Consider the following 451,658-nt stretch of genomic DNA (forward strand, 5'->3'; position numbering starts at 1 on the left):
AGGGGGGCCGCCGGCCCAAAAAGCGAGAGGCCACCCTGGGGTGGCCTCTTGTCAGACAAGGGAAAGAGTCCGTGCCCGGACTCAGTCCTTGGCGCTCTCCATGGTACCCTCTTCGGAGTGCTGGGGCAGGATGAGGTTCAGCAGAAAGAAAGAAGCCACCCGAAGGTGGCCTCTTGTCGGATCAGGGGGTGACGACGCTTAATCCTTGGCGCTCTCCATCGCGCCCTCCTCGGAGTGCTGGGGCAGGATGAGGTTCAGCAGGATGGCGGCCACCGAGGCCAGCCCCACGCCCGCCAGGGCGAAGTCGCCGATCTTCATCTCCAGGGCACCGACGCCGACGGTCAGGGTCACGGCCACGATGGCGATGTTGCGGGACAGGCCCAGATCCACCTTGGACTCCACCAGGGTCTTGAGGCCGATGGCGGCGATGGATCCGAACAGCAACAGCATGATGCCGCCCATCACCGGCATGGGGATGGAGGTGAGCAGGGCGTTGAACTTGCCGAAGAAGGCCAGAATGATGGCGAACACCGCGGCCCAGGTCATGGTGACCGGGTTGAAGTTGCGGGTGATCATCACGGCGCCGGTCACTTCGGCGTAGGTGGTGACGGGGGGACCACCGATGAGGCCGGCGAAGCAGACGCCGATGCCGTCACCGGCCAGGGTGCGGTGCAGCCCCGGGTTCTTGGTGTAGTCCTGCCCGGTCACGCCGCCGATGGCGAGCACGCCGCCGATGTGCTCGATGCAGGGGGCGATGGCCACCGGCAGCATGAAGAGCGCCGCGGCCCAGTTGATCTCCGGGGTCTCGAAGTGGGGCAGCGCCAGCCAGGGGGCGTTGACCATGCCGTCGAAACTCACCTGGCCCATCAGCACGGCAGAGACATAACCGGCGATCACGCCGCACAGGATGGGAATGAGCTTGATCCAGCCCTTGCAGAACACGGCCGCGATCAGGGTTACCGCCAGCGAAATGCCCGCCAGGGTCAGGGCGGTCGCCGGTGGCACCACCTGCTCACCGCCGGCGCGTCCCATGGCCATGTTGCAGGCCACCTGGGCCACCGACAGGCCGATCACCATGATCACCGGGCCAATCACCACGGGGGGCAGCAGCTTGTGCACGAAGCCCATGCCCCGGGCGCGGATGACGGCCGCCAGGATGAAGTACATGAAGCCCGCGGCGAACAGACCGAACATGGTGGAGGGCAGGCCCCAGGTCTGGGTGGCATAGATGATGGGGGCGATGAAGGCGAAGCTGGAGCCGAGGAAGATCGGCACCTGGCGACGGGTGCAGAGCTGGAACAGCAGGGTGCCTACACCGGCGCCAAGCAGGGCCATGGAGGGGTTCAGTCCGGTGAGCAGGGGCACCAGCACCATGGCACCGAAGGCGACAAACAGAATTTGCAGCCCGGCGACGCTTTGCTTGACCAAGGAAAACATGGGTATCCTTAATTTTTTGATAACTGACAGGGATATTTGACACTTTTCAGTCATCACAAGACGTTTTCAAGGCAGAAAATGAGCCATTGGGCGTCATTTGTTGCCTTTTACTGCTTGGGGAGGGCATGAAACTGGCTTTTTAGGCGGGATTCGTTGCTACAAGCATCGAGTATGCGATTTTACGCACTTTTGTGGCCGACGCCAATCGTTTTTCCGGGCAGATAGCATGGCAAGGGTTTCAACTGGTCGCCCGACCCGCCGCCCCCGGTTGGGCCGAGATGGCTACCGCCCCGGTGGCAGACGCAAAAAAACGGGGTGGCTGGCGCCACCCCGTCGCGTTTTTCGAAACCCCGTCAGACCCGGCGATAGGGCAGATAGACCGGCTCCCACATGTGGCTCAGGATGTGCTGATGCAGATCCTGGCCGATCAGGGGGTGGGAGGGATCCCGGCGCACTATGTCCTTGAGCACCGCGGTCGCCACGTGCACCGAGATGTTGCGCAGCTCGCTGATCCTCGGATAGACGGTGCCCCGGGCGAGATCCGCCTCATCCACGCATTCCGCCAGCGCGAAGGCGGCGGTGGTGAAGATGTCAGGGCTGATCTCGCGGATCTGGCTGACGATGGCGGCCAGTCCCACGCCGGGGAAGATGAAGACGTTGTTGCCCTGGCCGATGCGATAGTCCTGCCCCTCGAAGTGCACGTCCTTGAACGGGCTGCCGGTGGCGACGATGGCGCGGCCCCGGCTCCAGCGGAAGATGTCCTCCGGCAGCGCCTCGCAGTTGGCGGTGGGGTTGGAGAGCGGGAACACCATGGGGCGCTCGCAGTGGGCCAGCATCAGCTGGATGTGCTCCTCCTGGAAGGCGCCACCGGCGCCGCTGGTGCCGAGCAGCACTGTGATGGGCACGTGGCGCAGCACCTCGGTCAGCCCCGCCTTGCCCTGCAGCTCCCACTGGGCCAGCAGCAGGCCCGGCTTGGCGTAGCGGCGCTTGTATTCGTCCAGCCCCTCCCGGTTGTCGCACACCAGCCCCTGGGTATCCAGGATGTAGATGCGATCCCGGGCCGCCTGCGGGTCCAGCCCCTCGCGGATCATCCCCGCGCAGATCTGATCCGCCACCCCGACCCCGCCGGCCCCGGCCCCGTAGACCAGGTAGTTCTGCTGGCCCAGGGTCTCGCCCTTGGACTTGACCGCTCCTATGATGCCCGCCAGCACCACGGCGCCTGTGCCCTGGATGTCGTCGTTGAACGACGGCAGCACCTGCTGGTAGCGGGCCAGGTTGTTGAAGGCATTGGACTTGCTGAAGTCCTCCCACTGCAGCACGGCGTTCGGGAAGTGACGCTTGACCCCGGCCACGAACTTGTCGATGAAGTCGTCGTACTCCTTGCCGCGGATGCGCCTGTGGGGCTGACCCAGGTACATGGGGTCATCCAGCAGCGCCTGGTTGTCGGTGCCCACGTCCAGCGCGATGGGCAGGCAGCAGGCGGGATGGATGCCGGCCCCCAGGGTATAGAGGGCGAGCTTGCCGATGGGAATGCCCATGCCGCCCACCCCCTGATCGCCGATGCCGAGGATCCCCTGGCTGTCGGTGACGACTATGATGCGCACCGCCTTGGCGTCCATGTGTCGGGCCAGGGAGCCCATGTCATCGACGTTCTTCTGGGTGATGTAGAGGCCGCGCGGCTTCTGGAAGCGGTGGCTGAACTCCTGGCACGCCTTGCCCACGGTCGGGGTATAGATGTAGGGGGTCATCTCCTCCACGTGGCGCGACAGGAGGGCGTAGAACAGGGTTTCGTTGCGATCCTGCAGGGCCCTCAGGTTCTGGTACTTCTCGATGTCGCTGCAGGCGCTCAGGAAGGCCTCATAGACCCGCTCCAGCTGGGCCTCGAAGGTCTGCACCTGGGGCGGCAGCAGGCCGTCGAGCTCGAAGTCGGCCCGCTCCTGTTCGGTGAAGGCGGTGCCCTTGTTGAGGTTGCGATCGTTGAGCAGATCGGTGCCCGTCAGCGCGACCGGGCGAAAGTCCTCGCCCTGTGCATCTTTCCACAGCAGATATTGTCCGGTAGCCATAGTCATTCTCTTTGATTTACATGAAGTTGCCATTCGGCAGGAGAGCAAGACTCAGATTGGTGCGGATCATATGACGTTTAGGGATTCGGTTTTGTGAGCTCAGCCATACCCTGCGGCCAAAGCCCCGCCGGCCAGGGTCGGGAGAGGCTTGCTCCGGCGGCGCGCTTGGCGCAAGATCCCCCCGGCCCCTTGCCTGCCCTCTTCACCCCCAGGAGCACCATGAGCATGCCCCAGCCCCCCGCATTTCCCGTTTCCGCCGTCATCCTGGCCGGTGGCCGTGCCACCCGCATGGGGGGCGACGACAAGGGCTGGGTGCCCCTCGCGGGCACTCCCCTGATCGAACACGTGCTCGATCGCCTGCGCCCCCAGGTGGACGAGGTGCTGATCAATGCCAACCGCAGCGAGGATCGCTATCGGCAGCTTGCCCCCGTCATCCGCGACCAGCATGCCGACTTCCAGGGGCCGCTGGCCGGGATGCAGGCGGGTCTTGCCGCCGCCCGCCACGACTGGGTGCTGTTCGTCCCCTGTGACGGCCCCGCCCTACCCCGGGATCTGATGGCCCGCTTTCGCGCCGCCGTGACCCCTGATACAGAACTGGTGGTGGCCCACGACGGCGAGCACCTCCAGCCCGTGGTCGCCCTGCTGCGCCGTGCCCTGCTCCCCTCCCTGCAACGGGCGCTGGCTTCGGGGGAGCGCAAGACCGGGGCCTGGTTTGCCCGCCACCGGATGGCGGTGGTGCCCTTTGCCGACCAGCCCGATGCCTTCGTCAACCTCAACAGCCCGGCCGAGCTCGCCGCCTGGGAGGCGAGGCTGCTGGAAGGGGGCGCGCCATGAGCCCCCTGCCCCTGCTTGGCTTCGTCGCCTGGAGCGGCACCGGCAAGACCACGCTGCTGGAGCGCCTCATCCCCCTGCTCGGCCAGCGCGGCCTGCGCCTCGGGGTGCTCAAGCACACCCACCACGACTTCGACATCGACCGGCCCGGCAAGGACAGCCACCGCCTGCGCCAGGCGGGCGCCGTCCAGGTGATGGCGGCCTCCGACCGGCGCCACGCCCTCATCCGGGAGACGCCAGAGGGGGAGCCTTCCCTGGCGGCGCTGCTGGCCCGCTTCGATGCCAGCGCCCTGGATCTGCTGCTGGTCGAGGGGTTCAAGCATCACCATTTTCCCAAGGTGGAGCTGTATCGCGCCGCCATCGGCAGGCCCCTGCTCTTCCCCGATGACCCTGACATCATCGCCCTCGTGAGCGACACGCCCCAGGCGAGCCCCTTGCCCCGCTTCGGCTTCGACGAGCTGGAGGCCATCGCCGACTTTGTCTGCGCCTGGCTGCCCCGACCAGGAGCCCGCCAGCCGGCCCCGCCCCTGCGCCTCTGCGCCCGGCTGCAGGCGCCCCTGCCCCACCCGGCGGGGCTGGCCTCTGTGCCCGGCGTTCTGAGCCAGGATGAGGCGGGCGCCCTGCTGGTACGTCCGGCGGACGGGTCGCACGACGAGGCCAACTGCCTGATCGAACTCGCCCCCGCGCCCCTCTCCCCCGGCGAGCGGGTGATGATACGTCCGCTGGCGGGCCGGTGACGTCGTATCGCCCCCCTGGCCTTCCCCCTCACCGTCCTGCCGACCCGGGCGTTCAGGCTGCCGGAGAGCACCTGGCCCCTCATCACAAGCCCTCGGCCCGCCCCTGATCCCGCCCCCCCTCGCACCGCCCTCTGACAGAGCAGCGCGCCCACGAAAAAGCCCCGCCGAAGCGGGGCTTTGTGACACCAGGCATACTCCCCCTTCGGGAGGCCCCTCAGGCGAGCGTGCGCCCCTCCCGGCTCATCTCATCGAGCTGCTGGCGGCTCAGGGTCGAGATCAGCTTGTCGTCCAGATAGAGGTGCAGCAGATCGCCGTGCATCTCGCCGCGCATGGTGCCGCGTCTGCCGTCGAGGTAGTGGATCTCCATCTGCGCCGTGTGGGCGTCCGGGTAGCGCATCTCCACCTCGCGCACCCCCTGGGGCAGCATGGCCAGCGGCACCTTGTTGAGGGCCGGATCCAGGTGCTGGTTGACCTTGATGACGGCGTCGGCCTTCTGATCCACCAGGGCCGGCGACTTGCCGGTGATGGGGTTCTTGCCGGACCAGAATTCGATGGTGTTGAACACGAAGAGATCCGCCGTCGCCGCCAGGCCATAGACGGGGGAGAGCAGCATGAAGACGCCGGCGCGGCCGTAGCGGTTGTCCACCACGCTGAGGTTGCCCTTGGTCACCATGGCGGAGAGCCCCATCTGTCCCATGCAACCGCCGAGCCCCAGGCTCGCCCCCATTCCCAGCAGCAGGGCCAGGGCCCTGCCTCTCTGTCGTACTGCCATCGTTGTCTACCCGTTCAATGAAAAAGGAGGCGGCAGCCTAAACAAGTGCTCCGGGCAGGACAATTGACAAGGGGGAGCCCGTACAGCCCGGGTTCAGCCTGGCGGCGCGATCGCTCACTCTTTTGGCGATACCGTCAGCCCCTGTCGCCAGACCGGCTCCTCAGATGGAGAGGGCGGAGACCGTCTGGGAGACCCTGTCCGCCTCCTGGTGGATCTCGCTCATCAGTCGGGAGGCGCCGGCGATCTGCTGCTTGCCGAGTTCGGCGCTGCCGGCCACCCCGGCCATGTCCTCGGTCACCCTGGCGGTCAGCTCCCGGTTCTTCTGCACCACCCTGGCGATCTCGTCGGTAGAGAGCGACGTGCGGGCGGCCAGCTGGCGCACCTCGTCCGCCACCACCGCAAAGCCGCGTCCCTGCTCCCCGGCCCGCGCCGCCTCGATGGCCGCGTTGAGGGCCAGCAGGTTGGTCTGATCGGCGATGGCGCTGATGGTCGAGACGATGGCCTCTATGCTCCTCGACTGCTCGTTGAGCTGGCCGATGAGGGCGATGGCCTGATCTACCCGGGTGGCGATGAGGGAGGAGGTCTCCACCACGGCGCGCAGCAGCTCGGCTCCGGCCTCTGCGCTGTGCAGGGTCTCCTGGGCCGTGCTGTGGGCGAGGCGGGCCGCCTCCCGGGTGGCGTGGTTCTGCTCGATGCGCGCTGTGATGTCGCTGGCGAACTTCACCACCCTGACCACCTTGCCGCTGCCATCCCGAATGGGGTTGTAGGTCGCCTCCAACCAGACCGCCTGTCCCCGGCTGTTGTGGCGCATGAAGAGGCCGGACTTGAACTGGCCCCGGGCCAGCTCCTCCCAGAAGCGGGGCTGCTCGCGCAGGAAGGCCTCGTCACAGAAGATCCTGTGGTGCCTGCCCGCCAGCTCCCCCAGGGAGTAGCCCATGACGTTGAGGAAGTTGGCGTTGGCGCTGATGATGTCGCCGTTCGGGGTGAACTCTATCATGGCCCGGGAACGGTCCAGCGCCTCGGTGAGCGCCTCCAGGCGCTGCAGCTTCTGGTGTCTCTGGGTCACGTCGCTGGCAATCTTCACCACCCGGGTCACCCTGCCCTGCTGCCTCACCGGGAAATAGCTCGCCTCGAGCCAGCGCGTCTCCCCCTGCCGGTTCACCCGCTCGAAGGTGCCAGACTGCGCCTCCCCCTGGGCGAGGCGGCGCCAGAACTGGCGATAGTCGTCGGACTCGGCCCAGGCCCTGGGGCAGAGCCGGCTGTGGGGCTGTCCCGTCAGCTCGCCCGCGTCATACCCCATCAGAGCCAGGAAGGGGGCGCTCGCCTCCAGGATGATCCCCTCCGGACTGAAGAGAAGGGTGGCGGCCCCCGCCTTGATCGCCTCGACCACCCCCTGCTCCTCTTCGAGCCGGGTCTGGCAAGCCTGCAACTGCGCCTTGAGTTTGTGATTGAACATGACACTCCTACCTCATTGACGATCCGGATCGGCACCACAGCCTCACCCACGGAGGGTATCGGCACCGCCAGCGCCGACATAAGTGGTCGGACGACTGAAACGAATGGGGCGCGCAGTGTAGAGAAAAGCGGCGATGCCGCCAAGGGCTGCCAGTACGCAACCCGGCGAGGGGAGGATCAACCCCGCGGTGAAAAAGGCGGCTAACGGGCGGGAACGCACTCAAGACAGGCGGGATTGTCCGCAAACCCGAACCGCTCGTAGAGCGAGCGTCCCTCGTCGCTGGCATGGAGCCACAGCCTGCCCAACTGCTGCTCGCGGGCATAGGCCTTTATGGCGACAAGGAGGGCGTTCGCCATCCCCTGCCTGCGCCAGGCCGGCAGGGTGTACATATTGAGCACATAGCCCTCCCGCCCCGCCAGATTGCCCGGATAGGGCGGGCGCACGAAGAGCGCCAGGGTGCCGCACGCCACCGCCTCGCCCCCCTCTTCCACCAGCCAGCTGCGGGCGTGGCCCTCTTCCAGCGCCCGGGTGAAATAGGTCTGCGTCGCCTGCCAGAGCGCGGGATCCTCATCGGGTCGGGCAAGCTCCCCCACCTCGCAAAAGAGTGCCATGCGCAGCCGCACCAGGGCGGGAATATCGGCGGCTTGGGCCACTCGTACCATCATCATGCTCTCCTTGATAAATGACCGGGGCTCCCCCCGACGCAGGCAGGTTAACGCGCAGGGTATGCCTGCGTCTTCCCCCCATACTTGCCAAGGTGCCACGCACCACCACCATGATCCGAACGAGCAGGTCAATCCACATCCCCCTTCCCCATTCGGGGCCACCAAAAGAGAGAGGGGCCTATGGCCCCTATTGTTTCACTGCCTCAACCGGCTCAGGCGGTTTTCACGCACTTCTGGATAAAGCTGTTCTTGGCCGCCCCGGCGAGCTTTTTATCCGCCGCCGCCTTCTCGCACTGGGTTGCCTTGTCGGCAGCACCGTCCGTCTTCAGGCACTTTTGCACGAAGCTGTTCTTGGCCGCACCGGCCAGCTTCTTGTCGGCGGCCGCTTTCTCGCACTGGCTCGCCTTGGCACTGGCGGAGGCATCCTTGACGCACTTGCCCACAAAGCTGGTCTTGGCGGCGCCCGCCAGCTTCTTGGCCGCGGCCTGGGCCTCGCACCCCTGCTGCGCCCCCGAGCCATCGCCCGCCACCGCTGCGGTGGCGCTCTGGGCCACCCCCATGCCCATGCCAAACACCGCCACACACAGACTCAACACCATCAGGATCCGCTTCATATGACCAACTCCCTTCGTTCTATCCATTGTGGTTAGCCCCACTCACGCGGGCCAAACGAGGCACCCTCGCCTCGCTGCACTATAGTCCCCCCGCTTGATGACAACCAAAGTACCGCCGTGTACGCAAGACCCCAACCCCCCTGTCCGCCCCGCCCAGCACAGCCAAGAGGCGAGATTGGTGAGCTGGCGCAAAAATTCAGCGCTTGTCGACAGTTGCGTCAACTTTTGACTGGTTTGCGTATGAGGCTTGAGGCTATGCTGGCCATTCGGCGCCTATAGCACCATCCGGGCCCCGCCCGCTGGTCTATGGAGCACATTGGAAGCTGTAATCCAGGGGCGGTAGCGTGTTTGTTATCACTTCATGTTAGAACGAAAATATTTAGTGCAGTAAATGTAATTAAAAACCTAAGTCAATCGCTATTATTTAATTTTAGCCTAAGGGAAATAAAATGGATGAGCATGACATCATAATAGATTCATCTATTGATGAACAGGAAGACTTTTACAGTGATGATGACTTATTTAAAATATCATCTTGGGGTGCAGATTTAAGTTTTCGAGAGCTAATATCACGATATGATGAAAATGAATTAGTAAAGCCAGAACTTCAGAGACATTATGTTTGGGATAAAACAGAGGCATCCAGATTTATCGACTCAGTTTTATTAGGATTACCCGTTCCAAGTATTTTCTTAGCAAAAACCAAGGAGGAAAAACTTCTCATCATTGATGGTTATCAACGAATAATGACTATCCGCGACTATGTTAAAGGCATTTTTTCAAAAGACAGCACTGTATTTAAACTTTCAAAGAGTCCAAAAATACATGAAAGATGGAGAGGAAAAGCCTTCTTAGAGTTAACTGATGATGAGCGCAGAAAAATAAGAAACACCACTATACATGCAATAATATTTATGCAACAGCACCCTACGGTAGGTGATACTAGCCTGTATCAGGTTTTCGAGAGAATAAACTCTAGTGGTAGAACACTCCTCCCCCAAGAAATTAGAAATTGTATTTACCAAGGGCCTATAAATAGCCTGCTTTTCGAGCTTAATCAAAATAAATCATGGCGTACTTTATGGGGAGAGATAACTCACGACGAACGAATGCGAGATCTGGAGTTCATTCTACGGTTCTTTGCTCTTTCGGATGAAAAAATTCAAACGGCAGCTGATTCACCAACAAGGATTTCATTGAAAAAATATCTTAATCAATATATGGAATCTGTGAATAACGAACAAGCGATTGACCAGTTAAGATTAAAGTTCATACGAGCTATTGAGTTTGCTCATGAGCATTTTGGTAACGGGGTATTTCACAATTTATCTCCAAAGGATCCGACGAAGTTAGTTCCAAACTTCAATCCAACACTATTCGATGCCATAATGATCTCCATTGATATGGCCTTTGAATCCGGAACTATTAATGGAGTTTCAGGGAATATGGAACACCTCCGCCTTGATGTTCTAAAAAACAATGATTTTCAGAAATTGTTATCCCAAGAAACCATGCGAACACAGAATATTAGAGCTAGAGTTAATAACATGTATGACGTGATTTTTGGGTGACCTTAATCATGACAAATACTGATGTCAAACAAATACTAGATGACTGTACTCTAGAGCTGCATAGCATTAAATCTTTATTAACTGGTTTGGGTCCTGGAGCAAACCCGACACCATACATAAAAAAATATGCTGTAATTAGAGCCTCTGGCAGCATTGAAACAGCATTCAAACAAATAATTGCAGACAAGATTGATAAAGATAATAATGTACAAGTAAAGAACTTCATAAAAAGAAAAATAAGAGACTCATCATGTAATCCAAAACTTAACCAAATAGAAAACATGCTCACTGAGTTTGATCCAAGATGGAGGTCCCGATTTGATGAGCAAGTATCACTAGATGATAAACCGAGATTAAGAGGTTCTCTAACAGCTCTTGTTGATGCCAGAAATGAATTTGCTCATGGAGGGCATCCAAATCTAGAAATAGAAAAAACAATAGAACATTTTCTCGATGGAGTACGAGTAATACAAATATTAGATTCTGTAGTGCAACATAATTATGATGAAGAATGATTTGATATCACAAATAAGGCAAAACCTAGGACACCCATCTTTCTGAGCCAGCCATGACTCGGCTGGCTATTTTCCCTCACACATGCAAAAAAGATGGGTATCCCAATTTAGATTGGGATATCGAGCCGCCGTTCTGGATGCTCGGAAACAAAAAAACCATCCCGCACGGGATGGTTTTTTATTGGATGGCTCGCAAAGCGAGGGCCCCCTTACCACCGCCCCTGGGGTGGCTGCTGGTTTCGCGACTCCACCATGGCAATCAGGATGGCCATCAGGCTTGATATCAGCATCAGTCCCATGGCGATGGGAAACGTCACCAGGATGTAAGAGAAACGCCCGATCTCTGCCGCCGGAGAGTCCGATAACATCATCATTGGCAGTGGGAATACCAATAACAGGGCCAGGTAAAACATGATCCTGGCGATCATCAGGGGGGTCTTGAGGGACTGGGTCACTATTTTTCGGTACGGCCACATGATGGTTTGCTCCCTGCACTGTGGTGTTGTTGTTGTCGATAAGCCGCGCCGTCGAGGCATCTGCGACCTTGCTCGTCCATGAAAGCTTCAAGCAGCACCCTGATTAACAGCCGCGAGGCGCCGGGTCAATGGCCCGCATCGAGTCTTTCTCAACCGGATTTTTCCCATCCATTTTATTGTCCCGCCCCTGTCTGCCTTGCTGGGTAAAAAGCGCTATCCACACGCGCCAGGCCGCAGCAACCGCTGAGACAGAGGATCCTGGCAGCAGGTTGTGATACGGCGCCATGCGGGGAGTTGTGCCCGGGCTCCCACTGTGGTGCGGCGCCAGCGGGGATGCCTCGATGATGGCAGGGAGGGGCCCCGAGACGTCAGATGCGGGCCGGGGCGCGGCCCTTGGGGAAGGCATTCAGGGGGGATGGCTCAGAGAGAGGGCCATCGAGTGGCTGGCATCAAGCTTCCGCCTCCAGCAGCGTGGTGCCGTAGGAGTTGTCTATGGTGCAGCGCCACTCTCCATCGGCCTCCTTGCGAAACACATAGGTGGCGCGGCGGGTCTCGTCGATCCAGCCCTCCCCGCCCGGGTAGCGCAGCCGGGTCTGCATGATCACCAGGGCGTTGTCGGCCCCCTCGATCACCTCCATGGCCCCCTGAGTCACCTCAAGCTGGCCGTCAAAGTAATCCGAGATGGCAGTGAAGGCGCGGCTGATGGCGGGGATGCCGCGCACCACCATGCCGGGTTTGACCACCAGGGCGGCATCTTCGGCGTAGAAGGCCATCAGGGCGTCGAAGTCGCGCCGGAAGATGGCGGCGTCACAGGTCTCGATCAAGGTACGAAGGGGATGCTGGCTCATGCCGTGCTCCTTGTTTCAGGGGGATCAGGGTAGGCTACCCGCTCTATACCGGACATAAAAAATCCCCCGCTCTCGTGAAAAAGCGGGGGATCGTCAGCGTCTCATGACTGCTTAACCGAGCAGGAAGGCCTTGAGGCGGCCAAAGTCGGCGGGCAGGTCGTGGGACAGCAGGGGCAGCGCGGCGTGCTTGGCGAGCGGCCCCGGCAGCGGTACATCCAGATTCAGGATCTCGTCCACCGATTCCTTGAACTTGGCCGGGTGGGCGGTGCAGAGGAAGACCCCTACCCCGTCCTCGGCGAGCTGCTCGTTCAGCAGATCCCAGGCGATGGCGCCGTGGGGCTCGCACAGGTAATCCAGCTGGTGCAGGCGTTTAAGCGCATCGCGAGTCTGGGCGTCGTCACGCATGCCTGACCCTAAGGTCTCCAGCGCCCAGCCCTTGCGGCGGCACAGCTCTTCCACGCGCGGCCAGTTGTTGGGGCGGCTCACGTCCATGGCGTTCGACAGGGTCGCGACCGTCTGGTGCGGCTCCCACTGGCCGGTCTTCAGGTAGCGCGGCACTGTGTCGTTGGCGTTGGTGGCGGCGATAAAGCGCTTCACCGGCAGCCCCAGCGCCTTGGCGATGAGACCCGCGGTGAGGTTGCCGAAGTTGCCGGACGGCACGCTGATGACCGCCTTGGCGCGATCCGCTTTCGGCAGCTGGGCCACGGCTTCGAAGTAGTAGCAGACCTGGGCCAGCAGGCGGCTGATGTTGATGGAGTTGGCGGAGTTCAGGCCGATGGCGGTCTTGAGCCCTTCATCGTCGAAGGCATCTTTGACCAGCGCCTGGCAGGCATCGAAGTCGCCGTCGATGGCGAGGGTGCGGATGTTGCCACCCAGGGTGCAGAAGAGCGCCTCCTGCAAGGGGCTGATCTTGCCCTTCGGATAGAGGATCACCACCTCGATCCCCTCCAGGCCGTAGAAGGCGTGGGCCACGGCGGCGCCGGTGTCACCGGAGGTGGCGGTGAGGATAGTGATCTTGTCGTTGGTGCGGAAGGCGGCCAGACACTGGGCCATAAAGCGGCCACCGAAGTCCTTGAACGCCAGGGTCGGGCCGTGGAACAGCTCCAGGGCATAGTTGCCGTCCTTGAGCTTCACCAGGGGCGCCGGGAAGGTGAAGGCGGCATCGATCAACTCGCTCACCTTGGCAGCCGGTACTTCGTCACCCAAAATCTAGGACACCCACCTTTCTGAGCCAGCCGTTACCTGGCTGGCTATATCTCTCATCACACACTGATCTTCCTGGAACCCGATAAATATCTTGTACACCAGCGACATTTACCCGGTGGGGTCGCGTGTTCAGACATGGCAATGCCTGACACCAAACAAATGCCAAGGGAGTAAAACGGGATCTATCGGATTAACAAGGTGGCTGATGGCATCGTCGCTGACCACAGTGCCGGGCAAACTGCTGGCAATGGTCTCTGTCACCCACCACTCTGATGCCCTGGCGCCGAAACAGCGTCACCTGCTTCAGCCAGCGAATCTCATCCAGCCCCAACCGCGCCAGGATGGGTGCAAGGTGGGACGGAATATGGCCACGCTTGTCCACTCTGATGGCACGACCTGTCCAGTCCACCAGCATCAGATAATCGGTAAAGGCATAAGGCAGACCATCCGATGTACGCTGGTTGGCAAACGGCAGCAACAAGGGTGGCAATGGGGCTGCGGGCTGCTCGCCATCGAGACGCTGCTTGAGGCTGGTGTAGTCGCTCTGCTCGGGCCGATCGGCCAATCCAGCTCGTATCGGGTTGAGGTCAACGTACGTCATGCAGGCCAGCAGGGCTGACTCGGTGAGCAGGGCCTGGCTCTTGAAGCGCCCTTCCCAGAAATGGCCCTTGCAGCCGTCTTCCCGATTGGCCTGCCGAGCCAGGTTTTCATTGAGCAACCGCACAAACCAGCTGATGGAATGCAGGCGCTCCCGCCACTGCCCTATCAGTTGTTGCACCACAGCCAGTTCGGGCTCAATCAGGGATTCCCCCTGATACCAGCGTCGCACCAGCAGCGGCCACTGGAACAGCGCCGCCCAACGCTCGGCCACCTCTTGCTCGCTCCAGCTGGCGGCGATATTCGGCTCGACCTTGAGCACCAGGTGATAGTGGTTGCTCATCACCGCATAGGCGCAGACTCCGATGGCAAACAGCCGCGACAGTTGTCCCAGCTTGTCGACCACCCACTGACGCCGATGCTCGTAACTCTGGCCTGAGTGGGCATCCTCCCCGCACAGAAACGCCCGCCGCACGCAGCGGCTGACCACGTGGTAATAAGGCGTATCCTGCAGACTGATTTGACGTGAACGGGCAATGGTCATGGCTCACCCCCTGGGCAGTGACCTCTCAAGCCAAGTACAGGGCTACGCCGCTGTCAAAAAGGTGGGTGTCCCGATTAAAAACCAAAAATCCCGATTAAAAAACCATCCCAAGCGGGATGGTTTTTATTGGATGGCTTGAAAGGCAGGGACCTTCTTACCACCGCCCCAGGGGTGGCTGCTGGTTGCGCGACTCCACCATGGCAATGAGGATGGCCATCAGGCTCGATATCAGCATCAGCCCAATGGCGATGGGAAACGTCACCAGGATGTAAGAGAAACGCCCGATCTCTACCGCCGGAGAGTCCGATAGCATCATCATTGGCAGGGGGAAGACCAATAACAGGGCCAGGTAAAACATGATCCTGGCGATCATCAGGGGAGTTTTGAGGGACTGGGTCACTATTTTTCGGTACGGCCACATGATGGTTTGCTCCCTGCACTGTGGTGTTGTTGTCGATATGCCGCGCCTTCGAGGCATCTGCGGCTCTGCTCGTCCATGAAGGGTGTCAAGCAGTCCCCTGATTAGCAGCCACGGCAGGCCGGGTCAACGGGCTCCGGGGGGCCGGAAATGCCCCACCGACAGGGTTGTGCTGCCAGGGGCGAGCATAACAACGAGAGTGCAAATCAAATGTGCAAAAACGTCGCAGCAATCACTGTCGGTATGCCTTTCACCAGCAGGTTGTGAGGCACAACCAAAACGGGGAGTTGCGCCGGGGGCTGCGCTGTGATGCTCCCCTCCCAGGCAGAGCGGTGCCCTGCGTGCGGCTCGGGTTCCCCGACCTGCATGGCTTGGCTCTTGCTACTCAATCTGGCTACTCAATCTGACTAACCGGTCTGGCTGCACGGCCTTGATGGTGCGCCTTGATTACGCACGCTATACACACACTCTGGCTACGCCGAGCCAGTGTTACTGCGCTAGTCGGTTGCAGGCCGATAGCCGGGCTGCTGCACGCCCAGCAACGCAGTGCCGTAGGAGTTGTCTATGGTGCAACGCCACTGGCCATCGGCCTCCTTGCGAAACACATAGGTGGCGCGCCGGGTTTCGTCGATCCAGCCCTCCCCGCCCGGGTAACGCAGCCGGGTCTCCATGATCACCAGGGCGTTGTCGGCCCCCTCTATGACCTCCATGGCCCCCTGGGTCACCTCAAGCTTACCGTCAAAGTAATCGGAGATGGCGGTGAAGGCGCGGCGGATGGCGGGAATGCCGCGCACTACCATGCTGGGTTTGACCACCAGGGCGGCGTCCTCGGCGTAGAAGGCCATCAGGGCGTCGAAGTCGCGCCGGGAGATGGCGGCGTCACAGGTCTCGATCAAGGTGCGAAGGGGATGCGGGCTCATGCCGTGCTCCTTGTTTCAGGGGGATCAGGGGGGTTCCCCGCCCTATACCGGACATAAAAAATCCCCCGCTCTCGTGAAAAAGCGGGGGATCATCAGCGTCTCATGACTGCTTAACAGAGCAGGAAGGCCTTGAGGCGGCCAAAGTCAGCGGGCAGGTCGTGGGACAGAAGCGGCAGCGCGGCGTGCTTGGCGAGCGGGCCGGGCAGCGGCACATCCAGCCCCAGGATCTCGTCCACCGACTCCTTGAACTTGGCCGGGTGGGCGGTGCAGAGGAACACACCGACCTCGTCTTGCCCAAGCTGCTCGTTCAGCAGATCCCAGGCGATGGCGCCGTGGGGCTCGCACAGGTAATCCAGCTGATGCAGGCGTTTGAGCGCATCTCGGGTCTGGGCGTCGTCACGCATCCCTGAGCCCAAGGTTTCCAGCGCCCAGCCCTTGCGACGGCACAGCTCTTCCACGCGCGGCCAGTTGTTGGGGCGGCTCACGTCCATGGCGTTCGACAGGGTCGCGACCGTCTGGTGCGGCTCCCACTGGCCGGTTTTCAGGTAGCGCGGCACGGTGTCGTTGGCGTTGGTGGCGGCGATAAAGCGCTTCACCGGCAGCCCCAGCGCCTTGGCGATGAGACCCGCGGTGAGGTTGCCAAAGTTGCCGGACGGCACGCTGATGACCGCCTTGGCCCGTTGGGCTTTCGGCAGCTGGGCCACGGCTTCGAAGTAGTAGCAGACCTGGGCCAGCAGGCGGCTGATGTTGATGGAGTTGGCGGAGTTGAGGCCGATGGCGGTCTTGAGCCCTTCATCGTCGAAGGCATCTTTGACCAGCGCCTGGCAGGCATCGAAGTCACCGTCTATGGCGAGGGTGCGGATGTTGCCGCCGAGGGTGCAGAAGAGCGCCTCCTGCAAGGGGCTTATCTTGCCCTTGGGGTAGAGGATCACCACTTCAATCCCCTCCAGGCCGTAGAAGGCGTGGGCCACGGCGGCACCGGTGTCGCCGGAGGTGGCGGTGAGGATGGTGATCTTGTCGTTGGTCCTGAAGGCGGCCAGACACTGGGCCATGAAGCGGCCGCCGAAATCCTTGAACGCCAGGGTCGGGCCGTGGAACAGCTCCAGCGCATAGGTGCCATCTTTCAGCTTCACCAGGGGCGCCGGGAAGGTGAAAGCAGCGTCGATAAGCTCGCTCACCTTGGCTGCCGGTACTTCGTCACCCAGCAGGTGGCTCAGGATGCGGGCCGAGCGCTCGGCCAGCGGCAGATCCAGCAGGGCATCCACATCGGCCAGCGGCTCCAGGGTCTCTGGGAAGAACAGCCCCTGCTCGCGGCCCAGACCCTGACGCACCGCCTGCGCGAAGCTCACCTGTTCACTCTTGTCCTTGATGTTGTAAAGATTCATAGCTCGCTTCCTGTTACCCGTGCCCCGGCCATGTCCAGTTTGCAGACCCGGGCAAATCCATCTTCATTGCGCACGAAGTGCGCTTCCATCCACTCTTTCATGCGTTCGGCCTGGGCCAGATCCTTCATCACCACGAACACGGTGGGACCGGACCCCGAGATGCCGGTGGCGAGCGCCCCGTTCTGGGCCCCCTGGGCCCGCACCTCGTTGAAGCCTTCAATCAGGGCCGCGCGATAAGGCTCGGCGATCACGTCTTTCAGGACACTGGCGGCCAGCCCTTCCTGGCGGCTGTAGCTGGCATGCACGAAGGCGGCCAGCCGGCGGCCATAGGTGAGGCAGTCCTGGCGGCGATACTGGGCCGGCAGGATGGCGCGGGCGGCGGCGGTGGAGACCACTGTGCCCGGGTAGCAGACCACCCAGTACCATTCGTCAAACACCGGGATGCCCTGGCTGATGACGCCCCCCTCCTCCAGCACCAGCTGCATGCCGCCCAGATAACAGGGCGCCACGTTGTCGTAATGGACGGAGCCGGAGATCCTGCCCTCCATCTCCCCCATCAGCAGCAGCAGGTCGTGTTCATTCAGGGGCGCGCCGTGGAAGGCGTTGAGCCCTTCCAGCGCCGCCACCACGCTGCAGGCGCTCGATCCCAGGCCCGAGCCCACCGGCAGGTTCTTCTCCAGCACCATTTCCAGCGGCTTGAGACCAAGGCCGCGCTTCTCCAGCGCCTCGCCATAGGCGACCCAGCAGTCGTGGAGGATGTTCTTTTTCGGGTCGTCCGGCAACTTGTGGGCATAGCGACCCACGGAAGAGAGAGCGAAAGGCACCTCTGCCGATTTGACCTGGACGCGGTCCCCCAGCAGGGAGCCATCCACGGGGGCGAGCGCTGCCCCCAGGACGTCAAAGCCCACGCTCAGGTTGGCGCTGGAGGCAGGGGCATAGGCCACCACGCTGCCGCCGATTTCTACATTCGGGTTCATCTCTGAACTCATGTTACAGCTCCTGCTTCCAGTTCTGGGTGCGCAGCACGTCGGCGAAGACGCCGGCGGCGGTCACTTCGGTCCCTGCGCCATAGCCGCGCAGTACCAGGGGGATGGGCTGGTAATAGGTGGAGAAGAAGGCGAGCGCGTTCTCCCCGTCTTTCACCTTGAACAGGGGCTCGTCGCCACCCACCGCCTTGATGGCCACCTTGCACTTGCCACCCTCGATGGAGCCCACGTAACGCAGCACCTTGCCTTCACGCTGGGCCGCCGCGAACTGATCGCGGAACCAGCCATCGGCCTCCGGCAAACGGGCCATGAAGGCTTCCACGTCACCGCTCACGTCAAAGCCCGGCGGCAATGCCTGCTCCACCTCTACATCGGAGAGCTCCAGCGCCATGCCGGCCTCGCGAGCCAGGATCAAGAGCTTGCGGGCCACGTCCATGCCGTTGAGATCGTCGCGGGGATCCGGCTCGGTGAAGCCGTTGCCTCGGGCAATTTTGGTGGCTTCGGAGAAGGCCATGCCCTCGTCCAGCTTGCCGAAGATAAAGGAGAGCGACCCGGACAGGATGCCGTCGAAGGCGCGCAGCTTGTCGCCGGCCTTGATGAGGTTCTGCAGGTTCTCGATGACCGGCAGGCCCGCGCCCACGTTGGTCTCATACAGGAACTTGCGACGGGTCTGGCGGGCGGTGCGGCGCAGCGCCTTGTAGTAATCGAGCGACCCTGTGTTGGCTTTCTTGTTCGGAGTGACCACGTGGAAGCCGGCCGCCAGGAAGTCGGCGTACTGGACGGCCACGGCTTCGCTCGAGGTGCAGTCGACGATCACCGGGTTGATGAGGTGGCTCTCTTCCACCAGCTTCTTCACCGCCTCCAGGCTGAAGCTGTCACGGGCCTCCACCAGCTGCTCGCGCCAGTTGGCGAGGTTGAGGCCATCCTTGTTGACCGCCATCTGGCGGCTGTTGGCGATGCCGACTACCCGAAGGCCGGTGCCCTGCTCGGCCAAGACCGGCTGCTGGCGGGCAATCTGATCCACCAGGGCCGCACCGACGCCGCCCACACCGACCACGAAGAGATCGATGAACTGCTGGCTGCCGAAGAAGTTCTGGTGGCAGGCCTTGATGGCTTCGGCCACCTTGCGATCCCGCACCACGGCGGAGATGGAGCGCTCGCTCGACCCCTGCGCGATGGCGACGATGTTGATGGACGCCTGGGCCAGGGAGGTGAAGAAGCGCGCCGCCATCCCCTTGCTGGTGCGCATGCCGTCACCGATCAGGGAGATGATGGCGAGATCGGTCATGATCTCGAGCGGATCCAGCAACTGGTTCTTGAATTCCAGCTCGAACTCGCGCTCCAGCACCTTGCGGGTCTTCTCGCTGTCGTAGCTGTGGATACAGAAGCTGACGCTGTACTCGGAGGATGACTGGGTGATCAGCACGATACTGACCCCGGCGCGGGAGACGGCGGAGAAGATGCGACCGGCCATGCCCACCATCCCCTTCATGCCGGGGCCGGAGACGTTGAACATGCACATGCCGGACAAATCGGAGATAGCCTTCACTTTCAGGTCATCGTCGCCGCTCTCGGGGCCGATCAGGGTGCCCGGCCCCTGGGGGTTGAAGCTGTTCTTGATGAGGCAGGGTATGTGGAACTGGGCCACGGGGGCTATGGTCTTGGGGTGCAGCACCTTGGCACCGAAGTAGGAGAGCTCCATCGCCTCTTTATAGGAGAGGGTTTTGAGCAGGTAGGCATCCGGCACCAGGCGCGGGTCGCAGTTGTAGCAGCCCTCCACGTCGGTCCAGATCTCGCAACACTCGGCATCGACGCAGGCGGCCAAGACGGCTGCGCTGTAGTCCGAACCGTTGCGGCCCAGCAGCACGGTTTCGCCCTTGTCGCTGCCACCGGTGAAGCCCGGCATCAGGTAGAGACAATCGCTACGCAGCCCTTTGGCGGCGAAGCGCAGGCGGGAGGCTTCGATATCCACGTGGGCTTCGAGGTAGCCGCCGTCGGTCACCAGCAGTTGCTCCGGCACGATGAGATCCAGCTCGAGGCCACGCACCCGCAGCAGCTCGTGCATGAAGGCGATGGAGAGGTTCTCGCCCCGGCTCAGGATGCGGGCCTGGACGTTGTCCGGGCACTGCCCCAGCAGACGGATGCCCTGCATCAGCCGCTCCACCTGATCCAGCTCGGCGGTGAGGCGGCTTTGCAGCGCCTTGTCATCCAGCGCCGGGTAGGCTGCCTTGAGGCCCGCCAGCAGGCGGGAGAAGATGCCGTTGATCTCGAACAGGGTAGCGCTTGCGTCCATGCCGCGGCTGGTCTGCTCCACCAGGGCGACCAGGTGGTTGGTCACCTTGGCCGGTGCCGACAGCACCAGGGCAACCTGGGATTGGCCGTGGGTATTGACCGCGATATCGGCTACCCGTAGGAAACGCTCTGCATCGGCCAGTGACGACCCGCCAAACTTCAACACTCTCATCGCTTACTCTCCCTGTCTTTTCTGCAGACAAATTGGTCTGAAAACGGCCTGAAATGAACCCAACAAAAAGGCCCGTACTGGGTGGGTACGGGCCTTTTCAGATTTCTGTGCTTGTTCGTCAGCGCATCAACCGGCCCCAGTGCCACCTGTGGTGGTACCGGTAATAATGGTGGTGGTGATGACGTTGGTGAATAGCTGCATGACGAACACTCTTGAACGAAGCTGGCTTTTAGCAATACCGCGCCTGGCGAGGGGCTGTCAACCTAAACCTCCCGGCCAAACTTGCGGGCCAGGTCTTTGCAGAGCAGATGCAGCATGTTCAGATCCCGCTGCGGCAGCATGGGCACTCGGTCCATCACCCATTGATGCAGTTTTTCATCCTGCAAAACTCCGAGTTCACCAAGCAATTCTGCTGTTTTTGATTTCAGCACGCGTACCTGCCCGGCATTATCAAAATTTTCTGCTACGGCCTCGGGTTCATCCAGCAACTGGCTCAACTCATAGGCGTACAACATGATCGCCTGACCCAGGTTCAGGGACGGATAGCTCACCTTGAGGGGCAAATAGCTGATGAGATCCACCTGGGCAAGCTGCTCGTTGGAGAGCCCGGACTCCTCGCAGCCAAACACGATGGCGACCTTGCCGAGCGACGGCTTGGCGCGGATCTGGTCGCGGATCTCGGCCGGGGTGAGGTAGTGCTGGTAGCGGCCGCGCTGGCGGGCCGTGGTGGCCACCACCAGATCCATGTCGGCCAGGGCCTCTTCCAGGGTGTCGAAGGCCTGTGCCTGGGTCAGGATCTCCTGGGCCCCATGGGCCACCCAGCTCGCCTCCTCCTCTTCGTGCACCCGGCTCCCCACCAGCCGCATGGCATCGAAGCCCATGGTTTTCATGGCGCGGGCGGCAGCCCCCACATTGGCGGCGCGGGCGGGGGACACCAGCACAAAATAGAGTTTCATCGGGTTCTCTCCTGGATGGGACCGACGCCGCGAACGGCTGCGAAACGCCGGTAAAACAGGGGCGCAATCTACCGTTTATCCCCGCAGATTGCCACTTGAACAGACGTTTGGATGTTGCCATAGTGGCCCGGGGGCGACCCCCTTTTCGCCTGGCACAGACGCCATGGGCCCGTCAGATCACAAGGAAGAGAGAGATGCAGCAGCCATTGGAGCAGGCCGTCGCCGAGACGATCCTGCAACGCTTCGAGTCGTTTTACAGCCGCTTTCTCGAGATAACCCAGGGCAGCAAGAGCCGCTTCGAGAACAGCGACTGGCTGGGGGTGCAGCTCGCCGGGCGCGAGCGCATCCGCCTCTATGATCACCACGTCGGCGCCACCACGGCCCAGATCAAGCAGATGATGGGGGAGCAGCTGCCGACCCAGGCCCTGCTCAAGCAGGTGAAGGGGGCCTTCAGCGATCTGCTGCCCCGCTGCGAGAACTTCGAGGTGGCGGAGTCCTTCTTCAACTCCGTCTATCGTCGCATCTTCCGCCATCGCAACATCCGCGACGAGAACCTCTATATCCACCCCTTCGTGAGCCGGGGTGACAAGCCGGACCTGAGCGCCCTGCTGCGCATCTATCGCACCGATCTTGCCCACCTGCCCCAGACCCTGAGCCAGCTGCTCGGGGATTACAGCTTCACCCTCCCCTATGAAGACAAGCAGCGGGACATCATGGACATCCACCGCCATCTGGCGGAGAGCGGCCCGGCCATATTGCACGAGGAGCCGTTCGCCATCGAGTTGCTCAAAGAGGTGTTCTACCGCAACAAGGGGGCCTATCTGGTGGGGCTCATCCGGGTGAAGGGGGAGGTGTATCCCTTCATCCTGCCCCTGCTCAGCACGGGCCAGAGCATCTATGTGGACACCGTCATCTTCGAGCCCGAGCTCGCCTCCATCGTGTTCGGCTTCGCCCGCGCCTACTTCATGGTCTATGCCCCGGTGCCGGCGCTCTTCGTCGCCTTTCTGCGCCAGATCATGCCCCGCAAGCCGGACTACGAGATCTACAACGCCATCGGCTGCCAGAAGCACGGCAAGACCGAGCTCTATCGCCACTACCAGCAGCACCTGGCCCAGAGCCGGGAGCAGTTCGTCATCGCGCCGGGCATCAAGGGCATGGTGATGAGCGTGTTCACCCTCCCCTCCTACGACGTGGTGTTCAAGGTGATCAAGGACGAGTTCACCCCTCCCAAGGAGGTGAGTCACGAGCAGGTGAAGGAGAAGTACCGGCTGGTGAAGCAGCACGATAGAGTGGGCCGCATGGCCGATACCCAGGAGTTCACCAACTTCGAGTTTCCGCTGGACCGCATCTCCCCCGAGCTCTTGGCCGAGCTCAAGGCGGTGGCCCCCTCGGCGCTCACCATCACGGCCGACAAGCTGGTGATAAAACACCTCTATACCGAGCGCAAGATGATCCCGCTGAACCTCTATCTGGATCAGGCGGACGAGCAGCAGACCCGGCTCGCCCTGGAGGAGTACGGCAACGCCATCCGCCAGCTCGCGGCGGCCAACATCTTCCCCGGCGACATGCTGTTCAAGAACTTCGGGGTCACCCGCCACGGCCGGGTGGTCTTCTACGACTACGACGAGATCTGCTACATGACGGAGTGCAACTTCCGCCAGATCCCGCCACCGCGCTACCCCGAGGACGAGTGGAGCGCCGAGCCCTGGTATTCGGTGGCACCGAACGACATCTTCCCCGAGGAGTTCGCCACCTTCCTGCTGCAAAAGCCCCAGGTGCGGGCAATCATGATGCAGTTGCACAAGGAGTTGTTCGATGCCAACTACTGGAAACGGCTGCAGAGCAACATCAGGGAGGGGGTATTCGAGGACGTCTATCCCTACCGGCGCAAGAAGCGCTTTCGTTTCCAGCGGGGGGGATGACCCCGGCTGAAGCAGCAAAAAGGGGCGCCGTGGCGTCCCTTTTGTACATTCTTTCTGACACCGTCGCGCCGGTGTCAGGCTGCGACAGAGTCTGACGACACCGGGCCTATTTCACGGCGTCGAAGGTCAGCAGGGTCGCCTTGCCGGCATCCTTGAGCACCAGCTGGTTGCCGCTGATCTGGAAGCTGGCTACCTTCTCCAGGGACTTCAGGTACTCCATCTCCTTGCCGGCCAGATCCCCCATGCACATCATGCGCGTCGCACCCATAGGACCCAGCGTCAAGACGCCGTCACCCTGCTCTGTGATGCCGCCAAAGTAGCGGTTGCAGCCGCCCTTGCCCGCCACCTTGTCGCCGGCGACCTGCAGGGTAAAGGTATCGCCGCTCGCCCCCTGCAACTGCCAGGTCGATGCCTGCAACTGTGCCAGTGTGGACCCCGTGGTCATGGCGCAGCCTCCCAGGGCCAGTGCGGCCAGCAGGATCAGTTTCTTGTTCATGGTTCACCTCGTGATGGAGATTGTCGTGAAGACACTGAGTGAGGGGCCTGTGTACCACGACTGTGGCGCCCATCAAAACTCTTTTATTGTGATCGGGGTTCCCTTTACTCCCTGCTGGCATGTGCCATGCTTGTAGTCCTGTTCCGGACCCAGGGAGGGGAAACGAATGGTCAAATCTCTCGTCATCGCACTCGCAGCCGGCCTCGCCTTTTCGGCCCAGGCCGCCGATTGGGATTTCCTCAAGAACGACGCCGACAGCCAGCTCTACGTCAAAAGCTATTCCGGCGTCCTGCTCGGCAACCAGGCCCATCCGGGCGACCACTTCGACCTCTGGCTCATCAACACCGGCTACCAGTATCCGGTCGAGGATGACCTCAGCCTCTACATGGAGGCCGGGCCCGCCATCGGCCCCCGCAGCGATCAGACCGGGTTCAATATCAGCTCGGGGGTGCGCTACCGCCTCTCCCCCTCCCTGAACATCGGCAGCCAGCTCAAGCAGCTGGAGGTGAGCAAGGCCAGCACCCTCGTGGAGCTCAACAGCAGCCTGCTGGTGACGCCGCAACTGGCCATCACCGCCAACTACGGCCTCAGCGCCTTCAGCACAGAACACTTCCTCACCCTGGGGGTGGGCTTCAACTTCTGAGCTCTCAGAGGAGCCGAGCACCACTCACCAGCACGCCGTTGAGATCGGCGTACACATAATCGCCGGGAGCTATGGTCACGCCGGCAAAGGAGACCACGGCATCCAGCTCGCCCAGGCCCCGTTTCTCGGTCTTGACCGGGCAGGGAGCCAGCGCCTTGACCCCCAGCGCCAGGCTGGCCAGGGTGCCCACATCCCGTACGGCCCCGTTGATCAGGATCCCTTCCCACCCCTGCTCCACCGCCTTGATGGCCAATTGATCCCCAAGCAGGGCGCGGCGCAGGGAACCGCCCCCGTCGATGACCATCACCTTGCCCTGACCGGGCCGATTCACCAGCTCCCGCACCAGGCTGTTGTCCTCGAAGCAGGAGAGGGTCACGGCCTCGCCGTAAAACAGCGACTTGCCGCCATAGTCGTGGAACAGGGGGTCGGCCACCTGCAGGGTATCGCCATGTTCATCGCAAAGGTCGGGCAGCAGGTCCAGCATGATCATCATCCTTCCATGGAGTGAAATGTGTCCGCTCATTCTTTCATCATGTCGGGGGGCTGACAATCCACCGACGGGGAGCCCTGCCCGGATGGCGGGGTGGCGCTATGTCTGCCCGGAGGCAGGCGACCTGAGCCGCCAGCGGGAAGCCAGACTCCCCAGATGGCAAGGCTCGCCACCCAGCAGAACGGGAACCAGCCAGAGCTCCCCTTCAGCCACCCAGTAGAGGGCATTCTGTCCGAAGCGGGCGGCCAGCCGGATGGCCTCTTCCTGCGCGATCGGCAACAACAGGGAGTCCTCCTGCCAGCACTCGTCCGCATCGCCCCCCCATACCGGCCCCATGACGCTCTGCTCGCCGAGGAGACGCATCAGGGCGCGCTGGCGGCGGGTATTGCGACGCTCCCCCACCCACTGGCTGGCCGGGTTCCAGGCCGTGACGATGGCATAGGTAGGCCAGGCGGGCGGAGCGAAGGGGGCGATAAAGCACACATTTCTGTAGTTTTCCCACAAAGTCATGTCAACCACATGTTACATCCCATTACATTTATTAAGGGCGAAAAAGCGGGCCAGCCCAAGTATGATGCAGCGAACTCGGGGATTGACTTATATCAAACCTGAGTTAAAAAGTTGCTATCTGACGGCAAAGAGTGTTGTTATGCGCCTGTTAACTGATAAAATGCAGCAACTTTTGTAATGGACTACCTCTCCGGGCTCCTCTCGATCAGACTTGTTGAGAGCCTATGTGCGGCACAGGGATGCTGGCCAGCGTAGATACCAAATTCGCGATGATTCGACCTGATTTTCATACCCAGGATGACGTAATAAATTTTCAGGACCGGTCGGATAACGCCAAAGAGTGTTAAAATTTCGATAATTAACTGATAAGAATCTGGGAATACTCATGCAAACACCACATATTCTGATCGTCGAAGACGAGCTGGTCACCCGCAACACCCTCAAGAGCATCTTCGAGGCCGAAGGCTACATAGTGCTGGAAGCCAACAATGGCGACGAGATGCACCAGGCCCTGACCAGCCACACCATCAATCTGGTGATCATGGACATCAACCTGCCGGGCAAGAACGGCCTGCTGCTGGCACGCGAGCTGCGTGAGGATGACAACATCGCCCTGATGTTCCTGACCGGTCGCGACAACGAGGTGGACAAGATCCTGGGGCTGGAGATCGGCGCCGATGACTACATCACCAAGCCGTTCAACCCCCGTGAGCTGACCATACGTGCCCGCAACCTGCTGAGCCGCACCATGAACGTGGCCGCCGGTGGCGAAGAGAAGAAACTGGTGGAGCGTTACCTGTTCAACGGCTGGGCCCTGGACATCAACAGCCGCGCCCTGGTCAGCCCGGCGGGCGACATGTTCAAGCTGCCCCGTTCCGAATTCCGTGCCATGCTGCACTTCTGCGAAAACCCGGGCCAGATCCAGACCCGTGCCGAGCTGCTCAAGAAGATGACGGGCCGCGAGCTCAAGCCTCACGACCGCACCGTGGATGTGACCATCCGCCGCATTCGCAAGCACTTCGAGAGCGTGGGCGACACCCCGGAGATCATCGCCACCATCCATGGCGAAGGCTACCGCTTCTGTGGCGAGCTGGAGCAGGAATAACCCTGCCAGTGATGAGAGAGGCGCCTGTTGGCGCCTTTTTTGTTTTCCGGTCGCCAGCACAGTGCGGGCGCAAAGAAGGCCAAAACAAAAAGCCCACTCGATTGAGTGGGCTTGTTGCATGAACGCTGGAGCGGGCAGCGGGAATCGAACCCGCATCATCAGCTTGGAAGGCTGAGGTAATAGCCATTATACGATGCCCGCTAGGCATCAAAACCTGCTGGTCTGACGGGAAATCCCATGACAGAGAGCTATTTGGCCGAGGTGACAACGGCATCTGCCGTTATCTGGAATGTGGAGCGGGTGATGGGAATCGAACCCACGTATGCAGCTTGGGAAGCTGCCGTTCTACCATTGAACTACACCCGCGTCAGTGGCCTCTACTATATGCATTTTGCCGCGGAGCGCAATCACCGGATTCGCATTTTTTGCCATAAATCAAGCTGTTCGACCAACTATTGAGCATGAAGCTGCTTTTTCAAACAATGGGCTCCACACTCCCGGATCGGCAAGGTTGCCAAGCCGTGGGGGCGACGATAGTCTTGCGCCACTCGTTTGAGGAGGCGGTGAATGGACAAGAACAGGCAGAAACATCTCTATGGCTGGTTACGCAGGCAATCGGGCCATGGCCGGCGCTGGATCGGGTTTTCCATCGCCCTCGGACTGGGCCAGGGTGTGCTGATGGTGATGCAGGCCTGGCTGCTGGCGACCCTGCTCCACGGTTTCATCATCGAGGGCGCCACCCCGGAGCACTCCATTCCCCTCTTCGTCAGCCTGCTGCTGGTGACCCTGACCAAGGCCGCCCTGGCCTATGGCCGCGAGGTGGCGAGCTTCAAGGCGGGCAGTGCGGTGCGCCAGGCCATCCGCCAGCTGGTGCTCACCCGCCTCGGCCGCCTCGGGCCTGCCTATATCCAGCGCCGCCCCGCCGGCAGCTGGGCCAGCCTGCTGCTGGAACAGATCGAAGAGATGCAGGACTTCTTCTCCCGCTATCTACCCCAGATGGCCATAGCCGTCTTCATTCCCCTGGTGATCCTGGTGTCCGTGTTCCCGGTCAACTGGGCGGCGGGCCTGATCCTGCTCGGCACAGCGCCCCTCATCCCGCTCTTCATGATCCTGGTGGGGGTAGGCGCCGCCGATGCCAACCGCCGAAACTTCCAGTCGCTGGCACGGCTCTCCGGTCACTTCCTCGATCGCCTCAAGGGGCTGCGCACCCTGCAGCTCTTCATGCGCACCCGGGCGGAGGGGGAGGCCATTCGCGATGCGTCGGAAGATTTTCGTGAACGCACCATGGAGGTGCTGCGCCTCGCCTTCCTCAGCACCGCCGTGCTGGAGTTTTTCGCCGCCATCGCGGTGGCCCTGGTGGCCGTCTACTTCGGCTTCTCCTACATAGATCACCTCAACTTCGGCAGCTATGGCGTCAAGGTCACGCTCTTTACCGGCCTGTTCGTGCTCTTCCTCGCCCCCGAGTTCTATGCCCCGCTGCGGGAGCTGGGTGCCCACTACCACGCCAAGGCGCAGGCCATCGGCGCCGCCGAACAGCTGCTGGAATTTCTGGAGGCCGAGGTCAGCGAGCCCGCCTCGGGGGCGGTACCCTTCCAGGCGGAGGGCCCCATCAGGGTCGAAGCCTGCTCCCTGGAGGTGCTGAGCGCCGAGGGCAAGGTGCTGGTCGGTCCCCTCGACTTCACCCTTGAAGCCGGCACCCGCACAGCCCTGGTCGGCATCAGTGGCGCGGGCAAGAGCTCCCTGGTCAATGCCCTGCTCGGCTTTGCCCCCTATCGCGGTTCGCTCAAGGTCAACGGCCAGGAGCTCGCCGAGCTGGACATGAGCCAGTGGCGCCAACGGCTCGGCTGGCTCTCCCAGAACCCGCAGCTGTTCCACGCCTCCTTGCGGGACAACCTGCTGCTGGCCAGACCTGCGGCCAGCGACGCCGAGCTGGAGGCGGTGCTGAGGCGCGCCCAGGCCTGGGAGTTTGTCAGCGAAAAAGGGCTGGACTATCGGGTCGGGGATCAGGCGGGCGGTCTCTCCGTCGGCCAGGCCCAGCGCATCGCCCTGGCCCGCACCCTGCTCAGGCACACCGAGCTGATGGTGCTGGACGAACCCACCGCCAGCCTGGATCGCCACTCCGAGCGCGCCATCATGGGCACGCTGGAGCAGGCGAGCTCGGGCCAGACCCTGCTGATGATCACCCACCGCCTGGATCAGCTCAGCCAGATGGACAACATCCTGGTGCTGGAGCGCGGCTTGCTGGTGGAGCAGGGCTCCTTTGCGCGGCTTTGCGAGGCCAGCGGCCCCTTCGCCCGCCTCCTGTCGCAACACAGGTCCCAAGATAACGGAGACTCTCTCGATGCGTGATCTGTTGCCGTTCCTGCGTCTCTACCGCCAGCACTGGCTCAGCCTGTCGCTGGGTCTGCTGCTGGCCCTGGTCACCCTGGTGGCCGGCATGGGGCTGCTCTCCCTCTCGGGCTGGTTCCTCTCCGCCGCCGCGGTGGCCGGGCTGGCCGTCGCCACCCGCGACACCTTCAACTACATGACCCCGGCCGGCGGGGTGCGCTTCTTCTCCATAGTGCGCACCGCCAGCCGCTGGGGCGAGCGGGTGGTGAGCCACGACGCCACCTTCCGGGTGCTGACCCGGCTGCGGGTCTGGTTCTGGGACAGGCTCTCCCCCCTCTCCCCCGGCTCCCTGGCCGGTTTTCGCCAGGCGGATCTGCTCAACCGCCTGGTGGCCGACATCGATGCCATGGATCACGTCTACCTGCGCCTCATCACCCCCATAGGGGCGGCGCTGCTGAGCTGTGCCGGGCTGGTGTTCTTCCTCTCCTTCTTCGACAGCCGCCTGGCTCTGACCCTGGGGGCCATCCTGCTCTTCGGCATGCTGGCCCTGCCCCTGGCCTTCTATTTCGCCGGGCGCGCGCCGGGCCGCCGGCTCATCGCCGAGAAATCCGCCATGCGCACCCGGTTGGTGGACTACCTGGACGGCCACGCCGAGCTGCAGATGTTCGCCGCCGCTCCCACGGCGCTCGCCGAGCTGCAGCAGGCGGAGCAGGCCCTGATCCAGGCCCAGGCCCGCATGGCCAGGGTCAGCGGTCTGGCCGGCTTCTCGGTGCAGTTGCTGAGCGGCTGGACCCTGACCCTGATGCTGTGGCTGGCCGGCCACGGGGTCGGCGGCAGCACGCCGGACCCCGTCACGGCGCTCATGGTGTTCGCCACTCTGGCGAGCTTCGAGGCGCTGCTGCCGCTGGCGGGGGCCTTCCAGCACCTCTCCACCAGCCTCACCTCGGCCCGCCGCCTCAACGAGATCCTGCAGGAGGCCCAGGCGCCAGCGTGGGGAGAGGGGCAGACGCCTGCCGGCACGGGCGCCTTGCAGATACGGGATATCCACTTCACCTATCCGGAGCAGGACGCCCCCGTGCTGCAGGGCTGCACCCTGCAACTGCATGCCGGCGAGAGGCTGGCGCTGCTGGGGCAGACTGGCTGCGGCAAGTCCACCCTGATGGGGCTGCTGACCCGGGAGTGGACGGCGCAGTCCGGCGAGATCCTGCTCGATGGCAAGCCGCTCACCGGCTACAGCGAAGAGGCGCTGCGCGCCTCCTGCTCCGTGGTGAGCCAGCGGGTGCACCTGTTTGCCGATACCCTGCGCGGCAACCTCAGGCTGGCCGCGCCCTCTGCCAGCGACGAGCGGCTGGCAGAGGTGCTCACCCAGGTGGGACTCGCCAGCCTGCTGGCCGATGACGAAGAGCACACCGAAACCGGGCTGGACGCCTGGCTCGGAGACGGCGGCCGCCCGCTCTCCGGCGGGGAGCGGCGCCGCATCGGCATCGCCCGCGCCCTGCTCCACGACGCCCCGCTCTGGCTGCTGGACGAGCCGACCGAAGGCCTCGACAGCCAGACCGAGCGGGAGATCATGGATCTGCTGCTGACCCTGGGGGCCGACCGAACCCTGCTGCTCATCTCCCACCGCCTGCTGGGGCTGGAGCGGATGGACAGGGTCGCCCTGATGGAAGAGGGGCGGATCCGCCTGTGCGCCCCGCACCAGACGCTGCTCGCAGACGACTATTACCGCAGCCTGCACCAACGGCTGGCTCCGGCCTGATCGCAGTCACACGAGGGGCGCCGGGGCGCCCCTCTCTCATCCAGAGACCCTGCTCACCGACGACAACTACCGGCGCCTGCACCAGCGTGCTCGCTTCTGCCTGATCCCCGTCACACCCTTCCCACCTGGCCAAAAATGGGGCTGGTCGCAGGCAGCGACTGGCCCCTATAATGCCCCTCTCACCGTTCAACAAGACATCGACATGAAACGCCTGATTCTATTGCTGCCCCTCATCGCCTCCGGTTGCGCCGACTTCTCCTTCAACAGCAATCTGGACAAGGAAAACTTCGACGAATACTTCAAGCCGGGCAGCGTCCGCATCTACGAGCAGAGCGAGCTCGCGGACCTCAACTACCTCTACCTCGGCACCGTCGAGGGGGAATCCTGCCAGAGCGATGCCAACCAGGCGGTGCCCAATGCAGGCGAAGCCCGCACCCTGGCCCGCCGCCGCGTGGCGGACATGGGAGGCAACGGCGTCAGCTTCGACAAGTGCGCCGAGTTCAGCGACGTGCCGGGCTGCCTGAAACAGGTGATCTGCTACGGCCAGGCGCTGAAAGTGGCCGAAGAGAAGTAAGGGAGATGGCCCTCGCCATCGTCCGCCTCGGCAGCCCGCGCCTCGAGGACGAGGGGCTGCGTATCGGCACCGTGCGCCGCCCCCCTCGCGGCGTTCCCAAGGCGGAGTTCGCCAGCCAGGATTGGTACGACGTCTGGTTCCCCAACCTGGCCCCCAGCCCCGAGACCATGAAGCTCGGCCAGGGTGCCGAAACGCCCGCCCAGTGGGCCGCCTTCTGCAAGCAGTACAAAGCCGAGATGGCGAGCCCGGCGGCAAAACACGATCTCGCCCTGCTGGCCGCCCTCTCCCACACCACCAACCTGTCGGTGGGCTGCTACTGCGAGCAGGAGGCACGCTGCCATCGCAGCGTGCTCAGGACGTTGCTGACCGACTGCGGCGCGCTCCTGCGCTGAACGCCAGAGCCGACAACGACAGAGGGCACCCCGGGGTGCCCTCTTCTTATTCCTGCCGACACGCGCCGGATGAGCGCGTGGAGTCACACCGCTGCCACAGGGCCTGCTCCTCGGCGGTCGTCATGCCCGCCTGTGGCCCCCGGGGGTTGCCGGCCAGCCACTCCACCAGATCGGCCACCGTCTCCTCCAGGGGGCGGAAGTTCAGCCCGTGGACGATGGCGGCCTCGGCGCTGATGCGGCCATAGCCCGCATACTCTGGCTGCTCGTTCGGCAGCAGGGTGGGATAGCTCTGCCAGGGCTCCACTCCCGCCTTTATCAGGGCGGCCCAGGGCCGCCACTGGGGTTGCAGTGCCGTCGCCGGCACCAGCCGGGCGGCGAGGCGCTCCACCCAGTCCGCCAGGGGGATGCCTGGCTTGATCAGGTTGTAGCAGCCTTCCAGCCGCTGCTCGGCGGCCCGCAGCACGAACTCGGCGCAGTCGCGCACATCCAGGTATTGCAGCCTGTCCTGCCCCTCCCCCGGCAGCAGCCAGGGCCCCCCTTGCTGCACCCGCCTCACCCACCAGGCCAGGCGACCTGTGGGATCGAAGGGGCCGCACAGCACGCCGGGGCGCAGTATACAGAGCCGCTCCCCCCAGCGGGCCCGATACTCGGCCTCACACAATACCTTGAGCGGACCGTAGCCGGTGGCTGACCCGTCGGGGTCCACTTCGTGCAGCGGCGCCGACTCGTCCATCCCGGGACGGGCGAAGTCGCGATAGACGCTGATGGTGGAGATGAAGATGAGGCGCTCGCAGCGCCCCACCAGGGCGGTGGAGAGGCTCGCCGCCTGCTCGGGTCGGTAGCAGCAGGTGTCGATGGCGAGATCCCAGTGCAGCCCCTCGCCGCGCAGCGCGCCGAGATCGTTATCCCTGTCCCCTTGCAGTGACGCCAGCTCGCGCCAGTCCGGGTGCTGGCGGTGGCCGCGATTGAACAGTGTCACCTCGTGACCCCAGTCCAGGGCCAGCGAGGTGAGGTGGTGGCCCAAAAACCCGGTGCCGCCGATAATCAGCAGTTTCATCCCTGTCTCTCCTTCACGGCGCGGCCCGCTGCCGATGCCACGCCCGTTTTGCTTGCCCGCCCAGCGTGCGCGCTTCCAGCGCCCACCCTACGCAAGTTGGCGGCGTGATACAGCCCTCGGGCGGCCGGGATGGGAGCGGGATCACGGCAGATGGAACCGGCAGCCCGCAGGGCACGCCTGCGTTTTGGGGCCTGCTGTGCTACATTGCCGGGGTTTTCAGTCAGGATCCGCCATGAAGTTCGAAATCGACACCCTGGGTATCATCCGCTCTCCCTACAAGGAGAAGTTCGCCATCCCGCGCCAGCCCGGCCTGGTCAAATCGGCCCGCGCCCGCCTCGAGCTGCAGCCCCCCTACGATCAGCCGGACGCGCTGCGCGGCATCGAGCAGTTTTCCCACCTCTGGCTCAGCTTCGTGTTTCACCAGACCATGGCGCAGGGCTGGCACCCGACGGTGCGTCCGCCGCGCCTCGGCGGCAACGAACGGGTCGGGGTCTTCGCCACCCGCTCCACCTTCCGCCCCAACCCCCTCGGCCTCTCCGTGGTCGAGCTGCACGGGGTCGGCCGCGAGCGCGGCAAGCTGTGGCTCGAACTCGGCGCCGTGGACTTGCTTGATGGCACCCCCGTCGTCGACATCAAGCCCTATGTCCCCTATGCCGACAGCCTGCCGGATGCCCGCGGCGGCTTCGCCCCACAGGCCCCCACCCCGCCGCTGTCGGTGAGCTTCAGTGCACAAGCCGAGCAACAGCTCGCCCCCTGGCTCAGGCGCCACCCCGAGCTGCGCCAGCTGGTGAGCGAAGTGCTGGCCCAGGATCCCCGCCCCGCCTACAAGCAGGGCAAGCCGGACGACAAGGAGTACGGCGTCAGGCTGTTCGATGTGAACGTGCGTTTTCAGATAAAAGAACCGGAATGCCTGGTCTTGGCCATCGAACCCGTTTGAATAAGTCGTTGAGGCAACATGAAAAAGCCACCCAAGGGGTGGCTTTTTTGTGCATCAGCGCCGTTGCAGCAGCAGGCTGCCGATGGAGTAGCCGGCGCCGAAGGAGCAGAGCACCCCGCGGGCCCCGCTCGGCAAGTCCTGGTTGAACAGGTGGAAGGCGATGATGGAGCCCGCCGAGCTGGTGTTGCCGTAGCGGTCGAGGATGACCGGCGCCTCCTGCTGGCTGGCATCGTGGCCCAGCAGCTTGCGCCCGATGAACTGGTTCATGGTGAGGTTGGCCTGATGGAGCCAGAGCCGGCTCAAGTCATCCGCCGCCCAGCCCTGCTCTTCGAGCTGGGCGGCAATCTGATCGCACACTAGGGGCAGCACCTCCTTGAACACCTTGCGCCCCTGCTGGCGGAACAGCTTGTCGTCCCCGTAGCGGGTGCGGGGGCTGAAGCGGTTCAGGAAGCCGAAGTTGTTGCGGATGTTGTTGGAGTACTGGGTCACCAGCTTGCTCGCCACCAGCTGCCAGGGGGCCGCGACCTTGCAATCTTCTGCCCGCTCCAGCAGTACGGCGGTGCAGGCGTCACCGAAGATAAAGTGGCTATCTCTATCTCTAAAGTTGAGGTGCCCCGAGCAGATCTCCGGGTTCACCACCAGCGCCAGCTTCGCCGTGCCCGCCGCCAGCATGTCCGCCGCCGTCTTGATGCCGAAGGTGGCGGAGGAGCAGGCCACGTTCATGTCGAACGCCATGCCGCCCGCCCCCAGGTAGTGTTGCAGCTCGATGGAGAGCGCCGGATAGGGGCGCGGCATGTTGGAAGCCGCCACTATCACCAGATCGATCTCCCCCGGCTCGCGGCCGGCGGCGATCAGCGCCTGCTCGGCGGCGGCGACCGCCATCTCCACCATGATGGAGGGCTGATCGTCGGGCCTCTCCGCCATGAGCGGCTGCATGATGTCGGGATCCAGCACCCCCTCCTTGCTCACCAGATAGCGACTCTTGATGCCGGAGGCCTTCTCGATGAACTCGCAGCTCGAATGCTGTTTGGCATCGAGCTGGCCCGCATCGATGGCGGAGGCGTTCTCTTCGTTGTAGAGATCCACATACTGGTTGAAGGCGGCCACCAGCTCTTCGTTGCTGACGGCATGGGACGGGGTATAGAGGCCCGAGCCACTGATTACGATAGGGGTCATCTTTGCTCCTGGCCGGGTGCAATCCCGGCTTGTCTGTTTTTAGGGTCAGAGGGTCACAGCCGATCGATCGCACCGGCGAGACCCGCCAGGGTCAGCGGGTGCATGCGCCCGCCGATCACGTCATTCATCAGCTTGATGGAGGGGTGCCAGAGCCACTCCTGCCTGGGCAGCGGATTGATCCACACCAGCCTGGGGAAGTGCTGTTGCAGGCGCGCCAGCCACACCTGACCGGGCTCCTCGTTCCAGTGCTCCACGCTGCCGCCGGGCCAGGTAATTTCATAGGGTCCCATCTTCGCATCCCCCACAAAAATCACCCTGTAGTCGCTGCCGTAGGTGCGCAGCAGCCGCAGGGTGTCGAAACGCTCCTCGAAACGGCGGGCGTTGTCCTGCCAGACGAAGTCGTAGAGGCAGTTGTGGAAGTAGAAGAACACCAGGTGTTTGAACTCGTGGCGCAGGGCCGAGAAGAGCCGCTGCACCTCGGCCACGTGGGCATCCATGGAGCCTCCCACGTCGAAGAACACCAACAGCTTGACGCCGTTGTGGCGCTCTGGCCTCAGCTTCACATCGAGCCAGCCCTGGCGGGCCGAGCTTTGGATGGTGTCGTCAAGATCCAGCTCCGAGGGGCTGCCCTTGCGAACCCAGCGCCTGAGCTTGCGCAGGGCGAGCTGGATGGCGCGCTGGCCGAGGACGCTCTCGTCACTGAAGTTGCGATAGTGGCGCGCCTCCCACACCTTGGTCGCCCTGCCATGCCGGCCCTCTCCCCCCATCCGGATCCCCTCGGGGTGATAACCGCCATGGCCGAAGGGACTGCTGCCCCCGGTGCCCACCCACTTGTTGCCGCCGGCGTGACGTTCCTTTTGCTCGCACAGGCGCTGGTTGAGGGTCTCCAGCAGCTTGTCGAGACCGCCCAGAGATCTGAGCAAGGCTCTCTCCTCCGGACTCAGCAGCCGCTCGAACTCCTGGCGTAGCCAGTCGTCCGGCAGAGTTTCGGGCAGCAGGGGAATGACCTCCAGCCCCTCGTAATACTCGGCGAAGGCGCGATCGAAGCGATCGAGGTGAGCCTCGTCCTTCACCAGCAGGCAGCGGGACAAGCGGTAGAAGTCGTCCATGTCCACGCTGGCGAGTCCGGCCGCCAGGGCCCCATGGAGATCCAGCAACTCGCGCAGGCTGCAGGGCAGCTGGTGGCGGCGCAGGTGGAGGAAGAAGTCGATCAGCATTCAGCCGCCGCGTCGCGCCAGGAAGGCGAGCTTCTCAAAGAGATGCAAGTCTTGCTCCGTCTTGAGCAGGGCGCCGTAGAGGGCGGGCACCAGCTTGCCCGGCTCCCGGTTGCGCAGCGCCTCGGGAGCGATGTCGTCGGCCAGGAGCAGGCGGATCCAGTCCAGCAGCTCTGAGGTGGAGGGTTTCTTGCGCAGCCCCTCGACGGCCCGCAGCTCGAAGAAGAGCTCCATCGCCTCGCCGAGCAGCCGCTCCTTGAGATCGGGGTAGTGGAGCTTGACGATGGCCTGCATCTCGGCCTTGTCGGGGAAGCGGATGTAGTGGAAGAAGCAGCGGCGCAGGAAGGCGTCCGGCAGCTCCTTCTCGTTGTTGGAGGTGATGATGACCACGGGGCGCTGGCGCGCCCTGACCCGCTCGCCGGTCTCGTAGACGTCGAACTCCATGCGATCCAGCTCCAGCAGCAGATCGTTGGGAAACTCGATGTCGGCCTTGTCGATCTCGTCGATGAGGAGCACGGGTCGCCGCTCGGCGGCGAAGGCCTGCCACAGCTTGCCCCGGCGGATGTAGTGGTTGATCTCCCCCACCCGCGGATCGCCGAGCTGGGAGTCCCGCAGACGGGCCACCGCATCGTATTCGTAGAGCCCCTGCTGGGCCTTGGTGGTGGACTTGATGTGCCAGCTGATGAGCTCGGCACCGAGAGAGTCGGCCACCGCCTCCGCCAGCACCGTCTTGCCGGTACCGGGCTCACCCTTGATGAGCAGCGGCTTCTCCAGCACGATGGCGGCGTTGACGGCCATACTCAGTGACTTTGATGCGAGATAGCGGTCGCTTCCTGCAAATCCCATGAGATCCATTCCTTTGGTTGCCAAAGAAGCGGGTGGCCCCTCGGCAAGAGAGAATAAGTTCTATATGTTGTAATAACATATTGTTATAACGATTCGTCACTTCTCATTCAGAAACCACAGGGTAATCTTGTTTCATCGCCTTAACAAACACAGGGATAGCACCATGAGCAAAATTTTTGAGGACAACAGCCAGACCATAGGCAACACCCCGCTGGTTCGTCTCAACCGTGTTACCAAGGGCCGCGTGCTGGCCAAGATCGAGAGCCGCAACCCGAGCTTCAGCGTCAAGTGCCGGATCGGTGCCAATCTCATCTGGGATGCCGAGAAACGCGGCCTGCTGACCAAGGGCAAGGAGATCATCGAGCCTACCAGCGGCAACACGGGCATTGCCCTGGCTTTCGTGGCTGCGGCCCGTGGCTATCCCATCACATTGACCATGCCGGCCACCATGAGCCTGGAGCGTCGCAAGCTGCTCAAGGCCCTGGGTGCCAACCTGGTGCTGACCGAGGGACCGCTCGGCATGAAAGGCGCCATCGCCAAGGCCAACGAGATCCTGGAATCCGAACCGGGCAAGTACGTGCTGCTGCAGCAGTTCGAGAACCCGGCGAACCCGGAAATCCACGAGCAGACCACGGGCCCCGAGATCTGGGACGCCACCGACGGTGAAGTGGACGTGTTCGTGGCGGGCGTCGGCACCGGCGGCACCATCACGGGTGTCTCCCGCTACATCAAGCAGACCAAGGGCAAGGCCATCGTCTCTGTGGCGGTCGAGCCCAGCGAATCCCCCGTCATCAGCCAGAAGCTGGCCGGTGAAGAGATCAAACCGGGTCCGCACAAGATTCAGGGCATCGGGGCCGGCTTCATTCCGGGCAACCTGGACCTGAGCCTGCTGGACAGAGTTGAACAGGTGAGCAGCGACGAAGCCATCGAGATGGCTCGCCGCCTGATGGAAGAGGAAGGGATCCTGGCCGGGATCAGCTCCGGCGCCGCCGTGGTCGCCGCCAACCGTCTGGCCGAGCTGCCGGAGTTCGAGGGCAAGACCATAGTCGTCATCCTGCCGAGCGCCGCCGAGCGTTACCTCTCCAGCGCCCTCTTCGCCGGCGTGTTCAGCGAGCAAGAGCTGCAACAGTAGTTGATCGGCTTACATCAAAACGACGGCGCTCCTCGGAGCGCCGTTTTCATTATGCGCTAAACTCAGTAGCCATCAGTGTCAGTCGGCCCCTTATTTTTTGGGGTAAAATAACAAACTCGGACATGACAAAAAAAGCAGACATTCTGTGATAAATCTCATATCCTGTGCGGCGTCACGAGGTGTTTACCGGCCAGGTATCACAAGGTAACAAAGTGTTATTTTTCGTTATAAAATAATTTCAGGCCAGTCCTGACGCGGCTTGTAGCGCGATAACGAAAAAAGACCTGGCCACAACGCCGAATACTGCACAGAAAATTGACCTGGATTAAACCATTGCAGGTCTGATTTCGTTACTTTACAACATATCCATACTGACACGGTGAGACAGGAAGCCTCATTAGCGACCATCTCTCCACACAATATCAATAATATGGGGTGAAACCATGTACGAGAAGTCTGTTGTTATTACTGCTGAAAACGGCCTGCACACCCGTCCTGCAGCTCAGTTCGTGAAAGAAGCCAAAGAATTCCAAAGCGAGATCACTGTGGTCTCCGGTGGCAAGTCCGCCAGCGCCAAGAGCCTGTTCAAGCTGCAGACCCTGGGTCTGACCAAGGGCACCAACGTGACCATCCAGGCCGACGGCCCGGACGCTCAGAAAGCCGTTGAGAAGCTGGTTGCCCTGATGGACGAGCTGGAGTAATCCAGCTTTACTCCTCCCCCACAGTCGTTTTAATAGGAAGGATTATGATATCTGGCATTCTTGCGTCCCCCGGTATCGCATTCGGCAAGGCGCTTCTTCTGAAAGAAGATGAAATCGTTATCAATCAGGGCAAGATCCCTGCCGAACAGATTGATGCCGAGATCAACCGCTTCCTCGAAGCCCGCACCAAGTCAGCCGCCCAGCTGGAAGCCATCAAAGAGATGGCCGGTCGCACCTTCGGTGAAGAAAAAGAGGCCATCTTCGAAGGCCACATCATGCTGCTCGAAGATGAAGAGCTGGAAGGGGATATCAGATCCTTCATCAAGGACAACAAGGCATCCGCCGACAGAGCCATCTTCGAGGTGATCGAACAGTACGCCAAGATGATGGCCGAGCTGGACGACCCTTATCTGCGCGAGCGTGCCACCGACTTCCGTGACATCGGTACCCGTCTGGTCAAGAACGTACTGGGCATCGCCGTCGTCAACCTGAGCACCATAGACGAAGAGGTCATCCTGGTCGCCAAAGACCTGACCCCATCCGAAACCGCTCAAATCAACCTGAAATACGTGCTGGGCTTCGTCACCGACATCGGTGGCCGTACCTCCCACACCTCCATCATGGCCCGCTCCCTGGAGCTGCCAGCCGTCGTGGGTACCAACGACATCACCGAGCGCGTCAAGAACGGCGACCTGCTGGTGCTGGATGCGATCAACAACCAGGTCATCATCAATCCGACCGCAGAACAGCTGGCCGAGGCCAAGAAGTTCCAGGCCCAGTTCCAGGCCGAGAAGGATGAGCTGGCCAAGCTCAAAGACCTGCCTGCCATCACCCTGGACGGCCATCAGGTCGAAGTATGCGCCAATATCGGGACCGTCAAGGATACCGAGGGAGCCATCCGCAACGGCGCCGAGGGCGTGGGTCTGTACCGTACCGAGTTCCTCTTCATGGACCGTGACGCGCTGCCGACCGAAGACGAGCAGTTCAAGGCCTACAAAGAAGTGGCAGAGGCCATGCCGGACCAGCCGATCATCGTCCGCACCATGGACATCGGCGGCGACAAAGAACTGCCCTACATGAATTTCCCGAAGGAGATGAACCCCTTCCTGGGCTGGCGTGCCGTGCGGATCTTCTTCGATCGTGCCGACATCATGAACGCCCAGCTGCGGGCCATCCTGCGCGCCTCCGCCTTTGGCAAGCTGCGCATCATGTTCCCGATGATCATCTCCGTCGAAGAGTTCCGCAGCCTCAAGGCCACCGTGGAGACGCTGAAAGCCGAACTGCGCGCCGAAGGCAAAGCCTTTGATGAATCCATCGAAGTGGGTATCATGATCGAGACCCCGGCCGCGGCCGTGATGGCTCATCATCTGGCCAAGGAAGTGGATTTCTTCAGTATCGGTACCAACGACCTGACCCAGTACACCCTGGCCGTCGACCGTGGTAACGAGATGATTTCCGCCATGTACAACCCGCTGTCACCCTCCGTCCTGACCCTGATCAAGATGGTGATCGACGCTTCCCATGACAATGGCAAGTGGACCGGTATGTGCGGTGAACTGGCTGGTGACGAACGCGCCACCCTGCTGCTGCTGGGTATGGGTCTGGATGAGTTCTCCATGAGCGCCATCTCCGTACCGCGTATCAAGAAGCTTATCCGCAACACCAACTTCGAAGATGTGAAGGCAATGGCAGACCAGGCCCTGAGCTATGCGACCGCCGCCGAAATCGAAGCCTGTGTAGATAACTTTATTAAGCAGAAGGCAGTCTGCTAAGATCGGCTGCAAACAGCGACAATCATCTCTAGGAGCTTTTACTATGGGTCTGTTTGATAAACTGAAGAAACTGGTTTCCGACGACAGTTCTGACACCGGCGGCATCGAAATCTTTGCTCCCCTGTCTGGCGAAATCGTGCCCATCGAAGATGTACCCGACGTCGTCTTCGCCGAGAAGATCGTCGGCGACGGCATCGCCATCAAGCCGGCTGGCAACAAGATGGTGGCTCCGTGCGACGGCACCATCGGCAAGATCTTCGAGACCAACCACGCGTTCTCTCTGGAATCCGACTCTGGTATCGAGCTGTTCGTTCACTTCGGTATCGACACCGTCGAGCTGAAGGGCGAAGGCTTCACCCGTATCGCTCAGGAAGGTCAACAGGTCAAGCGCGGTGACACCATCATCGAGTTCGATCTGGCCGTGCTGGAAGCCAAAGCCAAATCCACCCTGACGCCTGTGGTCATCTCCAACATGGACGAGATCAAAGAGCTGGTGAAGATGACTGGCGCCGTGACCGTGGGCGAGACCCCGGTGATCCGCATCAAGAAGTAAGTCAGGCTTACGCCGACCAACAGCCCAGCAGGCCTCGCCTGCTGGGCTTTTTTTTGTTGTCGAACATAGTCCATCACAGGCTTGTGACGGGTCATCGGTGAGCCTCCACCACTGCGATATCACCTCCTTCATAGGCCCACTCACGCGCGCCAGCCCCACTGTGCCTCATTCGTCCCATGTCCCCCTTGGCACCCTATGCAGACTGTCGCAGACAAGCTATCCGGCAAGCTGCACGCCCAGGTGCGGGGTCGGGCCCCCTTTCACCATACCGCCCGACGATGGGCGCCCCGATAGTTCTTGACGCTTGTCAGGCCAGAACGTAGATTTACAGGAACGATCATTCCAAATAGGTGAATGCCATGCGTACCAAGACGTTCGAGCCCGACGAGATTGCCGATGCCGCCATGGAGGTCTTCTGGCGACGTGGCTATGCGGCGACCTCGGTTCAGGATCTTGTCGAAGGCACGGGTCTGTCCCGCAGCAGTCTCTACAGCACCTTTGAGAGCAAGCAAGGGTTGTATCAGCAAGCGCTGATCCGCTATCAGGCCGTCACCGCATCCAATGTCGCGCTGCTGGACAGTTCTGGTGATGCCAAGGATCTGATCCGACAGTTGCTGATGCGCATCCTGGAGGACGAACTGGGTGACCGACAACGACGAGGTTGCCTGGTGGCCAATGCCTCCTTGGAACTCGCAGGCCAGGATGAAGCCATCGCCAGGCTGGTGGCACACAACTTTCAGCGCTTGCAAAAGGCATTGGAAAGACTGATCCGGCGAGGGCAACAATCGGGCGACATCCCCCCCGGAAAGAGCCCGCGGGCGCTGGCCTGGTTCTTCGTCAATACCATTCAGGGTCTGCGTGTGCTGGGCAAGGGCAGCCCCTCAGAGCAGCGACGCCAGTGCCTGCTTGACGTGATCGACACGGCTCTGGATACGCTGTAGGTCCTTTATCCACCGGCATCCTGGCAGACGTGGGCCTGGGGGCCGGATATTGATTTAACTAAAACAGGAATGATCGTTCCAGTTAAATTCATCATCAGAGGAGTCCCCATGAACGCACATCGACATGTCACCTTGGCCATACTCGGTACCGGTCTGATCGGCGCACCGATCGCACGACATTTTCACAGGCGGGGGTTTAAGGTTCATGCCTGGAATCGCACCGCCCCCAAGGCCAAGGCACTGGCCTCTGACGGTATTATGGTGTTCGACACCCCTGCAGATGCCGTGCGTGACGCCGACCTCATAGTGACAGTCCTCAAGGATGGTCCCAGCGTTGAGCAGGTCATGCTGAGCGCCGCTCCGGCCTTGAAAAAGGGGGCCATCTGGTTGCAGTTGAGCACTGTCGGCATAGAGGGCATTGACACCCTGGTGGCACTGGCCGCACAGCAAGGGCTGGTGTTCTACGATGCCCCGGTGCAGGGCACTCGGCAACCGGCTGAACTGGCCCAGCTCATCGTTCTGGCATCAGGTCCAGTCGCACAGCGAGCAGCCGCCCAGGCAGCCTTCGACGCCATTGGCAAACGGACCCTGTGGGTGTCGGAGCAAGCAGGCGCCAGCAGCCGTCTCAAGCTGGCCCTGAACCACTGGGCCTTTTCCCTCACTCACGGTCTGGCCGAGAGTCTGGCCCTGGCCAAGGGGATGGGCGTCAATCCCGCTCTGCTCATGGATGTGGTCACGGGTGGACCGATGGACAGCGGCTATTTTCAGGCCAAGGCCGCCGCCATCCTGGCTGACAACTACTCGGCAAGCTTCACGATCGCCAATGCAGTAAAAGATGCCCGTCTGATCATCGAGGCCGCTGAGCATGCAGGTGTGCAACTCGATACGGCAAAGGCCGGCCTCTGGCGTTTTGAGCGGGCGCTGGAGGCCGGGCACGGCGACAAAGACATGGCCGCGTCCTATCTCGCCTGAGGTGATGAGTACCATATGAAGAGCGAATATCTTGAGAGTCCGACACCCAAGACGATTGCGGACGCAGAGGGTCTGCCAATCGGGAAACTGCTGGCATTCACCACGGCGGGCTTCCTCGCCATCATGACAGAGACCATGCCTGCCGGGCTGTTGCCGCAGATCGGCCAGGGGTTGGGCGTATCCGGCTCCCTCGCGGGTCAGCTGGTGACGCTCTACGCACTGGGTTCCGTCCTGGCGGCCATTCCGATTGTAGCCGCCACTCGCAACTGGAACCGCAAACCGCTATTCCTGCTGGCGCTCGGCGGACTGCTGGTGTTCAACACCCTCACCGCCTTGTCCAGTCACTACGGCCTGACCCTGGGGGCACGCTTTGTCGCAGGCATGGCGGCAGGGGTGGTGTGGGGCTTGCTGGCCGGGTATGCGAGACGCATGGTGCCGACGCACCTGCAGGGTCGTGCCCTGGCTGTCGTCGGTGTCGGCCAGCCCATCGCCCTGGCCATTGGTGTGCCATTGGGAACCTGGTTGGGCACCTGGTCTGACTGGCGCGGCGTCTTCTGGATCATGTCGGCGCTGTCGTTACTGTTGTTTCTCTGGGTATGGCTGTCGGTACCGGGCTTTGCGGGCCAGTCGGCCAGGCAGCGAGTCCCCATCCGACACATCTTCCGGATGCCAGGCATTCGCCCGGTCCTGCTGGCTCTGTTCGTCTGGATACTGGCGCACAACATTCTCTATACCTACATAGCGCCCTTCCTCGCATCGGTTGGCCTGGGGGAATGGGTCGATGCCATGCTGCTGCTGTTTGGCGTCGCGTCCATCGTGGGGATCTGGCTCACCGGCCTGCTGGTGGATCGCTTGCTGCGCACGCTGACGCTGCTGAGCCTGGCCGTATTCACCACAGCCGCGTTGATGCTTGGCTTCTCCTGTTCATCGCCATGGGCCGTGCAGCTAGGCATCACGCTGTGGGGGCTGACCTTTGGCGGTGCGCCGACCCTGTTGCAGACCGCGCTCTCGGATAGGGCGGGCGACGAGGCCGACGTAGCCCAATCCATGCTGGTGACCATGTTCAATCTCGCCGTGGCGGGAGGGGGGGTACTGGGTGGCATGCTGCTGGAACACCTGGGCGCGGCATCCTTCTCTTGGACGATGGCGGCATTGGCGCTGCTGGGCCTGTCCATCGTCTGGTCATCCCGCCAGCATGGCTTCAGGCCGGGCCACCGTGCCGCCCAGCCCTGACTGGCTCGGCCCATGCTAGCGGCAACGACGGGCTGTGGGCATTGGCCGCACTCAGGGGAGTGGTTGTGCTCATCGCCAGCCCCGCTCATGGACGCTCAGGCGTTGCGAGCCATCACACACTTCTTCCATACATTTTCTTACTGGACCATGACATGACGACAGCCATTCAGAACATCATTGACGCTCGTACTTCCATCAATCACTTTCAGCCAGACCGCCCTCTGGAGGATGGGGTGATTGCATCCCTGATCAGCCTCGCAACCAAGGCGCCCTCGGCTTACAACATGCAGAACTGGCGATTCATTGCCGTGCAGTCCGAGGCGGCCAAGCGCCGCCTGAGAGCCGCCGCCTTTGAACAGCAGAAGATCATGGATGCCTCGGTCGCCTTCATCGTCTGCGGCACCCTGGCGGCCCACTCTCAGTTGGCCGCCACCCTGCAGCCCAGCGTGAAACACGGCATCATGGCGCAGCAAGTGGTCGATGGATGGGTCAGCCTGGCCAGCACGGCCCATGAGGGGAATGTCCTCCTGCAGCGGGATGAGGCCATCCGTTCTGCCTCCCTGGCCGCCATGACACTGATGCTGGCGGCACAGGGGATGGGGCTGGGGTCGTGCGCCATGAGCGGATTCGATGCTGTGCAGGTCGCTCGGGCGTTTGAACTCTCGACGAGCGAGCTACCCGTGATGATCGTCGCAGTGGGTTATCCCGCCACCAAGAACTGGCCGCAAAAGCCCCGCAAGGCCCTGTCGGAAGTGCTGTCCATCGTTTGATGCCGTGACGATCCACACTGGGGGGCCCACATCAGAGCGCAGGGGACGGCCACAAACATCTGGGCCCTGTCGATCCGCTCGGGTGCCATTGACCACTCCTCTGATGAACGACAATCCAGGCTCCATTGCTCGGTCTCGGACCAATTCAATGGTCTGCCTGATCCACAGCCCGCAGGCCAGACTTGCCGGACTGCGTCTTTTCGGCCCCCTCACAGGGGCCTTCTTGTTCATGCATGGTCATGGATGACGCGCCGTCATCCGGGCAACACCACCCGGCTTTCACCGCCGCCGAGGGCCTCCACCCGCACCTGCACGCCGATCCGCTCCACCAGGGTCTGCACGTGGGAGATGACCCCGATCTGGCGACCAGCCGCCTGCAGGGAATCAAGGCTTGAGAGCGCCAGATCCAGGCTGTCGGGATCGAGCGTGCCGAAGCCCTCGTCGATGAACAGCGATTCGACCTGGGTCTGGCGCGACGACAGGCTCGAGAGGGCCAGCGCCAGCGCCAGCGATACCAGGAAGCTCTCGCCACCGGAGAGGGAATCCACCGAGCGCACCTCGTCCCCCATGTCGAGATCCACCACCTGCAGCGCCAGATCGGTGCCGGGCACCCGCTCCAGTCGATAGCGGGTGGAGAGCTCGGCGAGCTGGGCGTTGGCCTCCAGCAGCAGCCGCTCCAGGGTGAGGCTCTGGGCGAAGGTGCGCAGCTTGGCGCCGCTGGCCGAGCCGATGAGATCACAGAGCCGCTGCCAGTGATCCGCCACCGCCTGCTGGGCGGCCAGCTCCTCCTGCAAAGAACCCGCCTTGAGGGCCGCCGCCTCGGCCTGTGCCAGGGTGCTCTTGCACTGGAACAGCTGCTCGTCGAGGGCGCGGCAGTGCGCCTCCAGCGCCGTCAGCCGGCTGGCGAGCTCCTGTGGCGCCAACGCGGCCAGCTCGGGGTGATGCTCGCGGTAACGATCCCGCTTGCTCTCCTCCAGCGCCAGCGCCCGCTGCCGCTCGGTCAAACGGGTACGCGCCTCGGCACGGGCATCCTCCAGCGCCTGCAAGGCGGCACGGCGCGCCTTGAGCTCATCCGGGCTCATGGCCAGCAGGCGGCGCAGGTCGTATTCGGCGATGCCGAGGCTGCTGGCGTGGGCAGCCCAGCGCCCCAGCACCTCCCGTCGCCGCCGGCTGCTCACCTGCTTCTCCTGTTCAAGATGGCTGAGGCGGGTCTTGAGCTCGGTCTGGCGCTCACGCAAGGCGCGGGCCGCCCCCTGCATCGTCTCCAGCTCGCTCGCCAGCTGCTGCAGCCGCTGCTGCCAGCGGCTCTCGACCAGGGCAATCTCCTCACCCCCCAGGCAGGTGGCACGGCTGGTAACCAGTCCCTGCCGTTGCTGTTCATGCTCCTTGTAGTCGCGCTCGAGCTTGTGCAGCAGATCGCGCTGGGTCTGCAGGCGCGCCTCCTGGGCGCTCAGGGCCGGGGTGAGGCTGGCAATCTCACCGGTCAGCCGCTCCCACTCGCTCTGGCCGTGCAGCCAGGCCTCGCAGGCCCGCTGCCACTCGCGCCACTGCTGGCTGCCCAGCCACTGACGCCAGGGCTGGCCCCCCATCTGCTCGTCGAGCCGGCTGCCCCCCTGCTCAAGGCGCTGGCGCAGGGTCGTTTCCTGCTCGCCCATCGCCTTCACCTCCCCTTCCAGGGCGATGCGCTGGCGGTCAGCCTCCTGCCACTGCTGCTCGAACTGCTGGTGCTGGCTGGCCAGCTGGCTCAACTGCTGGCGCACGGCCTGCAACTGCTGCTGCCCCTGCTGGGCCTCGCGCAGTTGCTGCTGGCTGCGGGCCAGCCCCTGCTCCAGGCTCTGGCCGCGGCCCAGCAGGATGCTCATCAATTCGTTCCACTCGATCGGGCTCTGACGCAGCGGCAACGGATGTCCCAGCAGCTCGGCACCGCCGAGCTGCTGCCAGCGCTGGGTCAGCTGCTCGGCGCGCGTCTCCAGCTCAGGCAGATGCTGCTGGCGCACCGCCAGCTGGCGGGCCAGCTCCTGGCGCTCGCTCTCGCACTGAATGTATTGGTGATTGAGCCGCTCCCACTCGAGCTCGAGGCCGCGGACGCGCTCCGCCAGCTGCCCCAGAATGCCCGCCACCTGCGGCTGGCTCTGGCGATAGGGGTGCTCCTCGGCGCCGCAGAGCGGACAAGGTTCACCGTCGCGCAGGATGTGGCGATGCTGCTCGAAACTGGCGATGGCGCGGGACTGCTCCAGCGCGTGGCGTGCCTCGTCCCGTTGCAGGGCGAGCCGATCGCGGGCCGGCGCCAGCTCGTCGCCGAGGATGGCCAGCTTGCCGAGCGCCTGCTCCAGCTGGGCGATCTCCTGCTGCAGGCGACCATGCTGCTCGCCGTGGTTGCGGCCATAGTCGGCCAGCTCCAGCAGCTGGCGCAGCTGGCCCAGCTGCTCGGTCTGCCCTTGCCACTGCTCCTGCGCCTTGGCCAGGCGCCCCTCCCACTGCTGCTCCTGCAATTCGTGCTGCTGTTGCTGCAACCGCGCCTGCTCGTGCTGCCAGTAGTCCCGCTCCTGCTGCCCCTGCTCCAACTGGCGCTGCAACTGCCTGAGGGCACGCAGCTTGTGCTCGCGCAAGGTGAGCAGCTGCTGCAGCCTGTCGGCATCCTCGGCCCAATCCTGGATGGCGGTGAGCAGGGGCTGCCACTGGCGGGCCACCGGCGCCAGCTCCTTGTGCTCCTCGAGCCAGGCACCCCACTGCTGGTGCTGAGCCTTGAGCTGCTCCACCTGTTGGCGCTGCTGGCGCCAGCCCTGCTCCAGGGTGAGCTGGACTTCCCGCTCCTGCGCCCCCTCCTGCTGGATCTTCTGCAGTTGCTGCAGCTTTTCCCGAATGCGGGTGTCAAGCTCCTGCGCCCGCTTGAGCTCGGGTTGCAGGGCGCCCCACTCGCGCTCGGCGGCGATCTTCTCCGCCAGCAGCTGCTGTTCGGTGAGGGCGCTCTGCTGGGTCTGCTCCTCCAGCTTGCCAAGCTCGGGGCCAAGCTCGGCCAGCGCCTTCTCCTGCTGCTGCACCTCCAGGGTGAGGCGGGCCAGCTCGTCGTGATCGGCGCGGGCCACCTGGGCCTGCTCGGCGCGGGCGAATTCCTCGCGCTCCGGGGCGGCCGCACCGTGGGCCGCCTCGGCCGCGGCAAGGGCCGCTTCCCCCTCTTGACAGGCCTGCAACTGGGCGGCGATGCGGCCGTTGAGATCCCGCAAGTCCTGCATCAGCTGCTGCTGTTGCTGCTCGTGCTTGAGGCTGGTGGCGAGGCTGACCTGCTGGCTCACCCACTGCTCGCGGGTCGCCTCGTCCATCAGCGCCACGTCGCCGAGCCGCTGGCTGATGGCGGCAAGCTTCTGCTGCTCCTCCCGCGCCCGCTCATGGGTCTGAATCGAGATGGCGGAGTAGAGCTCGGTGCCGGTCATCCGTTCGAGCAGGGCGGAACGCTCGTCGGCGCTCGACTTGAGGAAGGCGGCAAACTCCCCCTGGGGCAGGATGACGGCGCGGCGAAACTGCTCCCAGGAGAGCCCCACCAGCTCGTCGATGCGATCCTGCAGCTCCCGCTTGCTGCCACTGAACACCTGGCCCGACGCCACGTCGGTCAGGCTGCGCTCCTGGGCCTGAAAGCGCCCCTCGGCGCGGTTGCGGGCACGGCGTACCGCCCAGCGGGCCAGCCAGATGCGGCCGTCACAGCCGCGAAACTGCACCTCGGCAAAACCGCTGGCGTGGCCGCGGCTGAGGATGCCGCGCACGTCGTTGGCCTTGAGCTTCTCCTCGTCATCCATGCGGCCCACTTCGGCCACGTTCTTGCGATTGGCGATGAAGCGCGGCATCTCGTCGTAGAGCGCCAGACAGATGGCATCGAGCAGGGTGCTCTTGCCGGCGCCGGTATTGCCGGTGATGGCAAACAGGCCGGCGGCCCCCAGGGCGCCACCGGTAAAGTCGATGGAGAAGGGGCCGGTCAGGCTGGCCAGATTCTCCCCTGACAGCGACAAGATTTTCATGCATTGGCCTCCTTCACCTGCTCCAGGATCTCTTCAAACGACGCCACCAGCTCGGCCTCCGGCTCCCCGTCAAACTGACGCTGATAGCAGAGGCGAAACACCTCGCTGGGGGAAAGCTCATCGAGCCGGCGCTGGCCGGCACCGTCCGCCAGCCCCTGGCCCGAGCCCTGATAACTGGTCGTGATGCGGGCCAGGCGCACCGGCTTGTCGCCGATGGCGGCCAGCACGCGCTCGCGGATGCGGGCCTCGGGCTTGGGCAACAGCAGCCGCACCTCGAGGAAGGGCTGCGCCTGCTGCGGACAAGCGGGCAGCTCCAGCGCCTCGATGGCCTTGAGCGCCTCGTCGAGGCCGCTCTGGGGCAGCCGGATCATCTCCACCGCCCGGGGCACCGGGATCCGCTCAAGGCGGGCCAGCTTGCCCCCCTCGAACGTCACCTCCAGCACCTGATGGTTGTAGTTCGCCTCGGCCAGCGAAAGCGGCAGCGGCGAGCCGCTGTAGTGCACCCCCTCGGCCGGGGTCTGGGCCAGGTGCAGGTGGCCCAGCGCCGTGTAATCGGCGGCGGCAAACAGCTCGGCAGGCAGGGCGTGCTGGTTGCCGCCGAGCACCCTCCGCTCGGAGAGCTCGGAGAGCTGGCCCGATGCCAGATAGGCGTGGCCCATGGCGATCAGGGCCTGATCCGGATGGCAGCGCGTTCGCCCCTCGCTCAGTACCGCCTCATAGACCTGGCGTACCCCTTCGATGAGTCTGTCCTGCCCCTCGCTGAGCCCTTCGGGGCGCAGATCGCTGCTACGCAGAAACGGCACGGCGGCGCACCAGGCGGCCACCTCGCCGTCCTTGCCCCGCAGCGGCACCAGCAGACGCTCGGTCTCGAGGCGCCCCTCCTCGTCCCGGCTGATGCTGCCCACCAGATGCAGGTCGAAGGCGCGCAGCAGCTCGTGGGGGGCATCCAGCTTGGAGGGAGAGTCGTGGTTGCCGCCGATCAGCACCATCTCCAGAGCCGGGTGCTCGGCGCGCAGTCTGGCCAGGAAGCGGTAGAGCTGCTGCCAGGCGCTGGCAGGGGGGTTGGCGGTGTCGAACAGATCGCCCGCCACCAGCAGGGCGTCAATGTCGCGGGTCTTGATCGTGTCGGCCAGCCAGTCGAGGAAGGCGTCGTGTTCGAAGCGGCGGTCGTGGCCATGGAGTTGATGGCCAAGATGCCAGTCGGCGGTATGCAGGATTTTCATGAAAAAACGACTCGTATGGAGGTGGTGCCAGCGGCACCCGATGCAGACAAGATGAGGATAGGCCCCTCTTTTTTCAAGCAAAAAGGGGCTGACGTCAGATTCAGACGGCTTGGTAATGCATCTGGTACTGGAGATGGTGGGTCAGTGGATCCGACACTTCTTCCCCGATCCTAAAGCCGTGGCGACGATAGAAACGCACCGCCGGCTCGTTCTCCACGAAGACCCGGGTATGCAGTGCGGCGCACCTGGATTTGGCCTCCTGCAGCAGGGCGTGCCCCACCCCCCGCCCCTGTCGGTCGGGGCGCACGAAGAGGGCGGCCAGGTAGTCATCCACCAGGGCCATGAAGCCGAGCAGATCGCCGCGCTCCTCGAACACCCAGATGCGGGCGTGATCGAGATAGCGGGTGCGCAGATCTTCCTGGGCCTGCCACCAGCAGGAAGCGTCGACGAAATCGTGGGCCTGCAGGGAGGCCAGCAACCAGATTTCGACGATCTCTTCCATGTCTTCCGGCCGGCTCTGTCTCAACATAGTCGCATCCCTGTCAACAATTTGAACACTCGCAGTCTAGGGGAGTTGGACGCGCTGGCGGGTGAGCAAGGTGGGGCCCTGTGAGGTCGATCGCCCTTTATTTAGCGAGAATGATTGGCTGATCACAAAGCGCCTCTCTAGTACAATGCCCGCCGGACAATCTAGAGACCGAGGACGCCATGTGGTTTAAAAACCTGCAGATTTATCGCTTTACCCGCCCCTTCGACCTGACCGTGGAACAGCTGGAAACCCAGCTCGAGGCCTGTGCCTTCACCCCCTGCGGCAGTCAGGACATCTCCCGGTTCGGGTGGGTCAAGCCCCTTGGCAAATTCGGCTCCACCCTGACCCACGCCGCCTCTGGCCACCTCCTCATCTGCGCCCGCAAGGAAGAGAAGATGCTGCCCGGCACCGTGGTCAAGGAGATGCTGGCGGAGAAGATAGAGGCGATCGAATTCGAGCAGGGCCGCGCCCTCAAGAAGAAGGAGAAGGAGGCGCTCAAGGAGGAGATCATGCATACCCTGCTGCCCCGCGCCTTCAGCCGCACCAGCCAGACCTTCGCCTGGATCAACCCCGCCGACAACCTGATGGTGGTGGATGCAGGCTCCGCCAAGAAGGCGGACGACCTGCTGGCGCTCTTGCGCAAATCCATCGGCACCCTGCCTGTGGTGCCGGTGGCCCTGAAGAACCCGCCCGAGATCACCATGACCGAGTGGCTCAACGAGGGCAACCTGCCCGCCGCCTTCACCCTGGAGGACGAAGCCGAGCTGCGCAGCGCCATGGAGCACGGCGGCATCATCCGCTGCAAGCAGCAGGATCTGATGAGCGACGAGATCAAGAATCACCTGGCCAACGACAAGCTGGTGACCAAGCTGGCCCTCAACTGGGGCGAGACCCTGAGCTTCGTGCTCGGCGACGATCTCTCCATCAAGCGCCTGAAGTTCAGCGAAGAGCTGCGCGAGCAGAACGACGATGTCACCAGCGAGGATCCCGCCGCCCGCCTGGATGCCGACTTCGCCCTGGTGACCGCCGAGCTGGCCCAGTTCATCCCGGCCCTGTTCGCCGCCCTGGGTGGGGAAGAGCAGTCCATCTAGTCAGCCCGCAGGCGACAGACATCATCATAAAAAAAACCGCCTGATGGCGGTTTTTTTTATGTCTCGATGACTCCAGCCCGGCATGTCGACGGGCTACGCCAAAGCCGGAAAGCGCAATGGAAGGCCGGCACCTTCGCTGTTCCCTCGATGCACTCAGGACGCCACCTCGGGTGTGTTGCCGGAATACCGCGCCCCTTACCCGCCCAACACCTTCTTGTCGACCAGGAAATCCACAAACACCCTCAGTTTGGGCGCCATGTAGCGATTGCCTGGCCAGAGGATGGAGAACTGTCCGCCGTCGACCACATAGTCATCGAGGATGGATACCAGCGCTCCCGATCCTATGCCCTCACGGACGGCGAAATCGGGCAGGTAGGCGATTCCCAGCCCAGCCACCGAGGCGTAGATCAGCCCTTCCACGCTGTTGAACGTGTGCGTGGTCGGAACAGACAGACACGGGACATTCGTCCGCTCGGTGCCAAGCCCCCACCCCTGCAACTGGCCCGTCGTCGGGAACCTGTACCGCAGGCAGTCATGGCCCACGAGGTCAGCCGGAGCTTGCGGTGTGCCGCGTTCGGCGAAGTAGCGCGGGGCGCCCACCACCACAAAGCGGAACGTGCCCAAGGGACGAGCCTTGAGCTGGGAACTGCCGGTATCACCGCTGCGGATGACGGCATCCACTCCCTCGGCGATGACGTCGATCAACCTGTCGTTGAAGTCGAAATCGAGTCTGATGTCGGGATACCGGGCGGTGAATTCGGGCAGAACGGGCATCAACATCCGATAGCCAATGGCCGGCACGCCGATTTTCAGCTTGCCGCTGGGACTGCCCGCCAGCCGGGACAACTCGGATTCCGCCTCTTCGATTTCTTCGACGATGCGCTGGCTGCGATCGAAGAAAAGCGCGCCTTCTTCCGTCAGGCTCAGGCGCCGAGTACTGCGGTTGAACAAGCGCACCCCAAGCTCGGCCTCCAGGCGTGCCACGCTCTTGCTGATCGCAGAGGCGGACACCCCCAGGCGCTTGCTGGCCGCGACAAAACTGTTTGCTTCCGCTGCGCGGACGAATGCCATCAATCCGCTCAAACTATCCATCGCCATCGTTCAATTAGTGAGTTTTTGTCATTTAAGAAAGGAATAATGCCATATTTTTCAATGACTGGTGATCTTTTAGCATGTCATGTATCCCCCATGACCTATGCGGCCCCTGCAACCAGCGGACCGAGCCGAGAGATACCGATGAAAGTCACCAATACCGTCATTCGCCACCATCAGGCGTCGCTGCTTGCCGCCATCTGCCTGGCGGCCCTGATCCTTCCTCTCAGCTTCACTGGCGGGACTGTCGCCACCCCCATGATCGGTCGCGATCTCGGGGGCAGTCCGCTGGCACTGAACTGGATCACCAATGCGTTCATGTTGAGCTTCGGCAGCCTCCTGATGACGGCCGGTGCATTGGCCGATACCTTCGGCCGCAAACGGGTGTTTGCCAGCGGTGTGCTGGCTTTCGTGATCATCTCCATCGTCATCGCCTGGGCACCGAGCATCCTCTGGCTCGATGTGCTGCGCGCGGCTCAGGGAATCGCCGCAGCGGCGGCATTGGCAGGCGGGTCGGCGGCGCTTGCCCAGGCGTTTGACGGCATGGCGCGCACGCGAGCGTTCAGCCTGCTGGGCACCAGCTTTGGTGTGGGACTGGCTTTCGGCCCGCTCCTGGCGGGCATGCTCATCGAACACCTGGGCTGGCGTTCGGTGTTCTTCTCAAGTGCCTGCGTGGGTGCAGTCGCCTTGCTGCTGGGAGTGCCCAGGATGCTCGAATCGCGCGACCCCGATGCGGCGGTTTTTGATTGGGCTGGCGCGGTCAGTTTCACCGGCGCACTCGGTTTGTTCACCTAGGGGGTTCTGCAATTGCCGGCCAGCGGCTGGGGCAGTTGGCAGGCGTGGGGGCTGCTGCTGGGCGCCGCCCTGTCATTGGGGATTTTTCTTGGCGTGGAGAGACGTGCGGCCCGCCCGATGCTGGATCTGTCGCTGTTTCGGTATCCGCGCTTTCTGGGCGTGCAGATGCTGCCGGTGGCCACATGCTATTGCTATGTGGTCTTGCTGGTGTTGCTCCCGTTGCGGCTGATCGGCATTGAGGGCAAGAGCGAGGTCAGCGCCGGGATGAGCATGATCGCCTTGTCGATTCCGATGTTGATCGTGCCAAGTCTGGCGGCCAGCCTGACACGCTGGGCCTCGGCCGGAAAAATCTCGGCACTGGGGCTATTTGTCGCTGCTGCAGGGCTGTTCTGGCTCGGCAAGATAGCCCCATCGGATCCTCACGCATCGCTGCTGGGGCCGCTCCTCGTCATCGGCATCGGCACGGGGCTGCCGTGGGGCTTGATGGATGGTTTGGCGGTCAGTGTCGTGCCGAAGGAGCGCGCTGGCATGGCGACGGGGATTTTCAGCACGACGCGGGTGGCGGGCGAAGGCGTGGCCATCGCCATCGTAGGTGCGCTGGTGACGCTGTTCATCCAGATGCACTTGCCGCAAGGCAGCGCAGCGGCAACCATTGAGACGGCCCGGCAGCTTGCGATGGGCAATGTCGCCGCCGCAAGCCAGGTCTCCAACGACAGTGCCCAGGCTCTGATCCGCGCCTATGGGGACGCTTTCCAGTGGCTGATCTATGTGCTGATGCTCGTCACGGTTGGCTCTGGCGTTGTCGTGGGCTGGCTTCTGGATGAAGCCACTCCAGCGCCGCAGTATGGCTTGAACCGGCAGCGAGCCAACTAGCCGTCAGGTGCAGGGTGCAGCCCCTTCCCAGATTCGCCTTGTGCCTTGTGGCGTTCTTCCTGATAGTTTTGTAACCATATGAGTATTAACAACAATCTTTTCATCAGGTTCCAAGTGTGACACATTTCGACTGATGAACAAGAAACCGACAAGGAGCCCGTCATGTCCCTCAAACCCCTCGGCCTGCTGGTCGCCTTCGGCCTGCTCGCCGGCTGCGCCCCCCAGAGCGCCTTTCACTATGTCCCCCCACCCCAGACCCTGATCGCCCCCGAGGCGGCGAGCGGCTGGACCGACAAGCCGGGCTGGCAGGGTCGCCACTTCATGGTGGCGGCGGCCAACCCGCTGGCGGTGGACGCGGGCTACCAGATCGTCAAGGCGGGAGGCAGCGCCGTGGACGCGGCCATCGCGGTCCAGCTGGTGCTGACCCTGGTGGAGCCGCAGTCGTCCGGCATCGGTGGCGGCTCCCTGTTGCTGGTGTGGGACGGCAAAGGGGTGGTTGCCGTGGATGGCCGGGAGACGGCCCCCGCCGCCGCCACGGATCAGCTGTTCATGCAGGATGGCAAACCCATGGCCTTCTACGACGGCGTGGTGGGCGGCCGCTCGGTGGGCGCCCCCGGCACGGTGCGCGCCCTGGCCCTGGCCCACGGGCGCTATGGCAAGCTGCCCTGGGCCACGCTGTTCGAGCCCGCCATCGCCCTGGCGGAGCAGGGCTTCATCATCAGCCCGCGCCTCGCCACCCTGATCGCCAAGGATCCCTATCTCGCCAGAGATCCCGAGGCCCGCGCCTACTTCTATCAGCCGGACGGCTCCCCCAAGGCGGCGGGGACCCGGCTCACCAACCCGGCCCTGGCCAGGGTGCTGAGAACCCTGGCCCAAGAGGGGGCAGATGCCTTCTATCGGGGGCAACTCGCCGACGCCATGGTGGCCAAGGTGCGCAGCCACCCCACCAATCCAGGCGTGCTGGCGGCGGCGGATCTCGCCAGCTACAGCGCCAAACTGCGGGACGGCCTCTGCTTCGACTATCGCCAGAGCGAGGTGTGCGGCTTCCCCACCCCCTCCTCCGGCACCCTGGCCCTCGGCCAGATCTTCGGCATGCTGGAGAGCCGGGACATGGCAGCGCTCAAACCCGTGCCCGGGCCGGACGGCCGGCTGGCCGCCTCGAGCGATGCCATCCACCTCTACAGCGAGGCGGCGCGGCTCGCCTTTGCCGACCGCAACCAGTACGTGGCCGACGCCGACTTCGTCGAGGTGCCGGTGGCCGGCCTGCTGGACAAGGGCTATCTGGCCGAGCGGGGCCGCCTCATCGGCAACCGCTCCATGGGGGTGGCCCAGCCCGGCAAGCCGCCCCGTTCGCTCGCCCGTGGCCGGGATGCCACTCCAGAGCGCCCGTCCACCAGCCATGTCTCCATCGTCGACCAGGCGGGGATGGCGGTCTCCATGACCAGCTCCATCGAGGATGGCTTCGGCTCGCGGCTGATGGTCAACGGCTACCTGCTCAACAACCAGCTCACGGATTTCTCCTTCACCTCGGTGGATGCGGCCGGCCTGCCGGTGGCGAACCGGGTCGAGCCCGGCAAGCGCCCGCGCTCCTCCATGTCCCCCCTGCTGGTGTTTGACAAGCAGAGCGGCGAGCTCGAGATGAGCCTGGGCTCCCCCGGGGGCTCGGCCATCATCAACTACGTGGGCAAGGCGCTGCTGGGGACCCAGGACTGGGGGCTCAATCTGCAGCAGGCCATCGCGCTGCCGAACTTCGGCAGCCGCAACGGCCCCACCGAGCTGGAGCAGGGGCGCACGCCAGATGCCGTGGTTCAGGGGTTGAAAGCCAGGGGACACGAGATCCTGCTGGGCGAGCAGACCTCCGGGCTGCAGGGGGTGCAGCGCAATGCCGGTGGCTGGCTGGGCGCCGCCGACCCCAGGCGGGAGGGGATCGCCAGGGGCGACTAACCCGCCCTTTGCGCCCGTTTATCGCTGACGACGGAGGAGGGCCGCCTCCTCCGTGCCGTCGGCGGCAGGGTGAACCGCAGCGAAGAAAACAATCGCGGATTGATTTTTTCTGCCAAAAATTGCATTCAAGAGTCAGCCTTTCACTTTAAAACAATGCGTTACAGACATTTCCCGTCAAAATCCCTCTCAATCTTGGAATAATGTTGTCCGAGCCATAAAAATGCATTATTTTTCAATGGAAACGGCATCTGTTGTCCTCAAGAAAATGTCTTGATGCGGCCAACTTCTGTCTCTTTCGCCCCCTGCTCATTGACAGCTGCCCTCTTCCCCTTCGGGTGATCTGGTAGCCCCTGACTGCCATTAGCGAGGTGACGACATGGACCACTCACTCCCCCTTATCACGACCCTGGTTGGCGGCCTGGTGCTGGCCTATCTGTTTGGCATGCTGGCAAGCCGCCTGCGAGTCTCTCCCATGGTGGGCTATCTGGCGGCCGGCGTGGTGTGCGGTCCCTTCACCCCCGGCTATGTGGCCGATCTGCAGCTCGCCCCCGAGCTCGCGGAAATCGGCGTCATCCTGCTGATGTTCGGCGTCGGCCTGCACTTCTCCCTCAAGGATCTGCTGTCGGTCAAGCACATCGCCATCCCGGGGGCCATAGTCCAGATCACCCTGGCAACCCTGCTCGGGCTCGGCCTCTCCCAGTTGCTAGGCTGGAGCCTGACCGCCGGCCTGGTGTTTGGTCTGGCCCTCTCCACCGCCAGCACTGTGGTGCTGCTGCGCGCCCTGGAGAGCCGAGGCCAGATCGACACCAAGGAGGGGCGCATCGCCATCGGCTGGCTCATCGTCGAGGATCTGGTGATGGTGCTGGCCCTGGTGCTGCTCCCCATACTCGCGAACCTGCAGCAGGGGGGTGAGAGCCTGACCCTGGTCCAGGTGCTCGCCGACATTGGCCTGACCCTAGCCAAGGTGGCGGCCTTCATCGCCCTGATGATCATCGGCGGACGCCGCCTCATCCCCTGGCTGCTGGCCCGCACCGCCGCCACCGGCTCCCGCGAGCTCTTCACCCTGGCCGTGCTCTCCTGTTCGCTGGGCATCGCCTTCGGCGCCGTCAAGCTGTTCGGGGTCTCCTTCGCCCTCGGGGCTTTCTTCGCCGGGGTGGTGATGAACAGCTCCCACCTGAGCCACAAGGCCGCCAACGACACCCTGCCCCTGCAGGACGCCTTCGCCGTGCTCTTCTTCGTCTCGGTGGGCATGCTTTTCGATCCCGTCATCCTGCTGCGCGAGCCCCTGGCGGTGCTGGCCACCCTGTTCGTCATCGTGATCGGCAAGTCGGTGGCGGCCTTCGCCATCGTCCGGCTGTTTGGCCACAGCCGGCGTACGGCGCTGACCATCTCCGCCAGCCTGGCCCAGGTGGGGGAGTTCTCCTTCATCCTGATGGGGCTGGGGGTCATGCTCGGCCTGGTGCCGGCGGTGGCTCGTGATCTGGTGCTGATCGGCGCCTGCTTCTCCATCGTGTTCAACCCCCTGGTATTCAATCGGGTGGAACGTTGGCTGAGTCGCCACCCCGAGCCGCAGACCGAAGACGCCGCCCCGCTCTGCCCGCTGCAAGGCCACGTGGTGGTGGTCGGCGCCGACGGCATCGGCACCCCGCTGATCCGTCAGTTGCACGAGCAGGGGCGAGAGATGGTGGTGATCGACTCGGATGAGCGGCTGCTGGCGCCCTGGCGAGCCCGGGGGATCACCTGTCTGGCCGGCCATCCTGTCCAGCAGGATCTGCTCGCGGCGGCCCTGCCCAATGCCAGCTGGCTGCTGATCACCCTGGAAGACAGCCTGCTGGCCGGCGAAATCGCCGCCATCGCGCGGGAACAGGGGGCTCTGCTGCAGATAGCCGCCTGCGCCCATCAGGGCGAAGAGGTGCATCATCTGCGGCTGCGCGGGGTCCATCGGGTAGTGCTGAGCGAGGAAGAGGCGGCGCGGCGCTTGTGTCATCTGGCGACACGCCTCCCCGCCGACCCGGCTCCGGCCTGACGCCAGCACGGCGAGGCCGGGGCTCACGCCGCCAACCGCCCCAGAAAACGCAAGGCCACCCCCTGGGGTGGCCTTGTAGGTATCCGAGTCCGGGCAGGCGGGATCACACCCCCAGCCGATCGCGCAGGGTGTACCAGGCGGCGCCGGCGGCGGTGAAGGGGATACGGAACAGACGCCCCCCCGGGAAGGGGTAGTGAGGGAGCTTCGCGAACGCATCGAAGCGCTCCGCCTGACCGCTCAGCACCTCGGAGAGCAGCTTGCCCGCCAGATGGGTACAGGTCACGCCGTGGCCGCTGTAGCCCTGCATGTAGTAGATGTTGGGACCGATGCGGCCGAACTGCGGCAGACGCGACAGGGTCAGCAGGAAGTTGCCGGTCCAGGTGTACTCCACCTTGACGCCGGCCAGCTGGGGGAAGGTCTTCAGCATCTTGGGGATGATCAGCCGCTCGATGTCCGCCGGATCCCGCGCGCCGTAGACCACGCCACCGCCATAGATGAGCCGGTGATCGGCGCTGGTGCGGTAGTAGTCGAGCAGGTAGTTGCAATCCTCGATGCAGTAGTTTTGCGGCAACAGCGAGCGGGCCCGCGCCTCCCCCAGCACCTCGGTGGCGATCACCTGGGTGCCGCAAGGCATGCTCTTGCCGGCGAGCTCGGGCACCAGGTTGCCGAGGTAGGCGTTGCCCGCCACCACCACATAACGCGCCTTCACCGCCCCCTTGGTGGTCTTGACCAGGGCGGGCTGACCCGGAGTAATGCTGGTGACTGCGGACTGCTCGAAGATCTGCCCCCCCTGCATGCGGATGGCCTCCGCCTCCCCCAGAGCCAGGTTGAGGGGGTGGATATGGCCGCCGCTCTTGTCCAGCAGCGCGCCGACGTAGCGATCGCTCGCCACCACCTCGCGTACCCCGTCGGCATCGAGCAGCTCCAGCTTGTCGTTGCCCCACTTCTCCCAGCGAGCCTGCTGCGCCTTGAGCTCGTGCAGCTGCTTCTCGGTCTCGGCGGCGAAGACCCCCCCCTCACGCAGATTGCACTGGATGTTGTAGCGCTTGATCCGTTCGCGGATGATCTGGCCTCCCTCAAACAGCATGGAGCCGAGCAGCCTGGCCTGTTCCGGCGGGCAATTCGCTTCTATGGTGTCGATGTCGCGGCTGTAGGAGTTGACGATCTGGCCGCCGTTGCGACCGCTGGCGCCAAAGCCCACCCGGGCCGCCTCCAGCACCACCACCTTGTAGCCCTTCTCCACCAGGTGCAGGGCGCTGGAGAGGCCGGTGTAGCCCGCGCCTATGATGCAGACGTCGCACTCCAGCTGCTCGGTGAGCGTGGGATAGGGGGCGTGCTTGTTGGCACTGGCTGCGTAGTAACTGTTTACATGTTCGGTCATGATCCCTGTTTCCTTACCGGTTCTTTTCCAACACGAGTCGTTGTTCACATTAAAAACTGGCCGGGGTATGGGCGCTGACGATGCGGCAGGTCTCCCCCGACGGATTGCTGAAGCTGTGGGGCTCGCCGGTGTCGATGACGTAGCTGTCCCCGGCGCACAGTTCATAGGTCTGGCCCGCCAGGGTCAGCAGCACGGAGCCTTCCAGCACAGTGCCCACCTCTTCCCCCTGATGCTTCACCACCCCCCCGGTGTCCGTGCCGGGGGCATAGGTCTCCAGCATGAAGCCGAGCTGACGCCGGTTGTTGCCGTTGTGCACCAGCTTCATGGAGACCCCCTGGCTGCCCAGCTCGATGAGCTGCTCCGCCTTGATCACCACGCTCGGCGTCTGCTGCTCCTCCTCGGCGAAGAAGCGCGACAGCGGCAGCTCGTAGACGCTGAGCAACTTCTGCAGCGAGGCCACCGAGGGGCTCACCTTGTTCTGCTCTATCATGCAGATGGCGCCGTGGGTCAGGCCGCTCAACTCGGCCGCCCGGCGCTGGGAGAACCCGAGCCGCCGGCGGATCCGGGCGAGGCGCTCGCCCATGCTCTTGTCCATCTCTTTGTCGGCCAAGGGGTTATCCGTCATGGTCCGCCACTGGACCTCTCCCCGGGGGTGCTGCATCGCCTGTCTCCTTCCATGGTCATTCGAATACCTGGTGACGACTGGTTAATATAGTGCGTCAGCGCCCTTGGCCTGTTCACTATCCTGCACAACCCTAGCCGTTCATTATTTTGCACACTCGGGGCGATAAAAAACGCCACAGTCGCGCCATCAGCCCCATTTCTAGCATGCCACGCACCATACACTCAAATATATTTAACACTTGAAAAACATTTCGGCTCACTTTATGGTCGTTACGTGCTTATTATTCTATACGGTGGCACCCCGGCATGCGTGAGCCACCCAGACCCACAATCGAGGCTTCCTATCTATGTCAGCATCACAACCCGCTCTCTCCCTGATCAAGTCCCTTGCCTATATAGACGGTCGCTGGTGCGAGGCCAGGGACGGGCGCCGGTTCGAGGTCCTGAACCCGGCGACCGGCCAGCCCATCACCCAGGTGCCCGACATGGACGGGGAGGACACCCGGCTCGCCATCGAAGCGGCCCACGCGGCCCAGCCCGCCTGGGCGGCCCTCACCGCCAAGGAGCGCAGCAGCCGGCTCCAGGCCTGGTTCGAGCTCATCATGGCCAACCAGGAGGAGCTGGCCCGCATCATGACCTGCGAGCAGGGCAAGCCGCTGGCGGAGGCCAAAGGGGAGGTGGCCTACGGCGCCAGCTTCATCCAGTGGTTCGCGGAAGAGGGCAAGCGCGCCTATGGCCGCACCATACCCGGCTTCTCCGGCGATAGGCGCCTGGCCACCATCAAACAGCCGGTGGGCGTGGTCGCCGCCATCACCCCCTGGAACTTCCCCATCGCCATGATCACCCGCAAGGCGGGGCCGGCCCTGGCCGCCGGCTGCACCATCGTCATCAAGCCCGCCGCCGAGACCCCGCTCTGCGCCCTGGCCCTGGCGGCCCTGGCGGAGCAGGCGGGCATCCCCGCCGGGGTCATCAACATCGTCACCAGCCATCAGGCGAGCGCGGTGGGCGACGAGCTGTGCAGCAACAAGACGGTGCGCAAGCTCTCCTTCACCGGCTCCACCCGCATCGGCAAGCTGTTGATGCGCCAGTGCGCCGACACCATGAAGCGGCTCTCCCTCGAGCTCGGCGGCAACGCCCCTTTCATCGTGTTTGACGACGCGGATCTCGACGCCGCCGTGGCCGGGGCCCTGGCCTCCAAGTACCGCAACGCGGGTCAGACCTGCGTCTGCGCCAACCGCATCCTGGTGCAGGCCGGGGTCTATGATGCCTTCGCCGAGAAGCTCGCCGCCGCGGTCAAGGCCTTCAAGGTGGGGGACGGCATGGGCGAGGGCGTCCAGATCGGGCCCCTCATCAACCCGGCCGCCGCCGACAAGGTGACCGAGCTGGTGCAGCAATCGGTCGCCGCCGGTGCCCGGGTGCTGGTGGGTGGCGAAGCCCACCCCGCCGGCCCGCTCTTCTACCGCCCCACCATCCTGACCGGGGTCGGCAAGGGCAACCCCATCCTGGACGAGGAGATCTTCGGACCCGTCGCCCCCCTGGTGCGCTTCGAGACCGAGGATGAGGCCATCGCGCTCGCCAACGACACCCCTTATGGCCTGGCCGCCTACTTCTATGGCCGCGACATCGCCCGCGTCTGGCGGGTGGCCGAGCGGCTGGAATACGGCATGGTGGGCATCAACGAGGGGATCATCTCGACCGAGCTGGCCCCCTTCGGCGGCATCAAGGAGTCGGGGCTGGGCCGGGAAGGGGCGGCCGAGGGGCTGGAGGAGTACCTCGAGACCAAATACCTCTGCTTCGGCGGCATCCGCTAGGCAGCCACACCTTGCGCCGGCGGCCGGGCCCCTGTATCAGGCCCGCCATCCGCCGGCGCAGCCATATCGGTCAACAAGGACGAAGTGAGTGCTCCCAAGGGGGCCTCGCCACATTGAGACAGGGGCCCATGCCCCTCAGGGAGGAAAGATGAGTCATTCAAGCAACAACCAGGGCTGGCAGGCCCGCCGCGAAGCGGCCGTGGTACAGGGGGTCGGCACCCTGCTGCCGGTCTTCATCGACCGGGCGCACAACGCCGAGCTGTGGGACGTGGAGGGCAACCGCTACATCGACTTCGCCTCCGGCATCGCCGTGCTCAACACCGGCCACAACCACCCCAAGGTGGTGGCGGCGGTGCGCGCCCAGCTGGAGAAGTTCAGCCACACCTGCTTCCAGGTCACCCCCTACCCCGGCTACATCGAGCTGGCGGAAAAATTGAATGCCCTGGTGCCGGGGCCGACCCCCAAGCGCACCCTCTTCCTCTCCACCGGCGCCGAGGCGGTGGAGAACGCCATCAAGATCGCCCGCGCCCACACCGGTCGCAGCGGCACCATCGCCTTCAAGGGGGGCTTCCACGGCCGCACCATGATGGGGATGGCGCTCACCGGCAAGGTGGTGCCCTACAAGACCGGCTTCGGCCCCTTCCCGGGCGAGGTCTATCACCTGCCCTTCCCCGCCGACTACCTGGGGGTGAGCGAGGCGGACGCCCTGGCCGCCCTTGAGCTCTGCTTCAGCGCCGACATCGAGCCGAGCCGGGTGGCCGCCATCATCATAGAGCCGGTGCAGGGCGAGGGGGGCTTCTACGTCGCCTCCCCGAGCTTCCTGCAGAAGCTGCGCAGCGTGTGCGATCAGCACGGCATCCTGCTCATCTGCGACGAGATCCAGAGCGGCTTCTGTCGCACCGGCAAGACCTTCGCCACCGAATATGCCGGCATAGAGCCGGACATCATGACGCTCGCCAAGAGCCTGGCCGGCGGCTTCCCCCTCTCCGCCGTGGTGGGCAAGAGCGACATCATGAACGCCGCCAAGCCGGGCGGCCTCGGCGGCACCTATGCCGGCTCCCCCATCGCCTGCGCCGCCGCCCTGGCGGTGCTCGAGGTCATCGAGGAGGAGTGTCTGAACCAGCAGGCCCTGGCCCAGGGCGAGCAGATCAAGGCGCGCCTGCACAAGCTGGCGGCGCGGTTCGACTGCATCGGCGACATCCGCGGTCCCGGCGCCATGGTGGCCATGGAGCTGGTCAAGGGAGGCGACGCCGGCCGGCCGGATCCCGACCTCACCAGGCGACTGGTGGCCGAGGCGGGCAAGCGCGGTCTGGTGCTGCTGGCCTGCGGCGTGCGCGGCAACGTGATCCGCTTCCTGGCCCCCCTGACCGCCCCGGCGGCCATCGTCGACGAGGGGCTGGACCTGCTCGAGCAGGCCTTGCTCACCGCCCTGGATTAGCCAGGGAGAGAGCGCCGCGCCTGAGTGCAAAAAAATGCGTTTTTGCCTCCTTGATATGCTTGTCAAGGGGGCAGCACGAATGCACAATGCGCCTCCGCTTCAAAGGACCGTCCGCTCATCGCAGCCCGGTTCTTTTTTTGCGGCAAACAAATCCATAACGAGGCCGGAACCGACCGGAAATGATAGCGAGATGGACAGCCATCTCACGACACCGCTTCTTCGATGAGGAACACCATGGGGCATTTCACCGCTTTCCTGCCGGCCTGCGCCGGTCTGCGCCACTCGTCTGTGCAACAGACCGGCGCCCCCACTGCACAGGATGACGCCGCCGTCAGCCTGATCCCCTCGGTCCGGACAGGGGAGAACGCATGATGAATGCCCACCCCGTCGGCCTGAAAAAGAGCCTGAAACTCTGGCACGTGGTCATCATGGGTCTGGCCTATCTGACCCCCATGGCCGTGTTCGACACCTTCGGCATCGTCACCGAGATCACCGAAGGCCATGTGCCCACCGCCTATCTGTTCGCCCTGGTCGGCATGCTGTTCACCGCCATGAGCTACGGCCATCTGGTGCGCAAGTTCCCCTCGGCAGGCTCCGCCTACACCTATGCCCAGAAGGTGTTTCACCCCTATGTGGGCTTCATGGTGGGCTGGGTCTCCCTGCTCGACTACATGTTCATGCCGATGATCAACATGCTGCTGGCCAAGATCTACATGGAGGCCCTGTTCCCGAACCTGGAGCCCTGGACCTACATCCTGGCCCTGACCGCCGTCATGACCTTCCTGAACCTGCGCGGCATCAAGCTGGTGGCGAACTTCAACAGCCTGATCGTCATCATGCAGTTCAGCATCATCGCCGTCTTCATCGGCCTCATCGCCTGGGGTGTTGCCCATGGCGAGGGGCTCGGCACAGTGGCGAGCAGCCGTCCCTTCTTCTCGGATCAGATGGCCCTGGTGCCCCTGTTCACCGGCGCCTCCATCCTCTGCCTGTCGTTCCTGGGCTTCGACGCCATCAGCACATTGTGCGAGGAGACCCCGAACGCGGACCGGGTGATCCCCCGCGCCATCGTGCTGACCGCGCTCATCGGCGGCGTGCTCTTCATCTCGGTCTCCTACTTCCTGCAGCTGTTCTTCCCGGACATCTCCCGCTTCCAGCAGCCGGATGCGGTGCTGCCGGAGATCGCGCTCTACGTCGGCGGCAAGCTGTTCCAGGCGGTGGTGCTGGTCTGCACGACCGTGGCGGTGCTCGCCTCCGGGCTCGCCTCCCACGCCGGGGTGTCGCGCCTGCTCTACGTGATGGGGCGGGATCGCGCCCTGCCGAGCCGCTTCTTCTCCTACATCCACCCCAGGTGGCAGACCCCGGCTCTGAACGTGCTGCTGGTGGGGGCTCTGGCCCTCTCCGCCGTGTCGTTCGACCTGGAGATGGCGCTGGCCCTGATCAACTTCGGCGCCCTGGTGGCCTTCACCTTCGTCAACTTGGCGGTGATCGCCCACTTCTACGTCAAGCTCGGCCACAACAAGACGCTGCGGGATCACCTGGTGTTCCTGGCCCTACCGCTGTGCGGCGCCGCCTGCATCGGGGTGCTCTGGCTCAACCTCGAACCCTCCTCCTTCGAGCTGGGGCTGATCTGGGCCGCCCTCGGCGCCCTCTACCTGCTGCTGCGCCTGACGGTGTTCCGGGTTCCCCTCGGCCGGCCGGAGACCGATCTCTCCTGATAGCGCCCTTCCCCCCAACGAGCCCGCCCGGTGCGGGCTCCTTTCCGGATAATCCGGGCCACTGTCACCCCGCCCCACCCCTTCGGTCACGACCGCTGCACACACCCGATGACGGGGTTGACTCCGGTCAACAAAATCCCCGTTTGCGGCCTTTTTCCCTTGTCTCCTTTCCCCCCCGAGGGCACAATACGGCGCCCCTTGAGAGCCGATGTTGTTGCGACATCGGTTCTTTGCTTTTTTGGGGCACACCACCATCCACCAAGAGGCCGGACCTTGTGCCGGAATTGATACCGAGATTGCCGGGCAATCTCCCGACGTTGTGAGGAAAAACATGGGGCATTTCACTGCTTTCCTGCCGGTCCCCGCCGGCGTGCGCCACGCATCTGTGTCACAGACAGGCGCCCCCTGTGTCCAGGAGCGCGCTGCCGCGTCCCTGATCCCGTCCCCCTTCGCCTCCCGGGCGTTCGCAGAGGAGAAAGCGTGATGGCCGGCGCCAAGCTGCTCAAGACGCTCACCCTGTTCCAGGTGGTGGTGATGGGTCTGGCTTACCTCACCCCCATGGCGGTGTTCGATACCTTCGCCATCGTCGGCGATATCACCGATGGCCGCGTGGCCACCGCCTACCTGCTGGCGCTCGGCGGCATCCTGCTCACCGCCTTCAGCTACGGCCACCTGGTGCGCAAGTTCCCCTCGGCGGGCTCCGCCTACACCTATGCCCAGAAGGTGTTCAACCCCTATGTAGGCTTCATGGTGGGCTGGTCCTCCCTGCTGGACTACATGTTCATGCCGATGATCAACATCCTGCTGGCCAAGATCTACCTGACCGCCATGTTCCCGAACGTGGAGCCCTGGATCTTCATCTTCGGCCTGGTGACCGTGATGACCTTCCTGAACCTGCGCGGTATCAAGCTGGTGGCGAACTTCAACGGCGTCATCGTCTTCATCCAGATCGCCATCATCGTCACCTTCCTCGGCCTCATCGCCTGGGGCCTGAGCCATGGCGAGGGGGCCGGCACCCTGGTGAGCAGCCGTCCGTTCCACGTGGAGTCCGCCAGCATGCTGCCGCTGTTCACCGGCGCCACCATCTTGTGCTTCTCCTTCCTCGGCTTCGACGGCCTGAGTTCGCTGTCGGAGGAGACCCCGAACGCCGGCAAGGTGATCCCGCGCGCCATCGTGCTGACGGCACTGATCGGCGGCATCATCTTCGTCACCGTCTCCTACAGCCTGCAGCTCTTCTTCCCGGATCTGGCCCGCTTCAAGGAGCCGGATGCCGTGCTGCCTGAGATCGCGCTCTACGTGGGTGGCACCCTGTTCCAGAGCATCGTGCTGGTCTGCACCACGGTGGCGGTACTCGCCTCCGGCATGGCGGCCCACGCCGGGGTGTCGCGCATCCTCTACGTGATGGGGCGCGATCGCATGATCCCGGAGCGGGTGTTCGGCTACATCCACCCCACCTGGCGCACCCCGGCCATCAACGTGCTGCTGGTGGGGGCCCTGGCGCTCTCCGCGGTGTCGTTCGATCTGGACATGGCGCTGGCCCTGGTGAACTTCGGCGCCCTGGTGGCCTTCACCTTCGTCAACCTGTCGGTGATCGGCCAGTTCTGGGTGCGCGAGCAGCGCAACAAGAGCCTGAAGGACAACCTGCTGTTCCTGGTGCTGCCCCTGCTCGGCGCCGCCACCATAGGGGCGCTCTGGATCAATCTGGAGCAGAGCTCCCTGGAGCTGGGCCTCATCTGGGCGGGGATCGGGGTGGCCTACCTCTTCCTGCGGATCGCGGTGCTGCGCATCCCCTTCCGTCAGTACGAGGAGGCGGCCGACGGCCAGTAAGCCGCGGCGATCGGCCAAACAGAAGGGGAGCCCATGGCTCCCCTTCTTGCATCCAGACATCCGCCGCGCGGACAATCAGCCCTGATTGATGACCACGGTGGCGGCGGCCTTGACCGGATCCTTGGCCACGGCCTTCACGTTCTTCTCGGTCTGGTTGACCTTCTGCCGGGTCGCCTTCAGCTCCTCGTTGGTCTCCTTGAGGCCGGAGGTCTTCTTGTCCAGCGTGTCCGTGGCACTCTTCTTCGCCTCTTTCAGCCCGGCCGTCTGCTTGTCCACCACCGCCGAGGTGCTCTTCTTCACCTCGGTGGCCGCCTTCTCCTTCTGCTGGCGCACCAGCTTGTCGGCATCGCAGTTGCCCTTGACCCCCAGGGTGGCGTTCATCGCCTCGTTCCTGACCGCTTTGTCGAGGTTGCATTCGGACTTGAACACGCCAGCCTGCGCACCGGCAGACAGCAGACCCAGGGAAAGACACAACACCCATGCTTTCATAACAGCACCACTCTCGTTGAAGGAAAGGGTCAGCATATAACCCTGGGCGCACGGTGCAAGGCGCCCGTCGGGTTGTGGGCCGGATGGCGCCCTAATCCGGCTGGCTCCGACACTTTCTGTCAGCACCCGGCCGCAGGCACCGCCCTGAGAGATGTCATCAAACCATCATAAAAGTGTCACTTTGTCATATTTCTGTCATGGAGCACTGCTCTAATGCGCCCGTCCCATTCAACGCAGCACGTCCCAAGAGGCCACATGCACAGCACCGCTTCTTCCACACCGCACGAGTCCCGCGCGACCAGTCCATTGTTCAACTGGCTGGCGGTGATCACCCTCGTCTACCTGATCCTGGTCGCCGTCGGCGCCGTCTCCCACGGCTTCAAGGGCTTCTCCGGTGGCGCCGAGGGCGCGGCCCAGATCTTCGCGTTTGCCAACAACCCCTTCGTGGCACTGCTGCTCGGCATCCTGGCCACGGCCCTGGTGCAGTCCTCCAGCACGGTCACCTCGGTGATCGTCGGCCTGGTGGCCGGCGGCCTGCCCATGGGCATGGCCATCCCCATGGTGATGGGGGCCAACCTCGGCACCACCATCACCAACACCATCGTCTCCCTCGGCCACATCCGGGACAGGGGCGAGTTTCGCCGCGCCTTCGCCGCCGCCACGGTGCACGACTTCTTCAACCTGCTGGCGGTCTTCATCTTCCTGCCGCTGGAGCTGATGTTCGGTCTGCTGCAAAAGAGCGCGGAAGGGATCGCCGGCCTACTGTTGGGCTCCGCCGACCTGTCCATGAAGGGGATGGACTTCATGAAGCCCCTCATCTCCCCGTCCCTGGATCTCATCGACGGTGCCGTCGCCTTCCTGCCGGGCAAGGGGGCATCCATCGCCACCATCGTCATCGGCATCCTGCTGATCCTGTTCTGCGTCACCGCCCTCGGCAAGGTGCTGCAACGGGTCATGGTAGGCCGCGCCAAGGAGCTGCTGCACAAGGCCCTGGGCCGCGGTCCGCTCACCGGCATCGTCTCCGGCACCCTGGTCACCGTCATGGTGCAGTCCTCCTCCACCACCACCAGCCTGATGATCCCCCTGGCGGGCGGCGGCGTGTTCAACACCCGCCAGCTCTACCCCTTCACCCTGGGGGCCAACATCGGCACCACCATCACGGCCCTGCTGGCCGCCACCGCCATCAGCGGCGCCGGAGCCCAGCTGGCCCTGACCATCGCCCTGGTGCACGTGCTGTTCAACCTGTTTGCCGTGGCGCTCATCTACGGGGTGCCCTTCCTGCGGGAGCTGCCCATCCGGGCCGCCGAGACCCTGGCCCGGGTCGGCAGCGAGAACAAGCTGCTGGCGCTGGGGTACGTGGGCGGGCTCTTCTTCGCCCTGCCCGCCCTGATGATGGTGGCGGTCAAGTAACGGCACGACAGCCGGGGGAGACGCCGCAGCCCCCGGCACATTGCCCGCCCGGTCACATCCCCCGGCATCCCCCGGCATCCCCCCTCGCCCTCCCTCCCCGGCTGGGATAAGATGCGCCCTTCATGGCATGTAAGGAAAACCCGATGAAATTCATTCTGATCGCGCTGCTGGTTGCCGGCGTCGCCTACTACTTCTATTCGAGCAGCAACAACCGGAAGCTGGCGGAAGAGAACGTGCGCAAGGGCGCCGAGTTTCTCGCCGGCAACAAGGAGAAGCCCCTGGTGACCACCACGGCTTCCGGCCTGCAGTACGAGGTGCTGACCCCGGGCACCGGCACCCTCCACCCCACCGCCACCAGCAAGGTGAAGGTGCACTACGAGGGCAAGCTGCTGGACGGCACAGTGTTCGACAGCTCCATCGCCCGTGGCGAGCCCATCGAGTTCGGCCTGAACCAGGTGATCAAGGGCTGGACCGAAGGGGTGCAGCTGATGGTGGAAGGGGAGAAGACCCGCTTCTACATCCCCGCCAGCCTGGCCTACGGCGATCGCGCCGCCGGCAAGATACCGCCGGGATCCGTGCTGATCTTCGATGTGGAGCTGCTGGGTATTCAGTGACGCCCTCCGGCAAGATACCACTGGGTACAGTACTCATCTTCGACGTGGAGCTGCTGGGCATTCAGTGACGCCCTCCGGCAAGATCCCACTAGGTACAGTACTCATCTTCGACATGGAGCTGCTGGGCATTCAGTGACCCCCCTTCGTCACGGCAACAAGGCCGGCGCACTGCGCCGGCCTTGTTGTTTCTGCTCCTGTCGTTGCCGCCCGCCATCTCAGCCCCATGACTATCAACCCAAGGTGAACAGTGCTTACACATTACACTGGATTGTTAACTCCACTCCCGGGGCAGATAATGACCTCATCGTCAGCGGCCCAGCCCCTGACCCGTTTATCGCGGTGCCGGCCAAGCGGGCCCACACCGCCAACAAGGAGTCTCGCCATGGCTATCGCCCCCGTCTGGTTCATCTCTCACGGCGCCCCGGATCTGGTCCTGCGCGACCAGCCTGCGACCCAATTTCTCAAGACCCTGCGCCTTGGGGATATCAAGGGGCTGGTGGTGCTCTCGGCCCACTGGTTCAGCCGAAGCGAGCCGCAGATCAACGTCGAGCCCAGCCCGGCCTTGATGTACGACTTCTACGGCTTCCCCGAGCCTCTCTATCGGATCCGCTGGCCCGCCAGGAGCCCCCAGTGGCTGCAGGAGGCGGTGAGCGATCAGCTGCTGCTGGCCGGCCTGCCCGCCACCCCGATCAGGCGCGAACTGGATCACGGGGTCTGGTCGCCGCTCTCTCTGATGGATCCCCACAGCGAGATCCCCCTGGTGCAGCTCTCCCTGCCCGCTGGCTTCGGCCCCGGCCAGCTGTGGCGGCTGGGAGAGGCGCTGCAGAGCCTGCGCGAGCAGGGGATCGGCATCCTCGCCTCCGGTGCCATCACCCACAACCTGCGCGCCCTCGGGCCGGACGGCGCTCCCGTCCCCCTGTGGGCGAGCCAGTTCGCCCGCTGGCTGGAGCAGGCCATGGAGGAGGGGGACAGGGAGGCGCTGGAGGATTACCGCGCCCGCGCCCCCGGGGCGGTGGAGTCCCACCCCCACGACGATCACCTGCGCCCGCTGTTCGTGGCGCTGGGGGCCGCCGGCACCGACAGGCCCCGGAAGCTGCACGACAGCTGGGACTACGGCAGCCTCTACATGGGGGCCTACAGGTTCGGGTGAGCGAGGGACGCGACGGGGGTGTCCGGCGGGTGGCCAGGCCGTCGACCTGGCGCCTTTTTATGGGGGGATGAGCCCAAATAAGGGACTCGTTATAGCCGTTTTCCGGTAGAATGGCCGCCTTTGAACAAGACCGGGCAGGGATGACTGTCGCGTCGGGTGGCATGATGAACCTCTATCGATCACTGATCCTGCTCTGCCTGCTGTGCCTGCAACCGGTGCAGGCCTTGACCCTCTACAGCCGCCACACTCCCGAGATCCTCCCGCCCCGCTGGTCAGACGCCGAGCTGGCGTGGCTGCGGCAGACCCCGCAACTGCGGGTCGGCCTCCTGCAGCACGACTATCGCCCGTTCAGCATGATCATCGCGCAGCAGCGTTTCGAGGGCCTCTGTGCCGATTATCTCGATCTCCTGGCCAGGACCCTGCAAAAACCCCTGGAGCTGCGCACCTTTCCGGACAAGGCGCACCTGCTGCGCGCCCTGCGCCAGGGGGAGATCCACCTCGCCAGCCTAGGCAACCTCACCCTGGCGGACACGGACAGCAGCGGCATCCGCCTGAGTGTCCCCTACTTCAGTGCCCCCCTCGTCTTCTCGACCCCCAAAGCCCATCAGGGACCCCTGCTGACACCGGGGCAGCGCGTCGCCGCCGTCCAGGGGCAGATCGACGTGCAGCGGTTCAAGCGCTACTACCCCACCCTCACCCTGGCGACCTACCCCTCCAACGCGGAAGCCTTCGACGCCGTCTTCTTCGGCCGCCAGGACGTGCTCTTGGGGGATGCCCACTCCATGCACTACCTCAACAGCGAGCGCTTCGACTACCTGCGCCAGCGCGGCGAGGCCCCGCCCGATCTGGCGCCTGCGGATTTCCGCTTCGCCATGCCGGCCCACCCCCTCGCGCTGTCGAGCCTGGTCGACAAGAGCCTGAAGGCGATCGGCGAGGGCACCCGCAATGCCATCTTCACCCAGTGGAACGGGCCCATTCGCGACATGAACGACAGGGCGAGCGATCTCTATGACGCCGCCGAGCGGGCCTGGATCCGGCGCTCGCCCCCCATCAGGGTGTGGCTGATGGACAACCTCTACCCCTATGGCGCCCTGGATCACGACGGCCAGCTCACCGGCATGACGGTCGACATGCTGGCCAGGGTGGGCAAACGCTCCGGCCTTCGCTTCGAGTTCGTGAGCGCAGACTCCGAACGCCAGCTGGCGAAGGCCATGCAGTCAGGCGCCATCGACCTTATCGGCGCCATCTCGCGGCCCGTGGCCGAGGGCTACGGCCTGCGTCCCTCGGCTCCCTATGCCGCCGACGACATCTACGTGATCCTCACCCGCCAGGAGGTATCCGCCATCGACACCCTGCAGAGCCTGGCGGGCAAGACGGTGGGGATGACCCGCCATACCCCCCTCGCCGGGCGGCTAGGTCGCAGCCGTATTACCATTGTGGAGAACGCCGAAGAGGCGATGCAGGCCGTCGAGCGGGGCAGGCTGGACGCCGCCATAGTGCCGCTCTACTTTGCCCGCCACGCGCTGGAGAACGATCCGCAGACCCGGTTGCGCATCGCCGGCCCCGCCGACGAGGAGCCGATCCGGATGGGATTTGCCAGCCTGCGCGACCAGGGGATGCTGATGGGGATCCTCGACAAGACCATTCTCGCCATCCCCCCCAACGAGCTGGCCATGATGAGCTACGAGTGGCGCAACCGCAAACTGCCGGTGCCCGGCTTCATGGAGCGCCACGCCCACGCCTTCTACCTGCTGTTTGCCGTGCTGTTCGCCCTGGCGCTGGTGCTGCTCTACCGCAACCTCATGCTCAAGCGGCTCGCCAGCTCGGAGCAGGCCTCCCGCCAGCAGCTGGAGGCCCACGTCAGGTTCATCCGGGCGCTGGGGGAGAGCCTGCCCCACCCCATCGTCGTGCGGGACAAGGGTGGCAAGGTATTGCTGTGCAACAGCAAGTACCTGAGCCAGCTCGGTGCCCGGCCGGAAGCCGTCATGGGCCAGCCCTTCGCCCGGGGGCTGGCGGGGCTGATCGATGACCAGAGCATCGCGGTGCTGGAGCAGGATTTCGCCAGGGTACTGCGGGAGGGTCGGCCCGTCTTTGCCGATCGCCTCTTCCACCGGCAGGGGGAGCAGACCGACATCTACCACTGGATGGTGCCCTACTTCGATGGTGACGGGACCATCAGCGGGGTGATCGACGGCTGGATCGACATCACGGAGCGCAAGCGGCTGGAAGAGGCCCTGCGTCAGGCCAAGCTGCAGGCCGACAGCGCCAGCCGGGCCAAGAGCGATTTCCTCGCCACCATGAGCCACGAGATCCGCACCCCCATGAACGCCATCCTCGGCATGCTGGAGCTGGCCACCGAGGATCCCGCCCTCAGCCGCCACAGCGGCGAGTGGCTGCGCATCGCCGCGGACTCGGCGCACGGCCTGCTGGATCTGCTCGGGGACAGCCTGGATATCGCCAGCATAGAGGCGGGCCAGATGACCCTGACGCCCGTGCCCTGCGCGCTCACGCCGCTGCTGGTGTCGGTGACCCGGGTGTTCAGGGGCATGGCCGAGCAGAAGGGGCTGGCCTATGACGTCAGGCTGCCCGACTCTCCCCTGCCGCAGGTGCTGATCGATCCCCTTCGCCTGCGCCAGATCCTCTTCAACCTCATCGGCAACGCCATCAAGTTCACCGAACAGGGCCGAGTCAGCATCACGGCAACCCTGAACGATGGCGCACACCAGCCCCCGGTGCTACACCTGACCATCACCGACACCGGGGTCGGCATTGCGGCAGACAAGCTGCCCCAACTCTTCACCCCCTTCTACCGCGCCCACGGCCAGGGCCACTTCCCGGGCAGCGGCCTGGGTCTGAACATCGCCCGCATCCTGTGCCAGATGATGGGGGGAGAGATAGGCGTCCACAGCCGGGTCGGCGAGGGCACCCGCCTCGAGATCAGGCTGCCCCTGACGCTGGCGGAGCACGCCCCCCTCCCGGCGTCGGCCCTGGTACCCGCCCTCCCCCAGGCGCCGCCGACCCGGCTGCGCATCCTGGTGGTGGATGACAACCACGCCAACCAGACCCTGCTGCGCCAGCAGCTCAAGCACCTGGGGCACGACGTCAGCGTGCGCAGCAACGGGCTGGAGGCCCTGCGCGCCGTCGCCAGCCACTCCTTCGATCTCGTCATCACCGACTGCCAGATGCCGGTCATGGACGGCTTCGAGCTGACGCGCAACCTGCGTGCCCGCGGCCATGAGCTGCCCGTCTGGGGCTTCACCGCCCATGCCCAGCCCAGGGAGCGGGAACTCTGCCTCGCCGCCGGCATGAACGACTGCCTGTTCAAGCCCATCGGCCTCGCCCGCCTGCGGGCGGCGCTGGCCGGGCTGGAGCCCCCCAGGGCGCCGGGGCCTTGGCCCTGAGTCTGGAAACACGCCCAATAAAAAAGACAGCCAAGGCTGTCTTTTTTCACTGCTGGAGCGGAGTCAGTAGAAGATCCGCTCCCCTCGCTCGCTCATCTTGAGCCACACCGGCTTGGTGCTGGTCTTGTTCCAGATGCGGTGCAGGTAGCTGTAAAAACGGGCACGGTCGCGGCGAAACAGCATCACCGGGAAGGCGAGCAGACCCGCCACCAGGACGAAGATGCGGCGAAGGATTATCTGAGTCAGGGAGAAGGGATGAAACATGATATAACGCCTCACTGGTAAGACCACTGAGCAAAGATTACTCCACAAGCTGTAGGATTACTACACCGCAATGGCCATTTTTTTGTAAAAAAATGGCTAAAAAGCCATAAAATGAAATTGGGTTACATTTTTTAACCAAAAAACAACAAGCGTGGCAAAAAGCGACGGCTGGACCAGAGTTAACGGGGGGATGGGAACGACGGGGAGAGAAGAGGATGAGACTCGCGGATGTGGCGCTCCTGAGCGTGCTGGGACTGCTCGCCTGGAGCCAGTGGCAGGAGTGGCGGCTCAATCGCGCCGACGCCATCGACATCGCCTATCACGGCGTGCCCACCGTCAGCCTGTGGCAGTGCGCGATCCTGACCCAGCGCATGACCGCCCTGGCCGAGCACGGCGGTGAACTGGCGTTCAGGTTCCGGGGGGAGGCGCTGATCGAGATGGAACACCATCTGCACAAGGAGTGGCAACGACAGGGGTGCGATCGACTCGCCGAGCAGCCATGATCTTGGCGCACGGGATGTGCAATCTATTGCTTCAGCTTGCTGCCGACCGGGAAAACAGGGGGAAGATGGAGGCACGTTCCGGAGTCGAACCGGACTAAACGGATTTGCAATCCGCTGCATAACCGCTTTGCTAACGCGCCATGCTGACAAGGCATTGCCTTGAGAGTGATATCCATCGTTGGTGCGATGGAGAATTGGAGCGGGAAACGAGACTCGAACTCGCGACCCCGACCTTGGCAAGGTCGTGCTCTACCAACTGAGCTATTCCCGCATGACTGCTTGCGTGCCAGTTGCCTGACAACGAGGCGCATTATACGTACCCCGAGCCCGGGCACAACCCTTTTTTATGACTTTGCGCGCTTTTTCGGAGCGTTTGCTCAGGCTTTGAACGCCTTGGTCGAAAATCCCGCCATTCCCTGTGACCCGGCGAGCGAATTTCAGATAAAGCCATTGAAATAGTTAGCCTTTAGTCAGAAACTCGTCGCGCTTAGTAACTGGATTCTCAATTGAAAATCGCGCGATGAAATGGATCTTCAGGCCTCGTGGGCTCAGACCCCAGCTGATGCTGGCTTTCTTCATGTTGGGCCTGGTACCCTTCCTGGTCGTCACCCTGTTTTTCCTCTATAGCCACGGCAAGGATCTCACCACCCAGACCTCCAATCACCTGGTGTCGGTGCGCAACATCAAGAAGAGCCAGCTGGAAGACTACTTCGACAACCTCAGGGAGCAGATCATCAACTTCTCCCAGCAGGACTTTGCCGGCAACAGTATCGGCCGTTTCTACGGCTTCACCGGCGCCTTCGAAAAGCTCGGCACCACCCCCCAGGAGGCCCGCGCCCGCGCCCAGGCCCGTTATGTGCCCGGCTCCTGGGATCAGCTGCAAAAACCCGACAGCACCAGCGACATCGAGCCCTCCATCAGCGCCCTCATCCTGGCGGACGAGATGTATGGCCGGGTCCACCAGCGCTTCCACCGCGGCTATGCCGACATGGTGCGCAAGTCCAACTACAGCGACATCTTCCTGGTGGATCTCAACGGCGACGTGGTCTATTCGGTCACCAAGCACGCCAACTTCGCCACCAACCTGCTCTCCGGCCCCTATCAGACCAGCGGCCTTGGCAACACCTTCGCCAAGATCAAGCGCCGCCTCGACGGTGGCCAGAAGCCCCAGCAGATCTTCGAGTTCACCGATTTCGGCCGCAACGAGCTGACCGGCCAGGTGGTCGCCTATATGGCGGCCCCCGTGATGCAGTACGACTATGTGCGCGGCGTGGTGATCTTCGAGCTGCTGCCGGACAAGCTGAACCAGATCATGGCCGAGCGGGAGGGACTCGGCGAGACCGGCGAGACCATCCTCATCGGCCCGGACAAACGGATGCGCGCCAACGCCTCCCTGGCCCCCGAGTTCAGCGTGGAGAAGAGCTTCGGCCCCGACTTCCGGCCGCTGCAGACCCCGCTGGTCATCAAGGCGCTCTCCGGGGAGCAGGGGGTGGGCCCCTTCCTCTCCTACCACGATGACGAGGTGCTGGCCGCCTACACCCAGGTCAAGGTGTTCGACACCGAGTGGGCCTTCATCGCCGAGATCTCCACCCGCGAGGCCTATGCCCCCATACGCCAGCTGGAGACCCTGGTCATCGCCCTCGGGGCAGGCTCATTGCTGCTGCTGATCCTCTTCTCCCGCTGGCTCTCCCACTCCATCACGGCGCCCCTGCGATCCCTCACCGCTGCCGCCGAGCAGGTGGCCGACGGCGCCCTGGATCACCCCATCACCATACCGCGCACCGACGACGACATCGACCGCCTCGCCCAGGCGTTTCGACACATGCAGCGTTCGGTGAAGGACAAGATAGAGCTCATCGAACGCCAGACCCAGGAGCTGCAGCAGCAGGTCAAGCTGACCCACAAGCAGAACCTCAGCCTGCAGCAGGCGGACAAGCTGAAAGACGAGCTCCTGGCCAACACCTCCCACGAGCTGCGCACCCCCATCCACGGCATCAAGGGGATGGCCGAATCCATGCTCGCCAGCCAGCAGGATCTCACCGAGGGGCAACAGAAACAGCTCGGCCTCATCATCAAGAGCGCCGACGGTCTGGCCCGCCTGGTGGACGATCTGCTCGACTACCACCAGATGCGCTACGGCCAGCTGGAGATCCACCCCCAGCCGGTCTCCTCCAAGGGCGTCATCCGGCTGGTGCTGGATCTCTGTCAGCACCTGGTGCAGGCCAAGCCCCTCACCCTGGTGGACATCAGCCCCGCCGAGCTGCCGCCGGTGCTGGCGGACGAGCAGCGCCTCGAACAGGTGCTCTACAACCTGGTGGGCAACGCCATCAAGTACACGCCTCAGGGCAAGGTGGTGCTGAGCGCCCTGGTGGAGGGCAACTTCCTGCGCATCAGGGTGACTGACACCGGCATCGGCATAGCCCCGGATCATCTGGAGCACATCTTCGAGCCCCTGGTGCAGATGAGCCCTGAAGTGAGCAAGCAGGGGGCCGGCCTCGGCCTCTCCATCACCCGCCAGCTGGTGCACCTGATGGGGGGCGAGCTGTTCGTGGAGAGCGAGCCGAGCGTCGGCTCCACCTTCGCCTTCACCCTGCCGCTGGCGAGCGGCAAGGCGGGCAGCCTGACCCTCGACAGCCGCCAGATAGAGCACCAGCTGGTGCGCCAGCAGCCCATCATCCTGCCGGACTGGGAGAGCGATGACCTCCCCCCTCCCCCCGAGGATGCGCCCCTCATCCTGGTAGTGGACGACGAGCCCATCAACTTGCACATACTGCGCCACCTGCTGCAGCCCTGCGGCTACCGCATCCTGCCCAGCAGCGATGGCCACGACGCCCTGACCAAGCTGGCCCAGGAGCCGGTGGATCTCATCCTGCTGGACGTGATGATGCCCACCCTCTCCGGCTTCGACGTCTGCCGCCGCCTGCGCCAGCAGCACCCCAAGGACAAACTGCCGGTGCTGCTGCTCACCGCCCTCAACCAGCCCAAGGAGATCGAGGAGGGCTTCAACGCTGGGGCCAACGACTATCTGGTGAAACCCTTCTGCAAGGAGGAGCTGTTCGCCCGGGTCAAGGCGCTGCTGGAAGCGAGCGCCGGGCGCGCCTCCCTGGTGGAGAACCGCCTGCTCAAGCAGGAGATAGAGCACCGCCTGCTGCTGCAGGAGCAGCTGCATCAGGATCAGGAGCGGCTGCTGGCCCTGCTCGGCGAGGGGGCCGACCCCATCGTCTTCATCGACGGTCAGGGAGTGGTGCTGTTCGCCTCCCGGGCACTGGCCCGCCTGCTGGGCCAGGAGCCGGAAGCCATGGAGGGGCTGCCGCTGGACGAGTGGCTGGCCAGCCCGCTGGCCAGCCAGTGGCCCGACATGGCGGCGCACCCGGAGCAGGATTTGAGCTTCCTGGTGGCGGGCCAGAGGGATGCCCTCAATGCCCGCGCCCTGCCCATCAACCTTGGGGGGCAGCACGCCTATGCGCTGACCCTCAGCACCGAGCAGCGGCCCGACGACAACCGGGTGATGGCGCTGGAGAACGCCCTCAAGAGCCTGTCGCGCCAGGCCATCATCGAGGATGGTCATCTGCTGGGGGAACTGAGCCGGCTCGGCGGCGAATTCAGATCGCTGGCCGACAACCTCATTCGCCAGCAGGATGACGAGCCCCTGCGCCGCGCCCTGGTGGACACCATGCGCCTCACCCTGGATGCCTGGCAGCAGAGCACCGGCAAGGGCAAGATAGTGCTGGCGGAGAAGAGCAAGCTGTGGCGGGTCTACATGGACAGATCCAGCCCCCAGACCCGCACCCTCGACAAGTACCTGAGCCTGGACACCCTGCCCAAGGCACCGCGCTGGAAGACGGTGGTGGCCAGCGCCGAGTACGTGCTCAAGCAGTGCCCCCTGAACGAGGTGCAGCAGCAGAGCCTGCTCCAGAGTACCCAGCGCCTGCGCCAACTCGCCAGCCGCAAGGGCTGATGAGCCGGCGCGATCTCGGATGGCGTTTATCCCGTTGACGGAATGAGCCTGAGACATGGAACTGATGGCATGCCAGAAACAGCACACCCGCGAATGACGCGGGTGTGTTGCATTAGGACTGTCTCATCGAGGACGAAGGAGGAACGCCTCCAGCGCTTGCACTATTGCGCAAGCGACCAGGAGACAAGGGCAGACAGCCTACCCCATATCAGCCTCCCCTTGCCTATCCCACAAGGGCGCCGGCAACCCAAGCCCCATGGGATCAGGCCTGTTCACTCAGGCCCATCCCCTTCCTGCAGGCTTATGACTTCAATTCTCGATTCACCTGGGCAAAGGACTTGGGCCAGGGCTCCGCCTTCTGCAGGGCTGGTGACAGCTGGCGAATGGCCGCCTGGGCCTGGCTCAGGCCGGCATACTCCCCCTTCAGCACCACGTACCAGGGGCTGCCGTGGAACCGGGTCTGATAGATCCACACCTGACCGACGAGCCGATTGACGCGCACGAACTGCGCGACGGCATCCAGACTGCTCGCGCCCATCAGCTGGATGCTGAGGTGGTTGATGTTCTTCTGGTGCAGGACGCTGGCGGGCGTCAGGCTGACCTTGCCGGACGCCTTGCCTTGCGGCGCGGGGGCCGGTTTGGACACCGATGTCGCTGCCGGCTTGGACACGGGCTCCGGGGCAGGCGTGGACACGGGCTCGGGGATCGCGGCAGGCTCGGCCGCAACCAGGGGCGCCGAGGAGGCGGCAGCTATTGGCGGCTCAGACGGTACGACCTCTTCGGCCACGATGGGCAGGGCGCCGCTGACCGGCGCATCCAGCATGGGGGTCAGCCTGCCGGCCGCACCGTCGGCCTGCCCCTTGATCGACTCGGGCGAGGAAGGCAGGGGGAACCCGGTCTCAGCCGGTGGGCTCAACGTCGCTGCGGCGCCACTGGCCCCATCCGGGCCAGCAGCAGACAGACTGGCCTCCGCCGGTGCAGGAGCGACCTCCCCCACCTCGGGCTCGTCCTTTCGGGCAGAAGGATCTGAATAACTCAGCACCAGGAAGCACAAGATGCCGGCGGCCAGACCGATCCCTGTCTGGCGAATGAGAGAGGCGGGGTGGCACTTGCGCAGATGGCATCCGGTCATATGTCCTCCTGGACGGCATGAGAATGGGGGGGCCGGTGCGGCAGAAAGGCATCATGGCCGGCATCGGAACCGGCGGCTCCCGGCGGCTCCCGGCGGCTCATAGGGCAGGGGCAGGAAATGGATATCGCCCGTGAGAACAAGCCCTGGGAGTCACTACGGGTCGCGGCTCCTGGCGTCTCGGACGGTCGACGGGCAGGCCTGCGCCGGCAGCCGCCTCGCTTGCCATTCGTTGCATCGCATCGGCGCTGAGCACCATACCGGGATCGCGCTGAACTTGGCCTGAATCCTGTGCCTATCCAGGGGGCCAATCCGCCTCCAGACGCCTGTTTCCTCTGGTATCTACCCCGTGTCGCGCCGATGGGTGATGCCACCATAGGCGCCCGGCAGGCCGACATGCCCGAGTCCCCCCCTGCAAACACGGTTGAGGCATCATGGCGTTCACCCAGTCGGCGCCATATGCCAAGGCCTCAGTCGTCTGTCTTTACAGTTTCAGCGTGTCGATGACGGCCCTCAGGGCAGGTGACACGTTGCGATGGGGGTAGTAAAGAAAGAGGCCATCCAGGCGGTGGCTGAAGCGCTGTAGCACCCGGATCAGGGTTCCGCGCTCCAGCTCATCGGTGACCAGCTCCTCCGGCACATAGGCCAGCCCCAGCCCCCTTCTTGCCGCCGCCGCCTCCATGTAGCTGTCGGAGAAGACCCACTGCCCCCGGGGCCTGTGCCTGACGGGCTTGCCCTCCTGCCACAGCTCCCACGAATAGAGGCTGCCATCGGCAAACTGGTAGGCGATGCAGGGATGCCCCGCCAGATCGGCAGGTGCCTGCGGAAAACCGTACTGCAGAAGGTGATCCGGCGTCGCCACCATCACCATCTCCATGTCCGGGGTGATGCGCACGGCCACCATTCCCTCGTCCACCTCGCCCCCCAGCCGCACACCGGCATCGAAGCGCTCGTCGATGATGTTCACGAAGCGGTTCTCGCTGATGAGCTCCAGCCGAATGTCGGGATAACGTTGTCTGAAGAGGGCCAGCTTGGGCAGCAGCACCTTGTCGATGGCGTGCTGACTGGCGTTGATCCGTACCGTGCCTGACGGGGTGTCGCGAAAGTGGGCGAGCGTGGCCAGCCCCGCATCCAGGGCCTGAAAGCTGCCCTGCGTCGTGCGGTACAGCTGCTCGCCGGCCTGGGTCAGCGACAGGCTGCGGGTCGTGCGCACCAGCAGCTGAACCCCGAGCCTGGCTTCGAGCTCCCGGATGGTGCGGCTGACTCCCGACTGGGCCAGCCCCAGCCTGGCAGCCGCCCGGGTAAAACTGCCTTCCCGGGCAACCAGCATGAAGACGTGGAGATCGTTGTAATTCTCTCGGCTTGTCATCTGGTCCCACTCCCCTCTCTCAGCCCGCCATGGTCCGTTCAGGGCCCAATGCACGCCCAGATTAATAACAAATACGCATTAATGTTATCAAAAATCCCGGCCTAATCATCACGAATGGTTCTAACTAGAATGCTGCCGTGGGTCACACCACCACCTCCCTGATGCCAGGGATCGGGAATCTGTTCTCAAGGAGCCTTGCCATGAATGTTCTTCCCAAGAAACTGAGCACCATCGCGTCCGCCCTGTTGCTGGGCGCCGCATTGACCGGAGCATCCGCCATGAGCCACGCACAAACCACCGACCCTACCGAGCCCGTCTCCATGGTGACACTGTGGGACAAGACCTTTGCCCAGAGCGACAAGGTCGATCATCGCAAGGTGACCTTCAAGAACCGCTACGGCCTCACCCTGGTCGCCGACCTCTACCTGCCGAAGAACCGGGGGGATGGCAAGCTGGCGGCCATTGCCGTGAGCGGCCCCTTCGGCGCGGTGAAGGAGCAATCGAGCGGCCTCTATGCCCAGACCCTGGCCGAGCAAGGTTTCATCACCCTGGCGTTTGACCCCTCCTTTACCGGCGAGAGCGGCGGCCAACCGCGGGATGTGGCCTCGCCTGACATCAACACCGAGGATTTCAGCGCCGCCGTCGATTTCCTCGGCCTGCAAAAGGAAGTCGACCGCAACCGCATCGGCATCATAGGTATCTGTGGTTGGGGCGGAATGGCCCTCAATGCGACCGCTGTGGACAAGCGGGTCAAGGCCGTGGTTGCCAGTACCATGTACGACATGACCCGCGTCATGTCCAAGGGCTACAACGACAGCATGATCCTTGCGCAACGAACCGAGATACTGGAGCAACTGAGCCAGCAGCGTTGGCAGGATGCGGCAAACGGCGCGCCAGCCTACCAAGCCGCTTACAACACGCTCAAGGGGGGCGAGGCGCAGTTTCTGGTGGACTATCACGACTACTACATGACTAAGCGCGGCTATCACGCGAGGGCGGTCAACTCCGGTCACGCATGGACACAGACCACCCCCCTCTCGTTTATGAATATGCCGCTCTTGAGTTACATCAAGGAGATCTCGCCACGTCCGCTGCTGCTGATCCACGGCGAGAAGGCCCATTCGCGCTACTTCAGCGAGACGGCTTACGCGGCAGCCAATGAGCCCAAGGAGCTGTACATCGTCAAAGGTGCCAGCCACATCGATCTCTACGATCGGGTGGACCAGATCCCATTTGACAGGATTGAACAGTTCTTCAAGACCAACCTGAAGTGAGTGTCGAAAACACGGCGGCCCCGTTTCGCCGTGTTTTCTCATCGATGACGGCGCCGCGCCCATGTCGGGAGACGAATGATGATCAGAGGCAAGTTCCCCTGTGCGACAGCCCTGCTCCTGGCTGTCACCTGCGCATCGGCCGCCAACCGGAGTACAAGAGAGATGAACATCAAGATCACCATCGCCGGCCAGCTCATCACGGCCACCCTGGAAGAGAGTGACAGCGCCCGGGACTTTTTCGCCATGCTCCCCCTGACATTGCCGTTCGAGGACTATGCCGAGACCGAAAAGATTGCCTATCTACCGCGCCAATTGACCACCCAGGGTGCGCCCAAGGGCATGGACCCGGACGTGGGGGATATCAGCTATTACGCCCCCTGGGGCAATCTGGCGATCTTCTATCGGGACTTTGGCTATTCAACCGGGCTCATCAAGCTGGGACGCATTGAATCGGGTCTGGATGCCTTGACCACCCTGCCCTCTGGCACCCTCACCATCGACGCCGTCAAATGACGCGCCCCCCTTCATCATCAGGTCGTGAAATAAAGGCGCACCATGCCGCTGTCGAAACCGCTCTAGGGGGGCACTCGAATGCCTACGGCCGGGTCACGAATGATGACTCGCTCTTTCAGCCGCCTTGCGGCTGTTTTTTGTCTCGGTCAGAGGGAGGAGGGGCAAACCCGGAGGGGGCATGTGCAGGCGACCAGCACGGGCAGATTCACCGGGCCAAGGCCGGCACCACGCCATGCGGGAGGGCCGCACCACGACAGGTGCATAAACAAAAAACCCAACCTGTTGTACAGATTGGGTTTGATGAATGGCGGAGAGACAGGGATTCGAACCCTGGGTGGCATTGCTGCCACAATTGATTTCGAGTCAATCCCGTTCGGCCACTCCGGCATCTCTCCGCGGGCCCTCATATTGACTCAACCCCGGCCGGGAAATCAACGTAAATCTCGTTGCAGATCAGACGACTGGCGATAAAACCGCCATCTCGCGACCCCGTGCGCGCCTCGGATGCCTCCAAGGCTTAACGGAGGGCCAGCCCAACCATGCCAGCAGCTGTCACCAGGCGGGACGGGGGCATAATGACCCCTTTCCCGGCGACGAGGAGCCTTTGTGCCGAAAACCGGCTCAACCTGCCGCCATCCAGGCAGGAAGGACCTGGGCTGACGCTGGTAATCCCCGAACGATTGGTTGACAATCGCTGCTCATTTTTTGGGAGGGACGCGCATCCCTCACCCACAGTCGATAGGAAAAACCATGTTGAACACACGTATCGTCTCACTGCTGCTGGCCGCCGCCAGCCTCTGGGCCGCGCCGGTCTGGTCCAAAACCTATCCCCTGCCGCCAGCCAACAGCCGTCTCATCGGCGAGCTGGAGGACTACATAGTACAACCGGGCGATCATCTGGAGCTGGTTGGCAAGCATACCCAGATCGGCTTTCTGGCGCTGCTCGAGGCCAATCCTGGTGTCGATCCCTATCTGCCCACCCCAGGTACCCGGCTGACCCTGCCCACCCAGATGCTGCTGCCCGACGTGCCGCGGGAGGGCATCGTCATCAACCTGCCGGAGCTGCGGCTCTATTACTTCCCCAAGGACAAGGCGGAGGTGATGGTGCTGCCCATCGGCATCGGGGACATCGGGCGCGAGACGCCGGAGATGACCACCACCGTCATCGCGAAAAACCCGAACCCGACCTGGGTGCCCGGCCCCATGGTGCGCAAGTCCTGGCTGGAGCAGAAAGGCATCGACCTGCCCGCCGTGGTCCCCCCCGGCCCGGACAATCCCCTCGGCAAGTTCGCCATGCGCCTCGGCTATGGCAACAGGGACTACCTCATTCACGGCACCAACAAGGACTTCGGGGTCGGCCTGCGAGTCAGCGCCGGCTGCATCCGGCTGCGCCCGGACGACATCGAGACCCTGTTCGGCCTGGTCCCCGTCGGCACCCAGGTGCGGGTGATCAATCAGCCGGTCAAGATGGCGGTGGAACCCGATGGCCGCCGCTGGCTGGAGGTCCACTCCCCCCTCTCCCGCACCGAAGCGGAGATGGCCGACGGTGCGCCTCTGGTGCTCTCCCCCGAGGCCGAGCAATTCATCGCCGACCCTGAGATAGACAATGCCAGGGTGACGGCCCTGCTCGACAGCCGGAACGGCCTGCCGGCGCCCGTGAGCGGCTGAGGCCAGGGCGATGATGAACAGGATGCGATACGCACTTTGCCTGCTGCTTCTGCTGCCGGGCTCCGCCGCCATGGCCGACATCCTCTGGATGCACAACGGCGATCGCCTGACCGGGATCATAGAGGAGATCACGGACGAGCAGATCCGCATCAAGCCCGCCTACAGCCAGGCCATGACTGTCCAGCGTCAGGCCATCAAGCGCTGGCGCCTGGACAAACAGGAGAAGCCCAGGCCCCTGACCAAGACGGGGATCCCCCTGCTGGATTCCCCTGACGACGCCCATGCCTGGCTGCTGACCGGGACCGGGGATCTGAACATCAAGTTGAAAGAGAGCGACAAGAAGACCAACAACGTCAATCTCAAGGTCTCCACCGAGCTTGCCAATCTGGACTGGCGTTACAGCCTGGATGGCGAATACATCTACGAGACGGCGAACAACATCACCGACAGCCACGAATACAAGCTCAAGCCCAAGCTCGACTTCTTCTTCGACGACCACTGGTTCCTGCGCTCCTCCGTCGACATCGATTACAACATGATAGAGGCGGGCTATCTGGAAATAGACTATGCCTCTGGCCCGGGATACCGCTTCTGGAATGACAAGAAGCGCCGGATGGAGCTTATCAGCCAACTCGGCCTGGAGCGGGCCTACTTCAGGCCGGAGGTGTGGAGCAATTCGGACCTGTTTGACGAGAGGATCATCAATTATCCCTTCGTCAACCTGGGCTGGGACTACCGGCACCCCTTCTCCCTGTGGGAGGAGAAGCTGGAGCTGTTCAGCAAGGGGAGCTACGAGAAGTTCATCGATCAACCCTCCCCCTACCTGACCAGGAAACAGTCCATCAGCGGCAGCCTGGGGCTCAGGTACTACTTCAACGACCACCTGCGCCTCTCCTGGTCCAGCGAGCTGGACTGGGACGATGCCTGGCTCGACTACCACGACGTCCAGTTGGACTTGAGCGAGAAGGAGTGGCGCCACCTCATCACCCTGGGCGCGAGCTTCTAGCCCGGAAACGACGCAGGCCCACCGAAGTGGGCCTGCGTTCATCGCCGCGAGCGGGCGTCAGAAGTAGATCCGGGTCACCGACTCGATGACGCAGCCAGGGCGGCGGATCCCTTCGATCTCTATCTTGATCTCCTTGAGCAGCTCTATCCCGCCCTTGATGGGAGTGACGCGCGACAGCCTGGTGCGCGCACGGATGTTGCTGTCCACCTTGATGGGATAGGGAAAGCGAACCTGCTCCAGGCCGAAGTTCACCACCATGCGGGCGGTCGGGAACTCAGGGGTCGCCTCATCCACCGAACCGGTCAGCTGCGGCAGCAGGGCCAGGGTCAGGAAGCCGTGGGCTATGGTGGTCTTGAACGGCGACTCGGCCGCCGCGCGCTCGGGATCGGTGTGGATCCATTGATGATCACCGGTCACGGCCGCGAACTGATCGATCAGCCCCTGGGTAATAGACAGCCACTCGCCGACGTGGGTCTCCTCCCCGATGCGGGTCTGCAGCGCCGCATAGAGTGCGGCGGCTTCCCCCTCGAGTTCGACGACGGGATCCTGCGTCATGGCAGGCTGGCCGTTCGCCACCTGCGACACCCTGGCGGAGTCCTGCTGCCGGGCGTTCTGGGACTCCCCCTGCAGATCCAGCACTCGCCCCAGCAAGGGGTGAAGGTGTGCCTTTTGCTGAAACTCACGCCAGTAGTCGCGGATAGCCGGGGAGAGCCAATCCTTGAGCTCAAAGGGGTGTTGCGCCAGGATTTCGCGCTTGTGCTTCAGAAAATCGACAACTTTCATTTACCGATCCCTATTCGATTAACAGCCTGTAAAGAGGTCTAACCAGTCCCATTTTATGAAAGTTTCATCCGCAAGTACAAAAAAATCTCGGCGTACAACTGTACCAGGCGCGGGAGTGGTCACTAACATGCGGGGGAAAACGGGCAGGAAAACGATTGAGATAAGGGTCGCAAACGAGAAAATATCGGGGCCGAAAAAGGGGAAACAGGCGGGGCCCTTGCCATCGCAACGCCCCGCCGCCGTTACCGCCCGCGGGCAGACCACCAGGCGGTGCGGTGCTCCTCGTCCAGGAAACTCCAGGCCAGGATCCGGCTCACCTTGTTGCCCTGCGCCATGTCGATCACCCGAACCTCCCGTGCCCCCGCCCGGGTCAGCGCCTTGCGGGCGGCCGGCAAGTTCTCCTTCTTCGAGACCAGCGAGCTGAACCAGAGGCATTGGGCGGCAAACTCCCGGCTCTGCTCTATCATGGCCGCCAGAAACGCCGCCTCGCCCCCCTCGCACCAGAGCTCGGCCTTCTGACCGCCGAAGTTGAGCACGGGGGCCCCGGTCACCGCCTTGTCCTGACCCTTGCCTAGGTTGCGCAGCTTGCGCTCCGTCCCCTTGCTCGCCTCCGCCAGCGAGGCGTGGAACGGCGGGTTGCACAGGGTCAGGGCGAAGTGCTCCTTCGGCTCCAGGATGTCGCGAAAGATATGTCCGGGGTTGCCCTGATGACGGCACGCGATCTGGCTGCCCAGGCCATTGCTCGCGGCCAGCAGGGCCGCCGCCTTGACCGACACGGGATCGATGTCAGACCCCACGAAACGCCAGCCATACTCCCGGGCCCCCAGCAGGGGATAGATGCAGTTGGCCCCGACGCCTATGTCCAGCACCCTCACCCCCTTGCCGGTCGGCACCTTGCCGGCACTCTCCGCCAGCAGATCCGCCACCCGGTGCAGGTAATCGACCCGGCCCGGAATGGGCGGACAGAGGTAGCCCGGCGGCAGATCCCAATGCGCAATGCCGTAGTGCAGCGCAAGCAGCGCCCTGTTCAGCGCCTTGACGGCGGCCGGATCGGCGAAATCCAGGGTCCGGGTGCCGTGTTCGTTGATGAACACGAAGGGCAGCAGCTCGGGGGTGCGCTGACATAGCGCATCGAAGTCGTAGGGGGCCTGATGGCGGTTGCGCGGGTGCAATCCGGATTTGTGCTGGGGCTTCATGCTGGACCTGCCGAGGATCAAGGGGGCCACACTATAGAGAGTCGGCCAGGGAAAGTCTAAACGAGGGTCATAAAAAACCGGGCCCTTCGGGGCCCGGTTCAAGTGAGGTTGGAAAAACAGTCCGTACTGCGAGCCGTTTGTCCAGCCTGACTCAGATATCGATCCGGCGTGCCTGCCAGAACTTGCTGCGCCAGTAAGAGCTGTCGAGCTTGGAGCGCGTCACCCCGGCGCGGGTGGAGGCATGGATGAATTCGCCGTTGCCGACATAGATGCCGACGTGATTGAGACGGGGATTGATTTTGAAGAAGACCAGATCCCCTTCGACCAGCTCCTGTTTGGAGACCCGGGTCCCCTCGTGTACCTGGGAGCGGGTATCGCGGGGCAATTCGATGCCGACGGCGTTGCGGAACACTTCACGGGCGAAGGCGGAGCAATCGATGCCTCGCTGGCTGCTGCCCCCCATGCGGTAAGGAACGCCACGCCACTCTTTGTATACGGTCAGGATTTCGTTGACATCAGGGGTGGTGGAAACTTCGGGTTCAATCACGGGCTCCATCATGGAAACCTCGATCTTGCTCGCGACCTCGGGTTGGGGTGCCGAGGCACAACCCACCATTCCGAGCGCGACCAGCAGTAGCATCAGGTGGCGCAATCCTTTATCCCCGCAAAAGAGTGAAACTTGTTAAAATGCAGCCCGAGAGGGCAATTTATAAGGCAACAGCACCCGACTATATCCAAGAATTCTATCGAGGCAAGCGAAAATCCCAATCGATCTCACATTTTTGCAAGGAAATGCTCTGTTTAGCGCAATTTATGTGATCATGACCAAACAATATACAATCTGGGAAGAACCGGTTTTGCCCTCGTCAAACCGACTGTTATCGCTACTTCGCCCCCATTTTTAAGTGAAATATTATGCTCTCAGCGGATCTCTATTTGTTAAATACGGCGTGTGTCGATGCAGGGCAGTGGCTCAGTCTGCCGTCCGAGCTTTCCCCACAGGAACAGGGCCACTGGCACGAGATCCGTCAGCCCGGCCGCCAGCGGGAATACCTGCTCGGCCGGGTGCTGCTGCGCCGTCTGCTGGCAGAGCGACTCCACTGCCCGCCCGATGCGCTGGCATTTTCCATCGGCGAGCATGGCAAGCCTGCACTGCGCAGCCACTCCTGGCAGTTCAACCTGAGTCACAGCGGGGAGTGGCTGGTGCTCGCCCTCTGCCGGGAGGGGCCCCTCGGCGTGGACATCGAGATGGGGTTGCGCCGCCGGCCCGTACTGCCGCTGGCTGAGCGCTTCTATGCCCCGGGCGAACACAGGTGGCTGTGCAGCTTGCCGCCACAGGAGCAGGCGTCCGCCTTCTACCGGCTGTGGGCACGCAAGGAGGCGGTGCTCAAGGCCCATGGTGCCGGCATTGCCGCCGGACTGGACAAGATCTGTTTCATCCCGGCGCAGGGATGGCGGCTGGAGAATCGCCTCGATACCCGCGACTATGAAGTGAGCGACTGGCGGGTCGGCAACGGCTGGCTCAGCCTCGCCGCCCCGACCCGCCAGGTCAGCGCCCATCTGCTGGATGCGCGCTTGAAATCCACCCCGTTGGACCCCATGTTGATCCACACCATTTTCCGAGAGTCAGCCTCATGATCGTCGACATCACTCCCCAGAATTTTCACGCCGAACTGATCGATGCATCCCTGAAGAAGCCGGTCGTCATCTATTTCCACGCGCCGCAGATGCCGGAATGCCAGGGCATGACCCCCCTGGTGGAAGCCCTGGTCGGCCCGGCAAATCCCGGCGTCACCCTGGCCAAGGTCGACATGAACGATCCCCAGCTGCAGCCGCTGGCCAGCCAGCTTGCCCTGCGTGCCTTGCCGGCACTGGTGCTGTTCCATCAGGGGCGCCCGGACGAACAGGCCATCCTCGAAGGTCCGCAGGATGAAGCCACATTGCGCCAGTACTTCGCCGCCTTTGCCCCCAAGGAAGAAGAGCTGCTGCTCGAACAGGCAAAGCAGGCACTGGCCACGGAGCAGGCCGATGTGGCGCACAGTCATCTGAGCAAGGCCCATCGCCTCGCCCCCGAGCGCCACGACATCAGCCTCTGGCTGGCACAGGCCGCGCTGGATCTGAACCTGCTGGATGAAGCCCAGTCCCTGCTCGCCGCCATCCCCATGGTGGCACAGGACGATCACTATCAGACCCTGAGCTCCCGCCTCTCTCTCGCGCAGCAGGCCAGCGACAGTCCGGAGCTGCGCGCACTGGAGCTGCGTCACGCCGAACAGCCGGACGACGCTGCCATCGCCCAGGAGCTGGCGGTGCTCTACAGCCAGGTTGGTCGCCAGGAGGAGGCCCTGGCCTTGCTGTTCACTATTCTCAAGCGGGATCTGGCTTTTGGGGATGCCAAGAAGATCTACCTCGATGTGCTGGCCACCATGGGCGCACACCCGGCGGCACAGAATTACCGCCGCAAGCTCTACAGCCTGCTCTATTGATCGAATGGGAAATCAGGACGGGGAATGCCGATCAGTCGGCATTGCCTTGTTCAGGCGGAGTGAAACGCGGGGAATAACCAAATTTCAGGCAAAAAAAAATGGCGCATTGAAATGCGCCATTTTTTCGCATGGATTACTTCTTGTAGGAAGTAGCCATGTTGTCGATGCGCTGGTTAGCACGCATAGCTTCTTGCTTGGCTTCTGCAACATCAGCAGCGATCTTGGACTGATCAGCACGAACAGCGCTAACATCTTGAGCCAGTTGGTCAACTTTGTTAGACAGATTCTGAACGGAAGTTTCCAGTTCGCTGGTGTTTGCACAACCGCCCAGCAGAGCGGACAGACCAACAACACCTACCAACAACATTTTTTTCATTTTTAAAAGCTCCCTTTAACTCGCCAGACGTTTAGCAAGCGGCGTGATTATGGCACAAAAAAATCATAGTTTGGATAGGCCCCATCACAGATAAATGCGTTAAAACCCTCATTTTTTTTTAGTTGCACACTTTATGCGCAAACTTTAAGCAAAAATAAGTGTCCCTGGATGAGGTTCGTGCAAAGCGTAACCAAATTTTCGGCTTATTACAATTTCGTATGAGGCTCAGGCCGAACGCTCTGACAGCAATTGACGATATTGCACCAGATCTTCGATGGTCAGCACCGGCATCTGATGCTGACGACCGAAGGCCACCAGGTCGGGCAGTCTGGCCATGGAGCCATCCTCCTTGGTCAGCTCGCACAGCACCCCGTAGGGCTTGAGACCGGCGAGTTGCATCAGGTCGACCGTGGCTTCGGTGTGACCGCGCCGGGTCAGCACGCCCCCCGTGCGGGCGCGCAGCGGGAAGACGTGGCCAGGGCGATGCAGGTCGGATGGTCTGGCACCGTCTGCAATGGCCGCGCGGATAGTGGTGATGCGGTCGGCGGCGGACACCCCGGTAGTCACCCCCTGCGCCGCTTCTATGGTCACGGTGAAGGCGGTCTGGTAGTGGCTGGAGTTCGCCTCCACCATCATGGGCAGTTCGAGCTGGCGGACCCGCTCATCGGTCAGACAGAGGCAGACGATGCCGGAGCACTCGCGGATCATCATGGCCATCTGTTCGTTGGTCATGGATTCTGCGGCGAAGATGAGGTCCCCCTCATTTTCCCGATCTTCGTCGTCGGCAACCAGCACACCCTGGCCGGCACGCAGTGCGGCCAGCGCGGCCTCGACGCGAGCAATGGGATCACCGAATTCACTGAGCAGAGACTGATTCATGGTAAGACTCCTAAAAAAGACAAGGACCAGAATCAGGGCATGGAAAGGCAGACAGAGGCAGGCATGCGGCGGCCAACCCACGGGGGGCTCGCCAGCATTATCTGTCTTATCCTCTTTCATCCGGACTATGACCGTCGGCTCCGGCATCTCACCGGATCTGCTGACCCCGAACCGGTCCAAGACCGGGTCGGGCGCTCGCGGGCTCCCCGAGTCACATCGGGATACCGCCGGTGGGGAATTTCACCCCGCCCTGAGAATAAGCGCAGACAGCCTAAAGAAAAAAGGCACAGGATGCCAGCCCAAAACCCATCAAAGACCAAGGGGCACAGGCGGCGAACCGGCCCACCCACCTGCCACTCCGATGCACGGCGCGCTGTCCTTTCTGATTTTGTTTGTGGCATAGTGCCAGCAAAAACGTGCAGCCCGCGCAGACTCGGGCGCCAACAACACAAACGGAATCATGACAGAGATGGAAAAGAAAATACTGCTGACCGATTGCCCCGACGCCAAGGGGCTCATCGCCAAGATCACCAACATCTGCTACAAGCACCAGCTCAACATCAACAAGAACGACGAGTTCGTGGACCACGAAAACGGCCGCTTCTTCATGCGCACCGAGCTGGAAGGACGCTTCAACGACGAGACCCTGCTGGCGGATCTCGACGACGCCCTGCCGGCGGGCGCCCAGCGCCGCCTGGTCAAGGCGGGCAAGAAGCGCATCGTCATCCTGGTGACCAAGGAGACCCACTGCCTCGGCGACATCCTGATGAAGAACTATGCCGGCGCCCTGGACATGGACATAGTGGCGGTGATCGGCAACTACGACACCCTCGCCGAGCTGACGGGCAAGTTCGACATCCCCTTCCACTGCGTGAGCCACGAGGATCTCAGCCGTACCGAGCACGAAGAGCAGGTGCGCACCCTCATCGACGGCTACCAGCCGGATTACGTGATCCTCGCCAAGTACATGCGGGTGCTCACCCCGAGCTTCGTGGCGGCCTATCCGCGCAAGATCATCAATATCCACCACTCCTTCCTGCCCGCCTTCATCGGCGCCCGCCCCTATCGCCAGGCCTTCGATCGCGGGGTCAAGCTGATCGGCGCCACCGCCCACTTCGTCACCGACGATCTGGATGAGGGCCCCATCGTCGAGCAGGACGTGATCCACGTCGACCACACTTTCAGCGCCGACGACATGGCCAAGGCTGGCCGCGACGTGGAGAAGTCCGTGCTGAGCCGCGCCCTGGAGCTGGTACTGAACGAACGGGTGTTCGTCTACGGCAACAAGACGGTGGTGTTCAAGTAAGCCGCCGCCAGGCATCCAGCAAAAAGGCTCCCGAGGGAGCCTTTTTTCATTGCGCGGCACTCATGGCTGCAGCGGCAGACCGTTGACGGTGATCTGCCCCTTGTCGAGCTTGAGCTCGGCCTGGAGCTGCGCCTGCTCCGCCTTCAGATACCCCAGGGCGGTGAACTGCGCCAGCATGGGGGCCAGCTGGGGAACCGCCTGACCCAGCTTGTCACCCAGGTGGGCATGGAGCAGCCCCGACAGGGCCTGCATCCCCTCCTCGCTGCCCATCAGTTGTGCCAGGGTCGTTGACGCCAGCCTGGCCTCCCCTTGCAGGCTGACGGGTTCACCGTTGAGCCGGGCGCTGAAATCCGTCAGCTGCAGCGTAACGCCCCGCTGGAGCATCTTGTCCAGCGCCTCCTGGATGGCAGACTCATCCACCCGCTGACCGCTCACCTCCTGCAGTGTCTGATACCCCTCCAGATCCAGCCCGTTGAGCGCCAGGTCCAGGTTGCCTTCGGCCAGCGTCAGGCTGTCCTCCTCGCTCTCCAGATTGAGGGTTTCCACCTTCATCTGGTAACGGCTGGAGAGGGTCTGGGCGTCGTCCCCCGCCAGCTGGGTGGCCGTGGAGAGCCCCTGCAGGGAGATCCTGATGTTCCCCGGCTGCGTCAGGGTGAAGGCGGACAGGGTCGCATCGCTGCGGGGGGAGAGCCAGAGGCCGCTGATCTCGGCCATGTCGGCACTGCCCTTGAGATCGGCCAGGGCCAGATCCATCTTGCTCTGCGCATCGTGGACCGTCATGCCCAGCCACTGGACCGTCATGTGGCCGTTGCCGTCGAGATCCCCGCGATAGTCGCCGCTCAGGGGCAGGAAGTTGAACTCGTTCATCCCCTCTCTGACCTTGAAGTCACCGACCCAGAAACGGGAGCTGTTGCTCATGGTCCAGAGGCTGCTGGCCGACTCCGCTCCCAGCTGCCACTGCTGCATGCCAAGGGAGCTGAATATCGGCGCCAGGGTGCCCTGTGCGGTATCCAGCAGCAGGTGGCTCTTGATATAGAGCGGCAGCATACGGCTGTTGAACGCGAACTGCATCTCGATGGGCTCGCTCCCCGCCAGCTGGGGGTCCAGGCTCGCCAGCGTCTCTGGCGGCACCACCACCTTGAGCACGCCGTCACGGGCGAACAGGTGCTCCGTGGTAGGGTGCCAGGTGATCTCGATCCCGCTCTCCTGCTGCGCCCTGGCGATCTGTTCGGCCAGGATCCGGTCGAACGTATTGCCCGTGTACCAGCAGGCGCCAAGCCCCCCGACCACCAATACGGCCCCAACGGCCAAGGCCACTTTTTTCTTCATCTGTTCTGTTTCTCCACATTATTCGATGGCGGGTGCATGGGCGCACTCTACGGGGAGGATGGGAGGCCACGCAAGCCGGATGAGGCCGCCGGGTCCACGCTCCATTGTCACAGCAGGGGGCTGAACAGGTAGAAGATGTTCTCAAGCAATTTTTTGTACCAGGGCCTCGCACGCCACCTGGTCAGGGACATGGGGGTCGCCTCCAGCATGTAGCCCTGCACCAGCTGGTTCATCTCGGCGACAAACACCGGGTTGTCGATGAGCAGGGTGACTTCGAAATTGAGCCAGAGGCTGCGTCTGTCCAGGTTGACCGTGCCCACCAGGGCGAAGTCATCGTCCACCAGCACGCTCTTGGTGTGCAGCAGGCCGGCATCGTAGCGGTAGATCTCGACCCCGGCCGCCAGCAGATCCTCCATGAAGGAGTTGCTGGCGTGGTTGGCCATCAGGGAGTCATTGCGCGCCGGCAACACCAGTTGCACCAGCACGCCCCGGGCCGCCGCCGAGGAGAGCGCGGCCGCCAACGGGTCATCGGGCACGAAATAGGGGGTGGTCAGCACCAGATGGTGGCGGGCCTGATAGATGGCCAGCAGCAGGCTCTGCTGGATGCAGTCCCCCCCGACGAAGGGGCCTGAGGGAATGAGCTGGGCCCGGTAGTTAGTTTGCGGCCAGGCCTCGGGCTCGTGCTGCAGGCTGTCGAGCAGGCGCTCGCCGGTCTCCATCTCCCAGTCCCAGACGAAGGTGGACCACATCAGCGGCACCACGGGCCCCTGCACCCGGATCATGATGTCGACCCACTGGCCGACCCCGGCATCCTGCTTGAAGAAACGCGGATCCACCATGTTCATGGAGCCGGTGTAACCGACCCTGTCGTCGATCACCACCAGCTTGCGGTGCATGCGCAAGTCCTGGCGCTGGAAGGGGATGCGCCAGGCGCCGACCGGCAGCACCTCCACCACCTTGACGCCGGCCGCGCCCAGGGTGCTCGGCCAATGGGAGCGGAAGAAGGTCTTGCTGCCGACGGAATCGAGCAACACACGACAATCCACGCCGCGTGCCGCCACCTCCATCAGCGCCTCGCACACCGCGTCCACGTCCCCGCCGGGATGCCAGATGTAGAACTCCAGGTAGCAGGATTGGGAGGAGCCCCGGATGTCGCGCACTATCTCCTGGATGATGGTGTCGGGCTTGTGCAGCAGCGTCATCCGGTTGCCGGAGAGCATGGGCATGGCCAGCCGGCCCTGGATCAGATCATGGAGCGGACGGGCCTTGCTCCCCACCTCGCAGCAGTGCTGCGGGAAGAGGCGAGCCAACTGGCGGATCCAGATGGCGTAAGGGCGGTACATGGCCTGGGCGCGCTCCGCCCGCTTGCGGCCGAGCCGGATCTCGCCGAACAGCACATAGAAGCCGACCCCGGCGAAGGGGATGGCATAGATGAGGGCCAGCCAGGCCAGCGACACCCCGATGGGACGCCGCTTCATCACCACCCGCAGGGAGATCCCTGCCACGATCACGGTGTGAAACAGCAGCAACAACCAGCCGAGAAAGCGGGAAAACAGCAACTGAATGTCGTATTCCAGACCGTCGAGCAAGGCGACTCCTTGGTGTGTTGAACAAGTGGCATGGGCAGATCCCACAAGGCCGGAATGGTATGCTGTAGGACAAACCCATTCTATCAGGTCGTTAGCATGATCCTGCAATCTATGCTGCTGAGTCTGGCCATGCTAGGTCAAGGCTCATATGACATCAATGAGCAGCAGATAAATCAGTACCTGCAATCCCAGGTGCAAGTGGACAAACAGCTGGAACTGCCCGGCATCATCAAGGCCCATGTGAAGCTTGAGCAGAGCGATGTGCAGATCGGCCGCCAGAGCCCGGACACCGCCAGGGTGTTTGGCAAGGGCAAGCTGAAGATAGCGCTGCCGGACCAGACCGAGTACGACGCCCTGCTGAACATGACCTATGAGGCGAGGCCCCGCTACGACAAGGCCCAGAGCGCGCTCTTTCTCGACAACATGAAGCTCGTCGACTACAAGCTGGAGCCGGCGGCGGCCGAGCAGAAGTTCGGTTTCATGTTGCGCATGCTGCTGCAGAGCATGGAGAAGCGGCTGGAGACCCAGCCCGTCTACAGGCTCGACGACAAGGATCCCAATCAGGCCTGGCTCAAGGAGAATCTGCTGGGGCTGGAGCTGTCACCGGGCAAGATCCACCTGCTGACCAAGCCACAGTGACGCCTCAGTTGAAGACGGGAGCCCTCGCCTGACGCACCAGCAGCTCGATCTGGTAACCCTGTTCGCGCTGCTGGTGGTAGAGGGCATGAAGCGGCCCGTCGAGTTCGTGCAGGGGAAGGTGGTCGAAGCCGGCCTTGAGGTAGAAGGGCTTCTCGAAGGGCAGGGCATGGCAGATCACGGGCTTGTCCAGCAGACCGCGGCAGGCATGCTGCAACAGCCGGGAGCCCAGGCCCAGGGACTGGTAATGGGGCAGCAGCCGGAAACCGCACAGATGGTAGTACTCCTGCTCGTCGCGCAGACGCACCGCCCCCACCAGCCAATGGGCGTCGCGCACCACGAAGATCCGCTCGGCCAGGTCCGGCACATAGTGGGAAAAAGTCGTTTCGTAATAGTCCCTGATCAGGGAAAGATCCGCATCACAGTACTCTTCGAATCTGAGCTCCATCGCCCGCCTGCTTGTCATACCCATGTCGCTCTGGCCACCCCGCCCTCTCCTGACCCATCATCCGGCCCCACGAAGAGATCTGACCAGAGTGGAGCCACAGCAAGATAACACGGCTTTAACTTACAAAAAAGCCAATAGTCTGATGGAAAAGACGACGCTGTGGGCACGATGCCGTGCCGGACATCGGCCACCCCCCTGCCCTTTGCAGCCATCCGGCCCCCCTCTTTCCTGAACTTTTCCTGCGACGCTCCGCCAGCGGACTTGTTCTGTCTCGCCCCGGATGCTTTACTCAACGTGGCTAACGAGGCTTAAGGAGCAAGCCGTTGAAAGCATGGATGTTGCTGGGCATGATCCCGCTGTTTTCCCACCTTGCCTGGGGCCAGATGCCACCACCTGCCGAGGTGGTGATCCTGACGCCGGAGTCGATAGCCCCGGCTCCCAAGCCCCAGACAGTGGCCGCCGCCACGGCCCCCCTCTCCTCGCCGCCTCCCGGGTCCGCCACGCCCGCCAGCCGCCAGATCCAGGTCTACAAGTCGGTGCAGAAGAACGGGGTCATCCGCTACTCCGACATGATGCCGGAGCAGGGCCACTACGAGTTGCTGCTGTTCAACGACTGCTATGCCTGCGATCCCGCCTCCAAGGTCAACTGGCGCACCACAGGCCTCTTCCTTTATGACTACGCCAGCACCATCAAGGCGGCAGCCAAGGCGTATCAAGTCGAGCCCGCCCTCATTCGGGCACTGATCCACGCCGAATCCGCCTTCAACCCCCTGGCGGTCTCCCGCAAGGGGGCCATGGGGTTGACCCAACTGATGCCCGCCACCGCCCGCGAGCTGGGGGTCGGCAACGCCCTGCTGGCGGAGCAGAACATCTTCGGCGGGGTGAAGTACCTGGCGGGGCTGCTCAAGCAGTACGACGGCAACGTCGCCCTGGCCACCGCAGCCTACAACGCAGGGGCCGGCGCGGTGCGAAAGCATGGTGGCATCCCGCCCTACGCCGAGACCCGCGCCTATGTGGAGCGGGTCAAGCTGCTGCACCAGCGCTACAAGGAGATGCTGAGCGCCCGCGGTCTGTAACCCCTTCCCTCTTTCAGCCGGCTGAACAATACTGCGGGCCCTTGGTGGCCCGTTTTCGTGCCCGCCAGAAACAAAAAAACACGCCCGGGGGCGTGTCGATACCACACGTTGTTTAGCAACACATCACTCTTTCGTGGCGATCACACGATAGGCCAATGCACCCAGAATGGCACCGACGATGGGGGCAACCCAGAACAGCCAGAGCTGGCCGATGGCCCAGTCACCCACGAACAGCGCCACACCCGTGCTGCGTGCCGGGTTGACCGAGGTGTTGGTCACCGGAATGCTGATGAGGTGAATGAGGGTCAGGCACAGGCCGATGGCGATGGGCGCGAACCCGGCCGGGGCACGGCTGTCGGTGACGCCCATGATGACGAACAGGAAGAAGCCGGTCATCACCACTTCACACACCAGGGCCGCCAGCAGGCTGTAGCCGCCGGGGGAGTGCTCGCCATAACCGTTGGAGGCAAAACCGGCGCTCACATCAAAACCCGCTTGCCCGCTGGCAATGACATAGAGCACGCCACCCGCCGCGATCCCGCCAAGCACCTGAGCCACTATGTAGGGCAGCACGCTGGCGGTCGGGAAACGACCACCGGCCCAGAGCCCGACGGTCACGGCCGGGTTCAGGTGACAGCCGGAAATATGACCGATGGCATAGGCCATGGTCAGCACGGTCAGGCCGAACGCCAGGGCCACGCCCAGCAGACCTATCCCCACGTTCGGAAACGCGGCGGCCAGCACGGCGCTGCCACAGCCCCCCAGCACCAGCCAGAAGGTTCCCATAAATTCAGCAGCAAAAGGTTTCACTCTTGTCTCTCCCCATGATGACTAACACAGGAGCCAGGAAGGCTCATACGGACACTGTTATTAAACAGGCGCCATATTATGGGAGTGTGGCGGCACAAGGCGAAGCCGGCCCGCACCGGGGTAAATGTGTGATCTTAATCACAAGTTTTTGATTAGGTAGAAAGAACCTGTCCCGCCCCATGGGGCTTTCTCATGGGAGTCCCCTGAGGAGGTGCGACAAATCGTGACTCAATCAGCGCTTTTGCCAGCAGGCGCCGGCATCTGGCTCACCCTTCTCTCGCACTCTGCCAAGGCGGAGTACCAGGCTCAGCGATAACGGCCGCGTACCGAGCCGCTGGCCTGCCCCGCCATCCGGATCAGGCTCTGCTGGGTATGGAAGTGGCAGAGCGCCACCCCGAGCGCATCCGCCGCGTCCGCCTGGGGGGTGGCCGAGAGCTTGAGCAGGTGCATCACCATGTGCTGCACCTGCTCCTTGCCCGCGCCGCCGGTGCCCACCACCGCCTGCTTGATCTGGGTCGCCGAGTATTCGCTCACCGGCAGCAGGGCATTGACCGCCGCGACGATGGCGCTGCCACGGGCCTGACCGAGCTTGAGCGCCGAGTCCGCATTGCGGGCCATAAAGACCCGCTCGATGGCGAACTCGTCCGGCTTGAACTGGGTGATGATCTCGCTCACCCCGTCGTACACCTGCTTCAAGCGAGACGGCAGCTCGCCCAGGTCGGTGCGGATGCAGCCGGACCCCAGGTACTGCGCCTTGCCGGAGACGATGCGGATGACGCCGTAGCCGGTGATCCGCGAACCGGGATCTATGCCCAAGATGATGCTCATTGAATGCTGGTGCTCTGAAGGCTGTTCATGGCCGCCAAGATAGCAAACAAGCCTCCCCTTGGCTCGCACGGCGAAGGGCCCGCCCGCCGACTGCGCAGGGATGCACCGTCTTGTACAGTGGTCTGCTCATTTGTTCGCCCATACCGGCCCCGTCGCTGAACAAGGGAGCCGCAAATATCGAGCCCTACTGCCCGCTTTCGGCCAGGGTCACCAGGCGCTCGGCCAGGCGGTGGCTCTGCAGATAGCTCTCGACAAGTCGCCCATCGGCGCGGCCCGCCTCAATCTGCCCATACCAGTGCGCGAGCATCGCCACGAAACCCCGTTGGGCCAGCACCGGCTGCCAGTCGTCCGGCGCCAGGGTCTGCAGGGTCTTGTCCCGCGCACACGTGCCGCGAGTGCAGTTCTCGATATGCAGGGAGAGGTTGTCGCCATAGGCATCGATGCGCTCCTCGGTGATGCCGGCGCTGCGGTTCATGCTGCCGCTCACCGCCGTCTGCCCGCTCTGCCAGGCGACGCTCACCCCGGCCAGCAGCTCGGGCTGCTGGGCACTTCGCCTCAGCACCGCATGGAGATCTCCGCCAGGCACGCCGCCATAGAAGCAGAGGCTGTCGAGCACATGGATGCAGTCGTCGAACAGGAACTGGCGCGGCAGCCCAGGCAGGGCATGCCTGTGTTTCTGCCAGTGCAGCTCGGTGAACGGCTCGGCACGAGCAGCCCCCATGGCGGGCAGATAGCGGCGGTTGAAACCCACAAACAGCGGGCAATCCTGCGCGATGGCGAGATTGGCGAGCGCCTCCACCTCGGCGTAATCAAAGCAGAGCGGCTTGTCCACGAAGGTAGGGATGCCCGCCTGCAGGCATTGGCGGGCCAGCGCGAAGTGCACGACGGTGGCGGCATGGATCATCACTGCATCCGGGCGGCTTGCCAGCAGCGCATCCACCTCGGTAAAGCACTCAGGGATCCGGTACTGGCGGGCCAGCTTGTCCAACACTGCTGGATTGCGGGTACAGAGCAGCGGGGTGACCCGCTCGTCGCTCGCGAGCAGCGGCAGATAGGCCTTCTGGGCGATGTCGCCGAGGCCAATGAGAGCAATGCGCATGGGAACTCCTTGTGATGGATGGGATGGAATGGAATGCAGACAGAGTAATATCCGGCGCTTTCTATCGAGGCTTTCTATTCAGGCTCTTTCGAAAGCCCCTTGGCCTGCTCCCTGACATCGAGCCACTTGCCCACTCTGGCCCCCAGCTCGGAGCAGATCATTGCGCTGACCATGGCCCCTATCATCCGGTTCATATCCGAGATCTCTGTTGATTCGAGGAGCAGGGGCGCAATCAGGTTAAAGGCAATGATCCCCATCACCAGTCCGAGCCCGCAGCCCACCTTCTCTCTTCTGGATCGGACTTTCACCGCCATCTGCTCACTCCTGTGCAGGGATGCTGCAATATCTATCGGGAGAGACCGCTATGCCTCCCCTACCCTTTAGCCAGCCGTCAAGATAGCAAAGCTACTACCACCTGGCCGCTTTTGGTTGCAGTTGGTAATGCGCTTTGATGATCTGGTTCAAAAAACGATAACTTTCTGATGGCTGTATCAGTTTTGATGCTCGCCTGAGCAGTTTCGTTTGGCTTACCATGGCCGTCCAGAACCTGTTGAGCTGTGATGGGTTGCTGCCAACGCGGGTCAAGGGAACATATTGGAAGCTGTAATCCACGGGCGGTAGCGTGAGATTTGGTTGCGTTACACCTTGCTCAAAAAATGGGTGTCACAGATTTCTAAAGTTGAGGGGGCGTTATGTCTACTTGGTTAAAAACTAAAAGCGTCATATGGCAAGTGAGCCCAATAGCTGGTTTAGTTGCAGAATTAGCAGAGAAAGGGTCACAATTAATTTCGAGCGCATCTGAGAAAGGCGTTGCGGAGCTGGAAGATGAGGCCACAAAACAAACCATTCAAATGCGGTTTGCACAACAGCAGGCCAGAGTAGCTCAAGAACTAGCTATCGCAAGACGTATCGACAATGCTGAAGAGGTCGAAATAGAGGAATATTATGACTTATCAGGAAAAGGTACTCTTGGCCTATCTTTAGATCAGAAGAAACAGACAGGAACCCTTGGTCTAGGTGGTGAAGGTCATCAGGTAACAAAGCGAATCTATCGTTTTAAGGGATGGAATCAACCTGACGGAGATATTGAACAAATCTTGAACAAGGAATAGCTATAGCTCAACCTAACTTAAGTATCATATAAAAATGGTACATGAATGGGCCCCGTGCTCTCCCTACCATATATCTGCAGCTATTAATCTAGCCCCCCTCCTTTGGAACAAGCCGCTATCAGCTTGCTTGCTGAAAAAATTAGGGGGAGTGGATTCGAGCTGATGCCTGCAAAGTTGGCTAGCAAAAAGGTTGGTGTCCCAGAGTCCCTGTCCAAGTAAAACTCAGCACACAAGATAATCTGCTTACCTAGGCCCGATTGTCATAAGATAACGAATTTACATGCGTATTATAGACATATTTACCTTTCGGAGCGGCGATGGATATTTCTGCCAGTAAAATACTTCCCATAGATAATCTTAGTGAGTACAAAATTCATTTTGCTGTTTGGAATGGTGAAGAGCAACCACTGGATGTTTTTGTTCGAGACCCAGATGAATGGAAGGGTTGGAATAGTTGGCGCGGCAGCCGAAACGATTTTAGTAGAAAATATATATTCAGCTTAATCCGATATTATCATCAGCCCGATAAATGGCTCTTTGGTGGGATTTTTGAAGTCACCCATCGCAACTCTGAATCATATACAGTTCAACTGTGTGACCTTCACCATGAATACATTGGACGTCTCCTTCTTAACTATCCCGGTCCAGGTACGAGAGGACGAGCCTTTTATCTAGAAAATCATTTCAACGAGCTAAAAATCGCACAACTTTTCGAAAAAACATTTGAAGGTGAAGCATTCTGTGGATACGAAAATGTTGAGCATGGCTTTTCGCAAATTGAAGCAATTATCAAGCAAGGTAAGCCCGACTGGAAGGCTGCCCTTGAAAATGTAAAAGGTGTCTATCTGATAGTAGATAAAAGCAATGGGAAGAAATACGTTGGCTCTGCTTATGGTGACACTGGTATTTGGTCAAGATGGGCTTCTTATATTAGTACAGGCCACGGAGGAAATGAGGAATTAACAAAGCTAATTAATACCTATGGGTTCGAGCACGCACGTACAAACTTTCAGTTTTCAATACTAGAATTTCGCTCAATGAGAACAGACGACGAAACAATTAGAAATCGAGAGCAATACTGGAAGAGAGCACTTCAAACCAATGCTTTTGGCTACAACAGAAACTGAACACCTAAAATAAATTATATGTATTGGGCTTCTGGTACTAAGTCATAATATAAAAATCAAGGTCTGATATAGACAAGGGCGACCATATGGTCGCCCTTTTTATTTCTATCGCTTTCCAATCAGGAAACTCACCGAGCCGGTCGCTTGGCTGCACCGCCTTTGGCGGCAGGCTTGCCGCCTTGAGTGGCGGGTTTGGCACCCGGCTTGGCAGAGCCTGCGCGGGTCGGTGCCTTGCCCTTATGGGCGGGTTTCCCTTGCCCTGCGGCTTTGCCTTGAGCTGCGCCCTGTCCTGAACCCTGAGCGGGCTTGCCGTTGCCCGAGCCTTTCTGGAGCTGGACACCCACCGGCTTGCCATTGCCTTTACCGGCCTTGTTGGCGGCAGGGGCGTCGCTGCGGGCAGCACCGTTGCCGCGCCCGTTGCTCTGGCCGCCAGCGGCCTTGTTGCCAGCCCCATTGCTGCGCTGATGGGTGATGGCACTGTGGCGAGTCAGGGCAGGCTTGAGGCCCTTGTTGCGACTGCGCTCGGCCTTGGCTTCGCCACGGCCTTCCGGCGGCACCAGGCAGTCGGGGCCGTTGCCGATGAGGTGGCCCTTGCCCATCTCCAGCAGGGCTTCGCGGATCATGGGCCAGCCGGCCGGATCGTGATAGCGCAGCAGCGCCTTGTGCAGGCGACGACGACGCTCCCCTTTCACCACGAACACGTCCCCGCCCTGGCGGCTCACCTTGTTGAGCGGGTTTTTCTCCGTGTAATACATGGTGGTGGCGTTGGCGAGCGGCGACGGGTAGAAGTTCTGCACCTGATCGAGCTTGAAGCGGTTGGATTTGATCCAGAGCGCCATGTTCACCATGTCTTCATCGGTCGTGCCCGGGTGGGCGGAGATGAAGTAGGGGATCAGGTACTGCTGCTTGCCCGCCTCTTTGGAGTACTTGTCGAACAGCTCCTTGAAGCTGTAGTAGCTGCCCATGCCCGGCTTCATCATCTTGGAGAGCGGGCCCTCCTCGGTGTGTTCCGGCGCGATCTTGAGGTAGCCGCCGACGTGGTACTTGGCCAGCTCCTTGATGTAGCGCGGATCTTCCACCGCGATGTCGTAACGCACGCCGGAGGCGATCAGGATCTTCTTGATGCCCTTGAGGTCGCGCGCCTTGCGATAGAGGTTGATGGTCGGGCTGTGGTCGGTGTCCATGTGCGGGCAGATGGTCGGCCAGACGCAGGAGGCGCGCCGACAAGTCTGCTCGGCCTTGGGGCTCTTGCAGCGCAACTTGTACATGTTGGCGGTGGGGCCGCCCAGATCCGAGATGACGCCGGTAAAGCCCGGCACCTTGTCGCGGATCTCTTCGATCTCTTTGAGGATCGACTCTTCCGAGCGGCTCTGGATGATGCGCCCCTCGTGCTCGGTGATGGAGCAGAAGGAGCAGCCGCCGAAGCAGCCGCGCATGATGTTGACCGAGGTCTTGATCATGTCGTAGGCCGGGATCTTCTCGTTGCCATAGGCCGGGTGCGGCACCCGCTGGTAAGGCAGGCCGAACACCCCGTCCATCTCGTCGGTCTCGAGCGGGAAGGCAGGCGGGTTGACCCAGATGATGCGATCGCCGTGGGCCTGAGAAAGCGCGCGGGCGCAGCCCGGGTTGGTCTCGTGGTGCAGGATGCGCGACGCGTGGGCGTAGAGCACTTTGTCTTCCTTCACCCGCTCGAACGCCGGCAGCTTGACGTAGGTCTTCTCCCAGGGTTTTTGCTTGGGCGGCTGCACCAGGATGGGCTTGGCCTCTTGCTCCATCGGCGCCGTCCCTTCGTCGTCTGCGCAGGGCGCCCCTTCCATATAGGGGTTGGGGATGGGGTCGATGCGGCCAATCTGGTCGAGCTTGCTCGAATCCACCCCGCGCCAGCCCGGCAGCGGCTCCTTGCGGATGACGGCGGTGCCACGAATGTCCTGCATGGTGTCGATGGTCTCGCCCGCTGCGATGCGGTGAGCCACCTCCACCAGAGGGCGCTCGGCGTTGCCATAGATGAGAATGTCGGCCTTGGCGTCGATCAGGATGGAGCGGCGGATGGTCTCGGACCAGTAGTCGTAATGGGCGATGCGGCGCAGGGACGCTTCTATGCCACCGATGACCACGGGGACCTCTTTATAGGCCTCCTTGCAGCGCTGGGTGTAGACCAGGGTAGCGCGATCCGGCCGTTTGCCACCCACGTCCCCCGGGGTGTAGGCGTCGTCGTGGCGCAGCTTCTTGTCGGCGGTGTAGCGGTTGATCATGGAGTCCATGTTGCCCGCGGTCACCCCGTAGAAGAGGTTCGGCTTGCCCAGGCGCATGAAGTCATCTTTCGATGACCAGTCCGGCTGGGCGATGATGCCGACCCGGAAACCCTGGGATTCGAGCATGCGGCCGATCACCGCCATGCCGAAGCTCGGGTGATCCACGTAGGCATCCCCTGTCACCAGCACGATGTCGCAGCTGTCCCAGCCGAGCTTGTCCATCTCCGCGCGGGACATGGGCAGGAAGGGCGCCGTGCCGTAGCACTCTGCCCAGTAACGGGGATAGGAGAAGAGGTTGGTAACCGGCTGCATTTTGACCACCTGGAACAATTCGGGTCGCGCATTATACCGGCAGAGCCAGGCGGGGGCGACGGCTTTTTGCCCCCACAGAACGCGAGGGGAAAGGGCCGCTTCGAGCCGGCCCCGCGGGTCGGCGTGACAAACTCAGATTTAATCAACAAGCAGGGCACCCATGGGCGCCCTGTTTGTTGCCACTGCGGGTCGGCACGCTAGGCCGCCGGTTTGTCCCGCCCCTCGGGGACGTCTTCCCCCTGCACAGGGGACGGGCTGGCCGGGGCTGCCGTGGCCAGTACCTCGTCCACCAGTCTGTCCCGCGCCCCCGTCATCCCCGCGCGTCTGGCGATCAGGTGATAGATGGCGGGCACCACCAGCAGGGTGACCAGGGTCGCGAGCGACAACCCGAAGAAAACCACGGTACCCACGGCCATCCGGCTCTCGTAGCCCGCCCCCATGGAGAGCATCAGGGGCACGGCACCTATGATGGCGGTGAGCGAGGTCATCAATATGGGGCGTAGACGGCGCACCGACCCCTTGATGATCGCCTCCTCGAACCCTTCACCCCGCTGGCGCAGCTGGTTGATGAACTCGACGATGAGGATGCCGTTCTTGGTCACCATGCCGATCAGCATGATCATGCCGATCTGGCTGTAGATGCTGAGCTCCTGCCCCGTGAGCCAGAGGCCGAGCAGGCCGCCGAAGATGCCGAGCGGCACCGTCATCATCACCACCGCCGGAGTCAGCAGGCTCTCGAACTGGGCCACCAGCACCAGGTAGACCACCAGCAGGGCCAGGCCGAACACCAGCGCCATCTCACCCTGGTTGTCGCGATAATCCTTGGACTCGCCGGCGTAATCCACTGACATGCCGATGGGCAGATGATCCGCGGCCCAACCATCCAGGAAGTCGAGCGCCTCCCCCAGGGTTTGGTCGGGGGCCAGGTCCGCGGTGAGGGTGACCGCCTTCTGGCGCTGATAGTGGTTGAGGCGCTGGGGGCTGGCCACCTGGGTGACGGTGGCCAGGGTGGAGAGGCTCACCATCTCGCCGCTGGCGGCCTTGAGGTAGATGCGGCTCACATCCGAGATGCCGTTGAACTGGGTCTGGTTGGCGCGCAGATAGACGTCGTACTCCTCCCCCCTGTCCACATAGGTGGTCTGGCTGACGCCCCCGAGCAGGGCCTGCAGGGAGCTTGCTATGGTGGAGACCGGGATGCCGAGCTGGCTGGCTCGCTCCCGCTCTATGGTCACCTGCAACTCCGGGGTCTTCTCGGCGTAGTCGAGATCCGGGCTCTGCATCAGCCCGCTCTGGCGCGCCGCCTGCTGCAAGATGAGCCCCTGCTGGTATAGCTCGCCGTAATCGGAGCCCTGCAGCACAAACTGCACGGCGGCGGTGGAGCCACCGCGAAAGCCCGGCTGGAAGGTGCGGATCATCACGTCCGGAATGTCGGCGAGCAACCCGCTCAGGGAACGGCCGAACTCGGTGGCCGTCTGCTCCCGCACCGCCCAGTCGCTGAGCTGGATGATGGCCATGCCGGTCTGGTCGCCCCCGCGGCCGAAGGCGGGAGTGCTGAAGCTCACCGCCTGCACCACCCCCTTGCCGAGCAGCGGCAGGACGGCGGCCTCCACCTGCTGCATGTTGCGCTTCATCCGCTCTATGCTGGTGCCCTCGGCTCCCTTCACGAACACATAGAGCACGCCCCTGTCCTCTGTGGGAGTGAGGCTCGCGGGCAGCTTGCCAAAGAGGGCGCCGATGCCGCCAAGGCAGAGCAGCAGCACCAGGGGCATCCAGACGGCGTGGCGCAGCACGGCCCCCAGCAGGGCGCGATAGCGCCGCTCCACCCAGCCGAGGCCTTTGTCCAGCGTGGCGGTCAGGGCGTTGGGTTTGTCCACGGCACGCATCAGCCAGGAGCCCATGGCCGGGGTCAGGGTGAGCGCCACCAGGGAGGAGAAGAGCACCGCCAAGGAGAGCAGGATGGCGAACTCGGTGAAGAGGCGGCCCACCATGCCCTCCATGAAGGCGATGGGCACGAACACCATCACCAGCACGGCGGTGGTGGCGATGACGGCAAAGCCCACCTCCCGGGTGCCGTGCCAGGCCGCCATCAATGGGGATTCCCCCCGCTGCAGGTGGTGGTGGATGTTCTCCACCACCACGATGGCGTCGTCCACCACCAGGCCGATGGCGAGGATGAGCGCCAGCAAGGTGATGAGGTTGATGGAAAAGCCCAGATACCAGGCGCCGATAAAGGCGGAGATGAGGGAGACCGGCACCGTGATGGCAGGGATCAGGGTGGTACGCCCCTGCCCGAGGAAGAGATAGAGCACGGCGACCACCAGCAGGGCGCAGATGGCGAGTGTCTCGTACACCTCGTCGATGGCCTGCTTGATGAAGATGGTGGAGTCGTAGTCGACCTCAAGCTTTGCCCCCTCGGGCAGGAAGCGCTGCATCTCGACCAGCTTCTTCTCGATGCCCTGGGCCACCGCCAGGGGGTTGGCGGTGGACTGCGCGACTATGCCTATCCCCAGGCTCTCGCGGCCGTTGCGCTGGTAGGCGCTGTCTTCGTTCTTGGCCCCCACCTCGACATCCGCAATGTCCGCCAGATAGATGCTCTGGCCGTTGGCGGCGGTCGTCACCGGCAGGGAGCGGAAATCCTCGGCGCTGTGATAGAGGCGGGCGATCTGCACCGCCATGGTCATGGTGTTGTTGCGGATCTCGCCGCCAGGGAGCTCGATGTTCTCCCGCTTGAGGGCATCCTGCACGTCGGCCACAGTGATGCCGCGGGCCGCCATGTCGGCCGGGCGCAGCCGCACGTACATCACCTGGGTCAGATCGCCGGAGAGTTGCACCTCGCTCACCCCGTCCACCAGGCTCAGGGGATCCACCAGCATGCGATTGGCGTAATCGGTCAGGGCGGTGCGGTCCATCTGGGTGCTGCTGAAGTTGAGCCAGATGGCCACGTCGCCGTTGCCGTTGTCCTTGGTCACCATGGGCTCGTCCGCGTCATCCGGGAGCCTGGGCCGGGCGCGGGAGATGGCGTCGCGCACGTCCGAGGTGCCCTCCAGCATGTTCCAGCCGAGCTTGAACTCCACCGTGATGGAGGAGCGCCCCTTGCGGGTCACCGAGTTGATGTTCTTGATGCCGCTGATGCCGGAGAGCTGGTCCTCGATGGGCTTGGTGACCTGGCTCTCCATCACCTCGGGGGCCGCCCCCTCATAGGTGGTGGTGATGGAGACGGACGGGGTCTGCACGTCCGGCATCTCCCGCACCGTCAGCTTGGAAAAGGCCACCAGGCCGAACACGGTGAGCAGGGCGCTGATGACCACCGCCACCAGGGGGCGGCGCACTGAGATATCGGAGAGCCACATCAGCCTTTCACCTCGCCCAGATCCCGTACCAAGGCGCCGTCGCGCAGATTCACCAGCCCCTCCACCGCGATGCGATCGCCGACGTTCAGCCCCTTGAGCACCCACACTTCTTCGCCATGGGTGTCGCCAAGCTCCACCGGCACGCGCTTCACCCGGCCGTCCGCCTCCAGGCGATAGACGAAGCGCTGCTCGCCGGCGTATTCCACCGACTGGGCCGGGATCAGGGTCATCTTCTGGGCCGGCAGTTCGAGCGCCACATTCATCAGCATGCCGGGGCGCAACTGGCCGCCGGGGTTGGGCAGGATGACCCGCGCCTTAATGTTCTGGGTGTCGCTGGAGATCCGGCTGTCGAGGGTCTCCAGCACCCCGGAGAAGGATTGATCCGGCCAGGCGGAGCTGGTCGCCGTCACCGCCATGCCGGGACGCAGCAGGGAGAGGTAGCGCTCGGGCACTGCCAGATCGAGCCGCAGCTTCGCCAGCTCGTCCAGGTGCAGCAGCACGTCACCGCTGTTGACCAGGGCCCCTTCGCTCAAGTCGATGAGGCTGACGGTGCCGTCGAAGGGGGCGGCCAGGGTACGCAGGGAGAGCTCGTAACGGGCCGCGTCCACCCGGGCCTGGGCCTGGGCGACGGTGGCCTCCTGCCCCTCCAGCTCGGAGGTGGTGATGGCGCCGCGCGCCACCAGGCGGCGCATGTCCCGCAGCTTGCGCGCCTCGTCGCGCACGCTGGCGCTCTGCTCGGCGAGCTCCGCCTGCTGCTTGCCCGCGTCCAGGGCGATCAGGGTCTGCCCCTGCTCCACCTGCTGGCCGGATCGCACCGCGATGTTGACGATGCGGCCGGTCACCTCGGGGCTCACCACCACGGAGCGATTGGCCGCCAGCTTGCTGACCAGCTTGATGGAGGGCTCGGCCAGGCTCTGCCTGACGGTTTCGGCCCTGATGTTGAGCTGTCTTGGCTCGGGCTTGCTGGCGGGGACGTCCCGCCGCAGGTGCCAGGCGCCCGCCGCCAGCAACAGTAGAAGAGGGAAAAGCCACAGCCACACGCGCGTTTTCATCACAGGATCCATGCCGTCAAAGAGAGAAAGGGAAAGAGCTTCATCAAGGATGGCACCATGTTACCCCCTGACTATGCCGCGACTATGTATAAATGTGACAAAACGTAACAGTCTGGCGAGAAGATCATCAAAAACCATCTTCCCGGGACGATGACGAGGGTTCTGCCCTGCACTGATGGCCGATTTGCGCCTCATGCTCAGCCTGGGCCATTGCCGCCAGCCCCCTTCGTGCACACTGTTGGAGACCATTCGCCGCGCCGATCTCGCCCTCTATCAGGCCAAGGGCAACGGTCGCAATCGCCGCGAAAGTTGGCAGGATGACGGGCAGGAGAAGCCGGGGTAAGCTGGAACCCCAATTCACATCAGGAGACGCACTGTGGCACGAAAACCCCGCCTGGGTCTGGCCCTGGGCAGCGGCGCTGCCCGAGGATGGGCACACATCGGCATCATACGGGCGCTGGAGCGCCTCGGCGTCAAGCCGGATCTGGTGGCTGGCTGCTCCATCGGCAGCTTCGTCGGCGCCGCCTACGCCGCCGGCGAACTGGACAAACTGGAGAACTGGGTGCGTGGTTTCAACCGGTTGCAGGTGATGGGGCTGCTCGACCCCGCCCTCTCCGGCGGCCTGTTCCGCGGTGACAAGGTGTTCGGCATCGCCGCCGGCCATCTGGGGGATCCCGCCATCGAGAGCCTGCCGCTGCCCTTCGCCTGCGTCGCCACCGAACTCGATACCGGCCGCGAGATCTGGTTGCAGCAGGGCCCCCTGCGCCAGTGCGTGCGCGCCTCCTGCGGCATGCCCGGCATCCTGACCCCGACCCGGATCGATGACCGCTGGCTGGTGGACGGTGCCGTGGTCAACCCCGTGCCCATCTCGCTCGCCCGCGCCATGGGGGCCGAGGTGGTGATCGCCGTCAACCTCAACACCGACCTGCACCAGCCCTGGACGGACGAGCCGGACGAACCCGCCCCGGGGGGGCTGTTCAGTCAATGGCTCGGCCGCACCGAACCCAGTACCCCCGGCATGTGGGGGGTGATGACCGGCTCCATCAACATCATGCAGGAGCGCATCACCCGCGCCCGGATGGCCGGCGATCCCCCCGAGATCCAGCTCTGCCCTCGCCTCGGCAACCTCTCCATCATGGACTTCCACCGCGCCAGCGACGCCATCAACGAGGGGGAGGCCTGTGTCGAGCGCAGCCTGGATCAGCTCAAGGAGGAACTCTCCCGGCTCGGCCTGCTCTGACGCCCAGGGATGCCAATGAAAAGAGCGCCATCAGGCGCTCTTTTGCTGTCCGGGCCTCGGGGTCAGAACAGCCCCAGCCCCTTGAGCATCACGATCAGGATCAGCAGGGGCGACACGTAACGGATGATGAAGAACAGGGGCTTGAGGATGGGCAGCTCCAGCTCGCCGCCATTGGTCAGCGCCGTCTTCATCCGCTCGAAGCCCCAGACCCAGCCGACGAACAGGCAGAGGAAGATGCCGCCAAGGGGCATCAGCACGTTGGAGGAGACGAAGTCGAACAGATCGAAGAAGGTCTTGCCGGCGATCTGCACATCCGCCAGGGTGCTGTTGGAGAGCGCACAGGTCGACCCGACCGCCCCCAGCACCAAGAGGTTGATCAGGGTGGCCCTTCTGCGGCTCATGTGAAAACGCTCGGAGAGCACGGAGACCGGCACCTCCAGGATGGAGAGCATGGCCCCCGTGGCCGCGATGGCGGAGAGCACGAAGAACAGCACCATGAAAAGGTGACCGAACGGAATGCTGGCAAACACCGCGGGTATGGTGATGAACAGCAGGGAGGGGCCGGCGCTCGGCTCGAAGCCGAAGGCGAACACCGCCGGGAAGATGGCGATCCCCGCCAACATGGAGACGAAGAGATCGGCGCACATCACCCGGACCGTGGTCAGGGGAATGTGCTGGTCATCCCGAAAGTAGCTGCCATAGGTCATCATGCAGCCCATGCCGATGGAGAGCTTGAAGAACGCCAGTCCCATGGCCGTCAGCACGACGCCTGCGGTCACCTTGGAGAAATCGGGGGAGAACAGGAAGTCCAGCCCCTCGCTCGCCCCCGGCAGGGTCAGGCTGCGGATGCCTATCACCAGCAGCAGGATGAAGAGCAGCGGCATCAGCCGCTTGGTGACCGCCTCGATCCCCTTGGCCACCCCCATCAGCAGTATGCCCCCCATCAGGGCCAGCACCAGCCACTGCCACAGCAGGCTCTGCAGCGGATTGGTGATGAGCGCGTTGAAGGCCGCCCCCGTCACGGCGGGATCGGTCGAGAGGATATCCCCGCTGGCCGCCTTGAAGATGTAGGCAAACACCCAGGCCGCCACCTCGGAGTAGAACGACATGATGAGGAAGGCCGCGCTCACCCCCATGGCCGCGATCAGCCACCAGGGTTGTCCCTTCGGCGCCAGCTTGATGAGCCCGCTCACCGCATCGGATTTGGCCTGACGCCCCAGCATGATCTCGGAGATCATCACCGGCAGCCCCACCAACAGGGTGGCGATGACATAGACCAGCAGGAAGCCGGCGCCGCCGTTCTCCCCGGTCAGGTAGGGGAACTTCCAGATGTTGCCAAGCCCGACGGCCGACCCCAGGGTCGCGGCCAGCACGCCAAAGGTACTGGTAAAGCCATCTCTGGCCTTGGATGTGGTTTGACTCATGTTTGTCTCGTTGTACGCAGCAGTGGCCTGAATTCAAAGGGTCGGAATATTCCGGGGATTAATCCAGTTCCACAAGCTGATTTCGCTGAAATCGCCACACATCGCACATAACGCCGTATTTATTTAAACAAGCCTCTGTTTTGAAAAATAAAAAATGCCGCCTCCAGGGCGGCATTTTTATCAAGGCTCAGGCCATCAAGCCTTGGCAATATCGTCCGGACCGATCTGGCCGATTTCGGCGACTTTCTTGTCGGCCAGCAGCCAGAGGGTGAACTTGTGCAGATCCGGGTGATGAGCCAGGGCGACCAGGAAGGCGCCTCCGACTTCACGGTAACCCAGTTCATAGTTCTTCAGGGTGGTTGGGGGGACGCCCAGCAGATCGGCAAACTTGGGACGGCTCAGGCCTACCGCTTCGCGGATCTGACGGATCTTCTTGCCAACAGTTACGATATTTGAATTCATGTGTTCCATACTCCGTTCGGCGGATTGACTCCACCTTTATTTTTCGCGACGACTCGTAGTCAAGTGTATCAGTTTTGAACGGACTCGTTATGGTCGAGCCTCTATCTATAATCAGCGTCTTTCGACGACAACCCTAACAAACCTCGGGGATGGTAATCGCAGAGCCGCTTCAGGTAAACAGTCTCGAAAAGAAACCTTTCCGGTTGCCCGGCCATCGCTCGTATAATTCGCCGATTATTTCCAAGAGAGTCATCAGCATGGCATTTCCCGGCATCATCTCCCGTCTCCACCCGGATTCGGATCCCGCATCCCTCCCCCGTCAACTCAGCCAGGGCCAGCAGACCCGGGCCGAGGCATTCTGGCTGCCCGCGGCCATGCAGCACGACGCGGCCACCGTGCTGGCGGCCCTCTCGGACAAGTGCAGCCTCTATCTCGAATGCCCGGCGACGTCGGGGCTGCGCAGCCACGACGGAGTCCTGCAGGAAGATGGCACCCTGAGGCTGGAAAATGGTAACCGGATGGCGCTCGCGAAGGCCAAAGGGGATGGCGGCATAGTGCCCGAGCTGGGTCTGCACGAGATGGAAGCCTGGCTGGCTGCCGGTCACCTCCATTTCATCTGTTCAGCCGCCGTTCAGCCTGTGGCGCGGGCCATCCTCAATATCTGGCCCCTCGACCCCTATCTCGCCCGCCATTTCTTGCTCAGCTTCACCCCCTTGCTATGCGAAGCAACCGAGGCCGATTATCTCGCGGTCTTCTCGGCCAGGGTGGCAGGCGCAAGCCCGCAGCACGCCTGGGCTCAGGCCTATATGAAGCTTGAGAAAAAACTGCACCGCGCCTACTTGGATCACTAATAAATTCGAAGAAACAGCCAGTTATCCATACGACACAATTTGCCCCATGGGTTATCTGTGAGCTTGATCATGTTTTGAAATGGGCATAAAGTGCGCCACGTCATCGGAATGACATCGGCTGTTCGTGGCGGAGTTCGTGCATTGTCGACAGTGCAACCCGCTCACTTGTGCACCCAGATGCGTGCCTCCTGGATGGATCTAGGATCCCTGTTCGCGCCAACGGTCGTTGGTCGACAGAGCCAGCAGCTTACATAAATTACAAAGTGCGAAGCACGTGGACAACGTGCCATCTCAACGAGGATTATTTTATGATGAAAATGGCTCCTTCCCTGATCGCCATCGCCATGGCTGCCATGGGTGCAACTGCAGCGCACGCCGCTGACGACATCTACTTCGGTGCCGGTGTTGGTGCGACTCACTTCAACGGTCTGAACAAGATCGAAGGCGTGAACGCTGGTGAAGAAGACGCGGCTGCTGCCAATGCCTTCGTTGGTTACAACTTCAACGAATACTTCGGTTCCGAGCTGGGCTACCAATACACCGGCCGTGGCAACACCAACGGCAACCGTTACGAGAGCCAGGGTGCCACCCTGTCCGGTATCGCTCGTCTGCCGCTGGGCAACGATTTCTCCCTGTTCGGTGAAGCTGGCGCCTACTGGGGCCACACCGACGGTCTGGGCACCAGCGATACCAAGGTATCCCCGCTGGCCGGTGTCGGTGTGACCTACAAGGTCAACGACGCGCTGGACCTGCAAGCTCGTTACCGCTACATGTGGGACGTGGCTGACCTGCACGCCGACGACGTACGCTACAAGTCCAACCAGAGCGTTGCGACCCTGGAAGCCGTTTACCACCCGTTCCGCACTTCCTACGTAGCGCCGGCTCCGGCTCCGGTTGTTGAAGAAGCTCCGGCTCCTGCTCCGCAAATCGTTGAGAAGAACTTCGCCCTGAACTCCGACGTGCTGTTTGCCTTTGGCAAAGACAGCCTGAAGGCCGAAGGCGTGGAAGCCCTGAACGCCCTGTACCAGCAGATCGTCGAGTTCCAGCCGAAAGACGGCAACGCCGTTGTCGTTGGTTACACCGACCGCATCGGTTCCGACGCTTACAACCAGAAGCTGTCTGAAGCCCGTGCCCGTACCGTTGCCAACTTCCTGGTCAGCAAGGGCATGGCTGCCAGCAAGGTTGCCATCGAAGGTCGTGGCGAAGCCAACCCTGTCACCGGCACCAAGTGTGACGGCGTCAAGGCCAAGGCTCAGCTGATCTCCTGCCTGGCTCCGGACCGTCGCGTAGAAGTACGCGTATCCGGCGTACAGGAAGTTCAGCAGTAATCTGACCTCGCTCAGATAATGCGAAAAGGGGATGCCACTGCATCCCCTTTTGCTTGTCTGGCGTTTTCCCCGGCGACATCCCCTGTCTCACCTCTTCCCCTCTTCCCGCTCTGGCGGTAGCCCCATGGTACCGGCGCCAGCGCTGCATATCTGACCGGAAACTTGATCAAGCTGATTCAAAAGAATACAGTAGCTGCGCTTGTAAGACATTGGATGAACTATTAAAAGTGCTGAATGCCCGGTGCGTTGTCCATGGAGAATAAGCTTCATGAGAATCCAGGTTACCATCCATTTTTTTATTCAAGCCGTCCGTGACGTGTTCACGGTGTCGCACATGAAGTGTCATCTGCGACCGGTATAACAAAGAGTGCGCAGTACGCCCTTAGCACGGCAACTCAACGAGGATAAAACGATGAAAATGAAAATGGCACCAACCCTGATTGCTCTGGCTATTGCAGCCATGGGAACCACCACGGCCCAGGCGGCTGACGACTGGTACACAGGCATGGGGGCAGGTTGGGCATATGGCCACGACCTGGACTCCTTCGGCCTGGATGCCGACAAGGACGCCACCGCGATCTCCCTGTTCGGCGGCTACAACTTCACCGAAAACTTTGCCGCCGAGCTGGGCTATCTCTATGCCGGCAAGGGTGGCGTCGACGGCGTCGACTTCAAGACCCAGGGTGGGACCCTGTCCGGTATCGCCCGCCTGCCCATGAACGACATCTTCTCCGTGTTCGCCGAAGGCGGTGCCTACTTCAATCACGTCAACGGTAACGGTGACAGCGACAACGGTACCTCGCCGCTGGCCGGTCTGGGCCTGAGCGCCAAGCTCACCGATCTGCTCGATTTGCAGGCTCGCTATCGCTACATCTGGGATCTGGGCGACGATCAGAAGACCTGGAAGACCGACATGAGCGTCGCCACCCTGGAGCTGGTGATGCACCCGAACCGCAAAGCCTATGTAGCACCTGTGGCAGCCCCGGCTCCCGAGCCGGCTCCCGAGCCCGTCATGGTCGACAAGAGCTTCGCCCTGAGCTCAGACGTGCTGTTTGCCTTCGGCAAGTCCACCCTGAAGCCGGAAGGAACCGCGGCGCTCAACACCCTGTATCAGCAGATCGTCGACGTCCAGCCGAAAGACGGCAGCGCCGTGGTGGTGGGTTACACCGACCGCATCGGCTCCGACGCCTATAACCTGAAGCTGTCCGAAGCCCGTGCCCGCACCGTGGCCGACTTCCTGGTCGGCAAGGGTCTGCCGGCGGGCAAGGTCTCCATCGAGGGCCGTGGTGAAGCCAATCCGGTCACCGGCACCCAGTGTGACGGCGTCAAGGGCAAGAACCAGCTGATCTCCTGCCTGGCACCGGATCGCCGCGTCGAAGTGCGCGTCACCGGCGTGCAGGAAGTCCAGCAGTAAGCGGGCTACCCGCAACCAAACAAGGGGCCACTCGGCCCCTTTTTGTTCATCAACCAGTCCTTCCCACCCCTGTTCCGGGGCAAAACAGTTGTCACCTTCCTCACAGATTTTCCATACGGGGTCGCCACTTAAGTGGTTAAACGTCTCATATGGCCTATACATAATGTTGGTTATACATAACAAAGGGCTGGGAGCCCTATAACACCCAACATCGACGAGGAAACGCGATGAACATTAGACTGAAACCGGTATGGATTGCACTGGTATTGGCGACGGGAGCGGCACAGGCGGCACCTGTTCACGACTGGTATATAGGCGCGGGGGCAGGCTGGGCATGGGCCCATGATCTCGATGACTTCAGCAAGGATGTCAGCAACGATGACACCGCGTACAACGCCTTCGCCGGCTACAACTTCACCGAAAACCTGGGGGCCGAACTGGGTTATCTCTCGGGCGGGGACTGGGACGTCAATGGTCACGAATTCAGCAACCAGGGGGCGACCCTGTCGATCCTGGGCCGCCTGCCATTGAACGACATCTTCTCGGTGTTTGCCGAGGGTGGCGGCTACCTCTACAGCGTCAAGTCCATCAACGGCAGCGAGGACAACCTGGCGCCGCTGGCCGGACTCGGCATGACCGCCAGGCTGCACGACTGGATCGACATCCAGGCCCGCTATCGCTACATGGTGCGGGTGGGAGATGACTCGGACAACGACAAGGTGGGCAGCGGTACCCAGCGCTGGGTCAGCGACATCAGCACCGCCACCATAGAGCTGGTGCTGCACCCCAACCGCACCGTCGCCGCCGTGCCGGTGGCGGCCCCCATGGTGGTGGCCCCGCCGCCGGCCCCCGAACCGGTGGATCAGACCTTCAACCTGAGCTCTGACGTGCTGTTTGCCTTCGGCAAGGCGGAGCTCAAGCCGGAAGGCATGGCCGCCCTGGACGATCTCTACCAGCAGATCGTCGACGTCAAACCCAAGGATGGCAACGCCCTGGTGATGGGCTATACCGACCGCATCGGCTCCGACGCCAACAACCAGGCGCTGTCCGAGGCCCGTGCGCGCACCGTGGCCGATTTCCTCATCGGCAAGGGCCTGCCTGCCGACAAGGTCAGCATTCAGGGCAATGGCGAGAGCAACCCGGTCACCGGCACCCAGTGTGATGCCGTCAAGGCCAGGGCCGCCCTCATCGACTGCCTGGCCCCGGATCGCCGGGTCGAGGTGCGGGTCACCGGCGTGCAGTCCGTGCCGGCCGCCGAACCTGCTGCCGAACCCGCCCCTGAAGAAGCCGTCACCGAGCCGGCCGCCGAGCAGCCGGCCCAATAACCCCTCCCTCGGCCGCCGTGCACAAAAAAGGGATGCTGATGCATCCCTTCTGTTTTGCGGTGGCTCCCCCGCTCAGAACGAGGTGCGGCGATAGCGGCGGTATTCCGGACGCCAGAAGTTCGCCTCTATGGCCTGATCGATCACATCATCCGGGGTCTGCACCGCCTTGCCCTGCAGCATGGCGGTCTTGGCCACCATCTTGGCGATGTAGCGGGAGACCCGGTGGATGTCCGCCAGATCCGGCAGCAGGGAGCCCTCCTCCCCCTTCACCAGGGGCGAGCAGTCCGCCAGGGCGCGGCTGGCCGACATCAGCATGGCATCGGTCACCCGGTTGGCGCCGGAGGCGATGACGCCAAGGCCAATTCCCGGGAAGATGAAGGAGTTGTTGCACTGGGCGATGACATAGCGCTTGCCCTTGTACTCCACCGGTGCGAACGGGCTGCCGGTGGCTACCAGCACCTGGCCGTCGGTCCAGCGGATGAGATCCGCCGGGGTGGCCTCCACCCGGGAAGTGGGGTTGGAGAGCGGGAAGATGATGGGGCGGGCACAGTGCTTGTGCATGGTCTTGACCACCTCCTCGGTGAAGAGGCCGGGCTGGCCCGAGACCCCGATCAGGATGTCCGGGCGACCGTGTTCCATCACCTCCAGCAGGGAGATGTTGTCCCCCACCGGCCACTCCTTGATCCGCTCCAGCGGCTGGGAGAGCTTGCGCTGGAAGTCGAGCTGGTTCGGGATCTTGTCGGTGATGAGACCGAAGCGGTCCACCATGAAGACCCGGCCCCGCGCCTCGGCATCCGTAAGCCCTTCGGCCTTCATCTGCGCCACTATCTGCTCGGCGATGCCGCAGCCCGCGCTGCCGGCGCCGAGGAAGGCGACCCGCTTCTCGGAGAGCTTGGCGCCGGAGGCCTTGCAGGCTGCGATCAGGCTGCCGAGGGTCACGGCAGCGGTGCCCTGGATGTCATCGTTGAAGCAGCACAGCTCGTCCTTGTAGCGGTTGAGCAGCGGAGTGGCATTGCCCTGGGCGAAGTCCTCGAACTGCAGCAGGATGTCCGGCCAGCGACGCTTGACCGCCTGGATGAAGGCATCGACGAACTCGTCGTACTCCTCCCCGGAGATGCGCGGATGGCGCCACCCCATGTAGAAGGGGTCGTTCAGCAGCTGCTGGTTGTTGGTGCCCACGTCCAGCACCACCGGCAGGCAGTAGGCGGGCGAGATGCCGCCGCAGGCGGTGTAGAGGGACAGCTTGCCGATGGGAATGCCCATGCCGCCGATGCCCTGATCCCCGAGACCCAGGATCCGTTCGCCGTCGGTGACCACGATCACCTTGACGTTCTGCTTGGTGGCGTTCTGCAGCATGTCATCGATCCTGTCCTTGTCCGGATAGGAGATGAACAGCCCGCGGGCACGGCGATAGATGTTGGAGAACTCCTCGCACGCCTTGCCCACGGTCGGGGTGTAGATGACCGGCAGCATCTCGGTCAGGTGGTTGTTCAGCAGGCGGTAGAACAGGGTCTCGTTGGTATCCTGGATGTTGCGCAAATAGATGTGCTTGTCCATGTCGTTGCCGAACGCCATGAACTGGCGGTAGGCGCGCTCGGCCTGCTCTTCGATGGTCTCGATGTTCTGGGGCAGCAGGCCTTCCAGGTTGAAGCTGCTGCGCTCTTCGCTGGTGAAGGCGCTGCCCTTGTTGAGCAGGGGCGTCTCCAGCAGGGCCGGACCTGCGTAGGGGATGTAGAGGGGACGTTTCTGATTATTGTCTTCAAACATGGATCTGTACCTTGACTGTGTGGCCCGCCGATCCTATGGGCTTGAGCCAACAATTTCAAAGGGTTTGCATGTCTGTTGCGAAAGGTTTGCGACCCAGGCGGCGAAAGGCCCCAGGGGTCTGACCAGTCAGGCGCCGGAAGCGGTTCGCGAAGTTGGCTCCGTCGCTGTAACCGACCCGGCTGGCGAGCTCGCCGAGGGGCCAGTTGGTGTAGAGCAGCAGCTGGCGCGCCTTGTTCATGCGAAGCTGGGTCAGCCAGGCCATGGGGCCCATGCCGAACGCCTGCTGACAGAGACGGTGCAGGTGGGGCACGGAACAGGCCATCTGCTCGGCGAGCAGGGCCACTCTCCAGGGCTCGTCCAGGCGCGCCTCCACCCGGCGAAACAGCGCCTGCAGCCGCAGCTCCGGGGTGCCGCGCACCTCCCCTTGCAGGGTGCGGTCCAGCAGGGCCAGCAGCAGGCTCAGCAGCTGGGGTTGCAGGGGCGAGCGGACCCCCTCCCCCTGCATCAGACTGAGCAGGTGATAGAGCTGATCCCCTTCCTCCCCCTGCCAGATGCGATGGCCGAGCCGATGCAAGTGGTGCCAGCGCGGCACGTCGTCCAGCAGGATCCAGCTGATCTGCCAGCGCTCCCCGGCGAGGCGTAGCCCCCCCGGCACGGCCGCCGGCAGGAATACCAGGGCCCCGGCCGGGATCGGCTGCTCCCCTGCCTCGGTCAGCAGCATGCCCCCCTCGTCGTGACTCACCATCAGGATGTGGAATTCGGGCCTGTTGCGACGGATCAGATAGTGATCCCGCAGCTGGGAGAGCCCGGTCAGGAAGATCCCCGCCTCCCCGAGCAGGGGCAGACCTTCGCGCCCCAGCATCCGCTCCTCGCAGGCCGGGGCAATCTCCAGACACTCGCTGACAAATGGCATAGCACCTCAACAGGATAGTTTTACACAAGAAAGCCGAGAGAGGCTCACAGTGGAACAGCCCCTTGCCTCCCCTATCATACCCACGACAAACCTTGATTTTCACATACCCGGTTAACATAAATGAATTATTGGCAAGCGATTTTAAAACAAACCACCGATCGTGAGTTCATGACCAGACTGTGGCGGCTGGCCCTGCCGGTGTCGCTGCAGTCCATGATGTTCTCCCTGCTCGGCCTCATCGACATCATGATGGTGAGCCAGCTCGGCACCACGGCTGTGGCGGCGGTCGGCTTGGGTAACCGGGTCTTCTTCTTCAATCTGCTGGTGATAGCGGGGCTCTCGGGTGGCGTCTCGGTGTTGGCGGCACAGTATTACGGCCGGGGGGATCTCGCCGGGGTGCGCCGCTCCCTGGCGCTGGCCCTGGTGGGTGCCCTGCTGGTGAGCCTGCCGTTTGCCCTCATCTATGTGCTCTCGCCGGGCAGTGTGCTGGGCTTCGCCAGCCAGGATCCCGAGCTGCGCCCCCTGGCCGACGAGTTCCTGATGATCACCGGCGCCACTATCCTCTGCACCGCCGTGGTGGTGCCCCTGGAGGCGGCACTGCGCTCCGTGGGCAACGCGGCGGCACCGACCCGGATCGGCATCGTCGCCATCATCGCCAACGTCATCCTCAACTATGCCCTCATCTTCGGCCACTTCGGCTTCGAGGCCATGGGGGTGGCAGGCTCGGCCTGGGGCACCACGCTGTCGCGCCTGCTGCAGACCGCGCTGCTGCTCGTCTATGTGCTGCGCCAGGAGCCCCGGCTGGTGCCGCGCCTGGCGGACTGGCTGGCGGCCTTCAAGCGCAGGGAGGTGGTACGCTTCACCCTGATCGCCCTGCCGCTGCTGCTGCACGACGGGCTCTGGGCCTTCGGCATGCTGCTCTACGGCTTCCTCTACGCCCACCTCGGCACGGATTCCCTGGCCATCATGACCACCCTGGGGACGCTCGAGAGCATCCTCATCTCCCTCTTCTTCGGGCTGGCGGTGGCCTGCTCCACCCTGCTCGGCCACCGGCTCGGGGCCGAGGAGTATGACGAGGCCTGGCAGCACTCCCAGCTGTTCCTGCTGCTCGCCCCCGTCGGCGCCCTGCTGGTGGGGATCGCGGTCTGGCTGATGCAGGGCAGCCTGCTGCAGTGGGTCGGCAACCTGCCCGGCGAGCTGATGGGGGAGGCGGGCCAGGTGCTCGCCATCATGTGCCTCGGCATGCTGCTCAAGGTGTTCAACATGGTGGGCATCGTCGGGGTGCTGCGCTCGGGGGGCGACGTGAACTACAGCATCTTCATCGACATCGTCGGCATGTGGTGCATCGGCCTGCCGCTCGCCTGGGTGGCGGTCAGCCTGCTCGGCTGGCACCTCTCCTGGGTGGTCGCCGTGGTGCTGCTGGAGGAGCTCGCCAAGGTGCTGCTGGTGCAGCGCCGCATCCGTCAGCGCCACTGGCTCCGAAACCTGGTGCTGGGATAAAAGAGGGGGCGAGGCGGGGTCATATCAATGACAGAAAATCCCCCCTTGCAGTATGCTGGCCCCCTCTTCAATCAGCGACGGGGCGCATTTTGCTCCGTCAGCAGTCGTTAAAGGAGATGCACATGCAACCACAGAAAGAGGCGATCACCGAGACGGCCCTGCTGGAGATGGCCAACAGGATCATCCGGGAACACGAGGACTTCATCCACGGCATGCGCGCCGACTCGGTGGAGCAGAAGGGGGAGATCCTGGTGTTCAAGGGGGAGTTCTTCCTGGCGGAAGATGGCACCCCGACCGGCAAGACCATGGCGGTCTTCAACATGTTCAAGCTGCTGGCCCAGCAGTTGTCAGGCAAGTACCGGCTGAACTGAGATCGCAATCCCTCCGACAAGATGCCGCCTTCAGGCGGCATCCGTCCTAGTGGGCCCGGATTGTTCCGACGTCTTCGCCAGTTCGCCCACCACGCAGTTGCGCCCCGCCATCTTGGCGCGATAGAGACACTCGTCGGCCCGGTTGAGCAGCGCCTCTATTCCCTCCCCGCGCCGCGCCAGGGTCAGGCCTATGCTCACCGTCACCTCCAGCAGCTCGTCCGAGGTGGGGCTCTTCACCAGGCGTGCCTCCACCGCCACCCGCAGCCGCTCCGCCACCCGCTTCGCCTGGGCCAGTTCCGGGCAACGGGGCAGCAGGATGGCAAACTCCTCGCCGCCGTAACGCCCCAGCACCATGCCGGGCTCCAGCTGCTCCACCAGGGTCGTCGCCACCTCCCGCAATACCGCATCCCCCGCCAGATGGCCGAAGGTGTCGTTGATGCGTTTGAAGCGATCCAGATCCAGCAGCAGCACCGCGAACGGTGCCTGCTTGCGGATCATGGCGGCCCTGGCCTTTTCGAGCTGCTTCATCAGCAGGCGACGGTTCATCATGCCAGTCAGCTCGTCCGTGGTGGACTCCCGGTAGAGCTGCAGCAGCATGTTGAGCTGGCCGCACTGCACCCAGGCGCTGGCGACGGCAAAGAGCCCGAGCAGCCAGATCTGGTTGAGGGTCTGCACGCTCCAGAGCGACTGCCCCACCAGCAGCCAGTTGCCGGCCAACATGGTCACCAGTATGCCACCCGACAGTTGCAGGCTGAGGGAGAGCGGAATGGGGAAGATGGCGAACAGGCTGATCAGCAGATAGGGAAAGGCCATGTAGCCTGCCTGCAACTCCTGATCCGCGCCGAAGCTGTGCAGACAGATGAGGGAGAAGAGCATCATCACCCCCATCAGATAGCCCAGCGCCAGCTTCATGCGCTCACGCCTGAAGTGGATGAGATAGGAGAGCGGGATCAGGGGGGAGAGGGCCAACAGGCAGAAGACGCGCGCCTGGAGCAGTGCCTCGAACTGGGTGGCGGGCAGGGTCAGCCAGTCCACCAGCGCCCAGGCGGGCAGCCCCACCATCAGCACGCAGATGAGCAGCCTCAGGCGCACCGTCATAAAGCCCATGCGGGTCAGGGTAAAATCTTCGGAGTGGGCACGGGCACTCCAGAACTCCGACAGCTTCAGCATCCAGAGCCTCCATCTTCCAACTGAGGGCTCATTCTACACCGTCCCCGCCGGGATGCATCAGCACGCCTCCGGTTTATGACGGTATCGGTCCCACGCAAACCGGCGGATCATAAACGCCACAGGAAAACGTTTCAACCTGTCAGAAAATAAACCTTTTCCCGCTCAATTAACGCTGGAAAGCCTCGTTTCAATCACTACAATGGCGCCCAATTTTCTCCCCCTCCCCCACAATATCCGAGGTATTTATGGAACAGGCAGCCGTCGCGCGCGCCCCCGTCGAGGCCCATCCCCCCAGGCGACCCCACAGCGAACTGGTCTACGGCATAGAGGATGTCCCGCCCCTGCCCCAGACCCTGTTCGCCGCCCTGCAGCATATGCTCGCCATGTTCGTCGCCATCATCACCCCGCCCCTCATCATCGCCAATGCCATCGGCCTCCCCGCCGAAGACACCCGCTATATCGTCTCCATGTCCCTGGTCATGTCCGGCATCGCCTCCTTCATCCAGACCCGCCGCTTCGGCCCCCTCGGCTCCGGCCTGCTGTCGGTGCAGGGCACCAGCTTCAACTTCCTCGGCCCCATCATCGCCTCCGGCCTCGCCCTCAAGCAGGCGGCCATGCCCACCGAAGATCTGTTGGGCACCCTGTTTGGCACCATGCTGGCCGCCGCTCTCACCATCGTCGTGATGAGCCGCTTCCTGCACCTGGTCAAACGGATCATCACCCCCCTGGTGACCGGCATCGTCGTGCTGCTCATCGGTCTGACCCTGATCAAGGTCGGCCTCATCAGCATGGGTGGCGGCTACGGCGCTCTGTCGGACGGCAGCTTCGCCAGCCACACCAACCTCTTCCTCTCCCTGCTGGTGCTCGGCCTCATCGTGCTGCTGCAGCGCAGCCGCAACCCCTGGCTGCGCCTCTCCGCCATCATGATCGCCATGCTGGTGGGCTATGCGGTGGCGCTGCTGCTGGGCAAGGTGAGCACCCCCACCTTCGAGGGTCCCCTGGTGATGGTGCCCATTCCGCTGCACTACGGTCTCGGCTTTGACTGGCAGCTGTTCGTGCCGCTCGCCATCATCTTCGTGGTGACGGCGCTGGAAGCCATCGGCGACATGACCGCCACCTCGGACATCTCCGGCGAGCCGCTGGAAGGGCCCGTCTACATGGCGCGGATCAAGGGGGGCGTGCTAGCCGACGGCGCCAACTCCATGCTGGCGGCGGTCTTCTCCACCTTCCCCATGTCCACCTTCGCCCAGAACAACGGCGTCATCCAGCTGACCGGGGTGGCCAGCCGCCACGTCGGACTCTTCATCGCCGCCATGCTGGCCCTGCTCGGCCTGTTCCCGGCGGTGGCGAGTCTGGTACAGCAGATCCCCGAGCCCGTGCTCGGCGGCGCCACCATCGTCATGTTCGGCACCATCGCCGCCGCCGGCGTGCGCATCATCTCCCGGGAGGAGCTGGACAGACGCGCCCTGATGATACTGGCGGTATCGCTCGCCATGGGTCTCGGGGTGGCTCAGGTGCCCGAGGTGTTGCAGCACCTGCCGGAGCTCGCCAGGAGCGTGCTCTCCTACGGTGTCGCCACCGGCGGCCTCACCGCCATCGTGCTGAACCTGCTGCTGCCCAAGCGCGCCCCTCAGGCCTGACGCCCCGCCATGTCACAGGTAAAGCCCCGCAGTGCGGGGCTTTACCTTGTTTACCGCCACGGGTACTGTGCTGGGCAGCCTCTGCCCGAGAATGCCGCCATGCCCTATACCCTGCTGCCCCCGCCGCCCGCCAGCCACACGCCGGATCAGATCCTGGCCGAGGAGCAGCGCTGGCTGCGGGAGTGTGCCCATGACCGCCTGCCCCGCGCCCACCTCTGGCAGGCCCCCCAATGCCTCATCGTCACCCGCAAGGACACCCGCTTGCCCCGCTACCACGACGCCTGCGAGCAGCTTGCCGCCGAGGGCTGGCCGGTGTTCGTGCGCGACAGCGGCGGCACCGCCGTGCCCCACGGCGCCGGCATCCTCAACCTGTCGCTCATGCTGCCCCGTACCACCACGGATCTCGCCCACTACTACCGGCGGCTGGGGGCGCCGCTGCTCGGCCTGTTGGGGGAGTACGGTCTCGCGGGAAACTACGACTTCGTGCCCGGCTCGTTTTGCGACGGCCAGTACAATCTGGTGATCGGGGGACGCAAGGTGACCGGCACCGCCCAGCGCTGGCTGGCGCCGGGTCAGGATCACCAAGGGGCCATGCTGGCCCAGGCCATGCTGCTGGTGTCCGGCGACGTGGACGAGGGCACCCGGATGGCGAGCCGCTTCTATGAGCTGGCGGGCGGGGAGCTGCGTTTCTTGCCCGGCACCTCCACCACGCTGGCGCGCTGCATTGGTTGGCAGGAGAGCGATGAAAGGCTGGTGGACAAAGTACGAACACGGCTGGAGAGCCTCCTGAGCGAGGGGCCGTCCCCCTCACCCTGACCCTCTCCCGGAGGTAGAGGGAAAGCGTCCGTTCATGCAAATAGCGAAGCGCATAAAAAGCCACGACTTGGGTCGTGGCTTTTTCATTTCTGCGTGGTGCAGGGTCAGGCCGTCTGCGGCTCGGGCTCGGACTCCATATCCCGATCCCGGCTGAAGTAGGCCCGGGTCTCGGCGATCACCACGTGACGCAGGCCGATGAGGCCGATGAGGTTGGGCACCGCCATCAGGCCGTTGACGATGTCGGCCAAGAGCCAGATCAGGTCCAGATGCAGGAAGGCCCCGCTCGCCACCAGCACCAGATAGATGAGGCGGTAGGGTTTGATCGCCTTCACCCCGAACAGGTACTCGGTGCAGCGCTCGCCGTAGTAGTTCCAGCCAAGGATGGTGGTGAAGGCGAAGAACAGCAGGCCTATGCTCACCAGATACTGGCCGACATGGGCATCCAGCCCCTGGGCAAAGGCCAGACTGGTCATGGCCGCACCGCTCGCATCGCCGCTCCACACCCCGGTCACCACCAGCGTCAGGCCGGTCATGGTGCAGATGATGATGGTGTCGATGAAGGTACCTGTCATGGAGACCAGCCCCTGCTCCACGCAGGAATCGGTCTTGGCCGCCGCCGCGGCGATGGGGGCCGAGCCCAGCCCGGACTCGTTGGAGAAGACCCCGCGGGCCACCCCGGACTGGATCGCCAGCATGATGCCGGCGCCGACGAAGCCGCCGGTGGCCGCATGGCCGGTGAAGGCGCTCTCGATCACCAGCATGACGGCATCCGGCAAGGCGCCGGCGTTGTTCACCAGCACCCCGGCACAGGCTAGGATGTAGAAGATGGCCATGAAAGGCACCACCTTGCTCGACACGCTGGAGATGGACTGGATGCCCCCCAGGGTCACCAGCGCCACGATCAGGGTCAGCACCACGGCGGTCGCCTCGCGGGGCACCGAGAAGGAGAGGCTCATGGCGTCGGAGATGGCGTTGACCTGGGGGAAGGTACCGATGCCGAAGAAGGCGACGCCGATGCCGAACAGGGCGAACAGCCTGGCGAGCACCCTGGAGCCGAGCCCCTTCTCCAGATAGTACATAGGACCGCCGGCCATCTGGCCGTTGGCGTCCTGTTGGCGATACTTCACCGCCAACAGACACTCGGCGTACTTGGTGGCCATGCCGAACAGGGCGGCCATCCACATCCAGAACAGGGCGCCGGGGCCGCCGAGCTTGATGGCGGTGGCGACCCCGACGATGTTGCCGGTGCCTATGGTGGCGGAGAGGGCGGTGCAGAGCGCGCCGAAGCTGGAGACATCCCCCTGCTTGCCCTGGCCCTGATCGCGACCAAAGACCAGCTTGAGGGCGAGCGGCAAACGCACAATCTGAAGCAGACCCAGACGCAGGGTGAGGTAGACGCCGGTCCCGACCAGCAGGATCAGCAGGGGCGGACCCCAGACAAAGCTATCGATGGCGGCGAGCGCCGATTGAATTGATGACATGCATCCTCCTTAAAAAAACAACGATTAAGGAGGAGAAGGATGATCTTCCCATAGGTGTCGCGATCGGCCAGAGGCGATCGGATGCAGGCCAGGAACGTGTTCACACTCTTACTGCGAGGCAGTGATCAAGGCTCATGCGCAGCTCGCTTATGTGGGACCGAGAGGCTCATGTATTCACATACACTCCGGTTCCTGCGAGGCGCTTTACCTTGCTGACGACCTCTCGTGACAGATCGTGAACAGTTCCAAGCTCAGGTACAACCATCCCATCCCCTCTGTCCTTTTGCCTGAGAGTTTCCGGCGCCAGATTGCGATGCAATCGTGGTGCCTTGCTCCTTCGGCGCCCGATCTAACGGGTCTCTCCAGAGTATCGTCCAGTAGCAGTCCACACCGGTTGCCCGGTACCTGAAAGATTCACTTCTTCGGTGGATGGTTGCCCATCGCTCTCCTGCTACCTTCATCCGAACTAGTTTGGATTAGGAAGCGGGCATGGTAATCCAAAAACTGTGAGCTGTCTCGCACTCCCTGGTCCCGGCGCCCCCTTTTTACATGGCCGCAACACCCAGGCCTGATGTTATTAGTTCGTTAACTATCAACAGCTTATCAAGCTCCCTTCGGGGGCGATCCCCATCACGGCCCTGAACGCTCCCCGTATCAAGAGCCTGTTTCGTCTCGACCAGAAAAACTTGCCAACATATCCAATCAAAATGCTTGCACACAAACTCAATAAGCCGATAATCCCGCGCATAACTAAGCACTTCGCAAGGGAGTTATGCATTGTGCCTGGTTGGTCCCTCCGGACCGCTCGCCTGAGCCGGCCGTCGCCGGTTCAATCGCATATGGCTTGGGCATATCACGCCCCCTAAGGATTTTCAAAAGAGAATGAACGAGACCCTGGTCGCACAAGATTACCGTCAGTTGGTTGAACAATTCGGCTCTCCCCTGCTGCTGCTCGACAAGGCAGCCGTCCGCAAACAGTATCGGGCCCTGGCAGCCGCCCTGCCCGATGTGCGCTTGCATTATGCACTCAAGCCCCTTCCCCACGAGGCGGTGGTCTCTGTCTTGAAGGAAGAGGGGGCCTGTTTCGATCTGGCCACCAATGGCGAAGTGGATCTGGTGCGCAGCCAAGGGGTTCGCCCGGGGCGCTGCATCCATACCCATCCCATCAAGCGCGACAGCGACATCCGTTATGCCCTGGAATTCGGCTGCACCGTATTTGTCTATGACAACCCGCTGGAGCTGGAGAAGTTCCTGCCCTACAAGGACGAGGTGAAACTGCTGCTGCGGGTCAGCTTCCCGAACCCCGAGACCAAGGTCGATCTCTCCAAGAAGTTCGGCTGCACCCCGGAACAGGCGCTGCCGCTGCTGCAGCTGGCCCAGGCCAAGGGGATCAAGGTGATGGGGCTGTCGTTCCACGTCGGCTCTCAGGTGCCCCACGCCCGTCGCCACGTGCAGGCCATCGACGCCTGCCGCGAGATCATGGAGCAGGCCTGGGCGCTCGGCCTCAAGCCCTGGGTGCTGGACATCGGCGGCGGCTTCCCAGTGGACTATGACGGCGGCGAGTTCGACATCGACGGCTTCTGCGCCCCCATTCGCGAGGCGCTGGCGAAGCTGCCGGCCACGGTGCAGAAGATTGCCGAGCCGGGCCGTTTCATCAGCGCGCCGGCCATGACCTCGGTCGCCAGCGTGATGGGCAAGGCCCACCGCGGCGACAAGATCTGGTACTACCTGGATGACGGCCTCTACGGCAGCTACAACGGTCAGCTCTACGACCACGTCACCTATCCGGTGAGCACCCCCTATGCCCAGGGCCCGCTGCACCATGCGGTGCTCTCCGGCCCCACCTGCGACAGCGTGGACGTCATTCGCGACGACATCATGCTGCCGGATCTGGCCATCGGCGAGCTGGTGGTGGGCCGGGTGATGGGGGCCTACACCTGGGCCTCCGCCTCCACCTTCAACTTCTTCCCCAAGGCGAACATCCTGATCCTGGACAGCGCCCAGAAGCAGAAGCTCGTCGCCGTGGCCTGACGGGTTACCAGCACCAGAAACGAGAGGGGGAAGCCGATGCTTCCCCCTCTCTCATTTCATCCGACCTAGATGAACTGGCTCGTCAGCAGCCAGCCCGTGTAGGCGACGAAGATGGCGAGCAACACGCCCCCCTCCAGCCGGTTGATCCGCCCCGGCCCCTTGCGGCCCAGACACATCACCAGCAGCAACAGGGTCAGCCCCATAATCAGGCTCCAGTCACGGCTGAGCACTTCCGGCGCCACCGCGAGCGGATGGATGCCGGCGGCGATGCCCACCACGGCCAGAGCGTTGAACAGGTTGGAACCGAGCACGTTGCCGAGGGCCAGATCGTGCTCGTTCTTGCGAATGGCGATGAGGGAAGAGGCGAGCTCCGGCAGCGAGGTGCCCACCGCCACTATGGTGAGGCCAATCACCAGATCGCTGATGCCGAGCGCCTGGGCGATGGAGACCGCCCCCCAGACCAGCAGGCGGGATGCCGCGATCAGCAGCACCAGGCCGACGATGAGCCAGAGGATTGCGCTCTTGAGGGACATGCCTTCGCTCTCGATGTCTTCCTCGGTCTCCACATCCAGCGCATCCCCCTTGCCCGCGAGCCCGGCCCGGATGGACCAGCCCATCAGGCCGACGAAGACCACGCCGAGGATGGCGGCATCCGTGCGATCCAGCTGGCCGTCCAGCAACAGGGCACCGGAGAGCAAGGTGATGCCGAGCAGGATGGGGATCTCCTTGCGCACCACCTGGGAGGCTACCGCGATGGGACTGATCAGGGCGGTCAACCCCAGGATCAACGCGATATTGGTGATGTTGGAGCCATAGGCGTTGCCGAGCGCGAGCCCGGGGTTGCCCTGGGAGGCCGCCAGGGCCGACACCACCATTTCCGGGGCCGAGGTGCCAAAACCAATGATCACCATGCCGATGAGCAGCGGCGGCATGCCGGCATAACGGGCGGTCGCGGCGGCGCCGTCCACGAACTTGTCCGCACTCCAGACCAGCAGCGCCAGTCCGGCTATCAGGGCAACAAAAGCCAGGGTCATAACATCTCCATTCCATCGCCAGCAAATGCGAGAGCCAGGCGATGGCCCGGCTCTCTCCAGAAGTGGGCCCAGTGTAACGGGCCGACTTTCCATTTCAAGGGAAAATCAAACGGCGATTAATCTTTCACAGCGCCGCCAGCAGGCTCTGGGCATCCGAGACCTCGAACTTGCCGGGGGCCTCCACAAACAGCCGCTCCACCACCCCGTCGTTGGCGATGAGGGCAAAGCGCTGGGCGCGCAGGCCGCCAAAGGCACCGGTCTCCTTGGCAAGGCCCAGGGCGCGGGTCCAGCTGCCGTCCCCATCCGCCAGCATGGTGATGGCCTCCGCGTTCTGGGCGTCCTGCCAGGCCCTCATCACGAAGGCGTCGTTCACCGACAGGCAGCAGAGGGCATCGACCCCCTTCTCCTTGAACTTGTCCGCCAGCACCACATAGCCGGGCAGGTGGGCGTTGGAGCAGGTGGGGGTGAAGGCGCCGGGCACCGCAAACAGCACCACCCGCTTGCCCGCGAACAGGGTCTGGGTATCCTTCACCTGCTTGCCCTCGGCGGTGATAAAGGTAAATTCCCCTGCGGGCAGGGTCTGACCGACCGTGATCATGATGACTCGTCCTTATGTGGTTCAAAGAGGCCCAGTCTACCCCAATCCGCAAAAGGACGAACAGGCTTCCGTCCGGGATAACAAAGGGGATGCCCTACGAGCACTTCCGGCGGCTACCCCTGACCTGATTGCGAGCGCCGCGCCTGCCAGGTGGCGATCGCCAGCAGGGAGTCCGGCGTGAATTCGGCGGCCCGCTCGGCGATCTCGCCCAGGCTCATCCAGTGCACCTCGCTCACCTCCTCCGCCTGAAGTTGCACCGGCCCCTGATAATGGCAACTGAACAGGCCGCCCCAGACCCGGTAGCCACCGCCGCTCGCCTCCCCTTCTGCGTAGAAGGTGCCGAAATCCTGGAGGGGCACGCCGTGGATCCCCAGCTCCTCCGCCAGCTCGCGCCGGGCGGAGGGCTCCATCGCCTCACCCTGGGTGACCACGCCGCCGGCGCAGGCATCCAGCATGCCGGGACAGAAGTCCTTGCCGAGGGTTCGCCGCTGCACCAGCACGCGCTCCTGCTCGTCCAGCACCAGGATGTAGCTGGCGCGATGGCGCAGGTTTTCCCGCCGAACCCTGGCGCGCTCGGCAACTCCTATCACCCTGTCCTGCTCGTCTACTATGTCCACCCACTCCACGTGCGGCACCTTTGTCATTCCTGAGATGGCCGCAGTATATCGGGGCCGGGGTCGGGGACGGCACTACTTTTTCGGCCCCAGCGTGGATCCTTCCCTGATGAGATGTGGATTCATACAAACCTTTCTCAAACTGTCACATCAGTGTCACTGTCCATCGGCATAGTGTGCCCTGTCCAAACAACAGGGTCTCTTGCCATGAAGGTGTTCAAGCAGTGGTCTCCCCGTCGAATTGCTCGCTATATCAAGAGCTTTCATCATGGAAGCTTCATGGTGGAGGCGCTGGGGCGGTTTGAGTTTCAAGGGGGAATCATCGATGTGAGGACGCTGAGCTGCCGTCAGGCGTTGAGCCTGGCCCGGCAGATCAACCTGGCGGTGCGCGACCTGCGCATCAGTACCCCGTTGCCGGGCTGACATACTCCTTTCCGTCTGTAGTCTGCTTCCATGCACGTCTTTGCCCGCCGCTCACTGGAGCGTGCGGGCCGTTTTTATGGCGGCGACTCGGTTTCAGTGCTGCAGGATCTGGGAGAGGAACAGCTTGGTCCGCTCCGACTGGGGATGGTCGAAGAACTGATCCGGCACGTTCTCCTCGATGATCTGGCCGCGGTCCATGAAGATCACCCGATCCGCCACCTGCTTGGCAAAGCCCATCTCGTGGGTGACGCAGAGCATGGTCATCCCCTCGTGGGCCAGCTCCACCATGACATCCAGCACCTCGCGCACCATCTCGGGGTCGAGCGCCGAGGTTGGCTCGTCAAACAGCATCACCTGGGGGTTCATGCAGAGGCTGCGGGCGATGGCGACGCGCTGCTGCTGGCCGCCGGAGAGCTGGCCCGGGTACTTGAGGGCCTGCTCCGGGATCCTGACACGGCGCAGGAAGGTCATGGCGATCTCCTCGGCCTCCTTGCGCGGCAACTGCTTGACCCAGATGGGGGCCAGGCAGCAGTTCTCCAGCACCGTCAGGTGGGGAAAGAGGTTGAAGTGCTGGAACACCATGCCCACCTCACGGCGCACCGTCTCTATGTTCTTGAGATCCGAGGTGAGCGCCGTGCCCTTGACTAGGATGTCCCCGCTCTGGTGCTCCTCCAGCCGGTTGATGCAGCGGATCATGGTGGACTTGCCCGACCCCGATGGCCCGCAGATGACGATCTTCTCCCCTCTGCCCACCTGCAGATTGATGTTGCGCAACACATGAAACTCACCGTACCACTTGTTGACGGCTTTCAGTTCTACTACCGCGTCCGTTTTCATATCGAAACTGCTCCTAATGCTTGTGGCCCGTGTTGAGTTTGCGCTCCAGATAGATGGAGTAGCGGGACATGCCAAAACAGAACATCCAGAAGATCATGGCAATGAAGACATAAGCCTCGGTGGAAAAGCCCAGCCAGGCCGGATCCGCCAGCGCCACCTTGGAGATGGCCAGCAGATCGAACAGGCCGATGATCAGCACCAGGCTGGTGTCCTTGAACAATGAGATGAAGGTGTTCACCAAGGAGGGAATGGTGATCTTGAGGGCCTGGGGCATGATGATGAGCCCCATCACCTTCCAGTAGGAGAGCCCCAGCGCATCCCCCGCCTCGTACTGTCCCTTGGGGATCGCCTGCAGCCCCCCTCTCACCACCTCTGCCACATAGGCCGCCTGGAACAGGATGATGCCGATGAGTGCCCGCAGCAGCTTGTCGAGCTCCACCTCGGTACTCATGAAGAGCGGCAGCATGACGGACGCCATGAAGAGTACTGTGATGAGCGGCACCGCCCGCCAGAACTCGATGTAGACGGTGGAGAGGCTGGAGATGACCGGCATGTGGGAGCGACGCCCCAGCGCCAGCAGGATGCCGAACGGCAGGGCCACCACTATGCCCACCACCGCCAGTACCAGGGTCAGCATCAGGCCGCCCCAGCGGTTCGTCTCCACCACGGCGAGGCCGGCCCCGCCATGGATCAGGAAGAAGGCGATGACGGGGAATACCAGCAGCGTAAACAGCGCCAGCCACCCCTTGCGCGGGGTGCGCGGCCAAATCAGCAAGGCCAGCAGCACCGCCAGGCCGGCAAAGGCCAGATTGATGCGCCAGTACTGATCGACCGGGTAGAAGCCATAGAGGTATTGCCCCAGACGGCTCTCGATAAAGACCCAGCATGCCCCGCCCTGGCTGCAGTCCGCACGGCTGCTGCCCTGCCAGGTGGCGGAAAACAGCGCCCAGTCCAGTGCCGACCAGAGCAGCGGCAGCAACAGCCAGGCCAGCACCAGGGTCAGCAGGCCGTTCCACCAGTTGGGAAAGAGATTCTGCCTGAGCCAGGCGACCAGCCCCCGGCGATGGCTGGGAGGCGGCAGCGCCTCCTGCAATTCATTCACGAACATGACAGCTCCCTAGCGCTCGACCAGCGTCATCCTGCGGTTGTAGATGTTCATCAACACCGAGGTGGTGATACTGATGATGAGATAGACCCCCATGGTCATGGCGATGACCTCGATGGCCTGTCCGGTCTGGTTGAGGGTGGTGCCCATGAACACAGAGACGAGATCCGGGTAGCCGATGGCCGTGGCCAGCGAGGAGTTCTTGGTGAGGTTCAGGTACTGGCTGGTCAGGGGAGGAATGATGACCCGCATCGCCTGGGGGATGACCACCAGCCGCAACGTCTTGGTGGGCGACAACCCGAGGGCGGAGGCCGCCTCCGTCTGTCCCTTGCTGATGGCCAGGATGCCGGATCGCACTATCTCGGCGATGAAGGCCGCCGTGTAGATGGTCAGCGCCAGCAACAGGGCCGCGAGCTCAGGCAGTACCGTCAGCCCCCCCCGGAAGTTGAACCCCTGCAGGGTCGGCACGCTCCAGGTGAGCGGGCTGCCCGCCAGCAGGAAGGTGACGGTCGGGAGCAGAATGACCAGACCGGCTGTCGTGCGCCAGAACGGGAAGATCCTGCCGGTCAGCGCCTGGCGGCGCCGCGCCCAGCGGCTCAGCCCCCAGCTCAGCATGACGGCCAGCAACAGGGCCCAGAGCACATAACCAAATCCCTCTTCAAACAAGGGCTTGGGCAGATAAAAGCCCCGCACGTTGAGAAAGGCGAGCCCTCCCAGCTCCACGCTCTCGCGAGGGGAAGGCAGGGTGCGCAGCACCGAGAAATACCAGAAGAAGATCTGCAGCAGCAGCGGAATGTTGCGAAACGTCTCTATGTAGACGGCCGCAATCCGCGCCACCAGCCAGTTGCGCGACAGGCGCGCCACCCCGAGCACGAAGCCGAGCAGGGTGGCAAACAGGATGCCGAGCACCGAGACCAGCAGGGTGTTGAGCAGCCCCACCAGGAAGGTGCGGCCGAAGGTATAGGTCTCGTCATAGGGGATCAGGCTCTGCAAGATGCCGAAGCCGGCCGTGTTGCCCAGGAAATCGAAGCCGGTGGTGATGCCACGGGTGGCCAGATTGGTCAGGGCATTGTTGACGATGTAGAACAGGAACGCGATAACGGCCGCCACGGCCAGGCACTGGAAGAGCAGCGCCCGCACCTTGGCGTCATACCACCAGCGGCCCTGTTCCTTCCTATGGTTTGATGCTTGTAGCGCCATGAGGATGACTCCGACAAAGCCAGGGGAAATGGGGGGCAAGGCCCCCCGACTGCAGTCAACTCAGCGGATGGGCGGCGCGTACATCAGGCCGCCCTTGTTCCAGAGCGCATTGATGCCGCGATCGATCTTGAGGGGGGAGCCGGCACCGACGTTGCGATCGAAGGATTCGCCATAGTTGCCGACCTGCTTGACTATGTTGTAGGCCCATTTGTCATCCAGGCCCAGCACGCTGCCCTTGGGTTCTTCCAGCCCCAGCAGACGGCGGATATCCGGGTTGGTGGACTTGAGCATCTCGTCCACATTGGCGCTGGTGACCCCGGCCTCCTCGGCGTTGAGCATGGCATTCAGACTCCAGCGCACCACCTTGAACCACTGTTCATCCCCCTGACGCACCGCCGGGCCCAGGGGCTCCTTGGAGATGACTTCGGGCAGCACCAGGGCCTCGTCCGGCTTGGTCAGCTTGATCTTGAGGGAGTAAAGCTGGGACTGATCCGAGGTCAGCACGTCGCAGCGGCCTGCTTCGAATCCCTTGACGGTCTGATCCGAGGTGTCGAACACCACAGGGGTGTATTTCATGCCGCCGTTGGCACGGAAGTAGTCGGCCAGGTTGAGCTCGGTTGTGGTGCCGGACTGGATGCAGACGGCGGCGCCGTCCAGCTCCTTGGCGCTCTTGACCCCGAGGGCCTTGTTCACCAGGAAACCCTGGCCATCGTAGTAGTTCACCCCGGCAAAGGTGAGGCCGAGGGAGCCATCCCGGGTCAGGGTCCAGGTGGTGTTGCGCGACAACAGATCCACCTCACCGGATTGCAGGGCGGTGAAACGCTCCTTGGCGGTCAGGGAGACATACTTCACCTTGCCGGCATCCCCCAGCACGGCGGCGGCGACGGCGCGGCACACGTCCACGTCCAGGCCGGTCCAGACCCCCTTGGCATCCGGGTTGGAGAAGCCGGGCAGACCATCGCCGACCCCGCACTGCACGAAGCCCTTCTTCTTGACCGAGTCCAGAGTCCCCTCTGCCCACACATTGGCTGCCACCAGCGACAGCACCACTACCATACCTGCCTTGTGTATCTGCTTCATGTCACTCTTCCCTGTGGTTTGATTCGAACAGGCACCCAAACCAAGCAAGATGCCGTCACTTCCCTGCGTTTTCGCAGCTTATCCAGCGGCTCAAAAACCTGTCAATCGGTGCAACCCGGCCCAAGCATGGTGCAACAGCACAAAATATGAGAACGAGGTGATATGCACTCTTAGAATCAAAAGTAGACCCTTATTTGCCAAATAGCCTGCTGTCAAAAGCCTTCCATCCTATGAGGATTTTTTTTCGCAAAAATGTTGAATGCACCGTGATGGGGCAGAGAAATCTGCTGATAACTCACTCATCAGACTCGTTTTTCTGCCGGCAGGCCCGCTATTGGGTGGGATGAACCAATATCGGGCAGCCACGCTCTCTTGCATTGAAACCGGGGGATAGAGGGGGGATGAAGCCGGGAGCCACAGGACAGAATATGGGATGAGATCCCGGCCGGGGACTCAGCCGCCGCGGGGGCCGTCTTCGATCTCGGTGATGACGCCGTTCTCGACGGTGACAAACTGCATGAACTCGCTCCTGCCGAAGTTGTAGGTCCAGCGCTCGGCATATTTGACCGTCATCCTCGCCCCGAAGCCGTTCTCCTCGTAGCGGGTGAGATCCTCCTTGAGCAGCGGCTGACCGCAGCGGATCAGCAGTTCGGCCGTGGTGTCCCCCTCGGTCAGCAGGGCGCTCTTGCAGCGCAGGGTGCCGGCATGCACCGGTAAGGCTGCTACCAGCAGCAACCACAGAATTGGCTTCATTTTGCGCTCCATTTGAACAGCATCGCCCCCAGCGTGACGCACACCAGGGCAAACACCATGACTTGACCCAGGGTCCCCGCCACCGCCTGCCACCCGGCCCCTTCCAGCATCACGGCACGGGCGGCCTCGATGATCTGGCTGAGCGGCAAGCGCGCCCCCAAGGCCTGCAGCCAGGGAGGAGAGCCTTCCAGCGAGAACCAGACGCCGGATAAGAACATCATGGGCAAGCTGATGAGATTGAGCAAACCGCTCGCCAGCTCCTCGTTCTGGATCCGGGCGGCGATAAGCAGCCCGAGGGAGGCCATGGCCGTGCCGCCGACCAGGGCGATCAGCAGCAACAGCCAGCCCGACCCGAGCAGGGGTACATCCAGCAACCAATGGGCCACCAGGAAGACCAGCAGGCTCACCACCAGGGTGATCAGCACCCGTGACAGCAGCTGGGCACAGAGAAACTCGGCGGCCGAGAGCGGGGTGGCCCGCAGCCGCTTGAGCACCCCGTTCTTGCGATAGCGCACGATGACGAAGCCGACCCCGAACAGGCCGGAGAACATCAGGTTCATGCCGATCACCCCGGGCAGCAGCCAGTCGCCGTAGCGGATGGCCCGGCCGCTCAGGGTCTCCCTCTGCAAGGGGGCCTGCACCGCCTGGCGCAGCAGGTATTCGGCCATGGCCCCCTGGGGGGCGTCCGGGTTGACCCAGTAGCGGTGCGCCTCTGGTGAGAGCAGCAGGTCCAGCTGGTGGTGGCGCACCCTGAGCCGGCCCCTGGCTTCCTCGTCATAGGGGATGATCTTGAGCAGCGGGACGGCGCGCAGCGGGGCGTAAGTGGCGGGCAGCTCCCCCAGCACGCCGATCTGCACCAGCGGCCTGGGCGGGCCAGAGAAGATGAGGGAGAAGCCGATGACCAGCAGGAGTGGAAAGACCAGGTTCCACACCAGGGCGGCCCGATCGCGCACGAACTCCAGGTTGCGGGCATAGAAGAGCGCACCTATGCGCCTGAGGGATCCCGTCATCTTCCGCTCCTTGAACAGGCTGGCGTCGGTAACATGCTGGCAGGCGCCATAGGGCGCCACCATGAGGCGGCGTTCATGCTCCGCTCCTGAGGCTATGGCCGGTCAGGTGCAAAAAGAGATCCTCCAGGTTGGGGGAGCGCACCTGCATGCCGGTGAGCGGCACGCCCAGACTCAGCAGCCTTGGCAGCAGGGCCGCCACGTCGGGACAGCTCAGCTCCACCTGATCGCCGCAGGGGCGCAGCGCATAGCCGAGCCCGGCGAGGGCTGGGTGATCCCCGAGGCGCACCAGCACGCCGTCGAAGTGGTGGGCCAGCAGGGCGGCAGGGGTATCCAGGCTGAGCAGGTGACCGTGATCGACGATGGCAATCCGATCGCACAGCTGCTGGGCCTCGTCCATGTAGTGGGTGGTGAGCACCACCGTCTTGCCCTGGGCCTTGATCGCCTCGATGCGCTGCCAGAAGTGATGGCGCGCCTGGGGATCCAGCCCGGTGGTGGGCTCGTCCAGAAACAGCAGCTCGGGATCCCCGAGCAGGGCCAGGGCCAGCAGCAGGCGTTGGCGCTGGCCGCCGGAGAGCTTGCGACTGTCCCTGTCGATGAACTCGCCGAGGGCGCACAGCTCGATGAGCAGCTCCCGCGGCAGGGGGTTGGGATAGAGGCTGGCGAACAGGCGCAGGGTATCGCGCACCGTCAGAAAATCCTGCAGCGCGGTGTGCTGGAACTGGATGCCGATGCGGGAACGATAGTCGGGGCCGCGTGGCGCGCCGTGAAACAGGATCTCGCCGCTGTCCGGGGTGAGGATCCCCTCCAGCAGCTCTATGGTGGTGGTCTTGCCCGCCCCGTTCGGGCCGAGCAGGCCGAAGCAGCTGCCGGCGGAAATGGCAAAGTTGAGCCCGTCCACCGCCTTTACCCCGGGGAAGTGCTTGACGAGATCGACGACCTCGATGATGGCTGACATGGCGCCTCTCCTCCCGTGACCGGCATGGACGACGCTCTGACTATATCCAAATCCCGGGTGAAGGCCCATGGCCCGTCTGCGCGCCACCAAAACAAACGGCGACCCTGGGGTCGCCGTTTGCATCACGCCAGCCGGATCACAGGATGTCCAGCAGCTCCACTTCGAAGACCAGGGCGGAGTACGGCGGGATGGAGCCGGCGCCACGGGCACCGTAGGCCAGATCCTGCGGAATGTAGAGCTTCCACTTGGAACCAACCGGCATCAGCTGCAGGGCTTCCACCCAGCCGGCGATCACGCCGGTCACCGGGAATTCGGCCGGCTGGCCGCGGGCGACGGAGCTGTCGAACACGCCGCCGTGGGTGAAGGTACCGTGGTAGTGCACACGCACGGACTGACCGGCCACCGGGACGGCGCCATTGCCTTCGACCATGACTTCGTATTGCAGACCGGAGTCGGTCACCTTTACGCCGGCACGCTTGGCGTTGTCGGCCAGGAAGGCTTCGCCTTCGGCGGCAGCGGCCTTGGCGGCGGCTTCCTGCTCTTCCTGCATGCGGGCAGTGATGACCTGGAAGGCCTCGTTGATATCGTCACGGCTGACCGCGAACTCCAGACCGTTCAGGGCATCTGCCAGACCTTGTTGCAGGGCCGGGATATCCAGGCCGGCGAAGGCTTGCTGCGCCAGCTGATCACCCATGTTGCGGCCGATGCCATAGCTGGCCTTTTGTTCGATAGAGTCGTATTGGGACATTGAGAAGTTGCTCCGGGTCCTGAGGGTAAAAGAGTCGGGATGATATCAGACTTTTTCGCGAGGTGCTGCGGGCGACGGCCCTGATTTCCCAGCCTCTGGGAGGGAGTTCACATCCGCCCCTCATCCCCGGGCCCTTCTCCCGCGAGGGGCGAAGGGGGAAGAGACGGCTGCGCCAATCCCTCCTCAGGCCTGAAGCAGGGCCCGCACCGCCGCGACCTTGCCGCCGTCGGTGATATTGACCCGGCCATCGTCCGAGGTATCCATGTTGACGCCGCAGGGAGGGTCACCATGCCGCCGCGCCAATTCAGCCTCAGACGTAATCCAGCAGGGCCCGCACCGCCGCCACCTTGGCGCCGTCGGTGATATTGACCCGGCAATCGTCCGAGGTCCCCATGTTGACCCCGCAGGGAGGGACACCATGCCGCCGCGTCAATTCACCCTCAGGCCTGATCCAGCAGGGCCCGCACCGCCGCGACCTTGGCACCGTCGGTGATATTGACCCGGCCGTCGTCCGAGGTGCCCATGTTGACCCCGCAGGGAGGGTCACCATGCCGCCGCGTCAATTCACCCTCAGGCCTGATCCAGCAGGGCCCGCACCGCCGCGACCTTGGTACCGTCGGTGATATTGACCCGGCCGTCGTCCGAGGTGCCCATGTTGACGCCATGGGGCACCATGCCGCCGCGCCAGCCCATGCCGGACATGTGCACCTCGCTCACCCCGGTAAATTCGATGATGGTGCGCACGTTGTCCGCATTGACCCCGGCGCCGGGCATCAGGCTGGCGCGACCCGCCAGCGCCTGCTGCATCGCCTGCAGGGTCTCGAGCCCCGCCAGCGCGGTCGGCGCATGACCCGAACTCAGGATGCGCTCGCAACCGGCGGCCAGGATCACTTCCAGATCGGCGCGCCAGTCTGAGCTGAGATCGATGGCGCGATGGAAGGTGACGCCAAGGGGGCCCGCCGCCTCGACCAGTTTCTTGAGCCTGGCGGCGGGCACCCGCCCCGCCTGATCCAGCAGACCGACCACCACCCCTTGCAGTCCGGCGGCACGGGCGGCGGCGATGTCCTGCAGCATGATCTCGAACTCGCCGTCACCAAAGCAGAAATCCCCGGCGCGGGGGCGGATCATGGCGTAGACGGGGACGGTGGCATGGCGCGCGGCCTGCTGCATGAAGCCGTGGGAGGGGGTGAGGCCGCCGAGGCCCAGGGCGGAACAGAGCTCGATGCGATCCGCGCCGGCCTCTTGGGCGGTGAACAGGGATTCCAGGTTGTCGATACAGATTTCAAGACGGGTCATGATGACTCCTTGATTCGGGGAGATCAGACCCAAGGTCCGATCTCACAGATTGAGCAGGGCGGCGCCGCGCACACCGCCGGCACCGCCGAAGCGGGCCTCGCGGATCTCGGGTAGGGCGACGCCGGGCAGCAGATGGCCGGGCAGGCGCTTGGGCAGCTCTTCATACAGGGCGGGCAATCCGCTGAGACCGCCCCCCAGCACCACCACATCGGGATCGATCACCGAGATGGCGGTGGCAAGGCCCGCCGCCAGGATCTCCAGCCAGCAGTCGAGGGTGGAGAGCGCCGCCGGCTCCCGGGCATCGGCGCGGGCGACTATCTGGTGCCCGCTGGCACGCTCTCCCCGAAAGTGGTGATAGAGCCGCTCCAGCCCGGTGCCGGAGGCATAGGTTTCGAAACAGACCAGGCGGCCGCAGCCGCAGCGGGGACGGGGCAAATCCGGGTATTTCATCAGGATGGTGGCGGGCAGCGGATAGTGCCCGATCTCGCCGGCCAGCCAGTTGCGACCCTGGATGAGCCGACCCGCCAGATAGACGGCGCCGCCGATCCCCGTCCCTATGGTGACGGCCAGCGCACTGCCGGCACCCTCCGCGGCCCCCTGGTGCACTTCGGACCAGAGGAAGCAGTTCGCATCGTTGTCCACCCTGACCGGGCGGTCCAGCAGCTCCGCCAGATCGGCCCCCAGGTGGCGGCCGTGGATGGCGGGCAGGTTCGCCGCCACTATGCTCCCATCGTCTCGATTGAGGATGCCAGGAAACCCGATCCCCACGGCTCCTTTCGCCCCAAAACGCACATCGGCCGCTTCGACCCGCTCGCGGATCGCCTGCTTGAGCGCCTGGTAATCCTTGCCCGGGGTACTCATGCGCTCCTCATGGCAGAGGGTCAGGGCGCCGTCATACACCGCGAACGCAATCTTGGTGCCGCCGATATCAAATCCGTAATACATGCCACACTCCCTTGCGGTGGAGCCGTCCACCCAGTCTGTCCAGATGGGGCACATTGTATTAATTCGCAAAAAAAATAAAGTGACCGAGGGCGAAAAACGGGAGAGAGATCAAAGCAAACGGAACATTTGTCGCTGCTGACAGGTCTGTCCCAGGCTCGTCAGGGTGCGTTCCTGACCGTCGAACACGAAGCCACGGCGCAGGTAGAACCCCTCGCCGATGTGATTGCCATCCAGCAGCCAGAGTCTGGCGCACTCGCAGCCGGCCCGGCGCATCTGCACCGCCACCGCCTGCCACAGCCGCTTGCCGTGCCCCTGACGCCAGTGATCCGGGTGCAGATAGAGCGCCCGGATGCGCGCCGTCATGAGCCCCTCTTCCACGCACGCCTGCCAGTAGAGCAGGCCGATCACGACCTCGTCCCGGCAGATCAGCATGGGGACGGGGCCTGGCTCTGCCAGCCGGCGACGCCAGATCTGCAGGTGGTCGGTGACGGCCAGCTGGGCCAGCATGTCGCTGCCGAGCACGCCGCCGTAGGCCGCCAGCCAGCTGGCCCGCTGCATCACCGTCATGGCGGCGGCATCGGCAGGACGGGCCAGGCGCAGGCTTATGCCTTGCACTGGGGCACCAGACCTGAGGCTCTCGCCTGTTGATACAGGGGCAGCACTTCGGCTTGCTGGGCCTGCAGATTGGCGATCCGGCTCTGATCGCTTGGGTGGGTGGAGAGCAGCTGGGGCGGCGCCTTGCCGCCGGCGGCGGCGCTCATGTTCTGCCACAGGGGAATGGCCTGCGCCGGATCGAAGCCGGCACGGGCCATCAGCTCCAGACCCAGCCTGTCGGCCTCGCTCTCCTGGGTTCTGCCATAGGGCAGAGCTATCCCCACCTGAACCCCCAGCCCCAGGGCAGCCATGGTGGCCGCGCCCCCGAGGCTGTCACTGCTGCCGATGGCGGCGTCGGCCACCGCGAGGCCGATGCCGGTCAGCTGATCCCGGGAGAGCCGCTCGTTGGAGTGCTGTGCCAGCACGTGGGTCAGCTCATGACCGATGACGGTGGCGAGCTGATCCTGATTCTTGGCGACTTTCAGCAAGCCGCTGTAGACCCCGATCTTGCCGCCGGGCAGGGCGAAGGCGTTGACCTCCTTGGAATCGAACACCACCACCTCCCAGCTGGTGATGCCATAGCTGGCGGGGACCTGGGCGGTCACCGCCTTGGCCACGCAGGCCACATAGGCATTCATCCTGGCATCCTTGCTCACCTTCTCCTGCTGCTTCATCTGCGCAAAGGAGTCGGCCCCCAGCTGGTTCATCTGCTGGGGGGAGAAGAGCAGCATCTGGTTGCGGCCCGTCGGTGACTGGGCACAACCGGCCAGCAAGGCGCCGCACAGGGCCGACAGGATGAATTGGGAGAGAGAGGAGGCGCGCATGAGAAAGTCCTTTACCATGAAATTGCCCTATTCTCGGAAATGCCGCCGTCCGGCGCAAGCCAGGCGCTGCGCCCTGCGACCAAAAAGATCCCATGGCGCACCAATGAAAACGAGCCCGCTTGGGGCTCGTTTTTTTCTGAAGGAGACGGGGGATTACATGATGCCCAGCTTCTTCAGGTCGGCCTGCACTACCTTGGCCGGCACAGGCACATAGCCGTCCTTGGCAACGATGTTCTGGCCCGCCTTGGAGAGCATCATCTTCACGAACTCCTGCTCCATGGGGGAGAGCGGCTTGTTCGGATGCTTGTTCACGTAGACGTACAGGAAGCGGGAGAGCGGGTACTTGCCGGTGATGGCGTTGTCCGAAGTCGCTTCGATGAAGGTCTTGCCATCCTTGGAGAGCGGCACGGCGCGCACGCCTGAGGTGACGTAGCCGATGCCGGAGTAGCCGATGCCGTTCAGGGAGGAGGAGACGGACTGCACCACGGAGGCGGAGCCCGGCTGCTCGTTCACGCCGCTCTTGAAGTCACCGTTGCACAGGGCGTGTTCCTTGAAGTAACCGTAGGTACCGGACACCGAGTTGCGACCGAACAGTTGCAGATCCTTGCCGGACCAGCTGCCATCCAGACCCAGATCGGACCACTTGGTGGCGGCCTTGGCTTCGCCGCACTTCAGGGTGCTGGAGAAGATGGAGTCGATTTGCGACATGGTCAGCCCCTTGATGGGGTTGTCCTTGTTGACGAACACGGCCAGGGCGTCGACCGCGACGCGGATGGCGGTCGGCTTGTAGCCGTAGCGCTTCTCGAATGCCTCCTCTTCACCGGCCTTCATGGCGCGGCTCATGGGGCCAAACTGGGCGACACCTTCGGTCAGGGCAGTGGGCGCGGTAGAGGAACCGGCGGCCTGGATCTGCACGTTGACGTTGGGGTACATGCGCTTAAATTCTTCGGCCCACAGGGTCATCATGTTGGCCAGGGTGTCCGAGCCGACAGAGGACAGGTTGCCCGAGATGCCGCTGGTCGGTGCATATTCCGGCAGGTCTTTATCCACACCGGCAGCCAGGGCGCTGACAGAAAACAGGGTTGCTGCGGTGAATCCGATGACACCAGCCAGTTTGTTGAGTTTCATCCAATCTCTCCAAGTCCAAGGTTGCAGAAGGCAATCGTCAGCATGACGTTGATACGTGGTTCAAACCCGATCACCCTCCCCAAAGTTACAGAAGGTCCGTTCTTGAAACGGCGCCAGTATCTGACCTGGCAGTGACAAATTTATGGATTTAATGTGACACTTTGATGACATGGCCAGGGAATTGCCCACAAGCAAGGAGGGCTGCAGACGCAGCCCTCCTCTCGTTCTAACTCATTGCCAGAAAAGACTATTTAACCACCACCATCCGGGCGGGGATGAGGAAGCTGAAACGGCTGCCCGCCCCGACCCGGCTCTCTATCTCGAGCTGGGCATCGTGATGGCTCAGGGCATGCTTGACGATGGCAAGGCCCAGACCCGAGCCCCCGGTGTGGCGGGAGCGGGCCTTGTCGACCCGGTAGAAGCGCTCGGTGAGACGCGCCAGGTGCTCGGGTGCAATCCCCTCCCCCTCGTCCTGCACCACGAACAGCGCCATGGCTCCCTGCTGGCGCCACTCCACGGTGATCTTGCGCCCCGCCGGGGTGTAGTGGATGGCGTTGTAGACCAGGTTGGAGACGGCGCTGCGCAGCTGATCCTGATCCCCGCGCACGAAGAGGTTCGACTGCACGTTGAACACGATCTGGTGCCCCCGCTCGCCGGAGAGCGCCCGCGCCTCCTGCTCCAGCAGCCCCAGCATGGCGGGCATGTCCACCAGATGGGAGAGATCCACCGTGGGGGCGGCCTCGATGCGCGACAGGGTGAGCAGTTGGTTGACCAGGTTGTCCATGCGGATGGTCTGCTCCATCATCACCCTGTGGGCCTTGGCCCACATGGCGGGAGGGGGCGGCTCCTCGGTCATCTCCAGATAGCCCTTGAGCACGGTGAGCGGGGTGCGCAGCTCGTGGGAGACGTTGGAGACGAAGTGCTTGCGGGTCTTCTCCAGGCTGCGCAGCCGGGTCACGTCACGCGCCACCAGCATGGCCTGATCCTCGGCGTAGGGCATGATGCGAAATTCGAGGAACTTCTCCTCGTTGATGGGGGACGCCATCTCGAACGGCTCGTCATACTGCCCCTTGCCGAGGTAGGCGACGAAGGCGGGATGGCGGATGAGGTTGCCGATGTGCTGGCCGGCGTCCTCCGGCCAGCGAAAACCGAGCAGCTGCTCCGCCAGCCGGTTGCACCAGAGGATGCTGCCGTCGGTGCGAAACACCACGGCCGCGTCGGGCAGCGCCTCGGCCCCTTCCCTAAAGCGGCGGATGAGCCCCGCCAGCTCGCGCCGCCGTGCCCGGTGGCGCTGCTGCAGCTTGTAGATGCCGTTGAAGATGTATTCCCAGCTGCCGCTGCCGTGGGGGGGGACCAGGCTGCGATCGTGCCACAGCCAGTCCGACAGCCGCTTCTGGAAGCGGTAGTGCCAGCCCAGGTGCAGCACGGTCGCCACCAGCAGACAGAGCGCGAGATAATCGATTAACCAACCTACCAAGACGAAAGGGGCGTAGAAGAACGCCATTCGCCACAACTGTCGCCGCCAGGCGTAAGGTTGCAACATTCAGGTCTCCTAGAGACGGCAAAGAGCGAGGATCAGCCGGCGGGCGTGGCCGGCATGGAGTCCCTAGAGACGGGTCGAGAAGCGGTAACCGGCTCCGCGCACCGTCTGGATCAGCCTGTCGTGCCCCGTCTCCTCGATGGCCTTGCGCAGGCGGCGGATGTGGACGTCCACCGTCCTGTCCTCCACGTACACATTGGTACCCCAGACGTTGTTGAGCAGTTGTTCACGGCTGTAGACCCGCTCGGGATGGGTCATGAAGAAATGTAGCAGCTTGAATTCGGTCGGCCCCATGTCCAGCGCCTTCTCCTCGGCGCTGACCCGGTGGGAAACCGGATCCAGCTTGAGCCCCTGCACCTCGATCACCTCGTCCACCGAGGTGGGGGAGACCCGGCGCATCACGGCGTGCAGGCGGGCGGTCAGCTCCTTGGGGGAGAAGGGCTTGGTGATGTAGTCGTCGGCCCCCGCCTCCAGTCCGCGCACCTTGTCCTCTTCCTCGCCGCGGGCGGTCAGCATCACCACCGGGATCTGGCGGGTCACCTCATCCTGCTTGAGCTGCTTGATGAACTGGATGCCGCTGCCGCCCGGCATCATCCAGTCCAGCACGATGAGTTCGGGGTAGGGTTCGCGCACCTTCGCCAGTCCGTCGGCGTAATCTTCAGCTTCAATCGTCTCATATCCCTTCTGCTCGAGCACGAAGCAGAGCATTTCGCGGATCGGTGCCTCGTCCTCGACCACCAGAATTCGCTTAGCCATATCCCTTCTCTCTCCTCTGTGAAGATGGGTGCGCCAATTATTAGAACTTTCTGTGACACTTTTATGACTTTATGACGGGCGGGATGATAAACGTTTTCAGATTCAGTTGGCAGCAGTGCGTTGCAGCAGGTCCCACCGGTTGCCGCTGATGTCCTCGAACACCACCACGGTACCGTAAGGCTCGCACCTGGGTTCTTCACAGAAATGGACGCCGTACTCCCGCATGCGTTCGTAGTCCCCCCAGAAGTCGTCGGTCTCGAGGAAGAGGAAGACCCGGCCGCCTCCCTGTCGGCCGATGGCGGCCCGCTGCTCCTCGCTGGCAGCCTGGGCCAGCAGCAGGGCCGAGCCGCAGGCGCCCCTGGGGGCGACCCGCACCCAGCGCTTGCCCGGTTTGCCCGGCTCGTCGAGGAGAGTGTCTTCCAGCAGTTCGAACCCCAGCCCCCGGGTGAAGAAGGTGATGGCCTGGTCGTAGTCGGCCACCAGCAGGGTCAGAGCGCCGATATGTTGTGCCATGGGAATGCCTCCAGAGATGAATGGACGGGGCGCATCATAGCGGGGAGGTAGCCCGGGCTCCAGCCATCCCGAACCGGCTCATCCCCTCTCGACCCGGTTGCGCCCCCGCTTCTTGGCCTGATAGAGCGCCTCGTCTGCCCGCTTGAGAACGTGTTCCAGCGGCTCGCCGCGCCGCTCGGCCACCCCGAACGACGCCGTGATGGCCAGCCCCTCCGGCCACTGGGCATAGGCCTCCAGCGCCCCCCGCAGCCGCTCCGCCAGGGCGACGGCCCTGGCCTCTTCGTAATGGAGGCAGACCAGCACAAACTCCTCCCCGCCCCAGCGAACCAGGCGGCAAAGGGAGTCACAGTGGCGCAACAGCTCGCTCACCATGTGCTTGAGCACCTCGTCCCCCATGGGGTGGCCGTGGCCGTCGTTGACCCGCTTGAAGTGATCGATGTCGATATAGATGAAGGAGAGCGGCATCTCGCCGAGCTCGCTCAAGAGCTTCTCGCCGCCGAGCCGGTTGAGGGCCCCGGTGAGCGGATCGTAGCGGGCCTCCTCCTCGGTGCGGCGATGCTGCTCGCACAGGCTCTCGCTCAGGGCCTCCGCCGCCAGGCGCGCCTCGCGGGCCTTGCGCAGCTTGTCCCCGAACAGCAGATTCTGGATCAGAAACAGCAGGATCCCGTACGCCAGCCAGCTCAGCAGCAGGCCGCGGTAAAAGTCCCCCGGGCGCACCCAGCGACCATAAAACTCCAGCCGGTCCAGCCGCAGCTGGTAATTCCCCGGCTGCATCTTGTCATCTGAGGCGATCTCGATGGCATAGACATGGTGCAGATCCGGCCCCTGCTGGGCCAGCGGAATATTGTACTGCTGCACCCACCAGGAGCTGGGCGCAAACACGTTCAGAGGCACATCCTGCTCACTGCCAAAATCATCAGAGGTGAAGAGCACTTCGTTGAACTTGTGGGAGCTCTCATCCGCCGGCGTCGAGTAGGCGGGGTCATAGTTGCGCAGATAAAGGCGCCAGGCCTGCTCTCCCTGCCCTTTGGCATCCAGCTTCACCCGCACCCCGGTGAACCGGGAGAGATCCAGCCCCTGCTCGGGGTCGGTCAGCGTCAGGATCAGCTCGCAAAAGGGGTACTCATACTGGCGGCGCAGGGTGCAGTCGATGGCGGGCCGGCCAGCGCCCTCGCTCAGGGTCGCGACCGAGGAGCCGTCATGGACCCTGTCATCCTGCGCGCGGACGGCTATCCCGGCCTGGCTCAGGATATCGACCCGTCGCTCGGGACCGAATTCAAATATCACCATGGCCAGCAGGCTCGCCGCCAGCAGGCACCAGAACAACAGCGTCGTCATGCGGGAATAGGAAGGGATCATCGACATCACACCTGAAAAGGGGCTTTAACCCTACACCTTGTGGCACCGGACCGCGCTGATCCAGATCCAAGGTTGTGACACGCGCCGGGCGCAGGCCGGTGCCGGCTCAGCCGACACGCACCGGGCTGGCGACCACCGGCATGAAAACGGAGATCGTCTGTCCAGAGCCGGGGGAGAGACGGGCCGCCCCGTCAATCATGATCTTGGTCATTGCGCACTCCATGCGATGGAAAAATAAAGAGAAAAGGTCCTTCCATCGGCAGTCTACACAAGCGCAGGGCGTCGCAACACCCTTCACCCCTCCTTTCGCAGTGCCCGGTAGAGGGTGGTACGGCTGATGCCGAGCCGGCGCGCCGCCTCGCTCACGTTGCCGCCGCACTCGGCCAGGGTCTGCTGCACCCGCTGTCGGTTCTGCTGGCGCAGGGTGATGGCCCCATGGGATGGGACCTGCACGCCCGCCGCCTCCGGCAGATGCAGGTGAGCAGGCTCAATCCAGCCCTGACCCTCCGCCAGCACGCAGGCCACCTCCAGCGCCTGCTTGAGCTGGCGCACGTTGCCGGGCAGCGGGTGGGCCAGCAACTGTCCCTCGGCCTCATCGGTCAGGCGCAGGGCGGGATCCATCTCGGCGAGCAGGCGCGAGATCAGCGCCTGCCGCTCGCGCGCCGACCAGGCCCGCAGCGGCACCAGTTGCTGGCGCCAGCCGCAGATCCGGTAGTAGAGATCTTCCCTGAACGTCCCGGCCGCCACCATGGCCGCCAGATCCCGATGACTGGCGCTGACCAGCCAGAAATCCACCGCTTCGGGCTTGTGGCTGCCAACCGGAGTGACGGCGCGCTCCTGCAGCACCCGCAGCAGCCGGGTCTGGGCCAGGAGCGGCAGCTCGCCTACCTCATCCAGCATCAGGATGCCGCCCTGGGCGGCACGCAGATAACCCTGGCTGCCCTGGCTGCGGGCGCCGCTGAAGGCCCCGCCGACGTAGCCGAACAGCTCGGCCTCCACCAGCTCCGCCGGCAGGGCGCCGCAGTTGACGCACACCAGGGGGCGCTCCCGACGGCTCGACTGGGCATGCAGGGCGCGCACCAGATGTTCCTTGCCGCTGCCGGTCTCCCCCTCGATGAGCAGCGAGATGCCGCGCTCCAGCATCTTGAGGGGGACCGACGTCTGATCTTGTGGTGTGGAGACTGAGGTGGACGCAACGCCACCATCCAGCCGCAGGCCGCGGTGATCCCGCAGCAGCTGAGGGCCGTCGAAGGGGTGCTGGCCGAGCCAGAGCCGACCGGCTCGGTTGGCCCCGAGCAGCTCGCCCCCCTCCCCCAGCAGCAGGCGGGCAGACCAGAGACTCTGGGGATCGAGATCCACCAGCCAGCCCGGCTGGCGGGCCAGCAGGGCGTTTTCCAGGGTCATGGCCAGCAGTCGCACCGTGCCCAGCATATCGCCGCCGTGGTGGGCCGCATCGGTGGAGATGTCGAGCACGCCGAGCAGTTGCCCGTCCGGCCCGAGCAGGGGGCAGGCGCTGCAACTGAGAAAGCTGTGCTGGGCGAAGAAGTGCTGCGCCCCCAGCACCTGCACCTCGCTCTGCTCGGCCAGCGCGGTACCGATGGCGTTGGTGCCCTTGCTCGCCTCCCCCCAGCGGGCGCCGCTGCGCAGGAAGATCCGCTCGGCGTGGCGGGCGAAGCCGTCGTCACCGCTCACCGCCAGGATGGCCCCCTCGGCGTCGCACAGCAGCAACCGGCAGGGCCTGCCCGCCAGCAGCTGGGCAAAGAGCGGCAGCACGAAGCGCTGGAAGCAGGTGATAAGGGTTCTGTGCTGCTCCTGGCGGGCCGACAGCTCCCCCTGGGGCAGCAGGTCCAGCTCGGCGCTCTGCTGGCGGCTGAGCCCCTGGTGCAGGCAGCGCTCCCAGGAACGCTGGATTGGGCTCGGGCTGGATTGGGGAAGTTCGCTCATCACGCCTCCTGTTCACAAAGGGCACAGTGTCGCGGCCACTGTCCAGAAACGGCACAGCCTCGTCGCCACGACCGGGATCACTGGTTAATCAAGATACGCCGTCGCACCCCATTTGGTAACGTTTTTGTAACTTTTCATCTACTGGTCAGCTCCTCTGGCACGTCCCTTGCGATACCCAACGCAACCGGACTGCCCGCCAGGCCGGTCAGGACCACACACACATAAGGATGATGAGATGATTTATACCGCTCCCGGTCAGGCAGGTGCCCTGGTCAGCTTCAAGTCCCGTTACGACAACTTCATCGGTGGCGACTGGGTGGCGCCGCGCGCCGGCCGCTACTTTGAAAACATCTCGCCGGTGGACGGCAAGGTGTTCTGCGAGGTGGCCCGCTCCGACGCCGCCGACATCGAGCTCGCCCTGGACGCGGCCCACAAGGCGTTCGCCAGCTGGAGCAAGACCAGCGTCACCGAGCGCAGCAACCTGCTGCTGCGCATCGCCGATCGCATCGAACAGAACATCGAGCGGCTCGCCGTCGCCGAGACCTGGGAGAACGGCAAGGCGGTGCGCGAGACCCTGGCCGCGGATCTCCCCCTGGTGGTGGATCACTTCCGCTACTTCGCCGGCTGCATCCGCGCCCAGGAGGGCTCGGCCGCCGAGCTGGACCAGAACACCGTCAGCTACCACTTCAAGGAGCCCATCGGCGTGGTCGGCCAGATCATCCCGTGGAACTTCCCGCTGCTGATGGCCGCCTGGAAGCTGGCCCCTGTGCTGGCGGCCGGCTGCTGCAGCGTGCTCAAGCCCGCCGAGCAGACCCCGGTCACCATCATGCTGATGATGGATCTCATCAAGGACATCCTGCCCCCCGGCGTGGTCAACGTGGTCAACGGCTTCGGCGCCGAGGCGGGCCAGGCGCTGGCCACCAGCGACCGGATCCAGAAGCTCGCCTTCACCGGCTCCACCGAGGTGGGCGCCCATATCCTGCGCTGCGCCGCCGACAAGCTGATCCCCTCCACCGTCGAACTGGGTGGCAAGTCCCCCAACATCTACTTCGCCGACGTGATGCAGCACGAGAGCAGCTACATCGACAAGGCGGTGGAAGGGATGCTGATGACCTTCTTCAACCAGGGCGAGGTGTGCACCTGCCCCTCCCGCGCCTTGGTGCAGGCCAGCATCTATGACGACTTCATGGACAGGGTGCTGGCCCGCGCCCGCACAATCGTGCAGGGCAACCCCCTCGACACCGCCACCCAGGTCGGCGCCCAGGCCTCCCGCGAGCAGTTCGACAAGATCCTGAGCTACATGGAGATCGGCCGTGGCGAGGGGGCAAAAATGCTGATCGGCGGTGGCCCCGCCAAGGTGAGCGGGCTGGAGGGGGGCTTCTACATCCAGCCCACCATCTTCTCGGGCCAGAACAAGATGCGGGTGTTCCAGGAGGAGATCTTCGGGCCGGCGCTCGGGGTCACCACCTTCAAGGACGAGGCGGATGCGCTGGCGATTGCCAACGACACCCAGTACGGCCTGGGGGCGGGCCTCTGGACCCGCGACAGCAACCTGGCCTGGCGCATGGGGCGTGGCATCCAGGCCGGCCGGGTCTGGGTCAACTGCTACCACGCCTACCCGGCCCACGCGGCCTTCGGCGGCTACAAGAAGTCGGGGATAGGCCGCGAGACCCACAAGATGATGCTGGACCACTACCAGAACACCAAGAACCTGCTGGTGAGCCACGACATCAATCCCCTCGGCTTCTTCTAAGCCACTCCTGCCATCAACAAGGGCGCCCATGGCGCCCTTGCTTCATTCCGGCTCCCGCCGTTTGGATCAGGCCCCGGGTTGGCCCAGTTGCTGGCGATAACGCTGGGGGGCGCAGCCCTGCTCGCGCTGGAACATGGCGATGAAGGCCGAGGTCGAGGCGTAACCGAGGCGCCAGGCGATCTCCTGCACCGGCATCTCGCCGCGCAGCCAGTCCAGCGCCTTCACCAGCCGCAGCCGGGTGCGCCACTGGCCGAGGCTCATGCCGAGCTCCTTCTGGCAGCGCCGCGCCAGGGTGCGCTCCGTGGTGTGCAGCGCCTTCGCCCACTCCACCAGCGTGCGGTTGTCCTCCGGCGCCGCCTGCAGCGCCGCCAGCAGGGGGGCGAGCAGGCGATCCCGGCTCTGGGGCAGGTAACTCGGCTGACAGCGGGTGCGAGCCAGTTTCTCGATGAAGAGCGCCCCCTGACGGGCATCCCACTCATCCTCCATGTGGCCGACCCGGCGCTGGGTGAAATCCTCCAGCAGGGCCCGCAGCAAGGGGGTCAGGGCCAGCAGCTGGGGTTCCCGTGGCAGGCGCGGGGCCAGTTCGTGGCTGACGTAGATGGAGGTGTAATCCAGGGTCTGCTCGTTGAAGGCGCTGTGGGGCAGGTCCGCCGGCACCCAGATGAGGTAGTCCGGGGGGGCCACCAGCCGCTCTCCCCCCACCTCCACCACCATGACCCCCAGACTGATGAGGCTGAGCTGGCCCCAGGGGTGGGCGTGCTCGGCGCAGGCGTTGCCCCCCTGGATCTGGCTGTAGCGAAAGTAGAGGGGGTTGGGGTCGGCCAGCAGGCGATCCTGCTCGGCCAGGGTGAGGCTGCCCATGCAGATTGTCCCAAAGCGGTTATGACATGTCTTATTTACGCTACTTACCTCGTTCAAGACAAGGCTAGACTCTCCCCATCGTACCAAGGAGTGCCTATGCCCTTTCTCTTCCCCCTTCTCGCCATCCTGATCTGGGCCGCCAATACCGTGGTCTCCAAGGCCGCCGCCGGCGTGCTGGATCCCGCCGCCATCTCGTTTTATCGCTGGGTGATCGCCGCCCTGGCGCTGACCCCCTTCTGTCTGCCGCAGCTGTGGCGCCGCCGGGCCGACATCCGCCCCTGGCTCGGCAAGCTGCTGGTGCTCTCCCTGCTCGGCATGGTGCTCTACCAGTGCCTCGCCTACTACGCCGCCCACAGCACCTCGGCCACCAACATGGGGGTCATCGGCTCCCTGCTGCCCCTGCTCACCCTGCTCATCGGGGCCTGCTGCTTCGGCCAGAAGCCGGGCAAGCAGGCGCTGCTCGGCATGAGCCTCTCCCTGTTCGGGGTGCTCTGGCTGCTGGGTCAGGGGGATCCCCTGGCGCTGCTGCACAGCGGCATCAACCCGGGCGATGGCATGATGCTGCTGGGGGCGGCCAGCTATGCCCTCTATGGCCTGCTGATCCGCCGCTGGCAGCTGCCGTTCGGCCCCTGGCTCAACCTCTACCTGCAGATCCTGCTGGCGGTGCTGCTGCTGATCCCGGTGGCCCTCTCTGCCGACTCCTTGGCCATTCCCGCCCAGGGCTGGAGCATGGTGCTGTTCGCCGGCCTCGCCTCCTCCATCTTCGCCGCCTACTGCTGGATGCGCGGCCTCGCCACCCTGGGGGCGGAGCGCACTTCGGTCTTCATGAACCTGATGCCCCTGTGCACGGCCCTCATCGCCGTCATCACCCTGGGGGAGCCCATCCACGGCTATCACCTGCTGGGGGGCGGCCTCATCCTGATCGGGGTCATGCTCTCCCAGCTCAAGCCGCGAACCCGCCGCCCCCTGCTGGAAGGGGCATAGCCGGCGCCACACACGCAAAAAGGGAGCCCAGGCTCCCTCGTTGTTTCTGTCTTGCTCTGTATTCCTACCCGACCCGACGCCAGTGGTAGCGGCGCTCAGGACGACCGCGCTGGCCGTAGTTGAGCTCCACATCCAGCTTGTCTTCAGACTCAAGAAACTCCAGGTAGCGACGCGCCGTGGTACGACTCAGGGAGAGGCGCAGCGCCACCGTGTCGGTGGAGAAGGTGGTATCCGGCTCGCCGGCCAGCAGCTCCAGCACTTGGCGCAGGGTGATGGCGTCGATCCCCTTGGGGGTGTCGCGCACTTCCCTCGGCTGGATCCGCCCCTTGCCCATCAGCCGATCGAGATCGCTCTGCTCCAGCAGGCCGCGCTCGCACAGGCGACGGTGCAGGGTGAGGATCTCGTCCAGGCTCTGCTGGATGCGAAACAGTCGTAGGGGCTTGATGATGTAGTCCTGTACCCCGAGGTTCAGGGCCTGCTGTATGGTCTCCACGTCGCAGGAGGCGGTAACCATGACCACGAACACCTCCCGGTTGTGGTTTCGCAATCTGTTGACCCACTCCAGCCCCGAGCCATCGGGCAGGGAGATGTCCACCACCAGCAACTGGGGCTCGGTGGCGCGCAGCATGAGATCGGCCTCGGCCAGGCTCCCGGCCCGCCCCAGCAAAGAGTATCCCGGGGTCGAGGCGATCAGCTCGGCCAGGATGGCGCTGATCCTCTCATCATCCTCGATAATCAACGTGAAAATTGGCTTCATGACTTACACCAATTGGTTTTTATTCAAATAGATACCGAACAGTGTCGTCTGCTCGGCGGTGCGCCGCCATTCTATCACACCGCCGCGGCGGGCCACGGTCTTCTTGACCAGAAAGAGACCTACGCCATGATCTCCGGTTTGACGACTCACGCCGTAGTCGAACAGATGATCCGCCAGCGCCTCATCCACCCCCTCGCCGCTGTCCTCCACCTCGATCACCAGCCGCCGGCCGAAATCATCGATGGAGACCAACACTCTGGGGGGACAGTGCTCGCGGTTCCCCCAGGCGGCGCGCAGGCCGTTGTCCAGCAGGTTGCCGAGGCAGGTGATGAGATCCGCCGACACCTCCGCCGGGTACTCCCCGAGGGACGAGCCAGGATCCAGTACCAGCTCGACCCCCAGCTCCCGCGCCCGGCTGAACTTGCCGAGGATGAGCCCGGCCACCGGCTTGTTCTCGATGGCTCGCAGCAGATCCTGCAACATGTTCTGGCAGGCCTCGTTCTCCTGCTGGATCAGCTCCACCGCCTCCTCCACGTGGCCGAGCTGCAGCAAGCCGGAGAGGCTGCCGAGCTTGTTGGCGAACTCGTGGGTCTGGATGCGCAGCATCTCGGCATACTGGCGCAGGTGGGTGACCTGCATGCCAAGACTGCCGGTGCCGTCCGGCCGACTGAAGATCAGCATGCGCCCCGGCTCGCGGCCGCTCAGCTCCTGCCAGTGTCCGACGAAGTCCTCTCCCTGCACGGTGAAGCGCACGCTGCCCTCCTGGGTCAGGGCCGGTAGCAGGCTGGGGGCCAGCTCGGCCAGCGACTGGCCAAGCAGGGCGTGGCGGCCGGTGCCCGGCAGCCGCAGCTGGTAGAAGGCCGCGCTGTTGAGCATCCTGATGCGATGGTTGCCATCGAGGGCCACTATCCCCTCAGAGATCCCTTCCAGCACCAGGTCCTGCTGGGCGAAGCGATTGACTATGGTCTCAGGCTCCAGATCCAGCAGGGTACGCTTGAGCCGGTGCTGCAACCAGAGCGCCAGCAGCAGGCCACAGCCCAGCACGGCACCGATGGCACCGAGGAGCAGGGCAATGCGATCCAGGTAGATGCCCTCCACCGTCCGCATCAGATACCCCACCACCACCACGCCGATGGCGCTTCCGTCCGCCCCGATCACCGGGGAGAAGCAACGGATGGCGGGGCCCAGGGTGCCCACGTCCCGGGAGCAGTAGCTTCGGCGTTCGTGGATCGCCGGCCAGATGTCTTCCCCCCGGAATGTCTGGCCCACCAGCTCGGGGGAGGGATGGCTCAGGCGGCGGGCGTGCTCGTCGGTCACCACCATGTAGGCGGCATCGGTGCGGTCGCAGATCCCCTGCACATAGTCCCTAAGGCCGGGATCCTTGCCCAGTTGCAGGGCCTGCACCACTCGGCTATCCGCCGCCAGCACCCGCGCCAGATCGCTGCCCTTCTCCTCCAGGCTGTTCTCCAGCAGATGGCGGATGAAGAGCGCGAGCAGCGCTCCCAGGATCAGGATCAGCAGCAGCGACAGGCTGAGGGAGAGAGTGACTAGCTGGTGGCGCAGTTTCATCTATGTACCTTGCAGGCTCAGGAGGCGGACCAATAGTGCGGGCGCCACCAGGTCTGGTCAATCAAAGGTGCGGGATCGCCGACAAAATCCGCCAACCCCTCATCGCGGGCGCAAAGTGCCACCGCCCTGGCCACGGCGCGGGCTACCTCTCCCACCTGCTCGATGGGAGGCAGCAAACGACCAGCCACCAGGGGATAGGCCCCCACCGCCCGCACCGCCGCCTGCAGCATGCCATCGCTGATGCGGCGCGCCTTGACCGCGCAGGCACCCAGGCCGATGCCGGGGAAGACGTAGACGTTGTTGCACTGGGAGACGACCCTCATAGTCCCGACCACCGCTACCGGCGGGAAGGGGCTGCCGGTGGCAAGCAGGGCACGCCCGTCGGTGGCACGCCACACCTCGGCTGGCGTCGCCTCGGCGCTGCGGGTCGGGTTGGAGAGCGGCAGGATCACCGGACGCTCACACACGGTTCCCATGGCCGTCAGCACCGATTCGTCGAACAGTCCGCCCTGGCCGCTCACCCCGATCAGCACCCCGGGGCGCTGGCGGGCGATCAGCGCCGGCAGCTCGGCGCAGGCCTCTTCCGGTGCGCGGGCGAAGGGCTGCTGGGACGGCGTCAAATCGGCGCGATCCCGGCACACCAGGCCGTGCTGATCGAACAGCCAGATCTGCTCCGGGCTGCCCGCCAGCTGGGCCAGCATGGCGGCGATCCCGCACCCCGCCGAGCCCGCCCCGACGATCAGCACAGGGGTGTCGGCAAGCCGGCTGCCCGCCTGCTGCAAGCCCGCCAGCACGCAGGCGGAGGCGACCGCCGCCGTGCCCTGGATGTCGTCGTTGAACATGCAGAGCTCGTCCCGGTAGCGGGCTAGGAGGTTCGCGGCATGCTTGCCGGCGAAGTCCTCGAACTGCAGCACCACCTCGGGCCAGCGCTTGTGAATGGCGGCCACCACCTTGTCCATGAAGCGGTAGTAGGCCTCCCCGTCGACCCGGGGCGCCTGCCAGCCGAGGTAGGAGTCATCCTCCAGCAGCTCCGGGTTGTTGGTGCCCACGTCCACGCACAGCGGCAGGGTGCGCGCCGGGTTGATGCCGCCAGCGGCGCTGTAGAGCGCCAGCTTGCCGATGCAGATCCCCATGCCGCCGATGCCAAGATCCCCGAGCCCCAGCACCCGCTCCCCGTCGGAGATGACAATCACATCCACCTCCTGCTCCACGCTGGCGAAGATGTCGTCCAGATCGTCCCTGTCATGCCAGGAGAGGTAGAGGCCGTGGCTGCGCAGGTAGAGATCGCTGTGGCGCTGGCACGCCTCCCCCACCACGGGGGTGTAGATGATCGGCAGCAGCTCCGGCAGGTGGTGGCGCACGAGATCGTAGAACAGCACCGGGTTGTCCTCCTGCAGCTGGCGCAGCAGCAGGTGCTGATCGAAGGGGCTCTGCATGGCGCTGACCAAGCGGTAGATCCGGCGCCGCTGCTGGGAGAGGGACTCCTCCTTGTGGGGCATGCGCCCCATCAGGCCCTGACGCTTGCGCTCGGCATAGGGCAGGCTGGTGCCCATCATGGTGTCGTTCATTCTGTGTTCCTTATGCCAGCAGGGAGATGATGAGGGTGGCCAAGATCAACATGAAGGCCCCCCCGAGACGGGACGAGATCTGGGCGAACGGCATCAGCTTCATGCGCTGGGCCGCCGACAGCACGGCCACGTCGCCGGTGCCCCCCATGTTGGCCATGCACAGGCCGCCGGTGATGGCCGCCTCGATGGGATAGAAGCCGATCATCCGGCCCACAATGGCCGCCCCCAGGGCGCCGCCCACCACGGTCGTCAGCACCATGATGAAGTAGTTGACCGAGAAGGCGCCGATGAGCTCCGGGATGCTGGTGTAGGCGATTCCGATGCCCACCAGCAGGGAAGGGGTGAGGTTGCCCACCACGAACTGGTACCAGTCGGCGGCCGCCTGCTCGTAGCGGCGCGGCAGCAGGCCGCTCACCTTGATGATGGCCACCGCCAGGATCATCAGGGCGAAGGGGTGCATGGGGACGAAGTTGCCGAGCAGGGAGCCGAGCACGAACATGCTGGAGCTGATGAAGAGGCCGAGCCCCAGGCTCTCCAGGGTCGGCGCCTGGGCCTTCTCCTCGGCCACGCCGTCGGCGTTCTCCTTGAGCATCAACTTGCCGTTGCCGGTCAGGGAGGGGTAACGGCGGCCGAGGCGCGCCAGCAGGGAGCCCACCAGGATGGCCAGGGTGTTGGCTATCACCACCGCCGGCACCATGCGCGACAGCAGATCGGCGCTGGACATCTGCAGCGGCCCGGAGAGGATCTCCACCAGCGGCACGGCGCCGGCGCCCATGCCACCGCCCATGATGGGCAGGCCGATGAGCAGCACGGCGTTCTTGAAGCCGTAACCCAGCAGGGTACCGACCAGGCCGACGCTGACCAGCGCCAGCACCACGCCCCCCAGGATCACCGGCAGGTAGCGCATGGCGGCGTTTTTCAGCAGGGCGCCGCTCATGCCGAACACAGAGCCGGTCACCAGGCTCGCGATGAAGAAGTTCAGGAAGCCCCCCTCCTTCATGAAGTTCGTGATCACCTGGCCCGCCTCGGCCGGCATGACGCCGTACTCGAACAGGGCGGCGCCGCCGAAGATGGCAAGTATGGTGCCGCCACCCAGGTATTCACGGATGGGGGGGATGCGCTCGCCGAGCTCGGTCAGCAGGGTGCCGAGCACGAACATCAGCGCCAGGGCACCGACCATGCCGAGCGGCAGTGAGCCGTTCCAGCCGGAGAAGAGGACGCAGGTGGCGAGCCCCAGGAAGATCATCATGGGCATGCCGGCTATCTGCAGGTCGCCCCAGGGCGCCTTGGCTTGTACTCGGGGGGTAGAGAGGTTTGTCATTGTTATGCTCCAGCTTGTGGTGTGGCGCCACTCTACTGATCCCCCCCGCCGCTGTCGGTTAGCAGCCTTACAAAGCCATATAAAAACATTGAAACCTTAAGCACCATTGGGCGCCGGTGCGCCCCTTGCCGTCGCCACCCTCTCCTCCCCCCGTCCGGACGCCTAACACCTTTTTCCGATTCAAACCTGAATGTGACCTTTATCACACTATTTACTTAGCCTGCGAAATAACTATAATGCTTCGCAAGCTAACTAAATAAGGAGCCCGTCATGGGAAAGGATCTGGAGATGTTGCGCGAGCTCTCCCTCGCCGAGCAGCTGGGGCGACTGCACCGGCTGTGGCGCACCGTGGCCGACCTCGAGCTGGCGCCCCTGGGGCTCACCCATCCCCGCTGGACCGCCCTGTGGAAGCTGAGCCGCCTCGGTGGCCATCTCAGCCAGAAGACCCTGGCCGAGGCGCTGGAGATAGAGCTGCCCTCCCTGATGCGCACCCTGGGCCAGCTGGAGGAGCAGGGTCTGGTGGAACGCCACTGCTGCAGCCAGGACAAGCGGGCCCGCATCGTCACCCTGACCCCGGCCGGCAAGGCGCTGCTCGACCAGATCGAGGATCGCATCATGGAGGTACGCCGTGAGCTGCTCGTCGGCATCAGCCAGCAGGAGCTGGCCCAGTTTGAAGAGATAGTGCACCGCATCTCCGCCAACGCCCTCGGCAAGATAGCCGCACAGCACGAAGAGAGAGAATGAGATGACTCCGGATCAACAATTCAAGCGCTGGATAAAGTGGGCCATCGCCTGCTTCATCCTGGTGTTTGGCTACTTTCTGCTGGCCGACATCAAGATGCCCCTGACGCCCCAGGCCATGGCGACCCGGGTCGTCACCCGGATGGCGCCCCAGGTCAGCGGCAAGGTGACCGAGGTCGCCGTGACCAACAACCAGCACGTCAGACAGGGGGACCTGCTGTTCGCCCTCGACCCCGTCCCCTTCGAACTCGCGGTCGAGCAGGCCAGGCTGGCCCTGGATCAGGCCGAGCAGCAGAACCGCCAGCTGGACGCGACCCTGACCGCCTATGAGGCGGAGTACAGCTCACTGCGGACCCAGGCCGACCAGAAGCAGCGGGAAGCGGCCCGCATCGACGCCCTCTATCGCCGTCACATGGTGTCGGAGCAGCAGAAGGACGACGCCGACAGCGCCGCCCGCACCGCCCGGGCCAACCTGCTCGGCAGCCAGGCCCGGGTAGAGCAGGCTCGCGTCAGCCGGGGGCTGCCCGGCGACGACAACCTGCTGCTGCGCCAGGCCCGCAACCGCCTCGCCCAGGCCGAGCTCAACCTCGCCTACAGCCGGGTCCATGCAAGCCAGGACGGCATCATCACCAACCTGCAGCTCAAGCCGGGCAGCGTGGCCAACGCGGGCTCCCCTCTGCTGGCCCTGGTCTCGGAGCAGGTAGACGTGATCGCCGATTTTCGCGAGAAGAGCCTGCGCCACGTCAGCCCGGGCAGCCAGGCCCTCGTCGCCTTCGACGGCGAGCCAGGCCGCCTCTATCCGGCCCATGTCGCCAGCCTGGACGCCGGGGTCAGCGCCGGCCAGTTCGACGCCAACGGCCAGCTCGCGAATCCTGTCGAGTCCGATCGCTGGGTGCGCGATGCCCAGCGCCTGCGCCTGCACCTGACCCTGGAGCAGTTGCCCGCCCACCTGCCGGCCGGGGCCCGCGCCACGGTGCAACTGCTGCCGGACAACACCCTGACCGGGTTGCTGGCCCGTGGCCAGATCCGCCTGCTCAGCCTGCTGCACTACATCTACTGAGATGACCACCATGAACCTGTGGCACAGACCCCTCACCGCCAACGAGCTGCGCCAGTGTCTGCGCATCGCCTTCGGCTGCACCCTGGGGTTTGTGCTGTGCAAGATCTTCGGCTGGAGCAACGGGGTCTTCTTCACCGTCACCCCGGTGCTGCTGCTCGGCATGGTGCCGGTGATGAACGGCCACGCCGCCCGCCAGCTCATCGCCTCCGCCGCCATGTGCGGGCTGGAGGTGGGTCTGCTGGGGGGCCTGTTCGGCAGCCACCCCGGGCTCATGACCCCCCTGGTCTTCCTGCTGTTCCTCTACCGCTTCGCCGCCATGTCCAGGGGCAGTCTGTTCCTGTTCGGCGCCAATGGCGTGCTCAGCCTCAGCATCATGCTGCACTTTGCCAGCTACCCCGGCACCGATCTGAACGACCTCATCTTCAGCAACCTCTGGGCCAGCGTCCTGTCGGTGCTCATCGCCTATCTGATGACGGCCCTGATCCCGGACGTGGAGGCCAGGCCCATCCCGGCCCCCTCCCCCAAGGCACCGCACCGGATGCGTCACGAGGCCCTGCTGGGTGCCAGCATCGCCACCCTGTCGTTCCTGGTGTTCCAGACCCTCGATCTGCGCGACTCCATGTCGGCCCAGGCCACCACCCTGCTGCTGCTCTTCCCCATGCACTGGAACGGCGCCCTCGGCTATGCCCGCAAGCGGGCCATGGGCACTTTGCTCGGGGTGAGCTTCGGCATACTCGGGCAACTGGTGCTCTACGACTGGTCCGGGTTGCTGCTGCTGGTGACCCCGGTGCTCTGGCTCGGCGCCATGCTGTTCAGCTACGCCCATGTGAAGGAGGCGAGCGGCTCCGGGGTCGGGTTCGGCGCCCTCACCACCCTCGGCATCCTGTTCGGCCAGTACCTGACGCCCGGCAACGATCTGGTGTTCAGCGCCCTCTACCGGGTGAGCAGCATCCTGGTGGCCATAGTGGCCACCCTGCTGGCCTGCTACCTCATCCACCGCCTGCTCAACCACTTCGAGGCGACGCGGTTCGGCCATTGACCCTTTTCTGTTGCCATCGGACGGCTCCCTTTCGCCCCGCTTGCCTGCCGGGGCGTTTTTTTGTCCGCCGCACGGCCGAGGCGGCGGCCCTCCTGCCCGTCAGCAGGACGCATCCCGACGCAGGGGGCCCATGATGAGGTTGCAGTTGATCCTCATCCTGTTAGGCTCAATGCCATATGACACCGTTCAAAGGATGCGACATGAAACACGCCAAGCTCTTTCTACTGGGAACCGGGGCCCTGACCCTGCTCGGCGGCTGCGATCTGGGCGCCGGCAAGCTGGGCGTCACCGGCGGGGATCCCGTCACCTACCTGTGCGAACAGAACCAGAAGGTGCAGGTGCGCTACTTCTCCCTCTCGGACGAGAGCCTGAACTTCGTCAAGCTCGCCCTGCCCGATGGCAAGGACTACACCCTGCCCCAGGCGGTCTCCGCCTCCGGCGCCCGCTACACGGACGATCATCAGGTGGTCTGGTGGAACAAGGGCAAGGAGGGATTCGTCGAGATGCGCGATGACGCCGGGGAGTGGCAGAGCCGCTACAACGACTGCAAGGAGCAGTGAGCCGCGCCGCCATGGCACACAGCCCACACGAAACATCCCGGCCTGGCAGGGGTGTTTGTCATTTCACTTCCACTTCGAATCGGGCCACTACCCGAGCCGGAATGGCTTGTGGATTCTGCTCGGATGGCCGGTAGCGCATCTTCGCCAGCCCGGAGATGGCAATGAGATCCAGCACGCCGGGGGGATGGGATTCCAGCACCTCGGGGCTGAACAGCGTGCCATTGGAATCGATGAGATAGCGAAGTGTTACATACCCCTTGACCGGCCTCTTCTCCGGCAGCCCCCCGACCGGGTTAAAGGTGCCTATATCCCCCACCAGCACCCAGTATTCGGGCAGCTCTTCCCAGGTGACATCCACCGGCGGCTGATTCAGCTTGGCGGTGGGGCTGGCACAGCCCCCCAGCAGGGCCAGGCTGGCCCACAGCAACAACAGTTTCAAACGCACTGACACTCCCTCTTCGTTGTACCGCTCGGCTCCTTGAGCGGATTGCCAGTGTCAGGCAAAGAGGCTCATTCGGAAAGTCCCCATCTGGCGCGCAATAAAAAAGGCCAACCCGGGGTTGGCCTTTTTCAATCGGGCGGATCAGCCGCGCTTGTCGCTCACCACCAGCCAGAGCGCATGGACCATGCCGGGCAGGCCGCCGAGCAGGGTCAGCACTATGTTGATGAAAAAATGCAGGCTCAAACCCACCTGGATAAAGGCGCAGACCGGGGGCAGGAAGATGGCCAGCAGGATCTTGAGCAGATTGTTCATGGGGCTCCTCGTGAAAGATGTCTTGGGGTTGGCCTAACCATAAACACCCAAGGCCTCAACTGCAAACCAGACAGGGGATCCGCTCCCCTCCTTCCCGCCAGGCGTTGAGGTCGTGAACGATCTGGTTGCGGCTGCCACGCCAGAGCAGGCCTGGGTCTGCCAACTCCTTTTCAAACTTGCCATCCACCAGCACATCCAGCAAGGCCACCAGCTCGCGCTGGGCCGGCGAAAGCTCATCCAGGCGATAGCCGGTCCAGCACCAGATGTCCTTGCCGGGACACTCGGCCCGCACCCGTTTCACCAGCGCCAGCACAAAAGGCAGGTTGGCGGGGTGGAGCGGATCCCCCCCCGAGAGCGACAGACCCCGGCGCTTGATGCGGGTGTCGTTGAGATCGTGAATGATGCGATCGCTCATGGCCTCATCGAACGGCCTGCCGCCATCGAGGCGCCAGGTGCTCTGGTTGTAGCAGCCAGGGCACTGGTGCTCGCAGCCCGACACGAACAGGGTGGCGCGGGTGCCGGGACCGTTGATCACGTCGACCGGGTAGTACTGGTGGTAGTGCATTCGAGTTCTCTGGGTTAACGGCCAACCCCCTCCCAACCTCCCCCTTCGAAAGGGGGAGGAGCTTCTTTGCCCCCTCCCCTGCCAAGGGGAGGGCTGAGGTGGGGTCTGCTCGCTTACATATGCTTGACCCGGCGCTTCACCTCTTCCTGCTTGCCCGCGTTGAAGGGGCGCGCATCCGGGCTGCCGAGGTAGCCGCACACCCGGCGGGTCACCGACACCTTGGCGGGGTCGTGGTTGCCGCAGCGCGGGCAGGTAAAGCCCTTGGAGGTGCACTCGAACTCGCCGGTGAAGCCGCAGTCGTAGCACTCGTCGATGGGGGTGTTGGTGCCGTAGTAGGGCACCTTGTCATAGCTGTAGTCCCAGACGTTCTCCAGCGCCTCCAGGTTGTGCTGGATATTGGGGTACTCGCCGTAGCAGATGAAGCCGCCGCTGGCGATGGGCGGATAGGGCGCCTCGAAGTCCAGCTTGTCATAGGGGTTCACCCGCTTCTCCACGTCCAGGTGGAAGCTGTTGGTGTAGTAGCCCTTGTCGGTCACCCCGGGCACCACGCCGAACTCCTTGGCGTCGATGCGGCAGAAGCGGGTGCAGAGGTTCTCGCTCGGGGTGGAGTAGAGGCTGAAACCGTAGCCTGTCTCCTCCTTCCACTCGTCGGTGGCCGCCTTGAGCCGCGCTATGATGGCGATGGCCTTCTGGCGCAGGGTCTCGCTGTCGAACAGGTGGACGTCGGTGCCATAGAGGGCGTTGATGGTCTCGTGTACCCCTATGTAACCCAGCGAAATGGAGGCGCGGCCGCGTTTGAAGATCTCGCTGATGTTGTCATCAGCCTTGAGGCGCACCCCGCAGGCCCCCTCCATGTAGAGGATGGGGGCGACCCGGGCCTTGACCCCGTCCAGGCGCTCGATGCGGTACATGAGCGCCGTCCTGGCCACCCGCAGGGCGGCATCCAGCCGGTCCCAGAAATCCGCCTCGTCGCGGGATTTCAGCGCAATGCGCGGCAGGTTGAGGCTCACCACGCCTAAGTTGTTGCGCCCCTCGTGCACCAGCTCGCCGTTCTCCTCGTAGGCGCCGAGGAAGGAGCGGCAGCCCATGGGGGTCTTGAAGGAGCCGGTCACCTTGACCACCTGGTCGTAGTTGAGGATGTCCGGGTACATGCGCTTGGAGGCGCACTCCAGCGCCAGCCGCTTGATGTCGTAGTTCGGATCCCCGGCCTTGTGGTTCAACCCATCCTTGATGGCGAACACCAGTTTCGGGAACACCGCGGTCTTCTTGTTCTTGCCAAGGCCGGCGATGCGGTTGCCGAGGATGGCGCGCTGGATCAGGCGGGACTCCCAGCTCGCGCCCAGGCCAAAGCCGAAGGTGACGAAGGGGGTCTGGCCGTTGGCGGTGTGCAGGGTGTTCACCTCGTACTCCAGGGACTGGAAGGCGTCGTAGCACTCCTTCTCGGTGCGCGCCATGGCGTAGGCGTCCACATCCGCGATGCCCCACTCCTCGGCCACTTCCCGGTGCTTCTGCCAGCTGATGGTCACATAGGGCGCCAGCACCTCGTCGATGCGGTTGATGGTGGTGCCGCCGTAGATGTGGCTCGCCACCTGGGCGATGATCTGGGCGGTTACCGCGGTGGCGGTGCTGATGGATTTCGGGGTGTCGATCTCCGCGTTGCCCATCTTGAAGCCGTGAGTCAGCATCCCCTGCAGGTCGATCAGCATGCAGTTGAACATGGGGAAGAAGGGGGAGTAGTCGAGATCGTGGAAGTGCAGATCGCCGCTCTCGTGGGCCTGCACCACCTCGCGCGGCAGCATGTGGCTGGTGGCGTAGTGCTTGGCGACGATGCCGGCCAGCAGGTCGCGCTGGGTCGGGATCACCTTGGAATCCTTGTTGGCGTTCTCGTTGAGCAGGGCCGCGTTGGTCTGCTCCACCAGGCCGCGGATCTCCTGGGCCAGGCGGCCGCGGGTCTCACGGGCCTGATCCCTGTCGTGCCGGTACTCGATGTAGGCGCGGGCGATGGCCTTGTCGTCGGAAGCCATCAGGTGGTTCTCGACCCGGTTCTGGATCTCGTGGATGTCCACCTCGCCTCGCCCCTCCAGCTCCTGGCTGACGGCGCCGGCGATGCGCTCGGCCAGCGCCGGATTGGCTTGATTGACCGCTTCCGCCGCCCGGCTCACCGCCTCGGCAATCAGCTGGCCATTGAATGGTGCACGACATCCATCGCGTTTGATCACTACCGGTTTCATCGATTTTCCCCGCGTTAAAGGCCTGGCTCTCGCCCTCGGCTCACCCTTGTTGAGTCCCCTTCTCCACGCCCGTCCCCGGCGCAAACAAATTCAGCCAAGGCTTGGACAACCCGGGCTGACACTGAGAGGGTGACGACTTATGCACAGCTTGATAACACTATATATGGGTGTTTTTTTTATGCTCACCCCTATATGTGGGGTCTATTAGGCACCAAAGCGGTACCTCGTTTCTTGATCCAGAACAGGTTTTCGGAGGGGTGGGGCAGTTCACAACCAGCGCCAAAAGAGGCTTTCCTTGTGCATCCCAGACGGGGGGCGGGCTGGCGCGTCATCCGGCCAACTGGAAAAAGATTTTACCTCCGACAGTAATTGACCGGGACAGGCCTGCACCAAAATGGACATAATGAGTGACGATTCTCTGCCTGTCCGATGGGACGCGACATGACCAAGCCTCTACTGCGGCGACTGCTACTGCTGCTGTGTGCCCTGCCGCTGCGGCTGTGGGGGGCCGAGATCCTGGTGATCAGCAGCTATCACCCCGAATACCTGTGGGATCGAAGCTACAACGCCAGCCTGGAGGCCCATCTGGGCAGCGCCCACCGCATCAGCCACTTCTACATGGACACCAAGCGCCGTCCCCCCGAGGAGTTCGACCGGATCGCCGAACAGGCCCTGGCCTTCTACCGGCAGGTCAGGCCGGATCTGGTGGTGCTCGGCGATGACAACGCCATCAACTACCTGGCCGGCGAGATAGCCACCCTGGGCACGCCCGTGGTGTTCCTCGGCATGAACGAGAATCCGCGCCACAAGGGGCTGGTGGGCCATCCCATGATCACCGGTGTGCTGGAGCGCCCCCTGCTCAAGCGCAACATCAGCGAGATGAGCCAGTTGATGGGGGGGATCAAGAAGGCGCTGGTACTGTTTGATTCCAGCCAGGTGTCGCTCACCGCCATCGAGGACGAGTTCAAGATCCAGACCGAGCTGCGGGTCGGCCAGACCCTGATCAACAGCCAGCTGATCGGCGACTACGGCCTGTGGCAGGAGGCCGTGCTCCATGCCAAACAGAACGGCTATCAGGCCATCTTTATCGGCCTCTACCACACCCTCACCGACGATCAGGGCAGGCATGTGAACGAGCAGGAGGTACTGGCGTGGGCCAGCGCCCACAGCCCGGTGCCGCTGTTCTGCTTCTGGGAGTTTTCGGTGGGCCAGGGCAGGGCCATCGGCGGCCTGGTGCTGGATGGCCGCGATCAGGGGGCCAGGGCGGCCGAGCTGATCGGCGCCATCCTGGCGGGCGCCCAACCCGGAACCCTGGCACCGCGCGCCGCCCTGCGCGGCGAATATGTCTTCAGCGAGAGCGAGCTGACCCGCTGGCGGCTCACCCTGCCCGACAAGTGGCGCTACAAGACCCTCTGGCGCGAGTGATGACCCAAAGAAGAAGAACCCGGCACCAGGCCGGGTTCTTCGTTTGGCGTGAAGGCAGGGCCCGTCAGCCCTGCAGCGCCTGCTGCAGCTCCGCTTCGCTCCAGACGGTGATGCCGAGCTCCTGGGCCTTGGCGAGCTTGGATCCCGCCGCCTCGCCGGCCACCAGCACATCGGTCTTGGCCGACACCGAGCCCGCCACCTTGGCCCCCAGGGCCTGCAGCGCCGACTTGGCGTCATTGCGGGACAGGGTGGTGAGGGTGCCGGTCAGCACGAAGGTCTTGCCGGCAAAGGGCTGCTCGGTGGCGGCTTTCTTCTCGATGACCGGCCAGTGGATGCCGGCGGCCAGCAGGGCCTCCAGCACCTCTATGTTGTGGGGCTGGCGCAGGAAGTAGTAGACGTGCTTGGCCACTATGTCCCCCACGTCGGGTACCTCGAGCAGCTGCTCCACCGAGGCGGCGCGCAGGGCTTCCAGGGTGAGGAAGTGGTTGGCGAGGTTGAGCGCCGTCGCCTCCCCCACCTCGCGGATCCCCAGGGCGAACAGGAAGCGCGGCAGCGTGGTGCTGCGCGCCTTGTCGATGGCCGCCACCAGGTTGAGGGCGGACTTTTGCCCCATTCGCTCCAGGCCGGCCAGCTGGATGGCGTTGAGGCTGAACAGGTCGGCGGGAGTCTTCACCAGCCCCTTGTCCACCAGCTGCTCCACTATCTTGTCGCCGAGGCCGTCCACGTCCATGGCGCGCCGCGCCGCGAAGTGCTTGATCGCCTCCTTGCGCTGGGACTCGCAGAACAGGCCGCCGGAGCAACGGGTCACCGCCTCCCCCTCCAGCCGCTCCAGGGCGGAGCCGCACACAGGGCACTGGCTGGGGAAGAGGATAGCGCGAGCATCCGCCGGGCGCTGCGCCTCCACCACCGCCACGATCTGCGGGATCACGTCCCCGGCCCGGCGCACGATCACGGTGTCGCCGATCATGGCGCCGAGGCGCTCGATCTCGTCGGCATTGTGCAGGGTGGCGTTGGAGACGGTGACGCCGCCGACAAACACGGGTCTGAGCTTGGCCACCGGGGTCACGGCGCCGGTGCGGCCGACCTGGAACTCGACGTGCTCAAGCAGGGTCATCTCCTCCTGGGCCGGGAACTTGTGGGCGGTGGCCCAGCGCGGGGCCCGCGCCACGAAGCCGAGCTCCTCCTGCAGGGGGATGGCATCCACCTTGTAAACCACACCGTCGATTTCGTAGGGCAGATCGCCACGGCGGGCCAGGATGTCGTCGTGGAACGCCTGGCAGCCGACGGCGCCCTCTTTCAGCTTCACCTCGGGGCTGAGTGGCAGGCCCCAGGCTTTCAGCTGGTTGAGGCGCTCGAAGTGGGAGTCCCCCAGTTGCTCGCCGCCTACCCCGACGCCATAGGCATAGAAGCTCAGGGGGCGGCTCGCGGTGATGCGCGAGTCGAGCTGGCGCAGGCTGCCGGCGGCGGCGTTGCGCGGGTTGACGAACACCTTCTCCCCCGCCGCCAGCGCCTTGGCATTCATCGCCTCGAACCCGGCCCTGGGCATGAACACCTCCCCCCTGACCTCTAATCGGGCAGGCCAGCCCGAGCCCCGCAGGGCGAGCGGTATGGCCTTGATGGTGCGCACGTTCTCGGTGATCTCCTCCCCCGTGGTGCCATCTCCCCGGGTGGCGGCCTGAACCAGCTGGCCGTCCACGTAGAGCAGGCTCACCGCCAGACCGTCCAGCTTGGGCTCGCAGCAGAAGGTGAAGCTCAGCTCCCGCTTGAGGCGATCCCGCATGCGCTGCTCGAAGGCAAGCAGCTCCTCGTCGCTGAACACGTTGTCCAGGCTCAGCATGGGGATCTCGTGGCGCACCTGCTTGAAGGCGGTCAGCGGCTGGCCCCCCACCCGCACGCTCGGCGAGGTCGGGGTCTTCAGCTCGGGATGCTCGGCCTCCAGCGCGATCAGCTCGCGCATCAGGCGGTCGTATTCGGCGTCCGGCACGGTCGGATCGTCCAGCACATAGTACTGATGACCGTACTCGGTCAGCAGCTCACACAGTTGACGGTGGCGGGAAAGGATATCGCTCATGGGGAAGTCTCGGACTGTGATTGAAGTAGGCAGGGTAAGAATACAAACAAAAATGCGGTACCTGGGTACCGCACTCTACATTCATTCGACCCGCATGGCGTATTAGTCGCGGCTCGCCTCGTAGGCCGCCAGCTCGTGGCGGTAGCGGGCGATGGTATCGTCGCTCAGCGGGCTGCGCGAGGCGTCGGTCAGCATGGCATCGAGATCACTGGCCAGCTGATCCGCCGCCTGCAACATGTGCTCGAACGCGAAGGCGGCATTGCTGCGCAGCGGCAGCTGCATGAAGAGCGACACACCCGGGGTGCTGAACTGCTCCATGCGATAGGGGTTGAAGGTGCCCGGCTTGACCATGTTGATCATGGAGAAGAGCACCTCGCCCTTGCCGCCCAGATCCTCGTGGCGGTGGAAGATGTCCATCTCGCCAAACTTGAAGCCAAGCGCCAGCAGGGAGGAGAGCAGGGTGGCCCCTTGCAGGTCGTGACCAGGACGCGCCATCAGGTTGATGACATAGACATCCTGCCAGATCTTCTCGACCGGGGCCGGGGCGGGTTCAGGCTCGCTCGCATGAACCGGCTCCTGATAGGCGGGCTCGTCATCATAGGCAGGCTCTTCATAGGCCGGTGCCGGCTGGGCATAACGGGGCGCCTGCTGCGGAGCGGCCTCGCGGGCACCGAAGGTCGGCGCCTGGGCGTAGGCGGGCTCCACCAGCGGCTCTTCGTCCAGCGGCTGCATCATGGGTTCGCGCTGCGGGCGGGAACGGTGTACCGGGGTACGGCGGATCACCTGGGCAGGCTTGCGCACAGGCGCGGCAGGCGCCTCTTCCACGGGTTCTGCGCTCGGCTCCTCATACTCGTCCTCTTCTTCTTGATAGACGGGCTGGGGCGCCACCGGGCGGGCGGCGGGCTTGCGCACCACGGGGGGCGGCAGATCGACATCGTCATCTTCATCATCGAAGGCGGGCGCGGCGGCGCGGCGGCTGACGTCCGGCTGGCGGGGTTCATCGTGGTGGAGCTTGGGCTCGGCACGGCGGCCACCGCTGACCACGCGCACCTGACCGATACCATCGCTGTCAAACGCATCGCTGTCGCGTTCCCGCGACTTGGATTCCATCCGACCCAGGGGTTTCTCCTTGATCGGTGCCTGACGGTTCTTTCTGTTGCTCCACAACCCGTGAATGAGCAATGCCGCGATGGCAATACCGCCCAGGGCAACCAAGATGTAACGCAATTCCTGCATTAGCTGCTTCTCTTTCTAGTTTTGCTCAGCCAAAGCGACGGCTTCGCCGATATCGACCGACACTATGCGCGAAACCCCGGGCTCTTGCATCGTGACGCCGACCAACTGCTCTGCCATCTCCATGGAGACCTTATTATGACTGATGTAGACGAACTGTACTGTGCTCGACATCTCTTTGACAAGAGAACAGAAGCGACCCACGTTCACTTCATCGAGCGGTGCATCCACCTCATCCAGCAGACAAAATGGTGCTGGATTGAGTCTGAAGATGGCAAAAACCAGCGCAAGGGCGGTTAGCGCCTTCTCCCCCCCGGAAAGCAGGGCAATGGTAGCATTCTTCTTGCCCGGAGGTCTCGCCATGATGCTCACCCCGGCCTCCAAAAGATCGTCGGAGGTGAGTTCAAGCCAGGCACTGCCCCCCCCGAACACTTTCGGAAACAGGGATTTTAAATCTTCATTGACCTTATCGAAAGTGTCGCGGAAGCGTATTTGTGTTTCTTTATCAATTCTTTTAATGGCTTGGCTCAGGGTTTCGAGCGCCTGCTCCAGATCCTGGCACTGGTTTTCCAGGTAGCTGGCGCGGGTTTTCGCCTCTTCATACTCCTCAAGCGCCGCCAGGTTGATGGCGCCAAGCGCATCCACCTGAGCCTCCAGGGTCTGGATCTCCTGGCGCAGCTTGCCGCGATCGGCGGCGATGAGCCGCGCCTGATCGAGATCCACCAGCCTCACCCCCAGCTCCTCGAACTGCTCGTGCAGCCCCTGCCGCCGGGTGAGGTTGCGCTCGCGCTCGAGGCGCAGGGTTGCGAGCCTCTCCTGGAGCTGTACCAGCTGCTTGTGGTCGGCGCTCCTGGCCTGCTCCAACTCGGTCAGCTGACGCTCCAGCTCCGCCAGCCGCTGATGGCAGGCAAGTTGCTGCGCTTCCAGGTTGCGCTGCTCCACCAGCAGGGGGGTCAGATCCTGATCCGGCGCAGCCCCCGGCTCCTTGAGCTCGGCCAGCTCCAGCCCGAGGCGCGAAAGCTCCTGCTCCCGCAGGGCGATGAGCTGGGACAGATTCTGCTGCTCCAGCTGCAGCCGCTGACAGGCGGCCTGCTGCTGCTCCCGCCGTGCACGGGCCTCTTCCAGCCCCCGCTCCGCCGCGCTCACCTTCTCCTGGGCGAGCAGCAGCGCCTCGGCCAGCGCCTCCCCCTGCTCCTGCAGCTCGCCAAGGGCCGCCTCGTCCTGCTCGAGCCGGGCCCTGGCTACGTCCAGCCGCTCGGCCTCCTCGGCCTGTTCTTGCGCCAGCCGGGCCAGCTCTTCCCCCAGCTGGCCGAGGCGCTGCAACCGCTCCTGACGCTGCCCCTCGCGCAGGCTCCAGGCCTCGCGCAGTTGCTGCCACCGCTGCTCCTGCTCGCGCAGGGTGCGCTGAGCCAGCTCAACGGCGCCGTGCAGCTGGGCCCGAGTCCCGTCGGCCTCGGCCAGTTGCTCATCGAGCCGGCGCAGCGCCTCCCGGCCCGCGGCCTGCTCGGTGTGCAACCGCTCACGCTCGCCGAGCAGCGCCAGGGTGCCGAGGGCCTTGCCCTCGCCGAGATCCGCCCAGTTCGGGCCAAACCAGTCGCCGGCGGGAGTGAGCAGCGACTCACCTGCAGAGAGGCGGTGCTGGCGGGCCAGCGCCTCCTCCCGGTTCCCCACCAGCCAGATGGCGTTGAGGAAGGCGGGGATGTGCGCCCCCCCGATCTGGGCCGCCAGGGTCCCCGGCACCGCGGGCCTGGACGGACCGATCCAGAGCCCATGCTGTTCTGGATGGCACTCATCCGCAGGCGTCGCGGTGAGCCAGCGGCCGAGTACCTTGTCCAGTCCCCGGGCCCACTCGGGGGGAACCTGCAGCCGATCCGCCAGGGTGGCGCCCGCCATCTGATCCCCCAGGATCTGATCCAGGGTGGCGAGGCGGGCCTCCAGCTCCCGCAGCAATCCCTGCTGGCGACTCTGCTTTGCCTTGAGTGCTTCGTGGCGGGCCACGCCGGCCTGCCAGGCCTCTTCGGATTCCTCATGGCGGGCGCGGGAGAGCGCGAGCGCCTCCGCCAGGGCGTCGAGCTCGGGTTGCAGGTTCTCCCCTTCCCCGCCGAGGGGGCCGGCCTGCTCATCCTCCAGCTTGAGACGGGCCAGCCGGGTCTTGGCCTGCAGCTCCTGCAGCCCGTTCACCTCGGCCCGGGTCTGGTTGAGCCGCCCCTGCAACTGGCCCAGCTGCTGCTGCCACTGCTGCTGGCGCTGACGCGCCTGCTCGAGCCCTTCACCGGCCGCCGCACGCACGCCCTGTTGGTCGGCAAGCAACTGCTCACACTGCTCGAGGCGTGCCGACGCCACCTCAGCCTGGAGGGCGCCCTCGGCCTGCTGTTCCTGCTGGCTGGTCAGCTGGGCCTTGAGCCCGTCGATGCGCTCGCCGAGGGCCTGGCGCCTGGCCTGCCAGTCGCGGCCCAGCTCGGTCTGGTGAAGCTGTTGCTGCTCGAGGCGGGCGATGGCCTGGCCGCCGAGGAAGATCTGCTGCTGGCGGCTCGCCTGCTCGGCCTGGGCCTCCTGGCGGGCCACCGACAGCGTGACGTGGCGGCCCTCGTCTGCGGTGCGCTTGGCATCGAGGGCCGCCAGCGCCTGCTCGGCCTGGGCCAGATCGCTCTTGGCCTCGCCGAGGCGCGTCTCCAGCGCCCATAGCTCGGAGCCGATCAGCTCGGCCTTGGCGGCGCGGGTGCGGCTCTTGAGCTGCTTGTAACGCTCGGCGGTCTCGGCCTGGGCCTTGAGGTGTTCGAGGCGCGACCCCAGCTCGGTGCGGATGTCGCCGAGGCGCTCCAGATTTTCCTGGGTGTGGCGGATGCGCTGCTCTGTCTCGCGACGCCGCTCCTTGTAACGGGAGACCCCGGCGGCCTCCTCCATGAACAGCTTGAGATCGGCAGGGCGGGACTCCACCAGCCGGCTGACGGTGCCCTGCTCTATGATGGCGTAGCTGCGCGGCCCGAGGCCGGTGCCGAGGAAGAGGTCGGTGACGTCCTTGCGGCGGCACTTCTGGCCGTTGATCAGATAGTGGTTGGAGCCGTCGCGCAGCACCTCGCGGCGCACCGAGATCTCGGTGAAGCGGCCGAACTCGCCGGGCACCCGGTTGTGGGGGTTGTCGAACACCAGCTCCACCGAGGCGCGACCGTGGGCGCTGCGGTTGACGGAGCCGTTGAAGATGACGTCCGTCATGTTCTCGCCACGCAGGTGGCGGGCGGAGCTCTCCCCCAGCACCCAGCGCACGGCGTCGATGACGTTGGACTTGCCGCAACCGTTGGGTCCCACCACGGCGGTCATGTCGGCGTTGAGCTCGATGCGGGTCGGCTCGACAAACGACTTGAAACCGGCGAGTTTGATCAATTTCAGACGCATGGCGGCCTATGTCGGTAACGAAAATTAAGGAGGAGGCGGGCAAAGAGCCAAGCCCGGCTTTGCTTGTCAGATGCAGGCAGCATCCCAAGGCCCGGCGGCCAGTCGCAACGGGCAAGAGACAAGGAATAGTCGGCGACTTTACCAAATCAAGGGCTTGTTTGTAATATGCTGGCACTTTCCCCATTCACTGATGGAGCTCACATGAGCCAATCACCCCACATGGTCAAAGATTCGGTCAGCGGCGCAGACTACTTCCTGCGCGGCTTCTCCCTCCTGCGCCAGCCCGGCATCCGCACCTTCGTGATGATCCCCCTGCTGGTCAACTTCGTGCTGTTTGCCGGGGCCTTCTACGCCCTGCTGCTGCAGCTGGACGGCCTGTTCGCCTGGCTGCACCAGCAGATCCCGAGCTGGCTCTCCTGGCTCGACTACCTGCTCTGGCCCATCGCCCTGATCACCATACTGGTGGTCTTCTCCTTCATCTTCAGCTCGGTGGCCAACTGGATAGCCGCCCCCTTCAACGGCCTGCTGGCGGAGAAGGTGGAACAGGTCCTCACCGGCGAGACCATGAACGACACCGGCATGCTGGACGTGGTCAAGGATGTACCGCGCACCTTCGGCCGCGAATGGACCAAGCTGAAATACTACCTGCCCAAGGCCATCGGCTGCCTGATCCTCTTCCTCATCCCCGTGGTGGGACAGACCCTGGCCCCCGTGCTCTGGTTCCTCCTCAGCGCCTGGATGATGGCGATCCAGTACGTCGACTATCCGTTCGACAACCACAAGATCGACTTCATCACCATGCGCGACGCCCTCAAGCAGCGCCGCGGCAAGTGCCTGAGCTTCGGCGCCCTGGTCACCCTCTTCTCCGCCATCCCGGTGGTGAACCTGTTCGTGATGCCGGTCGCCATCTGCGGCGCCACCGCAATGTGGGTGGATCAGTACAGATCCGAGCAACTGCGCCGCTGAACCGGAAAGCCATGATCAAAACTGGGGGCGAAAGCCCCCTTTTCATTACTTAATCTAATGCACTGGCAAGAGTGCTTGTCGCACCAGCGCTGGATTGTTAGGATGCGGACCTTTCTCGCACCCTGGGATATCTCATGTTACATGCACTCTTCTTGCTGGGCCTGGTGGCCGAAGGAATGACGGGCGCGCTGGCGGCGGGCCGGCGGCGGATGGATCTGTTCGGCGTGGTGATCATCGCCTCGGCGACGGCCATCGGGGGTGGCACCATCCGGGACGTGCTGCTGGGACACTACCCCCTGCTCTGGGTGGAGCACCCCGAATACGTGCTGCTGGTGGCGGGCGCCGCCATGGCGGGGGTCATCTCGGCCCCCCTGATGCGCTACCTCGGCAAGCTGTTCCTGGCCCTCGATGCCCTGGGGCTGGTGGTCTTCTCCATCTTCGGAGCCGCCCGGGCACTGGAGATGGGGCACGGGGCCGGCATCGCCTGCATCATGGCCGTGGTGACCGGCGTCTTCGGCGGCGTGCTGCGGGATCTCTTGTGCCAACGCATCCCCCTGGTGTTCAAGCGCGAGCTCTATGCCGCCGTCTCCCTGGTGACGGCCGCCCTCTACTGCCTCGCCCTGGATCAGGGACTGCCCAACGACTGGGCCGCCTTCGGCGCCATCGGCATCGGTTTCGTGCTGCGGCTGCTGGCGGTGCGCTTCAAGTGGGGGCTGCCCACCTTCAACTACCAGTACGCGACCCACTGAGTGCGCCAGTTTCTGGCCACCCTGGGCGGATCGCGAACAACAAAAAAGCGCCGGACGGCGCTTTTTTGTTGGCAATGAACGATGAGTCTGACTCAGTTGATCCCTTCAGAGCTGAAGAAGGTCGCCTTGTCAGCGATGAAACGGATCTTGATGTTCTTGCCCTCTCCTCCCCAGACGCAGCTGGTGGTGCCGAGGGCATCGTCGCAACGCTCGGCCTTGCCGAGGATGGCGCTCGCCTCGGCATAGCTGATCCCCACTTTCAGCTTGTCGTAGTTCTCCCGGTTGAGCTTGCTGCAACCGGTCAGCAGCAGGGCGATCATTCCCCCGATCAAAATCTGCTTCATCTTTCTCTCCTCTGGCTGGAGTCCAGAGCCTAGCAGCCGCCCCCCACTCATTGCCAGCGTTCATCGGCGACATACGACACCACTGTGCACCTGTCACCAGCTGCGAACGGGCCCCGTATCCAAGTGCACGAAGTTGTCGGACGGGTAATACCCCACCCCGCCGACGCTGAGATCCAGGGCGGCCCTGCGCAAATGGGCCAGCTGCACGCCTGGCAGGCGCACGTCCACCGCCTGGCCCAGGGTGTGGTAGCTTTGCTTGGCGACGCCGCGGCTCTTGCGCCGCTTCTGCCGGTTGGTGGCCGGGGAGCGGTAGCCCGAGATGAGCTGGATCTCCCCCTTGCGGCCCAGCTTGTGCTGCAGCAGGAACAGCTGATCGAACAGCCTCCTGTCGATATTGAACACTTCGTTGCGGCGGTAGTCGCGGAAGATATGGTTGAGCTCCGCCAGACCGTCGCTCAGGTAGTGGCCATCTTCCCAGTAGCTGGCACGCACCCGCTCGCCGGTGTTGAGGTTGAAGAAGCTGAGCTCACGCCCCGAGGTGCTGCGGCTCGCCACCGCCGGAAACGACAGCAGGCTGGTGCCCATCAGGCAACCGGCTCCCAGCAGCAGACGGCGTCGGCTTATCCCTTGTTCCAGCATCCGTTGTCCGTCCATCTCATGGTGAATGAATGTCATACAGAGGCCGAAACTACCTGCCGGGAAAAGCGCTGTCAAACCGCAAACGCCCATGAAAAAGCCCGGCACAGGCCGGGCTCTTCACTCTGTGGCGAGGATCACAACAAGCGGCTTTGATAGCTGACCCTGTCGAATCCGTAGATGTCGTTGCGCAGTTGCTGGCGTCCCTCCTCGTCGATCCAGCTGCTCCAGTAGACGGTGAACACCGGTATCGGGGTGCTGAGCGGCAGCCACTTGGTCTGGGTCTCTTTCAGGATGCTGGCCACCTTGTCCGGTTGATAGCGGGAGTCCGCCAGCAGCAGCTCCGCCAGATCGTCGGCGTGTTCAACCCGGATGCAGCCCGAGCTGAAGGCGCGGGCCCCCTGCTCGAACAGCGACTTGCGCGGCGTCGAGTGCAGGTAGATGGCGTCGTTGTTCGGCAGGTAGAACTTGTAGCGGCCCAGGGCATTGTGGTCCCCCGGCTTTTGCCGCAGCCGGTAGGGGAAACCGGATGCCAGCGCGTGGTGCCAGCCGTCTTCGCTGAACTGCACCGGATTGCCCTCGCCGTCGATCACCTCGAACTGCTCGCGCTCCAGGTAGGCGGGATCGCGCCCGAGTTTCGGCAGAATGTCCTTGCTCAGGATGGAGCGCGGCACATGCCAGGCAGGGTTGAGCACGATGGAGCGGATTTCGCTCGCGAGTATGGGGGTGGCCCGCTGCTCCTTGCCGACGATGACCCGGCTGGTGAAGACCTCGCTGCCGGACTCCACCACGCTCAGGCGGTAATCCGGGATGTTGACCAGCACGTAGCGACCGGCGAGGTGATCCACCAGATCCCGGCGCCACAGGTTGCGAACCAGCAGGCTGGCGCGCACCTCGGGCCCGGTATTGAGCCAGGAGCGGGTCTGGCGGCCTATGATGCCGTCGGCGGTCAGGCCGTGGCGACGCTGGAACTGCTTGATGGCCTGCTCGGTCTCGGGATCATAGGTGCTGTCCTGGTGGCTGGGGGCGCCATCCCCCAGCTCGTTCAGGATGGAGCGGATCTGGCCGAGCTCGGCCGAACTCTCGCCGGCCCTCAGGGTCGGCATCTCCAGATTGGGCCAGCGCTTGGCCATGGGCATGGCCAGCAACTTGCGCACTTCCTCGCGCACGGCGTCGTATTCCGCCACCTGGGGCCTGAGCTGCCTGACCCGATCCAGCAGGTTGTCACCGACCGGCTCATGGGCCAGGGGCTGGTTCAGATCGAGCTTCTGGGTCTGCATCTGTTCGCGAGCGACCAGATCCATGGCCCGCCAGGCCTGCTGGAAGCGGGCCAGCTTGGCGAAGGCTTCGTCATAGAGGGCGCCGCGCCGATCGGCCGGAGTTTTCTGCAGCCGTTGCCAGAGCAGGTAGAAGTCCGGGTGCAACTGGGCCAGCACCGCCTCCTGCAGTTGCTGCTCCAGCTCCTGGCGCGCCAGCTCTGCGGTGCTGTTCTGATACCAGTCATGCTGGATGCTGGGACTGGCCACCACAGCTTGCTCAGTGTTGGCATGGACCATGCCAGCCGGCCAGCAGCCGAGCCAGATCAGATTCGCCAACGCCAACCAATACTTCTTACCCATGCTTCTTACCACGCTTGCCTCAAATCGGTTCACTTCGGCCTGTCAGGCGCAACGGTCAGGTGCCCATGATGCGGGAATGGCGGCGACTTTGCTAGCGGGCGGAGGTGTAGCGTCGCCAGATGAGTGCATGCTCCCCGCTCTTGCCGACGGCCAGGATCGCCTGATTGAATCGCTGCACGAATTCGCTCGATACCGTCTTCTTGCTCAACATGAAAGAGGTCGGCGTCTCGTAGATCCCCATCACATGAGGGACCACCTCCTCCGACAGCCCCTCTTTCTTCAGACCCCAGGGCGTGGCCAAACTATCCCCGAGAAAACCGTCTATCCGGCCCAGCACCAGCTTGCGGTAATTCTGCACATCGTTGACCGCACTCACCTGATCAGGGTAGCGGCGCAGCAGCTCGGTGATCTCGGCGCCATAGTAGTAGTCCCGGGTGACCCCCAGTCGGTGCCCCCGGGCCAGCCAGCTCTCCAGATCTGCTTCATCGCCGGTGCCGGCCTTGCGCACCCAGAGCGCCGTCCTGCCGGGATTGTAGGGGATGGAGAACCAGGCATAACGCGCCCTGTCCTCGGAGAAGTAGGCCTCCATGGCGATGTCCTGCCGCCCCAGCTCCAGATCGTGCAGCCCCCGTTTCCAGGGTCGCTCAACATAGAGAAGGCGGCATCCCAGCCGGGCCGAGATGGCGTTGAGATAGTCGATCGCAAAGCCGCGCAGCCGTCGTTTGTCGCCATCCTGCTGGTAATAGTGATAGGGAGGCCAGTCGTCGAAACCGACGCGAAGCGGCACAGGACAGAGGGATTGCGCCCACAGGGGTTGCAGGGGCAGGCAGCAGAACACGCACAGAGATAGCAGTCTCATGAGTCATCCTTGACGGCGGGACAAACCATCTTAATGGTGCCTGGGCGAAATGGCGACAGATCCTGCCACAAGGATGATAAATATCAGCCGTTTGCCTGAGAGGAGCACGGCCAGGGCAGCCAGGCGGCGGTGCAAAGGCCCCCCGGAAAACAGCGGTGACGAACGAGCCCAAAACCGCTTGGAGAGCAGGGAAATCAAGGGTTAATATGTGAGCAAATATATTTTTGTGATCCACTATGCTTTTTTTGCAATTGGATTAGCATATGCGCGAAATCTGCCTACCAATCTGTCGGGCGTCGAGTGAGTGATATGACCTACAAAAAGTTCGGTTTTCTGGCTGCCATCCTGGCACTGAGCGGTTTTTACCTGTACACCCTCTACCTGGCCGCTCACCCCAACGTGAGCCTGGCTTACAAGCTCTATTACCTGGAAGGCAAGACCCGCTTCTGGGAGCACAACTCCAGCATGACCTACCAGCCGGGCAACGAACTCAACCTGACCAAGCCGAGCCGCTTCCTCTCCAGCGAAGGCTGGGCCAAGAAGCCGAGCGAGCAAGGCACCGAGCTGAGCGGTCAGGGCGGGCTCTATTTCGTGCTGCCCAAGCAGCAGGCCCAACCGGAGCAGCTCACCATCCAGGCCAGGATCAACAGCCCCGAGGCCGGCGCCCTGCTCAAGGTGGCCCTGGGTCATGACTTCACCACCACGGTCAAGCTGGCCAAGGCGGGCATCAACGAGATCCGCCTCAGCCTGCCGGGAGACACCCTGACCGCCGATCCCAAGCACCCCAACTTCCTGGCGCTCTCCGCCCCGACACCGCTCAACGTCCAGTCGGTGCGCCTGACCGTCGCTCAGTGAAGCTGAAGACTCAACAAGCTGTTTTATAAAATAATTCTTTCAATAAGGAAGTTCACATGTCGCATGCCGATTTTCGACTCTCTCTGGTCGTGCCCGTTTACAACGAGGAAGAGAGCATAGACGCCTTCATCAGCGCGATAGACAACGAACTGGCCCCCCTCAAAGACCGGCTTGAGATCGTGTTCGTCAACGACGGCAGCCGTGACCGCACCCGCGAAGTGGTCGAGCAGGCCATCGCCCGCGATCCCCGCGTCACCCTGGTCAATCTGGCCCGCAACTTCGGCAAGGAGGCGGCCATGACCGCCGGCCTGCACCAGGCCAAGGGCGACGCCATCGTCCCCATGGACGTGGATCTGCAGGATCCCCCGGCCCTCATCCTGGAGTTCGTCAAGCTGTGGCAGACCGGTGACTATGACACCGTCTACGGCATCCGGGTGGATCGCAGCGCCGACACCCCCATGAAGCGCCTGACCGCCGGCGGCTTCTACCGCTTCTTCAACGCGCTCTCCACCAGCACCAAGCTGCCGGAGAACGCCGGCGACTTCCGCCTCATCGATCGCAAGGTGGTCGAGGCCCTCAAGCTGCTGCCCGAGCGCAACCGCTTCATGAAGGGGCTGTTTGCCTGGGCCGGTTTCCGCGCCGTCGGCGTCCCTTACGAGCGCCCCGCCCGCCACGCCGGCGAGACCAAGTTCAACTACTGGAAGCTGTGGAACTTCGCCCTCGACGGCCTGATGAGCTTCTCCAGCTGGCCGCTGCGGGTGTGGAGCTACGTGGGGGTCGGCGTCTCCCTGATCGCCTTCCTCTACATCCTCAAGATCATCACCCAGGTGCTGTTCTTCGGCATCGACGTGCCGGGCTACGCCTCCCTGATGTCGGTGATGCTGTTCCTCGGCGGCATCCAGCTGCTGTCGCTCGGCATCATCGGCGAATACATAGGCCGCATGTTCGTGGAAGTGAAGCAGCGCCCCGTCTACCTCATCGAGGGCGTCTACGGCCAGTATGCCCGGCCCGAGGCGGACAAACCGCAGGCTGCCGACGGCCAGCAGAATGACCAGGAGCCGACGCCCCAATGATCTCCCGCGAGGAATTCTGGCGGCTGGTGCGCTTCGGTTTTGTCGGCGGGGGGGCCACCCTCGTCGATCTGGGCACCTCAGTCGCCCTGTTCCATACCTGGCCCGCCATCTCCGAGCACCTGGTCACGACCCTGGCCTTTGCCATCGCGTTCTGGTTCTCGTTTTTCGGCCACCGCTACATCACCTTCCAGAAACAGGGTGCCGCCAGCAAGTTCCTGCTGGTGGCCCTCTTCTCCCTGGCGGTGCGTAACCTCATCCTGAGCGGTCTGCTGTTTGCCGGTCTCTCCGGCCTGTTGCCGGTGGTGATCGCCACCCTGACCGTCACCGTGCTCACCTACGTTCTCTCCCGTATCTGGGTTTTTGCCTGATGAATGATATGACCAATACTGCCTCGTCAACCGGGGCTGCACTCCCCTATCGCCCGTCACTGCGCATCAGCAGCCGCGACTGGCTGATGATCGTCGCCGCCTTCGTGCTGAGCCGGGTGGCGCTGTACGGCATGGGCTATTTCGGCGTCCAGCTCTATGGCACCGCCGACATAGGGCCGCTGCAGGCCTACTGTCAGTTCGACTGCGTCTGGTTCCAGCGCATCATAGAGAACGGCTACGACCTCTATCCGCGCTGGCTCAGCAAGGGCAATGCGGCGAACTGGGCCTTCATGCCGCTCTATCCCATGCTCGCCGGCGGGCTCTCCAGCCTGCTCAACATCGAGAGCCTCATCGGCCTGATGCTGGTGGCCAACGTCGCCTTCTTCATCAGCCTGCCCCTGATGCTGCTGGTGTTGCGCCAGCTCAAGCTGGGGGATGAGACCGCCCGCTTCGGGGTCTGGCTGCTGGCCTTCTCTCCCTTCTCCGCCTACTTCGTCTCCGGCTACACCGAGCCCATGTTCATGGCGCTGATGCTGGGGATGTTCCTGTTCGCCTATCGCGAGCAGTGGCTGATGGTCGCCTTCCTCGGCATCTTCATCTCGGCGACCCGCAATCTGGGGGTCATGATGGTGTTCCCCGTGCTGATCCTGGCCCTGCAGGCCTACGGCTGGCGCGAGTTCTTCCGCTTCACCGAGCGGGCCTTCAAGGTGGTGTTCACCCTCTGGCTCATCCCCCTCGGCCTCTTCTCCTACATGGTCTACCTCTACCACCTGACCGGGGATGCGCTCGCCTTCAAGCACATCCAGGTCGCCTGGGGCCGCTACATGGACAGCCCCCTGGACTGGTGGCTGAGCGGCTTCGAGCTGGGCGGTCGCAAGGCCTACCTCTCCATCATGGTGATCTTCGGCTGGTGTCTGAACGGCTACCTGTTCAGCCAGAAACGCTGGGCCGAGGCGACCCTGATGTTCATCTGTACCACCATACCGCTGATGACAGGCCTCAACGCCATGCCGCGCTACATGTTCGGCCTCTACCCGACCCTGCTGGCCATCATCTTGCTGGCCCATCGCTGGCCCGCCATCCGTCCGGCGGTGCTCTGCATCAGCGGCATGGTCGCCTCCTTCATCGCGGTGGCCTTCGTCAACTTCAAGTTCTTCACCGTGTGACGAGCCCCGAACGCCAACGAGCCGGTCAACTGACCGGCTTTTTTCATGGGCGCGACACCCGCTTCACACTTTTCCATTCTTGAAAACGTAACCATTTGAACTGACGTCACAAATCGGCATTTTGCCGGTCCAAGCCCGGCATCATGGCCCCTAGAATGAGTGCCTCAACGGACCCCACTCAGCTCAAGGAATGGCCTATGCGCTCCTCGTCTCGTCTCGATCTCCGTCCATCAGCCCTGTGGCTCGCCGTGCTGGCCACGCCACTGTTCGCCGGCCAGGCGCTGGCCGCCCCCGAGGTCTATCTCCATGTGGATGGCAAACCGGTGGCCGAGGCGCTGGCGCTGGACAAGGGCACCGTCACCCTGACCCACAGGCTGGACAAGGGCAGCCACCAGGTCCGCATCAGCGATGCCGGCAACAGCTGTGGCACCAGCTTCGGGCCGACCGAGGCCAAGCCGCTCCCCTTCGGCACCGCCCAGCCCATGGATAAGTGCAGCAAGGGGGCGAGCTTCAATCTGAGGGTGATGCTGGCGGGGGACTACGAGTTCACCTTCAACCCGGACACCCCCAGCCTCAAGGTGCTGCGGGCGACCAAAAAGAGCGAGTTCAAACGCCAGCCCCCGACAGAGCCCTGCATCAGCTGGGATGGCGGCCCGGTGACGACCTCACTCAAGGGGGTCTGGCCAGACGGCACCCGGCTGCGGGACGCCTACTCCGGCCAGGAAGGGGTGGTCAAGGGGGGCAAGCTGACCCTGACGCCGAGCAAGGAGAGCGGCGGCCTGCTGCTGCTAGAGCCGGTCAAGGCCGCCAAGACCGAGCCCTTCAGCTGGGATCAGGCGAGCGTCTATTTCCTCCTGACCGACCGCTTCCACAACGGCGATCCGACCAACGATCACAGCTTCGGCCGCCAGAAAGATGACCAGGACGAAGTCGCCACCTGGCATGGCGGCGACTTCAAGGGGCTGACCGAGAAGCTCGACTACATCAAGCAGCTCGGCATCAACGCCATCTGGATCACCCCCATGGTGGAGCAGGTGCACGGTTTCATCGGCGGTGGCGAGCAGGGCAACTTCCCCTTTTATGCCTACCACGGCTACTGGGCGCTGGACTTCACCAGGATTGACCCCAACTACGGCGACGAGGAGAGCCTGAAGACCCTGGTGGACGAGGCCCACAAGCGCGGCATGCGGATCATCCTGGACGTGGTGATGAACCACGCGGGCTACGCCACCCTGGCGGATCTGCAGGATCTGGGGCTCACCGATCTCACCCAGAACACCGGCAAGTTGCCGACCCGCTGGAACCAATGGCGCCCGAGCGGCGGCCTCAACTGGCATGGCTACAACCAGTTTATCGACTACCAGTCCAGCGAGTGGAGCAAGTGGTGGGGGCCCGACTGGGTGCGGGCCGGTCTGCCCGGCTATCCCCAGCCCGGCACAGACGACGTCACCGGCTCGGTGGCCGGGCTGCCGGACTTCCTGACCGAATCCACCAAACCGGTGGGCCTGCCGCCGCTGCTGGCCGCGAAAAAAGACACCAGGGCCAAGGCCCTGCCCGACGCCACCGTGAGCGACTATCTCATCGCCTGGCACACCGACTGGGTGCGTCGCTTTGGCATCGACGGCTTCCGGGCCGACACCGTCAAGCACCTGGAGCCCGCCGTCTGGGCCAAGCTCAAGGAGGCGGGGACGACGGCGCTCAAGGAGTGGAAGGCTGCCAACCCGACCAAGAAGCTCGACGACCTCCCCTTCTACATGGTGGGCGAGGTGTGGGATCACGGGGTCGCCAAGGATTTCTGGTACCAGAACGGCTTCGATTCCCTGATCAACTTCGACTATCAGCGTGAATTCGCCCTGCCCCAGGCCCAGTGCATGGCGGGGGCCGAACCCACCTATGCCGGCTACGCCAGCCGCATCAACCAGGATCCCGAGTTCAACGTGCTGAGCTACATCAGCTCCCACGACACCAAGCTCTTCTTCGGCGACTACCAGGACGTGGCGCTGCAGCGCCGGGTCGCGAGCAGCTTCATGATGCTGCCGGGTGGCATCCAGATCTACTACGGGGACGAGTCGGGACGCGGGCTCGCCAAGGATGGCGGCGTGTTCGATCAGAGCGTGCGATCCGACATGAACTGGCAGGAGCTGGGGAGCGGCGAGAAGGCCGAGCTGGTCAAACACTGGCAACGGCTAGGCCAGTTCCGCGCCGCCCATCCGGCCATTGCGGCGGGCAGCCACAAGAAGCTGTCCGATGCACCCTACGGCTTCGTGCGGGAGAAGGGGGAAGACAAGGTGGTGGTGGTCTTCGCCGGCCGACAGCAATAACGGCAGAGCAAGCGAACAGAGGGGAGCCGATGGCTCCCCTCTGTCGTCTGCCACTCAGAGTCAATCGGGCTGGCGGGCCGCCACCGGCCACTGCAGGCGCGCCCTGAGCAGGGTCTGCTGCCACAGGGGCCAGGCCAGCAGGGCCTGCTGATAGGCGCCGGCCTGACCGGGCAGCAGGATGCCGTAGCTCGCCAGCCGATAGGCCATCACCGCATAGAAGGCGTCCAGAATGCCCGCCTCGTCGAAGTAGAAGGGTCCCCGCGCCTGGGACCAGAGGGTCTGCAACCGGGCCAGCTCGTCGATGACCTCCACCGGCGGCTCGCTCTGGGTCGGCGCGCCGAGGAAGAAGGGCAGCAGGGTGCGGATCTGGCGAAAACCGGCGTGCAGCTCGGCACACAGGCTGCGCGCCAACGCCCGCTCGGCCCGATCCGCCGGATAGAGGTGGCGCCCCGGGCACAGCTCGTGCAGGTACTCGGCGATGGCCAGGGAGTCGTGGATGCGCAGCTCACCGTCGTCGAGCCAGGGCACCAGGCCGGCCGGCGCCACCCGCTTGAGCCGCTGCAGCGACCTGGCATCCTCCAGATCGAACACCTGCTCCTGCCACTCCAGCCCGCTCATGGCGAGCACCAGCGTCGCCCTCATTGCCCAGGTGGAACCTGTGCCTACCGTCAATACCAGGGATCCCATCGATTGCCTCCTGCGTGGGTTGTTCACGACCATCCCATCTGCCCCAACGGCACGACATCCGACGGTCGCCTCACATTTGCGCACCCGCGGGTTTGACCCTCTTGGGGAGCGGTGCTAGTTTGATTTTTCAAAACAATCAGTTAGCAACAATGTGAGCAATGGACAGCCAATTTACCATCGTCATCGCAGATGACCACCCCCTGTTTCGGGGAGCCCTCTATCAAGCGGTGCACATGGCCATCGACGACGCCAGGCTGCTGGAAGCGGATTCCATCGACAGCCTGACCCACCTGCTCGCCGAGCACCCCGAAGTCGACCTGCTGCTGCTGGACCTCAAGATGCCCGGGGCCAATGGCTTCGAAGGGCTCGCCTATCTGCGCGGCCACCATCCGGATCTGCCCATCGTCGTGGTCTCGGCGTCGGAGGATGCCGCCATCATCCAGCAGGTGCTGCGGCTCGGGGCCCTGGGCTTCATCCCCAAGTCCGCCCCCATGAAGGAGCTGGTCAGCGCCCTCAATACGGTGATCGGGGGGGACAACTGGGTGCCGGAAGGGGTCTCCCTCCATCCCGAGCCCGTCGACGGCCCGGATTTCGCCAGCAAGCTGGCCAGCCTCACTCCCCAGCAGTACAAGGTGCTGATCATGCTGCGGGACGGCAGCCTCAACAAGCAGATCGCCTGGGAGCTCAACGTCTCCGAGGCCACCATCAAGGCCCATATCACCGCCATCTTCCGCAAACTTGGCGTCAAGAACCGCACCCAGGCGGTGATCGCCCTGCAGCAGATGGGCATCAAGGACAGCTGACCAGCCCCTTGTCCCCACCACTATGGTGGTATGTGACTCGACAATTAGCACGGTCGTACTTTATGCTGGCCGCAGCCATCAGAGGAGACCAGGATGAGCAAGGGACGCCAGACCCGCGACACGATTTTGCAGACCGCCTTCGAGCAGGCGAGCCGGCAGGGGCTGGAGAGCCTCACCATAGGCTCGCTAGCCACGACCTGCGAGATGTCCAAGAGCGGTCTGTTCGCCCACTTCCAGTCCCGCGACAACCTGCAGATCGCCGTGCTCACCTACTCCGCCGAGGTGTTCCGGGAGCGGGTGATCCAGCCGGTGCGCCAGCAGCAGCACCAGACCCAGCAGGAGAAGCTGATCGCCCTGCTGCAGGCCTGGCTGGCCTGGAACCAGAGCTTCGCCGGCCGCTGCATGTTCCTCGATGCCTGGACCTCGGCCCAGGAGGGAGAGGTGCAGCAGGCGGCACGCCAGCTGGTGCGCTTCTGGCTCGACTACCTGGCCCGCCAGGTGGTGCAGGGACAGGCCAGGGGGGAGTGGCGCAGCGATCTCGATCCCTGGCGCGCCGTCTATCGGCTCTACGGCCTCTACCTCGGGGATCAGGTGTTCCACGCCCTGGCGCTCTGCGAGGATCCGGCCCGCCACTTCTGGCCGGAGGTGACCGCCCTGCTGGCCAGTTGGCGCTGAGCCGATCGGCCCTTCTTTTTAAAAACCGACAAAAAAGCACGACCGTTCGAACACAAAAACCACAGGACCATCATGAGCAGCAAGATCTACTTCAACACCCGCCGCTTCAGCCCGAGCAAGTTGCTGCTAGGCCTCGGCACCCGGTTGCATCACACGCTGGCCCCCGCTCACGCCAAACGCACCGCCAGCAAACTGCTGCTCACCCCGCAGCGGCTCACCCGGGAGGTCGCCACGCCAGCCGGCCTGGTGCAGCAGGCCATGCACACCGGCGAAGGCACTCTGATGAGCTACCGGCTCGGCCAGGGGCCGGTCTGGTTGCTGATGCACGGCTGGTCCGGCAGCGCCAGCCAGTTCTATCCGCTGATGAGCCACATCGCCGCCCAGGGCTTCACGGCGCTGGCCTATGATCACCCCGCCCACGGCCTGAGCGAGGGGAGCACGGGCCACCTGCCCCGCTTCGTGCGCGCCTTCGACGAGATCCTAGAACGGGTCGGTCCCGTCCAGGGGGTCATCACCCACAGCATGGGGGGCGCCGTCACCCTCAGCAGCCGTCACCCGGCCATGGATGCGCTGCCGCTGCTGCTCATCTCCCCCGTGCTCGACTACGTGCCCCAGCTCTACGGCATGGTGGCGCGCTCCGGCTACTCCATCCGGCTGTTCGATGCTGTGGTCAAGGAGATTGAACACGAATACCAGCACCCTCTCAGCACGGTCGACCCGCTGGGCCGGCTCGCCAGCCGGACGGGCGAGGCCATCATAGTGCACGACGAAGAGGACAGATTTGCTCCCCATGGCGACTCCCTGCGCGCGACCCAGGATGGCCGCACCCGGCTGGTGAGCACCCGGGGTCTCGGCCATGGCCGCATCCTGACGAGCCCCCCCGTGTTCGCCGCCTTCGATCAACTGAGCCAGACGTCCCCTCGGGCCTGAGCCCGGAAAACGGGTCGCAAAAAATGCGTGCGCGGCCCGTTTTTATCCGCGATACAACGTCTTATAGTTAAATTGCGCGGTGGCAACCCGCCCTGGCGATCACCATAAGGCGTCCCCTATGACCGACCTCCTTTTATCAGCCGTGACGCCATCACAACAAGGGACAGCAGCATGGCCAGACCCAATACAGCGCTTCTGTTGACCGGTGGCGGTGCCCGCGCCGCCTATCAGGTCGGCGTCCTCAAGGCGGTGGCCGAGCTCTACCCCCGCAACATCGGCATCCCCTTCCCCATTTTGTGCGGCACCTCGGCGGGGGCCCTCAACATCACGGCGCTGGCCTGCTACGCCTCCTGCTTCCACCTGGGGGTGCGCAAGCTGGAGTGGGTCTGGCGACGCTTCGAGACCCACCACATCTTCGACTTTCATCCCTGCCAGCTGCTGTGGCGCACCCTCTATCAGGGGTCGGCCGGTCTCATCACGCCCCAAAGCAACCACGCCTTCCACCTGTTCGACAACGCCCCCCTGCGCCGCCTGCTGGATCAGCTCATCGACTATCACCGCATCGACGACAACATCCTCTACGGCAGCCTGGAGGCCATCGCCATCACGGCCTCCGACTACGACGACGGCCTCTCCACCACCTTCTTCCAGGGACGGGCCGAGCATCAGCCCTGGGAGCGGGCCAGGCGGCGCGGCCTGCGCACCCTGCTCACCTCGGATCACCTGCTGGCCTCGTCGGCGCTGCCCTTCGTCTTTCCCGCCACCCCCATAGGCGATCGCTTCTACGGGGACGGCTCCATCCACCAGCTGAGCCCGCTCAGTCCCGCCATCCACCTGGGGGCGGAGCGGATCCTGCTGGTCACCCTGGACTCCCCCCACCAGGGGAGCGCGGCCCCCCGCCAACGCCATCTGACCAGCTCCAACATCGCGAGCCACCTGCTCAACACCGTCTTCTCCGACACCCTGAACTCGGATCTGGAGCGGCTCGGGCGCATCAACCAGACCCTGTCGCTCATCCCGGCGCGGGAGCGCAGCCGTCTGAAGCTGCGCCAGGTGGAGACCTGCGTCATCCGGCCTAGCCAGGATCTCGACCTCATCGCCCTCGACTACCTGGCCAGACTGCCAACCCAGGTGCGCCGCCTGCTGCGGGTGCTCGGGGTGAACGGCGAGGAGAGCAGCAGCCTGGCCAGCTTCCTGATGTTTGATCCGGGTTACTGCCAGCGCCTGCTCAAGCTGGGGTATCAGGATGCGATGGCGCAGCGCCAGCGCATAGAGGCGTTTCTGGACTTGCCTGGCCGAAGGGAGGAGCGCCTTCGCGAGGAGGCCTGAACCTAGCGCCCCTCCAGCAGACGCTGCTCCGCCTGCTCCATGGCGACGGCGGTGCCGAAGAGCACCAGGGTATCTCCCGCCGCCAGCCGCAGCTCCGCCCTCGGCTCCAGGCTGCGCTCCCCGCGCTGTACCGCCTTGATGCGCACCTCTCCCAGGGCGAGCTCCCGCACCCTGTGCCCCACCGCCCAGGCCTGATCGTGCAGCAGCACGGGGTGCAGCCGCTCCAGCAGCTGGTCCGTCTCCAGATTGCCGGCGCTCTGTCCCCCCCAGTAGAAGCCGTGCAGGAAGCGGTACTGGCTGCTGCGCTCGTGCTCCATGCGCCGGATCACCCGGCCGATGGGAACGTCGCAGTTGAGCAGCAGGTGGGAGACCAGCATCAGGGCCCCCTCCTGGGACTCGGGGATCACCTCGAAGGCGCCGGCCTGCTTGTAGTGCTCGAGGAAGCTGTCGTCCCGGGTGCGCACCAGCACCTTGAGCTCCCCCGCCAGCTCCCGGATCAGCGTCAGCATGGCGTCGACCCGCTTGATGTCGTCGAAGGTGATGATCACCAGCCTGGCCCGCAGCAGGCCGGCGGCCAGCAGGATGTCGCGGCGGCTGGCATCGCCGAACGCCACCTGCTCCCCCGCCAGCTTGGCCTCGCTCACCCGCTCGGGGTCGAGATCCAGCGCCAGAAAGGGGATCTCCTCGAGCTTGAGAAAGCGGGCGCAGGTCTGCCCGGCGCGGCCGAATCCGGCGATGATGACGTGCTGATGCTTGCCGAGGCCCGACTGGGCGACCTCGGCGCGGGAGAGCAGGGCGCTGTCGGTGAGGGAGCGGGCCAGCCCCAGGGCCCGCAGCACCAGCCAGGGGGTGAGGGCGATGGAGATGACGCCGATGCCGATGAGCAGGGAGACCAGCCGGTGGTCGAGCAGGCCGTGGTGACTCGCCAGCGCCAGCAGCACGAAGCCGAACTCCCCCACCTGGCTCAGCATGATGCCGGCCGCCATGGCGTCGCGCTTGCGCTCCCCCATCAGCCGGCCCGCCAGCAGCACCAGCAGCGACTTGCACAGGATGAGGCCGGCCACGCACAGCAGCACCTGCCACCAGGCGCTCGCCACCAGGGCCCAGTCCATGGTCATGCCGATGGTGATGAAGAAGAGCCCCATCAGCACGTCCCGAAACGGCTTGATGTCCACCTCCAGCTGGTGGCGGTAGTGGGACTCCCCCAGCATCATGCCCGCCAGGAAGGCACCGAGGGCCATGGAGAGCCCCATCCACTGGGTGAGGGAGGCCGCCAGCAGGGCCACCAGCAGGGTGCAGAGCACGAACAGCTCGTCGGATCGCGCCCGCGCCACCTCGTGAAACACCATGGGCAGCAGCCACTTGCCCACCGCCAGCAGCACCGACAGGGCGAACAGCCCCTTGAGGGAAGCCCAGGCGACCTCCGCCAGCAGGGCACTGCCCTGCACCTCGGGTTGGGCCAGGATGGGGATCATCACCAGCAGGGGCACCACGGCAAGATCCTGGAACAAGAGCACGCTCACCCCGAGCTGGGCCCGCCGGGTATGGAATTGCTTGAGCTCGCCGAGCTGCTTGATCACCACGGCGGTGGAGGAGAGCGCCAGGGTGCCCGACACCACCAGCGCCTGGGAGAGGCTCAGCCCCCACCACCAGGCGAGCCAGAAAAACAGCAAGGAGGTGAGCAGCACCTGCAGGCCGCCGACCCCCAGCACCAGCTTGCGCATGGCGAGCAGGCGCGGCAGCGAGAACTCGAGGCCGAGGGAGAACATCAGGAAGACGATGCCAAGCTCCCCTATGGTCTGCATCATGGCCTGCCCCGTGACGATGGCCATCCCGTGGGGACCGAGCAGCATGCCGACGAACAGATAGGCGAGGATCACCGGCTGGCCGAGGCGGCGAAAAATGGCCACCAGCAGGACGGCGAACAGCAGCAGGATCAACACATCGGCGTACACGCACTCCTCCCCTTTCCTCTTCGTGGCCTGCCAACTCGCCGCTGCGGTGCCCTGCCAGGCCGGCCCGGGAAGGGGCTAGGCTCCCCTTTTTCCCTCCCGTTTCATCCCGTTAAGCCTAGCCAGCCCCTTTGTTTTTCATCGGACATATTTTGGGCACAAGGATTGCAAGAACCCACGCAATGAGTGGAGAGGTGTAAGGGCTGTAACGTGGAAAACACATCGTCATTGAACGGCTTCGGACATGGCATAGAGCAGTGGGTGCAGCAGATGGAGCGCCTTGCGCCCCTGAGCGGGCAGGACCGTTATCAGCAGCTGGAGCAGTTGCTGGGACAGCGGGATCTTGACGCCCTGCTGGCAATCTTTGCCGAGCGGGTGGCAAAGATTGTCCGGATCCACGCCCTCCACTTCGACTGTGGCCAGCCCCATCCCCTCATCTCCCACCCGCCCCAGGCCAGGCAGGTGCTGCACGGCTATCGCTTCGAGCTGCGGGGCCAGCACGACCAGTTGCTCGGCCAGCTGCATTACGAGCTGGAGCAGCCCTTGGGCGACGGCCAGCGCCGGCTGCTGGAGCAGTATCATCAGCTGTTCAGCCTCCCCCTGCCCCTCTATCTGCGACTGGATCGGCTGGAGCAGCAGGTGCGGCTCGACCACCTGACCGGGCTCGGCAATCGCGCCTACTTCGACGAGGCCATCGGCCGGGCGGTGGAGCAGCACAGCCGGGAGCCCCACGGCCTGGTGCTGGTGCTGCTGGATCTCGATCGCTTCAAGCAGGTCAACGACACCTGGGGCCACCCTGTGGGGGATCTGGTGCTGAGCCGCTTCGCCCAGCTGCTGCAGGGTTGCATTCGCGGCACGGATCAGGCGTTTCGCCTCGGCGGGGACGAGTTTGCCCTGCTGCTGCAACCCGCCGACCCCGAGGCCTGGCGCCCGGTCTGGCTGCGGCTGCAACATGTGCTGCACAGCCACAAGGAGCTCAGCGCCTTCTCGGTGGGGTGCAGCCTGGGGGCCGCGAGCTGGCACTCTGGCATGGACGTGGAGCGGCTCTACGCGACGGCGGATGCCCACCTCTACGCCCGCAAGAAGGCCGGCGAAGCGGGCATCCCCGAATAGGGCGCCGTCAACCCCGCGCCGTCAATCGGCATCCGGGGTGACGGCACGCCGCCACTCCCAGGCCATGCCCCCTTCGGGCGCCAGAAATCCGTCGCAGACGAAGAGCCCGGCCACCAGGGCCGCCTGCTCGCCGTAATGGAGGATGGGAATGCGTCCCCGCTGCCAGGAGGGCACCCCATGCTCCTGCAGCAGCTTCTTGAGCCGCCGGCTGCCAACCCGTCCCACCGGCTTGAGCATGACACCGGGCGCCACCTGGAAGCGTACCGAGAGCGGTTCGTCCTCCCGCGGCGCCCTCAGCCCCTCGCCACCCGATGACCACAGCCTGAACTGCCCCAAGCCGTCCGGCAGGGTGAGCGCCTCCCCCACCCCGATGGGCAGCACCTCCTCGCGGGGCGCCAGACCCGGCGCCACCAGATACAGCCGTCCCTGAAAGCGGCGACACTCCAGTCCCTGCAGAGTCAGCCTGGGGTTGGCGTCCTCGCGCGCCAGCGCCACCTCCTGCCACAGCAGGCCCAGCAGCGCCCGGGACGGCATCTCCCCCCCCTGGCGGCGGATCCAGTGGCGCAGCAGGTTGTTGCGCCGCACCTCGGACAACCCGTGCAGAGGCGCGATGCACAGCGCCTCTCCCTCCCCGGCCCGTTGCCAGTCCGCTTCGGCCAGCTCGCCGATGAGCGCCTCCTGCTCGGCGCACAGGGCCATGCTGCGCGCCGCCGTCTGGGCCATGGCGGGCCAGCGCGCCTTGAGCTGGGGGATGAGCTGCTGGCGCAGGAAGTTGCGGTCATAGCTCGGGTCCTCGTTGCTCTCGTCCTCCACCCAGCCATAGGGCAGGGTAGCGGCCACGTCGGCCAGCTCGGCCCGGCTGATCTCCAGCAAGGGGCGCAGCAAGCGGCCGCCGGCAAAGGGCTGGTCTGGCACCATGCCAGCCAGCCCGCGCAGCCCGGCGCCGCGCTTGAGCGCCAGCAGCAGGGTCTCCAGCTGATCGTCCTGATGATGGGCGGTGAGCAGCCACTCCCCCTCCCCCAGGTGGGCGGCGAGGCGCTGATAGCGGGCCTCCCGCGCCTGGGCCTCCAGGCTATCGCCGTTGCCCCGGGCGAGGCGCACCCGCTCCACCACGAGGGGCACCGCCAGCTGCCGGCACACCCCCTCGCAATGGGCCACCCAGTCGTCGGCGTGGGGGCTCAGGCCGTGATGGACGTGCAGGGCGCGCAAGGCCAGGCCCTGTTCACGGGCAAAGCGGGCCGCCAGCACCAGCAGCACTGTGGAGTCGAGCCCGCCGCTGAAGGCCACCAGCAGGCCGCGGGAACCTTCCGGCGCGGGCAGAGTCTGACAAAAACGAGAATAAATACGAGAAATCATAGGCTTCCCCAATACGACCAGGGCGATCTTAGCAGAGTCGGGCTTATCAAGCGCTAACCCGGCTGCTAGAGTGAGACGCTCCCTGCGTGGGCAAGGAAGCCACCTAACCCGAATTGGAATACAACATAATGAACAACAAGAAAAACCTGCTGGCCGCCCTCGTCGGGCTGGCCCTGCTGGCCGGTTGCAGTCAGGCACCGGACGGCTCAGACAAGCACTCCGGCCTTGCGCTGGCCAACATGGACACCAGCGTCAAACCCGGCGACGACTTCTTCCGCTACGTGAACGGCCACTGGCTCGCCACCGCCAAGATCCCGGACGACAGGCCCGCCGACGGCGCCTTCTACCTGCTGCGGGACAAGTCCCTGGCGGACGTGCGGGTGCTGGTGGAAGGGCTGGATGGCAAGGCCGCCGCCGGCACCCCGGCCCAGCAGATCCACGACCTTTACCAGAGCTATTTGGATCAGACGACCCGCAACGCCAAGGGCACCACGCCCCTGCTGCCGATGCTGAGCGAGATCGAGCAGATCCGGACCCCGAGTGATCTCGCCCGCGCCTTCGCCCAGAGCGGCCGCATCGGTGGCGGCGCCCCCTTCGGCTTCTGGATAGACGCGGACGCCAAGGCGCCGGACAGCTATGCGGTCTACCTCTACCAGGCCGGACTCAGCCTGCCGGACAGGGACTATTACCTCAAGACGGATGCCGCCAGCCAGGCGCTGCTGCACAAGTACGAGCAGCACATCGCCGCCATGCTGGCCCGTTTCGGCGAGACAGACGCTGCGCCTAAGGCCAAACGCATCCTGGCCCTCGAGACCCGGATCGCCCGGATCCAGTGGGACAACGTGGCCCTGCGGGACAGAGAGAAGAACTACAACAAGGGGCCGGTGAGCGAGCTGGGGCGCCTCGCCCCCGCCATCGACTGGGACGCCTATCTCGGCCAGGCCGGCCTCGCGGGCCAGAGCAGCCTCGTCATCGGCCAGCCCACCTACCTCTCGGCCCTGAACGAGCTGATGACGACGACCCCGGTCGGCGACTGGCAGGCCTACCTCAAGTGGCAGCTCATCACGGACTACGCCCCCTACCTCGACAGCCAGACCGATGCCCTGAACTTCGCCTTCTTCGGTACCGCCCTGAGCGGCACGCCCAAGCAGCGCGCCCCCTGGGAGCGGGCGCTCGGGGTGCTGGACAACAACCTGGGGGAGGCGGTGGGCAAGCTCTACGTGGAGCGCTACTTCCCGCCAGAGGCCAAGGCCCGCATGGAGCAGCTGGTGGAGAACCTGCGCACCGCCTACGGCCAGAGCATCCAGGAGCTGGACTGGATGTCGCCGGCCACCAAAGCCCAAGCCCTCGAGAAGCTCGCCAAGTTCAGGCCCAAGATAGGCTACCCGGACAAGTGGAAGGACTACGGCGCCATCGCCATCCGCCCCGATGATCTGGTGGGCAACCTGCAGCGGGCCCGCGCCTTCGAATACGCCGACAACCTGGCGCGCCTCGGCAAGCCGGTGGACAGGGACGAGTGGCACATGTCGTCCCAGACGGTGAACGCCTACTACAACCCGAGCAACAACGAGATCGTCTTCCCGGCTGCCATTTTGCAGCCCCCCTTCTTCGACATGACGGCGGATGACGCGGTCAACTACGGCGCCATCGGCGGGGTCATCGGCCACGAGATGGGCCACGGTTTTGATGATCAGGGGGCCAAATCCGACGGTGACGGCGTGATGCGCGACTGGTGGACGCCCCAGGATCTCAAGGAGTTTCGCTTTCGCACCAGCCGGCTGGTGGCCCAGTACAACCGCTTCGAGCCCATCAAGGGCCAGTATGTCAACGGCCAGTTCACCCTGGGGGAGAACATCGGCGATCTGGGCGGCCTCACCATAGCCCACAAGGCCTATCTGCTGTCCCTGGATGGCAAGGAGGCGCCGGTGCTGGACGGCTTCACCGGGGAGCAGCGCTTCTTCCTCGGCTGGGCCCAGGTGTGGAAGGGCATGTATCGCCCCGAGCTGATGCAGATGCTGCTCGCCTCGGATCCCCACTCCCCGCCCGAATACAGGGTCAACGGCGTGGTGCCGAACATCCCCGCCTTCTACGAGGCGTTCAAGATCCAGCCGGGTGACAAGCTCTATCTGGACCCGGCCAAACGGGTCAAGATATGGTGATCACAGGGCGCTCAGGGGTTGCCGACAGGCGGCCCCGGACCGCATTCCGATGTGGCGGGGGCCAGCCCCTGCCCGTCGACACAGCAAGACAAGCAGCAACAAGGGCCATCTCCATGAAAGCCTTATACCTTACTCTCGGTCTGCTCACCCTGCCCCTGGCCAGCCAGGCGGCAGACGGGTTCTTCCAGCAGCAGACCCTGCCGGCAGGCCAGGTCATCACCGTCAGCGAGGGGCGCGGCGAGCCCGCCTCCACCGGCAGCTACGACGTGCGCCTCTACTCGGGTGCCAACCCCCAGTTCCCGCTGGATCAGTTCATCGACGGCAAGGTGCTGCCGCGGGACGGCAGCGTCAAGGCGCTGAAACTGCTGGATCTCAACGGTGACAAGCAGCCCGAACTCATCGTCATCGTCGAGAGTGCCGGCAGCGGCAGCTACCTGAGCGCAGACGCCTTCACCATCCATCCCCAGGAGGGGCTGGAGAGCTTCAACCACGTGGAGGGGCTGGCCCCCGATGAAGATGTGATCCAGGCGCTCAAGGCCCCCCGCGACTGAACGCGCACCACAGCAAAGAGAACAAACCCCGCCATGCGGGGTTTGTTCTCTTTAGGGCCATCACTTGATGGCACAGGGCGAATCGCTCCCCGGGGTACGGCGGCGCCGGCGCCGCCACAGGGAGAAGACGCCGTAGCCTGCGCTCAGCAGCACCGCATAGAGCACCTGGGAGGAGAGCGCCACCAGCACGGCGAGGCAGAGCAGGGCGCTCACCCCCGCCAGCCCCTTGCCCAGGCCGCCGAGCAGGCGCCAGCCCGCCGCCATGCAGAGCAGGTAGACCAGCACGAAGTTGCCGTTGGCGTAGCGAATGAGGGCGTCGAGCGGCAGCCTGAGCCAGAGGATCAGGGTGATGGAGACGAGGCAGATGGCGAGCACCCAGCACAGGGCATTGAGGGGGGCGCCGCGGGCCGAGAGCCGGGAGAGGGAGGCGGGCAGCTTGCCCTCCCGCGCCATGCTCCAGATCAGCCGCGCGAAGCCCTGCAGGTAGATGTTGATGCTGGCGAAGCAGGAGAGGTAGCCGAGCACCGCCACCAGCCACTTGGCGGTGGGACCGAACAGCAGCGAGAGCAGGGCCGGGATGGCGGTGGCGTTGGTCGCCTCGTCCCCGTAGAGGCCGTACTTCAGCACCACCAGGGAGTGGATCCAGTAGATGAGCCCGGCCAGCAGCACGCCGCCGAGCAGGGCGAGCGGGTAGTCCCGCTGCGGGCGCTTGAACTCCTCCCCCATGTGGGCGAAGGCCTCGAGCCCGACGAAACACCAGAACATCACCGCCAGCGCCGAGCCCATGGCGGGCCATTCGCTCGCCGCCGGCAACGGCTGGGCCGCGTCGCGCCAGCCGAGCTCCCCCTTGAACCAGATGAGCAGGGTCAGCCCCAGGATCGCCAGGGCGATCAACAGTTGCAGGTTGCCGGAGGAGCGCGCCCCGCGCAGGCCGAGCAAAAAGACCCCGAGCAGGGTCAGCAGCTGGATGGCCCACAGGGTCCACTCCCCCAGATCGAACAAGGCGTGCCAGAAACCGGCGGCTATGGTGAGGGCGGCGGGCAGCCCCACCGGCAGCACCGCCAGAAACAGGAAGGCGGAGAAGCGCTCGGCGCCGTTGCCAAAGGCGAGCCCGATGAGGTGGGGCGCCCCGCCGGCGTGGGGATAGCGGCGCCCGAGCCGCGCGAAGGTGAAGGCGATGGGCAGCACCAGCGCGATGAGCAGCAGCCAGGCCCAGAGCGACGCCCCGCCCGCCAGCGAGGCAGCCGTCGCCGGTACCACGAAGATCCCGGTACCGAGCAACGAGGTGGCGAGCAGCCCCATCCCCTGCCAGAGCCCGAGCTCCTTTTTCAACCCAGACATATCCTTTTGTCCTGTCTAGAAAAACATCCCGCCATGTTAGGCCGCTGCCGCGGCTTTGTTAAGCTTTCGCGCATATAAAAAGGCCGCCTCAATCGAGGCGGCCTTTTCACCGAGACTGACCGGAGTCGTCAGGCAATCAGCTTGTAGATGATGCCGGACATGGCGATGAGGCCGATCAGGGTCACGAAGCCGTTGCTCAGGTTGCCGGCGTATTTGCGCATGGCGGGCACCTTGGCGATGGCGTACATCGGCATCAGGAACAGCAGCATCGCGATGATGGGGCCGCCCAGGTCTTCGATCATGCCGAGGATGCTCGGGTTGATGGTGGCGATGGCCCAGGTGGTCAGGATCATGAAGATCGCGGTCACCTTGTTCAGCTGCTTGACGTCGACGTTCTTGCCCTTCTCGCGCAGGGACTTGGCCATCAGGCCGTTCATGCCCTCTTGCGCCCCCAGGTAGTGACCCAGGAAGGACTTGCTGATGGCGACCATGGCGATGAGCGGTGCCACGGTGGCGATCACCGGGTTGTCGAAGTGGTTCGCCAGGTAGGAGAGGATGGAGATGTTCTGCTCCTTGGCCGCCGCCAGGTCAGCCGGGGAGAGGCTCAGCACGCAGCTGAACACGAAGAACATCACTGTCATCACCATCATGACGTGGGCGCCCAGCAGGATGTTGCTGCACTTCTTCTCGGCGTTGGCGCCGTAGCGGCCTTTGTTGTCCACCGCGAAGGAGGAGATGATCGGGGAGTGGTTGAAGGAGAACACCATCACCGGAATGGCCAGCCACAGGGTCTTGATGAAGTCACCGTTGAAGGCGTCGGACAGCGCCGGGGCTTCGGTGATGATGGCGCCGTTCCAGTGCGGGATCAGGTAGACCGCCAGGCCCATCAGGGTGATCACGAAGGGGAAGACCAGCACGCTCATCGCCTTGACGATGACCTGGCCGCCGAGGCGAACGATCGCCATCAGACCCAGGATCAGCACCAGGGAGAGGATGGCGCGGGGGGGCGCAGTCATGCCCAGCTGGTGCACCATCAGGCTCTCGACCGTGTTGGTGATGGCCACGGAGTACATCAGCAGGATGGGGTAGATGGCGAAGAAGTAGAGCAGGGTGATGAACTTGCCCGCGGTCTTGCCGAAGTGCTCTTCCACTACCTCGGTGATGTCGCCGTCACGGGTGGCGCCGGACAGCACGAAGCGGGTCAGGCCACGGTGGGCGAAGAAGGTCAGCGGCAGGGCCAGGATCAGCATGGCCACCAGCGGCCACAGACCACCGACGCCTGCGTTGATCGGCAGAAAGAGGACACCGGCACCGATGGCGGTACCGTACAGACCCAGCATCCAGACCACGTCGGCCTTGTTGATGCCACGGGAGGAGGCGTTGCTTAAGCTGCCTTCAACTGCAATGTTCATGTCAGACATAGGGGTAATCCTGTCATCAAGGAAAGTGGAATCTCGTTGCTTATTTGGCCACCTGGCCGGTTCCGCATCCCTGGAACTGCTGCTGTTCATCCCTGCTCTTGTGTTCTCACGCCAGGGCAACCGGGCCATCACGTCCCGCGACAACCGAATTGCAACATACTGCGGCATGAAATCCTGAACCTGATGGCGGCGCCCTCTGCCGTTAACAAACTGACAACGACCGCCTCATCCGATGCGCTGACTCTAATTAAATGACCCAATTAATCACAGTGTTTTTTTGAATTAATCAACCAAAGTTTGACTCTGGTCGCCTTTCGATCGTGTCAGCTCACATTTTTAGCGCCAGATTGTTAGTATTTTTTAACAATTCAAATTTGTTTCAATAGATTCCAATACTTACCGCGATCACAAGTTCGCTACAAGGCCCGGCTCCGGGGTCGATTGTCTGGGTCGGCGCCTTGGCGTACCCTTGTGACTCGCCCTCTTCCCGCCGAGCCATGATGACCATCACCCGCACCGATCTCGCCGAACTGGCGGTGTTTGCCGCCGTCGCCCGCCACCAGAGTTTCAGCAAGGCCGCCCTCGAGCTCGGGGTCTCGGCCTCGGCGCTCAGCCACAGCCTGAAGGGGCTGGAGAACCGGCTCGGGATCCGGCTGCTCAACCGCAGCACCCGGGCCGTGGTGGCCACCGATGCGGGCCAGCGGCTGCTGGCCCAGGTGCTGCCCACCCTGACCCAGCTGGAGGGGGCGCTGGAGGAGCTGACCCGCCACGGCGACGAACCGGTCGGCCGCCTCAAGATCTGCGGACCCAGGGCCGCCATCCAGGAGCTGCTGACCCCGGTACTGATCGACTATCTGGTGCGCTACCCGCGCATGCAGGTGGAGGTGGTGGAGCTGGAGCTGATGCCGCGCCTCATCGAGGATGGATTCGACGCCGCCCTCTTCTACGGGGATCTGCTGCCCAAGGAGATGATCGCCGTGCCCCTCGGCGCCCAGCAGCGCTACCTGGTGGTGGGCGCCCCCGCCTATCTGGCGGCCAGGGGCATCCCCCGGCACCCGAGCGAGCTGAGCCAGCACGACTGCATCGGCTATCGCCTCACTCCCCATCACCACTATCGCTGGGCCTTCGCCGCCGACGACAAGCTGCTGGAGATAGAGGTGAGCGGCCCGCTCACCACCAGCACCCCGGCGCTCTACCTGGGGGCGGCCGAGGCGGGGCTGGGGCTGGCCTACTGCCAGGAGGAGGAGGTGAGGGAGGCGCTGGCCGCGGGGCGGCTGGTGAGCGTGCTGGACGACTGGAGCCCCAGCTTCGCCGGCTTCAACCTCTTCTATCCCGGCCGCCACCAGCTGGGCAGCGGCCTGCGCGCCCTGATCGACATGCTGAAGGCCCACCATCGGACGGGCTAATTACTGAAAAATACTCAGCAATCCATCAAGGAAAAGCCTTATTATCGGTAAAAATAGAATAATTTAGACTGTCTGTCCGAGCATCGAACTCCCCGAGAGAACAGACATGTCCGCCTACTTCCATCTGCGCCAGCGGGCCATGACCCGCCGCTTCTGGGGCTATGCCCTCCCCTCCGTCCTCGCCATGCTGGTCTCCGGCGCCTACTACCTGGTGGACGGCATCTTCGTCGGCCACTACGTGGGGGCCGCGGGCCTCGCCGGCATCAACCTGGTCTACCCGGTCATCATGGTGCTGATAGGCCTGGCCGCCATGATCGCCATGGGGGCGGCCACCCTCATCTCCTTCCAGCAGGGCGCCAGAAACACGGCGCTCGCCCGTCAGGGGCTGGTCAACGGACTCTGGCTGCTGGGGCTGCTGGGGGCCCTGGCCCCGCTGCTGCTGCACCGCTGGCACATCGACATCCTGCTGGCCCTCGGCCTTGAGCAGGGCAGCGACACCTGGCAGCAGGCCAGCGACTATCTCGGCTGGATCGGCGGCGGTACCCTGCTGCTGGCGGGCAACCTCGCCGTGCCCTATCTGCTGCGCAACGACGGCCGCCCCCGCCTCGCCATGGTGCTGGTGAGCGGCGGCGCCCTGCTCAACATCCTGCTCAACTACATCATGGTCGGCCGGCTCGGGCTCGGCCTGACGGGCACGGCCCAGGCGACCCTGATGGCCGAGGGGATGGTCTGCCTGCTGGGCCTGGGCTACTTCTTCACCCCTTATGCCCGCCTGCGCCTCTCCTGGCGCCAGCTGCGCCCCAGCTTCCCGGCCATGCCGAACCTGCTGTTCACCGGGCTGCCGAGCCTCATCGCCCAGTTCAATCTGGGGCTCTTGCTGATGCTGCACAACAGCCAGCTGATGGTGCACGGCTCGGTCAAGGATCTGGCGGGTTTCACCGTGGCCGGCTACACAGAGGCGGTGTTCATCGTGGTGCTGCAGGGGTTGGCGTTTGGCATCCAGCCCCTGGTCAGCCAGGCGGCGGGCGCCCGTCGCCACCGCGATCTGAAATTCCTGATGGAGATGGGGCTCAGGATCACGCTCCTCTACGGTCTGGCGGTCTGGCTGCTGATCCAGCTGCTGCCGCAACCGGTCGCCATGCTCTACACCGGCAGCCAGGATGTCGAGCTGCTGGCCGCGGCCATGCGCAGCCTGACCCTCAACCTCGCCGCCATCCCGCTGGAGGGGATCGTCATGTTCGGCATAGTGCTGCTGCAAGCCATGGCCCGCACCCGCCAGGCGCTGCTGATCTCGGTCGCCAAGACGGTGCTGCTGCTGCCGCTCATCTTCCTGCTGCCGCTGCAATGGGGCCGGGACGGGGTGCTGCTGGCCCAGCCCACCACGGTGCTGCTGCTGACTCTGCCCCTGTGCTGGCTGCTGTGGCGGGAGTGGCATCGCCTCAGGCTGGCTTGCGCCCCCCTGAGCCGGCGTCGCCGGTCGCAGCCCGCCCGCCGGGAGGGTACCCTGGCGCGCCACACGAGCTAGCGTCGCGAGCGCCCTCGCCGGGTGATCCGTCCCTGATGGCAGATGGCTGGAATCCAATAGAAAAACGGGCCTCGCGGCCCGTTGTTGTCACTCTCGCTTAACGCAGCACCTTGACGGTGTAACTGCCGTCGGCCTGACGATAGAGGCCGTGGATGTCGGTCTCGAAGCCCGGGTAGTGGGCCCCGATCTCGCACAGCATCTCGAGGAACTCGAGCACCGGCAGGGAGTCCTGGGTCACCATCTCCCCCGGCAGCACCAACGGTACTCCCGGCGGGTAGGGCAGTATCATGTTGGCGCTGATGCGGTCCACCATGTCGCGCAGCGGCACTTCCACCACCTTGCCGGCCAGCTCCTGCTGCCATGCGGCGTGCGGGGTCATCTTCATCTCCGGCAGCACGTCGAACGCCTTGAACATCAGCTCCGGCAGACGGTATTTGCTGGTCAGCTCGTGAATGCGCTGGGCCAGCTCCTGAATGCGCATCCCTTCGTAGAAGCTCGGGTCTTCGCGATAGAGGCTCGGCAGTATGCTCTTGATGGTCAGGTTCAGGTCGTAACCGCGCTTGAACTCGGTCAGGGCGCGCAGCAGCTGCATCGCCTTGGACTGATCGATACCGATGGAGAACAGGAACAGCAGGTTGTAGGGGCCTGTCTTCTCCACCACGATGCCGCGCTCGTCCAGGAACTTGGAGACCAGTGAAGCAGGAATGCCCTTCTCCAGCAGCTGGCCGTCACGACCCATACCCGGGGTCAGCAGGGTGACCTTGATGGGATCCAGGTACATGTGGTTGTCGTCGATGTCCTTGAAGCCGTGCCAGTCATCTTTCGGATCCAGCTTCCAGCACTCGACGGTGTCGATGTTGTCCGGCTGCCATACGTCGAAGAACCAGCCTTCGCTCTGCTCGCGCAGACGCTTGATCTCTTTGCGGAAGGAGATGGCGCGATCGATGGAGTCCTTGATCAGCCGCTTGCCGGTGTTGCCACGCATCATGGCGGCGGAGATCTCGGTGGACGCCACTATGCCGTACTGCGGCGAGGTAGAGGTGTGCATCATGAAGGCTTCGTTGAAGGTCTCTTCCTCCACGTCACCCTTGATGTGGATCATCGAGGCCTGGGAGAAGGCCGCCAGCAGCTTGTGGGTGGACTGGGTTTCGTAGAACACCTTGCCCGGCATCGCTTCGCCGCTCATGCCGCACTTGCCTTCGTAGATCGGGCTGAAGTTGGTGTAGGGCACCCAGGCACTGTCGAAGTGGATGTAGGGGGTGTCCAGCGCCTCCTTGATGAAGCCGGTGTTGTAGAGCAGGCCGTCATAGGTGGAGTTGGTGATCACGGCGTAGCGCGGCGCCTGGGCACCCGGGGTGGCGGCGACCTTGGCTTTGATCGTCTCGCGGCTGAATTCGCTCTGCGGGATGCCGCCCAGAATGCCGTAGGCGTTGCGGGTCGGACGGAAGTAGAGCGGGGTCACGTCGTTCATCATCATCAGGTGAGTGAGCGACTTGTGGCAGTTGCGATCCACCAGCACAGTGCTGCCGGCCGGCGCCGAGTACATGCCGACGATCTTGTTGGCGGTGGAGGTGCCGTTGGTGACGATGTAGGAGCGATCGGCGTTGAAGGTACGGGCGATGTACTCCTCGGCTTCCTTGTGCGGGCCCGAGTGGTCCAGCAGGGAGCCCAGCTCCGGCATGGAGATGGAGACGTCGGCCTTGAAGGCGTTCGGGCCGTAGAAGTCATAGAAGAGGCTGCCGGCCGGGCTCATCTGGAAGGCAGTACCGCCCATGTGGCCGGGGGTACAGAAGGTGTACTTGCCCTCTTCCACGTACTTGAACAGCGCCTTGGTGAACGGCGGCAGGATGGCGTCCTGGTACTCCTGGGTGGCCTGACCCATCTTGAGGGTGATGTCGTCGGCCATGCCGAGACGGTACTCGAAGAAGTGCACGTTCAGACGCAGGTCGGTCAGGTGAATGTCCAGGGTGGACTGGTCGTTGGCGAAGGCGAAGATCGGCAGCTTCTCGTTGCGATCGTGGATCTCCTTGCACAGGCCCAGGGAGTATTTGTCCCAGTCGAAGATGGCGCCGCAGACGCGGGGGTTCTTCTCGATGAGTTTCAGCAGATCGGCCACGTCGACCGGGTAGACGACCTCGAAGCCCTTGCGCTCGAGGGAGGCTTGCAGCTGGCGAATCGGTTCTTCTTTGAAGAAAACGCCCAGGTGGTTGAGGATGGCAATGATGTTCATCTTGATGCTCCACACATAAGGGGGCGCTCTCCATCGGGGATGGGGAGTGGAGAGCGCAGGAATGGAAAAGGGAGGATTAGTGGCTGGTCTGTTCACTCAGCAGGGAGTCGTGCTGACGCAGACCCTGTTTCTTGGCGTAGAACATCAGGATGATGAGCGACACCACGAAGGTGGCCGTGAGGTTGGAGCCCTTGGCCCCCATCAGCGCCACCAGGCAGAACACGCAGGCCACGCCGGAGAAGATCATGACGCCCATGCTGCGGGAGGTCATGCCCTCGAAGCGAATGAGGTTAATGCTGGAGTAGAAGTAGGGCAGCATGGTCAGCAGCACCGCATCCGTGGTCAGCACGTTGAACAAGTCGGCGGCGTGGGCGGACTGGGAGGTGAAGGCGGTCAGGCCGATCATCAGCGCGGTCATCTTGAGGGAGCCGAGTATCAGCCCCTTCTTGGCGACGCCGTTCTCGTCCACTTCGCCGTAGATTTTCGGGAAGTTGCCGTCCTGGGCGGCGCGCTTGCCCGCCTCCCCCACCAGCATCATCCAGGAGCCCAGGGAGGTGAAGCAGGCCAGGGTGGTGAAGGCGGAGACGAAGGGGGCGGACCAGTCGCCGAAGATGGCGGACGACGCCATGGCGAAGGGCGCGCCTGAGGCAGCCACTTCACCTGCCGGGAACATGCCGCCGATCACCTGGGTGGAGAGGATGTAGATGACGCCGGCGATGGCGGTACCCAGCATGGTGGCGAGCGGTACGGTGCGCTTGGGGTTCTTCACCATGCCGGAGGAGACGGCGGCAGATTCAACACCGACGAAGGACCAGAGGCAGATCAGCACGGCGCTGATGACCGCATGCAGATCGCTGCCGCTGGTGGTGTTCCAGTTCTGGCTGTAGACGGCGGCATCAAAATGGCCCCACCCCATCACGGCAGTACCCACGACCGGCAGCAGGATCAGCACCAGTCCCAGAGTACAGAGCCGGCTCACCCAGCTGCCGCCCAGCAGGTTGACGAAGGTGAAGATCCAGACCGCCGCTATGGTGGCCAGGGCCGCCGGAATGGGGTCGTTGAGGATGGGGAAGAAGACCGAGAGGTAGGAGACGCCGGTGATGGCGATGGCCAGGTTGCCTATCCAGTTCGCGTGGTAGTAGAGCACGCCGGTCTGGAAGCCGAACACGGGGGAGATCTCGCCGGCGTAGGCGATGGGGCCGCCCTCCTGCGGGTTCTTGGTGGCGAGGCGGGCGAACACGAAGGCCAGCCCCATGGCGCCCACCAGGCAGATGGCCCAGCTGAACAGGGAGATGGAGCCGATGGTGGCCAGGGCCGAGGGCAGCAGCGCGATGCCGCTCCCCATCATGTTGCCGGCCACCACACCTGTACAGGCGATGAGGCCGATCTTCTTGCTCGAATCTAGGGGCATAAGCTCTCCGGGTCGATAAAGGGGCGAGTCGTGACAATGGCGGACAGGCCGCCAGCGAATGGCCACAGACTAGGCCCCCGCGCCCCGGAAAACATAAAGACCCGCTCAGGGATAAAATCATGAGGGAAATTTCTTTCCCCTCCAGGAGATTGACTTAAAACCTTTTTAAAAACAGCACGTTGACGACATGCAGCCCGGCCGCCTTGATAAAACCCTGATATCCCCACCCCACCCCTATGGCGCCCTGATACGCCTTGCCAGAGCCCCTGAACATCCCTTGATATCTTTTCGGCCCCTCTCTGCCCGGATCCACCTCCCCTTGTCCCCAACCTGCCTCGCTCGGGCCCCAGTCTCCGGCCTTGACCCGCGCACCGAGGCAAAACCGGTGAGTCGGCGGGACTGGCAAAAGCGGGGGGACATGGCGGTCGGGAAGGTTGGAGGGATTGAGCGGATCTGGAAGAGAAGGAGGGAAGATGCCTTTGGTGGGAGCGAGTCGGCAGGGAGAAGCCGGATGTCGCCGGGGCTGCCCGCAGGCAGCCCAGCGTTCGGCAAGACGCTGGCGTTGGCCCCAGCTAGAACAGCTTCACCTTGCTCTGGCCCAGGCTGTTGAACAGCGCCGGCGCCAGGGCCTCCATATTGCTGTAGAAGCCGAGGCGCTGGCGTTGGCCCCCAGCTAGAACAGCTTCACCTTGCTCTGGCCCAGGCTGTTGAACAGCGCCGGCGCCAGGGCCTCCATCCTGTCGTAGAAACCGAGGCGCTGGCGTTGGCCCCCAACTAGAACAGCTTCACCTTGCTCTGACCCAGGTTGTTGAACAGCGCCGGCGCCAGGGCCTCCATATTGCTGTAGAAGCCGAGGCGCTGGCACAGCAGATAGGTCTGCTCGGTCGCCTCCATCAGGAAGGCCTGGCTGTAGGCGTCTCCCGCCGCCTCGGGGCGGCCGTCCAGCTCCGCCAGCTTGCCGCGCAAGATGTGATAGAGCACGGTGCGCCCCCGCTCGGCGGCCCGGGCCAGCTGACGCTGTGCCTCCTGCGGCTGGCCGTTCAGTATGGCCTGCAGGGCCAGGGCCTCCCATACCCGGGCCGGCAAGCCGGCCTGCTCCCCCGCGATCCGGGCCAGATGGGTGCCGATCGCCTGCACCCGCTCGCTCTGGGGCTTCCCGGCCAGGGTGGCCAGCGCCTCCCCCGCCAGGTAGCGCTCCGCCAGCAGCAGCGGCTGATCCGGCTGGGCCGCCAGCGACCCGTCGAGCAGCTCGACGCCGCGCCCGAGGGCCACCTGATCCTGCTTGTTGGTGTAGTAGTGGGCCTCCATCAGCGCCATCAGCGCCCCGTCATCCGTGGGCCAGCCCACCCCGGGCGTGACGTCCGGCCGCTCCAGCACCCGCAGCAGATCCAGGCTGCTGGCCTGCAGCACCTCGTGCACGTTGTGGCGGCTGAGCCGGTACTGGTGGCTGAACAGCACCCGGCTGGTGTTGATGTTGCGGTATTCCAGATCCAGGTAGGTGCCCCCCGGCTGGCGGGAGACCCGCACGCTCAGCTCCTTGCCTGGCCGTATCCCCCCCACCAGGGTATTGGCGCCGTACTGCACCCGCAGCGGCGTGGCGGCGGCCACCTCCCCCATCAGGGCGCGGGTGATGCCGTCGGCGAGGCGCACGTTCTCGTTGCTGCCGTCCATGCCGGTGTGGAAGCGAAACACCAGCAGCTCGGGATCCAGCATGCCGTGCACGCTGGGGCTGGTGTGCTGGTAGCCGAGCAGGCTGACCAGGGTCACCAGCAGCAGGGCCACGAAGATGTCGAACCCGATCATCCGCCGGCGGCTGTGCCCGTCTCTGGCCCGTGTCGAGATGGCGCGGGTCAGGGGGCCCGCCGGGAAGGGGGCCGCACCGGGGGCCAGAGCGTCTGCCTCCACCGGCGGTTCGGCCTCGGGGGCCTCCGCCTCGGGCGCGGACTGCACCGACTCCGCCTGCAACGGGCGCACCGGCGCCACCAGCTTGTAGCCGCGCTTGGGGACGGTGGCGATGTAGTCGGCCGCATCGGGACGGCCATCTTTCAGGATCTTGCGCAGCTCGAAGATGGACTGGGTGACCACCTGATCGGTCACCTCGGCGCCGTCCCACACCTCGTCGATCAGGGTGTCGCGACAGAATACGGTGCCGGCGTGGCTCGCCAGGAAGTGCAGCAGGTTGACCAGCCTGGGCTCGAGGTAGACCTCGCGCTCGGGGCGACACAGCATGTTGTCGTCGACCCTCAGGGTCCAGTCATGGATCTCAAAAACCGATTCGCTCATGTTTCACTCACTGCAGATGAAGACGGTGACGATGAGAGTGACGGGCAGGAGCCGAGGACGCAGAGACACGGGGAAGCGATACAGCCGGGGTGATGATGCGTTCTGCGAGTCAGCCTGGCGGGGCCAGCCTGGCGGGGCCAGCCTGGCGGGGCCAGCCTGCCGACGTCTGGGGCGCATCCTTGCGGGCATTTCGCTCCGGGGAGCGAAAGGAGGGCACTGTAAGCAAAACGGGAGCCGGATCCCACTTTTTTCGCCGATTAATCGCTGTGGCCTTGATCCCGCAGGGGTTTTTGGTGGGCTCACCGCCGAAGCGGTAGTCCTATGAGCCTGGCTTGCCGGCAACAAAAAGGCCCCCGACGGAGCGGGGGCCTCTTGGTCTCGTGCGGGAAGAAACGGCTTAGCAGTAGCCGTAACCCAGCAGACGCTGGTAGCGCTGCTCCAGCAGCTGCTCGCTGTCCAGCGGGCGCAGGGCGTCGAGATCCTGCTTGATGCGGGTCTTGAGGTTCTTCGCCATCTTCTCCAGATCCCGGTGAGCGCCGCCGAGGGGCTCTTCCACGATGGAATCGATGAGCTTCAGCTCCTTCAGGCGCTGGGCGGTGATACCCATGGCGTCCGCGGCCACCGGCGCCTTGTCGGCGCTCTTCCACAGGATGGAGGCGCAGCCTTCCGGCGAGATGACGGAGTAGGTGGAGTACTGCAGCATGTTGACGCGGTCGCCCACACCGATGGCCAGGGCGCCGCCGGAGCCGCCTTCACCGATCACGGTGCAGACCACGGGCACGGTCAGGCCGGCCATGACTTTCAGGTTGCGGGCGATGGCCTCGGACTGGCCACGCTCCTCGGCCCCCACACCCGGATAGGCGCCCGGGGTGTCGATGAAGGTGATGATCGGCATCTTGAAGCGCTCGGCCATCTCCATCAGGCGCAGGGCCTTGCGGTACCCTTCCGGGCGCGGCATGCCGAAGTTGCGCTTGATCTTCTCCTTGGTCTCGCGACCCTTCTGGTGGCCGATGATCATCACCGGCTCGCCGTCGAGGCGGGCGATGCCGCCGACGATGGCCTTGTCATCCGCATAGGCGCGATCGCCGGCCAGCTCGTCGAAGTCGGTGAAGATGTGCTCGATGTAGTCGAGGGTGTAGGGGCGCTGGGGATGACGCGCCATCTGGGACACCTGCCAGGCCCCCAGATCGCCGAAGATCTTCTTGGTCAGCTCTTCGTTTTTCTTCTCCAGCCGACGGATATCCTCGCTGAGATCCACGGCACTGTTGTGCTCGCTCACATGGCGAAGTTCATCGATCTGTGCCTGCAATTCGGCGATCGGCTGTTCAAAATCCAGAAAAAGACTCATAGGGACAATAGATCCTCTAATCAAAAACCAATTCAACCCGCTCTCGTCCAAGCAGGACTCGCAAGTCATCTATCAGTTGATCGGTGGGCGTCACCCGCCACTCGGTACCGAGCGTCAATCGCACCCGGGAGCCGGGGCGACGATAGTTTACCTGAACCGGACAGACTCCGGCACGGGCGGGCTCCAAAATCTCGCACAAACGCGGGAAAAAGCGCTCGTCAATGCGTTGTTCATCGAGGGAAATCCGGATCGCCCTGGCGAAACGCTCCCTCGCATCGTTGATATCCAGCAATTCGCGGGCCGACATTTTAAGGCCACCGGAGAAGTCATCAAAGCTGACCTGTCCAGAAACCACTAAAATACGGTCTTTTTGCATCAATTCTTCGTATTTTTCCAGCGCTTCACTGAAGAGGGTCACATCGAGACGGCCGGATCTGTCGTCCAGGGTGAAGATCCCCATCTTGTTGCCGCGCTTGGTCACCATGCTGCGGGCCGCGATCACCAGCCCCGCCGCCGTGGTCACCGTATCCCGGGAGGTGGGATGCAGATCGCACAGCCGGCCCGAGGTGTAGCGCCGCAGCTCGCTGCTGTACTGGTTGATGGGGTGACCGGTCAGGTAGAGCCCGAGGGTCTCACGCTCCCCTTCCAGCCACACCTTGTCGGGCCAGTGGGGCACGTTGGCGAACGCCTTCTTGACGTCGTCGATCTCCTCGGTGAGCACGCCGAACATGTCGACCTGGCCCACCGCCTGTGCCTTGGCGTGTTGCTCGGCGGCGCGCATCGCCTCCTCCAGGGTCGCCATCAGGGCGGCGCGGTGGGGGCCGAGGCGGTCCATGGCGCCGGAGAGGATCAGCTTCTCCATCACCCGCTTGTTGAGCTTCTTGATGTCGACCCGGTTGCAGAAGTCGAACAGATCCCGGAAGGGGCCGTCCCGATCCCGCGCCTCCAGGATCGCCTCGATGGGGCCCTCGCCCACCCCCTTCACCGCGCCGATGCCGTAGACGATGTGGCCGTCCTCGTTGACGCTGAAGCGGTAGCGACCGGTGTTGACGTCCGGCGGTATCACGGTCAGCCCCATGCGCTGACACTCGTCCACCAGGGTCACTATCTTGTCGGTGTTGTCCATGTCCGCGGTCATCACCGCCGCCATGAACTCCGCCGGGAAGTGGGTCTTGAGCCAGAGCGTCTGGTAGGAGACCAGCGCATAGGCGGCGGAGTGGGACTTGTTGAAGCCATAGCCCGCGAACTTCTCCACCAGATCGAAGATCTTCATCGCCAGCTCGCCGTCGACCCCGTTCTTGACAGCCCCCTCCTCGAAGCCGGCCCGCTGCTTGGCCATCTCCTCGGGTTTCTTCTTGCCCATGGCCCGGCGCAGCATGTCCGCGCCGCCGAGCGTGTAGCCCGCCAGGGTCTGGGCGATCTGCATCACCTGCTCCTGGTAGAGGATGATGCCGTAAGTGGGCTCGAGTATGGGTTTGAGGCTCTCGTGCTGCCACTTCTCGTCCGGGTAGGAGATGGCCTCGTTGCCGTGCTTGCGGTCGATGAAGTTGTCCACCATGCCGGACTGGAGCGGGCCCGGACGGAACAGGGCCACCAGGGCGATCATGTCTTCGAAGCAGTCGGGTTGCAGCCGCTTGATGAGGTCCTTCATGCCGCGAGATTCGAGCTGGAACACCGCCGTCGTCTCGTAGCGCTGCAAGAGCGCGAACGACTTCTTGTCGTCGATGGGGATGGCGGCGATGTCGACCGGCGGCTTGCCCTCTTTGGCGAGACGCGGGTTAATCATGCCGAGCGCCCAGTCGATGATGGTCAGAGTGCGCAGCCCCAGGAAGTCGAACTTCACCAGACCCGCGTATTCCACGTCGTTCTTGTCGAACTGGGTGACCGGGTGGTGACCCTCGTCATCGCAATAGAGGGGCGCGAAGTCGGTGATCCTGGTGGGGGCGATGACCACGCCACCGGCGTGCTTGCCGGCGTTGCGCACCACCCCTTCCAGCCTCTTCGCCATGTCGATGAGGTCCTTGACCTCCTCGTCCTGCTCGTAGAGCTCCGGCAGCTTGGGCTCGACCTCGAACGCCTTGGCGAGCGTCATGCCGGGGTCGGGCGGAATGAGCTTGGAGATGCGATCCACGAAACCGTAGGCGTGGCCCAGCACCCTTCCTACGTCCCGTACCACCGCCTTGGCCGCCATGCTGCCGAAGGTGATGATCTGGGAGACCGCCTCCCGGCCGTACATCTCGGAGACGTGCTCGATCACCTCGTCCCGCCTGTCCATGCAGAAGTCGACGTCGAAGTCGGGCATGGAGACCCGCTCGGGGTTCAGGAAGCGTTCGAACAGCAGGTCAAATTCCAGCGGGTCCAGATCGGTGATCTTGAGGGCGTAGGCTACGAGCGACCCCGCCCCCGAACCCCGGCCGGGACCGACCGGGATGCCGTTGTCCTTGGACCACTGGATAAACTCCATCACGATGAGGAAGTAACCCGGGAAGCCCATCTGGTTGATCACCTTGAGCTCGATGTCGAGACGCTCGTCATACTCGGGGCGGCGCTCGGCCCGCACCGCGGGATCCGGGAACAGGAAGGCGAGCCTGTCCTCCAAGCCCTCTTTTGACTTCATCACCAGGAAGTCTTCGGTGGTCATGTCACCAGTGGGGAAGTTCGGCAGGAAGTATTCGCCCAGGCGCACCGTCACGTTGCAGCGCTTGGCGATCTCCACCGTGTTCTCCAGGGCCTCCGGGATGTCGGCGAACAGCTCGCACATCTCCTCCTGGCTGCGCAGGTACTGCTGCGGGCTGTAGCGGCGCGGACGGCGCTTGTCCATCAGGGTGTAGCCGTCGTGGATGGCAACCCGGATCTCGTGGGCGTCGAAGTCGTCGGCACCGAGGAACACCACCTCGTTCGTGGCCACCACGGGCACCTCGAACTCGGTCGCCAGGGCGACCGCCATATGGAGGTAGACCTCCTCGTCCGGGCGACCGGTACGCAGCAGCTCCAGGTAGTAGGCGTCGGGGAAGTGGTGCTGGTAGAAGGCGAGGCACTGCTCCACCATCTGGCGATTGCCCTTGAGCAGGAACTTGCCCACGTCCCCCTCCCGGCCGCCGGAGAGGACGATCACCCCCTTGGCGTGCTCGCCGAGCCAGGCCTTGTCGATGACCGGGCGTCCCTGCACGTGGCCACGCTGATAGCCCCGGGAGATGAGCAGGGTGATGTTCTGGTAGCCGTCGTTGTCCATGGCGAGCAGGGTGAGGCGGAACTGCTCGTCCCCGAGCTCGTCGCTCTGCACCCAGAAATCCGCCCCGACCAGGGGCTTGATCCCCTTGCCGTGGGCAGAGCCGTAAAAGCGCACCAGGCCGCACATGTTCATCTGGTCCGTCAGGGCCAGGGCCGGCATGTTGTTGGCGGCGGCGGCCGAGACGATGGGACCGATCTTCTGCAGGCCGTCGACCATGGAGAAGTCGGAATGCACCCTCAGGTGGATGAAGCGGGGATCGGCCATGGTCACGCCCTCTCATTGCGCAAGCAGAAATCGTTCAGACAGATCGGCATGGGTTATTCGATCCCCAGGGCGCGGCGCACCGGCTTGAAGCTCTGCCGGTACTCGGGCAGGGGCCCGCGCGAGGCCAAAATGGCGAGGTGCTCGGCGGTGGGATAGCCCTTGTGGCGGGCGAAGCCGTACTCGGGATGGCGGGCATCCAGCTCGGTCATCTCGGCGTCGCGGGTCACCTTGGCGAGGATGGAGGCGGCGCTGATGGCGGCCACCAGGCTGTCCCCCTTGACCACGGCGCGGGCCTCCATCGGCAGGGACGGGCAGCGGTTGCCGTCGATAAACACCAGCTCCGGCTGGACGGAGAGCCCCACCACGGCGCGCTGCATCGCCAGCATGGTGGCGTGCAGTATGTTGAGTTCGTCGATCTCCGCCGGGCTGGCGCGACCGATGGCCCAGGCCAGGGCCTTCGCCTTGATCTCGTCATGGAGGGCCAGGCGCTTCTTCTCGGAGAGCTTCTTGGAGTCTGCCAGGCCTTCGATCGGGTTGGCGGGATCCAGGATCACCGCGGCGGTGACCACGTCACCCACCAGGGGGCCGCGACCCACCTCGTCCACCCCGGCAATCAGCTTGTCTTGAGGAATATCGATCGTCATCTCACAGCCTTGAATCAAAACCGGCCCCGCAGGGCCAGTATCAGCACAACATCACGCCAAAAGCGCACATTCCAGCCCAACTAGCGGTCAAGCAGCGCCACCACCGCCTCGGCGGCCTGCACGTCGGCATTGCAGCGGATCTTCTCGTGCAGCTTGGTGAAGGTCGCGATGAGCTCGCTGTTGTCGTGCTCCAGCAGTTTGCTGACCTCTTCCACCAGATTGCAGGGGGTGCACTCGTGCTGGATGAGTTCGGGCACCAGCATCCTGTCCGCCAGCAGATTGGGCAGGGAGACGTATTCCGTCTTCACCAGCCACTGGGCCAGCCAGTAGCTGAAGGGTTTGAGCTTGTAGCCCACCACCATGGGTTTCTTCACCAGCATGGCTTCCAGCGCGGCTGTGCCGGAGGCGAGCATCACCACATCGGCGGCGATCATGGCCTCGCGGCCCTGGCCGTCCAGCAGCACCATGTCGAGATCCGGCGCCACCTCGGCCTTGATGGCGAGGAACTGCTCGCGCCGCTTCTGGTTGACCAGGGGCACGATGAAGCCGAGATCCGGGCAGTGCACCGTCAGGTGCTTGCACGCCTCGAGGAAGACCGGCGCCATGAAGGCCACCTCCGCATGCCGGCTGCCAGGCAGCACCGCCAGCCAGCGGCGGGCGGGATCGATGCCAAGCTCCTTGCGCACGGCGGCCTGATCCGGTACCAGCGGGATGTCGTCCGCCATGGTGTGGCCGACGAAGCGGCAGGGGGCATCGAAACGGTCGTAGAAGGCTTTCTCGAACGGCAGGAAGGCGAGCACCATGTCGGTGGCGGCCTTGATCTTGTGAATGCGGCCCTGACGCCAGGCCCAGACCGAGGGGCTGACGTAGTGGACCGTCTTGATACCGGCGCGGCGCAGTTTCAGCTCCACCCCGATATTGAAATCCGGCGCATCCACACCGACGAAGATGTCGGGGGGATTGGCGATGAAGTGGCGCAGCAGCTCGCGGCGCACCTGCAGGATGCGGGGCAGACGTCCCAGCACCTCGGCGATGCCCATGACGGAGAGCTCCTCCATCTCGAACAGCGCCTTGACGCCGAGAGCCTGCATGCGCGGCCCGGCGATCCCTTCAAACTGCGCGTCGGGGTAGCGACGCTGCAGCTCGCGCACCAGCCCTGCGGCCAGGATGTCGCCGGAGGTCTCTCCGGCGACTATGCCGATGCGGATGGGCTTAGGCACGGATGATCCCGCGCTCGTTGTCCTTGAGGAAATCCACATAGAGCTGGATGGCAGGCTCGGCCTGGGCCATCTCGCTCAGCACCGGCAGCACCTCTTCGATGGTCTTGCCGGAGCGGAAGATCTCCTTGTAGGCACGCTTGACGGCGGAGATCGCCTCGGCGCTGAAGCCGCGACGACGCAGCCCCTCGGAGTTGACCCCGAACGGCTTGGCATAGTTGCCGGCCGCCATCACGTAGGGGGGCACGTCCTTGTTCAGGGCGGCGCAGCCACCGACGAAGGCGTGGGAGCCGACACGACCGAACTGGTGAATGGCAGACAGACCGCCGAAGATCACGAAGTCACCGATGTGCACGTGGCCCGCCAGGGTGGCGTTGTTGGCGAAAATGCAGTTGTCACCGATGATGCAGTCGTGGGCCACGTGGACGTTGACCATGAACAGGTTGCCGCTGCCCACCTTGGTCAGGCTCTGATCCTGGGTGGTGCCGCGGTGCACGGTGCAGTTCTCGCGAAACACGTTGTTGTCGCCGATCTCGAGGAAGGTGCGCTCGCCGGCGTACTTCTTGTCCTGGCAATCCTCACCGATGGAGGTGTGCTGGAAGATTTTGTTGCCGCGACCTATCCTGGTCGGCCCCTTGATCACCACATGGGAGCTCACCCAGGTGTTGTCGCCGATTTCCACGTCGGCACCGATGACGGTGAAGGGACCGATCTCGACCCCTTTGCCGATGACGGCAGACTCATGGACGATGGCGGTATCGTGGATGATGGCAGTCTGGTCGATCACGGTTACACCTCGCGTTTGGCGCACATCAGTTCGGCGGTACAGACCACTTCACCGTCGACGGTGGCGACACCGGTGAACTTGGCAATGCCGCGGCGCTCCTTCAGAAACTCTACGTCCAGCACCAGCTGATCGCCAGGGCCGACCGGGCGCTTGAAGCGGGCGTTGTCGATGGAGGCGAAATAGTAGAGCTCGTTGGGGGACGGCTTGCCCACCATGGTAAAGGCCAGGATACCGGTCGCCTGGGCCATGGCCTCCAGGATCAGCACGCCGGGGAACACCGGCTTGGCCGGGAAGTGGCCCTGGAAGATCGGCTCGTTGAACGAGACGTTCTTGATGGCGCGCAGGGTCTTGCGTTCATCGCTGATCTCGTAGTTTTCCACCTTGTCCACCATCAGGAAGGGATAACGGTGGGGCAGCAGATCCATGATTTCCTGGATGCCCAGGCTCTTCTTTTCAGTAGTCAAAACAGTACCCTATACCAATCGTGATTATTCTTGATCCAGCTTTTTCTCAAGTCGGCTCAACCGCTTGTGCATCTCTTCGATACGCATCACCCGGGCGGCGGTCTTGCGCCACTCTTTATTGGTTTGCAGGGGGATGCCGGAAGAGTAGATACCGGGCTCTGTGATGGGTCGCATCACCATGGCCATGCCGGTGACGGTGGCCTGATCGCAGATCTCCATGTGCCCGTTGAAGACGGAGGCGCCGCCAATGATACAGTATTTGCCGACCTTGAGACTACCGGCCATCACGGTGGAGCCCGCCACGGCGGTGCCGTAGCCGATCTCGACGTTATGGGCGATCTGGCACTGGTTGTCGATGATGACGTTGTCGGCGATGCGGGTATCTTCCAGCGCACCGCGGTCGATGGTGGTGCAGGCACCGATCTCGACCCGGTTGCCTATGGTCACGCCACCGAGCTGGGGGATCTTGATCCACTCGCCACGCTCGTTGGCATAACCGAAACCGTCGGCCCCGATCACGGTCCCGGCTTGCACCAGACAGTCCGTGCCCAGGGTCACGTTGTGATAGAGGGTGACGTTGGCCCACAACCGGGAGCGTGCTCCCAGTCGGGTGTTCTGGCCAACGAAACAGCCCGGGCCGATGCGGACATCATCCCCCAGCACCACGCCGGATTCGATGACCGCATTGGCGCCGATGGCCACTCTCTCGCCCAGTTGCACGTCCGCCGCGATGACGGCGCTCGGATGGATATCCATGGCCGGCTGCGGGGTGGTGTCCAGCAGTTGGGCTACCCGGGCAAAGCCCACGTAGGGGTCCTTGAGCACCAGGGCATTGGTGGGACAAAACGGCAGGTCTGCCTCGGTGATGAGCACGGCGGTCGCCTTGCTCTGCTCCAGGAAATGCCGGTACTTCTTGTTGGACAGGAAGGCGATCTCCCCCTCCCCGGCTTTTTCCAGTGTCGCGACCTTGCGAATTTCCCGGGTCCCATCCCCATGGACCTCGGCCCCCAGTTGCTGGGCCAGCTGTGCGAGAGTAAATGCCATCAATTAGTTGCTCTTGCTAACCTGAGAAATGACCTGGCCGGAGATGTCCAGCTTGCTGGCGGCATAGGGCGCGGCGTTGCGCTCCAGCACCAGATCGTAGCCATTGCTCTTGGCGATGGCATCGATGGCAGCCTGTACCTTGGTCAGGATCTTGTTGCGCTCTTCCGCCTGACGACGGCCGTTGTCCTGCTCAAACGCCTGACGCTTCTGGTTGAACTCCATCTGCAGCTTGGCCAGCTTCTCCTGGCTCTGCTTCTTCTGCTCGGCGCTCATGAAGGCTTCGTCCTTCTTGAACTTCTCGACCAGCGCCTGACCATCGGACTCCAGCTTCTGCAGCTCGCGCATGCGCGGCTCGAATTCGCCTTTCAGCTTCTTGGCAACGGCTTCACGCTGGGGCAGCTTCTGGAAGACTTCGCCCATGTCGACCACGGCAATCTTGGTCTCAGCCCAGGCGGAGCCCATGCCGGCAGCCATCAGTGCAAAACTCAAACCAGCTACTTTCAACGCTTTATTCACACTTACTCCTTGGTCCCTCGGTCGAGGGCTACCTGATTTACCTGATTGTGCAAGCGATCCACAAGACCGTCTTGTTACCTGGTGAGGCACGCAAACCGCGCGACCCATCATGCTTCTCCCCCGCCGCAGCGGGGGTCGTCCGACCCGATTAGAAGGTACGGCCGATGTTGAAGGAGAAGACTTCGGTGTCGTCCCCTTCGTATTTCTTGATCGGTTTCGCCAGCACGAACACCAGGGGCCCCATGGGAGAGAGCCACTGCAGCGACAGACCGGTCGACACCCGGATGTTGGTGGGGTCGGAGTAGTCCATCAGATAGTTGCAGCCGCTGAAGCAACGGTTCTGGTACTGGCCATATTCGAAGGTGGTGTCCCACACGGTGCCCGCATCGACGAAGAAGCTAGTCCGCAGCTGGGGCTGGTAGCTTTCCGAGGCGAACGGCGTCGGCACTATCATCTCGAGGGACGCCACCGCCAGGGCATTGCCGCCCACCGAGCTGTCGGTGCCCTGGATGACGTCGTTGCCGCCCAGGTTGTAGTAATAGAGCGCCTTCGGCCCCACGGTGTTGCTCTTGAAGCCGCGCAGGGTGTCGAAGCCACCGGCATAGTAGTTCTCGAAGAACGGCAGCACGTGGTCGTAGTCGCCGTTGCTGCCGTAGCCGTTGCCATAGGAGGCGCGGGCCTTGGCCAGCATCACCCACTGGTGATCCGCATCGAACGGGAAGTAGTGGGAGTCTTCGGCGTTGAGCTTGAAGTACTGCAGATCCATGCCAGGTACCGTCACCTTGGCGTTCACCCGCTGACGGTCACCGGCGGTCGGGAACTGGCCCTTGTTGAGGGTGGAGCGGGTCCAGCCGGCGGTGACGTCCACGGTGTTGAACACCATGCGGTTGTCGCCGTCCAGGTTGGCCTGATAGACCTTCCAGAACTCGTCCACCTGCACATAGGGGTTGGGCTGGGAGAGCTTGTTGTTCTCGTAGCCCAGGCTGAAGTCAAGACGGTTGTTCTCGTTGACCGGGAAGCCGCTGGAGAGACGGAAGCCGATGGTGGTGTTCTCGTAGTCGACGATGTTGGCGTCGGCCGCGCTGAACTTGTTGTAGTAGAGACGGCCGCCCAGGCTGACCCCATCGACGGTGAAGTAGGGATCGTTGTAGCTCAGATCGATGTTCTTCGAGTAGTCGTTGGTGCTGGCGTTGATGCCGATCTTCTTGCCGGTCCCCATGAAGTTGTCCTGCTGCAGGCCCGCCTGCAGGCTCAGACCCGATTCGGTGCCATAGCCGATGCCGGCGTTGATGGACCCCGCGGGCTGCTCCTTCACCTTGAAGTCGAGATCGACCTGGTCGTCGCTGCCAGGCACCCGCTTGGTATCCACTTCTGCGGTTTCGAAGAAGCCGAGGCGGTTGAGACGGGTCTTGGACTGCTCGACGTTGTCGGAGGAGAGCCAGGTGCCCTCCATCTGGCGCATCTCGCGACGCAGCACTTCGTCCTTGGTGGTGACGTTGCCGCTGAAGTTGATGTTGCGCACGTAGACCCGGGGGCCCGGCTCCACGTTGACGATGAGCTCGACTTCCTTGGTCTCGTCATTGATCTGGGGGAAGGTGACGACTTTGGGATAGGCGTAGCCGTAACGGCCGAGGAACTTGGAGAGCACCTCTTCGGTGTGGGTCACCTGGCTCGCGGAATAGACGCTGCCGGCCTCGATGGGGATCAGCCCCTTCATCTCGCCGCCGCGATCGATGAGGTCGCCCTTGAGCTGGACGCCTGAGACCTTGTACTGGTCCCCTTCCTTGATGTTGAGAGTGACGTAGACCCCCTTCTTGTCCGGGGTCATGGAGACCTGGGTGGACTCCTGGGCGAAGCGGATGTAGCCGCGGTCCATGTAGTAGGAGCGCAGCACTTCGATGTCGCCGGCCAGCTTCTGCTTCTGATAGCGCTGATCGCCGGTGAAGTTCCACCAGGGCACGTCGTCCTTGAGGGAGAGCTGGGCCAGCAGCTTCTCTTCCGGGAACACCTGGTTGCCGACGATGTTGATCTGCTGGATCTTCGCCGCTTCCCCTTCCACGAAGGTGAACTTGAGGTCGACCCGGTTGCGCGGCAGCGGAGTGACGATGGCCTTGACCTTGGCGGAGTACTTGCCCACGCCGTAGTAGAAATCTTCCAGTCCCTTCTCGAGGGAGCTCAGCACGGTGCGATCCAGGGGATCACCGACCCGGATGCCGGAGGATTCCAGGCTCTGGGTCAGCTGCTCCTCCTTGATGTCCTTGTTGCCGGAGAACTCGATGCTGGAGATGGTCGGGCGTTCCTTCACCACGACCTGCAACACCTGGCCGTCACGATAGACCTTGACGTCCTCGAAGTTGCCGGAGGCATAGAGCTTCTTGATGGCGTTCGCCAGGGCCACGGAGTCGACGGAGTCACCAACCCGCACCGGCAGATTCAACAGGGCGGCGCCCAGGGTCACCCGCTGCAGACCCTCGACCTGAATGTCTTGCACCACAAAAGAGGCCGGGGCAGCCTGAGCCAGGAAGCTGGCCCCCAGCAGGCAACTCAACACCAATGCTTTTTTAACAGCCATTTTGTTCTTATGTGTCCTTGTTGATGCTCTGGCCTCAGAGGCGAGCGAAATCATTAAACAGCGCAATGCCCATCAGTAACATCAGAATGGCGGCGCCTATCCTGAACCCAACTTCCTGAATTTTTTCCGGTACCGGCTTGCCGGTGATCGCCTCGATGAGGAAATAGACCAGGTGGCCACCATCGAGAACCGGCAGGGGGAACAGATTGATGATCCCCAGGTTGACGCTGATGAGCGCCAGGAACCCCAGGAAATAGACCAACCCGTAATCGGCGCTGCTGCCGGCCCCCTTGGCGATGGAGATGGGGCCGCTCAGATTGTCCAGGGAGACGATGCCACCGATCAGCTTGCCAATCATGTCGAAGGTCAGGGTGATCAGGCTCCAGGTCTTCTGGACCCCATGCCACAGGGCTTGCAAAGGCCCATACTGTAACAGAGTTCGATACTCATCCGGTAATGGAACCAGTTGCGGCGACAGGCCGACGAAACCGACCAGCTGGCCTCTCACCTTCTTCACATCCGGGGTCAGGGTCAGGGTCAGATCGCTGCCCGCCCGCTCCACCGTCACCTGCAGCGGCTGCTCCGGGGATTGCTGCACCCGCTCGACAAACTGGGCCCATTCGGTGATGACTTGGCCATCGACGCCCTTGATGCGATCCCCGACCAGCAGGCCGGCCTTCTCGCTGGCGCTCGATGGCACCACGGCCTCGACCACGGGCAGCACCTTGCCGCCCAGCGGCACGATCCCCAGGCTGCCGATGGGGGACTCCTTGTCCGGATCGAACTGCCAGCCGGCGAGCTGCAGCGTCTTGTCCACCGCATAGCTGGTGTGGGCCGCCTTGAGCTTGAGCTGGACCGAATCGTCCCCCAGGTGGCTGATGAGGGCATAGGTCACGCTCTCCCAGTCACCGGTCTCCTCGCCACCGACGCCGACGATCTCCATGCCAGGCTCGATGCCGGCCTGGGCGACGATGGAGGCGGGGCGCACCTCGCCCACCACAGGTTTGACGCTCGGGACGCCGATCATGAACATCAGCCAGAAGGCGAACAGGGCAAACACGAAGTTGGCCATGGGGCCGGCCGCGACTATGGCCATCCGTACCCAGACGCTCTTGTGGTTGAAGGCGTACTGCTCCTCGCCCGGCTTGAGATCGTCGACCCGGCCGTCCAGCATCTTGACGTAGCCGCCCAAGGGAATGAGCGCCAGCACGTATTCGGTGCCATCCTTGCCGAGCCGGCGCCAGATCGCCTTGCCAAAGCCGATGGAGAAACGCTCCACCTTGACGCCGCAGCGACGGGCGACCCAGAAGTGGCCGAATTCATGGACCGCCACCAGGAGCCCGAGGGCGACGATGAAGGCGCCTATGTTCCACAGCAGGGTTCCCATCAGCCACGCACCTCGAGGTCATGACCAGTCCTGCGCAGAGCATGGAGAGAGGCACCTGGCCACCACAGTCCGTTCATACGGCAAGCTCCTTTATCAGTTGCTGGGCACGGACACGGGCCGCACCATCCAAGGCAATGAGATCCTCCAGAGAGCCTGCGGCACTCGTGCCCAGCGCGCTCATGACGGATTCGTTGACTCTGGCAATATCCATAAATCCAATCCGCTCTGCAAGAAAAGCCGCGACGGCCTCCTCGTTGGCGGCATTGAGGGAGGTGGTCGCCCCCTGCCCCTGCTGGCAGGCCGCGATGGCCAGCCGCAAGCAAGGATAGCGCTCGTAGTCGGGGCGAATGAAGCTGAACTCTCCGACACTAAAGAAATCCAAAGGTTCCACCCCGGACTCGATGCGAACCGGATAGGCCAGGGCATGGGCGATGGGGGTACACATGTCGGGATTGCCGAGCTGGGCCAGCACGGAACCGTCCTTGTACTGCACCATGGAGTGGATGACCGACTGGGGGTGGATCACCACCTGGATCTGTTCGGGCGCCGCGTTGAACAGCCAGCGCGCCTCTATGTATTCCAGCCCCTTGTTGATCATGGTGGCAGAATCCACCGAGATCTTGGCCCCCATGGACCAGTTGGGATGGGCCACCGCCTGGGCAGGGGTGACCTTGGCCAGCGCACCGATCTCGGTGTAGCGGAACGGACCGCCGGAGCCGGTCAGCAGGATCTTGCTGATGCCGGCGGCAGCCAGATCGCAGAAGCCCGGCTGGCGCTGGATGGTCTCGGGGAGACACTGGAAGATGGCATTGTGCTCGCTGTCGATGGGCAGCAGCTCGGCACCGTGCTCGCGCACCGCCTCCATAAAGAAGGCGCCCGACATGACCAGCGCCTCCTTGTTAGCCAGCAGGATGCGCTTGCCGGCCCGCACCGCGGCCATGGTGGGCGCCAGACCCGCCGCGCCGACGATGGCCGCCATCACGCTGTGGGCCTCGGGGTGAGCGGCCACTTCGCACAGGGCCGCCTGGCCACTGAGCACCCGGGTCGCAGAGCCATGGGCCTTGAGCCTGCCCGCCAGATCGCTGGCGGCGCCTTCGTCCACCATGACGGCGAAACGGGGGGAGAATTCGAGACAGTCGCGCAGCATGGCATCCACGCTGCGAGCCGCCGTCAGCGCCAGCACCTGCCAGCGCCCAGGATTGTGCCGCAGTACCTTGAGGGTGCTCTGACCGATGGAGCCGGACGCTCCCAGGATCACCAGGTTATGCATCAAAACTCCTGACCGAGCAACAGGTAGCTGAGCAGGAACACGGGCAGGGCCGCCGTCAGGCTGTCGATGCGATCGAGGATGCCGCCGTGGCCCGGCAGCAGGGTGCCGGAATCCTTGATGCCCGCTTCGCGCTTGAACATGCTCTCGGTGAGATCGCCGAGTACGGAGGCGAGCACCGCCAGCAGGGAGCAGATCAGCACGGCCGCCATCTTGGCCGGTACGAAGCCCATGAACCAGGTGACGCCGATGGCCAGAAGGCTCGCGGTGAACAGGCCGCCCAGCATGCCCTCTATGGTCTTGCCCGGGCTGACCGCCGGCGCCAGCTTGTGTTTGCCGAACGCCTTGCCGAAAAAATACGCGCCAGAATCTGCCGCCCAGACCAGCCCCATCACGAACAGCAGTATCCAGGCCCCCATCATGGGGTCGTGGTAGAAGTTATAGCCCCGGATGGCCACCAGGGACCAGAAGAAGGGCACCAGGGTCACCAGGCCGAACAGGGACTTGAGCCAGACGGACTCTCGCCACAACTTGGCGCTCTGCGGGTAGCGCAGCACCAGCAGCAGCCCCAGCAGCCACCAGCTGACCGCGGTCCAGAGCACGCCCATCACCAGTGGGTGCAGTTGAGGGATCCAGAGCTGCTCTACCGGCACCCAGAACAGGCTGGCCCCCAGCAGCAGACAGAACACCACCGACAGCCATTGCTGCGGCTGGGCGGTCACGAAGGCGCTCCACTCGCGGCTGGCCAGCAGAAAGACCAGGGCGGCGAGCAGGGCAAAGAATTTCAATGGCAGGAAAAACAGCGCCCCCAACACCAGGGGCACTAACAGTAATGCGGTAATAATTCGTTGTTTTAGCAAAAGAAACCTCTCTCTTGGGAGCGGGGTTTAGCCGGTCTGTTGCGCGGCGATCAGTTCCCGGATCTGTTCGCCCGTACAGCCGAAGCGACGCTCGCGAGTAACGAAGGAGGCAACCGCCCCACTGAACTCGGCCTCGTCGAAATCGGGCCACAGGACCGGGGTAAAATAGAGTTCAGCATAGGCAAGCTGCCACAGCACGAAGTTGCTGATGCGATGGTCCCCGCCGGTGCGGATCAGCAGATCCACCGGCGGCAGGTCGGCCATGCAGACCTCGCGCGCCAGCGCGGCCTCATCGACCGCCTCGGCATCCAGCTCGCCGGCGGCCACGGCACGGGCCAGCTTGCGGGCCGCCTGGGCGATGTCCCACTGGCCGCCATAATTGGCGGCGATGTTGAGGGTCATCCCCCGGTTGTTGGCAGTCAGAGCCTCGGCCTTGGCGATCCTGGCCTGCAGCCGCTCGCTGAAGCGGGCGGTATCGCCAATGACCTTGAGACGGATGCCGTTGCTGTGCAGCTTGCTCACCTCGCGCCCCAACACCGTCATGAAGAGCTCCATGAGCGCATTGACCTCCCCCTCGGGGCGGCGCCAGTTTTCACTGGAGAACGCAAACAGGGTCAGCGCCTCCATCTTGGCACGGGCGGCAAAGGAGACGGCCTCACGCACGGATTTCACGCCCGCCTTGTGGCCAGAGACCCGCATCTTGCCACGGTTCTGAGCCCAGCGACCGTTGCCATCCATGATGATGGCGACGTGACGGGGCAAGGACGAGCTGGCGCTATCGCCCAGCGCTGCCAAAAGCGACATTCATTTCTCCCACAAAGACAAAAGCGCCGTGCAGGGGCACTACACGGCGCTCGTAATATACCTGTCGGAGGCTTAGATTTCCATTAGCTCCTTTTCCTTCACAACCAGGGCGTCATCCACCAGCTTGATGAAGGTATCGGTCAGCTTCTGGATCTCTTCCTGGGCGCGACGGTCGTCATCCTCGGAGATCTCTTTGTCTTTCAGCAGGGCTTTCAGGTCGGCGTTGGCATCGCGGCGGATGTTGCGAATGGCAACCCGGGCGCCTTCGGCCTCGGCACGGACGATCTTGGTCAGATCGCGACGACGCTCCTCGGTCAGCGGCGGCAGCGGCACGCGCAGGGTCTGGCCGTTGCTGGACGGATTCAGGCCCAGATCGGAGGTCAGGATGGCTTTTTCCACCGCCTGGATCATGGAGCGATCGAAGATGGAGATGGAGAGGGTACGGGCATCTTCTGCCACCACGTTGGCCAACTGCTTCAGAGGAGTGGCAGCACCGTAATACTCCACCTGGATGCCGTCGAGCAGGCTCGGGTGAGCACGACCGGTACGGATCTTGGACATCTGGGTCTTGAGCGACTCTACGCTTTTGCCCATGCGGTCCTTGGCGTCGTTTTTAATCTCGTTGATCACAGTGGTTTTCCTTTTGGCGAACGAGCCGGCGGGCGGCCCGTATCTATCTTGTTGACTGGCGTAATGGACAAGCGAGCCTAGGGCTCACACTTGCCTTACTTGCTGGCCTGGTGGATCAGGGTACCTTCCGGCTCACCCATGATCACGCGGCGCAGCGCGCCCGGTTTGTTCATGTTGAACACCCGGATCGGCAGATCGTGGTCGCGGGCCAGGGTAAAAGCAGCAAGATCCATCACTTTGAGTTCTTTTTCAAGAACTTCATCATAACTCAGTTCCTGATAGAGCACGGCATCCGGGTTCTTGACCGGATCGTCGGTGAACACACCATCGACCTTGGTGGCCTTGAGCACCACGTCGGCTTCGATCTCGATGCCGCGCAGGCAGGCTGCCGAGTCGGTGGTAAAGAAGGGGTTGCCGGTACCGGCAGAGAAGATCACCACCTTGCCGGCGCGCAGCTGGCTGATGGCCTCTGCCCAGCTGTAGGAGTCGCAGACCCCCTGCAGGGAGATGGCCGACATCAGGCGGGCATTCACATAAGCACGATGCAGGGCATCACGCATGGCCAGGCCGTTCATGACGGTCGCCAGCATGCCCATGTGGTCACCCACCACGCGGTTCATGCCCGCCTTGGCGAGGCCGGCACCACGGAACAGGTTGCCGCCACCGATGACCAGACCGACCTGAACACCCAGCTCAACCAGCTCTTTGATCTCTTGGGCCATCCGTTCCAGCACCGCCGGATCAATGCCGAAACCCTCGGATCCTTGCAGGGCTTCACCACTCAACTTCAGAAGAACACGTCTGTATGCAGGCTTGGGATTGGTACTCATGTGACTGATTCCTGGTCATATAAAGACCGCGACATAAGTCGCGGTCTGGGGAAACGGAAAAACCGGTTCGATTAGGCCTTCTGAGCGGCCGCGATCTGGGCTGCTACTTCAGCAGCGAAGTCGGTCTCTTGCTTCTCGATGCCTTCGCCCACTTCGAAACGGGTGAAGGAAACGACGTCAGCGCCTTCTTTCTTCAGCAGCTCGGCAACGGTCATGGAAGGATCCTTCACGAACGGCTGACCAGTCAGGGAAACCTCACCGGTGAACTTCTTCATGCGGCCTTCAACCATCTTCTCGGCGATCTCTTTCGGCTTGCCGGAGTTGATGGCGATGTCGATCTGGATTTCGCGCTCTTTGGCAACGACTTCGGCAGACACGTCTTCCGGCTTGACGAATTGCGGGCTGTTGGCAGCGACGTGCATGGCCAGATCTTTGGCCAGCTCTTCGGAGCCACCGGCCAGCTTGGTGATAACACCGATGCGGGAGCCGTGAACGTAGGTGCCCAGGTTGTCACCTTCAACCAGCATCACGCGACGCAGGTTCATGTTCTCACCGATCTTGGCGATCAGGTTGGTGATGGTCAGCTCGACAGACTCACCGTTGCCGAAGTCGGCGGCTTTCAGCGCGTCAACGTCAGCGATTTTCTGGGTAGCGGCGATCTCGACGATCTTCTGACCCATGGCCAGGAAACCGGCATCCTTGGAAACGAAGTCAGTCTCGCAGTTCAGCTCGATCATGACGGCAACGTTGCCTTCGGTACGGGCGAAGATCACGCCTTCAGCGGCGATACGGCCAGCTTTCTTGGCGGCCTTGGCCTGACCGGATTTACGCATGTTTTCGATAGCCAGTTCGATGTCACCGTTGGCTTCTTCCAGCGCTTTTTTGCAATCCATCATGCCAGCGGCGGTGCGCTCGCGCAGTTCTTTTACCAGGGCGGCAGAAATGTTTGCCATGTCCAGTATCCTCGGTCTTGAATTGACAAGAAACAGGGGCCACAAGGGCCCCTGCTAACCAATTACATCAGCTTGGTTAATAAGGGCTTTGCAGTCCTTATCAATTACTCAGCTTCAACGAAGCCATCTTGTTCGGCTTGAACAACGATGTCCTGCTCACGGGCTTCCAGAACGGTGTCAGCAGCAGCGTTCAGGTACAGCTGTACGGCACGGATAGCGTCGTCGTTACCCGGGATGACATAGTCAACGCCGTCCGGGTTGGAGTTGGTATCAACGATGGAAACTACCGGGATACCCAGGTTGTTGGCTTCTTTGATAGCGATGTGCTCGTGGTCGGCGTCGACAACGAACAGAACGTCAGGCAGGCCGCCCATGTTCTTGATACCACCCAGGCTCTTCTCCAGCTTGTCCATTTCGCGAGTACGCATCAGCGCCTCTTTCTTGGTCAGCTTGTCGAAGGTACCGTCCTGGCTCTGGGTTTCCAGATCTTTCAGGCGCTTGATGGACTGACGAACGGTTTTCCAGTTGGTCAGCATGCCGCCCAGCCAGCGGTGGTTAACATAGAACTGGTCGCAACGCTCAGCGGCTTCTTTAACGGCTTCAGACGCGGCACGCTTGGTACCAACGAACAGCACCTTGCCTTTCTTGGCAGCTACGGAGCTGATGAAGTTCATGGCATCGTCAAACATCGGAACGGTTTTTTCCAGGTTGATGATGTGAACCTTGCTGCGGGCGCCGAAGATGTAGGACTTCATTTTCGGGTTCCAGTAACGGGTCTGGTGACCGAAGTGAACGCCGGCTTGCAGCATGTCGCGCATAGAAACTTTAGCCATTTTATACCTCTGTATTGGGGTTAGGCCTCCACACATCCCATGTAACCGACCCCAGAGGGGCACCCCGGTACAGGTGTCGATGTGTGTGTGTTGTTTGAGTAAGGGTGATGGTATGGGAAGACAAGTTCCCCATTCCGGCGCGCTTTATACCATAAGTTTGGTCACGACACCACCAGCCAGGGCGCTAAAAATGGATCCCGAACCAGGGTGCGACCGCCTGATGACGTTGCGATGACGATCACACTGGAAGTAAACGGGGGTTGGGGATAAAATTTCGCCCTGATTGCAAACGCATCTATTTTTCATTACCCGATTGCCGGACATCAACGGATGCGCGATCGGGCCCCAAGAGAGATCCCATGTCCATTAAAATCAAGACACCGGAAGAGATTGAAAAAATGCGCGTTGCCGGCCAGCTGGCCGCCGACGTGCTGGTCATGATCGCCCCCCACGTCAAGGCGGGTGTCACCACCGACGAACTGAACACCCTGTGCCACAACCACATCGTCGACGTACAGCAGGCCATCCCCGCGCCGCTGAATTACCACGGCTTCCCCAAGTCCATCTGCACTTCGGTGAACGATGTCATCTGCCACGGCATCCCCAACCACAAGAAGCTGCGCGATGGCGACATCATCAATCTGGACATCACCGTCATCAAGGACGGCTATCACGGCGACACCTCCGCCATGTTCATCGTGGGCCAGACCACTCCCCTGCGCCGCCAGCTGTGCAAGGTGGCCCAGGATAGCCTCTACGCCGCCATCAAGCGGGTGCGCCCCGGCATGTGCATCACCGAGATCGGCGCCGTGATCCAGCCCATCGTCGAGCAGGCCGGCTTCTCCGTGGTGCGCGACTACTGCGGCCACGGCATCGGCGCCGAATTCCACGAGGAGCCGCAGATCCTGCACTACCGCAACGGCGGCAAGCTGGAGCTGAAACCTGGCATGTGCTTCACCATCGAGCCCATGGTCAACAGCAAGAAGTACCACTGCAAGGTCAACCCGAAGGATGGCTGGACCGTCACCACCAAGGATGGCGGCGACTCAGCCCAGTGGGAACACACCCTGCTGGTGACCGAGGACGGCTGCGAGGTGCTGACCCTGCGCCCCGACGACACCATCGAGCGTTTTATCCGCCACGTTTGACATTCAACCCCGGCCGCACGCCGGGGTTGCTCTTTATCCGGCCAGACCGAGAGTGCGAGATGCCATGGATGCCAGCCTGCTTTCCCCCCACCTGTTGCCCGACGATCAGCTCACCCGCGACAACTGCAAGGAGTACCTCAGCCGCTTCCTCGCCTGGTTGCACGAACGCTTCGATGCCGGTGACAACATCATCGAGCTGGTGGCCACCCGCTCCGAATACATGGACGCCCTGCTGACGAGGCTGTGGCACAAGTTCGGCTTCGACAAGACGGAACTCACCCTCATTGCGGTGGGCGGCTATGGCCGGGGCGAGCTGCACCCCCACTCCGACATCGACCTGCTGCTGCTCTACGAAGGGGATGAACTGGACGAGGTGCTGGGGCTGCGCATCGGCGAGTTCATCACCCTCTTGTGGGATCTCAAGCTGGAAGTGGGACAATCGGTGCGCAACGTGGCCGAGTGCATCGAGCAGGGGCGTGCCGACATCACGGTCGCCACCAACCTCATCGAGGCGCGCTACATCACGGGTCGCCTGGCGGGGTTCGAACAGTTGCAGGCCGCCACCCAGCCCCAGCATTTCTGGCCGAGCGAGGCTTTCTTTCGCGCCAAGCGCGAAGAGCAGGCCCTGCGCCACCAGCAGTTCCTCGGCACCGCCTACAAGCTGGAGCCGGATCTCAAGAACAATCCGGGGGGCCTGCGCGACATCCAGACCCTGGCCTGGGTCGCCCGCCGCCACTTCGGCGCCACCACCCTGTTCGAGATGACCAGCCACGGTTTCCTCAACCGGGCCGAGTACCGCGAACTGCTCGACTGCCAGAACTTCCTCTGGAAGGTGCGCTTCGCCCTGCACATGGCCATCAACAAGGGGGACAACCGCCTGCTGTTCGACCGCCAGCGCACCGTGGCCCAGATGCTGGGCTTCGAGGGGGAAGGCAACGGCCCGGTCGAGCAGATGATGAAGCGCTTCTACCAGACGGTGCGGCGGGTGGCCGAGCTCAACGAGATGCTGCTGCAACTGTTTGACGAGGCGATCCTCGGCAACACCGCCATGGACGTGCGCCGCATCAGCGACGAGTTCCAGCTACGCGGTCGCCTCATCGATGCGGTGGATTCCGAACTGTTCGGCCGGGATCCGGCCGCCATCCTGCGGCTCTTCTACCAGATTGCCCAGCACCCGGAGATCGCCGGCATCCACTCCGCCACCCTGCGCCAGCTGCGCGAGGCCAGGCGCACCCTGAGCTGCTGGCTGCAGGATCTGCCCGAGTGCCGCCGCCTCTTCATGGCGCTGCTGCGCCACCCCAACGGCATCGGCCAGCCGCTCACGCTCATGCACAAGTACGGGATCCTCGCAGCCTACCTGCCCCAATGGAACCTCATCGTCGGCCAGATGCAGTTCGACATGTTCCACGCCTACACGGTGGACGAACACACCCACAGGCTGCTCCAGAACATCCATCGCTTCCCCAACCCGGCCAGCCGCCAGACCCACCCGCTCTGCCACGAGGTATTCACCCAGCTGCGAAAGCCCGAGCTGCTCAGCATCGCGGCCCTGTTCCACGACATCGCCAAGGGGCGGCGGGGGGATCACTCCGAACTCGGCGCCGTGGATGCGCTGGAGTTCTGCCAGTTGCACGGGCTGGATCGCTACGAGAGCCGGCTGGTCGCCTGGCTGGTGCGCCACCACCTGCTGATGTCGGTCACCGCCCAGCGCCGCGACATCTACGATCCGGACGTGGTCACCGACTTTGCCCAGAAGGTACGCGACGAATTACACCTCGATCTGCTCTATTGCCTGACCGTGGCGGACATCTGCGCCACCAACGACACCCTGTGGAACGACTGGAAGGGGACCCTGCTGCGGGAGCTCTACTTCGCCACCCAGAAGGCCCTGCGCCAGGGTCTGGAGAACCCGCCGGACATGCGGCTCAAGATCCGCGAGAACCAGCGTCAGGCACGGCAGATCCTGGCCCAGCGCGAGGTATCCCTGGATGCGGTCAACGCCCTCTGGAACGACTTCAAGGCCGACTACTTCCTGCGCCACAGTCCGGAGCAGATCGCCTGGCACTGCCGCAAGATCATCGCCCACGGTGACAACCCGGCCCCCCTGGTGCTCATCGGCAAGCACCCCATCCGGGGCGGCAGCGAGGTGTTCATCTATTGCCGCGACATGCCCAACCTGTTCGCCACCGTGGCCTCGGCGCTGGATCAGAAGAACCTGAGCATCCACGACGCCCAGATCATGAACTCGCGCAACGACTATGTGCTGGACACCTTCATCGTGCTGGAACCAAGCGGCGAACCCATCAGCCCCAACCGTACCGCCACCATCAAGAAGGCGCTGGAGAAGGCGCTGCAGGAGCCAGGCAAGCTGGTGCTGCGCAGCAAGCCCCTGTCACGGCGCCACCGCCAGTTCAGCGTGCCGACCCGGGTGGTGTTTCTGCCCCACAGGGGCGAAAACCGTCACACCCTGCTGGAGCTGACGGCACTGGATACCCCTGGCCTGCTGGCCCGCATCGGTGCCGTGTTCCAGCAGTGCGGCCTGTCGCTGCACGCCGCCAAGATCACCACCATAGGCGAGCGGGTGGAAGACTTCTTCAGCCTCACCACCCTGGCCGGGGAGCCCCTGAGCCAGGCCGAGCAGCAGGCGCTGGAAGAGCGGCTGGTCAATCAGCTCAACCCGCAGGAACCCGGCGAGGCGGAGGGCTGAACAGGCCGGACGAAGGTCCCATAAGAGCCTTTGTCTCGTATTAATTTTTCAATCATAACAAGTGGTTGGGCCACTCAAGCACAATAAACCGCCTTTCTTCTCAAGAAATCGGCGAGAGCCCTTAAAAACAATTGGAAAAGTGTGATACAACAAACAGAATTTTTTAAAGGAAACTTGCCATGACCCAGTTGCAACAGACCATAGAAGCGGCCTTCGAGCGCCGTGACTCCATCACCCCCGGCTCCGTCGATGCCGCCACCAAGGCCGCCATCCTGGAGGCCATCGATCAGCTGGACTCCGGCAAGGCCCGCGTCGCCGAGAAGATCGCCGGCGAGTGGGTCGTCCACCAGTGGCTGAAGAAGGCGGTGCTGCTCTATTTCCGCATCAATGACAACGGCATCATCAAGGGCGACGACGCCCAGTACTACGACAAGGTTCCCCTCAAGTTCTCCGACTACAGCGCCGAACAGTTCAAGGCCGCCGGTGTACGCGTAGTGCCGCCGGCCACCGCGCGCAAGGGCTCCTTCATCGCCCCCAATACCGTGCTGATGCCCTCCTACGTCAACATCGGCGCCTTCGTGGATGAAGGCACCATGGTCGACACCTGGGCCACCGTGGGCTCCTGCGCCCAGATCGGCAAGAACGTGCACCTCTCCGGCGGCGTCGGCATCGGTGGCGTGCTGGAGCCGCTGCAGGCCAACCCGACCATCATCGAAGACAACTGCTTCATCGGTGCCCGTTCCGAGGTGGTGGAAGGGGTGATCGTCGAGGAGGGCTCCGTCATCTCCATGGGTGTCTTCATCGGCCAGTCCACCCGCATCTATGACCGTGAAACCGGCGAGATCCACTATGGCCGCGTCCCGGCCGGCTCCGTGGTCGTCTCCGGCTCCCTGCCCTCCAAGTGCGGCAAGTACAGCCTGTACGCCGCCGTCATCGTCAAGAAGGTGGATGCCAAGACCCGCGCCAAGGTCGGCATCAACGCCCTGCTGCGTTCCATCGACGAGTAATCCTCTTGGCCGTGATTAAAAGGGCGCCTGATGGCGCCTTTTTTGTTGCTCTTGTCCCGCCCGCACCCGTTTTTCCAATACACCGACGAGAGTCCCTTCATCACTTCGCCAGGCGGCGATAGCGGCAAGGGGCTCTTCCCATGACCCATCCCCTGAACACAGCACTCCTTTGAGCCCCTCCTGAATTTGGCACACCTGTCACAGGCAAGCGGGCCCGACTCGGGTAAGATAAACAGGTCAGGATCGTTTCAAACCAAGGAAGCCCGATGTACGAGAATCTGAAGAGCCTGGGGATCCAGGAACCCACCTCAGTGGACAGCTACACCCTGCGCCAGGAGGCCAACCACGACATTCTCAAGATCTACTTCAAGAAGCAGAAGGGCGAGTTCTTCGCCAAGAGCGTCAAGTTCAAGTATCCCCGCCAGCGCAAGACCATGCTGGTCAACTCGGGTACCCATGAATACAAGGACGTCACTGAGATCAACGCCAACCTCAAGTACGTGGTGGACGAACTCGACAGCCTGACCCAGGGCGGACAGACCCAGGCCGATCCGGACATCAAGCAGAAGATACTGCGGGACCTGCGCCATCTGGAGAAGGTGGTACAGAACAAGATCAGCGAGATTGAGCGGGATCTGGAGAAACTCTGACCCCATTCCATTCAAAAAGGCGCCATCAGGCGCCTTTTTTATGGCCTCTGGCCAGCCCTACGCCGCGAGCCAGGCCCGAGACCCTGCGCGATGATGCCGACTCCTGAACGGCGGGCAGCAAAAAGGGAGGCTTGTGCCTCCCCTTTCGGAACTCGGTATGAAAGCAGGGATTAGTTGCTCTTCATCCAGATGTCCATGTCGGTTTTCAGGTTGTCGGACTTGGTGCCGAAGATGGCCTGTACACCGGAACCGGCAACCACCACACCGGCAGCGCCCAGCTTCTTCAGACCAGCCTGGTCAACCTTGGCCACGTCCTTCACACCGACACGCAGACGGGTGATGCAGGCGTCCAGGGAGGCGATGTTCTCTTTGCCACCGAAGGCGGAGACCAGAGCGGCAGACATCTCATCCTTGCTCTGACCGGCAGAGGAGTCTTGTGCGCTCTCATCTTCGCGACCCGGCGTCTTCAGGTTCATGGCACGGATCACCACGGTAAAGACCACGTAGTAGATGACGGCGTAAACCAGACCCAGACCCACCAGCAGCAGCATGTTGTCAGCACGGGGTGATTGCACCACGAAGTCGATGAAGCCGTTGGAGAAGGTGTGACCATGCACGACACCCAGCGTGTTGGTCAGGACATAGGCCAGACCCGCCAGCAGCGCGTGAATGGCGTACAGCACCGGAGCCACGAACAGGAATGAGAACTCGATAGGTTCGGTAATACCGGTCAGGAAGGAGGTCAGGGCGGCAGAGGCCATGATACCGACGATCTTGGCACGGTTTTCCGGCTTGGCAGCGTGTGCGATGGCAAACGCAGCGGCAGGCAGACCGAACATCTTGAACAGGTAACCACCGGCCAGCTGACCGAAGCCGTTACCGGCAGCGCGGGACGCATCGTCCGCGGTCAGGAAGCAGGTCATGATGCCGTGCACGGTTTCACCGGCGGCGTTGACACAGGTACCCGCCTGGTAGAAGAAAGGCACGTTCCAGATGTGGTGCAGACCGAACGGGATCAGGGAGCGCTCAACCACGCCGTAGATACCGAAGGCCAGAACCGGGTTCTGGTTGGCAGCCCAGTCGGAGAAGGCACCGATGGCACCACCGATCGGCGGCCAGATGACGGACAGGATCACGCCCAGACCGATGGAGACGAAACCGGTGATGATGGGCACGGCACGCTTGCCTGCGAAGAAGCCGAGGTACTCGGGCAGTTGGATCTTGTAGAAGCGGTTGAACGCCCAGGCGGCAACGCCACCGGCGAGGATACCGCCCAGCACACCGGTATCGATGCTCTCGACACCCATCACAGGGGCCATCACCTTCAGGGTGGCGACCATGATGCCGTAGCCGACGATGGCGGACAGGCCGGATACACCGTCGTTATTGGTGAAGCCGAGAGCGACGCCCACGGCAAACAGCAGAGCCATCTGGCCGAAGACGGAACCACCGGCCTGCTCCATCAGTTGGGAGACGATTTCCGGCAGCCAGCTGAAGTGGGCAGCCCCCACCCCCAGCAGAATACCTGCTACGGGCAAGACCGATACAGGCAGCATCAGCGCCTTACCGACCTTTTGCAGATTAGAGAATGCATTTTTTAACATGTGTGCGCTCCTGAATGGATTTTTTTTCCGACAACGACCCCGTACAGTTTATGGATGACCACCTGCTTCATCCGCGATTGTACTGGAGCGTTTCCCGGGTTGCTTATTTTGACCACCAGAATATAACCCAGCAGATATGGAAATGCCTCTACCGAGGACAAGGGAATAATAAATTTGGAGGAGAGATCACAAGATAATAAATAAGCAGGAAGGGTGTAATCTTGAATATTATTTCGCGTTGTTATAGCAATACCGCAAAAAGAAAAAAACCACTTCAAAATAAATCAAGGAGAAACAAAATAATACACAGCGAAACCCAGTGTAACCAAATGTAACCAACCACTGCTTTATATTATCAAGTCTACCGATTAAAAAGGCCTCCAACAAGGGAGGCCTCCAACAAATAGCAATTTAAATAAGTCAGGATATTTAGTTCTTTTGTGACCGTTTCACCGCATCAATAAAGACGGATTTCGCCTTGGTTGACCCGGCACGTTCCGCTTCATTCACCAGTTGCATCGCCTTGTCGATATCCCCGGCCTTCACCGCCTTCTCGATCTGGGCGTTGTAGAAGCTCTCGGTCTCGCTCAGCATGGCGGGAGCCGGCGTACTCGGTGCTGCGGCCACTGCCGCCGTGGTGACGGCCGAGGCAGCCACGGCTGTTGTGGCCGGCTTGGCCTGACTCATCGCCACCTTGTCCGAATACTCGGGCTTGAAGACGGCCTCGATACCCTGCCCCTTGGCCATGTCGACCGCCTTGATCTGCACCAGGCCCCAGGGTGAATGCGGGATCACGGGATCCTTGATATCCGGCTCGACCGTGCCATTGGCACGGGCAAAGGCCTTGGCCGGGTGCAAGATGGTAGTGCTGCCGGACAGCTCATTTCCCGGGGCATATATGACCATATAGGTTTCGCTGGCGGGATTGCCCGGCATGCTGCGGTCCACGAACACCTTGCCTTCGATCCTGTCATTGTCGAGCAGGTGGGCGGGTTGATAACTGAATACAGACTCACCCAATACGCGAGTCACCTTGAACTGGGCATCCAGCATGATCACCTTGGGAATCATCACCGTCTTGCTCACCTGGGACGCCAGCGTGATGGCCAGGTTGCCGGTATTGACGGGCAGGCGATAGGCGGCAAAATAGCTCATCCCCTCGTCGAACTGATAACTGGGCTGCTTGCCATCTATGGTCAGCAGCGTCTCGCCTTCCGGCAGAGAAACATAATTGAATTCGTTGAAATCCTGGCAGCAGCTCGTCGTCTGGGAGAGCGCCTGCTTGGCCTGGTCGGCATTGCTCAGGATGGAGGCGTGCTCCTGCACGGGCACGACCATGCTACCGGAACAGCCGGCCAACAGCGCGGTAACCACGGCCGCGATAGACATCTTTACCAGTTTCATTCTTCTTATCTCCATAACCCGGTTGCCAAATCCAGCGAAACAAAACTGCCCCCATAAGGGGGCAGTGACTAACTTAACTGAAGATACTGCTTACCACCAAGCTTCTGCTTGTACACCGAAGTTCCAAGTGTTGTCGTCGTTGTTGCTGCCATTGAAAGTCTGACCGTTATCGCCGCCGGATTTCAGGTAGGAAGCGAACACACGGATCTCAGGACGGGCCCAGAAGCTGGGGCCGGCAGACCAAGCCTGTGCAATGGTGTACTTCTGACCGTCGCGATCCTTACTCTCCTGCCCCTTGAGGTCTTGGGTGTCATGATAATAGCCAAGCTCCAAGATCGTTTTCTGGATGTCATCCCACTTATACATGGGACGAACCACTACGGAGAAGGTATCGGCATCAGAGCCCGCCACACCGTTGATAGTCACATCATTGGACTGACCGTAGACCAGCTGGTGACCGAACTCGACCTTGTCACCCACAGGCAGCACGCCCCAGTTGATGATGCGGAAGCCGTCACCGCTGGCTCCGTCCTGGCTGGTCCAGCTACCAGCACCGTAGTAAATCGGCAGAGTGGCGTAGCTGTCGCTCATGTATTGCAGCGTGGTCTTGTTGAAGCCACCCAGCAGGTTCTGAGTCAGCTCTGCGGTCAGCATGACGCCATCTTTAATGTCATCGTTGACCTTTTCCTGATCGTCGGTGGGGTTAGCGATGGCATAGTCAACACCCAGCTCTAAGGAAGCATCGCTCCAGAGCGGGATGCCAGCATAACGGGCATCCAGAATATTGTTATTCAGCTCGCCTGCATCACTGCGAGTCCAAGCCAAGGAGAATTTGCCCGGACCAGCCTGGATATTCTCGATACCAGCACCGGCGCCAGACACATCCCAGTAGTAGAAGTCTGAGATATGGATGTCATGACGTTGGTAGTAACGCTTACCGGCCCAGAGGGTGGCTTCCGGTGCAAATCCCAACACACCCTTGGCTTGTACGTTGAACTGACGCAGGGCGAAAGTGGCATCGTCTTCACACTGCTTGGCGTCGAAGTTGCAGCTGGTACCAGTACCTTCCCAGTCATTGGACTGATTACTGACCATAGCGACCATGGAGTCAACATAGAATGACTTCCCATCCTTGTTGTAGGCCTCCTGGCCCAATTGTACTTCGCCGTAGGTTTCGTTTTCGTTACCAAGACGACCCACTTTATTCTTATCGAAGGTCTGCATGTCGCCATCTTCGGATATGCCGACACCTGAACGGAAGTAGCCGTGGAAATCAACGGCGAAGGCGGCTTGGGAAGCCAGGGCTGCGGTAACTGCTGCAGCGATCGGGAGCCACTTTGCTTTCATTTTCATTTTCCTTATTCCCGCTGAGAGGAGTGTGATCCTGATATTCAAGTTCTTATCACCGGAAAAACGTTTTGGTGATAACCGAGGTCGATTATATGTACCCGGTTTCGCCACAAACATGAGCTGATTCACAAAATGGTGACAAATCGCTCCCCTCAAGCCGCAGGAGAGAGAGTCAGTCAAGAAAAGCAGAACAAGAACAACAGATCACCTTAAAAAGGTCAATCACAGCAACAATAGACCATTAAAAATGCATTCAAACATTAATTTGCGATGAGAGTTAAGTTAAAAACCAATCGTTCAGTGGCAAAAACATGATTGAAATCGCTTTCAATGGGGAACTTTTAATTTTCTGGTTTGTCGCGTTTTTGATGAATATGGGTCTGTCGGTGCACTCTGTTCGAGAGAAAAATAACCGGCAGTCAGACAGGATAATATTTGAGAGCAGACGCAATGAGTCCCAAAATAATGCTCCCCCGTCAGCAGGCTCACGGGGGAGACATTTAAAATATGCGCCAATCCGGCTACAGCCTATTTTCCCAGGTTTTCAGCCAGGCCAGCGCCGCCACCTCTGGCTCATCCACCACAGTCGCGTCTATCTCCAGACGCGGTATCAGGGGAACGGCCGCCAGCTCCTGCAACAACTCATCCAGCCTTCGCCCCGCCCCGCAGAAATGCTCATAGCTGCTGTCCCCCATGGCGATGAGGGCATAGCGCCACCCCTTCATATAAGGAGCACGATCGGCCAGGGCGCTGGCAAAGGGTTGCAAGTTGGGGGGAATATCGCCCTGCCCCGTGGTGGCGCTGACGATCAGCAGAAAACGGGAGGCATCGATGTCCTCCAGTTCGGCCTCGTCGAAGATACGGCAGACATGGCCGCTGGCTTGCAGGTGGTCGCTCAGGGTCTCGGCCACCAGCATGGCGGCGCCATAGACTGTGCCGACCAGGATGTCGATCTCGGCCATCAGCGACTCCTCAGGGGAAGAGGCTGGCCCGCTTCGGGCGGGATGCTCGGGGGATTTCCCCCAGGCTGGACATGATGACACGCGGTGAAGGGAGAAGTATCTCGTTGAGCCATAAGTCATTCCTCTGACGGACCTGGCCTACAGCATGCCACAGCCCGGTCAGAGGAAACAGATGAAGACTGACTCAGACGCCGTAGTCGCTCTCGCTGGCGGGCCAGCCCAGTTCGGCGAACAGCTGCAGCACCTGGGGCCCCAACGGCGCCTGGATCCGCATCGGCACCTTGAGTACGGGATGCTCGAAGCTCAAGCGGTGGGCGATCAGCAGCAGCCTGTCGCAGCCGTAGTGCTCGCGAAAGAAGCGGTTATGCCGGCCATCGCCATGGGTGGTGTCGCCGACGATGGGATGGAACAGGTGATCCAGGTGGCGGCGCAGCTGGTGCTTGCGCCCCGTCTTGGGGAAGAGCCGTACCAGGCTGTAGCGGCTGGTGGGATGCTTCTTGGAGACCGCATGGGGCAGCTCGACCCTGTGCAGGCGGCGAAACGCGGTCACCGCCTCCTGGGCGGGGCGATCCGGGTCGCTCATGGCGTCGGCTATCTTGTCCAGCTGCTCCTTGAGCGGGTAATCGATGAGCCCCTCCTCGGGGGCCCATCCCCGCACCAGTGCCAGGTACTCCTTGTGGACCTGACGGGCAGCAAAGGCCTCGGTCAGGGTGCGGGCCACCGCCGGATCCAGCGCAAACAGCAGCACCCCAGAAGTGGGCCTGTCGAGCCTGTGTACCGGATAGACATGGCGACCGCCGATGAGATCCCGGGTCATCTGCATGGCGAAGCGGGTCTCCCCCTTGTCGAGCCAGCTGCGGTGCACCAGGAGACCCGACGGCTTGTTGACCGCCACCAGCCAGTCATCCTGATAGAGCAGGGTCGGTACCAAGGCGTTCTCTGCGCTGACCGCCTCACCCATCATTGCTCGACCACTTTGCCGGAGAGCAGCAGATCGAAGCGGGCGATCAGACGCAGCAGGGCTTCCACCTCGGCCAGCTCTTCCTTGTAGACTTCGCTCGCCATGGGGTAGAGGGAGACGCTGGTCGGCAACGGCGCCTGCAGCAGCACCAGCTGCTCCATGCGGGGGATCAGCACGAATTGCAGCCACTGATCGAAACTCAGGGTATCGACGCAGAACGGCAGCTCGCTTGCCAGCGCCTCGCTGCCCGGATGCTCGGCTTGCCAGCGTTCCAGGCGTTGCAACTCGGCGGTCAACTCTCCCAGCAGGCCGGCGACCAGCAGATATTGATTCATCTCACTTCCTCATCGTGCGGCCGACAGGTGTCGGCGCCCCACTCAACAGAGCCATCAAAAGGGGCGTTACTATACACCGCCCCCGGGACGGCTGCCATGCTGCCGTCGCCCTCTCGCCCGCTGCGACCGCCACTGGCTATCTGGTGCAGCCTCCTTATAATCCCCGGCATCACCTTCAAGCCGGATCTCCTCATGTCTTCCATCAATACGCTGACCGAATTTCTGACCCAGGCCGATACCCAGTTCCAGCTGTTCGACATGGGCCGCCAGGTGCGCCCGCTGGCGAGCGACCTCTTCGTGCGCATCGAGCAGCAGCAGGAGCCCTACCCCTGGCCGTTGCAGCAACATGCCTGGCTCGGCGTGCACTTCTTCCAGCCCGCCGAGTCAAGACACTACCTCTGGTTCCTCAAGTTTGCCCTCGATGAGCGTGGCCTGCTCATCTCCAGCGGCCCCAAGCACTTCATGGACCAGGTGGTCGAGACCCTGGGTTACAAGCTCACCGGGGAGCTGGATGAGGAGAAGGCGCAGCGTCTGGCCGACAACCCCTACACCTTCCGTCCGGCCGAGGCCAAGATGGCCAGCCTGCACGCCAAGCTGGCCCGCCAGCTGGAGCAGGCCCCTTCCGCCTACTACGAGGCGCTCTGCCACTATCTGGCGGCGCCGGGGGAAGAGGGGTGGCAGCACCTGGGGCTGCAGGGCTTTGCCGATCTGGCGGAGCGGCTGCAGGATGAGCGCAACCTGGCCCTGGTGTGCAAGGCGTTGCCGAAGCTCCCGCAGGCACCGCTCTACGCCCTGTGCCAGAGCCTGGAGAACGCGCCCCTCCCCCCCGCCCTACAAGGCGCGCTGCTGGAGCGCATCGGCAAGGAGCAGGAGTGCGCCGAGCCCGATGCCGAGACCCTGGCCTATCTGTGCCGGGCCCTGGCCTCCTGCCCGGGCAACGAGCTGCGCAGCAACAAGCTGCTGACCCTGCTGCAGACCCGTCCCAGCCCCTCCCTGCTGCTCGCCATCGCGGGCCGCCTCTGGCCCGATCTGAAAAGCCCGGCGCTGCTCGGCCTGTTCCTCGAGCAGCTCGCCCTGCAACCCACCCAGTTCTTCAACCAGGTATTTGCCGAGCTCGTCACTTTACCGGCCCTGCGCAATGATATGCTGGCGAGACTGCGCGACCCCGCACGCAGCGAGGCCCTCGGCCAGGCCATAGGTCGCCTGTTCGCCTCGGCGTAGGAACGCTTGCTGGCCCGCCCCCCTCCTGGAGCCGGGCCCCACCGACATCACAGAAGGAACCCGTTGATGGGAGAAATGCTTGGGATCTTGCTGCTCGGCCTCGTTGGCTGGGCCTTCTGGCAACAGCGCCGTCAGGCGGAGCTGGCCTGGCAATACATGCGCCGCTACTGCCAGCACCACGACCTGCAACTGCTGTCGCTGGCACGCACCCATCGCGCGCTGGGGCACAAGCCCCTGCGCCTGCTGACCTACTACCAGTTCGAGTTCTCCAGCGACGGCGAGAGCCATTACCATGGCCAGCTGTGCATGCAGGGGCTGCACGTCGCCGGGGTCGAGCTGCCACCCCATCGTCTGCCCTCCTAGGCCGGGTCAAGGCCCCGGGGGCTGGCTATAATTCTCGACACCCCCCCTGCAAGGAGCGCCGAGATGGAATTGCTGACCCATGACATGACAGCCCTGTTTGCCCAGCTGGGACTGGCCAATGACGAGACCAGCCTGCACCGCTTCATCCGCGAGCACCCCCTGGACAACCAGACCCTGCTGCCCGAGGCCCCGTTCTGGACCCCTTCCCAGGCGGGCTTCCTGCGCGATGCGCTCTGGAATGACTCAGACTGGGCGGAAGCCATCGACCAGCTGGACGTGCTGCTGCGCCAGACCCACTGACGCTCCCGCTTTCCCGGCAGCCGGGCTCTGGGTTAGCGCAGAGCCCCCAGTCACATCTCAATCGCCCTGGCGTCCCCCCACGTCAATCAGCTGAGCCAGTCCCCCTCGCGCCGCTTTCCTGATGGGCAGGCTTTGATTAAGCTCTGTGCCACCATCCGCAAGCAGCAAGACGGCCGCGCAGGAGCCAAGATGTCAGCCCAAGAGATCATCCAGATAGCCAACGAACTCAGTGCCAGGGGGATCACCCCCTCCACCGCCATGGTCAAGGCCCGCCTCAGCCATCCAGTGCCCATGGCCGAGCTGCTCAAGGTGCTGAGCCAGTGGAAGCAGCAGCCCCAGTCGGCTGAGCCCGCGCCAGCCAGCGTCCCCGCGACGCCCCCTGCGGCCCCGGAAGCCGTCAGCCTGCTGCAACTGAGCGAACAACTCGCCCGGCTCGAGCAGAAGGTTGATCGCCTCACCGACCTGCTGCTCGACCACAAGCGGGATTGACGCGTCACCATGTACATCCTCGAACTCACCTTTGAGTGCTACCGCGATACCTCCCTCGGGGAGGCCGAGCGGGCCATAGTCCACTACCTCGACATGCTGCGCTACCAGGGGCAGATCCTGGGGCGGGAGTTTCCCACCAGCATGCACCCAGGCCATTTCATCAGCCGGGTGGTCTGCCCGGAGCAGGACAGCCTGCACCCGGACAATCAGAGCGAACTGGTGGCCCTGGCCGAACAGGGCCTGCACCAGGCCGGGCTGCTGGCTCCCAAACTCCAGCTTCAGGGCATGGATCTGCTGTCCGACAGCACGGATCCGTGCGGCCAGGAGGGCGAGCGCCCGAGCTGGATGCTGCTCTATACCAGCTTCCTGCACAGCTGCTCTCCCCTGCGCTGCGGCGACCATTTCGCCCCCATTCCGCTCTATCGGCTGCCTGCCGTCGCCAACGGCGACCACAAGCAGATCATCAAGTGGCAGGAGGATTGGGAGGCCTGCGATCAGCTGCAGATGAACGGCTCCATCGCCGAGCACGCCGCCCTGCACGAAATCGGCGAGGTGGGCAGCCGGCTGCAACGCCGGGGCAGCGATCTCGTCAGTCGACTGGAGGCCCTGAGCGGCATCCCTACCTATTACTATCTCTACCGGGTCGGCGGCCTGAGCGCCGCCGAAGAGCGGGCCCGCCCCTGCCCCGGCTGTGGCGGCGACTGGGCGCTGGCCGCCCCCCTGCACGAGATCTTCGACTTCAAGTGCGATCCCTGCCGCCTGGTGTCCAACCTCTCCTGGGACTTCAAGGACTAGGGCCGCCGGCGCGGCCCCCATAAAAAGAGAGGGCCTTGCCAGATGGCAAGGCCCTCTCTCATCCTGCTCATCCTGCCCGTCTCAATGGGGCAGGGTCTCCAGCCGCGCCAGAAATGCCGGCAGCGAGGGGGCCAGCGCCAGGCGGCGACCTGAGTCCAGCCACTCCAGACATACCTGGCCGCTCTCGTTGTCGAGCGACACCAGCGTCATCTCGTTGCGGGTGGTGGCGATGAAGAGCGAGGGGGAACGCTTCAGCTTGCGCAGCATCAGCAGGTGACCGATGAGGTTCTCCTTGAGCAGGTCCAGATCGTCCTCGTTCCACGGCAGGATCAGCTCGATGCGCAGTCCCTTGTAGGAACAGGGAAGGGGGCGGCTGAACCAGTGACCAAACAGGGCAAGGGCGCTCGGATGCAGGGTCAGCTCGAGGGCATCGGCCATGGCCGCGAAGTCGGCAGGCTGGTCGCGCCTGTGGGGGCGCCAGGCCACCCGCCCCTCTTTGGGCTCATCCAGCTCGCAGGGAGAGCGCCACTCGGCCTCCCACTCGCACAGGGGCAGCCCCCGTCTCGCCTCGCCATCGCGCTGCCAGCGTAAAAAGAACTGCTCCAGAGCAGACAGGACTTGATCCGTCATCGATATTCCCCACAATAGCGGCCTCTGATCGCCGCAAGACAGTGACCGAAAAATCCGGCCATTGCACCATCAAACCCTTTGTCAGACAAGCGTGAGCAAACCAGCATGAGCAAACAAGAGAGATACGCCGGCGCCAGTGCGCTGCAGGGCCTGAGCCTGGGGCAGCAGTCCGCCTACATCAGCCAGTACACCCCGAGTCTGCTGCAACCTGTGCCACGCAGCCTGAACCGCGACGATCTGGGCCTTGGCGAGACCCTGCCGTTCGAGGGCTGCGACGTCTGGACCCTGTACGAACTCTCCTGGCTCAATGCCAAGGGCAAGCCTGTGGTCGCCCTCGGCGAGGTGGCCGTGCCCGCCGCCAGCCCGAACCTCATCGAATCAAAATCCTTCAAGCTCTACCTCAACTCCTTCAACCAGACGCGCTGCGACTCCCTGGAGGCGGTACAGGCGCTGCTGGTTCAGGATCTGAGCGCCTGTGCCGGCGCCCCCGTGAGCGTCACCCTCTTTACCCTCGATGAGGCCCCCCACCAGATAGTGCAGCTGCCCGGTGAATGCATCGACGATCTGGATATCGAGGTGGACGGCTACGAGTTTGACGAGACCCTGTTGCAAGGGGCCGCCGGCACCGAGATCGTGGAGGAGACCCTGCACAGCCACCTGCTCAAGTCCAACTGCCTGGTCACCAGCCAGCCGGACTGGGGTTCCGTGGTGATCCGCTATCGCGGCCCGCGCCTCGACCGGGAGAGGCTCTTGCGCTACCTCATCTCGTTCCGCCAGCACAACGAGTTCCACGAGCAGTGCATCGAGCGCATCTTCACCGATCTCAAGCACTTCTGCGCCCCGACACAGCTGACCGTCCACGCCCGCTACACCCGCCGCGGCGGACTGGACATCAACCCCTTCCGCAGCGACTGGGAGCCGGTTCCCGCGAATCTGCGCCTCATCCGCCAGTAAGCCGGACACTCGGGTTCCGACACATCCGGCCCATCACGCATCTCATCAATGAACTCTGGACGGGCGGGGGTGGGCTTGGATAACATGCCTGCACCTCCGTGCCGTCCTTAATCCAATGAATCAACTGTTTTTTCTGGCAATGATGATGTCCTCCCTGTCGGCTCCGGATCTGGATCTGGCGAAGGAGCAGTTGTCCATCGATCTGCAGCAGGCCCAGACCCTGGTGCTGACCGATCCCGCCAGATGTGTCCAGATCGCCACCGCCTTTCTGGAACGCACGGCCAGCAACCCCAAGCAGATCATCAGCAATCACCAGGAGTACGGTTATCGGGAGCCCATGCTGAACTACGGCTCCGCCACCCAGACCACTGGGGCCTACCTGCTCAAGGGAGAGTGCCTGCAGCAGCTGGGGCAATTCAAACCGGCCCAGGAGTCCTTCGCGAAGGGCATCGCCATGGCCGAGAAGGAGCAGCAGTTCGAGCTGCACGCCCATGGCCTCTACCTCCAGATCCGCAGCCAGACCCTGCAGCTGCACGCCCACGGTGCCGGCGCCGCCCAGCTCGACAAGCTGGACAAGCTGCTCGCCAGCCCCCCGCTCAAAGAGAGCCAGTTGCAGGTCTACGCCCGTCTGCTGCATGTCAACGCCAGCATGGAAGTGCGGCAGTTCGATCTGGCCAAACGCCAGCTGGCGGAGGCGCGCCAGTGGGCCGAGCAGGCCAAGAACCCCCTGGCCAGGGCCTGGACCAGCGCCGTGGGGGGCGATCTCTATCAGGCCCTGGGCCAGCCCCAGCTCGCCCTCGGGGAGTATATCGATGCCCAGCAGCAGGCCAGGGATCTGCAGGATCCCCTGTTCCTCGGCCTGCTCTCCAACCAGATGGTCAGCCTCTATCAGGCGGAACAGGAGCCACAGAAGGCGCTGCAATACGCCAACGAGGCGGCCAATTACTTCCATGCCCTCGGCAACCCCTCCCTGCTCAGCGACGCCCTGATCGTGCTCGCCCGTCTCAACCGCGATCTGGGGGAGATGAACATGGCGCTGGTCTATTTCTTCAATGCCCTGGATCTGCTGGACGAGAACAGCAACCGCATCCGCATCGCCCACCTCAAGTTCGAGATTGGCAAGACCTATCTGCAGACCGGCAACCTGAACCTGGCCCGCAACTACCTGAATGCCGCGCGCCAGTCCCACGAGCTGGGGGACGACAAGGAGTCCCTGATCGATACCCTGCTGCTGCTCGGGGATCTCCACCTCAAGCAGCAGGAGGCGGGGATCGCCATCCTGCAGCTGGAGAACGCCCTGACCCTGGCGAACCGGATTGGCGACATCCGGCGCCAGCTGGAGATCTTCCGCCTGCTCTCCATCGCCTACGAGCAGAAGGGCTACCTGCAGCAGGCCCTCGAGAGCTACAAGAATTTTCATCAGCGCAGCGAGCTGGTGCGCCAGCAGCAGATCGCGCTGGAGCAGGAGGCGGTGCGCGACAACTATGCCCAGGTGGAGCGGGCCCAGCAGGTCAAGGAGCTGGAGCAGCAGCTCGACCAGAGCCAGCACCAGCAGGAGCGCTACCTCTGGTCCAGCGTCAGCACCGGGCTGCTGCTGGCGCTCTTCATCTACCTGTTCTTCACCCTCTGGCTCAAGCTGAGGGTCGCCCGCCTGAATGCCAAGCAGCTGGGGGAAGCCCTGCTGGTGGAACCGCGCAGCGGCCTGGCCAACTGGCAGCGGCTGATGAGCCGCTGGCCGAGGGAGATGGCCAAGCGCCAGCAGAAGTCCGAGCGCTGGTACCTGAGCGAGCGCCCCACCAGCGAGTTTGACGACAAGCTGCACTACCTGCTGTTCCGGGTGCCCTTCCTGGTCAACAGCCTGGAGCAGCATGGCTATCAGGTCAGCCGCGAGATTGAGCAGGCCTTCGGCCAGTACGTCGCCAAACTGACCCCGAAGGATGGCCGCATCTACGACCTGCGCGAGGGACATCTGCTCTATGTGGTGCCCCAGCGCCACGTGGCCCAGCTGCACCAGCTGGCGCAGGAGCTGCTGGACACCCTGGCCGCCTTCCCCTGCGAACACCCGCTGGACAGGCACATCAGCCTCGGCATCGTCAGCCACCCCTTCCTGCCCAAGGCGGCCATGGCGCTCGACCACCACGGCCTGTTCGACCTCTGCTACCTGGCGCTGTCGGGGGCCATGCAGCTCAGCGACAAATACCAGCAAAACGTCTGGCTCGAACTCGCAGCCATCGACTGCCAGCAGGCCGCATTTTTTAATGGGGATGTGTGGCAATGCTGCTTGATGGCAATTGACAAGGGACTGGTAAAAGTAAATTCTTCTCATGAAAAGCAATGGGTTAACTGGCTTGCTCTTTCACGGACGAAAGCGCCGGACCATGCGTGACAAAAAGGTACTCAACGGGGTCTTTCATTGGCTGACTGTTGCTGGACGATACAAAAACGATAATGACAACAGGGCGACCTGAACAATGAATGATATGGCTGCCGTAACCGGACAACTGGCAAGACTCAGGGAATCCCTCCAGCAAAAACAGCAGGAACTCGATGGCATGGCCACGTTCTCCGAAACCGAACGTGCCCGCAGCATCCAGTTCATCGGCAAGCTGATGCAGGCCTGCCGTGGCCACGATCGCGAGCTGGACAACCGGCTGGCCAAGCTCAAGCAGAAGCTGGACGGCTCCCCCCCGCTCACCTCCATCGATGCCGAACTCGCCGCCATCGAGAAGCTGTTGCAGCAGCACAGCCACGCCATGGAGGAGTCCATCAGCCTGACCCGGGCCGCCATCGATCTGGGCAGCAAGCAGCTCAAGACCATCAAGGGCTTCCCGGAAGAGACCCGGCGAGCGCTCAAGGAGTTTCTCGCCAGCCCGGAGAGCTACGGCATCGGGGATCACCAAAAGAAGGTGATCCGCCTGCTGGAGTTCTACCAGCAGGCCATCAAGATCCAGCTGCTGCCACGCCAGCCGCTGATCCCGCCTTCGGCGGAGATCCCCACCGAGCTCTCCAGTCCGTCCCCTTCAAATTCATTCGATGTCAAGGCGCACGCCCAGATCTCCGATGAGTTGCAGCGCCTCATCACAGAGCTGGATTTTGCCGGCGCCGTGGGCGAGAGCCTGGCCGACATCCGCCGCCAGTTGCTCGGGGGCATCACCCCTGCCCTGCTGGCCGAAGTCTGCCTGCAGATCATCGAGCTCATCATCGAAGGCACCCGGGAGGAGCGCAAAGCCTCCCAGGCCTTCCTCAGCACCCTGAACGAGAGCCTCTCCGCGGTCCATTTCAGCTTCACCGAGACCCTGGACGAGGGGCGCGCCCTGCAGGATGCCGCCCACCTCAGCGGCCAGGCGCTGGAACGGGAACTGGCCGCCATCGATCGGGCCCTGATCACCCATGACTCCCCCGCACGGCTCAAGGGAGCCATCGGCGGTCACCTGGACACCATCCGCCGCCTGCAGCAGGAACGGGAGGAGATGGTCAGCCGCGAACGCCATCTGCTCACCCACCTCTCCAACATGGAAGCCAAGCTGCGGCTGATGAAGGAGGAAACGGCCGAGTACAAGAAGCGGCTCACCATCCAGAAGCACAAGCTGTTCCTCGACAGCCTGACCCAGGTGCACAACCGGGCGGCCCTCGACGAACGGCTGGAACTCGAATACAAGCGCTGGCTGCGGTACGGCACCCCGCTGTGCCTGGCCATCATCGACATCGATCACTTCAAACACATCAACGACAACTACGGCCACATGGCCGGCGACAAGGCCCTGAAAGTGGTGGCCAAGGCCCTGCAGAACGCCTTGCGCGACACCGACTTCATCGCCCGCTTCGGCGGGGAGGAGTTCGTGGTATTGCTGCCGAACATCAACCCGGACAAGTACCAGAAGCCCCTGGAGAACCTGCGCCAGACGGTCAAGAGCATCCCGTTCCGCTTCCGCGATGCCAGGGTCGAGATCACCATCTCCATCGGGGCCACCCTGTTCCGCCCGGGCGACCATACCACGGACGTCTTCGAGCGCGCCGACAAGGCGCTCTACAGCTCCAAGCACTCGGGCCGGGATCAGGTCAATCTCGCCTGAATCCGGACTTGACCACGGCTAAAAAACCGGCAAACGCACTTTCCCCCTATTCCCCTGCCCACCCCCTTGCCTCTACTATCGAACCGAGGGATGCCAAGGCATCCCGTTTTCTCCCCAGGGAAAGCACAACGATAACAAGCGAGTGAAAGGGGAAATTATGATTACACACATCAATCCCGTGGGCAGCATGGACCTGCTGTCCCAGCTCGAGGTGGATCGCCTCAAGCAGACCGCCTCCAGCGATATCTATCAACTGTTTCGCAACTGCTCGCTGGCGGTGCTCAACTCCGGCAGCCACACAGACAGTTCCAAAGAGATACTGGAACGCTTCAAGTCCTTCGATATTCACGTGATCCGGCGCGAGCGCGGGGTCAAGCTCGAGCTGTTCAACGCCCCCGAGCACGCCTTCGTCGATGGCGAGATCATCCGCGGCATCCAGGAGCACCTCTTCTCCGTGCTGCGGGACATCCTCTATGTGTCGACCCAGCTCGAGTCCAACCGACTGGTCAACCTGACCAGCTCCACCCACATCTCCAACGTGGTGTTCGCCATCCTGCGCAACGCCAAGGCGATCCTGCCCGGCGCCGACCCCAACCTGGTGGTCTGCTGGGGCGGCCACTCCATCAACGAGGTGGAGTACCAGTACACCCGCGCGGTGGGGAGCGAGCTGGGGCTGCGGGAGCTCAACATCTGCACCGGCTGCGGCCCGGGTGCCATGGAGGGCCCCATGAAGGGAGCAGCCGTCGGCCACGCCAAGCAGCGGGTGCGCAACGGCCGCTACATCGGCCTGACCGAACCCTCCATCATCGCCGCCGAGCCGCCGAACCCCATCGTCAACGAACTGGTGATCCTGCCGGACATCGAGAAGCGGCTGGAGGCCTTCGTGCGCCTGGGCCACGGCATCATCATCTTCCCGGGCGGGGTGGGCACCGCCGAGGAACTGCTCTACCTGCTCGGCATCATGATGCACCCGGCCAACGAGCGCCAACCCATCCCCATAGTGCTAACCGGCCCCAAGGAGAGCGCCGACTACTTCCGCGCCATCGACGACTTCGTCAAGGCGACCCTGGGGGAAACCGCCACCAGCCTCTACCGGATCATCATCGGCGATGCGCCCGAGGTGGCCCGCGTCATGAAGGAGGCGATGCCGAAGATCCGCGAGTATCGCAAGTCGGTGGGGGATGCCTACTCCTTCAACTGGTCATTGCGGATAGAGCCGGAGTTCCAGCTACCGTTCGAACCGGATCACGCCAGCATGGCCAGCCTGGATCTGCACCGCAACCAGCCGCCCCAGCTGCTGGCGGCCAACCTGCGCCGCGCCTTCTCCGGCATCGTCGCCGGCAACGTCAAGGAAGGGGGCATCCGGGCCATCGAGAAGAAGGGCCCCTTCAAGCTGCACGGCGACAAGGAGCTGATGCACCTGATGGACAGGCTGCTGGAGAGCTTCGTCAGGCAGCAGCGCATGAAGCTGCCGGGCAGCCAGTACATCCCCTGCTACGAAATCGTGAAATGAGGGGCATGCCCCCGAGTGACCCAAGGGGCCGACAGGCCCCTTCTTCGCATCTTGCCGTCACGCCCCTTCAGGGTTAGCAAGGCGTTCATCCCTTGTTACAATGGGCCGTCCCGACCGCCAAGAGTGCCCCTTCCATGCCAAATCTCAGGCCGCACCTGCTTATCATCGATGCCCTCAACCTGATCCGCCGGCTGCACGCGGTCCAGGCCCAGCAGGGGCTGATTCCGGCCCAGGCCCTGATCGCCACCCGCGCCAACCTCATCAACACCAGCAAGAAGCTGCTGGCCAACAGCGAGCCGACCCATGCCATCGCGGTATTCGACGGCGAGGTGCACAGCTGGCGCAAGGAGATCTATCCGGCCTACAAGGAGGGGCGAACCCCCATGCCCCAGGAGCTGAGAGAGGGGCTCGCCGGGCTGCAGGATGCCTTCTGGGAGTGCGGCGTCGATGCCCTGCTCTCCCAGACCGACGAGGCGGACGATCTCATCGCCACCCTGGCCGACGGCATGGCCAGGCGCGGGGCGCGGGCCACCATCATCTCCACCGACAAGGGGTTCTGCCAGCTCATCTGCCCGCAGATCCGGGTACGGGACTACTTCAACAAGCGCTGGCTGGATGCCGCCTTCGTCCAGCAGCAGTACGGTGTTGCGCCGTCGCAGCTGGTGGACTTCTGGGCCCTGACCGGGATAGGCGGCTCCAACATCAAAGGGGTGCCGGGCATAGGTCCCAAGACCGCCACCCAGTTGCTGCAGCAATACGGGACCCTGGCCGCCCTGCTCGATGCCTGCGAGCAGGAGAGCGCGGCCAAACCCCTGCTCAAGCTGCGCCAGCACAGGAATGACGCCCTGCTGGCCCAGCGGCTGGTACGGCTGCAGCTGGACATTCCCCTCGGCTTCAACCTCAGGGAGATCCGCTACCCGCCCGCACAGGGAGCAGGGGCCTGATCACCAGCACACCCTTCCCCCAGACAGGCCGTACCTGTTGACATAAATGGGATATATGTAAAGAAACATGGAGAAAGTGGTGCAAAAATGGTATAAAACCGCCGAATCCTCCCCCTCTGTTCCCTAGAAGTGGATACGTCTCATGTCAAAAAGAAAAATTACCGTCATCCCGGGCGACGGCATAGGCCCCAGCATCATCGAATCCGCCATCCAGATCCTGACCCACGCGGGGTGTGATTTCGACTACGAATATGCAGACGCAGGCCTGGTCGCGCTGGAGAAACACGGCGAGCTGCTGCCCCAAGCCACGCTGGATCTCATCGAGAAGAACAAGGTCACCCTGAAGGGCCCGCTCACCACCCCGGTCGGCGGCGGCTTTACCTCCATCAACGTCTCCCTGCGCAAGAAGTTCAACCTCTACGCCAACGTGCGCCCCGTGCTCTCCTTCAAGGGCACCAGGAGCCGCTACGACAACATCGACATCATCACGGTGCGCGAGAACACCGAGGGCATGTACTCGGGCGCGGGCCAGAAGCGCAGCGATGACAACCAGAGCGCCGAGGCGATGAGCATCATCACCCGGGAAGGGGCCGAGCGCATCGTCACCTTCGCCTTCGAGCTGGCGCGTCAGGAAGGGCGCAAGAAGGTCACCATCATCCACAAGGCCAACATCCTCAAGTCCACCTCCGGCCTGTTCCTGGAAGTGGCCCGCCAGGTGGCCGCCCGCTACCCGGACATCCAGAACGAGGAGATGATCGTCGACGCCGCCTGCATGAACCTGGTGATGTACCCGGAGCGGTTCGATGTCATGGTCACCACCAACCTGTTCGGCGACATCCTCTCGGATCTGTGCGCCGGTCTGGTAGGGGGCTTAGGCATGGCGCCGGGCGCCAACATAGGTGAAGGGGCCGCCATCTTCGAAGCGGTGCACGGCTCTGCGCCGGACATCGCCGGCAAGAACATCGCCAACCCCACCTCGGTGATCCTCGCCTCCATCCAGATGCTGGAGTACCTGGGCATGCAGGACAAGGCGGAGCGCATTCGCGAGGCCGTGCGCTCGACCATCGAGTCCGGCGATCGGGTGACCCGGGACCTGGGGGGCTCCGCCTCCACCAGCGAATTCACCCAGGCCATCATAGATCGTCTGTGAATCCTGTCTAACCGATTGATCTAAAAAGGGAGCTTAGGCTCCCTTCATTTCATGCCGGATCCCCCTACCTCCCTCGTCAGATGAATACTATGTTCATATGGAGGATAAGGAGATCCACCATGCGTGCTACTTTCATCTTGCTGATCGTCAGCAGCAGTGCCCTGGCCCTGGACAGGCCCATCGACAATGCCTGGCTGACAAAACCTCCCCAGCACGAGCCGCCTGCCAAGCAGGTCTGGACGTCGAACCTGGATACCAACGACCTGCTCAAGGCCCCCAAACCCCTCTCCTTCGGCCTGGACATCGTGACCGACAGCAACGGCAACAGCCAGGTGACCCCCTATCAGAAACTGAACCTGACCGCCGAGAAGAGCGTGAGCCTCTCCTTCGAGAAGCACAAACCCAGGATCAAGTTCAACGCCGGGGGACTCAACACCGCGGTCAAGCTGCGCGGAGACGGCGTCAAGATGCAGTTCACCCCGACCGACAAGAGCATCCCCCTGCAGGTGGAGATCAAGGTCACGGACGACGAATCCAAGGTTACCTTCGACTACCGTTTCTAACGGGGTCAGGGAACAAAAAACCGGACGGGTTACCCCGTCCGGTTTTTTTTTGCCATCACTCTTGCCATCACTATGGTCGTGATCGTCCGATTACGCCTCGCCAATCGAACTGGCTTTCTGACCGGCGATCAGGTCTTGGGCGACAGTTTGGAGACCCAGAACTTGTTGTAGACGTGTACCGTGATCTCTTCCCGATCGTGGTAGAGCTGCTTGGCCTGGATCACGAAGCCGTTGTCGATCTCCCTGAGCAGCTCCCGCAGCACCTCGATGTTGTGCACCGCCTCGGCGTAGCGCTTCTTCATCGGCAGCTTGAGGTTGAACATGGCCTCCTGGCAGTTGTTCTCCCGGAACCAGTCGGCGATCATGTGGGTCACCCGCGCCGGCTTGTCCACCATGTCGCACACCAGCCAGTAGGTGTTCTTCTTGCTCGGACGCCAGACAAAGCCGTCGTCGCGGATGTGCTTGACCTGACCGGTATCCATCAGGGACTGCGCCATCATGCCGTTGTCCACCGCGGTCACCATCATGCCGCGACGCACCAGCTGATAGGTCCAGCCCCCCGGGCAGGCGCCGAGATCCACCGCCTTCAGGCCGGAGCACAGGCGCAAGTCCCACTCTTCCCGCGGCACGAAGACGTAGAAGGCCTCTTCCAGCTTGAGGCTGGAGCGGCTCGGCGCATCCGCCGGGAAGCGCAGGCGCGGGATCCCCATGTGGAACGCGGAGTTGTTGAAGGAGTAGGAGTAACCCAGCATCAGGTGATCGTTGGCCAGGAAGAAGGCGTGGAACACCGGACGGTGGGGCGTCTCCTTCTTAGTCAGGATCTCGTTGCCGCGCAAGGCCTGGCGCAGGGGCACGGTGAACTTGCGGCAGAAGGCGGAGAGCTCCTTCGCCTCGTTGGTGTCGGCCGTCTCCACCCGCAGATCGCCGCAGATGGCGTAGCCCCGGGTCGCCTCGACGATGGGAGTGACCCGATCGGAGAGATCCAGCTCCTTCAGCTCGTGGGTCACCACCAGCATCTGGCGGATGAAGATGAGCTCCCGGAACGGCAGCTTGCGGGCCAGCAGGTCGGCCTGCTCCTCGTCATACAGCTCGAAGAGCACGTAACCGCTGTCGTCCTTGACCCGGGCGAAACCGTAGCACTGCATGTTGCTGGCACGCTCGGTGATCTCTGCCGCCGCCTCTTTCTCAAAACCCGGGCGGCAATAAAGCAGCAGATTATTCATTCTTTCCTCCAAGACGACAGCCGGCCCATATCAGAGCCGCCCATCCCAACATAAAACAGAGGCCACCGGCCGGGGTGATGAGCCCCAGCCCCTTGCTGCCAAGCAGCACCATGGCGTAAATACTGCCGGAGAATCCCAGGATCCCCAGCAAAAAGGCCGTGCCTGCGAAGGTAATCACCTTGCCGCGCACGCCGCAGAGCCCCAGCACCATCAGGGCCAGGGCGTGGAAAAACTGATACTGCACCGCGGTGTTGAACGCCGCCAGCAGCGCGGGGGCGATACCGGTCGCCGCCAGCCCGTGGGCGCCATAGGCTCCCAGTATGGTGGCCGTCAGGCCGAAGAAGCCCGCCAGCACCAGCCAATGTCGATGGATCTGCATCTTTTCTCCTTGCATTCGCGCCCCTCAGGCGTGCGCCAGCCTGTCGGCGACAAAGGCCCGGATCCGCTCCGCCGCCTCCCGCAGGTTCTCCTGCTCGCTCACACCACTCGCCTTTCTCGGTTTGAAACCATGATCCCCGTCGGTCAGCCAGTGGACCGATACGGCGGGTGAGAAGGGGAAGTCGGCCAGCTCGGCGCGGCTGCCGAAGGTATCGCGCTCCCCCTGCAGCAGCAGGGTGGGCGTCGTGATCTGCTTGAGCACCTCGCCCCGCCAGCTATCGGGCTTGGCCGGGGGGTGGAAAGGATACCCGAGAACGATCAATCCTGCAGCATCCATCTCGTCCCCACCGTCCTGATAGAGTTCTGCCGCCATGCGCCCGCCCATGGACTTGCCCGCCAGAAACAGCCGGGGATGGGCAAAATCCTTCACCACCTGGCGCCAGTGGGCGAGCAGCACCGGCTGCCGGTCCGGCGGCCTGCGCTTGCCGTCCTGGGCCCGCTTGCTCATGTAGGGGAAATTGAAGCGCACCACTTCGATGTCCGGCCCGGCCAGCAGAGCCGAGAGCCGGGCGAGGAAGTCGTGCTCCATGCCGGCACCCGCGCCGTGGGCCAGCAGAATGCGAACGGGGGCGTCGTGCGCCCCCTCCCGGATCACGTCCAGCGCCTCAGCCATCGGCGAGCCGGGCCCGGCGACGGGCCTCCTCCTGCTCCACCAGCTCCAGCATCCAGTCGCGGAAGGCCACTATCTTGCCCTGATCGGACTGCTGCTCCTGGCACACCAGGTAGAAGGCATTCTTGCTCACCAGCACCTGCTCGAACGGGCAGATGAGGCGCCCCGCCTCGATCTCCGGCTGGGCCAGCACGCTGTGGCCCAGCGCCACCCCCTGACCGTGGATCGCCGCCTGGATCACCATGGTGGAGTGGCTGAAGATGGGCCCCTGGTTGACGTTTGGCGCGTCGATGTCGAGCTGGCGGAACCAGGCCTTCCAGTCGCGTCGGGAGGTGTCGTGCAGCAGGGTGTGCCGGATCAGATCCTCCGGGGTGCGCAGGGGCTTGGGGCCGCTCAGCAAGAGCGGCGAACACACCGGGATCAGGTACTCGGTGTGCAGCTTGTCAGAGCGCAGCCCAGGCCAGTTGCCGCGACCGTAGTAGATGGCCACGTCCACGTCGTCGGTGAGCGAGCCCTCGTCCATGTCCACCGCCTTGATCCGCACGTCGATGTCCGGGTGGCGCTCGCTGAACTTCACCAGCCTGGGCACCAGCCACTGGATGGCGAAACTCGGCTGCAGGGAGACGGTGAGCGCCCCCTTGGCGCTGCGCGCCAGCAGCTTGTCGGTCGCCTCCGAGATGGAGGCGAAGATGTCCTTGATGTCGAGGAAGTAGCTCTGCCCCTCCTCGGTCAACAGCAGGGAGCGGTTCTTGCGGCGAAACAGCTTGATGCCGAGGTACTCCTCCAGCGCCTTTATCTGGTGGCTGATGGCGGCCTGGGTCACGAACAGCTCTTCTGCTGCGCGGGTAAAGCTCAAGTGACGAGCCGCGGCTTCAAACGCCTTCAGTGCATTGAGCGGAGGTAAACGACGAGACATGGGATCGGCCGACGATGAATTTTTCTAATGGGGCGCATTATAAATTGTCGGTTGCGGGTCGACCAGTGAATAAACATAATTCGCCCTGCAATTCGTTGTCATATGGCTCACACCTTCTCTTCCATGTTGGTTTACATGTGGTTTTTGTGGGTGGGCTGACAAAGATTGTGGTGTTGTGTTTCTTCCTCTGCGGGAAGAAGGGGCTAAATCAGGTCGATTTAACCCAGTCTGTCATCTGAATGTGTTTGGCGCCTCCCCTGGATGGCGCCTTTTTTCTTATCCCTGTACGCGTCACTACACCCGGAACTGCCCCACCAGTTGCTGCTGCTTGTCCGCCAGTTGCGACAGCTCCCGTCCGTTATCGGCGGAGCTGGCCGCCTCGGCCCGGATGCTGTGGCTCACGTCGCGGATGTTGCTGACGTTGCGGTTGATCTCGTCCGCCACTCCGCTCTGCTCCTGCGCCGCCCTCGCGATCTGCTCGTTCATCTGGTGGATGGTGCCGACCGACTGGATGATCTGCTCCAGCACGCTGACCGACAGATCCACCTTGCCGAGGGTCACGTCCGCCTGGCTGTGGCCGGTCAGGATCGCCTTCACCACCGCCCCGGTGCCGGACTGCAGCTCGGTGATCAGCGTCTGGATCTCGACGATGGCGTTCTGGGTGCGGCCCGCCAGATTGCGCACCTCGTCCGCCACCACGGCGAACCCGCGCCCCTGCTCGCCGGCCCGCGCCGCCTCGATGGCGGCGTTGAGCGCCAGCAGGTTGGTCTGTTCGGCTATTCCCTGGATCACCACCAGGATGTCGTTGATGTTGTCGCTGTTGGCGGCCAAATGCTCCACCACCGGCTTGGCGTCGCTGATCACCGTCATCAGCCTGGACATGGCCTCCTGTGTCTGCGCCACCACGGACTTGCCCTCCTGGGCCGCCATGTCCGCCTGATTGGCCGCACTCACCGCCGAGTTCGCGTTGCCGGCCACCTGCAGGGCGGTGGCGCTCAGCTCCTCGAACGCCGTCGCCACCAGGTCCACCTCCTGATACTGGGCCTGCATGCCGGCACTGGTCCGGGCAGCTCCCTGGGCCGCCAGGGCCGCGCTGGCCCGGGTACCCGAGACGGTGTCGATCACCTGGCTGATGGTGGATTGCAGCTTGTCCAGGAAGTTGTTGAACCACTTGGCCAGCTCGCCTATCTCGTCGTCCCGCTGCAGCACGATACGCTGGGTCAGATCCCCCTCGCCGCTGGCGATGTCCTTGAGACGAGCCACCACGGTCCGGATGGGCGCGACGATGCGCTGCGCCATCAGCCAGATGCAGAACAGGGCGATCACCGAGATCCCTCCACCGATCAGCAGCTGGGCGGCCACGCTGTGCTGGGCCTGCTCCTCAAGCTGCCCCTGCAGTTGCAGGGCGGAGGCGAGCACCACGGCGCGGGGCAGCTCGATGTAGATGCCCCACTTGCGATCCGTGCCGCGCATGCTGACCGGCACGAAGGTCTGCAACAGGGCGCCGTCCGGGCTCCAACGGGTGGCCACGTCCCCCTTGGCGAGCCAGCCGTCGAGATCCTGCGCCAACGGCGATTGCGCCAGGCGGTTGCCAGGGGCGACCTGGAATCCCTCCACACCGGCGACCCGTCCCTCGTGGCTGAGCAGCAGCACCTTGCCCTGCCCCCCGTAGAGGGTCTTGTCCATCTCCTCCACCAGGCTCTGCAGGGTGGCTAGGGAGATGTCGACCCCGACCATGCCGAGCAGATTGCCCTCCTCCAGCAGGGGAGCCGTCACCGAGGTCATCAGCACCGACTTGCCCCCCACCTCGTCCACATAGGGTTCGAGCAGGCAGAGGGCCTTGCTGCGAATGCTGCAGCTGTACCAGTCGTTCTCCAGGCCGCCGTGCTCTGACGGTTTGTCATTGGCCAGCATGGCCTCGTCCATCACCTCCAGGGTCACCTTGCCATCGACCCTGGCCCAGTAGCTGGAGAAACGTCCCTTGTCGTTGGCCCCGAGCGCGGTCGAGCCCTGATAGTTGGCGTCTTCGCCGTCGAGCTGGTTCGGCTCGAACACCCCGTAGACCCCGATCAGGTTGGCGGAAGACTCCGCCGCATCCTGCAACTGCTGGTTGACCGCATTGCGCAGCGCCTCGGAGTGGACGAAGTTGTCGGCCGCATTCTTGCGCTGGAACAATATGCCTTCGGCCAGCAGGGTGGCCCTGAAATAGGCTTCGTCGAGGTAGCTGGTGACCCGGGCCGCCTGGGTGGCCCCCATGGCCTGCATCCAGTTTTCTGCCGCGTGCTGCCCCTCCAGCGTGGTGGAGGTGAGCACCTGCTCCTGCATGCGGGCCGCGTTGAAGAGGGAAGAGGCGACCAGGGCGGCGGCACTGGCCAACAGGCAACAACCGGCGATCAGGGTGATCCGTCCCTGAACAGAAAAAGCACTCATGTATGATTTCCTGACTTCTACAGAGGTAGACACTGTATCGGATTTGGAAACAAAAACTTAACTAAATCAACTCAGATCCAGGCTCAGTTGGTTGATTTCATCGCTGCCGGGCAGACCGACCACCAGGCCGAGCAGACGAATGGGCTTTCCTTGAGCCCGTTGCAGGCCCTCGTGCAGCAGATCGTGGAAGCGGGTCGCCTGATAGCTGCCCTTGCGATAGACGGTGGTCTGGTGAAAGTCGGCGAATTTCAGCTTGATCCCCTGCCCCATCAGCGCCTCGGCGGGGCAGGACTTCGCGAAACGCAGCTCCAGCTCGGGAATGAGCCGGCTGAGCACTTCCCAGCAGGCCGCCTCGTCCAGCACGTCGCTGGCCAGGGTCGTCTCCACGCCGACCGTCTTGCGCACCCGCTGGGGCTGCACCGGCTGCTCGTCGTGACCCCAGATCCGCCCGGCCAGCATCTCCCCGAGCTTGCCGAAACGAGCGATCAGCTCCTCGTTGCCGAGCTGGCGCGCATCCTCGCAGGAGTAGAGGCCTTGCGACTCCAGCCGCTCCGCCGTCTTGCGCCCGACCCCGGGCAGCTTGGCCAAAGGCAGCTGGCGCACGAACTCGTCCACCTCCCGGGGGTGGATGACGAACAGACCGTCCGGCTTGCGCTGCTCGGAGGCGAGCTTGGCCAGGAACTTGTTCGGCGCCACCCCGGCGGAGGCGGTCAACCCCAGCTCGGTCAGAATGGCGGCACGGATCTCCATCGCCATCAGGGTGGCGCTGCCGCCGCAGTGGGGGCTGTCGGTGACGTCGAGGTAGGCCTCATCCAGCGACAGGGGCTCCACCCGCTCGGTATAGCGCAGGAAGATGGCGCGCAACTGGCGGGAGGTCTCCTTGTAGACGGCCATCCGCCCGGGGATGAGCACCAGCGGCGGGCAGAGCTTCCTGGCCAAGGCGCTCGGCATGGCGGATCGCACCCCGAAGCGGCGCGCCACATAGTTGCAGGTGGAGATGACGCCGCGCCTGTCCGCCGAGCCGCCGATGGCGAGCGGCACCTCCCGCAGGGCCGGGTTGTCCCGCATCTCCACCGCCGCGAAGAAGCAGTCCATGTCGATGTGAATGATCTTGCGCATATCACTGTACAAATAAACAGTTAACTGAGCCCATGCTACCCCAGCCCTGTCATTTCTGCCAGTCACGCAGGGCCGCCAGGGAGATAGACTCCCGAGGCAAGATGGGATCTAGGGGAGAAGAGAGATGAGAGCAATCTGGCTTGGGCTCTGCCTGCTGCCACTGCTGGGCACGGCAAAGGATTACCCGACCGCCGAGTGCAGCTGGCTGTTCGAGCGCATCGAGATACTGGAGAAGGCCATCAAACAGGGGGACGAACTGGGCACCAGGGAGGAGCTGGCAAAGCGAAAGAAAGAGTTCAAGCTCAAGGCGTGCAGCCAATACGACTACTGAGTCCATACCACATAAAAAAGCGAGCCGACCCGGGTCGGCTCGTTTGCATGCCTGGTGCCTGCCGGTGCAGGCAACAGCGTCAGAGGATGCGGTTCTCCTCCAGCATCTTGCGACGGGCCTCTTCCTTGGCCATCTTCTTCTTGCGGTTGTCGCAGGGCTCGGGGCAGTCGCACTCCTTCTCGATGCCTATGGTGCCAAGGCCGCCACAGGAGCCGGAGATGCTCTTCTTCTGGAAGATGTAGCCGATGGCCATGGCCACCACCACCGCCAGAAACACCCCGAAGGTGATCAGAAAAATCTGCATGTCATTACCCCTTACTTCTTGACCAGATAGGGTTTGAAGGCCTCCGAGTAGGTCTCCTCGAAGCCGTCGTCCGTCTTGGTGATCACGAAGATCGCCAGGCCCCGCTCCTTGGCATAGGCCAAGCTCTTCTCCGGGCCCATGACGGTCAGCGCCGTGGCCAGCCCGTCCGCCGTCATGCAGGAGGGGTGGATCACGGTCACCGACACCATGCGATGCTGGATAGGCTTGCCCGTCAGCGGATCTATGGTGTGGGAGAAGCGCTTGCCGTCCATCTCGTAGTAGTTGCGATAGTCCCCCGAGGTGGCCACGCCATTGTCGCCCGGCACTATCACCTCCTGCACCGAGCCGGCATTGAGGGTCGGCTTCTCGATGGCCACCCGCCAGGGATGCCCCTTGCCGTTGACCCCGTTGATGCGCAGCTCGCCGCCGATCTCCACCAGGTAGTTGCGCGCCCCCAAGGATTCCAGATATTCGGCCACCTTGTCCACCCCGAAGCCCTTGGCGATGGCGGAGAGGTCCACGTAGAGATCCGGGATGTCCTTCTGCAGGGTGTCCGCGTCTACCGAGGTGATCACGTGCAGATTGCCGAGCCCGGTCTTCTGACGGGTCTGGCTGATCAGCTCGTCGGACGGCACCTTGGTCGGCTTGGCATCCGGGCCAAAGCCCCACAGATTGACCAGGGGGCCCACGGTCACGTCCAGCGCGCCGCGGCTCTCGCGGCCGATGTGTATGGCCTCGGTCACCACCCGTGCGGTGTCGCGGGAGACCACCACCGGGGTATTGTCCCTGTGCTGGTTGAAGCGCGACAACTCGGAATCGGGTCTGTAGGTGGACATCTGATCGTTGACCCGCTCCAGCAGGACGTCGACCTCCGCCTGCAACTTGGCCCCATCCTTGACGGCGTCATCCGCCACCTTGATGGAGTAGTAGGTCCCCATGGTGCTGCCGGTGATGTGGATCTCCGGCTTGGATTGGACCGTTTCCTGACCGCACCCCGTCAAGAAAAAGGCTAGCCCGAAGGCTAGCCAGGTCTTTACAACGCTGTGCATGGATCAACCACCGAAGTCATCCAGCAGGATGTTTTCGTCTTCAACGCCGAGATTTTTCAGCATGTTGATGACGGCCGCGTTCATCACGGGAGGCCCGCACATGTAGAACTCGCAATCTTCCGGCGCCTCGTGGTTCTTGAGGTAGTTCTCATAGAGCACGTTGTGGATGAAGCCGGTATAGCCGTCCCAGTTGTCTTCCGGTTGCGGATCCGACAGGGCGACGTGCCACTGGAAGTTGTCGTTCTCGGCCGCCAGCATGTCGAAGTCCTCGACATAGAACATCTCGCGCTTGGAACGGGCACCGTACCAGAAGCTCATCTTGCGCTTGGTCTTCAGACGGCGCAGCTGGTCGAAGATGTGGGAGCGCATCGGCGCCATGCCCGCACCACCGCCGATGAACACCATCTCGGCGTCGGTGTCCTTGGCGAAGAACTCGCCGAACGGACCGGAGATGGTCACCTTGTCCCCCGCCTTCAGGCTGAAGATGTAGGAGGACATCTGGCCGGGAGGAGCGGTCCAGTTGCTGGGCGGCGGGGTCGCGATCCGCACGTTCAGCATGATGATGCCGAACTCTTCCGGATAGTTCGCCATGGAGTAGGCACGGATGATCGGCTCGTTGACCTTGGACTCCAGCTCGAAGATCTTGAAACGATCCCAGTCGCCGCGATACTCCTCGGGAATGTCGAAGTTCTTGTACTGCACGTGGTGGGCAGGGGCTTCGATCTGGATATAACCACCGGCGCGGAACGGCACGCTCTCCCCATCCGGGATCTGCAGCTTGAGCTCCTTGATGAAGGTGGCCTTGTTGTCATTGGAGATGACGGTACAGTCCCACTTCTTCACGCCGAAGATCTCTTCCGGCAGCTCGATGTCCATGTCGGAGCGCACGGTGACCTGGCAGGCCAGACGCTCGCCGTGACGGGCTTCGCCCTTGCTGATGTGATCCAGCTCGGTCGGCAGGATGTCGCCGCCGCCGGATTTCACCCGCACCTTGCACTGACCACAGGAGCCGCCGCCGCCGCAGGCGGAGGAAACGAAGATACCGCTGCCGGCCAGCACACCGAGCAGCTTGCCACCCGCCGGGCTGGTCACAGCCTTGGCCGGGTCGCCGTTGATGCTGATTGTCACGTCACCGGCGGTCACCAGCTTGGACTTGGCGAACAGAATGACTGCCACCAAGGCCAGCAGGATCACGGTGAACATGACCACACCCAAAATAATTTCCATCTATATTTCCTTTCCGATTACAGGGAAATACCAGAGAAGGACATGAAGCCCAGCGCCATCAGACCCGCGGTGATGAAGGTGATGCCGAGGCCGCGCAGGCCTTCCGGAACATCGGAATACTTCATCTTCTCGCGGATCCCCGCCATCGCGACGATGGCCAGCATCCAGCCTGCACCCGATCCCACGCCATAGACCACGGACTCCACGAAGTTGTAGTCACGCTGCACCATGAAGGAGACGCCGCCGAAGATGGCGCAGTTCACGGTGATGAGCGGCAGGAAGATACCGAGGGCGTTGTAGAGGGCCGGGAAATACTTGTCCAGCGCCATCTCCAGGATCTGCACCAGGGCCGCGATCACCCCGATGAAGGTGATGAAGCTCAGGAAGCTGAGATCCAGACCGGACACCAGGGCGCCGTCTTTGAGCACGTAGTTGTAGATCAGGTTGTTGGCCGGGACGGCCACGGTCTGAACCACGATAACGGCGATCCCCAGGCCCATGGCGGTCTTGACCTTCTTGGACACCGCCAGGAAGGTACACATCCCCAGGAAGAAGGAGAGCGCCAGGTTCTCGATGAAGATCGAGCGAATCAACAGACTGATATAGTGTTCCATACCTTAATCCTTCGCCTCCACCTGCTTGGGATCCTTGGTGCGCACGCCCCAGATGATCAGACCAATGATGAAGAACGCACTCGGCGGCAGCAGCAGCAGGCCGTTGGGCACATACCAGCCACCATTGTTCACCAGCGGCAGCAGCTCGATGCCGAACCAGGTGCCGGAACCCAGGATCTCGCGCACTGTGGCCACGGTCAGCAGCACGGCGCCATAACCCAGACCGTTGCCGATGCCGTCCAGGAAGGAGGGCAGCGGGGCACTCTTCATGGCGTAGGCTTCGGCACGGCCCATCACGATACAGTTGGTGATGATGAGGCCGACGAATACCGACAGTTGCTTAGAGATGTCGTAGGCATACGCCTTGAGCACCTGGTCAACCACGATAACCAGGGACGCGATCACCGCCATCTGGGCGATGATCCGCACGCTGTTCGGGATCTGGTTGCGGATCAGGGAGATGAACAGGTTCGAGAAGGCGGTGACCGCGGTCACGGCCAGCGTCATCACGAACGCCGTCTTCATCTGGCTGGTAACGGCCAGCGCGGAACAGACCCCCAGCACCTGCAGTGCGATGGGGTTGTTGCCGAGCACAGGCGTCAACAGCAACTTTTTCATTTCGCTCTTGTCAGCCATTGTTGATTTCTCCTGCACGTACCTTGGCCAGGAAGGGACCGAAGGCCTTGGGGCCCATCCAGAAGTCGAAGGTGTGCTGTACACCATTGCCGGTCAGGGTTGCACCAGACAGGCCGTCGATTTCATGCTCGGAGCCAGCCGGAGCATGGCCCTTGATCACCCGCAGCGCCGGCTGGCCATCCTGATCGAACAGCTTCTTGCCGACGAACAGCTCGCGCCAGGCCGGATTCTCGATCTCGCCGCCCAGACCCGGGGTCTCGCCGTGGTCATAGTAGGTGATGCCCTTGATGGTCTGGCCGTCGGCCGCGACCGCCACGAAGGCATACATGGTGGACCACAGACCCTGGCCGTAGATCGGCAGGATGATGTTGTCGACCTTGCCTTCGGCGTCTTTCGCGAAGAACACGGGGACCAGCTTGGAGATTTGACGCAGGCCGGCCTTGTCGTCGGCCGGGGCCAGACGAATGCTCTTGGCCGGGTCTTTCGCCGCCAGCTTGGTGTCGAAGTTGTCGGCATCGCCGTCGACGAACTCGCCGGTGGCCAGATCGACCAGACGCGCCTCAATCTTGTCGCCATACAGCTTGGCCAGGTCGCGCTTGGCCACGGCGCTGATGTCGACGCCGGCGACGGACAGGATGTTGCTTTGCTTGTCCAGCGCCTTGTTTTCCAGCTGGGCCGGACGCAGACCCACGGCGGCCACGGAGACCACGATGGAGCAGACCAGACACAGACCGGTCACTACGGCGAGAGTGCCGGTAGTAGAGTCTTTATTAAACGCCACGTGCGATCCTCCGCTTGATGTTCGCCTGCGCCACGAAATGGTCAAACAGGGGGGCAAACAGGTTGGCAAACAGAATGGCCAGCATCATGCCTTCCGGGAACGCGGGGTTCACGACCCGGATCAGCACCACCATCACCCCGATCAGGGCGCCGTACCACCACTTGCCCTTGTTAGTGAAGGCAGCGGAGACGGGGTCGGTCGCCATGAAGGCCATGCCGAACGCGAAGCCACCCAGCACCAGGTGCCAGTGCCACGGCATGTTGAACATGGGGTTGGTATCGGAGCCGATGACGTTGAACAGCAGGGAGGTCGCTACCATGCCCACCATGACGCCGGCGATGATGCGCCAGGAGGCGATGCGCATGTAGACGATCATGGCCGCGCCGATGAGGATCATCAGGGTGGAGACTTCACCGATGGAACCCGGCAGGTTGCCGAGGAAGGCGTCCATCCAGCTGATGGCCTCGCCGGTGGCACCGTTGATCAGCGCCATCTGGCCACCCTGTGCCCACTGGCTCAGCGCGGTGGCGCCGGAGAAGCCGTCGACGGCGACCCAGACCGCATCACCGGAGATCTGACCCGGGTAGGCGAAGAACAGGAAGGCACGACCCGCCAGCGCCGGGTTCAGGAAGTTCTTGCCGGTACCACCGAACACTTCCTTCGCCAGCACCACACCGAAGGTGATACCCAGGGCGGCTTGCCACAGGGGCAGCTCGGGCGGCACGATCAGGGCGAACAGGATGGAGGTCACGAAGAAGCCTTCGTTGATCTCGTGCTTGCGCACCATGGCGAACAGCACTTCCCAGAAACCACCGACGATGAAGACGGTGATGTAGATCGGGAAGAAGTGCGCCGCACCGATCAGCATCTTGCTGCCGATGCCGGCCACGGCCGGATCCAGCGAGGCACCGAACAGGGTAGCCAGGGCGTATTGCCAGGAATCGGCACCGGCTGCCGTGCCCAGGTGGGCGATGGCGGCGATGGCCTGGTTGCCGACGTTGTACATGCCCCAGAACATGGCCGGGAACACGGCCAGCCACACCATGATCATCATGCGCTTCAGATCGATGGCGTCACGGACGTGGGCGGCATTGCGGGTCACGGAACCCGGGGTATAAAACAGGGTGTACGCCGCTTCGAACAGGGCATAGTACTTGGCGTACTTGCCACCCGGCTCGAAGTGATGTTCCATATTTTCAAGAAGTTGCTTGAAACTCATCGCTTAACCTTCCAGTTCTATCTTGGTCAGGCACTCACGCAAGACCGGGCCGTACTCTGTCTTGCCGGGGCAGACGAAGGTACAGAGCGCCAGATCTTCCTCATCCAGCTCCAGGCAGCCGAGCGCCTGCGCGCTGTCGGTATCGCCGGAGATCAGATCCCGCAGCAGCAGGGTCGGCAGGATGTCGAGCGGCATCACGCGCTCATAGTTGCCGATAGGCACCATGGAGCGATCACTACCGTTGGTGGTGGTAGTGAAATTGATGAGTTTGCCCTTCATCAGATGAGAGAGGGTGGTACGGGTGATGGAGAACTTGCTGGCACTGGGTTTGACCCAGCCCAAGAACTCCTTCTCGCGACCTTCGCCCAGCACGCTCACCTGGTTGTGGAAGCGACCCAGGTAGTCATGGACCCCTTCGGCCTTGGCACCGCTCAGCAGGGAACCGGAGATGACGCGGTTTTCATCGGCGCGCAGCTCGTTGTTGGTGAGCTGGCTGAGGCAGGCTCCGAGGCGGGTGCGCAGCAGACGCGGCTTGAGCACGTTCGGGCCGGCCAGGGAGATCACCTTGTCGGTGAAGATCTGGCCGGAGGTGAACAGCTTGCCGTAGGCGATCACGTCCTGGTAGTTGATGTGCCACTGCACCTTGTTGGCACCGACCGGATCCAGGAAGTGGATATGGGTGCCCGGCAGACCGGCGGGGTGCGGGCCGACGAACACAGCTTCCTTGACCTGGGCCAGGGAGGAGTGCGGCAGGCTGCCTTCGCCCTTGCAGACGTGGATGGTGCCGTCGGTCAATCGGCTCAACACGGCCAGACCGTCGAGGAAGGCCTGGGCCTGTTCCTTGATGATCAGCTCCGCACTGGCGGCCAGCGGGTTGGTGTCCATGGCGGTGACGAAGATGGCGCGCGGGGCTGAGCCCAGGGCCGGCACCTTGCTGAACGGACGGGTACGCAATGCGGTCCATTGGCCCGATGCGACCAGGATCTCCTGCACCTTGCTGCGCTCGAGCTTGGGCAGCTCGGCGGAGGCAAAGTGCTCGAAGGTCACCTGCTCGTCAGAGCCATCGATGTCGATGACAACAGATTGCAGAACACGCTTGGCACCACGGTTGATCTCAGAAACCACACCGGTGGCAGGGGCCGTGAATTTAACGCCGGGATTCTTCTTATCTTCGAAGAGCTCCTGACCTTTAATGACGCGATCACCTACTTTGACAAACATAGTAGGACGCATCCCCACGAACTCTTCGCCGAGTGTAGCAACACGGGTGATGGCCGGGCCATCGTAGATTACTTGCTCCGGAGCACCCAGCACGGGGATGTCCAGTCCTCTTTTAATTGTAATCATACTCACTTGCACTACCGTTAAGGGAAGACAGGTTGGTTAGCGCCGAGAAATACATCACGACGAGTTGTTGAATGAGCCCGTCCATATCGCGACAAACTGTCGAGAAAACAAACAAATCAGCAACATACAGGATCATTCAAAAGCGCCTGAGTTTACCACCTTAGGCAAGTTTGCCGCCACGCCAAATGGGGAAAATCCCCGCCCTATCACAAAATTAACCTTCAATGAATATTTTCCCTCCGCCCCTACAACCCGTGGTTTTAAAGGATTTTTCGCAAAGCTAACCCCATAGGGGTACTTTTTGGGGTGTACGGAGAAGGATTAGAAAAAATAATCCTCCTCCAGCCCGCCTGGGACTATCCGTTCGTGATGATTCTGTTAATTGGTCGAGGATTGAGTAATCAAAAGGTCAATGACTCACGCAAAGGGGGATTTGCTGACACAGCCCGGCGTCTTGGGGGCCTGCTCCCGGGCCAGCCACTCGGCTTGTGTATAGGTATGCAACGCCAGCGCATGGATGGCGCCCGCCAGCTCCTCGGCCAGCACGGCATTGACCTGGCGATGGCGCCCCAGCAGGCGCTGCCCCTCAAACTCCTGGCTCACCACCACCACCTTGAAGTGGCTTTCAGACCCAGGTGCTACCCTGTGCATGTAGCTCTCGTTGATCACCTCCAGGTGGCTGGGGGAGAGGGCGGCGGCCAGCTTGGCCTCTATCTGCTGTTGCATGCTCACGGTGAAGACTCCTCGTCGAATGTCCGGCCATTAATGTCCCGCCATTGTAGCCAGGGTTGCCTGCCGGATGCATCAGGCGTGAGGGATTTGGCCATCCCCCGGTCGCACCGGGCTGGTGAATTTCTCCGTCGCCGCTAGAATAGCGCCACTTTCACCGCTGCCGGGCAATACGGGGCAGACGGTCGCCATTCATCAACCACAATGTTGGACTCCTGCCTATGCAAACCCTGCTCGACACGGCCCACTGCCGCCTGACCCTGTACCGTTACCCGCGGCAGAACCAGGATCCCCTGCAGGCCTGGGATGCGGCGGACGAGTATCTGATCAATGAGCTTGCCGAGTCGCAGCAAGCGCCTGATGGTCCCGTCATCATCATGAACGACGGCTTCGGCGCCCTGGCGGCCTTCCTGCACGCCCACGCCCCCGTCTGCGTGACCGACTCCCATGTCAGCGAGCGGGCGACCCTGGCCAACCTGGCGGAGAATGGCCTGGATCCCGATGCCATCCGCCTGCAGGATGCCCTGGCACCGCTGCCCGATGCCCCGGCTCTGGTGGTGATCAAGGTTTCCAAGTACCAGGCGCTGCTGGAACAGCAACTCCTGGCGCTGCGCCAGGTGGTCACGCCGGCGACCCGCATCCTGGCCGCCGGCAAGGCCAAGGACATTCACACCTCCACCCTCAAGCTGTTCGAGAAGTATCTGGGCGAGACCCGTACCTCGCTCGCCTGGAAGAAGGCGCGGCTCATCCACTGCACGCCGGCCGCCGAGCGCCCGGCCCTGCCCAACCCCTTCCCGACCGTCTGGCCGCTGGAGGGCAGCGGCATGCTGATCCACAACCATGCCAACGTGTTTTCCCGCACCAGTCTGGATATCGGTGCCCGCTTCATGCTGGACAATTTGCCCATCCACAGTGCCCGCAGGGTGATCGATCTGGGCTGTGGCAACGGCGTGCTCGGGCTCTCCCTGCTCGCGCGGGACAGCGAAGCAGAGGTGACCTTCATCGACGAGTCCTATATGGCGGTCGCCTCGGCGCGGCTGAACGTCGAGCACAACCTGCCGGATGCCCTGCCGCGGGCCCGCTTCATGGTCAACAACTGTCTCGACGGCGTACCGGCCGGCTCGGCGGACCGCATCCTCTGCAACCCGCCGTTCCATCAGTTGCAGGCGATCACCGATCACATCGCCTGGCAGATGTTCACCGATGCGCACCGGGTGTTGCCTCAGGGGGGTGAACTCTGGATAGTAGGCAACCGTCACCTGGACTATCACAACAAACTCAAGCGCCTGTTTGGCAACGCACAAGTCGTTGCGTCGAACAGCAAATTCGTTATTTTGAAAGCCATCAAACGCTGAAGCTAAAGCCAAAGGAAACCCATGATGAAAAAGTCACTCTTGCTGCTGGCCGCCCTGGTGCTGGGTGGTTGTGCCACCCACTGGCCGGAGAGCGCCCTGCTCAACCCGCAAATCATCCCCTCCAACCAGCAGTACTACTCAGGCAACCGCATCACCATGGAAGGGGTGGACAAGCGCGAGGCCGCCTACGTCTTCTCCATCAAGAAGAAAGAGAAGGCCCCCGTGCTGGTCAACAGCAGCCAGCCCCTCAACAGCCTGCTGGCGGAAAAACTGGCGGAAGGGCTGCGCAGCCAGGGGCTGGAAGTAGGCAACAGCGGCACCACCAACCTGACCCTGGCCATCTCCACCGCCGCCGTCACCGTGGAAGAGAAGACCTTCACCTATGTCACCAAGTCCCGCGTCAGCCTGCAGGTGATCGCCGACTTCCAGGGCAGCAAGCTGACCAAGCAGTTCAACATGTCCTCCAGCAAGGAAGGCCCGGGGGAGCCGAGCATGGCGGATCTGGAGTCCACCCTGAACCAGCAACTGGGCAGCGTGCTGCAGCAGATCATGGCCGACGAGGCGCTGCGCGGCTATCTCAAGGGTCAGCCGAGCTGAGCGAGGACATATAGATGAAGAAACTCTGGTTACTGATCACCCTGATCGCCCCCCTGGCCTTTGCCGGCCAAAAGGTTCAGATGGAGACCAATCATGGCACCATAGTGGTCGAGCTGGCTCCCAAGCAGGCGCCGCAGACGGTGAAAAACTTCCTGCGCTACGTGGCGGACGGCAGCTATGACGGCAGCCTCTTCCACCGGGTGATCCAGAACTTCGTGGTACAGGGCGGGGGCTACAATCAGCAGTTCCAGCCGCTGCCGACCTTCGATCCCGTGGTCAACGAGTCTAGGGGCGGCCTGCCCAACAAGCGCGGCAGCATCGCCATGGCCCGCACCCAGGCAGTCGACAGCGCCACTCGCCAGTTCTACTTCAACCTGGTGGACAACGACAACCTCAACGCCAATGCCGGCGCCGGTTACACCGTGTTCGGCCAGGTGGTGCAGGGCATGGAGGTGCTGGACAAGCTGGCCCAGGTCCAGACGGGCTACAGCTCCATCCTGCGCGCCAACGACGTGCCCACCAGCCCCATCATCCTGAAAAAAGTGGTGCTGCTGGCGGACAAATAACGCGCGCCGGATCACACTCCGCCGCCCCCATGAACGGGTCACCGGTCTCCTTTTCTATACTCAGCCCTTGCCCGAGGTTTGCGGGAGATGCAGCGACTGAGCCAGGAGGAACCGGTGACCTGTCACGATTACATAGCCCAACACGCCGGCCCGCTGGCCCAGGCGGTCCGTCATTTCCTGGCACGGGAAATCCCCTATCACCAGCTGGAAGACTTGAGCTGGCAGCTCCTCTCCCTCTGGCAGGCCCTCCCCGTCATCCCCCTGGACAAGGCCCCCGCCAGCGAACAGGAGGGAGTATTCTGGCACCTGCTGCACAGCCTGCACCTGTGGGATGAACAGCAACTCGTCAGCGCGACCTGGCTGCGCCTGCAGCTGATGGCCTGCGCCAATTTTCTCGCCGCCGAGGGTCCCTGCCCGGGCCACTGCATCGGCTCGCGCCCCTGAATCCTGCCCGTCCCGTTCGGCTTGCCTTGGCTAGGCCGCGCGAACCTGACAAAATGACCCCCTTTTCCCAGAGGAGTCAGGCAGTTGAACAATCTCAGCCCGCCCAGCCATACCCCGGGCCGTGCCACCAGCTGGCGAGATGCCCTCGCCGTCTATCTGGAAGCGCGGGTGCTCATCCTGTTTGCCATGGGATTCTCCTCCGGTCTGCCGCTGCTGCTGGTCTTTGGCACCCTGTCGTTCTGGTTGCGCGAGGCGGATGTCAGCCTGACCGACATCGGCTACATGAGCTGGGTGGCGCTGGCATATGGCTTCAAGTGGCTATGGTCACCCCTGGTGGATCGACTGCCCCTGCCCCTGCTTTCACGGCTGCTGGGGCGGCGGCGCAGCTGGATGCTGCTCTCCCAGGTGCTGATCGCTCTCTCCCTGGTCGGCATGGCCTATTGCGATCCCAAGACCCAGCTCGCCCAGCTCGCCCTGTTCGCCCTGCTGGTGGCCTTCGCCTCCGCCACCCAGGACATCGTCATCGACGCCTATCGTATCGAGTCTGCACCGGAGCGGCTGCAGGCGGCCATGGCGGCCTCCTACATGACGGGTTACCGGCTCGCCATGATCATGGCCGGTGCCGGGGCCCTGGCGCTGGCCGCCTGGCTCGGCAGCAACAGCGGCTATGACTATCGCGGCTGGCAGCTTACCTATCTGCTGATGGGGGGCCTGATGTCCCTCGGCGTCATCACCACCCTGGTCAGTCACGAGCCGGATATCGATCTCAAGGGTCAGGACGAGCAGCAGATGGCACGCAAGGCGTTGCTGCTGGAGCGGGGCTGGGCGCCCACGCTGGCCGGGCTGGGCGCCTGGACCTACGAGGCCATCTGGTGTCCCTTCGCCGACTTCTTCCGCCGCTACGGCTCCTCGGCCCTGCTGATCCTCGGGCTTATCGCCTGCTATCGCATCTCGGACGTGGTGATGGGGGTGATGTCCAACAGCTTCTACGTGGACCTGCAATTCAGCAAGACGGAAGTGGCCACCATCACCAAGGTGTACGGCGTCATCATGACGCTGGTGGGGGCGGCGCTCGGTGGGGTGCTGGTGATGCGCTTCGGCACCCTGCGCATCCTGTTCCTCGGCGCCGTGCTGACCGCCAGCACCAACCTGCTGTTCGCCCTGCTCAACGAGGTGGGCCACAACCTGGAGCTGCTGACCCTCATCATCTCGCTGGACAACCTCAGCGCCGGCATCGCGACGGCTGCGTTTGTGACCTATCTGTCGAGCCTCACCAACGTGGCCTTCTCGGCCACCCAGTACGCGCTGTTCAGCTCCATCATGCTGCTGCTGCCCAAGCTGCTTGCGGGTTTCTCCGGTCGGGTGGTCGAGCTGATCGGCTACAGCCACTTCTTCATCGGCACCAGCCTGCTCGGCATTCCGGTGATGATACTGATCATTATGGTTGCCAAACGAGGCAGTGCTTTGTCACCAGAAACGAACAAATAGCAAGCGTTTGCGGATTTTTGGGGGTGATTAGATTCACAAATCCTGACAAAGTTCCCTGGCTCTTGTTTATCCGTTGAATTTATTTGGCTAGAATCCCTTCCGCTCCTTGTGGGCAGGCTACGGAAAACCTCAACTAACGCACAAGAGACCAATAAAATGGCCAAATTTACCAAGACTCTGATCGCTGCCGGTCTGCTGGCTGCCTCCGCCACTCCGGCCCTGGCTGCCGATTACAGCGGCGACATCCACAAGAACGACTACAAGTGGTTCCAGTTCAACGTGATGCACACCATCGACCAGCTGCCCTACGCTGAGTCCGAAGGTGGCTACAACGATACCTACTTCGAAATGGAGTTTGGTGGCCGTTCCGGTATCTTCGATCTGTACGGTTACGTCGACGTGTTCGACATCTTCCAGAACCGTCACGACGACAAGCACAACCAGGACAACCTGTTCATCAAGTTCGCACCGCGTATCTCCATCGATGCCATGACCGGCAAAGATCTCTCCTTCGGCCCGGTGCAGGAAGTCTACATCGCCAACCTGATCAACGTGGGTGGTCCGGATGGTCTGTTTGAAGCCATGACCGGTCTGGGTGCAGACGTACAAGTGCCCTGGTTCGGCAAGGTTGGCATGAACCTGTATGCCCGTCACGTCAACGAAGGCGGTGGCGAGCAGGGCTGGAACGGCTATCAGTTCTCCATGAACTGGTTCAAGCCTTTCTACACCTTCTCCAACGGCAGCTTCGTAGCCTATCAGGGTTACCTGGATCACCTGTTTGATGCCAAGGACACTTCCACCGACGGTACCGCCATGTTCAACGGCCTGTACTGGCACTCCGACCGCTACGCCGTCGGTTACGGCCTGAAGTACTTCAACGACATCTACGGCATCCAGAATGGTTCCTACGGTTTGAAGACCACTGGTTTTGGCCACTACTTCTCCGTGACCTACAAGTTCTAATCGAACGGGTTACGCAGAAACAAAAAACCGGAGCAGTCGCTCCGGTTTTTTTATGGCGCCTTCGCCGACCTCTTTGCCGTGACAATGGGGAGGACCGAGCCCTCCCCGTCCGCCATCAGTCGCGGAAGTTCTGGAACTGCATCGGCTGACCCAGCTCGGCGCCACGCACCAGGGCCATGGTCTCCTGCAGATCGTCGCGCTTCTTGCCGGTGACCCGCACCTCGTCGCCCTGGATCGCGGCCTGCACCTTGATCTTGGAGTCCTTGATCAGCTTCACCAGCTTCTTGGCGACTTCCTTGTCGATCCCCTGCTTGAACTTCACGGTCAGGTGGAAACGCTTGCCGGAGTGAACGCTGTCACCCACGTCCATGGAGCTGTTCTCGATGTTGCGCTTGAGCAGGGCGCCGCGCAGGATCTCGACCATCTGCTTGAGCTGGAAGTCGGCGTCGGCCTCCAGCTTCACCTCTTCCTTGTTCAATTCGAAGCTGGCTTCCACGCCACGAAAATCGAAACGGGTCGCCAGTTCACGATTGGCGTTATCGACGGCGTTCAACACCTCGTTCATTTTGACTTCAGAGACAATATCGAATGACGGCATAGCCGGGCTCCTCATGCTGTGCTTCAGGTTGTGCTTATCGGTGGGCAAATCTACCAGAAAACGGGCAAATTTGCTGATTTCGATGGGACTGCTCTGCTAGAATCCCCTGCGCACAGGAATGGTGAGACCCGTTAGAACCCTTTCAGGATCTGTCGCGAGAGATCGGGAAACTCGGTGAAGAGCGCCGCAGGAACCGGAGTGTATATGAATGCATGAGCTTCCGGTTTCACATAAGCGGGCCGCGCATGAGCCTTGAACACAACCTCTCAGCAAGATCATGAACCGGTTCTTGGTGTCCACCAGCGACATCTTCCCTTATCCCGGTAGGCGGTTGACCGGATTGCAGCCCTTACCCTGATCGAGCCTCTCCATGCCAAGCGGATTACGCGACAACAACCTGAAAACCCGCCGTCACCCCGTCTCTCCCGAGTGGACCTTGCTGGGCTGCGGCGCCCTGGGTGGCGTCTTCGCCTCCCTGTTGACCCTAAGCGGCCAACCGACGCGCATCCTGCTGCGCGAGCGGCACCGTGCCACCCTGCACCCCGGCATCGACTTCACCTCCCTCGACGGCCATACCCAGCTCCTTGCCATCGAGCGCGCCTTCATCGACAAGCCAGGCCCCATCAGACGCCTGCTGGTGATGACCAAGGCGGGGCAGGTCATTTCGGCCCTCACCCCCCTGGTCGGGCAACTGGCAGCAGGGGTTCCCATCGTACTGCTGCACAACGGCATGGGGGTCGCCGAACGGGTGGCGGCCCTTTTCCCCCACAATCCTGTCATCGCCGGCGTCACCAGCCACGGCGCCCTGCAGAGCGGCCACTTCGTGTTCCGCCACACCGGCAAGGGGGAGACCTGGCTCGGCCCCGTCAATGAGGCGGCCCGCTCCTGTGCCCATCTGGCGGACGAGCTCGCTCGCGCCCTCGGCCAGGCCGGCTGGGATGAGCAGATCCTCACCCGCCAGTGGCAGAAACTCGCCGTCAACTGCGCCATCAATCCGCTCACCGCCCTGTATCGACTCAAGAATGGCGAGCTGGCGGGCCCGCGCTTTGCCGACGTCTTGCAGCAGATCTGCGTGGAAGTGGCGGACGTGATGCAGGCCGAAGGCCAGCCGACCGGCAGCGATGAGCTGCTGCGCCGGGTCATGACGGTGGTGGAGCTCACCGCCGACAATTACTCTTCCATGTATCAGGACATGGAGCAGGGCCGAGAGACCGAGATCGAGGCCATCACCGGCTTCCTGCTCGGCAAGGCTGCGGTGCACGGCATCGCGGTACCGGTCAACCAGGGCCTCTATCAGGCCGTCAAAGAGAAACGCTGAGCCCGGGAGTGCGGGCGGCGGAGGAGTGCAGGATGAGCGTACTGGTATTGGTGGCCCCCGGGTCGGAAGAGATAGAGACGGTCGCCATCGTCGACACCCTGGTGCGCGGGGGCATGGAGGTGGTGCTGGCCTCCTGCTGTCCGGCGGGGCAGCGCCAGATCCGCGCCTCTCGCGGCGTGCAGCTGGTGGCGGATTGCCACCTCGACGAGCTGACCAGCCGTGACTTCGAAGCCATGGTCGTGCCCGGCGGGCTGCCTGGCAGCGAAGTGATCCGCGACACGCCCCTCGCCATCGACCTGCTGAGAGAACAGGCCCAGCTCGGCCGCTGGCGTGCGGCCATCTGCGCCGCCCCCGCCGTGGTGCTGCACCATCACGGCTTGCTGGGGGATGCCAGCGTCACCTGCCATCCCGGCTTTCAGGCCCGCCTGCCTGCGGCGCAGCTGAGCGCGGCACGGGTGGTACGGGACGACGACCATCACCTGATCACCAGTCAGGGCCCGGGCACCGCCATCGAGTTCGCCCTCGAACTGGTGCGGGTGCTGCGCGGCGATGAAACCGCCCGTGCGGTAGCCGGGCTCATGGTGCTAGCTCCTTCGGTGCAGTCATAACGGCTTACCCGGCATCTCCTGTGACGACGAGCCCCTTGCCTAACGGCAAGGGGCTCTGCTATTGGCGACTTGCAAAGTAGCGGTCCCCCAACGGCACGCCAACCAGACTTTGATGCACAGACCTACCACCAGAGATCGGCAATAGTGTCCTCATACCGAGCAGACTGGGGCATAGCTGTCGAAAAGCCCCGTACAGATCACCTCGACCTTGTCTCTTCGTAGCTGCACTCCCAGCCCCCCTGATAAAGATCGATGCCAGCAACGCCTCGATAAGGCAACGGACCCAGGACCAGCCAGCTGCCTCTGGCAGCCTGCCGGCCGCCATCGGCGTCGTCATATCGCCAGCGCAGCCCCGATCAGGGCATCAGGGTCACAGGATGCGCTTTCCCTGGGCGTCCACCACCTGCTCACCATCTTCCTTGGTGAAGGCCCCTCGCTGGGGGTTGGGCAGTATGTCCAGCACCACTTCGGACGGGCGGCACAGCCGGGTGCCCAGCGGGGTGACGACGATGGGGCGGTTGATCAGGATGGGATGGGCCAGCATGGCGTCGATCAGTTCCTCGTCGCTGAACCTCTCCTCGGCCAGCCCCAATGCCTCGTAAGGGGTCACGTTCCGGCGCAGCAGCTCGCGCACCGGCATGGCCATGGCGGCAATGAGTGCGATCAGGGTTTCGCGGCTCGGCGGTGTCTCCAGATAGTGGATAACGGCCGGTTCAACCCCTGAGTTGCGGATAAGCGCCAGCGTATTGCGGGAGGTGCCGCAGGCAGGGTTGTGGTAGATGGTTATTGCAGTCATATGGTTCCCTTTATTGCGTATGCAGTCCGAGCCTTACGCCGTCTTGCCTTCGTACCACGGCTTGGTGGCATTCACGACCTTCACGACCAGCAGCATGATAGGCACCTCGATCAAGACCCCAACCACGGTTGCCAATGCGGCGCCCGAGTGGAAACCGAACAAGCTGATGGCAGCCGCGACGGCGAGTTCAAAGAAGTTGGATGCACCTATGAGGGCTGACGGACAGGCCACCGAATGCTTTTCTCCCACTTTTTTGTTGAGCCAGTAGGCCAGGCTGGCATTGAAGATGACCTGGATCAGGATGGGCACGGCCAGCAGGGCAATGACCAGGGGTTGCTCAATGATGGCATTGCCCTGGAAGGCAAACAGCAGTACCAGGGTCAGCAGCAGCGCTGCCACGGACCAAGGCTGGATCTTGTGCATCACCTCATCAAAGCTGGCTTGTCCGTGGCGCAACAAGGCTTTGCGGATAAGCTGAGCCATGATGACCGGGATAACGATGTAGAGCACCACAGAGATAAGCAGGGTGTCCCATGGCACGGTAATGCTGGACACGCCCAGCAAGAGACCCACAACGGGCGCAAACGCAAACACCATGATGAGGTCGTTCAAGGCCACCTGAGACAAGGTGAAGTAGGGGTCTCCGTTCGTCAGTCTGCTCCAGACAAAGACCATGGCTGTACATGGCGCTGCGGCTAGCAAAATGAGTCCGGCGATATAGCTATCCAACTGATCGCCAGGAAGCATGTCGGCGAACAGTACACGAATGAACAACCACCCAAGGAAGGCCATGGAAAAGGGCTTGACCAACCAGTTGATAAACAGGGTCACACCAATCCCTTTTACATGCCCCTTCACTTGATGCAGCGCAGAGAAGTCGATCTTGAGCAGCATGGGGATGATCATGACCCAGATCAGCAGACCGACAGGCAGATTGACCTGCGCAATTTCCATGGCGCCAATCGCCTTGAACAGGCTGGGAAATACCTGCCCCAAGGTGATCCCGACCAGGATGCAGATTGCCACCCATGCGGTCAGATAGCGTTCAAAAAAACCGATGGCAGGCGCTTCGGCTGCCTTGCATTGTGCTGACATGACGACTCCAAAGGGTCACAGACCCATCAAAAAGAGGAGGGTCAGCGACCCTCGTTACCAACATTCAACTGATGGCGCGGCAGACCCAGGGAGATCAACGCCGCCAGCAGAATAAAGAGAGTGGAGATCCAGAGGCAGGCCTCGAGACCATAAAGCTGGAACACCAGCCCGGAGAGCAGGGTGCCGAGCAGGCGCCCCAGGGCATTGGCCATGTAGTAGAAGCCCACATCCAGCGATACCCCGTCAGACCCGGCATAGCTGACGATGAGGTAGCTGTGCAGGGAGGAGTTGATGGCAAACAGGGCACCGAACACCATCAGGCCGCCCACCAGGCTGATGGCCGGATGCACCTCATAGTGGAGCGCCAGGGCAATCAGGGCCGGGACCAGAGCCAGCGACAGTGCCCAGCCCATGGCGGCCTTGCCATCAGGCACCCGCCCCTCGCACTTGCCGGTAAAGCGGGGGGCCTGGGTCTGTACCACCCCGTAGGCGATGATCCAGAACGCCAGGAAGCCCCCCACATACCCGTGATCCCAGCCAAAGCTGGAGGCGAGGTAGACAGGCAGCGCCACCACAAACCAGACATCCCGGGCACCAAACAGGAAGAGGCGGGCCGCCGACAGATAGTTGATGGCCCGGCTCTTGGAGAAGATCTCGCTGAACTTGGGCTTGTTCCTGGCCTTGCCGAGATCCCGTGTCAGGGTCAGCAGGCTGATGCACCACACCAGCGCCAGGGCCAGGGCCATGACCAGCACGGCCCCCCGAAACCCGAGCAGGGTCAGCAGGGCGCCGCCGAGGAAGAAGCCCATCCCCTTCAGGGCATTCTTCGAGCCGGTCAGGAGTGCCACCCACTGGTAGAGCTGACCCTGCGCCTCTCCCGGCACCAGCAACTTGATGGCGCTTTTGGCACTCATCTTGTTGAGATCTTTTGCTATCCCCGAGAGCGCCTGCGCGCCCATCACCCAGGGCACCGTCAGCCAGAGCGGTGGCACCAGCAGCATGCCCAGCGCCAGCACCTGGAGGGCGAGGCCTATGTTCATGGTGCGGTTGAGCCCGAGGCGAGCGCCAATCCAGCCCCCCACCAGATTGGTCACCACCCCGAAGATCTCGTAGAAGAGGAACAGGGAGGCGATGGCCAAGGGGCTGTAGCCCAGCCCGTGGAAGTAGAGCACCACCAGCATGCGCAGGGCGCCGTCGGTCAGGGTGAAGGCCCAGTAGTTGCCGGTCACCAGCAGATACTGGCGGATCTCGGGGGAGAGGCGGGTCGCTGCCATGGCCGGGTTATCCTTGCGCCTTGTCCATCCGGCCGACCATGCGCATCAGCTCGGCGGTGCGGTTGGCATAGCCCCACTCGTTGTCATACCAGGCGTAGATCTTCACCTGGGTGTCATTGACCACCATGGTGGAAAGCGCATCTATGGTGCAGGAGCGCGGATCCGTCCTGTAATCCACCGACACCAGGGGGCGCTCCTCATAGCCCATGATCCCCTCGAGCTCGTTCATGGCGGCCGCCTTGAGCAGGCCATTGACCTCGGCCTCCGTGGTGGGGCGGCTCACCTCGAACACGCAGTCGGTGAGGGAGGCGTTGGCGAGCGGCACCCGCACCGCGTGGCCGTTCAGCTTGCCCTTGAGCTCGGGGAAGATGTGGGTGATGGCGGTGGCAGAGCCCGTGGTGGTGGGGATGAGACTCAAGCCGCAGGCGCGGGCACGGCGCAGATCGCTATGGGGGGCATCCAGGATGGTCTGGGTGTTGGTGATGTCGTGGATGGTGGTCATGGAGCCGTGCTTGATACCCAATTGCTCGTGGATCACCTTCACCACGGGCGCCAGGCAGTTGGTGGTACAGGAGGCCGCCGTCACTATGGGGTGCTGCGCCTTGTCGTAGAGGTGGTGGTTGACCCCCATGACGACGTTGAGGACCCCCTCTTCCTTGACCGGCGCAGTCACCACGACCCGCTTCACCCCTTGCGCCAGATAGGCGTCAAGCAACGCCTTGGTCTTCATCTTGCCACTGGCCTCGATCACCACGTCACAGCCGGACCAGTCGGTCTGAGCTATCTCCTTGTTGCGGGTGCAGAGGATGCGATGGTTGCCGATCACCATCTCGTCCCCCTCGCTGCTGGCCTCATGATGCCAGCGGCCATGGACCGAATCGAAGGTGATGAGGTGTGCCAGCGAGGCGGCATCGCCAGCCGGGTCATTGATGCGCACAAACTCCACATCCGCCCAGTCGAAGGCGGCGCGAAGCGAGAGACGGCCCATGCGGCCAAAACCGTTGATACCAACCTTGATAGTCATGCTGTTTTCCTTAACCGGCGAATGCGTAGTGGGTGTTGAGGTAGTCGACGTGAGGGGTCAGGGTCAGCGCCTTGGGACGCAGCCCCTGTACCAGTGCCTTCACCTCGGCGGGCGGATAACCCGACTCCAGCAGCAGGATGGCCGCCATCAACCCGGTACGACCCGAGCCGCCACGGCAATGGATGGCCAGGGTCTGACCCGCCGCCAGCCGCGCCAGCAGATCCGCCTTGTGGCTGGCAAAGGCCGCGGCGAACGGCGCCTCGGGTGCACAGTCGTCCTCCACCGGCAGGTGGAACCAGGCCAGCCCCAAGGCGGCGCATTCGGCGGGCACGGCATCGGCCTTGAATTCGCCAAGCTCGGCATCAGGCATCATGGTGACTACCGCATCAGCCCCGGCGGCTTGCAGGGTCTTGAGGGAGGCTTGCAGGGAAGCCTCCTTGGTGCCAGGGCAGGGAGTGAAGATAAGGCGGGCGCCATTATCCAGCTTCAGAATGTCAAAGGGGTGCATGATAAACAGCGACTCCATGTCTCGTTGAGAACGTCAGATTGATGCAAAATCGGGGATGGCTGGCGCGCGTAGGCACGAGAAGGCGGCCATGCACGCCGCACCTTGCCACTCGCTCACCCCTTCTTCGGGGTGGGGTGACACAATCCTTGCAGCGCCTTCAGTCCCACCGGCTCGACGGCCTGCAAGGGCACCACGGCATAGCGCTTTCCATGCTCCTCCTTGACCGCGGCGATATGGGGCTGCTGGCGACGGGCGCGCTGGGCCAGCAGGGGGGACGTGACGACGGCCGGGGACAGCACATGATTGACCACCCAGGCCCAGGGCTCGATGCCGGCGCGGCGCAGGTCGGCTTGCAGGTTGGCCGCCTCCTGCACCGGAGTCGGTTCGGGCAGGGTGACTATCATCACCTTGGTCTGTGTCGGGTCTTGCAACTGCATCATGGGGGTGGTGAAGTGCATCCCCTTGCCCCCCATCTGGCGGGCGATCTCCCTGTGATAGGCACCGGTCGCATCGAGCAGCAGCAGGGTGTGGCCGGTCGGTGCCGTGTCCATCACCACGAAGCGCCTGCCCGCCTCGCGAATGATCCGCGAGAAAGCCTGAAACACGGCGATCTCTTCGGTACAGGGGGAGCGCAGATCTTCTTCCAGCAGGGCGCGCCCCTGGGCATCCAGGCTCGCCCCCTTGGTGGCCAACACCTGGGCACGGTAACGCTCGGTCTCGGCGTGAGGATCGATGCGGCTCACCGCCAGGTTTGGCAGTGCTCCTGCCAGGGTCTCCCCCAGATGGGCGGCAGGATCGGACGTGGTGAGATGCACCGGCAACCCGCGACTGGCGAGTTCCACCGCCACCGCGGCCGCCAGAGTGGTTTTACCCACACCGCCCTTGCCCATCAGCATGATGAGCCCGTGGCCATCGCGGGCCAGCTCATCGACCAGTTGCTGCAACCCGGGGTGCTGCCCAGGGGGCGTGTTCTCGGCCTCACATGCCCCGTTGACGGACGCGGCACCGAGCAACTGACGCAGGCTCTCCACCCCCACCAGATTGGTCGCCAGGAGCGGCACTCTGTCTTGCGGCAGACTGGTCAGCAACGGTGGCATCTGCGCCATCGCCTCTTGCTCTCGCTGCCACAGGGCGCGGGCCAGGGGATCCTCGGCCAGCTCGCTTTGCGGGAAGATGCCATTGATGACCAGCTGCTGATTGGCAAGGCCGATGGCCGCCAGCTCGTCGTGGGTACGCGCCACTTCCCGCAGGGTCGAGGCCTGCGCACGGGCCACCAGGATGAGCCGGGTTCGCTTTGCATCCGACAGGGCCGCGACGGCCTCTGCGTATTGGCTTCGCTGTTTTTCCAGCCCGGCCAGCGGTCCCAGGCAGGACGCATCCCCCTTGCCTTGGGCCAGGAACTCGCTCCACGCCCCCGGCAGTTGCAACAGACGAAGGGTGTGACCCGTGGGCGCCGTATCGAAGACGATGTGGTCGTACTCCCCAACCAGGCGGCTGTCGGTCAAGAGGCCGGTGAACTCGTCAAAGGCGGCGATCTCGGTGGTGCAGGCACCGGAGAGCTGCTCCTCGATGCTGCGCACCACGCTCGGGGGCAGCTTGCCACGCACCGGGCCGACGATCCGCTCCCGATAGGCCTGCGCGGCGGCTTGCGGGTCAATCTCCAGAGCCGACAGCCCATCGACCTGGGGGATCCGGGTTACCTGGTTCCCGATCCGGGTATCGAACACCTGGCCTACGTTTGAGGCCGGATCCGTGCTCACCAGCAGCACCCGCTTGCCACTGTCACACAGGGCAACCGCACTGGCGCAGGCCAGCGAGGTCTTGCCCACTCCCCCCTTGCCGGTGAAGAAGAGAAACGGGGGCGCATCATGGAGAAACGAGTAGTTCAGAAACGGGCAGGCCAGCAATAGGGACATACGAGACTCCTCTCTGGGCAACGGCTAGGATTGGCGAGATGGCGATTTAGCAGCAACCACTGCTGCCGGAGCAGCATCCACTCTTGACGATCCCCTTGATGGCGGCCTGCGGGGCGGGCAGACCGGCATAACGGGCCAGTTCAGCGCGGCCGGGGTAACGACCGGTGAGCACCACCTGGCCATCCACCAGCACCAGGGGCAGCCCCTCCTCTCCCGCATGAGTCAGGAAAGCGCTGACCGCAGGCGTCTCGGCAAACTGCATGGGCTGCTGGGCCAGATTGAAACGCTCGATGGCCACCCCCTGCGATCTGACCCAGGCGACATCAGCGGCAAAACTCACCAGGCGCTGTTCTACCTCGGTCCCACACACACCGCTGGCACAGCACAGTGCCGGATCGAACACTTGAATGACGGACATGGCATTACTCCTTGTTGCAGCAGGGCTGCGCAGGCAATACATGGGGCGAGCAGCCGGACTCGGCTCTCATCACCCCGCAGGCTTCCGGGTGACCGGCGCAGCACTCCTCGGTGAGGTAGCCGATAAGGCTCAGCATCAGGGGAATGTTGGCGCGATAGCGCAGGAAGCGCCCCTTCTGCTCCACCGAGAGCAGGCCCGCGTGCAGCATGGCCTTCAGGTGAAACGAGAGGGTATTGGGGGCGATGTCAAGCTCGCTGGCGAGCTGACCGGCGACCAGCCCCTCCAGCCCCGCCTTGACCAGCAGGCGCCACACATCGAGGCGAATGCCGGAGGCGAGGGATTCAAACACCTTGGTAGCGATCTCTTTGTTCATGACAAGGCCTTTCATTCACTTCAATAAATCAACTATACAAGAAATATTGAAATGATCAACGCGGCGGCACTCCGATAGACCCCCCGCCTCAATGCGCGGCCACAACGACCCCCGCCCCGCCTGGCCGGCCGCGGCCCTGGGCAATACCGGTTTCCCGACAGGCGACCAGTCTCCAAGAACCTTGGTGGCAAAGGGCCGGCAGAGGAGCCCATAGGACAGCAGGCGGAAGAAAAGGAGACAGGCCATAAACGAAAAAACCCATCTCATTCAATGAGATGGGTTTAAATATGTGGCGGAGGGGGTGGGATTTGAACCCACGGATGGTCGCCCATCGCCGGTTTTCAAGACCGGTGCATTCAGCCGCTCTGCCACCCCTCCGCAGCAGTGCGACGCATATTACCCATGCCCCCCGCCCTTGTAAATCCCCACCCAGTTTGTTTGCCCATTTATTGGGCTATCTGGCGCACAAGGGCTGCAAACTCGCCCCCAACCCCGCTTTTTAAAGCAGATGGCTTGACTTGAAAACAGACTCACCCACTATAGTGACCACTACGATATTCCCAGCAAGATGGACTTATGAAAATCACACATGCCCTGTTCGCCGCCCTCACCGGCGCGACCCTGCTCATGGCGCCGGTACAGGCGAGCGAGCTGACCAAAAGCGATGTCGAGCAGATAGTGCGCGACTATCTGGTCAAAAATCCTGAGATCCTGGTCGAGATGTCCAACGCCCTGCGTGCCAAGCAGGAGAGCCAGCAGGCCGAGAACGACAAGACGCTGATCCAGGCCCATGCCAAGCAGCTCTATTCCAACCAGGATCCCGAGAGCGGCAATCCCAAGGGCAGCCTGACCGTGGTCGAGTTCTTCGACTACAACTGCGGTTATTGCAAACGCGCCCATCCCCTCGTCCAGCAACTGCTCGATGAAGACAAGGACATCCGCTATATCTACAAGCAGTTCCCCATCCTGAGCGAGACCTCCTACTACGCCGCCCGCGCGGCGCTGGCGGTGCAGCTCGGTCAGCCCGACAAGTACCAGGCCTTCCACGACAAGCTGTACGCCCATCAGGGATCGCTGGCCGACGAGGCCCAGGTGCAGACCATCGCCAAGTCCGCCGGGGTGGACTGGAGCAAGGTCGAGGCCAAGATCAAGGATGGCAGCATCGATCAGAACCTGGGAACCAACCGCGCCCTGGCCGAGGCCATGAGCATCTCCGGTACCCCGGGGTTCATCATCGGCGACCAGATCCTGCGCGGCGCCCCCCGCGATCTGGCGAGCCTCAAGGCCATCGTCAAGGATGTGCGCGCCGGCAAGAGCATTCAGTAACCCGCGTGTTGTTCATGAAAAAACGCCCCGGCATGCCGGGGCGTTTTGCTATTCAGGCTTTAACACTCAGGCCTGATAGCCGTCGGGGTTCTGGCTTTGCCAGCGCCAGGTATCGATCATCATCTGCTCCAGACCCCGCTCGGCCTGCCAGCCCAGCTCGTCACGGGCCAGGGTGGGCTCGGCCCAGCACTCGGCGATGTCGCCAGGGCGGCGGGGCTTGATCTGATACGGGATGGCGCGGCCGCTGGCCGCCTCGAACGCCTTGACCATCTCCAGCACGGAATAGCCCTGGCCGGTGCCGAGGTTATAGGTGAAGACCCCGGTGTCGCCCTGGATGCGGGCCAGCGCCTTGAGGTGACCGATGGCGAGATCCACGACATGGATGTAGTCGCGCACCCCGGTGCCATCCGGCGTCGGGTAGTCGTTGCCGAATACCCCCAGCTCCTTGAGCTTGCCCACCCCAACCTGGCTGATATAGGGCAGCAGGTTGTTGGGAATGCCGTTGGGATCTTCCCCGATGAGGCCGCTCTCGTGGGCACCGACCGGGTTGAAGTAGCGCAGCAGGACGATGGCCCAGCGAGGGTCGGATTTGGACAGATCCCTCAGTATCTCTTCCACCATCAGCTTGGAGCGGCCATAAGGGTTGGTGGCGCCGGTGGGGAAGTCTTCCCGCAGGGGCACAGACGCGGGATCCCCATAGACGGTGGCCGAGGAGCTGAACACCAGGCGGAACACGCCGGCCCTGGCCATCTCCTCGCACAGCACCAGGGTGCCTGTGATGTTGTTCTGATAGTAGGTGAGCGGGATCTGGCCGGACTCCCCCACCGCCTTGAGGCCGGCGAAGTGGATCACTGATTCGATCCTGTGCTCGGCGAACAGCCGCTGCAGGCAGGCCCTGTCCAGAATGTCCCCCTCCACGAAGGTGACCGGCTTGCCGGTGATCCGCTCCACTCGCCTGAGGGACTCAGGCGATGAGTTGGAGAGGTTGTCCAGAACTACCACCTGCAGCCCGGTGCCGAGCAGCTCGACCAGGGTGTGGGAACCGATGTAACCGGCTCCCCCTGTCACCAGAATTGTCATTGTGTATCCCGTGCTTTGCTGAAACTGGGTCAGAGTCTACCCCCCTGACCCGCCCGGGAAAAGGCCGGGATGCCAATGCTCCCCTCAATAGTCGAGGCTGACATCCCCCCTGGCGGTACAGGAGCAGGCCAGGGCGACGCCGCCCTCCAGATCCTGCGCGCTCAATGTCATCACGCTCTGGCGCTCGATCTCCCCTTCCGTGGTGCAGCGGCAGGCGCCGCACACCCCGGCGCGGCAAGCCGCCATCATGGTCTCCCCCGCCCCCTCCAGCGCCGCCAGCAGGGTCTGGCCCGGCAGTATCTTCACCTTCTTGCCGCTCTTTTTCAGGGTCAGCCAGAAGTGGTCGCTGCCGGTTTCCACTGGCACTGCGCTCGATGTCACAGCAGGCAGGCCGAAGGACTCCTGGTGCAACTGCCCGGCAGTCAGGCCGAGCCCGGCCAGCATCTCGCTCACCGCCGCCATGTAGGGGGCGGGTCCGCACAGATAGACGTGGCGGCTCAAGAGATCCGGCGCCAATTCCCTCAACATCTCCGGCGTGAGCCTGCCTACCCAGGGGTGCTCTGAAGGGGCTTCTTCCAGTATCAGGGCATGGCGCACACCGGCATGGGCCTCTGCCAGCGTGGCCAGCTCATTTGCGAAGATCACATCCTCGGGGGATCTGGCGCTGTGAATAAAGCGGATATCGGCGTCCGGGCGCTTGGCGAGCTCGTCCCGCAGCATGGCCCACATGGGGGTGATGCCGGAGCCGGCGCTGAGCAGCAGTGGCCGCTCGCAGGGGAGCGCCGTCAGGTGGAAGTCGCCGAAGGGGCCGTCGACCCGGATCTCGTCCCCGACCTGCAGACTCTGGTGCAGGTGGTGGGAGACCAGCCCCACGTCCTTGATGGTGACCTGCCAGAAAGGATCCTGCGGGCTGGAGGAGAGGGTATAGGCGCGGCACTGGGGCTTGCCGTCAATCTCGGTGTGCAGGGTGACGCACTGACCGGCCAGCACCGGGGGCAGTTCGCCCGCCAGCGGGGCAAACTGCCAGCTCGCCACGTCGTGGGTATCTGCAAGGCGACCTATGCAGCGCAAGGTGAAAGAGGTGGAGGTCATCACAAGGCTCCTCTTGTTGAAAGAATGGCGTCGAAAAAAGGCGAGCCATCAGGCTCGCCAAAGGCTTACAACATGCTGAGCGTGTCAGGCTGTGTCTCGGATCAGGCCGCCAGGATCTCGGCGAGATCGGCTTCTGCGGTAGTGGTACCTTTCAGACCGAACTGCTCCTCCAGCACCTTGAGCAGGGCCGGGGTGAGGAAGGCCGGGGCGGTCGGGCCGGTGCGGATGTCCTTCACACCCAGTGCCAGCAGGGTGAGCAGGATGACGATAGCTTTTTGCTCGAACCAGGAGAGCACCAGGGTCAGGGGCAGATCGTTGACGCCGCACTCGAACGCCTCGGAGAGCGCCAGGGCCAGCTGGATGGCGGAGTAGGCATCGTTGCACTGACCCACGTCCAGCAGGCGCGGAATACCGCCGATGTCGCCGAAATCGAGCTTGTTGAACTTGTACTTGCCGCAGCCCAGAGTCAGCAGCAGGCTGTCCTGCGGGATCGCCTTGGCAAACTCGGTGTAGTAGGCGCGCTCGGCACGGTCACCGTCACAGCCCCCCACCAGGAAGAAATGGCTGATCTCGCCGGCCTTCACCTTGTCAATCACCGCAGGGGCAGCCTGCATCAGGGCGTTGCGGGCAAAGCCGATGGTGATGAAGTGCTCAAGCTCAACGTGCTTGAAGCCTTCCAACGCTTGCGCCTTGGCGATGACCGCAGAGAAATCTTCCCCTTCCAGATGGGTCACGCCGGGCCAGCCGACGATGGAGCGGGTGAAGATGCGATCCGAGTAGTTACCCACGTTCGGGTCGATGATGCAGTTGGAGGTCATCACCACGGCGCCCGGGAAGTTCGCGAACTCCTTCTGCTGGTTCTGCCAGGCGGAGCCGTAGTTGCCCACCAGGTGCGGGTACTGCTTGAAGAAGGGGTAGGCCAGCGCCGGCAGCATCTCGCCATGGGTGTAGACCTTGATGCCGGTGCCCTTGGTCTGCTCCAGGATGAGCTTGAGATCCACCATGTCGTGACCGGAAACCAGAATGCACTTGCCCGGTACCGGAGTAACGCGTACCTGGGTCGGCTCCGGATGGCCAAAGGCGGTGGTTTCACCAAGATCCAGCATCTCCATGATCTTGAAGTTCAGCAGGCCGATGTCCATGGCGCACTTGAACAGCGGTTCCAGATCGCTCGGATCCGTGCCGAGCCAGCTCATGATGCGATGGAATTCGGCGGCCACCCCGGCATCCTGCTGATCCAGCACCCGGGCGTGTTCCATGTAGGCGGCGGCCCCCTTGAGGCCGTAGAGGCAGAGCAGGCGCAGCCCCATGATGTCTTCGTTGACCTCGTTCTTGCCGCGGTTGACCGCGGTCTGCGGCGCCTGCGCCAGCTGGGCCAGCAGATCGGCACCCGGCTCGAAGCTGGCCGCGGCGGGCAGTGTGTCGGCATGCACCGCCAGTGGTGCCAGCTTGGCGGCCAGTTGCTGACGATAGGCCAGCGCCTGGTTGACATAGGCCACGATGCGGGCGGAGTCGAAGTTGACGTTGGTGAGGGTGGCGAAGAAGGCCTTGGGCACAAAGGCGTCGATCTCGCTGTCGATCATGCCGTGCTCGCGGGCCGCCAGGGCCCAGGTGCTGAGACCCTGCAGGGTGTAGATCAGCACATCCTGCAGATCCGAGGTTTCCGCCGTCTTGCCGCACATGCCTTGTGCGTAAGCGCAGCCATTGCCTGCCGGGGTACGAATTGTCTGTTCACATTGCACACAAAACATCATGCCTCTCCTAATTGGACATTTCAGTTGTTTGTTTTGTGGCGATTCTATTCCTCCGACTCAAAACTTAATAGGCATTCAATTTACCAATTAACTTTTCATTGATGCAGATCAAATACAAAAAAGCCGCCCGAATCGGGCGGCAAGCGGGTGGATAAAAGGAGAGACAACTCGGGTTTACAACAGCAGGGGCAATGATACGGACCGGGGCATGGGCATCCGGCCCCAGGGTCATCAGGCCAGGTAGGCGCGCAGCATCCAGACCAGCTTCTCCTGCTGCTGCACATAGTCGGAGAGGATGGATGCTGTCCCCTCGTCGCCAGCCTCGGCGGCCTGCCCCAGGATGCGGCGCTGGGCCACCAGCAGCTCGCGGAAGCTCTCCAGCAGGGATTCGACGCAGGCACGGCCGTCGTGCAGCCCCTTCTGCTCGGGGATGGCGGACACCTGGATGTAGTCGCTGAAGCTGTGCAGGGGCACCCCATCCAGGGTCAGGATGCGCTCGGCCAGGGCATCGACCTTCAGCAGCAGATCGTTGTAGATCTCCTCGAACTTCAGGTGCAGTTCGAAGAACTGGTTGCCACGGATGTTCCAGTGGAAGCCGCGAACATTCATGTAGAGGATCTGGTAGCTGGCCAGCAGCCTGTTCAGCTCGGCGGCCAGGGCTTGGGATTGAACGGTATCAAGACCGATGGGGCTCTTCATGATTCACCTCCAGGTGGTAAGCATTATCGGGAACAGGGTCAGCATATCCCCGCACAGACTCAAAGGACAATCGGCTCTACCTTGCCGACCCATAGTGAACGGCTATCGCCGATGGGCAAAAGCCTCCCTTTCATCGCTCGAGCCGCTCGATGTAGAGGATCACCTCGCCGAGGTGAATGCCGAACTTGCTGATCCCGGCGCGGTTGATCAGGCGATCTTCATCCAGCAGGTACATCCAGTCGTCGAAGCTCACCCGCACCACCTCCCCGTCCGGCAGCGCCAAATCCAGCTGATAACGCCAGTTGAGTGCAAAGCCTGCCGTCTTGCCCACGGCCTCCCCCACCACGTCGGCGGCGGTGCCGCGCCAGTGACCATCCGCCCCCTTGCTCAAAAACCAGGTGCGGGTCTGCCTGCGGCCATCGTCGAAGTAGAACTGCTCGAGCAGCTCCCCCTTTCCATCCTGCCAGTGCCCCTGCATCTCGACCCGAAAGCGACTGGTCACTTCGCCGCTACGGTCCGTCACCAGGCCGTGAGCCACCAGCTTGCCATTGAAGAAACGGGCCAGATCCCAACCCGGCTGGGAGCCGCGATAATCGTCCAGACTGGCGCCGCAGCCAGAGAGCCACAGCAGGGGCAGCAACCAGGCAAGACGCCACCAGGAAGAGAGCTTCATGGAATACTCCATCAGGATTGGCCGCGCAGGCGGCGGGTAAGGGCGGGATCCCGGCTGTCGTCGGTCAGCCAGATGGCAAGAAATGCAGGGGCGAAGGCGGGATCATCGAGAGAGCCGAGCAGGCGATCACGCAACCAGAAGTGGCCCATGCCCTGCTCGTCCACATAGAAAACCAGTTTGTCACCGGGGGCCACATCCGGCCAGAGGGCGGCCAGTTTTGCCAGCCAGCGTTGGCGCTCACTCTCGCTGCCAAGGCCGAGCCGTTGCCACTCGGCGGCGGTCGCCTCCAGCAGATCCTGGCGTTCGATGGCCCTGGCATAGGTGAGGCTGAGGGCCTGGGGATAGCGCCCCGGCTGATAGCGGCCGCTCTCACTGTAGAGGGTGGCGTCATAGAGCTTGAACCAGAGCCAGCGCATCTCCCCCTGCCCCACGGTGCGCAGTCCCTGCCAGGGTGCGGCTAAGGTCTGGGCGGTCGCAAACAGCGGCAGGCTCAAGGCCGCCAGCAGCAGGCTAGTTCCACCCCATGTGCCAACGGGCGGGATCCTCCAGTTCATGCCAGTCCATCTCCTGTTCCTGCAGGGTATTGATATCCTGCATCACCACGCTCGCCAGGTGGCCCTGGGCGTCCCGCTGGCAGGCCACCACCAGATAGAAACGCTCGGCCAGCTCGCACTGGCCATCCCTGGTCCACTTGGAAAACAACAAGGCGTCGGTCGAAAAGGTGTTCATCTCGCATCACCCTCCAGCTTGACCGTTACCCACAGGAGTACGGGTAACCACCACATCCAGATCACCGCCAGCAGTGCCGTGCTGATCCAGATGCCCCAGGGTAAGTTTACTGCCCCCATGGCGGCCCCCGCCACATAGGAGGAGGCGCCCCCCAGCATGCCGAACAGCCCCTGCTGCCAGCGCGGCAGGGGCCGCAGCCAGCGCAGGCCGTGGGAGAGGGTCAGGGCAAAACCGCACCAGAGCAGCACCAGCCAGAGCGGAAAACCGGACGAAAAGTGAAACAGGCCGAGCCACCAGAGCAGGAGGTCGAGCAGGCAGCCAGCCAGGGCGACGGGAATGAGCCGCCAGTCCTGCCGGCGACGGGGGGAGAAGAGAAAATGGAGCAGCAACAGCGCCAGCAGCGGGCCCGGTTGCTGCCATTTCACCGCCAGCACCCAGTAGAGGTTGAATCCCAGCAGGTGGGCCCACTGCCACATGGTCAGTGACCGCTTACCGGCAGGTCTCCCGCCCAGCCATGGGGGCCCGGCTTGGCCGCCTCCAGCTGCACCAGGCTGATGGCCCGCTCCCAGAAGCCCCCTTCGCAATAGGCGAAGTAGAAGTGCCACAGCCGGATGAAATCCTGGCTGTAGCCGAGTCTCGGCAGCTCGGGGGCCAACGCCAGGAAGCGCTCGCACCAGTGGGCCAGGGTACGGGCATAGTGATGGCCGTGATCGTGCAGCCGCACCAGCTGCATGTCGGTCTCCCGCGCCAGCAGCCCCGCCATCTGGGAGACGCAGGGCAGGCAGCCACCCGGGAAGATGTAGCGCTGGATGAAGTCCACCCCGCGCAGATACTGGGCGTGGCGCTGATCGGCGATGGTGATGGCCTGGATCAGCAGACGACCGCCGGGCTTGAGCAGGCGTGACAGCTGGCGGAAATAGTCGGGCAGAAAGGCGTGCCCCACCGCCTCTATCATCTCGATGGAGACCAGCTTGTCGTAGGTGCCCTCCAGCTTGCGGTAATCCTCCAGCAGCAATGTGATGCGATCCTCCAGCCCCTCCCGCTCGATCCACGCCTTGGCGTAGTCGTGCTGGGCCAGGGAGATGGTGGTGGTGGTGACCCGGCAGCCATGGTGACGGGCGGCATAGACGGCGAGTCCACCCCAGCCGGTGCCTATCTCCAGCAGATGATCGTCAGGCCCGAGCGCCAACCGTTCGCAGATGGTGCGCAGCTTGGCCTGCTGCCCCTCCTCCAGGGTCGCATCCGGGTGGGGATAGATGGCGCTCGAATACTGCATGTGGCTGTCGAGAAAGCCCTGATAGAGGGCGTTGCCGAGATCGTAGTGGGCGGCGATGTTGGATCTCGACCCGGTCAGGGTATTGCGGTTGAGCCAGTGGCGCACCTTGTTGAACGGGAAGCTGAGCCAGCCGAGGCGCCGCTCCAGGCTGTCGAGCAGCGCCAGGTTCCTGGCCAGCAGCCGCACCAGGGCCACCGGATCCGGGCTGGTCCAGAGCCCTTCCACCCAGGTTTCCCCGGCGGCTATGCTGCCCCCCTGCAGCAGGCGGCGATAGAAGGCCGGATCCAGCACCACCAGCTCGGCGTGCAGGTCGCTGCCCGCGGCGCCGAAGCTGTGACGCTCGCCGCCATCGCGCAGCAGCAACTGGCCATGTTCGAGGCGCCCCAGCAGCCTGAGCAGCAATTGCCTGGCCCCCTTGTCGATGAAAGAGGCAGAGAGGGTTGATTGAGCAAGTTCCATTAGCGGCTCTCCGGGTGGGTGAAGATGGGCGTTCGTTTGATAAAAAGGCGCAAGGCCTGCCAGTAGATCCCGAGCAGCACCTTGAGAGTCATCCAGGGCCAGCGGGCCAGCAGCGCCGCCAGCCCACGGCGCGACAGCGGTGCCCGGCGCAGGGCCAGGGTGGCGTCGAACAGCTTGGCCTCACCGGATACGGGATGGCTCTCGATGTGGATCAATGCCTCCTCCTTCGGCGGCCGGATGCGCCAGTGGTAGCGCATGGCCAGCCCCATGAAGGGGGAGACGTGAAAAACCTTGTCGTGGGGGGCGAGCGCCGCCAGATCCAGCAGGTAGTAGTGGCGCTGGTTCCAGGGGGTGTTCGACACCTCGGCCAGCAGGTAGCGGGCTTCCCCCTGCCGCTCGCAGAAGTAGAAGTTGACCGGGCTGAAGTAGAAGCCGAGGCAGCGCACGTTGCCGAGCAGCAGTACCCGCCCCCCGGGTTCGGCATCGCCACCCAGTTCGGCCACTTTGTCCCACACCGCCTGCTTGAGGGGCCCCTCGCTGCCTCTCAGGTAGTCGTCGCGGCGAAAGGCGAGCAGCCCCGCCCGCTCCACGGCGAACCAGCGCCCCTGCTCAAGCCCGGGCAGTTCGTCCAGATCCAGCCCCAGCATGAAGAGGCTGTAGGAGAAGGCGTGGGGACGCGGCGCGAAGCGGCGGTGGCGCACCGAGCCCTGCCAGATAGCGCTGATGGCGGCGTTCACAGGCGGGCCCCGAAGCGGCTGGCCACATCCAGGGCGCTGCGCACCCCGTCCTCGTGAAAGCCGTTGTACCAGTAGGCACCGCAGAAGTGGGTATGCTGCCGGCCGCAGATCTCGGCGCGTCGGCCCTGGGCGGCGATGGAGCCCTGATTGAATACGGGGTGGTGATAGACGAAGCGGCGCAGCACCTTGCGCTCATCCACCCGCCCCTCTGGATTGAGGCTGACGCAGAAGGGCTGCGGCGAGCTCAGCCCCTGCAGTATGTTCATGTTGTAAGTCACCAGGGGGCGCGCCCCGTCATCCTCGCCGAGCCGATAGTTCCAGCTGGCCCAGGCCTTGCGGCGCACGGGCAGGCAGCCCGCATCCGTGTGCAGCCAGACGTCGTTGGCCTGGTAGGGCATGGCGCCGAGGATGGCCCGCTCTCCTTCGCTCGCATCCGTCAGCAGGGCCAGCGCCTGATCGCTGTGGCAGGCGAGGATCACCTCGTCGAACCGCTCCTCGCCATAACTGCTCTGGAGCAGGACCCCGTCCGCCCCCCGGCGGATCCCCAGCACCGGGCAGGCGAGGCGGATCCGCGGCAGCCAGCCCGCCGTGAGCGGCCCTATGTATTCCCGCGAGCCGCCGGGAATGACGTACCACTGGGGCCGGTTGGCCACCTCCAGCAAGCCGTGGTTGGCGAAGAAGCGCAGGAAGAAGCCGAGGGGGAAGGCCCGCATGTCCGCCAGCGTCGATGACCAGATGGCCGCCCCCATGGGCAGGATGTAGTGGCGGGCGAAGTAGTCGCTGAAACCGCCCGCCTGCAGGAAGGCCCCCAGAGTCAGTCCGGGCTCCGCCTCCTGCTGCCGGTGCTGTGCAACCCATGCCCGAGCCTCCCGGTTGAAGCGCAGGATCTCGGCGACGAAGCGGTAGAAGCGCGGGCTCAACAGGTTGCTGCGCTGGGCAAACAGGGTGTCGAGGTTGTGGCCGTTGTACTCCAGCCCCTCGGGGCTTCTGACCGAGAAGCTCATCTCGGCCGGTTGCCGCCCGACCCCGATCCGCTCAAGCAACTTCAGGAAGTGGGGGTAGGTGCGGTCATTGAAGACGATGAAACCGGTGTCGATGGCATGGCTGCGCCCGCCCAGCTCCACGTCGACGGTGGCGGTGTGGCCCCCCAGGGTCGGCGCCGCCTCGAACAGGGTAATGTCATGGAGTTTGTGGAGCAGGAAGCCGGCGGTGAGCCCCGAGATACCTGAGCCGACGATGGCGATCTTTTTCTTCATGAAGGGCGTCCTTTCGAAACGAGTGTGCGGCCGAGGCGCAGCCAGAGCCCTGTCGGCAGAGCCCCCAGCAGGCGCAGCAGCCAGGTGAAGCGGCGGGGGAAGTGGATCTGGTGGCGACCGGCGGCGAGCCCCGTCATGATGGCGCGGGCAGCCTGCTCCACCGTCACCAGGCAGGGCATGGGAAAATCATTCTTGTCGGTGAGCGGCGTCTGCACGAAGCCGGGGCGGATCAGGGTCACCCCTATCCTCTTGCCCGCCAGTTCGAGGCGCAGGGTATCGGCCAGGTAGTCGAGGGCCGCCTTGGAGGCGCCATAGGCCTCGGCCCTGGGCAGCGGCAGCCAGCTCACCGAGGAGCTGACGATGGCAAGGCGCGCCCCTGGCCCCAGCAGCGGCAAGAAGGCGGCCAACGCATGACCCGTGGCGATGAGGTTGGTCTCGATGACCCGGGCAAAGAGGGCGCCGTCAAAGCCCTCTGTCAGGTCCATGTATTCGCAGTTGCCGGCGTTGAGGATCAGCAGATCCAGCGTGGGCAAACCGGCGGCGACCTCGGCCATGGCGGCGCTGTCCCGGGCATCGAACCGCAGGGGGATGATCCCCGCATCCGCCAAAGCCTGCAGGCGCATCTCGTCCCGGCCGCAGCCCCACACCTGCCAGCCGGCGCGCCGGTAATCCAGTGCCAGCTGGCGGCCGATGCCGGAGGTGGCGCCGGTGATCAGCACCCGGCCGCTCATGCGCCTAGCCTCCCCTTGAGGGTGCGCACCACGGCGCCCAGCAGCGGCAACTGCTCGTAGAGCATGGCCCCGAGATCGAAGTAGTCCCGGTGCAGGCACACCTTGCCTTCCTCGTCGAATGCGAGGCGGGTGGCCCCCTCCACCGTCACAGGCGCACCGCCGCGCAGCCTTGGGTGGGAGAAGGTCATGGTCCAGCCGAGCCAGGCCTGGCGCCCCTGCAGCAGCTGGCTGGTGATGTCGAAGCGGCAGTAGGCAAGGCGCCGATAGAGGACGGCAAAATAGTCGGTGAGCGCCGCCAGCCCCTCGATGCGGTGGGCCGGGTCGATGAAGATCACCTCTTTCCCATAGACTTCGGGCAGACGGTGCAGCTCTGCGCTGCTCAGCTGCTGATAGAGGGCGACAAAGCGGGCCAGCGACTCATCCATGTTATTTCTCCAGTTCGCGGAACATCTCGATGGCTTTCACCCGGGCAACGGCATGGTCCACCATGGGCGCCGGGTAATCCCGCCGCCCCTTGAGCCGCAACCAGTCGTGGGGCTCGTGCACATAGGCGGCAGGCACATCGGCCAGCTCAGTGACCCAGATACGAATGAACTCCCCTTGCGGATCAAATCGTTGCCCCTGGGTGGTGGGGTTGAAGACCCTGAAATAGGGTGCCGCATCGGCCCCGGTGCCCGCCGCCCACTGCCAGCCGCCGTTGTTGGCCGCCAGATCCCCGTCGATGAGCCGGCTCATGAAGTAGTCCTCCCCGAGCCGCCAGTGGATGTGCAGATCCTTGGTGAGGAAGCTCGCCACTATCATCCGCAGCCGGTTGTGCATCCAGCCGGTGGCGTTGAGGCAGCGCATGGCCGCATCGACCACGGGGTAGCCGGTGCGCCCCTCGCACCAGGCGGCGAAGGCCTCCGGATCCCAGCTCCAGGGCAGGGCCGCCGTCTCTGGCTTGAAGGGGCGGTTCATGGAGAGGGCCGGGATCAGCACCAGCAGGTGGCGGTAGAACTCGCGCCAGATGAGCTCGTTGAGCCAGACGAAACCGGGCTGTGCCTTCGACTGGGGCCGGTAGCCGAGGCGCTGCTGCAGCGCCCCCACGCACTGGCGCGGGCTGATGATGCCCGCCGCCAGATAGGGGGAGAGCACGGATGTGCCGGCCTGCGCCGGAAAGTCCCGGGTCTCGCCGTAGTCCAGCACCGCCTGATCCAGAAAGGCGTGCAACCGGCGGTTCGCCTCGGCCTCCCCCACCGGCCAGCGGGCGTCCGCCGTCAGCTCCCCCAGCGCGGCATCGACAAATGGCCGCTCGGCCAGCGGTAACCAAGGGATAGGCGCGCCGCACGGCGCCGGGGCCCGGTGAATGACGAAGCCATCCTCCTCGAGGGCCTTGAGCCAGGCGCGGCTGAAGGGGGTGAACACCTTGAACATCTCCCCCGACCCGGTCAGCACCCGCCCAGGCGGCAGCACGCAGCAGCCGTTGAACCAGTGGCTGCCAATCTCCTGCTCTGCCAGCGCGGCGGTGACCGCCTGGTCGCGGCGCAGCTCGTCTATCTCGATGGCCTGGTTGGCATAGAGATCGCTCACCCCGAGCTCGCGGCTTAAGTCAGCCAGCGCCGCCGGCACCTCGGCAAAGGTCTCGACCCGCAGCAGATGGAGCGGGATGCCGAGGGCCGCCAGCTCGCGGCCCAGCGCATCGAGCTGCGCCAGGATGAAGCGCTGGCGGACCGGGGCCAGCTTGTGCTGCCGCCACTGGGTCGGCGAGAGGATGAAGAGCGCCGCGACCGGCTCTTCCCCGGCGCAGGCGTGCCGCAGGGCCGGGTTGTCGGCCAGGCGCAGATCGTTTCGAAACCAGACCAGCCTCATGATGGTTTTCTCCCGCCCTTGCCCCTCGTCTTGGTGGTGCGATGCGTCGCACTGGCCTCGGCCAGGGTGGCGTGCCAGTCCCGGGCTTGCAGCCACTCCTCGTCGTAGAGGCGTCCCAGCTCGCCAAAGAAGCGGGTGCCGGCAGGCCACTCGGCGGCCAGATCCTGCTTGCCGAGCCCGGCTCCCAGCAGGATCAGCCAGGGGGGAGTGGCGCGTCCCTCCAGCAGGGAGGCATGGCGCGGCTCCACCGCCCCCAGCAGCTGCACCTCATAACCCTGACCGATGAGCTCATAAGCGGCCCAGACCAGATCGAGGGGTCCCACCTGCCCCCAGCTTGCCAGGGTGACGGGGATGCCCTTCTCCTGCTCGATGAGGTGGCGGGCGAAGCGGGTATGCAGCCAGCCGAGCCACACCTGGTGCAGCAGCTCGCCATCGGGGCGCTCGCGCCAGAGCCCCAGCAGCCGCTCCACCAGGGGTTGCAGCACCCGGCTGCGCACCAGCTCGAACGGATAGCTCGCCAACAGCTCGCCGAGCAGGGCTTCCGCCCTGCGCTGGTTGAAGGCGAGCAGCGTCTGACCAAACTGCTCCAGGGTCTGCTGCCAGTGATCGCTCACCGGCGCGATCTGGGGTTCGCTCAGGAGCCCCTTGACCTGGCCTATGCTCACTCCCCGTTCCAGCCAGCTCAGGATCTCGCCGATCTGGCGGATGTCCTGCTCGCTGTAGAGGCGGTGCCCCCTCTCGGTACGGGCCGGCTGCACCAGCCCGTAGCGGCGCTGCCAGGCGCGCAGGGTGACGGCGTTGACCCCTGTGAGGCGGGAGACCTCGCGGATGGGGTAGATCCCCTCCTCCGGCGAAGGGGCATGGGGTAAATCAGACATAACGACTTCCATCAAGGGTTGGGGGACAGGTCAAGGCTCTCAAAGCCCGTAACGCAGTGTCAGCGTATCGGGATGAGGGTCGGGATAGCGCTGCTCGACCATATGGCACCACGTTTTTAGAGCCCGTAACGCAGTTTCAACGTATCGGGATGGGGATTGAGATAGACCTGATCCGAGAGATAGGGGTTGGGGTGCTCGCGCAGGTAGTGGCGGATCAGGGTGAGCGGCACCAGCAGCGGGAAGACGCCGGTACGGTACTTGTCGATGGCCTCGCACAGCTCCTGTTTCTGGGCCGGGGTCAGCATCCGCTTGAAGTAACCCTGCAGGTGCATCAGCACATTGGTGTGGCTGCGGCGGTTGGCGCGGATCGTCAGCGCCGCCATCAGCCCCTGGATGTAGCTGTCGGCCACCTGATGCAGGTTGGCCTTGCCGAGGTTGCCGAGCAGCCGACCCAGGGCGCGGTAGTGGCTGGTGGCATGGGAGAGCACCAGGTACTTGTAGCGCGAATGGAAGCGGATGAGGGCGGAGGCGGTGATCCCCCGGGCGCAGAGCTGCTGCCAGTCGTGATAGGCGAAGACCCGCAGCACGAAGTTCTCCCGCAATATGGGGTCGCATAGTCGGCCGTCCTCCTCCACCGGCAGCAGGGGGTTGGCTTCCATCAGCGCCCTGGCGAACAGGCCGACCCCCTCCTTGGCGCTGCCCTCGTTGTTGGCGCCATAGATGCGCACCCGCTCCATGCCGCAGCTGGGGGACTTGGCACAGAGGATATAACCGGAGATGAAGTCGAGCTGGCGCGCCTTCTGCTCACTAAAAGCGATGAGCTTGTCGGTGACGTCGAAGCTGCCGTTGCTCGCCTCGGCGCGGATCTCGCCGTGGCGCTTCACCAGCCGGATGGCGGCACGGGGGGCGCCGAGGCCGATGGCCATCTCCGGGCAGACGGGGTGATAGTCGAAATGGGCGCCGAGATCCCGCTCGCAGAAGCTGGAGCGCTTGTGTCCACCGTCGAAGCGAACCTCCTGTCCGAGCAGACAGGCGCTGATACCGACCTTTATCTTGTACATGGAAACACCCCTTGTATAAGTATTGAATCCGTTATAGCAGTTATACAAGAAAATGGAAGTTGTATAACTATTGCGGACTGATACGACAGGAGAGCGACGACAGGATCAACCACAGACAAAAAAACCCATGACCGGGGTCATGGGTAAAAAGGAAGACACTACAGGCAGGAAGATCAGAAGCTGTATTTCACGCCCAGGCTGGAGATGGAGCCTTTTTGCAGATCCCAGTTGCGATAGGTGTAGTCGGCGGTGAGGGCCAGGTTCTGGGTCAGCTTGTAGGCCGCCCCCGCCTTGAAGTCGTGCATGTCGTCGGTCATGTTGGCGTAGCGGTAACCGGTGGAGAGCTCGACGGCGCCGATGTCGTAGCGCAGGCCCACTTCCCCGTACAGGCTGCCGCTCTGCTTGCGGGTGATGTCGTCCCAGCCGCTGTCGTTTACGTTGGAGGCGAGCTCGCGCTCCAGGCTGTAGCCCATCAGACCGGTTTCGCCGTACAGGTTCAGGCCGGTGCTGAGGGGAGTGAAGACCCCCACCCCCAGGCTGGAGATGGCCATGCTGTCGTTGCCGCTGCTGCGGGAGGTGTATTCGGTACCGACCCGGCCGTAGACGTTGCTGCCAAAGCTCTTGGAGAGATCCAGGCTCAGACCGCCGAAATCGCGGTTGTCGCTGTCCTTGCCACCGATGTAGTCCGACTTGGTGTGCGCCCAGGTGGCAGAGCCCTTGGCGTAGCTGAAGGCATCCTGTGCCAGGACGGAGGTGGAAGAGAGACCGGCCAGAACCAGAACAGACAGTGCGATCTTTTGCATTTTGTTGACTCCATGGGTTGAGTGAGGGGACCTCACTGGAATGGAGTCATTGTGACGGGCAAACGGGGAGGCGCCGAGCGGCAAGCTGTTGCCAAACCATGGCAGATGTAAGCGGATATTGCTGGCGGTTACCGGTGCAACACTCTGCGGGGGAGCGAGGGCTCCCCCGCCGTCATCCTAGCGGAACTCCACCTCGTCGATCTGCACCCGCACCAGCGGCTTGCCGGTCAGACTGGCCGGTCGAGCCAGCTCGATGGCCCGGGACGCTCTCGCCTCCCCCTTGCGCAGATAGGACTCGGGCAAGCGGTTCTCCCCGACCCAGAAACGTACGGGCTGGGTCGAGAGCTGCGCGCCCTCGGCGCTGAACAGGGTCAGGCTGCCGTTCACCCGCACCACGTTGCGGCTGCCGGTGTTGCTCACCAGGAACTGCAGGCTCAGGGGATCCTCGCCCGTTACCTGGTCCAGCTTCACCGTGATGCCGTCCCGGGTCGCCTGGGAGAGCAGATCGGGATGGGCCAGGGCCTGCTCGGTCAGCACCGGGGCCGCCACGCTTGCCGTCACCGTCTTGCCGGGGCTCACCTCGGCGGGCTTGACCAGCAGGTATTCCCAGGTGAAGTCATCGTTGAGCTGTACCTGGCGACCGTCGGGCAGGGTGATCTGGTGCAGGGGGGCGGCCTCGGCCAGCAGAGGGAAGAGGCAGAGTGCAACCAGCAGTCGGGAGAGGGGCTTCATGGGCAAAGACTCGGTAAGGGACGGAGAAACAGCAGTATAAAGAGTCGGGCCCCCCTTGCCTATGACCCGACTCACGTTGCGACCCCGGCGCGGGATCAGATGACCAGGGACTGGGGATCCTCCCCCGCGGCCATATCCAGGGTCACCAGATCGAACTGGGCGCTCTTGAGCGCCTTCTGGATGCTCGGCTGCATGTCGAACACCAGGGCCCGCATGCGCTGGGGAACCTGGATCCTCGCCAGGGTGGTGACCCTGTCCGCCAGGGTATGGAAGAAGACCTGGGCACCATCCAGCCCCATGTCGAACAGCATCTGCTCGGCCATGTCGACCATGCGCAGATTCCGCCGATCCAGAGACTCGATGTCGGAGAAGCGCCGGCTCAGGCAGGCCTCCCCTCCCTTGCCCCAGAGATCCAGCTGCCGCTTGTGGAAACCGTAGCGAAAGTCCCGCTGGGTCATGCCCTGCTCGGCAAACAGCCAGAGGGTGTTGGCTGGCAGGCTGTGAAACCGGCGCAGATACTCCCGCATCTCCTCGACGGAGGCCGACATCAGCAGCGGCGGACCGTCGTCATGCTCGAGCTGCCGACACAGATAGCGCACCGGATCCGTCACCTCGTCGAGGTGGCCGAGGTGCACGCTGAAGATCATCTCGTCCGTCTTGAGCACCTGGTGGGGGATGCCATAGTGCCGGCAATAGCGCCTGGCCCTGGCCACCGACTGACGGCTGAGGGTGGGGTTGTCCAGGGTGATGGCGCGAAAGCGGACCCCGCTGGCCCGGCAAAGATCCATGCTGTAGCAGGATTCCAGTCGACCGGAGAAGGAGACAAGCAGTTCGCCGTAACCGGCCAGGGTATTGATGAGCCTCTGTTCCCTGGCTTGGAAGGTCTGATCGTATCCCCGATTCAGCGCGACTACATTGGCATCCATAACAACAACTCCGGATGATGAATTGGATACCATTTTGCGCGTACCAAGCTGAATATACCCTTAAATGACATGGTTAAATCTGAACGTTATTTGCTCTATGGCAACGCTTGACTCGCTTTCTTCGCCACCCATCCCGGGTTCTCCACCCCCTCAGGCGGGCAGCAGGCCCTGCTCCACCAGGTGCTGGCGGCACCGGGGTGCATCGGTGAAGACCAGCCCCCGCAGGCCGAGCGCCTCGGCCGCCGCCACGTTGGCCGGGCTGTCGTCGATAAAGAGGCACTCCTCGGCCTGCAAGTCAAACGACACCAGCAGGTAGCGGTAGATGTCGGGCTCCGGCTTCATCATCCGCACCCGGGCCGACACCACCTTGCCGCTGAAGAAGCGCCAGAAATCCTGCCGCTCCAGCCAGTCGATGCTGGCGTGGCCCATGTTGGAGAGGGCGTAGAGGGCGTGGCCGGCGCCATGAAGCTCCTCGATGAGGGCCACCATGGCGGGATCCGGCAGCAGGGAGGCGGGAACCGCCTGCAGGATGGCGAGGTTGTCCGCCGCGCTCAGGCCGGTGCGCGCCTGCGCCTGGCGGGCCATGGTGTGAAGGGAGAGGGTGCCCCTGTCCACCTCCAGCCAGTCCGGGTGGTTGAACAGCCGCTCCGCCAGCTCCGCCGCCCCCTGGGGTCCTCGCACCGCACTCACTATGCCGACCGGATCCCAGCTCACCACCACCCGACCCAGATCGAAGATAATCGCCATCGTCTCGCCTCCTCTTTTCGTTGTCACAGATCGGGCCAAAACGGCGCTCACTCCCCCTGGCAGCCCGAGCCACTACCCTGCCCCGTTCAACGCCCCCGGGCAAGTTTTACTTGCATCGCACCGCCAAATCCCTTAATGGTTATGGCGTTACATTCAGGACACGCCCATGCACACAGCATTCTTCTTTGTTTTCTCGTTTACCCGGCCCACATGAGGGAAGGCCCGTCGTCACGTGAACCATTCGCGTAAACAGAAACCAAAGACGAATCGAGCCTCCCCAGCGGAGGCTTTTTTTTGCACCAACCACCACAGAAGATTTGGATAGGGAACCACCATGGCTACGCTCGACGAGATCAGACACGACATCACCCAGTTGGATCAGGAGCTGCTCGCCCTGCTGGCCAAGCGCAAGACCCTCAGCATCGAGGTTGCCCGCGCCAAGCAGGCCAACCCCCGTCCCATCCGTGACCACCAGCGCGAGCAGGACTTGCTGGTCGCCCTGATCCAGAAGGGGCGCGCGCTCGGGCTGGACGCCCAGTACATCACCCGCATCTATCACACCATCATCGAGGACTCCGTGCTCTCCCAGCAGGCCTACCTGCAGAGCCTGCTGAACCCCCAGCAGCAGGAGCCCATGACCAGCGTCGCCTACCTGGGCCCGCGCGGCTCTTACTCCAGCCTGGCGGCCCGCAAATACCTGGCCCGCTACAAGGATCAGGTGATCGAGGTGAACTGCCAGAACTTCCGCGAGGTGCTGGACACCGTGGAGTCGGGCCGCGCCGCCTTCGGGGTGCTGCCCATCGAGAACACCAGCTCGGGCTCCATCAACGAGGTGTATGACGTGATGCAGCACACCACCCTCTCCATCGTCGGCGAGCTCACCTACCCCATAGAGCACTGCATCCTCACCGCCGTGCCCACCGAGCTCTCTCGCATCAAGACCTTCTACGCCCACCCCCAGGTGTTCCAGCAGTGCTCCCACTATCTGAGCAAGCTGGAAGGGGCGCGCCACGAGATCTGCGACTCCTCCTCCAGCGCCATGATGAAGGTGAAGGAGCTGGCGAGCCCGGAGGCGGCGGCCATCGGCAGCGCCGCCGGCGGCGAGCTGTACGGCCTGGACGTGCTGGCCGAGCAGCTCGCGAACCAGAAGGAGAACTACAGCCGCTTCATAGTAGTGGCGCGCAAGCCCATCGACGTGGCGCCCCAGATCCCGGCCAAGACCACCCTCATCATGTCCACCTCCCAGAAGCCGGGCTCCCTGGTGGAGGCGCTGCTGGTGCTGCGCAGCCACGAGATCAACATGACCAAGCTGGAATCCCGCCCGGTGCAGGGCAACCCCTGGGAAGAGATGTTCTATCTGGATGTCTCCGCCAACCTGCAGACCCCGGCCATGCAGGCCGCCCTGCTGGAGCTGACCAAGATCACCCGCTACATCAAGGTGCTGGGCTGCTACCCGAGCGAAGACGTCAAGCCGACCGCAGTGCCGCCGGTACTGATGGGCAACCAGTGAGCCCTGGGGCTGCCGCCCCGAGACCAGCAAAATAAGCAGAAGGCGAACCCTGGGGTTCGCCTTCTGTGTCTGTGCCTGGCGCCGCTTGTGCCCGCCTGACTGTCAGGCGCCTCAGAACTGACCCGCCATCAGCTGGTTCAGGTGGTAGAGGTTGCGGGTATCGAGCTCCAGCTCGGTGGCATAGGTGTTGCCACGGGGATAGGTCGCCACCACACGGGCACCGCGCACCATGCCGGCCACCGACACGTCCAGGGAGTTGGAGGTCTGGGTCAGGTCCTTGTAGCTGCTCTGGCCGCGCACCTGCTGGCCGTTGAGCTGCTCGGCCAGCTCCCGGTAGGCATCCATCTTGGAGGCCCGGATCGCCTGCAGCATCTTCTCGGACTGGGAGGGACCGGGCTGGATGTCGATCACCGCATAGCCCACCGCCTTGAGTACCGGGAAATCATCCGGCTTCTCGCCCACGTCATAGTTCACCACCCGGTTGCCGCTGCACGCCGTCAGCAATATTGCCATCAGGCAACCCAACAAGATTTTCATCGAAGTTTCCCCGTCTCGCAGTTCACCACACCAGATTTTCCGCTGCACGCCGTCAGAAACATTGCCATCAGGCAACCCAACAAGATTTTCATCGCAGTTTCCCCGTCTCGCAGTTCACCACACCAGATTTTCCGCTGCACGCCGTCAGCAACATGGCTATCAGGCAACCCAACAAGATGTTCATCGCCGTTTACTCCTCAGGGGGTCAGGTTGACCAGATGGCCGGACGGGCTCTGGCCGCCCCGCATCAGGTAACCGCGGTTGATGGAGGCCCGGCCAAAGGAGTTGCTGGCGCCGGACAGATACTGTTTCGGGATCAGGCTCTGGGCCGTGGTCTCCACCATCTTGGTCCGCAGATCGATGATGCGGGCGTTGACCAGGATCCCCTGCTGGTTGCGGCTGAAGGTGCCGGTCAGGATGCGGGAGATGGGCAGACGGGACGAGAGATCCTTGTAGTTGCGGCTCATCACGAAGTCCCCCTGCGGGGTCACCTGGATGCTGCCCGTTGTCTTGAAGTCCACCACCACCTCGCCGCGCCGGTTCAACTCGTAGATGAAGCTCTCCTCGATCTGCTGCCCCATCCAGTTGGTGTCCTTCAGGGTGTCGAGATCGACGAAGGACGCGACCGCGATGGGCTCGCTCAGGGTGGTGAGGGACTTGCGCTCCATCAGCTGATCCGTCATGCGCGCCACCAGCCAGTTCAGCTCCATCCCCTTCGCCGCCTGGCGAGGATCCCCCTGATCCCGGTTGATGGGGTCGGTCGACCCGCAACCGGCCAATGCCAGCGCCACCGCCAGCACCGTGATAACTCTCTTCATGGATACTTTTCCTGCATCTGCACCTGACCTGTTATCGGTCGCAAACGCCAACACTTGAGCCGGGAATGCACCCAGGATCCCCCGACGATCCGCACAGGGGCCGGCCGCGCCGGACGGCACCAGCCGGCGCAACGAGGATCCCCGGCCCCGGGGACAAGGCATGGATCTTGCTTTTATTTGGCTGCCCGGTGTGGATCGGGTCAGTGTCCAGGCCCCTGGCCCGCCTTGCCGGCGGCCACGGGGTCACCCATTCAAGGTGTCCGTCATGAAAGTTTCGCTGCTGTTAACCCTGCTGCTGGCCAGCCTGTCGGCCCGGGCCGAGCTCATCGAGGCCCAAGGCAGTGCCGCCATTCTGGGGGGTGACGAGGTCTATGCCCGCGAGCAGGCAACCCGGGATGCGCTGCGCCAGGCCCTGCTGGCCAGCGGGGCGTCCGTCTCCAGCATCCAGCGCCTGGAAAATGGCAGCCTGCGCTCGGAGCAGATCCAGATCCGTTCCGGCGGCGACATCCGCCAGTACCGCCTCAAGCGCGAAGAGGTGCGCAACGGCCGCATGTACATCACGCTGGTGGCCGACATCCAGGCCGAGCGCCAGATCTGCCAGACCCAACACTACGCCAAGGATTTGACGCTGGTACGCCTGCGCATGCGCTACCCGGATCAGGCGAGCACCGGCGCCCTGGACGACATGCCCGCCGATCTCTCCCGCCGCCTGTTCGAGACCCTGGCGGCAGCCCCCCAGGGGGTGGTCGCCCGCCAGTGGCTGGACGAGAACCTGCGCATCGATCCGCTCCACCTGCAGCAGGGGGATCGCAGCGCCCTCGAGGAGATCAAGGCCCTGAGCCTGCGCACCGACAGCCAGTACTTGGTGCTCGGCAGCATCGACGATCTCTCCCTCGAGCCTCAGGGCAACGCCCTGACCAGCTGGTATGAGGATCCCGTGCGCAATTTCCGTATGCAGCTCTACCTGTTTGACGGCATCAACGGCACCCTGCTCGGTCGCAAGGAGTACCAGGGGCGTGCCAACTGGACCTTCTCCAAGCGGGAACAGGTCGGCAGCAGCGGCGGCCGGTTCTGGCAGTCGAGTTATGGCCAGGAGGTGGGCTACCAGTTGAAGGAGGCGGCCCAGGACATCGTCGCCGAGCTTGCCTGCGCACCCGTCACCGCCCGGATCGTGGCCCAGCACGAGCGCGGTCCCCACATCAATCTGGGCCGTCGCAACGGCGTCAAGCTCGGGGATCAGTTCCGCGTCCAGCACAGCGCCGACTTCGTCGACCCCTACGGCAAGTCCAGGGTGATGCGCAATCCCGCCGACGGCCTGTTCGAGGTGGTGCAGGTGTTCGAGGACGGCGCCGTCATCAGCAGTCAGAACAAATATTCGCCATTCAATGTCCAAATCGGTGATTTGGCCGTATTGGAATAGGAATCAAGGGTTTAAAAGCACAATGCTTCTTGTATAATGCCCGCCACAAGGTTCCCGTAGCTCAGCAGGATAGAGCGGTCCCCTCCTAAGGGACAGGCCACTGGTTCGACTCCAGTCGGGAACGCCATACAAAACAAGGGGTTGGCATCGCAAGATGCCAACCCCTTGGTCGTTCTTGGCCCCTTCATCATCCCCCGCCAGCACTGTGCGCAGTGCGGCCCCGTGGGGATGGCGACAACCGGGGCAAGGGCTCGCCCTCCACCTGCTCATCCATGATCCCGATCACCCTCTGCCCTCGCCGCCAACGGCGAGCCGGCGCCGTCATCTACGCTTGAAGGGCGCCGTCCGGGATGACGGCCACTCTCCATCCGTTTGAGACACAAGAAGGACATCATGGGCAGCAAAAAAAAATCCAGGGCTGAACAGCCGGTCGTGGTCGAGGAGCAGAAGCCCCTCGGCAACAAGGAGTACGAGAAGGAGCTGCGCCGCCTGCACGTGGAGCTGGTGAAGCTGCAGCAGTGGGTGGTGCACAAGGGGCTCAAGGTCTGCATCGTGTTCGAGGGGCGCGACGGGGCCGGCAAGGGGGGCACCATCAAGGCGATCACCGAGCGGGTCAGCCCCCGGGTCTTTCGCGTCGTCGCGCTGCCCGCCCCCACGGAGCGGGAGAAGAGCCAGCTCTATTTCCAGCGCTACATCCCCCACCTGCCGGCGGCGGGCGAGATCGTCATCTTCGATCGCAGCTGGTACAACAGGGCCGGCGTGGAGCGCGTCATGGGCTTTTGCAGCGAGGAGGCGAGCGACAAATTCCTGGCAGGCACCCCCATGGTGGAGAAGGCCATGGTCGATTCGGGCATCATACTGCTGAAGTACTGGCTGGAGGTGACCCCAGAGGAGCAGGAGCGGCGGCTGCGGGATCGCATCGACGACGGTCGCAAGATCTGGAAGCTCTCCCCCATGGACATCAAGTCCTTCAACCGCTGGGATGACTACACCCGGGCGCGGGATGCCATGTTCATCGCCACTGACACCGCCTGGGCCCCCTGGTTCGTGGCCCGCTCCGAGGACAAGAAGCGGGTGCGCCTCAACATCATCTCCCACCTGCTGTCGCACATCCCCTACGAGGCGCTGCCGGCCGAGCCGGTCAAGCTGCCCAGGCGCAAGATAGGCAAGGCCGCCCCCTCGGAACACCCCCTGCGCATCATTCCGGAGCGCTTCTAGGCAAGCGGGGTGAGCCCGGGCTCACCCCTGCCCTGCCGATACTGGCGGATAGCCGCCCTGGCATTGAACAGCATGCGGCTCTCCCCCAGCTGGCTGGCCAGCCCGCTACGGCGCACGTTCTCGAGCACCCCGGGATTGAGCCCGGCCAGCCAGAGCGTGACCCCCTTGTCACGCACCTGCCGCTCCCCCTCCATCAGCATCATCAGGGCCGAGTATTCCACGTCCTGCACCCGGCTCATGTCGAGCACCACCACCTCGGGCCTGTGCGTCTCGGTCAGCTGCCGGACCTGGGCCGCCACGTGTTGCGCGTTGATGAAGAAGAGGCGCCCCTCCGGGCGCAGGATCAGCAGGCCCGGGATGGTCTCGTCATCGGGGTGCTGCTCGCTGAGCGGGCGCAGCACATCCTCCCCGGGCTTGCGGCCGATCACATAGACCCTGGGGTGCGCCGTCTGGCTCGCCAGCCCCAGCAGGGAGGCGAGGATGGCGACCACTATGCCCTCCAGGGTGCCGAACAGCAGCACCCCCAGGCAGGCGATGACGGCCCAGCGAAACTCCATCATGCGGATCTGCCCTATCTTGCGAAACTCCCCCGGCTGGATGAGCCCCACCGAGTAGACGATGACCACCATCGCCAGGGTGGCGCTCGGCAGCCAGGAGAGCAGCGGGGCAAGGAAGATCATGGTGGCCAGCGCCATCGCGGCGGTGACGGCGGAGGCCCGCTGGCTCAGGCCCCCGACGGAGCGCACCACCGCCGTCTGGGAGGTGCCGCCCCCCGCCGGCATGCTGCCGCAGAAGGCGCCCCCCAGGTTGGCCAGCCCGGTGGCCACCAGTTCCCGGTTTGCATTGATCTCGGGATCCTCCTTCCCCACGAAGGCCCGCCCGGCGGCTATGGTCTCGGTGAAGCTCATCAGCGCTATGCCCGCCGCCCCCGGCAGCAGCTGCAACACCAGGGTCGGATCCGGCATCGTCAGGCTGGGCAGGCCGGTGGGGATGGTCCCGACGATGGCGACGCCCGCCTCGTTCAGGCCGAGGCCCCACACCAGCGCGATGCCGACACCCACCCCCAGCAGGGGGGCGGGGGAGTGGGGAAAGCGCCACTCCATGAACACCAGCACCACCAGGGTGGCGAGGGCGACCCCCAGGGTCAGCCAGGAGGTCTGGGGCAGCGCCTGGCCGAGGTGGTAGAGATCCAGGAAGAAGTTCTCCTTCTGGAGGTGCACCCCGAACAGCTTGGGCAGCTGGTCGAGGATGATCACCAGCCCTATGCCGCTCTTGAACCCCACCAGCACCGGCAGGGAGATGAAGTTGGCGATGAAGCCGAGCCGCAGCGCGGCCGCCAGCATCAGCATGGCCCCCACCATCAGGGTCAGGGTGGCCGTCACCGTGAGCAGCCGGCCGGGGTCGCCGTCCGGTACCACCAGCCCGAGCTGGGTGGCGGTCAGGATAGCCAGGGTGCTGGTGGAGCTGACGCTGAGCACCCGGGAGGAGCCCAGCAAGGCGTAGATCACCATGGGCACGAACGCGGTGTAGAGACCGATCGCCACCGGCAACCCCGCCACCGTGGCATAGGCCATGGCCTTGGGCAGCACCACGGCCGCCGCGGTGACGCCGGCCAGCAGATCGGACAGGAGGCGCCCAGGCGCCGACGCAAGTGATGACATCTGAATCCTCCATTATCCCGGGCCCGGGCTGGCGCACTATTCGCCTTGATGACAGTGTGAAGTGTAGGCGGCGAAGTGATGCAATAGCTTGTTGTGTCTCACGTTTTCCAGCTCCCTTCCCCTATACTTCAGCGACGTTCAGGCCTGGCCAGAGAGAGGATATCCCCCATGTTGCGACTGCTTGCCCTGCTGCTTGTCTGCCTGGCGCTCCCGGTGCGGGCGCTGACCCTGGCCCAAGTGGCGGGAGATCTGCGCCACCCCTGGGGGCTCGCGTTTCTCCCCGATGGCGGCTACCTCGTCAGCGAGCGCCCGGGCCGCCTGCTGCGCATCGACGCAGACGGCAACCGCCAGGTGATCTCGGGCCTGCCCCCCCTCGCCGCCGCGGGTCAGGGGGGGCTGCTCGATCTCGCCCTGGACGGCGATGACTGGGTGTATCTCAGCTACAGCGAGCCGGGGGACGGCGGCGCCGGCACCGCAGTGGCCCGAGCCCGGTTGCAAAAGGACGCCCTCGTCGACTGGCAACTGCTGTTTCGCCAGCAGCCCAAGGTCGCCGGCGGCGCCCACTTCGGCTCCCGCCTGGTACTGACCGAGGATGGCTATCTCTTCATCACCCTGGGCGATCGCTACAGCGAGCGGGAGCGGGCCCAGACCCTCGACAACCACCTCGGCAAGACGGTGCGCCTGCACAAGGATGGCCGGGTCCCCGCCGACAATCCCTTCGTCAAGACGGCGGGGGCCCTGCCGGAGATCTGGAGCCTGGGTCATCGCAACATGCAGGGGGCGGCGCTGCGCCCGGTTAGCCAGCAATTCTGGGCCCACGAGCACGGCCCCCAGGGCGGGGACGAGGTGAACCTCATCCTGCCCGGCCACAACTACGGCTGGCCCAGAGTGACCTTCGGCGAGGAGTACGGTGGCGGCAAGATTGGCGTGGGCCAGAGCGCGCCGGGCCTGACGGCGCCGCGCTGGATCTGGGTGCCCTCCATCGCCCCCTCGGGCATGACCTTTTATCAGGGGGAGCTGTTCAAGGAGTGGCGGGGGGATCTGCTGGTCGGCGCCCTGCGCGGTCAGGCCCTGTTGCGCCTGCGCCTCGACGGGGACACCATAGTGTCACAGGAGCGGTTGCTGACCGATCTGGGGGAGCGGATCCGTACCGTCAAGGAGGGCCCCGACGGCGCGCTCTATCTGCTGACGGACTCGGGTCAGGGACGCCTGCTCAAACTGACCCCATAGGATGCAAGGAGGAAGGATGAACGCAAATCGCATGCTGCTGGTGCTCTGTGCCAGCCTCTGGTTGCTGGGCTGCAACACCATCCACGGGATGGGACGGGACATCGAGAAGGCGGGGGAGGTGATCCAGGGCTCCGCCAACCTGGCGGAGGAGCCGGCGGCAGGCAGCCGCTGACCCGGGGCCCGTCCCTGACCAGTCTCAGGGACGAGTCCCCCTCACTCGGCGCTGACCGCCAGGCTGGCCAGCGGTGCCATGGTCACCCTGACCCCGTGCTGGGCCAGCGCCTCGCGGGCGCTCTGGGGCAGCTGCTCGTCGGTGATCACCTGATCGATCGCATCCCAGCCCACCACGTTGAAAGTCCCCACCTTGCCATATTTGGACGAGTCGCAGATGAGGATGCGGGTCGCCGCCGACTCCACCACGGCCCGCTTCACCGGCACCTTCTGTTCGCTAGGGGTGGAGATCCCCTGACTGTCCCAGGAGGAGGCTGACAGGAAGGCAACGTCCAGATGGAGGTTGCGCAGGAAGTGGGCGGTGGCCTCCCCGGCGCAGGACTGGTTCTCGCGAATGACCTGGCCCCCGGTGTGATAGAGGCGGCAGCGGCCGTGCTCGATGAGATAGGCGCACACCATGAAGTCGTTGGTCACTATCATCAGGTCTTCCCGCAGCGCCAACTCCCGGGCCAGCTCCAGGGAGGTGGTGCCGGCATCCAGATAGACGGTGCACCCCTCGCTCACCTGGGCGGCGGCGAGCCGGGCGATGGCCAGCTTGGCCCCCTGCATCAGGCTGCGCTTGGCAGCGTGGGAGGGCTCGCTCTTGATCCGCTGGGAGAGGCTGACCCCGCCGGAGACAGAGAGTACCCGCCCCTGCTCCTCCAGCTTCTGGATGTCGCGCCTGATGGTCATGTGGGAGACCTGCAGCCAGTCGGTCAGCTCCACTATGCTGACCACGCCGCGCTCTGCCAGCAGTTGCAGGATACGTTGCTGTCGCTCTACGGGAATCATCTTGCCTCGCGCCTCGGGAAAAGGAAGGTGCCATTCTACCCCAGCGACCTGGGAAAAAATGATAAATAACCTGAAACGGGCTCACAAATCACATTTATTCACACTAAAAACGCCAAAACTTGACTCGAAAGAATCTTAACCCACACAAATAACAAAAATTAACACCAAATAAGTTATTTTTTGTGACGACTACCTGATATTTCATCGCCGCAAGCCTCTACTATCGGCTCATCAGTCGTAATCGAGGAATCACGAGATGAGCACTCCCTATCATGTTGCGGTCATCGGCCTGGGCGCCATGGGCATGGGCGCCGCCCGCTCCTGCCTGCGGGCCGGGCTCACCACCTATGGCATCGACCTCAGCGAACAGGCCCGCGGCCAGCTGCAGCAGGCCGGTGCCGCCGCCGTCATGGCCGATGCCAGGCCCCTGGCCGAGACGCTCGATGCCGTGTTGCTGCTGGTGGTCAACGCCACCCAGGTGCGCCGCATCCTGCTCGGCGAAGCGGGGCTGGCTCGCCACCTCAAACCGGGCACCGCCATCATGGTCTCTTCCACCATAGCCGCCGAAGAGGCGAGCGCCCTGGCCGCCGAGCTGGCGCAGCTGGGACTGCCGATGCTGGATGCGCCGGTTTCCGGTGGCGCCATCAAGGCCGACGCGGGCGAAATGACGGTGATGGCCGCAGGCTCCGACACCGCCTTCGACAAGCTGGCCCCGGTGCTGGATGCGGTGGCCGGCAAGGTCTACCGGGTCGGCAGCGAGCCGGGCCAGGGCAGCACGGTCAAGATCATCCACCAGCTGCTGGCCGGGGTGCACATCGCGGTGGCCGCCGAGGCCATGGCGTTGGCCAGCCGGGCTGGCGTGTCCCTGGATCTCATGTATGACGTGGTGACCCATGCCGCCGGCAACTCCTGGATGTTTGAAAACCGCATGCCCCGGGTGCTGGCCGGTGACTACCAGGCCCGCTCCGCAGTGGACATCTTCGTCAAGGATCTCACCCTGGTAGCGGACACCGCCAAGGCGCTGCGCTTCCCGCTGCCGCTCGCGAGCACGGCGCTGAACATGTTCCTCGGCGCCAGCAATGCAGGGCACGGCCAGGAAGATGACAGCGCCGTCATCAAGATCTTCTCCGGCATCCAGCTGCCGGGTCAGGAGGAACTGCTATGAAACTCGGTGTCATCGCAGACGACTTCACCGGCGCCACCGACATCGCCGGTTTCCTGGTGGAGAACGGCCTCTCCACCCTGCAACTCGCCGGCGTGCCGGAGCATGATGGGGATCTGCCCCCGGTCGATGCCGTGGTGATCAGCCTCAAGAGCCGTTCCTGCCCCGCGGGCGAAGCGGTGCGCGACTCCCTGGCGGCCCTCGACTGGCTCAAGGCCCGCGGCTGCCCGCGCATCTACCAGAAGTACTGCTCCACCTTCGACAGCACGGCAGCGGGCAATATCGGCCCCGTCACCGACGCCCTGCTGGCGGCGCTGGAGAGCAAGTTCACCCTGATCTGCCCGGCCCTGCCGGTGAATGGTCGCACCGTCTATCAGGGCAACCTCTTCGTCGGCGCCCAGCCGCTGGCCGAGTCCGGCATGCGCCACCACCCCATCACCCCCATGACCGACAGCAACCTGCTGCGGCTGATGGAGGGACAGGCCCAGGGCCGCGCCGGTCTGGTGCCGTTCAATACCATCGCACAGGGTGCCACCGCCATTGCCGACGCCTTTGAGCAGCTAACACAAGCTGGCGTGCGCTACGCCGTGGTCGACACCCTGACCGAGCAGCACCTGCTGGACATCGCCACCGCCGCCCTCGACATGCCCCTGGTGACCGGCGGATCCGGCCTCGCCATCGGCCTGGCCCGCCAACTTGGCAGCGGCGATCTGCAGGGTGCCCGCGAGGCGGGCTGGCCCAGAGGCACCCGCGCCGCGGTGCTGTCGGGATCCTGCTCCGAGATGACCAACCGCCAGGTGGCCCGCTACCGCCAGCACGCCCCAGCCCTGGCGTTGGACGTGGTGCGTTGCCTCGAGGAGGCCGACTACCCGGCCGAGCTGGCGCGCTGGGTACTGGCCCAGCCCCGGACCCCGGCGCCGCTCGTCTACGCCACCACCAGCCCGGTTGAGCTGGCCCGCATTCAGGAGACCCACGGCCAGCAGGCGGCCAGCGACGCGGTGGAGCACTGCTTTGCCCGCCTCGCCCAACTGCTGCAGGAGGCCGGGGTGGATCGCTTCATCATCGCCGGTGGTGAGACCTCGAGCCGGGTCACCCAGGCCCTCGGCGTCAAGGCGTTCCACATAGGCCCGCAGATCGCCCCCGGTGTGCCCTGGGTGCGGGCCCTCGACGCCCCCCTGTCGCTGGCCCTCAAGTCCGGCAATTTCGGGAGCGACGACTTCTTCGACAAGGCTCAGGAGTACTTCCATGACTGAACAGGCACTGCGCGACACCATGGTGATGCTGGGGGCCTCCCTCTTCCAGCGCGGTTACGCCACCGGGGGCGCCGGCAACCTCTCCGCCCTGCTGCCGGACGGCACCCTGATCGCCACTCCCACCGGCTCCTGCCTGGGACGCCTGAGCGCCGACAGGCTCTCTCACGTCAACCTGCAGGGGGAACACCTGGGGGGGGATCGCCCCTCCAAGGAGGTGGCCTTCCACCTCGCCATCTACCACAACAATCCGGACTGCCGGGCCGTGGTGCACCTGCACTGCACCCACCTGACCGCCCTCTCCTGCCTGGAGGGGCTGGATCCGGCCAACGTCATCCGCCCCTTCACCCCCTACTACGTGATGCGGGTCGGCCAGTTGCCGCTCATCCCCTACTACAAACCGGGGGATGCCCGCATCGCCGAGGAGCTGGGGCGCCGCGCCCCCGAGGGCAACGCCTTCCTGCTTGCCAACCACGGCCCCGTGGTGACGGGCAAGGATCTGGTGGATGCAGTCAACAACATGGAAGAGCTGGAGGAGACGGCGCGCCTGGCACTGATGCTCCATGGCCACTCCATCCGCTACCTGAGCGAACCCGAAATTGATGAATTGAGGAGGATGAAACCATGAGCAAGTTTGCCGCCAATCTCACCATGCTGTTTACCGAGGTGCCGTTCCTGGAGCGCTTCGCCGCCGCCCGCGACGCAGGCTTCGCCGCGGTGGAGTTCCTCTTCCCCTACGAGTGGCCGGCCGCAGAGCTGGGCCGCCGCTTGCGCGAGCAGGGACTCTCCCAGGCCCTGTTCAACATGCCGCCGGGCAACTGGGGGGCGGGGGAGCGCGGCATGGCCGCCATCCCGGGGCGGGAAGCGGAGTTTCGCGCCCACCTGCCAACCGTGCGTGACTACGCCCTGGCGCTCGGCTGCACCAAGGTGCACGCCATGAGCGGCATAGTCGACCCGGCTCATAGCCTCTCGGCCCACCGCCAGACCCTGATCGACAACATCCGCTTCGCCGCCGACTTCCTGGCCGAAGACGGCATCAAGGTACTGCTCGAGCCCCTCAACGATCGGGATGTGCCCGGCTACTTCCTGGCCCACCAGCTCGACGCCCTGGCCCTGGTGCAGGAGATAGACAGACCCAACGTGGGGGTGCAGCTCGACCTCTACCACGCCCAGATCATGGACGGGGATCTCACCCGTCTCATCGGCAAGCTGGGCCAGGCCATCGGCCACGTCCAGATCGCCTCGGTGCCGGATCGCCACGAGCCGGACGAAGGGGAGATCGCCTACCCCCACCTGTTCAAGGTGCTGGCGCAGGCGGGCTACCACGACTGGATAGGCTGCGAATACAACCCCAGAGCCAGCACCCGGGAAGGGCTGGGCTGGCTGACACAACAATAACGACCCTGAACATGAACGAGTCTGAGGATAACAAGATGCAGATCATCATCACCGGCGGCGGTGGCTTCCTGGGCCAGAAACTGGCCCGGGCCCTGCTGCAAGGCCCCCACCCCTTCACCGAGCTGCTGCTGGTGGACATCCAGCAGCCGCAATCCCCCCTGCCGGACCCCAGGGTTCGCTGCCTGCGGGCCGACCTCACCGAACCCGGTGTCGCCGAGTCCCTCATCGGCGAGCGGACCGCCGTGGTCTACCACCTGGCCGCCATCGTCAGCAGCCACGCGGAGCAGGACTTCGATCTCGGCTGGAAGGTCAACCTGGACACCACCCGCACCCTGCTGGAGGCGTGCCGCCACGCCCGCTCCGGCATCCGCTTCGTCTTCACCAGCTCGCTCGCCGTCTATGGCGGCCCGCTGCCGGAGCTGGTGAATGACGGCACTGCCCTGACCCCGACCTCCTCCTACGGCGCCCAGAAGGCCATGGGGGAACTGCTGGTCAACGACTACAGCCGCAAGGGCTTCGTCGACGGTCTGGTATTGCGCCTGCCTACCATCTGCGTGCGGCCGGGCAAGCCGAACCGCGCCGCCTCCTCCTTTGTCAGCAGCATCATCCGCGAGCCGCTGCAAGGGGAGAGCGCCCTCTGCCCGGTGAGCCCGGATCTGCGCCTCTGGCTCTCCAGCCCCGCCACCGTGGTCGCGAACTTCCTGCTGGCGGCCAGGCTTCCCGCCACCGGTGACGCCCGCAGCATCAACCTGCCCGGCATCAGCGTGACCGTCGGCGAGATGCTGGAGGCCCTCGCCAGAGTCGGGGGTCAGGAGGCTTTGGAGCGGGTGCAGTTTGCCGCCGATCCGGCCATCGAGCGCATCGTGGCGAGCTGGCCGGGGCGCATCGACAACCAGCGGGCCAGCGCCCTCGGCTTCGCGGCAGACAGGACGTTTGCCGACATCATCGACAGTTTCATCACCCATGACATGCAGGAGGCATCATGAGCGACATCCCTACCCCCATCATCGGTCTCATCATCGCGGTCTTCGTGCTGGTGTTCCTGGTCATCCGTACCCGGGTGCACGCCCTGATCGCCATGCTGGCGGCGGCCTGCATCGCCGGGATCACCGGCGGCATGAGCATCGACAAGACCCTCACCGTGATCACCCAGGGCTTTGGCTCCACCCTCGGCAGCATCGGCATCGTCATTGGCCTCGGGGTCATGATGGGTCGCCTGCTGGAGGTGTCGGGCGCCGCCGAACAGATCGCCTACAGCTTCATCAAGTGGCTCGGCAAGCGCCGCGAGGAGTGGGCCCTGGCCATCACGGGCTACATCGTCAGCATCCCCATCTTCGTGGACTCCGCCTTCGTCATCCTCTATCCGGTGGCCAAGGCGCTGGCGAAGAGCGGCAAGCGCTCCCTGCTCACCCTCGGGGTGGCGCTCGCGGGCGGCCTGGTGGTGACCCACCATACCGTGCCGCCGACCCCGGGCCCGCTGGGGGTTGCCGGCCTGTTCGGGGTGGACATCGGCGCCATGCTGCTGACCGGCATGGCCCTGGCCATCCCCTGCGTGCTCGGCATCGTCTTCTACGCCCAGTGGCTCGACAAGAAGTACCCCGAGTTCGGCGCCCAGGCCGCCCAGACCCCGGACGAGCTGCAAGCCACCTATGAGCAGTACCTCAAGGAGAAGGAGGGCAAGACCCTGCCGAGCCTGACCCTGTCGCTGCTGCCGATCCTGGTGCCCATAGTGCTCATCTTCGTCAAGGCCATCTTCACCACCCTGGCCACCCTGGAGGGCATGGACGGCCTGATGGCGAACCCCCTGGTGCAGGGCATCAACTTCATCGGCACCCCCATCATAGCGCTGGCCATCAGCGTGCTGCTGGCGGTCTATACCCTGGTCCCGCACATGGACAGGCACGCCACCGCCGCCCGCCTGGAAGAGGGGCTGCAATCCGCCGGCATCATACTGCTGGTGACCGGTGCCGGTGGGGCGCTGGGGGCCGTGCTGCGCGACAGCGGTGCGGGTCAGCAACTGGCCGAGCAGATCGCCCAGCTGCCCATCTCCCCCATCCTGATCCCCTTCATCGTGGCGACCCTGGTGCGCCTCATCCAGGGGTCCGGCACCGTGGCCATGGTGACGGCGGCCTCCATCTCCGCCCCCATCCTGGCGCAGATCCCCGGGGTCAACATGCTGCTGGCCGCCCAGGCCGCCACCATGGGGTCGCTCTTCTTCGGTTACTTCAACGACAGCCTGTTCTGGGTGGTCAACCGCATGATGGGGATCTCCGACGTCAAGCAGCAGATGATCGTCTGGTCCATCCCGACCACCATCGCCTGGGCCATCGGCGGTACCGGCGTCGCCCTGCTGAACCTGCTGTTTGGCTCCGGCGGCACCTGGTTCGACCCCGTGCTGCCGCTGCTGGTGCTGGCGCTCATCGTCTGGTACGTCAAGGGGCAGTCCCTGGCCCCGGCGGCAGGGGCCGTCCCGAGTCGGGAGTCCTGACCCGCACCGTCACGGCAACGCTGTGTGACGAGGGCCAGTCTGCTAGACTGGCCCTCTTTTTCGTTCATTCATCTTGCAAAGGAGTGTTGGATGCCTGTGTCTTCCTGGTGGGACAAGTCCACCGGTTTTGCCCTGCTCACCATCTTGCTGTGGGCCTCCCTCGCCGCGCTCACCTCCCGGATCACCAGCGTCTCGCCGCTGGTTCTGGTCGGGCTGGTGCTGCTGTTCTGCGGGGCGGGCACCCTGCCATTCTGGCGCCAGTGGCGCGCCAGCCCCCTCACCTGGCTGGTGACCATCACCGCCCTGCTGCTCTATCACCTGCTGCTGTTCACAAGCTTTCGCCACGCCCCCGTGCTGGAGGCGAACCTCATCAACTACCTGTGGCCGCTGTGCATCATCCTGTTCACCCCCTTGCTGCTGCCGGGTCATCCCCTGAGCCTGCACCATCTGCTGGCCGGGGCCCTGGGTCTCGCGGGGTCGGTGCTGGTGATGGTCGATGGTCACCTGCAACTGCAACAGGCCCATCTGCCCGGCTACCTGCTGGCGCTCGGCGCCGCCATCGTCTGGGGCGCCTATTCCGTGCTCTCCCGCCGCCTGCCTCCCGCTCCCGCCGTGGTCACGGCCGCCGCCTGCCTGCCCGCAGGGCTCTTGGCCCTGCTACTGGCATGGATGCTGGAAGGCCCCTTGCCATTCGCCAGGATCCCCCAGGGGGACTGGCTGCTCATCGCCGGGCTCGCCCTCGGCCCCATGGGGGCGGCCTTCGTCACCTGGTATCTGGCGCTGCGGGACGGGGATCCGCGCCGCATCGGGGCGCTGGCCTACCTCACCCCCTTGCTGAGTACCCTGCTGCTGGTCTGGCTCAACGGCGAAGCGCTCACCCCGCGCCATCTGCTGGCGGGGGCCCTTATCATGGGCGGCGCCCTGCTGGGCCTGCTGGTAAAAACACCCAAGACTCAGCCAGTTGCAGAGCCTCTGTCATAAAAACGCCATCAGGCCTGCTTAAGCTCACGCCCATTGCGTGGTTCAAGCAGGACTGAAAAGTGAAAATTGCCCATTACGCCTCCCTCTCCTCCCTCGTCTTGTTGCTGGTGGCCGGTGTTCAGGCCGCCGCCCTCTATCAGGGCTGGCAGCAGTTCAACCGGGCCGAGCAGGCCCAGCGCCAGCAGGAGCAACTGCAGCGGCAGCTGAGCGGCTCCCTGCAAGGGGCGCTTCGCGACTACCTCGGCAGCGGGGATCCCCTGCTGCTGGCCCAGGCCCAGGGCGTACGCCAGCAGGCGCTGGCCCTGCTATCCAGCCAGGACGACACCCTGACCGGCCCTCTGCGGGCCCGGCTCGAACAGATGGGGGCACGTATCGACGGCGACTACCTGGCGGCGGGCAAGCTCTCCGGCAACAGCCAGTGGTTGCTGCAAAATGCCGAGAACGAGTTGACCACCCAGGCCCGCGCCCTGCTGCGCTATGGCCAGCAGGGGGTCGCCTCCGGGCGGGATCCGGCGCTCGCCGAGCAGTATCGCCAGGGGGCCGTCGACATACTGGCCGCCCTGCCCGCCCTCGCCCACCAGCGCCAGAACTACATGGAGCAGGCGAGCGCCAAGCGCCTCGAGGGGTTGCAGTTCGAGCTGGCCGCCCTGCAAAGGCAGGCAGACTCCCTGGCGGCCTTGCCGAGCCTGGATTTCTTCGAGGAGGCCCCGGCCGACGAGTTCACCCTGGGGGAGCCGCAGCGCAAGGAGCTCGGGGATCAGCCCAAAGCCGAGCTGACCTCCCTGCTCAAACGCTATCCGCAGGAGCTCCAGAACAGCCGCAAGGCGCTGCAACAGCAGCAGGCCGCGCGTCAGATGGTGCAGCAGGACATCACCCAGCTGCTGCAGGCCGGGGAACAGCTGGGAGAGCGGCTCGCCGCCGCCCGTCAGACGATGAACCGGGAGCTGGCCACCGTGCTCGGCGTGCTGGCGCTCTGCCTGGTGGTGGTCGCCCTGCTGTTCGCTCTGGTGCAGCGCCGCTGGCTGGTCAGCCCCCTGCTGCAACTGCGGGCCGCCTTCCTGCAGCTCGATGCCACGGGTCAGGCCCAGCTGCTGGCCCAGGGGCGCGAGCGCAACGAGCTTGCCGACATAGTCGCGAGCTACAACCGCCTCATTGAGCGGCTGCAACAGGATCAGCAGCAGAAGGCGGGGCAACTCTCCAGCGTCTCCTCCAGCCTGCAGGAGATGGTGGCCCAGGTGCAGGAGATCCATCACAGTACCCGCACCACGGAGCAGGCGGTGGATGAGAGCGACACCATGATGCAGGAGCTCAACCAGCTCGCCAGCGAGGTGCACCAGGTCGCCGCCGAAATCGCCCAGCACGCCCAGCACAACGAACACTCCATGACCCAGAGCGAGCAGCTGGTGGGTGGCATGCTGACGGCCACCGCCCAGACCGGGCTTGCCATCGACGAGAGCAGCGCGGCCCTGGCCCAACTCACCCGCTCGGTGGAGGACGTGACCGCCATCGTCGACGTCATCGGCCACATCTCCCAGCAGACCAACCTGCTGGCGCTCAACGCCGCCATCGAAGCGGCCCGCGCCGGGGAGCAGGGACGCGGCTTTGCGGTCGTCGCCGACGAGGTGCGTCACCTCTCCGCCGACACCCAGCGCTCCCTCGGCCAGATCACCGAGATCCTGGCGAGCCTCACCCAGGCGGGGGATCAGCTCGCCACCGTGCTGTCCCGCATCACCGCGGAGGCCGCCGATCAGCGCCAGCAGGCCGAACAGCTGCGCCAGACCACCCAGACGGTGCGGGAGATGGCGCGCAGCACCGCCGTCATCGCGCTGCAGGGGGCCGACAACGCCCGCAGCCAGGAGCACAGGCTCGCCAGCTTCGCCGCCCTCATCGGCCGCATCAGCCAGCACGCCCGTCAGGGCAGCCGTCTCTCGGTGCAGGTCTCGGAGCACATCCACCACCAGGCCCAGCAGATCCCCCGGATCCTGAGCCAGGCCTGATCCCGGGCCCGGCGCCGTGCCGGGCCTGCGTTTCCCCCCATACTCGCCCCCGGGATCTCCAGTCCGGGCCCACAGGCCGGCGAGGCCGGAACAATTCTTTGCGACTCTTCCCCCATGCCGGCACCCTGGTTGCAGACCAGGCTCCCCAGCCTGCGTCGGCGACGCACATCCGGAGCAGGCCGAATCTTTTTTTGTGACACAAAATTATATGTTGCCACCAAGTTAACAAAGAAAGTTCTGCCTTCCCGACAAGATCCGCACAGGATAACGGTGAACACCACCTGAAAGCGTTCTCATTGCCGATGTACGTGGGCTTGGAGTGCCCACATCAAGAATCATGATTATTTGCACTCGGTCATATTTTTGAAACTTGGCGGGAACTTCATGTTGATATTTCGCACCGCGAACGTACTCTTGAGTTGTCCGATCGCCAAGGGTCGGCACACACAAAATAAAGACTGTCACGATACAGACCGCCCATCACAGATGCGCCAAGGCATCCGGGAAAGGGCCACAGCACAGACAGACGTTTTTTTGCCCTGCGGGGCCTTGATTGCAATGCCAATACCGAGCGGCGGGCCTGCGTCCGACTGCCGGATAAAAAAGCTAAGTCCATAAAATCAGGAGCAATAACAAATGGAAAAAGTGATCTTCAAGCGCGCCGCCTTGAGTGCCGCCGTGGTCGCGGCGCTGGTCGCCCCTGGCATGGCGCTCGCAGCCCAGGACATGATGAGCCCCGAGTACGGCAAGTCCTACGAGGCGTTCACCGAGGATGCCAAAGTCACCGGCGGTCTCTTCTACTTCCAGCGCGAGCGTGACCGCAAGCAGGCCGGTCCCGGCCAAGATGGCAAATACCACTCCAACCTGAGCCATGCCACCACCCAGGCGGCCCTGAACCTCAACTCCGGCTATGCCTGGGACGTGGTGGGTATCGACCTGGGCGGCTTCGGCGCCTATGACCTGGCCGTCGACGAGAGCAACGGCGTCAACGAAGAGAACGAATTCTCCTTCTGGGGCGACCAGTGGGGTTCAGGTGGTGACGGCGTCCCCGAGAACGGCTTCAGCCTCTCCAACGCCGCCCTGAAATTCAAGTTCGGTGAGCATGTCACCGCCAAGGGGGGTTATACCCAGCTCTACGTACCCGGCATCCTGGGGGTCAACTGGTCCTATCAACCCGGTACCTACCGCGGCGGCCAGATCGAAGGCACCTTCGGCGGCCTCTACCTGACCTACGCCATCGCCGACGAATACAAGGCGCCCTGGTTCAAGAACACCGCCGGCTTCTCCAAGAGCAACCCCTATGCCAGCGATCCCTTCAGCGACGAGAACAAGATCGACTACATCCACGGTCTGGCCGCGCGCTACACCTTCGAGAACGGCACCGCCATCACGGGTGCTTTCGGTCAGTCCGAAGGCTACATGGACAGCTACCACTTCAAGCTGGCCCACAAGTTCGACGTACTGGGTGGCCTGAACACCAGCTACCAGTTCTACGGCTCCGAGACCGACAACAACGATTACGACGGCCTGGCCTGGCAGCAAGCGCTGACCGCCTCCTGGAACTACGCCCAGTATGGCTTCCGTCTGGAAGGGCTGTGGACCAAGGCCGAGGGTGACCAGGGCAACTACCTGCCCCGTCTGACCCGCGGCTACGGCAACTCCCAGGGCGCGAACGAGATCTGGTGGGATTCCCGCTCTGACTGGAACCACAACGACGAGAAGGCCGTGTTCTTCGGCGTGACCCGTTCCCTAGACGATCTGGTGGGCGCCCCTGGCTGGGCCGCCGGTATCTCCGGTGCCTACGGCTGGGATGCCAACAACGGCGACAGCTCCCTGGAAGGCGGCAAAGAGTGGGCGGCGAACTTCGACGTCATGTACACGGTGCAGGATGGCAAGCTGAAGGGCACCCTGTTCAAGCTGCACTACACCGACTACAACAACGAACAGGACGACAAGGGCAGCTGGTACTACCCGAACATGTTCAGCTCCGAGCATGACGTCAAGTTCCACATCATCATGCCGTTCACCATCCTGTAAGCAGGGGGTTGAACTTCAGCAAACCGGGCCGATTGGCCCGGTTTTCTTTTTTCTGATCAGCGGGTTAACATGCAAAGCCGCTGGCACTTTTGCCCGCCCCGTCACCACAAGGATGCGACCATGTCCCGCTTCGTTCTGATCACAGGCTGCTCCAGCGGCATCGGCCTCGCCGCCGCAAGAAAGCTCAGCGCCCACGGCTTCACCGCCATCGCCTCCGCCCGCAAGGCCGGGGACGTGGCCCTGTTGCAGCAACAGGGTCTCTTGGCGGTGCAGCTGGATCTGGCGGATGCCGCCAGCATAGAGCGGGGGGCGGCAGAGGCGCTGGCCCTGGCCGGGGGCCGCCTCTATGGCCTGTTCAACAACGGCGCCTACGGCCAGCCCGGCGCCCTGGAGGATCTGCCCACCGAGGCGCTGCGCGAGCAGTTCGAGACCAACCTGTTCGGCTGGCACCACCTCATTCGCCAGATCCTGCCCCCCATGCTGACTGCGGGCGAGGGGCGCATAGTGCAGAACAGCTCCGTGCTTGGCCTGGTGGCCATGAAGTATCGCGGCGCCTACAACGCCAGCAAGTTCGCGCTGGAAGGCTATACCGACACCCTTCGCCTCGAGCTCACGGGCAGCGGCGTGCACGTCAGCCTGATTGAACCCGGCCCCATCGACACCCGGTTTCGCGCCAATGCCCGCGACGCCTTCCTGCGCCACATAGACCCGAGTGCGAGCCGCCATCAGGCCGCCTATGCCCAGACGCTGGCGAGGCTGGAGCGCGAAGGGGGGGCCCGGGGCTACACCCTGCCGAGCGAGGCCTGCGTACCCCCGCTGCTGCACGCGCTCAGGAGCAAGCGTCCGAAGCACCGCTACCCCGTCACCTTCCCGACCAAATTGTTTGCCGTGCTGCGTCGTCTGCTGCCAAGCCGCTGGCTGGACCGGCTGCTGATCAAATCCGCCTGACGCCAGACAAATGCCGCCCCGCTGCCTGAGGCCACGGGGCGGCATTTTTCAGTAGTGCTGGCCATTGCTGTAGTAGTGGGATTTCACTATGGGCAGCACCTGCACCACCACATAGGTCTGCTCCCCCAGCACCGCTTTCAGGTGTCGGGTGATGAGGGCGGCGGCAGCATTCTGCATCTCTTGCGGGCGCTCGAACCAGACCAGTTCCACGAAGGGGAAACCGGCCTCGGGCTGGCCATCTCGTACCCACTGGCTCGGCACGCACTCCAGGGTGACGAACTCCGGCTTGCCGCCGGTCAGGGCGCAGAGATCCGCCATCAGGGGCCCGCTTATCCGCTGCAGGGTGTCGACAGAAACTGCCCGAAAACGAAGGTGGGGCATGGGAAACCTCTTGGCTGTGACAAATGAGGACTTATCATAGAGCACTCATCCCGCTCACATAAGGTGCCTCATGAGATTCCATCCCACGCTGCTCTCCTTCCTGCTCTGCCTGCTGCTGCCGCTCCATGCCATGGCCGATCCGGCCTTCTACCGCATCAACAAGGGCAGCGAGCAGCACTGGCTGCTGGGGTCCATCCACGCGGGCAAACCCTCTCTCTACCCCCTGCCGGACCCCGTCGAGCGCGCCTGGCAGCAGAGCCGCGCCCTGGTGATGGAGGTGGACATGACCCACATCAGCCAGGCGCAGTGGCAGGAGATGGGCGCCATCACCCGGCTCGTGGACGGCAAGACCCTCAAGGATCACCTGCCCATCGACCTCTACCGTCGCACCCTGATCGCCGCCGGCCAGAACGGTCTGAACGAGAGCATGCTGGCCCCGCTGCGCCCCTGGTTTGCGGCCATCACCCTGACCCAGGCGGCCCTGGAGCGTACCGGCTTTCGCGGCGAGTTCGGGGTGGATCAGCACTTCGCCAAGCGGGCGAACGACGGCGGCAAGCCCATCATCGGGCTGGAGACCCTGCTGGAGCAGCTCGGCTATCTCGCGAGCGTCGGCGACAACCAGACCCTGATGCTGGAGAGCACCCTGGATGAGCTGCCTGAGCTCGAGAAGGGGTTCACCGAGGTCATGGCGGCCTGGCAGAACGGGGATCAGGCCACCCTGATCAACCTGCTCAAAGAAGAGATGGCGCCACCCAAGCTGCAGGCCTGGCTGGAGCAGACCCTGCTGGCGGAGCGCAACCGCAACTGGGTCAAGAAGTGGCCGAGCCTGCCAAACGAGAGCTTTATCGTGGTAGGGGCCCTGCATCTTTACGGCGAGCACGGGCTGCTCGCCCTGCTGGAGCAGCAGGGCTGGCGCATCACGCCGCTCACCGACCCCGCGCCAGAGAGAGCCAAATAGTGCCTTTTCGGCCCCCCTGCCCCCGACGAGGGTGCCGGATGGGAGCCTGCTCACAGAATCCGATGCCGATTAAATAACCAGGGAGGGAGTTGATCGAGATCATCTCCACCCTCCCAAAGGGGTATTTATCATGCCTGTCATCGCGCAATGACAGGAGTGAACGAGATGGAATTCTGGATGAACCTGATGTTCGGCAACAGCGTGGGGCTGATGTCCATGCTGGTGATTATCGGCACCTTCCTGCTCATCAGCGCCTATGCGGTCTATTTCATCTACAAGGTGATGCACGCCGAGCCGCCGAAAGAAGGACAATAACCCCCAGGGGCCTGCCATCAAGGGGGATGCAGACGGCGTCCCGCCGGGCAAGGCCCCCACTCGCCCGCCCCGCCATTCTAAGCACAGGCCAGGCCCGCTATAATGGCTCCCTCATTCTCATGCGGGGAGCCTGCCGTGTCTCATGACGACGAACTCTCACTGTTCCTGCAGGAAGTGGCCGACGTGCGGCCGCTGCGCAGCGACCACATCGCCCCCGTTGCGGGCAACGGCCAGCCGACCGAGGCGCAGCTCGCGCGCCGGGAGGCCGCCACCGCCGAGCAACTCACCCTGGATCACCTCGGCACTGAGGCTGTCGAGATGCTGGACCCCCACGCCATCATCGGCTTCAAGCGTGACGGCGTGCAGGAGGGGGTCTACAAGAAGCTGCGCCTCGGCAAGTACGAGTTGCAGGGCTCCCTCGACCTGCACCACAAGACGCTCAACGAGGCGCGAACCGCCCTGGTGCAGTTCATTGCGGAGTGCGAAGTGCGGGACATCCGCTGCCTGCTGATCCTGCACGGCAAGGGGGAGCGCAGCACGCCGCGCGCCCTGCTCAAGAGCCATGTCAGCGCCTGGTTGCCACAGCTGCCTGCCGTGATGGCCATGCACAGCGCCGAGCGCCGCCACGGCGGCAGCGGCGCGCTCTACGTATTGCTGCGCAAGAGCGAGCGCAAGAAGGCGGAAAACCGCGAACGGCACCAGAAGCGCCTAGGCTGACTGCCTGAGGGTGGCCCCCGCCCGCGGCACAGTGCTAGCATCGGACGGCCCCGATCATGCCAGGTACGGGGTGCATACCATCAGGGACGATAACAAGGACAATCCCATGTCATATCAGAAACTCGAACAACATCAGCAACAACTGCACCGCCTCTCCCACCTGTCCGCCATCTGCGGCTGGGATCAAGCCGCCATGATGCCGGAGGGGGGCAACGAGGCCCGCGCCGAGGCGATGGCGGAGCTCGGCGTGCTGATCCACGGCAAGCGCACCGCCCCGGAACTCGGCGACTGGATAGCGGCGGCCGAAGAAGAACCACTGGATGCGACCCAGCGTGCGAACCTCGCGGAGATCAAGCGCCACTGGCAGGATGCGAGCCTGCTGCCAAGCGATCTGGTGGAGGCGCTCTCCCTGACCGGCAGCAAGTGCGAGCACGCCTGGCGTCGCCAGCGCAAGGAGAACGACTGGGCAGGCTTTGCCCCGAACCTCGAGGAGGTGGTGCGCCTGTCGCGGGAGGTGGCTCGCCTGCGCGCCGAGGCGCTCGGGGTGCGCCCCTATGACGCCATGCTGGCGCTGTACGAACCCGGTATGACGAGCGCGAGGCTGGATCAGATCTTCGGCGATCTGACGAGCTGGCTGCCGGATCTTATCCAGCGCGTGAGTGAACGGCAGAAGAGCGACGTGATCCTGACGCCGCAAGGCCCGTTCCCGATCCCGACGCAGCAGGCGCTCGGCCAGGAGGTGATGGGGCTGCTCGGCTTTGATTTCGCGCACGGCCGGCTCGACGTGAGCAGCCACCCGTTCTGCGGCGGCGTGCCGACGGACGTGCGCATCACCACGCGCTACAACGAGCAGGAGTTCGTCTCCAGCCTGATGGGCATAGTCCACGAGACGGGCCACGCGCGCTACGAGCAGGGCCTGCCGCGCGCACTGCTCGGCCAGCCGGTGGCCGAGGCACGCTCCATGGGCATTCACGAGAGCCAGAGCCTGTTCTGCGAGATGCAGCTCGGCCATCACCCCGCGTTCCTCGCGCTGATCGCGCCGCGCATTCGCGCGCACTTCGGCGCACAGGACGCGCTCGCACCGGCGAACCTCGAGAAGCTGTACAACAGGGTCGAGCCCGGCTTCATCCGCGTCGATGCGGACGAGGTGACGTACCCGGCGCACGTGATCCTGCGCTACGAACTGGAGCGCGACTTGATAGAAGGGCGCATCGAGGTCGCGGACATCCCCGAACTGTGGGATGCTAAGATGCAGCAGTGGCTCGGCCTGTCCACGAAGGGCAACTACCAGAACGGCTGCATGCAGGACATCCACTGGACGGACGGCTCGTTCGGCTACTTCCCGAGTTACACGCTCGGCGCCATGTACGCGGCGCAGCTGCGCTTCGCGCTCGAGCGTGAGCTCGGCGACATGGGCACGCTCGTGGCGTCCGGCCGCCTGCCGGAGATCTTCGACTGGCTCGGTCGCCACATCTGGTCGCAAGGCAGCCGGCACGATACCGACACGCTGATCCAGCGCGCGACCGGCGAGGCGCTCAATCCCCAGTGGCTGCGCAAGCACCTCGAACAGCGTTACCTGAAATAACCGCTCCCGGGCGCGACTCATCTCGCGCCCACTTTCCCCCTGCCCGACTATTTTTGCTATCCCTGTCCGTTTCTGGCTAGTCACCCCCCTCGACCCCGCTTAGTCTCTGGGATATGCCCACAGCGAGCCGAGTCACACCATGAACACAGAGTCCCCCGTCTCCTCCCCCAAAGACGAGATCATCCCCGGCCTCACCCGCGATCAGTGCCACGCCGCCCGGCTCGCACGGGACGCGCGGTTCGACGGCCGCTTCTTCACCGGCGTGCTGTCCACCGGCATCTATTGCCGCCCCGTATGCCCGGCGCGCGCACCGCACGAGCACAACGTGCAGTATTTTCGCTTCGCGGCGGCGGCGGAGCAGCACGGGCTGCGGCCCTGCCTGCGCTGTCGCCCTGAGCTCGCACCAGCGCAGAGCGGGGATCTACCGCCGCTCGTCGCCCAGGTGCTGGCGCGCATCGAGCGCGGCGAGCTCGCGGATCACAACCTGGGCACGCTCGCGCAGCAGGCCGGGATCACGGAGCGCACGCTGAGGCGCCAGTTCGAGCAACACCTCGGCGCGTCGCCGAAACAGGTGGAGCAGACGCGCCGCCTGCTGCTCGCGAAGCGGCTGCTGACGGAGACGCGGCTGCCGATCACGGACGTCGCGTTTGCCGCAGGCTTTGCGAGCATTCGCCGCTTCAACGACGCCTGGCACCAGGCGTACGGCATGGCGCCGGGCGCCCTGCGCAAGCAGGAAGGGGAGACTGGCAACGCGGCACCGCAATCGAGCCTGCAGCTGCACCTGCTGTATCGCCCGCCGTTCGACGCGCAGGCCATGCTCGCGTTCTACCGCCTGCGCGCCATTCCGGGGCTGGAGCGCGTGGATGAGCACGGCTACGAGCGCCGTCACCGCGTCGGCGAACAGGAGGGGCTCATCCGCATCGAGCCGGTCGAAGGCAGCCGGCTCAGGCTGACGGTGCGGGATCTGCCGCCGGGCGCGCTGCCGGACATCCTGTACCGCGTGCGCCGCATGTGGGATCTCGACGCGGACATGGGGCGCATCGGCGAGCACCTGGGGCAGGATCCGCTGCTCGCCGGCATACAGGGGTGCTGGCCCGGGGTGCGGCTGCCGGGGGGTTGGGACGAGTACGAGGTGATGCTGCGCGCCATCGTCGGCCAGCAGGTGTCGGTCAAGGGCGCCATCACCATCATGGGGCGCCTGGTGGCGCGCACCCTGGCTCAGTTCGGCACGGCTCAGCTGCCCACCCCGGCCCAGCTGTGCGAGCTGGATCTCGACGGCATCGGCATGCCGGGCAGCCGCATCCGCACGCTGCAGGGGCTGGCCTCGGCGCTCGCGAGCGGCGCGCTCATTCTGGGCACGGCAAGCGACGAGCAACTGCTCGCGCTGCCGGGCATAGGCCCCTGGACGGTCGCCTACTGGCGGCTGCGCTGCGGGCTGGACACGGATGCCTTCCCCGCCTCGGATCTCGTGCTGCAAAAGGCGCTCGGGGGCGGTGACAAGCTGCCGGTTAAACAGATGACAGTGCGCAGCGCCCCCTGGCAGCCGTGGCGCGCCTATGCCGCGAGCTGGCTGTGGCACGCCATGAGCGAGCAACCGGCGCTGCTCACGCAGCCCGGACGTAAACAGGACGAGGAGACGACATCATGATCCGTTACGACTTTCTGGAGACCCTGTGCGGTCGGCTGCTGATCGCCATCGACGATCGCGGCCTGGTGCACGTGGACTTTGTGGCAGGGCTGCGCCCCTTGCCCGACATGAGCGGCTGGCGGCAGGACGGCGAGGCGCTGGCCCCCTTCCTCGCCGAGTTTGAGGCCTACTTCGCAGGGCGCTTGCAGCGCTTCACGCTGCCGCTCGCGGCGCGGGGCACGGCGTTTCAGCAAGCGGTGTGGCAGGCGCTGTGCGACATCCCCTACGGGGAGACCCGCAGCTACGGCGACATCGCCCGCGCCATCGGCAAGCCGAGTGCGAGCCGCGCCGTGGGGGCCGCGAATGGCCGCAATCCGCTGTCCATCATCATCCCCTGCCATCGCGTGATCGGCCAAAGCGGCAGCCTCACCGGCTATGCGGGAGGCCTGCCCATCAAGCAGGCGCTGCTGCACCTCGAGGGGATCCCGCGCTGATCCGCCGCATCCTCTCCCCGACCAGGTGCCATTCGGACCCTGGCACCCAATCCATCCGGTCTGCACTGTCATGGGCGTCGTATGGCACTATCAAGGCAAGGGATTGAAAAAACAGCGTTTATACCGACGGCGTCAACCTGGAAGAACCGGGACGCCGCCCCTGGCTCGAATACTTGCCCGTGACGGCTCTCCCTCCCCTGCGCCTGCGCCCGTTTGGGCGAATACTTCACCTACCGGGATGACGCTGTGCCTTGCCAACGTGTTGACCAGAGAGATCACGGCGTGTTCCTGGCGATCCGGTCGCGGCCCTGGGCTGCGATCCGTTTGAAATGAGGAGGCAACATGTTAACTCCAGTCACCGTCACTCAATTTCAGGTGCGATCCCACGGCGCCCCCGACGAGGTACGCACCCCCGACAAGACCCGGGTCGAGGTCGTCAAACTCGATGGCTACACCATAGGGCGGTTCAACTTCGCCCCCGGCTGGCGCTGGTCTGACTGCATCAAACCTGTCGTCAAGACGGAGCAATGCCAGCTCTCGCACCTGGGTTACGCCGTCTCGGGGTCGCTCACGGTACGCCTGGCAGATGGCACCCTCAAGACCATCAACGCCGGCGAGTCCTACACCATACCGCCGGGGCACGATGCCTGGGTCGAGGGGGATCAGCCCTTCGTTGGCATCGAGGTGCTGAGCGCCGATCAGTTCGCCAAGCCATAGTGTGTCGTCGGCGACCCGCCAGGGTTGCGCGCGAACCTTCCGGTGGGCGCTCGCCCACCGGCACAGCCCCCCAGCGGCCCGGTCTTGTCCACCCCGTCATGGTCCCACTGCCGTACCGCTTCCCCTGATGGCTGGAGACGCGGGCAGGATAGTGGCGCCCCTTGCCGGCAGGTATTCCTCCATGGGGACGGCGGCCCTAGCGCCCCTTGCCCAGGGTCGCCTTGAGGTCCGGATTGAAGATGCGCTGGAGGGAGGCGGGATGGTTCACCAGCTTGGCCGCCGGGCGGCGCGGGCGCCTGACCAGCTCGCCGCCGCAGTTGGGGCAGGTCAGGTGCAGATACTGATCGTTGCACTCGGCGCAGAAGGTGCACTCGAAGGAGCAGATATAGGCCGTCGCCGTGTCGGCGGGCAGATCCTTGTCACAGCATTCACAGTTCGGTCTGAGTTCAAGCATGGCAAGCTCCGAGGTAAACGGGAAAAACGGCTCAGTCGACGATAAAGAGGCGGGCGCCCGGTTCGGTGTAGGAGCGATGGGGCTCGGCGTCATCGGCCACCTGATAGCTCATACCCGGCGTCAGGGTGAAGACGCGGCCATCCTGCAGCTCGGTGTGCAGCTCCCCCTCGAGGCAGAGCAGCACATGGCCCTTGCTGCACCAGTGATCCGCCAGATACCCGGGTGAGTATCCACCATCCGCACCCGCAGATCCCCGAACTGCTGGCTGTGCCAGCGGGCGACGCCGCGTTCCCCCTTGTGCTCGGTCGGCGTTATATCGGCCCAGCGGGTCGTGCAAAACGGCAGTGCATCGATCTTCATGACGGTTCCTTTGTCAGCTGACGGTATGGGGCTGCTTAGAGAGACAAGCCCCTTGGGCAGCGCCGCCCCATACTGCCATCTAATCCGCTGCCACCCTATCCCCACACGGGCAGCTGTCAGCGCTTGAGGCTCCCCATCACCTGCATCTCGCAGCGGCGGCAGTCAAAGCGCAGGCGGAAACTCTCCTTGCCCATCTTGAGCTCCAGCGGCTCTGGCTTCAGGCCTGGCACTTCCTTGGGGCAGAGATTCTGGCTGTAGCGGATGCAGTGCTTCGTTGTCATCAGCACCACCTCCCCCTGTTCCTGGTTCGCCTCATAGGCGGGGGCGATGCGTTCCACCCCGTGTTCGCGGAAGAACTGCTCGGCCGCACTGTTCAGCACGTTGCCAAGGTAGGAGAGGCGGTGTTGGGGATAGGGGACGTCACGCAGGGGGATGCGTCGCTCGGGTCGCCGATAGGCGGCAAGACGCGCCGCCTCCAGGGCGGCGATGGCGTCCCGGCGCAGGCCGTTGAGTTGTGAGGCGGCAATAAACAGGGGAGTGGTGAATGCCAGCTCAATCTGGCGAGCCACAAACAGGGTGTTGCCGAGTTTGCCAAGCTGATCCCGCGCCTGTTGCAGCGCCCGTGCCGGGTTGTCGGCCGGCTGCTTGTCGCAGGGGAGCGTGACGGCGGCACCAATGCCCTGCTCGTCGCAGAGCGCGAGCCGCAATCCCTCGTCGCACTCCGATAGCCGCATATCGACCCGGATGCGGCGCTCGCTGCTCGCCTTTTCGAGCTGCTTGCTGAAGGCCTGATCGTGGTTGCGGTAAATTTCGGCACCGACCTTGAGCCCGGGTACGGGCTCTGACAGCAGCAATTGCTTGCCGTCCACCTTGTTCAGGCGCATCCCCACCAGCTCGCCCCCCGGCTTGAAGAAGCCGAGGCCATCGCCGTTGTTGAGGGCCACGGGCTGCCCGTCTATCTCGATGCCGTCTCGGGTCACCCTGCTGACGCGGCCCAGCGGTTCACCCACGTATTTCGGGCTGCGCGGCGAGTCGATCCCCGGCTTTCGGCCATGGAGGAAGTAGTCGGTGCTGCCCCGGTTGAAGCTCTTCTTCGGATCCGGCGTGAAACCATAGCTACAGCGACCGGCGGAAGCGGCCACCAGATCGGAGCGGCTCTCCAGAATGGCATCCAGCTTCTGGCGATACCAGGCGGTGACGTTCTTGACGTAGTCGAGCCCCTTGAGGCGCCCCTCGATCTTGAAGGAGCGGATGCCCGCGGCGATCAGCGCCTCCAGGTTGTCGGTCTGATCCATGTCTTTCAAGGAGAGCAGGTGGCTGTTTTCCACCAGCACCTCCCCCGCAGGCGTTTGCAGGGAGCAGGGCAGCCGGCAGAGCTGGGCGCACTCGCCGCGGTTCGCGCTGCGGCCGGTGCGGGCGTGACTGATGTTGCACTGGCCGCTGTAGGAGACACAGAGCGCGCCGTGGATAAAGAACTCCAGCTGCACCTGGGTCTGGGCGCTGATGGCACGGATCTGCTCGAGCGAGAGTTCGCGCGCCAGCACCACCTGGGAGAAGCCCACGTCCTGCAAGAACTTCACCTTTTCCGGCGTGCGGTTGTCGGTCTGGGTGCTGGCGTGCAGCGCTATGGGAGGAAGATCGAGCGCCAGCAGGCCCATGTCCTGCACGATCAGCGCATCGGCCCCCGCCTCGTAGATCTGGTGGGTCAGGCGCCGGGCCTGCTCCAGCTCGTGGTCGTGCAGCAGGGTGTTGAAGGCGACGAACACCTGGGCGCCGAAGCGGTGGGCGTGGCGCGCCAGCGCTTCGATATCCTCGATGCTGTTGCCCGCCGCGCTGCGGGCACCGAAGGCGGGGCCGCCCATGTAGACGGCATCGGCGCCGTGGTTGATGGCCTCGATGCCATAGGCGAGGTTCCTGGCCGGGGCCAGCAGTTCGAGGCGATTCTGTACAAGACGCTGAGTCTGGGTATGATCCTGCATGGGTCTGGTCTGAAGGCGGACGAGAAATGCCCGTCACTCTAGCGAGACCAGGCGCCCCCCGCCTTGATCCCGCTTAAGATCACCGCAGAATGCAGGATTGACCCGGTACAAGGTCATCTGGCGACCCCCTCATCCCCCCGGCCCTGAGAGAGTGCCGACTACGCTGGCACCCGACGCGGATCTAGATCACTACCTTGAGGGCCAGCCCAAGCAGCACCAGGCCGCTTACCTTGTCGATCACGAAGGACTTGGCCTTGAGCCAGGCGAGTACGGGCCCGCGAGACAGCACCAGGGCCACCAGCACATACCAGAGCGCGTCTATGCCCCCTGCGGTCAGCATCATGATGCCCCCCTCGCGCCAGCCGGTGTCGGCGTGCACGAACTGGCTGAACAGGGCGATGAAGAAGATGGCGAGCTGGGGGTTCAAGAAGGCCACCATAAAGCCCTCGAACGCCCCCTGACGGCCACGTGGCGGATGTCCCTCCTCGCTACCGGACTCGCCGCCAGCGGGCCTGGCCAGCAGCGCCTTGACCCCGAGCCAGGCGAGGAAGGCCGCACCACCGTAACGGATGAGGTCGAACAGCAGCGGAGTCTGGGTGATCAGCAGGGAGAGGCCGAGCGCCGTGATCAAGGCGTAGATCCCCACCCCCAGGCCGTGGCCGAGCGCCGTCGCCACCCCGTGGCCTTGCCCTCCCTGCACCGTGTTGCGGATGATCAGCGCCAGGCTGGGCCCCGGGCTGATGGCTCCCATCACGCAGATGGCGGCGAGCGCCAGCCAACTCGTCAATTCCATACCCTCTCCTCTCTTCGAATCCAGTGTCGGTTGATGTGCTCAGGGTAGGGGGCGCCCAGCTATGCCAGAAGTGAAAGTTATGAATAGAACCCATAGCCGTTGGCTATAGAGTGGCACAAGCCGCTGCCACTAGCGGCGCTTGCCCGGCCCCGTAGCCAGCTGCTTGCGGCTCTCCCCCAGGGTGAACTGCAGGTGATCCCGCAGGAAGGGATAGGCCAGCTCGCGAAACCAGCGGTGGGCCGGATCCAGGTGATGGCGCTGGTGCCACAGCAGATGATACTGCTGGACCCGGGTGGCGAAGGGGAGATCGCAAAAGCTCAGGGCGTGCTCCCGGGAGAGCTGCCAGGCGATGTGGGCCGGGGTGGTCATCAGGCAGTCGGTGCGCAGCAGCACCTCCACCGCGGCCTGGAAGAAGGGCACCCGGGCAAACCAGCGACGGGATCGCCCCAGGGGGGCCAGCACCTGCTCCACCGGGCTGTCCTTGTCGCCGCCGCCGCTCACCTGCAGGTGGGGCCAGGCGAGGTACTCCTCCAGGCTGGGCGCCGTGCCCGCGAGCGGGTGCTGACGCCCCATCAGCATCACCAGCCTGTCCTCCCCCTGATGCAGGCCGCGGATCTGGTCCGGCACCAGATCCGTGATGGTGGAGACCAGATCCAGCTCGGATTGCCAGAGCTGCGGCAGCAGGCGCTTGTCCCACAGGCTGTACTCCAGCGCCGCCCGGGGGGCGGCCTTCGCCAGGGCCGCGCAGATATCGGGCAGGATGTGCTGGGCCACGTAGTCGGAGGAAGCGAGCCGGAACACCCGCTCGCAGCGCTCGGGGACAAACTCCGGCGCCGCGTAGAGCCGCTCCAGGGCACCGAGGGAATCGGCAAGCTGGACCGCCAGCGCCTCGGCCCTCGGGGTCAGCAGCCAGCGCTGCCCCTCCCGCACCAGCAGCTCGTCGCCAAACTCGCTGCGCAGCTGGGTCAGCTGCTTGCTGATGGAGGGCTGGCTCAGGTGCAGCAGCTCCGCCGCCCGGCTGATGTTGCGGGTCTCCAGCAGCACCTTGAGGGTGGGCAGGAGGTTGAGATTCGCTTTGTGCACTGGGATCACCTCGGGTGGGGCAGGCCGGATCGGGAGTTCATATTAAGACAAGGAGAAGCGGAAATTTAAGCAAAATCACGGTCTTGCTCCCGCCACTCCCATTACACTGGTCAGGCCGCAGGATGACAGTGGCGGCCCCGTGCGGCATAATTGCGCAATTTTCCGCCCCCGGGCGGCCATCACGACAAGCGACGACAAGATGAAATACGCCAATATCACCGGTTGGGGAAAATGCCTGCCCCCCGCAGCGCTGACCAATGATGACCTCAGCACCATCATGGATACCTCGGACGAGTGGATCTACCCGCGCACCGGCATCAAGGCCCGTCGGGTCTCCCACGTCAGCACCACGGCGCTCGCCACCCTGGCCGCCCGCCGCGCCCTGGCCTGCGCGGGCCTCGAGGCGGACGCCCTCGATGGCATCATACTCGCGACCGCCACCCCGGGCACGCTCGTGCCCAATGGCGCCTCCGCCGTGCAGCAGGCCCTCGGCGCCCACAAGGCGGCGGTGTTCGACCTCAATGCCGCCTGCACCGGTTTCGTCTATGCCCTCTCCGTCGCCACCTCCCTGGTGCAGACCGGCATGATGCAGCGAGTGCTGGTGATCGGCGCCGAACGGCTGACCCAGTTGCTGGACTGGGCCAAGCGCGACACCGCCGTGCTGTTCGGCGATGGCGCCGGCGCCGTCATCATAGAGGCGAGCGAGCAGGAGAGCGGCCTGATTGCCAGCAAGCTCGGTTGTGACAGCGAGGCGCGGGAGATACTGCACGTGCCGAACTTCGGCACCGATCGGGTGCGCTTTGCCGACATCGACGGCCTCTTCACGTTCAACTTCGAGGGGCAGGAGATCTTCAAGCGTGCCGTGCGCGGCATGGGCGAGGCCACCGGCGCCGTGCTGGCCCAGGCCGGCATCGCCCCCGAGCAGGTCGATCTCATCGTGCCGCACCAGGCCAACGTGCGCATCATCGAGACCCTGGTCAAGCGCATGAACGCCGCCATGGACAAGGTGATGGTCAACATAGAGCAGTACGGCAACACCTCGGCTGCGACTGTGCCCATCGCCCTGTGCGAGGCGCTGGAGCAGGGCCGGGTCAAGCCGAACAGCTACCTGCTCACCGCCGCCTTCGGGGCCGGCCTGACCTGGGGCGCCGCCCTCATCAAGTGGGGCGAGCGCGTCACCCCCCTCGCCCTGTGCGCGGACGAGCTGTCCCCCAGCCAGCAGAGCGCCCTGGAACTCATCGCCCATGCGGTGCAGGGCTGCCAGCGGGCCCGCAACCCGGACGCCTGATGCCCCGCCAAAGTGGTCTATGAAGGAGGAGCCCGGTGCGGCTCCTCTTTTTTATGCCCGTGTTTATGCCCGTGCCAGGCCCGCCTCATGCCGGGCTTCCCCCCTCTGACCCGGCATAAAAGTCATTGAAAAGCGTGAATTTTGAGCGAAACGTATCAAAAAATGACCGCTCGGCACTTTTTTGTCGTCAGAATGCGGCCAAGGGGTTCACAACCTTGCCGGATCTGGTAGTATGCGGCCTCGCACTTGGGGAGGGGTTCCCGAGCGGCCAAAGGGATCAGACTGTAAATCTGACGGCTCTGCCTTCGAAGGTTCGAATCCTTCTCCCTCCACCATTCAAGTGCGCCAAGTAAGTAAAAAATCAGGAAAATACCCCGTGGAGGGGTTCCCGAGCGGCCAAAGGGATCAGACTGTAAATCTGACGGCTCTGCCTTCGAAGGTTCGAATCCTTCTCCCTCCACCATCTTCCTGAGCACAATCTGCAATGCCCCTGTGGAGGGGTTCCCGAGCGGCCAAAGGGATCAGACTGTAAATCTGACGGCTCTGCCTTCGAAGGTTCGAATCCTTCTCCCTCCACCATCCTTCAGAAAGCCCGGCCTTGCGCCGGGTTTTCGCCTTTCAGGACAGACTCCATATGGAGCTGTCAGATCTGACAATTGTCCCGCTCCGCATTTTTCGAAACAGTGGACTCCTCACCGTCAGGAGCCACCTCGCATGTTTGCAATCTGGGATGAAACCGGCCAGGAGCAGGGCTTGAGCCTGCCCCAACTGCAGCAACGCCTGCACAACTATCAGGGTGACGTCATGGTGCGCTATCTCAACCGCCTCGGCCTGTCGACGACCCTGTTCCTGACCATCCATCAGGGCCAGGCCTACCAGCGCTTCAAGGCGGGTACACCGCCACTGGATTGGGAGTGGCTGGCCCAGGCCATGCACGGTACGCCACTCCAGAAGGCCGAAAGCCGCCAGCAGACGAATGCCTTGATCTGAGCAGAGCGCTCTCCACCTCGCTTGCGGCCCGCCCCCGCCCTGTTCTGGTGGCAGCCTGATTATCAGACTCTTCCTACAGCTCCCGTTTAGGTCTTCCCTGTATGATGCGCAGCCATGTTCCGGTCAGGTGAGAGCCATGTTTGCGTTCAAAGAAGAGTATCCCGTGAGTGCCATGGCCAACATGGCGGATATCGCCGTCCCCTTTTATCAGCCCATCATAGGCCGGGATCGTCAGGTCAAGGGGTATGAGGCGCTGGCTAGGCGCTGGGATGTCGGGCAGCAGCGCTATCTGGGCATCGACTTCGCCGCGCTCGGCGAGGACGACACCCTGCACCTGGATATCGTCATGCTGAGGGCCATACTGCGCGATCTGCCCGTGCTCGCGCAAAAAGGCCCCTATGCGCTCTCCATCAACCTCAATCCGGCGCTCTCCAGCCCCACCTACCGCAACCTGCTGTTGCTGGTGCTGCTCCAGGCCCGCAAGCTGGGGATAGCCATCTGGTTCGAGGTGCTGGAGCACGTCAGGATCAAGCGCCAGCACAGGGAGATGATCGAGGTGTTGCGGGCCCATGGCGCCCACATCGCCTGCGACGACTTCGGCTCCCAGGCGTGCAACTTCCAGCGTCTGATGATGCTCCCCTACGAGATAGTGAAACTGGATCGCTCCCTGCTGCTTCAGGCTGCGCTCAGCACCCACGCCCTCAACATGCTGACCGGACTGGTGAAGTACCTGCAGCGGCTCGGCATGGCCGTGGTGTGCGAGGGGGTGGAGACCCAGGCCCATATCCAGGTGGCGAACCGGCTCGACTGCGACTATCAGCAAGGCTACGCCTACGCCATGCCCTCCCCCCTCTCCCGCTGGGCCTGAGCGGAGCGCTTGACCCTCAAGGGAGAAACAGGGCACATTCCCCTGGAAATCCGGCAGGGTGCTGCCATTTTTCTGCCAAAGATGGCAGGCTGTCCCGGCCACCATGACGCCGAGACCAGCCATGATCCGCTTTGCCACCTTCAACCTCGCCTTCGATCGCACCGCCCCCGGCATGCTCGCCGGTGAACTGGCCCTGAGCCGCACCGAGCAGGATGCCCTTCTGGTCCGCCTCGCCGACGGCACCCTGAGCGGAGCCGAGAAGACCAGGGCCTTGAACGTGCAGCAGATCCGCAACGTCGCCGAGATAGTGCAGCGCACCCGGCCGGACGTGTTGCTGCTGAGCGAATTCGACAATGACGGCAAGGGCAGCGACACCACGGACCTCAAAGCCTTCAACGACAACTACCTGGCCCACGCCCAGCACGACGAGGTGAAGGCCATCGGCTACCCGGTGCTGCAGCACTTCGCCACCAACACCGGCCTGATGAGCGGCCATGACCTCAACCTGGACGGAAAGCGCAACAACGGGCCGGACGACGCCTGGGGCTTTGGCAACTACCACGGCCAGTACGCCTTCGCCGTGATGTCCCAGTACCCCATCGATACCAGGCAGATCCGTACCTTCCAGCACTTCAAGTGGAAGGAGATGCCGGGCGAGAAGAACCCCATCATCGATGACTGCAACAATGCCAAGGCCCAGATCCCGGCCAGCCGCCAGTGTGGCGATGCCTGGTATGACGACGCCGCCTGGCAGGCCTTCCCGCTCTCATCCAAGAACCACGCCGACGTGCCGGTGCGCATCAGGCAGGGAGACAGGGAGGAGGTGATCCACTTCCTCATCTCCCACCCGACCCCGCCCATCTTCGGTAACGCGGCGCGCCACACCGTCAAGCACAACCGCGCCGAGATAGCCTTCTGGCAGGACTATGTGGAAGGGGCAAGCTACATGGTGGATGACGCCGGCAAGGCCGGTGGCCTGCTCGCGGGCGCCAGGTTCGTCATCGCTGGCGATCTCAATGCCGATCCCCAGATTGGCGATGGGGATCTCACCGCCATCCAGGATCTGCACAACCATGTGCTGGTCAATCAGGCCGTCACCAAGGGCGCCCTGATCCCGGTCAGCCAGGGCGGCCCCGAGTGCCTCGCCAGCCAGCCGGATCAGTGCAAGCGCAACAACAACCGCCCCACCCCGGAGCGCATCACCAGCAGCAGCGGCCTGCAGCTCGACCACGTGCTGCCCTCCGCCAACCTGAACGCGGTCGCCTCCGGCGTGTTCTGGCCGGCCAGCTTCGAGCCGGGCCATCACCTGGTGTATGACGCCAAGCTCGGCATCGCCAAGGGAGTCAGTTCGGATCACCGCCTGGTGTGGGTCGACGTCGCGCTCGATTGACCGGCAGCCAGGGCGAAGGGATGCCTTTGACTCAGGGTGCCGGCAAATCTGTGCGCAGGCGCGCTATTCCGGCGCCCGCGGCTTGCAGCGCAAATCGGGGTTTGCTAATACTCCGCGTCCATTGGATGAGCATCCCCTTTCGAGATAGTGTGCCGTGGCTTTCGAACAATTCGCGCTCGTGATATCTCTCTTCCAGCAGCTGTGCGTCTATCTGGTGATCGCCTGGCTGCTCTCCAAGACGCCGCTCTTCATGCCGCTCACTCAGGTGACCCTGAGCTGGCCCCACAAGATCCTCTGCTACCTCATCTTCTCCGGCTTCTGCGTCATGGGCACCTACTTTGGCCTCAGGGTCGAGGACTCCATCGCCAACACCCGCGCCATCGGCGCCGTGCTCGGCGGCATCGTCGGCGGCCCTGTGGTGGGCCTCCTGGTGGGGCTCACCGGCGGCATCCATCGCTACTCGCTGGGGGGCTTTACCGCCCTGGCCTGCACCTTCTCCACCATCGCCGAGGGGCTGCTCGGCGGCCTGGTGCACCGCCACTTCGTCGCCCGCCACCGGCTCGATCTGCTGTTCAGCCCCTGGGTGGTGGGCTCTGTGGCCCTCATCGCCGAGCTGATGCAGATGGGGATCATATTGCTGGTGGCCCGTCCGTATGACGACGCCATCCACCTCATCGAGAACATCATAGCCCCCATGCTGGTGGCCAATACCCTGGGTGCCGCCATGTTCATGCGGATGATCCTCGATCACCGCGCCATGCTGGAGAAGTACTCGGTCGCCTTCTCCGCCCGCGCCCTCAAGATCGCCGAGCGGGCGATGCGGGTGCTGGACAAGGGCTTCACCCAGGAGGCGTGCCAGCAGATGGCGCGCATCCTCTACGAGGAGACCGGGGTCGGTGCGGTGGCCATCACCGATCGGGAGAAGCTGCTCGCCTTTATCGGCATCGGCGAGGATCACCATCTGCCGGGCACCGCCATCAACTCGGCCCACACCTTCAAGGCGATCCAGCACAACGAGGTGGTCTATGCGGACGGCAACCTCATCCCTTACAGTTGCAACCTGCATCCCCAGTGCCGGCTCGGCTCCTCGCTGGTCATTCCGCTGCGGGGGGAAGAGGGGTCGGTGGTGGGTACCATCAAGCTCTACGAGCCCAAGCGCAAGTTCTTCTCCTCCATCAACCGTACCCTGGGGGAAGGGATCGCCCGGCTGCTCTCCGGCCAGATCCTGGCCGGCAAGTACAACGAGCAGAAGCGGCTGCTGGCCCAGTCGGAGATCAAGCTGTTGCAGGCGCAGATCAACCCGCACTTCCTGTTCAACGCCCTCAACACCCTGGCGGCGGTGATCCGGCGCGACCCCGAGGATGCCCGCACCCTGGTGCACCACCTCTCCACCTTCTTTCGCAAGAACCTCAAGCGCCAGGGTGACGAGGTGACCCTGGCCGACGAGCTGGAGCATGTGAACGCCTATCTGCACATCGAGCAGGCCCGCTTCGCCGAGCACCTGAGCGTGCAGATCCAGATCCCCGAACCGCTGCTGGAGTACCGGCTGCCCACCTTCTCCCTGCAGCCCATCGTCGAGAACGCCATCAAGCACGGCATCTCCCAGATGTTCGAGCCCGGCAAACTGACCCTGACGGCGCGGCAGGAGGGCGAGCAGCTGGTGCTGGAGGTCTGTGACAACGCCGGCCTCTATCAGGCCAGGCGGGAGGAGAGCGGCCTTGGCATGAACATAGTGGATCGGCGCATCAAGGCCCGTTACGGCGCCGAGTACGGGGTCACCATTCACTGCGAGCCCCATCAATCCACCCGGGTGAGGATCACCCTTCCCCTGCAGGAGAGCCCATGCTGACCGCCCTGATCGTCGACGATGAACCCCTCGCCCGCGAGGAGCTGCGGCTGCTGCTGGAGCAGGCGGGCAACATCCGCCTGTTGGGGGAGTGTGCCCACGCCATGGAGGCGCTGCCCGCCATCCATCGCCTGAAACCCGACCTGCTGTTTCTCGACATCCAGATGCCGCGCATCAGCGGGCTGGAGCTGGTGAGCATGCTGGATCCGGACTTGCGCCCCCACATCGTCTTCATCACCGCCTACGACGAGTTTGCCCTGCGCGCGTTCGAGGAGAACGCCCTCGACTACCTGCTCAAGCCGGTCACCAGCGAACGGATGAACAAGGCGCTGGAGCGCATCCAGCGGCTGCTTTCGCCAAAGGGTGAGCTGGCGGGCCAACCGCTGCCGGATCCGACCCGCATCGCCCAGCCCCTGCGCAGCATTCCCTGCAGCGGCCACAACCGCATCCTGCTGCTGCCCCTTGGCGAGGTGGAGTTCGTCCACAGCGATCTGGCCGGCAACAAGGTGGTGAGCGCCCAGCAGCAAGGCACCACCGAGCTGACCCTGCGCACCCTGGAGGAGAAGACCGGCTTCGTGCGCTGTCACCGCCAGTACCTGCTCAACCCGGGCCAGATCCGCGAGATCCTGCTGCTGGACGGCGGCCTGGCGGAGGTGGTGACCCAGGGCGGCCACAAGGTGCCGGTGAGCCGGCGCTACCTCAAGCCCCTCAAAGAATTGTTGGAGATCCCCTGAGGGGCGGGCCACTCGCCCCATCCCCTGCCCGTTACCGCTCACCCGCTTCCCGCGCCCGCCGGCTCATCCCTCAAACCGCTCGGGGCCGCTTTTCTGCCGCTCGCGGGCGGCCCTCTGCCACTGACCCTTTCTGCGCTCCCCTTTCCCTGCCGCCTGCGTAGAGTGCAGCCTGAGCCCGGCCAGATTGGCCGCAGGAAAAGGAAACTCCGTCATGCAACACGCAATCACCTTCGTCATTGCGGCCCTCTGCATCCTCGCCATCGCCTATCGCCTCTACGGCGTGTTCTTTGTGCGCAAGGTGCTGCGGGCCGACGACAAGCTGGTCACCCCCTCCCACGAGCTGGAAGATGGCAAGAACTATGTGCCGACCAACAAGTGGGTCAACTTCGGCCAGCACTTCGCGGCCATCGCCGCCGCCGGCCCCCTGGTGGGCCCGGTCCTGGCCGCCCAGTACGGCTACCTGCCGAGCTTCCTCTGGCTGCTGATCGGCTGCGTCATCGGCGGTGCGGTGCACGACACAGTCGTGCTGTTCGCCTCCATGAAGCACCAGGGCAAGTCCCTCTCCGAGGTGGCCAAGGCCGAGCTCGGCCCCATCGCGGGTTGGTGTACCGGCCTTGCGATGCTGTTCATCATCACCATCACCATGGCGGGTCTCTCCATGGTGGTGGTGCACGCGCTGGAGCGTAACGCCTGGGGCGTGTTCGCGGTCTTCATGACCATCCCCATCTCCATGGTGGTGGGGATCTGGCACAAGCTGACCGGCAACCTGCAAGCCGCCTCCTCGGTGGGCTTCATCGCCGTGCTGGCCTGCGTCTTCTTCGGCCCCTACGTGCAGGAGAGCGCCTTCGGTGCCTGGCTGACCCTGCGCGCCGAGACCATCAGTCTGGCGCTGCCCATCTACGCCTTCTTCGCCACCGCGCTGCCGGTCTGGCTGCTGCTCACCCCGCGCGGCTACATCTCCAGCTTCATGAAGATCGGCGTGTTCGGCGCCCTGGTGATCGGCGTCATCTGCATCAACCCCGAGATCCAGTTCCCCGCCATGACCCAGTTCGTCCACGGCGGCGGCCCGGTACTGGGCGGCCCGGTCTGGCCCTTCATCTCCATCACCATCGCCTGTGGCGCCATCTCCGGCTTCCACGCCTTCATCGGCTCGGGCACCACCCCGAAACTGGTGGACAAGTGGAACGACATCCTGCCGGTCGCCTTCGGTGCCATGCTGGCGGAGTGCGTGGTGGGCGTGATGGCGCTGATCGCCGCCACCGCCCTGCACCCGGCGGACTACTTCGCCATCAACGCCACCCCGGAAGCCTTCGCCAAGCTGGGGATGCAGGTGGTGGACCTGCCCTTCCTCTCCCAGGAGATCGGCATGGATCTGAACGGCCGCACCGGCGGCGCCGTCACCCTGGCAGTGGGCATGTCCTACATCTTCACCAAGGTGCCCTGGTTCAGTAACCTCGCCTCCTACTTCTTCCAGTTCGTGGTGATGTTCGAAGCGGTCTTCATCCTGACCGCCGTCGACTCCGGCACCCGGGTCTCCCGCTACCTCATCCAGGACTTCTTCGGCGAGTTCTACCCGCCCCTCAAGCGCATCGACTGGATGCCGGGCGCCATCGGGGCCAGCGTGCTCGCCTGCGTGATGTGGGGCTATCTGCTGATGTCCGGCGATATCGGCTCTGTGTGGGCGCTGTTCGGGGTATCGAACCAGCTGATGGCCTCGGTGGGCCTCATCATAGGCGCCACCATCATCTTGCGACTGGCCCACAAGCGCCGCTACATGCTGACCTGCCTGATCCCGCTGGCCTACCTGTTCGTCACCGTCAACTACGCCGGTTACTGGATGATGCGCAACGTCTACTTCAACTCGGCCGCCAAGGGCTACAACCCGATGAACGGCATCATCTCCCTCATCATGCTGGTGCTGGGGGCGCTGATCCTGATCTCCGCCCTGCGCAAGTGGAGCGAGCTGTGGAAGCTGCGCCAGCAGCCCGAGTTCCGGGTGGCCGAGGCGACCGCCTCCTGATCCGTCCAGCCCTCCTCGGACCCCGCCTCGGCGGGGTCTTTCATTGGCGCTGCGCATTCATCCATTGGCATTGACCCGCCCCTTCGCTGTGGTTGAATGGGTCCCCGGATCACAGAACCGCCCGGCCCGGGGTGCTAGCATGCCCCGACGGCCACTTGGCCGCACCGGCCCAAGTGATCCTCCCTCCTCCGCTTTCACCCTTTGAGGACAGCTTTCATGGAACTGCTTCTGCTCAGCAACGGCAAAACCACAGAACACCCCGGCCTGCTCGGCTGGGCCCGGGAGCGGGTACAAACCCTGCTCGCCCGCAAACAGGTCAAGCACATCCTGCTCATCCCCTACGCGGTGATCCGCAGCGACTGGGACGCCCGCGCCTTCGAACTCAGCGAGAGCCTGGGGGTGAAGGCCATCAGCATCCACCAGTTCGACGATCCGGTGGATGCCATCCAGCGGGCCGACGCCATCTTCATCAGCGGCGGCAACACCTGGCGCCTGAACCAGCTGCTGCACGAATACGGCCTGGTGGTGCCCATCCAGCGTGCCGTGCGCGAGCGGGGCGTGCCCTATGTGGGCTGGAGCGCCGGCTGCAACGTGGCTACCCCCAGCATCCGCACCACCAACGACATGCCGGTGTGCAGCGCCGCCGTGCTGCCGGCGCTGGGCCTGTTCCCCGTGCAGATCAACCCCCACTACCTGGATGCCGGCATCAGCGGCCACATGGGGGAGACCCGGGACGAGCGGCTCGCCGAGTTCTGCGCCATCAACCCGAGCGAGTCCGTGGTGGCCCTGCGCGAAGGGAGCCTGCTTCAGGTAAGCGGCGAGAACGGCGGCGAGCGCATCGAATACTGGAGCACCCGGGGCGAGGGCTTCAAGATCTTCAAACACGGTGAAGCGCCCCAGGAGTTTATGGACGCCGCCCCGCTGGCCAAGCTGACCCCCTTCACCCCCAGGATCTGACGCGACTGGCATCGCCAGATCTGATGCATCAATGAAAAGAGGGATGGCCCACGCCATCCCTCCCGTTTTCTTCCGCTCGCCAACGACAGACCCCACCCTGTGTGGCCTCCGCATAGAGGAAGTCAGGGAGGGGACGCTCATAGGCGGCCTGGTTCACGAGAGGGTCGTCGGGACTGCCGGGCATCGGCATAGACAGGGGGCGGGGAACCTGGGTGCGCGTCGGGAGAGATGACGGGCGCCAGACCCTCATCATGCGGAGCACCGGCATCGTCTCTTGCGGTGGAAAGAGAGCGGGACCCGATGGTCAGAGGGTGATCCTGGCGGCAAGGTCCCGGATCCCCCCTGACTCAACATCGGCCCAAGTGCGAGCCGACACGACTCATTTTTTCTGACTGAGCACCCATTCGGCCAAGGTCTTGGCCTCGTCTTCCGTGACGGCGTTGGCCGGCATGGGCACGGCACCCCAGGTGCCCTGGGTGCCATTCTTGATGCGACCGGCCAGCAGGGTGGCGGCGTCCTTCTGCCCTGCATACTTGGCGGCCACATCCGTGAAGGCGGGGCCGACCAGCTTGGAGTCCACCATGTGGCAGCCCACGCAAGGCTTGCTCCTGAACAGCGCCTCGCCATCTTGCGCCATCGCCGGTTGCAGGCCGAACACAGAACCCAGTACTAACAGTGAAAGCACGCTTTTTTTCATGTTGGTATTTCCTTTTGTTGATGGAGGCGGTAACGCCCCCGCTTGGTATCCGGCCTCTCGAACCCGGTCACGCTGGCGGCCCGGCGCGACCAAGGGCATCAGATATCGGGCGCAGATAATGTTCTCTTACTGGCTCTCTTTATCGCCCAGCATGTTACGAAATCCCCGCACGGCATTGCCCAGATCCGAACCGATGCCACGCAGGCGTCCAGTGCCAAACAACATGATGACAATGGCGAGAATGATCAAAAGCTTCCAAACACTGATCCCCATCATGGGAGCATCCTCTTGCGATCTAATGAGTGAGAAGGGGTGAAAAATGTGGTCGATGCCAGCCGGTCAATGGGCCGCCGTACCGCCGTGCGGCTCGGCCTGATGGGAGTCGGGTTGCAGCAGGGCGAGATCTATCTGCCCGAACCGCACCAGCCTGCCACCCTGTTTGGCGGCGAACGCCTTGGCATCCTCTTCGCGGGCGAACGAGGCCAGTGCGGCCCCCATGGCCCCTTTCAGGTTCGCGCCGACGACATAAAAGGCCTGGCGAGCGTCGATCAGGGCGTCATCATTCGGCTTCTCCCAGGTCGAGCGCGCCATGTCGTGCACATAGAGGGTGATATCTTGTCCCCGGTTTTCCGGTTGCAACCACCAACCGAACAGCTCGGCCGTCGAGCAGAACTTCATCGCCCCCTCTTTGCCCACCGCCTCCCCCTTGGGGCCGGGAAAGTCACCGATCGCCATGCCGCAGACGTGACACTCGTCGCCGGAGTGAAAGGCGACCGGCTCATACACCTGCCGATCCGAGTCGGCATCGTTGCAACCGGCCAGCGCAAGCAGCAGGGCTGCCAGACAGCCTTTGAGATAAAAACCATTTGAATTCAGCATATTAATATCCTTGTGATACCCGGCTCAGAGCGAGCGACGACGAAACACGGCATAAGCCAGCCACAGCGACACGCCGACCCACAACAGCAGGCAGAGCCCGAGCAGCTCGCTGGGAAAGGGCAATTCGCTGCCGAGAGAAAGGACTCCCAGCCCGCCACTCTCCCCCTCGAAGCCGGAGAGGTTGATCAGCCGGTAGATGTCCGCCGGATTGAGCAACAGCAGCCAGGGCAGGAGGGTGGCGCTGAAATGCCCCTCGCTTAGCACCAGCAGGGCCAGCAGCAGCAGATCAAACACCAGCACGAACAGGAACCAGACGCCCAGCGCCAGCCCGGCGGCGCGGGACTTCTCGCTGACCTTGCTGCTCAGCACATAGGCCATGGCGAGGAAGACCCAGCCCAGCAGGGTTGACGACACCATGAAACGGCCGAACGCCCAGACCAGGGTGGAGAGGGAGATATCCTCCACCAGCACGGCGATGGCCAGGGCGGCGCAGCCAAAGCCGAGCAGCGTCGCCAGCGCCAGGATCAGGCCATGGCCGACAAATTTGCCCATCAGGATCTGGCCGTGACCGAGGGGGTAGGTCAGCAGCAGCATCAGGGTGCCGCTCTCCTCCTCACCGACGATGGCGTCATAGGCCAGCAGCAGGGCGATGAGGGGCATCAGGAAGGTCGCGAGGCTCGCCAGACTCGCGATGGTGGCGGGGATGGAGGTAAACCCCAACTGGCCGGAGGCGGCGGCGCCGAGCCAGGCGATGCCGACCGCCAGCACCGCAAACAGCAGGCTGATGGCCAGCAGCCAACGGTTGCGCAGGCCATCGCTGAACTCCTTGCGGGCAATGTTCCAGACCTGATTCATGGCTGTCCCTCCTTCCGGTTCGCCTGATCGGCGCGCGCCATGTAGTGGCAATAGAGATCTTCCAGCGAGGGTTGATGCACCTCGATGTCGCCCGGCTCGCATTCACGCAGTAACTCGCGTAGCAGCGCCAGCTTGTGGCCGTTGTGCACCACCACCTCCAGGCTCTGTGCATCGAGCAAGCGCGTCTGGTGGCCCGCCCCCTGCCAGCGGTCGCGCCAATGGCTGCCATCTGCCAGCCCGTGAACGCGCATCCGTACCGGCAAGCCGGTGTCGGCGCGCAACTGGGCGAGGTCGCCCACGGCTTGCAAGCGGCCAGCGGCCAGAATGGCGACGCGATTGAGATGAGACTCCACCCCGGCGAGCGCGTGGGAGCAGAGGATGATGCTGGTCCCCCCCTGACGCAGGCGATCGATCAGCTGATAGAGCTCCTGGGTGGCGATGGGATCCAGCCCCACCGTGGGTTCATCGAGCAGCAGCAGGCGCGGCTCGCCGAGCAGTGCCTGGGCCAGGCCGAGCCGCTGGCGCATCCCCTTGGAGTAGGTCTTCACCCGGCGATCCGCCGCGTGGCCGAGCCCGACCTGATCCAGCAACACCGCCACCTGTTGGGGGGCAGCCCCCCGCAGACGGGCGAAATGGGCGAGGGTTTCCCGCCCCGTGAGCTGCGGATAGAAGGTCACGTTCTCCGGCAGATAGCCGAGCTGACGCCGCACCTCGAGATCCTGCGGCTGACCACCGAGCACCTCGACCCTGCCCTCGCTGGGCGTCAGCAGGCCGAGGATCAGCTTCATGCTGGTGGTCTTGCCCGCACCGTTATGGCCAAACAGCCCCAGCACCTCCCCCTCGTGCAGGCTCAGGTTCAAGTCCTGCAATATGGTCATGCCCGCGATGCGCTGGTGCACGCCCTGAATGTCGACCGCCTTCATGAGGGATCCTCCTGTTTCTGATGCGCCTGGATGGCGGGAGGCCGCATCAGCGGGTGGCTATCCTGCACGCCGGGCGACTTGATGATGGGGAAGGCGCGCTGGGCCCAGCGCAGCACCTCGATGCCGGGGCTGTTCATCAGCAGCCGGACCTGCGGGTAGAGCCAGAGCAGCCTGTCCACGTTGTCATTCGGTTCGTAGGCCACCTCGCCCAGGCCGTCGTCGTTGCGATCCCAGCCCAGATAATCGCTCCAGTAGTTGCCGCGCCCCTCCACCGACCACTCCTGGCGCCGGGAGGCGACATATTTGACCTGCTGTCGGTTGCCGATGAAGGCATTGTCGCTGATGAGGTTATCCTCCGACCCGGCCGTGAGATGGATACCGAGCGTGCTGCGCTCAAATCGGTTGCGCTCGATGCGGTTGAACAACGAGTTGTAGATAAACAGTGCCTTGCCCTCGGAGCCGGAGCTCGCGGTCATAGCCATGTCCTCACCCGAGCCGCCGTCACGCACCCCCGTGACCAGATTGTCCGTGAGGGTGGAATAGGTGATGTAGTTCATCAGGATCCCGTAGTTTTGATCCTGCTCGGAGCGGTTGCCGATCACGGTCAGCTTGCGACTCTGCATGAGCGCGTAACCGGTGCGGGTACGGCGGGTCAGGTTGCCCACCACCCTGTTGTCGTTGGAAAACATGTAATGAATGCCGTAGCGCAGATCTTCCAGCCGATTGCCTTCGAGGCTGTTGCCGTTGGAGGTGTCGATGTAGATGCCATCGCGGGCGTGGTGTACCCGATTGCCGATGACCCGCGCCCCGTGCACCGCATAGAGATGAATGCCGTTGCCGCGATCCTGGGAGCGGATCCGCGGATCTCCCTCGATGACATTCTCCAGCAGGCTGACGTTGCTCGTGCCATCCACCCAGATCCCGCTGGCCGGTCCCCGCATCCGGTTCGCCTGCACCCTGGCGCGGGTGGCTTCCCGCTGGATGAAGACGGCGGCATTGAGTTGGGTGAGGTTGTTACCCCAGTTGGTCAGGGTGCAACCCTGCACCGTCACGTCCGGCGCGGCGATGGTGAGGGCATTGCCCTCCCCCTCGGCATCGAGCACCGCCCCCGCCTCGCAACTGAGCGTCAGGGATGCTTCGATACGAAACTGCCCCCGATACTCGCCGGCAGGCAGACGCCAGTGCGCCTCACCATCGGGTTGCAGGGGCAGGGAGCGAATGGATTGAGGTGCCGCACAGGCGGCCCCGATGCAGGAACAGCCCAGCACCCACAGCGCAACGGTGCGCCAAAGCCGTCTTGGCAAAGCCGGTAAGACCGAGAGAGGGTTCATGTCCAACATCCTGAAAATGCGGGTGGTGCCGGCTCGGCACCACCCTGACCCATGGTCAGGCCGGTTCGACCAGCATGCGACCCACCATCTCCATGTGGAGCGCATGACAGAACCAGCTGCAATAGTACCAATGCAGGCCTGGCTTATCGGCGGTGAAGGTGATGGAGGAGGTCTGCTGCGGGCTGATCTCCATGCTGACGCCGTGGTTGACCATGACGAAGCCGTGGCTGACATCCTCGATCTGATCGATGTTGGTGATCACCACAGTGACCTCATCCCCCTGCTTGACCTTGAACTCGGTGATGCCGTAGGCCGGGGCCGACGAGGTCATATAGACCCGCACCTTGTTGCCATCGCGGATCACCTTGTTGTCGGTCTCCAGCTTGATGCCGTCCTTGGTCGCCATCTCGACGGTCGGGGCGAAGAAGGGGTCCTTGCGATCCCACAGCTTGCGGGTCTTGATCTGATCCCGGCGGGCCAGGATGCAGTCGTGGGGCTCGGCGAAGGTGGGGCCGTCATGCACCAGCTTCATCTCCTCGCCGGAGATGTCGATCAGCTGATCGTTTTCCGGATGGAGCGGGCCGGTGGGCAGGAAGCGATCCTTCGAGAACTTGCACAGCGCCACCAGCCACTTGCCATCGGCTTCGCTGGTCTCGGTCAGGGACGCATGGATGTGGCCGGGCTGGTACTGCACGTCGAGCTTCTGCCGGATGTAGTCCACCTTCTCGCCGTTGTAGGCGCGCACGGCGTCGGCCATGTTCCACTTCACGACCTGACTGTCGATGAACAGGGTGGTATAGGCGTTGCCGCGACCGTCGAAGGTGGTGTGTAACGGGCCCAGGCCCAGCTCCGGCTCTGCCGCGATCACCTCGCGCGGATCCTTGAACTTGCCGGCGAACAGATCGTCGAGCTTGGCGATCTCGATCATGCTCACGGTCGGTGACAACTTGCCGTTGGCGATGAAGTACTTGCCGTCTGACGAGGTGTTGCAGCCGTGCGGGTTCTTCGGCACCGGGATGTAGCGGGTCAGCTCGGAACCTTCCCGACCATCCACCACCGGCACCTTGCTGTCACCCAGCGTCACGAATTTGCCCTCCTTGACGGCAGCCTCGATGCGCGGGATGTTGAAGACCACCACCCAGTCGCGCTCGTTGCGCATCATGCCGCCCAGATCGTAGGCCTTCTCCGAGTTGTAGCAGGTGGACGCCGCATAGGTGCCGGTGTAGTCGGCATCGGTGTTGTCCAGGTTGCCATCAACAATCACCTGGAAGGCCATCTCCATCTTCTCGGCGTCGATGACGTTGAACAGGGTGTAGCTGTTCTTGCTCTGCAGATCGAAGGTGGTGCCATCGTTGGGATGAGGGATCACGAATTCGGCGTTGGCAAACACGTACTTGGTGTGGGGCACCTTCTGCAGGCGCAGGCCGTGAATGGCCTGGACGTTGGGCACCGTCAGCATCTTGTCGCACTTCATGATATCCAGCCGAATGCGGGCGACCCGGCTATTGGCCTTGTCGTTGATGAAGAGGTACTTGCCGTCGTACTTGCCATCGGTCATGGAGATGTGGGGGTGATGGCAATCGCCATTCAGGAACCTGGTGCTCTCCCCCATGATGTGGCGACTCTCGTTGGTCAGGCCCCAGCCGGTGGCGGAATCGATGTTGAACACCGGGATCCGCATCAGCTCGCGCATGGAGGGAATACCCATGACCCGCACTTCGCCCTGGTGACCGCCACTCCAGAAGCCGTAGTAATCATCCAGATCGCCCGGCGCGACATGAATGTTCTGCTTGGCCTCGGAGACGGCCGCCGCCCAGCTCTCCCGGCTCATCACCGCGCCACCAAAGGCCGTGGTCGCCAAGGCGGCCCCCGTCAGCGCACCCGCCCCCTTGAAGAAGCTACGACGGCTGAGGCCACCTTGACTCAGCTCCAGCTCGGTGTTGTCAGGATACTTATCACTCATAAACCGACTCCTTTATCGTTTTCAGACGGGGCGAACGGACTCGCCTCGCGATGGTTATTGGTTATTCAGGTTTCAATGGAGGTGACAGGTATCCGTTCAGTGCCCACCTGTCCTTGGGCGCCACGCTTGGCCTGCTTGTTTTTCATCACCAGTGGCAGGCACTTGCGCTCGTTGTGATAGGTCATCTGGCAATCGAGGCAATAGTGGCATTCGTTGGCATTGATCCGTCCATCCGGATGGATGGCCTGGATCTCGCACTCCTTGGCGCAGAGCTGGCAGGGGCTGCCACACTCCTTGCGACGCTTGAGCCAGTCGAACTGGCGCAGCTTGGTGGGGATCGCCAGCGCGGCCCCCAGCGGGCAGATGTAACGGCAGTAGAGCTTGCGGGTGAAGAGGTTGATCACCAGCAGCAGCACGGCGTACAGCACGAACCACCACTGCCGATCGAAGCCGAGGATGATGGCCGTCTTGAAGGGCTCCACTTCGGCGGCCTGCTCGGCCATCTGCATCGACTCCAGCGAGATGCCGAACAGCACCAGCAGGATGATGTATTTGATGGCCCAGAGCCGTTCATGCACGGCGAAGGGCAGCTCGAACTGGCGGACCTTCAGCTTGCGGGCCGCCTCGTTGATCAGCTCCTGCAGGGCGCCAAACGGGCAGAGCCAGCCACAGAAGACGCCGCGCCCCCAGAGCAGGATAGTGGCGGCGGTGAAGGTCCAGAGGATGAAGATGACGGGATCGGTGAGGAACAGCTCCCAGCGAAAATCCTGGAACAGCGCATGGACGAAGGTCAGCACATTGACCACCGAGAGCTGCCCCAGCGCATACCAGCCGATGTAGATCAGGGTGAACAGCAGGTAGCCACGGCGCAGCCAGTGCAGGAAATGGGGTCGCCGGGTGAAGCGATCCTGGAAGAACAGGATGGCGGTGAGCAGCAGCAGGGCGAGCCCGATGATGCCGATCTGCACGCTCTTCTGGTACCAGATCTTCGCCCACATCGGTCGCGCGGCCTCTGCGGCGGCGGCCAGCTCCTCGGCACTCGGCAGGGGTCTTGTCAGATAGGACTCGGGCAACTGGTAAGGGAGTTCGAAGCTGCTGAAGACACTCTTGATGGGTCCGGTCTGACGCCGCACCAGCAGCTCCAGACTCCAGGGTGAACCAGGATCGAAGGCGGTATGGGCGCGGATGGTGAAGATGGCCATCTCGCCAAACGTCGGCATCCCCCCGGCGTAGACATCATCGAGGCGCTGGAAGTCCAGATCGCGGAAGCTGATGGTGTCGCCGAACTGGCGCAGTTGCACCCGATCGAAGATGCCGCCACGCACATAGCCCGATCCCTTGAAGGAGTACTCCCCGCTGCCCAGCACGGCGATGGCCTGCTCGCCGGGTTTGAGCCCCTCCATCAGTGCCTGATACTGTTTTTCACCCAGCAGGTTGCGGCCGATGGTCGGTGGGTTCAGATGGGTGACGTAGAGATCGATGAAGGGATCCCCGGCCCGCTCGGCCGGAGCGGTGCCGACACCTTCTGCCTCCGTGCCCTTGAACGCCTCGTCGACCTGACCACGGGTCAGGTGCAGCCGACGGATGGCACCATTGCCGGTGAGACCGGTCCAATCGAGGGGCTCATAGAGATCGCTACGCACCAGGGCGGGCTTGGGTCTCGCCCCACCCTCCTCCTTGACCAGCCCCAGAGACAGCGCCACCTTGTGCGCCCCGTGCATGACGATCTCGTTGACCACCATGGCGGTGACGGTCGCGCCGGTGATGGCATCGATGGTGACCGCATCCGGGTCGCTGGAGTGGCCGACCACCACCCGTTGCCCGACGCCGACACCTTTGTATCCGGCGCTGAAGTCGTGCAGCTTCGCTTCCGGGATCCCCACCAGCAGGATCGGCTCATGGTGCTCGAGCACATAGGCATCGACGATCACACCCTTGGGGTCGAGCAGTATCTGCATGTTGATCGGCTTGCCCGAATAGGCGGGGATGTTGACGACATCGATGGTCTGGAAGGCATAGCCCGTCGGCTTGCCCTCTTTGGTCAGGGTGCGCACCTGATAGGGACCGCTGGCCTTGGAAAGGACGGCGCCAGGAAAGAACTGCTCGATGCGGGTCTGCTCGACCGGGTACGTTTTGGCGGTGAGACTCAGGCTGGGGAGGAGCAACAAGCTCATCAACAGCAATGCCCAGAGGCGGGATAACGAGAGCAATGGGTAAGGTCCTGATCGCATCATCATATTCATATGCCCCTTTCCGCCAGAGTCCCGTGAGATGCCAACCTGCGTTGCTGCCAAAATCCGTGCCCTGCTCACAACGCTCAATGGTAACCATTTAAAACCCATGGCTAATGGAGATCAACCTAAATAGACAACTGAGCTGCATAATTTAAAGCACCATCACACTTATACCCGCGAATCTCATGTCGGAGCGCAACCTTTGGTCATTGATCGGGTTGATGCCCTTTGTCGGACGGATACTGGCCTCGGCCACGCTTTATGGTCATGCTAGGGAAACCCAATCGGCAGGAGAGCGCAGATGAACATCAGGATGGAAAGAGACAGCCTGGGGGAGATAGCCGTCCCGGTCGATCGGCTCTGGGGCGCCCAGACCCAGCGCTCCCTGCACCACTTCAACATCTCGGGGGAGCGCCAGCCCAGGGAGATCATCCATGCCCTGGCCCGCATCAAGTCCGCCTGCGCCCGGGTCAACCACGCCCTGGGACTGCTGCCCGCGCGCAAGGCCCAGGCCATCATGGCGGCCGCCGACGAGGTTCTGTGCGGCCAGCACGACGCCGAGTTTCCCCTGATGGTGTGGCAGACCGGTTCCGGCACCCAGACCAACATGAACCTCAACGAGGTGCTGGCGAACCGGGCCAGCGAGCTGCTCGGCGGCCCCCGTGGCGAGGGGCGGCTGGTACACCCCAACGACGAGGTGAACAAGAGCCAGTCCAGCAACGACGTCTTCCCGAGCGCCATGAACCTGGCCGCCGTCACCGCCATCACGGGCCGACTGCTGCCGGCGCTCGTCCCCCTGAAAGAGACCCTGGCGAGCAAGGCCGCCGCCTTCGACGAGATCGTCAAGATAGGCCGCACCCACCTGCAGGACGCCACGCCCCTCACCCTGGGGCAGGAGATCTCCGGCTGGGTCGCCCAGCTCAGTCAGGGGGAGCGCCACATCCGGGCCGCCCTGCCCCATCTGTGCGAGCTGGCGCTGGGGGGCACGGCGGTGGGTACCGGCCTCAACTGCCCCCCAGGTTTCGCCGACGCGGTGGCCAGGACCCTGGCCGAGCAGACCGGTCTGCCGCTGGTGAGCGCTCCCAACAAGTTCGAGGCCCTGGCGGCGAGCGATGCCCAGGTCCATGCCCACGGCGCCCTCAAGACGCTGGCGGCCTCCCTCATGAAGATCGCCAACGACGTGCGCTGGCTCGCAAGCGGCCCCCGCAGCGGGCTGGGGGAACTCATCATTCCGGAAAACGAGCCCGGCTCCTCCATCATGCCCGGCAAGGTCAATCCGACCCAGTGTGAGGCGCTCACCATGCTGTGCGCCCAGGTGATGGGCAACGATGTGGCCATCAACCTCGGCGGCGCCAGCGGCAACTTCGAGCTCAACGTGTTCAGGCCGATGATCGCTTACAACTTCCTGCAGAGCGTGCGGCTGCTGGCGGACGGCATGCAGAGCTTCCACGAGCACTGCGCCCTCGGCATCACGGCGAACCGGGCGCGCATCGACGAGCTGCTGACCCGCTCCCTGATGCTGGTGACGGCCCTCAACCCCCACATCGGCTACGACAAGGCGGCGGAGATCGCCAAGCGGGCGCACCACGAAGGCGTGAGTCTGCGGGAGGCGGCCATCGCCTCCGGCCACCTCACGGCCCAGCAGTTCGACGCCTGGGTGGTGCCCGCCGACATGGTGGGGAAGGGCAAATAAGGCGCTTATTCGAGAGCACGGATAGCGGGAGCGCGAATAAGCAGAAGGGGCGCCGCGGCGCCCCTTCCCATTCACCGGCAGAGACTCAGCTCTTGCTCTCGCAGTTGAACATCCAGTGGGTGCCGAACTTGTCCACCAAAGATCCGAAATAGGCCCCCCAGAACATCTCCGCCAGCGGCATCTCCACCTTGCCCCCTTCGGCCAGGGCCGCAAACAGGCGATCGGTCTCGGCCCGGCTGTCCGGCTCCAGGTTGAGGTAGCTGTTGTTGCCCTGCACCAGAGTGAAGCCCATGCTGGCCGGGGCATCGGTGCCCATCAGCACGTGACCGCCGAGGATGGGCAGCGCCACGTGCATCACCAGCTCCCCGTCTTCCTCAGACAGAGGGGGCTGGTCCGGGCAGCCGGGGGCATCCTTGAAGCGGTGGATGGGACCGGCGAAGTCGCCGCCGAACACCTCGCGATAGAAGAGGAAGGCCGCCTCCGTCTCCCGGGCAAAATTGAGATAGGTACTGACACGCGCCATGGGTTTCTCCTTGTCACCGATAGCTGGCCCCTTTGGCCAGCTATCAGCATAGAAGAGCCCGCTCATTGCCAAGCCCAGATCCGCCTGCCCCCCTCTATATGGGGCAGAGGGCGTCGGCCCCCTCATCGGCACAGAGTCGGTCTCACCCGCAAAAAGAGCAACCCGTCCCAAGGCGGGTTGCACCTCCCTCCCCGCTTATAAGATATATCTCCAAGCCATTAATAATACAGTGAAAAAATGGCGAGTAGCGATGTTAAAGGGAGTCTTACGGAGATGAGCGTGATGGATAAATTCAACAATGTAGCCAGTACATTAAAATTTCCTGCTTGAAGGTTGCACCTGGTTGCACCATCATCAGCAAAATTTAACCATCCGGTAATATTGTTACCTTCTAGACACAGGAAGTCCCATGGCCACTACCACCCTCGGCGTCAAACTCGATGAAGCGACCCGCGACCGCCTCAAGCAGGCGGCGCAGACCCTGGATCGCACCCCCCACTGGCTGATCAAGCAGGCCATCTTCACCTATCTGGAGCAGCTGGATCGCGGCCTGACCCCGCCCGAGCACTCCGGACTGGCCGCCGCCGCAGGGGACGAGCCGGTCGAGGCCCTGACCGAGCAGGGGATCCAGGTCTTCCTCGAGTTCGCCGAGAGCATTCTGCCCCAGTCCGTGCTGCGCGCCGCCATCACGGGGGCCTATCGCCGCCCTGAGACCGAGGCCGTCCCCATGCTGCTGGAGCAGGCCCGCCTGCCCAAGGAGAAGGCCGACGCCACCCAGAAGCTCGCCATGAGCATCGCCGAGAAGCTGCGCAACCAGAAGAGTGCCAGCGGCCGTCAGGGCCTGGTGCAGGGTCTGCTGCAGGAGTTCTCCCTCTCCTCCCAGGAAGGGGTGGCCCTGATGTGCCTGGCGGAGGCGCTGTTGCGCATTCCCGACAAGGCGACCCGCGACGCCCTCATTCGCGACAAGATTAGCGGCGGCAACTGGAGCCAGCACCTGGGCCAGAGCACCTCACTGTTTGTCAACGCCGCCTCCTGGGGCCTGCTCATCACCGGCAAGCTGGTGGCCACCCACAACGAGGCGGGGCTCAACAGCTCCCTCAAGGGGCTGATCGGCAAGGGTGGTGAGCCGCTGATCCGCAAGGGCGTCGACATGGCCATGCGCCTGATGGGGGAGCAGTTCGTCACCGGCGAGACCATCGCCGAGGCGCTGGCCAATGCAGGCGCCATGGAGACCAAGGGCTTCCGCTACTCCTACGACATGCTGGGGGAAGCGGCCCTGACCGAAGAGGATGCCAAGCGCTATCTGGCCTCCTACGAGCAGGCCATCCACGCCATCGGCAAGGCCTCCCACGGCCGCGGCATCTACGAGGGGCCGGGCATCTCCATCAAGCTCTCCGCCCTGCACCCGCGCTACAGCCGCGCCCAGTACGACCGCGTCATGGAGGAGCTCTACCCCACCCTGCTCGGTCTGACCCAGCTCGCCAAACAGTACGACATCGGCATCAACATCGACGCCGAGGAGGCCGATCGGCTGGAGATCTCGCTGGATCTGCTGGAGAAGCTCTGCTTCGACCCCAGCCTCGCCGATTGGAACGGCATCGGCTTCGTCATCCAGGCCTACCAGAAGCGCTGCCCCTATGTGATCGACTATGTCATCGATCTCGCCAAGCGCAGCCGCCACCGCCTGATGATCCGGCTGGTGAAGGGGGCCTACTGGGACAGCGAGATCAAGCGCACCCAGCAGGATGGCCTGGAAGGCTACCCCGTCTACACCCGCAAGCCCTACACGGATGTCTCCTATCTCGCCTGCGCCCGCAAGCTGCTGGCGGTGCCCGAGTCCATCTATCCCCAGTTCGCCACCCACAACGCCCACTCCCTGTCGGCCATCTACCAGCTGGCGGGTCAGAACTACTACCCCGGCCAGTATGAGTTCCAGTGCCTGCACGGCATGGGTGAGCCGCTCTACGAACAGGTGGTCGGCAAGGTGGCCGACGGCAAGCTGGGCCGCCCCTGCCGCATCTATGCGCCGGTCGGCAGCCACGAGACCCTGCTCGCCTACCTGGTGCGCCGCCTGCTGGAGAACGGGGCCAACACCTCCTTCGTCAACCGCATCGCGGACAACAGCATCTCCCTCCCGGATCTGGTGCAGGATCCGGTGCAGCAGATTGAGCAGATGGCCGCCCGTGAAGGGGCCCTGGGCCTGCCGCACCCGCGCATCCCCCTGCCCCGGGATCTCTACGGCGAAGCCCGCCCGAACTCCGCCGGCCTGGATCTCGCGAACGAACACCGCCTGGGGTCGCTCTCCGCCGCCCTGCTCGCCAGCACCAACACCGCCTATCAGGCCGTGCCCATGCTGGGTTGCGACACCGAGGCACCGACCCAGTTCCAGCCCGTGGTCAACCCGGCGGATCACCGCGACATCGTCGGTCAGATGAGCGAAGCCACCACCGATCTGGTCGATCGGGCCCTCGCCTGCGCCCTGGCCAGCGGCCAGATCTGGCAATCGACCCCGCCTGCCGAGCGCGCCGCCGTGCTGGAGCGCGCCGCCGATCTGATGGAGTCAGAACTGCAACCCCTGATGGGACTGCTGGTACGTGAATCCGGCAAGACCTTCAGCAATGCCATCGCCGAGGTGCGCGAGGCGGTGGACTTCCTGCGCTACTACGCCGCCCAGGCGCGCAACCACTTCGCCAACGACAGCCACAGGCCGCTCGGCCCCGTGGTCTGCATCAGCCCCTGGAACTTCCCGCTCGCCATCTTCAGCGGCCAGGTGTGCGCGGCGCTGGCCGCCGGCAATACGGTGCTGGCCAAACCTGCCGAGCAGACCCCCCTCATCGCGGCACAAGCGGTGCGCATCCTGCTGGAGGCGGGGGTGCCCGCCGGTGCGGTGCAACTGCTGCCGGGACGCGGCGAGACCGTGGGGGCGGCGCTGATCGCGGACGAACGTATCCGCGGGGTCATGTTCACCGGCTCCACCGAGGTGGCGGGCATCATCTCCCGCAACCTGGCCGGTCGCCTCGACGCCCAGGGGCGCACCATCCCGCTGATCGCCGAGACCGGCGGCCAGAACGCCATGATCGTCGACTCCTCCGCCCTCACCGAGCAGGTGGTGATGGACGTCATCTCCTCGGCGTTCGACAGCGCCGGCCAGCGCTGCTCCGCCCTGCGGGTGCTGTGCGTGCAGGACGACGTGGCGGAGCGGGTCACCACCATGCTCAAGGGCGCCATGGCCGAGTACAGGGTCGGCAGCCCCGAGCATCTCTCCACCGATATCGGCCCGGTCATCGACGCCGAGGCCAAGGCCAACATCGAGCGGCACATCAAGGTCATGGGCGACAAGGGGCGCAAGGTGCACCAGATCGCCCGCGTCCAGGGGGAGGCCTGCAGCCGCGGCACCTTCGTGCTGCCGACCCTGATCGAGCTCGACAGCCTGGACGAACTGGGCCGCGAGGTGTTCGGCCCCGTGCTGCACCTGGTGCGCTACCCGCGCGCCCGACTCGGCGAGCTGCTCGCCCAGATCAACGGCAGCGGCTACGGCCTGACGCTGGGAGTCCATACCCGGATCGACGAGACCATCGCCCAGGTGGTCAACACCGCCAAGGTGGGCAACCTCTATGTGAACCGCAACATCGTGGGCGCCGTGGTCGGGGTGCAGCCGTTCGGCGGCGAAGGGCTCTCCGGCACCGGCCCCAAGGCCGGTGGCCCGCTCTACATGTACCGCCTGCTCGGCGCCCGTCCCCAGGAGGCGGTGGCCAACCAGCTAAACCAGGAGTCCGGCGTCCTGCAGGCCGAGGCGAAGGCCCCCCTGCTGGCCCTGTGCAACTGGGCGAGCAAGCAGGATCCGGCCCTCGCCGCCCTGTGCGATCGCTATGCCACGCTCTCCCAGAGCGGCCGTACCCAGCTGCTGGCCGGCCCCACCGGCGAGCGCAACAGCTACAGCCTGCTGCCCCGGGAGACAGTGCTCTGCCTCGCCGAAGAGAAAGCGGATCTGCTGGCCCAGCTGGCCGCCTGTCTGGCGGTGGGCAGCCGGGTGCTGTGGCAGGACCACGCCCAGAACCGCACCCTGCTCTCTTCCCTGCCGACCGAGGTAAGGGATCGCATCGCGCTGGTGGCAGACTGGGCCACGGGCGAGGCTGACTTCGATGCCCTGCTGCACCACGGTGACTCGGATCAGCTGAGCGAGGTGAGCAAGCTCGCCGCCGCCCGCCAGACGGCGCGTAACTGCGCCATCATAGGCGTGCACGGCCTGCATCGCGGCGAGACCGACATCCCGCTGGAGCGGCTGCTCATCGAGCACGCCCTCTCGGTCAACACCGCCGCCGCGGGTGGCAACGCCAGCCTGATGACCATAGGCTAAGCGCCCACGACACTGACTCAAGCCCCGCCCATGCGGGGCTTGTTCTTTCCAGTCCCTTGCGCGCAGAAACAAAGAGGCCGCCCTGTTGGGGCGGCCTCTTTGTTTCCCCTTCTCCCCTTGAGGGAGAGGAGTCGGGGATGTGGAGCGACTCCTCTACACGTACTCCATAAACACCCGGGAGGTGAGCTTGGTGATGAGCTCATAGGGAATGGTCCCGATCCGGTCGGCCACCTGCTCCACCGGCAGCCCTTCACCCCAGAGCACCGCCTCGTCGCCGGCCTTGTCGGTGGCGCCGGGACCGAGATCCACCGTGGTCATGTCCATGGAGACCCGTCCCACCAGAGGCACGATGCGGCCGTTGATCAGCACCGGCGTGCCGTTGGGGGCCATGCGCGGATAGCCATCGCCGTAGCCGATGGCGATCACCCCGAGCCGGGTATCGCGATCCGACACCCAGTTGGCGCCATAGCCCACCGGTTCGCCCGCCTTGTGATCCCGCACGGCAATCAGCTGGGTCTTGAGGGTCATCACCGGCTTGAGGTCGTAATCCGCCGCCACCGTATTGGGGAAGGGGGAGACGCCGTAGAGGATGACGCCGGGGCGGATCCAGTCGCAGTGGGAGTCCGGCCAGGCCAGGATGCCCGCCGAGTTGGCCATGGCCCGCTCGCCCGCGAGCGGCGCGGTCAGCTGGCAGAACAAGTCGATCTGCTCGCGGGTGGTAGGTTGCTCCAGCTCATCGGAGCGGCTGAAGTGGGTCATGATGTTGAACGGCTGCACCACGTTCTTGCACCTGGCGAGCCGCTCGATAAAGGCGGGCATCTCGTCGGCCCGCACGCCGAGACGGTGCATGCCGGTGTCGAGCTTGAGCCAGGCCACCACGGGGGCAGGCAGATCCGCCTGCTCCAGCGCCTCGAGTTGCTCCCAGGTGTGCACCGCGGTCTGCAGGTTGTTGGCCGCCAGCACCGGCAGGTCGGCGGCGCTGAAGAAGCCCTCCAGCAGCACGATGGGCTTGACCACGGCGCAGGAGCGCAGCATCAGCGCCTCCTCGATGCGGGCCACCGCGTAGGCGTCCGCATCGACCAGGGTGCGGGCCACCGGCAGCAGCCCATGGCCATAGGCGTTGGCCTTGACCACGGCGATGATCTTGCATTGGGGGGCGTGGCGTTTCACCACGGCGAGGTTGTGGCGCAGGGCCGCTGTATTGATCTGGGCGATAGCCGCTTTCATCTGTTTTCCCTTACGAGGGCATGATATTCAGGCACCGGGGGGTGTCAGCCCTCAAATCTCATCGTCTAAGGCCGGACCGGCAGAATTGTCGAACCGGGAAAACTGTGTCAGGAAGCCGGGAGCAGGCTCCAGGCTTAGTAGTCATCGTCAAACGCCGGACCCGCGTAGTTGTCAAAGCGCGAGAACTGCCCCTGGAAGGTGAGCCGCACACGACCGATGGGGCCGTTACGCTGCTTGCCGATGATGATCTCGGCGATCCCCTTGTCGGGGCTGTCGTCGTGATAGACCTCGTCGCGGTAGATGAACATGATCAAGTCCGCATCCTGCTCGATGGAGCCGGATTCACGAAGGTCCGAGTTGACCGGGCGCTTGTCGGCCCGCTGTTCCAGGCTTCGGTTGAGCTGGGAGAGCGCCACTACCGGGCACTGCAGCTCTTTCGCCAGCGCCTTGAGGGAGCGGGAGATTTCACCGATCTCCAAAGTACGGTTGTCGGAGAGGCTGGGCACCCGCATCAGCTGCAGGTAGTCCACCATGATCATGCTGATGCCGCCGTTGTCCCGCGCCACCCGGCGGGCGCGCGAGCGCACTTCGGTCGGGGTCAGGCCGGAGGAGTCGTCGATGTACATCTTGCCCTTCTCCAGCAGCAGCCCCATGGTGGAGGAGAGCCGCGCCCAGTCCTCGTCGTCGAGCTGACCGGTCCGCACCTTGGTCTGGTCGATGCGCCCCACCGAGGCGAGCATACGCATGATGATCTGCTCCGAGGGCATCTCCAGGGAGAAGATGAGCACCGGCTTGTCGGCGGTGAGGGCCGCGTGCTCGCACAGGTTCATGGCAAAGGTGGTCTTGCCCATGGAGGGACGAGCCGCCACGATGACCAGATCCGAGCGCTGCAGGCCGGCGGTCATCTTGTCCAGATCGTTGTAGCCCGAGGAGACGCCGGTCACCCCGTTGTGAGGGGTCTTGAACAGCTCCTCAATCTTGTCGACGGTCTGCTCCAGAATGAGCTTCAGGGGCTGGGGGCCCTCGTTGGCGCTGGTGCGCTGCTCGGCGATCTGGAACACCTTGCTCTCGGCGAGATCCAGCAGATCGTTGGAGGTGCGTCCCTGGGGCTCATAGCCCGCTTCGACTATCTCGTTGGCGACCGAGATCATCTCCCGTACCACGGCACGCTCGCGCACGATTTCGGCGTAGGCGCTGATGTTGGCGGCACTCGGGGTGTTCTTGGCGATCTCCACCAGATAGGCGAAGCCACCGGCCTCTTCCAGTTGCTCGGAGCGCTCCAGCTCCTCCTGCAGGGTGATGAGGTCGATGGGGTTGCCCGCGTTGGAGAGGCGGGTCATGGCCTGGAAGATGAGGCGGTGCGGGCGGCTGTAGAAATCCTTGTCGATCACCCGCTCGGCGACCCTATCCCAGGCCTCGTTGTCCAGCATCAGGCCGCCCAGTACGGACTGTTCGGCCTCGAAGGAGTGGGGGGGGACTTTCAGCTGTTGTGTCTTGGCGTCTTTTTTCGCCGTCACTTGCTCTGCCATACACATAAAAACCGCAGCGGGAAGGGGACGGGAATTTTACAAAAGAAACCCCGCCATCGCGAGCGCTAATGCGCGTATTCACCTCATCCGGTGACAAGCCAGGACGCAGGTGCAATCGGATTCACGGACTCCCGGGCTCCTGTTGTAGTTCACAGTACGAGAAAGGGCCAGACCAGGGTCTGGTCTTTCACCTTGGCTCTTTGCTTGTTGCGCAACCTGCGCACCGAGCGGCTCGGCCGTCTGTTTCTCATGGGCGCCTCCTATGGCGGACGGGTCAATCTGTTCATGAATAATTCATGCCATCCATGTTAATCATAACCGCAAGCTGCAACACAAAAAGGGACAGGCAGCCTGCCATGCGCCTCGCTGAGCTTGCACAAGCAGAGCATGCCCCCACCTACATGAGAGTGAAAGAGTCAAAGATGAAAAAGATGCTGACCCTGTTTGCCCTGATCCTGGCCATCGGCCTCGGGGCCCCCATCGCCGAGGCCAAGAAGTTTGGCGGCGGCAAATCCTTCGGCAAGAGCTACAAGACGGCCCCGGCCCAGCCTGCGGCCAAGCCGGTGGACACCCAGAACCCGACCGTGGGCGCCCAGGCCCCCAAGAAGGGCGGCATGATGGGCGGCCTGCTTGGCGGTCTGCTGGCCGGCGGCCTGTTCGCCTACCTGCTGGGCAGCGGTGCCTTTGAAGGCATGCAGGGCATGGACTTCCTGCTGATCGCCCTGCTGGCCCTGGGCGGCGTCTTCCTTTTCCGCGCCCTGCGCAAGAACAAGGCGGCGACGGCCCAGCCACAGACGGCCTACGCCGGCTACCAGCCGCCCCAGAGCGCAGCGCCGCAGCAGTTCGAGCAGAGCCACGGCGCCCCGCAGGCCACCGGCTTTGCCGACAGCGACGTGCCCTTCCGCCTGCCGCCGGGCTTTGACATGAACGGCTTCCTGGCCGGTGCCCGCGATCACTATCGCACCCTGCAAGAAGCCTGGAACAAGAACGATCTGGAGAAGGTACGGGAGTACGTGAGCCCGGAACTGTTCGAACACCTCAAGGCCGAGCGTGCCGAACTGGTGGGCGATCAGCACACCGAGGTGATGTACGTGGACACCCAGCTGGTGCGCGCCGACTACGGCAGCGACTGGGCTCAGGTCAGCGTGCGCTTCAGCGGCCGCTACATGGACCGCCAGGAGCAGGTCGAGGAGGACATCAAGGAGGTGTGGCACCTCGAGCGCAACCTGGCCAAGGACAATGCCCCCTGGCACATCGTCGGCATCGAGCAGCTGTAAGGCATCACGCCTGTCAGTTTTCTTACTAGATAAAAGAGGCGGCCCATTGGCCGCCTCTTTTATTTTTACTGTGCATTCTTCATGGTCGAATCAATCTTTCAACTACAACAGAGAATAGTATAGATAACTGATTGCATGACCCCGATTAAGAATTAAAGAAGGCTGTAATTTATTTACAACCCGTAGTCACTGCACTGTTGATAAAACTCACCTCCCCCGCGGGTTCATAGTCAGCAGCATGAATATTCCCCTTCAGCTCCAAATATTCTTTCAGCACTCCAGCATCGACTAACCCAGCATTAATGGTGTTGATCACAGGATAACCATCGCCACCTGCAGCACTGAAGCTAGGAATAGAGAAACTGTAGGCAGTATTGGGGTTAAATGTTTTGCCACCGATAGAGGTAATTGCGACGCTCTTGGCTTGGCAATCTACTTGCATATTAATACCGCCAAACTGGGGATAACCACCATCACTGCCGGTAGCTGCCCTGGTCGCAAGTTTAGCCAAATAGACTTCCAATTCAGCACCAGTCATAGTCGCCTTGTTGACAGTATTGCCAAACGGATGAACGGTCAGTACCGAACCATATGTGATAGTACCGGTATCGATTGATGCCCTAACACCACCTGAGTTGACGATGCCGAAATCTGCCCCCAACTTTTCAGCCGTCGCTGTAGTGATGAGTCGACCCAAGTTAGTTTGCTGGCTGCGCACGACTGCCTTATCGCCATTGAGGCGGCCATCAGTACTGGCAATCTCTACGCCAAGCTCCTGCTGGCCCTTCTCCTGATAGGGCAACAGTGTATTGTAGAGTTCAGCGTCTTTGGTGATGGCTTCTTGGAACAGCTGCATCTTGGTAATGTCTTTGGTCACATTACCTTGCGCATCAATGGCTTCATTCTTGGAATTACGCTTCACCAGATTGACCGGAATAAGCTCGTAGCCTGTCAATGTCAGCTTGCCATTCTGATAATCAAACTGGGCACGCCCCACATATTTCCCCCACTCGTGGGCCTGCATGATCCAGGTACCGTTCTGCTGATCCGGCTGACAGTCGTCGCCCGGCTTGAAGTCCGCATACTGGTCCGGCGTGCCCGGCTCCATGCAGACCGGGTTCTGGGAGTGGCCGCCGATGATGGCATCCAGAGTGCCGGCCGGCAGTGCGCGGGCCATCTCCACATCCCCGGGCGCGTTGCTGCCGTGCTGGCCATCCGCATAGTGGCCCATGTGGGTGATGGCGAAGACCAGGTTCGCCTCCTTGCGGTCGCGGATCTCCTTGCCCAGCTTGCCCGCCTCTGTGGTCGGATCGCGGAACTCCAGGGTCTTGACGTTGTTGGGATCCACCAGCTGGGCGGTGTCTTCCGTGGTCAGGCCCAGCACGGCCACCTTGAGGCCGTTATCCAGCTTGAACACCTTGTAGGGATCGAAGTAGCGCTGACCGCTGGCCTTGTCATAGATGTTGGCGGACAGCATGGGGAACTGGGCCCAGTCACGCTGTTTCTCGAGGACGCTCAAGGGGTTGTCGAACTCGTGGTTGCCCACCGCCATGGCATCGTAGCGAATGCTGTTCATGCCGATGAAATCGGGCTCGGCGTCTTGCAAGTCGGACTCGGGCACCCCGGTGTTCACGTCACCGCCGGAGAGCACCAGCACTTCGCTGCCCGCTGCCTTGGCCTCCGCGCGCAGGCGCTCGACCAGGGTCTTCTGCGCCGCCATGCCATATTCACCCTCGGCGTTGTGCCAGAAACGGCCGTGGGTATCGTTGGTGTGGAGGACGGTCAGTTTGCAGACATTTTCGGTACAGGGGGCGACACTTTCATTTTGTGAGGTATTGCAGCCGCTCAAGGCGGCGAGCACTGCCAGTGCGATACTTCCTTTGACCAATTTATAATTCATTTCCATATCACCTTGTTATTTTGTTATTGGATGACCCCTTCTTGGGTCGGGCGGTAATATAACAAACAACATGTGACGGTTTTTCATCGGCGACTCACAAATTCCGCCAAATGTGATCATTCGCGCAACCTGTTTCCCCTATTTGTCTCAGCCACCGCTGTGCCAGCCGCGCATTTCGCCGCGACATGGCAGCCCGCCGGAAACAGTTATGGCATACTGCCCGCCAATCAATGCCAAGGAGTGCCTGGAATGGCCAAGTACGACAAAATTTCCCCCGAGACCCAGCAGGAGGCGATGAAGATCGCCCGCGCCAACCAGAAGCCGGGGCAGACCAAGGAGCAGACCCAGCTGATCGCCCAGGGGATCCAGAAGGGCATAGACGAATACAAGAAACAGATGAAGGCCAAGGCCCGGGAGGCCAGCCGCCAGAAGAAGCTGCAAGCCAGGGCGAAGCAGGCCCCCCAAGAGGCACAGGAGGAAGAGAGCGAGGTCGAGGTGATAGAGATCCCCCGCCAGCACCCGCTGCCCTGGGTCTTGCTGGGACTGAGCTGGCTGGCGTTTGCCTGCCTCTGGTTCTGGCTGCGCTGATCCCGTCTTGGGCAAACCTTTGCCCTGGGATCGGCCTCACAGCCCGGGAGTGGGGAACTGGTCATCCCTCGCCCGGACTGCTTACACTCTTCCCCCCTTGTCTGGAGACCCCTCATCATGAATCCGGCCCCGCTCTACCTGCTGGCTCCCCTTGCCCTCTTCCTCGTGACCCTGGTGCTCTATCGCATCTCCCCGCTGCGGGCGGTCGCCGCCGGGCACGCCCGCTGGTTTATCCTGCCCGCGTTCACCCTCTTCATCCTGCTCATCATCATCAACGGGGCGGCCGATCCCGCCTCGCGCAACCCGGCCTTCCACTGGCTGATGCCGGGGCTGGGCTTCGCTCTCAGCCTGTTCCCGGCCCTGCCCAAGGCGCTGGTACCGCGCCTGGCCATCAAGGAGGGGGCCTTCGCCGCCCTCGGCCTGATGCTGATGAGCCTGGCCATGGTCTACTGACTCAGCCATATGGACATGACTCAAGGGGCGCTCTGTGACGGGCGCCCCTTGTACAAACAATGGTCGGCAGGCATCTTGGTGAGTGGATAACCGGCAAGGAGGCCAGATGGACAGTCCGCCCGATTTCATGGCGCAGTGGGATTACCAGGATCCCGCCGCCAGCGCCCTGCGTTTTCATGCCCTGCTGCCCGAGGCGCGCGCCGCCGGCCTGCAGTGCGAACTGGAACTGCTCACCCAGATAGCCCGCACCCACTCCCTGCAACGCCAGTTTGCACAGGCGCACCAACTGCTCGACGAGATAGAACCCCGCCTCACCGAGACCACCCCGAGGGCCCGCCTGCGTGTCCTGCTGGAGCGCGGTCGCACCTTCAACTCCGCCGGCGACAAGACCAGCGCCAGAGCCCTGTTTGAACAGGCCTGGCAGCAGGGGCTCAAGCACAAGGAGTTGTATCTTGCCATCGACGCCGCCCACATGATCGCCATCGCCGCCCCCCTGGAGGAGCAGAGCCGCTGGCACCAGCTGGCGATGGAACTGGCCGAGCGCAGTACCGATACAAAGGCGCGCGGCTGGCTCGCCACCCTCTACAACAATCAGGGCTGGACCCTGTTCGAGCTGGGGCGCCTCGACGAGGCCATAGCCTGTCAGCAAAAATGCCTGGCCTGGCACGAGCGGCACAACAATCAGGGCAAGGCCTTTATCGCCCGCTGGAGCCTGGCGCGCCTGAGCCGGGCCCAGGGGTTGCACGAGCAGGCCATGGCGGCACTGGCTCAGTTGCAGGCCGACATGGCCGCCGCCGGAGCTCCCGAGGACGGTTATCTGTTTGAAGAGCTGGGGGAGAATGCCCTGATGCTGGAGGATACGGCAGCGGCCGAATACTTTGCCCGCGCCTGGTTTCTGCTGTCACAGGATGAGTGGTTCACCGCCAACGAGGCAGAGCGGCTGGCCAGGCTCAAGCGCCTCGCCAAGCTCTAGCAAGACAACAGCGGGACGGCCAATTGGCCGCCCCGCACATCAGCATGTCTGCCCGGGGGCAGATATGACGGCTCAGGCCAGGCTCGCCTCTTCCCAGCTCTGCTTCTTGCGATAGATGGTGGAGGGACTGATCTCCAGCAGGGCCGCCGCCTTGGGGATGTTGCCATCACAACTGGCGATGGCCTGCTCGATGGCCTCCTTCTCCACCAGCCAGAGCGGGCGAACGGGAAGGCGGGCCTGCACGGGCACGACCGGGACGTCCGACGTCTCGGGCGCGGGGGCCGGCACCGCGAGCACGCGTCCGCCATTGAGCGGGGGCGGCAGTATCTCCGGGCTCACCAGCTCGCGGTCGTTGAGCACCACTATGTTGCGCACCACGTTCTGCAGCTCGCGCACGTTGCCTGGCCAGGGGTAATCGAGCAGCACCCGCACGGCGTCAGCATCGAAATCCTTGAAGCGCTTGTTCTCCTCCCTGGCATATCGCAGCAGGAGGTCGCGGGCCAGCAGCAGGATGTCTTCACCGCGCTCGCGCAGGGGTGGCAGGGGTAGCGGGATCACGTGCAGGCGATAATAGAGGTCCTCGCGAAAACGCCCCGCCTTCACCTCCACTAGGGGATCCCGGTTGGTAGCGCAGACGAAGCGCACGTCCACCGTCTCCAGCTTGCCGCTGCCGACCCGCTGCAGGGTGCCGGTCTGGATGAAGCGCAGCAGCTTGCTCTGCAGGTCGAGATCCATCTCGCAGATCTCGTCGAGGAAGAGGGTGCCACCGTCCGCCAGACTGGCCGCCCCCTTGCGATCCCCCTGGGCACCGGTAAAGGAACCCTTCACGTGGCCGAAGATCTCGCTCTCCATCAGATCGTGGGGAATGGCGGCGCAGTTCAGCGCGATGAAGGGCTGCTCACGACGCGGGCTGCACTGGTGGATGGCCTCGGCACACACCTCCTTGCCGGTGCCGCTCTCGCCGGTGATGAAGACGGTCGCCTTGCTTGGCGCCGCGCTCTCTATGATGCGGTAGACCGCCTGCATCGCCATGGAGGCGCCGATGAAGCCGGCAAAGGAGCTGCGCTCGAAGTTTTCCCTATACTGGGCCACCAGGGAGCTGAGCTGCTGGTGCTTGAGGGCATTGCGGGCCGTGGCACACAGCCGCTTGCCGTCGAACGGCTTGGTCAGGAAGTCGAAGGCGCCGAATCGCATCGCCTCCACCGCCACGTCCACCGAGCCGTGGGCGGTGATCACCACCACGGAGCAGGGCAGTTGCCGCTCGGTGATCTGCTGCAGAATGTCCATGCCGGACATGTCGGGCAGCTCCAGATCCAGCAGCACCACGGGAGGAGGGCTCGCCAGCAGCTGCGCCAGCGCCTGCTGGCCGCAATCGGCCAGCTGTACCTCATAGCCATCCTGGGCCAGGTACTGCTCATAGACGACGGCCAGACTGCGGGTATCTTCCACCAGCAGGACACGGGGTTTACTTTCAGCCACGAGATCCATCCTTGCGCTTGATTTTGTTATCTATTCTGGGGGCTAGCCGCCGCACACTCAAGACGGGCTCGCGGCTTTCTCCCACCGCCCTCGACGCCACACAAGCAAAAACGGCTCCCTGGGGAGCCGTTTTCATCGCATGGTCAGCTTATTTCTTGCTGTCGTCGCCATTGGCAGCGGGCTTCTCGATGGCCAGCAGCTCGACGTCGAATACCAGCACGGCGTTGGCCGGGATGGAGCCGGCACCGTGCTCGCCGTAGGCCAGCTTGGAGGGCAGGAAGAACTTGAACTTGGAACCGACGGGCATCAGCTGCACGCCTTCGGTCCAGCCCGGGATCACCTGGTTCAGCGGGAAGGTGGCCGGCTCGCCGCGATCGACGGAGCTGTCGAACTTGGTGCCATCGGTCAGGGTGCCGGTGTAGTGTACCTTGACGATGTCGGTGGCCTTCGGCTTGGCGCCGTCCCCCATCTTCTCCACCAGGTATTGCAGACCGGACTCGGTGCTCTTCACGCCCTCTTTCTTGGCGTTGGCTGCCAGGTACTCTTCGCCCTTCTTCAGGTTTTCCACGGCGTCCTTGTCGGCCTTGGCCTTGGTCAGCTCGTTGATCTTGGCGTCATATTCCTGCAGAACCTTCTGGATCTCCTCGTCGGTCATGCTGGCCTTCTTGCCCAGACCGTCGGTGACCCCCTGGAGGATCACGGTATTGTCCAGCTTGATGCCGAGCTCCTGCTGACGCTCCAGGGTATTGGCGATATAACGACCCATGGAGAGGCCGATCGCATAGCCGGATTGCTCTTCAAAGCTCTTGGCTTCTGCCTTGGGGGCCTCTGCCGGCTTGCTGGCTTCTGCCTTGACCTCTGCGGTATTCGCAGCAGGCTTCTCGTCTTTTTGGCAAGCAGTCAGACCGACGGCAACCGCCGCAGCCAACAGGGACACCTTCAGAAAATTGTTCATCAGTTTCTCCAAAACTCTAAATACCGCTCTCGGTTCCTTCGTGAAATGAGAGGTTTATCGTGATAAGCGCCTTATACTAACGCCGTGATCGCAGGTAACGAAAGCATGAGACAGGAAAAATGATCAAAAGTGCCATTTATCTCATCGGTATCTGCCTGATGCTGGCGGGATGCGAACAGGGCTCGCAGCCCGGTCGGCAGATCCGCCTCGCCGAGCAGGGTCTGCTGAGCGCGGATCTCGCGGGCTCCGGCAAGCTGGCCCTGGTCTCCAGCCTGGGTCAGGGCACTGTGGTGTGGGATCTGGACCAGGGCAAGGAGCGCTGGCGCTGGCGCCAGAGCGACGATCGGGAAGAGTTCGTCACCCTGACCCGCTTCTCCCCTGACGACAGCCACGCCATCACCGCCACCCAGGGCACCTTTGCCATCTGGCGCCTGCAGGATGGTCGCTCCCAGGGCTACTACTCCCTGCCCGAGTCCAGCCTGCGCGATGCGGCGCTCTCGGCGGATGGCCGCCAGGTGCTGATCGGCCGTGCCGACGGCAAGGCGGAGCTGGTGGACACCCAGACCGGCCGCCGGCTGCAGTTCCTCGGTCACACCGAGCAGGTCAATACCGTGGATCTCTCCGCCAACGGCCGCTACGCCCTCACCGGCGGCAACGACTACAGCGCCTATCTGTGGGATACCCGCAGCGGCCAGGTGCTGTGGCGCTTCCACCACGGCGGCCGGGTGGTGATGGCGAGGCTAGACCCCGGCGGGCGCTTCGCCTTCACCGCCGACAGCCGCCAGGCCAGCATCTGGGATCTGAAAACCGGCAAGGAACACAGCAGGCTGCGGTTCGACCACCGCTTCGAGGTCTACACCAGCGCGCGCTTTGCCAACGACGGCAACTGGCTCATCACAGGCGCCCCCTCCCGCCAGCTCTCCCTGTGGCGGGTGAGCGACGGCCACCAGCTGCAGAGCTGGCGGGTCTCGCCCCACCCCAGGGTGAAACCGCCGAGCGCTGTGGTCTACGGCGTGGCTTTGCGCGACAATGGCCACCTCGTCAGCGCCAGCTCCAGCGGCCTGGCCGAAATCTGGACTATCAAGTAAGGACCCAAAGGCCCATGAGTCAGCAACTAAACGATCGCCTCGAAACCCTGGAAAGCCGCCTCGCCTATGCCGAATACACGGTGGAGCAGCTCAACGACGAAGTCACCACCCAGGGCCGCGAGCTGGATCGGCTCAAGCACCAGATCCATCTGCTGGTGGAGAAGCTGCAGAGCGTGCAGCCGAGCCAGATTGCCAGCATGGCCGAAGAGACCCCGCCCCCGCACTACTGAGTGCGCAGCCATGAAAAAACCCGCACCAGGCGGGTTTTTTCATCATCGGTCAGGCCGAAATCAGTGGTGATGGCCCTTGCCACCGCAACCGCCGCCACCGCAGCAGCCGCCGTGACCATGGTCATCACCGTGGTCGTGACCGTGATCGTGGCCGTGACCACCACAGCAACCGCCGTGGCCATGGTCGTGATCGTGGTCATGACCATGGTCGTGACCGCAACCACCGGCACCGTGTACGTGGCCGTGGGCCAGCTCTTCGGCGGTGGCGGCACGCACGTCCTTGATCTCGACCTTGAAGCCCAGGGTCACGCCGGCCAGGGGATGGTTGCCATCCACCTTGACGAACTCCTCGGACACCTCGATGACGGTCACCGGACGGTGGCCATCGTCGGTCTCGGCCACAAAAGTATCCCCTTCAGACACTTCCATGCCATCGAACAACTCGCCGGGCACTTCCTGCACCAGGTTCTCGTCATACTCGCCATAGGCCTGGCTCGGCGTCAGGGTGACGTCGAATGCCTCGCCCACGCTGCGACCTTCCAGCTCGGCTTCGAGGCCGGAGACCAGGTAACGGGTGCCGTGCAGATACACCAGCGGCTCTTTACCGACTGTGGTGTCGATGACTTCACCGTGTTCGTCGGTGACCGTGTATTCCAGCGTAACCACGCTCAGGGGAGCTACTTTCATGTCAGGGATCCTGCGGATAGAAAAAAACGGGCCCAGAATACCTTAAAAAGGTGGCCAAGCATATGATCTGCCCCGCCCCGTCGTGCTGAAAAAGTCGGCAGTCCGGCACGGGTCTGATCTCACCCCGGCTATTCCCGAGAGGCCCTCACTCGCGGCGAGGCGCGCCAAACGCAAACCCTGCATCGTGCATGCCTTCGCTCAATACCCCCATCCGGCAGCCCGTCATTCGGGACGAAACACCCCGATGACCTGCTCCGCCTCGCGGGTCGCCTTGTCCACCTCGGCCTGGGTCTGCACCTGGGTATCCCCGCAGTCGACACAGGTCACCTTCTCGACTCCATGCTCCATATACAGCATCATGGTGTCCATCTTGCCGCACGCCGGGCACACTGCCCCGGCAATGAAGCGCTTTTTACGTCTGGTTTCCATTTTTGTTACCTCCGGGCAGCATCATATCAGGGTTTTTACATGCATCACGCCATCGAGTATCAGCATTTTTCCACTCCCAGCCTCCAGGTCGGCCCCCGCAAACGCTCCCCCATGGGCCAGTTGCTGCGCGTCACCCGGGGGGCGGCACTGCTGAGACTCGGCGCCCACGAGCTGCTGCTGACCGAGGGCAGCCACTTCTGGCTCTGCGCCGATGCCCTCGCCGCCCTGACGCCCCTTGCGGGTTGCCAATACGATCTGCTGGCCTGCTCCGTGCGGGTTGCGCAGCCGGCCCAGGCCGGCTGGTTGCAGGCGAGCCCGCTGATGGATGCCCTGCTGGACAACCTGGCCACCTGGTCACGCCCCCGCGACTGGCAGGGCCCCTTTGGCGAGCGCCTGCGCATTCTGGGGGACGAGCTGCAGGCATGCGTCCTGGCGCCGCAGCCGGACACCGCGCTGCAAACCGCCTGGCAGGCGCTGGCCAGCCAGCAACCGGGCAGCGATGCGGCCTGGCAGGCCCTGCTTGCCGAGCGCGGTCTCGGTGGGCCAGACGCCCAGGCCCTGCAGGAACAGTGGCGACTGCTGCAGGGGGTTCGCCTGCGTCGAAGCGGCAGCACGCCGGCCCAGGTGGTGGCCAGGCTGGGCTACCGGGATAACGCGGCGCTGGCCGAGGCCTCCCTGCGGTGGCTGGGTCACGCCCTCGACGCCGAGCCCTCGCCCTCCCGCTGAGCCGGACGACAAAATAAAAGATGGTGAAAGGGATCCAGTTTTGCGGCGTGCGGTCGCTAACAACGAAGGAGTCATCCTTGTCACCATCCTCTATGCTGAACACCAGATTGACCGTCACCGACTAGATCAACAGGACATCCGCCATGACGAGCAAGGCCAACCAATCCCAGGGCATGTTGCTGTTCCACCTCTCTGCCAGACAATCCTTCGCCATCGGCACCCTCAAGGTGAAGGAGATAGTGCCCTACACCCAGCTCACCGCACTGCCTCAGTCGCATCCGACCGTGCTCGGGGCCGCCAGCATGCGGGGCACCACCATCCCCGTGATCGACATGGCCATGGCGGTGGGCTATCGCCCCATCAGCAGGGAGGAGATGCCCCACTGCTTCATCATCATCACGGATTGCCGCCGCACCCTGGTGGGTTTCCTGGTGCGGGGCATCGACAAGATCACCGAGTGCAACTGGCGTGACATCGAGCCGCCGCCCCCCTCCCTCGGGCAGAACGTGTTCGTCACCGGCGTGACCCGGGTGGGGGAGCAGCTGATCCAGCTGCTGGACGTGGAGCTCATCCTGTCGCGGGTCTATCCGGACGATCCCAGCCACCTCTACCCCGTGCTGACCGACGTGCAGCGCGAGCGGCTCAAGCCGATGCGGATTCTGCTGGTGGACGACTCCTCCGTCGCCCGCCGCCAGCTGATGGCGGCGCTGGATTACATCAACATTCCCTACGAGGTCTGCACCAACGGCCGCGACGCCCTCGCCCTGATGCAGGCCAGGGCGACCCAGGGCAAGCGGATCGACATCCTGGTGAGCGACATCGAGATGCCGGGGCTGGACGGGTACGAGCTGGCCTTCGAGGTGCAGAGCGACCCCAGGCTGGCGGAGGCCTACATCATCCTGCACACCTCCCTCTCCAGCGAGATCAGCGTGGAGCGGGCCCACCAGGTCGGGGCCCACGAGGCGCTCACCAAGTTTGAAGCCAACGAGCTGATCCAGGCCATGCTGCGCGGTGCCGAGCACCACGATCACCTGCCGGCCTGATGTTGCGGCGGGCCTTGGCTCGCCGCCTCTATCTATTCCCGTCGTTCCGAGTCATCCCATGCTGACAGAAAGCCACTTCCACGCCCCCTGGTGGGCCCGCAATGCCCACCTGCAGACCATCTTGCCCAAGTGGCTGCGCCGCTCGTCGGCCCGCTTCATTCAGGAGCGCTTCGAGCTGGCAGATGGCGACTTCGTCGATCTCGCCTGGAGCGGCGACGTCAGCCAGGGCCCGGGGCCGCTGATCGTGCTGTTTCACGGGCTGGAGGGGAGCATTCACTCCCACTATGCCAAGGGGCTGTTCGCCCATCTGCAACGGCAGGGGCAGGAGGCGGTGCTGATGCATTTTCGGGGGTGCAGCGGCGAGCCGAACCGGTTGCTGCGGGCCTACCACTCCGGCGCCATCGAGGATGCAGAGGCGGTGATCGCCGAGCTGGGTCGGCGCTTCCCCGGCAAGCCGCTCATCGCCATCGGTTATTCCCTGGGGGGCAACATGCTGGTCAACCTGCTGGCGCGCGCCTGCCCGGCCGAACTGAAGGCCGCAGTGGTGATCTCGGCCCCGCTGCAACTGGCAAGCTGTGCCGATCGGGTCAATCAGGGGTTCTCACGGGTCTATCAGCGCTATCTGCTGCGCACCATGCGGGCCAATCTGCAGAGCAAGATCCGGCATCTGGCCACCGCCCGGGCCCGCTGGCAACCGGCGCAGATCGCGCGCATCGCCACCCTGCGGGAGTTCGACGAGCAGGTGACGGCACCACTTCACGGCTTCGCCAGCGCCGATCACTACTATCAGACCTGCTCCGGTCTGGGTCTGCTGGCCCGCATTCCCATCCCGACCCTGGTCATCCACGCCGCCGACGATCCCTTCATGACTGGCGCCGTCATCCCGGGGCCAGAGCAGCTCTCCCCCCAGGTGCGCTACGAGCTGAGTCGACGGGGCGGCCACGTGGGCTTCCTGCACGGCTCCCCCTGGCGGCCCCGATTCTGGCTGGATGAGCGCATCAGCCTGTGGCTGCAGGAGCAGACTCAGGGCGCGATGCGATAACCGTTGCGCCCCTCCTCCTTGGCACGATAGAGGGCGCCGTCGACCCGCTCGAGCAGCATGACGAGGCTCTCCCCCGGACGCCACTGGGCTATGCCCTGGCTCAGGGTGAGGTAGGGCGACACGTCGGAGTCCTCGTGGGGCAGCGCCCGGGCCGCCAGGGTGGCACGAATGCGCTCCGCCACCTCCTGGCCACCGGCCAGCGTCGTCTCCTGCAGCAGCACCACGAACTCCTCCCCGCCGTAGCGGGCCACCAGATCGCCGGGCTCGCGCACGCTCTCCTCCAGGCACTCGGCCACCAGGATCAGGCACGCATCCCCCGCCTGATGGCCGTAGCGATCGTTGTAGCGCTTGAAGAAGTCCACATCGAGCAGGATCACCGTGAGCGGCAGTTCCAGGGTCGTGCCCTGCGCGATGGCGCGCTTGCATACCTGATCGAAGTGCCGACGGTTGGCCAGGCCGGTCAGGGGATCCCGGTGAGCCATGGCATTCATCTTGTGCGCCAGCATCAGGTTGTCATACTCCCTCGACACGGCCAGCTCGAACCAGCCGTTGAGCATGCGCCGCCCGGTTTCCAGCACGACCAGCAGCATGCAGACCACTATGATGTTGACCAGCACAAAGGGCTCAGGGCTCCACGAGGCCCTCAGCAGCAGAAACAGCAAAGGGGCGAACACCAGCGCGTAAAACAGCCGCACGTCGCAATAGGCCGCGATCAGGCCGGTCAGCAGCAGCAGGCTGACCATGTTGAAGATGAAGCTGAAGCCTCCCTTCAGATCGACGATAGAGATGGTGTAGCCCGCCAGAGCCCAGGCCAGGCCCCAGCCGAGGGCGCAGGCCCACAGGGAGATCTGCCAGAGGACGTGGGGCTGGTGGGCGAGCCAGCGCCAACCGAGCGGAAACAGCAGGCAGACGCCGGCCATGGCGAGGAGCTGCCACTCGTAGGACCAGGGCAGGCGGTCCACGAGCACCAGGTGCGCCTCCTGGTAGATGTGGAAGCGGGTCAGCAGGAACAGGATGGCGATCAGGTTGATGGCCCAGAACCAGCGCAGTCCGGCGCAGAGGGCGTGGCGGCGGGCATCGAACAGGTGCTGTTCGAACTGACCCGAGGGGCGGCGGGCTTCAGAAGGAGACATACCACCCCTCGCCCGGTCCGTGACAAACCCCTTGCGCTGGCCGGCGAGACACCGACAATATCCGCACTCCACTGACTGAAGATGAAACCATGATTATCCCCTGGCAAGAACTGGATCCCGACACCCTCACCAACCTGCTCGAGCACTTTGTCCTGCAAGAGGGCACCGAGTATGGCGAGCAGGATGTCAGCCTGGCCGACAAGGTCGAAGAGGTCCGGCAACAATTACAACAAGGCAGCGCCGTGCTCGTTTACAGCGAGTTGCACGAGAGCGTCAATGTCGTGCACAAGACTCATTTAAGCAAGGCGTCGACTGACGACTTCCAGCAAGAATGACACAGGATGGGGGACCCGGGCTGAAGAATCTTCATCCGTTTTTCCCTGTTCCTCTGGCCATCCGGCGTTCGGCCGGGGCGCGGCGCCCGCCGGGAAGGCCGCCCGTGGGCCGCCTTCTCCCCGGTGCGAGGCACACTGTGCGCCAGGCTGGCAGAGCCGGCCGGAGGATAGTGCGGCAAGACGGCGCACTTGACCGCACTTTGGGCCAGCCCTTATAACGGAACTCCCAAGGAAGAGAGAATTCTATGTCGGCCAAGCATCCCATCATCGCGGTCACCGGTTCATCCGGTGCCGGCACCTCCACCTCCACCAACGCCTTTCGCTCCATGTTCCACCAGCTCGGGTACAAGGCGGCCGTGGTCGAGGGGGACAGTTTCCACCGCTATACCAGGCCCGAGATGGATGTCGCCATCCGCAAGGCCCGGGAGCAGGGACGGCACATCAGCTACTTCGGCCCCGAGGCCAACGACTTCGGGCTGCTGGAGTCCTTCTTCCAGGAGTACGGCCAGAGCGGCACCGGCCAGTACCGGCGCTACCTGCACAGCTTCGACGAGGCGGTGCCCTTCAACCAGATGCCGGGCACCTTCACCCCCTGGCAGGATCTGCCGGGCGAGACGGACCTGCTGTTCTACGAGGGGCTCCATGGGGGCGTGGTCACCGACGAGCACAACGTGGCGCGGCACGTGGACTTTCTCATCGGCGTGGTGCCCATCGTCAACCTGGAGTGGATCCAGAAGCTCATTCGCGACACCTCGGAGCGCGGCCACTCCCGGGAGGCGGTGACCGACTCCATCGTCCGCTCCATGGACGACTACATCAACTTCATCACGCCCCAGTTCTCCCGCACCCACATCAACTTCCAGCGGGTGCCGACCGTCGACACCTCCAACCCCTTCAGCGCCAAGGTGATACCCAGCCTGGACGAGAGTATGCTGGTGATACGGTTTCGGGGCATCAAGCAGGTGGACTTTCCCTACCTGCTGTCGATGATAGACGGCGCCTTCATGTCCAGGATGAACACCATAGTCGTGCCGGGCGGCAAGATGGGTTTCGCGATGGAGCTGATCCTGCGCCCCCTGATCCAGCAACTGATCGAAACGGGCAAGATCACCTGAGCCAAGGAGCTTATCGATGCGCGGTGCACTTCTCTCATTCACACTGGCTGCCCTGCTGGGCGGCTGCAGCACGGGCCCCGCGGCCCCCACCGTCGAAACGGGCACCATGGTGGTGCGTCCGGCAGACAACTGGCCCTATGGGGCGACGCCACGCTATGCACTCGCCGAGCAGTTCCAGTATGCGGGCAACAGCGCCGCGCCCTGGCTGGAGCCGGTACAGCAGGCCGTGACCCGGGAACTCGACGGCAAGGGCTGGCGCAGCGTGCCCCTGGATGACGCCGACGTCTGGGTCGCCATCGGGGTGGCGGGCAGCCAGGACATGAGCGACGGGGAGGTCTTTTCCCGCCTCGGCATGACCCCGGGTCTGAATGCCGCCGCCGATGCTCGCAAGGGCACCCTGGCCATACTGCTGCTCGACAGACGCACCCAGCAGACGGTGTGGAGCAGCGCCATCCAGCTCGCCAGCGACGTGCCCGTCGCCGAGGAGGCCCGCGGCCAGCTCAGCCAGCAGCTCGCCGCCCAGCTGCTGGGCGCCCTGCCCGCCCGATAAACCCGCCCCAGAACAAAACGGCCTGCTTCAAGCAGGCCGTTTTGCATACACGCCGTGACGGCATGAGGATCATTTCAGCTCGCAGGTGAGCTGGGTCACGCCACTCTTGACCAGGGTGGCCTGCTTGTCCTGTTGGGAGAAGGTGGTCACCCCGTCGGAATAGCTGGCGATCTCTTTGGGCGACTCGATGCGCCCCAGCTTGTGATACACGCCGGCATAAGGGAACTGCACCATGTCGGCCTGGGCATCATAGGTGATCCCCAGCAACTCTTCCCCGCACTGATACTGGCTGTATTGATACTGGGTCGGCTGCGGCGCACTGCAGGCGGCAAGCCCGAACAGGGGAAGCAACATCATCATTTTTTTCATCGCACTTTCCTTATGTCATGGCGTTATCGACGGGACAAACTACGACTGTCAAGCTTCAAGAATTTGATAACTATGGGTAATTTCTACCGCTTTTTCCAACATCAGGGAAACGGAACAATATTTCTCCATGGACAGGTCCACCGCACGGGCCACCTGCTTCTCGGCCAGACCCTTGCCGGTCACGACGAACTTGAGGTGGATCTTCTGGAATACCCGGGGCACGGAGTCGGCGCGCTCCCCTTCCAGCTCCACATGGCAGGCGGTCACGGTCTGACGGGCCTTCTCCAGGATGGAGACCACGTCGATGGAGCTGCACCCGCCAACCGCCAGCAGGATCATCTCCATCGGGCTGGCACCTTCCCCCGGGTTGGCGCCGTCCAGGGTCACCTGATGACCGGACTCGCTCTCTCCCACAAACTTCATGCCTTCGACCCAGCTGACCTTGGCTTTCATCTCTCACTTCCTCTCAATGACAACGGTTCTGACGCCCATAGCATACCTCAAGCAGGGGTCGAGTGGCACATGACTCGTCATCCTGCATCGTCGCGGGATCCCGACCCGCCCGTGCCGTCCCGGCCGTACCTTGCGAAACTGCCGCAGACCCGGGGGGAAATAGATCGAAATCAACATCCGACCCCCTCTTCTTGCCTAGAATGCCCCGGACGACGCAGCAGATGGCGGCTCACCGGTGGACGGCAAAACCCCAAAGCCTTGTCAGCACAGGCAAAGGCTCTTATTCTACTGCGACCAAAGAGTAAGGAATGGCAAGCTTGGCAACTTGCCTGGACGCACAGTCCATAAAAATGACACTACAGAGGAAGTCTCATGATCATTGGCAAACCGCAAAGCGATCCCACCCTCGAGTGGTTCTTGTCGCATTGCCACATTCATAAGTATCCCGCCAAGAGCACCCTGATCCACGCCGGTGAAAAAGCGGAAACCCTCTACTACATCGTCAAGGGCACCGTCGCCGTCCTGATCAAGGATGACGAAGGCAAGGAGATGATCCTCTCCTACCTGAATCAGGGGGATTTCCTGGGCGAGATGGGGATGTTCGAAGAGAACGAGAATCCGGAGCGTTCCGCCTGGGTACGTGCCAAAGGCGCCTGTGAAGTCGCCGAGATCTCCTACAAGAAGTTCCGCCAGCTGATCCAGGTCAACCCGGACATCCTGATGCGCCTCTCCGGTCAAATGGCCAAGCGCCTGCAGCACACCAGCCAGAAGGTCGGCAACCTCGCCTTCCTGGACGTGACCGGCCGCATTGCCCAGACCCTGCTCAACCTGGCCAAACAGCCGGATGCCATGACCCACCCGGATGGCATGCAGATCAAGATCACCCGCCAGGAGATCGGCCAGATCGTCGGCTGCTCCCGTGAAACCGTCGGCCGCATCCTCAAGATGCTGGAAGAGCAGGAGCTCATCTCCGCCCACGGCAAGACCATAGTGGTGTTTGGTACCCGCTGATCGGGTTCCCCGACGGCGCCCGCACAGCGCCGTTGGATAAAAAGGCTGCCACGGCAGCCTTTTCTGATCCTCTCCCCTATAATCCCGAACGCCCCCGCCGACATGGCCTTCGCCAAGAGAACACCTATGCACCTTCAATGCCCCCTTTGCCGCAGCCCCCTCCAGTTGCATGACGCCTCCAAGGGCCGCTACTGCGCCAACAAGCACCACTTCGATCCCGCTCCTGAAGGCTATCTGGACCTGATCCCCGGCACCAAGAACCCCAAGGACAGCGACAGCCGGGCCCTGCTGCGCGCCAGGCGCCGCTTCCTGGAGCAGGGCCACCAGCTGCCCCTGGTGGAGGCCATGGTCGAGCTGCTTGCGCCACTCGGGGAGCATGAGCTGATCCATCTGGGCTGTGGCGAGGGCTACTACTGCCGCGCCCTGGCCGAGCGCCTCCCTGGCTGGCAATTCGCCGGGTTCGACATCGCCAAGAACGCCATCTTCGCCGCCAACAAGGCGCAGCCTGAGGCTCAGTTCGTCATCGCCGATCCGGCGCGCGCCCCGCTGCAACCGGGCAAGGCCCAGGTGTTGCTGGTCAACGACCTCAAGGTCAAGACAGAGCAGCTGGTCAACTGGCTGGCGCCGGGCGGCTACCTGCTCCATGTGCAGCCGGGCCCTCGCCACCAGTGGCAATTGCGCGTCAGCCTGAACCCGGTGAGCATGGAGCACCCCCTGAGCTGGCCGAGCCTCGCCGGGCTCACCCCGGTTGCCCGGCAGCGCAGCCAGTTCAGCACGGCGCTGGATCAAGGTTTGCGCGAACACATTCTGGAGACCAGCCGCCTCGGCTGGCGCGCCAGCGGCGAGCAGCGCCACGCCTTCACCCATCAGGGGCCTGACGCGCTCGAGCAGGATCTGCTGCTGAGCCTGTGGCAGAAGCCGCTCTGAGCGCGCCATTCCGGATGAAAAAAAGGCCCGTATGGGCCTTTTGTTTGGCATTTTTGTCTGTATGGGCCGGGCTCACCCCTGGTCTGACGGGGAGGCCTCCTACTCGAGCGGACGCCCGTTGACGGTGAAGGAGAGAGCCGCCCCCGGCGCCGGGACGGGCCTCTGATCCAGGGTACGGGCGGCACAGATCACGGCGGCGCTCCGTGGTTCGCTGGCCGTGGGCACGTTGACATGGAACTTGTTCATCACGCCGGCATTGAGCCGGTGATTGGCGAGCCGGAAGTGCAGCAAGCCATCCCGGGTCTCCACCTGCAGCTGGCAATCCCCCGTCCCGATCCCCTCGCCGTCATCCCCATAGCCGAAACCGTAAGCGCCGTGCAGGGCCGGATAGAGGTAGCTCGGCAACAGCCCGCGAGGATCGTAATAGCCCACCAGGGTCGTCACCGGCACCCCGAATGCCTGCGGCTTGCGCGCCACCCGAGTATCCACCACAGGCCCTTCGTGCCAGCGGCTGCCGTCCGAGATGTAGCTCTTCTTGAAGCCACGGGAGACGGTGATCTGCTGGCCGTTGATGAAGAGGATGCTGTTGTAGCCGGCACTGTGCTCCACGGTCAGGATGCGCCCCGCATTCCCGGCTCCGGCAGCCGGCGCCTGGATGTTGCGCGTCCAGTTGCCGTCCCACATGGCTACCTTGACCAGGTCATACTCCGCCAGCAGGGCCGCCAGCCTGGCTTCACTCAGGTCATTGACCGGGGCGCTGATCTGCTCCAGCCGCTCGACCCTGTGCTGGTAGGGCACCATGGTGGCGGTGGCGGCATCCCACTTGCGAAATCCGGTCGGGGAAGCGGCATCGAACACCGCCTTGCTCTCGAGGAAACGCTGGATGATGGCGGCCGAGTTCGGGGTGTAGAGGGTGAAGCGGTTGAAGCCGGAGAAGGGCGCGCCGCCCGCCATGGCATCGAAACCGAACGCGTGGCCCTCGAACGGTGCTTGGCACTGACCGTCGAGACAGGCGCTCTGGCCGGTGCGGGCGGGGCCGAAGTTGGGAATGAAGCGATTGCGATCCCCGTCCCAGCCCCAGGTCGAGTTGACCGCCTCGGCGCTACGGTGCACCGAGCCGGTGAAACCGCCGACATAGTGCCCCAGGCCATAGTTGTGGCCCACCTCGTGGCTGAACTCGTTGCCGAGGGAGCTGTCGAGGGTGACGATGCCGCCGCCCCCCGAGCCCCCGTGCACCTGGATGCCGTTGGCGTACTTGCCCCGGCTGTTGTGGGCCGCCAGCTGGGCCACCACATAGGGATGGCTGCTCTCCCCCTCGCCGGCCGTGCTGTTGATGCCGTAGTTCGCGTTGTCGATGCCGTGGGAGATCAGCTCCTTGCCGATGCGCTGGCGCATGGTGCCCTCGTGCCAGCCGCCCTGGCTGGGATCGAAGTCGGTGAGCAGGGTGCCGTTTGGCAGCATCACCTCCGGCAGCGACAGGGGGGCGTACTGGCTGACGATGAGCCGGCTGGTCGGCACCGTCTGGAAATATTCACGGTGGGCCTCGGGATCCCTGGCGAAGGCAAACTGATCCCGGGGAGTGGTCAGCATGCCGATGTCGATGGTGTGGATGAGCAGCTCGCTCGGGGCGCCGACCTGCAGATCCATCAGCTCGCCGCTGAGCCCGCCCTGGCTGAGTTGCAGCGCCAGGCCAGGCCGGATCCAGTCCGCCGGCAGCACGGCACTCCAGGCATCGGCCGCGTAGCGGATGCCGTTGTTCTCCAGCTCCCCGTCACGGATCCACTGGCCGGCCACGAATTTGAACTGCAGGCTCTGGCCGCGGGAGAGGGTCACCTGGCGGCCACTGTAATAAATGGTCGAGTTGTAACCGGCGTTGGAGGCCAGCCGCACCATCTTGCCCGCCAGCTCGGCCCCGACCGGCAGATGAATATCCCGCACCCAGCGGCCATCCGCGGTCTGGATGGTGACCAGGGCGTGGGGCTGCAACTTGCTCTGCAGGAAGGCTCCGGCGGGGTCGCTGAGTCTGGCCAGCTCGCTGCTGCTGTCGATGAGGCCACTGGTGCCCGGCCCCGGGGTGAAGTCGACCCCCTCCTCCGGCGAACCCTCGAGGTAATAGGCCGTCTTCGGCAACTGTCCGGGGGGGTTGAGGGTGAGCGTCCCGAGCGTCTGCCCGGCGCCATCTCGCGCCGTCACCGTCATCGGCACGCCGGCTTCGGCTTGCAGGGGCCTGACCAGCAACAGGCTCTTGCGCAGGGCGGTCAGCCTGGGCTGGTTGTCTCCCTCGGCGACATGGGCCGGCAGGATCTGGCTCTGGGCGAATTGCACCTGCGCCGCCAGGGAGCCTTGCAGTTCGTTTACCGGTGGCTGGGTATTGAAGGGCAAGGACGCGGGAGCCTGGACGGCGGCCAACAGGGGGCCACTCGCCAGGGCGGTCAGGATCAGGCTGGCTAGCTGTGTTTTTTTCATTGTTATGGTTCTCATTGTGGCGGGCATGTCCACATGCCCTGTTGTGGTAAGCCTGATGAAGCGGGTGGCAACGCCTCGGCCTTGCCCCCCTCTTCGGAGGTGAGTCGCGGTGCCGGGGAGGAAAGGTCCATCCAGAACCTGTCATCGCCCCATGACGCTCATCGGTTCTGGTCAGGGGCCCCGTCTTCGCTCACTCCGGGATCCCCCGCGGCGATTCGGCGGCTCAGGGTCTGGTGGATCACCCGCCATTGGGGGGCGAAGAAGATCCCCTCCTGACGACCGACATACATGAGGTTGGCGGCGCCATTGGGATCGGTGTCCTTGGCGTGCCACAGCCCCAGGTTGTGGCCCAGCTCGTGGGCCAGGGTCAGGGACTGGCCCAGCTCGGTGGCGTTGCCGGGACAGGCGGCGCGATAACCGGCGCGGGGAGGCGCGTCGTCCGGCCCCATGCCCATGGACGACCCTGCCCCGGCCCCGCCACATGCCCGCGCCGGATCCTTGTATCTGCGGATCACATAGAGGTTGGAGAAGACCTGCCCCTGGTTCGGGATCCAGCCCTCGGAGAAGGGGGCCTCCTGTTCGGAGCGATCCCCTTCGTACGAGTCGCCGTCACCGTCCCTGTCCCACTCGTGTACCAGCACGCCGTTGTCGACCCAGCTGAGCCGGATGTTGTAGGGAGCGTAGCGGCGGCCGATGTCGCGCTGGATCAGGGCACCGTCATCCCAGAGGTGGGTCTGGGTCTCTCCGGGGAAGGCGATGTAGCTGTAGGAAAGCCTCACCACCTTGGGCGCCGTGACGACGAGGCGCACCAGATCGACCGGTTCGCCGTTGGCCAGGATCGCCAGGTTGGTCTCCCCCTCCTGCAGCCCGCTCAGCACCAGCCTGTCCTCTTCCTCTCCCGGCTGGATCTGGAGCGTCGCCAGTGCCGGATCCGCGATGGCGTAGCTCAACACCCTGGCCTCGGCCCCCGGCAGTTTGCGGATGTGGAGCACCTCCTCGCCCCCCGCGCTGCTCAGCAGCTTCTCCTTGAGCGGGCGGCTCAAACCCGGGTCGAACGCGAGCCGGTTGGCGGGATCGGCCAGCACCTGGGCATAGGGATAGAGCGCCTGCTCCTGCACTCCCTCGGCACCGAGCCAGAACTGCCCCGCCTCGTTGCGCTTGAAGCCCTGCTGGCCGGTACCGGCCAGATAGCGCAGGGTGACGTGGTAATCCCGTCCCGCCAGCACCGGGATGGGGGCGCTGGGGGTGAAGGTGGTCCCGCTGCTGAAGGCCAGGGGCCCGTCATAGAGCGCCTCGCCGCTGTCGGGATCGGTGAGGCGCAGCGCAAACTGGCGGTTGCTGCCACCCCAGACCCCCTCCTTCACCTGGAAGGTCCGGATGGACAGCCGATCCCCCAGCAGCGGCAGGTTCGAACCCGGGATCCACAGGGTACGGCTCAGCTCGCCCCCCACCGCCATGAGGAGGCTATTGTTGATGACGGGCCCCTCGTCCCAGAGCGCCCCCAGGGCAAGCTGGTTGACGGGATGCTCCCGCTCCGGGTCATAGACGGTGACCAGCAGCGAGAAGGTGGTAGTGGTGCTCCCCCATCCCTTGAAGCCATCCACCGCGGGCAGGCCATCGTCCTTGACCTGATACTGGACCACATAGTTGCCAGGCACCTGGGTATTGACCCCGCTCTTCTGGCTGATGCGGGCACTGAGATCCCCATTCTCGGCGTCCCGGGCGATCAGCCGCGGGGCGAAGGTCGCCCCCAAGGGCAGCTGCTGGGCGAAATGGTTGACCAGCCCCTCCTGGCTGTAGATCTGGGGGGCGCTGTTGTCCTTGCGAAACGCGCCCGTCGTGCTGCTCTGCTGCGCCATCGCGAGCGGTGCCAGCAGCGCACAGCCGAGCAGGGGGGCGCCCGCCCGCAACAGGGGGTGTTGATTCTTCATGGGATATGTCCTTCATAGGGAATGAGTGCTCGGACACTCTGGTTGCAATGGCAGGGGCGGATGGCCCCTGCCGGTACAGCGTCGGCGGGAAGAATGGGGCCCAGGCCCCATTCCCGTTGCGATGGCAATCAGTTACAGCTGGCTGCCCCCTTGTCGACCCAGACCGCGGCCTTGCCGGGCTCGTCGCCCTTGGTCCAGTACTGGGCCTGCCACTTGCGGCCATTGTGGTTGGTGAAATCACCGCCGTTGTAGGCAACCCCTGCATCCCATCCAAGCTGTACCTGGCTTATCAGCTTCCACTGATCGGCGGTGCGGCTCGGCTCGTTGCCCTGGGTCCAGTACTTGGCCTGCCACACCAGCTGGTTGTGGCTCACCTTGTTATCGGTGTTGTAGACGGTGCTGGCGTTCCAGGCCGGATGGGTGGCCGCATCCGGATCGGTCGCGTTGCAGCCGCCTCCGGTGCTGGCCGGCTTGACGGTCAGGCGGGTGGTGGCACTGGCATCCAGCGCCCCGTCGGTGACCACCAGGGTCAGGTCATAGGCGGTGTCGCTGGTGACGCTCGGGCCCGTGACCACCAGGGTCGCGCTGTTCTGACCGGTGGCGGTGAGACCCGCTGGCAGGCTCCACTGATAGCTCAGGGTGTCACCGTTGGGATCGGAGGCACTGGCCTGGATGCTCACCTGCTTGCCGGACTCGACGGTTGCGGTGGCCGGAACCGTCACCACGGGGGCCAGGTTCGGCTGCGGTGCCTTGTTGGTCACCACCACCTGATCCTTGGCGGTCAGGCCCTGATCGTCGGTCACGGTCAGCTCGAACACCAGGTTGATGTCGGCGCTGACGGCGTCCAGCACCACGCGGGCCCTGGCCTGGGTGGCATCGAGCAGGGTCGCCTGGGGCCCGGAGACCTGCTTCCAGCCGTAGGTCAGCACGCCGTTTTCCGGATCGTGGGAGGCGCTGCCGTTGAGGGTCACCTCGGCCGGGCCCGTGGCGTTCAGATCGCTGCCGGCATTGGCCACCGGCGGCTTGTTGACCGGCGGCAGGCTACCCTCGCCGTGGCCCATCCCCTCGTGCATGGCGTTGAGGATGTCGCCGTTGTCCGCGTCTATCTCCCAGGCGAACAGACCGCCGAGCTGGTTCGCCAGCACGTACTGCCCCTTGGCCTTGACCGAGCGATCGTTGTCGAAGCTGATGAGATCCCCAGTGCCGGCCTTGAAGACATAGGGGGCCTCGGCCGCCTCGTCATAACCCTGCACCCAGCCTGCGCCCATGCGGTTGTTGACGATGTCGCGGTAATCCACCACGCCATTTTCCCAGGTACCGGTCACAGGTCCGGTGGCGGTGCCGGTGAAGGGGTTGCCGGCCTGGTAGCCGCTCACCCCGGTCCAGCCGCGGCCGTACATGGCGGCGCCGACCACTATCTTGCCCGGCGCCACCCCCTGACCCAGCAGCGCCTTGACGCCCTTGTCTGTGGTGTACTTGGTGGCCGGATCCCAGCTGGAGGCAAAGAGGTTGGTCTGGTGGGCCAGATTCTTCAGGTCGAAGGCGCCGCTGAAGTCGTAGCTCATCAGGAAGATGTGGTCCATGTACTGCTGGGCCGCCTGATAATCCACCTTGGCAATCTTGTCGCCGCCGGCGCTGATGGCCGAGGTGAGCTCATACTGGCGACCGGTCTCGGCTTCCAGCTCGTCGAGCATGGCGCGCAGCTCCTGCATCAGCACCACATAGGTGGCGCCATCGTTCGGGCCGCCCAGGTTGGGGTTGGCCCCCTGGCCGCCCGGGAACTCCCAGTCGATGTCCACGCCGTCGAAGAACTTCCAGGTCTGCAGGAACTCCTTGACCGAGGCGACGAAGGTGTCGCGCTTGGTCTTGTCACCCAGGAAGTAGAAGGGATCGGAGAGGGTCCATCCCCCGACGGAGGGCAGAATTTTGAGGTCCGGACGGGCCTGCTTGAGCGCCATCAGATTGCCGAAGTTGCCCTTGTAGGGCTCATCCCAGGCGCTGAGGTTGCCCTGGGACATCTGGATCGCCGCCCAGGGATCGTGGATGGAGACCTTGAAGTCTTCGCGACCGGCGCAGGAGCGCTGCAGGGCCTCGAAGCTGCCGGAGATCTCTTTCAGGCTGTCGTTGATGCCGTTGCCGCCGCAGATGGGGGTGAAGCCGTAGAGGATGTGGGTCAGGTTCTGGGCCGGGATCTTGTCCACGGTGAACTTGCGACCATAGACACCCCACTCCACGTAGTAGGCCCCCACCACCTTGCCGGACTTGTTGGCGTAGGGCTTGTTGTTCTCCTGGAGGGGCGCATTGAGCGGGGCCAGGTGACTGCCGTCCGTGTCGGCCACCACCAGCTCCTTCTTGTCGGAGAGGGTGCAGCCATCGGCGTTGCACAGGGCCACCTGCATCTGGTAGCGCCCCCCCTTGGTGACCTTGAAGTTGGCGGTGCCTGCGGCGGACGCCGGGCCCGACCACACCTCATTGCCGTCGAGCAGCACCTTGGCGGTCTGGCCCACGTCGCCGGACCAGAGGTTCCAGGTCACGCTGACCGGGGCACCGTCCTTGTGAACGGTCACCAGCTGGTTGTAGGCCGAGGCGGACTGATTGACTTCGACGATGGCAAACTTGGTGGGGCCCGAGCCTATGGTGGGTTTGCCCGGGGCGGCGGCGAAGGCGGGAGCGGCACAGAGGCCCCCGACCAGGAGCGCCAGCAGGGAATGTTTTGGACTGAACATCATTGAATTTCCTTATTTCGTTATTGGAATGAACAACGAAAAAGGCAACGCAACCTGACAGGTAACGCAGACAACATCGCCACCATGGCTTGGCCCATGGACGATACAACCTGTGGTGGCCCCGCTATCCTAGGTTCGCTGACCCTTAGACCGGAAGCTTTGCGTCCCGGGCTTTCGCCCGGTTTGCCTTTTTTGCACAACTTGGTTTGCGATGAAAATAATCGCCAAATGACTATAAAGGAGAGACGCCTTCGCGCCACCTGACAGAAGTGACATCAACAGGGACTCATTTGTCCGACATGGTGGGGAAAAGGCCGGCAACATGGCGATAAAAACCCCATTCATGGCGCCGAAACGGCCTTTAAAAAATCACCACCCAATGCGCGATAATGTGAATGCCGTCACTGTACCGGCAGCAAGAGGCTGTTCATCAGGGCCCGCAGCTTGAGGGGTTTGACCGGTTTGCTCACATAACCGAAGCCGTGTTCGCGGATCTGCGCCTGCAGCTCGCTCTTGCGATCCGCGCTGATGATGATGCCGCCTATCTCGTTGCCATATGCCAGCCGGATCATATGCAGCGCCTGCAACCCCGTCTTGCCGTCGTCCAGGTGATAGTCAGACAGCACCAGGGCGGGCAGGAAGCCGTCGCCGATGATCTCCTCTGCCTGGGCCAGGCTCTGGGCACAGCGCACCTCGCAGCCCCAGCGCCCCAGCAGGGACGCCATGGCGATGAGGATGTCCTCCTCGTTGTCGATGCAGAGGATCCTCACCCCCTCCAGCTGGCTGTCCCGCTGGGCGGGGGTCGTCACCTGGCTCGGCGTCACCGGCCGGGTCGCGAGGTTCAGGGTGATGGCAAAGACGGATCCCGCTCCGGGCCAGCTGCGCAGGGAGAGCTGGTGACCCAGGACCTGGGAGATGCCGCGGGCGATGGCGAGTCCGAGGCCGAGCCCCTGCTCCCTGGCGGTGCGGGAGTGGTCGAGGCGGGAGAACTCGTCGAAGATCGCCTCCTGCTTGCCCTCCGGGATGCCGGGGCCGTTGTCCCACACCTCGATGCGCACCTTGTCCCCCATGCGGCGACAGCCGAGCAGCACCCGGCCCCCCGGGTTGTAGCGAAACGCGTTGGTGAGGAAGTTCTGCAGCACCCGGCGCAGCAGGCGCACGTCGCTGTAGACGGCGAGGCTGCTCTCCACCACGGAGAACTGAATCCCCCCGGCCTGGGCAAGCACCCCGAACTCCGCCTTGAGGTTGCCCAGCACGTCGCTCAGGGCGAAGTCGAGCTTCTTGGCCTTGAACTTGCCCGCCTCGAGGCGCGAGATGTCCAGCAGATCCGTGATGAGATCCTCGGTCGCCCCCAGGGCGTCGTCGATGTGACGGGCGATGCGGGCCGGTTCGTCCTCCGGGGGCAGCATCTCCAGCAGGGAGGAGGTGAAGAGCTTGGCCGCGTTGAGAGGCTGGGTCAGGTCGTGGCTCACCGCCGCGAGGAAACGGCTCTTCGACTGGTTGGCCCGCTCCACCTGCTGGTTTACCAGCAGCAGTTGGCGGTTGAGCTCGGAGAGCTCGTGGGTACGCTCGGCCACCCGCGCCTCCAGGTGCTCGTTGGCCTCGCGCAGTACCCGCTCCGCCGCCCGGAACGGGGTGATGTCGGTGAAGGTCATGACGAAGCCCCCCGCCGGCATGGGGTTGCCCTGCATCTCGATCACCCGGCCGTCCGGGCGCTCCCGGGCCGAGATGTGGGGGCTGCCGCGCTTCATGAAGGCGACCCGACGCGCCACCTGGGCCTCCACGTCCCCCGCGCCGCACAGCCCCTGCCCGGCGTTGTAGCGGATGATCTCCTCGATGGGGCGCCCCACCTGGATGAGGCCGGGGGGATAGGAGAACAGCTCTATGTAGCGCCGGTTCCAGGCCACCAGCCTGAGCTCCCTGTCCACCACCGAGATCCCCTGCCCCATGTGCTCGATGGCCCCCTGCAGCAGGCCGCGGTTGAAGCGGAACACGTCCGAGGCCTCGTCCACTATGGTGGCGATCTCCTCGAGCTGCATGTTGCGCCCTTGCAGGGCCGAGGCCAGCACCAGACGGGCGGACGAGGTGCCGAACACCCCGGCCAACAGCCGCTCGGTGTGGGCGATGAGATCCGCGGAGGCCTGCATCTGGGGCGCCAGGGTGCCGCCGTGCTCGCCGGCGAAGCGGCCGAAGGCGCGCTTGACCCGGCTCGACCCGACGAAGCGGGCCGCCAGCATCTCCAGCTCCTTGACCGAGACCCGCGCCTGGTAGAGCGCCGTGGTGTCCCGGCTCGGCTTGCCGACGAAGTTCGCCGCCTGCAGCCGCTCGCTCACCGCCGCCCGGGAGAGCAGGGAGCCCGCCACATAGCCGACCAGGTTGAGCAAGAGGCTCAGGAAGAGGCACCAGGCCCCCAGGCTCAGCTCCCGGAACGCGGGCCAGTCGGGAGGCGCCAGCAGGGCCTCCAGGGGCGAGCCCGCCAGCAGGCCGCTCTCCGCCAGCAGGGTGAGGAACCAGAGGCTGACCCCCAGCGCCAGGCCGAGGTAGACCCCCTTGCGGTTGCCATGGCGCCAGTAGAGGCCGAGCAGCAGGGCCGGCGCGAACTGGGCCACGGCGCCGAACGACAGGTAGCCGATGCGCGACAGACTGGTGAGATCCCCGAGCCAGAGGTAGAGCGCCCAGGCCGCCAGCAGGATGAGCAGGATGGCGCCCCGGCGCACCTGCAGCAGCAGCCGCATCAGGCGCTCGTCCCGCCCCTGCTGCCAGACGCGGCGCAGCAGCACCGGCAGCACCAGATCGTTGCTCACCATGATGGCCAGGGCGATGGTGCAGACGATCACCATGCCGGTGGCCGCCGAGGTGCCGCCGAGGAAGGCCAGCATGGCCATGCCGTCGAATCCGAGGGACATGGGGAGGCTGATCACATAGGTGTCGGAGGCCATGTCGGCCCCCACCCACTGCTTGCCCGCGAGCGCCAGCGGCCAGATGAAGAGCCCCATCAGGAAGAGGTAGAGGGGGAAGATCCAGCGCGCCCAGTGCAGATCCTGCCCCTGGTTGTTCTCCACCACAGTCACGTGGAACTGGCGCGGCAGACAGATGACGGCGCACATGGCGATCAGGGTGTAGATGGCGAGCTCCAGCACACTGCCCGGCGTCACCGCCACCACCGCCTCAAGGAAGTCGCTGGCCACCAGGGTGCGGGCCTCGCTCGGCCTGGCGACGATGAGCCAGAGCGCGAAGCCCCCCACCGCCATGAAGGCAAGCAGCTTGACCACGGACTCGAAGGCGATGGCCACCACCATGCCCCTGTGGTGTTCGGTGGCGTCCAGGTTGCGGGTGCCGAACAGGATGCTGAACAGGGCCAGCAGCAGGGTGACGCCTAGCGCCAGCTCGGCCATGTTGCTGGTGGGGCTGGCCCCCGCGCTGTTGGCCATCAGCAGGTCCAGCCCGGTGACGATCGCCTTGAGCTGCAGCACCAGGTAGGGAAGTATCCCCATGACGGCGATGAGGCTGATCACCATGGCCAGGCGCTGGGACTTGCCGTAACGGGCGGCGATGAAGTCGGCAATGGAGGTGATGTGCTCGCGCTTGGCCACCAGGATGAGGCGGGCCAGCAGGCGCCAGCCGAACAGGAACACCAGCATGGGGCCCAGGTAGATGGGCACCGGCGACCAGGGGGACTCGCTGGCCTGGCCCACGGTGCCGAAGAAGGTCCAGGAGGTGCAGTAGACCGCCAGCGACAGGCTGTAGAGCAGGGGCTGCCCCTTGGGGCGGCGGCGCTTGTTCTTGTCCGCCACGTAGGCGATGAGGAACAGCAAGCCCAGATAGGCGAGCGACAACCCGATCAGCAGCCATCCTTGGTGCATCTCTCTACTTCCCTTGTCCAGATAAGTCAGGAGCCTGCCGGGCCAGAGACCGGCAGGCCGGTGTCATCGGCCCGGTTCGGGCCTCTCCTCGCGCAGCCGCAGCACGAAGACCGGCAGCACCACCAGCACCATGATGAAGAAGATGCCGCCGCCCAGGGGCTCGAACAGCAGGCCGCAGACCGTCATCAGGGCGGCCACCGTCATGCCGAGCCCCAGGGCCGCATAGAGCGCCTGGGTGGGGATCTGCTGCTCCGCGGGCAGTTGCCGGGTCATGAAGCGGATGGCGCCGAGGTGGCTGATGCAGAAGGTGACCCCGTGCAGCAGCTGGCCCAGCACCAGCACCCAAAGCTCGGTAGAGCTGCCGAGCAGCACCCAGCGCACCACGCAGCCAAGGGCCCCAATCAGAAACAGGGTCTGGGCGCCGAAGCGCTGGAGGAAGCGCTTGTCCGCGGCGAACATGGCGATCTCCGCCACCACCCCCAGGGCCCACAGATAGCCGATCAGGGTGCCGCCGTAGCCCTCGGCCTTCCAGTAGATGGCGCTGAAGCCGTAGTAGGCCGCGTGGCTCCCCTGCAGCAGGGCGGTGATCAGCAGAAAGCGCCGCACCGACGCGGACTTGAGCGTCTCCTTCAGGGAGGCCTTGGCCCGCTCCCCTTGCAGCTCCCGGGGGGCGGGTCGCAGCGGCAGCAGGCTGAGCCCCAGCATGATCAGCAGCCCGGCCACCATGGTGTGCAGCACCCAGTCGCTGCCGAAGTTGCCCACCAGGGCCCCTACCAGGGTCGAGGCAACGATAAAGGCGAAGGAGCCGCACAACCGCACCTTGCCGTAATCGAGGTGGGTCTGCACCACCATGCGGGTGGCAAGTGCCTCCCCCATGGGCATCAGGGTCGGGTAGATGAAGTTCGCCGCCAGGGTCAGCGCCACCAGCCACCAGAGGCTGTGGTCGAGATAGAAGCCCAGAAACGCCAGCAGGCTCAGCAGGCAGAGCAGCCGGGTGACGGGCAGCAACTGGCCCGCCCCCTTGACCCGTCCCATCACCATCAGGTTGCCGGCAAAGCGGATGGCCATGCCGATCCCCAGCAGCAGGCCTATCTGTTCGGCGCTCACTCCTATGCCTTCCAGCCAGAGGGACCAGAACGGCAGGTAGGCGCCATAGACGAAGTAGAAGGCGCCAAAGAACAGGGCTAACCAGGAGAAGGCGGGCATAGGGGCTCGGCTGCGGGACAAGGGGCACAAATGATAACCGATTTCGGGGCGGGGATCCCCAGGCATCACCCAGGGTAAAAACCAGAAATATCAATAAAGTTGAACCTTTGTCACATCCCCCTGTCTATCTGGATAACACCGCTTCCTGATGAGTGTTGCAATCCTTCCACCCGCCCCTGGCGGGTTTCTTTTTGGGGTCGGTTTGGGCCGCCAGAAACAGAGAAGGGGCCCCGGGGCCCCTTCATCATCATTTTCATTGGCAAATATCAGAACACGTATTTTACCCTTGCACTCAGGTTGCGACCCGGCTCGGTCTGGCCGCTGGTGTCCGCGCTGGCGGCAAGGCCGGTGATGCTCTCGTAGCTCACGTACTCCTTGTCAAACAGGTTGAAGACCCCGACGTTGAGCTGCAGATCCTGCATCGGCTTGAACTGGGCGTAGAGATCCACCACACCCCAGCCGGCACTCTTGATGTTGTCGTTGCCGCGGGAATCCTTGCCCACCTTGTCCATGTCGTCGGCGAAGCGCAGGGCGGTGTTGATATTCCAGTTCGGCTGCTCCAGACGCACCCCGACACTGCCGTTGAGGGGGCTCAGGCTGTTGATGTAGTTGCCCTCGCCATCCTTGCCCTCGATGTAGGCCAGGTTGCCCCAGACGTTGACCAGATCGCTGAGCCAGTAGTCCGCCTTGACCTCGGCCCCCTTGGTGGTCGCCTTGTCCAGGTTCTGGTACTGATAGAGGGCGGTACGGCCTTCGGTGCCCACGGCCGTCAGCTCGATGAAGTCGTCGAACTTGTTGTAGAAGGTGGCCACCTCATAGCTGAAGCCGCCGCGGCTGCCACGCACGCCGAGATCGATGCCGTCGCTGCTCTCTGGCTTGAGGTTAGGGTTCGGCTCGATGCGATAACCGTACGCCTGGTGGTTCAGGGTGGAGAAGGCGTTGTCATACATGGGCGCCTTGAAGCCGTGGCTGTACTGGGCGAACAGATTCGCTGCCTCGTGAGCCTTGAACACCAGCCCCAGCTTGGGGGAGAACTCCCCTTCGGAGATCTTCTGCATGTTCTCGCCGGTGTAGGCGGGATCCTCGTCCGGGGTCATCTTGTAGTAGTCGTAACGGGCGCCCGGGGTCAGCACCCAGCGCTCGCCGAACTTGATCTCGTCGAAGGCCCAGAGCGCGCTGCGCTCGCTGGTGGTGGACGGGAAGCTCAGCTCGCTGTAACCGACGAAATCGCCCGGTACGGTCGGCGCCTTGAAGCGGGTACGCTCGTTGTCGGTGTGCTCATACTCCAGGCCCCAGGCCAGACGCTGATTGACGAGCGCCTTGCTGAACTTCACCTGGGCCCCCAGGCTCTCCTGCTCGAAACCGTTGTGATCCAGGGAGTTCTTGGTCACATAGGGGTTGCTCGGCATGACCGGATACTTGGAGGAGGCGTACTGATCCAGGGTCTGCTTGGCGCGGCTGTAGTAAATCTTGCTGTCCACCCGATCCGCCCAGGGGGCGTTCAGGGCGAGGCCGTGATCCAGCACCAGGGAGAGGTTGTCGGTCTCCTTGTCGGTGATCGGCTGGTTGAAGACGGAACCCGCCTTGGTCAGGTCGACCGCGTGCGGATCCTGCCCCTCGGTGAAGTAGTCGACCGTCAGCTTCAGGAACTGATCGTCGCTGAGATTCCACTTGCTCTTGAACAGCACCGCCTGGCTGACGATGTCGAACTCCTCCTTGTCGCCGTCATGGTTCTGGGTGACCCCGCCGTCGCGCCAGGTGTAGCGCAGCAGGTTTTCGAACTCCCCGGTGCGCAGCGCCCCCGTGATGCCCCCCATCTTCTGGTGGCTGCTGGAGGCATAGCCCGTGGTCGCGTCCAGGTAGCTGTCGCGGCCCTTCAGGAAGTCGCCGGCATCCTTGGTGGTGATGGCGATGACGCCCCCCAGGGCATCGGAGCCGTAGGCGGCGGACGCCGGCCCCTTGGCCACCTCCACCTGCTTGATCATGTCGGTGTCGAAGTAGGTCTGACCCACACCGCCGTTCTTGTAGGCGTCGTTCTGGCGCACGCCGTCCTGCACCACCTTGACCCGGTTCTCGCTCATGCCGCGGATGGTGAAGGTCTGGGCATCCCCAGCCCCCCCCTGCACGCTCACGCCGGGCTCGTAGCGGAACAGGTCGGCCACGTTGCTGACCACCTGCTCTTCTATCTGCTCCGAGGTGATGACGGCGATGGGGCCGGAGACGTCTTCCAGCTTCTGCTCCATGCGGGAGCCGCTGACCACCATGACTTCATCCGTTTTCTTGTCTGCGGCGAAAGCGGGGGAAACCAGCCCTGCCGCCACGGCGAAGGCAATCAGTGAGGGGGGGTTGTTGTGCGCCACTGCAAAGTCCTTGTTGAGAATCATTATCAAGCGGAAGGCATCTTACCCCGACAGGCACAAAGATCAACAATAAAGTGAATCATTCTCATTTTCTTTTAGATCTATTCCCCTTTACACTGGCGCCACTTTTTTTCCGCCCGCCATGCTGCCATCGTATGGTGCAGTGCCCTTGCCATTTGTGAGATGCCATGACTCGACGACTCCCCCTGCTCGCCCTGCCCCTGCTGCTGGCCGCCTGTGCCACCCCGCCGCAGAGCCAGCCTCCCCAGACCCTCTATCACTACCAGCTTGGCAAGGGGACGGACGACAGCCCCCTCAGCCTCGCCCAGGCGGTGGAAAAGGTCAGGGATTCCGACATAGTGCTGGTGGGCGAGCTGCACAGCCATCCGGCCGTGCACCTGATGCAGGCCAACCTGCTGGCGGAACTGGCCGGCATGTCGCGCGTCGATGGCCGGGCCCTGGTGCTCTCCATGGAGCAGTTCAGCCGCGCCGATCAGCCGGTGCTGGATGCCTACCTGGCCGGGCGCATCGGCGAGGCGGCGCTGATCCGGGACGGCCACGCCTGGCCCAATTACCCGAGCGACTACCGCCCCCTGGTGGAATTCGCGAAGGCGCAACACCTGCCGGTGATCGCCGCCAACGCCCCCAAGCCGCTGGTGAGCTGTGTCGGCCAGGAGGGTCCCGAGTGGCTCGACACGCTGCCCGCCAACCGCCGCAGCCAGCTGGCCCGAACCCTTACGCTCGCCGATGACGGCTACCGGCAGAAATTCATGGCCTCCATGCACCACGGGGATGCGGACGGCAATGCCCGCCGCTTCGCCGCCCAGACCAGTTGGGACGACACCATGGCCGAGAGCATGGTGGACTATCTGGCCAAGCATCCCGGCCGGCGCATCATGCACATCGCCGGCAACTTCCACGTGGAGGGGGGGCTTGGCATCGCGAGCCGCATCGCGAGCCGCAACCCGGCGCTCAAGGTGGCGCTGATCGTGCCGCAAACGGATGACAAGGCGGCCCCGGGGCGGGATGCCGACGTCAGGGTGCGCATAGCCCCCCTGCCGGAACGCTGGCTAAATGCAGAGGAAATGAAGCAAGATATGGGCGCACTGCATCAATCCCGAAGCCGTGACTGCAGCCAGTGGCTGCAACCCTGAAAATAGCCCAAGGATTTCATATGGATGTGTTACTCGTCATCGACATGCAACAGGGGTTGTTTGATAACCCCCGTCATCAGGACGCCCGGGTCATCGCCAACGTCAATCGCCTGGCTGACGGCGTGCGGGCCCGACACGGGCGTGTCATCTATGTGCAACACGACGAACCGGGTTCCGAACTGGAACCTGGCAGTGCTGGCTGGCAACTGCACGCCGATCTGACACCGACTCCCCATGACAGCCGGGTACGCAAGACCGCCTGCGACAGCTTCCTCGATACCGAGCTCGGCTTCCTGCTGGCGGAACAGCCGGTGGACAGGCTGCTCATCTGCGGCTGCGCCACCGACTTTTGCGTCGACACCACATTGCGCAGTGCCGCTGCCCAGGGGTTTGACGTCTTTGCGGTGACCGACGCCCACACCACGGCAGACAGGCCTCACCTGAGCGCCGAGCAGATCATCGAGCACCACCACTTCATGTGGCGGCACCTCAGCCTGCCACAGGGCAGAAGCGTGACCCTGCTCACCACGGATGAACTGCTCGCTCCCGCTCAGCCCGCGCTGGCGTGCTAAGCTGCCCGCCTTTCCGTGATCACCTGCTTGGAGTCTTGTGTGCGTCTATTCTCTGTCGTTGCCCTCGTGCTGTCGTTACCGGCGATCACCGCCTGCTCCGGTCTGCCGGGGACGGCGCAGGGCGGTCGGGCCCCCCTGTTTCACACCCATATCAACGAAGAGGGGAGCAAGCGCTTCACCTTCGAGGCTGCTCCACTCGACGTCCTGCCGAGTCGGTTGCAGGAGGATGACAGCCGGCTGAGCCGCAACAGCAAGAGCCTGCTGGAGCGCCGCGAGGCGCTACAGGACGAGCAGCTGACCGAGACGCTGGCGGCGCGCAACTATTGCCGCACCGGCTACATCGTCCTCAGCCAGACCTCCTGGAAGATCCGGGGGGAGTGCAACGAGACCGCCACCCAGGCCGATCGCGACGCCTTCCCCAACAAGGCGTCCTGGCAGGAGTGACCCGGGTCATCCGGACAACAAAACGGGCAGCCCAGGCTGCCCGTTTTTCATCTCATGTCCCGCTCGTCAGACAGGTGCATCCGTCTCGCTGGTCAACTCGGCACCGTTGTTCATGCGCTTGTTGTCGATAGGACGGTGCCCTTCCACCAGGTGAACGAAATCCACCAGCTCGTCGCCGGAGACCCGGAACGCCTGGCCGAAACCCTTGACGAACAGTCCCTGCTCGGGCTTGAGGCGAAACAGCACGAAGTCCTTGAGGTTGGAGAGCCCCTTGACGATGTCGCCGAAGCGCCCTTCCAGCGCCGTAATGGCCTTCTCCCAGCGCACGTCGTCGCGGGCCACTACCTCGGCCACGGCGTCAAAGGTGAGGCGCTTGCGGGCGAACAGTTCGCGGGCGCCGGTCTCGTCCTCGATCAGCATCAGCGACACCTTGGGCACCTGTTGCAGGTTGCGGGCATGGCGGGCTATCTCGGAGATCAGCACATAGTAGCCATCCTCCTGCAGCACGAAGGGGGCATAGCTGGCATTGGGATTGCCCTCACTGTCCACGGTGGCGAGCTGCAGGGTGCGGCAACCGTCACGAAATTCGCGGATCTCCGGTTGCAGGCGGTTCTGCAGGCGCTCCTGACGTTCACTCATGCTTTCACTTCCTCTTGATACTGGTGGCGCAGTGCCTTGAAACGCTCCACCTGGTCAGGCAGCAGCCGACGCTGCTCGTCCCGCCCCAGGTAGATCTTGAAAATGCAGCGACCGCTGTGGCCGAAGAACTGGAAGGAGTGCCCCTCCTTGCCCATGAACAGCTTGCTGACCAGGGCAATGCCGACCACGTTGTCGAGCTTGAGGTGGCCGTGCAGCTCGCCGTCCCTCCCCATCAGGTTGTAGTAGCCACGGGCCGTCTTGCCCTTGGGGAAGGGGGCTTTCACCTCGAAAATGGAGCCGTCTGACTCGACGATGGTGGTCATCGGCCCCCAGCCGGCCAGCTCCGCCAGCAGGGCTTCGGCCTGCTCGGCGGGCACCAGGGTAACCAGCTCGGTCGGCAGGTGGCGCACCACCTCCCATTCGCTGACGGCCAGCTGGGTGGCGATGATGGAAGGATGGGCGCTGGGATCCTGCTCCAGCAGCGCGTGAATGCGTTGTGCAATGCTCATCGGTTCTCCCCTGGATGATCTGGCGATGGTGCTCGGTATCGCGGCGGATACTGTAATAAAGCAGCCCACCCAATGCAATTGATAATCGATTTCATTATCAGTGCATTTTTCTTCTGCGCTTGATATTCTCGGCGGCAATCCCACTCACCCTTCGGAGGTTCCCATGGGCCGTCGTTTTGCCCTCGCATTCAGCCTGCTCGGCTGTGCCCTTTCCCTCTCTTCCCCATCCGTCATGGCAGGGGAGCGTATCGTCAGCATAGGCCCTGCCACTACTGAACTCATCCTGGCGCTGGGGGGCGAGCAGAGCCTAGTCGCCACCGATGTCAGCAGTCCGGAGCCCAGGGGCGTGCCAAAAGTCGGCTATCACCGCGCCCTCGCCGCCGAAGGGATCCTGAGCCTGGCTCCGACCCTGGTGGTCGGCAGCGACGAGATGGGTCCGAGCAGCACGCTTGATCAATTGCGCCGGGCCGGCGTCGAGGTGAAGGTCATGGCCACGGCCCCGACCCTGGCCAACCTCAACGAGCGGATCGACACCCTGGCAGGCTTGCTGGGCAATCAAGCCGCCGGCACCCGACTGAAGGCGGAGATCGCCGCCCAGAGCGACAAGCTGGCGGCCCAGGCGAAGCAGAACAAGCCCCTCAAGGTCGCCTTCCTGCTGCTGCACAAGGGCCAACCCACCAGCATCGCCGGCGGCAATACCACCGCCAGCGCCCTGGTGACTCTGGCGGGCGGCGTCAACCCGGTCGTCCAATTGCACGACTACAAGCCCGTCTCCACCGAATCCCTTATCGAGCTGCAACCGGATCTGGTGCTGGTGAGCGGTCGCGACTGGCAGCAATTCCAGAATATCGACAGCGTGCTGGCCCAGGTGCCGGCCCTGGCCGCCACCCCGGCAGGCAAGAACAGGGCCATCCATGCCATCGACGGTCACGCCCTGCAAGGGGGGCTCAGCCTGAGATCCTTGCAGCAGGCCAACCAGATAGCCCAGTGGATCAAGCAGGGTTCATGATGCGTCTGCCGCTGCCCTGGCTGCTCGCGCTCACCGGCTGCACGCTTGCCCTGCTGCTGGTCGGCTCCCTCGCCACCGGTCCCATGTCGCTCTCCTTCGGCGAGAGCCTGCAGGCCCTGTTCGCCGGCAAACAGAGCGGGATTGAGGCACACAAGATGCTGATCGTGCAGGAGATCCGTCTGCCACGCACCCTGCTGTGCATCGCCGTGGGGGGCATTCTCGGCCTCTGCGGCGCCGTGATGCAGGGGCTGTTTCGCAATCCGCTGGCCGACCCCGGCATCATAGGGGTCTCCGGCGGCGCGGCGCTCGGCGCGGCGCTGGCCATTGTGCTGCTGGCCCCCCTCGGCCAACAGTGGCAGAGCCTGCTCGGCATCGGCCTGCTGCCCCTGCTCGCCTTCCTCGGCGGAGCGCTGACCACCACCCTGGTCTATCTGCTCGGCACCCGGGAGGGGGGCACCTCGGTCACCGTCATGCTGCTGGCCGGGGTCGCCATCACGGCGCTGTCCGGCGCCGTGCTCGGCCTGCTCACCTATCTCGCCGACGATCAGATGCTGCGCAACCTGAGTCTGTGGCAGATGGGGTCACTGGCGGCGGGCAAGCCGGTGGACGTGGCGCTGGCGCTGCTGACCCTGGCTGCCCTGCTCATTCTGTTCTTGCGCGATGCCAACCCCCTCAACGCCCTGCTGCTGGGTGAAGGGGAGGCGCGCCACCTCGGCATTCAGGTGCAGTCCCTCAAGCGGCGGCTGATCCTGCTCACCGCCGCCGGGGTCGGCGTGGCGGTGGCGGTGGCGGGCATGATCGGCTTCGTCGGCCTGGTGGTACCTCACCTGGTGCGGCTGCTGGCGGGGCCCAACCATGTCCGCCTGCTGCCGTTGTCGGCCCTGCTGGGGGCAGGCCTGCTGCTGGGGGCAGACATGCTGGCCCGCACCCTGCTGGCACCGGCCGAGATGCCGGTGGGCATCATCACCGCCCTGCTGGGGGTGCCCTTCTTCATCTGGCTCTTGGTCAAGAGCCGCCGGACGCTGTAACAGGAGAACGTCACCTTGCCCGGATCCCCCCCCCTGCTTGTCTGCCGGGAGCTCAGCCTCCGCCTGGGCAACCGCCTCATTCTGGACCGCCTGGATCTCGAGCTGCAGGCCGGCAGTCTGACCGCCCTGCTCGGCCCGAATGGCGCCGGAAAAAGCTCGCTGCTCAAATGCCTGACCGGCGAGCTGGCACATGAGGGAACCATCGCCCTGTTCGGCCAGAAACGCCAGGAGTGGGCCGGCAACGCGCTGGCCCACAGGCTCGGGGTGCTGCCGCAAAGCTCGTCCCTGAGTTTCCCCTTCCTGTGCGAGGAGGTGGTGGCCATGGGGCGACTGCCCCACAGCGAGCCCGCCAGCCGACGCGACGAGATTGTGCGTGCCGCCATGACCCACGCCGGGGTGGATCACCTGACGGGCCGCCTCTACCCCGGCCTCTCCGGCGGGGAGCGCCAGCGGGTGCAGTTCGCCCGGGTGCTGGCCCAGATCTGGCAGGCCCCGGACGAACCGCAGCAAGCGCGGCTGCTGCTGCTCGACGAACCCACCTCGGCCCTCGACCTCAAGTACCAGCACCAGCTGCTCACCATGGCCCGCGCCCTGGCCGGTCGCAACACCGCCGTGCTGGTGGTGCTGCACGACCTCAATCTGGCGGCCCGTTACGCCGATAGGCTGGTGATGCTGGAGCGCGGTCGCCTGATGGCGGACGGCCCCCCGGCCGAGGTGCTCACCCCGGCGCTCATCGCCCGGCTCTACGACTACCCGGCCCAGGTGATCCACCACCCCGAGACCGGACAACCCATGGTGGTGTGATGCCGTTCATCCACCATCCCGAGACGGGGCAGTCCGCCATGGCGGTGTGATGGCGGGCGCATCGCCCTCTCAGTCCACGACCATCCCGTACCAGCCATCCACCACCCCGAGACGGGACAACCCATGGTGGTGTGATTGGCCGGCATATTGGTGAGATTCAGAAACAAACAGAGCGCCCTCGGGCGCTCTGTTTGTTTTTGTCTGCGGGGTTGGTCAGGCGATCTGGTAGCGGCCCGGCTTGTGATTGAGTGTCAACACCAGGTTACAGATGATGGCGGCCACCACGGAGAGTGCCAGCAGCCAGGGGGAAACCACGAAGAAGGAGGCGACGACGATGACGCAATCCAGTCCCATCTGCAGCTTGCCTGCCCGGATGCCGAACCTGTCCTGGATGAAGAGCGCCAGGATATTGAAGCCACCCAGGCTCGCCTTGTGGCGAAACATGATGAGCAACCCCATGCCGATCAGGGTGCCGCCGATGAGCGCCGCGTAGACGGGCTCGATCTTGCCTATCTGCAGCACGGCGTTGAGGTGATCCGTCATGAAGGAGACGGTGGCCACGGCGGCAAAGGTATTGAGGGTGAAGCGCGGCCCCATCCTGAGCCAGGCCAGGGCGTAGAACGGCAGGTTCATGGCGAAGAACAGCAGGCCGAAGCTGATGCCGGTCACCTGCTGCAGCAGCAGCGCCAGCCCGGCGGTGCCGCCGGTGAGCAGGCCGACCTGGTGGAACAGGAAGATGCCGAGGGAGACGAAGCCTGCCGCGGTCAGCAGGGCGAGCACATCCTCATAGAGCGGGTGCGCAGAGCGGGGGGTGTTGTCCATAACCGGGTGTCCATGCGAAGTGAAAAGAGTGTCTGTCGCCAGCACTGGCGGTGGCGAGCCCCGTGGATCGGGACTTCGTTTATGACCACAGTGTCCGATTTCAGTGAGCCGGATCACAAGACGGTGGCGATACGCACCAAAATGGTGCTCGTCAGCCCTGCGTTACAACCCCTGCACCAAGATCAGCCACTCTCTCCCGCGCCACCCTGGCCCCAGGCTGAAAAACCGGACGGATCCCGCTGTTACCAACAATGAATCGTTCTAGAATGGGGCCTCGCAAATCTCTGCCCCCAAGGAGTCGCCGCAGATGAGAGTCGCCGTATTCGGAATAGGTTATGTGGGTCTGGTCCAGGCCGCCGTGCTGGCCGAGATGGGCCACCAGGTGACCTGTGTGGATGTGGATGCCGCCAAGGTCGGCCAGCTGAAAGAAGGCATCATCCCCATCTTCGAACCCGGCCTAGCCCCCATGGTGCAGGCCAACCACCAGGCCGGTCGCCTGCACTTCACCACGGACGTGGCCGAGGGGGTGGGCTTCGCCGAGCTCATCTTCATCGCGGTCGGCACCCCGCCGGATGAGGACGGCTCAGCCGATCTGCAGCACGTGCTGGCGGTGGCGGGCACCATAGGCCGCCTGATGGAAACGGGCAAGGTGGTGGTCAACAAGAGTACGGTACCAGTCGGCACCGCGACCAGGGTGCGTCGGCACATCGAGGCCATCCTGCACCAGCGCGGCGTCTCGCTGCCGCTCGAGGTGGTCTCCAACCCCGAGTTTCTCAAGGAGGGGGCCGCCGTCAGTGACTGCCTGCGACCGGATCGCATCATCATCGGCACCGGCTCGTCCCATGCCTTCGCCTTGCTGGAGGAGCTCTATGCCCCCTTCAACCGCCAGCACGATCGCATCATCCAGATGGATGAGCGCAGCGCCGAGCTGACCAAGTACGCCGCCAACGCCATGCTGGCCACCAAGATCTCCTTCATGAACGAGATGGCCAATCTGGCGGAGAAGCTGGGGGCCGATATCGAGGCGGTGCGCAAGGGCATAGGCGCCGATCCGCGCATCGGCTACCACTTCATCTATCCGGGCTGCGGCTACGGCGGATCCTGCTTCCCGAAGGACGTGAAGGCGCTGATCCACACCGCCAAGGAGGCGGGCTGCGAGGCGCCGCTGCTGCGCTCGGTGGAACAGGTCAACGACAGGCAGAAGCACAGGCTCGCCGAGCGGCTGCACCAGCACTTCGGCGCCGACTTGAGCGGCCGCACCTTCGCGCTCTGGGGGCTCGCCTTCAAGCCCAACACAGACGACATGCGGGAGGCCCCGAGCCGGGTGCTGATGGACGCCATCTGGGCCGCCGGCGGCAAGGTGCAGGCGTACGACCCCGAGGCCATGAAAGAGGCCCAGCACCTCTACGGCCTGCGGGACGACCTGACCCTGTGCGGCACCCAGGAGGCGGCCCTCAAGGGCGCCGATGCCCTGCTCATCTGCACCGAGTGGCAGCAGTTCCGCGCCCCCGACTTCGAGCTGATCCAGCGCACCCTGAAGCAAGCCGTCATCATCGATGGTCGCAACCTCTACGATCCGGCCCGCCTGCGCCAGCGCGGCTTCACCTATTACGCCATCGGCCGAGGCGACAGCCTGGAACAGGCGCACGGTCTGGGGCAGCCGCGATGAAGTATCTCGTCACCGGCGCCGCCGGTTTCATCGGCTTTCACCTGGCTGGACGGCTGTGCGCCGAGGGCCACGAGGTGGTCGGCATCGACAACCTCAACGACTACTACGAGGTGAGCCTGAAGGAGGCGCGCCTCGCGCGGCTCGGCCCCCTGCCCGGTTTTCGCTTCGAGCGCCTCGATCTCGCCGATCGCACCGCCATGGCCGAGCTGTTCGCCCGGGAGCAATTCGAGCGGGTGATCCACCTCGGCGCCCAGGCCGGGGTCCGCTACTCCCTGGACAACCCCTTCGCCTACGCCGACAGCAACCTCACCGGCACCCTGACCGTGCTGGAGGGGTGCCGCCATCACGGGGTACAGCACCTGGTCTACGCCTCGTCCAGCTCGGTCTATGGCCTCAACGAGCAGATGCCGTTCAAGACCTCGGACGGAGTGGATCACCCTGTCTCTCTCTACGCGGCGAGCAAGAAGGCGAACGAGCTGATGGCCCACTCCTACTCCCACCTCTACGGCCTACCCACCACGGGCCTGCGATTCTTCACCGTCTACGGTCCCTGGGGTCGCCCCGACATGGCGCTGTTCAAGTTCGTGCGCGCCATCCTCAAGGGCGAGCCCATCGACATCTACAACCAGGGCCAGCTCAGCCGGGATTTCACCCATGTGGACGACATCGTGGAGGGGATAGTGCGGGTCGCGGACAGGCCACCGGTCGGCGATGCCAACTGGCGGGGGCAGACGGATGCCAGCCCGGCCCCCTACCGCCTCTTCAACATCGGCAACGGCAGCCCGGTGCGGCTGCTGGACTTCGTGGAGGCCATAGAGACGGCGCTCGGCAAACGGGCGATCCGCAACATGCTGCCCATGCAGCCCGGCGACGTGCTCGCCACCTGGGCCGACACAGAGGCGCTGTTCGAGGCGACCGGCTATCGCCCCAAGGTAGGGTTGACCGAAGGGGTCGAGAGCTTTGTGAAGTGGTACAGGGAGTACTACAGGATCTGACCGTACAGGATCATCCAATAGAAAGGGGCTGCCAATGGCAGCCCCTCTGTTTATCCGGCTTACTCTCCTGCCGTCCGGGCTCAGGGCCCGGGGGCATAGCTGAAGGGTGCTATCTGTGGGCTGAGACCGCGACAGGCCGGCTTGAGGGCCTCAGGCCCGGCCAGCAGCCAGTCGGTGCGGTGGCGGTTGCCGAGGCTCTCCATGCGATCTGCGTCGAAGCAGACCGCCATCAGATCGGCTGCGCCCAGCACCCAACGACCGGGAGCGGCCGCAATCCAGGCCGCCGCCTCGCGCGCCTGCTCCCCATCCCCCATCAGATAAGGGTAATGTCGCAGGGGCCGTTGGCTGAACAGCAGGTGCTGCTCCTTGAAACCGGCCAGTAGCAGCTCGTTCCCCGCAGGCACCCGCTCCGCCGCCAGCGCCATCACCCCCTCCGGGGTGCGCATGTCGTTGAGCCTCACGCAGATCCAGCTGGAGTAGATGAACCACCCCACCGCCAGCGAACAGAGGAGGGCACTGAGCGGCGCCCGGCGCAGCAGCGCATTGACCAGCAGCAGCGCGCCCCCCATCGCCAGCAGGGGCAGCCAGGGGGCCGGGCCCAGATCCCCCAGTCTGCTCGCCAGCCTGGCGCTGAAGGCCAGCGCCCCCGCCCCGCCCACACAGATGATCCCCAGCAGCCAGCCAAGCCCCCCAAGCAGGCGTGCAGGCCAGACCCGCGCCAGCAGATCGTCAACGAAGGGAGCCGTCAGCAGGGCCAGCGCCGGCGTACCCGGCGTGACATAGACGCCGCGCTTGCCCGGCGAGGCCGAGAAGAAGAGGATCACCAGCACCAGGTAACCGAGCAGCAATATGATGCGCCTGTCCTGCCCCTGGATGGCCTTGCGCCAGGCCACCACCAGCCAGGGCAGCAGCAGGGAGAGCGGCAGCCAGAATGGCGGGATCACCGAGGTGAGGTAGTACCAGAAGGGTTTGACGTGGTGCCAGGCGTTGGCATAGCGGGTCACCGTCTGGCGCAGCAGTATGTTGTCCCGGTAGGCCTGCAGCACGGGATCCCCGCTCTGGGCCACGGCGAGCAACATGGGCACCAGCCAGAGAGCGATGGCCAGCACCATAAAGAGCGGCCCCGCCAGCCCCTTGAGCCAATCGCCCCTGGTGGCGGCGCGGATCTTCTCCCTGTGGGTCCAGACGGCCGGGATCAGGATCAGCAGGGCCAGCAGCCCCACCCCCTTGGTGATGATGCCGAGCCCGGCGGCGAACCAGCCGAGCCAGTACCAGCGCCAACCGCCACCACAGAGCAGGAAGCGGACGAAGCCATAGACCCCCAAGGTGATGAAGAAGGTGACCAGCGCATCGATCTGCGCCGTCTTGGCCTGCAGGGTGAACTGGACCGTAAAGAGCAGCAGCAGACCGGCCATGAAGCCGACCTGTGCGCTCCACAGCCGGCGCCCCAGATCCCACACCAGCGCGATGGTCAGCAGGCCCGCCAGCAGGGAGGGCAGCAGGAAGGCCACCTTGATGGAGCCGGTCAGCAGATACCCTATCGCTATCCCCCACATAAACAGGGGGGGCTTGTCCGGGTAGATCTCGCCGCCGCGCATGGGGAAGAGCCACTGGCCGCTCTCCACCATCTCCTTGGCGATCAGGGCGAAGCGCGGCTCGTCGGCGGGCCAGGGATCCCGCAGGCCGAGGCCCGCCCCCAGCACCACCAGGGCGATCAGCAGCAGCCAGCCCAGCGACTCCTGCCTGAGCAGATAACGATCATTTACCATGACGAACCTCATAGTCGTCGACGACCTTGTCCCGCTTCCACCCTCTGTGCTGGATGTCCAGATAGAGGCTGTAGAGGGCGGTAAAGGTGGGGAAGAGGTTCTGCAGCACGCCGACGGAGTCCTGCTTGGGGGAGAAGATGAAGTAGCTGAGCGTCATCAGGCTGCCGAGCACGCTCATGTACCAGAACAGGCGGGGAATGACGGGCCGGCCGGCCCGCTTCGAGGCCAGGAACTGCACCAGCCAGCGCCCGCCGAACATGAGCGCCCCCGTGTAGCCGATGAGCTTCCAGCCGGTGACATGCAGACCCGTCCAGTCAAACCAGGTCAGCTCCATGGAAAGCAGGGCATCGATCATCGCCGCCCTCCCCGGTTCAAACCGCCGACATGGGGGGCGACCTCATCCCGGTCCAGCCAGACCGATGACAACGAAAGCAGGGTGTCCATCACTCCAGCATCTCCCGGATCTCGACCACCTTGGAGCGGCGCTGCAACCACCAGACGCCGACCACGTCCACCAGCCCGACCCAGAGCCGGTTCCAGACGCCGTACTTGGAAACGCCCGCCTGCCGCGGCCTGTGGTTGACCGGCCAGGGGGACATGCGGCCCCCCTGGGCCTGGATCAGGGCCGGGATGTAGCGGTGCATGTGGTTGAAGCCGGGCAGGCGCAGATACCAGTCGCGGCGCACCACCTTGAGGCCGCAGCCGGTATCCGGGATGCCGTCCCGCAGCAGCAGATCGCGAAAACCGTTCGCCAGCCTGGACGAGAGGCGTTTCACCCAGTCATCCCGGCGAGTGACACGGTGGCCGATGAGCCCGACCTGGCTCTTGTCCGCCGCGAAACGGCGCTTGGCCTCCTCCAGCATGGCGGGAATGTCCGCCGGATCGTTCTGGCCGTCGCCGTCCAGCACCACCAGCCAGTCGCCGCGCCCCTGGCGCACCCCGCTCAGCACCGCCATGCTCTGGCCGACGGCCCTGGCGTGGCGCACCACCCGCAGCCTGGTGAAGCGGGACTTCAGCTCGCACAGCAGGGCATAGCTGTCATCCTCGCTGCCATCATCCACGTAGATCAATTCGTACTCGTATCCGCCCCCCAGAGCGGCGTCTATTTCACTGATGAGGGGAGCCAGATTGTCCCGTTCATCCTTGGCTGGTACTACGACTGACACATCGACTGAATCACCCATATGAGCTTCCCGACAATGAAAATAATCCAAGGGATCCTGTTGCGCACATCATGAAGAAGGTGGACTGAGCGCCAGAACCCGCACAAATACAAGGTATTACATCATGATGATCGCCGTCTATCACCCGACAACTAACAATCGCATCAACTAAGAGGGGCAGCACAACAGCGCGGCCCTGCCCGCACCTCAGGTCGTCACCACCAGCAGGATCTTCTCCCGCCTAAAAGTTCCATACCGTTTTCGTCTCTGATGACCTGACACATAACCACATGTTCCATCGTCTGGCTGGCAGCCACCCCGTGGAGAACCTATATCTTCCGGACAAGCCAACGAGGTAACCATCATGCAGAGACTCTGCGCCTGGGGCTGGGGGCTGCTCCTGCTGTTGACCACGGCATCGGCCCATGCCGATGCATTTCGCCAGGCCCCCAAGGCGATGAGCGCCCTGCGCCAGGGCGCCGCCATGGAGCGCGGCAACCCGAGGCAGGCCATCGCCCACTACTGCACCGCCGCCAGCCTGGGCAACCCGGAAGCCTACTACCGCATCGGTCGCCTGCTGGCTCGCGGCCCCCAGGGGATACGCAACGCGCGCCACGCGAACGCCTACCTGGCCATGGCCATGCGCCTCGGCAATCAGCAGGCCGCCCGCTACTACAACGAGCGGGTCGGCAACGCCCCCCTCGGCACCTGTGGCGTCGGTGGCAGCGGAGGCGGCGCCCCCTGGGTGCGGCCCAGCACCCCCTTCGATCAGGACAGCTACCTGGCCCGGCAATCCACGAGCAAGCAGCAGCTGGCCAGCATGATCCGCCAGGCGGCCAAGCGCCACAGAGTCAACCCCCAGCTGGCGCTGGCCATCGCCATCGCCGAGTCCAATCTGAACAGTGCCGCCGTCTCCCCCAAGCAGGCGCAAGGGGTCATGCAGCTCATCCCCGAAACCCAGGCCCGTTTCGGCGTGACCCGGCCGTTCGACGCCCGGCAGAACATCCGTGGCGCCATGATCTACCTGAAGTGGCTGGAGAAGCAGTTTGGCCCGGACTGGGTCAGGATCAGCGCCGCCTACAACGCCGGGGAGCAGGCCGTCCTGCGCCACGGCGGCGTGCCCCCCTATAGGGAGACCCAGGAGTACGTGCAGCGGGTGCTCTACTACTCGGGGCAGGATCCGGCCAAGGAGCGCCGGCTGCCACGCTGAGCACCACTCACCGGCCATCTCATCCGCACGAATCCTATCGGGCCAGGCTTAAGGAAATCTTAAGACAGGGCCCGGCACGCTCCTGTCCGCTGCCGCCTCTCGGCCGCTCGCCAGCCCCCTGGCTCCCCGCTCCCCGGCTTTGCCGCCCCCTCCCCATTGGTTTACAATCGACGGGTTTTTTGGAACCGGGTTGACGGCTCGTCGACCCGGCCCCACCACGACATCAGTCTGTTAATGTCACGACATTAAACTGCTGAAAAGGAAGAGAATTAGCCAATGGCTCAATTTATTTACACCATGAACAGGGTCGGCAAGGTAGTGCCGCCCAAGCGTCATATTCTCAAGAACATCTCCCTCTCCTTCTTCCCGGGCGCCAAGATAGGCGTGCTGGGTCTGAACGGCGCCGGTAAATCCACCCTGCTGCGCATCATGGCCGGGATCGACACCGAGATCGAAGGGGAAGCCCGCCCGCAGCCCGGCATCAAGATCGGCTACCTGCCCCAGGAGCCCAAGCTGGATCCTGAGCAGACGGTGCGCGAGGCGGTCGAAGAGGCGGTCGGCGAGGTGAAACGCGCCATGGCGCGCCTCGACGAGGTCTATGCGGCCTACGCCGATCCGGACGCCGACTTCGACAAGCTGGCCCGCGAGCAGGGCGAGCTGGAGGCCATCATCGCCGCCCAGGGCGGCCACAACATGGAAAACCAGCTGGAGCGCGCGGCCGACGCCCTGCGCCTGCCGGCCTGGGATGCCCAGATCAAGCACCTCTCCGGGGGTGAGCGCCGCCGCGTGGCCCTGTGCCGCCTGCTGCTGGAAAAGCCGGACATGCTGCTGCTGGACGAACCGACCAACCACCTGGATGCGGAATCCGTGGCCTGGCTGGAGCGCTTCCTGCACGACTACGAGGGCACTGTCGTGGCCATCACCCACGACCGCTACTTCCTCGACAACGTGGCCGGCTGGATCCTGGAGCTGGACCGTGGCGAGGGCATCCCCTGGGAAGGCAACTACTCCTCCTGGCTGGAGCAGAAAGACGCGCGTCTGGCCCAGGAAGCGAGTTCCGAAGCCGCCCGTCGCAAGTCCATCGAGAAGGAGCTGGAGTGGGTTCGCCAGAACCCCAAGGGCCGTCAGGCCAAGTCCAAGGCCCGTATGGCTCGCTTCGAGGAGCTCAACACCAACGACTACCAGAAGCGCAACGAGACCAACGAGCTGTTCATTCCGCCCGGACCCCGCCTCGGCGACAAGGTGGTGGAGGTGGCCAACCTGCGCAAGTCCTACGGTGATCGAGTGCTGATCGACGATCTCTCCTTCTCCATTCCGAAGGGGGCCATCGTCGGCATCATTGGCCCGAACGGTGCCGGTAAATCGACCCTGTTCCGCATGATGTCGGGTCAGGAGCAGCCGGACTCCGGTTCCATCACCCTGGGTGACACCGTGGTGCTGGCCTCGGTGGATCAGTTCCGCGACCAGATGAACGACAAGAAGACGGTGTTCGAGGAAGTCGCCGACGGCCAGGATATCCTGCGCATCGGCAACTACGAGTTCCCGAGCCGCGCCTATATCGGCCGCTTCAACTTCAAGGGTTCCGATCAGCAGAAGCGGGTCGGTGAGCTCTCCGGTGGCGAGCGCGGTCGTCTGCACCTGGCCAAGCTGCTGCAGACCGGCGGCAACGTGCTGCTGCTGGACGAACCGACCAACGATCTGGACATCGAAACCCTGCGCGCCCTGGAGAACGCTCTGCTGGAGTTCCCCGGCTGTGCCATGGTCATCTCCCACGACCGCTGGTTCCTCGACCGCATCGCCACCCACATCCTGGACTACCAGGACGAGGGCAAGATCGAGTTCTTCGAGGGCAACTTCACCGAATACGAAGAGTGGAAGAAGAAGACCTATGGCGCCGAGGCCGTCCAGCCGCGCCGTGCCAAGTACAAGCGCATCGCCAAGTAAAGGGAACGATTGGTACAGTCAGCCGCACCGCGTCCATTGCAACCAGCGCATCGCCAAGTAAAGGGAGCGATTGGTGCGGCCAGCCGCACCGCGTCCATTGCAACAAGCGTATCGCCAAGTAAAGGGAGCGATTGGTGCGGCCAGCCGCACCGCGTCCATTGCAACAAGCGCATCGCCAAGTAAAGGGAACGATCGGTGCGGCCAGCCGCACCGCGTCCATTGCAACAAGCGCATCGCCAAGTAAAGGGAACGATTGGTGCGGCCAGCCGCACCGCGTCCATTGCAACAAGCGAGCTGCATATGCGGACAAGGGGAGCCCGGGCTCCCCTTTTTATCGCCTCCTGGCTTACAATTCCCCTCCCTACCCTGGCAGCATAGAACCATGACCCAACCCACCACGACCAGACTCACCATCCAGATCCGGATCGAACCCGGCTGTCTGGGTCCGGATGGCAAGCAGCACATCGACACCTTCTGCACCGCGGCCAGCCGGGTCTTTGCCGCCATCGAACCCGGGCGGGTCAGCTGGGTGCTGCTCCCCCGCCACGACAAGCAGTTGCCGGAGCAGGAGTTCCTCATCGAGGGGCGCAAGTTGAGCGAGGCGCAAGCCGGCCTGTTGCTGCAGCGCATGGGAGCGAATCTGGCTCCCTTGCTGGAGCAGAGCGATGCCGTGCTGAGCCAGCTTATCGAGCGCTACCTGAAGAGCCGTTGATGGCCCCCACAGAGAAGGTTCTATCGAGCCCCGTTTTTACCCCTCCAAGGGCAAACGTTTGAATTTTTGCTCTATTCATTGATCCGCCTCGCAGATCCGGGGTTTGTAAACGCCGCCGCCTGTGTGAAAATGTGCGCGCTGTCACGGTATCAGGACGAGTCTGGTCACTTCATCGCCAGAGACAGGGCCCTTCACCCCGCATGGATGGGTGCGGCCTCCTGCTGCTTATTTCACGTTACCCATTGGAATCCAACATGAATCAACCACATCACGCTACCGGGCAGACCGCCAGCCCGGCTGCCGGGCAAGGATTGCTCGAGCGTCTGTTTGCCCTGAAAGGCCACGGCACCACGGTCCGCACCGAGGTCATCGCCGGCATCACCACCTTCCTGACCATGGTCTATATCGTGTTCGTCAACCCGCAGATCCTCTCTGCCGCGGGCATGGACACCCAGGCCGTGTTCGTCACCACCTGCCTCATCGCCGGCATCGGCAGCATCCTGATGGGCCTGCTGGCCAATCTGCCCATCGCCCTGGCACCCGCCATGGGCCTGAACGCCTTCTTCGCCTTCGTGGTGGTGGCCGGCATGGGCTACTCCTGGCAGGTCGGCATGGGCACCATCTTCTGGGGCGCCCTGGGGCTCTTGATCCTCACCCTGCTGCGGGTGCGCTACTGGCTCATCGCCAACATACCGCTCACCCTGCGGGTCGGCATCACCGCCGGCATCGGCCTGCTGATCGCCCTGCTCGGCCTGCACAATGCCGGCATCGTGGTCGCGAGCCCCGCGACCATGGTGACCGTGGGGGACCTCACCTCCCTGCCCTGCCTGCTGGGGCTGCTCGGCTTCTTCCTGATCTGCATCTTCTCCGCCCGCGGCGTCCACTCCGCCGTGCTGATCGCCATCGTGGTCACCACGGCGCTGGGCTGGCTGTTCGGGGATGTCACCTTCAAGGGGTTCGTCTCGGTGCCGCCCAGCATTGCCCCCGTCTTCGGCCAGCTGGATCTGATGGGGTCGCTGGACATCAGCCTCGCCGGGATCATCTTCTCCTTTATGCTGGTCAACCTGTTCGACTCTTCCGGCACCCTGATCGGCGTTACCAACCGCGCCAAGCTGGCGGATGACAGGGGCCACTTCCCGCGCATGAAACAGGCCCTGGTGGTGGACAGCGTGAGCTCCGTCGGCGGCGCCTTTATGGGCACCTCTTCCGTTACTGCCTATATCGAGAGCAGCTCAGGCGTCGCCGTCGGCGGTCGCACCGGTCTGACCGCCATCGTGGTCGGCGTGCTGTTCCTGCTGGCCATCTTCTTCTCCCCGGTCGCCGCCATGGTGCCGGCCTACGCCGCCGCCGGCGCCCTTATCTACGTAGGCGTGCTGATGTGCTCCGAGCTGACCCGGGTGAAGTGGGAAGATCTGACCGAGGCGGTGCCGGCCTTCATGACCGCGGTGATGATGCCGTTCAGCTTCTCCATCACCGAGGGGATCGCCGTGGGCTTCATCTCCTACTGCGTGATGAAGGCGGGCACCGGCCGCTGGCGCGAGATCAACCCCTGCGTGCTGGTGGTCGCCCTGCTGTTCGTGCTCAAGTTCGTCTGGGTCGACAGCCACTGATCCCGACCCGCGCAGACAAAAATGCCCGTCATCGACGGGCATTTTTTTATGGACTGGAGTCGGCGAGGACTCAACGGATGCCGCGGGCCTCGCGGATCCATTCCCAGGCCTGCTGGATCTCCTGGGCCTTCTCCTTGGCCATCTCCATCATCTCCGGCGGCAGCCCCTTGGCGGCCAGCTTGTCCGGGTGGTGCTTGCTCATCTCCTTGCGATAGGCGCGCTTGATCTCCTGATCGCTGTCGCTCTCGCTCACCCCCAGCAGCTGGTAGGCGTCCTTGAGGCGGTCCCGGGAAGGGGGCTCCTGCCGGTATTGCTGCCCCTGCCCGCCGCCCTGCTGCTGGCGATGGAAGAAGTTCATCTGGGCCTCGGCCATCGCCAGGATCCGCGCCAGCTCGATGCGGCTGAAACCCAGCTCGTCGGCGATGGTCTGCAGGATGGCGCGCTCGTTGGCCTCCACCTTGCCATCGGCAAAGGCGGCCTGCAGCTGCACCTCGAGGAAGAAGCGCAGGATGTCCCGCTGCCCCTGGCTCGCCTGGCGAAACTCCGCCAGGGTGTCCCGCAGCGGGAAGTCGCTCTCCTTGCCCTGACGGAAGGACTCCTGGGCCCGCACCCGCTGCTCGCCAGAGAGGCGCATCCTGTCCATCAGGTTGGAGGCGACCCGGATCTCGTGCTCCGTGACCTGGCCGCTCGCCTTGGCGATGTGGCCCATGACGGCGAAAGTGGCGTGGAAGAAGACCGCCTGTTGCTGCTGGCTGGGGGCGCGGCGGAAACTCATGCCCATGCCCCGATCGAAACGGTGGCCTATCCAGAGGCCGAGCAGGGCACCGAAGATGTTGCCGAGCAGAAAACCGAAGAAGGCGCCAAGCACCTTACCCCAAATACGCATGGTTCAAGACCTCGTGATGTTAGTGAGTGCCGGCAAGCAGTTGCTCATCCAGCGCGCGCAGCCGCTCCACGGTGCCGATGTCGCGCCACTCGCCGGCGAGCAGGCTGCCGCCGACCCGGCCCAGCGCCATCCATTCCCGCAACAGGGGCGCCAGCTTGCGGGCGCCAGAGGGGAGGCCGACAAAGGCAGAGGGGTGGTAGAGGCCCACGCCGCTGAAGGTGAGGGCAGGTGCGTCCAGTACTCTCCCCCCTTGCAAGGAGAAGTCCCCCTGCGGGTGCTGGGGTGGATTGGGCACCAGCCAGAGGTGGGCCAGATCCTCCCCCAGGGGCTGGCGCACCAGGGTGGCATAGTCGGCATCTATCCAGGTGTCGCCGTTGATCACCAGGAAGGGGTCGCTGCCGAGCAACGGCAGCGCCTGCACTATGCCGCCTGCGGTCTCGAGCGCGCTCTCCTCTGCCGACCAGCGGATAGCCACGCCGTACTGACTGCCATCGCCGAGGGCTTCCACCAGCTTGTGGCCGAGCCAGGCGTGGTTGATGACGAGCTCGCTTACCCCGGCGCTCTTGAGCTTCTCGATGTGGTGCACGATGAGCGGCTTGCCCCCCACCGCCAGCAGCGGCTTGGGCAGGCTGTCGGTGAGCGGGCGCATCCGCTCGCCGCGACCGGCGGCCAGGATCATCGCCTTCATGACGCCACTCCGGTGCGGGCCAGCCCGGGCAGTACCACCTGCTCCAGCCACTGGCCAAAGCGGGCCAGCACCGGGTAGGTCGCGCCATGGGTGTGGCAGACATCCACCACATAGCCCAGGGTACGGGGGATGTCCTTGAGGTAGCCGGCTTTGCCGTCGCGATGGCAGAGGCGGGTGAAGATCCCCGCCGCCTTGAGGTGGCGCTGCATGCCGGTCAGGTCGGCGTGGCGGCGGAAGCTGGCATAGTCGAGCCCGCCGAGCAGCCCCGCCTGGCTCAGCACCTCGAAGCCATGACTCATGCCCTGCTCGATGACCTCGTCAGGCCAGCGCACGTAGCAGTCTTTCAGCAGGGAGACCAGGTCGTAGCTGAGCGGCCCCGTGACCATGTCCTGGAAGTCGATGATGGCGAGTTCGCTCTCGCCCGGGGTCTGCCCACCACACACCATCAGGTTGCGGCTGTGGAAGTCCCGGTGCATCACCCCCTGGGGCTGGGCCAGGTTGTTCGCGGTGAGGCAGGCGAAGGTCTCCGCCAGCAGTTGCTCTTCCTGGGCGCTCAGCGTCAACTGCAGGTGGTGGCCCAGCAGCCACTCGGGGAAGATGGCGTTCTCCCGCGCCATGAAGGCCTCATCGAAGGGCTCGAGCGCCAGCGCGACCGCCCCCAGTCTCGGCAGCAGGGCGATGGCCTTGCCGTACCAGGCCAGCACGTTGTCATCGTTCAGGCAGCCGATGAGCTGGGTATCCCCGAGATCCGTCACCGCCAGCAGCCCCTGCTCGTAGTCCACCACCCTCACCTCGGGCGCCAGCAGCCCAACGGCATGCAGGGCGGCCGCATTGCGAACGAATTCATGATTTTTTTCGGTTTTCGGATTAGCATCCACCCACACCAGACCGCCACCACGGAAGTAGCGGCGAAAACTGGCGTCACCGGAAATGAGGGTCAACGGGAGGTTGGCGTCACCGGAAATCCGGCGTGCCCATTGCAAAAGCAGGGAAGCGCGATCGTGCATGAGTCGGGAACCAAATTGGAAAGCAGCACTTGGCTGTTAGCCCTGGCCGCAATAATGCTTTATCATTGCCGGCTAACATAAAGCAATGACATGCAATGTCAACTCGATGGATCCTGACATAAAATGCATGCCCTGAATCAACCGTTTTTACTACGGATTGCGCGAGCCTTTCACATGACAAAATGGACACTGGGGTACTCCTGTCCCATCGCCCTGACCATCAGCCTTGTTCCTGCCCTGAGTCCGCTCATGGTCCAGGCAGCGCCACTCAATGCGCCACCCGCCACCGGGATCCTCGACAGCCTCTGCTATGACTATGTGCCCAAGATAGAGAAACCCAGCGCAAACGAGGACGCCAACGCCCTGCCCGTCGAGGTGGATGCCGATCGCCTGGAAGCCAAACAGGGCGAGACTGCCGTCTACGAGGGTGACGTCAAGGTGCGTCAGGGCGTGCGCAAATTCGACTCCGATTATGCCCAGCTGGACCAGAAGAGCCGGGATGTCATCGCCATCGGCAACATCTATTACAACGACGGCCAGATCACGGTCACCAGCGACAAGACCCTCAAGTCCAACCTGGACACCAAGAACTCCGAACTGGAGGAGGGCAAGTATCAGGTTCATGGCTCACCGGTACGCGGCTTCGCCGAGAAGGTGACCATGACCAACAACAACCAGAACATCACCCTGGAGGGCGCCCAGTACACCACCTGCCCGCCGGGTCAGGAAGCCTGGACCCTGAAGGCAGGCAGCATCGACATCGACCAGTCGGAGGTGTTCGGGGAAGCCTGGAATGCCAGCCTCTGGCTCTATGACTACCCGGTCTTCTATTTCCCCTACATCAACTTCCCCATCAAGGACGAGCGCAAGACCGGTCTGCTCTACCCCGGCTATACCCAGAGCTCCAAGAACGGCATGGACATCACCCAGCCGTTCTACTGGAACATAGCGCCGAACTACGATGCCACCATCACCTCCCGCTTCATGGACAGACGGGGCCTGATGGAACAGGTCGAGTTCCGCTACATGCCGGATCCGGCCCACACCGGCAGCCTCTACTTCGAGAACCTGGCGGACGACAAGCAGTACGACGAGACGGACAGCCTCAACGACTACCTGTCCGATGGGCACCGCTACCTGCTGAACGCCCGCCACACCTCCAGGTTCCTGGACAACGCCCTGCAGGTGTCGGTGGACTACACCAAGGTGCGGGATCAGGATTACAACTACTTCAACGACTTCTCCCCCAAGGTGGGGACCCAGGTCGACAACCAGCTGCAGCAGTCCCTGAAAGCCGGCTACTTCCAGCAGAACTGGAACCTCAACGCCGAGGTGCGGACCTACCAGATCCTGCTGGCCAGCGCCCAGCAGCCCCACGAGCTGATGCCGCGCATCAACCACAACTACTACCAGCAGGGCAACTGGTACGATCTGGCCTGGAACACAGAGCTCACCAACTTCGGTTACAACAACGACCAGGCCGTCGAGCAGAACAAGGGGGAGGCCTACACCGGCACCCGCTTCTACACGGCCCCGACCCTGACCATCCCCCTGGTGGACGAAGCCGGTTACTTCCTCGACAGCCAGTACAAGCTGATGTACACCCGTTACGATCAGACGGTGCCTGACAACATGAGCAGCACCTTCACAAACCGCTTTACCCCGCGAGAAGGGGGAGACGTCACCCTGGAGGAAGGCGTCATCACCCGGGTGCTGCCCTCGTTCCGCCTCAAGGGCGGCATGACCTTCGAGCGCGACCAGCAGTGGTTCGGGGAAGGGGCCAACCAGACCCTGGAGCCGGAGTTCCAGTACCTCTACGTGCCCTACAAGGATCAGGACAACATAGGCGTCTATGACTCCACCACCATGCGCCAGGACTACTACAGCCTGTTCAGCGATCGCCGCTACGCCGGTCTTGACCGGATCAGCGACTCCAACCGGCTCTCAGTGGGGGTCACCACCCGCATCTATGATCCGGCCGGGGATGAACGAATCCGGCTGGCCGTTGCCCAAGCCTTCGACTTCGTGGCCCCCAGGGTCAAGCTCTACAGCAGCGACGAGCTGAGCACCAATACCCGCTCGCCGCTGTCGTTCGAGGGGGACGCCAAGATCAACGAGCAGTGGTATGCCCATGCCGGGGCGCAATATGATGTGGAGCAGCGCCAGATAAGCTCCGCCAACAGCGCCCTGGAATATCGCCACGAGAAGCTGATCAGCCAGTTGAACCACCGCTTCGTGCGGGACGCCAACTACGACCTGGACCACAAGGGCCAGGTGACGGATCTCAACCAGATAGGCCTGCTGCTGACCACGCCGCTGAACAACCAGTGGCATCTCTACGGAGGCTACTATCAGGAGCTCGACCAGAACGTCAAAGTGGACCGCAAGGTGGGCCTGAAGTACGACTCCTGCTGCTGGAGCATCAACTTCAACCTGGAGTGGGTCAATACGCCAGACAACGTGAACATGGCCCCGACGTCCGAGCGCAGCCTCGGCATTCAATTTGAAATGAAAGGATTGGGTAGCGTGGGTACCGGCTCCAAGGGCACGTCCCTGGACACCGAAGCACTGCCTTACATTCGTCCGTTTAACCTGCGAGACCAGTAACGGGTCTGGCAAACGCCTTGAGAGATGGATATGAAGAAGACGTTGATTTCCCTGCTGACCGCAGGCCTGTTTGGTGTCATGAGCCAGGGCGCCCTCGCCGCGCCCGAGCTGGTGGACAAGGTACTGGCCGTGGTCAACAAGGACGTGGTGCTGGCCAGTCAGCAGGAGGCCCTGGTGCAGAAGGTGAAGGCCTCCGCCCAGGAGAGCGGCCAGTCCCTGCCCGATGACGTCACCCTGCGCAAGCAGGCGCTGGATCGCCTGATCCAGGAGAGCCTGCAACTGCAACTGGCGGAGCGCCAGGGGCTCAAGATCAGTGACACCCAGCTGGAGCAGGCCATCCAGAGCATCGCCGCCGACAACAAGATGACCCTGGAGCAGCTGCGTGCCCAGCTCGAACGGGAGGGGCTGACCTATGCCCAGTACCGGGAAGAGGTACGCCGCGAGATCCTGATGAACGAGGTGCGCCGCAGCCAGGTGCGCCGCCGCATCAACATCTCCGAGCAGGAGGTGAAGCAGGTGGTCGAGGCGCTGGGCAAGCAGGGCCAGCAGCAGACCGAGTACCACATCGGCCACATCCAGGTTGCCCTGCCGGACAACCCGAGCGCCGAGCAGCTCAACGCCGCCAAGGCCAAGATCGAACGCATCCTGGCCGCCCTGAAAGAGGGGGCGGACTTCCGCAAGCTGGCCATCGCCGAGAGTAACGGTCCCAAGGCCCTGGAAGGGGGTGACTGGGGCTGGATGAGCCAGCAGGAGATGCCCACCCTCATGGCGGAGGCGGTACAGGGCGCCAAGAAGGGCGACATCGTCGGCCCGCTGCGCTCCGGCGCCGGTCTGCACATCGTCAAGATCTTCGACACCAAGGGTCAGCAGCAGGTGATGCAGACCGAGGTGAAGGCGCGCCACATCCTGATCAAGCCCTCCATCATCCTGAGCGAGGAGAAGGCCAAGGGCACCCTGGACGGCATACTGCACGACATCAAGAGCGGCAAGGCCAGCTTCGCCAGCATGGCGGAGAAGTACTCCGAGGATCCGGGCTCCGCGGTGCAGGGCGGCGAACTGGGCTGGTCCGATCCCAACGTCTATGTGCCGGAGTTCCGCGACATGGTCAATCGCCTGCAACCCGGCCAGATCAGCGAACCCTTCCGCACCACCCACGGCTGGCACATAGTGCAGCTCGAGGATCGTCGCAGCCAGGACGCCACCGGCAAGGCCCAGGAGCAGCGCGCCTACCAGCTCATCTTCAACCGCCGCTTCACCGAAGAGTCCCAGGCCTGGCTGGATGAACTGCGCGACGAAGCCTACATCCAGATAGAACCGAACTGATGGCCTGCCATCGTCTTGCCATCACCCCGGGTGAACCGGCGGGCATAGGCCCGGATCTGGTGCTGCACATCGCCCAGCGGGCGTGGCCCCACCAGCTGGTGGTGATCGCCGACCCGGCCCTGCTACGCGAGCGGGCCGGATTGCTGGGGCTCTCCATCGAGCTGGAACCCTACGATCCCTGCGCCCCAGCCCGCCCGCAGCGGGCGGGCACCCTGACGGTCTGTCCGGTTTCCCTCGGTGCCCCCGTGGTGCCGGGCACCCTCGACGAGGGCAATGGCGCCTATGTGCTGGCCACCCTGCAGCGCGCCTGCGACGGCAACCTGAGCGGCGAGTTTGCCGCCGTGGTGACCGGGCCGGTGCACAAGGGGATCATCAACCAGGCAGGGGTGTCGTTCAGCGGCCACACCGAATTCTTCGCCCAGCAGTCCGACACCGCCGACGTGGTGATGCTGCTGGCCACCGAAGGGTTGCGGGTGGCGCTCGCGACCACCCATATCCCGCTGGCCTACGTGGCCATGGCCATCACAGAGGAGCGCCTCGGCAAGGTGATCCGCATCCTGGATGCGGATCTCAAGGGCAAGTTCGGCATAGAACACCCCCGGATCTACGTCTGCGGCCTCAATCCCCACGCCGGGGAAGGGGGCCATCTCGGCCGGGAGGAGATCGACGTGATCGAACCCGCCCTGGCCGGCCTGCGCCAGGAGGGGATCGATCTGGTCGGTCCGCTGCCCGCCGATACCCTGTTCCAGGACAAATACCTCAAGGATGCGGATGCGGTACTCGCCATGTACCACGACCAGGGGTTGCCCGTGCTCAAATACAAGGGCTTTGGCAACTCGGTCAACATCACCCTCGGACTTCCCTTCATCCGTACCTCGGTGGATCACGGCACCGCGCTGGATCTGGCAGGCAAGGGCCTCGCCGATCCCGGTAGCCTGATCACCGCGATCAACCACGCCATCCAGATGGTAGAGAAAAAAAGATATGAGCAGTAAGGTGCACATGGGCCACACGGCCCGTAAGCGTTTCGGTCAGAACTTCTTGCACGACCGTTACGTGATCGACCAGATAGTGGCCGCCATCAACCCGCAGCCGGGCCAGAACCTGGTGGAGATCGGGCCGGGTCTGGCGGCGCTGACCGAGCCGGTCGCCGCCCAGATGGACAAGATGACGGTGGTCGAGCTGGACCGGGATCTGGCGGCGCGCCTGCGCGAGCATCCCACTCTTAAAGACAAATTAACCGTGATCGAGGCCGACGCCATGCGCTTCGACTTCGCGACCCTGATGGGAGAAGGCAAGGGGCCGCTTCGCATCTTCGGCAACCTGCCCTACAACATCTCCACCCCGCTCATCTTCCACCTGTGCGAGTTCGCCGATCGGGTCGAAGACATGCACTTCATGCTGCAGAAGGAAGTGGTGCTGCGTCTGGCCGCAGGTCCCGGCAGCAAGGCCTATGGCCGTCTGAGCGTGATGACCCAGTACTACTGCCAGGTGATCCCTGTGCTGGAAGTCGGCCCGGGTGCCTTCAAGCCGGCCCCCAAGGTGGACTCCGCCGTGGTGCGCCTGGTGCCGCACAAGAACCCGACCATCGTCGCCAAGGACATCCGCTGCCTGAACCGGGTCTGCACCGAGGGCTTCGGCCAGCGTCGCAAGACCATTCGCAACAGCTTCGCCAACTTCATCACCGACGCCCAGCTGACCGAGCTCGGGATCGATGGCAACCTGCGCCCGGAGAACCTCTCCCTCGAGCAGTTCGTCACGATCGCCAACTGGCTGGCCGATCAGCAGCAGGCCTGATCCCATGGCCACACCCCGGATAGTGGTTCGCCCGCACCCCAGCTATGTGGCGGGCACCCAGGATCCCTACCATTTTCTCTACCTCATCGAGATAGAGAATCTGGGGCCGGGGACCGTGCAGCTGCTGCATCGACGCTGGCTCATCACAGATGCCAATGGCAAGATGCAGGAAGTAGAGGGGCCCGGGGTCGTCGGTGAACAACCCCTGATCGCCCCCGGCGAGACCTTCACCTACCAGAGTGGCGTCCCCCTCGCCACTCCGCTCGGCGTGATGGAAGGCAGCTATATCCTGCAGGATGAATCGGGGCAACGATTCGAGGCCCCCATAGCCCCCTTCACGCTGGCCGTTCCCAACATTATCAACTGAGGTTTCATGGCGAACTGTTTCGTCGGTGATATCCAGGGCTGCTACGACGATTTGCGCCGTCTGCTGGATCTTGCCGAGTTCGACTTCGATAACGACACGCTCTGGCTGTGCGGCGATCTCGTCGCCCGCGGACCGGACTCTCTCAACACCCTGCGTTTCGTCAAATCACTGGGACAGCAGGCCGTGACCGTGCTCGGCAACCATGACCTGCACCTGCTGGCGGTCGCCCACGGGGTCGCCCCTCTCAAGAAGAAGGACAAGCTGCAGGAGCTGATGGAGGCGCCGGATCGGGACGAGCTGCTGGAATGGCTGCGCCACCGCCCGCTGCTGGCGGAGCACCCGGATCTGCCCATCATGATGATCCACGCCGGCCTCTCCCCCGCCTGGGATGCCCACACCGCCCGCAGCTGTGCCCGGGAAGTGGAAACCCTGCTGCGCGGGGATCAGTACAACTGGCTGCTGCACAACATGTATGGCGATCTGCCGGACAGCTGGAACGACAGTCTGGTGGGGATAGAGCGTTACCGTTACATCATCAACAGCTTCACCCGCATGCGGTTCTGCTACTTCGATGGCCGGCTCGACTTCAAGTGCAAGAAGGGCCCCAAGGAGTCCACACCAGGCCTGCGCCCCTGGTTCGAGCAGCGCGAGCACCACGACGACGACCCCATACTGGTGTTCGGCCACTGGGCGGCGCTGATGGGCAAGACCGGCAAGGACGACATCAAGGGGCTGGACACCGGCTGCGTCTGGGGCAACAGCCTCACGATGTGGCGCTACGAGGATGACGCCCTGATAGCGACCCCCTGCCCCGCCTATGCCAAGTGAGGCAAGGAACAGGGATGGGAAATAAAACGGGCCCGGCATTGCCGGGCCCGCTCTTTATGGAATAGAGAAACACCTCACAGCCTGCGCCCCAGCCGTTTCTCCACCTGATGTCGCTCCCATTCCGGCCCGAGCAGCCTGAACGGCTGGAACAGGTTGATGGCGTGGGACATCAGCCCCAGGCCCCAGCCCAGCATGGGCCACCAGGCCCAGATATGGTCCGGGTTGCTCAGGTAGTTGATGACGAACAGGCCCGTCATCACCAGCACATAGCTGATGATGTGGCCGTAGAAGCCCTTGAGCCCCTCGACAAACTTCATCGCCTCCCGCTCGTCCCTGGCCAGGTTCACCCCACCCTCTGTCTCATTCCCTTTCATCTCGCTCTCCTGCAGTTGAGTCACATCGAGCTCAAAGACGGAGGCCAGGGCCTTGAGGGATTCCAGTCCGGGTTGCTGCCCCTGCTCGATCCGCTGAATGGTGCGAACGCTCAGGCCGGTAAAGGCGGCCAACTGCTCCTGTGACCAGCCCCGCTGCAATCTCAATTTCCTGACTATCATCATCGGCTCCTCGTGATATTGGACAGGGCCAGCATAGGGTCGAGTGGCAACAGGCGACACGACAGAGGCCTGACAGCAATCTGACTATCGTTTTAAACCAATGGCTTATATATCATCCCGCCGTTTGGTTCAGAGGCTCTGCATCAGCTCGGCGCCGAGCTCGAACGAGCGCAGCCTCGCCTGGTGATCGACGATGGGGCCGTTGAACATCAGCTCGTCGGCACCGGTCTCGGCCAGCAGGGCCTTGAGACCGTGGCGCACCCGATCCGGATCCCCCACCAGGGAGCGGGCCAGGGTCTGCTCCATGGCCATCAGCTCGCGGGCAGACCACTCCTCCCCCAGCGTCTGCACCGGCAGCGGCAGCTTGCCGGCATCGCCGCGATAGAGCCGCAAGAACTGCTGCTGCAAGGTGGTGAACAGGAAGCGCGCCTCCCGATCGCTGTCGGCGGCGATCAGGTTGACGCAGACCACGGCATAAGGCCTGGGCCAGCGCGCCGAGGGGCGGTACTGGGTGCGGTAGAGCTCCAGCGCCTGCAGCAGCAAACCGGGCGCGAAGTGGGAGGCGAAGCCGAACGGCAGCCCCATGGCCGCCGCCAGCTGGGCGCTATAGAGGCTGGAGCCCAGCAGCCAGATCGGCACGTGCAGCCCCTGACCGGGCACCGCCTGCACGGCGCCAATCTCGTCCCCAAAGTAGCCCATCAACTCGCGCACATCCGCCGGGAAATCGTCCACCTCGCCGCTGCGCTGGCGGCGCAGCGCCTGCATGGTGCGCTGATCGGTGCCGGGGGCCCGCCCCAGCCCGAGATCGATCCGATCCGGATAGAGGGAACTTAGCGTGCCGAACTGCTCGGCGATGACCAGCGGCGAGTGGTTTGGCAGCATGATGCCGCCCGCCCCGAGCCGCAGGGTGTTGGTGCCGCCGGCCAGGTGACCGATGAGCACGGCGGTGGCGGCGCTGGCAATCCCCGGCATGTTGTGATGCTCCGCCAGCCAGTAGCGGTGATAGCCACAGCGCTCCGCATGGCGGGCCAGATCCAGCGAATGGCGGAACGACTCGGCCGGCAAGGCGCCTTCGGGCACGGGCACCAGATCCAGCACGGAATAGGGAACGACAGACATGGGACACTCCATTGATTCACAGGCCATTTGCCAGTGGAGCAATGTAGCACGAGATATCTGAATGAATCACGTGACCACAGGAGTGTGCCGGACTGGGCGCCCTCTCCCGTCCGAAGCTCAGACTCAGGATGCACGCCGTCCTCACACACCACCCGATCAGGCCCTATGCTTTTTGTCATCCTGCGAGCACACTCTCAGGAGATCATCACGGCGATCGCCGGGACAAGGACAGGTCCATGACAACAGCACGCCTCAGTCGAAAACCCTTTTACGTACACATTGCCACCCTCTTCATTCTGCTCTTCTCCCTGCTGGGAGGGGCCCTCATCGTGCTGCAGTTCCAGCAGGGCATGCGGCTAGGGCTGGAACACGAACGACAGAGCTTCCAGCACTACCGGGAGCAGCTGGCGCTCGCCTTCAAGCTGAACCAGCGCCCGGCGCACATGTCACTGAGCCTCCTGCGCAGCGGCCAGCTGGCCGCCATGACCAGCCTGGAGGAGCGGCTCGCCTATCTGCCCCAACTGGCCGAAGTGCTGGCAAACAGCGCCAGCTATGGCGCCATCTATGCCGGTTACGAGAACGGCGACTTCTTCCTGGTGCGCAAGCTGACCGAGCGGGCAAAGGGGGCGCTGGACAACCCGCCGCCCGAGAGCCGCCTGCTGGTCCAGAGCCTGAGCCAGGGCCGGGGGGAGTTTCTCTATTTTGACCAGCGGCAGCGGCTGCTGGAGCGGCGTCCCATGCCGGACTACCGTTTCGATCCCCGCGACCGTGGCTGGTACAAGCAGGCACGCTGGAGCACCGGCATCATAGTGACCCATCCCTATCTCTTCTTCACCACCCGGGAGCCGGGCATGACGCTGGCGGTGGAGAGCGACGATCGCCGGGCGGTGATCGGGCTGGACGCCGGCGTGGAGGGGCTCTCCTCCCTCATCGGTGAGCTGCCTCTTCCCAGCCACAGCCAGCTGGTGCTGTTCGACGAGGCCGGCACCCTGCTGGCAACGGATCCCGAGCGGTTGCCCAGCTTCGACCAGCTGAGCCGCCTGCCCATGCTGTCGGCGCTCCAGCACCCGATCCTCACCAAGCTGCAACAGGAGATGGCCACCCAGCCCACCCTGCTGCACCAGTCCGCCGAGCTGACGCTGTACGATGGCAATGGCTCCGACTGGCTCGTCAACCTCTCGGCCCTCGGGGAGGGCTCTCCCTTCTACCTCGCCCTGCTGGTGCCGGCGGAAGTGCTGACCGCGCCGGCCCGTCAGGATGCCCTGCGCAACCTGGCCTGGGCATGTGCCGGCTTGCTGCTGCTGCTGCCCGTCATCTGGCTGGCGGCGCGGCGCACGGCCACCCCCTTGCTGGCACTGACCCAGGAGGCCGAGCGGATCCAGCATTTCGACTTCGGCGAGAGCGAGGGCCCGGACTCGGCGATCCGGGAGATAGACGACCTGGCCCGCGCCATGTCCAGCATGCGCCTGACCCTGGGCAACTTCATGAACATGGGGCGGGCGCTGATGGCTGAACACCGCTTCGACTCCCTGCTCAACCGCATCCTGCACGAGACGGTGGCGGCGGCCCAGGCAGAAGGGGGTTGTCTCTACCTGGCGAAGGAGAAACAGATGCAGGCCGTGCAGGCCATCTGGCAGTCGCAGCCGCTGGCCTGTGAACGGGTGCACTGGCAGACGGCGCTGCTCGGCGGACTCTACCACACGGATCGCCTCAGCCTGCCCCTCGATGAGGAGCAGTGGTCCCGCTACCTCGCCGACTGGGGCCCCTTCCCCGGCCCACGCCAACTGCTGGCCGAGCCCCTGTACAACCATCGCCAGGAGCTGATCGGCTGCCTGTTGCTGGTGCTGCCGGACTGTGCCCCCCGGGAGCTGGCATCGCGCATCAGCCTCATCGAGGCGCTGGCCGGCATGTCGGCCTCCGCCATCGAAAACCAGCGCCTGCTGGAGGAGCAGAAGCAGCTGCTGGAGGCCTTCATCGAACTGATCGCGGGAGCCATCGACGCCAAGAGCCCCTATACCGGCGGCCACTGCCAGCGCGTGCCCGAGCTGACCCGGATGCTGACACAGGCCGCCTGCGATCAGCAGCAAGGCCCCTTCAAGGACTTTCGCCTCAACGACGAGGAGTGGGAGGCCATCCATATCGCGAGCTGGCTGCACGACTGCGGCAAGGTCACCACCCCGGAGTTCGTGGTGGACAAGGCCACCAAGCTGGAGACCATCTACGACAGGATCCACGAGATCCGCACCCGCTTCGAGGTGCTCAAGCGCGACGCCCATATCGACGCGCTGGCGGCCCGGCTGCCGGCCTCGGAGCGGCAGGCGGCCGAGGAGGAGGCCGGCCCGCGCTGGCACGCCCTGGACGAGGAGTTCGCCTTCGTCGCCGAATGCAATCTGGGTGGGGAGTGGATGGCGCCGGAGAAGCTGGAGCGACTCGCCACCATCGCCAATCGCACCTGGCTGCGCACCCTGGACGATCGCCTCGGCATCAGCCAGGAGGAGCTCAGGCGCCACCCCGGCCCCTCCCCCCTGCCCTGCCGCGAGACGCTGCTCGCCGACAAGCCGGTTCACCTGATCCCCCGCCCCGCCCAGGACAACCTCGCCCGCCACAACCCCTGGGGCTTCAAGGTGCGGGTACCCGCCCACCTCTACAACAGGGGCGAGCACTACAACCTCGCCATCGGCCGAGGCACGCTCACCGAGGAGGAGCGCTACAAGATCAACGAGCACATCATCCAGACCATCCGCATGCTGGAGCGGCTCCCCTTCCCCCAGCACCTTCGCAAGGTGCCGGAGATAGCGGGAGGCCATCACGAGCGGATGGACGGCACCGGTTATCCGCGCCAGTTGCAGGGGGTGCAGATGAGCATCCCCGCCCGCATCATGGCCATTGCCGACATCTTCGAGGCGCTGACCGCGAGCGACCGCCCCTACAAGTCGGGCAAGACGGTCTCCCAGTCCCTGGCCATCATGCAGAAGATGGTGCAGGAGCATCACATAGACCCGGCCCTGTTTGCCCTCTTCATCGAGAGCGGCATCTGGCGGGACTATGCGAAGCGCTTCCTCGCCCCCCAGCAGCTGGACGAGGCGGCCTGTCAGGCCCTGTTGGCGGAGGCGCACTGAGCCGCTCCAGCCCGCATAATCCCATAAAAAAACGGTCAACCCAGGTTGACCGTTTTTCGTGTGGGGCCGTCTCTTAGAACAGCAGGTGGGCGACGCCGGCGATCACCGGCAGGGTGATCAGGGTGCGCAGCAGGAAGATGACGAACAGCTCCCACAGCTTGACCGGGATCTTGCTGCCCAGCAGCAGGGCTCCCACTTCCGACATATAGATAAGCTGGGTGACCGACATGGCGGCGATCACGAAGCGGGTGATGTCGCTCTCTATGGTGGACGCCAGCACCGCCGGGATGAACATGTCGGCGAAGCCCACCATGATGGTCTTGGACGCGGCTTCTGCCTCCGGCAGTTGCAGCAGTTCCAGCAAGGGAACAAACGGCGCCCCCAGCCAGTTGAAGATGGGGGTATGCTCCGCCAGCATCAGGGCACAGGTGCCGATCGCCATCACCACGGGCAGCACGCCGAACACCATGTCCAGGGCATTCTTCACCCCTTCCCGCGCCACGGCGCCCATGTCGGTCATGCTGTCGGCCTTGGCCAGGGCGCGCTGATAGCCATAGCTCAGCACGCTGTGCTGGTGGGGGATCGCCTCCTGCTTGCGGCACAGCGGGGTGCCGTCGCTGTAGACATCCTTCTTCCAGGAGAGCGGCGGCAGGCGCGGGACCACGATGGCCGCCACCACGCCGGCCAGGCAGACGGTGAGGTAGAAGGGCACGAACATGTGCTCCAGCTTCACCTGGGAGATCACCACCAGGCAGAAGGTGATGGAGACCGCGGAGAAGGTGGTGCCGATGACGGCGGCTTCCCGCTGGGTATAGAACTTGCCTTCATACTGCTTGCTGGTGAGCAGGATGCCGACACTGCCGTCCCCGAGCCAGGAGGCGAAGCAGTCCACCGCGGAGCGCCCTGGCAGGCGGAACACAGGGCGCATGATGCGGGTCATCATGGTGCCGACGAACTCCAGCAGGCCGAAGTCCAGCAGCAGCGGCAGCAGCAGGCCGGCGAAGATGAACACCGAGAACAGCACGGGCAGCAGGTCGTGCAGCACCAGGCCACCGGTCGCCCCGGAGCGCAACGCCTCGGGACCGGCCTCGAAGAAGGTCAGCAAGACGAAGATGCCCCCCAGCACCCGCACGCAGGCCCAGAAGGGGGAGACGTTGAACAGGCTGTTGAGGAAGGGACGCCTCACCAGGATCGCCGGCTTGAACAGCCAGGCGACCAGGGTCATCAGCATGGTGGTGGTGATGATGGCGCTGACCATGGCGACCAGGTGGTCGGCAAACACCGTCTGCACCAGCTTCGCCAGCACGGCCACGGGGATGGTGACATTGCCGTCATAGATGACCGGGGTCATGAACAGCAGGATCCCGATGAGCGACGGGATCAAAAACATCAGCACGTTGCGGCGAGTGCGGATCGCCGGTGCCTCCAGGGTCTTTTCCAACATGATAGACAACCTTAAATGTGACTTTTCCTTCAGCCAGGCCACCTGCATATCCATGCCCTCACCCGGCAAACGGGCGCAAGAATAACGTAAAAAACTGCACAAACAAGCTTTTAATACATTATTTCAAGCATAAATATTTTATCAGGCGAACCATCCATAAGAACAAACCAAAACAGTCATGCATATCAATTCATTTTTGATGGTTAGCATAATGTTTCATACAGGTTAAGTTCAGGTGCGCAGTATAATGGGTTGCGGCTGGCAGGCAATAAATGACATGAGAAATATATCTATAGGGTGATCCCGTCGATCCTCCCATAAAAAAACCGGAGCCTGTCAGGGCTCCGGTCTTGTCACGAGAGAGAGGCTCAGTCGCGGACGTAGATCACTTCGACGCCGTCGTCGTCCTCATCGTCCCAGTCATCGTCATCCAGGCTGTCATCAAAGGCCTTTGAAGCCGCCAGGGCGTCGGCTTCCGCCTTGGCCAGCTGATTCTTGTGGTAGTCGTCCCACTTGAACTCCACCTTCTCGATGGCTTCCCTGGCATCCTCCGCCAGCTGACGGGGCATGGTGTCCAGTAGATCCAGGATGTCGTAGCACACCTTCTTGGTGCCTTCCTTGCTGATGGCGGTGATGGCGTAGACCGGACCTTCGTGGTTGAGGGCGGCCTTGACTCTGTCCATCACTTCCTGAGCCTCTTCTTCCAGGATCAGGTCCATCTTGTTGAACACCAGCCAGCGCGGCTTGCCCGCCAGCTCGGGGCTGTATTTCTCCAGCTCCCGGACTATGGTGACGGCGTTCTCAGCAGGATCGGAGCCATCCACCGGGCAGATGTCCACCAGGTGGATCAGCACGCGGCAGCGCTCCAGGTGCTTGAGGAAGCGGATCCCGAGGCCGGCGCCTTCGGCGGCCCCCTCGATCAGACCCGGAATGTCGGCGATGACGAAGGAGCGGGAGTTCTCGCCACGCACCACGCCGAGGTTTGGCACTAGCGTGGTGAAGGGGTAGTCGGCCACTTTCGGACGGGCCGCGGAAACGGCGCGGATAAAGGTGGACTTGCCCGCATTGGGCAGGCCCAGCATGCCGACGTCCGCCAGCAGCAGCAGTTCCAGCCTCAGGGTGCGCACTTCACCCGGAGTGCCATTGCTCTTCTGGCGCGGCGCCCGGTTGACCGAGCTCTTGAAGCGGGTGTTGCCAAGGCCGTGGAAGCCGCCCTTGGCGACCAGCAGCTTCTGATCATGGCTGGTCAGATCCCCCAGCAGCTCGCCGGTATCCTCGTCGGTGGCGCGGGTCCCCACTGGCACGCGCAGGATCTTGTCCTTGCCGCGACGGCCGGTACAGTTGGCGCTCTGGCCATTCTCGCCCCGCTCGGCGGCGTGGAAACGCTCGAAGCGGTAGTCGATCAGGGTGTTCAGGTTTTCATCGGCAACCAGATAGACGTCACCGCCGTCACCGCCGTCACCGCCATCCGGGCCACCGTTCGGGATGTACTTCTCACGGCGGAAGCTCACACAACCGTTACCACCGTCACCGGCATCGACTCGAATCTGGACTTCATCAACAAACTTCATAGGTAACCGTCACCTTAATTCGAAAAACCGATACGCAATTATAGTGATACGGGCCCCTTCGGGCGAGGCGCATCTGGCCGATGAGGCCCGTCTGCGCCGGCTCATCCGCGTGCCGTTTTTTCGTCAAACTCATCAGAAAAACAAAAGCCCCGCCAGGTTGGCGGGGCTTCGGATCCTTGCGGTCCGTAATTACTCAGCAACGATGCTGACGTACTTACGATTCTGCGGACCTTTAACTTCGAACTGCACTTTACCGTTCGCGGTAGCGAACAGAGTGTGGTCCTTGCCCAGACCAACGTTCTCACCAGCGTGGAACTTGGTGCCGCGCTGACGAACGATGATGCTGCCAGCCAGAACTGTTTCGCCGCCGAAACGCTTCACGCCCAGGCGTTTAGCTTCAGAATCGCGACCGTTGCGGGATGAACCGCCAGCTTTTTTGTGTGCCATCTATCGGACTCCTCTAATTAAGCGCTGATGCCAGTGATTTTGACTTCAGTGAACCACTGACGGTGGCCCGCTTGCTTACGGTGGTGCTTACGACGACGGAACTTGACGATAGTCACTTTCTCGCCACGGCCGTGAGCCACAACTTCAGCTACAACCTTGCCACCTTCAACGAAAGGAGCACCTACTTTGAAAGTGTCGCCTGCAGCAACCATCAGCACTTCGTTGAAGTCGATGGTAGCGCCAGTCTCAACGTTCAGCTTTTCCAGACGAACGATTTGACCTTCGGCCACACGGTGTTGTTTTCCGCCGCTTTGGAATACCGCGTACATTTGATTAACTCCGTAAAGGCGTGTCTTTTGCTCAAGGCCAGACACGCGCAAAAACCTATAACAATGGGCGGGCATTCTACGCAGAACGATTTGCCGAGGCAAGGCCAATTTAGCAAAAAGTTTATTTTGTGCGCATATCTGCCGCCGTGAATAAACGCCTAACTGTAACCCATTGTGAAATCGTGTAGAATCCCCGCCATTGCTAAAAACGCAGTAAATGCTGCCGTCACGTTACGAGACTTATGGACCAACAGACTATCCGTGCGCTCTGTGCCGCCGACATGACGGCGGTCAATGAACTGATCCTGGCGAGGCTCCAGTCCGATGTCAGCCTGATCAACCAGCTGGGTTTCTATATTGTCAGTGCCGGCGGCAAACGGATGCGCCCCATGCTGACCGTGATGGCCGCCCGCGCCCTGGGCTACGAGGGTGAAGACCACCTGAAACTGGCCGCCATCATCGAATTCATCCACACCTCCACCCTGCTGCACGACGACGTGGTCGACGAGTCCGACCTGCGCCGCGGCCGGGAGACCGCCAACGCCCTGTTCGGCAATGCCGCCAGCGTCCTGGTGGGCGACTACCTCTATAGCCGCTCCTTCCAGATGATGAGCGAGCTCTCCAATCTGAAGGTGATGGAGATCCTGTCGGATGCCACCAACACCATCGCCGAAGGGGAAGTGCTGCAGTTGATGAACTGCAACGATCCGGACACCACGGAAGAGAGCTATATGACGGTCATCTACTGCAAGACCGCCAAGCTGTTCGAGGCCGCCACCCGCCTCGCCGCCGTGCTGACCCATCAGCCCGCCCCCATCGAACAGGCCATGACCGACTACGGCAAGTATCTCGGCACCGCCTTCCAGATCATCGACGACGTCATGGACTACTGCTCCCAGAGCGACGAGATGGGCAAGAACGTGGGCGACGATCTGGCCGAGGGCAAGCCGACCCTGCCGCTGCTACGCGCCATGGAAGTGGGTACCCCGGAAGAGCGCCAGCTGGTGCGCAACGCCATCGAGCACCGCAACGGCATGGATCACCTGGAGCGCATCCTGGCCATCCTGGATCGCACCGGCGCCCTGGAGTACTCCCGCGAGCGGGCCCGGGAAGAGGCCGACAAGGCCATCGCCGCCCTCGCCATCCTGCCGGATTCGCAGCACAAGCAGGCCCTGGCCACTCTGGCCCACATGGCGGTACAGCGCAGCGCCTGAGTCGTGTCGCGCATCCATGAAAAAAGAGGCCATTGGCCTCTTTTTTCATGCACTATCGTCGGGGCGGCTAGTGGCCCAGCACCCAGAGGATGACGGCCCCCGCCACCACCAGGCAGCCACCGATACGGCGCAACTGTTCAGGCGGCTGATCGCTCAGCAGCCGCAGCATCTGCTGCCAGGCCTTAGGCGCCAGCAAGGGGCCAAGCCCTTCGAACAACAGCAACAAGCCCAGACCCATCAGGATGGATGTCAGCATCCCTCCTCCTCATGAAATAGCCTCACCATGGAAAAGGGCCTGAATGCTCAGGCCCTTTGCGATCACCACTCGGTGCTTACTGCTTGTCACCGTGAGGCGACTTGAGGTAGCGGAAGAACTCGCTGTCCGGCTTCAGCACCATGAGGTCGTTGCCACCGGCGAAGCTCTTGCGATAGGCCTCCATGCTGCGCACGAAGCTGAAGAACTCGGGGTCCTTCTTGTAGCTGTCGGCGTAGATCCTGGCGGCCTCGGCATCCCCTTCACCGCGCAGCTGGCGGGCGTTGCTCTCGGCGTCGGCGATCATCACGGTCACCTTGCGGTCGATGTCGGCGCGCAGTATCTCGGCCTGCTCGCGGCCCTGTGAACGGTGTTCACGGGCGACCGCGGTCCGCTCGGCCCGCATCCGCTGATAAATGGAGCTGGAGACTTCCACCGGCAGGTTGATCTGCTTGATGCGCACATCCACCACCTTGATGCCGAGCTCGGAGGAGCGCGCCATCTTCATCAGGGCATCTTCCATCACGGTACTGCGCTCGCCGGAGACGATGTCCTTGATGGTGCGGTTACCGATCTCGGAACGCAGACCGTTGTTGATCTTGCGCTTGAGCAGGTCTTCGGCCTGGATCTTGTTGCCACCGCCGGTCGCCAGATAGTACTTGGAGAAGTCCTCGATCTTCCACTTCACGTAGGAGTCGATGATGAGGTCTTTCTTCTCGGAAGTGACGAAGCGGTCCGCCTGGCCTTCCAGGGTCTGGATGCGGGCATCCATCTTGCGCACCTGGTCGATGAGCGGCACCTTGAAGTGCAGGCCCGGTTCATAGAGTCGCGGCTCGCCGGAGTCGACCCGCTTCACCTTGCCAAACTGCACCACTATGCCCTTCTGGCCTTCATCGACGATGAAGACGGAAGAGAAGCAGACCATGGCGGCCACAGCGATGACACCAATAGCTATTTTCTTCATCTATCAGTTTCTCCCTGAGCTGAAACGGTCACCGCCACGGAGCGGGGTCGGCGTGGAGTTGGCCCCTTCGTTGGACGGCGGGGTCGGCTCGACTGCCGGTGTGCCGGCCGGACGCGCCGGTTGCACGGCATTGGCCTTGCCAGAGAGCTTGTCGAGCGGCAGATAGATCATGCTGTTGTTGCCGGCCGGCATGTCCACCACCACCTTGTTGGTCTGTTGATACAGCTCTTCCATGGTTTCCAGGTAGATACGATCACGGGTCAGCTCGGGGGCGGCCTGATACTGGGGCAGCAACTCGTTGAAGCGGGCCACTTCACCCTGGGCCTTCAGCACGATCTGGGACTTGTAGGCTTCGGCCTCCTGCTCCAGACGCTTGACCTGGCCGCGGGCCTTCGGCTCCACTTCGCGGGCATAGGCTTCCGCTTCACGGATGAAACGCTGCTCATCTTCCTGGGCAGAGATGGCGTCATCGAAGGCGTCCTTCACCTCTTCCGGCGGACGCGCCGGCAGGAAGTTGACGTCGACGATCTGCAGGCCCATGTGATAGGGCTCGATGATGCTGTCGATCACCTGCCAGGTCTCCTGGCGCACCTTCTCACGGCCGGTGGTCAGCACGTCGTCCATCCGGGTGTGGCCCACCACGTAGCGCAGGGCGCTGTCGGTGGCCTGACTCAGACTCTCGTCGGCGTTGGTCACGCTGAACAGGTACTGCTCGGGATCGACCACGCGATACTGCACGTCCATCTCGACCCGCACCACGTTCTCGTCCTGGGTCAGCATGAAGCCGGAGGCCGGCAGGGAACGGACGGACTCCACGTCCACCGGGATCACTCTATCGATGAAGGTCGGCTTCCAGCGCAGGCCCGGATCCACGTTGTGGGAGTACTCGCCAAAGCGCAGCACCACGCCCCGCTCGGCTTCGCGAATGGTGTAGAAGCCGCTGACGACCCACACCACCACGGCCACCACCAGCGCGATGGAGAGGCCAAACTTGCCCACGTCACCACCACCGGATTTGCCGCCACCGAGCAGGCCGCCGAAACGACGGCTCACCTTGCGCAGCATCTCGTCCAGATCAGGGGGCCCCTGATTCTTGCCGTTGTTCCCCCAGGGGTCACGGTCTTTGCCATTGTTACCAGGCTCATTCCAAGCCATCAGCGTCTCCATTAATACATGCGGATGGATATCATCTCTATCGGGCCACAGAGGGGCGATGAAATCAGCAAACCATTTATGTTCATCGACCCATCAATGCCTGATAAAGCGTTGTAAACTCTCACCTTCTTGTTTCATGAGGCGGTTCCAGTCGGCCAGTTGCAGGCGCACCTCCAGGACAAAATCCCCCTCCTCGCTGAAACCTTCCTGCTCGATGCCCTTGAGCCGATAGAGCGCACTGCGCAATCTGGCGGCCGACGGCGGCAACTGCAGGGTGTGATGGACCATGGAGCCGGCCAGCAGTTCGGTCAGGGCCTGGAACAGGCATTCGCTGCCTTCCCCGGTCTGGGCCGACAGCCAGACCCGCACCGGACGCCCTGCCTCATCCCGCTCAAGACCGGCCGGGCGATCGCTCAGCTTGTCGATCTTGTTGCAGATCATCAGCTGGGGACGGTCGTCCGCCTCGATCTCGGCCAGGACTCGCTGGACCGAGTCGATATTCTCCTGCATCTGCTCATCGGCACAGTCCACCACGTGCAGCAGCAGGTCCGCCTCGCGGGTCTCCTGCAGCGTCGCCTTGAAGGCCGCGACCAGATCATGGGGCAAGTGTCGAATAAATCCAACTGTATCCGCCAGGATCACATCACCCACATCCTGGATCACCAATTTGCGCAGGGTGGGATCCAGGGTTGCGAACAATTGGTCGGCAGCATACACGCTGGCATCTGTAAGTTGGTTGAACAAAGTGGATTTTCCGGCGTTGGTGTAACCCACCAGGGAAACGGTCGGCACTTCGTTGCGGTTGCGGGCACGTCGCCCCTGTTCCCGCTGCTTGGCCACCTTGTCGAGTCGGCGCAGAATCGCCTTGATGCGCTCGCGCAGCAGGCGGCGGTCGGTTTCAAGCTGGGTTTCACCCGGGCCGCGCAGACCAATCCCGCCCTTCTGTCGTTCGAGGTGGGTCCAGCCTCGCACCAGGCGAGTGGAAAGATGGCGCAACTGGGCCAGTTCGACCTGCAACTTGCCTTCGTGAGTGCGGGCGCGCTGGGCGAAGATATCGAGGATCAGGCCGGTCCTGTCCACCACCCGGCACTGGAACAGACGCTCCAGGTTGCGTTCCTGGGCGGGGGTCAGGGCATGGTTGAAGATGACCACGTCCGCATCCAGCATCTGGACCTGGGACGCGATCTCTTCCGCCTTGCCACTGCCGACAAAAAATTTGGCGCTGGGTGCGCTGCGACTGGTGGTGATCACCGCCAGCGCATTGACCCCGGCCGAGCTCACCAGCATCTTGAGCTCGTCCAGATCCTCCCGCTCCCCCTCATCGCTGAAGTTGACATGTACCAGAACGGCCTGTTCACCAGCTTCGTAACGGTCAAACAAGCGCTTGCTCCTTGACAGGTATCATGATGGATCTGAGTTGGCGAGTGGGCTCGCCGCGGGATATCACGCCTCGGCTTCACCCTGCTCTTCACCGGCGGCGCCCTGGGCGTGCTGGTGGTGGTTGACGGCACGGGCCGGCACCACGGTGGAAATGGCGTGCTTGTAGACCATCTGGCTCACGGTGTTCTTCAGCAGAATGACAAACTGGTCAAACGATTCGATCTGACCCTGCAGTTTGATGCCGTTCACCAAATAGATAGAAACAGGAATCCGCTCACGGCGCAGCGCATTCAAAAACGGGTCTTGGAGAGATTGCCCCTTAGCCATCTTTCTTTTCCTTATAGTTTGTTGTTTTTAAACACCGGATATTCAATATAACAACCTGATTATACAGGAGTGTCAAGCCGGACCAGCTCGGGCGACGACCCTTGCCAGATTGTCAGACTCACCAGATTCCAACCAGGTCACATCAGACCAACCGCGCAACCAGGTCATCTGACGCTTGGCCAACTGGCGGGTGGCAACAATGCCGCGATAGCGCATCTCATCATACTCTACTTCCCCCGCCAGGTAGTCCCACATTTGGCGGTAGCCCACGCAGCGGATGGAGGGGAGATCCGGGGTGAGATCCCCCCGCTCGTACAGCGCCCTCACCTCCTGCTCGAAACCGCTCTGCAGCATCTTGTCGAAACGCTGTTCGATGCGCTGGTGCAGCACGGCGCGATCCTTCGGGGCGATGGCAAACTGTGCCACCCGGTAGGGCAGCCCCTCCCCCTGCACCCGGGTCAGCTCGGTGAGGGTCTTGCCGCTGATGCGGTACACCTCGAGCGCCCGACTGAGCCGCTGCGGGTCATTGGGGTGGATGCGGGCCCCCGCCACCGGATCGATGCGCACCAGCTCGTCGTGGAGCGCCTGCCAGCCGAGGCGGGCCGCCTCCTCCTCGATGCCGGCCCGCACGGCCGGATCGGCTGACGGCAGCGGAGAAAGTCCCTCCAGCAACGCCTTGAAGTAGAGCATGGTGCCGCCCACCAACAGCGGAATGCGGCCGCGGTCGGCGATCTCTTTCATCTCCCGCAGCGCATCGCGGCAAAAATCCGCCGCCGAATAGCTCACGGCGGGATCCAGGATGTCGATCAGCCGGTGCGGCGCCAGGGCCAGCTCGGCGGCGCTCGGTTTGGCGGTGCCGATATCCATGCCGCGATAGATGAGTGCGGAGTCCACACTGATGATGTCGCAGGGCAGCGCCTGGCACAGTTCGATGGCGAGATCCGTCTTGCCGGAGGCCGTGGGCCCCATCAGAAAAATTGCAGTCGGCAAGTCAGCCACGTGAAACACTCCCCTGGCACGGTCGCCCCGTCGAAGGCGCACCGGCAAAAAACTGGTCAATAAATGCAAGCGACGGCGGGCTAACCCTCAATCGCCTTCGGTAAAGGCGGCCAGCACGCTCGCCAGCGACAGCGGGCGCACCAGGCGCGCGTCTACCAGTTGGTCACTGAAATCGGCAACAAGTTCCGTCAGCAGCCGGTTGGCGGTGGCAAAATCGTATATTTTATCGGTACTTATGCCTTGCTCCACCAGCCATTGGCATAGTACCCCAGCCTGCTCGCCGGCATCACTGTCAGATCCGCTCTCGATCAATTGCAGCAATTCGGGTAAGAGGCGCACCAGATCGGTCTGACGCAGCAGGGCGGGCACCCGAGTCAGGATCATGGTGTCGCGTCCGCCGCTTTTCAACTCCAGCCCCATGCGTTTGAGCAGGCGCTCCCGCGCCTCCACCAGGGCGACGAGGTGTTTCGGCAGCTTGAAGGAGACCGGCAGCAGCAGAGGCTGGGCTGCCAGCCCCTGGCCCCAGGCGTCCAGCAACCAGTGGCGCAGCAGCAGGCGCTCCGCCCGTACCAGGGAGAGCAGCGCCAGCTGGCCGCTGCGCTCCAGCAGCAGATAGGCCTGTTCCACTAGGGTCAGGGCGCGCCACTCCCCCGTTCGGGCTGGCGTCTCGACGGCACCGCTCTCGGCTACGGGCAGGGATGCCGGCGTCGCCACCTCCGGCAGGGTGGTGAGCAGGGCCCCCATGCCCCGCATCGCCGCCCGACTCGGGGGCTCGGGGGGCTGGTAGTTTCCGCCTCTGCCGCCACCGCCTTCCCGCACGGCGCCCTCGTCCCTCGTCTGGGCGGGGGGCCGGTAACTGTGCTCGGCGCCATACCACTCGGTGCGCGGCGCCTGACCGGGATAAGTGACCTCCGGGCTGCCAGGCAGCTCGACCAGGGTTTCGGCCAGCGGCTCCTCGGTGGCCGCGCCAACCCCTTCACGGCGCAGGGCGGTAAAGAGCGCCTGGAAGATGAAGTCATGGATGAGGCGCGCCTGATGGAAGCGCACCTCGTGCTTGGCGGGGTGGACGTTCACGTCCACCTGACGGGGATCCAGCTCGATGTAGAGCACATAGGCCGCGAACCGGTCGGTCGGCAGCAGTTCGTCATAGGCCTGCCGGATGGCGTGGTTGATGAGCTTGTCGCGCATCATGCGGCCGTTGACATAGGTGTATTGCAGATCGTTTTGCGGCCTGGCGCCGGCGGGCGTGGCCAGCCAGCCCCAGAGCCGCACGTCGCTATGTTCGCTCGACACCGCCAGGGCGTGGTGCATGAAGGGAGAGCCGCAGACGGCGGCGAGCCGGCGCTCCTGCTCCGCCACCGTGTTCGCGGCCTTGTACTGGCGCACCACCTTGCCGTTGTGGCGCAGGATCAGGGTGACGTCGAAACGGGAGAGCGCGATGCGCCGCACCAGCTCGTCGATGTGGGCAAACTCGGTCTTTTCGCTGCGCATGAACTTGCGCCGCGCCGGGGTGTTGAAGAAGAGGTCCACCACCTCCACAGTGGTGCCCACCGGGTGGGCCGCCGGCTTGACGGTGACGCTCATCTCGCGCCCTTCCGCCTGGGCCTGCCAGGCTTCGGCCTGCTCCGCCGTGCGGGAGGTAAAGGTGAGGCGAGCCACCGAGCTGATGGAGGCGAGCGCCTCGCCGCGAAACCCCAGGCTGTTGATCCCTTCCAGATCGTCCAGGGTGGCGACCTTGGAGGTGGCGTGGCGCGACAGCGCCAGCACCAGCTCATCCCTGGCGACGCCACAGCCGTTGTCACGGATGCGGATGAGCTTGGCGCCCCCCTTGTCGATGTCGATCTCGACCCGGTCGGCCCCCGCATCCAGGCTGTTCTCCACCAGCTCCTTCACCACGGAGGAGGGCCGCTCCACCACCTCACCGGCAGCAATCTGGTTGGCCAGAATCGGCGGCAATATACGGATTGGCATCGCGTACTCCTGAAGGTTGAGGGTGTGAGGGGATGGGCTTGACACCATGAACATTCGCCGCATCCATCCTTGCCACCGGCAGAGGGACGGGCGCGGCGTTCATCCGGCACTAGTCCTGCGGGATGTAGAGCACCTGCCCTATCTGGATTTCCCGTGACTTGAGCTTGTTGATCTCCACCAGCCGCGCCTGGCTCACCCCGTGCTTCTCGGCGAGGCGGGAGAGGCTCTGGCCGCGGGTGACCACGTGGCGGATCATCCTGGACTTGTCGTTGCTCTGCACGCTGCTGACCGGGGCGCTCGGCTCCTTCGCCGCCACCTTGTAGGGCTTGATCACCCCGGCGCCGGAGGCGCTGCCGACGCTGCTGACCGGGGCACCGCCGTCGCCGACGCGATACGGCTCGGTCGCCGGCATCCGGTTGGTCACCACCTGCTGCACCGGTTGTGTCGCCGGTTTGCTGGCGGCCACGGGCCTGCTCGCGGGGGCAGGACGACTCGTCGCCTGCTTGCTGGCCACCTGTTGTCCCTTGCCGGTCAGCATGGGGCCCTTGGTCGGATGGCTGCGGTAATAGGCGCGGATCCCCTCGAAGATGGCGCGGGCCAGCTGATCCTGATAGCTGGCGGTGGCCAGCAGCTTCTCTTCCGCGTGGTTGGAGATGAAGCCCGTCTCCACCAGCACCGAGGGAATGTCCGGCGCCTTCAGCACCGCCAGACTGGCGTGCTCCGGCGCCTTCTTGTGCAACCGGGCCACCCTGCCCATGGAGCGCAGGATCTGGCGGCTCACCTCATAACCTTCGGCCCTGGACTTGTCCATGGAGAGATCCAGGAAGGTCTGTGCCAGATAGGGGTTGGGATCGGATTCGGCCAATACCTTGCCGACGCCGCCGAGCAGCTCACCCTGCTTCTCCTGCTTCTCAAGCCAGCTGCCCATCTCGCGGTTGGCACGGTTGGTCGACAGCACCCAGACGGACGCGCCGCGCGGGGTCGAGTTGTGGAAGCTGTCGGCGTGCACCGACACCAGCAGATCCGCCTTGGCCTTGCGGGCGATCTCGGAGCGCTTGTTCAGGTCGACGAAGTAGTCGCCGCGCCGGGTCAGCACGGCACGCATGCCGGGCTCGCGATCGATGAGGGCCGCCAGCTTCTGCGACACCGACAGGGTCACCCGCTTCTCGTAGGTGCGGCGCGGGCCGATGGAGCCCGGGTCTTCCCCGCCGTGGCCGGGATCGATGGCGATGACGATGGCCTTGCCCTGTCCCCCGACTGGCGCGGGTTGTGCCGTGGCGCTGCCCTTCTCTTCGTAGGGCAGATCGATCACCAGCCGGTGGCCATAGGGACCGGCCGGCGCCAGCGGGAAGACCACTGGCTTGATGGAAGAGCTGAGATCCAGCACCAGGCGCAGGCTGCCTTGTTCAAGGGGCGTGCTCTCGCGGATTTTGCGCACCAGCTCGCTCTTGTTCTCGATGCGGGCCAGGTTGGCGGCATTGCTGGTGCCCTTCAGGTCAATCACCAGGCGGCTCGGGCCGGTCAGGGTGAAGTAGTTGAAATTGGGGGCACTGCTCATGTCGAGCACCACCCGGGTGTTGTCCGGCGACGGCCATACCCGCACACTCTTGAGCTGATTCGCCCAGGTGGGTAAGGCCATCAAGGAGAGAACAAAGACGAGGATCAAGCGCACTGAGATGACAACCGTTCCAGAATGGCTTCGCCGATAGCAGTGCGGGCCGCGATCTGGGCCTCGCGCTGCTCGTTAACATAGGTCAGGGTGATCTCGAGATCCGGGGCGGGCAGCCAGCCCTCCCCTTTCTCCGGCCACTCCACCAGGCAGAGGGTATCGGCGCCGAAGTAGTCGCGAATACCCATGAACTCCAGCTCTTCCGGGTCGGCCAGTCGATAGAGATCGAAGTGATAGACCTGCCACCTGGCCAGTTCATAGGGCTCCACCAGGGTATAGGTCGGACTCTTGACCTTGCCTTGATGGCCGAGCCCCTGCACCCAGCCTCGGGTCAGGGTGGTTTTGCCGGCCCCGAGGGCGCCGTGCAGAAAGACCGTGGTCGCCTGCTGGCACGCCTGCGCCAGCTGGCCGCCCAGGGCCACTGTTGCTGCCTCGTCCGGCAGTGTCATCATCAACGTTTTTGCCATGTTCTTCTTTTAACTTGTTACTGTGTCGGATTGACCAGACGGCGGATCCAGGGCAGCAGATCCGATGCCAGCATGCCCCTCTCCCCCTCGGCCGCAGCCAGGTCGGCCGCCTCGCCGTGGATCACGGCCCCGAGTCGGGCGGCCATCCCCGCAGGCCAGCCCTGGGCCAGGAGGGCGGCGATTATACCAGACAAGAGGTCGCCCATGCCGCCGCTGGCCATGCCCGGATTGCCCTCGTCGCAGAGGGCGATGGTCGGGCCATCGCAGATGAGCGACCCGGCCCCCTTGAGCAGCACCACGCCACCGTAGCGCCGCTGCAGCCGCGAAACGGCGGCGAAACGATCCGCCTCGACCTCGTCGATGGTGCAGCCCAGCAGGCGGGCGGCCTCCCCGGGGTGGGGGGTAAGCACCCAATTATCCCGATGACGGGGGGCCTGCGCCAGCCAATTCAATCCATCGGCGTCCAATACCAGTGGCTCCGGGGCCGCGAGGCGGTGCTCGAACCGGGCCCGGGCCCACTCATCCTGACCGAGTCCGGGCCCCAGCACATGCACCGAGGCCCAGGCCTCGTCCATGCCGGCCGGGCATCCCATCAGCTCGGGCTGTACCAGGCTGGCAGGGGGGGCGTCCGGATGCTGGCACAGGCGCACCAGGCCCGCCCCCGCCCGCAGGCAGGCCTGACCCGCCAGCAAGATGGCTCCCTGCATCCCCAGGTTGCCGCCCGTCAGCAGCACCCGGCCGCAGCGTCCCTTGTGGGCCGAGCGCGCACGCGGAACCAAGAGTCCCTTGAGGCGGGGATAATCGATCCGCTCGGCGGCGGGGATGACACCATCCTCGGGCCCCACCCCCAGGGGATCCCAGTCGAGGTGGCCGACCCCGTCCACCCCCTCCGCGGTGAGCATGCCCTGCTTGATACCGATGAAGGTGAGGGTGCGGGTGGCGTGCACCAGGGCGCCCATGGCGCGACCTGTATCGGCATTGAGCCCGGAGGGCAGATCCACCGCCAGCACGGGAACCCCCAGACCGTTGATGGTTGCGACGATCTTTGTCATGGAAGGGGAGAGGGGGAGCTGGACACCGGTGCCGAGCAGCGCGTCTATCACCAACTCCGGCAACGGCAGTGCCGAGTGTGCCAGCTCATCGGCCATCATCACGCTGCCTCCCGAGGCCAGCCACTCCTCGGCGGCCCGCCTGGCATCCCCCTTGAGCAGGCCGGGGGCCCGGGCGGCGATCACCAGGGGCTCGAGGCCGAGGCGCCTGGCGAGGCGGGCCAGCACATAGCCATCCCCGCCGTTGTTGCCCGGGCCGACGAAGATCCACCAGCGGCTGCTCTCGGGCCAATGATGACGGGCATAGTTGCACAGGGCGGCCCCCGCCCGCTCCATCAGCACATAGAGGGGCAGCCCCTCGCGCTCGGCCCAGCGCCGCTCCAGGCGGCGGATCTGTTCGGCCCGCCACAGGGGTTGTGCTAGACTGTCGCCCTCTTTCCTGCGGATAGCGTCCTCGAACACCTGTACCATGACGGCCCCCAAGCTTCATCATCCCATGACCCGGCAACTGGCACGCCATATTGCCACCCTGCGCCTGCCGCCCTGTCGGCAGAGGGGCAACGCAGCATGACGGCCGCCGAACTCGTACAGCTGGCCCACGATATCAAGCTCTGGGCACGGGAGCTAGGATTTGACCAGGTCGGCATCACAGACACGGATCTCGCCCTGGAGGAGCCCAGACTGCAGGCCTGGCTGGACGCCGGCCACCACGGCACCATGGACTACATGGCGCGCCACGGCATGATGCGGGCCCGCCCCCACGAGCTGCTGCCGGGCACCCTGCGGGTGCTGTCGGTGCGGATGAATTACCTCCCGTTCGAGGCGGGCTTCGCCGCAACCCTGCGCGACCCCACGCTCGGCTATATCAGCCGCTACGCCCTCGGCCGCGACTACCACAAGGTGCTGCGCAACCGGCTCAAGCAGCTGGGGGAGCGCATCGAGCGGCGCTGCGAGGCGCTGTTGCAAGGTTCGCAGGAGACCCTGGGCGAGTGGCGTCCCTTCGTCGATTCCGCTCCCATCCTGGAGCGCCCGCTGGCGGCCAAGGCGGGGCTCGGCTGGGTGGGCAAGCACTCGCTGCTGCTCAACGAGTCGGCGGGCTCCTTCTTCTTCCTGGGGGAGCTGCTGGTCGGCCTGCCGCTGCCCCTGGACGCCCCGGTGGAGAAGGAGCAGTGCGGCAAGTGCGTGGCCTGCATCAACATCTGCCCGACCGGTGCCATCATCGCCCCCTATGTGGTGGACGGCCGTCGCTGCATCTCCTATCTCACCATAGAGAACGACGGCCCCATCCCCGAGGAGTTCAGGCCGCTGATGGGCAACCGCATCTATGGCTGCGACGACTGCCAGCTCATCTGCCCCTGGAACCGCTATGCGGATGCGAGCCCAGAGCCCGACTTCAGCCCGCGCCCCACTCTGCACCGCCCGCCCCTGCTTGATCTGTGGGGGTGGAGCGAGAGCGATTTTCTCAAGCACACCGAGGGCAGCCCCATCCGCCGCATCGGCTACCGGCGCTGGCGCCGCAACCTGGCGGTGGCCCTTGGCAACGGTCCCGCCAGCCCGCAGGTCATCGAAGCCCTGCAGCAGGCGCTCGGCGAGGCCGAGCCCATGGTGGCCGACCATATCGAGTGGGCGCTGGCGACCCTGGCCAACCGCCAGCAGGAAGACCACAAGAAGACCCGCCTGCTGATCCGCTGCATCGAAAAAGGTCTGCCGGATCACGCATAGGCGATCTGGCCCTTGCCGGATCGCAGGCATTTTTTCATGCTCTGCCGACCATTGACCATCGGCACAATAAAAGGAAGATTCGGATGCAGATGTTGGGAGTAGATATTGGCGGGTCCGGGATCAAGGGCTGCCTGGTCGACACCGAGACCGGGGAGCTGATTGGCGAGCGCCACCGCATCGCCACGCCGCAACCGGCCACCCCGGCCGCCGTGGCGCACACCCTCAAGGCGCTGGTCGAGCATTTCCAGTGGAAGGGCCCGGTGGGATGCGGCTTTCCCGCCACCATCCACAACGGCATCGCCAAGAACGCCTCCAACATCGACAAGAGCTGGATCGAGACCGATGCCGCCCACCTGTTCGCCGACGTGACCGGCCTGCCTTGCTATGTACTGAATGATGCCGATGCGGCGGGCCTCGCCGAGATGCGCTTTGGCACCGGGCGGGATCGCCAGGGGGTGATCATCCTCATCACTGTGGGCACCGGCATCGGCACCGCGGTATTCGTCAACGGCCAGCTGCTGCCCAACACCGAGCTGGGCCACCTCATCCTGGAAGGCATGGTGGCCGAGCACTACTGCTCCGACGCCGTGCGCAAGCGCGAGGATCTCTCCTGGAGCCGCTGGGGCAAGCGCTTCAACAAGTACCTGGCCCGCCTGGAATTCCTCTTCTCCCCCGACCTCTTCATCCTGGGAGGCGGCAGTGCCGCCAAGCTCGACAAGTTCATCGACCGAATCGAGACCCGGGCCCCCCTGGTCGCGGCGGCAAACCTCAACCAGGCCGGCATCATAGGAGCCGCCCTCTACGGCGCGGCCCGGCAGAAGGGCTGACCCCTCCCCGTCATGCCCCCGACAGATCCGGCCCCTGCCGGGTCCCTTGGTTCAGATGTCGTCGAGCCGATGAGCCCCGTGCACCAGCCGGGTCAGCCGGGATCGCGCCATCGAGGCCAGGGCCTTCAGCAGTGCCCCCGTGTCCGGCGTGGGGCACTCCCGGGCAAGGCGCTCCAGCTCGGCGATGAGCCTCTCCTCCTGCTGCGACACCAGGGCCACTATCTCCTCCGGCTGAGTGCCGGCCGCCAGCGCCAGGCGCTCGCACTCCGCCAGCAGATCCTCGCCGAATCCCTGATCCAGCCAGGTCTCCTTGACCGCCTTCCCCATCTGCTCGCGATAGTCGTGCAGATGGGCCGCCGCCGCGTCTTCCCGTCCCTGCAGATAGGCCAGCAGCATCCGGCTGCGCTCCCCGTCCACCCTGGGGATCTGGCGCCCGTAGCTGAGCCCCTGCTGATGATGAAGCTGCTCGAGATAGAGCATCAGGTCCTTGATCTGTTGAAATCGCATCTCTCCCTCCTCCTGGCATCCACCTTCTGCCAGTATAAGGAGGTGGCGCCTGGTCCCGACCGAAAAATGGTTATTTATTGTTCTTCATCAAGGGGATGGTGAAGAAAAAAAGCCGCGGGATGCGCGGTGGGCGAGAGGCGGCGCCGGGGGGGCGAGGAGCCGGTCTACCACAGGCGGGCTCCGAGAGAAGCATCGAATAGACAAGTTATGGTTAATTTTCCAGGTTATATTCGGTCATGAATCATCAAGTCAGAATCTGATCTTGAGACTCCCGATCCCCCCTCGCCGCCATAGTCGGTGGACGGAAATCCTTATCCATTTTTTAGACGTCTAGACGTAAAAACATACGTTGACACAGCCATCCGGACATCTTAGCATCATCCTCCATGATGACAGAGCTACCCAGTGAAACCTCTGCCCAATTTACCCGCCTGTAGCGCCCTGTGCTTTAAGGCTGTTAGCACGGAAGAATCCATGATTAAGTTGATCGGTCTCAACAAAGTCTACGGTAAAGGCAGTGATGCCGTGCACGCCCTGCGTGACGTGAGCCTGCATGTGCCGCAAGGCAAGATCTTCGGGGTGATCGGTGCCTCCGGTGCCGGCAAGAGCACCCTCATTCGTTGCGTCAACCTGCTGGAGCGCCCCACCGAGGGCCAGGTCATCGTCGATGGCCAGGATCTGGTCGCCCTGAGCGAGCGGGATCTGACCCAGGCCCGCCGCCAGATCGGCATGATCTTCCAGCACTTCAACCTGCTGGCCTCCCGCACCGTCTCCGCCAACATCGCCTTCCCCCTGGAGCTCGCGGGCTGGAGCAAGGCGCAGATCCAGAGCCGGGTCAGCGAACTGCTGGCCCTGGTCGGGCTGGAAGCCCGCGCCCATGCCTATCCGTCCGAGCTCTCCGGCGGCCAGAAGCAGCGCGTCGCCATCGCCCGCGCCCTGGCGCCGGCGCCCAAGGTGCTGTTGTGCGACGAGGCCACTTCGGCCCTGGACCCGCAGACCACCCGCTCCATCCTGAGCCTGCTCAAGGAGATCAACGTCAAGCTGGGGCTCACCATACTGCTCATCACCCACGAGATGGACGTGGTGAAGGGGATCTGTGACGAAGTGGCCATCATCAGCGACGGCCGCCTGATCGAGCAGGGCGAGGTCGCCTGGTTCTTCAGCAACGCCAAGACCCAGCTGGCTCGGGATTTCATCCACTCAACCATCCACCTGGAAGTACCCCAGGAGTATCAGGAGCGGATGAGTGCGGAGCGTGTGCCCGGCAGCTACCCATTGGTCAAGCTGGGTTTCACCGGTGCCACCGTCGATTCGCCGCTGATTTCCGAGGTGAGCCGCCGTTTCAACATCGACATCAGCATACTGAGTGCGGACATCGAATACGCTGGCGGCGTCAAGTTCGGCTTCCTGCTGGCCGAGCTGTTCGGGGACGAGGCCCAGTGCGAGGCGTCCCAGCAGTTCTTCATCGACAACCACATTCAGCTGGAGGTAATGGGCTATGTCCGAAGCAATGACTAATCTGCTGCGCCCCATCCTCGGCGACTCAGCCATCCTATCCAGCTGGAGGTAATGACTCATGTCCGAAGCAATGATTAATCTGCTGGTCTCGGCCCTCGGCGACACCCTGATCATGGTGTTTGCCTCCGCCCTGTTCGGCTGCCTGCTCGGCCTGCCGCTCGGCGTGGCGCTGCACGTGACCAAGGCGGGCCAGATCCTGGCCAACCCGCTGCTCAACAGGATCCTGGGCGTCATCGTCAACGTGGGACGCTCCGTGCCCTTCATCATCCTGCTGGTGGCCATCATACCGCTGACCCGATTCATCGTCGGCACCAGTATCGGCACCATAGCCGCCATAGTGCCGCTGACCGTCGGCTGCATCCCCTTCATCGCCCGTCTGGTGGAAGGGGCCCTGATGGAGGTGCCGGACGGCCTGCTGGAGGCGGCCAAGGCCATGGGGGCCAAGCCCCTGCAAATCATCGCCAAGGTGCTGCTGCCCGAGGCCCTGCCGGGGATCCTCAACAGCATCATCATCACCCTCGTCACCCTGGTGAACTACTCCGCCATGGCCGGCGCCATCGGGGGGGGAGGTCTGGGGGATGTGGGCATTCGCTACGGCTATCAGCGTTTCGATCCCACCGTCATGCTGGTCACCGTGGTCATTCTGGTGGTGCTGGTTCAACTCATCCAGAGCGCGGGTGAGCGCCTGGTCAAACAATGTGATCATCGTTAATCGTCGATTTCTGACAGGAGGTTTTTATGAAATTGGGCATTAAATCCGCGGCAGCCGCGCTGCTGGCAACCCTAGTACTGGTCGGCTGCGGCCAGAAGGAAGAGAACAAGACCCTGAAGGTGGGCGCCATCGCCGGCCCCGAGACCGAGCTGGTGGAGACCGCGGCCAAGGTGGCCAAGGAGAAATACGGTCTGACCGTCGAAGTGGTCACCTTCTCCGACTACGTCACCCCGAACGTGGCCTTGAACGACGGCAGCGTCGACGTCAACGCCTTCCAGCACAAGCCTTACCTGGACGCCCAGATCCGTGATCGCGGCTTCAAGCTGGTGCCGGTCGGCAACACCTTCGTCTACCCGATCGCCGGTTATTCCAAGAAGATCAAGGCGCTGTCCGAGATCAAGGACGGCGCCCAGATCGCGGTGCCGAACGATCCGACCAACCTGGGTCGCTCCCTGATCCTGCTGGAGAAACAGGGCCTGCTGAAGCTGAAGGAAGGCGCCGGTCTGGAAGCCACCGTGCTGGACATCGTCGACAACCCGCGCAACTTCAAGATCGTCGAGCTGGAAGCCGCCCAGCTGCCGCGCTCCCTGGAAGACGTGGATCTGGCCATCATCAACAACACCTTCGCCGGTCAAATCGGGCTGACCCCGACCGAGAACGGCCTGTTTGTCGAAGACAAGGAGTCCCCCTACGTCAACCTGATCGTCGCCCGCGAAAACAACAAGGACGACGAGAAGGTCAAGGAGTTCGTCCAGTCCTTCCAGACCGACGAGGTCTACAAGAAGGGGACCGAGCTGTTCAAGGGCGGTCTGGTGAAAGGTTGGTAATCACTCACTCTGTAAAAAAGGCCACGCCAAGCGTGGCCTTTTTTTTTGCCCCCGTTATCATAGTCGGAAGCACGGCAACACGAAAAACAGAACAACAATGAAGAAATGGTATCTGGCCTACTGCAAACCCAAGGAAGAGGCCCGCGCCCGCGCACATCTGGCAGCCC

Annotated in this window: 403 protein-coding genes, 10 tRNA genes, 7 pseudogenes, 3 riboswitches and 1 other annotated feature (1 of these 424 only partly in view); of the genes and pseudogenes, 183 read left to right on the forward strand and 237 right to left on the reverse strand. The window is 63.8% G+C overall.

The features are described 5' to 3' along the window. Positions 1–198 precede the first annotated feature (198 nt). Both I6L39_RS00260 and I6L39_RS00265 read right to left on the reverse strand, forming a co-directional pair. Positions 199–1,437, reverse strand: coding sequence for a uracil-xanthine permease family protein (locus tag I6L39_RS00260; protein ID WP_216990689.1), 1,239 nt, complete (start codon positions 1,435–1,437; stop codon positions 199–201). Between the two features lie 353 nt (positions 1,438–1,790). Continuing rightward, positions 1,791–3,500 (reverse strand): NAD-dependent malic enzyme, encoded by a 1,710-nt coding sequence (locus I6L39_RS00265; protein ID WP_209794531.1) that lies wholly within the window; start codon positions 3,498–3,500, stop codon positions 1,791–1,793. Positions 3,501–3,719: 219 nt separating this feature from the next. On the opposite strand from I6L39_RS00265, the gene mobA reads away from it, so the two are divergent. Together mobA and mobB are read left to right on the forward strand one after the other, a co-directional pair. After that, positions 3,720–4,334: a molybdenum cofactor guanylyltransferase MobA gene (mobA, locus tag I6L39_RS00270; protein WP_216990690.1), complete on the forward strand. Its 615-nt coding sequence runs from the start codon at positions 3,720–3,722 to the stop codon at positions 4,332–4,334. Beyond that, a pseudogene (gene mobB, locus I6L39_RS00275) lies at positions 4,331–4,825 on the forward strand (molybdopterin-guanine dinucleotide biosynthesis protein B); the annotation flags it as partial. The gene mobA and the pseudogene mobB, both read left to right, overlap by 4 nt. Before the next feature lie 457 nt (positions 4,826–5,282). Here the strand turns inward: mobB and I6L39_RS00280 are convergent. From I6L39_RS00280 to I6L39_RS00295, 4 genes are all read right to left on the reverse strand, one after another. Next, positions 5,283–5,840: a DUF3332 domain-containing protein gene (locus I6L39_RS00280; protein ID WP_216990692.1), complete on the reverse strand. Its 558-nt coding sequence runs from the start codon at positions 5,838–5,840 to the stop codon at positions 5,283–5,285. A 160-nt stretch (positions 5,841–6,000) separates the two neighbouring features. Next, complete coding sequence (locus I6L39_RS00285) at positions 6,001–7,296, reverse strand: PAS domain-containing methyl-accepting chemotaxis protein (RefSeq protein ID WP_216990693.1); 1,296 nt, start codon at positions 7,294–7,296, stop codon at positions 6,001–6,003. A gap of 200 nt (positions 7,297–7,496) precedes the next feature. Continuing rightward, on the reverse strand, positions 7,497–7,961 hold the full coding sequence (locus I6L39_RS00290) for a GNAT family N-acetyltransferase (RefSeq protein ID WP_216990694.1): 465 nt from the start codon (positions 7,959–7,961) through the stop codon (positions 7,497–7,499). Positions 7,962–8,173: 212 nt separating this feature from the next. Continuing rightward, positions 8,174–8,575: a hypothetical protein gene (locus tag I6L39_RS00295; RefSeq protein ID WP_216990695.1), complete on the reverse strand. Its 402-nt coding sequence runs from the start codon at positions 8,573–8,575 to the stop codon at positions 8,174–8,176. A gap of 449 nt (positions 8,576–9,024) precedes the next feature. On the opposite strand from I6L39_RS00295, the gene I6L39_RS00300 reads away from it, so the two are divergent. Next, positions 9,025–10,146, forward strand: coding sequence for a DUF262 domain-containing protein (locus I6L39_RS00300; protein WP_216990696.1), 1,122 nt, complete (start codon positions 9,025–9,027; stop codon positions 10,144–10,146). 8 nt (positions 10,147–10,154) lie between these two features. Beyond that, positions 10,155–10,661 carry a HEPN domain-containing protein gene (locus tag I6L39_RS00305; RefSeq protein WP_216990697.1) on the forward strand — a complete coding sequence of 169 codons (507 nt, stop codon included), beginning with the start codon at positions 10,155–10,157 and terminating at the stop codon, positions 10,659–10,661. A gap of 209 nt (positions 10,662–10,870) precedes the next feature. Here the strand turns inward: I6L39_RS00305 and I6L39_RS00310 are convergent, their stop codons facing one another. The 10 genes and pseudogenes from I6L39_RS00310 to I6L39_RS00355 all read right to left on the reverse strand — a co-directional run bounded on the left by I6L39_RS00310 (position 10,871) and on the right by I6L39_RS00355 (position 21,461). Further along, complete coding sequence (locus I6L39_RS00310) at positions 10,871–11,089, reverse strand: hypothetical protein (RefSeq protein WP_234917558.1); 219 nt, start codon at positions 11,087–11,089, stop codon at positions 10,871–10,873. A gap of 497 nt (positions 11,090–11,586) precedes the next feature. Then, complete coding sequence (locus tag I6L39_RS00315; protein ID WP_216990698.1) at positions 11,587–11,985, reverse strand: DUF4440 domain-containing protein; 399 nt, start codon at positions 11,983–11,985, stop codon at positions 11,587–11,589. A gap of 111 nt (positions 11,986–12,096) precedes the next feature. After that, positions 12,097–13,203, reverse strand: a pseudogene (thrC, locus tag I6L39_RS00320) (threonine synthase); the annotation flags it as partial. Between the two features lie 178 nt (positions 13,204–13,381). After that, on the reverse strand, positions 13,382–14,332 hold the full coding sequence (locus I6L39_RS00325) for a transposase (protein WP_216990699.1): 951 nt from the start codon (positions 14,330–14,332) through the stop codon (positions 13,382–13,384). Between the two features lie 154 nt (positions 14,333–14,486). Further along, positions 14,487–14,753: a hypothetical protein gene (locus I6L39_RS00330; RefSeq protein WP_216990700.1), complete on the reverse strand. Its 267-nt coding sequence runs from the start codon at positions 14,751–14,753 to the stop codon at positions 14,487–14,489. A gap of 494 nt (positions 14,754–15,247) precedes the next feature. Next, the gene (locus I6L39_RS00335) at positions 15,248–15,670 is read right to left on the reverse strand and encodes an SgcJ/EcaC family oxidoreductase (RefSeq protein WP_216990701.1); all 423 of its coding nucleotides are present in this window, start codon (positions 15,668–15,670) and stop codon (positions 15,248–15,250) included. A gap of 110 nt (positions 15,671–15,780) precedes the next feature. Beyond that, positions 15,781–17,055 carry a threonine synthase gene (gene thrC, locus I6L39_RS00340; protein ID WP_216990702.1) on the reverse strand — a complete coding sequence of 425 codons (1,275 nt, stop codon included), beginning with the start codon at positions 17,053–17,055 and terminating at the stop codon, positions 15,781–15,783. Continuing rightward, positions 17,052–18,044 carry a homoserine kinase gene (gene thrB, locus I6L39_RS00345; protein ID WP_254203706.1) on the reverse strand — a complete coding sequence of 331 codons (993 nt, stop codon included), beginning with the start codon at positions 18,042–18,044 and terminating at the stop codon, positions 17,052–17,054. Before thrB ends, thrC (I6L39_RS00340) begins: the two co-directional genes overlap by 4 nt. A gap of 1 nt (position 18,045) precedes the next feature. Next, positions 18,046–20,505, reverse strand: coding sequence for a bifunctional aspartate kinase/homoserine dehydrogenase I (gene thrA / locus I6L39_RS00350; RefSeq protein WP_216990703.1), 2,460 nt, complete (start codon positions 20,503–20,505; stop codon positions 18,046–18,048). 263 nt (positions 20,506–20,768) lie between these two features. Next, a complete protein-coding gene (locus tag I6L39_RS00355; protein ID WP_216990704.1) occupies positions 20,769–21,461 on the reverse strand; it encodes a tRNA/rRNA methyltransferase in 693 nt (230 codons plus the stop codon). A 194-nt stretch (positions 21,462–21,655) separates the two neighbouring features. On the opposite strand from I6L39_RS00355, the gene aceK reads away from it, so the two are divergent. After that, on the forward strand, positions 21,656–23,383 hold the full coding sequence (gene aceK, locus I6L39_RS00360; protein WP_216990705.1) for a bifunctional isocitrate dehydrogenase kinase/phosphatase: 1,728 nt from the start codon (positions 21,656–21,658) through the stop codon (positions 23,381–23,383). A 106-nt stretch (positions 23,384–23,489) separates the two neighbouring features. Here the strand turns inward: aceK and I6L39_RS00365 are convergent, their stop codons facing one another. Next, complete coding sequence (locus I6L39_RS00365; protein WP_042077709.1) at positions 23,490–23,879, reverse strand: META domain-containing protein; 390 nt, start codon at positions 23,877–23,879, stop codon at positions 23,490–23,492. A 166-nt stretch (positions 23,880–24,045) separates the two neighbouring features. Here I6L39_RS00365 and I6L39_RS00370 point away from each other — a divergent pair, with 166 nt between their 5' ends. Then, a complete protein-coding gene (locus I6L39_RS00370; protein ID WP_042077708.1) occupies positions 24,046–24,522 on the forward strand; it encodes a hypothetical protein in 477 nt (158 codons plus the stop codon). A 4-nt stretch (positions 24,523–24,526) separates the two neighbouring features. Here the strand turns inward: I6L39_RS00370 and I6L39_RS00375 are convergent, their stop codons facing one another. Both I6L39_RS00375 and I6L39_RS00380 read right to left on the reverse strand, forming a co-directional pair. Further along, complete coding sequence (locus tag I6L39_RS00375) at positions 24,527–25,006, reverse strand: putative 4-hydroxy-4-methyl-2-oxoglutarate aldolase (RefSeq protein WP_216990706.1); 480 nt, start codon at positions 25,004–25,006, stop codon at positions 24,527–24,529. Between the two features lie 105 nt (positions 25,007–25,111). Next, the gene (locus I6L39_RS00380; protein ID WP_216990707.1) at positions 25,112–25,522 is read right to left on the reverse strand and encodes a DUF3293 domain-containing protein; all 411 of its coding nucleotides are present in this window, start codon (positions 25,520–25,522) and stop codon (positions 25,112–25,114) included. 385 nt (positions 25,523–25,907) lie between these two features. Between I6L39_RS00380 and arcA the strand changes: the two genes are divergently transcribed. Beyond that, the gene (arcA, locus tag I6L39_RS00385) at positions 25,908–26,627 is read left to right on the forward strand and encodes a two-component system response regulator ArcA (RefSeq protein ID WP_010673581.1); all 720 of its coding nucleotides are present in this window, start codon (positions 25,908–25,910) and stop codon (positions 26,625–26,627) included. Between the two features lie 126 nt (positions 26,628–26,753). Here the strand turns inward: arcA and I6L39_RS00390 are convergent. Next, positions 26,754–26,828, reverse strand: a tRNA-Gly gene (locus tag I6L39_RS00390). Between the two features lie 91 nt (positions 26,829–26,919). Beyond that, positions 26,920–26,993, reverse strand: a tRNA-Gly gene (locus tag I6L39_RS00395). Between the two features lie 201 nt (positions 26,994–27,194). Between I6L39_RS00395 and cydD the strand changes: the two genes are divergently transcribed. The 4 genes from cydD to I6L39_RS00415 all read left to right on the forward strand — a co-directional run bounded on the left by cydD (position 27,195) and on the right by I6L39_RS00415 (position 31,680). Then, the gene (cydD, locus tag I6L39_RS00400; RefSeq protein WP_216990708.1) at positions 27,195–28,976 is read left to right on the forward strand and encodes a cysteine/glutathione ABC transporter permease/ATP-binding protein CydD; all 1,782 of its coding nucleotides are present in this window, start codon (positions 27,195–27,197) and stop codon (positions 28,974–28,976) included. Beyond that, positions 28,969–30,714, forward strand: coding sequence for a cysteine/glutathione ABC transporter ATP-binding protein/permease CydC (cydC, locus tag I6L39_RS00405; protein ID WP_216990709.1), 1,746 nt, complete (start codon positions 28,969–28,971; stop codon positions 30,712–30,714). Before cydD ends, cydC begins: the two co-directional genes overlap by 8 nt. Before the next feature lie 202 nt (positions 30,715–30,916). Next, on the forward strand, positions 30,917–31,288 hold the full coding sequence (rcsF, locus tag I6L39_RS00410) for an Rcs stress response system protein RcsF (protein WP_216990710.1): 372 nt from the start codon (positions 30,917–30,919) through the stop codon (positions 31,286–31,288). A 5-nt stretch (positions 31,289–31,293) separates the two neighbouring features. Then, complete coding sequence (locus tag I6L39_RS00415) at positions 31,294–31,680, forward strand: DUF488 domain-containing protein (protein ID WP_216990711.1); 387 nt, start codon at positions 31,294–31,296, stop codon at positions 31,678–31,680. Between the two features lie 46 nt (positions 31,681–31,726). Here the strand turns inward: I6L39_RS00415 and I6L39_RS00420 are convergent, their stop codons facing one another. Further along, positions 31,727–32,737, reverse strand: a complete 1,011-nt coding sequence (locus tag I6L39_RS00420) for an NAD-dependent epimerase/dehydratase family protein (protein WP_216990712.1) — start codon at positions 32,735–32,737, stop codon at positions 31,727–31,729. 232 nt (positions 32,738–32,969) lie between these two features. On the opposite strand from I6L39_RS00420, the gene tsaA reads away from it, so the two are divergent. Continuing rightward, entirely contained in the window at positions 32,970–33,674 is a 705-nt protein-coding gene (gene tsaA / locus I6L39_RS00425) for a tRNA (N6-threonylcarbamoyladenosine(37)-N6)-methyltransferase TrmO (protein ID WP_216990713.1), read from the forward strand. A 54-nt stretch (positions 33,675–33,728) separates the two neighbouring features. Here the strand turns inward: tsaA and I6L39_RS00430 are convergent, their stop codons facing one another. From I6L39_RS00430 to I6L39_RS00440, 3 genes are read right to left on the reverse strand one after another with little or no spacing between them, the layout of a single operon-like run. Further along, positions 33,729–34,850 (reverse strand): beta-ketoacyl-ACP synthase III, encoded by a 1,122-nt coding sequence (locus I6L39_RS00430; protein ID WP_042075048.1) that lies wholly within the window; start codon positions 34,848–34,850, stop codon positions 33,729–33,731. A gap of 53 nt (positions 34,851–34,903) precedes the next feature. Then, entirely contained in the window at positions 34,904–36,067 is a 1,164-nt protein-coding gene (locus I6L39_RS00435) for a VWA domain-containing protein (RefSeq protein ID WP_216990714.1), read from the reverse strand. Further along, positions 36,068–36,910: a MoxR family ATPase gene (locus I6L39_RS00440; RefSeq protein ID WP_216990715.1), complete on the reverse strand. Its 843-nt coding sequence runs from the start codon at positions 36,908–36,910 to the stop codon at positions 36,068–36,070. 163 nt (positions 36,911–37,073) lie between these two features. On the opposite strand from I6L39_RS00440, the gene cysK reads away from it, so the two are divergent. The 8 genes from cysK (at position 37,074) to I6L39_RS00480 (ending at position 44,984) form a co-directional block, all read left to right on the forward strand. Beyond that, on the forward strand, positions 37,074–38,042 hold the full coding sequence (gene cysK, locus I6L39_RS00445; RefSeq protein WP_042075052.1) for a cysteine synthase A: 969 nt from the start codon (positions 37,074–37,076) through the stop codon (positions 38,040–38,042). Positions 38,043–38,485: 443 nt separating this feature from the next. Beyond that, positions 38,486–38,743 carry an HPr family phosphocarrier protein gene (locus I6L39_RS00450; RefSeq protein WP_005303128.1) on the forward strand — a complete coding sequence of 86 codons (258 nt, stop codon included), beginning with the start codon at positions 38,486–38,488 and terminating at the stop codon, positions 38,741–38,743. Positions 38,744–38,787: 44 nt separating this feature from the next. After that, on the forward strand, positions 38,788–40,515 hold the full coding sequence (gene ptsI / locus I6L39_RS00455) for a phosphoenolpyruvate-protein phosphotransferase PtsI (protein WP_216990716.1): 1,728 nt from the start codon (positions 38,788–38,790) through the stop codon (positions 40,513–40,515). A gap of 43 nt (positions 40,516–40,558) precedes the next feature. After that, the gene (gene crr, locus I6L39_RS00460) at positions 40,559–41,068 is read left to right on the forward strand and encodes a PTS glucose transporter subunit IIA (protein ID WP_010673569.1); all 510 of its coding nucleotides are present in this window, start codon (positions 40,559–40,561) and stop codon (positions 41,066–41,068) included. Positions 41,069–41,427: 359 nt separating this feature from the next. Then, positions 41,428–42,009: a TetR/AcrR family transcriptional regulator gene (locus tag I6L39_RS00465; protein WP_216990717.1), complete on the forward strand. Its 582-nt coding sequence runs from the start codon at positions 41,428–41,430 to the stop codon at positions 42,007–42,009. A gap of 108 nt (positions 42,010–42,117) precedes the next feature. After that, positions 42,118–42,981, forward strand: coding sequence for an NAD(P)-dependent oxidoreductase (locus tag I6L39_RS00470; protein ID WP_216990718.1), 864 nt, complete (start codon positions 42,118–42,120; stop codon positions 42,979–42,981). Between the two features lie 15 nt (positions 42,982–42,996). Continuing rightward, positions 42,997–44,214 carry an MFS transporter gene (locus I6L39_RS00475; protein ID WP_216990719.1) on the forward strand — a complete coding sequence of 406 codons (1,218 nt, stop codon included), beginning with the start codon at positions 42,997–42,999 and terminating at the stop codon, positions 44,212–44,214. A 233-nt stretch (positions 44,215–44,447) separates the two neighbouring features. After that, complete coding sequence (locus tag I6L39_RS00480; protein ID WP_244462905.1) at positions 44,448–44,984, forward strand: nitroreductase family protein; 537 nt, start codon at positions 44,448–44,450, stop codon at positions 44,982–44,984. Positions 44,985–45,238: 254 nt separating this feature from the next. Here the strand turns inward: I6L39_RS00480 and I6L39_RS00485 are convergent, their stop codons facing one another. The 3 genes from I6L39_RS00485 to I6L39_RS00495 form a co-directional block, all read right to left on the reverse strand. Then, a complete protein-coding gene (locus I6L39_RS00485; RefSeq protein ID WP_216990720.1) occupies positions 45,239–48,994 on the reverse strand; it encodes an AAA family ATPase in 3,756 nt (1,251 codons plus the stop codon). Then, positions 48,991–50,217 carry an exonuclease SbcCD subunit D C-terminal domain-containing protein gene (locus I6L39_RS00490; protein WP_216990721.1) on the reverse strand — a complete coding sequence of 409 codons (1,227 nt, stop codon included), beginning with the start codon at positions 50,215–50,217 and terminating at the stop codon, positions 48,991–48,993. The genes I6L39_RS00485 and I6L39_RS00490 overlap by 4 nt, the downstream gene beginning before the upstream one ends. A 100-nt stretch (positions 50,218–50,317) precedes the next feature. Continuing rightward, entirely contained in the window at positions 50,318–50,746 is a 429-nt protein-coding gene (locus I6L39_RS00495; protein ID WP_216990722.1) for a GNAT family N-acetyltransferase, read from the reverse strand. A 179-nt stretch (positions 50,747–50,925) separates the two neighbouring features. Between I6L39_RS00495 and rdgC the strand changes: the two genes are divergently transcribed. Next, the gene (rdgC, locus tag I6L39_RS00500) at positions 50,926–51,837 is read left to right on the forward strand and encodes a recombination-associated protein RdgC (protein WP_216990723.1); all 912 of its coding nucleotides are present in this window, start codon (positions 50,926–50,928) and stop codon (positions 51,835–51,837) included. Positions 51,838–52,032: 195 nt separating this feature from the next. On the opposite strand, the gene I6L39_RS00505 is transcribed toward rdgC, so the two are convergent. Then, positions 52,033–52,929, reverse strand: a complete 897-nt coding sequence (locus I6L39_RS00505) for a LysR family transcriptional regulator (protein WP_216990724.1) — start codon at positions 52,927–52,929, stop codon at positions 52,033–52,035. A gap of 144 nt (positions 52,930–53,073) precedes the next feature. Between I6L39_RS00505 and I6L39_RS00510 the strand changes: the two genes are divergently transcribed. The 4 genes from I6L39_RS00510 (at position 53,074) to ybaL (ending at position 58,567) form a co-directional block, all read left to right on the forward strand. Next, positions 53,074–53,724, forward strand: coding sequence for an MFS transporter (locus tag I6L39_RS00510; RefSeq protein WP_216990725.1), 651 nt, complete (start codon positions 53,074–53,076; stop codon positions 53,722–53,724). A gap of 12 nt (positions 53,725–53,736) precedes the next feature. Then, the gene (locus I6L39_RS00515; RefSeq protein WP_216990726.1) at positions 53,737–54,597 is read left to right on the forward strand and encodes an MFS transporter; all 861 of its coding nucleotides are present in this window, start codon (positions 53,737–53,739) and stop codon (positions 54,595–54,597) included. Positions 54,598–54,759: 162 nt separating this feature from the next. Next, positions 54,760–56,541 (forward strand): gamma-glutamyltransferase, encoded by a 1,782-nt coding sequence (gene ggt / locus I6L39_RS00520; protein ID WP_042075071.1) that lies wholly within the window; start codon positions 54,760–54,762, stop codon positions 56,539–56,541. Positions 56,542–56,917: 376 nt separating this feature from the next. After that, a complete protein-coding gene (ybaL, locus tag I6L39_RS00525; protein ID WP_216990727.1) occupies positions 56,918–58,567 on the forward strand; it encodes a YbaL family putative K(+) efflux transporter in 1,650 nt (549 codons plus the stop codon). Between the two features lie 103 nt (positions 58,568–58,670). Here the strand turns inward: ybaL and I6L39_RS00530 are convergent, their stop codons facing one another. After that, the gene (locus tag I6L39_RS00530) at positions 58,671–59,948 is read right to left on the reverse strand and encodes an FAD-binding oxidoreductase (RefSeq protein WP_216990728.1); all 1,278 of its coding nucleotides are present in this window, start codon (positions 59,946–59,948) and stop codon (positions 58,671–58,673) included. 49 nt (positions 59,949–59,997) lie between these two features. Further along, positions 59,998–60,609: an HTH-type transcriptional regulator PuuR gene (gene puuR / locus I6L39_RS00535; RefSeq protein WP_216990729.1), complete on the reverse strand. Its 612-nt coding sequence runs from the start codon at positions 60,607–60,609 to the stop codon at positions 59,998–60,000. 310 nt (positions 60,610–60,919) lie between these two features. On the opposite strand from puuR, the gene I6L39_RS00540 reads away from it, so the two are divergent. The 5 genes from I6L39_RS00540 to I6L39_RS00560 all read left to right on the forward strand — a co-directional run bounded on the left by I6L39_RS00540 (position 60,920) and on the right by I6L39_RS00560 (position 67,363). Further along, on the forward strand, positions 60,920–62,383 hold the full coding sequence (locus I6L39_RS00540) for an NAD-dependent succinate-semialdehyde dehydrogenase (protein ID WP_216990730.1): 1,464 nt from the start codon (positions 60,920–60,922) through the stop codon (positions 62,381–62,383). 148 nt (positions 62,384–62,531) lie between these two features. Next, complete coding sequence (gene gabT, locus I6L39_RS00545; RefSeq protein WP_209794492.1) at positions 62,532–63,821, forward strand: 4-aminobutyrate--2-oxoglutarate transaminase; 1,290 nt, start codon at positions 62,532–62,534, stop codon at positions 63,819–63,821. Between the two features lie 234 nt (positions 63,822–64,055). Continuing rightward, positions 64,056–64,193, forward strand: coding sequence for a hypothetical protein (locus tag I6L39_RS00550; RefSeq protein ID WP_209794491.1), 138 nt, complete (start codon positions 64,056–64,058; stop codon positions 64,191–64,193). Further along, entirely contained in the window at positions 64,193–65,536 is a 1,344-nt protein-coding gene (locus I6L39_RS00555) for an APC family permease (RefSeq protein ID WP_209794600.1), read from the forward strand. Before I6L39_RS00550 ends, I6L39_RS00555 begins: the two co-directional genes overlap by 1 nt. Positions 65,537–66,019: 483 nt before the next feature. Continuing rightward, positions 66,020–67,363 (forward strand): APC family permease, encoded by a 1,344-nt coding sequence (locus I6L39_RS00560; RefSeq protein WP_042075087.1) that lies wholly within the window; start codon positions 66,020–66,022, stop codon positions 67,361–67,363. A 75-nt stretch (positions 67,364–67,438) separates the two neighbouring features. On the opposite strand, the gene I6L39_RS00565 is transcribed toward I6L39_RS00560, so the two are convergent. Further along, positions 67,439–67,852: a hypothetical protein gene (locus I6L39_RS00565; protein WP_042075090.1), complete on the reverse strand. Its 414-nt coding sequence runs from the start codon at positions 67,850–67,852 to the stop codon at positions 67,439–67,441. Positions 67,853–68,107: 255 nt separating this feature from the next. Between I6L39_RS00565 and I6L39_RS00570 the strand changes: the two genes are divergently transcribed. The 4 genes from I6L39_RS00570 to I6L39_RS00585 all read left to right on the forward strand — a co-directional run bounded on the left by I6L39_RS00570 (position 68,108) and on the right by I6L39_RS00585 (position 74,427). Further along, entirely contained in the window at positions 68,108–69,262 is a 1,155-nt protein-coding gene (locus I6L39_RS00570) for a Na/Pi symporter (RefSeq protein ID WP_216990731.1), read from the forward strand. Between the two features lie 143 nt (positions 69,263–69,405). Continuing rightward, positions 69,406–69,876 (forward strand): FKBP-type peptidyl-prolyl cis-trans isomerase, encoded by a 471-nt coding sequence (locus tag I6L39_RS00575; protein ID WP_216990732.1) that lies wholly within the window; start codon positions 69,406–69,408, stop codon positions 69,874–69,876. Positions 69,877–70,258: 382 nt separating this feature from the next. Further along, positions 70,259–71,026, forward strand: coding sequence for a class III extradiol ring-cleavage dioxygenase (locus I6L39_RS00580; RefSeq protein WP_216990733.1), 768 nt, complete (start codon positions 70,259–70,261; stop codon positions 71,024–71,026). Between the two features lie 164 nt (positions 71,027–71,190). Continuing rightward, entirely contained in the window at positions 71,191–74,427 is a 3,237-nt protein-coding gene (locus I6L39_RS00585; RefSeq protein WP_216990734.1) for a transporter substrate-binding domain-containing protein, read from the forward strand. Between the two features lie 63 nt (positions 74,428–74,490). Here the strand turns inward: I6L39_RS00585 and I6L39_RS00590 are convergent, their stop codons facing one another. Next, positions 74,491–74,691, reverse strand: coding sequence for a YbfA family protein (locus I6L39_RS00590; protein WP_209794484.1), 201 nt, complete (start codon positions 74,689–74,691; stop codon positions 74,491–74,493). A gap of 215 nt (positions 74,692–74,906) precedes the next feature. Between I6L39_RS00590 and I6L39_RS00595 the strand changes: the two genes are divergently transcribed. Continuing rightward, positions 74,907–75,194 (forward strand): hypothetical protein, encoded by a 288-nt coding sequence (locus tag I6L39_RS00595; protein ID WP_042074377.1) that lies wholly within the window; start codon positions 74,907–74,909, stop codon positions 75,192–75,194. Positions 75,195–75,260: 66 nt separating this feature from the next. Here I6L39_RS00595 and I6L39_RS00600 read toward each other — a convergent pair. Then, a tRNA-Cys gene (locus I6L39_RS00600) sits at positions 75,261–75,334 on the reverse strand. Positions 75,335–75,389: 55 nt separating this feature from the next. Further along, positions 75,390–75,465: transfer RNA gene (locus I6L39_RS00605), tRNA-Gly, on the reverse strand. A 249-nt stretch (positions 75,466–75,714) separates the two neighbouring features. On the opposite strand from I6L39_RS00605, the gene I6L39_RS00610 reads away from it, so the two are divergent. Next, positions 75,715–79,152, forward strand: a complete 3,438-nt coding sequence (locus I6L39_RS00610; protein ID WP_216990735.1) for an ATP-binding protein — start codon at positions 75,715–75,717, stop codon at positions 79,150–79,152. Positions 79,153–79,453: 301 nt separating this feature from the next. Here the strand turns inward: I6L39_RS00610 and I6L39_RS00615 are convergent, their stop codons facing one another. Beyond that, on the reverse strand, positions 79,454–80,284 hold the full coding sequence (locus I6L39_RS00615; protein ID WP_216990736.1) for an SPOR domain-containing protein: 831 nt from the start codon (positions 80,282–80,284) through the stop codon (positions 79,454–79,456). A 481-nt stretch (positions 80,285–80,765) separates the two neighbouring features. Beyond that, a complete protein-coding gene (locus I6L39_RS00620) occupies positions 80,766–81,650 on the reverse strand; it encodes a LysR family transcriptional regulator (protein WP_042074374.1) in 885 nt (294 codons plus the stop codon). A gap of 200 nt (positions 81,651–81,850) precedes the next feature. Between I6L39_RS00620 and I6L39_RS00625 the strand changes: the two genes are divergently transcribed. Continuing rightward, positions 81,851–82,924, forward strand: a complete 1,074-nt coding sequence (locus I6L39_RS00625) for an alpha/beta hydrolase (RefSeq protein ID WP_216990737.1) — start codon at positions 81,851–81,853, stop codon at positions 82,922–82,924. Between the two features lie 162 nt (positions 82,925–83,086). Next, a complete protein-coding gene (locus I6L39_RS00630; RefSeq protein WP_216990738.1) occupies positions 83,087–83,437 on the forward strand; it encodes a cyclophilin-like fold protein in 351 nt (116 codons plus the stop codon). A 305-nt stretch (positions 83,438–83,742) separates the two neighbouring features. Here I6L39_RS00630 and I6L39_RS00635 read toward each other — a convergent pair. Continuing rightward, a tRNA-Ser gene (locus I6L39_RS00635) sits at positions 83,743–83,832 on the reverse strand. Between the two features lie 355 nt (positions 83,833–84,187). Between I6L39_RS00635 and I6L39_RS00640 the strand changes: the two genes are divergently transcribed. After that, positions 84,188–85,105 carry a L,D-transpeptidase family protein gene (locus tag I6L39_RS00640; protein ID WP_216990739.1) on the forward strand — a complete coding sequence of 306 codons (918 nt, stop codon included), beginning with the start codon at positions 84,188–84,190 and terminating at the stop codon, positions 85,103–85,105. Between the two features lie 22 nt (positions 85,106–85,127). Beyond that, positions 85,128–86,111: a DUF481 domain-containing protein gene (locus I6L39_RS00645; RefSeq protein WP_216990740.1), complete on the forward strand. Its 984-nt coding sequence runs from the start codon at positions 85,128–85,130 to the stop codon at positions 86,109–86,111. A gap of 57 nt (positions 86,112–86,168) precedes the next feature. On the opposite strand, the gene I6L39_RS00650 is transcribed toward I6L39_RS00645, so the two are convergent. From I6L39_RS00650 to I6L39_RS00660, 3 genes are all read right to left on the reverse strand, one after another. After that, positions 86,169–86,894, reverse strand: coding sequence for a MaoC family dehydratase (locus I6L39_RS00650; protein ID WP_042074368.1), 726 nt, complete (start codon positions 86,892–86,894; stop codon positions 86,169–86,171). 242 nt (positions 86,895–87,136) lie between these two features. Continuing rightward, positions 87,137–88,090, reverse strand: coding sequence for a 23S rRNA (adenine(1618)-N(6))-methyltransferase RlmF (gene rlmF, locus I6L39_RS00655; protein WP_216990741.1), 954 nt, complete (start codon positions 88,088–88,090; stop codon positions 87,137–87,139). 151 nt (positions 88,091–88,241) lie between these two features. Then, positions 88,242–88,730 carry a C40 family peptidase gene (locus I6L39_RS00660; protein WP_042074365.1) on the reverse strand — a complete coding sequence of 163 codons (489 nt, stop codon included), beginning with the start codon at positions 88,728–88,730 and terminating at the stop codon, positions 88,242–88,244. A gap of 275 nt (positions 88,731–89,005) precedes the next feature. Between I6L39_RS00660 and I6L39_RS00665 the strand changes: the two genes are divergently transcribed. After that, entirely contained in the window at positions 89,006–89,728 is a 723-nt protein-coding gene (locus tag I6L39_RS00665; protein WP_216990742.1) for a 4'-phosphopantetheinyl transferase superfamily protein, read from the forward strand. Next, entirely contained in the window at positions 89,725–90,573 is an 849-nt protein-coding gene (locus I6L39_RS00670) for a tetratricopeptide repeat protein (protein WP_216990743.1), read from the forward strand. Before I6L39_RS00665 ends, I6L39_RS00670 begins: the two co-directional genes overlap by 4 nt. Before the next feature lie 133 nt (positions 90,574–90,706). On the opposite strand, the gene I6L39_RS00675 is transcribed toward I6L39_RS00670, so the two are convergent. Further along, positions 90,707–90,949: an Lpp/OprI family alanine-zipper lipoprotein gene (locus I6L39_RS00675; protein WP_010634682.1), complete on the reverse strand. Its 243-nt coding sequence runs from the start codon at positions 90,947–90,949 to the stop codon at positions 90,707–90,709. 225 nt (positions 90,950–91,174) lie between these two features. Beyond that, the gene (gene ribB / locus I6L39_RS00680) at positions 91,175–91,828 is read right to left on the reverse strand and encodes a 3,4-dihydroxy-2-butanone-4-phosphate synthase (protein WP_216990744.1); all 654 of its coding nucleotides are present in this window, start codon (positions 91,826–91,828) and stop codon (positions 91,175–91,177) included. A gap of 104 nt (positions 91,829–91,932) precedes the next feature. Beyond that, positions 91,933–92,090, reverse strand: a riboswitch (FMN riboswitch). Between the two features lie 207 nt (positions 92,091–92,297). Between ribB and purU the strand changes: the two genes are divergently transcribed. Further along, positions 92,298–93,134: a formyltetrahydrofolate deformylase gene (gene purU / locus I6L39_RS00685; protein WP_216990745.1), complete on the forward strand. Its 837-nt coding sequence runs from the start codon at positions 92,298–92,300 to the stop codon at positions 93,132–93,134. Positions 93,135–93,194: 60 nt separating this feature from the next. Here purU and I6L39_RS00690 read toward each other — a convergent pair whose 3' ends face one another. Both I6L39_RS00690 and cls read right to left on the reverse strand, forming a co-directional pair. Then, positions 93,195–94,463, reverse strand: a complete 1,269-nt coding sequence (locus I6L39_RS00690; protein WP_216990746.1) for a DUF945 family protein — start codon at positions 94,461–94,463, stop codon at positions 93,195–93,197. A 107-nt stretch (positions 94,464–94,570) separates the two neighbouring features. After that, positions 94,571–96,052, reverse strand: a complete 1,482-nt coding sequence (gene cls / locus I6L39_RS00695) for a cardiolipin synthase (RefSeq protein ID WP_216990747.1) — start codon at positions 96,050–96,052, stop codon at positions 94,571–94,573. Between the two features lie 96 nt (positions 96,053–96,148). On the opposite strand from cls, the gene I6L39_RS00700 reads away from it, so the two are divergent. After that, the gene (locus I6L39_RS00700; RefSeq protein WP_042074357.1) at positions 96,149–96,691 is read left to right on the forward strand and encodes a DUF1439 domain-containing protein; all 543 of its coding nucleotides are present in this window, start codon (positions 96,149–96,151) and stop codon (positions 96,689–96,691) included. 4 nt (positions 96,692–96,695) lie between these two features. On the opposite strand, the gene I6L39_RS00705 is transcribed toward I6L39_RS00700, so the two are convergent. After that, positions 96,696–97,154: a GNAT family N-acetyltransferase gene (locus I6L39_RS00705; protein WP_042074356.1), complete on the reverse strand. Its 459-nt coding sequence runs from the start codon at positions 97,152–97,154 to the stop codon at positions 96,696–96,698. A 317-nt stretch (positions 97,155–97,471) separates the two neighbouring features. Between I6L39_RS00705 and I6L39_RS00710 the strand changes: the two genes are divergently transcribed. Next, a complete protein-coding gene (locus tag I6L39_RS00710) occupies positions 97,472–98,212 on the forward strand; it encodes a lytic transglycosylase domain-containing protein (RefSeq protein WP_216991733.1) in 741 nt (246 codons plus the stop codon). A gap of 123 nt (positions 98,213–98,335) precedes the next feature. Here I6L39_RS00710 and aqpZ read toward each other — a convergent pair whose 3' ends face one another. The 4 genes from aqpZ to I6L39_RS00730 all read right to left on the reverse strand — a co-directional run bounded on the left by aqpZ (position 98,336) and on the right by I6L39_RS00730 (position 101,263). Then, entirely contained in the window at positions 98,336–99,022 is a 687-nt protein-coding gene (gene aqpZ / locus I6L39_RS00715; RefSeq protein WP_216990748.1) for an aquaporin Z, read from the reverse strand. A gap of 306 nt (positions 99,023–99,328) precedes the next feature. Continuing rightward, entirely contained in the window at positions 99,329–99,850 is a 522-nt protein-coding gene (gene ruvC, locus I6L39_RS00720) for a crossover junction endodeoxyribonuclease RuvC (protein WP_216990749.1), read from the reverse strand. Between the two features lie 184 nt (positions 99,851–100,034). Further along, a complete protein-coding gene (locus I6L39_RS00725; RefSeq protein ID WP_216990750.1) occupies positions 100,035–100,949 on the reverse strand; it encodes a Gfo/Idh/MocA family protein in 915 nt (304 codons plus the stop codon). 74 nt (positions 100,950–101,023) lie between these two features. Then, complete coding sequence (locus I6L39_RS00730) at positions 101,024–101,263, reverse strand: hypothetical protein (RefSeq protein ID WP_216990751.1); 240 nt, start codon at positions 101,261–101,263, stop codon at positions 101,024–101,026. Between the two features lie 378 nt (positions 101,264–101,641). Between I6L39_RS00730 and I6L39_RS00735 the strand changes: the two genes are divergently transcribed. Then, positions 101,642–102,061 carry a hypothetical protein gene (locus I6L39_RS00735; protein WP_216990752.1) on the forward strand — a complete coding sequence of 140 codons (420 nt, stop codon included), beginning with the start codon at positions 101,642–101,644 and terminating at the stop codon, positions 102,059–102,061. Positions 102,062–102,378: 317 nt separating this feature from the next. Then, entirely contained in the window at positions 102,379–103,188 is an 810-nt protein-coding gene (locus tag I6L39_RS00740) for a GIY-YIG nuclease family protein (protein ID WP_216990753.1), read from the forward strand. 128 nt (positions 103,189–103,316) lie between these two features. On the opposite strand, the gene I6L39_RS00745 is transcribed toward I6L39_RS00740, so the two are convergent. From I6L39_RS00745 to I6L39_RS00755, 3 genes are all read right to left on the reverse strand, one after another. Beyond that, a complete protein-coding gene (locus tag I6L39_RS00745) occupies positions 103,317–105,752 on the reverse strand; it encodes a YgiQ family radical SAM protein (RefSeq protein ID WP_216990754.1) in 2,436 nt (811 codons plus the stop codon). A gap of 197 nt (positions 105,753–105,949) precedes the next feature. Further along, positions 105,950–109,102: an efflux RND transporter permease subunit gene (locus I6L39_RS00750; RefSeq protein WP_216990755.1), complete on the reverse strand. Its 3,153-nt coding sequence runs from the start codon at positions 109,100–109,102 to the stop codon at positions 105,950–105,952. After that, a complete protein-coding gene (locus I6L39_RS00755; protein WP_042074347.1) occupies positions 109,102–110,154 on the reverse strand; it encodes an efflux RND transporter periplasmic adaptor subunit in 1,053 nt (350 codons plus the stop codon). Before I6L39_RS00755 ends, I6L39_RS00750 begins: the two co-directional genes overlap by 1 nt. 376 nt (positions 110,155–110,530) lie before the next feature. Between I6L39_RS00755 and I6L39_RS00760 the strand changes: the two genes are divergently transcribed. Further along, positions 110,531–111,394, forward strand: a complete 864-nt coding sequence (locus I6L39_RS00760) for a patatin-like phospholipase family protein (protein WP_209793845.1) — start codon at positions 110,531–110,533, stop codon at positions 111,392–111,394. Positions 111,395–111,456: 62 nt separating this feature from the next. Here I6L39_RS00760 and I6L39_RS00765 read toward each other — a convergent pair whose 3' ends face one another. Then, positions 111,457–112,818 (reverse strand): sodium-dependent transporter, encoded by a 1,362-nt coding sequence (locus I6L39_RS00765; protein ID WP_042074344.1) that lies wholly within the window; start codon positions 112,816–112,818, stop codon positions 111,457–111,459. A gap of 195 nt (positions 112,819–113,013) precedes the next feature. Further along, the gene (locus I6L39_RS00770; protein WP_010673503.1) at positions 113,014–113,280 is read right to left on the reverse strand and encodes a DNA-binding transcriptional regulator; all 267 of its coding nucleotides are present in this window, start codon (positions 113,278–113,280) and stop codon (positions 113,014–113,016) included. 257 nt (positions 113,281–113,537) lie between these two features. On the opposite strand from I6L39_RS00770, the gene I6L39_RS00775 reads away from it, so the two are divergent. From I6L39_RS00775 to I6L39_RS00790, 4 genes are all read left to right on the forward strand, one after another. After that, positions 113,538–114,131, forward strand: a complete 594-nt coding sequence (locus I6L39_RS00775) for a hypothetical protein (RefSeq protein ID WP_042074343.1) — start codon at positions 113,538–113,540, stop codon at positions 114,129–114,131. Between the two features lie 308 nt (positions 114,132–114,439). Beyond that, on the forward strand, positions 114,440–115,459 hold the full coding sequence (gene ompA / locus I6L39_RS00780; protein ID WP_042074342.1) for a porin OmpA: 1,020 nt from the start codon (positions 114,440–114,442) through the stop codon (positions 115,457–115,459). Between the two features lie 412 nt (positions 115,460–115,871). Next, entirely contained in the window at positions 115,872–116,873 is a 1,002-nt protein-coding gene (ompA, locus tag I6L39_RS00785; protein WP_209793849.1) for a porin OmpA, read from the forward strand. A gap of 227 nt (positions 116,874–117,100) precedes the next feature. After that, a complete protein-coding gene (locus I6L39_RS00790; protein ID WP_209793850.1) occupies positions 117,101–118,198 on the forward strand; it encodes an OmpA family protein in 1,098 nt (365 codons plus the stop codon). A gap of 72 nt (positions 118,199–118,270) precedes the next feature. Here I6L39_RS00790 and I6L39_RS00795 read toward each other — a convergent pair whose 3' ends face one another. Continuing rightward, positions 118,271–119,965 (reverse strand): NAD-dependent malic enzyme, encoded by a 1,695-nt coding sequence (locus I6L39_RS00795; RefSeq protein ID WP_042074337.1) that lies wholly within the window; start codon positions 119,963–119,965, stop codon positions 118,271–118,273. A 55-nt stretch (positions 119,966–120,020) separates the two neighbouring features. Further along, complete coding sequence (locus I6L39_RS00800) at positions 120,021–120,878, reverse strand: AraC family transcriptional regulator (protein WP_216990756.1); 858 nt, start codon at positions 120,876–120,878, stop codon at positions 120,021–120,023. A gap of 120 nt (positions 120,879–120,998) precedes the next feature. Here I6L39_RS00800 and I6L39_RS00805 point away from each other — a divergent pair, with 120 nt between their 5' ends. Both I6L39_RS00805 and I6L39_RS00810 read left to right on the forward strand, forming a co-directional pair. Continuing rightward, on the forward strand, positions 120,999–122,378 hold the full coding sequence (locus tag I6L39_RS00805) for an MATE family efflux transporter (RefSeq protein WP_209793851.1): 1,380 nt from the start codon (positions 120,999–121,001) through the stop codon (positions 122,376–122,378). Positions 122,379–122,500: 122 nt separating this feature from the next. Further along, positions 122,501–122,749 (forward strand): YciN family protein, encoded by a 249-nt coding sequence (locus tag I6L39_RS00810; RefSeq protein WP_216990757.1) that lies wholly within the window; start codon positions 122,501–122,503, stop codon positions 122,747–122,749. Positions 122,750–122,779: 30 nt separating this feature from the next. Here I6L39_RS00810 and I6L39_RS00815 read toward each other — a convergent pair whose 3' ends face one another. Further along, positions 122,780–123,919 (reverse strand): diguanylate cyclase, encoded by a 1,140-nt coding sequence (locus I6L39_RS00815; protein ID WP_216990758.1) that lies wholly within the window; start codon positions 123,917–123,919, stop codon positions 122,780–122,782. Between the two features lie 245 nt (positions 123,920–124,164). Here I6L39_RS00815 and I6L39_RS00820 point away from each other — a divergent pair, with 245 nt between their 5' ends. Then, entirely contained in the window at positions 124,165–125,559 is a 1,395-nt protein-coding gene (locus tag I6L39_RS00820; protein ID WP_216990759.1) for a nucleobase:cation symporter-2 family protein, read from the forward strand. Between the two features lie 99 nt (positions 125,560–125,658). Further along, positions 125,659–126,375 (forward strand): protein ligase, encoded by a 717-nt coding sequence (locus tag I6L39_RS00825; RefSeq protein WP_209793854.1) that lies wholly within the window; start codon positions 125,659–125,661, stop codon positions 126,373–126,375. 104 nt (positions 126,376–126,479) lie between these two features. On the opposite strand, the gene I6L39_RS00830 is transcribed toward I6L39_RS00825, so the two are convergent. Continuing rightward, on the reverse strand, positions 126,480–127,856 hold the full coding sequence (locus I6L39_RS00830) for a sodium:alanine symporter family protein (RefSeq protein WP_209793855.1): 1,377 nt from the start codon (positions 127,854–127,856) through the stop codon (positions 126,480–126,482). A 265-nt stretch (positions 127,857–128,121) separates the two neighbouring features. Continuing rightward, positions 128,122–128,232: riboswitch (glycine riboswitch) on the reverse strand. A 506-nt stretch (positions 128,233–128,738) separates the two neighbouring features. Here I6L39_RS00830 and I6L39_RS00835 point away from each other — a divergent pair. Next, positions 128,739–129,887, forward strand: coding sequence for a type III PLP-dependent enzyme (locus tag I6L39_RS00835; protein ID WP_216990760.1), 1,149 nt, complete (start codon positions 128,739–128,741; stop codon positions 129,885–129,887). A gap of 65 nt (positions 129,888–129,952) precedes the next feature. Here the strand turns inward: I6L39_RS00835 and I6L39_RS00840 are convergent, their stop codons facing one another. From I6L39_RS00840 to yfcD, 3 genes are all read right to left on the reverse strand, one after another. After that, a complete protein-coding gene (locus I6L39_RS00840; protein WP_216990761.1) occupies positions 129,953–130,921 on the reverse strand; it encodes a calcium/sodium antiporter in 969 nt (322 codons plus the stop codon). A 124-nt stretch (positions 130,922–131,045) separates the two neighbouring features. Next, positions 131,046–131,519, reverse strand: coding sequence for a peroxiredoxin (locus tag I6L39_RS00845; protein WP_216990762.1), 474 nt, complete (start codon positions 131,517–131,519; stop codon positions 131,046–131,048). Between the two features lie 113 nt (positions 131,520–131,632). Continuing rightward, positions 131,633–132,163, reverse strand: coding sequence for an NUDIX hydrolase YfcD (gene yfcD / locus I6L39_RS00850; RefSeq protein WP_216990763.1), 531 nt, complete (start codon positions 132,161–132,163; stop codon positions 131,633–131,635). Between the two features lie 177 nt (positions 132,164–132,340). Between yfcD and I6L39_RS00855 the strand changes: the two genes are divergently transcribed. After that, the gene (locus I6L39_RS00855) at positions 132,341–132,556 is read left to right on the forward strand and encodes a DUF1107 family protein (RefSeq protein WP_216990764.1); all 216 of its coding nucleotides are present in this window, start codon (positions 132,341–132,343) and stop codon (positions 132,554–132,556) included. Positions 132,557–132,649: 93 nt separating this feature from the next. On the opposite strand, the gene I6L39_RS00860 is transcribed toward I6L39_RS00855, so the two are convergent. The 21 genes and pseudogenes from I6L39_RS00860 to I6L39_RS00960 form a co-directional block, all read right to left on the reverse strand. Then, positions 132,650–133,393: an amino acid ABC transporter ATP-binding protein gene (locus I6L39_RS00860; RefSeq protein WP_042074317.1), complete on the reverse strand. Its 744-nt coding sequence runs from the start codon at positions 133,391–133,393 to the stop codon at positions 132,650–132,652. A gap of 13 nt (positions 133,394–133,406) precedes the next feature. After that, positions 133,407–134,501 carry an amino acid ABC transporter permease gene (locus tag I6L39_RS00865; RefSeq protein WP_216990765.1) on the reverse strand — a complete coding sequence of 365 codons (1,095 nt, stop codon included), beginning with the start codon at positions 134,499–134,501 and terminating at the stop codon, positions 133,407–133,409. Positions 134,502–134,510: 9 nt separating this feature from the next. Further along, entirely contained in the window at positions 134,511–135,698 is a 1,188-nt protein-coding gene (locus tag I6L39_RS00870; RefSeq protein ID WP_254203708.1) for an amino acid ABC transporter permease, read from the reverse strand. 60 nt (positions 135,699–135,758) lie between these two features. Then, positions 135,759–136,778 (reverse strand): amino acid ABC transporter substrate-binding protein, encoded by a 1,020-nt coding sequence (locus I6L39_RS00875; RefSeq protein ID WP_042074314.1) that lies wholly within the window; start codon positions 136,776–136,778, stop codon positions 135,759–135,761. Positions 136,779–137,231: 453 nt separating this feature from the next. Continuing rightward, complete coding sequence (locus I6L39_RS00880) at positions 137,232–137,531, reverse strand: DUF2845 domain-containing protein (RefSeq protein ID WP_084202532.1); 300 nt, start codon at positions 137,529–137,531, stop codon at positions 137,232–137,234. Further along, entirely contained in the window at positions 137,528–138,541 is a 1,014-nt protein-coding gene (locus I6L39_RS00885; protein WP_216990766.1) for an ABC transporter permease, read from the reverse strand. Before I6L39_RS00885 ends, I6L39_RS00880 begins: the two co-directional genes overlap by 4 nt. 73 nt (positions 138,542–138,614) lie before the next feature. After that, entirely contained in the window at positions 138,615–139,496 is an 882-nt protein-coding gene (locus I6L39_RS00890) for an ABC transporter ATP-binding protein (RefSeq protein ID WP_216990767.1), read from the reverse strand. Positions 139,497–139,632: 136 nt separating this feature from the next. Beyond that, complete coding sequence (locus I6L39_RS00895) at positions 139,633–140,244, reverse strand: FKBP-type peptidyl-prolyl cis-trans isomerase (RefSeq protein ID WP_202006975.1); 612 nt, start codon at positions 140,242–140,244, stop codon at positions 139,633–139,635. A gap of 183 nt (positions 140,245–140,427) precedes the next feature. Then, positions 140,428–140,546 (reverse strand): annotated as a pseudogene (locus I6L39_RS00900) (copper homeostasis protein CutC); the annotation flags it as partial. An 8-nt stretch (positions 140,547–140,554) separates the two neighbouring features. Beyond that, positions 140,555–140,668, reverse strand: a pseudogene (locus I6L39_RS00905) (copper homeostasis protein CutC); the annotation flags it as partial. 16 nt (positions 140,669–140,684) lie between these two features. Continuing rightward, positions 140,685–140,783, reverse strand: a pseudogene (locus I6L39_RS00910) (copper homeostasis protein CutC); the annotation flags it as partial. A 31-nt stretch (positions 140,784–140,814) separates the two neighbouring features. Next, positions 140,815–141,540 carry a copper homeostasis protein CutC gene (locus tag I6L39_RS00915; RefSeq protein WP_216990768.1) on the reverse strand — a complete coding sequence of 242 codons (726 nt, stop codon included), beginning with the start codon at positions 141,538–141,540 and terminating at the stop codon, positions 140,815–140,817. A gap of 42 nt (positions 141,541–141,582) precedes the next feature. After that, positions 141,583–142,485, reverse strand: a complete 903-nt coding sequence (locus I6L39_RS00920) for an ROK family protein (protein ID WP_216990769.1) — start codon at positions 142,483–142,485, stop codon at positions 141,583–141,585. Positions 142,486–142,593: 108 nt separating this feature from the next. Then, positions 142,594–143,100: a GNAT family N-acetyltransferase gene (locus I6L39_RS00925; RefSeq protein WP_042074304.1), complete on the reverse strand. Its 507-nt coding sequence runs from the start codon at positions 143,098–143,100 to the stop codon at positions 142,594–142,596. Further along, entirely contained in the window at positions 143,088–143,903 is an 816-nt protein-coding gene (locus I6L39_RS00930; RefSeq protein ID WP_157005276.1) for a M48 family metallopeptidase, read from the reverse strand. Before I6L39_RS00930 ends, I6L39_RS00925 begins: the two co-directional genes overlap by 13 nt. A 153-nt stretch (positions 143,904–144,056) precedes the next feature. Beyond that, a complete protein-coding gene (locus I6L39_RS00935) occupies positions 144,057–145,031 on the reverse strand; it encodes a PstS family phosphate ABC transporter substrate-binding protein (protein ID WP_209793866.1) in 975 nt (324 codons plus the stop codon). A 247-nt stretch (positions 145,032–145,278) separates the two neighbouring features. Further along, positions 145,279–146,574, reverse strand: coding sequence for a phosphate regulon sensor histidine kinase PhoR (phoR, locus tag I6L39_RS00940; protein WP_216990770.1), 1,296 nt, complete (start codon positions 146,572–146,574; stop codon positions 145,279–145,281). 63 nt (positions 146,575–146,637) lie between these two features. Further along, positions 146,638–147,327 (reverse strand): phosphate regulon transcriptional regulator PhoB, encoded by a 690-nt coding sequence (phoB, locus tag I6L39_RS00945; protein WP_005338414.1) that lies wholly within the window; start codon positions 147,325–147,327, stop codon positions 146,638–146,640. Positions 147,328–147,429: 102 nt separating this feature from the next. Continuing rightward, on the reverse strand, positions 147,430–147,840 hold the full coding sequence (locus I6L39_RS00950) for a VOC family protein (protein ID WP_216990771.1): 411 nt from the start codon (positions 147,838–147,840) through the stop codon (positions 147,430–147,432). A gap of 78 nt (positions 147,841–147,918) precedes the next feature. Beyond that, positions 147,919–149,199: a GGDEF domain-containing protein gene (locus I6L39_RS00955; protein ID WP_216990772.1), complete on the reverse strand. Its 1,281-nt coding sequence runs from the start codon at positions 149,197–149,199 to the stop codon at positions 147,919–147,921. Between the two features lie 294 nt (positions 149,200–149,493). Next, positions 149,494–151,143: a sigma-54-dependent Fis family transcriptional regulator gene (locus tag I6L39_RS00960; protein WP_216990773.1), complete on the reverse strand. Its 1,650-nt coding sequence runs from the start codon at positions 151,141–151,143 to the stop codon at positions 149,494–149,496. A gap of 235 nt (positions 151,144–151,378) precedes the next feature. Between I6L39_RS00960 and I6L39_RS00965 the strand changes: the two genes are divergently transcribed. After that, a complete protein-coding gene (locus I6L39_RS00965) occupies positions 151,379–152,896 on the forward strand; it encodes an aldehyde dehydrogenase family protein (protein WP_216990774.1) in 1,518 nt (505 codons plus the stop codon). Between the two features lie 66 nt (positions 152,897–152,962). Here the strand turns inward: I6L39_RS00965 and I6L39_RS00970 are convergent, their stop codons facing one another. Further along, a complete protein-coding gene (locus I6L39_RS00970; protein ID WP_216990775.1) occupies positions 152,963–153,757 on the reverse strand; it encodes a helix-turn-helix transcriptional regulator in 795 nt (264 codons plus the stop codon). Between the two features lie 96 nt (positions 153,758–153,853). On the opposite strand from I6L39_RS00970, the gene I6L39_RS00975 reads away from it, so the two are divergent. After that, positions 153,854–154,741, forward strand: a complete 888-nt coding sequence (locus I6L39_RS00975) for a DMT family transporter (protein ID WP_216990776.1) — start codon at positions 153,854–153,856, stop codon at positions 154,739–154,741. A 64-nt stretch (positions 154,742–154,805) separates the two neighbouring features. Here the strand turns inward: I6L39_RS00975 and I6L39_RS00980 are convergent, their stop codons facing one another. The 4 genes from I6L39_RS00980 to I6L39_RS00995 are packed head-to-tail and all read right to left on the reverse strand — an operon-like array spanning position 154,806 to position 159,956. Further along, the gene (locus I6L39_RS00980; RefSeq protein ID WP_216990777.1) at positions 154,806–155,498 is read right to left on the reverse strand and encodes a response regulator; all 693 of its coding nucleotides are present in this window, start codon (positions 155,496–155,498) and stop codon (positions 154,806–154,808) included. A gap of 3 nt (positions 155,499–155,501) precedes the next feature. Continuing rightward, positions 155,502–157,067: a sensor histidine kinase gene (locus I6L39_RS00985; RefSeq protein ID WP_216990778.1), complete on the reverse strand. Its 1,566-nt coding sequence runs from the start codon at positions 157,065–157,067 to the stop codon at positions 155,502–155,504. Positions 157,068–157,084: 17 nt separating this feature from the next. After that, positions 157,085–158,635 (reverse strand): NAD-dependent malic enzyme, encoded by a 1,551-nt coding sequence (locus I6L39_RS00990; RefSeq protein WP_216990779.1) that lies wholly within the window; start codon positions 158,633–158,635, stop codon positions 157,085–157,087. Positions 158,636–158,645: 10 nt separating this feature from the next. Next, positions 158,646–159,956: a 2-hydroxycarboxylate transporter family protein gene (locus tag I6L39_RS00995; RefSeq protein WP_216990780.1), complete on the reverse strand. Its 1,311-nt coding sequence runs from the start codon at positions 159,954–159,956 to the stop codon at positions 158,646–158,648. 270 nt (positions 159,957–160,226) lie between these two features. Here I6L39_RS00995 and slyA point away from each other — a divergent pair, with 270 nt between their 5' ends. The 4 genes from slyA to I6L39_RS01015 all read left to right on the forward strand — a co-directional run bounded on the left by slyA (position 160,227) and on the right by I6L39_RS01015 (position 163,356). Beyond that, the gene (slyA, locus tag I6L39_RS01000; protein ID WP_216990781.1) at positions 160,227–160,700 is read left to right on the forward strand and encodes a transcriptional regulator SlyA; all 474 of its coding nucleotides are present in this window, start codon (positions 160,227–160,229) and stop codon (positions 160,698–160,700) included. A 1-nt stretch (position 160,701) separates the two neighbouring features. Next, on the forward strand, positions 160,702–161,757 hold the full coding sequence (locus I6L39_RS01005; RefSeq protein WP_216990782.1) for an HlyD family secretion protein: 1,056 nt from the start codon (positions 160,702–160,704) through the stop codon (positions 161,755–161,757). 10 nt (positions 161,758–161,767) lie between these two features. Further along, the gene (locus tag I6L39_RS01010) at positions 161,768–162,796 is read left to right on the forward strand and encodes a DUF2955 domain-containing protein (RefSeq protein ID WP_209793879.1); all 1,029 of its coding nucleotides are present in this window, start codon (positions 161,768–161,770) and stop codon (positions 162,794–162,796) included. Between the two features lie 200 nt (positions 162,797–162,996). Then, a complete protein-coding gene (locus I6L39_RS01015) occupies positions 162,997–163,356 on the forward strand; it encodes an MliC family protein (protein WP_042074284.1) in 360 nt (119 codons plus the stop codon). Between the two features lie 58 nt (positions 163,357–163,414). On the opposite strand, the gene I6L39_RS01020 is transcribed toward I6L39_RS01015, so the two are convergent. The 4 genes from I6L39_RS01020 to nrdD form a co-directional block, all read right to left on the reverse strand. Beyond that, positions 163,415–163,801, reverse strand: coding sequence for an energy transducer TonB (locus tag I6L39_RS01020; RefSeq protein WP_216990783.1), 387 nt, complete (start codon positions 163,799–163,801; stop codon positions 163,415–163,417). Between the two features lie 138 nt (positions 163,802–163,939). Next, positions 163,940–164,110 (reverse strand): YqaE/Pmp3 family membrane protein, encoded by a 171-nt coding sequence (locus I6L39_RS01025; RefSeq protein ID WP_042074281.1) that lies wholly within the window; start codon positions 164,108–164,110, stop codon positions 163,940–163,942. Positions 164,111–164,165: 55 nt separating this feature from the next. After that, a complete protein-coding gene (gene nrdG / locus I6L39_RS01030; protein ID WP_216990784.1) occupies positions 164,166–164,675 on the reverse strand; it encodes an anaerobic ribonucleoside-triphosphate reductase-activating protein in 510 nt (169 codons plus the stop codon). A gap of 113 nt (positions 164,676–164,788) precedes the next feature. Further along, positions 164,789–166,906 carry an anaerobic ribonucleoside-triphosphate reductase gene (gene nrdD, locus I6L39_RS01035; RefSeq protein ID WP_216990785.1) on the reverse strand — a complete coding sequence of 706 codons (2,118 nt, stop codon included), beginning with the start codon at positions 166,904–166,906 and terminating at the stop codon, positions 164,789–164,791. Between the two features lie 441 nt (positions 166,907–167,347). Between nrdD and I6L39_RS01040 the strand changes: the two genes are divergently transcribed. Next, entirely contained in the window at positions 167,348–168,331 is a 984-nt protein-coding gene (locus tag I6L39_RS01040; protein WP_216990786.1) for an ABC transporter substrate-binding protein, read from the forward strand. A 64-nt stretch (positions 168,332–168,395) separates the two neighbouring features. Here I6L39_RS01040 and ligA read toward each other — a convergent pair whose 3' ends face one another. The 3 genes from ligA to I6L39_RS01055 all read right to left on the reverse strand — a co-directional run bounded on the left by ligA (position 168,396) and on the right by I6L39_RS01055 (position 175,028). Then, on the reverse strand, positions 168,396–170,402 hold the full coding sequence (ligA, locus tag I6L39_RS01045) for an NAD-dependent DNA ligase LigA (protein ID WP_216990787.1): 2,007 nt from the start codon (positions 170,400–170,402) through the stop codon (positions 168,396–168,398). A 102-nt stretch (positions 170,403–170,504) separates the two neighbouring features. Further along, complete coding sequence (gene zipA / locus I6L39_RS01050; RefSeq protein WP_216990788.1) at positions 170,505–171,638, reverse strand: cell division protein ZipA; 1,134 nt, start codon at positions 171,636–171,638, stop codon at positions 170,505–170,507. Between the two features lie 15 nt (positions 171,639–171,653). Continuing rightward, a complete protein-coding gene (locus tag I6L39_RS01055; RefSeq protein ID WP_216990789.1) occupies positions 171,654–175,028 on the reverse strand; it encodes an AAA family ATPase in 3,375 nt (1,124 codons plus the stop codon). Positions 175,029–175,229: 201 nt separating this feature from the next. Here I6L39_RS01055 and cysZ point away from each other — a divergent pair, with 201 nt between their 5' ends. Beyond that, complete coding sequence (cysZ, locus tag I6L39_RS01060; RefSeq protein ID WP_042074270.1) at positions 175,230–175,994, forward strand: sulfate transporter CysZ; 765 nt, start codon at positions 175,230–175,232, stop codon at positions 175,992–175,994. Positions 175,995–176,128: 134 nt separating this feature from the next. Next, positions 176,129–176,743 (forward strand): trimeric intracellular cation channel family protein, encoded by a 615-nt coding sequence (locus tag I6L39_RS01065; RefSeq protein ID WP_042074268.1) that lies wholly within the window; start codon positions 176,129–176,131, stop codon positions 176,741–176,743. Between the two features lie 92 nt (positions 176,744–176,835). On the opposite strand, the gene I6L39_RS01070 is transcribed toward I6L39_RS01065, so the two are convergent. From I6L39_RS01070 to I6L39_RS01085, 4 genes are all read right to left on the reverse strand, one after another. Further along, a complete protein-coding gene (locus I6L39_RS01070; RefSeq protein ID WP_209793886.1) occupies positions 176,836–177,087 on the reverse strand; it encodes a DUF3862 domain-containing protein in 252 nt (83 codons plus the stop codon). A 93-nt stretch (positions 177,088–177,180) separates the two neighbouring features. Next, positions 177,181–177,726, reverse strand: coding sequence for a DUF882 domain-containing protein (locus tag I6L39_RS01075; protein WP_042074266.1), 546 nt, complete (start codon positions 177,724–177,726; stop codon positions 177,181–177,183). 134 nt (positions 177,727–177,860) lie between these two features. Beyond that, positions 177,861–179,342, reverse strand: coding sequence for a murein L,D-transpeptidase (locus tag I6L39_RS01080; protein ID WP_216990790.1), 1,482 nt, complete (start codon positions 179,340–179,342; stop codon positions 177,861–177,863). A 91-nt stretch (positions 179,343–179,433) separates the two neighbouring features. Continuing rightward, positions 179,434–180,201, reverse strand: a complete 768-nt coding sequence (locus I6L39_RS01085; protein ID WP_216990791.1) for an ABC transporter substrate-binding protein — start codon at positions 180,199–180,201, stop codon at positions 179,434–179,436. Between the two features lie 309 nt (positions 180,202–180,510). Here I6L39_RS01085 and I6L39_RS01090 point away from each other — a divergent pair, with 309 nt between their 5' ends. The 5 genes from I6L39_RS01090 (at position 180,511) to I6L39_RS01110 (ending at position 185,984) form a co-directional block, all read left to right on the forward strand. Next, positions 180,511–181,056 carry a hypothetical protein gene (locus tag I6L39_RS01090; RefSeq protein WP_216990792.1) on the forward strand — a complete coding sequence of 182 codons (546 nt, stop codon included), beginning with the start codon at positions 180,511–180,513 and terminating at the stop codon, positions 181,054–181,056. Positions 181,057–181,112: 56 nt separating this feature from the next. Then, positions 181,113–182,129, forward strand: a complete 1,017-nt coding sequence (locus I6L39_RS01095; RefSeq protein WP_042074262.1) for a glycosyltransferase family 2 protein — start codon at positions 181,113–181,115, stop codon at positions 182,127–182,129. Next, a complete protein-coding gene (locus I6L39_RS01100) occupies positions 182,126–182,497 on the forward strand; it encodes a GtrA family protein (RefSeq protein ID WP_216990793.1) in 372 nt (123 codons plus the stop codon). The genes I6L39_RS01095 and I6L39_RS01100 overlap by 4 nt, the downstream gene beginning before the upstream one ends. Continuing rightward, positions 182,497–183,663, forward strand: coding sequence for a hypothetical protein (locus tag I6L39_RS01105; RefSeq protein ID WP_216990794.1), 1,167 nt, complete (start codon positions 182,497–182,499; stop codon positions 183,661–183,663). Before I6L39_RS01100 ends, I6L39_RS01105 begins: the two co-directional genes overlap by 1 nt. 197 nt (positions 183,664–183,860) lie before the next feature. Continuing rightward, complete coding sequence (locus tag I6L39_RS01110) at positions 183,861–185,984, forward strand: alpha-amylase (RefSeq protein ID WP_216990795.1); 2,124 nt, start codon at positions 183,861–183,863, stop codon at positions 185,982–185,984. 60 nt (positions 185,985–186,044) lie between these two features. On the opposite strand, the gene I6L39_RS01115 is transcribed toward I6L39_RS01110, so the two are convergent. Continuing rightward, entirely contained in the window at positions 186,045–186,671 is a 627-nt protein-coding gene (locus I6L39_RS01115; protein WP_209793894.1) for a glutathione S-transferase N-terminal domain-containing protein, read from the reverse strand. 158 nt (positions 186,672–186,829) lie between these two features. Between I6L39_RS01115 and I6L39_RS01120 the strand changes: the two genes are divergently transcribed. The 4 genes from I6L39_RS01120 (at position 186,830) to I6L39_RS01135 (ending at position 190,408) form a co-directional block, all read left to right on the forward strand. Continuing rightward, positions 186,830–187,474 carry a response regulator transcription factor gene (locus I6L39_RS01120; protein ID WP_216990796.1) on the forward strand — a complete coding sequence of 215 codons (645 nt, stop codon included), beginning with the start codon at positions 186,830–186,832 and terminating at the stop codon, positions 187,472–187,474. Between the two features lie 93 nt (positions 187,475–187,567). Continuing rightward, entirely contained in the window at positions 187,568–188,149 is a 582-nt protein-coding gene (locus I6L39_RS01125) for a TetR/AcrR family transcriptional regulator (RefSeq protein ID WP_042074255.1), read from the forward strand. Between the two features lie 72 nt (positions 188,150–188,221). After that, entirely contained in the window at positions 188,222–189,079 is an 858-nt protein-coding gene (locus I6L39_RS01130; RefSeq protein ID WP_216990797.1) for an alpha/beta hydrolase, read from the forward strand. A 171-nt stretch (positions 189,080–189,250) separates the two neighbouring features. Continuing rightward, entirely contained in the window at positions 189,251–190,408 is a 1,158-nt protein-coding gene (locus I6L39_RS01135) for a patatin-like phospholipase family protein (RefSeq protein ID WP_042074252.1), read from the forward strand. Between the two features lie 2 nt (positions 190,409–190,410). Here the strand turns inward: I6L39_RS01135 and I6L39_RS01140 are convergent, their stop codons facing one another. Continuing rightward, positions 190,411–192,363: a monovalent cation:proton antiporter family protein gene (locus I6L39_RS01140; protein ID WP_216990798.1), complete on the reverse strand. Its 1,953-nt coding sequence runs from the start codon at positions 192,361–192,363 to the stop codon at positions 190,411–190,413. 207 nt (positions 192,364–192,570) lie between these two features. Here I6L39_RS01140 and I6L39_RS01145 point away from each other — a divergent pair, with 207 nt between their 5' ends. After that, positions 192,571–193,473 carry a GGDEF domain-containing protein gene (locus tag I6L39_RS01145; RefSeq protein WP_209793898.1) on the forward strand — a complete coding sequence of 301 codons (903 nt, stop codon included), beginning with the start codon at positions 192,571–192,573 and terminating at the stop codon, positions 193,471–193,473. Positions 193,474–193,494: 21 nt separating this feature from the next. On the opposite strand, the gene tilS is transcribed toward I6L39_RS01145, so the two are convergent. Next, positions 193,495–194,829, reverse strand: a complete 1,335-nt coding sequence (gene tilS / locus I6L39_RS01150) for a tRNA lysidine(34) synthetase TilS (RefSeq protein WP_216990799.1) — start codon at positions 194,827–194,829, stop codon at positions 193,495–193,497. A 128-nt stretch (positions 194,830–194,957) separates the two neighbouring features. Between tilS and I6L39_RS01155 the strand changes: the two genes are divergently transcribed. Continuing rightward, positions 194,958–196,988: a M13 family metallopeptidase gene (locus tag I6L39_RS01155; RefSeq protein WP_216990800.1), complete on the forward strand. Its 2,031-nt coding sequence runs from the start codon at positions 194,958–194,960 to the stop codon at positions 196,986–196,988. A 113-nt stretch (positions 196,989–197,101) separates the two neighbouring features. Continuing rightward, positions 197,102–197,539 (forward strand): PliI family lysozyme inhibitor of I-type lysozyme, encoded by a 438-nt coding sequence (locus tag I6L39_RS01160; protein ID WP_042074687.1) that lies wholly within the window; start codon positions 197,102–197,104, stop codon positions 197,537–197,539. A 60-nt stretch (positions 197,540–197,599) separates the two neighbouring features. Here the strand turns inward: I6L39_RS01160 and yjeH are convergent, their stop codons facing one another. Together yjeH and I6L39_RS01170 are read right to left on the reverse strand one after the other, a co-directional pair. Beyond that, complete coding sequence (gene yjeH / locus I6L39_RS01165; protein WP_216990801.1) at positions 197,600–198,880, reverse strand: L-methionine/branched-chain amino acid transporter; 1,281 nt, start codon at positions 198,878–198,880, stop codon at positions 197,600–197,602. 128 nt (positions 198,881–199,008) lie between these two features. After that, positions 199,009–200,301 carry an HAAAP family serine/threonine permease gene (locus I6L39_RS01170; RefSeq protein WP_042074690.1) on the reverse strand — a complete coding sequence of 431 codons (1,293 nt, stop codon included), beginning with the start codon at positions 200,299–200,301 and terminating at the stop codon, positions 199,009–199,011. A 500-nt stretch (positions 200,302–200,801) separates the two neighbouring features. On the opposite strand from I6L39_RS01170, the gene I6L39_RS01175 reads away from it, so the two are divergent. Continuing rightward, positions 200,802–201,707, forward strand: coding sequence for a LysR family transcriptional regulator (locus I6L39_RS01175; RefSeq protein ID WP_216990802.1), 906 nt, complete (start codon positions 200,802–200,804; stop codon positions 201,705–201,707). 106 nt (positions 201,708–201,813) lie between these two features. Next, positions 201,814–203,232, forward strand: coding sequence for an MATE family efflux transporter (locus tag I6L39_RS01180; RefSeq protein WP_216990803.1), 1,419 nt, complete (start codon positions 201,814–201,816; stop codon positions 203,230–203,232). A 97-nt stretch (positions 203,233–203,329) separates the two neighbouring features. Here the strand turns inward: I6L39_RS01180 and I6L39_RS01185 are convergent, their stop codons facing one another. The 20 genes from I6L39_RS01185 to rpsB all read right to left on the reverse strand — a co-directional run bounded on the left by I6L39_RS01185 (position 203,330) and on the right by rpsB (position 228,808). Continuing rightward, positions 203,330–205,462, reverse strand: coding sequence for a lysine decarboxylase CadA (locus I6L39_RS01185; RefSeq protein WP_216990804.1), 2,133 nt, complete (start codon positions 205,460–205,462; stop codon positions 203,330–203,332). Positions 205,463–205,538: 76 nt separating this feature from the next. Beyond that, positions 205,539–206,873, reverse strand: a complete 1,335-nt coding sequence (cadB, locus tag I6L39_RS01190) for a cadaverine/lysine antiporter (RefSeq protein WP_216990805.1) — start codon at positions 206,871–206,873, stop codon at positions 205,539–205,541. A 774-nt stretch (positions 206,874–207,647) separates the two neighbouring features. Further along, positions 207,648–209,156, reverse strand: a complete 1,509-nt coding sequence (gene cadC, locus I6L39_RS01195) for a lysine decarboxylation/transport transcriptional activator CadC (RefSeq protein WP_216990806.1) — start codon at positions 209,154–209,156, stop codon at positions 207,648–207,650. 397 nt (positions 209,157–209,553) lie between these two features. Further along, positions 209,554–210,504, reverse strand: coding sequence for an acetyl-CoA carboxylase carboxyl transferase subunit alpha (gene accA, locus I6L39_RS01200; RefSeq protein WP_042074697.1), 951 nt, complete (start codon positions 210,502–210,504; stop codon positions 209,554–209,556). Between the two features lie 16 nt (positions 210,505–210,520). After that, positions 210,521–214,000 carry a DNA polymerase III subunit alpha gene (gene dnaE / locus I6L39_RS01205; RefSeq protein WP_042075016.1) on the reverse strand — a complete coding sequence of 1,160 codons (3,480 nt, stop codon included), beginning with the start codon at positions 213,998–214,000 and terminating at the stop codon, positions 210,521–210,523. Between the two features lie 53 nt (positions 214,001–214,053). Next, complete coding sequence (gene rnhB / locus I6L39_RS01210) at positions 214,054–214,644, reverse strand: ribonuclease HII (protein WP_216990807.1); 591 nt, start codon at positions 214,642–214,644, stop codon at positions 214,054–214,056. An 80-nt stretch (positions 214,645–214,724) separates the two neighbouring features. Next, positions 214,725–215,864: a lipid-A-disaccharide synthase gene (lpxB, locus tag I6L39_RS01215; protein WP_209793909.1), complete on the reverse strand. Its 1,140-nt coding sequence runs from the start codon at positions 215,862–215,864 to the stop codon at positions 214,725–214,727. Continuing rightward, positions 215,857–216,648 carry an acyl-ACP--UDP-N-acetylglucosamine O-acyltransferase gene (lpxA, locus tag I6L39_RS01220; protein WP_084202557.1) on the reverse strand — a complete coding sequence of 264 codons (792 nt, stop codon included), beginning with the start codon at positions 216,646–216,648 and terminating at the stop codon, positions 215,857–215,859. Before lpxA ends, lpxB begins: the two co-directional genes overlap by 8 nt. A 2-nt stretch (positions 216,649–216,650) precedes the next feature. Next, positions 216,651–217,073, reverse strand: a complete 423-nt coding sequence (gene fabZ, locus I6L39_RS01225; RefSeq protein WP_223302594.1) for a 3-hydroxyacyl-ACP dehydratase FabZ — start codon at positions 217,071–217,073, stop codon at positions 216,651–216,653. 63 nt (positions 217,074–217,136) lie between these two features. Further along, on the reverse strand, positions 217,137–218,156 hold the full coding sequence (gene lpxD / locus I6L39_RS01230; RefSeq protein ID WP_042075018.1) for a UDP-3-O-(3-hydroxymyristoyl)glucosamine N-acyltransferase: 1,020 nt from the start codon (positions 218,154–218,156) through the stop codon (positions 217,137–217,139). A gap of 3 nt (positions 218,157–218,159) precedes the next feature. After that, on the reverse strand, positions 218,160–218,672 hold the full coding sequence (locus I6L39_RS01235) for an OmpH family outer membrane protein (protein WP_042074703.1): 513 nt from the start codon (positions 218,670–218,672) through the stop codon (positions 218,160–218,162). 148 nt (positions 218,673–218,820) lie between these two features. Continuing rightward, the gene (gene bamA, locus I6L39_RS01240; RefSeq protein WP_042074704.1) at positions 218,821–221,244 is read right to left on the reverse strand and encodes an outer membrane protein assembly factor BamA; all 2,424 of its coding nucleotides are present in this window, start codon (positions 221,242–221,244) and stop codon (positions 218,821–218,823) included. A 34-nt stretch (positions 221,245–221,278) separates the two neighbouring features. Then, entirely contained in the window at positions 221,279–222,631 is a 1,353-nt protein-coding gene (gene rseP, locus I6L39_RS01245; protein WP_216990808.1) for a sigma E protease regulator RseP, read from the reverse strand. Positions 222,632–222,704: 73 nt separating this feature from the next. Next, a complete protein-coding gene (gene ispC / locus I6L39_RS01250; RefSeq protein WP_216990809.1) occupies positions 222,705–223,901 on the reverse strand; it encodes a 1-deoxy-D-xylulose-5-phosphate reductoisomerase in 1,197 nt (398 codons plus the stop codon). Beyond that, positions 223,901–224,758 (reverse strand): phosphatidate cytidylyltransferase, encoded by an 858-nt coding sequence (locus I6L39_RS01255; RefSeq protein ID WP_216990810.1) that lies wholly within the window; start codon positions 224,756–224,758, stop codon positions 223,901–223,903. Before I6L39_RS01255 ends, ispC begins: the two co-directional genes overlap by 1 nt. A 27-nt stretch (positions 224,759–224,785) precedes the next feature. After that, positions 224,786–225,562 carry a polyprenyl diphosphate synthase gene (gene uppS / locus I6L39_RS01260; protein WP_216990811.1) on the reverse strand — a complete coding sequence of 259 codons (777 nt, stop codon included), beginning with the start codon at positions 225,560–225,562 and terminating at the stop codon, positions 224,786–224,788. 72 nt (positions 225,563–225,634) lie between these two features. Continuing rightward, positions 225,635–226,192, reverse strand: coding sequence for a ribosome recycling factor (gene frr, locus I6L39_RS01265; protein ID WP_042074717.1), 558 nt, complete (start codon positions 226,190–226,192; stop codon positions 225,635–225,637). A 95-nt stretch (positions 226,193–226,287) separates the two neighbouring features. Further along, a complete protein-coding gene (pyrH, locus tag I6L39_RS01270) occupies positions 226,288–227,022 on the reverse strand; it encodes a UMP kinase (protein ID WP_010673405.1) in 735 nt (244 codons plus the stop codon). A gap of 71 nt (positions 227,023–227,093) precedes the next feature. Further along, positions 227,094–227,975: a translation elongation factor Ts gene (gene tsf / locus I6L39_RS01275; protein WP_042074720.1), complete on the reverse strand. Its 882-nt coding sequence runs from the start codon at positions 227,973–227,975 to the stop codon at positions 227,094–227,096. A 104-nt stretch (positions 227,976–228,079) separates the two neighbouring features. Beyond that, positions 228,080–228,808, reverse strand: coding sequence for a 30S ribosomal protein S2 (gene rpsB, locus I6L39_RS01280; RefSeq protein WP_042074723.1), 729 nt, complete (start codon positions 228,806–228,808; stop codon positions 228,080–228,082). Between the two features lie 359 nt (positions 228,809–229,167). On the opposite strand from rpsB, the gene map reads away from it, so the two are divergent. The 4 genes from map (at position 229,168) to I6L39_RS01300 (ending at position 234,320) form a co-directional block, all read left to right on the forward strand. After that, positions 229,168–229,956 (forward strand): type I methionyl aminopeptidase, encoded by a 789-nt coding sequence (gene map / locus I6L39_RS01285; RefSeq protein WP_216990812.1) that lies wholly within the window; start codon positions 229,168–229,170, stop codon positions 229,954–229,956. A 64-nt stretch (positions 229,957–230,020) separates the two neighbouring features. Next, positions 230,021–232,663, forward strand: a complete 2,643-nt coding sequence (gene glnD / locus I6L39_RS01290; RefSeq protein ID WP_202211502.1) for a bifunctional uridylyltransferase/uridylyl-removing protein GlnD — start codon at positions 230,021–230,023, stop codon at positions 232,661–232,663. A gap of 179 nt (positions 232,664–232,842) precedes the next feature. After that, the gene (gene dapD, locus I6L39_RS01295; RefSeq protein WP_200164407.1) at positions 232,843–233,670 is read left to right on the forward strand and encodes a 2,3,4,5-tetrahydropyridine-2,6-dicarboxylate N-succinyltransferase; all 828 of its coding nucleotides are present in this window, start codon (positions 232,843–232,845) and stop codon (positions 233,668–233,670) included. Between the two features lie 266 nt (positions 233,671–233,936). Beyond that, positions 233,937–234,320: a DUF3461 family protein gene (locus I6L39_RS01300; protein WP_042074730.1), complete on the forward strand. Its 384-nt coding sequence runs from the start codon at positions 233,937–233,939 to the stop codon at positions 234,318–234,320. 170 nt (positions 234,321–234,490) lie between these two features. On the opposite strand, the gene ptsG is transcribed toward I6L39_RS01300, so the two are convergent. From ptsG to I6L39_RS01330, 6 genes are all read right to left on the reverse strand, one after another. Beyond that, the gene (ptsG, locus tag I6L39_RS01305; protein WP_200164408.1) at positions 234,491–235,924 is read right to left on the reverse strand and encodes a PTS glucose transporter subunit IIBC; all 1,434 of its coding nucleotides are present in this window, start codon (positions 235,922–235,924) and stop codon (positions 234,491–234,493) included. Positions 235,925–236,353: 429 nt separating this feature from the next. After that, positions 236,354–237,328, reverse strand: a complete 975-nt coding sequence (locus I6L39_RS01310) for a MalM family protein (protein WP_042074735.1) — start codon at positions 237,326–237,328, stop codon at positions 236,354–236,356. Between the two features lie 90 nt (positions 237,329–237,418). Next, entirely contained in the window at positions 237,419–238,675 is a 1,257-nt protein-coding gene (locus tag I6L39_RS01315) for a maltoporin (RefSeq protein ID WP_302055604.1), read from the reverse strand. A gap of 524 nt (positions 238,676–239,199) precedes the next feature. Then, complete coding sequence (locus I6L39_RS01320; protein ID WP_042074738.1) at positions 239,200–239,640, reverse strand: flavodoxin; 441 nt, start codon at positions 239,638–239,640, stop codon at positions 239,200–239,202. Positions 239,641–239,824: 184 nt separating this feature from the next. Beyond that, positions 239,825–240,601 carry a tRNA pseudouridine(65) synthase TruC gene (truC, locus tag I6L39_RS01325; protein ID WP_216991737.1) on the reverse strand — a complete coding sequence of 259 codons (777 nt, stop codon included), beginning with the start codon at positions 240,599–240,601 and terminating at the stop codon, positions 239,825–239,827. Further along, positions 240,601–240,936 carry a YqcC family protein gene (locus tag I6L39_RS01330; RefSeq protein ID WP_042074742.1) on the reverse strand — a complete coding sequence of 112 codons (336 nt, stop codon included), beginning with the start codon at positions 240,934–240,936 and terminating at the stop codon, positions 240,601–240,603. The genes truC and I6L39_RS01330 overlap by 1 nt, the downstream gene beginning before the upstream one ends. A gap of 192 nt (positions 240,937–241,128) precedes the next feature. Here I6L39_RS01330 and I6L39_RS01335 point away from each other — a divergent pair, with 192 nt between their 5' ends. The 5 genes from I6L39_RS01335 (at position 241,129) to I6L39_RS01355 (ending at position 244,104) form a co-directional block, all read left to right on the forward strand. Next, positions 241,129–242,157, forward strand: coding sequence for a DUF3549 family protein (locus tag I6L39_RS01335; protein ID WP_216990814.1), 1,029 nt, complete (start codon positions 241,129–241,131; stop codon positions 242,155–242,157). A gap of 66 nt (positions 242,158–242,223) precedes the next feature. After that, complete coding sequence (locus tag I6L39_RS01340; protein ID WP_216990815.1) at positions 242,224–242,520, forward strand: DUF3301 domain-containing protein; 297 nt, start codon at positions 242,224–242,226, stop codon at positions 242,518–242,520. Positions 242,521–242,583: 63 nt separating this feature from the next. Beyond that, positions 242,584–242,820, forward strand: coding sequence for a DUF2789 domain-containing protein (locus I6L39_RS01345; RefSeq protein ID WP_216990816.1), 237 nt, complete (start codon positions 242,584–242,586; stop codon positions 242,818–242,820). A 189-nt stretch (positions 242,821–243,009) separates the two neighbouring features. After that, a complete protein-coding gene (locus tag I6L39_RS01350; RefSeq protein WP_209793915.1) occupies positions 243,010–243,309 on the forward strand; it encodes a DNA-binding protein in 300 nt (99 codons plus the stop codon). A 9-nt stretch (positions 243,310–243,318) separates the two neighbouring features. After that, a complete protein-coding gene (locus tag I6L39_RS01355; protein ID WP_200164414.1) occupies positions 243,319–244,104 on the forward strand; it encodes a Zn-ribbon-containing protein in 786 nt (261 codons plus the stop codon). Positions 244,105–244,185: 81 nt separating this feature from the next. On the opposite strand, the gene syd is transcribed toward I6L39_RS01355, so the two are convergent. Then, on the reverse strand, positions 244,186–244,734 hold the full coding sequence (syd, locus tag I6L39_RS01360; protein WP_216990817.1) for a SecY-interacting protein: 549 nt from the start codon (positions 244,732–244,734) through the stop codon (positions 244,186–244,188). Positions 244,735–244,839: 105 nt separating this feature from the next. Between syd and queF the strand changes: the two genes are divergently transcribed. The 7 genes from queF to I6L39_RS01395 all read left to right on the forward strand — a co-directional run bounded on the left by queF (position 244,840) and on the right by I6L39_RS01395 (position 253,931). Continuing rightward, positions 244,840–245,688, forward strand: coding sequence for an NADPH-dependent 7-cyano-7-deazaguanine reductase QueF (gene queF / locus I6L39_RS01365; RefSeq protein WP_216990818.1), 849 nt, complete (start codon positions 244,840–244,842; stop codon positions 245,686–245,688). 115 nt (positions 245,689–245,803) lie between these two features. Beyond that, positions 245,804–248,074, forward strand: coding sequence for a hypothetical protein (locus I6L39_RS01370; protein ID WP_216990819.1), 2,271 nt, complete (start codon positions 245,804–245,806; stop codon positions 248,072–248,074). Positions 248,075–248,159: 85 nt separating this feature from the next. After that, on the forward strand, positions 248,160–249,761 hold the full coding sequence (locus I6L39_RS01375) for a GGDEF domain-containing protein (RefSeq protein WP_216990820.1): 1,602 nt from the start codon (positions 248,160–248,162) through the stop codon (positions 249,759–249,761). Between the two features lie 157 nt (positions 249,762–249,918). Further along, the gene (gene ppnN / locus I6L39_RS01380) at positions 249,919–251,274 is read left to right on the forward strand and encodes a nucleotide 5'-monophosphate nucleosidase PpnN (RefSeq protein ID WP_216990821.1); all 1,356 of its coding nucleotides are present in this window, start codon (positions 249,919–249,921) and stop codon (positions 251,272–251,274) included. A gap of 134 nt (positions 251,275–251,408) precedes the next feature. Beyond that, positions 251,409–252,218, forward strand: coding sequence for a flap endonuclease Xni (gene xni, locus I6L39_RS01385; RefSeq protein ID WP_216990822.1), 810 nt, complete (start codon positions 251,409–251,411; stop codon positions 252,216–252,218). Between the two features lie 142 nt (positions 252,219–252,360). After that, positions 252,361–253,368, forward strand: coding sequence for an isocitrate dehydrogenase (locus tag I6L39_RS01390; RefSeq protein ID WP_216990823.1), 1,008 nt, complete (start codon positions 252,361–252,363; stop codon positions 253,366–253,368). A gap of 119 nt (positions 253,369–253,487) precedes the next feature. Continuing rightward, positions 253,488–253,931 carry a hypothetical protein gene (locus I6L39_RS01395; RefSeq protein ID WP_042074763.1) on the forward strand — a complete coding sequence of 148 codons (444 nt, stop codon included), beginning with the start codon at positions 253,488–253,490 and terminating at the stop codon, positions 253,929–253,931. A 128-nt stretch (positions 253,932–254,059) separates the two neighbouring features. Here I6L39_RS01395 and rlmM read toward each other — a convergent pair whose 3' ends face one another. From rlmM to dinB, 6 genes are all read right to left on the reverse strand, one after another. Next, positions 254,060–255,154, reverse strand: a complete 1,095-nt coding sequence (rlmM, locus tag I6L39_RS01400) for a 23S rRNA (cytidine(2498)-2'-O)-methyltransferase RlmM (protein ID WP_216990824.1) — start codon at positions 255,152–255,154, stop codon at positions 254,060–254,062. Continuing rightward, positions 255,147–255,533: a DUF423 domain-containing protein gene (locus I6L39_RS01405; protein ID WP_216990825.1), complete on the reverse strand. Its 387-nt coding sequence runs from the start codon at positions 255,531–255,533 to the stop codon at positions 255,147–255,149. Before I6L39_RS01405 ends, rlmM begins: the two co-directional genes overlap by 8 nt. Positions 255,534–255,557: 24 nt before the next feature. Next, complete coding sequence (locus I6L39_RS01410) at positions 255,558–256,205, reverse strand: alpha/beta fold hydrolase (protein WP_216990826.1); 648 nt, start codon at positions 256,203–256,205, stop codon at positions 255,558–255,560. After that, positions 256,198–257,118 (reverse strand): transcriptional regulator GcvA, encoded by a 921-nt coding sequence (locus I6L39_RS01415; protein WP_202211517.1) that lies wholly within the window; start codon positions 257,116–257,118, stop codon positions 256,198–256,200. Before I6L39_RS01415 ends, I6L39_RS01410 begins: the two co-directional genes overlap by 8 nt. A gap of 294 nt (positions 257,119–257,412) precedes the next feature. Next, the gene (locus I6L39_RS01420; RefSeq protein ID WP_216990827.1) at positions 257,413–259,548 is read right to left on the reverse strand and encodes a methyl-accepting chemotaxis protein; all 2,136 of its coding nucleotides are present in this window, start codon (positions 259,546–259,548) and stop codon (positions 257,413–257,415) included. A 66-nt stretch (positions 259,549–259,614) separates the two neighbouring features. After that, positions 259,615–260,667 (reverse strand): DNA polymerase IV, encoded by a 1,053-nt coding sequence (gene dinB / locus I6L39_RS01425; RefSeq protein WP_209793924.1) that lies wholly within the window; start codon positions 260,665–260,667, stop codon positions 259,615–259,617. 124 nt (positions 260,668–260,791) lie between these two features. Between dinB and I6L39_RS01430 the strand changes: the two genes are divergently transcribed. Beyond that, positions 260,792–260,998, forward strand: coding sequence for a hypothetical protein (locus I6L39_RS01430; RefSeq protein ID WP_216990828.1), 207 nt, complete (start codon positions 260,792–260,794; stop codon positions 260,996–260,998). Positions 260,999–261,077: 79 nt separating this feature from the next. On the opposite strand, the gene nqrM is transcribed toward I6L39_RS01430, so the two are convergent. From nqrM to I6L39_RS01475, 9 genes are all read right to left on the reverse strand, one after another. Then, the gene (gene nqrM, locus I6L39_RS01435) at positions 261,078–261,302 is read right to left on the reverse strand and encodes a (Na+)-NQR maturation NqrM (protein ID WP_042074776.1); all 225 of its coding nucleotides are present in this window, start codon (positions 261,300–261,302) and stop codon (positions 261,078–261,080) included. Between the two features lie 11 nt (positions 261,303–261,313). Continuing rightward, positions 261,314–262,351 (reverse strand): FAD:protein FMN transferase, encoded by a 1,038-nt coding sequence (locus tag I6L39_RS01440; RefSeq protein ID WP_202211520.1) that lies wholly within the window; start codon positions 262,349–262,351, stop codon positions 261,314–261,316. A 3-nt stretch (positions 262,352–262,354) separates the two neighbouring features. Beyond that, positions 262,355–263,578, reverse strand: coding sequence for an NADH:ubiquinone reductase (Na(+)-transporting) subunit F (gene nqrF, locus I6L39_RS01445; protein ID WP_042074778.1), 1,224 nt, complete (start codon positions 263,576–263,578; stop codon positions 262,355–262,357). Positions 263,579–263,595: 17 nt separating this feature from the next. Next, positions 263,596–264,192, reverse strand: coding sequence for an NADH:ubiquinone reductase (Na(+)-transporting) subunit E (nqrE, locus tag I6L39_RS01450; RefSeq protein ID WP_005303538.1), 597 nt, complete (start codon positions 264,190–264,192; stop codon positions 263,596–263,598). A 3-nt stretch (positions 264,193–264,195) separates the two neighbouring features. After that, positions 264,196–264,828, reverse strand: a complete 633-nt coding sequence (locus I6L39_RS01455; RefSeq protein ID WP_005303545.1) for an NADH:ubiquinone reductase (Na(+)-transporting) subunit D — start codon at positions 264,826–264,828, stop codon at positions 264,196–264,198. After that, complete coding sequence (locus I6L39_RS01460; protein ID WP_042074780.1) at positions 264,821–265,609, reverse strand: Na(+)-translocating NADH-quinone reductase subunit C; 789 nt, start codon at positions 265,607–265,609, stop codon at positions 264,821–264,823. Before I6L39_RS01460 ends, I6L39_RS01455 begins: the two co-directional genes overlap by 8 nt. Further along, positions 265,599–266,828 carry an NADH:ubiquinone reductase (Na(+)-transporting) subunit B gene (locus tag I6L39_RS01465; protein ID WP_209793926.1) on the reverse strand — a complete coding sequence of 410 codons (1,230 nt, stop codon included), beginning with the start codon at positions 266,826–266,828 and terminating at the stop codon, positions 265,599–265,601. The genes I6L39_RS01460 and I6L39_RS01465 overlap by 11 nt, the downstream gene beginning before the upstream one ends. 3 nt (positions 266,829–266,831) lie before the next feature. Continuing rightward, positions 266,832–268,175, reverse strand: coding sequence for a Na(+)-translocating NADH-quinone reductase subunit A (locus I6L39_RS01470; protein ID WP_216990829.1), 1,344 nt, complete (start codon positions 268,173–268,175; stop codon positions 266,832–266,834). A 417-nt stretch (positions 268,176–268,592) separates the two neighbouring features. Further along, positions 268,593–268,901 (reverse strand): BolA family transcriptional regulator, encoded by a 309-nt coding sequence (locus tag I6L39_RS01475; RefSeq protein ID WP_216991738.1) that lies wholly within the window; start codon positions 268,899–268,901, stop codon positions 268,593–268,595. 224 nt (positions 268,902–269,125) lie between these two features. Here I6L39_RS01475 and I6L39_RS01480 point away from each other — a divergent pair, with 224 nt between their 5' ends. The 6 genes from I6L39_RS01480 to I6L39_RS01505 all read left to right on the forward strand — a co-directional run bounded on the left by I6L39_RS01480 (position 269,126) and on the right by I6L39_RS01505 (position 274,317). After that, positions 269,126–270,259, forward strand: a complete 1,134-nt coding sequence (locus tag I6L39_RS01480) for a methyltransferase (RefSeq protein ID WP_216990830.1) — start codon at positions 269,126–269,128, stop codon at positions 270,257–270,259. 24 nt (positions 270,260–270,283) lie between these two features. Further along, entirely contained in the window at positions 270,284–270,856 is a 573-nt protein-coding gene (locus I6L39_RS01485) for a YajG family lipoprotein (RefSeq protein ID WP_042074785.1), read from the forward strand. Between the two features lie 14 nt (positions 270,857–270,870). Continuing rightward, the gene (locus I6L39_RS01490; RefSeq protein ID WP_209793929.1) at positions 270,871–271,422 is read left to right on the forward strand and encodes a peptidylprolyl isomerase; all 552 of its coding nucleotides are present in this window, start codon (positions 270,871–270,873) and stop codon (positions 271,420–271,422) included. Positions 271,423–271,536: 114 nt separating this feature from the next. Beyond that, positions 271,537–271,866, forward strand: coding sequence for a hypothetical protein (locus I6L39_RS01495; RefSeq protein WP_216990831.1), 330 nt, complete (start codon positions 271,537–271,539; stop codon positions 271,864–271,866). Between the two features lie 186 nt (positions 271,867–272,052). After that, on the forward strand, positions 272,053–273,354 hold the full coding sequence (locus tag I6L39_RS01500; RefSeq protein ID WP_244462904.1) for an MFS transporter: 1,302 nt from the start codon (positions 272,053–272,055) through the stop codon (positions 273,352–273,354). Between the two features lie 156 nt (positions 273,355–273,510). Then, on the forward strand, positions 273,511–274,317 hold the full coding sequence (locus tag I6L39_RS01505) for an outer membrane protein OmpK (protein WP_042074788.1): 807 nt from the start codon (positions 273,511–273,513) through the stop codon (positions 274,315–274,317). Positions 274,318–274,432: 115 nt separating this feature from the next. On the opposite strand, the gene I6L39_RS01510 is transcribed toward I6L39_RS01505, so the two are convergent. Next, the gene (locus tag I6L39_RS01510) at positions 274,433–274,915 is read right to left on the reverse strand and encodes a YajQ family cyclic di-GMP-binding protein (RefSeq protein ID WP_005303589.1); all 483 of its coding nucleotides are present in this window, start codon (positions 274,913–274,915) and stop codon (positions 274,433–274,435) included. 370 nt (positions 274,916–275,285) lie between these two features. On the opposite strand from I6L39_RS01510, the gene I6L39_RS01515 reads away from it, so the two are divergent. Together I6L39_RS01515 and I6L39_RS01520 are read left to right on the forward strand one after the other, a co-directional pair. Further along, the gene (locus I6L39_RS01515; RefSeq protein ID WP_216990832.1) at positions 275,286–276,233 is read left to right on the forward strand and encodes a ketopantoate reductase family protein; all 948 of its coding nucleotides are present in this window, start codon (positions 275,286–275,288) and stop codon (positions 276,231–276,233) included. A gap of 32 nt (positions 276,234–276,265) precedes the next feature. Then, the gene (locus tag I6L39_RS01520; RefSeq protein ID WP_216990833.1) at positions 276,266–276,841 is read left to right on the forward strand and encodes a DJ-1 family glyoxalase III; all 576 of its coding nucleotides are present in this window, start codon (positions 276,266–276,268) and stop codon (positions 276,839–276,841) included. A 370-nt stretch (positions 276,842–277,211) separates the two neighbouring features. Here I6L39_RS01520 and arsC read toward each other — a convergent pair whose 3' ends face one another. From arsC to I6L39_RS01565, 9 genes are all read right to left on the reverse strand, one after another. Next, entirely contained in the window at positions 277,212–277,637 is a 426-nt protein-coding gene (gene arsC, locus I6L39_RS01525; protein ID WP_216990834.1) for a glutaredoxin-dependent arsenate reductase, read from the reverse strand. 33 nt (positions 277,638–277,670) lie between these two features. After that, positions 277,671–278,732 carry an ACR3 family arsenite efflux transporter gene (gene arsB, locus I6L39_RS01530; RefSeq protein ID WP_216990835.1) on the reverse strand — a complete coding sequence of 354 codons (1,062 nt, stop codon included), beginning with the start codon at positions 278,730–278,732 and terminating at the stop codon, positions 277,671–277,673. A 41-nt stretch (positions 278,733–278,773) separates the two neighbouring features. Continuing rightward, entirely contained in the window at positions 278,774–280,006 is a 1,233-nt protein-coding gene (arsJ, locus tag I6L39_RS01535) for an organoarsenical effux MFS transporter ArsJ (protein ID WP_216990836.1), read from the reverse strand. 7 nt (positions 280,007–280,013) lie between these two features. After that, positions 280,014–281,030, reverse strand: coding sequence for an ArsJ-associated glyceraldehyde-3-phosphate dehydrogenase (locus I6L39_RS01540; protein WP_216990837.1), 1,017 nt, complete (start codon positions 281,028–281,030; stop codon positions 280,014–280,016). A 10-nt stretch (positions 281,031–281,040) separates the two neighbouring features. Continuing rightward, on the reverse strand, positions 281,041–281,538 hold the full coding sequence (locus I6L39_RS01545; protein ID WP_254203710.1) for a tyrosine-protein phosphatase: 498 nt from the start codon (positions 281,536–281,538) through the stop codon (positions 281,041–281,043). A 113-nt stretch (positions 281,539–281,651) separates the two neighbouring features. After that, a complete protein-coding gene (gene arsA, locus I6L39_RS01550; RefSeq protein ID WP_216990839.1) occupies positions 281,652–283,454 on the reverse strand; it encodes an arsenical pump-driving ATPase in 1,803 nt (600 codons plus the stop codon). Positions 283,455–283,500: 46 nt separating this feature from the next. After that, entirely contained in the window at positions 283,501–283,872 is a 372-nt protein-coding gene (gene arsD, locus I6L39_RS01555; protein ID WP_042074801.1) for an arsenite efflux transporter metallochaperone ArsD, read from the reverse strand. A 4-nt stretch (positions 283,873–283,876) separates the two neighbouring features. After that, on the reverse strand, positions 283,877–284,245 hold the full coding sequence (locus I6L39_RS01560) for a helix-turn-helix transcriptional regulator (protein ID WP_216990840.1): 369 nt from the start codon (positions 284,243–284,245) through the stop codon (positions 283,877–283,879). Between the two features lie 290 nt (positions 284,246–284,535). After that, positions 284,536–284,623, reverse strand: a tRNA-Ser gene (locus I6L39_RS01565). Between the two features lie 198 nt (positions 284,624–284,821). Here I6L39_RS01565 and I6L39_RS01570 point away from each other — a divergent pair. Then, positions 284,822–285,571: a DsbA family protein gene (locus tag I6L39_RS01570; RefSeq protein WP_216990841.1), complete on the forward strand. Its 750-nt coding sequence runs from the start codon at positions 284,822–284,824 to the stop codon at positions 285,569–285,571. 66 nt (positions 285,572–285,637) lie between these two features. Here I6L39_RS01570 and galE read toward each other — a convergent pair whose 3' ends face one another. The 20 genes from galE to I6L39_RS01670 all read right to left on the reverse strand — a co-directional run bounded on the left by galE (position 285,638) and on the right by I6L39_RS01670 (position 303,052). Then, positions 285,638–286,651 carry a UDP-glucose 4-epimerase GalE gene (gene galE, locus I6L39_RS01575; protein WP_216990842.1) on the reverse strand — a complete coding sequence of 338 codons (1,014 nt, stop codon included), beginning with the start codon at positions 286,649–286,651 and terminating at the stop codon, positions 285,638–285,640. An 84-nt stretch (positions 286,652–286,735) separates the two neighbouring features. Then, positions 286,736–287,743, reverse strand: a complete 1,008-nt coding sequence (locus I6L39_RS01580) for a hybrid-cluster NAD(P)-dependent oxidoreductase (RefSeq protein WP_216990843.1) — start codon at positions 287,741–287,743, stop codon at positions 286,736–286,738. 101 nt (positions 287,744–287,844) lie between these two features. Continuing rightward, positions 287,845–289,494 (reverse strand): hydroxylamine reductase, encoded by a 1,650-nt coding sequence (gene hcp / locus I6L39_RS01585; protein ID WP_216990844.1) that lies wholly within the window; start codon positions 289,492–289,494, stop codon positions 287,845–287,847. Between the two features lie 234 nt (positions 289,495–289,728). After that, positions 289,729–290,196, reverse strand: a complete 468-nt coding sequence (locus tag I6L39_RS01590; RefSeq protein ID WP_042074812.1) for a Dps family protein — start codon at positions 290,194–290,196, stop codon at positions 289,729–289,731. A gap of 130 nt (positions 290,197–290,326) precedes the next feature. After that, positions 290,327–290,869 (reverse strand): DUF3833 domain-containing protein, encoded by a 543-nt coding sequence (locus I6L39_RS01595; protein WP_042074814.1) that lies wholly within the window; start codon positions 290,867–290,869, stop codon positions 290,327–290,329. An 11-nt stretch (positions 290,870–290,880) separates the two neighbouring features. After that, on the reverse strand, positions 290,881–291,423 hold the full coding sequence (locus tag I6L39_RS01600) for a chalcone isomerase family protein (RefSeq protein WP_042074815.1): 543 nt from the start codon (positions 291,421–291,423) through the stop codon (positions 290,881–290,883). Further along, positions 291,380–291,598 (reverse strand): TIGR02450 family Trp-rich protein, encoded by a 219-nt coding sequence (locus I6L39_RS01605; protein WP_042074816.1) that lies wholly within the window; start codon positions 291,596–291,598, stop codon positions 291,380–291,382. The genes I6L39_RS01600 and I6L39_RS01605 overlap by 44 nt, the downstream gene beginning before the upstream one ends. Continuing rightward, positions 291,595–292,074, reverse strand: a complete 480-nt coding sequence (locus I6L39_RS01610; RefSeq protein ID WP_216990845.1) for a DUF2878 domain-containing protein — start codon at positions 292,072–292,074, stop codon at positions 291,595–291,597. Before I6L39_RS01610 ends, I6L39_RS01605 begins: the two co-directional genes overlap by 4 nt. A gap of 2 nt (positions 292,075–292,076) precedes the next feature. Further along, positions 292,077–293,333, reverse strand: a complete 1,257-nt coding sequence (locus I6L39_RS01615) for a cyclopropane-fatty-acyl-phospholipid synthase family protein (protein ID WP_216990846.1) — start codon at positions 293,331–293,333, stop codon at positions 292,077–292,079. Further along, the gene (locus I6L39_RS01620) at positions 293,333–294,070 is read right to left on the reverse strand and encodes a DUF1365 domain-containing protein (protein ID WP_216990847.1); all 738 of its coding nucleotides are present in this window, start codon (positions 294,068–294,070) and stop codon (positions 293,333–293,335) included. The genes I6L39_RS01615 and I6L39_RS01620 overlap by 1 nt, the downstream gene beginning before the upstream one ends. Beyond that, a complete protein-coding gene (locus tag I6L39_RS01625) occupies positions 294,067–295,326 on the reverse strand; it encodes an NAD(P)/FAD-dependent oxidoreductase (RefSeq protein ID WP_216990848.1) in 1,260 nt (419 codons plus the stop codon). Before I6L39_RS01625 ends, I6L39_RS01620 begins: the two co-directional genes overlap by 4 nt. After that, the gene (locus I6L39_RS01630; protein ID WP_216990849.1) at positions 295,323–296,057 is read right to left on the reverse strand and encodes an SDR family NAD(P)-dependent oxidoreductase; all 735 of its coding nucleotides are present in this window, start codon (positions 296,055–296,057) and stop codon (positions 295,323–295,325) included. Before I6L39_RS01630 ends, I6L39_RS01625 begins: the two co-directional genes overlap by 4 nt. Next, entirely contained in the window at positions 296,054–296,482 is a 429-nt protein-coding gene (locus tag I6L39_RS01635; RefSeq protein ID WP_042074822.1) for a nuclear transport factor 2 family protein, read from the reverse strand. The genes I6L39_RS01630 and I6L39_RS01635 overlap by 4 nt, the downstream gene beginning before the upstream one ends. A 1-nt stretch (position 296,483) precedes the next feature. After that, positions 296,484–297,905, reverse strand: a complete 1,422-nt coding sequence (gene phrB, locus I6L39_RS01640) for a deoxyribodipyrimidine photo-lyase (protein WP_216990850.1) — start codon at positions 297,903–297,905, stop codon at positions 296,484–296,486. Further along, positions 297,902–298,783, reverse strand: a complete 882-nt coding sequence (locus tag I6L39_RS01645) for a MerR family transcriptional regulator (RefSeq protein ID WP_216990851.1) — start codon at positions 298,781–298,783, stop codon at positions 297,902–297,904. Before I6L39_RS01645 ends, phrB begins: the two co-directional genes overlap by 4 nt. Before the next feature lie 116 nt (positions 298,784–298,899). After that, positions 298,900–299,844, reverse strand: a complete 945-nt coding sequence (locus tag I6L39_RS01650) for a DUF523 and DUF1722 domain-containing protein (RefSeq protein WP_216990852.1) — start codon at positions 299,842–299,844, stop codon at positions 298,900–298,902. A gap of 173 nt (positions 299,845–300,017) precedes the next feature. Continuing rightward, complete coding sequence (locus I6L39_RS01655) at positions 300,018–300,647, reverse strand: autotransporter (protein WP_042074829.1); 630 nt, start codon at positions 300,645–300,647, stop codon at positions 300,018–300,020. A gap of 177 nt (positions 300,648–300,824) precedes the next feature. After that, a complete protein-coding gene (locus I6L39_RS01660; protein WP_216990853.1) occupies positions 300,825–301,379 on the reverse strand; it encodes a DUF3157 family protein in 555 nt (184 codons plus the stop codon). 95 nt (positions 301,380–301,474) lie between these two features. Beyond that, entirely contained in the window at positions 301,475–302,338 is an 864-nt protein-coding gene (locus tag I6L39_RS01665) for a hypothetical protein (protein WP_167335696.1), read from the reverse strand. Positions 302,339–302,455: 117 nt separating this feature from the next. Beyond that, positions 302,456–303,052, reverse strand: coding sequence for an HAD family phosphatase (locus I6L39_RS01670; protein WP_200164029.1), 597 nt, complete (start codon positions 303,050–303,052; stop codon positions 302,456–302,458). 162 nt (positions 303,053–303,214) lie between these two features. Beyond that, positions 303,215–303,348 (forward strand) — a sequence feature (Phe leader region). Positions 303,349–303,386: 38 nt separating this feature from the next. On the opposite strand from I6L39_RS01670, the gene pheA reads away from it, so the two are divergent. Then, complete coding sequence (gene pheA, locus I6L39_RS01675) at positions 303,387–304,562, forward strand: prephenate dehydratase (protein ID WP_042074838.1); 1,176 nt, start codon at positions 303,387–303,389, stop codon at positions 304,560–304,562. Positions 304,563–304,673: 111 nt separating this feature from the next. Here pheA and I6L39_RS01680 read toward each other — a convergent pair whose 3' ends face one another. Together I6L39_RS01680 and I6L39_RS01685 are read right to left on the reverse strand one after the other, a co-directional pair. Continuing rightward, positions 304,674–305,099, reverse strand: coding sequence for an LPP20 family lipoprotein (locus tag I6L39_RS01680; RefSeq protein WP_042074840.1), 426 nt, complete (start codon positions 305,097–305,099; stop codon positions 304,674–304,676). 197 nt (positions 305,100–305,296) lie between these two features. After that, a complete protein-coding gene (locus I6L39_RS01685) occupies positions 305,297–305,917 on the reverse strand; it encodes a FlgO family outer membrane protein (RefSeq protein ID WP_042074841.1) in 621 nt (206 codons plus the stop codon). A 265-nt stretch (positions 305,918–306,182) separates the two neighbouring features. Between I6L39_RS01685 and I6L39_RS01690 the strand changes: the two genes are divergently transcribed. The 3 genes from I6L39_RS01690 (at position 306,183) to ppk2 (ending at position 308,555) form a co-directional block, all read left to right on the forward strand. Next, positions 306,183–307,337, forward strand: a complete 1,155-nt coding sequence (locus I6L39_RS01690) for a flagellar assembly protein FlgT (protein WP_042074842.1) — start codon at positions 306,183–306,185, stop codon at positions 307,335–307,337. A 50-nt stretch (positions 307,338–307,387) separates the two neighbouring features. After that, positions 307,388–307,464: transfer RNA gene (locus I6L39_RS01695), tRNA-Arg, on the forward strand. Positions 307,465–307,730: 266 nt separating this feature from the next. After that, positions 307,731–308,555, forward strand: a complete 825-nt coding sequence (gene ppk2, locus I6L39_RS01700) for a polyphosphate kinase 2 (RefSeq protein WP_198497915.1) — start codon at positions 307,731–307,733, stop codon at positions 308,553–308,555. On the opposite strand, the gene I6L39_RS01705 is transcribed toward ppk2, so the two are convergent. After that, the gene (locus tag I6L39_RS01705; protein ID WP_216990854.1) at positions 308,552–310,216 is read right to left on the reverse strand and encodes a SulP family inorganic anion transporter; all 1,665 of its coding nucleotides are present in this window, start codon (positions 310,214–310,216) and stop codon (positions 308,552–308,554) included. The genes ppk2 and I6L39_RS01705 overlap by 4 nt on opposite strands. 168 nt (positions 310,217–310,384) lie before the next feature. Between I6L39_RS01705 and I6L39_RS01710 the strand changes: the two genes are divergently transcribed. Together I6L39_RS01710 and I6L39_RS01715 are read left to right on the forward strand one after the other, a co-directional pair. Next, complete coding sequence (locus I6L39_RS01710) at positions 310,385–311,446, forward strand: PQQ-dependent sugar dehydrogenase (RefSeq protein WP_216990855.1); 1,062 nt, start codon at positions 310,385–310,387, stop codon at positions 311,444–311,446. Between the two features lie 16 nt (positions 311,447–311,462). Then, the gene (locus tag I6L39_RS01715) at positions 311,463–311,618 is read left to right on the forward strand and encodes an entericidin A/B family lipoprotein (protein WP_084202561.1); all 156 of its coding nucleotides are present in this window, start codon (positions 311,463–311,465) and stop codon (positions 311,616–311,618) included. Positions 311,619–311,659: 41 nt separating this feature from the next. Here the strand turns inward: I6L39_RS01715 and I6L39_RS01720 are convergent, their stop codons facing one another. Continuing rightward, complete coding sequence (locus I6L39_RS01720) at positions 311,660–312,448, reverse strand: DeoR/GlpR family DNA-binding transcription regulator (protein WP_042074853.1); 789 nt, start codon at positions 312,446–312,448, stop codon at positions 311,660–311,662. A gap of 256 nt (positions 312,449–312,704) precedes the next feature. Here I6L39_RS01720 and ltnD point away from each other — a divergent pair, with 256 nt between their 5' ends. The 10 genes from ltnD to I6L39_RS01770 all read left to right on the forward strand — a co-directional run bounded on the left by ltnD (position 312,705) and on the right by I6L39_RS01770 (position 324,709). Next, positions 312,705–313,613 carry an L-threonate dehydrogenase gene (gene ltnD, locus I6L39_RS01725; protein WP_216990856.1) on the forward strand — a complete coding sequence of 303 codons (909 nt, stop codon included), beginning with the start codon at positions 312,705–312,707 and terminating at the stop codon, positions 313,611–313,613. Continuing rightward, positions 313,610–314,863: a 3-oxo-tetronate kinase gene (gene otnK / locus I6L39_RS01730; RefSeq protein WP_042074855.1), complete on the forward strand. Its 1,254-nt coding sequence runs from the start codon at positions 313,610–313,612 to the stop codon at positions 314,861–314,863. Before ltnD ends, otnK begins: the two co-directional genes overlap by 4 nt. Next, a complete protein-coding gene (locus I6L39_RS01735) occupies positions 314,856–315,488 on the forward strand; it encodes an aldolase (protein ID WP_041214644.1) in 633 nt (210 codons plus the stop codon). Before otnK ends, I6L39_RS01735 begins: the two co-directional genes overlap by 8 nt. After that, complete coding sequence (gene otnI, locus I6L39_RS01740) at positions 315,485–316,258, forward strand: 2-oxo-tetronate isomerase (RefSeq protein WP_042074857.1); 774 nt, start codon at positions 315,485–315,487, stop codon at positions 316,256–316,258. The genes I6L39_RS01735 and otnI overlap by 4 nt, the downstream gene beginning before the upstream one ends. A gap of 35 nt (positions 316,259–316,293) precedes the next feature. Next, the gene (denD, locus tag I6L39_RS01745) at positions 316,294–317,244 is read left to right on the forward strand and encodes a D-erythronate dehydrogenase (protein WP_216990857.1); all 951 of its coding nucleotides are present in this window, start codon (positions 316,294–316,296) and stop codon (positions 317,242–317,244) included. Then, positions 317,241–318,746, forward strand: a complete 1,506-nt coding sequence (locus I6L39_RS01750) for a GntP family permease (protein WP_010673294.1) — start codon at positions 317,241–317,243, stop codon at positions 318,744–318,746. The genes denD and I6L39_RS01750 overlap by 4 nt, the downstream gene beginning before the upstream one ends. Positions 318,747–318,836: 90 nt before the next feature. Next, on the forward strand, positions 318,837–319,727 hold the full coding sequence (locus I6L39_RS01755; protein WP_216990858.1) for a DMT family transporter: 891 nt from the start codon (positions 318,837–318,839) through the stop codon (positions 319,725–319,727). 59 nt (positions 319,728–319,786) lie between these two features. After that, a complete protein-coding gene (locus I6L39_RS01760; protein WP_216990859.1) occupies positions 319,787–321,724 on the forward strand; it encodes a methyl-accepting chemotaxis protein in 1,938 nt (645 codons plus the stop codon). A gap of 636 nt (positions 321,725–322,360) precedes the next feature. After that, positions 322,361–323,761: an OprD family outer membrane porin gene (locus I6L39_RS01765; protein WP_216990860.1), complete on the forward strand. Its 1,401-nt coding sequence runs from the start codon at positions 322,361–322,363 to the stop codon at positions 323,759–323,761. A 120-nt stretch (positions 323,762–323,881) separates the two neighbouring features. Beyond that, positions 323,882–324,709 carry an SDR family oxidoreductase gene (locus tag I6L39_RS01770; protein WP_216990861.1) on the forward strand — a complete coding sequence of 276 codons (828 nt, stop codon included), beginning with the start codon at positions 323,882–323,884 and terminating at the stop codon, positions 324,707–324,709. Positions 324,710–324,757: 48 nt separating this feature from the next. Here the strand turns inward: I6L39_RS01770 and I6L39_RS01775 are convergent, their stop codons facing one another. Next, positions 324,758–325,090: a DUF1904 family protein gene (locus tag I6L39_RS01775; protein WP_216990862.1), complete on the reverse strand. Its 333-nt coding sequence runs from the start codon at positions 325,088–325,090 to the stop codon at positions 324,758–324,760. Positions 325,091–325,160: 70 nt separating this feature from the next. On the opposite strand from I6L39_RS01775, the gene I6L39_RS01780 reads away from it, so the two are divergent. The 7 genes from I6L39_RS01780 to I6L39_RS01810 all read left to right on the forward strand — a co-directional run bounded on the left by I6L39_RS01780 (position 325,161) and on the right by I6L39_RS01810 (position 331,503). Continuing rightward, entirely contained in the window at positions 325,161–326,048 is an 888-nt protein-coding gene (locus I6L39_RS01780) for a TraB/GumN family protein (protein ID WP_216990863.1), read from the forward strand. A 165-nt stretch (positions 326,049–326,213) separates the two neighbouring features. Further along, positions 326,214–326,363 carry a DUF3149 domain-containing protein gene (locus tag I6L39_RS01785; protein WP_081805766.1) on the forward strand — a complete coding sequence of 50 codons (150 nt, stop codon included), beginning with the start codon at positions 326,214–326,216 and terminating at the stop codon, positions 326,361–326,363. 135 nt (positions 326,364–326,498) lie between these two features. Next, a complete protein-coding gene (gene smrA / locus I6L39_RS01790) occupies positions 326,499–327,080 on the forward strand; it encodes a DNA endonuclease SmrA (RefSeq protein ID WP_216990864.1) in 582 nt (193 codons plus the stop codon). Positions 327,081–327,186: 106 nt separating this feature from the next. Then, complete coding sequence (locus tag I6L39_RS01795; RefSeq protein ID WP_216990865.1) at positions 327,187–328,665, forward strand: carboxypeptidase M32; 1,479 nt, start codon at positions 327,187–327,189, stop codon at positions 328,663–328,665. Between the two features lie 139 nt (positions 328,666–328,804). Then, positions 328,805–330,313, forward strand: coding sequence for an AlkA N-terminal domain-containing protein (locus I6L39_RS01800; RefSeq protein ID WP_216990866.1), 1,509 nt, complete (start codon positions 328,805–328,807; stop codon positions 330,311–330,313). Next, a complete protein-coding gene (locus tag I6L39_RS01805) occupies positions 330,310–330,786 on the forward strand; it encodes a methylated-DNA--[protein]-cysteine S-methyltransferase (RefSeq protein ID WP_216990867.1) in 477 nt (158 codons plus the stop codon). The genes I6L39_RS01800 and I6L39_RS01805 overlap by 4 nt, the downstream gene beginning before the upstream one ends. Before the next feature lie 342 nt (positions 330,787–331,128). After that, the gene (locus tag I6L39_RS01810; RefSeq protein ID WP_254203712.1) at positions 331,129–331,503 is read left to right on the forward strand and encodes a cupin domain-containing protein; all 375 of its coding nucleotides are present in this window, start codon (positions 331,129–331,131) and stop codon (positions 331,501–331,503) included. A gap of 196 nt (positions 331,504–331,699) precedes the next feature. Here I6L39_RS01810 and I6L39_RS01815 read toward each other — a convergent pair whose 3' ends face one another. The 5 genes from I6L39_RS01815 to I6L39_RS01835 all read right to left on the reverse strand — a co-directional run bounded on the left by I6L39_RS01815 (position 331,700) and on the right by I6L39_RS01835 (position 336,172). Next, entirely contained in the window at positions 331,700–331,957 is a 258-nt protein-coding gene (locus I6L39_RS01815; protein ID WP_216990868.1) for a DUF1272 domain-containing protein, read from the reverse strand. A 31-nt stretch (positions 331,958–331,988) separates the two neighbouring features. Continuing rightward, a complete protein-coding gene (locus I6L39_RS20225; protein WP_254203714.1) occupies positions 331,989–332,141 on the reverse strand; it encodes a DHCW motif cupin fold protein in 153 nt (50 codons plus the stop codon). Between the two features lie 292 nt (positions 332,142–332,433). Beyond that, positions 332,434–334,296, reverse strand: a complete 1,863-nt coding sequence (locus I6L39_RS01825; protein WP_216990869.1) for a U32 family peptidase — start codon at positions 334,294–334,296, stop codon at positions 332,434–332,436. 181 nt (positions 334,297–334,477) lie between these two features. After that, positions 334,478–335,089: a LysE family translocator gene (locus I6L39_RS01830; RefSeq protein ID WP_216990870.1), complete on the reverse strand. Its 612-nt coding sequence runs from the start codon at positions 335,087–335,089 to the stop codon at positions 334,478–334,480. Positions 335,090–335,218: 129 nt separating this feature from the next. Beyond that, entirely contained in the window at positions 335,219–336,172 is a 954-nt protein-coding gene (locus I6L39_RS01835) for a LysR family transcriptional regulator (RefSeq protein ID WP_216990871.1), read from the reverse strand. A 199-nt stretch (positions 336,173–336,371) separates the two neighbouring features. Between I6L39_RS01835 and I6L39_RS01840 the strand changes: the two genes are divergently transcribed. The 11 genes and pseudogenes from I6L39_RS01840 (at position 336,372) to pepE (ending at position 346,265) form a co-directional block, all read left to right on the forward strand. Continuing rightward, positions 336,372–337,460 carry a ketoacyl-ACP synthase III gene (locus I6L39_RS01840; protein WP_216990872.1) on the forward strand — a complete coding sequence of 363 codons (1,089 nt, stop codon included), beginning with the start codon at positions 336,372–336,374 and terminating at the stop codon, positions 337,458–337,460. A 250-nt stretch (positions 337,461–337,710) separates the two neighbouring features. Then, positions 337,711–337,795: transfer RNA gene (locus I6L39_RS01845), tRNA-Tyr, on the forward strand. A 43-nt stretch (positions 337,796–337,838) separates the two neighbouring features. After that, positions 337,839–337,923, forward strand: a tRNA-Tyr gene (locus tag I6L39_RS01850). A gap of 31 nt (positions 337,924–337,954) precedes the next feature. Beyond that, positions 337,955–338,039: transfer RNA gene (locus I6L39_RS01855), tRNA-Tyr, on the forward strand. A gap of 135 nt (positions 338,040–338,174) precedes the next feature. After that, entirely contained in the window at positions 338,175–338,450 is a 276-nt protein-coding gene (locus I6L39_RS01860; protein ID WP_042074895.1) for a hypothetical protein, read from the forward strand. 136 nt (positions 338,451–338,586) lie between these two features. After that, positions 338,587–339,318, forward strand: a complete 732-nt coding sequence (locus tag I6L39_RS01865; RefSeq protein WP_042074898.1) for an EAL domain-containing protein — start codon at positions 338,587–338,589, stop codon at positions 339,316–339,318. 81 nt (positions 339,319–339,399) lie between these two features. Continuing rightward, a pseudogene (locus I6L39_RS01870) lies at positions 339,400–340,708 on the forward strand (endonuclease/exonuclease/phosphatase family protein). Between the two features lie 154 nt (positions 340,709–340,862). Further along, a complete protein-coding gene (locus I6L39_RS01875) occupies positions 340,863–342,557 on the forward strand; it encodes a sensor histidine kinase (protein ID WP_216990873.1) in 1,695 nt (564 codons plus the stop codon). After that, complete coding sequence (gene btsR, locus I6L39_RS01880; protein WP_043167151.1) at positions 342,551–343,288, forward strand: two-component system response regulator BtsR; 738 nt, start codon at positions 342,551–342,553, stop codon at positions 343,286–343,288. Before I6L39_RS01875 ends, btsR begins: the two co-directional genes overlap by 7 nt. A 211-nt stretch (positions 343,289–343,499) precedes the next feature. After that, positions 343,500–345,308, forward strand: a complete 1,809-nt coding sequence (locus tag I6L39_RS01885; protein WP_216990874.1) for a carbon starvation protein A — start codon at positions 343,500–343,502, stop codon at positions 345,306–345,308. Between the two features lie 216 nt (positions 345,309–345,524). After that, a complete protein-coding gene (gene pepE / locus I6L39_RS01890; protein WP_216990875.1) occupies positions 345,525–346,265 on the forward strand; it encodes a dipeptidase PepE in 741 nt (246 codons plus the stop codon). 379 nt (positions 346,266–346,644) lie between these two features. On the opposite strand, the gene I6L39_RS01895 is transcribed toward pepE, so the two are convergent. The 8 genes and pseudogenes from I6L39_RS01895 to nosR form a co-directional block, all read right to left on the reverse strand. Continuing rightward, on the reverse strand, positions 346,645–346,962 hold the full coding sequence (locus I6L39_RS01895; protein ID WP_042074913.1) for a c-type cytochrome: 318 nt from the start codon (positions 346,960–346,962) through the stop codon (positions 346,645–346,647). 156 nt (positions 346,963–347,118) lie between these two features. Then, positions 347,119–347,238, reverse strand: a pseudogene (gene tatA / locus I6L39_RS01900) (twin-arginine translocase TatA/TatE family subunit); the annotation flags it as partial. 63 nt (positions 347,239–347,301) lie between these two features. Next, positions 347,302–347,841, reverse strand: a complete 540-nt coding sequence (locus tag I6L39_RS01905; protein WP_216990876.1) for a nitrous oxide reductase accessory protein NosL — start codon at positions 347,839–347,841, stop codon at positions 347,302–347,304. 24 nt (positions 347,842–347,865) lie between these two features. Further along, a complete protein-coding gene (locus I6L39_RS01910) occupies positions 347,866–348,696 on the reverse strand; it encodes an ABC transporter permease (RefSeq protein WP_216990877.1) in 831 nt (276 codons plus the stop codon). Then, the gene (locus I6L39_RS01915) at positions 348,693–349,619 is read right to left on the reverse strand and encodes an ABC transporter ATP-binding protein (protein ID WP_216990878.1); all 927 of its coding nucleotides are present in this window, start codon (positions 349,617–349,619) and stop codon (positions 348,693–348,695) included. Before I6L39_RS01915 ends, I6L39_RS01910 begins: the two co-directional genes overlap by 4 nt. Continuing rightward, the gene (locus I6L39_RS01920; RefSeq protein ID WP_254203715.1) at positions 349,616–350,950 is read right to left on the reverse strand and encodes a nitrous oxide reductase family maturation protein NosD; all 1,335 of its coding nucleotides are present in this window, start codon (positions 350,948–350,950) and stop codon (positions 349,616–349,618) included. The genes I6L39_RS01915 and I6L39_RS01920 overlap by 4 nt, the downstream gene beginning before the upstream one ends. Positions 350,951–351,005: 55 nt before the next feature. Next, on the reverse strand, positions 351,006–352,913 hold the full coding sequence (gene nosZ / locus I6L39_RS01925) for a TAT-dependent nitrous-oxide reductase (RefSeq protein ID WP_216990879.1): 1,908 nt from the start codon (positions 352,911–352,913) through the stop codon (positions 351,006–351,008). Positions 352,914–352,978: 65 nt separating this feature from the next. Then, a complete protein-coding gene (gene nosR / locus I6L39_RS01930) occupies positions 352,979–355,087 on the reverse strand; it encodes a transcriptional regulator NosR (protein ID WP_254203716.1) in 2,109 nt (702 codons plus the stop codon). A gap of 361 nt (positions 355,088–355,448) precedes the next feature. Between nosR and fumC the strand changes: the two genes are divergently transcribed. Then, positions 355,449–356,840 (forward strand): class II fumarate hydratase, encoded by a 1,392-nt coding sequence (gene fumC / locus I6L39_RS01935; protein ID WP_216990880.1) that lies wholly within the window; start codon positions 355,449–355,451, stop codon positions 356,838–356,840. An 85-nt stretch (positions 356,841–356,925) separates the two neighbouring features. Here the strand turns inward: fumC and I6L39_RS01940 are convergent, their stop codons facing one another. Further along, positions 356,926–357,363 carry a VOC family protein gene (locus I6L39_RS01940; protein WP_113724972.1) on the reverse strand — a complete coding sequence of 146 codons (438 nt, stop codon included), beginning with the start codon at positions 357,361–357,363 and terminating at the stop codon, positions 356,926–356,928. Between the two features lie 409 nt (positions 357,364–357,772). Between I6L39_RS01940 and putA the strand changes: the two genes are divergently transcribed. After that, entirely contained in the window at positions 357,773–361,720 is a 3,948-nt protein-coding gene (gene putA / locus I6L39_RS01945) for a trifunctional transcriptional regulator/proline dehydrogenase/L-glutamate gamma-semialdehyde dehydrogenase (RefSeq protein WP_216990881.1), read from the forward strand. 153 nt (positions 361,721–361,873) lie between these two features. Here the strand turns inward: putA and alr are convergent, their stop codons facing one another. Then, positions 361,874–362,947, reverse strand: coding sequence for an alanine racemase (gene alr, locus I6L39_RS01950; protein WP_201890673.1), 1,074 nt, complete (start codon positions 362,945–362,947; stop codon positions 361,874–361,876). Between the two features lie 134 nt (positions 362,948–363,081). Then, entirely contained in the window at positions 363,082–364,476 is a 1,395-nt protein-coding gene (gene dnaB, locus I6L39_RS01955) for a replicative DNA helicase (protein WP_010673258.1), read from the reverse strand. Between the two features lie 422 nt (positions 364,477–364,898). Here dnaB and I6L39_RS01960 point away from each other — a divergent pair, with 422 nt between their 5' ends. Further along, positions 364,899–365,753 (forward strand): Tim44 domain-containing protein, encoded by an 855-nt coding sequence (locus I6L39_RS01960; protein WP_202211622.1) that lies wholly within the window; start codon positions 364,899–364,901, stop codon positions 365,751–365,753. Positions 365,754–365,922: 169 nt separating this feature from the next. Here the strand turns inward: I6L39_RS01960 and ushA are convergent, their stop codons facing one another. Next, the gene (ushA, locus tag I6L39_RS01965; protein ID WP_216990882.1) at positions 365,923–367,653 is read right to left on the reverse strand and encodes a bifunctional UDP-sugar hydrolase/5'-nucleotidase UshA; all 1,731 of its coding nucleotides are present in this window, start codon (positions 367,651–367,653) and stop codon (positions 365,923–365,925) included. Between the two features lie 249 nt (positions 367,654–367,902). Here ushA and I6L39_RS01970 point away from each other — a divergent pair, with 249 nt between their 5' ends. The 3 genes from I6L39_RS01970 to I6L39_RS01980 all read left to right on the forward strand — a co-directional run bounded on the left by I6L39_RS01970 (position 367,903) and on the right by I6L39_RS01980 (position 369,667). Continuing rightward, positions 367,903–368,241 carry a DUF2956 domain-containing protein gene (locus I6L39_RS01970; RefSeq protein ID WP_216990883.1) on the forward strand — a complete coding sequence of 113 codons (339 nt, stop codon included), beginning with the start codon at positions 367,903–367,905 and terminating at the stop codon, positions 368,239–368,241. A gap of 117 nt (positions 368,242–368,358) precedes the next feature. Then, complete coding sequence (locus tag I6L39_RS01975; protein ID WP_042074946.1) at positions 368,359–368,694, forward strand: hypothetical protein; 336 nt, start codon at positions 368,359–368,361, stop codon at positions 368,692–368,694. Positions 368,695–368,800: 106 nt separating this feature from the next. Then, positions 368,801–369,667 carry a tetratricopeptide repeat protein gene (locus I6L39_RS01980; protein ID WP_216990884.1) on the forward strand — a complete coding sequence of 289 codons (867 nt, stop codon included), beginning with the start codon at positions 368,801–368,803 and terminating at the stop codon, positions 369,665–369,667. 72 nt (positions 369,668–369,739) lie between these two features. Here I6L39_RS01980 and I6L39_RS01985 read toward each other — a convergent pair whose 3' ends face one another. Together I6L39_RS01985 and fkpA are read right to left on the reverse strand one after the other, a co-directional pair. Beyond that, positions 369,740–371,146 carry a sigma-54 dependent transcriptional regulator gene (locus I6L39_RS01985; protein ID WP_216990885.1) on the reverse strand — a complete coding sequence of 469 codons (1,407 nt, stop codon included), beginning with the start codon at positions 371,144–371,146 and terminating at the stop codon, positions 369,740–369,742. 148 nt (positions 371,147–371,294) lie between these two features. Then, the gene (gene fkpA / locus I6L39_RS01990) at positions 371,295–372,101 is read right to left on the reverse strand and encodes an FKBP-type peptidyl-prolyl cis-trans isomerase (protein ID WP_209794663.1); all 807 of its coding nucleotides are present in this window, start codon (positions 372,099–372,101) and stop codon (positions 371,295–371,297) included. Positions 372,102–372,220: 119 nt separating this feature from the next. On the opposite strand from fkpA, the gene I6L39_RS01995 reads away from it, so the two are divergent. Then, complete coding sequence (locus I6L39_RS01995; protein ID WP_216990886.1) at positions 372,221–373,189, forward strand: WD40 repeat domain-containing protein; 969 nt, start codon at positions 372,221–372,223, stop codon at positions 373,187–373,189. 14 nt (positions 373,190–373,203) lie between these two features. Next, positions 373,204–373,419, forward strand: coding sequence for a SlyX family protein (locus I6L39_RS02000; protein ID WP_042074954.1), 216 nt, complete (start codon positions 373,204–373,206; stop codon positions 373,417–373,419). A 60-nt stretch (positions 373,420–373,479) separates the two neighbouring features. Here I6L39_RS02000 and slyD read toward each other — a convergent pair whose 3' ends face one another. Both slyD and I6L39_RS02010 read right to left on the reverse strand, forming a co-directional pair. After that, complete coding sequence (slyD, locus tag I6L39_RS02005; protein ID WP_216990887.1) at positions 373,480–374,106, reverse strand: peptidylprolyl isomerase; 627 nt, start codon at positions 374,104–374,106, stop codon at positions 373,480–373,482. Between the two features lie 222 nt (positions 374,107–374,328). Next, positions 374,329–374,535 (reverse strand): YheV family putative zinc ribbon protein, encoded by a 207-nt coding sequence (locus I6L39_RS02010; RefSeq protein ID WP_033130616.1) that lies wholly within the window; start codon positions 374,533–374,535, stop codon positions 374,329–374,331. 39 nt (positions 374,536–374,574) lie between these two features. Between I6L39_RS02010 and I6L39_RS02015 the strand changes: the two genes are divergently transcribed. The 3 genes from I6L39_RS02015 (at position 374,575) to I6L39_RS02025 (ending at position 377,346) form a co-directional block, all read left to right on the forward strand. Further along, positions 374,575–375,261 carry a hypothetical protein gene (locus I6L39_RS02015; RefSeq protein ID WP_216990888.1) on the forward strand — a complete coding sequence of 229 codons (687 nt, stop codon included), beginning with the start codon at positions 374,575–374,577 and terminating at the stop codon, positions 375,259–375,261. Between the two features lie 143 nt (positions 375,262–375,404). Beyond that, entirely contained in the window at positions 375,405–376,304 is a 900-nt protein-coding gene (locus tag I6L39_RS02020) for a chemotaxis protein CheV (protein ID WP_042074960.1), read from the forward strand. Between the two features lie 58 nt (positions 376,305–376,362). Continuing rightward, positions 376,363–377,346, forward strand: coding sequence for a hydrolase (locus tag I6L39_RS02025; protein ID WP_216990889.1), 984 nt, complete (start codon positions 376,363–376,365; stop codon positions 377,344–377,346). Here the strand turns inward: I6L39_RS02025 and I6L39_RS02030 are convergent. Continuing rightward, positions 377,328–378,479, reverse strand: a complete 1,152-nt coding sequence (locus tag I6L39_RS02030) for a GGDEF domain-containing protein (RefSeq protein WP_216990890.1) — start codon at positions 378,477–378,479, stop codon at positions 377,328–377,330. The two genes, I6L39_RS02025 and I6L39_RS02030, sit on opposite strands and share 19 nt — an antisense overlap. 89 nt (positions 378,480–378,568) lie before the next feature. On the opposite strand from I6L39_RS02030, the gene I6L39_RS02035 reads away from it, so the two are divergent. From I6L39_RS02035 to I6L39_RS02045, 3 genes are all read left to right on the forward strand, one after another. Continuing rightward, a complete protein-coding gene (locus tag I6L39_RS02035; RefSeq protein WP_042074967.1) occupies positions 378,569–378,814 on the forward strand; it encodes a YheU family protein in 246 nt (81 codons plus the stop codon). A 245-nt stretch (positions 378,815–379,059) separates the two neighbouring features. Beyond that, on the forward strand, positions 379,060–379,929 hold the full coding sequence (locus tag I6L39_RS02040; RefSeq protein ID WP_043758373.1) for a phosphoribulokinase: 870 nt from the start codon (positions 379,060–379,062) through the stop codon (positions 379,927–379,929). 16 nt (positions 379,930–379,945) lie between these two features. Further along, complete coding sequence (locus I6L39_RS02045) at positions 379,946–380,479, forward strand: DUF4136 domain-containing protein (RefSeq protein ID WP_216990891.1); 534 nt, start codon at positions 379,946–379,948, stop codon at positions 380,477–380,479. Positions 380,480–380,548: 69 nt separating this feature from the next. Here I6L39_RS02045 and I6L39_RS02050 read toward each other — a convergent pair whose 3' ends face one another. Together I6L39_RS02050 and I6L39_RS02055 are read right to left on the reverse strand one after the other, a co-directional pair. After that, positions 380,549–380,848 carry a hypothetical protein gene (locus I6L39_RS02050; protein WP_042074972.1) on the reverse strand — a complete coding sequence of 100 codons (300 nt, stop codon included), beginning with the start codon at positions 380,846–380,848 and terminating at the stop codon, positions 380,549–380,551. Between the two features lie 48 nt (positions 380,849–380,896). Beyond that, entirely contained in the window at positions 380,897–381,301 is a 405-nt protein-coding gene (locus I6L39_RS02055; protein ID WP_042074974.1) for an OsmC family protein, read from the reverse strand. A 372-nt stretch (positions 381,302–381,673) separates the two neighbouring features. Here I6L39_RS02055 and crp point away from each other — a divergent pair, with 372 nt between their 5' ends. Further along, entirely contained in the window at positions 381,674–382,312 is a 639-nt protein-coding gene (gene crp, locus I6L39_RS02060) for a cAMP-activated global transcriptional regulator CRP (RefSeq protein ID WP_010673237.1), read from the forward strand. Between the two features lie 126 nt (positions 382,313–382,438). Further along, the gene (locus I6L39_RS02065) at positions 382,439–383,239 is read left to right on the forward strand and encodes a putative RNA methyltransferase (protein ID WP_216990892.1); all 801 of its coding nucleotides are present in this window, start codon (positions 382,439–382,441) and stop codon (positions 383,237–383,239) included. Positions 383,240–383,338: 99 nt separating this feature from the next. Here I6L39_RS02065 and I6L39_RS02070 read toward each other — a convergent pair whose 3' ends face one another. The 6 genes from I6L39_RS02070 to I6L39_RS02095 all read right to left on the reverse strand — a co-directional run bounded on the left by I6L39_RS02070 (position 383,339) and on the right by I6L39_RS02095 (position 397,791). Continuing rightward, the gene (locus I6L39_RS02070; RefSeq protein ID WP_216991743.1) at positions 383,339–385,711 is read right to left on the reverse strand and encodes a M66 family metalloprotease; all 2,373 of its coding nucleotides are present in this window, start codon (positions 385,709–385,711) and stop codon (positions 383,339–383,341) included. A gap of 152 nt (positions 385,712–385,863) precedes the next feature. Further along, complete coding sequence (locus I6L39_RS02075) at positions 385,864–387,636, reverse strand: immunoglobulin-like domain-containing protein (RefSeq protein WP_216990893.1); 1,773 nt, start codon at positions 387,634–387,636, stop codon at positions 385,864–385,866. Between the two features lie 128 nt (positions 387,637–387,764). Continuing rightward, positions 387,765–390,362: a glycosyl hydrolase family 18 protein gene (locus I6L39_RS02080; protein ID WP_216990894.1), complete on the reverse strand. Its 2,598-nt coding sequence runs from the start codon at positions 390,360–390,362 to the stop codon at positions 387,765–387,767. A 111-nt stretch (positions 390,363–390,473) separates the two neighbouring features. Further along, a riboswitch (cyclic di-GMP riboswitch) is annotated at positions 390,474–390,560 on the reverse strand. 203 nt (positions 390,561–390,763) lie between these two features. Beyond that, entirely contained in the window at positions 390,764–394,225 is a 3,462-nt protein-coding gene (locus I6L39_RS02085; RefSeq protein WP_216990895.1) for a PAS domain-containing hybrid sensor histidine kinase/response regulator, read from the reverse strand. 63 nt (positions 394,226–394,288) lie between these two features. After that, positions 394,289–395,431 carry a 3-phenylpropionate MFS transporter gene (locus I6L39_RS02090; RefSeq protein WP_042074985.1) on the reverse strand — a complete coding sequence of 381 codons (1,143 nt, stop codon included), beginning with the start codon at positions 395,429–395,431 and terminating at the stop codon, positions 394,289–394,291. Between the two features lie 266 nt (positions 395,432–395,697). Then, positions 395,698–397,791 (reverse strand): TonB-dependent hemoglobin/transferrin/lactoferrin family receptor, encoded by a 2,094-nt coding sequence (locus I6L39_RS02095; protein WP_216990896.1) that lies wholly within the window; start codon positions 397,789–397,791, stop codon positions 395,698–395,700. A gap of 188 nt (positions 397,792–397,979) precedes the next feature. On the opposite strand from I6L39_RS02095, the gene I6L39_RS02100 reads away from it, so the two are divergent. The 3 genes from I6L39_RS02100 to I6L39_RS02110 are packed head-to-tail and all read left to right on the forward strand — an operon-like array spanning position 397,980 to position 399,961. Further along, on the forward strand, positions 397,980–398,945 hold the full coding sequence (locus tag I6L39_RS02100; RefSeq protein WP_216990897.1) for a ChaN family lipoprotein: 966 nt from the start codon (positions 397,980–397,982) through the stop codon (positions 398,943–398,945). Between the two features lie 20 nt (positions 398,946–398,965). Further along, positions 398,966–399,517, forward strand: a complete 552-nt coding sequence (locus tag I6L39_RS02105; RefSeq protein ID WP_216990898.1) for a cysteine hydrolase family protein — start codon at positions 398,966–398,968, stop codon at positions 399,515–399,517. Between the two features lie 39 nt (positions 399,518–399,556). Next, entirely contained in the window at positions 399,557–399,961 is a 405-nt protein-coding gene (locus I6L39_RS02110; RefSeq protein WP_202211639.1) for a hypothetical protein, read from the forward strand. Positions 399,962–400,027: 66 nt separating this feature from the next. On the opposite strand, the gene hutZ is transcribed toward I6L39_RS02110, so the two are convergent. Both hutZ and hutX read right to left on the reverse strand, forming a co-directional pair. Then, positions 400,028–400,600, reverse strand: a complete 573-nt coding sequence (gene hutZ / locus I6L39_RS02115; RefSeq protein WP_216990899.1) for a heme utilization protein HutZ — start codon at positions 400,598–400,600, stop codon at positions 400,028–400,030. Then, positions 400,597–401,109 (reverse strand): heme utilization cystosolic carrier protein HutX, encoded by a 513-nt coding sequence (gene hutX / locus I6L39_RS02120; protein WP_042074993.1) that lies wholly within the window; start codon positions 401,107–401,109, stop codon positions 400,597–400,599. The genes hutZ and hutX overlap by 4 nt, the downstream gene beginning before the upstream one ends. 163 nt (positions 401,110–401,272) lie before the next feature. Between hutX and I6L39_RS02125 the strand changes: the two genes are divergently transcribed. Genes I6L39_RS02125 through I6L39_RS02135 form a run of 3 tightly spaced genes read left to right on the forward strand, consistent with a single transcriptional unit; the run spans position 401,273 to position 403,950 of the window. Beyond that, positions 401,273–402,118 carry a hemin ABC transporter substrate-binding protein gene (locus tag I6L39_RS02125; RefSeq protein ID WP_209794649.1) on the forward strand — a complete coding sequence of 282 codons (846 nt, stop codon included), beginning with the start codon at positions 401,273–401,275 and terminating at the stop codon, positions 402,116–402,118. Next, positions 402,115–403,146, forward strand: coding sequence for an iron ABC transporter permease (locus I6L39_RS02130; RefSeq protein WP_216990900.1), 1,032 nt, complete (start codon positions 402,115–402,117; stop codon positions 403,144–403,146). Before I6L39_RS02125 ends, I6L39_RS02130 begins: the two co-directional genes overlap by 4 nt. Before the next feature lie 15 nt (positions 403,147–403,161). After that, positions 403,162–403,950, forward strand: a complete 789-nt coding sequence (locus I6L39_RS02135) for a heme ABC transporter ATP-binding protein (RefSeq protein WP_216990901.1) — start codon at positions 403,162–403,164, stop codon at positions 403,948–403,950. A gap of 213 nt (positions 403,951–404,163) precedes the next feature. On the opposite strand, the gene I6L39_RS02140 is transcribed toward I6L39_RS02135, so the two are convergent. Next, a complete protein-coding gene (locus tag I6L39_RS02140; protein WP_216990902.1) occupies positions 404,164–404,772 on the reverse strand; it encodes a YitT family protein in 609 nt (202 codons plus the stop codon). Positions 404,773–405,079: 307 nt separating this feature from the next. On the opposite strand from I6L39_RS02140, the gene I6L39_RS02145 reads away from it, so the two are divergent. Further along, entirely contained in the window at positions 405,080–406,441 is a 1,362-nt protein-coding gene (locus I6L39_RS02145) for a UDP-glucose/GDP-mannose dehydrogenase family protein (RefSeq protein ID WP_216990903.1), read from the forward strand. Then, on the forward strand, positions 406,438–407,436 hold the full coding sequence (locus I6L39_RS02150) for an NAD-dependent epimerase (RefSeq protein ID WP_103858415.1): 999 nt from the start codon (positions 406,438–406,440) through the stop codon (positions 407,434–407,436). The genes I6L39_RS02145 and I6L39_RS02150 overlap by 4 nt, the downstream gene beginning before the upstream one ends. A gap of 80 nt (positions 407,437–407,516) precedes the next feature. On the opposite strand, the gene I6L39_RS02155 is transcribed toward I6L39_RS02150, so the two are convergent. The 3 genes from I6L39_RS02155 to I6L39_RS02165 form a co-directional block, all read right to left on the reverse strand. Continuing rightward, on the reverse strand, positions 407,517–409,205 hold the full coding sequence (locus tag I6L39_RS02155) for a glycosyltransferase family 39 protein (protein ID WP_254203718.1): 1,689 nt from the start codon (positions 409,203–409,205) through the stop codon (positions 407,517–407,519). Continuing rightward, positions 409,195–409,560 (reverse strand): lipid-A-disaccharide synthase N-terminal domain-containing protein, encoded by a 366-nt coding sequence (locus tag I6L39_RS02160; RefSeq protein ID WP_042075006.1) that lies wholly within the window; start codon positions 409,558–409,560, stop codon positions 409,195–409,197. The genes I6L39_RS02155 and I6L39_RS02160 overlap by 11 nt, the downstream gene beginning before the upstream one ends. A gap of 88 nt (positions 409,561–409,648) precedes the next feature. Continuing rightward, positions 409,649–410,389 carry a glycosyltransferase gene (locus tag I6L39_RS02165; protein WP_202211648.1) on the reverse strand — a complete coding sequence of 247 codons (741 nt, stop codon included), beginning with the start codon at positions 410,387–410,389 and terminating at the stop codon, positions 409,649–409,651. Between the two features lie 343 nt (positions 410,390–410,732). Between I6L39_RS02165 and I6L39_RS02170 the strand changes: the two genes are divergently transcribed. The 4 genes from I6L39_RS02170 to I6L39_RS02185 all read left to right on the forward strand — a co-directional run bounded on the left by I6L39_RS02170 (position 410,733) and on the right by I6L39_RS02185 (position 415,844). Next, positions 410,733–411,578 carry a lytic transglycosylase domain-containing protein gene (locus tag I6L39_RS02170; RefSeq protein ID WP_042075010.1) on the forward strand — a complete coding sequence of 282 codons (846 nt, stop codon included), beginning with the start codon at positions 410,733–410,735 and terminating at the stop codon, positions 411,576–411,578. Between the two features lie 276 nt (positions 411,579–411,854). After that, positions 411,855–413,522, forward strand: a complete 1,668-nt coding sequence (ettA, locus tag I6L39_RS02175; RefSeq protein WP_103261487.1) for an energy-dependent translational throttle protein EttA — start codon at positions 411,855–411,857, stop codon at positions 413,520–413,522. 382 nt (positions 413,523–413,904) lie between these two features. Then, a complete protein-coding gene (locus I6L39_RS02180) occupies positions 413,905–414,234 on the forward strand; it encodes a hypothetical protein (protein WP_216990905.1) in 330 nt (109 codons plus the stop codon). 254 nt (positions 414,235–414,488) lie between these two features. Next, a complete protein-coding gene (locus tag I6L39_RS02185; RefSeq protein ID WP_216990906.1) occupies positions 414,489–415,844 on the forward strand; it encodes an NCS2 family permease in 1,356 nt (451 codons plus the stop codon). A gap of 70 nt (positions 415,845–415,914) precedes the next feature. Here the strand turns inward: I6L39_RS02185 and djlA are convergent, their stop codons facing one another. The 3 genes from djlA to I6L39_RS02200 are packed head-to-tail and all read right to left on the reverse strand — an operon-like array spanning position 415,915 to position 418,425. Further along, positions 415,915–416,730 (reverse strand): co-chaperone DjlA, encoded by an 816-nt coding sequence (djlA, locus tag I6L39_RS02190; RefSeq protein ID WP_042074232.1) that lies wholly within the window; start codon positions 416,728–416,730, stop codon positions 415,915–415,917. 19 nt (positions 416,731–416,749) lie between these two features. After that, positions 416,750–417,418: an N-acetylmuramate alpha-1-phosphate uridylyltransferase MurU gene (gene murU, locus I6L39_RS02195; protein ID WP_216990907.1), complete on the reverse strand. Its 669-nt coding sequence runs from the start codon at positions 417,416–417,418 to the stop codon at positions 416,750–416,752. Continuing rightward, on the reverse strand, positions 417,415–418,425 hold the full coding sequence (locus I6L39_RS02200; RefSeq protein ID WP_042074234.1) for an aminoglycoside phosphotransferase family protein: 1,011 nt from the start codon (positions 418,423–418,425) through the stop codon (positions 417,415–417,417). The genes murU and I6L39_RS02200 overlap by 4 nt, the downstream gene beginning before the upstream one ends. Positions 418,426–418,599: 174 nt before the next feature. On the opposite strand from I6L39_RS02200, the gene lptD reads away from it, so the two are divergent. The 6 genes from lptD to I6L39_RS02230 are packed head-to-tail and all read left to right on the forward strand — an operon-like array spanning position 418,600 to position 425,347. Further along, a complete protein-coding gene (gene lptD, locus I6L39_RS02205) occupies positions 418,600–421,032 on the forward strand; it encodes an LPS assembly protein LptD (RefSeq protein ID WP_042074236.1) in 2,433 nt (810 codons plus the stop codon). A gap of 30 nt (positions 421,033–421,062) precedes the next feature. Further along, the gene (gene surA / locus I6L39_RS02210) at positions 421,063–422,355 is read left to right on the forward strand and encodes a peptidylprolyl isomerase SurA (protein ID WP_042074237.1); all 1,293 of its coding nucleotides are present in this window, start codon (positions 421,063–421,065) and stop codon (positions 422,353–422,355) included. Further along, entirely contained in the window at positions 422,355–423,350 is a 996-nt protein-coding gene (gene pdxA, locus I6L39_RS02215; RefSeq protein ID WP_216990908.1) for a 4-hydroxythreonine-4-phosphate dehydrogenase PdxA, read from the forward strand. Before surA ends, pdxA begins: the two co-directional genes overlap by 1 nt. Beyond that, entirely contained in the window at positions 423,340–424,152 is an 813-nt protein-coding gene (gene rsmA, locus I6L39_RS02220; protein WP_042074239.1) for a 16S rRNA (adenine(1518)-N(6)/adenine(1519)-N(6))-dimethyltransferase RsmA, read from the forward strand. The genes pdxA and rsmA overlap by 11 nt, the downstream gene beginning before the upstream one ends. A 4-nt stretch (positions 424,153–424,156) precedes the next feature. Continuing rightward, positions 424,157–424,519, forward strand: coding sequence for a Co2+/Mg2+ efflux protein ApaG (apaG, locus tag I6L39_RS02225; RefSeq protein ID WP_042074240.1), 363 nt, complete (start codon positions 424,157–424,159; stop codon positions 424,517–424,519). 6 nt (positions 424,520–424,525) lie between these two features. Continuing rightward, positions 424,526–425,347, forward strand: coding sequence for a symmetrical bis(5'-nucleosyl)-tetraphosphatase (locus tag I6L39_RS02230; RefSeq protein ID WP_216990909.1), 822 nt, complete (start codon positions 424,526–424,528; stop codon positions 425,345–425,347). Between the two features lie 74 nt (positions 425,348–425,421). Here the strand turns inward: I6L39_RS02230 and I6L39_RS02235 are convergent, their stop codons facing one another. Then, positions 425,422–425,901 carry a 2TM domain-containing protein gene (locus I6L39_RS02235; RefSeq protein WP_216990910.1) on the reverse strand — a complete coding sequence of 160 codons (480 nt, stop codon included), beginning with the start codon at positions 425,899–425,901 and terminating at the stop codon, positions 425,422–425,424. A 129-nt stretch (positions 425,902–426,030) separates the two neighbouring features. Continuing rightward, positions 426,031–427,020 carry a luciferase-like monooxygenase gene (locus I6L39_RS02240; protein ID WP_216990911.1) on the reverse strand — a complete coding sequence of 330 codons (990 nt, stop codon included), beginning with the start codon at positions 427,018–427,020 and terminating at the stop codon, positions 426,031–426,033. Between the two features lie 236 nt (positions 427,021–427,256). Between I6L39_RS02240 and I6L39_RS02245 the strand changes: the two genes are divergently transcribed. Then, positions 427,257–430,139 carry an HD domain-containing phosphohydrolase gene (locus tag I6L39_RS02245; RefSeq protein WP_254203720.1) on the forward strand — a complete coding sequence of 961 codons (2,883 nt, stop codon included), beginning with the start codon at positions 427,257–427,259 and terminating at the stop codon, positions 430,137–430,139. A gap of 73 nt (positions 430,140–430,212) precedes the next feature. On the opposite strand, the gene I6L39_RS02250 is transcribed toward I6L39_RS02245, so the two are convergent. The 4 genes from I6L39_RS02250 to rplU all read right to left on the reverse strand — a co-directional run bounded on the left by I6L39_RS02250 (position 430,213) and on the right by rplU (position 433,930). Continuing rightward, entirely contained in the window at positions 430,213–431,583 is a 1,371-nt protein-coding gene (locus I6L39_RS02250; protein WP_042078336.1) for a YjiH family protein, read from the reverse strand. Between the two features lie 368 nt (positions 431,584–431,951). Further along, positions 431,952–433,154 (reverse strand): Obg family GTPase CgtA, encoded by a 1,203-nt coding sequence (gene cgtA, locus I6L39_RS02255; RefSeq protein ID WP_042078334.1) that lies wholly within the window; start codon positions 433,152–433,154, stop codon positions 431,952–431,954. A 189-nt stretch (positions 433,155–433,343) separates the two neighbouring features. Beyond that, entirely contained in the window at positions 433,344–433,601 is a 258-nt protein-coding gene (gene rpmA / locus I6L39_RS02260; protein ID WP_010673199.1) for a 50S ribosomal protein L27, read from the reverse strand. Between the two features lie 17 nt (positions 433,602–433,618). After that, complete coding sequence (gene rplU, locus I6L39_RS02265) at positions 433,619–433,930, reverse strand: 50S ribosomal protein L21 (RefSeq protein ID WP_005304210.1); 312 nt, start codon at positions 433,928–433,930, stop codon at positions 433,619–433,621. Positions 433,931–434,172: 242 nt separating this feature from the next. Here rplU and ispB point away from each other — a divergent pair, with 242 nt between their 5' ends. Beyond that, complete coding sequence (gene ispB, locus I6L39_RS02270; protein ID WP_216990913.1) at positions 434,173–435,144, forward strand: octaprenyl diphosphate synthase; 972 nt, start codon at positions 434,173–434,175, stop codon at positions 435,142–435,144. Positions 435,145–435,211: 67 nt separating this feature from the next. Here ispB and I6L39_RS02275 read toward each other — a convergent pair whose 3' ends face one another. The 10 genes from I6L39_RS02275 to I6L39_RS02320 form a co-directional block, all read right to left on the reverse strand. Continuing rightward, a complete protein-coding gene (locus I6L39_RS02275) occupies positions 435,212–435,400 on the reverse strand; it encodes a DUF2065 family protein (protein ID WP_216990914.1) in 189 nt (62 codons plus the stop codon). A gap of 76 nt (positions 435,401–435,476) precedes the next feature. Next, on the reverse strand, positions 435,477–436,361 hold the full coding sequence (gene hflC, locus I6L39_RS02280) for a protease modulator HflC (RefSeq protein ID WP_025328124.1): 885 nt from the start codon (positions 436,359–436,361) through the stop codon (positions 435,477–435,479). 3 nt (positions 436,362–436,364) lie between these two features. After that, positions 436,365–437,516: an FtsH protease activity modulator HflK gene (hflK, locus tag I6L39_RS02285; RefSeq protein ID WP_216990915.1), complete on the reverse strand. Its 1,152-nt coding sequence runs from the start codon at positions 437,514–437,516 to the stop codon at positions 436,365–436,367. A gap of 93 nt (positions 437,517–437,609) precedes the next feature. After that, the gene (gene hflX / locus I6L39_RS02290; protein ID WP_042078327.1) at positions 437,610–438,896 is read right to left on the reverse strand and encodes a ribosome rescue GTPase HflX; all 1,287 of its coding nucleotides are present in this window, start codon (positions 438,894–438,896) and stop codon (positions 437,610–437,612) included. 63 nt (positions 438,897–438,959) lie between these two features. Then, positions 438,960–439,223, reverse strand: coding sequence for an RNA chaperone Hfq (gene hfq, locus I6L39_RS02295; protein WP_005304228.1), 264 nt, complete (start codon positions 439,221–439,223; stop codon positions 438,960–438,962). Positions 439,224–439,295: 72 nt separating this feature from the next. Continuing rightward, positions 439,296–440,213 carry a tRNA (adenosine(37)-N6)-dimethylallyltransferase MiaA gene (miaA, locus tag I6L39_RS02300; RefSeq protein WP_114522889.1) on the reverse strand — a complete coding sequence of 306 codons (918 nt, stop codon included), beginning with the start codon at positions 440,211–440,213 and terminating at the stop codon, positions 439,296–439,298. Positions 440,214–440,309: 96 nt separating this feature from the next. Continuing rightward, positions 440,310–442,193 carry a DNA mismatch repair endonuclease MutL gene (mutL, locus tag I6L39_RS02305; RefSeq protein WP_216990916.1) on the reverse strand — a complete coding sequence of 628 codons (1,884 nt, stop codon included), beginning with the start codon at positions 442,191–442,193 and terminating at the stop codon, positions 440,310–440,312. Positions 442,194–442,302: 109 nt separating this feature from the next. Further along, positions 442,303–443,832, reverse strand: a complete 1,530-nt coding sequence (locus I6L39_RS02310) for an N-acetylmuramoyl-L-alanine amidase (protein ID WP_254203721.1) — start codon at positions 443,830–443,832, stop codon at positions 442,303–442,305. A gap of 23 nt (positions 443,833–443,855) precedes the next feature. Beyond that, the gene (gene tsaE / locus I6L39_RS02315; protein WP_216990918.1) at positions 443,856–444,329 is read right to left on the reverse strand and encodes a tRNA (adenosine(37)-N6)-threonylcarbamoyltransferase complex ATPase subunit type 1 TsaE; all 474 of its coding nucleotides are present in this window, start codon (positions 444,327–444,329) and stop codon (positions 443,856–443,858) included. Between the two features lie 17 nt (positions 444,330–444,346). Next, positions 444,347–445,849 (reverse strand): NAD(P)H-hydrate dehydratase, encoded by a 1,503-nt coding sequence (locus I6L39_RS02320; RefSeq protein ID WP_216990919.1) that lies wholly within the window; start codon positions 445,847–445,849, stop codon positions 444,347–444,349. A 96-nt stretch (positions 445,850–445,945) separates the two neighbouring features. On the opposite strand from I6L39_RS02320, the gene queG reads away from it, so the two are divergent. After that, positions 445,946–447,100 (forward strand): tRNA epoxyqueuosine(34) reductase QueG, encoded by a 1,155-nt coding sequence (gene queG, locus I6L39_RS02325; RefSeq protein ID WP_216990920.1) that lies wholly within the window; start codon positions 445,946–445,948, stop codon positions 447,098–447,100. Positions 447,101–447,183: 83 nt separating this feature from the next. Further along, entirely contained in the window at positions 447,184–447,927 is a 744-nt protein-coding gene (gene ppgK, locus I6L39_RS02330) for a polyphosphate--glucose phosphotransferase (protein WP_209794631.1), read from the forward strand. 51 nt (positions 447,928–447,978) lie between these two features. Here the strand turns inward: ppgK and I6L39_RS02335 are convergent, their stop codons facing one another. Next, positions 447,979–448,434, reverse strand: a complete 456-nt coding sequence (locus I6L39_RS02335) for a hypothetical protein (RefSeq protein WP_042078319.1) — start codon at positions 448,432–448,434, stop codon at positions 447,979–447,981. 474 nt (positions 448,435–448,908) lie between these two features. Between I6L39_RS02335 and metN the strand changes: the two genes are divergently transcribed. The 4 genes from metN to rfaH form a co-directional block, all read left to right on the forward strand. Beyond that, positions 448,909–449,952, forward strand: coding sequence for a methionine ABC transporter ATP-binding protein MetN (gene metN / locus I6L39_RS02340; RefSeq protein ID WP_042078318.1), 1,044 nt, complete (start codon positions 448,909–448,911; stop codon positions 449,950–449,952). A gap of 58 nt (positions 449,953–450,010) precedes the next feature. Next, positions 450,011–450,664 (forward strand): methionine ABC transporter permease, encoded by a 654-nt coding sequence (locus tag I6L39_RS02345; RefSeq protein ID WP_209794628.1) that lies wholly within the window; start codon positions 450,011–450,013, stop codon positions 450,662–450,664. 26 nt (positions 450,665–450,690) lie between these two features. Beyond that, positions 450,691–451,491 (forward strand): methionine ABC transporter substrate-binding lipoprotein MetQ, encoded by an 801-nt coding sequence (gene metQ, locus I6L39_RS02350; protein ID WP_042078315.1) that lies wholly within the window; start codon positions 450,691–450,693, stop codon positions 451,489–451,491. Between the two features lie 97 nt (positions 451,492–451,588). Further along, on the forward strand, positions 451,589–451,658 hold the 5' end (the start) of the coding sequence (gene rfaH / locus I6L39_RS02355) for a transcription/translation regulatory transformer protein RfaH (protein WP_202211660.1). 431 nt of this gene lie beyond the right edge of the window; the window shows 70 of its 501 coding nt (coding positions 1–70); its start codon is at positions 451,589–451,591; its stop codon lies off the right edge, out of view.

The sequence above is a fragment of the Aeromonas sp. FDAARGOS 1409 genome (assembly GCF_019048705.1).
Taxonomy (GTDB): Bacteria; Pseudomonadota; Gammaproteobacteria; order Enterobacterales; family Aeromonadaceae; genus Aeromonas; species Aeromonas sanarellii.

Excerpts from the sequence above, each read along its gene's own strand:
- I6L39_RS00260 (WP_216990689.1), bottom strand. The coding sequence starts at position 1,437 with ATGTTTTCCTTGGTCAAGCAAAGCGTCGCCGGGCTGCAAATTCTGTTT.
- I6L39_RS00265 (WP_209794531.1), bottom strand. The coding sequence starts at position 3,500 with ATGGCTACCGGACAATATCTGCTGTGGAAAGATGCACAGGGCGAGGAC.
- mobA (WP_216990690.1), top strand. The coding sequence starts at position 3,720 with ATGAGCATGCCCCAGCCCCCCGCATTTCCCGTTTCCGCCGTCATCCTG.
- I6L39_RS00280 (WP_216990692.1), bottom strand. The coding sequence starts at position 5,840 with ATGGCAGTACGACAGAGAGGCAGGGCCCTGGCCCTGCTGCTGGGAATG.
- I6L39_RS00285 (WP_216990693.1), bottom strand. The coding sequence starts at position 7,296 with ATGTTCAATCACAAACTCAAGGCGCAGTTGCAGGCTTGCCAGACCCGG.
- I6L39_RS00290 (WP_216990694.1), bottom strand. The coding sequence starts at position 7,961 with ATGATGGTACGAGTGGCCCAAGCCGCCGATATTCCCGCCCTGGTGCGG.
- I6L39_RS00295 (WP_216990695.1), bottom strand. The coding sequence starts at position 8,575 with ATGAAGCGGATCCTGATGGTGTTGAGTCTGTGTGTGGCGGTGTTTGGC.
- I6L39_RS00300 (WP_216990696.1), top strand. The coding sequence starts at position 9,025 with ATGGATGAGCATGACATCATAATAGATTCATCTATTGATGAACAGGAA.
- I6L39_RS00305 (WP_216990697.1), top strand. The coding sequence starts at position 10,155 with ATGACAAATACTGATGTCAAACAAATACTAGATGACTGTACTCTAGAG.
- I6L39_RS00310 (WP_234917558.1), bottom strand. The coding sequence starts at position 11,089 with ATGATCGCCAGGATCATGTTTTACCTGGCCCTGTTATTGGTATTCCCA.
- I6L39_RS00315 (WP_216990698.1), bottom strand. The coding sequence starts at position 11,985 with ATGAGCCAGCATCCCCTTCGTACCTTGATCGAGACCTGTGACGCCGCC.
- I6L39_RS00325 (WP_216990699.1), bottom strand. The coding sequence starts at position 14,332 with ATGACCATTGCCCGTTCACGTCAAATCAGTCTGCAGGATACGCCTTAT.
- I6L39_RS00330 (WP_216990700.1), bottom strand. The coding sequence starts at position 14,753 with ATGTGGCCGTACCGAAAAATAGTGACCCAGTCCCTCAAAACTCCCCTG.
- I6L39_RS00335 (WP_216990701.1), bottom strand. The coding sequence starts at position 15,670 with ATGAGCCCGCATCCCCTTCGCACCTTGATCGAGACCTGTGACGCCGCC.
- thrC (WP_216990702.1), bottom strand. The coding sequence starts at position 17,055 with ATGAATCTTTACAACATCAAGGACAAGAGTGAACAGGTGAGCTTCGCG.
- thrB (WP_254203706.1), bottom strand. The coding sequence starts at position 18,044 with ATGAGTTCAGAGATGAACCCGAATGTAGAAATCGGCGGCAGCGTGGTG.
- thrA (WP_216990703.1), bottom strand. The coding sequence starts at position 20,505 with ATGAGAGTGTTGAAGTTTGGCGGGTCGTCACTGGCCGATGCAGAGCGT.
- I6L39_RS00355 (WP_216990704.1), bottom strand. The coding sequence starts at position 21,461 with ATGAAACTCTATTTTGTGCTGGTGTCCCCCGCCCGCGCCGCCAATGTG.
- aceK (WP_216990705.1), top strand. The coding sequence starts at position 21,656 with ATGCAGCAGCCATTGGAGCAGGCCGTCGCCGAGACGATCCTGCAACGC.
- I6L39_RS00365 (WP_042077709.1), bottom strand. The coding sequence starts at position 23,879 with ATGAACAAGAAACTGATCCTGCTGGCCGCACTGGCCCTGGGAGGCTGC.
- I6L39_RS00370 (WP_042077708.1), top strand. The coding sequence starts at position 24,046 with ATGGTCAAATCTCTCGTCATCGCACTCGCAGCCGGCCTCGCCTTTTCG.
- I6L39_RS00375 (WP_216990706.1), bottom strand. The coding sequence starts at position 25,006 with ATGCTGGACCTGCTGCCCGACCTTTGCGATGAACATGGCGATACCCTG.
- I6L39_RS00380 (WP_216990707.1), bottom strand. The coding sequence starts at position 25,522 with ATGACTTTGTGGGAAAACTACAGAAATGTGTGCTTTATCGCCCCCTTC.
- arcA (WP_010673581.1), top strand. The coding sequence starts at position 25,908 with ATGCAAACACCACATATTCTGATCGTCGAAGACGAGCTGGTCACCCGC.
- cydD (WP_216990708.1), top strand. The coding sequence starts at position 27,195 with ATGGACAAGAACAGGCAGAAACATCTCTATGGCTGGTTACGCAGGCAA.
- cydC (WP_216990709.1), top strand. The coding sequence starts at position 28,969 with ATGCGTGATCTGTTGCCGTTCCTGCGTCTCTACCGCCAGCACTGGCTC.
- rcsF (WP_216990710.1), top strand. The coding sequence starts at position 30,917 with ATGAAACGCCTGATTCTATTGCTGCCCCTCATCGCCTCCGGTTGCGCC.
- I6L39_RS00415 (WP_216990711.1), top strand. The coding sequence starts at position 31,294 with ATGGCCCTCGCCATCGTCCGCCTCGGCAGCCCGCGCCTCGAGGACGAG.
- I6L39_RS00420 (WP_216990712.1), bottom strand. The coding sequence starts at position 32,737 with ATGAAACTGCTGATTATCGGCGGCACCGGGTTTTTGGGCCACCACCTC.
- tsaA (WP_216990713.1), top strand. The coding sequence starts at position 32,970 with ATGAAGTTCGAAATCGACACCCTGGGTATCATCCGCTCTCCCTACAAG.
- I6L39_RS00430 (WP_042075048.1), bottom strand. The coding sequence starts at position 34,850 with ATGACCCCTATCGTAATCAGTGGCTCGGGCCTCTATACCCCGTCCCAT.
- I6L39_RS00435 (WP_216990714.1), bottom strand. The coding sequence starts at position 36,067 with ATGCTGATCGACTTCTTCCTCCACCTGCGCCGCCACCAGCTGCCCTGC.
- I6L39_RS00440 (WP_216990715.1), bottom strand. The coding sequence starts at position 36,910 with ATGGGATTTGCAGGAAGCGACCGCTATCTCGCATCAAAGTCACTGAGT.
- cysK (WP_042075052.1), top strand. The coding sequence starts at position 37,074 with ATGAGCAAAATTTTTGAGGACAACAGCCAGACCATAGGCAACACCCCG.
- I6L39_RS00450 (WP_005303128.1), top strand. The coding sequence starts at position 38,486 with ATGTACGAGAAGTCTGTTGTTATTACTGCTGAAAACGGCCTGCACACC.
- ptsI (WP_216990716.1), top strand. The coding sequence starts at position 38,788 with ATGATATCTGGCATTCTTGCGTCCCCCGGTATCGCATTCGGCAAGGCG.
- crr (WP_010673569.1), top strand. The coding sequence starts at position 40,559 with ATGGGTCTGTTTGATAAACTGAAGAAACTGGTTTCCGACGACAGTTCT.
- I6L39_RS00465 (WP_216990717.1), top strand. The coding sequence starts at position 41,428 with ATGCGTACCAAGACGTTCGAGCCCGACGAGATTGCCGATGCCGCCATG.
- I6L39_RS00470 (WP_216990718.1), top strand. The coding sequence starts at position 42,118 with ATGAACGCACATCGACATGTCACCTTGGCCATACTCGGTACCGGTCTG.
- I6L39_RS00475 (WP_216990719.1), top strand. The coding sequence starts at position 42,997 with ATGAAGAGCGAATATCTTGAGAGTCCGACACCCAAGACGATTGCGGAC.
- I6L39_RS00485 (WP_216990720.1), bottom strand. The coding sequence starts at position 48,994 with ATGAAAATCTTGTCGCTGTCAGGGGAGAATCTGGCCAGCCTGACCGGC.
- I6L39_RS00490 (WP_216990721.1), bottom strand. The coding sequence starts at position 50,217 with ATGAAAATCCTGCATACCGCCGACTGGCATCTTGGCCATCAACTCCAT.
- I6L39_RS00495 (WP_216990722.1), bottom strand. The coding sequence starts at position 50,746 with ATGTTGAGACAGAGCCGGCCGGAAGACATGGAAGAGATCGTCGAAATC.
- rdgC (WP_216990723.1), top strand. The coding sequence starts at position 50,926 with ATGTGGTTTAAAAACCTGCAGATTTATCGCTTTACCCGCCCCTTCGAC.
- I6L39_RS00505 (WP_216990724.1), bottom strand. The coding sequence starts at position 52,929 with ATGGATAGTTTGAGCGGATTGATGGCATTCGTCCGCGCAGCGGAAGCA.
- I6L39_RS00510 (WP_216990725.1), top strand. The coding sequence starts at position 53,074 with ATGAAAGTCACCAATACCGTCATTCGCCACCATCAGGCGTCGCTGCTT.
- ggt (WP_042075071.1), top strand. The coding sequence starts at position 54,760 with ATGTCCCTCAAACCCCTCGGCCTGCTGGTCGCCTTCGGCCTGCTCGCC.
- ybaL (WP_216990727.1), top strand. The coding sequence starts at position 56,918 with ATGGACCACTCACTCCCCCTTATCACGACCCTGGTTGGCGGCCTGGTG.
- I6L39_RS00530 (WP_216990728.1), bottom strand. The coding sequence starts at position 59,948 with ATGACCGAACATGTAAACAGTTACTACGCAGCCAGTGCCAACAAGCAC.
- puuR (WP_216990729.1), bottom strand. The coding sequence starts at position 60,609 with ATGCAGCACCCCCGGGGAGAGGTCCAGTGGCGGACCATGACGGATAAC.
- I6L39_RS00540 (WP_216990730.1), top strand. The coding sequence starts at position 60,920 with ATGTCAGCATCACAACCCGCTCTCTCCCTGATCAAGTCCCTTGCCTAT.
- gabT (WP_209794492.1), top strand. The coding sequence starts at position 62,532 with ATGAGTCATTCAAGCAACAACCAGGGCTGGCAGGCCCGCCGCGAAGCG.
- I6L39_RS00550 (WP_209794491.1), top strand. The coding sequence starts at position 64,056 with ATGGGGCATTTCACCGCTTTCCTGCCGGCCTGCGCCGGTCTGCGCCAC.
- I6L39_RS00555 (WP_209794600.1), top strand. The coding sequence starts at position 64,193 with ATGAATGCCCACCCCGTCGGCCTGAAAAAGAGCCTGAAACTCTGGCAC.
- I6L39_RS00560 (WP_042075087.1), top strand. The coding sequence starts at position 66,020 with ATGGCCGGCGCCAAGCTGCTCAAGACGCTCACCCTGTTCCAGGTGGTG.
- I6L39_RS00565 (WP_042075090.1), bottom strand. The coding sequence starts at position 67,852 with ATGAAAGCATGGGTGTTGTGTCTTTCCCTGGGTCTGCTGTCTGCCGGT.
- I6L39_RS00570 (WP_216990731.1), top strand. The coding sequence starts at position 68,108 with ATGCACAGCACCGCTTCTTCCACACCGCACGAGTCCCGCGCGACCAGT.
- I6L39_RS00575 (WP_216990732.1), top strand. The coding sequence starts at position 69,406 with ATGAAATTCATTCTGATCGCGCTGCTGGTTGCCGGCGTCGCCTACTAC.
- I6L39_RS00580 (WP_216990733.1), top strand. The coding sequence starts at position 70,259 with ATGGCTATCGCCCCCGTCTGGTTCATCTCTCACGGCGCCCCGGATCTG.
- I6L39_RS00585 (WP_216990734.1), top strand. The coding sequence starts at position 71,191 with ATGAACCTCTATCGATCACTGATCCTGCTCTGCCTGCTGTGCCTGCAA.
- I6L39_RS00590 (WP_209794484.1), bottom strand. The coding sequence starts at position 74,691 with ATGTTTCATCCCTTCTCCCTGACTCAGATAATCCTTCGCCGCATCTTC.
- I6L39_RS00595 (WP_042074377.1), top strand. The coding sequence starts at position 74,907 with ATGAGACTCGCGGATGTGGCGCTCCTGAGCGTGCTGGGACTGCTCGCC.
- I6L39_RS00610 (WP_216990735.1), top strand. The coding sequence starts at position 75,715 with ATGAAATGGATCTTCAGGCCTCGTGGGCTCAGACCCCAGCTGATGCTG.
- I6L39_RS00615 (WP_216990736.1), bottom strand. The coding sequence starts at position 80,284 with ATGACCGGATGCCATCTGCGCAAGTGCCACCCCGCCTCTCTCATTCGC.
- I6L39_RS00620 (WP_042074374.1), bottom strand. The coding sequence starts at position 81,650 with ATGACAAGCCGAGAGAATTACAACGATCTCCACGTCTTCATGCTGGTT.
- I6L39_RS00625 (WP_216990737.1), top strand. The coding sequence starts at position 81,851 with ATGAATGTTCTTCCCAAGAAACTGAGCACCATCGCGTCCGCCCTGTTG.
- I6L39_RS00630 (WP_216990738.1), top strand. The coding sequence starts at position 83,087 with ATGAACATCAAGATCACCATCGCCGGCCAGCTCATCACGGCCACCCTG.
- I6L39_RS00640 (WP_216990739.1), top strand. The coding sequence starts at position 84,188 with ATGTTGAACACACGTATCGTCTCACTGCTGCTGGCCGCCGCCAGCCTC.
- I6L39_RS00645 (WP_216990740.1), top strand. The coding sequence starts at position 85,128 with ATGCGATACGCACTTTGCCTGCTGCTTCTGCTGCCGGGCTCCGCCGCC.
- I6L39_RS00650 (WP_042074368.1), bottom strand. The coding sequence starts at position 86,894 with ATGAAAGTTGTCGATTTTCTGAAGCACAAGCGCGAAATCCTGGCGCAA.
- rlmF (WP_216990741.1), bottom strand. The coding sequence starts at position 88,090 with ATGAAGCCCCAGCACAAATCCGGATTGCACCCGCGCAACCGCCATCAG.
- I6L39_RS00660 (WP_042074365.1), bottom strand. The coding sequence starts at position 88,730 with ATGCTACTGCTGGTCGCGCTCGGAATGGTGGGTTGTGCCTCGGCACCC.
- I6L39_RS00665 (WP_216990742.1), top strand. The coding sequence starts at position 89,006 with ATGCTCTCAGCGGATCTCTATTTGTTAAATACGGCGTGTGTCGATGCA.
- I6L39_RS00670 (WP_216990743.1), top strand. The coding sequence starts at position 89,725 with ATGATCGTCGACATCACTCCCCAGAATTTTCACGCCGAACTGATCGAT.
- I6L39_RS00675 (WP_010634682.1), bottom strand. The coding sequence starts at position 90,949 with ATGAAAAAAATGTTGTTGGTAGGTGTTGTTGGTCTGTCCGCTCTGCTG.
- ribB (WP_216990744.1), bottom strand. The coding sequence starts at position 91,828 with ATGAATCAGTCTCTGCTCAGTGAATTCGGTGATCCCATTGCTCGCGTC.
- purU (WP_216990745.1), top strand. The coding sequence starts at position 92,298 with ATGGAAAAGAAAATACTGCTGACCGATTGCCCCGACGCCAAGGGGCTC.
- I6L39_RS00690 (WP_216990746.1), bottom strand. The coding sequence starts at position 94,463 with ATGAAGAAAAAAGTGGCCTTGGCCGTTGGGGCCGTATTGGTGGTCGGG.
- I6L39_RS00700 (WP_042074357.1), top strand. The coding sequence starts at position 96,149 with ATGATCCTGCAATCTATGCTGCTGAGTCTGGCCATGCTAGGTCAAGGC.
- I6L39_RS00705 (WP_042074356.1), bottom strand. The coding sequence starts at position 97,154 with ATGACAAGCAGGCGGGCGATGGAGCTCAGATTCGAAGAGTACTGTGAT.
- I6L39_RS00710 (WP_216991733.1), top strand. The coding sequence starts at position 97,472 with ATGTTGCTGGGCATGATCCCGCTGTTTTCCCACCTTGCCTGGGGCCAG.
- ruvC (WP_216990749.1), bottom strand. The coding sequence starts at position 99,850 with ATGAGCATCATCTTGGGCATAGATCCCGGTTCGCGGATCACCGGCTAC.
- I6L39_RS00725 (WP_216990750.1), bottom strand. The coding sequence starts at position 100,949 with ATGCGCATTGCTCTCATTGGCCTCGGCGACATCGCCCAGAAGGCCTAT.
- I6L39_RS00730 (WP_216990751.1), bottom strand. The coding sequence starts at position 101,263 with ATGGCGGTGAAAGTCCGATCCAGAAGAGAGAAGGTGGGCTGCGGGCTC.
- I6L39_RS00735 (WP_216990752.1), top strand. The coding sequence starts at position 101,642 with ATGTCTACTTGGTTAAAAACTAAAAGCGTCATATGGCAAGTGAGCCCA.
- I6L39_RS00740 (WP_216990753.1), top strand. The coding sequence starts at position 102,379 with ATGGATATTTCTGCCAGTAAAATACTTCCCATAGATAATCTTAGTGAG.
- I6L39_RS00745 (WP_216990754.1), bottom strand. The coding sequence starts at position 105,752 with ATGCAGCCGGTTACCAACCTCTTCTCCTATCCCCGTTACTGGGCAGAG.
- I6L39_RS00750 (WP_216990755.1), bottom strand. The coding sequence starts at position 109,102 with ATGTGGCTCTCCGATATCTCAGTGCGCCGCCCCCTGGTGGCGGTGGTC.
- I6L39_RS00755 (WP_042074347.1), bottom strand. The coding sequence starts at position 110,154 with ATGAAAACGCGCGTGTGGCTGTGGCTTTTCCCTCTTCTACTGTTGCTG.
- I6L39_RS00765 (WP_042074344.1), bottom strand. The coding sequence starts at position 112,818 with ATGAGTCAAACCACATCCAAGGCCAGAGATGGCTTTACCAGTACCTTT.
- I6L39_RS00770 (WP_010673503.1), bottom strand. The coding sequence starts at position 113,280 with ATGAATTCAAATATCGTAACTGTTGGCAAGAAGATCCGTCAGATCCGC.
- I6L39_RS00775 (WP_042074343.1), top strand. The coding sequence starts at position 113,538 with ATGGCATTTCCCGGCATCATCTCCCGTCTCCACCCGGATTCGGATCCC.
- ompA (WP_042074342.1), top strand. The coding sequence starts at position 114,440 with ATGATGAAAATGGCTCCTTCCCTGATCGCCATCGCCATGGCTGCCATG.
- ompA (WP_209793849.1), top strand. The coding sequence starts at position 115,872 with ATGAAAATGAAAATGGCACCAACCCTGATTGCTCTGGCTATTGCAGCC.
- I6L39_RS00790 (WP_209793850.1), top strand. The coding sequence starts at position 117,101 with ATGAACATTAGACTGAAACCGGTATGGATTGCACTGGTATTGGCGACG.
- I6L39_RS00795 (WP_042074337.1), bottom strand. The coding sequence starts at position 119,965 with ATGTTTGAAGACAATAATCAGAAACGTCCCCTCTACATCCCCTACGCA.
- I6L39_RS00800 (WP_216990756.1), bottom strand. The coding sequence starts at position 120,878 with ATGCCATTTGTCAGCGAGTGTCTGGAGATTGCCCCGGCCTGCGAGGAG.
- I6L39_RS00805 (WP_209793851.1), top strand. The coding sequence starts at position 120,999 with ATGAATTATTGGCAAGCGATTTTAAAACAAACCACCGATCGTGAGTTC.
- I6L39_RS00810 (WP_216990757.1), top strand. The coding sequence starts at position 122,501 with ATGCAACCACAGAAAGAGGCGATCACCGAGACGGCCCTGCTGGAGATG.
- I6L39_RS00815 (WP_216990758.1), bottom strand. The coding sequence starts at position 123,919 with ATGCTGAAGCTGTCGGAGTTCTGGAGTGCCCGTGCCCACTCCGAAGAT.
- I6L39_RS00820 (WP_216990759.1), top strand. The coding sequence starts at position 124,165 with ATGGAACAGGCAGCCGTCGCGCGCGCCCCCGTCGAGGCCCATCCCCCC.
- I6L39_RS00825 (WP_209793854.1), top strand. The coding sequence starts at position 125,659 with ATGCCCTATACCCTGCTGCCCCCGCCGCCCGCCAGCCACACGCCGGAT.
- I6L39_RS00830 (WP_209793855.1), bottom strand. The coding sequence starts at position 127,856 with ATGTCATCAATTCAATCGGCGCTCGCCGCCATCGATAGCTTTGTCTGG.
- I6L39_RS00835 (WP_216990760.1), top strand. The coding sequence starts at position 128,739 with ATGAACGAGACCCTGGTCGCACAAGATTACCGTCAGTTGGTTGAACAA.
- I6L39_RS00840 (WP_216990761.1), bottom strand. The coding sequence starts at position 130,921 with ATGACCCTGGCTTTTGTTGCCCTGATAGCCGGACTGGCGCTGCTGGTC.
- I6L39_RS00845 (WP_216990762.1), bottom strand. The coding sequence starts at position 131,519 with ATGATCACGGTCGGTCAGACCCTGCCCGCAGGGGAATTTACCTTTATC.
- yfcD (WP_216990763.1), bottom strand. The coding sequence starts at position 132,163 with ATGACAAAGGTGCCGCACGTGGAGTGGGTGGACATAGTAGACGAGCAG.
- I6L39_RS00855 (WP_216990764.1), top strand. The coding sequence starts at position 132,341 with ATGAAGGTGTTCAAGCAGTGGTCTCCCCGTCGAATTGCTCGCTATATC.
- I6L39_RS00860 (WP_042074317.1), bottom strand. The coding sequence starts at position 133,393 with ATGAAAACGGACGCGGTAGTAGAACTGAAAGCCGTCAACAAGTGGTAC.
- I6L39_RS00865 (WP_216990765.1), bottom strand. The coding sequence starts at position 134,501 with ATGTTCGTGAATGAATTGCAGGAGGCGCTGCCGCCTCCCAGCCATCGC.
- I6L39_RS00870 (WP_254203708.1), bottom strand. The coding sequence starts at position 135,698 with ATGGCGCTACAAGCATCAAACCATAGGAAGGAACAGGGCCGCTGGTGG.
- I6L39_RS00875 (WP_042074314.1), bottom strand. The coding sequence starts at position 136,778 with ATGAAGCAGATACACAAGGCAGGTATGGTAGTGGTGCTGTCGCTGGTG.
- I6L39_RS00880 (WP_084202532.1), bottom strand. The coding sequence starts at position 137,531 with ATGAAGCCAATTCTGTGGTTGCTGCTGGTAGCAGCCTTACCGGTGCAT.
- I6L39_RS00885 (WP_216990766.1), bottom strand. The coding sequence starts at position 138,541 with ATGACGGGATCCCTCAGGCGCATAGGTGCGCTCTTCTATGCCCGCAAC.
- I6L39_RS00890 (WP_216990767.1), bottom strand. The coding sequence starts at position 139,496 with ATGTCAGCCATCATCGAGGTCGTCGATCTCGTCAAGCACTTCCCCGGG.
- I6L39_RS00895 (WP_202006975.1), bottom strand. The coding sequence starts at position 140,244 with ATGTCCCAATACGACTCTATCGAACAAAAGGCCAGCTATGGCATCGGC.
- I6L39_RS00915 (WP_216990768.1), bottom strand. The coding sequence starts at position 141,540 with ATGACCCGTCTTGAAATCTGTATCGACAACCTGGAATCCCTGTTCACC.
- I6L39_RS00920 (WP_216990769.1), bottom strand. The coding sequence starts at position 142,485 with ATGTATTACGGATTTGATATCGGCGGCACCAAGATTGCGTTCGCGGTG.
- I6L39_RS00930 (WP_157005276.1), bottom strand. The coding sequence starts at position 143,903 with ATGCGCGCCTCCTCTCTCTCCCAATTCATCCTGTCGGCCCTGTGCGGC.
- I6L39_RS00935 (WP_209793866.1), bottom strand. The coding sequence starts at position 145,031 with ATGAAACTCAACAAACTGGCTGGTGTCATCGGATTCACCGCAGCAACC.
- phoR (WP_216990770.1), bottom strand. The coding sequence starts at position 146,574 with ATGTTGCAACCTTACGCCTGGCGGCGACAGTTGTGGCGAATGGCGTTC.
- phoB (WP_005338414.1), bottom strand. The coding sequence starts at position 147,327 with ATGGCTAAGCGAATTCTGGTGGTCGAGGACGAGGCACCGATCCGCGAA.
- I6L39_RS00950 (WP_216990771.1), bottom strand. The coding sequence starts at position 147,840 with ATGGCACAACATATCGGCGCTCTGACCCTGCTGGTGGCCGACTACGAC.
- I6L39_RS00955 (WP_216990772.1), bottom strand. The coding sequence starts at position 149,199 with ATGATCCCTTCCTATTCCCGCATGACGACGCTGTTGTTCTGGTGCCTG.
- I6L39_RS00960 (WP_216990773.1), bottom strand. The coding sequence starts at position 151,143 with ATGAGCGAACTTCCCCAATCCAGCCCGAGCCCAATCCAGCGTTCCTGG.
- I6L39_RS00965 (WP_216990774.1), top strand. The coding sequence starts at position 151,379 with ATGATTTATACCGCTCCCGGTCAGGCAGGTGCCCTGGTCAGCTTCAAG.
- I6L39_RS00970 (WP_216990775.1), bottom strand. The coding sequence starts at position 153,757 with ATGGGCAGCCTCACCCTGGCCGAGCAGGATCGCCTGCTGGCCGACCCC.
- I6L39_RS00975 (WP_216990776.1), top strand. The coding sequence starts at position 153,854 with ATGCCCTTTCTCTTCCCCCTTCTCGCCATCCTGATCTGGGCCGCCAAT.
- I6L39_RS00980 (WP_216990777.1), bottom strand. The coding sequence starts at position 155,498 with ATGAAGCCAATTTTCACGTTGATTATCGAGGATGATGAGAGGATCAGC.
- I6L39_RS00985 (WP_216990778.1), bottom strand. The coding sequence starts at position 157,067 with ATGAAACTGCGCCACCAGCTAGTCACTCTCTCCCTCAGCCTGTCGCTG.
- I6L39_RS00990 (WP_216990779.1), bottom strand. The coding sequence starts at position 158,635 with ATGAACGACACCATGATGGGCACCAGCCTGCCCTATGCCGAGCGCAAG.
- I6L39_RS00995 (WP_216990780.1), bottom strand. The coding sequence starts at position 159,956 with ATGACAAACCTCTCTACCCCCCGAGTACAAGCCAAGGCGCCCTGGGGC.
- slyA (WP_216990781.1), top strand. The coding sequence starts at position 160,227 with ATGGGAAAGGATCTGGAGATGTTGCGCGAGCTCTCCCTCGCCGAGCAG.
- I6L39_RS01005 (WP_216990782.1), top strand. The coding sequence starts at position 160,702 with ATGACTCCGGATCAACAATTCAAGCGCTGGATAAAGTGGGCCATCGCC.
- I6L39_RS01010 (WP_209793879.1), top strand. The coding sequence starts at position 161,768 with ATGAACCTGTGGCACAGACCCCTCACCGCCAACGAGCTGCGCCAGTGT.
- I6L39_RS01015 (WP_042074284.1), top strand. The coding sequence starts at position 162,997 with ATGAAACACGCCAAGCTCTTTCTACTGGGAACCGGGGCCCTGACCCTG.
- I6L39_RS01025 (WP_042074281.1), bottom strand. The coding sequence starts at position 164,110 with ATGAACAATCTGCTCAAGATCCTGCTGGCCATCTTCCTGCCCCCGGTC.
- nrdG (WP_216990784.1), bottom strand. The coding sequence starts at position 164,675 with ATGCACTACCACCAGTACTACCCGGTCGACGTGATCAACGGTCCCGGC.
- nrdD (WP_216990785.1), bottom strand. The coding sequence starts at position 166,906 with ATGAAACCGGTAGTGATCAAACGCGATGGATGTCGTGCACCATTCAAT.
- I6L39_RS01040 (WP_216990786.1), top strand. The coding sequence starts at position 167,348 with ATGACCAAGCCTCTACTGCGGCGACTGCTACTGCTGCTGTGTGCCCTG.
- ligA (WP_216990787.1), bottom strand. The coding sequence starts at position 170,402 with ATGAGCGATATCCTTTCCCGCCACCGTCAACTGTGTGAGCTGCTGACC.
- zipA (WP_216990788.1), bottom strand. The coding sequence starts at position 171,638 with ATGCAGGAATTGCGTTACATCTTGGTTGCCCTGGGCGGTATTGCCATC.
- I6L39_RS01055 (WP_216990789.1), bottom strand. The coding sequence starts at position 175,028 with ATGCGTCTGAAATTGATCAAACTCGCCGGTTTCAAGTCGTTTGTCGAG.
- cysZ (WP_042074270.1), top strand. The coding sequence starts at position 175,230 with ATGAGCCAATCACCCCACATGGTCAAAGATTCGGTCAGCGGCGCAGAC.
- I6L39_RS01065 (WP_042074268.1), top strand. The coding sequence starts at position 176,129 with ATGTTACATGCACTCTTCTTGCTGGGCCTGGTGGCCGAAGGAATGACG.
- I6L39_RS01070 (WP_209793886.1), bottom strand. The coding sequence starts at position 177,087 with ATGAAGCAGATTTTGATCGGGGGAATGATCGCCCTGCTGCTGACCGGT.
- I6L39_RS01075 (WP_042074266.1), bottom strand. The coding sequence starts at position 177,726 with ATGCTGGAACAAGGGATAAGCCGACGCCGTCTGCTGCTGGGAGCCGGT.
- I6L39_RS01080 (WP_216990790.1), bottom strand. The coding sequence starts at position 179,342 with ATGGGTAAGAAGTATTGGTTGGCGTTGGCGAATCTGATCTGGCTCGGC.
- I6L39_RS01085 (WP_216990791.1), bottom strand. The coding sequence starts at position 180,201 with ATGAGACTGCTATCTCTGTGCGTGTTCTGCTGCCTGCCCCTGCAACCC.
- I6L39_RS01090 (WP_216990792.1), top strand. The coding sequence starts at position 180,511 with ATGACCTACAAAAAGTTCGGTTTTCTGGCTGCCATCCTGGCACTGAGC.
- I6L39_RS01095 (WP_042074262.1), top strand. The coding sequence starts at position 181,113 with ATGTCGCATGCCGATTTTCGACTCTCTCTGGTCGTGCCCGTTTACAAC.
- I6L39_RS01100 (WP_216990793.1), top strand. The coding sequence starts at position 182,126 with ATGATCTCCCGCGAGGAATTCTGGCGGCTGGTGCGCTTCGGTTTTGTC.
- I6L39_RS01105 (WP_216990794.1), top strand. The coding sequence starts at position 182,497 with ATGAATGATATGACCAATACTGCCTCGTCAACCGGGGCTGCACTCCCC.
- I6L39_RS01110 (WP_216990795.1), top strand. The coding sequence starts at position 183,861 with ATGCGCTCCTCGTCTCGTCTCGATCTCCGTCCATCAGCCCTGTGGCTC.
- I6L39_RS01115 (WP_209793894.1), bottom strand. The coding sequence starts at position 186,671 with ATGGGATCCCTGGTATTGACGGTAGGCACAGGTTCCACCTGGGCAATG.
- I6L39_RS01120 (WP_216990796.1), top strand. The coding sequence starts at position 186,830 with ATGGACAGCCAATTTACCATCGTCATCGCAGATGACCACCCCCTGTTT.
- I6L39_RS01125 (WP_042074255.1), top strand. The coding sequence starts at position 187,568 with ATGAGCAAGGGACGCCAGACCCGCGACACGATTTTGCAGACCGCCTTC.
- I6L39_RS01130 (WP_216990797.1), top strand. The coding sequence starts at position 188,222 with ATGAGCAGCAAGATCTACTTCAACACCCGCCGCTTCAGCCCGAGCAAG.
- I6L39_RS01135 (WP_042074252.1), top strand. The coding sequence starts at position 189,251 with ATGGCCAGACCCAATACAGCGCTTCTGTTGACCGGTGGCGGTGCCCGC.
- tilS (WP_216990799.1), bottom strand. The coding sequence starts at position 194,829 with ATGATTTCTCGTATTTATTCTCGTTTTTGTCAGACTCTGCCCGCGCCG.
- I6L39_RS01155 (WP_216990800.1), top strand. The coding sequence starts at position 194,958 with ATGAACAACAAGAAAAACCTGCTGGCCGCCCTCGTCGGGCTGGCCCTG.
- I6L39_RS01160 (WP_042074687.1), top strand. The coding sequence starts at position 197,102 with ATGAAAGCCTTATACCTTACTCTCGGTCTGCTCACCCTGCCCCTGGCC.
- yjeH (WP_216990801.1), bottom strand. The coding sequence starts at position 198,880 with ATGTCTGGGTTGAAAAAGGAGCTCGGGCTCTGGCAGGGGATGGGGCTG.
- I6L39_RS01170 (WP_042074690.1), bottom strand. The coding sequence starts at position 200,301 with ATGTCTGACATGAACATTGCAGTTGAAGGCAGCTTAAGCAACGCCTCC.
- I6L39_RS01175 (WP_216990802.1), top strand. The coding sequence starts at position 200,802 with ATGACCATCACCCGCACCGATCTCGCCGAACTGGCGGTGTTTGCCGCC.
- I6L39_RS01180 (WP_216990803.1), top strand. The coding sequence starts at position 201,814 with ATGTCCGCCTACTTCCATCTGCGCCAGCGGGCCATGACCCGCCGCTTC.
- I6L39_RS01185 (WP_216990804.1), bottom strand. The coding sequence starts at position 205,462 with ATGAACATCATTGCCATCCTCAACCACCTGGGCGTTTTCTTCAAAGAA.
- cadB (WP_216990805.1), bottom strand. The coding sequence starts at position 206,873 with ATGCCCCTAGATTCGAGCAAGAAGATCGGCCTCATCGCCTGTACAGGT.
- cadC (WP_216990806.1), bottom strand. The coding sequence starts at position 209,156 with ATGAGCGAATCGGTTTTTGAGATCCATGACTGGACCCTGAGGGTCGAC.
- accA (WP_042074697.1), bottom strand. The coding sequence starts at position 210,504 with ATGAGTCTTTTTCTGGATTTTGAACAGCCGATCGCCGAATTGCAGGCA.
- dnaE (WP_042075016.1), bottom strand. The coding sequence starts at position 214,000 with ATGGCCGATCCCCGCTTCATCCACCTGAGGGTGCATTCCGACTTCTCC.
- rnhB (WP_216990807.1), bottom strand. The coding sequence starts at position 214,644 with ATGACGATCGATATTCCTCAAGACAAGCTGATTGCCGGGGTGGACGAG.
- fabZ (WP_223302594.1), bottom strand. The coding sequence starts at position 217,073 with ATGGATCTGCTGCCCCACCGTTATCCCTTCCTGATGGTGGACAAGGTG.
- lpxD (WP_042075018.1), bottom strand. The coding sequence starts at position 218,156 with ATGGCATTTACTCTCGCACAGCTGGCCCAGCAACTGGGGGCCGAGGTC.
- bamA (WP_042074704.1), bottom strand. The coding sequence starts at position 221,244 with ATGGCTGTTAAAAAAGCATTGGTGTTGAGTTGCCTGCTGGGGGCCAGC.
- rseP (WP_216990808.1), bottom strand. The coding sequence starts at position 222,631 with ATGGGAACCCTGCTGTGGAACATAGGCGCCTTCATCGTCGCCCTCGGG.
- ispC (WP_216990809.1), bottom strand. The coding sequence starts at position 223,901 with ATGCATAACCTGGTGATCCTGGGAGCGTCCGGCTCCATCGGTCAGAGC.
- uppS (WP_216990811.1), bottom strand. The coding sequence starts at position 225,562 with ATGTCGCTTTTGGCAGCGCTGGGCGATAGCGCCAGCTCGTCCTTGCCC.
- pyrH (WP_010673405.1), bottom strand. The coding sequence starts at position 227,022 with ATGAGTACCAATCCCAAGCCTGCATACAGACGTGTTCTTCTGAAGTTG.
- tsf (WP_042074720.1), bottom strand. The coding sequence starts at position 227,975 with ATGGCAAACATTTCTGCCGCCCTGGTAAAAGAACTGCGCGAGCGCACC.
- rpsB (WP_042074723.1), bottom strand. The coding sequence starts at position 228,808 with ATGGCTAAAGTTTCTATGCGCGACATGCTGCAAGCCGGCGTTCACTTC.
- map (WP_216990812.1), top strand. The coding sequence starts at position 229,168 with ATGTCCATTAAAATCAAGACACCGGAAGAGATTGAAAAAATGCGCGTT.
- glnD (WP_202211502.1), top strand. The coding sequence starts at position 230,021 with ATGGATGCCAGCCTGCTTTCCCCCCACCTGTTGCCCGACGATCAGCTC.
- dapD (WP_200164407.1), top strand. The coding sequence starts at position 232,843 with ATGACCCAGTTGCAACAGACCATAGAAGCGGCCTTCGAGCGCCGTGAC.
- I6L39_RS01300 (WP_042074730.1), top strand. The coding sequence starts at position 233,937 with ATGTACGAGAATCTGAAGAGCCTGGGGATCCAGGAACCCACCTCAGTG.
- ptsG (WP_200164408.1), bottom strand. The coding sequence starts at position 235,924 with ATGTTAAAAAATGCATTCTCTAATCTGCAAAAGGTCGGTAAGGCGCTG.
- I6L39_RS01310 (WP_042074735.1), bottom strand. The coding sequence starts at position 237,328 with ATGAAACTGGTAAAGATGTCTATCGCGGCCGTGGTTACCGCGCTGTTG.
- I6L39_RS01315 (WP_302055604.1), bottom strand. The coding sequence starts at position 238,675 with ATGAAAGCAAAGTGGCTCCCGATCGCTGCAGCAGTTACCGCAGCCCTG.
- I6L39_RS01320 (WP_042074738.1), bottom strand. The coding sequence starts at position 239,640 with ATGGCCGAGATCGACATCCTGGTCGGCACAGTCTATGGCGCCGCCATG.
- truC (WP_216991737.1), bottom strand. The coding sequence starts at position 240,601 with ATGGGTGAGGCGGTCAGCGCAGAGAACGCCTTGGTACCGACCCTGCTC.
- I6L39_RS01330 (WP_042074742.1), bottom strand. The coding sequence starts at position 240,936 with ATGAATCAATATCTGCTGGTCGCCGGCCTGCTGGGAGAGTTGACCGCC.
- I6L39_RS01335 (WP_216990814.1), top strand. The coding sequence starts at position 241,129 with ATGTCTTCCATCAATACGCTGACCGAATTTCTGACCCAGGCCGATACC.
- I6L39_RS01340 (WP_216990815.1), top strand. The coding sequence starts at position 242,224 with ATGGGAGAAATGCTTGGGATCTTGCTGCTCGGCCTCGTTGGCTGGGCC.
- I6L39_RS01345 (WP_216990816.1), top strand. The coding sequence starts at position 242,584 with ATGGAATTGCTGACCCATGACATGACAGCCCTGTTTGCCCAGCTGGGA.
- I6L39_RS01350 (WP_209793915.1), top strand. The coding sequence starts at position 243,010 with ATGTCAGCCCAAGAGATCATCCAGATAGCCAACGAACTCAGTGCCAGG.
- I6L39_RS01355 (WP_200164414.1), top strand. The coding sequence starts at position 243,319 with ATGTACATCCTCGAACTCACCTTTGAGTGCTACCGCGATACCTCCCTC.
- syd (WP_216990817.1), bottom strand. The coding sequence starts at position 244,734 with ATGACGGATCAAGTCCTGTCTGCTCTGGAGCAGTTCTTTTTACGCTGG.
- queF (WP_216990818.1), top strand. The coding sequence starts at position 244,840 with ATGAGCAAACAAGAGAGATACGCCGGCGCCAGTGCGCTGCAGGGCCTG.
- I6L39_RS01370 (WP_216990819.1), top strand. The coding sequence starts at position 245,804 with ATGAATCAACTGTTTTTTCTGGCAATGATGATGTCCTCCCTGTCGGCT.
- I6L39_RS01375 (WP_216990820.1), top strand. The coding sequence starts at position 248,160 with ATGAATGATATGGCTGCCGTAACCGGACAACTGGCAAGACTCAGGGAA.
- ppnN (WP_216990821.1), top strand. The coding sequence starts at position 249,919 with ATGATTACACACATCAATCCCGTGGGCAGCATGGACCTGCTGTCCCAG.
- xni (WP_216990822.1), top strand. The coding sequence starts at position 251,409 with ATGCCAAATCTCAGGCCGCACCTGCTTATCATCGATGCCCTCAACCTG.
- I6L39_RS01390 (WP_216990823.1), top strand. The coding sequence starts at position 252,361 with ATGTCAAAAAGAAAAATTACCGTCATCCCGGGCGACGGCATAGGCCCC.
- I6L39_RS01395 (WP_042074763.1), top strand. The coding sequence starts at position 253,488 with ATGCGTGCTACTTTCATCTTGCTGATCGTCAGCAGCAGTGCCCTGGCC.
- rlmM (WP_216990824.1), bottom strand. The coding sequence starts at position 255,154 with ATGAATAATCTGCTGCTTTATTGCCGCCCGGGTTTTGAGAAAGAGGCG.
- I6L39_RS01405 (WP_216990825.1), bottom strand. The coding sequence starts at position 255,533 with ATGCAGATCCATCGACATTGGCTGGTGCTGGCGGGCTTCTTCGGCCTG.
- I6L39_RS01410 (WP_216990826.1), bottom strand. The coding sequence starts at position 256,205 with ATGGCTGAGGCGCTGGACGTGATCCGGGAGGGGGCGCACGACGCCCCC.
- I6L39_RS01415 (WP_202211517.1), bottom strand. The coding sequence starts at position 257,118 with ATGTCTCGTCGTTTACCTCCGCTCAATGCACTGAAGGCGTTTGAAGCC.
- I6L39_RS01420 (WP_216990827.1), bottom strand. The coding sequence starts at position 259,548 with ATGAGTGCTTTTTCTGTTCAGGGACGGATCACCCTGATCGCCGGTTGT.
- dinB (WP_209793924.1), bottom strand. The coding sequence starts at position 260,667 with ATGCGCAAGATCATTCACATCGACATGGACTGCTTCTTCGCGGCGGTG.
- I6L39_RS01430 (WP_216990828.1), top strand. The coding sequence starts at position 260,792 with ATGAGAGCAATCTGGCTTGGGCTCTGCCTGCTGCCACTGCTGGGCACG.
- nqrM (WP_042074776.1), bottom strand. The coding sequence starts at position 261,302 with ATGCAGATTTTTCTGATCACCTTCGGGGTGTTTCTGGCGGTGGTGGTG.
- I6L39_RS01440 (WP_202211520.1), bottom strand. The coding sequence starts at position 262,351 with ATGCACAGCGTTGTAAAGACCTGGCTAGCCTTCGGGCTAGCCTTTTTC.
- nqrF (WP_042074778.1), bottom strand. The coding sequence starts at position 263,578 with ATGGAAATTATTTTGGGTGTGGTCATGTTCACCGTGATCCTGCTGGCC.
- nqrE (WP_005303538.1), bottom strand. The coding sequence starts at position 264,192 with ATGGAACACTATATCAGTCTGTTGATTCGCTCGATCTTCATCGAGAAC.
- I6L39_RS01455 (WP_005303545.1), bottom strand. The coding sequence starts at position 264,828 with ATGGCTGACAAGAGCGAAATGAAAAAGTTGCTGTTGACGCCTGTGCTC.
- I6L39_RS01465 (WP_209793926.1), bottom strand. The coding sequence starts at position 266,828 with ATGAGTTTCAAGCAACTTCTTGAAAATATGGAACATCACTTCGAGCCG.
- I6L39_RS01470 (WP_216990829.1), bottom strand. The coding sequence starts at position 268,175 with ATGATTACAATTAAAAGAGGACTGGACATCCCCGTGCTGGGTGCTCCG.
- I6L39_RS01475 (WP_216991738.1), bottom strand. The coding sequence starts at position 268,901 with ATGCAACAGCAGATAGAGGCCAAGCTGGCCGCCGCCCTCTCCCCCAGC.
- I6L39_RS01480 (WP_216990830.1), top strand. The coding sequence starts at position 269,126 with ATGCAAACCCTGCTCGACACGGCCCACTGCCGCCTGACCCTGTACCGT.
- I6L39_RS01485 (WP_042074785.1), top strand. The coding sequence starts at position 270,284 with ATGAAAAAGTCACTCTTGCTGCTGGCCGCCCTGGTGCTGGGTGGTTGT.
- I6L39_RS01490 (WP_209793929.1), top strand. The coding sequence starts at position 270,871 with ATGAAGAAACTCTGGTTACTGATCACCCTGATCGCCCCCCTGGCCTTT.
- I6L39_RS01500 (WP_244462904.1), top strand. The coding sequence starts at position 272,053 with ATGGGATTCTCCTCCGGTCTGCCGCTGCTGCTGGTCTTTGGCACCCTG.
- I6L39_RS01505 (WP_042074788.1), top strand. The coding sequence starts at position 273,511 with ATGGCCAAATTTACCAAGACTCTGATCGCTGCCGGTCTGCTGGCTGCC.
- I6L39_RS01510 (WP_005303589.1), bottom strand. The coding sequence starts at position 274,915 with ATGCCGTCATTCGATATTGTCTCTGAAGTCAAAATGAACGAGGTGTTG.
- I6L39_RS01515 (WP_216990832.1), top strand. The coding sequence starts at position 275,286 with ATGCCAAGCGGATTACGCGACAACAACCTGAAAACCCGCCGTCACCCC.
- I6L39_RS01520 (WP_216990833.1), top strand. The coding sequence starts at position 276,266 with ATGAGCGTACTGGTATTGGTGGCCCCCGGGTCGGAAGAGATAGAGACG.
- arsC (WP_216990834.1), bottom strand. The coding sequence starts at position 277,637 with ATGACTGCAATAACCATCTACCACAACCCTGCCTGCGGCACCTCCCGC.
- arsB (WP_216990835.1), bottom strand. The coding sequence starts at position 278,732 with ATGTCAGCACAATGCAAGGCAGCCGAAGCGCCTGCCATCGGTTTTTTT.
- arsJ (WP_216990836.1), bottom strand. The coding sequence starts at position 280,006 with ATGGCAGCGACCCGCCTCTCCCCCGAGATCCGCCAGTATCTGCTGGTG.
- I6L39_RS01540 (WP_216990837.1), bottom strand. The coding sequence starts at position 281,030 with ATGACTATCAAGGTTGGTATCAACGGTTTTGGCCGCATGGGCCGTCTC.
- I6L39_RS01545 (WP_254203710.1), bottom strand. The coding sequence starts at position 281,538 with ATGCACCCCTTTGACATTCTGAAGCTGGATAATGGCGCCCGCCTTATC.
- arsA (WP_216990839.1), bottom strand. The coding sequence starts at position 283,454 with ATGTCCCTATTGCTGGCCTGCCCGTTTCTGAACTACTCGTTTCTCCAT.
- arsD (WP_042074801.1), bottom strand. The coding sequence starts at position 283,872 with ATGTCCGTCATTCAAGTGTTCGATCCGGCACTGTGCTGTGCCAGCGGT.
- I6L39_RS01560 (WP_216990840.1), bottom strand. The coding sequence starts at position 284,245 with ATGAACAAAGAGATCGCTACCAAGGTGTTTGAATCCCTCGCCTCCGGC.
- I6L39_RS01570 (WP_216990841.1), top strand. The coding sequence starts at position 284,822 with ATGAAAATCACACATGCCCTGTTCGCCGCCCTCACCGGCGCGACCCTG.
- galE (WP_216990842.1), bottom strand. The coding sequence starts at position 286,651 with ATGACAATTCTGGTGACAGGGGGAGCCGGTTACATCGGTTCCCACACC.
- I6L39_RS01580 (WP_216990843.1), bottom strand. The coding sequence starts at position 287,743 with ATGACCTCCACCTCTTTCACCTTGCGCTGCATAGGTCGCCTTGCAGAT.
- hcp (WP_216990844.1), bottom strand. The coding sequence starts at position 289,494 with ATGTTTTGTGTGCAATGTGAACAGACAATTCGTACCCCGGCAGGCAAT.
- I6L39_RS01590 (WP_042074812.1), bottom strand. The coding sequence starts at position 290,196 with ATGAAGAGCCCCATCGGTCTTGATACCGTTCAATCCCAAGCCCTGGCC.
- I6L39_RS01595 (WP_042074814.1), bottom strand. The coding sequence starts at position 290,869 with ATGAAGCTCTCTTCCTGGTGGCGTCTTGCCTGGTTGCTGCCCCTGCTG.
- I6L39_RS01600 (WP_042074815.1), bottom strand. The coding sequence starts at position 291,423 with ATGAACTGGAGGATCCCGCCCGTTGGCACATGGGGTGGAACTAGCCTG.
- I6L39_RS01605 (WP_042074816.1), bottom strand. The coding sequence starts at position 291,598 with ATGAACACCTTTTCGACCGACGCCTTGTTGTTTTCCAAGTGGACCAGG.
- I6L39_RS01610 (WP_216990845.1), bottom strand. The coding sequence starts at position 292,074 with ATGTGGCAGTGGGCCCACCTGCTGGGATTCAACCTCTACTGGGTGCTG.
- I6L39_RS01615 (WP_216990846.1), bottom strand. The coding sequence starts at position 293,333 with ATGGAACTTGCTCAATCAACCCTCTCTGCCTCTTTCATCGACAAGGGG.
- I6L39_RS01625 (WP_216990848.1), bottom strand. The coding sequence starts at position 295,326 with ATGAAGAAAAAGATCGCCATCGTCGGCTCAGGTATCTCGGGGCTCACC.
- I6L39_RS01630 (WP_216990849.1), bottom strand. The coding sequence starts at position 296,057 with ATGAGCGGCCGGGTGCTGATCACCGGCGCCACCTCCGGCATCGGCCGC.
- I6L39_RS01635 (WP_042074822.1), bottom strand. The coding sequence starts at position 296,482 with ATGGATGAGTCGCTGGCCCGCTTTGTCGCCCTCTATCAGCAGCTGAGC.
- phrB (WP_216990850.1), bottom strand. The coding sequence starts at position 297,905 with ATGAGGCTGGTCTGGTTTCGAAACGATCTGCGCCTGGCCGACAACCCG.
- I6L39_RS01645 (WP_216990851.1), bottom strand. The coding sequence starts at position 298,783 with ATGTCTGATTTACCCCATGCCCCTTCGCCGGAGGAGGGGATCTACCCC.
- I6L39_RS01650 (WP_216990852.1), bottom strand. The coding sequence starts at position 299,844 with ATGTACAAGATAAAGGTCGGTATCAGCGCCTGTCTGCTCGGACAGGAG.
- I6L39_RS01655 (WP_042074829.1), bottom strand. The coding sequence starts at position 300,647 with ATGCAAAAGATCGCACTGTCTGTTCTGGTTCTGGCCGGTCTCTCTTCC.
- I6L39_RS01660 (WP_216990853.1), bottom strand. The coding sequence starts at position 301,379 with ATGAAGCCCCTCTCCCGACTGCTGGTTGCACTCTGCCTCTTCCCTCTG.
- I6L39_RS01665 (WP_167335696.1), bottom strand. The coding sequence starts at position 302,338 with ATGGTATCCAATTCATCATCCGGAGTTGTTGTTATGGATGCCAATGTA.
- I6L39_RS01670 (WP_200164029.1), bottom strand. The coding sequence starts at position 303,052 with ATGGCGATTATCTTCGATCTGGGTCGGGTGGTGGTGAGCTGGGATCCG.
- pheA (WP_042074838.1), top strand. The coding sequence starts at position 303,387 with ATGGCTACGCTCGACGAGATCAGACACGACATCACCCAGTTGGATCAG.
- I6L39_RS01680 (WP_042074840.1), bottom strand. The coding sequence starts at position 305,099 with ATGAAAATCTTGTTGGGTTGCCTGATGGCAATATTGCTGACGGCGTGC.
- I6L39_RS01685 (WP_042074841.1), bottom strand. The coding sequence starts at position 305,917 with ATGAAGAGAGTTATCACGGTGCTGGCGGTGGCGCTGGCATTGGCCGGT.
- I6L39_RS01690 (WP_042074842.1), top strand. The coding sequence starts at position 306,183 with ATGAAAGTTTCGCTGCTGTTAACCCTGCTGCTGGCCAGCCTGTCGGCC.
- ppk2 (WP_198497915.1), top strand. The coding sequence starts at position 307,731 with ATGGGCAGCAAAAAAAAATCCAGGGCTGAACAGCCGGTCGTGGTCGAG.
- I6L39_RS01705 (WP_216990854.1), bottom strand. The coding sequence starts at position 310,216 with ATGTCATCACTTGCGTCGGCGCCTGGGCGCCTCCTGTCCGATCTGCTG.
- I6L39_RS01710 (WP_216990855.1), top strand. The coding sequence starts at position 310,385 with ATGTTGCGACTGCTTGCCCTGCTGCTTGTCTGCCTGGCGCTCCCGGTG.
- I6L39_RS01715 (WP_084202561.1), top strand. The coding sequence starts at position 311,463 with ATGAACGCAAATCGCATGCTGCTGGTGCTCTGTGCCAGCCTCTGGTTG.
- I6L39_RS01720 (WP_042074853.1), bottom strand. The coding sequence starts at position 312,448 with ATGATTCCCGTAGAGCGACAGCAACGTATCCTGCAACTGCTGGCAGAG.
- ltnD (WP_216990856.1), top strand. The coding sequence starts at position 312,705 with ATGAGCACTCCCTATCATGTTGCGGTCATCGGCCTGGGCGCCATGGGC.
- otnK (WP_042074855.1), top strand. The coding sequence starts at position 313,610 with ATGAAACTCGGTGTCATCGCAGACGACTTCACCGGCGCCACCGACATC.
- I6L39_RS01735 (WP_041214644.1), top strand. The coding sequence starts at position 314,856 with ATGACTGAACAGGCACTGCGCGACACCATGGTGATGCTGGGGGCCTCC.
- otnI (WP_042074857.1), top strand. The coding sequence starts at position 315,485 with ATGAGCAAGTTTGCCGCCAATCTCACCATGCTGTTTACCGAGGTGCCG.
- denD (WP_216990857.1), top strand. The coding sequence starts at position 316,294 with ATGCAGATCATCATCACCGGCGGCGGTGGCTTCCTGGGCCAGAAACTG.
- I6L39_RS01750 (WP_010673294.1), top strand. The coding sequence starts at position 317,241 with ATGAGCGACATCCCTACCCCCATCATCGGTCTCATCATCGCGGTCTTC.
- I6L39_RS01755 (WP_216990858.1), top strand. The coding sequence starts at position 318,837 with ATGCCTGTGTCTTCCTGGTGGGACAAGTCCACCGGTTTTGCCCTGCTC.
- I6L39_RS01765 (WP_216990860.1), top strand. The coding sequence starts at position 322,361 with ATGGAAAAAGTGATCTTCAAGCGCGCCGCCTTGAGTGCCGCCGTGGTC.
- I6L39_RS01770 (WP_216990861.1), top strand. The coding sequence starts at position 323,882 with ATGTCCCGCTTCGTTCTGATCACAGGCTGCTCCAGCGGCATCGGCCTC.
- I6L39_RS01775 (WP_216990862.1), bottom strand. The coding sequence starts at position 325,090 with ATGCCCCACCTTCGTTTTCGGGCAGTTTCTGTCGACACCCTGCAGCGG.
- I6L39_RS01780 (WP_216990863.1), top strand. The coding sequence starts at position 325,161 with ATGAGATTCCATCCCACGCTGCTCTCCTTCCTGCTCTGCCTGCTGCTG.
- I6L39_RS01785 (WP_081805766.1), top strand. The coding sequence starts at position 326,214 with ATGGAATTCTGGATGAACCTGATGTTCGGCAACAGCGTGGGGCTGATG.
- I6L39_RS01795 (WP_216990865.1), top strand. The coding sequence starts at position 327,187 with ATGTCATATCAGAAACTCGAACAACATCAGCAACAACTGCACCGCCTC.
- I6L39_RS01800 (WP_216990866.1), top strand. The coding sequence starts at position 328,805 with ATGAACACAGAGTCCCCCGTCTCCTCCCCCAAAGACGAGATCATCCCC.
- I6L39_RS01805 (WP_216990867.1), top strand. The coding sequence starts at position 330,310 with ATGATCCGTTACGACTTTCTGGAGACCCTGTGCGGTCGGCTGCTGATC.
- I6L39_RS01810 (WP_254203712.1), top strand. The coding sequence starts at position 331,129 with ATGTTAACTCCAGTCACCGTCACTCAATTTCAGGTGCGATCCCACGGC.
- I6L39_RS01815 (WP_216990868.1), bottom strand. The coding sequence starts at position 331,957 with ATGCTTGAACTCAGACCGAACTGTGAATGCTGTGACAAGGATCTGCCC.
- I6L39_RS01825 (WP_216990869.1), bottom strand. The coding sequence starts at position 334,296 with ATGCAGGATCATACCCAGACTCAGCGTCTTGTACAGAATCGCCTCGAA.
- I6L39_RS01830 (WP_216990870.1), bottom strand. The coding sequence starts at position 335,089 with ATGGAATTGACGAGTTGGCTGGCGCTCGCCGCCATCTGCGTGATGGGA.
- I6L39_RS01840 (WP_216990872.1), top strand. The coding sequence starts at position 336,372 with ATGAAATACGCCAATATCACCGGTTGGGGAAAATGCCTGCCCCCCGCA.
- I6L39_RS01860 (WP_042074895.1), top strand. The coding sequence starts at position 338,175 with ATGTTTGCAATCTGGGATGAAACCGGCCAGGAGCAGGGCTTGAGCCTG.
- I6L39_RS01865 (WP_042074898.1), top strand. The coding sequence starts at position 338,587 with ATGTTTGCGTTCAAAGAAGAGTATCCCGTGAGTGCCATGGCCAACATG.
- btsR (WP_043167151.1), top strand. The coding sequence starts at position 342,551 with ATGCTGACCGCCCTGATCGTCGACGATGAACCCCTCGCCCGCGAGGAG.
- I6L39_RS01885 (WP_216990874.1), top strand. The coding sequence starts at position 343,500 with ATGCAACACGCAATCACCTTCGTCATTGCGGCCCTCTGCATCCTCGCC.
- pepE (WP_216990875.1), top strand. The coding sequence starts at position 345,525 with ATGGAACTGCTTCTGCTCAGCAACGGCAAAACCACAGAACACCCCGGC.
- I6L39_RS01895 (WP_042074913.1), bottom strand. The coding sequence starts at position 346,962 with ATGAAAAAAAGCGTGCTTTCACTGTTAGTACTGGGTTCTGTGTTCGGC.
- I6L39_RS01905 (WP_216990876.1), bottom strand. The coding sequence starts at position 347,841 with ATGCTGAATTCAAATGGTTTTTATCTCAAAGGCTGTCTGGCAGCCCTG.
- I6L39_RS01910 (WP_216990877.1), bottom strand. The coding sequence starts at position 348,696 with ATGAATCAGGTCTGGAACATTGCCCGCAAGGAGTTCAGCGATGGCCTG.
- I6L39_RS01915 (WP_216990878.1), bottom strand. The coding sequence starts at position 349,619 with ATGAAGGCGGTCGACATTCAGGGCGTGCACCAGCGCATCGCGGGCATG.
- I6L39_RS01920 (WP_254203715.1), bottom strand. The coding sequence starts at position 350,950 with ATGAACCCTCTCTCGGTCTTACCGGCTTTGCCAAGACGGCTTTGGCGC.
- nosZ (WP_216990879.1), bottom strand. The coding sequence starts at position 352,913 with ATGAGTGATAAGTATCCTGACAACACCGAGCTGGAGCTGAGTCAAGGT.
- nosR (WP_254203716.1), bottom strand. The coding sequence starts at position 355,087 with ATGAGCTTGTTGCTCCTCCCCAGCCTGAGTCTCACCGCCAAAACGTAC.
- fumC (WP_216990880.1), top strand. The coding sequence starts at position 355,449 with ATGAACATCAGGATGGAAAGAGACAGCCTGGGGGAGATAGCCGTCCCG.
- I6L39_RS01940 (WP_113724972.1), bottom strand. The coding sequence starts at position 357,363 with ATGGCGCGTGTCAGTACCTATCTCAATTTTGCCCGGGAGACGGAGGCG.
- putA (WP_216990881.1), top strand. The coding sequence starts at position 357,773 with ATGGCCACTACCACCCTCGGCGTCAAACTCGATGAAGCGACCCGCGAC.
- alr (WP_201890673.1), bottom strand. The coding sequence starts at position 362,947 with ATGAAAGCGGCTATCGCCCAGATCAATACAGCGGCCCTGCGCCACAAC.
- dnaB (WP_010673258.1), bottom strand. The coding sequence starts at position 364,476 with ATGGCAGAGCAAGTGACGGCGAAAAAAGACGCCAAGACACAACAGCTG.
- I6L39_RS01960 (WP_202211622.1), top strand. The coding sequence starts at position 364,899 with ATGAAAAAGATGCTGACCCTGTTTGCCCTGATCCTGGCCATCGGCCTC.
- ushA (WP_216990882.1), bottom strand. The coding sequence starts at position 367,653 with ATGAATTATAAATTGGTCAAAGGAAGTATCGCACTGGCAGTGCTCGCC.
- I6L39_RS01970 (WP_216990883.1), top strand. The coding sequence starts at position 367,903 with ATGGCCAAGTACGACAAAATTTCCCCCGAGACCCAGCAGGAGGCGATG.
- I6L39_RS01975 (WP_042074946.1), top strand. The coding sequence starts at position 368,359 with ATGAATCCGGCCCCGCTCTACCTGCTGGCTCCCCTTGCCCTCTTCCTC.
- I6L39_RS01980 (WP_216990884.1), top strand. The coding sequence starts at position 368,801 with ATGGACAGTCCGCCCGATTTCATGGCGCAGTGGGATTACCAGGATCCC.
- fkpA (WP_209794663.1), bottom strand. The coding sequence starts at position 372,101 with ATGAACAATTTTCTGAAGGTGTCCCTGTTGGCTGCGGCGGTTGCCGTC.
- I6L39_RS01995 (WP_216990886.1), top strand. The coding sequence starts at position 372,221 with ATGATCAAAAGTGCCATTTATCTCATCGGTATCTGCCTGATGCTGGCG.
- I6L39_RS02000 (WP_042074954.1), top strand. The coding sequence starts at position 373,204 with ATGAGTCAGCAACTAAACGATCGCCTCGAAACCCTGGAAAGCCGCCTC.
- slyD (WP_216990887.1), bottom strand. The coding sequence starts at position 374,106 with ATGAAAGTAGCTCCCCTGAGCGTGGTTACGCTGGAATACACGGTCACC.
- I6L39_RS02010 (WP_033130616.1), bottom strand. The coding sequence starts at position 374,535 with ATGGAAACCAGACGTAAAAAGCGCTTCATTGCCGGGGCAGTGTGCCCG.
- I6L39_RS02015 (WP_216990888.1), top strand. The coding sequence starts at position 374,575 with ATGCATCACGCCATCGAGTATCAGCATTTTTCCACTCCCAGCCTCCAG.
- I6L39_RS02020 (WP_042074960.1), top strand. The coding sequence starts at position 375,405 with ATGACGAGCAAGGCCAACCAATCCCAGGGCATGTTGCTGTTCCACCTC.
- I6L39_RS02025 (WP_216990889.1), top strand. The coding sequence starts at position 376,363 with ATGCTGACAGAAAGCCACTTCCACGCCCCCTGGTGGGCCCGCAATGCC.
- I6L39_RS02030 (WP_216990890.1), bottom strand. The coding sequence starts at position 378,479 with ATGTCTCCTTCTGAAGCCCGCCGCCCCTCGGGTCAGTTCGAACAGCAC.
- I6L39_RS02035 (WP_042074967.1), top strand. The coding sequence starts at position 378,569 with ATGATTATCCCCTGGCAAGAACTGGATCCCGACACCCTCACCAACCTG.
- I6L39_RS02040 (WP_043758373.1), top strand. The coding sequence starts at position 379,060 with ATGTCGGCCAAGCATCCCATCATCGCGGTCACCGGTTCATCCGGTGCC.
- I6L39_RS02045 (WP_216990891.1), top strand. The coding sequence starts at position 379,946 with ATGCGCGGTGCACTTCTCTCATTCACACTGGCTGCCCTGCTGGGCGGC.
- I6L39_RS02050 (WP_042074972.1), bottom strand. The coding sequence starts at position 380,848 with ATGAAAAAAATGATGATGTTGCTTCCCCTGTTCGGGCTTGCCGCCTGC.
- I6L39_RS02055 (WP_042074974.1), bottom strand. The coding sequence starts at position 381,301 with ATGAAAGCCAAGGTCAGCTGGGTCGAAGGCATGAAGTTTGTGGGAGAG.
- crp (WP_010673237.1), top strand. The coding sequence starts at position 381,674 with ATGATCATTGGCAAACCGCAAAGCGATCCCACCCTCGAGTGGTTCTTG.
- I6L39_RS02065 (WP_216990892.1), top strand. The coding sequence starts at position 382,439 with ATGCACCTTCAATGCCCCCTTTGCCGCAGCCCCCTCCAGTTGCATGAC.
- I6L39_RS02075 (WP_216990893.1), bottom strand. The coding sequence starts at position 387,636 with ATGAAGAATCAACACCCCCTGTTGCGGGCGGGCGCCCCCCTGCTCGGC.
- I6L39_RS02080 (WP_216990894.1), bottom strand. The coding sequence starts at position 390,362 with ATGTTCAGTCCAAAACATTCCCTGCTGGCGCTCCTGGTCGGGGGCCTC.
- I6L39_RS02085 (WP_216990895.1), bottom strand. The coding sequence starts at position 394,225 with ATGCACCAAGGATGGCTGCTGATCGGGTTGTCGCTCGCCTATCTGGGC.
- I6L39_RS02090 (WP_042074985.1), bottom strand. The coding sequence starts at position 395,431 with ATGCCCGCCTTCTCCTGGTTAGCCCTGTTCTTTGGCGCCTTCTACTTC.
- I6L39_RS02100 (WP_216990897.1), top strand. The coding sequence starts at position 397,980 with ATGACTCGACGACTCCCCCTGCTCGCCCTGCCCCTGCTGCTGGCCGCC.
- I6L39_RS02105 (WP_216990898.1), top strand. The coding sequence starts at position 398,966 with ATGGATGTGTTACTCGTCATCGACATGCAACAGGGGTTGTTTGATAAC.
- hutZ (WP_216990899.1), bottom strand. The coding sequence starts at position 400,600 with ATGAGTGAACGTCAGGAGCGCCTGCAGAACCGCCTGCAACCGGAGATC.
- hutX (WP_042074993.1), bottom strand. The coding sequence starts at position 401,109 with ATGAGCATTGCACAACGCATTCACGCGCTGCTGGAGCAGGATCCCAGC.
- I6L39_RS02125 (WP_209794649.1), top strand. The coding sequence starts at position 401,273 with ATGGGCCGTCGTTTTGCCCTCGCATTCAGCCTGCTCGGCTGTGCCCTT.
- I6L39_RS02130 (WP_216990900.1), top strand. The coding sequence starts at position 402,115 with ATGATGCGTCTGCCGCTGCCCTGGCTGCTCGCGCTCACCGGCTGCACG.
- I6L39_RS02140 (WP_216990902.1), bottom strand. The coding sequence starts at position 404,772 with ATGGACAACACCCCCCGCTCTGCGCACCCGCTCTATGAGGATGTGCTC.
- I6L39_RS02145 (WP_216990903.1), top strand. The coding sequence starts at position 405,080 with ATGAGAGTCGCCGTATTCGGAATAGGTTATGTGGGTCTGGTCCAGGCC.
- I6L39_RS02150 (WP_103858415.1), top strand. The coding sequence starts at position 406,438 with ATGAAGTATCTCGTCACCGGCGCCGCCGGTTTCATCGGCTTTCACCTG.
- I6L39_RS02155 (WP_254203718.1), bottom strand. The coding sequence starts at position 409,205 with ATGGTAAATGATCGTTATCTGCTCAGGCAGGAGTCGCTGGGCTGGCTG.
- I6L39_RS02160 (WP_042075006.1), bottom strand. The coding sequence starts at position 409,560 with ATGATCGATGCCCTGCTTTCCATGGAGCTGACCTGGTTTGACTGGACG.
- I6L39_RS02165 (WP_202211648.1), bottom strand. The coding sequence starts at position 410,389 with ATGGGTGATTCAGTCGATGTGTCAGTCGTAGTACCAGCCAAGGATGAA.
- I6L39_RS02170 (WP_042075010.1), top strand. The coding sequence starts at position 410,733 with ATGCAGAGACTCTGCGCCTGGGGCTGGGGGCTGCTCCTGCTGTTGACC.
- ettA (WP_103261487.1), top strand. The coding sequence starts at position 411,855 with ATGGCTCAATTTATTTACACCATGAACAGGGTCGGCAAGGTAGTGCCG.
- I6L39_RS02180 (WP_216990905.1), top strand. The coding sequence starts at position 413,905 with ATGACCCAACCCACCACGACCAGACTCACCATCCAGATCCGGATCGAA.
- I6L39_RS02185 (WP_216990906.1), top strand. The coding sequence starts at position 414,489 with ATGAATCAACCACATCACGCTACCGGGCAGACCGCCAGCCCGGCTGCC.
- djlA (WP_042074232.1), bottom strand. The coding sequence starts at position 416,730 with ATGCGTATTTGGGGTAAGGTGCTTGGCGCCTTCTTCGGTTTTCTGCTC.
- murU (WP_216990907.1), bottom strand. The coding sequence starts at position 417,418 with ATGAAGGCGATGATCCTGGCCGCCGGTCGCGGCGAGCGGATGCGCCCG.
- I6L39_RS02200 (WP_042074234.1), bottom strand. The coding sequence starts at position 418,425 with ATGCACGATCGCGCTTCCCTGCTTTTGCAATGGGCACGCCGGATTTCC.
- lptD (WP_042074236.1), top strand. The coding sequence starts at position 418,600 with ATGACAAAATGGACACTGGGGTACTCCTGTCCCATCGCCCTGACCATC.
- surA (WP_042074237.1), top strand. The coding sequence starts at position 421,063 with ATGAAGAAGACGTTGATTTCCCTGCTGACCGCAGGCCTGTTTGGTGTC.
- pdxA (WP_216990908.1), top strand. The coding sequence starts at position 422,355 with ATGGCCTGCCATCGTCTTGCCATCACCCCGGGTGAACCGGCGGGCATA.
- rsmA (WP_042074239.1), top strand. The coding sequence starts at position 423,340 with ATGAGCAGTAAGGTGCACATGGGCCACACGGCCCGTAAGCGTTTCGGT.
- apaG (WP_042074240.1), top strand. The coding sequence starts at position 424,157 with ATGGCCACACCCCGGATAGTGGTTCGCCCGCACCCCAGCTATGTGGCG.
- I6L39_RS02230 (WP_216990909.1), top strand. The coding sequence starts at position 424,526 with ATGGCGAACTGTTTCGTCGGTGATATCCAGGGCTGCTACGACGATTTG.
- I6L39_RS02235 (WP_216990910.1), bottom strand. The coding sequence starts at position 425,901 with ATGATAGTCAGGAAATTGAGATTGCAGCGGGGCTGGTCACAGGAGCAG.
- I6L39_RS02240 (WP_216990911.1), bottom strand. The coding sequence starts at position 427,020 with ATGTCTGTCGTTCCCTATTCCGTGCTGGATCTGGTGCCCGTGCCCGAA.
- I6L39_RS02245 (WP_254203720.1), top strand. The coding sequence starts at position 427,257 with ATGACAACAGCACGCCTCAGTCGAAAACCCTTTTACGTACACATTGCC.
- I6L39_RS02250 (WP_042078336.1), bottom strand. The coding sequence starts at position 431,583 with ATGTTGGAAAAGACCCTGGAGGCACCGGCGATCCGCACTCGCCGCAAC.
- cgtA (WP_042078334.1), bottom strand. The coding sequence starts at position 433,154 with ATGAAGTTTGTTGATGAAGTCCAGATTCGAGTCGATGCCGGTGACGGT.
- rpmA (WP_010673199.1), bottom strand. The coding sequence starts at position 433,601 with ATGGCACACAAAAAAGCTGGCGGTTCATCCCGCAACGGTCGCGATTCT.
- rplU (WP_005304210.1), bottom strand. The coding sequence starts at position 433,930 with ATGTACGCGGTATTCCAAAGCGGCGGAAAACAACACCGTGTGGCCGAA.
- ispB (WP_216990913.1), top strand. The coding sequence starts at position 434,173 with ATGGACCAACAGACTATCCGTGCGCTCTGTGCCGCCGACATGACGGCG.
- I6L39_RS02275 (WP_216990914.1), bottom strand. The coding sequence starts at position 435,400 with ATGCTGACATCCATCCTGATGGGTCTGGGCTTGTTGCTGTTGTTCGAA.
- hflC (WP_025328124.1), bottom strand. The coding sequence starts at position 436,361 with ATGAAGAAAATAGCTATTGGTGTCATCGCTGTGGCCGCCATGGTCTGC.
- hflK (WP_216990915.1), bottom strand. The coding sequence starts at position 437,516 with ATGGCTTGGAATGAGCCTGGTAACAATGGCAAAGACCGTGACCCCTGG.
- hfq (WP_005304228.1), bottom strand. The coding sequence starts at position 439,223 with ATGGCTAAGGGGCAATCTCTCCAAGACCCGTTTTTGAATGCGCTGCGC.
- mutL (WP_216990916.1), bottom strand. The coding sequence starts at position 442,193 with ATGCCAATCCGTATATTGCCGCCGATTCTGGCCAACCAGATTGCTGCC.
- I6L39_RS02310 (WP_254203721.1), bottom strand. The coding sequence starts at position 443,832 with ATGGCCTTACCCACCTGGGCGAATCAGCTCAAGAGTGTGCGGGTATGG.
- tsaE (WP_216990918.1), bottom strand. The coding sequence starts at position 444,329 with ATGGCAAAAACGTTGATGATGACACTGCCGGACGAGGCAGCAACAGTG.
- I6L39_RS02320 (WP_216990919.1), bottom strand. The coding sequence starts at position 445,849 with ATGGTACAGGTGTTCGAGGACGCTATCCGCAGGAAAGAGGGCGACAGT.
- queG (WP_216990920.1), top strand. The coding sequence starts at position 445,946 with ATGACGGCCGCCGAACTCGTACAGCTGGCCCACGATATCAAGCTCTGG.
- ppgK (WP_209794631.1), top strand. The coding sequence starts at position 447,184 with ATGCAGATGTTGGGAGTAGATATTGGCGGGTCCGGGATCAAGGGCTGC.
- I6L39_RS02335 (WP_042078319.1), bottom strand. The coding sequence starts at position 448,434 with ATGCGATTTCAACAGATCAAGGACCTGATGCTCTATCTCGAGCAGCTT.
- metN (WP_042078318.1), top strand. The coding sequence starts at position 448,909 with ATGATTAAGTTGATCGGTCTCAACAAAGTCTACGGTAAAGGCAGTGAT.
- I6L39_RS02345 (WP_209794628.1), top strand. The coding sequence starts at position 450,011 with ATGTCCGAAGCAATGATTAATCTGCTGGTCTCGGCCCTCGGCGACACC.
- metQ (WP_042078315.1), top strand. The coding sequence starts at position 450,691 with ATGAAATTGGGCATTAAATCCGCGGCAGCCGCGCTGCTGGCAACCCTA.